The 461,373-nt window shown below is 37.8% G+C and carries 439 protein-coding genes, 1 tRNA gene, 6 pseudogenes and 1 riboswitch (2 of these 447 only partly in view); of the genes and pseudogenes, 334 read left to right on the top strand and 112 right to left on the bottom strand.

Going from position 1 to position 461,373, the window contains the following annotated elements; genetic code table 11:
- On the top strand, positions 1-764 hold the 3' portion of the coding sequence (locus tag NIZ91_12290) for an ABC transporter ATP-binding protein (protein USY53536.1). 511 nt of this gene lie to the left of the window's left edge; only the last 764 of its 1,275 coding nucleotides appear in the window; its start codon lies off the left edge, out of view; its stop codon occupies positions 762-764.
- Positions 765-795: 31 nt separating this feature from the next.
- Here NIZ91_12290 and NIZ91_12285 read toward each other — a convergent pair whose 3' ends face one another.
- The gene (locus tag NIZ91_12285; GenBank protein USY53535.1) at positions 796-1,275 is read right to left on the bottom strand and encodes an Hsp20/alpha crystallin family protein; all 480 of its coding nucleotides are present in this window, start codon (positions 1,273-1,275) and stop codon (positions 796-798) included.
- Positions 1,276-1,550: 275 nt separating this feature from the next.
- Here NIZ91_12285 and NIZ91_12280 point away from each other — a divergent pair, with 275 nt between their 5' ends.
- The 3 genes from NIZ91_12280 to NIZ91_12270 all read left to right on the top strand — a co-directional run bounded on the left by NIZ91_12280 (position 1,551) and on the right by NIZ91_12270 (position 3,372).
- Complete coding sequence (locus tag NIZ91_12280; protein ID USY57160.1) at positions 1,551-2,693, top strand: acyl-CoA dehydrogenase family protein; 1,143 nt, start codon at positions 1,551-1,553, stop codon at positions 2,691-2,693.
- 188 nt (positions 2,694-2,881) lie between these two features.
- Positions 2,882-3,148 carry a hypothetical protein gene (locus NIZ91_12275; protein ID USY53534.1) on the top strand — a complete coding sequence of 89 codons (267 nt, stop codon included), beginning with the start codon at positions 2,882-2,884 and terminating at the stop codon, positions 3,146-3,148.
- Between the two features lie 20 nt (positions 3,149-3,168).
- Positions 3,169-3,372: a hypothetical protein gene (locus NIZ91_12270; GenBank protein ID USY53533.1), complete on the top strand. Its 204-nt coding sequence runs from the start codon at positions 3,169-3,171 to the stop codon at positions 3,370-3,372.
- Here NIZ91_12270 and NIZ91_12265 read toward each other — a convergent pair whose 3' ends face one another.
- Complete coding sequence (locus NIZ91_12265) at positions 3,373-4,620, bottom strand: glycosyltransferase family 2 protein (protein ID USY53532.1); 1,248 nt, start codon at positions 4,618-4,620, stop codon at positions 3,373-3,375. It lies immediately after the preceding gene.
- 225 nt (positions 4,621-4,845) lie between these two features.
- On the opposite strand from NIZ91_12265, the gene wecB reads away from it, so the two are divergent.
- The 7 genes from wecB (at position 4,846) to NIZ91_12230 (ending at position 12,750) form a co-directional block, all read left to right on the top strand.
- Positions 4,846-5,937, top strand: a complete 1,092-nt coding sequence (gene wecB / locus NIZ91_12260; GenBank protein USY53531.1) for a UDP-N-acetylglucosamine 2-epimerase (non-hydrolyzing) — start codon at positions 4,846-4,848, stop codon at positions 5,935-5,937.
- On the top strand, positions 5,930-6,916 hold the full coding sequence (locus NIZ91_12255; GenBank protein ID USY53530.1) for a polysaccharide biosynthesis protein: 987 nt from the start codon (positions 5,930-5,932) through the stop codon (positions 6,914-6,916). The genes wecB and NIZ91_12255 overlap by 8 nt, the downstream gene beginning before the upstream one ends.
- A complete protein-coding gene (locus NIZ91_12250; protein USY53529.1) occupies positions 6,917-7,744 on the top strand; it encodes an SDR family oxidoreductase in 828 nt (275 codons plus the stop codon).
- A complete protein-coding gene (locus NIZ91_12245; GenBank protein USY53528.1) occupies positions 7,741-8,631 on the top strand; it encodes an NAD-dependent epimerase/dehydratase family protein in 891 nt (296 codons plus the stop codon). Before NIZ91_12250 ends, NIZ91_12245 begins: the two co-directional genes overlap by 4 nt.
- A gap of 562 nt (positions 8,632-9,193) precedes the next feature.
- Positions 9,194-10,465, top strand: coding sequence for an extracellular solute-binding protein (locus NIZ91_12240; GenBank protein ID USY53527.1), 1,272 nt, complete (start codon positions 9,194-9,196; stop codon positions 10,463-10,465).
- Positions 10,466-10,594: 129 nt separating this feature from the next.
- Entirely contained in the window at positions 10,595-11,905 is a 1,311-nt protein-coding gene (locus tag NIZ91_12235; protein ID USY53526.1) for a sugar ABC transporter permease, read from the top strand.
- Positions 11,906-11,907: 2 nt separating this feature from the next.
- Complete coding sequence (locus NIZ91_12230; GenBank protein USY53525.1) at positions 11,908-12,750, top strand: sugar ABC transporter permease; 843 nt, start codon at positions 11,908-11,910, stop codon at positions 12,748-12,750.
- A gap of 86 nt (positions 12,751-12,836) precedes the next feature.
- On the opposite strand, the gene NIZ91_12225 is transcribed toward NIZ91_12230, so the two are convergent.
- Entirely contained in the window at positions 12,837-14,648 is a 1,812-nt protein-coding gene (locus NIZ91_12225) for a glycosyltransferase (protein ID USY53524.1), read from the bottom strand.
- Positions 14,649-14,825: 177 nt separating this feature from the next.
- Here NIZ91_12225 and NIZ91_12220 point away from each other — a divergent pair, with 177 nt between their 5' ends.
- The gene (locus NIZ91_12220; protein ID USY53523.1) at positions 14,826-15,236 is read left to right on the top strand and encodes a hypothetical protein; all 411 of its coding nucleotides are present in this window, start codon (positions 14,826-14,828) and stop codon (positions 15,234-15,236) included.
- A gap of 49 nt (positions 15,237-15,285) precedes the next feature.
- Here the strand turns inward: NIZ91_12220 and NIZ91_12215 are convergent, their stop codons facing one another.
- Positions 15,286-17,013, bottom strand: coding sequence for a glycosyltransferase (locus tag NIZ91_12215; GenBank protein USY53522.1), 1,728 nt, complete (start codon positions 17,011-17,013; stop codon positions 15,286-15,288).
- Positions 17,014-17,187: 174 nt separating this feature from the next.
- Between NIZ91_12215 and NIZ91_12210 the strand changes: the two genes are divergently transcribed.
- A complete protein-coding gene (locus NIZ91_12210; protein ID USY53521.1) occupies positions 17,188-17,895 on the top strand; it encodes a glycosyltransferase in 708 nt (235 codons plus the stop codon).
- A 42-nt stretch (positions 17,896-17,937) separates the two neighbouring features.
- On the opposite strand, the gene NIZ91_12205 is transcribed toward NIZ91_12210, so the two are convergent.
- The gene (locus tag NIZ91_12205; protein USY53520.1) at positions 17,938-18,588 is read right to left on the bottom strand and encodes a hypothetical protein; all 651 of its coding nucleotides are present in this window, start codon (positions 18,586-18,588) and stop codon (positions 17,938-17,940) included.
- Between the two features lie 150 nt (positions 18,589-18,738).
- Between NIZ91_12205 and NIZ91_12200 the strand changes: the two genes are divergently transcribed.
- The 6 genes from NIZ91_12200 to NIZ91_12175 all read left to right on the top strand — a co-directional run bounded on the left by NIZ91_12200 (position 18,739) and on the right by NIZ91_12175 (position 70,505).
- Entirely contained in the window at positions 18,739-34,416 is a 15,678-nt protein-coding gene (locus tag NIZ91_12200) for a tandem-95 repeat protein (GenBank protein USY53519.1), read from the top strand.
- A 206-nt stretch (positions 34,417-34,622) separates the two neighbouring features.
- On the top strand, positions 34,623-44,825 hold the full coding sequence (locus tag NIZ91_12195) for an Ig-like domain-containing protein (protein ID USY53518.1): 10,203 nt from the start codon (positions 34,623-34,625) through the stop codon (positions 44,823-44,825).
- Between the two features lie 280 nt (positions 44,826-45,105).
- Positions 45,106-55,311: an Ig-like domain-containing protein gene (locus NIZ91_12190; protein ID USY53517.1), complete on the top strand. Its 10,206-nt coding sequence runs from the start codon at positions 45,106-45,108 to the stop codon at positions 55,309-55,311.
- 114 nt (positions 55,312-55,425) lie between these two features.
- The gene (locus tag NIZ91_12185; GenBank protein ID USY53516.1) at positions 55,426-68,916 is read left to right on the top strand and encodes a tandem-95 repeat protein; all 13,491 of its coding nucleotides are present in this window, start codon (positions 55,426-55,428) and stop codon (positions 68,914-68,916) included.
- A gap of 66 nt (positions 68,917-68,982) precedes the next feature.
- The gene (locus NIZ91_12180) at positions 68,983-69,486 is read left to right on the top strand and encodes a GrpB family protein (GenBank protein ID USY53515.1); all 504 of its coding nucleotides are present in this window, start codon (positions 68,983-68,985) and stop codon (positions 69,484-69,486) included.
- Between the two features lie 74 nt (positions 69,487-69,560).
- The gene (locus tag NIZ91_12175; GenBank protein USY53514.1) at positions 69,561-70,505 is read left to right on the top strand and encodes an alpha/beta fold hydrolase; all 945 of its coding nucleotides are present in this window, start codon (positions 69,561-69,563) and stop codon (positions 70,503-70,505) included.
- Positions 70,506-70,541: 36 nt separating this feature from the next.
- Here the strand turns inward: NIZ91_12175 and NIZ91_12170 are convergent, their stop codons facing one another.
- Positions 70,542-70,709 (bottom strand): YflJ family protein, encoded by a 168-nt coding sequence (locus NIZ91_12170; protein USY53513.1) that lies wholly within the window; start codon positions 70,707-70,709, stop codon positions 70,542-70,544.
- Between the two features lie 391 nt (positions 70,710-71,100).
- Between NIZ91_12170 and NIZ91_12165 the strand changes: the two genes are divergently transcribed.
- Entirely contained in the window at positions 71,101-72,453 is a 1,353-nt protein-coding gene (locus NIZ91_12165) for a copper amine oxidase (GenBank protein USY53512.1), read from the top strand.
- Positions 72,454-72,527: 74 nt separating this feature from the next.
- Positions 72,528-73,478, top strand: coding sequence for a sortase (locus NIZ91_12160; protein USY53511.1), 951 nt, complete (start codon positions 72,528-72,530; stop codon positions 73,476-73,478).
- A gap of 208 nt (positions 73,479-73,686) precedes the next feature.
- On the opposite strand, the gene NIZ91_12155 is transcribed toward NIZ91_12160, so the two are convergent.
- Positions 73,687-74,139, bottom strand: coding sequence for a GNAT family N-acetyltransferase (locus NIZ91_12155; protein ID USY53510.1), 453 nt, complete (start codon positions 74,137-74,139; stop codon positions 73,687-73,689).
- 91 nt (positions 74,140-74,230) lie between these two features.
- Here NIZ91_12155 and NIZ91_12150 point away from each other — a divergent pair, with 91 nt between their 5' ends.
- Together NIZ91_12150 and NIZ91_12145 are read left to right on the top strand one after the other, a co-directional pair.
- The gene (locus tag NIZ91_12150; protein ID USY53509.1) at positions 74,231-74,428 is read left to right on the top strand and encodes a hypothetical protein; all 198 of its coding nucleotides are present in this window, start codon (positions 74,231-74,233) and stop codon (positions 74,426-74,428) included.
- Positions 74,429-74,597: 169 nt separating this feature from the next.
- Positions 74,598-75,506: a hypothetical protein gene (locus NIZ91_12145; protein USY53508.1), complete on the top strand. Its 909-nt coding sequence runs from the start codon at positions 74,598-74,600 to the stop codon at positions 75,504-75,506.
- A gap of 1 nt (position 75,507) precedes the next feature.
- Here NIZ91_12145 and NIZ91_12140 read toward each other — a convergent pair whose 3' ends face one another.
- On the bottom strand, positions 75,508-75,798 hold the full coding sequence (locus NIZ91_12140; protein ID USY53507.1) for a hypothetical protein: 291 nt from the start codon (positions 75,796-75,798) through the stop codon (positions 75,508-75,510).
- 191 nt (positions 75,799-75,989) lie between these two features.
- Here NIZ91_12140 and NIZ91_12135 point away from each other — a divergent pair, with 191 nt between their 5' ends.
- Positions 75,990-76,484, top strand: a complete 495-nt coding sequence (locus NIZ91_12135) for a GyrI-like domain-containing protein (GenBank protein ID USY53506.1) — start codon at positions 75,990-75,992, stop codon at positions 76,482-76,484.
- A gap of 29 nt (positions 76,485-76,513) precedes the next feature.
- Positions 76,514-76,807 (top strand): hypothetical protein, encoded by a 294-nt coding sequence (locus tag NIZ91_12130; GenBank protein USY53505.1) that lies wholly within the window; start codon positions 76,514-76,516, stop codon positions 76,805-76,807.
- A gap of 43 nt (positions 76,808-76,850) precedes the next feature.
- On the opposite strand, the gene NIZ91_12125 is transcribed toward NIZ91_12130, so the two are convergent.
- Positions 76,851-78,056, bottom strand: a complete 1,206-nt coding sequence (locus NIZ91_12125; GenBank protein ID USY53504.1) for a DUF418 domain-containing protein — start codon at positions 78,054-78,056, stop codon at positions 76,851-76,853.
- 205 nt (positions 78,057-78,261) lie between these two features.
- On the opposite strand from NIZ91_12125, the gene NIZ91_12120 reads away from it, so the two are divergent.
- The 25 genes from NIZ91_12120 to NIZ91_12000 all read left to right on the top strand — a co-directional run bounded on the left by NIZ91_12120 (position 78,262) and on the right by NIZ91_12000 (position 102,837).
- Positions 78,262-79,158 carry an NAD-dependent epimerase/dehydratase family protein gene (locus NIZ91_12120; protein USY53503.1) on the top strand — a complete coding sequence of 299 codons (897 nt, stop codon included), beginning with the start codon at positions 78,262-78,264 and terminating at the stop codon, positions 79,156-79,158.
- A gap of 105 nt (positions 79,159-79,263) precedes the next feature.
- Positions 79,264-79,713, top strand: a complete 450-nt coding sequence (locus NIZ91_12115) for an OsmC family protein (GenBank protein USY53502.1) — start codon at positions 79,264-79,266, stop codon at positions 79,711-79,713.
- Between the two features lie 450 nt (positions 79,714-80,163).
- A complete protein-coding gene (gene sucA / locus NIZ91_12110) occupies positions 80,164-83,022 on the top strand; it encodes a 2-oxoglutarate dehydrogenase E1 component (GenBank protein USY53501.1) in 2,859 nt (952 codons plus the stop codon).
- 16 nt (positions 83,023-83,038) lie between these two features.
- Positions 83,039-84,319 (top strand): 2-oxoglutarate dehydrogenase complex dihydrolipoyllysine-residue succinyltransferase, encoded by a 1,281-nt coding sequence (gene odhB, locus NIZ91_12105; GenBank protein ID USY53500.1) that lies wholly within the window; start codon positions 83,039-83,041, stop codon positions 84,317-84,319.
- Positions 84,320-84,509: 190 nt separating this feature from the next.
- Complete coding sequence (locus NIZ91_12100; GenBank protein ID USY53499.1) at positions 84,510-85,202, top strand: response regulator transcription factor; 693 nt, start codon at positions 84,510-84,512, stop codon at positions 85,200-85,202.
- Positions 85,199-86,677 (top strand): HAMP domain-containing histidine kinase, encoded by a 1,479-nt coding sequence (locus tag NIZ91_12095; protein USY53498.1) that lies wholly within the window; start codon positions 85,199-85,201, stop codon positions 86,675-86,677. The genes NIZ91_12100 and NIZ91_12095 overlap by 4 nt, the downstream gene beginning before the upstream one ends.
- A gap of 16 nt (positions 86,678-86,693) precedes the next feature.
- Positions 86,694-87,752, top strand: a complete 1,059-nt coding sequence (locus NIZ91_12090) for a hypothetical protein (protein USY53497.1) — start codon at positions 86,694-86,696, stop codon at positions 87,750-87,752.
- Positions 87,753-87,893: 141 nt separating this feature from the next.
- Positions 87,894-88,718, top strand: coding sequence for a M15 family metallopeptidase (locus tag NIZ91_12085; GenBank protein USY53496.1), 825 nt, complete (start codon positions 87,894-87,896; stop codon positions 88,716-88,718).
- Between the two features lie 156 nt (positions 88,719-88,874).
- Complete coding sequence (gene ssuD, locus NIZ91_12080; GenBank protein USY53495.1) at positions 88,875-89,948, top strand: FMNH2-dependent alkanesulfonate monooxygenase; 1,074 nt, start codon at positions 88,875-88,877, stop codon at positions 89,946-89,948.
- A gap of 122 nt (positions 89,949-90,070) precedes the next feature.
- Positions 90,071-90,841, top strand: a complete 771-nt coding sequence (locus NIZ91_12075) for an alpha/beta fold hydrolase (protein ID USY53494.1) — start codon at positions 90,071-90,073, stop codon at positions 90,839-90,841.
- A 47-nt stretch (positions 90,842-90,888) separates the two neighbouring features.
- A complete protein-coding gene (locus NIZ91_12070) occupies positions 90,889-91,089 on the top strand; it encodes a DUF6501 family protein (GenBank protein ID USY53493.1) in 201 nt (66 codons plus the stop codon).
- Positions 91,090-91,317: 228 nt separating this feature from the next.
- Positions 91,318-91,500: a hypothetical protein gene (locus tag NIZ91_12065; protein ID USY53492.1), complete on the top strand. Its 183-nt coding sequence runs from the start codon at positions 91,318-91,320 to the stop codon at positions 91,498-91,500.
- 210 nt (positions 91,501-91,710) lie between these two features.
- Positions 91,711-92,181 carry a YiaA/YiaB family protein gene (locus NIZ91_12060; GenBank protein USY53491.1) on the top strand — a complete coding sequence of 157 codons (471 nt, stop codon included), beginning with the start codon at positions 91,711-91,713 and terminating at the stop codon, positions 92,179-92,181.
- A 133-nt stretch (positions 92,182-92,314) separates the two neighbouring features.
- On the top strand, positions 92,315-92,695 hold the full coding sequence (locus NIZ91_12055) for a DUF4181 domain-containing protein (GenBank protein ID USY53490.1): 381 nt from the start codon (positions 92,315-92,317) through the stop codon (positions 92,693-92,695).
- 144 nt (positions 92,696-92,839) lie between these two features.
- On the top strand, positions 92,840-94,081 hold the full coding sequence (locus tag NIZ91_12050; protein ID USY53489.1) for a dicarboxylate/amino acid:cation symporter: 1,242 nt from the start codon (positions 92,840-92,842) through the stop codon (positions 94,079-94,081).
- Positions 94,082-94,208: 127 nt separating this feature from the next.
- The gene (locus NIZ91_12045) at positions 94,209-94,550 is read left to right on the top strand and encodes a DUF1033 family protein (protein ID USY53488.1); all 342 of its coding nucleotides are present in this window, start codon (positions 94,209-94,211) and stop codon (positions 94,548-94,550) included.
- 63 nt (positions 94,551-94,613) lie between these two features.
- Positions 94,614-95,261, top strand: coding sequence for a hypothetical protein (locus NIZ91_12040; GenBank protein USY53487.1), 648 nt, complete (start codon positions 94,614-94,616; stop codon positions 95,259-95,261).
- A gap of 122 nt (positions 95,262-95,383) precedes the next feature.
- Positions 95,384-95,659: a hypothetical protein gene (locus tag NIZ91_12035; protein USY53486.1), complete on the top strand. Its 276-nt coding sequence runs from the start codon at positions 95,384-95,386 to the stop codon at positions 95,657-95,659.
- A 127-nt stretch (positions 95,660-95,786) separates the two neighbouring features.
- Positions 95,787-96,734, top strand: a complete 948-nt coding sequence (locus NIZ91_12030; protein USY53485.1) for a sugar-binding transcriptional regulator — start codon at positions 95,787-95,789, stop codon at positions 96,732-96,734.
- Positions 96,735-96,856: 122 nt separating this feature from the next.
- Positions 96,857-98,158, top strand: a complete 1,302-nt coding sequence (locus NIZ91_12025; GenBank protein USY53484.1) for a pyrimidine-nucleoside phosphorylase — start codon at positions 96,857-96,859, stop codon at positions 98,156-98,158.
- Positions 98,159-98,271: 113 nt separating this feature from the next.
- Complete coding sequence (gene deoC / locus NIZ91_12020) at positions 98,272-98,946, top strand: deoxyribose-phosphate aldolase (GenBank protein USY53483.1); 675 nt, start codon at positions 98,272-98,274, stop codon at positions 98,944-98,946.
- An 88-nt stretch (positions 98,947-99,034) separates the two neighbouring features.
- Positions 99,035-99,436 (top strand): cytidine deaminase, encoded by a 402-nt coding sequence (locus tag NIZ91_12015; protein ID USY53482.1) that lies wholly within the window; start codon positions 99,035-99,037, stop codon positions 99,434-99,436.
- A gap of 99 nt (positions 99,437-99,535) precedes the next feature.
- Positions 99,536-100,717: a NupC/NupG family nucleoside CNT transporter gene (locus NIZ91_12010; protein ID USY53481.1), complete on the top strand. Its 1,182-nt coding sequence runs from the start codon at positions 99,536-99,538 to the stop codon at positions 100,715-100,717.
- 134 nt (positions 100,718-100,851) lie between these two features.
- Positions 100,852-101,463, top strand: coding sequence for an AmiS/UreI family transporter (locus NIZ91_12005; protein USY53480.1), 612 nt, complete (start codon positions 100,852-100,854; stop codon positions 101,461-101,463).
- A 141-nt stretch (positions 101,464-101,604) separates the two neighbouring features.
- Complete coding sequence (locus NIZ91_12000; GenBank protein ID USY53479.1) at positions 101,605-102,837, top strand: aminopeptidase; 1,233 nt, start codon at positions 101,605-101,607, stop codon at positions 102,835-102,837.
- A 56-nt stretch (positions 102,838-102,893) separates the two neighbouring features.
- On the opposite strand, the gene NIZ91_11995 is transcribed toward NIZ91_12000, so the two are convergent.
- The 3 genes from NIZ91_11995 to NIZ91_11985 form a co-directional block, all read right to left on the bottom strand.
- Positions 102,894-103,193, bottom strand: a complete 300-nt coding sequence (locus NIZ91_11995; protein ID USY53478.1) for a hypothetical protein — start codon at positions 103,191-103,193, stop codon at positions 102,894-102,896.
- On the bottom strand, positions 103,180-103,746 hold the full coding sequence (locus NIZ91_11990; protein USY53477.1) for a hypothetical protein: 567 nt from the start codon (positions 103,744-103,746) through the stop codon (positions 103,180-103,182). Before NIZ91_11990 ends, NIZ91_11995 begins: the two co-directional genes overlap by 14 nt.
- 288 nt (positions 103,747-104,034) lie before the next feature.
- The gene (locus NIZ91_11985; GenBank protein ID USY53476.1) at positions 104,035-104,529 is read right to left on the bottom strand and encodes a hypothetical protein; all 495 of its coding nucleotides are present in this window, start codon (positions 104,527-104,529) and stop codon (positions 104,035-104,037) included.
- A gap of 352 nt (positions 104,530-104,881) precedes the next feature.
- Here NIZ91_11985 and NIZ91_11980 point away from each other — a divergent pair, with 352 nt between their 5' ends.
- The 6 genes from NIZ91_11980 to brnQ all read left to right on the top strand — a co-directional run bounded on the left by NIZ91_11980 (position 104,882) and on the right by brnQ (position 109,536).
- Positions 104,882-105,286: a hypothetical protein gene (locus NIZ91_11980; GenBank protein USY53475.1), complete on the top strand. Its 405-nt coding sequence runs from the start codon at positions 104,882-104,884 to the stop codon at positions 105,284-105,286.
- A 159-nt stretch (positions 105,287-105,445) separates the two neighbouring features.
- Complete coding sequence (locus tag NIZ91_11975) at positions 105,446-105,868, top strand: GNAT family N-acetyltransferase (GenBank protein ID USY57159.1); 423 nt, start codon at positions 105,446-105,448, stop codon at positions 105,866-105,868.
- A 175-nt stretch (positions 105,869-106,043) separates the two neighbouring features.
- Entirely contained in the window at positions 106,044-106,382 is a 339-nt protein-coding gene (locus NIZ91_11970; protein ID USY53474.1) for a PadR family transcriptional regulator, read from the top strand.
- A gap of 1 nt (position 106,383) precedes the next feature.
- Complete coding sequence (locus NIZ91_11965) at positions 106,384-106,728, top strand: DUF1048 domain-containing protein (GenBank protein USY53473.1); 345 nt, start codon at positions 106,384-106,386, stop codon at positions 106,726-106,728.
- Positions 106,729-107,068: 340 nt separating this feature from the next.
- On the top strand, positions 107,069-108,079 hold the full coding sequence (locus tag NIZ91_11960) for a hypothetical protein (GenBank protein ID USY53472.1): 1,011 nt from the start codon (positions 107,069-107,071) through the stop codon (positions 108,077-108,079).
- Between the two features lie 152 nt (positions 108,080-108,231).
- Positions 108,232-109,536: a branched-chain amino acid transport system II carrier protein gene (gene brnQ / locus NIZ91_11955; protein USY53471.1), complete on the top strand. Its 1,305-nt coding sequence runs from the start codon at positions 108,232-108,234 to the stop codon at positions 109,534-109,536.
- Positions 109,537-109,674: 138 nt separating this feature from the next.
- Here brnQ and NIZ91_11950 read toward each other — a convergent pair whose 3' ends face one another.
- Both NIZ91_11950 and NIZ91_11945 read right to left on the bottom strand, forming a co-directional pair.
- Positions 109,675-110,031: a hypothetical protein gene (locus tag NIZ91_11950; GenBank protein ID USY53470.1), complete on the bottom strand. Its 357-nt coding sequence runs from the start codon at positions 110,029-110,031 to the stop codon at positions 109,675-109,677.
- 183 nt (positions 110,032-110,214) lie between these two features.
- Positions 110,215-110,547 (bottom strand): helix-turn-helix domain-containing protein, encoded by a 333-nt coding sequence (locus NIZ91_11945; GenBank protein ID USY53469.1) that lies wholly within the window; start codon positions 110,545-110,547, stop codon positions 110,215-110,217.
- A 226-nt stretch (positions 110,548-110,773) separates the two neighbouring features.
- Here NIZ91_11945 and NIZ91_11940 point away from each other — a divergent pair, with 226 nt between their 5' ends.
- Together NIZ91_11940 and NIZ91_11935 are read left to right on the top strand one after the other, a co-directional pair.
- Positions 110,774-111,352, top strand: coding sequence for an HAD-IA family hydrolase (locus tag NIZ91_11940; GenBank protein ID USY53468.1), 579 nt, complete (start codon positions 110,774-110,776; stop codon positions 111,350-111,352).
- Positions 111,353-111,417: 65 nt separating this feature from the next.
- Positions 111,418-112,242 (top strand): thermonuclease family protein, encoded by an 825-nt coding sequence (locus NIZ91_11935; protein USY53467.1) that lies wholly within the window; start codon positions 111,418-111,420, stop codon positions 112,240-112,242.
- Between the two features lie 72 nt (positions 112,243-112,314).
- Here the strand turns inward: NIZ91_11935 and NIZ91_11930 are convergent, their stop codons facing one another.
- Positions 112,315-112,434 carry a DUF4023 domain-containing protein gene (locus NIZ91_11930; GenBank protein ID USY53466.1) on the bottom strand — a complete coding sequence of 40 codons (120 nt, stop codon included), beginning with the start codon at positions 112,432-112,434 and terminating at the stop codon, positions 112,315-112,317.
- 608 nt (positions 112,435-113,042) lie between these two features.
- A complete protein-coding gene (locus NIZ91_11925; GenBank protein ID USY53465.1) occupies positions 113,043-113,693 on the bottom strand; it encodes a TetR/AcrR family transcriptional regulator in 651 nt (216 codons plus the stop codon).
- A gap of 254 nt (positions 113,694-113,947) precedes the next feature.
- On the opposite strand from NIZ91_11925, the gene NIZ91_11920 reads away from it, so the two are divergent.
- The 4 genes from NIZ91_11920 (at position 113,948) to NIZ91_11905 (ending at position 117,128) form a co-directional block, all read left to right on the top strand.
- A complete protein-coding gene (locus NIZ91_11920; protein ID USY53464.1) occupies positions 113,948-114,577 on the top strand; it encodes a rhodanese-like domain-containing protein in 630 nt (209 codons plus the stop codon).
- A 20-nt stretch (positions 114,578-114,597) separates the two neighbouring features.
- Positions 114,598-115,737, top strand: a complete 1,140-nt coding sequence (locus tag NIZ91_11915; GenBank protein USY53463.1) for a cysteine desulfurase — start codon at positions 114,598-114,600, stop codon at positions 115,735-115,737.
- Positions 115,738-115,740: 3 nt separating this feature from the next.
- Positions 115,741-116,382, top strand: a complete 642-nt coding sequence (locus tag NIZ91_11910; GenBank protein USY53462.1) for a DUF2306 domain-containing protein — start codon at positions 115,741-115,743, stop codon at positions 116,380-116,382.
- 335 nt (positions 116,383-116,717) lie between these two features.
- On the top strand, positions 116,718-117,128 hold the full coding sequence (locus NIZ91_11905) for a hypothetical protein (protein USY53461.1): 411 nt from the start codon (positions 116,718-116,720) through the stop codon (positions 117,126-117,128).
- A gap of 116 nt (positions 117,129-117,244) precedes the next feature.
- On the opposite strand, the gene NIZ91_11900 is transcribed toward NIZ91_11905, so the two are convergent.
- Positions 117,245-117,790 carry a hypothetical protein gene (locus NIZ91_11900; GenBank protein USY53460.1) on the bottom strand — a complete coding sequence of 182 codons (546 nt, stop codon included), beginning with the start codon at positions 117,788-117,790 and terminating at the stop codon, positions 117,245-117,247.
- Positions 117,791-118,213: 423 nt separating this feature from the next.
- Positions 118,214-118,759, bottom strand: coding sequence for a TetR/AcrR family transcriptional regulator (locus NIZ91_11895; GenBank protein ID USY57158.1), 546 nt, complete (start codon positions 118,757-118,759; stop codon positions 118,214-118,216).
- A gap of 353 nt (positions 118,760-119,112) precedes the next feature.
- Here NIZ91_11895 and NIZ91_11890 point away from each other — a divergent pair, with 353 nt between their 5' ends.
- From NIZ91_11890 to NIZ91_11880, 3 genes are all read left to right on the top strand, one after another.
- Positions 119,113-119,592 (top strand): cyclophilin-like fold protein, encoded by a 480-nt coding sequence (locus NIZ91_11890; GenBank protein ID USY53459.1) that lies wholly within the window; start codon positions 119,113-119,115, stop codon positions 119,590-119,592.
- A 185-nt stretch (positions 119,593-119,777) separates the two neighbouring features.
- Positions 119,778-120,818, top strand: a complete 1,041-nt coding sequence (locus NIZ91_11885; GenBank protein USY57157.1) for an NAD(P)-dependent alcohol dehydrogenase — start codon at positions 119,778-119,780, stop codon at positions 120,816-120,818.
- Between the two features lie 179 nt (positions 120,819-120,997).
- Positions 120,998-121,153 (top strand): hypothetical protein, encoded by a 156-nt coding sequence (locus NIZ91_11880; GenBank protein USY53458.1) that lies wholly within the window; start codon positions 120,998-121,000, stop codon positions 121,151-121,153.
- Positions 121,154-121,523: 370 nt separating this feature from the next.
- Here the strand turns inward: NIZ91_11880 and NIZ91_11875 are convergent, their stop codons facing one another.
- Genes NIZ91_11875 through NIZ91_11865 form a run of 3 tightly spaced genes read right to left on the bottom strand, consistent with a single transcriptional unit; the run spans position 121,524 to position 124,696 of the window.
- Positions 121,524-122,765: an MFS transporter gene (locus NIZ91_11875; protein ID USY53457.1), complete on the bottom strand. Its 1,242-nt coding sequence runs from the start codon at positions 122,763-122,765 to the stop codon at positions 121,524-121,526.
- 2 nt (positions 122,766-122,767) lie between these two features.
- Entirely contained in the window at positions 122,768-123,412 is a 645-nt protein-coding gene (locus NIZ91_11870) for a TetR/AcrR family transcriptional regulator (GenBank protein USY53456.1), read from the bottom strand.
- A 15-nt stretch (positions 123,413-123,427) separates the two neighbouring features.
- On the bottom strand, positions 123,428-124,696 hold the full coding sequence (locus tag NIZ91_11865) for a glycosyltransferase (GenBank protein ID USY53455.1): 1,269 nt from the start codon (positions 124,694-124,696) through the stop codon (positions 123,428-123,430).
- Positions 124,697-125,087: 391 nt separating this feature from the next.
- Here NIZ91_11865 and NIZ91_11860 point away from each other — a divergent pair, with 391 nt between their 5' ends.
- The 7 genes from NIZ91_11860 to bioA all read left to right on the top strand — a co-directional run bounded on the left by NIZ91_11860 (position 125,088) and on the right by bioA (position 132,026).
- Positions 125,088-125,339, top strand: a complete 252-nt coding sequence (locus tag NIZ91_11860) for a FeoA domain-containing protein (protein ID USY53454.1) — start codon at positions 125,088-125,090, stop codon at positions 125,337-125,339.
- Positions 125,332-126,057 carry a 50S ribosome-binding GTPase gene (locus NIZ91_11855; protein ID USY53453.1) on the top strand — a complete coding sequence of 242 codons (726 nt, stop codon included), beginning with the start codon at positions 125,332-125,334 and terminating at the stop codon, positions 126,055-126,057. Before NIZ91_11860 ends, NIZ91_11855 begins: the two co-directional genes overlap by 8 nt.
- Entirely contained in the window at positions 126,026-127,399 is a 1,374-nt protein-coding gene (locus NIZ91_11850) for a ferrous iron transporter B (protein ID USY53452.1), read from the top strand. The genes NIZ91_11855 and NIZ91_11850 overlap by 32 nt, the downstream gene beginning before the upstream one ends.
- Before the next feature lie 142 nt (positions 127,400-127,541).
- Positions 127,542-128,075: a hypothetical protein gene (locus NIZ91_11845; GenBank protein USY53451.1), complete on the top strand. Its 534-nt coding sequence runs from the start codon at positions 127,542-127,544 to the stop codon at positions 128,073-128,075.
- Positions 128,062-129,972, top strand: coding sequence for an 8-amino-7-oxononanoate synthase (bioF, locus tag NIZ91_11840; GenBank protein ID USY53450.1), 1,911 nt, complete (start codon positions 128,062-128,064; stop codon positions 129,970-129,972). The genes NIZ91_11845 and bioF overlap by 14 nt, the downstream gene beginning before the upstream one ends.
- 15 nt (positions 129,973-129,987) lie before the next feature.
- On the top strand, positions 129,988-130,668 hold the full coding sequence (gene bioD / locus NIZ91_11835; GenBank protein USY53449.1) for a dethiobiotin synthase: 681 nt from the start codon (positions 129,988-129,990) through the stop codon (positions 130,666-130,668).
- The gene (gene bioA / locus NIZ91_11830; protein ID USY53448.1) at positions 130,668-132,026 is read left to right on the top strand and encodes an adenosylmethionine--8-amino-7-oxononanoate transaminase; all 1,359 of its coding nucleotides are present in this window, start codon (positions 130,668-130,670) and stop codon (positions 132,024-132,026) included. The genes bioD and bioA overlap by 1 nt, the downstream gene beginning before the upstream one ends.
- Before the next feature lie 35 nt (positions 132,027-132,061).
- Here bioA and NIZ91_11825 read toward each other — a convergent pair whose 3' ends face one another.
- On the bottom strand, positions 132,062-133,048 hold the full coding sequence (locus NIZ91_11825; GenBank protein USY53447.1) for a sodium:calcium antiporter: 987 nt from the start codon (positions 133,046-133,048) through the stop codon (positions 132,062-132,064).
- Between the two features lie 261 nt (positions 133,049-133,309).
- On the opposite strand from NIZ91_11825, the gene NIZ91_11820 reads away from it, so the two are divergent.
- The 13 genes from NIZ91_11820 to NIZ91_11760 all read left to right on the top strand — a co-directional run bounded on the left by NIZ91_11820 (position 133,310) and on the right by NIZ91_11760 (position 146,452).
- Positions 133,310-133,684 carry a sulfurtransferase gene (locus NIZ91_11820; GenBank protein ID USY53446.1) on the top strand — a complete coding sequence of 125 codons (375 nt, stop codon included), beginning with the start codon at positions 133,310-133,312 and terminating at the stop codon, positions 133,682-133,684.
- Between the two features lie 83 nt (positions 133,685-133,767).
- Complete coding sequence (locus NIZ91_11815; GenBank protein USY53445.1) at positions 133,768-135,171, top strand: rhodanese-like domain-containing protein; 1,404 nt, start codon at positions 133,768-133,770, stop codon at positions 135,169-135,171.
- 193 nt (positions 135,172-135,364) lie between these two features.
- A complete protein-coding gene (locus NIZ91_11810; GenBank protein ID USY53444.1) occupies positions 135,365-135,850 on the top strand; it encodes a DedA family protein in 486 nt (161 codons plus the stop codon).
- Between the two features lie 250 nt (positions 135,851-136,100).
- On the top strand, positions 136,101-136,976 hold the full coding sequence (locus NIZ91_11805; GenBank protein ID USY53443.1) for an AraC family transcriptional regulator: 876 nt from the start codon (positions 136,101-136,103) through the stop codon (positions 136,974-136,976).
- 295 nt (positions 136,977-137,271) lie between these two features.
- On the top strand, positions 137,272-138,762 hold the full coding sequence (locus NIZ91_11800) for an ABC transporter substrate-binding protein (GenBank protein ID USY57156.1): 1,491 nt from the start codon (positions 137,272-137,274) through the stop codon (positions 138,760-138,762).
- A complete protein-coding gene (locus NIZ91_11795; GenBank protein ID USY53442.1) occupies positions 138,759-139,703 on the top strand; it encodes an ABC transporter permease in 945 nt (314 codons plus the stop codon). The genes NIZ91_11800 and NIZ91_11795 overlap by 4 nt, the downstream gene beginning before the upstream one ends.
- Positions 139,703-140,551, top strand: a complete 849-nt coding sequence (locus tag NIZ91_11790; protein USY53441.1) for an ABC transporter permease subunit — start codon at positions 139,703-139,705, stop codon at positions 140,549-140,551. Before NIZ91_11795 ends, NIZ91_11790 begins: the two co-directional genes overlap by 1 nt.
- Positions 140,548-141,342 (top strand): ABC transporter ATP-binding protein, encoded by a 795-nt coding sequence (locus tag NIZ91_11785; GenBank protein ID USY53440.1) that lies wholly within the window; start codon positions 140,548-140,550, stop codon positions 141,340-141,342. Before NIZ91_11790 ends, NIZ91_11785 begins: the two co-directional genes overlap by 4 nt.
- A gap of 1 nt (position 141,343) precedes the next feature.
- A complete protein-coding gene (locus tag NIZ91_11780; GenBank protein USY53439.1) occupies positions 141,344-142,102 on the top strand; it encodes a dipeptide/oligopeptide/nickel ABC transporter ATP-binding protein in 759 nt (252 codons plus the stop codon).
- Positions 142,103-142,190: 88 nt separating this feature from the next.
- Entirely contained in the window at positions 142,191-142,535 is a 345-nt protein-coding gene (locus NIZ91_11775; protein ID USY53438.1) for a cupin domain-containing protein, read from the top strand.
- Positions 142,536-142,652: 117 nt separating this feature from the next.
- Positions 142,653-144,125, top strand: coding sequence for a spore germination protein (locus NIZ91_11770; GenBank protein USY53437.1), 1,473 nt, complete (start codon positions 142,653-142,655; stop codon positions 144,123-144,125).
- A gap of 16 nt (positions 144,126-144,141) precedes the next feature.
- Positions 144,142-145,362, top strand: a complete 1,221-nt coding sequence (locus tag NIZ91_11765) for a Ger(x)C family spore germination protein (protein USY53436.1) — start codon at positions 144,142-144,144, stop codon at positions 145,360-145,362.
- The gene (locus tag NIZ91_11760; protein USY53435.1) at positions 145,352-146,452 is read left to right on the top strand and encodes a spore germination protein; all 1,101 of its coding nucleotides are present in this window, start codon (positions 145,352-145,354) and stop codon (positions 146,450-146,452) included. The genes NIZ91_11765 and NIZ91_11760 overlap by 11 nt, the downstream gene beginning before the upstream one ends.
- 35 nt (positions 146,453-146,487) lie before the next feature.
- Here the strand turns inward: NIZ91_11760 and NIZ91_11755 are convergent, their stop codons facing one another.
- The gene (locus tag NIZ91_11755) at positions 146,488-147,042 is read right to left on the bottom strand and encodes a helix-turn-helix domain-containing protein (GenBank protein USY53434.1); all 555 of its coding nucleotides are present in this window, start codon (positions 147,040-147,042) and stop codon (positions 146,488-146,490) included.
- A 97-nt stretch (positions 147,043-147,139) separates the two neighbouring features.
- Here NIZ91_11755 and NIZ91_11750 point away from each other — a divergent pair, with 97 nt between their 5' ends.
- Complete coding sequence (locus NIZ91_11750; GenBank protein ID USY53433.1) at positions 147,140-147,865, top strand: AzlC family ABC transporter permease; 726 nt, start codon at positions 147,140-147,142, stop codon at positions 147,863-147,865.
- A complete protein-coding gene (locus NIZ91_11745; protein USY53432.1) occupies positions 147,862-148,188 on the top strand; it encodes an AzlD domain-containing protein in 327 nt (108 codons plus the stop codon). Before NIZ91_11750 ends, NIZ91_11745 begins: the two co-directional genes overlap by 4 nt.
- A gap of 38 nt (positions 148,189-148,226) precedes the next feature.
- On the opposite strand, the gene NIZ91_11740 is transcribed toward NIZ91_11745, so the two are convergent.
- Positions 148,227-148,847 carry a LysE family translocator gene (locus NIZ91_11740; GenBank protein USY53431.1) on the bottom strand — a complete coding sequence of 207 codons (621 nt, stop codon included), beginning with the start codon at positions 148,845-148,847 and terminating at the stop codon, positions 148,227-148,229.
- A gap of 137 nt (positions 148,848-148,984) precedes the next feature.
- Here NIZ91_11740 and NIZ91_11735 point away from each other — a divergent pair, with 137 nt between their 5' ends.
- Positions 148,985-149,530 (top strand): cupin domain-containing protein, encoded by a 546-nt coding sequence (locus NIZ91_11735; GenBank protein USY53430.1) that lies wholly within the window; start codon positions 148,985-148,987, stop codon positions 149,528-149,530.
- A gap of 110 nt (positions 149,531-149,640) precedes the next feature.
- Here the strand turns inward: NIZ91_11735 and NIZ91_11730 are convergent, their stop codons facing one another.
- Positions 149,641-150,513: a cation diffusion facilitator family transporter gene (locus tag NIZ91_11730; GenBank protein ID USY53429.1), complete on the bottom strand. Its 873-nt coding sequence runs from the start codon at positions 150,511-150,513 to the stop codon at positions 149,641-149,643.
- 329 nt (positions 150,514-150,842) lie between these two features.
- Here NIZ91_11730 and NIZ91_11725 point away from each other — a divergent pair, with 329 nt between their 5' ends.
- Together NIZ91_11725 and NIZ91_11720 are read left to right on the top strand one after the other, a co-directional pair.
- Complete coding sequence (locus NIZ91_11725; GenBank protein USY53428.1) at positions 150,843-151,232, top strand: DCC1-like thiol-disulfide oxidoreductase family protein; 390 nt, start codon at positions 150,843-150,845, stop codon at positions 151,230-151,232.
- A complete protein-coding gene (locus NIZ91_11720) occupies positions 151,219-151,662 on the top strand; it encodes a hypothetical protein (GenBank protein USY53427.1) in 444 nt (147 codons plus the stop codon). Before NIZ91_11725 ends, NIZ91_11720 begins: the two co-directional genes overlap by 14 nt.
- Before the next feature lie 201 nt (positions 151,663-151,863).
- On the opposite strand, the gene NIZ91_11715 is transcribed toward NIZ91_11720, so the two are convergent.
- A complete protein-coding gene (locus NIZ91_11715) occupies positions 151,864-152,019 on the bottom strand; it encodes a hypothetical protein (GenBank protein ID USY53426.1) in 156 nt (51 codons plus the stop codon).
- Between the two features lie 129 nt (positions 152,020-152,148).
- Here NIZ91_11715 and NIZ91_11710 point away from each other — a divergent pair, with 129 nt between their 5' ends.
- The 12 genes and pseudogenes from NIZ91_11710 (at position 152,149) to NIZ91_11655 (ending at position 163,088) form a co-directional block, all read left to right on the top strand.
- On the top strand, positions 152,149-152,706 hold the full coding sequence (locus NIZ91_11710) for a GNAT family N-acetyltransferase (GenBank protein ID USY53425.1): 558 nt from the start codon (positions 152,149-152,151) through the stop codon (positions 152,704-152,706).
- Positions 152,707-152,812: 106 nt separating this feature from the next.
- Positions 152,813-153,373, top strand: a complete 561-nt coding sequence (locus NIZ91_11705; protein ID USY53424.1) for a hypothetical protein — start codon at positions 152,813-152,815, stop codon at positions 153,371-153,373.
- A gap of 73 nt (positions 153,374-153,446) precedes the next feature.
- Positions 153,447-153,866 carry a DUF4395 domain-containing protein gene (locus NIZ91_11700; protein ID USY53423.1) on the top strand — a complete coding sequence of 140 codons (420 nt, stop codon included), beginning with the start codon at positions 153,447-153,449 and terminating at the stop codon, positions 153,864-153,866.
- A 128-nt stretch (positions 153,867-153,994) separates the two neighbouring features.
- Complete coding sequence (locus NIZ91_11695; protein ID USY53422.1) at positions 153,995-154,384, top strand: hypothetical protein; 390 nt, start codon at positions 153,995-153,997, stop codon at positions 154,382-154,384.
- Positions 154,385-154,415: 31 nt separating this feature from the next.
- On the top strand, positions 154,416-154,979 hold the full coding sequence (locus tag NIZ91_11690) for a nitroreductase (protein ID USY53421.1): 564 nt from the start codon (positions 154,416-154,418) through the stop codon (positions 154,977-154,979).
- A 112-nt stretch (positions 154,980-155,091) separates the two neighbouring features.
- Positions 155,092-156,242 (top strand): IS3 family transposase gene (locus NIZ91_11685; GenBank protein USY53420.1). Its coding sequence is split into 2 segments (ribosomal slippage): positions 155,092-155,365 and positions 155,365-156,242, totalling 1,152 coding nucleotides; the frame shifts between segments, so codons are not numbered across the junction.
- Positions 156,243-156,365: 123 nt separating this feature from the next.
- A complete protein-coding gene (locus NIZ91_11680) occupies positions 156,366-157,316 on the top strand; it encodes a DMT family transporter (GenBank protein USY53419.1) in 951 nt (316 codons plus the stop codon).
- Positions 157,317-157,374: 58 nt separating this feature from the next.
- Positions 157,375-158,904 carry an ABC transporter substrate-binding protein gene (locus NIZ91_11675; GenBank protein ID USY53418.1) on the top strand — a complete coding sequence of 510 codons (1,530 nt, stop codon included), beginning with the start codon at positions 157,375-157,377 and terminating at the stop codon, positions 158,902-158,904.
- Between the two features lie 222 nt (positions 158,905-159,126).
- Positions 159,127-159,765: a phosphoribulokinase gene (locus NIZ91_11670; GenBank protein USY53417.1), complete on the top strand. Its 639-nt coding sequence runs from the start codon at positions 159,127-159,129 to the stop codon at positions 159,763-159,765.
- A gap of 460 nt (positions 159,766-160,225) precedes the next feature.
- The gene (locus tag NIZ91_11665; GenBank protein USY53416.1) at positions 160,226-161,107 is read left to right on the top strand and encodes a M23 family metallopeptidase; all 882 of its coding nucleotides are present in this window, start codon (positions 160,226-160,228) and stop codon (positions 161,105-161,107) included.
- Between the two features lie 279 nt (positions 161,108-161,386).
- Complete coding sequence (locus NIZ91_11660; protein ID USY53415.1) at positions 161,387-162,760, top strand: NCS1 family transporter; 1,374 nt, start codon at positions 161,387-161,389, stop codon at positions 162,758-162,760.
- 194 nt (positions 162,761-162,954) lie between these two features.
- Positions 162,955-163,088 (top strand): annotated as a pseudogene (locus tag NIZ91_11655) (alpha-glucosidase/alpha-galactosidase).
- Positions 163,089-163,171: 83 nt separating this feature from the next.
- Here the strand turns inward: NIZ91_11655 and NIZ91_11650 are convergent.
- Entirely contained in the window at positions 163,172-163,387 is a 216-nt protein-coding gene (locus NIZ91_11650; protein USY53414.1) for a hypothetical protein, read from the bottom strand.
- A gap of 152 nt (positions 163,388-163,539) precedes the next feature.
- Here NIZ91_11650 and NIZ91_11645 point away from each other — a divergent pair, with 152 nt between their 5' ends.
- The 10 genes from NIZ91_11645 to NIZ91_11600 all read left to right on the top strand — a co-directional run bounded on the left by NIZ91_11645 (position 163,540) and on the right by NIZ91_11600 (position 170,941).
- Entirely contained in the window at positions 163,540-164,796 is a 1,257-nt protein-coding gene (locus NIZ91_11645; protein USY53413.1) for a YeeE/YedE family protein, read from the top strand.
- Between the two features lie 125 nt (positions 164,797-164,921).
- Complete coding sequence (locus NIZ91_11640) at positions 164,922-165,491, top strand: TetR/AcrR family transcriptional regulator (protein ID USY53412.1); 570 nt, start codon at positions 164,922-164,924, stop codon at positions 165,489-165,491.
- 136 nt (positions 165,492-165,627) lie between these two features.
- Positions 165,628-166,833 carry an MFS transporter gene (locus NIZ91_11635; GenBank protein USY53411.1) on the top strand — a complete coding sequence of 402 codons (1,206 nt, stop codon included), beginning with the start codon at positions 165,628-165,630 and terminating at the stop codon, positions 166,831-166,833.
- 138 nt (positions 166,834-166,971) lie between these two features.
- A complete protein-coding gene (locus NIZ91_11630; protein ID USY53410.1) occupies positions 166,972-167,445 on the top strand; it encodes a hypothetical protein in 474 nt (157 codons plus the stop codon).
- A 28-nt stretch (positions 167,446-167,473) separates the two neighbouring features.
- Positions 167,474-167,755, top strand: coding sequence for a hypothetical protein (locus NIZ91_11625; GenBank protein ID USY53409.1), 282 nt, complete (start codon positions 167,474-167,476; stop codon positions 167,753-167,755).
- A 57-nt stretch (positions 167,756-167,812) separates the two neighbouring features.
- A complete protein-coding gene (locus NIZ91_11620; GenBank protein ID USY53408.1) occupies positions 167,813-168,256 on the top strand; it encodes a hypothetical protein in 444 nt (147 codons plus the stop codon).
- 74 nt (positions 168,257-168,330) lie between these two features.
- Positions 168,331-168,555, top strand: a complete 225-nt coding sequence (locus tag NIZ91_11615; GenBank protein USY53407.1) for a hypothetical protein — start codon at positions 168,331-168,333, stop codon at positions 168,553-168,555.
- A 188-nt stretch (positions 168,556-168,743) separates the two neighbouring features.
- Positions 168,744-169,070, top strand: a complete 327-nt coding sequence (locus NIZ91_11610; GenBank protein USY53406.1) for a nucleoside triphosphate pyrophosphohydrolase — start codon at positions 168,744-168,746, stop codon at positions 169,068-169,070.
- A gap of 101 nt (positions 169,071-169,171) precedes the next feature.
- Positions 169,172-169,969 (top strand): HNH endonuclease, encoded by a 798-nt coding sequence (locus NIZ91_11605; GenBank protein USY53405.1) that lies wholly within the window; start codon positions 169,172-169,174, stop codon positions 169,967-169,969.
- 27 nt (positions 169,970-169,996) lie between these two features.
- The gene (locus NIZ91_11600; protein USY53404.1) at positions 169,997-170,941 is read left to right on the top strand and encodes a ring-cleaving dioxygenase; all 945 of its coding nucleotides are present in this window, start codon (positions 169,997-169,999) and stop codon (positions 170,939-170,941) included.
- 267 nt (positions 170,942-171,208) lie between these two features.
- Here the strand turns inward: NIZ91_11600 and NIZ91_11595 are convergent, their stop codons facing one another.
- Positions 171,209-172,198, bottom strand: a complete 990-nt coding sequence (locus tag NIZ91_11595; GenBank protein USY53403.1) for a ketoacyl-ACP synthase III — start codon at positions 172,196-172,198, stop codon at positions 171,209-171,211.
- A 229-nt stretch (positions 172,199-172,427) separates the two neighbouring features.
- Between NIZ91_11595 and NIZ91_11590 the strand changes: the two genes are divergently transcribed.
- Entirely contained in the window at positions 172,428-173,855 is a 1,428-nt protein-coding gene (locus NIZ91_11590; protein USY53402.1) for an Ig-like domain-containing protein, read from the top strand.
- A gap of 54 nt (positions 173,856-173,909) precedes the next feature.
- Here NIZ91_11590 and NIZ91_11585 read toward each other — a convergent pair whose 3' ends face one another.
- Positions 173,910-174,509 carry a DUF421 domain-containing protein gene (locus NIZ91_11585; protein ID USY53401.1) on the bottom strand — a complete coding sequence of 200 codons (600 nt, stop codon included), beginning with the start codon at positions 174,507-174,509 and terminating at the stop codon, positions 173,910-173,912.
- A gap of 139 nt (positions 174,510-174,648) precedes the next feature.
- Here NIZ91_11585 and NIZ91_11580 point away from each other — a divergent pair, with 139 nt between their 5' ends.
- The 4 genes from NIZ91_11580 to NIZ91_11565 all read left to right on the top strand — a co-directional run bounded on the left by NIZ91_11580 (position 174,649) and on the right by NIZ91_11565 (position 176,835).
- Positions 174,649-175,194, top strand: coding sequence for a hypothetical protein (locus NIZ91_11580; GenBank protein USY53400.1), 546 nt, complete (start codon positions 174,649-174,651; stop codon positions 175,192-175,194).
- A gap of 141 nt (positions 175,195-175,335) precedes the next feature.
- On the top strand, positions 175,336-175,896 hold the full coding sequence (locus tag NIZ91_11575) for a GNAT family N-acetyltransferase (protein USY53399.1): 561 nt from the start codon (positions 175,336-175,338) through the stop codon (positions 175,894-175,896).
- Positions 175,897-175,930: 34 nt separating this feature from the next.
- Positions 175,931-176,344 (top strand): VOC family protein, encoded by a 414-nt coding sequence (locus NIZ91_11570; protein USY53398.1) that lies wholly within the window; start codon positions 175,931-175,933, stop codon positions 176,342-176,344.
- Positions 176,341-176,835 carry a hypothetical protein gene (locus NIZ91_11565; GenBank protein ID USY53397.1) on the top strand — a complete coding sequence of 165 codons (495 nt, stop codon included), beginning with the start codon at positions 176,341-176,343 and terminating at the stop codon, positions 176,833-176,835. The genes NIZ91_11570 and NIZ91_11565 overlap by 4 nt, the downstream gene beginning before the upstream one ends.
- 159 nt (positions 176,836-176,994) lie before the next feature.
- Here the strand turns inward: NIZ91_11565 and NIZ91_11560 are convergent, their stop codons facing one another.
- Together NIZ91_11560 and NIZ91_11555 are read right to left on the bottom strand one after the other, a co-directional pair.
- Positions 176,995-177,270, bottom strand: a complete 276-nt coding sequence (locus NIZ91_11560; protein USY53396.1) for an AbrB/MazE/SpoVT family DNA-binding domain-containing protein — start codon at positions 177,268-177,270, stop codon at positions 176,995-176,997.
- Positions 177,271-177,800: 530 nt separating this feature from the next.
- Complete coding sequence (locus NIZ91_11555) at positions 177,801-179,408, bottom strand: family 10 glycosylhydrolase (GenBank protein USY53395.1); 1,608 nt, start codon at positions 179,406-179,408, stop codon at positions 177,801-177,803.
- A gap of 379 nt (positions 179,409-179,787) precedes the next feature.
- Here NIZ91_11555 and NIZ91_11550 point away from each other — a divergent pair, with 379 nt between their 5' ends.
- The 10 genes from NIZ91_11550 (at position 179,788) to anmK (ending at position 188,502) form a co-directional block, all read left to right on the top strand.
- Entirely contained in the window at positions 179,788-180,096 is a 309-nt protein-coding gene (locus tag NIZ91_11550; GenBank protein ID USY53394.1) for a PTS sugar transporter subunit IIB, read from the top strand.
- A 40-nt stretch (positions 180,097-180,136) separates the two neighbouring features.
- Complete coding sequence (locus NIZ91_11545) at positions 180,137-181,426, top strand: PTS sugar transporter subunit IIC (protein ID USY53393.1); 1,290 nt, start codon at positions 180,137-180,139, stop codon at positions 181,424-181,426.
- A gap of 65 nt (positions 181,427-181,491) precedes the next feature.
- Complete coding sequence (locus NIZ91_11540) at positions 181,492-181,776, top strand: hypothetical protein (protein ID USY53392.1); 285 nt, start codon at positions 181,492-181,494, stop codon at positions 181,774-181,776.
- Between the two features lie 19 nt (positions 181,777-181,795).
- Positions 181,796-183,139, top strand: coding sequence for a 6-phospho-beta-glucosidase (locus tag NIZ91_11535; protein ID USY53391.1), 1,344 nt, complete (start codon positions 181,796-181,798; stop codon positions 183,137-183,139).
- A gap of 66 nt (positions 183,140-183,205) precedes the next feature.
- The gene (locus tag NIZ91_11530; protein ID USY53390.1) at positions 183,206-183,535 is read left to right on the top strand and encodes a PTS lactose/cellobiose transporter subunit IIA; all 330 of its coding nucleotides are present in this window, start codon (positions 183,206-183,208) and stop codon (positions 183,533-183,535) included.
- Positions 183,536-183,567: 32 nt separating this feature from the next.
- Entirely contained in the window at positions 183,568-184,653 is a 1,086-nt protein-coding gene (locus NIZ91_11525) for a DUF871 domain-containing protein (GenBank protein USY53389.1), read from the top strand.
- Positions 184,654-184,737: 84 nt separating this feature from the next.
- Positions 184,738-185,643 (top strand): ATPase, encoded by a 906-nt coding sequence (locus NIZ91_11520; GenBank protein USY53388.1) that lies wholly within the window; start codon positions 184,738-184,740, stop codon positions 185,641-185,643.
- Positions 185,644-185,657: 14 nt separating this feature from the next.
- Complete coding sequence (locus tag NIZ91_11515) at positions 185,658-186,521, top strand: MurR/RpiR family transcriptional regulator (protein USY53387.1); 864 nt, start codon at positions 185,658-185,660, stop codon at positions 186,519-186,521.
- 70 nt (positions 186,522-186,591) lie between these two features.
- Positions 186,592-187,335, top strand: a complete 744-nt coding sequence (locus NIZ91_11510; GenBank protein USY53386.1) for a GntR family transcriptional regulator — start codon at positions 186,592-186,594, stop codon at positions 187,333-187,335.
- Between the two features lie 15 nt (positions 187,336-187,350).
- Entirely contained in the window at positions 187,351-188,502 is a 1,152-nt protein-coding gene (gene anmK, locus NIZ91_11505) for an anhydro-N-acetylmuramic acid kinase AnmK (protein ID USY53385.1), read from the top strand.
- A 49-nt stretch (positions 188,503-188,551) separates the two neighbouring features.
- Here the strand turns inward: anmK and NIZ91_11500 are convergent, their stop codons facing one another.
- Positions 188,552-189,307, bottom strand: a complete 756-nt coding sequence (locus NIZ91_11500) for an SDR family NAD(P)-dependent oxidoreductase (GenBank protein USY53384.1) — start codon at positions 189,305-189,307, stop codon at positions 188,552-188,554.
- A gap of 106 nt (positions 189,308-189,413) precedes the next feature.
- On the opposite strand from NIZ91_11500, the gene NIZ91_11495 reads away from it, so the two are divergent.
- Positions 189,414-189,779, top strand: a complete 366-nt coding sequence (locus tag NIZ91_11495; protein USY53383.1) for a MerR family transcriptional regulator — start codon at positions 189,414-189,416, stop codon at positions 189,777-189,779.
- Positions 189,780-189,900: 121 nt separating this feature from the next.
- On the opposite strand, the gene NIZ91_11490 is transcribed toward NIZ91_11495, so the two are convergent.
- Positions 189,901-189,990, bottom strand: a complete 90-nt coding sequence (locus NIZ91_11490; GenBank protein ID USY53382.1) for a DUF6366 family protein — start codon at positions 189,988-189,990, stop codon at positions 189,901-189,903.
- 419 nt (positions 189,991-190,409) lie between these two features.
- The gene (locus NIZ91_11485) at positions 190,410-192,524 is read right to left on the bottom strand and encodes a GDYXXLXY domain-containing protein (GenBank protein ID USY53381.1); all 2,115 of its coding nucleotides are present in this window, start codon (positions 192,522-192,524) and stop codon (positions 190,410-190,412) included.
- A 123-nt stretch (positions 192,525-192,647) separates the two neighbouring features.
- Between NIZ91_11485 and NIZ91_11480 the strand changes: the two genes are divergently transcribed.
- From NIZ91_11480 to NIZ91_11470, 3 genes are all read left to right on the top strand, one after another.
- Positions 192,648-193,754 carry a threonine synthase gene (locus NIZ91_11480; GenBank protein USY53380.1) on the top strand — a complete coding sequence of 369 codons (1,107 nt, stop codon included), beginning with the start codon at positions 192,648-192,650 and terminating at the stop codon, positions 193,752-193,754.
- Positions 193,755-193,829: 75 nt separating this feature from the next.
- On the top strand, positions 193,830-194,300 hold the full coding sequence (locus NIZ91_11475) for a DUF523 domain-containing protein (GenBank protein ID USY53379.1): 471 nt from the start codon (positions 193,830-193,832) through the stop codon (positions 194,298-194,300).
- 109 nt (positions 194,301-194,409) lie between these two features.
- The gene (locus NIZ91_11470; GenBank protein ID USY53378.1) at positions 194,410-194,904 is read left to right on the top strand and encodes a hypothetical protein; all 495 of its coding nucleotides are present in this window, start codon (positions 194,410-194,412) and stop codon (positions 194,902-194,904) included.
- A gap of 214 nt (positions 194,905-195,118) precedes the next feature.
- Here NIZ91_11470 and NIZ91_11465 read toward each other — a convergent pair whose 3' ends face one another.
- Entirely contained in the window at positions 195,119-196,336 is a 1,218-nt protein-coding gene (locus NIZ91_11465) for an MFS transporter (GenBank protein USY53377.1), read from the bottom strand.
- Between the two features lie 192 nt (positions 196,337-196,528).
- On the opposite strand from NIZ91_11465, the gene NIZ91_11460 reads away from it, so the two are divergent.
- The 3 genes from NIZ91_11460 to NIZ91_11450 all read left to right on the top strand — a co-directional run bounded on the left by NIZ91_11460 (position 196,529) and on the right by NIZ91_11450 (position 199,843).
- Positions 196,529-197,401: a LysR family transcriptional regulator gene (locus NIZ91_11460; protein ID USY53376.1), complete on the top strand. Its 873-nt coding sequence runs from the start codon at positions 196,529-196,531 to the stop codon at positions 197,399-197,401.
- An 85-nt stretch (positions 197,402-197,486) separates the two neighbouring features.
- The gene (locus tag NIZ91_11455) at positions 197,487-198,044 is read left to right on the top strand and encodes a hypothetical protein (GenBank protein ID USY53375.1); all 558 of its coding nucleotides are present in this window, start codon (positions 197,487-197,489) and stop codon (positions 198,042-198,044) included.
- 107 nt (positions 198,045-198,151) lie between these two features.
- On the top strand, positions 198,152-199,843 hold the full coding sequence (locus NIZ91_11450) for a hypothetical protein (GenBank protein USY53374.1): 1,692 nt from the start codon (positions 198,152-198,154) through the stop codon (positions 199,841-199,843).
- A gap of 29 nt (positions 199,844-199,872) precedes the next feature.
- On the opposite strand, the gene NIZ91_11445 is transcribed toward NIZ91_11450, so the two are convergent.
- Positions 199,873-200,817, bottom strand: a complete 945-nt coding sequence (locus NIZ91_11445; protein USY53373.1) for an EamA family transporter — start codon at positions 200,815-200,817, stop codon at positions 199,873-199,875.
- A 107-nt stretch (positions 200,818-200,924) separates the two neighbouring features.
- Between NIZ91_11445 and NIZ91_11440 the strand changes: the two genes are divergently transcribed.
- The 9 genes from NIZ91_11440 (at position 200,925) to NIZ91_11400 (ending at position 209,896) form a co-directional block, all read left to right on the top strand.
- Positions 200,925-201,809: an AraC family transcriptional regulator gene (locus NIZ91_11440; GenBank protein USY53372.1), complete on the top strand. Its 885-nt coding sequence runs from the start codon at positions 200,925-200,927 to the stop codon at positions 201,807-201,809.
- A 93-nt stretch (positions 201,810-201,902) separates the two neighbouring features.
- A complete protein-coding gene (locus tag NIZ91_11435) occupies positions 201,903-203,171 on the top strand; it encodes a hypothetical protein (protein USY53371.1) in 1,269 nt (422 codons plus the stop codon).
- A gap of 22 nt (positions 203,172-203,193) precedes the next feature.
- Positions 203,194-203,856, top strand: coding sequence for a hypothetical protein (locus tag NIZ91_11430; protein USY53370.1), 663 nt, complete (start codon positions 203,194-203,196; stop codon positions 203,854-203,856).
- 604 nt (positions 203,857-204,460) lie between these two features.
- Positions 204,461-205,162, top strand: coding sequence for a hypothetical protein (locus NIZ91_11425; protein ID USY53369.1), 702 nt, complete (start codon positions 204,461-204,463; stop codon positions 205,160-205,162).
- Positions 205,163-205,205: 43 nt separating this feature from the next.
- Positions 205,206-205,907 (top strand): hypothetical protein, encoded by a 702-nt coding sequence (locus NIZ91_11420; GenBank protein USY53368.1) that lies wholly within the window; start codon positions 205,206-205,208, stop codon positions 205,905-205,907.
- 43 nt (positions 205,908-205,950) lie between these two features.
- Positions 205,951-206,652 (top strand): hypothetical protein, encoded by a 702-nt coding sequence (locus tag NIZ91_11415; GenBank protein ID USY53367.1) that lies wholly within the window; start codon positions 205,951-205,953, stop codon positions 206,650-206,652.
- A gap of 295 nt (positions 206,653-206,947) precedes the next feature.
- Entirely contained in the window at positions 206,948-207,583 is a 636-nt protein-coding gene (locus tag NIZ91_11410; protein USY53366.1) for a hypothetical protein, read from the top strand.
- A complete protein-coding gene (locus tag NIZ91_11405) occupies positions 207,584-209,506 on the top strand; it encodes a hypothetical protein (protein ID USY53365.1) in 1,923 nt (640 codons plus the stop codon).
- Positions 209,507-209,509: 3 nt separating this feature from the next.
- Positions 209,510-209,896, top strand: coding sequence for a hypothetical protein (locus NIZ91_11400; GenBank protein USY53364.1), 387 nt, complete (start codon positions 209,510-209,512; stop codon positions 209,894-209,896).
- 77 nt (positions 209,897-209,973) lie between these two features.
- Here the strand turns inward: NIZ91_11400 and NIZ91_11395 are convergent, their stop codons facing one another.
- A complete protein-coding gene (locus NIZ91_11395; GenBank protein USY57155.1) occupies positions 209,974-210,249 on the bottom strand; it encodes a hypothetical protein in 276 nt (91 codons plus the stop codon).
- Positions 210,250-210,489: 240 nt separating this feature from the next.
- Here NIZ91_11395 and NIZ91_11390 point away from each other — a divergent pair, with 240 nt between their 5' ends.
- The 4 genes from NIZ91_11390 to dptH all read left to right on the top strand — a co-directional run bounded on the left by NIZ91_11390 (position 210,490) and on the right by dptH (position 219,828).
- Positions 210,490-210,723 (top strand): hypothetical protein, encoded by a 234-nt coding sequence (locus NIZ91_11390; GenBank protein USY53363.1) that lies wholly within the window; start codon positions 210,490-210,492, stop codon positions 210,721-210,723.
- Positions 210,724-210,905: 182 nt separating this feature from the next.
- Positions 210,906-213,245, top strand: coding sequence for a DNA phosphorothioation-dependent restriction protein DptF (gene dptF / locus NIZ91_11385; protein ID USY53362.1), 2,340 nt, complete (start codon positions 210,906-210,908; stop codon positions 213,243-213,245).
- Between the two features lie 3 nt (positions 213,246-213,248).
- The gene (gene dptG / locus NIZ91_11380) at positions 213,249-214,634 is read left to right on the top strand and encodes a DNA phosphorothioation-dependent restriction protein DptG (GenBank protein USY53361.1); all 1,386 of its coding nucleotides are present in this window, start codon (positions 213,249-213,251) and stop codon (positions 214,632-214,634) included.
- On the top strand, positions 214,615-219,828 hold the full coding sequence (dptH, locus tag NIZ91_11375; GenBank protein ID USY53360.1) for a DNA phosphorothioation-dependent restriction protein DptH: 5,214 nt from the start codon (positions 214,615-214,617) through the stop codon (positions 219,826-219,828). Before dptG ends, dptH begins: the two co-directional genes overlap by 20 nt.
- Positions 219,829-219,860: 32 nt before the next feature.
- On the opposite strand, the gene NIZ91_11370 is transcribed toward dptH, so the two are convergent.
- From NIZ91_11370 to NIZ91_11360, 3 genes are all read right to left on the bottom strand, one after another.
- The gene (locus tag NIZ91_11370) at positions 219,861-221,249 is read right to left on the bottom strand and encodes a restriction endonuclease (GenBank protein ID USY53359.1); all 1,389 of its coding nucleotides are present in this window, start codon (positions 221,247-221,249) and stop codon (positions 219,861-219,863) included.
- Positions 221,250-221,385: 136 nt separating this feature from the next.
- Entirely contained in the window at positions 221,386-222,681 is a 1,296-nt protein-coding gene (gene dcm / locus NIZ91_11365; GenBank protein ID USY57154.1) for a DNA (cytosine-5-)-methyltransferase, read from the bottom strand.
- A gap of 158 nt (positions 222,682-222,839) precedes the next feature.
- Complete coding sequence (locus NIZ91_11360; GenBank protein USY53358.1) at positions 222,840-223,469, bottom strand: hypothetical protein; 630 nt, start codon at positions 223,467-223,469, stop codon at positions 222,840-222,842.
- Between the two features lie 476 nt (positions 223,470-223,945).
- On the opposite strand from NIZ91_11360, the gene NIZ91_11355 reads away from it, so the two are divergent.
- The 3 genes from NIZ91_11355 to NIZ91_11345 all read left to right on the top strand — a co-directional run bounded on the left by NIZ91_11355 (position 223,946) and on the right by NIZ91_11345 (position 227,914).
- Positions 223,946-225,862 carry an endonuclease MutS2 gene (locus NIZ91_11355; GenBank protein USY53357.1) on the top strand — a complete coding sequence of 639 codons (1,917 nt, stop codon included), beginning with the start codon at positions 223,946-223,948 and terminating at the stop codon, positions 225,860-225,862.
- A gap of 120 nt (positions 225,863-225,982) precedes the next feature.
- Positions 225,983-226,552, top strand: coding sequence for a hypothetical protein (locus NIZ91_11350; GenBank protein ID USY53356.1), 570 nt, complete (start codon positions 225,983-225,985; stop codon positions 226,550-226,552).
- 330 nt (positions 226,553-226,882) lie between these two features.
- Complete coding sequence (locus NIZ91_11345) at positions 226,883-227,914, top strand: cyanophycinase (protein USY53355.1); 1,032 nt, start codon at positions 226,883-226,885, stop codon at positions 227,912-227,914.
- A gap of 96 nt (positions 227,915-228,010) precedes the next feature.
- Here NIZ91_11345 and NIZ91_11340 read toward each other — a convergent pair whose 3' ends face one another.
- A complete protein-coding gene (locus NIZ91_11340) occupies positions 228,011-228,307 on the bottom strand; it encodes a DUF3784 domain-containing protein (GenBank protein USY53354.1) in 297 nt (98 codons plus the stop codon).
- A gap of 196 nt (positions 228,308-228,503) precedes the next feature.
- Between NIZ91_11340 and nagE the strand changes: the two genes are divergently transcribed.
- The 9 genes from nagE (at position 228,504) to NIZ91_11295 (ending at position 234,952) form a co-directional block, all read left to right on the top strand.
- A complete protein-coding gene (nagE, locus tag NIZ91_11335; protein ID USY53353.1) occupies positions 228,504-229,880 on the top strand; it encodes an N-acetylglucosamine-specific PTS transporter subunit IIBC in 1,377 nt (458 codons plus the stop codon).
- Positions 229,881-229,969: 89 nt separating this feature from the next.
- On the top strand, positions 229,970-230,269 hold the full coding sequence (locus NIZ91_11330) for a hypothetical protein (protein USY53352.1): 300 nt from the start codon (positions 229,970-229,972) through the stop codon (positions 230,267-230,269).
- 148 nt (positions 230,270-230,417) lie between these two features.
- On the top strand, positions 230,418-231,323 hold the full coding sequence (locus NIZ91_11325; GenBank protein USY57153.1) for an ADP-ribosylglycohydrolase family protein: 906 nt from the start codon (positions 230,418-230,420) through the stop codon (positions 231,321-231,323).
- Positions 231,324-231,513: 190 nt separating this feature from the next.
- On the top strand, positions 231,514-232,443 hold the full coding sequence (gene bla / locus NIZ91_11320) for a class A beta-lactamase (GenBank protein ID USY53351.1): 930 nt from the start codon (positions 231,514-231,516) through the stop codon (positions 232,441-232,443).
- 105 nt (positions 232,444-232,548) lie between these two features.
- Positions 232,549-233,091, top strand: coding sequence for a DUF4241 domain-containing protein (locus NIZ91_11315; GenBank protein USY53350.1), 543 nt, complete (start codon positions 232,549-232,551; stop codon positions 233,089-233,091).
- A 223-nt stretch (positions 233,092-233,314) separates the two neighbouring features.
- Positions 233,315-233,632 (top strand): PadR family transcriptional regulator, encoded by a 318-nt coding sequence (locus tag NIZ91_11310; GenBank protein USY53349.1) that lies wholly within the window; start codon positions 233,315-233,317, stop codon positions 233,630-233,632.
- Entirely contained in the window at positions 233,629-234,342 is a 714-nt protein-coding gene (locus NIZ91_11305; GenBank protein USY53348.1) for a DUF2812 domain-containing protein, read from the top strand. The genes NIZ91_11310 and NIZ91_11305 overlap by 4 nt, the downstream gene beginning before the upstream one ends.
- 163 nt (positions 234,343-234,505) lie before the next feature.
- Positions 234,506-234,733: a hypothetical protein gene (locus NIZ91_11300; GenBank protein USY53347.1), complete on the top strand. Its 228-nt coding sequence runs from the start codon at positions 234,506-234,508 to the stop codon at positions 234,731-234,733.
- Between the two features lie 12 nt (positions 234,734-234,745).
- On the top strand, positions 234,746-234,952 hold the full coding sequence (locus NIZ91_11295; protein USY53346.1) for a DUF5316 domain-containing protein: 207 nt from the start codon (positions 234,746-234,748) through the stop codon (positions 234,950-234,952).
- Between the two features lie 79 nt (positions 234,953-235,031).
- Here NIZ91_11295 and abc-f read toward each other — a convergent pair whose 3' ends face one another.
- Positions 235,032-236,675, bottom strand: a complete 1,644-nt coding sequence (gene abc-f, locus NIZ91_11290; GenBank protein USY53345.1) for an ABC-F type ribosomal protection protein — start codon at positions 236,673-236,675, stop codon at positions 235,032-235,034.
- A 366-nt stretch (positions 236,676-237,041) separates the two neighbouring features.
- Here abc-f and NIZ91_11285 point away from each other — a divergent pair, with 366 nt between their 5' ends.
- The 8 genes from NIZ91_11285 (at position 237,042) to NIZ91_11250 (ending at position 243,284) form a co-directional block, all read left to right on the top strand.
- Entirely contained in the window at positions 237,042-237,965 is a 924-nt protein-coding gene (locus NIZ91_11285; GenBank protein USY53344.1) for a DMT family transporter, read from the top strand.
- A complete protein-coding gene (locus NIZ91_11280) occupies positions 237,962-238,450 on the top strand; it encodes a GNAT family N-acetyltransferase (GenBank protein USY53343.1) in 489 nt (162 codons plus the stop codon). The genes NIZ91_11285 and NIZ91_11280 overlap by 4 nt, the downstream gene beginning before the upstream one ends.
- A 10-nt stretch (positions 238,451-238,460) precedes the next feature.
- Complete coding sequence (locus NIZ91_11275; protein USY53342.1) at positions 238,461-238,697, top strand: hypothetical protein; 237 nt, start codon at positions 238,461-238,463, stop codon at positions 238,695-238,697.
- A 499-nt stretch (positions 238,698-239,196) separates the two neighbouring features.
- Positions 239,197-239,625 (top strand): hypothetical protein, encoded by a 429-nt coding sequence (locus tag NIZ91_11270; protein USY53341.1) that lies wholly within the window; start codon positions 239,197-239,199, stop codon positions 239,623-239,625.
- A 33-nt stretch (positions 239,626-239,658) separates the two neighbouring features.
- On the top strand, positions 239,659-240,627 hold the full coding sequence (locus tag NIZ91_11265) for a zinc-binding dehydrogenase (GenBank protein USY57152.1): 969 nt from the start codon (positions 239,659-239,661) through the stop codon (positions 240,625-240,627).
- 78 nt (positions 240,628-240,705) lie between these two features.
- Positions 240,706-241,407 carry a DUF554 domain-containing protein gene (locus tag NIZ91_11260; protein ID USY53340.1) on the top strand — a complete coding sequence of 234 codons (702 nt, stop codon included), beginning with the start codon at positions 240,706-240,708 and terminating at the stop codon, positions 241,405-241,407.
- A 181-nt stretch (positions 241,408-241,588) separates the two neighbouring features.
- The gene (locus NIZ91_11255) at positions 241,589-242,218 is read left to right on the top strand and encodes a TetR/AcrR family transcriptional regulator (protein USY53339.1); all 630 of its coding nucleotides are present in this window, start codon (positions 241,589-241,591) and stop codon (positions 242,216-242,218) included.
- A 79-nt stretch (positions 242,219-242,297) separates the two neighbouring features.
- Positions 242,298-243,284, top strand: coding sequence for an aromatic ring-hydroxylating dioxygenase subunit alpha (locus NIZ91_11250; protein ID USY53338.1), 987 nt, complete (start codon positions 242,298-242,300; stop codon positions 243,282-243,284).
- Positions 243,285-243,327: 43 nt separating this feature from the next.
- On the opposite strand, the gene NIZ91_11245 is transcribed toward NIZ91_11250, so the two are convergent.
- From NIZ91_11245 to NIZ91_11230, 4 genes are read right to left on the bottom strand one after another with little or no spacing between them, the layout of a single operon-like run.
- Positions 243,328-243,618, bottom strand: a complete 291-nt coding sequence (locus tag NIZ91_11245) for an antibiotic biosynthesis monooxygenase (protein ID USY53337.1) — start codon at positions 243,616-243,618, stop codon at positions 243,328-243,330.
- Positions 243,618-244,085 (bottom strand): heme-degrading domain-containing protein, encoded by a 468-nt coding sequence (locus NIZ91_11240; GenBank protein USY53336.1) that lies wholly within the window; start codon positions 244,083-244,085, stop codon positions 243,618-243,620. Before NIZ91_11240 ends, NIZ91_11245 begins: the two co-directional genes overlap by 1 nt.
- Positions 244,086-244,099: 14 nt before the next feature.
- The gene (locus tag NIZ91_11235) at positions 244,100-245,278 is read right to left on the bottom strand and encodes an MFS transporter (protein ID USY53335.1); all 1,179 of its coding nucleotides are present in this window, start codon (positions 245,276-245,278) and stop codon (positions 244,100-244,102) included.
- Between the two features lie 22 nt (positions 245,279-245,300).
- The gene (locus NIZ91_11230; protein ID USY53334.1) at positions 245,301-246,035 is read right to left on the bottom strand and encodes an IclR family transcriptional regulator; all 735 of its coding nucleotides are present in this window, start codon (positions 246,033-246,035) and stop codon (positions 245,301-245,303) included.
- A 204-nt stretch (positions 246,036-246,239) separates the two neighbouring features.
- On the opposite strand from NIZ91_11230, the gene NIZ91_11225 reads away from it, so the two are divergent.
- A complete protein-coding gene (locus NIZ91_11225) occupies positions 246,240-246,686 on the top strand; it encodes a PH domain-containing protein (GenBank protein ID USY53333.1) in 447 nt (148 codons plus the stop codon).
- Between the two features lie 31 nt (positions 246,687-246,717).
- Here the strand turns inward: NIZ91_11225 and NIZ91_11220 are convergent, their stop codons facing one another.
- A complete protein-coding gene (locus NIZ91_11220; GenBank protein USY57151.1) occupies positions 246,718-246,948 on the bottom strand; it encodes a hypothetical protein in 231 nt (76 codons plus the stop codon).
- Positions 246,949-247,129: 181 nt separating this feature from the next.
- Entirely contained in the window at positions 247,130-247,438 is a 309-nt protein-coding gene (locus NIZ91_11215; GenBank protein ID USY53332.1) for a helix-turn-helix transcriptional regulator, read from the bottom strand.
- A gap of 145 nt (positions 247,439-247,583) precedes the next feature.
- Between NIZ91_11215 and NIZ91_11210 the strand changes: the two genes are divergently transcribed.
- From NIZ91_11210 to NIZ91_11190, 5 genes are all read left to right on the top strand, one after another.
- The gene (locus tag NIZ91_11210; protein ID USY53331.1) at positions 247,584-248,168 is read left to right on the top strand and encodes an NAD(P)H-dependent oxidoreductase; all 585 of its coding nucleotides are present in this window, start codon (positions 247,584-247,586) and stop codon (positions 248,166-248,168) included.
- Between the two features lie 109 nt (positions 248,169-248,277).
- Positions 248,278-249,057, top strand: a complete 780-nt coding sequence (locus tag NIZ91_11205; protein ID USY53330.1) for a Cof-type HAD-IIB family hydrolase — start codon at positions 248,278-248,280, stop codon at positions 249,055-249,057.
- A gap of 22 nt (positions 249,058-249,079) precedes the next feature.
- On the top strand, positions 249,080-249,535 hold the full coding sequence (locus NIZ91_11200) for a GNAT family N-acetyltransferase (protein USY53329.1): 456 nt from the start codon (positions 249,080-249,082) through the stop codon (positions 249,533-249,535).
- Positions 249,536-249,764: 229 nt separating this feature from the next.
- Complete coding sequence (locus NIZ91_11195) at positions 249,765-250,142, top strand: hypothetical protein (GenBank protein USY53328.1); 378 nt, start codon at positions 249,765-249,767, stop codon at positions 250,140-250,142.
- A 228-nt stretch (positions 250,143-250,370) separates the two neighbouring features.
- Entirely contained in the window at positions 250,371-252,446 is a 2,076-nt protein-coding gene (locus tag NIZ91_11190; GenBank protein USY53327.1) for a collagen-like protein, read from the top strand.
- Positions 252,447-252,573: 127 nt separating this feature from the next.
- On the opposite strand, the gene NIZ91_11185 is transcribed toward NIZ91_11190, so the two are convergent.
- From NIZ91_11185 to NIZ91_11175, 3 genes are read right to left on the bottom strand one after another with little or no spacing between them, the layout of a single operon-like run.
- The gene (locus tag NIZ91_11185; protein USY53326.1) at positions 252,574-253,026 is read right to left on the bottom strand and encodes an ASCH domain-containing protein; all 453 of its coding nucleotides are present in this window, start codon (positions 253,024-253,026) and stop codon (positions 252,574-252,576) included.
- Between the two features lie 9 nt (positions 253,027-253,035).
- Complete coding sequence (locus NIZ91_11180) at positions 253,036-253,797, bottom strand: GNAT family N-acetyltransferase (GenBank protein ID USY53325.1); 762 nt, start codon at positions 253,795-253,797, stop codon at positions 253,036-253,038.
- A gap of 48 nt (positions 253,798-253,845) precedes the next feature.
- The gene (locus NIZ91_11175; GenBank protein USY53324.1) at positions 253,846-254,589 is read right to left on the bottom strand and encodes a glyoxalase/bleomycin resistance/dioxygenase family protein; all 744 of its coding nucleotides are present in this window, start codon (positions 254,587-254,589) and stop codon (positions 253,846-253,848) included.
- A 179-nt stretch (positions 254,590-254,768) separates the two neighbouring features.
- Between NIZ91_11175 and NIZ91_11170 the strand changes: the two genes are divergently transcribed.
- The 4 genes from NIZ91_11170 (at position 254,769) to NIZ91_11155 (ending at position 257,138) form a co-directional block, all read left to right on the top strand.
- A complete protein-coding gene (locus NIZ91_11170) occupies positions 254,769-255,245 on the top strand; it encodes a GNAT family N-acetyltransferase (protein USY53323.1) in 477 nt (158 codons plus the stop codon).
- A 21-nt stretch (positions 255,246-255,266) separates the two neighbouring features.
- Positions 255,267-255,686, top strand: a complete 420-nt coding sequence (locus tag NIZ91_11165; GenBank protein ID USY53322.1) for an NUDIX hydrolase — start codon at positions 255,267-255,269, stop codon at positions 255,684-255,686.
- A 15-nt stretch (positions 255,687-255,701) separates the two neighbouring features.
- A complete protein-coding gene (locus tag NIZ91_11160; GenBank protein ID USY53321.1) occupies positions 255,702-256,082 on the top strand; it encodes a DUF5412 domain-containing protein in 381 nt (126 codons plus the stop codon).
- Positions 256,083-256,421: 339 nt separating this feature from the next.
- Complete coding sequence (locus tag NIZ91_11155; GenBank protein ID USY53320.1) at positions 256,422-257,138, top strand: Ltp family lipoprotein; 717 nt, start codon at positions 256,422-256,424, stop codon at positions 257,136-257,138.
- A 300-nt stretch (positions 257,139-257,438) separates the two neighbouring features.
- On the opposite strand, the gene NIZ91_11150 is transcribed toward NIZ91_11155, so the two are convergent.
- On the bottom strand, positions 257,439-258,281 hold the full coding sequence (locus tag NIZ91_11150) for an aldo/keto reductase (protein ID USY53319.1): 843 nt from the start codon (positions 258,279-258,281) through the stop codon (positions 257,439-257,441).
- A gap of 107 nt (positions 258,282-258,388) precedes the next feature.
- Positions 258,389-258,808, bottom strand: coding sequence for a hypothetical protein (locus tag NIZ91_11145; protein USY53318.1), 420 nt, complete (start codon positions 258,806-258,808; stop codon positions 258,389-258,391).
- A 224-nt stretch (positions 258,809-259,032) separates the two neighbouring features.
- On the opposite strand from NIZ91_11145, the gene NIZ91_11140 reads away from it, so the two are divergent.
- Both NIZ91_11140 and NIZ91_11135 read left to right on the top strand, forming a co-directional pair.
- Positions 259,033-259,917 carry an alpha/beta hydrolase gene (locus tag NIZ91_11140; protein ID USY53317.1) on the top strand — a complete coding sequence of 295 codons (885 nt, stop codon included), beginning with the start codon at positions 259,033-259,035 and terminating at the stop codon, positions 259,915-259,917.
- 17 nt (positions 259,918-259,934) lie between these two features.
- Positions 259,935-260,441, top strand: coding sequence for a GNAT family N-acetyltransferase (locus NIZ91_11135; GenBank protein USY53316.1), 507 nt, complete (start codon positions 259,935-259,937; stop codon positions 260,439-260,441).
- A 50-nt stretch (positions 260,442-260,491) separates the two neighbouring features.
- Here the strand turns inward: NIZ91_11135 and NIZ91_11130 are convergent, their stop codons facing one another.
- Together NIZ91_11130 and NIZ91_11125 are read right to left on the bottom strand one after the other, a co-directional pair.
- Positions 260,492-260,872, bottom strand: a complete 381-nt coding sequence (locus tag NIZ91_11130) for a hypothetical protein (protein USY53315.1) — start codon at positions 260,870-260,872, stop codon at positions 260,492-260,494.
- A gap of 87 nt (positions 260,873-260,959) precedes the next feature.
- Positions 260,960-261,817 carry an aminoglycoside 6-adenylyltransferase gene (locus NIZ91_11125; protein USY53314.1) on the bottom strand — a complete coding sequence of 286 codons (858 nt, stop codon included), beginning with the start codon at positions 261,815-261,817 and terminating at the stop codon, positions 260,960-260,962.
- A 107-nt stretch (positions 261,818-261,924) separates the two neighbouring features.
- Between NIZ91_11125 and NIZ91_11120 the strand changes: the two genes are divergently transcribed.
- Positions 261,925-262,356, top strand: a complete 432-nt coding sequence (locus NIZ91_11120) for a GNAT family N-acetyltransferase (protein ID USY53313.1) — start codon at positions 261,925-261,927, stop codon at positions 262,354-262,356.
- Here the strand turns inward: NIZ91_11120 and NIZ91_11115 are convergent.
- Complete coding sequence (locus NIZ91_11115; GenBank protein USY53312.1) at positions 262,353-262,793, bottom strand: PH domain-containing protein; 441 nt, start codon at positions 262,791-262,793, stop codon at positions 262,353-262,355. The genes NIZ91_11120 and NIZ91_11115 overlap by 4 nt on opposite strands.
- A 136-nt stretch (positions 262,794-262,929) precedes the next feature.
- On the opposite strand from NIZ91_11115, the gene NIZ91_11110 reads away from it, so the two are divergent.
- The 19 genes and pseudogenes from NIZ91_11110 (at position 262,930) to NIZ91_11020 (ending at position 278,999) form a co-directional block, all read left to right on the top strand.
- Positions 262,930-263,484, top strand: a complete 555-nt coding sequence (locus NIZ91_11110) for a GNAT family N-acetyltransferase (GenBank protein USY53311.1) — start codon at positions 262,930-262,932, stop codon at positions 263,482-263,484.
- A gap of 159 nt (positions 263,485-263,643) precedes the next feature.
- Positions 263,644-264,069 (top strand): DUF5082 domain-containing protein, encoded by a 426-nt coding sequence (locus NIZ91_11105; GenBank protein USY53310.1) that lies wholly within the window; start codon positions 263,644-263,646, stop codon positions 264,067-264,069.
- Complete coding sequence (locus tag NIZ91_11100) at positions 264,069-264,329, top strand: YwqI/YxiC family protein (protein ID USY53309.1); 261 nt, start codon at positions 264,069-264,071, stop codon at positions 264,327-264,329. The genes NIZ91_11105 and NIZ91_11100 overlap by 1 nt, the downstream gene beginning before the upstream one ends.
- An 18-nt stretch (positions 264,330-264,347) precedes the next feature.
- Positions 264,348-266,438, top strand: a complete 2,091-nt coding sequence (locus tag NIZ91_11095) for a T7SS effector LXG polymorphic toxin (GenBank protein ID USY53308.1) — start codon at positions 264,348-264,350, stop codon at positions 266,436-266,438.
- Complete coding sequence (locus tag NIZ91_11090) at positions 266,435-267,043, top strand: hypothetical protein (protein ID USY53307.1); 609 nt, start codon at positions 266,435-266,437, stop codon at positions 267,041-267,043. The genes NIZ91_11095 and NIZ91_11090 overlap by 4 nt, the downstream gene beginning before the upstream one ends.
- Positions 267,044-267,328: 285 nt before the next feature.
- Positions 267,329-268,048, top strand: coding sequence for an HNH endonuclease (locus NIZ91_11085; GenBank protein USY53306.1), 720 nt, complete (start codon positions 267,329-267,331; stop codon positions 268,046-268,048).
- Between the two features lie 18 nt (positions 268,049-268,066).
- On the top strand, positions 268,067-268,504 hold the full coding sequence (locus tag NIZ91_11080; GenBank protein USY53305.1) for an SMI1/KNR4 family protein: 438 nt from the start codon (positions 268,067-268,069) through the stop codon (positions 268,502-268,504).
- A gap of 471 nt (positions 268,505-268,975) precedes the next feature.
- Positions 268,976-269,233 carry a hypothetical protein gene (locus tag NIZ91_11075; GenBank protein USY53304.1) on the top strand — a complete coding sequence of 86 codons (258 nt, stop codon included), beginning with the start codon at positions 268,976-268,978 and terminating at the stop codon, positions 269,231-269,233.
- A gap of 174 nt (positions 269,234-269,407) precedes the next feature.
- Positions 269,408-269,935: an AHH domain-containing protein gene (locus tag NIZ91_11070; GenBank protein USY57150.1), complete on the top strand. Its 528-nt coding sequence runs from the start codon at positions 269,408-269,410 to the stop codon at positions 269,933-269,935.
- Positions 269,932-270,420 carry a cytoplasmic protein gene (locus NIZ91_11065; GenBank protein USY53303.1) on the top strand — a complete coding sequence of 163 codons (489 nt, stop codon included), beginning with the start codon at positions 269,932-269,934 and terminating at the stop codon, positions 270,418-270,420. Before NIZ91_11070 ends, NIZ91_11065 begins: the two co-directional genes overlap by 4 nt.
- Positions 270,421-270,928: 508 nt before the next feature.
- The gene (locus NIZ91_11060; GenBank protein USY53302.1) at positions 270,929-271,723 is read left to right on the top strand and encodes an AHH domain-containing protein; all 795 of its coding nucleotides are present in this window, start codon (positions 270,929-270,931) and stop codon (positions 271,721-271,723) included.
- A 22-nt stretch (positions 271,724-271,745) separates the two neighbouring features.
- Positions 271,746-272,255, top strand: a complete 510-nt coding sequence (locus NIZ91_11055; protein USY53301.1) for an ankyrin repeat domain-containing protein — start codon at positions 271,746-271,748, stop codon at positions 272,253-272,255.
- A 337-nt stretch (positions 272,256-272,592) separates the two neighbouring features.
- A pseudogene (locus NIZ91_11050) lies at positions 272,593-272,856 on the top strand (SMI1/KNR4 family protein).
- A 316-nt stretch (positions 272,857-273,172) separates the two neighbouring features.
- Positions 273,173-274,093 (top strand): polymorphic toxin type 15 domain-containing protein, encoded by a 921-nt coding sequence (locus NIZ91_11045; protein ID USY53300.1) that lies wholly within the window; start codon positions 273,173-273,175, stop codon positions 274,091-274,093.
- Positions 274,094-274,107: 14 nt separating this feature from the next.
- Positions 274,108-274,650 carry a DUF1851 domain-containing protein gene (locus NIZ91_11040; GenBank protein USY53299.1) on the top strand — a complete coding sequence of 181 codons (543 nt, stop codon included), beginning with the start codon at positions 274,108-274,110 and terminating at the stop codon, positions 274,648-274,650.
- A gap of 738 nt (positions 274,651-275,388) precedes the next feature.
- The gene (locus tag NIZ91_11035) at positions 275,389-275,985 is read left to right on the top strand and encodes a DNA/RNA non-specific endonuclease (protein ID USY57149.1); all 597 of its coding nucleotides are present in this window, start codon (positions 275,389-275,391) and stop codon (positions 275,983-275,985) included.
- 4 nt (positions 275,986-275,989) lie between these two features.
- Positions 275,990-276,469 (top strand): antitoxin YezG family protein, encoded by a 480-nt coding sequence (locus NIZ91_11030; protein USY53298.1) that lies wholly within the window; start codon positions 275,990-275,992, stop codon positions 276,467-276,469.
- Positions 276,470-276,787: 318 nt separating this feature from the next.
- On the top strand, positions 276,788-278,005 hold the full coding sequence (locus NIZ91_11025; GenBank protein USY53297.1) for a T4 RnlA family RNA ligase: 1,218 nt from the start codon (positions 276,788-276,790) through the stop codon (positions 278,003-278,005).
- 1 nt (position 278,006) lies between these two features.
- Positions 278,007-278,999, top strand: a complete 993-nt coding sequence (locus tag NIZ91_11020; GenBank protein ID USY53296.1) for an AAA family ATPase — start codon at positions 278,007-278,009, stop codon at positions 278,997-278,999.
- A 38-nt stretch (positions 279,000-279,037) separates the two neighbouring features.
- On the opposite strand, the gene NIZ91_11015 is transcribed toward NIZ91_11020, so the two are convergent.
- The 3 genes from NIZ91_11015 to NIZ91_11005 form a co-directional block, all read right to left on the bottom strand.
- Entirely contained in the window at positions 279,038-279,406 is a 369-nt protein-coding gene (locus NIZ91_11015; GenBank protein ID USY53295.1) for a hypothetical protein, read from the bottom strand.
- A 73-nt stretch (positions 279,407-279,479) separates the two neighbouring features.
- The gene (locus tag NIZ91_11010) at positions 279,480-280,364 is read right to left on the bottom strand and encodes a DMT family transporter (GenBank protein USY53294.1); all 885 of its coding nucleotides are present in this window, start codon (positions 280,362-280,364) and stop codon (positions 279,480-279,482) included.
- Between the two features lie 179 nt (positions 280,365-280,543).
- Positions 280,544-280,891 carry a hypothetical protein gene (locus tag NIZ91_11005; protein ID USY53293.1) on the bottom strand — a complete coding sequence of 116 codons (348 nt, stop codon included), beginning with the start codon at positions 280,889-280,891 and terminating at the stop codon, positions 280,544-280,546.
- Between the two features lie 207 nt (positions 280,892-281,098).
- On the opposite strand from NIZ91_11005, the gene NIZ91_11000 reads away from it, so the two are divergent.
- From NIZ91_11000 to NIZ91_10880, 25 genes are all read left to right on the top strand, one after another.
- Positions 281,099-282,295, top strand: coding sequence for a GTP-binding protein (locus tag NIZ91_11000; GenBank protein ID USY53292.1), 1,197 nt, complete (start codon positions 281,099-281,101; stop codon positions 282,293-282,295).
- Between the two features lie 15 nt (positions 282,296-282,310).
- Positions 282,311-282,844 carry a dCTP deaminase gene (gene dcd, locus NIZ91_10995; GenBank protein USY53291.1) on the top strand — a complete coding sequence of 178 codons (534 nt, stop codon included), beginning with the start codon at positions 282,311-282,313 and terminating at the stop codon, positions 282,842-282,844.
- 175 nt (positions 282,845-283,019) lie between these two features.
- Entirely contained in the window at positions 283,020-283,280 is a 261-nt protein-coding gene (locus NIZ91_10990) for a metal-sensitive transcriptional regulator (GenBank protein USY57148.1), read from the top strand.
- 48 nt (positions 283,281-283,328) lie between these two features.
- Complete coding sequence (locus NIZ91_10985) at positions 283,329-283,556, top strand: sulfurtransferase TusA family protein (protein ID USY53290.1); 228 nt, start codon at positions 283,329-283,331, stop codon at positions 283,554-283,556.
- A 58-nt stretch (positions 283,557-283,614) separates the two neighbouring features.
- On the top strand, positions 283,615-284,091 hold the full coding sequence (locus NIZ91_10980; GenBank protein USY53289.1) for a DsrE/DsrF/DrsH-like family protein: 477 nt from the start codon (positions 283,615-283,617) through the stop codon (positions 284,089-284,091).
- Positions 284,092-284,107: 16 nt separating this feature from the next.
- On the top strand, positions 284,108-284,395 hold the full coding sequence (locus NIZ91_10975; GenBank protein USY53288.1) for a rhodanese-like domain-containing protein: 288 nt from the start codon (positions 284,108-284,110) through the stop codon (positions 284,393-284,395).
- Positions 284,396-284,434: 39 nt separating this feature from the next.
- A complete protein-coding gene (locus tag NIZ91_10970; GenBank protein USY53287.1) occupies positions 284,435-284,998 on the top strand; it encodes a sulfurtransferase TusA family protein in 564 nt (187 codons plus the stop codon).
- 39 nt (positions 284,999-285,037) lie between these two features.
- Positions 285,038-286,165, top strand: coding sequence for an MBL fold metallo-hydrolase (locus NIZ91_10965; protein ID USY53286.1), 1,128 nt, complete (start codon positions 285,038-285,040; stop codon positions 286,163-286,165).
- Positions 286,166-286,244: 79 nt separating this feature from the next.
- Positions 286,245-287,021, top strand: a complete 777-nt coding sequence (locus NIZ91_10960; protein ID USY53285.1) for a sulfite exporter TauE/SafE family protein — start codon at positions 286,245-286,247, stop codon at positions 287,019-287,021.
- Between the two features lie 364 nt (positions 287,022-287,385).
- Complete coding sequence (gene cyoE, locus NIZ91_10955; protein USY53284.1) at positions 287,386-288,324, top strand: heme o synthase; 939 nt, start codon at positions 287,386-287,388, stop codon at positions 288,322-288,324.
- 163 nt (positions 288,325-288,487) lie between these two features.
- Complete coding sequence (locus NIZ91_10950; protein USY53283.1) at positions 288,488-289,261, top strand: SDR family oxidoreductase; 774 nt, start codon at positions 288,488-288,490, stop codon at positions 289,259-289,261.
- A 31-nt stretch (positions 289,262-289,292) separates the two neighbouring features.
- Positions 289,293-289,865: a TetR/AcrR family transcriptional regulator gene (locus NIZ91_10945; GenBank protein ID USY53282.1), complete on the top strand. Its 573-nt coding sequence runs from the start codon at positions 289,293-289,295 to the stop codon at positions 289,863-289,865.
- Between the two features lie 4 nt (positions 289,866-289,869).
- Positions 289,870-290,745 carry a 3-hydroxyacyl-CoA dehydrogenase family protein gene (locus tag NIZ91_10940; protein ID USY53281.1) on the top strand — a complete coding sequence of 292 codons (876 nt, stop codon included), beginning with the start codon at positions 289,870-289,872 and terminating at the stop codon, positions 290,743-290,745.
- A 33-nt stretch (positions 290,746-290,778) separates the two neighbouring features.
- Entirely contained in the window at positions 290,779-291,180 is a 402-nt protein-coding gene (locus tag NIZ91_10935; protein ID USY53280.1) for an acyl-CoA thioesterase, read from the top strand.
- Positions 291,181-291,197: 17 nt separating this feature from the next.
- Positions 291,198-292,958: an acyl-CoA dehydrogenase family protein gene (locus tag NIZ91_10930; protein USY53279.1), complete on the top strand. Its 1,761-nt coding sequence runs from the start codon at positions 291,198-291,200 to the stop codon at positions 292,956-292,958.
- Between the two features lie 19 nt (positions 292,959-292,977).
- Positions 292,978-293,955 (top strand): quinone oxidoreductase, encoded by a 978-nt coding sequence (locus NIZ91_10925; GenBank protein ID USY53278.1) that lies wholly within the window; start codon positions 292,978-292,980, stop codon positions 293,953-293,955.
- 154 nt (positions 293,956-294,109) lie between these two features.
- Positions 294,110-295,075: a rhodanese-related sulfurtransferase gene (locus NIZ91_10920; GenBank protein USY53277.1), complete on the top strand. Its 966-nt coding sequence runs from the start codon at positions 294,110-294,112 to the stop codon at positions 295,073-295,075.
- A gap of 126 nt (positions 295,076-295,201) precedes the next feature.
- Entirely contained in the window at positions 295,202-295,723 is a 522-nt protein-coding gene (locus tag NIZ91_10915) for a hypothetical protein (protein ID USY53276.1), read from the top strand.
- 194 nt (positions 295,724-295,917) lie between these two features.
- Positions 295,918-296,454: a helix-turn-helix domain-containing protein gene (locus NIZ91_10910; GenBank protein USY53275.1), complete on the top strand. Its 537-nt coding sequence runs from the start codon at positions 295,918-295,920 to the stop codon at positions 296,452-296,454.
- A 1-nt stretch (position 296,455) separates the two neighbouring features.
- Positions 296,456-297,385: an alpha/beta hydrolase gene (locus tag NIZ91_10905; protein ID USY53274.1), complete on the top strand. Its 930-nt coding sequence runs from the start codon at positions 296,456-296,458 to the stop codon at positions 297,383-297,385.
- Positions 297,378-297,578: a hypothetical protein gene (locus NIZ91_10900; GenBank protein ID USY53273.1), complete on the top strand. Its 201-nt coding sequence runs from the start codon at positions 297,378-297,380 to the stop codon at positions 297,576-297,578. The genes NIZ91_10905 and NIZ91_10900 overlap by 8 nt, the downstream gene beginning before the upstream one ends.
- Entirely contained in the window at positions 297,559-297,879 is a 321-nt protein-coding gene (locus tag NIZ91_10895; GenBank protein USY53272.1) for a heavy metal-binding domain-containing protein, read from the top strand. Before NIZ91_10900 ends, NIZ91_10895 begins: the two co-directional genes overlap by 20 nt.
- Before the next feature lie 142 nt (positions 297,880-298,021).
- Positions 298,022-298,711 (top strand): hypothetical protein, encoded by a 690-nt coding sequence (locus NIZ91_10890; GenBank protein USY53271.1) that lies wholly within the window; start codon positions 298,022-298,024, stop codon positions 298,709-298,711.
- Positions 298,712-298,815: 104 nt separating this feature from the next.
- Positions 298,816-299,274, top strand: a complete 459-nt coding sequence (locus tag NIZ91_10885; protein USY53270.1) for a GNAT family N-acetyltransferase — start codon at positions 298,816-298,818, stop codon at positions 299,272-299,274.
- A 237-nt stretch (positions 299,275-299,511) separates the two neighbouring features.
- The gene (locus tag NIZ91_10880) at positions 299,512-299,709 is read left to right on the top strand and encodes a hypothetical protein (protein USY53269.1); all 198 of its coding nucleotides are present in this window, start codon (positions 299,512-299,514) and stop codon (positions 299,707-299,709) included.
- A gap of 218 nt (positions 299,710-299,927) precedes the next feature.
- Here the strand turns inward: NIZ91_10880 and NIZ91_10875 are convergent, their stop codons facing one another.
- Both NIZ91_10875 and NIZ91_10870 read right to left on the bottom strand, forming a co-directional pair.
- Positions 299,928-300,200, bottom strand: a complete 273-nt coding sequence (locus NIZ91_10875; GenBank protein USY53268.1) for a hypothetical protein — start codon at positions 300,198-300,200, stop codon at positions 299,928-299,930.
- Between the two features lie 47 nt (positions 300,201-300,247).
- Entirely contained in the window at positions 300,248-300,796 is a 549-nt protein-coding gene (locus NIZ91_10870) for a flavodoxin family protein (GenBank protein USY53267.1), read from the bottom strand.
- A gap of 117 nt (positions 300,797-300,913) precedes the next feature.
- Here NIZ91_10870 and NIZ91_10865 point away from each other — a divergent pair, with 117 nt between their 5' ends.
- The 4 genes from NIZ91_10865 (at position 300,914) to cls (ending at position 304,337) form a co-directional block, all read left to right on the top strand.
- On the top strand, positions 300,914-301,822 hold the full coding sequence (locus NIZ91_10865; protein USY53266.1) for a LysR family transcriptional regulator: 909 nt from the start codon (positions 300,914-300,916) through the stop codon (positions 301,820-301,822).
- A gap of 189 nt (positions 301,823-302,011) precedes the next feature.
- Positions 302,012-302,572, top strand: coding sequence for a 3D domain-containing protein (locus tag NIZ91_10860; GenBank protein USY53265.1), 561 nt, complete (start codon positions 302,012-302,014; stop codon positions 302,570-302,572).
- Positions 302,573-302,766: 194 nt separating this feature from the next.
- Positions 302,767-303,024, top strand: a complete 258-nt coding sequence (locus tag NIZ91_10855) for a DUF1292 domain-containing protein (GenBank protein ID USY53264.1) — start codon at positions 302,767-302,769, stop codon at positions 303,022-303,024.
- Between the two features lie 107 nt (positions 303,025-303,131).
- Positions 303,132-304,337, top strand: coding sequence for a cardiolipin synthase (gene cls / locus NIZ91_10850; protein ID USY53263.1), 1,206 nt, complete (start codon positions 303,132-303,134; stop codon positions 304,335-304,337).
- A 14-nt stretch (positions 304,338-304,351) separates the two neighbouring features.
- On the opposite strand, the gene NIZ91_10845 is transcribed toward cls, so the two are convergent.
- Positions 304,352-305,086 (bottom strand): MurR/RpiR family transcriptional regulator, encoded by a 735-nt coding sequence (locus NIZ91_10845; GenBank protein ID USY53262.1) that lies wholly within the window; start codon positions 305,084-305,086, stop codon positions 304,352-304,354.
- Between the two features lie 145 nt (positions 305,087-305,231).
- Here NIZ91_10845 and NIZ91_10840 point away from each other — a divergent pair, with 145 nt between their 5' ends.
- A complete protein-coding gene (locus NIZ91_10840; protein USY53261.1) occupies positions 305,232-306,698 on the top strand; it encodes a glycoside hydrolase family 1 protein in 1,467 nt (488 codons plus the stop codon).
- Between the two features lie 43 nt (positions 306,699-306,741).
- On the opposite strand, the gene NIZ91_10835 is transcribed toward NIZ91_10840, so the two are convergent.
- A complete protein-coding gene (locus NIZ91_10835) occupies positions 306,742-307,563 on the bottom strand; it encodes a manganese catalase family protein (protein USY57147.1) in 822 nt (273 codons plus the stop codon).
- Between the two features lie 223 nt (positions 307,564-307,786).
- On the opposite strand from NIZ91_10835, the gene NIZ91_10830 reads away from it, so the two are divergent.
- The 4 genes from NIZ91_10830 to NIZ91_10815 all read left to right on the top strand — a co-directional run bounded on the left by NIZ91_10830 (position 307,787) and on the right by NIZ91_10815 (position 309,369).
- A complete protein-coding gene (locus tag NIZ91_10830) occupies positions 307,787-308,167 on the top strand; it encodes a DUF202 domain-containing protein (GenBank protein USY53260.1) in 381 nt (126 codons plus the stop codon).
- A 95-nt stretch (positions 308,168-308,262) separates the two neighbouring features.
- Entirely contained in the window at positions 308,263-308,673 is a 411-nt protein-coding gene (locus tag NIZ91_10825; GenBank protein USY53259.1) for a MarR family transcriptional regulator, read from the top strand.
- The gene (locus NIZ91_10820) at positions 308,657-309,001 is read left to right on the top strand and encodes a DUF3147 family protein (protein ID USY53258.1); all 345 of its coding nucleotides are present in this window, start codon (positions 308,657-308,659) and stop codon (positions 308,999-309,001) included. The genes NIZ91_10825 and NIZ91_10820 overlap by 17 nt, the downstream gene beginning before the upstream one ends.
- A gap of 209 nt (positions 309,002-309,210) precedes the next feature.
- Positions 309,211-309,369 (top strand): hypothetical protein, encoded by a 159-nt coding sequence (locus tag NIZ91_10815; GenBank protein USY53257.1) that lies wholly within the window; start codon positions 309,211-309,213, stop codon positions 309,367-309,369.
- Positions 309,370-309,481: 112 nt separating this feature from the next.
- Here NIZ91_10815 and NIZ91_10810 read toward each other — a convergent pair whose 3' ends face one another.
- The 3 genes from NIZ91_10810 to NIZ91_10800 all read right to left on the bottom strand — a co-directional run bounded on the left by NIZ91_10810 (position 309,482) and on the right by NIZ91_10800 (position 311,406).
- Positions 309,482-310,360 carry an SMI1/KNR4 family protein gene (locus tag NIZ91_10810; GenBank protein USY53256.1) on the bottom strand — a complete coding sequence of 293 codons (879 nt, stop codon included), beginning with the start codon at positions 310,358-310,360 and terminating at the stop codon, positions 309,482-309,484.
- Positions 310,361-310,493: 133 nt separating this feature from the next.
- A complete protein-coding gene (locus tag NIZ91_10805; protein USY53255.1) occupies positions 310,494-311,039 on the bottom strand; it encodes a GNAT family N-acetyltransferase in 546 nt (181 codons plus the stop codon).
- Positions 311,011-311,406 (bottom strand): hypothetical protein, encoded by a 396-nt coding sequence (locus NIZ91_10800; protein ID USY53254.1) that lies wholly within the window; start codon positions 311,404-311,406, stop codon positions 311,011-311,013. The genes NIZ91_10805 and NIZ91_10800 overlap by 29 nt, the downstream gene beginning before the upstream one ends.
- Positions 311,407-311,788: 382 nt before the next feature.
- On the opposite strand from NIZ91_10800, the gene NIZ91_10795 reads away from it, so the two are divergent.
- The 4 genes from NIZ91_10795 to NIZ91_10780 all read left to right on the top strand — a co-directional run bounded on the left by NIZ91_10795 (position 311,789) and on the right by NIZ91_10780 (position 315,093).
- Positions 311,789-313,291 carry a malate:quinone oxidoreductase gene (locus NIZ91_10795; protein USY53253.1) on the top strand — a complete coding sequence of 501 codons (1,503 nt, stop codon included), beginning with the start codon at positions 311,789-311,791 and terminating at the stop codon, positions 313,289-313,291.
- Between the two features lie 233 nt (positions 313,292-313,524).
- The gene (locus NIZ91_10790; protein ID USY53252.1) at positions 313,525-313,788 is read left to right on the top strand and encodes a hypothetical protein; all 264 of its coding nucleotides are present in this window, start codon (positions 313,525-313,527) and stop codon (positions 313,786-313,788) included.
- A 352-nt stretch (positions 313,789-314,140) separates the two neighbouring features.
- Positions 314,141-314,755: a VTT domain-containing protein gene (locus tag NIZ91_10785; protein ID USY53251.1), complete on the top strand. Its 615-nt coding sequence runs from the start codon at positions 314,141-314,143 to the stop codon at positions 314,753-314,755.
- A 77-nt stretch (positions 314,756-314,832) separates the two neighbouring features.
- The gene (locus NIZ91_10780; GenBank protein ID USY53250.1) at positions 314,833-315,093 is read left to right on the top strand and encodes a hypothetical protein; all 261 of its coding nucleotides are present in this window, start codon (positions 314,833-314,835) and stop codon (positions 315,091-315,093) included.
- A 281-nt stretch (positions 315,094-315,374) separates the two neighbouring features.
- On the opposite strand, the gene NIZ91_10775 is transcribed toward NIZ91_10780, so the two are convergent.
- Together NIZ91_10775 and NIZ91_10770 are read right to left on the bottom strand one after the other, a co-directional pair.
- Positions 315,375-317,009, bottom strand: coding sequence for a response regulator (locus tag NIZ91_10775; protein USY53249.1), 1,635 nt, complete (start codon positions 317,007-317,009; stop codon positions 315,375-315,377).
- A 5-nt stretch (positions 317,010-317,014) separates the two neighbouring features.
- Entirely contained in the window at positions 317,015-318,715 is a 1,701-nt protein-coding gene (locus NIZ91_10770; protein USY53248.1) for a histidine kinase, read from the bottom strand.
- A 335-nt stretch (positions 318,716-319,050) separates the two neighbouring features.
- Between NIZ91_10770 and NIZ91_10765 the strand changes: the two genes are divergently transcribed.
- The 4 genes from NIZ91_10765 to NIZ91_10750 all read left to right on the top strand — a co-directional run bounded on the left by NIZ91_10765 (position 319,051) and on the right by NIZ91_10750 (position 323,227).
- A complete protein-coding gene (locus NIZ91_10765) occupies positions 319,051-319,974 on the top strand; it encodes an ABC transporter permease subunit (protein ID USY57146.1) in 924 nt (307 codons plus the stop codon).
- A gap of 15 nt (positions 319,975-319,989) precedes the next feature.
- Entirely contained in the window at positions 319,990-320,910 is a 921-nt protein-coding gene (locus tag NIZ91_10760; protein USY53247.1) for a carbohydrate ABC transporter permease, read from the top strand.
- Between the two features lie 17 nt (positions 320,911-320,927).
- Positions 320,928-322,475 carry an extracellular solute-binding protein gene (locus tag NIZ91_10755; protein USY53246.1) on the top strand — a complete coding sequence of 516 codons (1,548 nt, stop codon included), beginning with the start codon at positions 320,928-320,930 and terminating at the stop codon, positions 322,473-322,475.
- A 122-nt stretch (positions 322,476-322,597) separates the two neighbouring features.
- Complete coding sequence (locus NIZ91_10750; protein ID USY53245.1) at positions 322,598-323,227, top strand: DUF624 domain-containing protein; 630 nt, start codon at positions 322,598-322,600, stop codon at positions 323,225-323,227.
- Positions 323,228-323,379: 152 nt separating this feature from the next.
- Here the strand turns inward: NIZ91_10750 and NIZ91_10745 are convergent, their stop codons facing one another.
- Positions 323,380-324,573 (bottom strand): hypothetical protein, encoded by a 1,194-nt coding sequence (locus NIZ91_10745; protein USY53244.1) that lies wholly within the window; start codon positions 324,571-324,573, stop codon positions 323,380-323,382.
- A gap of 176 nt (positions 324,574-324,749) precedes the next feature.
- On the bottom strand, positions 324,750-325,328 hold the full coding sequence (locus NIZ91_10740) for an undecaprenyl-diphosphatase (protein ID USY53243.1): 579 nt from the start codon (positions 325,326-325,328) through the stop codon (positions 324,750-324,752).
- Positions 325,329-325,682: 354 nt separating this feature from the next.
- On the opposite strand from NIZ91_10740, the gene NIZ91_10735 reads away from it, so the two are divergent.
- A complete protein-coding gene (locus NIZ91_10735) occupies positions 325,683-325,886 on the top strand; it encodes a cold-shock protein (GenBank protein ID USY53242.1) in 204 nt (67 codons plus the stop codon).
- A 100-nt stretch (positions 325,887-325,986) separates the two neighbouring features.
- The gene (locus tag NIZ91_10730; protein ID USY53241.1) at positions 325,987-326,157 is read left to right on the top strand and encodes a hypothetical protein; all 171 of its coding nucleotides are present in this window, start codon (positions 325,987-325,989) and stop codon (positions 326,155-326,157) included.
- A gap of 75 nt (positions 326,158-326,232) precedes the next feature.
- Here the strand turns inward: NIZ91_10730 and NIZ91_10725 are convergent.
- Positions 326,233-326,385: pseudogene (locus NIZ91_10725) on the bottom strand (DUF2185 domain-containing protein).
- On the bottom strand, positions 326,382-327,854 hold the full coding sequence (locus tag NIZ91_10720) for a serine hydrolase (protein ID USY53240.1): 1,473 nt from the start codon (positions 327,852-327,854) through the stop codon (positions 326,382-326,384). Before NIZ91_10720 ends, NIZ91_10725 begins: the two are co-directional and overlap by 4 nt.
- A 604-nt stretch (positions 327,855-328,458) precedes the next feature.
- Between NIZ91_10720 and NIZ91_10715 the strand changes: the two genes are divergently transcribed.
- From NIZ91_10715 to NIZ91_10705, 3 genes are all read left to right on the top strand, one after another.
- A complete protein-coding gene (locus NIZ91_10715; protein ID USY53239.1) occupies positions 328,459-328,653 on the top strand; it encodes a hypothetical protein in 195 nt (64 codons plus the stop codon).
- Positions 328,654-329,413: 760 nt separating this feature from the next.
- Positions 329,414-329,812: a DoxX family protein gene (locus tag NIZ91_10710; protein USY53238.1), complete on the top strand. Its 399-nt coding sequence runs from the start codon at positions 329,414-329,416 to the stop codon at positions 329,810-329,812.
- A gap of 255 nt (positions 329,813-330,067) precedes the next feature.
- Positions 330,068-331,006, top strand: coding sequence for a ring-cleaving dioxygenase (locus tag NIZ91_10705; protein USY53237.1), 939 nt, complete (start codon positions 330,068-330,070; stop codon positions 331,004-331,006).
- 113 nt (positions 331,007-331,119) lie between these two features.
- On the opposite strand, the gene NIZ91_10700 is transcribed toward NIZ91_10705, so the two are convergent.
- Positions 331,120-331,191: transfer RNA gene (locus tag NIZ91_10700), tRNA-Ala, on the bottom strand.
- A gap of 293 nt (positions 331,192-331,484) precedes the next feature.
- Between NIZ91_10700 and NIZ91_10695 the strand changes: the two genes are divergently transcribed.
- From NIZ91_10695 to NIZ91_10675, 5 genes are all read left to right on the top strand, one after another.
- Complete coding sequence (locus tag NIZ91_10695; GenBank protein USY57145.1) at positions 331,485-332,801, top strand: PepSY domain-containing protein; 1,317 nt, start codon at positions 331,485-331,487, stop codon at positions 332,799-332,801.
- Between the two features lie 114 nt (positions 332,802-332,915).
- Positions 332,916-334,046 carry an N-methyl-L-tryptophan oxidase gene (solA, locus tag NIZ91_10690; GenBank protein ID USY53236.1) on the top strand — a complete coding sequence of 377 codons (1,131 nt, stop codon included), beginning with the start codon at positions 332,916-332,918 and terminating at the stop codon, positions 334,044-334,046.
- Complete coding sequence (locus tag NIZ91_10685) at positions 334,046-334,915, top strand: PhzF family phenazine biosynthesis protein (GenBank protein USY53235.1); 870 nt, start codon at positions 334,046-334,048, stop codon at positions 334,913-334,915. The genes solA and NIZ91_10685 overlap by 1 nt, the downstream gene beginning before the upstream one ends.
- Positions 334,916-334,925: 10 nt before the next feature.
- Positions 334,926-335,108: a hypothetical protein gene (locus tag NIZ91_10680; protein USY53234.1), complete on the top strand. Its 183-nt coding sequence runs from the start codon at positions 334,926-334,928 to the stop codon at positions 335,106-335,108.
- 447 nt (positions 335,109-335,555) lie between these two features.
- Positions 335,556-336,125: a dihydrofolate reductase family protein gene (locus NIZ91_10675; GenBank protein ID USY53233.1), complete on the top strand. Its 570-nt coding sequence runs from the start codon at positions 335,556-335,558 to the stop codon at positions 336,123-336,125.
- A gap of 203 nt (positions 336,126-336,328) precedes the next feature.
- On the opposite strand, the gene NIZ91_10670 is transcribed toward NIZ91_10675, so the two are convergent.
- Positions 336,329-336,541, bottom strand: coding sequence for a hypothetical protein (locus NIZ91_10670; GenBank protein ID USY53232.1), 213 nt, complete (start codon positions 336,539-336,541; stop codon positions 336,329-336,331).
- A gap of 384 nt (positions 336,542-336,925) precedes the next feature.
- Positions 336,926-337,076: pseudogene (locus NIZ91_10665) on the bottom strand (IS4 family transposase).
- A 360-nt stretch (positions 337,077-337,436) separates the two neighbouring features.
- On the opposite strand from NIZ91_10665, the gene NIZ91_10660 reads away from it, so the two are divergent.
- From NIZ91_10660 to NIZ91_10650, 3 genes and pseudogenes are all read left to right on the top strand, one after another.
- The gene (locus NIZ91_10660) at positions 337,437-338,234 is read left to right on the top strand and encodes a phosphotransferase (GenBank protein USY53231.1); all 798 of its coding nucleotides are present in this window, start codon (positions 337,437-337,439) and stop codon (positions 338,232-338,234) included.
- A gap of 220 nt (positions 338,235-338,454) precedes the next feature.
- Positions 338,455-339,231 (top strand): annotated as a pseudogene (locus NIZ91_10655) (glucose 1-dehydrogenase).
- Positions 339,232-339,353: 122 nt separating this feature from the next.
- Positions 339,354-339,827, top strand: coding sequence for a hypothetical protein (locus tag NIZ91_10650; protein ID USY53230.1), 474 nt, complete (start codon positions 339,354-339,356; stop codon positions 339,825-339,827).
- A gap of 110 nt (positions 339,828-339,937) precedes the next feature.
- Here the strand turns inward: NIZ91_10650 and NIZ91_10645 are convergent, their stop codons facing one another.
- A complete protein-coding gene (locus NIZ91_10645) occupies positions 339,938-340,573 on the bottom strand; it encodes a hypothetical protein (GenBank protein ID USY53229.1) in 636 nt (211 codons plus the stop codon).
- A gap of 275 nt (positions 340,574-340,848) precedes the next feature.
- On the opposite strand from NIZ91_10645, the gene NIZ91_10640 reads away from it, so the two are divergent.
- Both NIZ91_10640 and NIZ91_10635 read left to right on the top strand, forming a co-directional pair.
- Positions 340,849-341,154 (top strand): hypothetical protein, encoded by a 306-nt coding sequence (locus NIZ91_10640; protein USY53228.1) that lies wholly within the window; start codon positions 340,849-340,851, stop codon positions 341,152-341,154.
- A gap of 357 nt (positions 341,155-341,511) precedes the next feature.
- Positions 341,512-341,620: riboswitch (SAM riboswitch) on the top strand.
- A gap of 124 nt (positions 341,621-341,744) precedes the next feature.
- On the top strand, positions 341,745-344,099 hold the full coding sequence (locus tag NIZ91_10635) for a hypothetical protein (protein USY53227.1): 2,355 nt from the start codon (positions 341,745-341,747) through the stop codon (positions 344,097-344,099).
- A gap of 224 nt (positions 344,100-344,323) precedes the next feature.
- On the opposite strand, the gene NIZ91_10630 is transcribed toward NIZ91_10635, so the two are convergent.
- Positions 344,324-345,250 carry a DMT family transporter gene (locus tag NIZ91_10630; protein ID USY53226.1) on the bottom strand — a complete coding sequence of 309 codons (927 nt, stop codon included), beginning with the start codon at positions 345,248-345,250 and terminating at the stop codon, positions 344,324-344,326.
- A 192-nt stretch (positions 345,251-345,442) separates the two neighbouring features.
- On the opposite strand from NIZ91_10630, the gene NIZ91_10625 reads away from it, so the two are divergent.
- Positions 345,443-345,901 (top strand): Lrp/AsnC family transcriptional regulator, encoded by a 459-nt coding sequence (locus NIZ91_10625; protein USY53225.1) that lies wholly within the window; start codon positions 345,443-345,445, stop codon positions 345,899-345,901.
- Positions 345,902-346,405: 504 nt separating this feature from the next.
- Here NIZ91_10625 and NIZ91_10620 read toward each other — a convergent pair.
- Complete coding sequence (locus tag NIZ91_10620) at positions 346,406-346,864, bottom strand: 8-oxo-dGTP diphosphatase (protein USY53224.1); 459 nt, start codon at positions 346,862-346,864, stop codon at positions 346,406-346,408.
- Between the two features lie 241 nt (positions 346,865-347,105).
- On the opposite strand from NIZ91_10620, the gene NIZ91_10615 reads away from it, so the two are divergent.
- The 4 genes from NIZ91_10615 to NIZ91_10600 all read left to right on the top strand — a co-directional run bounded on the left by NIZ91_10615 (position 347,106) and on the right by NIZ91_10600 (position 351,229).
- Positions 347,106-348,104, top strand: coding sequence for a DUF3231 family protein (locus NIZ91_10615; protein ID USY53223.1), 999 nt, complete (start codon positions 347,106-347,108; stop codon positions 348,102-348,104).
- 610 nt (positions 348,105-348,714) lie between these two features.
- Positions 348,715-349,071 (top strand): DoxX family protein, encoded by a 357-nt coding sequence (locus NIZ91_10610; GenBank protein ID USY53222.1) that lies wholly within the window; start codon positions 348,715-348,717, stop codon positions 349,069-349,071.
- A 343-nt stretch (positions 349,072-349,414) separates the two neighbouring features.
- A complete protein-coding gene (locus tag NIZ91_10605) occupies positions 349,415-349,900 on the top strand; it encodes a DinB family protein (protein ID USY53221.1) in 486 nt (161 codons plus the stop codon).
- Positions 349,901-350,116: 216 nt separating this feature from the next.
- Positions 350,117-351,229 (top strand): MBL fold metallo-hydrolase, encoded by a 1,113-nt coding sequence (locus tag NIZ91_10600; GenBank protein USY57144.1) that lies wholly within the window; start codon positions 350,117-350,119, stop codon positions 351,227-351,229.
- 359 nt (positions 351,230-351,588) lie between these two features.
- On the opposite strand, the gene NIZ91_10595 is transcribed toward NIZ91_10600, so the two are convergent.
- A complete protein-coding gene (locus tag NIZ91_10595; protein USY53220.1) occupies positions 351,589-352,695 on the bottom strand; it encodes a hypothetical protein in 1,107 nt (368 codons plus the stop codon).
- Between the two features lie 427 nt (positions 352,696-353,122).
- Between NIZ91_10595 and NIZ91_10590 the strand changes: the two genes are divergently transcribed.
- The 19 genes from NIZ91_10590 (at position 353,123) to NIZ91_10500 (ending at position 373,207) form a co-directional block, all read left to right on the top strand.
- Positions 353,123-354,319 carry a hypothetical protein gene (locus NIZ91_10590; protein USY53219.1) on the top strand — a complete coding sequence of 399 codons (1,197 nt, stop codon included), beginning with the start codon at positions 353,123-353,125 and terminating at the stop codon, positions 354,317-354,319.
- 558 nt (positions 354,320-354,877) lie between these two features.
- Positions 354,878-355,894: a nuclear transport factor 2 family protein gene (locus NIZ91_10585; protein USY53218.1), complete on the top strand. Its 1,017-nt coding sequence runs from the start codon at positions 354,878-354,880 to the stop codon at positions 355,892-355,894.
- A gap of 101 nt (positions 355,895-355,995) precedes the next feature.
- Entirely contained in the window at positions 355,996-357,588 is a 1,593-nt protein-coding gene (locus NIZ91_10580) for a sodium/solute symporter (protein ID USY53217.1), read from the top strand.
- Between the two features lie 46 nt (positions 357,589-357,634).
- On the top strand, positions 357,635-358,834 hold the full coding sequence (locus NIZ91_10575) for an MFS transporter (GenBank protein USY53216.1): 1,200 nt from the start codon (positions 357,635-357,637) through the stop codon (positions 358,832-358,834).
- Positions 358,835-358,970: 136 nt separating this feature from the next.
- A complete protein-coding gene (locus NIZ91_10570; GenBank protein USY53215.1) occupies positions 358,971-359,984 on the top strand; it encodes a LacI family transcriptional regulator in 1,014 nt (337 codons plus the stop codon).
- A 36-nt stretch (positions 359,985-360,020) separates the two neighbouring features.
- Positions 360,021-360,779 carry a glucose 1-dehydrogenase gene (locus NIZ91_10565; GenBank protein ID USY53214.1) on the top strand — a complete coding sequence of 253 codons (759 nt, stop codon included), beginning with the start codon at positions 360,021-360,023 and terminating at the stop codon, positions 360,777-360,779.
- A gap of 64 nt (positions 360,780-360,843) precedes the next feature.
- A complete protein-coding gene (locus NIZ91_10560; GenBank protein ID USY53213.1) occupies positions 360,844-362,025 on the top strand; it encodes an ester cyclase in 1,182 nt (393 codons plus the stop codon).
- Between the two features lie 40 nt (positions 362,026-362,065).
- Positions 362,066-363,295 (top strand): iron-containing alcohol dehydrogenase, encoded by a 1,230-nt coding sequence (locus tag NIZ91_10555; GenBank protein USY53212.1) that lies wholly within the window; start codon positions 362,066-362,068, stop codon positions 363,293-363,295.
- Positions 363,289-364,722: an aldehyde dehydrogenase family protein gene (locus NIZ91_10550; protein USY53211.1), complete on the top strand. Its 1,434-nt coding sequence runs from the start codon at positions 363,289-363,291 to the stop codon at positions 364,720-364,722. Before NIZ91_10555 ends, NIZ91_10550 begins: the two co-directional genes overlap by 7 nt.
- Before the next feature lie 55 nt (positions 364,723-364,777).
- Positions 364,778-365,401 carry a cupin domain-containing protein gene (locus NIZ91_10545; GenBank protein ID USY53210.1) on the top strand — a complete coding sequence of 208 codons (624 nt, stop codon included), beginning with the start codon at positions 364,778-364,780 and terminating at the stop codon, positions 365,399-365,401.
- Positions 365,402-365,407: 6 nt separating this feature from the next.
- A complete protein-coding gene (locus NIZ91_10540) occupies positions 365,408-366,106 on the top strand; it encodes an alpha/beta hydrolase (GenBank protein ID USY53209.1) in 699 nt (232 codons plus the stop codon).
- 14 nt (positions 366,107-366,120) lie between these two features.
- On the top strand, positions 366,121-366,903 hold the full coding sequence (locus tag NIZ91_10535; GenBank protein USY53208.1) for an aldolase/citrate lyase family protein: 783 nt from the start codon (positions 366,121-366,123) through the stop codon (positions 366,901-366,903).
- A gap of 152 nt (positions 366,904-367,055) precedes the next feature.
- A complete protein-coding gene (locus NIZ91_10530) occupies positions 367,056-367,766 on the top strand; it encodes a class I SAM-dependent methyltransferase (GenBank protein USY53207.1) in 711 nt (236 codons plus the stop codon).
- Positions 367,767-367,837: 71 nt separating this feature from the next.
- Positions 367,838-368,323 carry a hypothetical protein gene (locus NIZ91_10525; GenBank protein USY53206.1) on the top strand — a complete coding sequence of 162 codons (486 nt, stop codon included), beginning with the start codon at positions 367,838-367,840 and terminating at the stop codon, positions 368,321-368,323.
- A 37-nt stretch (positions 368,324-368,360) separates the two neighbouring features.
- Positions 368,361-368,735 carry a DUF5412 domain-containing protein gene (locus NIZ91_10520; protein ID USY53205.1) on the top strand — a complete coding sequence of 125 codons (375 nt, stop codon included), beginning with the start codon at positions 368,361-368,363 and terminating at the stop codon, positions 368,733-368,735.
- A 207-nt stretch (positions 368,736-368,942) separates the two neighbouring features.
- The gene (locus tag NIZ91_10515; GenBank protein ID USY53204.1) at positions 368,943-369,233 is read left to right on the top strand and encodes a hypothetical protein; all 291 of its coding nucleotides are present in this window, start codon (positions 368,943-368,945) and stop codon (positions 369,231-369,233) included.
- Between the two features lie 964 nt (positions 369,234-370,197).
- Positions 370,198-371,688, top strand: a complete 1,491-nt coding sequence (zwf, locus tag NIZ91_10510; GenBank protein ID USY53203.1) for a glucose-6-phosphate dehydrogenase — start codon at positions 370,198-370,200, stop codon at positions 371,686-371,688.
- Positions 371,689-371,952: 264 nt separating this feature from the next.
- The gene (gene fsa, locus NIZ91_10505) at positions 371,953-372,621 is read left to right on the top strand and encodes a fructose-6-phosphate aldolase (protein USY53202.1); all 669 of its coding nucleotides are present in this window, start codon (positions 371,953-371,955) and stop codon (positions 372,619-372,621) included.
- Positions 372,622-372,730: 109 nt separating this feature from the next.
- The gene (locus tag NIZ91_10500) at positions 372,731-373,207 is read left to right on the top strand and encodes a hypothetical protein (GenBank protein ID USY57051.1); all 477 of its coding nucleotides are present in this window, start codon (positions 372,731-372,733) and stop codon (positions 373,205-373,207) included.
- Positions 373,208-373,704: 497 nt separating this feature from the next.
- On the opposite strand, the gene NIZ91_10495 is transcribed toward NIZ91_10500, so the two are convergent.
- From NIZ91_10495 to NIZ91_10475, 5 genes are all read right to left on the bottom strand, one after another.
- Positions 373,705-374,550, bottom strand: coding sequence for an STAS domain-containing protein (locus NIZ91_10495; GenBank protein ID USY57050.1), 846 nt, complete (start codon positions 374,548-374,550; stop codon positions 373,705-373,707).
- Positions 374,551-374,955: 405 nt separating this feature from the next.
- Positions 374,956-375,474, bottom strand: a complete 519-nt coding sequence (locus tag NIZ91_10490) for an NAD(P)H-dependent oxidoreductase (GenBank protein ID USY57049.1) — start codon at positions 375,472-375,474, stop codon at positions 374,956-374,958.
- A gap of 50 nt (positions 375,475-375,524) precedes the next feature.
- Positions 375,525-376,172 (bottom strand): SDR family NAD(P)-dependent oxidoreductase, encoded by a 648-nt coding sequence (locus NIZ91_10485; protein ID USY57048.1) that lies wholly within the window; start codon positions 376,170-376,172, stop codon positions 375,525-375,527.
- A gap of 55 nt (positions 376,173-376,227) precedes the next feature.
- Positions 376,228-376,665, bottom strand: coding sequence for a MarR family transcriptional regulator (locus NIZ91_10480; protein USY57047.1), 438 nt, complete (start codon positions 376,663-376,665; stop codon positions 376,228-376,230).
- Positions 376,666-377,372: 707 nt separating this feature from the next.
- Positions 377,373-377,828, bottom strand: coding sequence for a hypothetical protein (locus tag NIZ91_10475; protein ID USY57046.1), 456 nt, complete (start codon positions 377,826-377,828; stop codon positions 377,373-377,375).
- 409 nt (positions 377,829-378,237) lie between these two features.
- Between NIZ91_10475 and NIZ91_10470 the strand changes: the two genes are divergently transcribed.
- The 3 genes from NIZ91_10470 (at position 378,238) to NIZ91_10460 (ending at position 379,890) form a co-directional block, all read left to right on the top strand.
- Entirely contained in the window at positions 378,238-378,816 is a 579-nt protein-coding gene (locus tag NIZ91_10470) for a GNAT family N-acetyltransferase (GenBank protein USY57045.1), read from the top strand.
- Between the two features lie 11 nt (positions 378,817-378,827).
- On the top strand, positions 378,828-379,322 hold the full coding sequence (locus tag NIZ91_10465; protein ID USY57044.1) for a hypothetical protein: 495 nt from the start codon (positions 378,828-378,830) through the stop codon (positions 379,320-379,322).
- Positions 379,323-379,467: 145 nt separating this feature from the next.
- Entirely contained in the window at positions 379,468-379,890 is a 423-nt protein-coding gene (locus NIZ91_10460; protein ID USY57043.1) for a stage III sporulation protein AH, read from the top strand.
- Positions 379,891-379,925: 35 nt separating this feature from the next.
- Here the strand turns inward: NIZ91_10460 and NIZ91_10455 are convergent, their stop codons facing one another.
- Both NIZ91_10455 and NIZ91_10450 read right to left on the bottom strand, forming a co-directional pair.
- On the bottom strand, positions 379,926-380,090 hold the full coding sequence (locus tag NIZ91_10455; GenBank protein ID USY57042.1) for a hypothetical protein: 165 nt from the start codon (positions 380,088-380,090) through the stop codon (positions 379,926-379,928).
- An 11-nt stretch (positions 380,091-380,101) separates the two neighbouring features.
- Positions 380,102-380,662 carry an AAA family ATPase gene (locus NIZ91_10450; GenBank protein ID USY57041.1) on the bottom strand — a complete coding sequence of 187 codons (561 nt, stop codon included), beginning with the start codon at positions 380,660-380,662 and terminating at the stop codon, positions 380,102-380,104.
- A 392-nt stretch (positions 380,663-381,054) separates the two neighbouring features.
- On the opposite strand from NIZ91_10450, the gene NIZ91_10445 reads away from it, so the two are divergent.
- From NIZ91_10445 to NIZ91_10430, 4 genes are all read left to right on the top strand, one after another.
- Positions 381,055-383,391: a UvrD-helicase domain-containing protein gene (locus tag NIZ91_10445; protein USY57040.1), complete on the top strand. Its 2,337-nt coding sequence runs from the start codon at positions 381,055-381,057 to the stop codon at positions 383,389-383,391.
- Positions 383,392-383,685: 294 nt separating this feature from the next.
- Positions 383,686-384,462, top strand: coding sequence for an SDR family oxidoreductase (locus NIZ91_10440; GenBank protein ID USY57039.1), 777 nt, complete (start codon positions 383,686-383,688; stop codon positions 384,460-384,462).
- Positions 384,463-384,531: 69 nt separating this feature from the next.
- Positions 384,532-384,975 (top strand): cell wall hydrolase, encoded by a 444-nt coding sequence (locus NIZ91_10435; GenBank protein USY57038.1) that lies wholly within the window; start codon positions 384,532-384,534, stop codon positions 384,973-384,975.
- Positions 384,976-386,105: 1,130 nt separating this feature from the next.
- Positions 386,106-386,423 carry a helix-turn-helix transcriptional regulator gene (locus NIZ91_10430; GenBank protein ID USY57037.1) on the top strand — a complete coding sequence of 106 codons (318 nt, stop codon included), beginning with the start codon at positions 386,106-386,108 and terminating at the stop codon, positions 386,421-386,423.
- Between the two features lie 204 nt (positions 386,424-386,627).
- On the opposite strand, the gene NIZ91_10425 is transcribed toward NIZ91_10430, so the two are convergent.
- The 3 genes from NIZ91_10425 to NIZ91_10415 form a co-directional block, all read right to left on the bottom strand.
- Positions 386,628-387,479, bottom strand: a complete 852-nt coding sequence (locus tag NIZ91_10425) for a RhaT/GlcU family sugar-proton symporter (protein ID USY57036.1) — start codon at positions 387,477-387,479, stop codon at positions 386,628-386,630.
- A gap of 589 nt (positions 387,480-388,068) precedes the next feature.
- Positions 388,069-388,704: an FMN-dependent NADH-azoreductase gene (locus NIZ91_10420; GenBank protein ID USY57035.1), complete on the bottom strand. Its 636-nt coding sequence runs from the start codon at positions 388,702-388,704 to the stop codon at positions 388,069-388,071.
- A gap of 147 nt (positions 388,705-388,851) precedes the next feature.
- The gene (locus NIZ91_10415) at positions 388,852-389,169 is read right to left on the bottom strand and encodes a helix-turn-helix transcriptional regulator (GenBank protein USY57034.1); all 318 of its coding nucleotides are present in this window, start codon (positions 389,167-389,169) and stop codon (positions 388,852-388,854) included.
- A gap of 538 nt (positions 389,170-389,707) precedes the next feature.
- Here NIZ91_10415 and NIZ91_10410 point away from each other — a divergent pair.
- The 15 genes from NIZ91_10410 (at position 389,708) to NIZ91_10340 (ending at position 405,637) form a co-directional block, all read left to right on the top strand.
- A complete protein-coding gene (locus NIZ91_10410) occupies positions 389,708-390,202 on the top strand; it encodes a hypothetical protein (protein ID USY57033.1) in 495 nt (164 codons plus the stop codon).
- Between the two features lie 182 nt (positions 390,203-390,384).
- The gene (gene rpiA, locus NIZ91_10405; protein USY57032.1) at positions 390,385-391,056 is read left to right on the top strand and encodes a ribose-5-phosphate isomerase RpiA; all 672 of its coding nucleotides are present in this window, start codon (positions 390,385-390,387) and stop codon (positions 391,054-391,056) included.
- A gap of 376 nt (positions 391,057-391,432) precedes the next feature.
- Positions 391,433-392,935: a glucose-6-phosphate dehydrogenase gene (zwf, locus tag NIZ91_10400; protein USY57031.1), complete on the top strand. Its 1,503-nt coding sequence runs from the start codon at positions 391,433-391,435 to the stop codon at positions 392,933-392,935.
- Positions 392,936-392,966: 31 nt separating this feature from the next.
- The gene (gene tkt / locus NIZ91_10395; protein USY57030.1) at positions 392,967-394,961 is read left to right on the top strand and encodes a transketolase; all 1,995 of its coding nucleotides are present in this window, start codon (positions 392,967-392,969) and stop codon (positions 394,959-394,961) included.
- A 101-nt stretch (positions 394,962-395,062) separates the two neighbouring features.
- Positions 395,063-395,956, top strand: coding sequence for a decarboxylating 6-phosphogluconate dehydrogenase (gene gnd, locus NIZ91_10390; GenBank protein ID USY57029.1), 894 nt, complete (start codon positions 395,063-395,065; stop codon positions 395,954-395,956).
- A gap of 54 nt (positions 395,957-396,010) precedes the next feature.
- Positions 396,011-396,679: a fructose-6-phosphate aldolase gene (gene fsa, locus NIZ91_10385; GenBank protein ID USY57028.1), complete on the top strand. Its 669-nt coding sequence runs from the start codon at positions 396,011-396,013 to the stop codon at positions 396,677-396,679.
- Positions 396,680-396,883: 204 nt separating this feature from the next.
- Complete coding sequence (locus NIZ91_10380) at positions 396,884-398,221, top strand: glucose-6-phosphate isomerase (GenBank protein ID USY57027.1); 1,338 nt, start codon at positions 396,884-396,886, stop codon at positions 398,219-398,221.
- A 170-nt stretch (positions 398,222-398,391) separates the two neighbouring features.
- Positions 398,392-399,267, top strand: a complete 876-nt coding sequence (locus NIZ91_10375) for a pirin family protein (GenBank protein USY57026.1) — start codon at positions 398,392-398,394, stop codon at positions 399,265-399,267.
- Positions 399,268-399,574: 307 nt separating this feature from the next.
- On the top strand, positions 399,575-400,417 hold the full coding sequence (locus NIZ91_10370; protein USY57025.1) for an N-acetylmuramoyl-L-alanine amidase: 843 nt from the start codon (positions 399,575-399,577) through the stop codon (positions 400,415-400,417).
- A 137-nt stretch (positions 400,418-400,554) separates the two neighbouring features.
- Entirely contained in the window at positions 400,555-401,496 is a 942-nt protein-coding gene (locus tag NIZ91_10365; GenBank protein ID USY57024.1) for an NERD domain-containing protein, read from the top strand.
- 151 nt (positions 401,497-401,647) lie between these two features.
- A complete protein-coding gene (locus NIZ91_10360; protein ID USY57023.1) occupies positions 401,648-402,052 on the top strand; it encodes a GNAT family N-acetyltransferase in 405 nt (134 codons plus the stop codon).
- 81 nt (positions 402,053-402,133) lie between these two features.
- Complete coding sequence (locus tag NIZ91_10355; protein ID USY57022.1) at positions 402,134-402,979, top strand: DUF2971 domain-containing protein; 846 nt, start codon at positions 402,134-402,136, stop codon at positions 402,977-402,979.
- A 47-nt stretch (positions 402,980-403,026) separates the two neighbouring features.
- Positions 403,027-403,176, top strand: a complete 150-nt coding sequence (locus NIZ91_10350; GenBank protein USY57021.1) for a hypothetical protein — start codon at positions 403,027-403,029, stop codon at positions 403,174-403,176.
- A gap of 94 nt (positions 403,177-403,270) precedes the next feature.
- On the top strand, positions 403,271-404,284 hold the full coding sequence (locus NIZ91_10345; GenBank protein USY57020.1) for an acyltransferase family protein: 1,014 nt from the start codon (positions 403,271-403,273) through the stop codon (positions 404,282-404,284).
- A gap of 15 nt (positions 404,285-404,299) precedes the next feature.
- Positions 404,300-405,637 (top strand): MATE family efflux transporter, encoded by a 1,338-nt coding sequence (locus tag NIZ91_10340; GenBank protein USY57019.1) that lies wholly within the window; start codon positions 404,300-404,302, stop codon positions 405,635-405,637.
- Between the two features lie 51 nt (positions 405,638-405,688).
- Here NIZ91_10340 and NIZ91_10335 read toward each other — a convergent pair whose 3' ends face one another.
- Complete coding sequence (locus NIZ91_10335; protein USY57018.1) at positions 405,689-405,868, bottom strand: DUF4083 family protein; 180 nt, start codon at positions 405,866-405,868, stop codon at positions 405,689-405,691.
- Positions 405,869-406,071: 203 nt separating this feature from the next.
- On the bottom strand, positions 406,072-407,496 hold the full coding sequence (locus NIZ91_10330; GenBank protein USY57017.1) for a PLP-dependent aminotransferase family protein: 1,425 nt from the start codon (positions 407,494-407,496) through the stop codon (positions 406,072-406,074).
- Positions 407,497-407,596: 100 nt separating this feature from the next.
- Here NIZ91_10330 and NIZ91_10325 point away from each other — a divergent pair, with 100 nt between their 5' ends.
- Positions 407,597-408,199, top strand: coding sequence for a LysE family transporter (locus NIZ91_10325; protein ID USY57016.1), 603 nt, complete (start codon positions 407,597-407,599; stop codon positions 408,197-408,199).
- Between the two features lie 45 nt (positions 408,200-408,244).
- Here the strand turns inward: NIZ91_10325 and NIZ91_10320 are convergent, their stop codons facing one another.
- A complete protein-coding gene (locus tag NIZ91_10320; GenBank protein ID USY57015.1) occupies positions 408,245-408,448 on the bottom strand; it encodes a hypothetical protein in 204 nt (67 codons plus the stop codon).
- A 175-nt stretch (positions 408,449-408,623) separates the two neighbouring features.
- Between NIZ91_10320 and fbpA the strand changes: the two genes are divergently transcribed.
- A complete protein-coding gene (fbpA, locus tag NIZ91_10315) occupies positions 408,624-408,806 on the top strand; it encodes a Fur-regulated basic protein FbpA (GenBank protein USY57014.1) in 183 nt (60 codons plus the stop codon).
- Here fbpA and NIZ91_10310 read toward each other — a convergent pair.
- Complete coding sequence (locus NIZ91_10310; GenBank protein USY57013.1) at positions 408,792-410,831, bottom strand: sigma 54-interacting transcriptional regulator; 2,040 nt, start codon at positions 410,829-410,831, stop codon at positions 408,792-408,794. The two genes, fbpA and NIZ91_10310, sit on opposite strands and share 15 nt — an antisense overlap.
- A gap of 256 nt (positions 410,832-411,087) precedes the next feature.
- On the opposite strand from NIZ91_10310, the gene NIZ91_10305 reads away from it, so the two are divergent.
- The 26 genes and pseudogenes from NIZ91_10305 to NIZ91_10180 all read left to right on the top strand — a co-directional run bounded on the left by NIZ91_10305 (position 411,088) and on the right by NIZ91_10180 (position 440,464).
- A complete protein-coding gene (locus NIZ91_10305) occupies positions 411,088-412,506 on the top strand; it encodes a YfcC family protein (protein USY57012.1) in 1,419 nt (472 codons plus the stop codon).
- Positions 412,507-412,523: 17 nt separating this feature from the next.
- Positions 412,524-413,696, top strand: coding sequence for a beta-aspartyl-peptidase (iadA, locus tag NIZ91_10300; GenBank protein ID USY57011.1), 1,173 nt, complete (start codon positions 412,524-412,526; stop codon positions 413,694-413,696).
- 19 nt (positions 413,697-413,715) lie between these two features.
- Positions 413,716-416,226, top strand: coding sequence for a cyanophycinase (locus NIZ91_10295; protein ID USY57010.1), 2,511 nt, complete (start codon positions 413,716-413,718; stop codon positions 416,224-416,226).
- 61 nt (positions 416,227-416,287) lie between these two features.
- Positions 416,288-416,428, top strand: coding sequence for a hypothetical protein (locus tag NIZ91_10290; GenBank protein USY57009.1), 141 nt, complete (start codon positions 416,288-416,290; stop codon positions 416,426-416,428).
- Between the two features lie 173 nt (positions 416,429-416,601).
- Positions 416,602-417,876 carry an ATP-binding protein gene (locus tag NIZ91_10285; GenBank protein ID USY57008.1) on the top strand — a complete coding sequence of 425 codons (1,275 nt, stop codon included), beginning with the start codon at positions 416,602-416,604 and terminating at the stop codon, positions 417,874-417,876.
- 129 nt (positions 417,877-418,005) lie between these two features.
- A complete protein-coding gene (locus NIZ91_10280; protein ID USY57007.1) occupies positions 418,006-418,236 on the top strand; it encodes a hypothetical protein in 231 nt (76 codons plus the stop codon).
- Positions 418,237-418,574: 338 nt separating this feature from the next.
- Entirely contained in the window at positions 418,575-419,222 is a 648-nt protein-coding gene (gene sigH / locus NIZ91_10275; GenBank protein ID USY57006.1) for an RNA polymerase sporulation sigma factor SigH, read from the top strand.
- Positions 419,223-419,619: 397 nt separating this feature from the next.
- Positions 419,620-421,497, top strand: coding sequence for a molecular chaperone HtpG (htpG, locus tag NIZ91_10270; GenBank protein ID USY57005.1), 1,878 nt, complete (start codon positions 419,620-419,622; stop codon positions 421,495-421,497).
- Positions 421,498-421,589: 92 nt separating this feature from the next.
- Entirely contained in the window at positions 421,590-422,336 is a 747-nt protein-coding gene (locus tag NIZ91_10265; GenBank protein USY57004.1) for an alpha/beta fold hydrolase, read from the top strand.
- Positions 422,337-422,626: 290 nt separating this feature from the next.
- Positions 422,627-423,358 carry an SDR family oxidoreductase gene (locus NIZ91_10260; protein ID USY57003.1) on the top strand — a complete coding sequence of 244 codons (732 nt, stop codon included), beginning with the start codon at positions 422,627-422,629 and terminating at the stop codon, positions 423,356-423,358.
- A 210-nt stretch (positions 423,359-423,568) separates the two neighbouring features.
- Positions 423,569-424,834 (top strand): MFS transporter, encoded by a 1,266-nt coding sequence (locus tag NIZ91_10255; protein ID USY57002.1) that lies wholly within the window; start codon positions 423,569-423,571, stop codon positions 424,832-424,834.
- Positions 424,835-425,054: 220 nt separating this feature from the next.
- On the top strand, positions 425,055-425,240 hold the full coding sequence (locus NIZ91_10250) for a hypothetical protein (protein USY57001.1): 186 nt from the start codon (positions 425,055-425,057) through the stop codon (positions 425,238-425,240).
- Between the two features lie 132 nt (positions 425,241-425,372).
- A pseudogene (locus tag NIZ91_10245) lies at positions 425,373-425,827 on the top strand (VOC family protein).
- Positions 425,828-425,917: 90 nt separating this feature from the next.
- Entirely contained in the window at positions 425,918-426,346 is a 429-nt protein-coding gene (locus NIZ91_10240) for a hypothetical protein (GenBank protein USY57000.1), read from the top strand.
- 42 nt (positions 426,347-426,388) lie between these two features.
- Positions 426,389-427,189 (top strand): phosphotransferase, encoded by an 801-nt coding sequence (locus NIZ91_10235; protein USY56999.1) that lies wholly within the window; start codon positions 426,389-426,391, stop codon positions 427,187-427,189.
- Between the two features lie 86 nt (positions 427,190-427,275).
- On the top strand, positions 427,276-428,373 hold the full coding sequence (locus tag NIZ91_10230) for an alpha/beta hydrolase (protein ID USY56998.1): 1,098 nt from the start codon (positions 427,276-427,278) through the stop codon (positions 428,371-428,373).
- Between the two features lie 249 nt (positions 428,374-428,622).
- On the top strand, positions 428,623-429,816 hold the full coding sequence (locus tag NIZ91_10225) for a cytochrome P450 (protein ID USY56997.1): 1,194 nt from the start codon (positions 428,623-428,625) through the stop codon (positions 429,814-429,816).
- 19 nt (positions 429,817-429,835) lie between these two features.
- Entirely contained in the window at positions 429,836-430,453 is a 618-nt protein-coding gene (locus NIZ91_10220) for an RraA family protein (GenBank protein ID USY56996.1), read from the top strand.
- 179 nt (positions 430,454-430,632) lie between these two features.
- Positions 430,633-431,997: a 3' terminal RNA ribose 2'-O-methyltransferase Hen1 gene (locus tag NIZ91_10215; GenBank protein USY56995.1), complete on the top strand. Its 1,365-nt coding sequence runs from the start codon at positions 430,633-430,635 to the stop codon at positions 431,995-431,997.
- A 38-nt stretch (positions 431,998-432,035) separates the two neighbouring features.
- Positions 432,036-434,597: a polynucleotide kinase-phosphatase gene (locus tag NIZ91_10210; protein ID USY57143.1), complete on the top strand. Its 2,562-nt coding sequence runs from the start codon at positions 432,036-432,038 to the stop codon at positions 434,595-434,597.
- A 71-nt stretch (positions 434,598-434,668) separates the two neighbouring features.
- Positions 434,669-435,208, top strand: a complete 540-nt coding sequence (locus tag NIZ91_10205) for a GNAT family N-acetyltransferase (GenBank protein USY56994.1) — start codon at positions 434,669-434,671, stop codon at positions 435,206-435,208.
- 34 nt (positions 435,209-435,242) lie between these two features.
- A complete protein-coding gene (locus tag NIZ91_10200; protein USY56993.1) occupies positions 435,243-436,295 on the top strand; it encodes a P1 family peptidase in 1,053 nt (350 codons plus the stop codon).
- Between the two features lie 19 nt (positions 436,296-436,314).
- Complete coding sequence (locus tag NIZ91_10195; protein ID USY56992.1) at positions 436,315-436,533, top strand: hypothetical protein; 219 nt, start codon at positions 436,315-436,317, stop codon at positions 436,531-436,533.
- Positions 436,530-437,021 carry an ATP-binding protein gene (locus NIZ91_10190; GenBank protein USY56991.1) on the top strand — a complete coding sequence of 164 codons (492 nt, stop codon included), beginning with the start codon at positions 436,530-436,532 and terminating at the stop codon, positions 437,019-437,021. Before NIZ91_10195 ends, NIZ91_10190 begins: the two co-directional genes overlap by 4 nt.
- 1,004 nt (positions 437,022-438,025) lie before the next feature.
- On the top strand, positions 438,026-438,724 hold the full coding sequence (locus tag NIZ91_10185; protein ID USY56990.1) for a hypothetical protein: 699 nt from the start codon (positions 438,026-438,028) through the stop codon (positions 438,722-438,724).
- Positions 438,725-438,880: 156 nt separating this feature from the next.
- The gene (locus NIZ91_10180; GenBank protein USY56989.1) at positions 438,881-440,464 is read left to right on the top strand and encodes an acyl--CoA ligase; all 1,584 of its coding nucleotides are present in this window, start codon (positions 438,881-438,883) and stop codon (positions 440,462-440,464) included.
- A gap of 54 nt (positions 440,465-440,518) precedes the next feature.
- On the opposite strand, the gene NIZ91_10175 is transcribed toward NIZ91_10180, so the two are convergent.
- Entirely contained in the window at positions 440,519-441,481 is a 963-nt protein-coding gene (locus NIZ91_10175; GenBank protein ID USY56988.1) for a VanW family protein, read from the bottom strand.
- Positions 441,482-441,870: 389 nt separating this feature from the next.
- Here NIZ91_10175 and NIZ91_10170 point away from each other — a divergent pair, with 389 nt between their 5' ends.
- Positions 441,871-442,326, top strand: coding sequence for a MarR family transcriptional regulator (locus NIZ91_10170; GenBank protein USY56987.1), 456 nt, complete (start codon positions 441,871-441,873; stop codon positions 442,324-442,326).
- Positions 442,327-442,367: 41 nt separating this feature from the next.
- Here the strand turns inward: NIZ91_10170 and NIZ91_10165 are convergent, their stop codons facing one another.
- Positions 442,368-443,879, bottom strand: a complete 1,512-nt coding sequence (locus tag NIZ91_10165; GenBank protein ID USY56986.1) for an acyl--CoA ligase — start codon at positions 443,877-443,879, stop codon at positions 442,368-442,370.
- 416 nt (positions 443,880-444,295) lie between these two features.
- Between NIZ91_10165 and NIZ91_10160 the strand changes: the two genes are divergently transcribed.
- The gene (locus tag NIZ91_10160) at positions 444,296-444,940 is read left to right on the top strand and encodes an SDR family oxidoreductase (GenBank protein ID USY56985.1); all 645 of its coding nucleotides are present in this window, start codon (positions 444,296-444,298) and stop codon (positions 444,938-444,940) included.
- A gap of 26 nt (positions 444,941-444,966) precedes the next feature.
- Here the strand turns inward: NIZ91_10160 and NIZ91_10155 are convergent, their stop codons facing one another.
- The 3 genes from NIZ91_10155 to NIZ91_10145 all read right to left on the bottom strand — a co-directional run bounded on the left by NIZ91_10155 (position 444,967) and on the right by NIZ91_10145 (position 447,219).
- Positions 444,967-445,584, bottom strand: a complete 618-nt coding sequence (locus NIZ91_10155; GenBank protein USY56984.1) for a CoA pyrophosphatase — start codon at positions 445,582-445,584, stop codon at positions 444,967-444,969.
- A gap of 50 nt (positions 445,585-445,634) precedes the next feature.
- Entirely contained in the window at positions 445,635-446,471 is an 837-nt protein-coding gene (locus NIZ91_10150) for a cobalamin-binding protein (protein USY56983.1), read from the bottom strand.
- Positions 446,472-446,772: 301 nt separating this feature from the next.
- Positions 446,773-447,219, bottom strand: coding sequence for a DUF6376 family protein (locus NIZ91_10145; protein USY56982.1), 447 nt, complete (start codon positions 447,217-447,219; stop codon positions 446,773-446,775).
- A gap of 343 nt (positions 447,220-447,562) precedes the next feature.
- On the opposite strand from NIZ91_10145, the gene NIZ91_10140 reads away from it, so the two are divergent.
- A complete protein-coding gene (locus tag NIZ91_10140; GenBank protein ID USY56981.1) occupies positions 447,563-448,141 on the top strand; it encodes an exonuclease domain-containing protein in 579 nt (192 codons plus the stop codon).
- A gap of 12 nt (positions 448,142-448,153) precedes the next feature.
- Here the strand turns inward: NIZ91_10140 and NIZ91_10135 are convergent, their stop codons facing one another.
- The 13 genes from NIZ91_10135 to NIZ91_10075 all read right to left on the bottom strand — a co-directional run bounded on the left by NIZ91_10135 (position 448,154) and on the right by NIZ91_10075 (position 460,082).
- Positions 448,154-448,837, bottom strand: a complete 684-nt coding sequence (locus tag NIZ91_10135) for a GNAT family N-acetyltransferase (protein ID USY56980.1) — start codon at positions 448,835-448,837, stop codon at positions 448,154-448,156.
- A gap of 12 nt (positions 448,838-448,849) precedes the next feature.
- Positions 448,850-449,728, bottom strand: a complete 879-nt coding sequence (locus NIZ91_10130; protein ID USY56979.1) for a carbon-nitrogen hydrolase family protein — start codon at positions 449,726-449,728, stop codon at positions 448,850-448,852.
- Positions 449,729-449,761: 33 nt separating this feature from the next.
- Entirely contained in the window at positions 449,762-450,265 is a 504-nt protein-coding gene (mug, locus tag NIZ91_10125; protein USY56978.1) for a G/U mismatch-specific DNA glycosylase, read from the bottom strand.
- A 59-nt stretch (positions 450,266-450,324) separates the two neighbouring features.
- On the bottom strand, positions 450,325-451,650 hold the full coding sequence (locus NIZ91_10120) for an NlpC/P60 family protein (protein ID USY56977.1): 1,326 nt from the start codon (positions 451,648-451,650) through the stop codon (positions 450,325-450,327).
- Between the two features lie 204 nt (positions 451,651-451,854).
- A complete protein-coding gene (locus tag NIZ91_10115) occupies positions 451,855-452,670 on the bottom strand; it encodes a uroporphyrinogen-III synthase (GenBank protein USY56976.1) in 816 nt (271 codons plus the stop codon).
- Positions 452,671-452,695: 25 nt separating this feature from the next.
- Complete coding sequence (locus NIZ91_10110) at positions 452,696-453,475, bottom strand: IclR family transcriptional regulator (GenBank protein USY56975.1); 780 nt, start codon at positions 453,473-453,475, stop codon at positions 452,696-452,698.
- A 157-nt stretch (positions 453,476-453,632) separates the two neighbouring features.
- Positions 453,633-454,997, bottom strand: a complete 1,365-nt coding sequence (gene accC / locus NIZ91_10105) for an acetyl-CoA carboxylase biotin carboxylase subunit (protein ID USY56974.1) — start codon at positions 454,995-454,997, stop codon at positions 453,633-453,635.
- Between the two features lie 21 nt (positions 454,998-455,018).
- Positions 455,019-455,456 carry an acetyl-CoA carboxylase biotin carboxyl carrier protein gene (accB, locus tag NIZ91_10100; protein ID USY56973.1) on the bottom strand — a complete coding sequence of 146 codons (438 nt, stop codon included), beginning with the start codon at positions 455,454-455,456 and terminating at the stop codon, positions 455,019-455,021.
- Positions 455,457-455,478: 22 nt separating this feature from the next.
- Positions 455,479-456,462: a biotin-dependent carboxyltransferase family protein gene (locus NIZ91_10095; GenBank protein USY56972.1), complete on the bottom strand. Its 984-nt coding sequence runs from the start codon at positions 456,460-456,462 to the stop codon at positions 455,479-455,481.
- 2 nt (positions 456,463-456,464) lie between these two features.
- Complete coding sequence (pxpB, locus tag NIZ91_10090; protein ID USY56971.1) at positions 456,465-457,214, bottom strand: 5-oxoprolinase subunit PxpB; 750 nt, start codon at positions 457,212-457,214, stop codon at positions 456,465-456,467.
- 14 nt (positions 457,215-457,228) lie between these two features.
- Entirely contained in the window at positions 457,229-458,014 is a 786-nt protein-coding gene (locus tag NIZ91_10085; protein ID USY56970.1) for a putative hydro-lyase, read from the bottom strand.
- 56 nt (positions 458,015-458,070) lie between these two features.
- Positions 458,071-459,300, bottom strand: a complete 1,230-nt coding sequence (locus NIZ91_10080; GenBank protein ID USY56969.1) for a divalent metal cation transporter — start codon at positions 459,298-459,300, stop codon at positions 458,071-458,073.
- A 17-nt stretch (positions 459,301-459,317) separates the two neighbouring features.
- On the bottom strand, positions 459,318-460,082 hold the full coding sequence (locus NIZ91_10075; GenBank protein USY56968.1) for a LamB/YcsF family protein: 765 nt from the start codon (positions 460,080-460,082) through the stop codon (positions 459,318-459,320).
- 257 nt (positions 460,083-460,339) lie between these two features.
- Between NIZ91_10075 and NIZ91_10070 the strand changes: the two genes are divergently transcribed.
- Positions 460,340-461,188, top strand: a complete 849-nt coding sequence (locus NIZ91_10070) for a C40 family peptidase (GenBank protein ID USY56967.1) — start codon at positions 460,340-460,342, stop codon at positions 461,186-461,188.
- A gap of 37 nt (positions 461,189-461,225) precedes the next feature.
- Here the strand turns inward: NIZ91_10070 and NIZ91_10065 are convergent, their stop codons facing one another.
- Positions 461,226-461,373: the 3' portion of a GNAT family N-acetyltransferase gene (locus NIZ91_10065; protein USY56966.1), read on the bottom strand. Its footprint extends 224 nt past the window's final position; 148 of the gene's 372 nt are visible here — the last part of the coding sequence; its start codon lies beyond the right edge, outside the window; it ends in the stop codon at positions 461,226-461,228.

Here is a 461,373-nt window from a genome sequence, read left to right as displayed (position 1 = left end):
TAGACGTAAAGCATGCGATGGAACTGCTGCATTTATTAAAAGAGCTGCAGCGAGAAGAAAACTTAACCATTGTGGCGATTTTACATGATTTAAACATTGCAGCACTATTTGCTGATGACGCCATCCTGTTAAAAGATGGAGAGGTTTATGCAAGAGGTATTGAAGAGATTTTTAGTGACCAGCAAACTCTTCAGCATGTCTATGGGGTGGATTTACACGTGCTTTATCATCCTGGAGTCCATAAAAGGCAGCTTGCATATGTTCCCCCGAAAGAAGAGAAGGTACTACAAGCTTTTTCCAACTTATATACGCTCATAGAAAATGAACGGTGTCTGTCAGTAAGCTTTGAACAGTCCTTGCGCACCCTTTCTACGGGAGATAGCGGAAAGGGTATCCATTGGTGTAAGCAAATCGTTCAGTACACAGACGAAGAGAAAAGCAGCGATTTACTTTCGTGGTCTGGAATCGATCATCGCTTTACACGAATTTCATTTTACGAAGATGAAATATATACGTGGTTATTCTTGTTTACAAAAAGTAAGGAACAGGTGAACGTCGTAGTTGTTACGGATATGCCTCTTAAAGATGAAGCACTTTTAGAAACAGCAATGGAAGTAAGTGCTCAGCTCGGAGGGTTGGGAATCAATCGAGGTAATTTTGTAGCTTGTGCTGTTAGAAATACGGATACAGAAGCAGTGGATGCTAAAAAAATTAAAGCTATTATAAAACGAGAAGTTGAAAAATATCACCTTGTTATGCAATGAAAAATGCTCGCCGTGTAAACAGCGAGCATTTTTAGTCAAAGTGATGAACATCAATTTCTGTTTCAGGTAAATTTGTATACTTTATGAGCTTGACTTCAAGAATGCCGTTTCTGCACGTAGCTTTACTTCCTTTTCGGCTGACCGTACAAGGAAGTTGACATTCTTCTGTGAAATCTTCACCATCATACGTACCTGTAATTGTACATGAGTAAGGTGTATAGGCAACCTTGATTTCTTCAACTTTATCAGGTTTTGGAAAAGAAAGCTGGACGATACATTCATCGTGCGTTTGAAAAACGTTTGACGTTAACGGACCTCGCTGTTGCTCGGAAGAAAGTGGTTGATTGTACATTTGATGTGCATGCTTAAAGAAATCGTTTTCTTTCATATACTGTGGAAAAGATTGCCCCATTGCGTTAGATAACACTTGCTGTACATATTGGTCGATATCTTTCATATTCATCTTTCCAAATCCATTCTCTTTAAAAGGTGATTTTCCAAACGGGAACATAGCGACCCTCCTTTGGCGAAAAATGCCGTTTATGTAGCTTATGAATGCAATAAAAATAGGTGCATATCACAAATGAAATCGCCTTTTCCATATTTGGAAAAAGCGATTGAGAGAGAGGATTAATTATACATATGTTACAAACGCCTAATGGGTGCCTATCCTTCTTTTCGTAATCATGAGCACCGAAAGTGCACCATAGAAAATAGATGTGCTATGATAATAAGTATTAAACCGATGGGCGTAGTAGAGATTTAATGAAAAAGGAGCGATTGATGATGCATAATTCATTTATCACTGATGCAAACAAAGAATCGTACCAAAAGCTTGCAGCTCTCATTCCAGCTTTTAAAGAGCGTGCTCAAGAAATTGATGAAAAAAGTATCTTTCCCTTTCAAAATATTGCTGACTTAAAAAGTGTTGGTTATACAACTTGGTCGCTAAGTGAAGCGAGTGGAGGAAAAGGCTTATCTTTGTATGACTTTCTACTGTTTCAAGAGTTAATTGCTCAAGGCGATTCATCCACGGCGCTCAGTATCGGGTGGCATATGGGCATTACGATGGATCTTCGTGATAAGCAGCCGTGGAAGAAAGAAACGCTTGACTTTTTATTTGGAGAAATTCAAAAAGGAGCGCTTATTAACAGTGCGGCCACTGAACCGAAAACAGGAAGCCCTACTAGAGGAGGACTTCCTGAAACCAAAGCGGAACGTACAAAAGATGGCTGGGTGTTAAATGGCCGAAAAACGTTTACGACAATGTCTCCTGCATTGGACTACTTCTTAGTTAAAGCTTTTGTGCAAGAAGCAAACCAAGTAGCACAATTTATTATTCCAAGAGATACCCCTGGGCTTTCAATCGAAGAAACGTGGGATATGATTGCAATGCGAGGAACTGGAAGTCACGACTTAGTACTTGAAGACGTCCGTATTCCTGATGCATATTTAGCTGAATATATCGGTGGAAGTAAAAAGCCTGGCGCAAGCGGATGGCTATTGCATATTCCAGCATGCTACATTGGTATTGCCATTGCAGCGAGAGACTACGCGGTAGAATTTGCGAAAAGCTACTCACCGAACAGTATAGAAGGAACAATCAGTGAACTTCCCAACGTGCAAATGCAGATGGGGGAAATAGAACTTGAGCTTATGAAAGCACGACATTTCATGTACAGCGTGGCGCGCAAATGGGATGAAGGACAAAATCGTGAAGAATTGGCAGGAGAATTAGCTGCTGTAAAGCACGTGGTCACAAATAGTGCATTTCAGGTGGTAGACAAAGCGATGAGAATTGTTGGTGCACGAAGCTTGCAGCGACAAAACCCTCTTCAGCGCTATTATCGCGACGTACGAGCAGGCCTTCATAACCCGCCGATGGATGACATGACGGTGATGAACTTAGCTAAACAAGCATTTAAATAATAGTATTAAAAAGACGGCAAGAGTGGAATTAGTGAAAAATCCGCTCTTGCCGTTTTTTTTACAAATTTTTGTTTTTATAGGTCAAGCATCTAAGCATAACGCGTTTAAGCTACATAGACTGTAGAGAATATTTAGTGAAAAGTCCAATATTTTCCTAAATGTTAACAGATGAAAGGAGACGATTTTTTATGAAAAGAGCAGTTGCACTTCGTGCTATTTGTTGTAATGGAGAAACTACTGGACCTGTTGAACCACCTACTTGTTCAACACCACTTGTAGGCGCTTTATCATCACTAGTAAATGAGCGCGTAACTTTAGAAATTTCATCAGTTTTAGAGCCGACGATTACAGGCGTTTTATCATTTGTAGGTACAGATTATGTGGTAGTTGTTGAAGATGATTTAGCTGTAACGTTCGTTTTAGTTTCTCAAATTGAAACAGTAACACCACTTTAATTAAAAGGAGGAATAATGGTATGTTTGAAAGTTTACTACTTTCTCAATTGACAAATTCTGATGGTCAGCGAGCTGAAATTGGATTAGACAATCGAATTATTGATGGCGTTATTACGTCTGTTGGTTGTGATTATATTATAGTTGTTGAATCAATGGGATATGGTGCAACTCCAATGTGGGTTCCTATATCTGCTATCAACACAGTTCGCTTTTTCACTGTTTAATTAATCCAGATTCTTAATGAAATCGCTCCAGTTGGAGTGATTTTTTTTTGTGATGCTTTTCACGTGATCACGAACGTTGTATACGGTGAAATCTCGGTAGCATACCGAATACTGCTTCATTAGCGCACTTAAGACGCTGACGTCTTCGTACATACGCCCATCTAAAAAAGAAAGAACGGGAAACCCGCCGATCGCTTTTAGAAAAGAAGTGCGGTAAATGCGTGGTCCCATTGGAAATGCGTAGCTTAGAAGATCATTTTTTGAATGAACGGGTCGTCCGTTCGTAACACCCATTAGCTTTAATTCATTATGTGGCTTTTCTTTCCACCTTCGTAAATTTCCATACAAAACAGCGGCGTCTGAAGGAATAGAAAGTAAGTGATTTGAAATAACAGATAAAGCATTGGGATCAAGCCAGTCGTCGGCATCAAGCTCTAGTACAAATTCTGTTTTAAGTAAAGGCAAAAGAGTGTTTAGAGCCCGTGCTTTTCCTCCATTTTCTGTTTGGATAAGCTGAAAATCCAGCCGTGATTGAAGGTGAATTAAATCTTCAGCAGTTCCATCCGTGGAGCCATCATCCACTACAAAAAGTTGTTCACTTGGAATAGGCATGCTTTGAATGAAGCATGAAGAGATAGCTGTATGGATAAAAGATCTCATATTATAAGATGCTAGGATAATTGATAGAGAAGGAATGGCTTTAGGTTCAGAGATAAATTGATAGAGTTGATTAGTTTCTAGAAACGCTGAAGAAAAGCGCGTTTCTTTTTGAATTCCCATTTTTATCGCTTTCTTTGCATTAACAGATAAGCATTGATCTACACGAAGAGTACGTACCCAATAAGCAAACATCGCTTCAACAAAAGGAAATGCGTATGTTTCAGGAAATGGAAATAATTTTAAATCAGCGCTTTTAAACATTAGAGGTAGCTTTAACTCTCCTGCTGTTAAAGGATAAGTGTATAGCTTCATTTTATCTACTGGTTGCTTTTTTAAAAGCGAAAGGTTTACGTCATCTCCTTTAAATAAAAACAATACGTGCCCACCATTTAAATTTTGAATTCTTTGGTTTAGCTGGCTTCCTATATAACTAGATAGAGATATTGTATCTGCATGGTGAGGAATTGATTGCAAAATTTCTGATTTGGCAATGACAGTAATAGACGCCTCGTCGCTCAATTTTGCTAAAAGCTGCTGAACTACATGTGGACTTTCATAGCCACAGAGAAAAACGTGCATATTTTCCATAATATTCTCCTTTTACCTTAGTCAATTACAGGCGGAATAATCATTTTTAAGAGATTTCTATGCATACAACGTATATATATTCTATGAGGTTTGGATTCATGATGAGAGGTAGGTTAATAGCATAAAGATAATAATCTCGCCTATAGCAAGTCTTACTTGCCCGCATAAAGTAATAAGAGGATACAGCGAAGACGGAGTCCAAACTATGTATAGGATGTGTAAAGAATGAAAGTGATGACCATTTTAGGTACCAGGCCTGAAATTATACGTCTAAGCTTAATTATTGACAAACTAGACCGCTATGCAACTAAACATATTTTAGTTCATACAGGTCAAAATTTTACCGCTTCTCTTAGCGACGTATTTTTTCAAGAGTTACAGGTTAGAAAGCCAGACTATGTGCTTGCTAATCAGCAAGCTACGTTAGGACAACAGCTTTCAACAATGTATGCTCAGTTAGAAACAATTTTTTTGAAAGAAAAGCCTGATAAAGTTTTGGTGTTAGGTGATACAAATAGCGGACTAAGTGCAATTCTAGCAGAGCGTATGGGAATTGCAGTCATGCATATGGAAGCTGGAAATCGTTGCTTTGACCTCGAAGTGCCTGAGGAAAAAAATAGAAAAGTAATTGATGCTATTTCAAGTATTAATCTTCCTTATACCCCTCAAAGTAAAGAAAACCTTATTAGAGAAGGTGTTCCAAAAAACCGAATCGTGGTTTCAGGAAACCCTATTTTTGAAGTGCTAAATCATTACACTCCTCAAATTAACGCAAGTTCTATTTTAGAAACACTAAGCATCAAAAAAAATGATTATTTCTTAGTCACGATACACCGTGCTGAAAACGTTGACTATGAAGAACGTTTAGTTGAAATTATGAATGGTCTTAATAAGGTAGCTGAAGAATTTCAAAAGCGCATTATTTGCAGCATTCATCCACGAACAAAATCACGCATTGATAAGCATCCTTCTCTTCAAGTTCATCCACTTGTTGAGTTTCATGAACCGTTCGGTTTTTTTGACTTTGTAAAACTTGAAAAAAATGCACTTTGTGTTTTAACAGATAGCGGTACCGTTCAGGAAGAATGCTGCTTGTTTCATGTTCCAACAGTAACGGTTCGAAAAACAACAGAACGTCCTGAAACGATCGATTGTGGTAGCAATATGCTGTCAGGCTTAAACGCAGATCAAATTGTAAACTGCGTCAAAGTCATGGTAAACCAATCGAGTAAATGGTCTTATCCAGAAGGGTACAATCATCCGGATGTTTCGGATAAAGTAATAAAAGTAATTTTAGGAGGACTTAACAGTGTTTAAAAATCAAACGATTTTAGTTACAGGTGGCACAGGCTCATGGGGATACGAATTAGTAAGGCAGTTATTAACTCTTGATCCGAAGGAAATTAGAATTATTTCACGCAATGAATCCAATCAATTTACAATGAAGCAAGAGTTTGACAACGACCCAAAGCTTCAGTTCCTAATAGGGGATATTAAAGAAAAAGATTCATTGATTGAAGCATGTCAAGGCGTGGATTATGTGTTTCATCTTGCAGCTTTAAAGCATGTTCCAGTTTGTGAGGATCAGCCGTTAGAAGCACTAAAAACAAACGTACACGGTACGCAAAATGTTATCGACGCAGCTATTATTTGTAACGTGAAGCGCGTAATTTACATTTCAACTGATAAAGCGGCGAATCCATCGAATTTTTATGGGCTGTCAAAGGCGATGGGCGAACGTTTAATTATTCATGCGAATACACTAAACACGAAGACAAAATTTGTGTGTATCCGAGGCGGAAATGTACTTGGAACAAATGGAAGCGTTATTCACGTATTTAAAAAACAAATTCAAGAAAAAGGAAAAGTAGGAATCACAGATTTAGATATGACACGCTTTTTCTTAACGCTAGAGGATGCAATCAAGCTTGTCTTTAAAGCAACATTTGAAAGCCTTGGCGGTGAGATTTTCGTTATGAAAATGCCAACATGCAAAATCATTGACCTTGCCTATGTGTTAATTGATGCTTCAAACAAAGAAAATGTCGATATCGAAATACTAGGTATTCGTCCTGGTGAAAAAATTCATGAGCTGTTGCTGTCAGAATACGAAAGTACAACAACGATTGCTTATGACGAAGAGTATTTTGTCATTTTACCGCCAATTCATATTCCAGGTTTAAAAGAGCACTATGCAAACTTTAGGCCTGTAAACCTTGTGAACTATAATTCTAGCAAAGAGTTAATGACGAAAGAAGAAATTAAAGAGATGTTAGAGAAAGGACGGTTTATCTAAATGAAAATACTAATCCTTGGTGGAAAAGGAATGGCTGGTCACGTTATCACTTCTTATTTTAAACAAAAACCTCAGTACGAAGTAGTCTATACATCAAGGGATTTAGATGACAAAGAAGGATTGTATGTTGATGTAACAAACGCTACTGATCTAGAAAAATTAATGGAACAAGAAAAGCCTGATATTACAATTAATTGTATCGGTATTTTAAATCATCATGCGGAGCAACATAGTAAGCTTGCTTTTCACGTTAATAGCGTTCTTCCTCATCAACTCGTCAAACTAACGGAGCGCTACCAAGGAAAGCTGATTCACATTAGTACAGATTGCGTTTTTTTAGGGGACAAAGGCGACTATACGGAAAGTGATGCTCCTGACGGAACCTCCATTTATGCTCAATCCAAGCAGCTGGGTGAAATTATTAGCGATAAGCACTTAACAGTTCGCACCTCAATCATTGGACCTGAGTTAAAAACTGACGGAATTGGCCTATTTCTATGGTTTATGAAGCAAACAGGAAAAATCAAAGGCTATAAGCGAGCGCTATGGAACGGTGTAACGACAATAGAGCTTGCTAAGGCAATTGAAGTGTTTATTCAACAGAACGTGACGGGTCTTTATCACCTTGCGACCGAGCCGAAAATCTCCAAATTCGAGCTGCTTCAGCTTATGAAAGAAGTATTTCAAAAAGATGATGTTACGATTGAAGCAGATGAAGCATTTGTACTGGATCGGACGATTAAAAATACGCGAACAGACTATATTTACACGCCGCCTACTTACCGAGTCATGCTAGAAGAGATGAAAGATTGGATGCAAAAGCAATGAGAAAGCGAATCCTTATTACGGGAGCAAACGGCTTTACAGGACAGCATGCCGTAACGCATTTTATGCAAAAAGGCTATGAAGTAACGGCTGCAATGCGTAAGAAAGTACCTTGTGAAGGTGTACGTGTAGTTAGCTGTGATTTAGAAAAGGAATCTCAGGTAACAAAGCTCGTTGAAGATACAAATCCTCATTATATTCTTCATCTTGCTGGTCAAAATCATGTGGGGAGCTCATGGGAACAGCCTTTGTCTTACGTTAACAGCAATGTAATTGGAACGCTGCATCTATTAGAAGGAATGAGAAAAAAAGTGCCGGCTGCTCGCATTGTAGTAGCGGGATCTGCACTCCAGTATAATCCTTCTGACAGTTCAACACTTACTCATCCATATAGCTTTTCAAAAACGGTGCAGATTTTAGTTTCAGAGGCATGGGCAAAACTCTATAATCTCGATGTGGTTATTGCAAAGCCTTCAAACTTAATTGGACCTGGGCATTCCAACGGTGTTTGTTCGATTTTCGCTAAAAAAATTGCTGGTATGGAAAAAGACAATGAAAAAAAAGAACTTCACATTAATAATTTAGAAGCCAGGCGCAATTTTATTGACGTGAGAGACGCTGTTGCAGCATATGAACATTTATTCTTATTTGGTCAAAGTAAGGAAGTTTATGAAATCGCCGCCTCTGCCTGCTATTCATTAAAAGAAGTTGCCTCTATGCTGAGAACGTTTGCTCACGTAGATTTTCAGATTACAAGTGATACAGCAAACAGTGAACCTTTCTTAATACCAGATACGTCACCGCTTCAACTTATAGGCTGGAAACCAAACTATTCGCTTGAGAAATCGCTTTTAGATATTCTGACATTTCATCGACAAACCAAGGATTAAAGTAGTACACGTCTTCATATAAATCAATAAACAAAAGAAAGCTGTCTAAAAAGGCAGCTTTTCTTTTTATAAGGAGGGGAGTGTAAATAATCAATTTCTTATTTTTATACATATTCCAAAAGCAGCTGGTTCTACGTTACATATGCTCTTTCAAAACAATATGACCGCAATTAGATTCTGATTTGTTTATCTAAAAAACAGCTGATTGAGCAGGTATTATGACTTTGTGAATAAACGCTTAAGCAAGTTGAATTTCTAATACAAGGCGAGCAAAAATCATAATAGGTATAGCGAATGTGATTGTTGGCTAGATAAAGTGTGAGAAAAACTTACTTTTTTTATATTATATGTAAAAAATATAGTGATAAAGCTCTGTCTCGAAAATAAAATTTGGTTTTTCATACGAATCTGAAAAAGAGTAGTTGTCAAATGGTTGATTATAAGTATAATAGAGATTGTAGATAGTGCAAACGTTTTCACCATAAAATGAAAGCGTTCTATTTTTAGGGATTGTACAAACGGTTGCACAAGTCAAACAGAATAGGTCAACGGAGGGGTTAAAATGAAGAAAGCGTTATCAGTTTTGATGACTTCAGCGCTAACAGTAGGTATGTTAGCAGCGTGTGGTCCAGAAGAAGGTGCAACAAGTACGACACCAGGATCTGGGAGTGGGGGAGAAAAACCAGAAAAGCTAGTTGTTTGGGAAGATAAAGATAAAGGACCAGCACTAGACTATGCAATTAAAAGTTTTGAAAAAGAACATGGTATTAAAATTGAGTATAAAGAAGTAGAAACAACAAAAATTCAGGAGCAGCTAGCGTTGGACGGGCCTGCTGGAACAGCTCCAGACGTTGTAACAATTCCTCATGATAACATTGGTCCAGCTGTTACGAAAGGGTTGCTTGCAGAGTTAACAACTACTTCAGATGAGACAACATCTCGCTTTAGTGAATCATCAATTGATGCAATGACGTTTGATGGTAAGCTTTACGGTTTGCCAAAAGCAACGGAAACGCCAGTACTTGTGTATAACAAAGCATTGATGAAAGAAGCTCCAAAAACAATGGACGAACTTAAAGCCTTTTCAGAAGACTTCACAAAAGACGGGAAGTATGGCTTTTTAGCGCTACTGGATAACTATTACTTTGCACATGGTTTCCTAAGTGGTTACGGTGGTTACGTATTCGGTGAAAAAGACGGTTCATTTGATACAAAAGACTTGGGTGTCAACAATGCTGAAGCAGTTGAAGCAGTTGACTACATCAACACTTGGTACAAAGACAAGCTGTTACCGAATGGTATTATTGGAGAAAACGGTGGTAGCGCATTAGACGGTCTATTTAACGAAGGTAAAGTAGCTTCTGTTATGAATGGTCCATGGTCTTTCCAAGGCTATAAAGCAGCGGGAATTGATATTGGTGCCGCTCCAATGCCAAAGTTACCAAACGGTGAACCAGTTAAAACGTTTATGGGTGTAAAAGGTTGGAACGTTACATCATTCTCAACTAATAAAGAATGGGCTGAAAAATTTATTGACCATATCACAAACGATGAGAATGCAAAAAAACGCTTTGAGTTAACACAAGAAATTCCACCAAATACAGCGTTGCTTGAAGATCCAATTATTAAAGACAATGAGTTAGCTTCTGCAGTTGCTATGCAATCTCAAGATGCAGTACCGATGCCGTCGATTCCTGAAATGTCAGAAGTTTGGCCTCCAATGCAAAGCGCAGTTCAAACCGTTATTACGGGTAAAGCGGATTCTAAAAAAGCTCTAGATGAAGCACGTAAAACAATTGAAGAAAACATCAAAGCAAACCACAGCGGTAAATAAACAATCTGTTAAAGGAAAGAAGTACCTTTGATTCTTCAGGGGTACTCTTTCCTTACTAATAAGGCAAGCGTTTGCGCTATGAAAAGACTTACTATTTTGCTTATTTAGAATGAAAAGGAGAGGCCATACATGGAGCTAAAACATGCTGAAAATCAGCCCGAGCAAACATTTCAAGGTAGCAACCATCGTAAAATAGCGTTAGGATTATCCATCATCCCCGGGTTAGGTCAGCTATATAATCGTCAAATTCTAAAAGGAATGTTGTTTCTTCTACTTACTATTTCCTTCGTTGTTGTATTTAAAGATTTTTTGAACATTGGTTTATGGGGACTTGTGACACTTGGTGAAGTGCTGCCGCGAGACCATTCAATCTTCTTGCTAGTATACGGAATCTTGTCCGTTATTTTACTCGTGTTTGCACTCGGGTTTTATGTGTTTAACTTACGTGATGCCTATAAAAACGGAGAGAAGCGTGATTTAGGCCTACGTATCAGTACGGTAAAAGAGCAATATCACAATTTACTAGATAACGGATTTCCGTATCTCATGATTTCACCAGGTTTTGTTCTTCTTGTTTTTGTTGTCATTTTTCCAATTTTGTTTGTTATTTTATTAGCATTTACAAACTATGATCTCTACCACTCACCGCCAGCAAAGCTTGTCGATTGGGTAGGATTTAAGAACTTTATTGATATGGCAACGGTGCCAATTTGGCGAGAAACGTTTATCAGCGTGTTTGCATGGACGTTAATTTGGACATTTGGCGCAACAACCCTTCAAGTAGCATTGGGTATCTTTTTAGCGATTTTAATTAATCAAAAAGATTTAAAAGGGAAAGCAATTATTCGTACTGTATTTATTTTACCTTGGGCGGTACCAGGCTTTGTTTCCATCCTAGTGTTTGCAGGAATGTTTAACGAGACCTTCGGAGCGATTAATAATGACATCCTCGCTTTTTTAGGAATTGAAGGAATAAATTGGATGACGGAACCACTTTGGAGCCGAGTGGCTTTAATTATGATCCAGACGTGGTTAGGATTTCCGTTTATCTTCGCAATGACAACAGGTGTGCTTCAATCAATTCCAGAAGAGTTGTACGAAGCGGCAACGGTAGATGGGGCAACGGCTGTTCAAAAATTCACGAAAATTACGTTACCGCTTGTTCTTTTTGCAACGGCACCAATTTTAATTACCCAGTATACGTTTAACTTTAACAACTTTAACGTGATTTACTTATTTAATGCTGGTGGACCTGCGGTATCAGGTCAAACAGCTGGAAGTACAGATATTCTAATATCATGGATTTATAAGCTGACGATGACGACTCAGCAATATGGAAAAGCTGCAGCCATTACAATGTTATTGTCAGTGATTGTTATCACTGTGGCGCTATGGCAATTTAAGCGCACAAAATCATTCCAAGAAGAGGATATGATGTAACTATGAGTATAAAAACAAAAAAAACCATTCGTCTCACTTTATCATATGCAGTTGTACTAGTTATGTTTGCCATTATCTTATATCCAATTCTTTGGATTATTGGTTCGTCTTTAAATCCCGGAGATAGCCTGTCTGGTTCAAAAATGTTTCCGGAAAATGCTACGTTCAAGCACTATGCAGCCTTATTTGATACGAGCCAAAGTAATTATTTAATTTGGTATGCGAACTCGTTGAAAATTAGTATCTCAACTATGATTTTATCTCTTATTTTAGTTAGCCTAACTGCTTATTCATTTTCTCGCTATCGATTTGTTGGAAGAAAAAATGGATTATTAACGTTTTTAGTGTTACAAATGATTCCAAACTTTGCAGCATTAATTGCTATTTTTGTGCTTGCGACGGTTACAAAGTTAATCGATACACATCTTGGGTTAATTTTAATCTATGTAGGTGGAGCTATTCCAATGAATACATGGTTAATGAAAGGGTATTTAGATACGATTCCAAAAGAGCTAGATGAGTCTGCAAAGATGGACGGAGCTGGGCATCTTCGTATCTTTTTCCAAATCGTTATGCCGTTAGCCAAGCCAATCATTGCTGTTATTGCATTATTTACGTTTACAGCTCCGTTTGGAGATTTCATTTTAGCAAAGGTATTGCTTCGTTCAGGCGAAAATTACACCTTGGCAGTTGGCTTATATGATATGATTTCAAGACAATTCGGGAACCAATTTACGGCTTTTGCGGCAGGGTCTGTACTCATTGCCGTTCCGATTGCTCTTTTATTCCTAGTTTGTCAAAAGTACTTTATCTCAGGCTTAACAGCCGGAGGGACAAAGGGATAATTATGTGAATCTTAATCGTATAGGAATGCACAGCTTCCTTATATGAACATCAACACAAATAAACAGGCACAGTGAAATGTGCCTGTTTATTTGTGTGCATCTTGTAAAAAGGAATAGCATGCTTTTTCAAATGCTGCGACGCTGTTTGAAAGCTGCCATCTTTCAGCTTCTTGTTCACCGTTATTTTTCAACTTTGCAAGGAGTGCAGGATCTTGAATTAAGCGGATGATATCCTCACCGAGTCGATTTTCATACCGGTAAGACATTAAGCAGGTTTCTTCATGACGTCCGTATTCGGTATTTCCACCGGCATAGACACCTACGATTGCTGCACCGCACTTCATGGCTTCAAGCCCCGGTAAAACAGCTGTTTCATAAATGGAAGAAGTCACAAAAATATCTGCTCGGTTGTAATAAGCGCACAGTTCATAGTCATCTTTTGGAGAATAGAATAAAAAGCCTTCCTTATTTCGCAAGTCTTGTAACATAGGAGACTGAGCAAACTCATTTGGTGGACAAATCAGATTGATTCGTACACTTGGAAACTGTTTTTTGACAACCTTTAGTTGCTCAATTAAATAATCCTGGTCACGCTGCCAAGAATATCCACCTTCTGGTATCCTCACAATAGCAGAGATTGTGAGCGGTTTTCTTTTATTGGATAATGACAGCTTTGAAAAGTTAGGATTTACATAAATAGGAATATGTTCACCTTTAATACCATGAAGTAATGAGATTAATTCTTGCTGGTAGCGTGAGATAACAAGCAAATAAGGTGTTGTATTGTAAGACTGAAAAGAAACGCTTTGTTCAGGAAGAAACACGGGCTCATAGCATAAGCTAAAGCGCGCGTGAATGCCTTTTCCTTGAGCGCTTGCAGCCGCAGCAGACGGAACGGTTGAGTAGAAGTTTGAGATAATTAAGTCACTGTTTGGATAGTCTTGCTCCGTTATCACAGCACCAGGAGTCCTTGTAATCTTTGCTTTTACGTCATACTCTATGTCACCTTGTGGAGGCATTAAAATGGTTACATTATGCCCTAAATCAACAAGGCCGTTACTAATATCAGCAAGCATGCGCTGAGCGCCACCTTTGCACAGCGTTAAAATAGGAAACGTAATGTTTAAAGGCTTGTTTGCAGGCTGAGAAAAGGACTGCGATGCCAAAGAATTAATAAGACCAGGTGATGAACCTTTTTCAAGCTGTACCATGTTGTTGAGCACGGAACGGTGTGATTCTTGGACTGCCTTAATTTCACGCTCAATTTCTTTTGTATGCTTCTTAGTTCCCATTTCTTCATGAACACGATAGTGAACAAGCGGTTCATTAAGATAATAAAACTCGTAGGCAGGAACGCAGCGCAGCCAGTAATCGTAGTCTTGTGTAAATCGTAGCGTTTCATTAAATAGTCCGAGGGTAGAAAAAACGTCCATTTTCATCATGATGGTGCAGCCGTTAACGCTACAGCCGATTTGAAGGTGCTCAATAAAATCTAACTTCCGGTCAAAATAAACGCCTGCTAAAGGTACAGTAACTTCGCTATTGTTGTTAATAAGTGCGTAGTTTGAATGGCTTATATAGGCGTTATGAGCCTTCATAAAGCGGAGCTGCTTTTCTACTTTATCATGAACAAATAAATCATCAGAGCTCAGCCATGCAAAGTAATCACCAGTTGCATGCTGAATGCCAACATTTAAAGCGCTGGCAGTTCCCCCGTTTTTCTTTTCAATATAGCGAATTCGATCTAAATAAGGAGTCACTTTTTCAGTGTGAATTGTGGAGCCGTCATTAACAACAATTACTTCAATATTTGAATAGGTTTGCTGCAGAGCACTTTCAATTGCTTGTTGAACATAGGAACAATTATAAAAAGGAATAATAATTGATACTTTTTCCATTGCAAATCCCTTCTTCCTGACGTGCTTTAAATTAAGAGCTAGTTACATAGTATGAAAGACAAGTAGAAAAAGTGAAATTACAAGATTTTTGGTAAAAATTGGTTTTTTGTCCAAACATAATTTACTATATTTCATATAATAAATTGTCAGTATATTTTTATATAAGGAGGAAACAAATTGAGACCTATTGATGATTTTAATGCAAGTGTACCGAGTAACTTTAATAATAGTTTAGACCGAGCTATTCCAACTATCGGCACTATTGTTTTAGCTGAATTTGGACTGGCAGTTCCTCGTCCAGGATCCACCGTGTTATTAGATTGTACAATTGGGATTCGCTCTTTCTTAGGATTACCCAACATCTTAGTTAGCGTATTACGTGATGGTGGTATTATCGGGTCTGCTCAAATAAGTACGCTGGCAGTAAATGAAATTCGACTTGCTGCATTTCAAATTGTAGATTCAAATGCTCCTGTTGGCTATCATGCGTATACGATTACTGCTGAATTGTTAAATCCACTTTTAACACAAGCACGCGTTACCGGTCCTTTAACGTTTACCGGTACTACAATCGGCCCTGTTTCATAACGTGAACTCCTTCCACTTATTGAAGTTTAGAAAGTGGAAGGGGGTTTTTTTATATTTGAGAGAGCATTTGCTTAAAGTTGGCTGCATATTCCTGGGGTGAAAAGTGCTGAATGATATGGGTGACACCCTGGTGTCGAATCGTTTCACGCAGCGATTTATTGGTAAGGAGTTCTATTCCTTCTTTTACGGCTTCTTCAATGTTACCTAATGTAAAGAATTTTCCAGTTTGGTTATGGATAATAAAACTTTTTACACCGTCTGAATCCGTAGATAAAACGGGACATTTACAAACCATTGCTTCTAATACTGCATAGCCAAATCCCTCTACTTTAGAAGTGGAGCATAAAAACCCTCCCGAATCCCCAATGATTGAAAAATACTCTGCCATTTTGGCATGAGGTTGATTGGCGTAAATAGTTAAATGACTTCTGAGGTTAAGCTGATCAACTAAACACTCAAATGCTTCACGCTCAGCGGAGGTTGAAAGCGTATTGTCTTCGAACATCCAAAGCTTTACATCAGCTGAATGTTTTATAATATGAGATCCAATGCGAAGGAAGTCACGCCAGTTTTTATTGTCCTCAAGCCTTCCTACCCATCCAATAATTGGGGTAGGTTGTTTTGGCAGCGGTTGATAATGGAATTGCCTTGTATCAAAACAGTTATGAAAGCAAAATTGTTGTTTTGAAGACAAATACTGTTGGAAAGCATCGATAAGATGAGGAGTGTTAGGGTATAGAATGGCATCGCTATAGTTTTTAATATAAGAGTGTGCATGACCCTTTAAATAAGCATTCGTATACTCTTTATCTGTTCCTAATCCTTGCACTTCATAAATTAAATGACCTTTATAGCCTAATTGTCGCAGTCTTTTTAAAAGAAGATAATCTGTATTAACGATAATAGCATCATAGTTTTCTTTTGAAATAATTTCTTTTATTTTCACATCTTCATTGGTCACAAATACAGAAGCATTGACTTTGTTTTGGAGGCCCGTTCCAGGCTGTGTATATAAAAAATCACATTGAATACTTGATTCAGATAAAGCGTAAAAGCGCTGCCGGTTTAATGTTTCAACCCCTCCACTTGGAATATAAAACGTAAACAATAACTTTTTTTTGTGTAACTTTACAGGGTTTTCTATAACGTGAGCACCTGTTTCAACACAGCTTTGAACGGTTGTTTCTTCACAAAGCGGCCAATACTGAATCATGTGACCTTCTATGTGATCGATAATAGTTTGATAAAAAGCTTGAATAAGTGGTTCTGTTCGTACGATATTCCATAGTCTAACTTCTTGTAAATCACCTTGAAAGTACCCATATGAAGGGTGTCCACCAAAACAAAAGTGAGGAATGATTTTTCTTCGGCGACTTAAAATTCCCGTTTTAGCTAGGACACCATTCACGTATAAAGAGGGAGTACGGTGATGATAAACGAGCGCTACGTGTGTCCAGCCCTCAATTGAACAAGGATATACAAGCGTTGGTGTAAAATGATCTTTGCCAATTTCATAAACAGAAATGCCATTGGTGCCAACGGAAATGGCAATGAACGCTTCAGCGACTGTAAGAGCTTGATCGTCAGCAGGTGCAATTACAAAAGGTTGATTTTCAAGAGGGGATACGCCGGAGCGACTCTCTTTCCTAAGAGTTTGTTCCTTAGTTGGACGCACCCAAAATTCAATTGTAAACGTATTTGAAATAGCATCAGAAGTTGGTGGACTCGCTTGTAGCTGTTCATTACCAGAAAATGATGCGTAAGAAGAGTGAAGCATATGAGAGGACCTCCTCTTTTCAATTTGTGCATACAAGTACGCGTTTTCATTTCTTTCATGCTATTTCATACATATATGATGAGGAAAAGGTTTATGTTCATTATCGATAAAAACTCTGTATAATCACGTATTTGTTTCGATTTCATAGGGTAGTAAAAAGGAGTGATTTATAAAGTGTGCAAAGTATCAGTTATCGTACCTTTTTATAACTGCGCCTACATTGATCAAGCTCTTGATAGCTTATTGAAGCAAACATATTCAAATGTCGAAATTATTGTAGTGAACGATGGAGCAACGGAACATTCTGATAGAATCAGCCCTTATCTGCATCGTATTATTTATATTGAAAAAGAAAATGGAGGAACGGCTAGTGCTTTAAACGTAGGACTTCGTCGCGCTTCTGGAGAATATATTTGCTGGTTAAGCTCAGATGATGTTTACCCAGCGAATAAAATTGAAGATCAATTAACATTTATGCTTAAAGAGAATGCTTCTTTCTCATATACAGATTATCACTTAATTAATAAAAAAGGTGCGATTACATCAAGGTCAATTGGAGTTTTTTATGAGAGTCGATTACGAATGCTTAAAGAGATGAGTAAAGGAAACTTTATCAATGGATGTACCGTTATGATAAAAAAAGAAGTGTTCGACCGCGTAGGTACGTTTAATGAAACTTTACTTTACACTCATGATTATGATATGTGGTTAAGAATTATTAAGCAGGTTCCAATCCACTATATTGATAATCCGCTTTTATATTACAGGGTTCATGAAAAAATGGGAACCATGCGCTATGGCAGGACCATTAGAAAAGAAGTTAAACGCGTAATTTCTTCTCATAAAAGTACAATGCAGCAAGCGATTGCCAAAGAACAATAAAAGAGCACTGTTTCTTAGTTGGAAACAGTGCTTTTTGGTATGCTAACAGCTTTTGTGTTTACAATGACTTGGCTGTAAATCTTCCCGAGGGGTAATGTAAGATCCCTCAATTTCAATTGTTTTAGTATAGCCACTGGTAATGCTTTGACAGATACTTACTTCTACACGAAGTTCTTGAACGTTGTTAATGCACGAAGGTGTAACGTTAAACTCAACGCTTGTTACGTCAACCTGAATAGTTGTATCTAGAGGTGCATAAAGATATACGGTTTCTCGAATCGTAAAGGGGATTGGATTAGATTTGCAAATTTGCCCAGTTGTTTTATCAACGAGCGTCAAAAGATATTGCCCTTGTTTTTGAATTACTGCTCGATGGAGAACGGGACAGTTTTCTTCGTCATTCAAGCGTTTTTTTGAGCGCGTCATTGAATTCGTTAATTCAGTGATAGCTATGCCGCGCTCGGGTGAGATTGGACATCCATTTTCATCAACAATCATTGCTTCAATAAAGAAGCGATTGCGCTGTAACAGAAGGTCGCATAAGTTAATGCCGCTAATAATTCCGTCTGTTCCATTACTTCTAAAGACGTCTAGCGCACCCTCGTACTTCTTTTGAATCCAGTCATAAACGTGAAATGCATTTACACAATGAGTTTGGCGAGAGGATAAAGAGGATGACAATGCTTTATTCATTCCTTTCTACTAGAATCTATGAGTTAGTATACTCAACTCTTCACAGAATGTGTGCTGGGTAAATGTCTTGATTTTTCAAACTGTCAGGAACATTTTGGAAAAATTCTTTATATCTTATTAAATGTATAGCAAAAGATGAGGTGAAATACTGTGCCATATATTAATCGATTTTTAGGAAATGCGAACGGGGCCATTACATTTACGGGCAATACATTTGGTCTCAGTAAACAAAATAATGCAAATGCCCCGGGAACAGCTCATGCAATAGGAACATTTTCTAGTACCAATCCAAACTCAATTGATGGTTCGTACTCGCTTGGTACAACTGCAGATTGGAGGCAAAATTCGTCAAGTGCAGTTTTAAGGTTACCTACAACTACAACAAGAATTTTATATGCGGAGCTTATCTGGGGTGGAACATATAGCGTAACGGGTGAAAATGTTAGCGCGTTTATTAATAATTCAATTACGTTTCGAACACCAAACGGAAATTTTACTGTTGCACCTGATTCGGCAACAAGCTCAACCTTGACCACTTCTCCAAATTTATTTTACGTACGCAGTGCAAATGTTACCAACTTAGTAACAGGAGCCGGCACGTATACAGCTGTTGGGGTTCCTGGTACGCAATCTGATGCTGATAACTCACTCAATTCAGCAGGGTGGACGTTGGCCGTGGTTTATGAAGATCCTTTGCAACGTTCTCGTAATCTATCAGTGTTTGTGGGAGCTGAATTGACAAGTAGCGCTGGAACATCAACGGCTACTGTATCGGGATTTGGTACACCTGTAACTGGGAATGTAAGTGGACGGCTTTTGATTAGTACAATTGAAGGAGATTCAATTTTAACTGGAGATCAGCTTCAGTTTGGCCCTACAGCAGCTACCCTTCAAGCCGTATCTGGACCAAATAATCCCATTAATAACTTCTTTGCCTCACAAATTAATAATGATGCTGGAACCTTGGATACATCGGGAACGTTTGGCAATCTCAATCATCCAGTTGGAACGAATATTTCAGGCGCTCGTCAAGGGTGGGATATTACAAATATTGATGTATCATCGAGGCTCCAAAACAACCAAACCAGTGCCGTGGTACGTGGAACTACGCAAGGAGAAACATACGTTATTAATTCTCTTGGTGTACAAATTGATATCAATGCCCCGATTGTTAGTGTTGAAAAAACAGCAAATGTATCATCTGCGCGAACAGGTGATATTATTACCTACACGGTGCGTGCCCAAAATACGGGAACGGCGGATGCTAGTTTAGTAATCGCAACTGATGCATTATCCAATGCAACTAGATTTATAGCTAATAGTTTAACTATTAACGGTGTCCAACAGCCGAATGCGAATATTCAAAACGGCATTTCTCTGGGAACTATTGGGATTAACCAAACCATTACCGTCACTTACCGAGTACAGGTAGCAGGACCTTTAACAAATATCTCCCAGCTGTCTAATCAAGTATTTTTAAACTATCAGTTTCAAAGCACTCCGGGTAATACAGTCACTGGAGGTGCTGCATCCTTATTAAACAACGTAACGGCAGTTAACACAGCACCAACCGTTCCAAACTATACTGTTACAAATCCTGAAGATACACCTGCAATTGGGCAAGTAGTAGGAAATGATGTAGATGGTAATCCGCTAACTTATCAACTTGGTACAGTTCCTGCTAATGGCAGCGTCTCAGTTAATCCTAACGGACAATTTATTTATACACCCAGATTAAATTTTAACGGAACGGATACGTTTACAGTTATTGTGAATGATGGTCAGGGAGGCACAGCAACCTCAACCGTAACCCTTATTATTACGCCTGTGAATGATGCACCTAGTACGCAAAACTATTCTCTGGAAACACTTGAAGACACGCCTTTAAATGGTCGGATCGTTGCTACTGATCCCGATGGTGATGTATTAACATTTACATTACAAAACACGCCAACCAACGGCTTTGTAAATCTTAGGGCAGATGGCACATACACATATACGCCAAATCTCAATTTTAATGGAACGGACCAATTTAGTGTTGTAGTGAGTGATGGTCAAGGGGGTACAGCCGTTTCAATCGTAACGATAGCAATTATAGCCGTTAATGATCCGCCAACCGTTCCAGACTATGCGTTTACCACGCAAGAAGACGCGTCTATTACAGGTGCAGTTGTAGGGACAGACGTAGATGGAAACCCTCTAACTTACGTGCTTCAAGCGCAGGCTTCAAACGGAATCGCAGTGGTGAACGCAAACGGCACGTTTACGTACACACCGAATCCCAATTTTAACGGAACAGACGTGTTTACGGTATTAGTGAGCGATGGTCAGGGAGGCACGGCTATTTCGACAATTACAATTAACGTACTGGCAGTGAACGACCCACCAGTAACAGGGAATCTTTCATTTACAATTAATGAAGACACCCTATTGTCTAATCGAGTGACGGCTGTAGACCCTGATGGAGATGCTTTAACCTTTAGTCTGCAAAATCCTCCAACAAATGGAGTAGTCGTAGTAAACGTGGACGGAACATTTACGTATACGCCGAAGGAAAACTTTAATGGAACGGACGTGTTTACCGTATTGGTAAGCGATGGTCAAGGAGGGACAGCAGTCTCAACCGTAACGATTACGGTGGCAGCTGTTAACGATGCGCCAACCGTACCTAATTATACGTTTACCATTGCGGAAGATGGCGCGTTAAGTGGGGTCATTGTTGGAAACGATGTAGACGGAGATTCCTTAACGTATAGGCTTCAAGCACAGGCTTCAAATGGAGTGGCAGTGGTGAACGCAAACGGCACGTTTACGTATACACCGAACTCCAATTTTAACGGGACGGACACGTTTTCAGTACTGGTGAGCGATGTTCAAGGGGCGACAGTACTATCAACCGTCACGGTTAACGTACTAGCCGTGAACGATCCACCAGTGACGGGAAATTTGTTCTTTTTAATTGAAGAAGATACGGTATTGACGAATCAAGTGACGGCAACAGATGCGGACGGAGACTCATTAACGTTTAGCTTGCAAAATGCCCCGGTTAATGGAGTCGTATTGGTGAACGCAAACGGCACGTTTACGTATACACCGAATTTAAATTTTAACGGAACAGACGTGTTTACCGTATTGGTAAGCGACGGTCAAGGAGGGACAGCGGTATCAACAGTCAATATTACCATAGTACCTGTTAATGACGCACCAACCGTACCTGATTACACGTTTACTATTCAAGAAGACAGTGCAGCAACTGGAAGGATTGTTGCTGTTGATTCTGATGGAGATGTGCTTACGTATACGCTTCAAACTCAAGGGGCAAACGGTACGGCAGTAGTGAACGCAGATGGAACATTTACGTATACGCCTAATCCAAATTTTAACGGAACGGACGTGTTTACCGTATTGGTAAGCGACGGTCAAGGAGGGACGGCAGTATCAACCGTCACAATCACGGTGTTACCAGTCAACGACCCGCCGGTGACGGGAAATCTGTTCTTTTTAATGGCAGAAGATACGGTGTTAACAAACCAAGTAACGGCGACGGATGTAGACGGAGATGCATTAACGTTTAGCTTACAAAATACCCCCGTCAATGGAGTCGTGGTGGTGAATGCAAACGGAACGTTTACGTATACGCCGAATCTCAATTTTAATGGAACAGACGTGTTTACCGTATTGGTAAGCGACGGTCAAGGGGGCACGGCAGTATCAACGGTCAACATTACAATATCACCTGTGAATGACGCGCCAACGGTCCCTGACTATACGTTTACGATTCAGGAAGATAATGCCGCAATTGGAAGGGTTGTGGCTGTTGATCCTGACGGAGATGTGCTTACGTATACGCTTCAAACTCAAGGGGCAAACGGAGTAGCAATAGTCAATACGGACGGAACGTTTACGTATACGCCGAATCTCAATTTTAACGGCACGGATGTGTTTACCGTGTTGGTAAGCGACGGTCAAGGAGCGACGGCAGTCTCAACCGTCACAATTACGGTGTTACCGGTCAATGACCCGCCAGTGACGGGGAATTTGTTCTTTTTACTTGAAGAAGATACGATATTGACGAATCAAGTAACGGCGACGGATGCCGATGGAGATGCATTAACGTTTAGCTTACAAAATGCCCCGGTCAATGGAGTCGTGGTGGTGAACGCGGACGGAACGTTTACGTATACGCCGAATCTCAATTTTAACGGAACAGACGTGTTTACCGTATTGGTAAGTGATGGTCAAGGAGGCACAGCGGTATCAACCGTAACGATTACGGTTACTGCTATTAATGATGCGCCAACGGTCCCTGACTACACGTTTACAATTGCAGAAGACAATGAAATAAGTGGCGTTATTGTTGGAAACGATGTAGATGGAGACCCGTTAACATATACACTTCAAACGCAAGCAGCAAATGGAGTAGCCGTGGTAAACATAGACGGTGCATTTACGTACACACCAACCCAAAATTTTAACGGTACGGATATGTTTACGGTATTGGTAAGCGATGGTCAAGGAGGTACAGCAGCTTCAACTGTCACGGTTAATGTACTATCAGTCAACGATTCGCCAGTGACTGGGAATCTCTTCTTTTTAATTGGGGAGGATACTGTACTAGCAAATCAAATAACAGCAACAGACGTAGATGGAGACTTCTTAACGTTTGGTTTACAAAATAATCCTGTGAACGGAGTTGCTGTGGTGAACGTGGACGGAACGTTTACGTATACGCCAAATTCCAATTTCAACGGAACAGATGCATTTACGGTATTGGTAAGCGACGGTCAAGGAGGCACGGCAGTCTCAACCGTAACGATTACGGTGACAGCTGTTAACGATGCGCCAACCGTACCTGATTATACCTTTACCATTCAAGAAGACGGTGAGATAAATGCAGTCATTGTAGGAAGCGACGTAGATGGAGATTCTTTAACATATACGCTCCAAACACAGGCCACAAATGGAGTGGCAGTGGTGAACGCAGACGGAACGTTTACGTATACGCCAAACCTGAACTTTAACGGAACCGACGCGTTTACGGTGTTGGTAAGCGACGGTCAAGGAGCAACGGCAGTCTCAACCGTCACAGTTAACGTACTAGCGGTAAACGACCTACCAGTGACGGGAAATCTTTTCTTTTTACTTGAAGAAGATACGATATTAACGAACCAAGTAACGGCAACGGATGCCGATGGAGATGCATTAACGTTTAGCTTGCAAAATGGTCCGATAAACGGAGCAGCAGTAGTTAATGCAGACGGAACGTTTACGTATACGCCGAATCTCAATTTTAATGGAACAGATGCGTTTACCGTATTGGTAAGCGATGGTCAAGGAGGCACGGCGGTTTCAACCATTAACATTACAATAGCGCCGGTGAATGACGCACCAACGGTCCCTAATTACACCTTTACCATTCAAGAAGACAGCGTAGCGACTGGAAGCGTTGTTGCCGTTGATCCTGATGGAGATGTGCTTACGTATAGTCTTCAAACTCAAGGGGCAAACGGAGTAGCCGTGGTGAACGCAGACGGAACGTTTACGTATACGCCAAACCTGAATTTTAACGGAACCGACGCGTTTACGGTGTTAGTAAGCGACGGTCAAGGGGGGACGGCAGTCTCAACCGTCACAGTTAACGTACTAGCGGTGAACGACCCGCCAGTGACGGGAAATCTTTTCTTTTTAATCGCAGAAGATGCGGTATTGACAAATCAAGTAACAGCGACGGATGCCGATGGAGATCCCTTAACGTTTAGCTTACAAAATGCCCCGGTCAATGGAATCGTGGTGGTGAACGTGGACGGTACGTTTACGTATACACCAAACCTGAATTTTAACGGAACCGACGCGTTTACGGTGTTAGTAAGCGACGGTCAAGGAGGCACGGCGGTATCAACGGTTAACATTGCAATAGCACCTGTGAATGACGCACCAACGGTCCCTGACTATACGTTTACGATTCAGGAAGATAACGTGGCAATTGGAAGTGTTGTTGCTATCGACCTTGATGGAGATGTGCTTACGTATAGTCTTCAAGCTCAAGGGGCAAATGGAGTGACAGTGGTTAACGCGGACGGGACGTTTGCGTATACGCCAAATGAAAACTTTAACGGTACGGATGTGTTTACGGTGTTGGTAAGCGATGGTCAAGGAGGTACGGCAGTATCAACCGTCACAATCACGGTGTTACCGGTCAATGATCCGCCGGTGACGGGAAATCTTTTCTTTTTAATCGCAGAAGATACGGCGTTGACTAATCAAGTAACGGCGACGGATGCAGATGGAGACGCCTTAACGTTTAGTTTACAAAATGGTCCGATAAACGGAGCTTCCGTAGTCAATGCAGACGGTACGTTTACGTATACACCAAACCTCAATTTTAACGGGACGGATGCGTTTACGGTATTGGTAAGCGATGGTCAAGGAGGCACAGCGGTATCAACGATTACTATTACAATAGCACCGGTGAATGATGCGCCAACGGTACCTAATTACACCTTTATAACAGAAGAAGATGACGTATTGATTGGGGTTATTGTAGGAAACGATGTAGATGGAGACTTTTTAACATATAGTCTTCAAACGCAAGCAGGAAATGGAGTAGTAGTAGTAAATCCAGACGGAACGTTTACGTATACGCCGAACCCCAATTTTAACGGCACGGATACGTTTACGGTATTGGTGAGCGATGGTCAAGGAGGCACAGCGGTTTCCACAGTTATAGTAAATGTAGAAGCGATTAATGACCCGCCTGTTACAGCTAACCTTGTCTTTACAATTGCAGAAGATACTTTCCTTTTTAACCAAATTCCAGGTACAGACCCGGACGGAGATGCCTTAACGTTTACTTTATTAAACGCACCTAGAAATGGGAATGCACTTGTAAACTTAAACGGTACATTTACGTATATCCCAGCTGCGAATTACAACGGAAACGATGTGTTTACAGTATTAGTCTCAGACAACCAAGGAGGAACAGCCGTTTCAAGTGTTTTCGTTACAATTGTACCAGTAAATGATCCCCCCATTGTTAATAATCGAACAGTTACAACAACTATAAATATTGCTGTTATAAGTAGTGTTCCTGCCTCAGATATTGAAGGTGATTCGCTCACTTACACGGTAGATCAAATTCCAGCTAACGGTATAGTGGTGCTGAATGTTGATGGAGTATTTACGTATACGCCTAATTTGGATTTTATTGGGGATGATGTGTTTACAGTGCTTGTTACGGATTCTCAAGGTGCCAGTGGTCTCTCAACTATTACAGTTGACGTACTAGCAACCAACGGTACGACTGTTGCATTTGCCAGCCAATTAACCACTCCAGAAGATATTCCTGTTCAAGGGCAAATTAACGCAACAAATACGTTAGGCAATCCTCTTTTTTATACCGTACAAAACCCTCCAACTTTTGGAACAGTTATATTAAATTCTGCTACAGGTGCATACACGTATACGCCGGACCAAAATTATAATGGGAACGATTCATTCACAGTATTTGTAACAGATAATCTTGGAGGAAATGCAGCATCTTCTCAGATTATTACGGTAACTTCAGTGAACGATGCACCAGTTGTACCAAACTATCAGCTTACAACCCTTGAAGATACACCTGTATCTTCAGAAGTAATAGCAACCGACGTGGATGGAAATCTCTTGGTTTATTCACTTCTTATTGAGCCAGCAAATGGAACTGCCATTGTTGAATCAACAGGGGTATACACGTATATACCAAGTCTCAATTTCAATGGTTTAGACAGCTTTACAGTGCTTGTTGATGATGGTCAAGGAGGAACAGCCACATCCATTATAACCGTTACGATAACTCCAGTGAATGATCCTCCTGTAGGACCAAACGAATTAACTTTTATTGTTGCAGAAGATGCGATTTTGGCTGGGCAGGTAATTGCTACAGACCCAGACGGAGACATATTGGCATATACGTTACAAACGCAGGCTGTAAATGGAGTTGCCGTTGTAAACGCAGATGGAACATTCACGTATACGCCGAATGCAAATTATAACGGCATGGACTCTTTTACTGTTCGAATTAGTGATCCATCTGGTGTATTTATCATTACAACTATTATGGTGACGGTAACTCCTGTTAATGATTCACCTATTGTACCTAATTATGGTTTTGAAATTAATGAAGATACGGTATTGAACAGCGTAGTTATTGGAAGTGATATAGATGGAGATCCGTTGACGTATGCTCTACAAACACAAGCAACAAACGGAGTGGCAGCAGTAAACTTGGATGGAACATTTACGTATACACCAAACGTAAACTTCAACGGAATCGATGTGTTTACGGTGTTAGTCAGTGATAATCAAGGAGGAACAGCAATATCTACCGTTACTGTTACAGTAACATCCGTCAACGATGCGCCGATTGCACCATCGCTGATTACAATTACAACGGTTGAAGATATGTCTGTAGGAAGTATCATTAACGCCACGGATCCAGATGGAGATGCGCTGACCTTTACAATCGAAAGTGCACCAATAAGCGGAACTGCAGTTATTAATGCAGACGGCACGTTTACGTATACCCCCAATCTTAACTTTACAGGAGCAGACGCGTTTACGGTACGGGTGGCAGATCCAAGCGGAGCATTTGTCATTGTTAATGTGCAGGTTACTGTCAGTCCAGTAAACGACGCTCCAATAGCGCCAAACTATCAGTTTATGTTGAATGAAGATACGATTTTAACAAGCCGCGTCATTGGAACAGATGTGGATGGAGACGTGCTGACATATGCGCTCCAAACACAAGCAGGAAGCGGAGTCGCTGTTGTGAATGCCGACGGTACGTTCACCTATACGCCAAACGTAAACTTCAACGGAATCGATGCCTTTACGGTGTTAGTCAGTGATAATCAAGGAGGAACAGCGATATCTACTGTCACTGTAACAGTGACACCCGTCAACGATGCGCCGATTGCGCCATCGCTGATTACAATTACGACCGCTGAAGATACGCTTGTAGGAAGCGTTATTAACGCTACGGATCCAGATGGAGATGCGCTGACCTTTACGGTTGAAAGTGCACCGGTAAACGGCACGGCATTAGCCAATGCCGACGGCACGTTTACGTATACCCCAAACCTTAATTTTACAGGAACGGATACGTTTACGATCCGAGTGGCAGACCCAAGCGGAGCATTCGCTATTGTTAATGTGCAGGTCACTGTCAGTCCAGTAAATGATGCACCAGTTGTACCAAACTATCAGTTCACGTTGAATGAAGATACGGTTTTAACAAGCCGTGTCATTGGAACGGATGTAGACGGAGGTGTGCTGACATACGTACTCCAAATACAAGCAGCAAACGGAGTCGCTGTTGTAAATGCCGATGGTACGTTTACGTATACCCCAAACGCGAACTTTAACGGTACAGATTTCTTTACGGTGTTAGTGAGCGATAATCAAGGAGAAACAGTGGTATCTACCATCACTGTAACAGTGACACCCGTCAACGATGCGCCGGTTGCTCCATTCCTAATTACAATTACGACAGCGGAAGATACGCCTGTGGGAAATATTGTTAACGCTACGGATCCAGATGGAGATGCGTTGACCTTTACGATTGAAAGTACACCAACAAGCGGAACTGCAGTTATTAATGCTGATAGTACGTTTACGTATACACCGAATCTTAACTTTACAGGAATGGATACGTTCACTATACGGGTGGCAGACCCAAGCGGAGCATTCGTCATTGTTAATGTGCAGGTTACTGTCAGTCCAGTAAATGACGCTCCAACAGTACCAAACTATCAGTTCACGTTAAATGAAGAAGCGATTTTAACAAGCCGCGTCATTGGAACGGATGTGGACGGAGACGTGCTGACGTACGTACTTCAAACACAAGCAGCAAATGGAGTTGCTGTTGTGAATGCCGACGGCACGTTTGCGTATACACCGAATTCTAACTTTAACGGTACAGATTTCTTTACGGTGTTAGTGAGCGATAATCAAGGAGAAACAGTGGTATCTACCATCACTGTGACTGTGATACCCGTCAACGATGCGCCAATTGCGCCATCGCTGATTACAATTATGACAGCGGAAGATACGCTTGTAGGAAGCACTATTAACGCAACAGACCCTGATGGAGACGTTCTGGCCTTTACGATTGAAAGTGCGCCGACCAACGGAACGGCTGTTGTGAATACAGACGGTACGTTTACGTATACGCCGAACCTGAATTATAACGGTATGGACTCCTTTGCTGTTCGAATTAGTGATCCGTCTGATGCGTTTATTATTACAACAATTATGGTCACAGTAATACCGGTGAACGACCCGCCGGTTGTACCCAACTATAGCTTTACTATCAACGAAGATACGGTTTTAAACAATGTGATTATTGGAAGCGATATAGATGGAGACGTATTAACATATAGTTTGCAAACGCAAGCAACAAGCGGCATTGCGGTGGTGAACGTGGACGGCACGTTTTCATATACCCCAAATGCGAACTTTAATGGAGTTGATCAGTTCATCGTTCTAGTTAGCGATGCCCAAGGCGCTACGGCAGTATCCACTGTTAACATAACTGTGACACCTGTGAACGATGCGCCGATTGCGCCATCGCTGATTATCATCACAACGGCTGAAGATACGCCCGTAGGAAGTGTTATTAACGCAACAGACCCTGATGGAGAAGGAATAACCTTTGTCATTGAAAATGCACCGACCAACGGAACGGCTGTTGTGAATGCCGACGGTACGTTTACGTACACGCCAAATCTGAACTTTACGGGAACGGACTCGTTTAGCGTACGAGTAGCGGATGAGAGCGGCGGTTTTGTCATCGTGAACATTCAAGTGGTGGTAGCGCCAGAAAACGATGCGCCAGTGGTGCCAAATTACGAATTCACCACAGCAGAAGATACGGTTTTAACGAGTCGTGTCATCGGAACGGATGCAGACGGAGACGTTCTGACGTACGCGCTCCAAACGCAAGCAGGAAATGGAGTCGCTGTTGTAAACGGAGACGGCACGTTCACCTATACACCAAACGCGAACTTTAACGGAATAGATGTATTTACAGTACTAGTGAGTGATAATCAAGGAGGCACAGCGTTATCCACGATTACGATAACCGTGACGCCTGTGAACGATGCGCCGATTGCACCATCGCTGATTATCATCACCACAGCAGAAGATACGCCTGTAGGAAGTGTTATTAATGCAACAGACCCAGATGAAGACGCACTAACCTTTATCATTGAAAACGCACCGATAAATGGAACGGCTGTTGTGAATGCCGACGGTACGTTTACGTACACGCCAAATCTGAATTTTACGGGAACGGACGCGTTTAGCGTACGAGTAGCGGATGCGAGCGGCGGCTTTGTCATCGTCAGCATCCAAGTAGGAGTAGTGCCAGAAAACGATGCGCCAGTGGTGCCAAACTACGAATTCACGACAGCAGAAGATACGGTTTTAACGAGTCGTGTCATCGGAACAGATGTGGACGGAGATGTTCTGACATACGCGCTCCAAACGCAAGCAGGAAACGGAGTCGCTGTTGTGAACGGAGACGGCACGTTCACCTATACGCCAAACGCAAACTTTAACGGAATAGATGTATTTACAGTACTAGTGAGCGATGATCAAGGAGGCACAGCGTTATCCACGATTACGATAATCGTGACGCCTGTGAACGATGCGCCAATTGCGCCATCGCTGATTACCATCACGACTTCTGAAGATACGCCTGTAGGAAGTGTTATTAATGCAACAGACCCCGATGGAGACGCACTAACCTTTACGATTGAAAACGCACCGATAAATGGAACGGCTGTGGTGAATGCCGACGGTACGTTTACGTACATCCCAAATCTTAACTTTACGGGAACGGACGCGTTTAGCTTACGGGTAGCGGATGGAAGCGGTGGTTTTGTCATCGTGAACATTCAAGTGGTGGTAGCGCCAGAAAACGATGCGCCAGTGGTGCCAAATTATGAATTTACGACGATAGAAGATACGATTTTAACAAGCCGCGTTTTTGCAACAGATGTAGACGGAGATCCATTGACGTATACGTTACAAACGCAAGCAGCAAATGGAGTTGCAGAAGTGAACGAGGATGGCACGTTTACGTACACGGCAAACGTAAACTTTAACGGAGTGGATGAATTTACGGTACTTGTAAGTGATAACCAAGGTGGAACAGCTACTTCTATAATAAGAATTATTGTAATACCGGTAGACGATGCACCTGTTGCACCAAATGAGCTGTTTATTTCAACCCTAGAAGAAACACCTGTTTCATCTCAAATTAATGCTGTCGATCCAGAAGGATTACCACTTGTTTATACCATTGAAAATCAACCAGTAAATGGTGCAGTAATAATTGATAATAACGGTTTCTTTACGTATACGCCAAATGAAAATTTTTCTGGCATGGATACTTTTGCTGTAAGAATTACAGATGCAGGTGGTAGCTTTGTTATTACGAAAATAATGATAACTGTGGTACCTGTTGAGCAGCCACCAGCCGTGCCGAACTACTCTATTACAACTGTTCAAAATCAACCTGTACTTGGGCAAGTGGTAGGTACCGATCCCAATGGTGATTTGCTTACGTATCGAATAGGAGTACTACCTGAAAATGGTACTGTTACAGTGAACGGAGACGGTACGTTTATTTATACACCAAACTTAGATTACGTTGGAGAAGATCGCTTCAGAGTTATTGTAGAGGATACGACCGGATTAACGGCTACTTCGATTATAAACGTCACAATAGCACGAGCAAATCGTACTCCAGTAACGAATGACTTTACGATTGATACAAATGAAAACACATCAGTAAGCGGGCAAATACCAGGAGTTGATCCAGACGCAGAGCCAATTACGTTTTCACTGGTAGGCCCAGCGTTTAATGGAACAGTGATTGTTAACGTGGATGGCACGTTTACGTATACACCAAATCCAGGATTTACAGGCGTCGATTCATTTGCGGTTGAACTTCGAGATTCATCAGGAGCTGCGGCCATTTCAGTTGCAACAGTTAATGTTCTTAGCACAAACATTCCACCTATTGTTCCAGATTTATTTATTGTAACGGAACAAGGAACTTCAGCAACCGGGCAAGTACTTGCTTCAGATCCAGATGGAGATTCAATTGTTTTCCGAACCAATCTTCAGCCGCTAAACGGAACGGTAATCATTAATAGTGATGGGATTTTCACCTACATTCCCAACGTAGGATATGTTGGTCAAGATAATTTTTCAATAATTGCTGAAGATGCAAAAGGTGGTCAAGGCTTTGGTTCGGTCTTTGTAACAATTAATCAAAGAAGTAATCAACCTTTTACTGTATTGGGTACGACTGTTACAACTAGTATTAATGAACCGGTAGATGGAGCTATAATCGTAGATGATCCAGATAGATTAATCGCTTACTATCAGCTGGGCTTAGCCCCTCTTAACGGAACAGTAAGTCTTAATCAAGACGGGACGTTCACCTATACGCCAGAACCAGGATTTGTTGGGGAAGACTTTTTTGATATTATTGTAACGGACGTTAACGGTGTTCAGGCAGTAGGAACAGGCGTCATAATTGTCATCGTGGGAACCAGCGAGATTGATACCATGGACTATGAAATAGTAGGAGATTATAATTTTCCAATAAATGGTCAGTTGGTGGCGGTTAGTACAGCTGGCTTACCACTTATGTATATGATTCAAACAAACCCACAAAATGGAGCTGTGACGATTAATGTAGATGGCACATATGAATATGTACCGCAGCTAAACTTCTTTGGAACAGATGTTTTTTCAGTTCTTATTGTAGATACAGAAGGAAACAGTAGCATATCAACTGTTGTGGTATATATTCAGCGACCGGTAGCTCAGCAGCCAATTGTCACTGATCAAACCGTACAGCTAATTGAAGGAGATATAGTATCAGGAGCAATAATAGCAAGCGATCCGTTAGGGAGGCTTCTTACGTATACTCTCCTTGGCAGTGGAGCATCAAATGGTGAGGTTATACTAAATCAAGACGGCACTTTTATCTATACCCCTAATGCAAACTTTACTGGCACAGATTCATTTAGTGTTCTTGTTCAAAATGAAATTGGGCTTACGGCGACAACTACAGTTACCATTCTAGTTTCTGCTTTATTAAATCAAATAGTAGCACAAAACCGAGTCGTAAGAACACTTATTAATCAACCGGTAGATGGGCAAATTATTGCAACAGATCGTTTAGCTCGTCCGTTAACTTACTTGTTAAATTCGTCTCCAACCTATGGAACAGCGGTTGTAAATTCAGATGGTACATTCTTATATACACCAAATAGTGAGTTCAGTGGCCAGGATGCTTTTGAAGTATTAATTGTAAACGACCAGGGAGATGAAGTTGTTTCAACGGTTACGGTCATTGTTGACAGACCCCTTAATACCATCATGGTTCAAGATATGGCTGTTCAAACACTGCAAAATGAAATTGCTGAAGGTGCGATTGTTGCATCCGACTCTGAAAATCGCCCGCTACGTTTTTCTCAAAATACGGAACCAGTTAATGGAATTGTCACTGTAAACCCAAATGGCACGTTTATTTACAGGCCAAATGCTCAATTTTTTGGAATTGATTCTTTTACTGTACTTGTCCAAAATGATCAAGGAAGTTCAGCTATTGCAATTGTTAGAGTGGTAGTAGAGCAAATTCAAGACAGTATTATAGTAGAACCACTGACGGTTACCGGTCTTCAAGGTGAATCAATTAGCGGTCAGGTTATAGCTACGGACACGTTAAATCGACCTTTAACATTTACAGCACTAGTTGCACCTGCAAACGGAACCGTTATTCTTAACTCAGATGGCACGTTTATTTATACTCCAAACACAGGGTTTATTGGACTAGATAGTTTTGTAGTCAACATTGCAAATGATTTAGGTGATTTCTTAACGACGGTTGTCACAATTAGTATAACGAATCCTATAAATGAAATTCAGGCTCAAGATCAAGAAGTAACGGTTGTTGCTGGTCAGGTTATACAAGGGATTATTGCTGCACGTGATTCTCAAGGTCGCCCTTTAACATACACCATTGCTATTCCTCCTGTTTCTGGGGAAGTGGTGCTAAACAGCGACGGCACGTACGCATATACTCCAAATAGAGGGTTTGTAGGAAGAGATCAGTTTACTATTTTGATTCGAAATAGCGCCGGACAGCAAGCGTTTGTCACAATTACGGTGAATGTAACACCTTCTGATAATGTCATCACACCAAATAATGTTATGTTACAAACGCTTAGTAATACCCAGGTAAACGGCATATTTACGGCAACGGACAGTCAAGGTCGCCCGTTGACATACACGATTCGAACAGCACCTACAAATGGCACGGTTGTTTTGAACGCAAAAGGCGGATTTCAATATACGCCACGTTTAGGCTTTGTAGGAAGAGATCAGTTTTCGGTGTTTATAGTCGATGATACAGGAGCAGCAGCATCTGCCGTAGCTACAATTGAAGTTGTGGAACTACCAATCTCTCCTCCAATTATTAATGATCAAACGTTTCGCTTAAATATTAATGAAACAATTACAGCACAGGTTGTAGCAAGAGATCCGCAAAACTTTCAATTAAGTTATGAAATAATTGATAAACCGAGAAGTGGCGTTTTATTTATTGATGCTAGTACAGGAATCATTACCTACACGCCAAATCTAAATTATGTAGGGGGAGATTCAGCGGTTGTGCGCGTGACAAACAGCGAAGGGCAGTCAGCAATAGCTACGATTACATTTATTGTCCAGCGTGGATTAACATTCAAATGCTCAATTATATTATAAAAATTAAATATCAATAAAAGAATACGGTGAAACATAAAAATGTTTTACCGTATCTTTTTATTAGGAATATTATCCCTTTTTATATACATATCAACAATCTCGTCCTACATAGAGTTATGTATAAGTGTGTTGTATACACTTAGGAACATTTATTGAAGAGACATAATAAACTGTAAAGTATATCGAAAAAATGAGGTGAAAAGACTGTGCCATATATTAACCGTTTCTTAACTAATGCAAACGGGGCAATTACTTTTACAGGAAATACATTTGGTCTTAGTAAACAAACTAATGCTAATGCACCTGGGACTGCTCACGCCATTGGAACTTTTTTTAGCGCAAACGCAAGTTCCGTTGACGGTTCGTATCCACTTGGTACGACTGCTGATTGGCGACAAAATGCTTCAAGTGCGGTATTACGACTGCCTGCTACAACAACGAGAGTTTTATACGCAGAGTTGATTTGGGGAGGATTGTATACTTCAACAGATGAGAATGTGAGTGCATTCATAAATAACTCTATTACGTTTCGTACACCATCAGGCAGTTTTACCATTGCTCCTGATACAGCAACACGTTCAACATTAACTACTTCCCCAAACTTCTTTTATGTAAGAAGTGCAAACGTAACAAATTTAATTACGGGAGCTGGTACTTATACGGCACTTGGCGTTCCTGGTACGCAGGGGAATTTAGATAACACGCTAAACTCAGCGGGTTGGACGTTAGCCGTTGTATATGAAGATCCGCTACAAAGGTCTCGTAACTTGTCTCTTTTCGTTGGCGCTGAATTAACGAGTAGTGCTGGAACGTCAACTGCAACGGTCTCTGGTTTTGGCACACCCGTAACTGGAACAGTGAATGGTAGACTGCTAGTCAGTTCTATTGAAGGAGATTCAGTTTTAACAGGTGATCAATTTTTATTCGGCCCAACTCCGACAACGCTTCAGGCAGTGTCAGGCCCAAACAATCCGATTACGAACTTCTTTGCATCCCAAATTAACAATGATGCCGGTACGCTTGATACAGCCGGAACGTTTGGAAATGTGAATCATCCTCTTGGCACCAACATTTCAGGAGCTCGTCAAGGATGGGATATTACAAACATTGACGTATCACCATGGCTGCAAAATAATCAATCAACTGCAGCGTTGCGAGGGAGCACAAATGGAGATACGTATGTTGTCAATACGCTAGGGCTTCAAGTCAATATCAATGCTCCTGTGTTTACCATTAATAAAACAGCTAACGTGTCGTCAGCCAGAACTGGAGATCTTGTTACGTATACTGTTACCATTCAGAATACGGGAACGGCAGCCGCTAACTTGGTGATTGCAACGGATGCACTATCTAATGCAACAAACTTTGTACCGAATAGCTTGTTTGTAAATGGAGTACAACAGCCTAATACAAGTATTCAAAGTGGAATCGCTCTTGGTACAGTAGGTATTAACCAAACGATTACGTTAATCTATCAAGTTCGAGTAGCAGGACCGTTAACGAATGTTTCTCAACTTTCAAACCAAGTATTTATTGAATATCAGTTTGAAAGTACACCAGGCAATACGTTGACAGGGTCATCTGCTTCAGCAATAAACAACGTGACGGCTGTTAACACTCCGCCAACGGTACCTGATTATACGGTAACAAGTCCAGAAGATACGCCAGCTATTGGTCAAGTGGTTGGATCAGACGTTGATGGCAATCCGCTAACCTATCAGTTGGGCACAGCCCCTGTAAACGGAACGGTAACGGTTAACCCTAACGGTCAGTTTGTCTATACGCCAAACACAAATTTTAACGGAACGGATAGCTTTACTGTCATTGTGAGCGACGGTCAAGGAGGCACAGCTGTTTCAACAGTTACGCTTATTATTACACCTGTTAACGATACGCCTGTTACGCAAAACTATTTTGTTCAAACGCTAGAGGACACGCCGCTTAACGGCCAAATTTTTGCGACGGATGTAGACGGGGACCCGCTGACATTCAGTTTGCAAACAGCACCAGCAAATGGTGTAGTTACACTTAACGGTGATGGTACTTATACGTATACACCCAATGCAAACTTTAACGGAACGGATCAATTTGCAATCTTAGTAAGCGACGGTCAGGGAGGCACCGCTGTTTCAGTAGTTACAGTTACAGTTATTCCTGTAAATGATCCACCGGTTGTTCCAAACTATACGTTTACCACACAAGAAGATTCAGCAGTAATAGGAGCAGTTGTCGCAGTTGACTCGGATCAAGATCCGCTGACGTATCAGCTCCAAAGTGCGCCTGCAAACGGCGTGGCGGTTGTTAATCCAGATGGAACATTTACGTATACGCCAAACCTTAATTTTAACGGGACAGATGCGTTTACGGTATTAGTAAGTGATGGTCAAGGAGGCACAGCCGTTTCCACTGTTACCATTAACGTTTTACCCGTGAATGATCCACCAGTTACAGGGAATTTAGCATTTACAATCAATGAAGATACTACGTTATCAAATCGTGTGACGGCTACTGATCCTGATGGAGACCCTTTAACGTTTGCCCTGCAAAATGCACCAACAAATGGGACGGTACTTGTCAACGCAGATGGAACGTTTACGTATACGCCAAATTTGAATTTTAATGGAACCGACGTGTTTACGGTTCTAGTAAGCGACGGGCAGGGAGGCACGGCGGTCTCTACAGTGACAATTACAGTTCTACCTGTAAACGATCCACCAACGGTTCCAAACTATACGTTTTCAACGCAGGAAGATGCGTCGGTTGTAGGAACGATTGTAGGAAATGATGTAGACGGAAATCCGTTAACATATACACTTCAAACCCAAGGAACTAACGGAACGGCAATTGTGAATGCAAATGGAACGTTTACGTATACGCCAAACTTAAATTTTAATGGAACCGACGTGTTTACGGTTCTAGTAAGCGACGGGCAGGGAGGCACGGCGGTTTCGACCGTCACAATTAATGTGTTGCCAGTCAATGATCCACCGCTAACAGGAGACTTATTTTTCACTATTCCTGAGGATAATTCACTAGCAGGGCAAGTAACGGCAACAGATGTAGACGGTGATCCACTGACGTTTAGTTTACAAAATGCGCCGGTAAACGGCACGGTACTTGTCAACGCAGATGGAACGTTTACGTATACGCCGAACTTAAATTACAATGGTAGCGACCAATTTACAGTTTTGGTGAGCGATGGTCAAGGAGGCACCGCGGTTTCGACCGTTTTTATTACCATTACTCCGGTAAACGATGGCCCAGTCATCCCGAACTACACGTTTACGACGCAAGAAGACGGACCGGTAATTGCTAACGTTGTGGCAATTGATGTAGATGGAGATCCACTTACCTATACGTTGCAGACGCAAGCAACAAACGGGGTAGCGGTTGTCAACGCGGATGGAACGTTTACGTATACGCCAAACCCGAATTTTAACGGAACGGATGTCTTTACAATTTTGGTGAGTGATGGTCAAGGGGGCACCGCTGTTTCGACAGTAACCATTAACGTGCTGCCAGTCAATGACCCTCCTGTTACATCGGATTTGTTTTTTACCATTGCAGAAGACACAGGAATATCCAGCCAAGTCGTAGCTTTTGATGTGGATGGAGACCCGTTAACCTATGCGTTGCAAAATCCAGCATTAAATGGAACAGCTGTTGTCAACGCGGACGGGACGTTTACGTATACGCCAAACCCGAACTATAACGGCACGGATCGTTTTACCGTCTTAGTAAGTGACGGTCAGGGAGGCACCGCTGTTTCGACTGTTAATATTACAATCGTGCCAGTGAACGATCCGCCAACGGTTCCAAACTATACGTTCTCAACACAGGAAGATTCATCAGTAACGGGTGCTATCGTAGGCTTTGACGTAGATGGTAATCCTTTAACCTATACGCTGCAAACGCAAGCGGCAAACGGAGTAGCGGTTGTCAACGCAGACGGGACGTTTACGTATACGCCAAACTTAAATTTTAATGGAACAGATGTGTTTACAGTACTGGTGAGCGATGGTCAAGGAGGCACGGCCGTCTCTACGGTCACAATTAATGTTCAACCGGTAAACGATCCACCGGTGACAGCTGATTTAACGTTTACAATCAATGAAGATACCGTTCTTTCAAATCAAGTACCTGCCACTGACCCAGAGGGGGACCCGTTAACCTTTAGCTTGTTAAACGCACCTATAAATGGAACAGCGATTGTCAACGCAGACGGGACGTTTACGTATACGCCAAACCTTAATTACAATGGAACAGATACCTTTAGTGTTCTTGTATCAGACGGTCAAGGCGGAACTGCGGTTTCGAACATTTTTATTACAATTGTACCAGTAAATGACCCCCCGGTTGTTCAGGACCGAACAATTACAACAACCGTTAACATTCCAATTTTAAGCAGTGTACCAGCTTCAGACCCAGAAGGAAATGCGTTAACGTATACGGTTAGCCAACCACCAACAAATGGCACAGTCGTACTAAACCCCGATGGAACGTTTACGTATACGCCAAACCCGGGATATATCGGTGGGGATGTATTCACGGTGCTTGTCACGGATTCAGAAGGAGCGACAGCCCTTTCAACAATAACGGTTACTGTGTTAGCAACGAACGGAAATACAACGGCTCAAGACGCGCAGTTGACAACACCAGAAGATATTCCTGTGCAAGGTCAAGTGGTAGCCACAAATGTACTTGCAAATCCACTAGTTTACACACTACAAGATCCACCTGCTTTTGGAACGGTTATCTTAGACAGCGCGACAGGCGTGTACACTTACACGCCGAACCAAAACTTTAATGGAATGGATTCCTTTACTGTCTTTGTAACTGATAATGCTGGTGGAAACGCAACGTCTTCCCAAGTGATTACGGTTACGCCGGTGAATGATCCGCCAGTCGTACCAAACTATCAGATTACAACGCTTGAAGATACGCCTATTGCTTCAGTAGTTATTGCAACGGATGTAGACGGTAACCCACTCACGTACTCACTTCTTGTTGCGCCAACAAACGGAGTAGCTTTGGTAAATACGAATGGCACCTATACGTATACACCAAACCCAAACTTTAATGGAACAGATCAGTTTACGGTTCTCGTTGATGATGGCCAAGGAGGAACGGCAACATCAATCATTACAGTTACAGTCGTCCCGGTGAATGATCCGCCGGTTGGACCAAATGAAATCTTTGTTACAACGCTCGAAGACACCACGCTAATTGGCCAAATTATTGCAACAGATCCAGATGGAGATGTATTAACCTACACTCTTGAAAATGCACCAACAAACGGCACAGCAGTTGTCAACCCAGATGGAACTTATACGTATACGCCAAATCTTAACTATAACGGCATGGATTCATTTACGGTTCGAATTAGTGACCCGTCCGGTGCGTTCATTATTACAAATGTAATGGTTACCGTTATTCCAGTGAACGACCCGCCAACCGTTCCCAACTATGCGTATACAATTCTAGAAGATACCGTCTTGAATAGCGTAGTTATTGGAACGGATGCAGACGGAGATGCGCTTACCTATTCATTAGCTTCTCCGCCAGCTAATGGCACGGTAGTTGTCAATCCAGACGGAACGTTTACGTATACGCCAAGCCCAGACTTTAACGGGCAAGATAATTTCTTTGTAAACGTACAGGATCCAAACGGCGGCACGGCTATCTCAGAAATTATTATTACGGTTGTCCCGGTCAATGACCCGCCAATTGCACCGAACTTAATTACCGTTACAACGAACGAAGATACAGCGGTAGGGGGAACCATCAACGCAATTGACCCAGACGGAGATCCATTGACGTATACGCTTGAAGACACCCCTATAAATGGAACCGTGGTAGTTGACCCACAGGGATCGTTTGTCTATACCCCAAATCTGAATTTTAACGGAACGGACACGTTTACCGTTCGCGTTACGGATACAAGCGGAGCGTTTATCATTGTGAACGTACAGGTTATTGTAAATCCAGTAAACGATGTGCCAACGGTTCCAGATTACCAGTTTACTATTAACGAAGATACCGTATTATCCAATCGAGTGGTTGGTACGGATGTAGACGGGGACCCGTTAACGTATAGCTTATTTTCGCCGCCGGTGAACGGAACAGCCGTGGTTAATCCAGATGGCACGTACACCTATACGCCAAACGCAAACTTTAACGGAACGGATAACTTTTTTGTACTTGTAAGTGATCCAAACGGAGGGCAGGCGGTATCAACGCTCACAATAACCGTCGTACCAGTGAACGATCCACCGATTGCGCCAAATGTAATTGAGATTGTAACCAATGAAGATACGGCGATTACAAGTGCTGTAAACGCCGTGGATCCAGATGGAGATCCGTTAATCTATACGCTTGAAAATGCACCAATAAACGGAACAGCTGTGGTTGATCCGCAAGGTTCGTTTCTCTATACACCAAACCTTAACTACAATGGACCAGACACATTTACAATCCGAGTGACCGATACGGCTGGAAACTTTATTATTGTAAATGTTAACGTCACGGTTGTGCCAGTAAACGATCCACCGATTGTACCAAACTATCAGTATACGATTTTAGAAGATACGATTCTTATCAACCAAGTGTTTGCCACAGATGTGGATGGAGATCCGCTAACGTATTCGCTAGCTTATCAAGGTAGCAATGGAATAGCGACTGTGAACCCTGATGGAAGCTTCACCTATATTCCTAACCCTAACTTTGTTGGTGAAGATAACTTTGGCGTAACAGTTAGTGACGGGCAAGGAGGTACAGCTTTATCAATCGTTACCATTACGGTTACACCGGTAGATGATCCGCCGATTGCGCCAAATGAAATCATGATTTCTACACCGGAAGAAACGCCTGTTACAACTCAAATTGTCGCAATAGACCCAGAAGGATTACCGTTAACGTATGCGATTGAAGACGCACCGATTAACGGAACGGTTATCATTGATAATAATGGCGTGTTCACTTATACCCCGAATGAGAATTTCACGGGTGGAGATACGTTTACCGTTCGAATTACAGATGCAGGCGGGAATTTTGTTATTACGACCGTGCTAGTTATGGTAACACCTGTTGAACAGCCGCCGGTTGTGCCAAACTACTCAATAACCACTCTGCAAAATCAAAGTGTAACTGGCACAGTTGTTGGAATCGATCCGAACGGAGACCCGATTACGTATAGCCTAGGGCAGCCTGCCCAAAATGGTGTGGTGACGGTTAGTCCAGATGGAAACTTCATTTATACGCCAAACACTGATTATGTAGGAAGCGATTTGTTCACTGTTGTTTTAGAAGATACATCCGGACTAACGGCAACATCCATTGTTAATGTGACGGTGACGCCGGTCAACCGTGCGCCAATCACAAATGATTTTACCATTGATACGCTTGAAAATACGCCGATAAACGGGCAAACGCCAGGGTTTGATCCTGATGGAAACCCAATCACGTATTCCGTATCAGGACCGCCATTTAACGGAACAGTGACAGTGGATAGCGTGACAGGTGCGTATACGTATACACCAAATCCAGGATTTGTAGGTGTTGATTCGTTTACAATTGAGCTTCGAGATAGTGCAGGCGGAGTGGCTCAGTCTCTTGGAACGGTCACTGTTATTAGCACGAACCTTCCGCCAACTGTAAACGATTTGTCCATTGCAACGCAGCAAGGATTACCGGCAACAGGGCAATTGATTGGAACGGACCCGGACGGAGACCCGATTCGCTTTAGATTAAACTTGGCACCTTTAAATGGAACGGTAGTAATCAATAGTGACGGGACATTTACGTATACGCCGAATATTGGATATGTTGGCAACGATAACTTCTCAGTTATTGTAGAAGACACGCGAGGAGGGCAAGGCTTTGGAACAGTAACGGTCACCATTAACCCAGCTCCTCAACCTTTTACGGTACTTGGTGCGGAAGTGACAACCCTTATTAATCAACCAGTTAACGGATTAGTTGCTGTTGATGATCCTGAAGGCAATATTGTATCTTATCAAATTAGTGCCCAGCCTCAAAACGGAACGGCTATTCTTAATCAAGACGGGACGTTTACGTATACGCCAAATCAAAATTTTGTTGGGGAAGATTTCTTTGACGTCATTGTTACGGATGGTAATGGTATCCAAGGGTTAGGTACAGTTATTATTAACGTATTGCCGTCTTCAAGCATAATCGTAGTTATGGATTCTGAAATTTCTCTTGAGTTTAATACACCGATAGACGGGCAAGTTATGGCGACAAGTACGACGGGGCTTCCGCTACTGTATACGCTCCAAACGCCGCCTCAAAACGGTACGGTAACGGTCAACCCAGATGGGACGTATGTTTATTCACCAACAACTGGATTTTTCGGTTCGGATCAATTTTCAGTACTTGTTACTGACACACAGGGCAATGCACAAGTTGCAAATGTCGTTGCTTTCGTTCAAGGCCCAGTCGCTCAGCAACCAATAGTGACGGACCAAACGATTCAAACGATTGAAGGTCAGCCCGTAGCAGGAGCCGTTATTGCTATCGATCCAACCGGGCAGCCGTTAACGTATACGCTACTTGGCAGCGGAGCTGTGAATGGAGTTGTGGTACTAAATCCAGATGGTACGTTCACATATACACCAAATCCAGGTTTTGTTGGCAACGATGCGTTTAGTATACTTGTACAAAATCCACAAGGTCTTAATGCAACTACTACCATTGCCGTTGTAGTTACGCCGTTTCCAAATGAAGTTGTTGCAGAAAACCTTACAATTCGAACAGTACTTGGTCAGCCAGCAACGGGGCAAATTGTAGCAAGAGATCAGCTGGGCAGACCATTAACCTATTCGTTAAATACGAATCCACTATACGGAACAGCGGTAGTTAATTCCGATGGAACTGTTGTTTATACACCAAACGCTGGGTTTAGCGGTCAAGATCAGTTTAGTGTACTCGTTGTAAACGACCAGGGAGATCAAGCCATATCTCAAGTCACGGTTGTTGTCGATAACCCAGCAAGCACAATTACCGTTCCAGATACAACGATTCAAACGGTGCAAAACCAAAGTGTGCAAGGGGTCGTACTAGCAACTGATTCTCAAAATCGTCCGCTTCGCTATTCTCAAGGGTCAGCGCCAGCAAATGGCACGGTTGTAGTAAATGCAGACGGAACGTTTACGTATACGCCAGCTCCACAGTTCTTTGGAACAGATTCGTTTACGGTATTTGTGCAAAATGACAGAGGAGATTCAGCAACTGGTGTCGTTCGAGTTGTTGTTTCGCAGCTTCAAGACACCATTACCGTGCAGCCACTCACAGTGTCTGGACAGCAAAATCAGCCGGTTAGCGGCCAGGTAGTGGCAACCGATGCACTTGGTCGTCCGTTAACGTACGCTGTCAGCATCGGACCAGCAAACGGAACGCTTGTATTTAACCCGGACGGAACGTTTACGTATACGCCAAATCCAGACTTTGCAGGAATTGATAGCTTTACGGTAATTGTTCGCAATGATTTAGGTGACTCAGTCACGACGGTTGTCTCTGTCGTCATTGCTAGTACTGGAAGTCAAGTCACAGCACAAGACCAAAGCGTAACAGTTGTCGCAGGTCAAGTACTTCAAGGCCAAATCGTAGCAAGTGACTCGCAAGGTCGACCATTGACTTATGCTTTAGCAACTTCTCCGACTTCAGGGACGGTTGTTATAACTGCTAGCGGTGCGTACACGTATACGCCAAACCTTGGATTTGTGGGAACGGACCAGTTTATCGTTGTTGTTCGCAATGATTTAGGGCAACAAGCATTTTCTGTTGTGACTGTCGAAGTTACCCCAGCAGCAAACGTTATTACAGCAAATAATATCACGCTACAAACAACGTCAGGAACACCTGTAAACGGCTTGTTTACAGCGAGCGATACGCAAGGACGTCCGTTAACGTTTACGCTTCGCACGGCACCAACGAACGGTCGAGTGACGTTAGGTGCGAATGGTCAATTTGTCTATACGCCAAATGGAAACTTTGTAGGAACTGATTCATTCTCAGTACTGATAATTGATGATACGGGAGCAGCAGCTACGGCAATTGCAACAATTACTGTCGGAGCTGTTCAGCCGAATGCACCAATTATTGAAGATCAAACGTTTACGCTAAATGTGAATGAAACGATTCAAGCTCAAGTCGTCGCACGAGATCCACAAGGGTTGCCGCTTGTTTATAGAATTGTCACTCCGCCGCAAAATGGAGTAGCCTTTATTGATCCGGAAACTGGTGTAATTACGTATACACCGAACCCAAACTTTGTCGGCACAGACTCTGTAGTAGTAAGCGTAACAAACAGTGCAGGTCTAACCTCAACAGCTACTATTACATTTATTGTTCAGCGCGGCATAAGTTTTAGATGTTCCATCATTTTCTAAAAACTCCCAAAAGCCTCTTTTAGATAGCTTCTTGTCTAAGAGAGGCTTTTTTAAAAGAAGAAACATGAGTGGCTAAGCTACTCTAGAAAGTGTGAAAGCGTATTGTATTAGGCTTATCTAGATAATAGCAAGATGAAATCTAAAAAAAGTATTGAAAGTAGTACTGAAAACAGTTAATACAATATGTAATAGCAATGTTGCACGCTTTTATTTAATAAGAACACTTTTTGAATAAATTTATAAACTATTAAATACGTTACAAAAATGAGGTGAGAATACTGTGCCATATATTAATCGATTTTTAGGGAATGCAAACGGGGCAATTACTTTTACAGGAAATACTTTTGGTCTCAGTAAGCAAAATAACGTGAATGCCCCAGGAACTGCCCATTCAATCGGAACTTTCTTTAGCGTTAATCCTAACTCTGTTGATGGGTCATACCCGCTTGGTACCACCGCCGATTGGCGACAAAATGCTTCAAGTGCGGTATTACGATTACCGACTACAACGACGAAAGTTTTATATGCAGAGTTAATTTGGGGAGGTTTATATACTTCCAACGATGAGAATGTGAGTGCCTTTATTAATAATTCCATTACGTTCCGCACACCTTCAGGGAACTTCACAATTTCTCCTGATACAGCTACTCGTTCAACGTTAACCACATCTCCTAATCTATTTTATGTAAGAAGCGCCAATGTAACAAACCTTGTAACAGGACCCGGTACGTATACGGCACTTGGCGTTCCTGGTACGCAGGGGAATTTAGAGAATACGATAAACTCAGCGGGGTGGACGTTAGCCGTCGTATATGAAGATCCGCTGCAGCGATCTCGTAACTTGTCCCTTTTTGTTGGAGCTGAATTAACAAGTGGAACTGGTAGCACAACTGCAACGGTTTCAGGGTTTGGAACACCCGTAACAGGAACAGTAAACGGTAGATTACTAGTCAGTTCCATTGAAGGCGATTCGGTTATAACAGGGGATCAACTATTGTTTGGTCCCACTATTTCTACGCTTCAAGCAGTATCAGGTCCGAACAATCCGCTCACAAACTTCTTTGCATCTCAAATTAACAATGACGCAGGTACGCTTGATACGTCGGGGACATTTGGGAATGTAAATCACCCTCTTGGCACTAATATTTCAGGTGCACGTCAAGGGTGGGATATTACTAATATTGATGTATCAGCAAGACTGCAAAACAATCAATCAACTGCAACGGTGAGAGGTAGCACGAGTGGAGATACCTACGTTATTAACTCGTTAGGACTTCAAATCGATATCAATGCTCCTGTATTTACTATTAACAAAACGGCTAACGTATCGTCAGCGAGAACAGGGGATCTTGTTACGTATACCGTTGCAATTCAAAATACAGGAACAGCAGCAGCTAATCTTGTTGTTGCAACGGATGCATTGTCTGATGCCACAGATTTTGTTCCTAACAGTTTGTTTGTAAATGGAGTGCAGCAGACAAATATAGATATCCAAGCGGGGATTTCTCTTGGTACAATTGCGGTTAACCAGACCGTAACGTTAACGTATCAAGTTAATGTTACGGGTCCATTAACAAACGTTAGCCAGCTGTCAAATCAATTATTTGTTCATTATCAGTTCCAAAGCACTCCTGGGAATACAGTGACAGGGTCTGCAGCTTCTGCTATTAACAGCGTCACTGCTATTAATACTCCTCCAACTGTGCCTAACTATACCGTTACAAACCCTGAGGACGTACCAGCTATTGGTCAAGTGGTTGGATCAGACGTTGATGGCAATCCGCTAACCTATCAGTTGGGCACAGCCCCTGTAAACGGAACGGTAACGGTCAATCCTAACGGTGAATTTGTTTATACCCCTAACTTGAACTTTAACGGAACCGATAGTTTTACTGTTATTGTAAGCGATGGCCAAGGAGGCACAGCCGTTTCAACAGTTACGCTCATTATTACACCTGTCAACGACGCACCGGTTACACAAAACTATTTTCTTCAAACGCTGGAGGATACGCCTCTTACAGGACAAATTTTTGCGACAGATGTAGACGGGAATCCACTGACGTTTAGCTTGCAAACTGAACCAACAAATGGTGCTGTCGTTGTAAACGCTGATGGCACGTATACGTACACCCCAAACTTAAATTTCAACGGAACCGATCAGTTTGCAGTGTTAGTGAGCGACGGTCAAGGAGGCACGGCCGTTTCTGTCGTTACGATAACGGTTATTCCTGTAAATGATCCTCCTGTTGTTCCGAATTATACGTTTACCATTCAAGAAGATTCGGAAATAGTGGGAGCAATTGTAGCGGTTGATTCTGATCAAAATCCGCTCACGTATCAACTGCAAAATTCTCCTGTAAATGGAGTAGCGGTAGTAAATATAGACGGGATGTTTACGTACACGCCAAACCTTAACTTTAACGGTACAGATGTCTTTACAGTGTTGGTGAGCGACGACCAAGGAGGCACAGCCGTTTCAACCGTTACCATTAACGTTTTACCCGTGAATGATCCACCAGTTACAGGGGATTTAGCATTTACAATCAATGAAGATACTACGTTATCAAATCGCGTGACGGCTACAGATCCTGATGGAGATCCGCTCACATTTTCTTTACAAAATACGCCTGCTAACGGAACGGCAGTTGTGAATGCAGATGGAACGTTTACGTATACGCCAAATTTGAACTTTAATGGAACAGACGTGTTTACAGTGTTGGTGAGCGATGGCCAAGGAGGCACAGCCGTTTCAACCGTTACTATTAATGTAATTCCGGTAAATGATCCACCAACCGTTCCAAACTATACATTTTCTACACAAGAGGATGCCATCGTTGTTGGAACGATTGTTGGGAACGATATAGACGGCAATCCATTAACATACACACTTCAAACCCAAGGAACTAACGGAACGGCAATTGTGAATGCAAATGGAACGTTTACGTATACGCCAAACTTAAATTTTAATGGAACAGACGTGTTTACAGTATTGGTGAGCGATGGTCAAGGAGGAACAGCGGTCTCGACCGTCACAATTAATGTGTTACCAGTGAATGATCCACCGCTAACAGGAGATTTATTTTTCACTATTCCTGAGGATAATTCACTAGCAGGGCAAGTAACAGCAACGGATGTAGACGGTAATCCACTGACGTTTAGCTTGCAAAACGCACCGGTAAATGGCACGGCAGTTGTCAATGTGGACGGAACATTTACGTATACGCCGAACTTAAATTACAACGGAACAGATGTATTTACAGTGCTAGTGAGCGATGGTCAAGGAGGCACAGCCGTTTCTAGCATTTTTATTACCATTACGCCAGTGAATGATCCACCAGTTATACCAAACTATACGTTTTCAACTCAAGAGGACGCAGCGGTTATTGCAAGCGTTGTGGCAACCGATGCAGACGGTAACCCTCTAACCTATGCGCTGCAGACACAAGCAACAAACGGGGTCGCTGTTGTGAATGTCGATGGGACGTTTACGTATACGCCGAACCTGAATTTTAATGGCACGGATGCCTTTACAATTTTAGTGAGTGATGGTGTAGGAGGTACGGCAGTTTCAACAGTGACCATTAACGTGCTGCCAGTCAATGATCCGCCTGTTACATCTGATTTGTTTTTTACCATTGCAGAAGACACGGAGATATCTAATCAAGTTGTGGCATTTGATCCAGACGGCAATCCCCTAACCTATACGCTGCAAAATTCTCCTGCAAATGGAGTAGCGGTAGTAAATACGGATGGAACATTTACGTATACGCCAAATGCAAACTATAATGGAACAGATCGCTTTACGATATTGGTCAGTGATGGGCAAGGAGGCACAGCAGTCTCGACCGTAAATATTACGATTGTCCCGGTCAACGACCCACCGACCGTTCCTAATTATACGTTTTCAACACTAGAAGATGTACCTTTGCTGGGTGCTGTAGTAGGAACAGATGTAGATGGAAATCCGTTGACGTATACGCTGCAAACGCAAGCGACCAATGGAGTAGCTGTTGTGAATGCCGACGGGACGTTTACGTATACGCCAACCTTAGATTTCTTTGGACTTGACGTATTTACCGTACTAGTAAGTGATGGGCAAGGAGGCACAGCGGTTTCCACAGTAACAATTAACGTCATTTCAGTGAATGATCCACCTGTTACTGCAGATTTAACTTTTACAATTAATGAAGACACTTCATTATCCAGTCAAATTCCAGCAACCGACCCTTCTGGAGATCCAATTACATTTACCTTAGAAAACCCTCCAATAAACGGAATAGTAGTTGTGAACTTAGATGGTACGTTTACGTATACGCCGAATTTAAATTATAACGGTACGGATGTATTTAGTGTTTTAGTAGCCGATGATCAAGGTGGTACAGCTATATCTACTGTATTTATTACAATAGTACCGGTGAATGACTCACCTATCGTTCAAGACGAAAGTATTACAACAACGGTTAATATACCGATTTTTAGTACCATACCAGCCTTAGACCCAGAAGGAAATGCGTTAACGTATACGGTAAACCAGCTACCAACAAACGGCACAGTCTTATTAAATCCTGATGGCACGTTTACGTATACGCCAAATCCGGGATATATCGGTGGAGATGTATTCACGGTACTCGTCACAGATTCAGAAGGAGCGACAGCCCTTTCAACAGTAACAGTTACCGTTTTAGCGACAAATGGAAACACAACGGCTCAAGACGCGCAGTTGACAACACCAGAAGATATTCCTGTGCAAGGTCAAGTGGTAGCCACAAATGTATTTGGAAATCCACTAGTTTATACACTACAAGATCTACCGAAATTCGGCACAGTTGTGTTGAATAGCGCAACGGGCGCTTATACGTATACGCCGAGCCAAAACTTTAATGGAACGGATTCCTTTACTGTCTTTGTAACTGATAATGCTGGTGGAAACGCAACGTCTTCCCAAGTGATTACGGTTACGCCGGTGAATGATCCGCCAGTCGTACCAAACTATCAAATTATAACAAATGAAGATACGGCTATTACGTCTGCAGTTATTGCAACGGACGTAGACGGAAATCCTCTAACTTATTCACTTCTTATTGCACCAACAAATGGCGTGGTTGTAGTAAATGCCAACGGTGTTTACACGTATACGCCAAGTGAAAACTTTAATGGTATTGATACGTTTACAGTGCTTGTAAATGATGGTCAAGGAGGCACAGCTGCATCTACTATTACGGTGACGGTTCTACCGATTAATGATCGACCGGTTGGACCACTTAACCTTAACTTAACGACCAATGAAGACACAGCTGTAACAAGTCAAGTTGTAGCAATTGATCCTGAAGGCGAGCCCCTAACGTATACGCTTGAAAATGCACCAACCAACGGCGTAGTTGTAGTAAATGCCAACGGAACGTTTACCTATACGCCTAACCTTAATTACAATGGATTTGATACCTTTACTATTCGAGTCAGCGATCCGCAAGGAGCATTTATTATTACAACAGTCTTAATTAATGTTATTCCAGTGAACGACCCGCCAACCGTTCCGAACTATGCGTATACAATTCTAGAAGATACCGTCTTGAATAGCGTAGTTATTGGAACGGATGCAGACGGAGATGCGCTTATCTATTCACTGGCTTCTCCACCAGCTAATGGCACGGTAGTTGTCAATCCAGACGGGACGTTTACGTATACACCAAACCCAGACTTTAACGGGCAAGATAATTTCTTTGTAAACGTACAGGATCCAAACGGCGGCACGGCTATCTCGGAAATTGTTATTACGGTTCTCCCGGTCAATGACCCGCCAATTGCACCGAACTTAATTACCGTTACAACGAATGAAGACACAGCGGTAGGGGGCGTTATAAACGCAACTGATCCAGATGGAAATCCGCTAGTTTATACGTTGGAAGATTTACCTATAAACGGAACAGTAGAGGTAGAGCAGCAAGGTTCGTTTCTCTATACACCAAATCCAAACTTTACCGGAACAGATACGTTTACCGTTCGCGTTACGGACACAAGCGGAGCGTTTATCATTGTGAACGTACAGGTTATTGTAAATCCAGTGAACGACGTGCCAACTGTTCCAGATTACCAGTTTAGTATTAATGAAGATACCGTATTAGCAAACCGAGTGGTTGGTACGGATGTAGACGGGGATCCGCTATCGTATAGCTTGCTTTCTCCACCGGTGAACGGAACAGCCGTCGTGAATCCAGACGGGACGTATACGTACACGCCAAACGCAAACTTTACCGGAACGGATAATTTCTTTGTGCTGGTGACTGACCCTAATGGAGGGCAGGCGGTTTCAACGATTACCATAACCGTATTACCAGTAAATGATCCACCAATTGCGCCAAATGAAATTGAGATTGTAACCAATGAAGATACGGCGATTACAAGTGCTGTAAACGCCGTGGATCCAGATGGAGATCCGTTAATCTATACGCTTGAAGACGCGCCGATAAACGGAACGGCAGTGGTCGATCAGCAAGGTTCGTTTCTCTATACACCAAACCTTAACTACAATGGACCAGATACGTTTACGATTCGCGTAACCGATACGGCGGGAAGTTTTATCATTGTTAACATTCTTGTGACCGTAGTACCGGTAAACGACCCACCCGTTGTACCAAACTATCAATATACAATTTTAGAAGATACGATTCTTATCAATCAAGTGTTTGCCACGGATGTAGATGGAAATCCCCTTATCTATTCATTAGCTTATCAGGGCAGCAATGGGGTAGCGACTGTGAACCCTGATGGAAGCTTTACGTATACTCCTAATCTTAATTTCGTTGGCGAAGATACCTTTGGCGTAACGGTTAGTGATGGGCAGGGAGGTACAGCTTTATCAATCATTACGGTTACGGTCACACCCGTAGACGATCCGCCAATTGCGCCAAATGAAATCATGATTTCTACGCCGGAAGAAACGCCGATTACCAGTCAAATCGTGGCGATAGATCCAGAGGGGTTGCCACTGACGTATGCAATTGAAGATGCACCGCTTAACGGGACGGTCACCATTGATAATAACGGAGTGTTTACGTATACACCAAATGAGAATTTTACAGGTGGAGATACGTTTACCGTGCGAATTACAGATGAAGGTGGAAACTTTGTTATCACGACTGTACTTGTAATGGTTACACCTGTTGAACAGCCGCCGGTTGTGCCAAATTACTCAATAACCACTCTGCAAAATCAAAGCGTAACGGGAAGAGTTGTTGGCATCGATCCGAACGGAGACCCGATAACGTATAGCCTAGGGCAGCCTGCCCAAAATGGTGTGGTGACGGTTAGTCCAGATGGACACTTTATTTATACGCCAAACACTGATTATGTAGGAAGCGACTTATTCACTGTTAGTTTAGAAGATACATCTGGACTAACGGCAACATCCATTGTTAATGTGACGGTAACACCGGTCAACCGTGCGCCAATCACAAATGATTTTACCATTGATACGCTTGAAAATACGCCGATAAGCGGGCAAACGCCAGGGTTTGATCCGGATGGAAACCCGATTACGTATTCCGTATCAGGACCGCCATTTAACGGAACGGTGACAGTAGATAGTGTAACAGGCGCGTACACGTACACGCCAAATCCAGGCTTTGTCGGCGTAGACTCGTTTATTATTGAGCTTCAAGATACAGCAGGAGGCGTCGCTAACTCAGCAGCAACCGTCAATGTTATCAGTACAAATCGTCCTCCAACTGTAAATGACTTGTCCATTGTAACGCAGCAAGGAACGCCAGCAACCGGGCAATTAATTGGAGCGGATCCAGACGGAGACCCAATTCGCTTTAGGTTAAATTTGGCACCGTTATATGGTAGCGTTGTGGTGAACAGTAACGGAATATTCACGTACACCCCAAACATTGGCTATGTAGGAAGTGACAATTTCTCTGTAGTAGTAGAAGATACGCGGGGAGGGCAAGGGTTTGGCACCGTAAATGTTACAATTACTCCACCACATAACCCTCCTTTTACAGTATTAGGAGCGAATGTTATTACTTTTGTCAACCAGCCGGTAGAAGGAGAAATATCCGTTGATGATCCAGAAGGCAATATTGTTTCTTATCAGCTTGGTGTACCACCATTTAATGGCACAGCCGTTATTAACCAAGATGGCACGTTTACGTATACGCCGAATCCAGACTTTGTTGGAGAAGATATATTTGACGTCATCGTAACTGATAGTAACGGTACCCAAGGAGTTGGAACTGTTATTGTCACAATTTTGGCATCTTCAAGTGCAATTCTAACGATGGATTCTGAGGTTTCTGGTGAATTTAATATGCCTGTGGATGGGCAAGTGATGGCATTTAGCACAACAGGTCTTTCTTTGCTATACACGCTGCAAGTTCCACCACAAAATGGCAGTGTCATTGTTAATCTGGATGGCACGTTTACGTACCAACCGACTGCTGGGTTCTTTGGCTTAGATCAGTTTAGGGTGCTTATTACAGATACAGAAGGAAATACAGCATCCTCAACGGTTGTAGTTGTCGTTCAAGGTCCTGTTAACGATCAGCCAATTGTTACGGATCAAACGATTCAAACCATTGAAGGTCAGCCTGTATCGGGTGAGGTCATTGCAACCGATCCAAACGGGCAACCGCTCACGTATACGCTACTTGGAAGCGGAGCAATCAATGGAGCTGTGGTGTTAAATCAAGATGGTACGTTCACATATACGCCAAACGCGGGATTTGTTGGCAACGATGCGTTCAGCGTACTGGTAGAAAATCCACAGGGGTTAAACGCAACTACTACGATTGCCGTTGTGGTAACGCCGTTTCCAAATCAGGTTGTTGCAGAGAATCTCGTCATTCGAACAGTCAGTAACCAGCCTGCAACAGGTCAAATAATTGCAAGAGATCAGCTGGGCAGACCGCTTGTGTACTCACTCAATATAAGTCCTTTATATGGAACAGCAGTAGTCAATCCAGATGGGTCCATTCTCTATACGCCAAGTGCAGGGTTTAGCGGCCAAGATCAGTTTAGTGTACTCGTTGTAAATGACCAGGGAGATCAAGCCATATCCCAAGTAACAGTCGTTGTGGATAATCCAGCAAGCACAATTATCGTTCCAGATACAACCATTCAAACGGTCCAAAATCAAAGTGTTCAAGGTATTGTATTAGCGAGTGATTCTCAAGGCAGACCGCTTCGTTACTCCCAAGGATCTATGCCAGAGAACGGGACGGTTGTGGTTAATCCAGACGGCACGTTTACGTACACGCCAAATCCCCAGTTCTTCGGAACGGATTCGTTTACGGTGTTTGTGCAAAATGATCGAGGAGACTCATCTTCAGGAGTAGTAAGAGTTGTTGTAGAAGAACTTCAAAGTGAAATCACAGTAGAGCCACTTACAGTTTCTGGACAGCAAAACCAGCCGGTTAGCGGTCAAGTGGTGGCAACTGATGCGCTGGGTCGACCGTTAACGTACGCTGTCAGCATCGGACCAGCAAATGGAACGCTTGTATTTAATCTGGACGGTACGTTTACGTACACGCCAAATCCAAACTTTGCAGGAATTGATAGCTTTACGGTAATTATCCGCAATGATTTAGGTGACTCAGTCACGACGGTTGTCTCTGTGGTCATTACTAGTGTTGCAAGTGAATTAACAGCTGATAATCAAAACGTCACAGTTGTCGCAGGTCAAGTGCTTCAAGGGCAAATCATAGCAAGTGACTCGCAAGGTCGACCACTCATTTACGCATTAGCCACGCCGCCAAAGTCAGGGACAGTTGTTGTGACAACTAGCGGTGCGTACACGTATACACCAAACCTTGGCTTTGTTGGAAGCGATCAATTCGTTGTTGTGGTTCGCAATGATTTAGGGCAAGAAGCGTTTTCTGTTGTCACCATAGAAGTGACACAACCAGCAAATATTATCACAGCAAATGATGTCACGCTACAAATAACGTCAGGAACACCTGTAAGCGGCTTATTTACAGCAAGTGATACGCAAGGGCGTCCGCTCATCTATACAATTCGAACAGCGCCAACAAACGGTCAAGTCACGCTTCGGGCTGATGGACAGTTTATCTATACCCCGAATCCAAATTTTGTTGGAACTGATACTTTTTCTGTGCTCGTAACGGACGATACGGGAGCAGCGGCTACTGCCATTGCAACAATTACAGTAGGTGAAAATCAGCCAGACGCACCAATTATTGAAGATCAAACGTTTACGCTAAACGTGAATGAAACGATTCAAGCCCAAATCGTGGCACGAGATCCACAAGGGTTACCGCTTGTCTATAGAATTACAACTTTACCACAAAACGGTGTAGCATTTATCGATCCCGTGACCGGCGTAATTACGTATACGCCAAATTCAAATTTCGTCGGAAGAGATTACGTTGTGGTGAGCGTGACGAATAGTGCGGGTATAACATCGGAAGCAACCATCATCTTTATTGTTCAGCGTGGTATAAGTTTTAGGTGTTCAATTATTTTGTAAAGAATACTAAACCCCCTTTTGGAGTGGCCTCACCCAAAAGGGGGTTTTTTATGGGAACGTTTTTTACATCAATCTATAAGATAGTAAGACTATTAAAAACGAGGTGAAGATACTGTGCCGTATATCAATCGATTTTTAGGAAGTGCAAACGGGGCGATTACATTTACCGGAAATACCTTTGGTCTCAGTAAGCAAAACAATGTCAATGCTCCAGGAACAGCGCATTCTATTGGCACCTTTTTTAGTGCTAACGCAAGCTCAGTGGATGGATCTTACCCCATCGGTACAACAGCTGACTGGCGGCAAAATGCTTCGAGTGCTATATTACGTTTACCTTCTACAACAACTAGAATTTTATATGCTGAACTAATTTGGGGTGGGCTGTATACGTCTACAGACGAAAACGTCAGCGCTTTTATTAATAATTCTATTACGTTTCGCACACCTTCAGGGAGCTTTACTATTAACCCTGACACTGCAACCCGTTCAACGCTAACTGCCTCTCCAAACCTCTTTTATGTACGAAGTGCTAACGTGACAAATTTAATAACAACCCCAGGTACGTATACAGCTTTGGGTGTGCCTGGTACGCAAGGAAACAGAGATAATACGCTAAACTCAGCAGGATGGACGTTAGCCGTTGTATACGAAGATCCATTGCAAAGGTCTCGAAATCTATCACTCTTTGTGGGAGCAGAGTTAACAAGCGGAACTGGAAGCACAACTGCAACTGTTTCAGGCTTTGGTACGCCTATCACCGGAACAGTAAATGGACGGTTATTAGTGAGTTCCATTGAAGGTGATTCTATTATAACGGGTGATCAGCTTTTATTTGGTCCAAATGCTTCCACACTTCAAGCAGTGTCTGGCCCTAATAATCCAATCACAAATTTCTTTGCATCTCAAATTAATAATGACGCAGGTATCCTTGATACGTCTGGTACGTTTGGGAATGTGAATCATCCTATTGGTACCAACATTTCAGGAGCTCGTCAAGGGTGGGATATAACGAATATTGATGTATCATCAAGGCTACAAAATAATCAATCGACTGCTGCTGTGCGAGGAAGCACCAACGGAGATACGTATGTTATTAATTCGTTGGGACTTCAAATCGATATTAATGCACCTGTCTTTACAATTAATAAAGCTGCGAGCGAATCTTCCGCAGGAACAGGTGAGCTTATTACGTATACTGTCACCGTTCAAAATACAGGAACAGCAGATGCTAATTTAGTCGTTGCAACAGATGCGCTGTCAGATGCGACAGATTTTGTTCCAAATAGCTTATTTATTAACGGAATACAACAGCAAAATATAAACATACAAAGTGGTATTTCACTTGGTACTGTTGGCATTAATGAGACTGTTACTTTAACCTATCAAGTTCAAGTTTCAGGGCCGTTAACAAACGTTTCTGAACTTTCCAATCAAGTATTTATTGAATATCAATTTGAAAGCACTCCAGGAAATACAATGATGGGGTCGTCTGCTTCCACAATAAATAGGGTGACAGCCATTAATACCCCCCCTACTGTTCCAGACTATACGATAACAAATCCTGAAGATATGCCCGCGGTTGGTCAAGTAATTGGAACGGACGTAGATGGAAATCCGTTAACGTACCAGTTGGAAGCTGCGCCTGCAAATGGAAACGTAAGTGTTAATCCGAATGGTCAGTTTGTCTATACCCCAAATGAAAATTTTAATGGGACGGACACCTTCACAGTACTTGTAAGCGATGGTCAAGGAGGCACTGCTATCTCAACGGTTACAATCATTATTACTCCGGTAAATGATGGTCCAGTCACTCAAAATTACTCTGTTCAAACAACGGAGGATACGCCGCTAACAGGCCAGGTATTTGCAACTGATGCAGATGGGAATCTGTTGACGTTTAGCCTGAAAGATGCACCTATAAATGGAATAGCCATAGTCAATGAGGATGGCACTTACACCTATACGCCAAATCCAAATTTTAGCGGAACGGATCAGTTTACGGTGTTAGTAAATGATGGGCAAGGAGGCACAGCGTTTTCAATCATAACGGTTACAGTGACACCGGTAAATGACCCTCCTGTAGTACCAGACTATGCGTTTACAACGCAAGAGGATGCATCCGTTGTCGGAGCCGTTGTTGCTGTTGATCCTGACCAAAATCTGCTGAGCTATTTTTTGCAAGCGGCTCCTGCAAATGGAATAGCCGCAGTGAATGTAAACGGTACGTTCATTTATACGCCAAATCCAAATTTTAACGGAACTGACGTATTTACAGTATTAGTAAGCGATGGGCAAGGAGGTACAGCAATTTCAACCGTTACAATTACTGTGTTACCGATTAACGATCCACCAATAACCGGTAACTTATCATTTGTCATTAATGAAGATACCACGTTATTCAATCGCGTCACTGCGACTGATCCAGATGGCAACCCGTTGACATTTAGCTTGCAAAACGCACCGACAAACGGAGTAGTTGGCGTGAACACCGACGGAACGTTTACGTACACACCAAATCTCAATTTTAATGGAATCGACGTATTTACAGTATTAGTAAGTGACGGTCAAGGAGGTGCAGCGACTTCAACTGTTGCGATTACAGTTCGACCAGTAAATGACCCACCAACAGTACCGAACTACGCGTTTACAACGCAGGAAGATGCAGCGGTAGTTGGAACAATTGTGGGAAATGATGTTGAAGGAAACCCATTAACGTATTCTCTTCAAACTCAAGCGTCTAACGGTGTAGCAATAGTAAACGGTGATGGCACGTTTACGTATACGCCAAATGTTAATTTTAACGGCACAGATGTATTTAGAGTGTTAGTAAGCGATGATCAAGGAGGAACAGCGGTCTCAACGGTTACAATTTCTGTGTTATCTGTAAACGATCCACCTATAACAGGTGACTTATTTTTTACTATTGCTGAGGACAGTACCTTAGCAGGTCAAGTAACGGCAACAGATGTTGAAGGAAGTTCACTAACGTATAGTTTGCAAAATTCTTCTGTAAACGGAACAACGATAGTTAATGAAGATGGCACGTTTACGTATGTACCAAATCTAAACTATAACGGTAGTGATCAGTTTACGGTACTAGTAAGCGATGGGCAGGGAGGCACAGCAGTTTCAACGGTCAACATTATAATTAATCCAGTAAATGATGGGCCGGTGATTCCAAACTATTCGTTTTCAACTCAAGAAGATGCAGCAATTGTAGCCAACGTTGTCGCAACAGATGCAGAAGGAAATCCGCTGATGTATACGCTTCAAACTCAGGCGGCAAACGGAGTGGCTATAGTAAACGCAGATGGCACGTTTACGTATACGCCAAACCCCAATTTTAACGGCACAGATGTGTTTACGGTGTTGGTAAGTGATGGTCAAGGAGGCACGGCAGTCTCAACGGTCACTATTACCGTGTTACCAGTGAACGACCCGCCGGTTACATCAGACTTAACATTTACTATCAATGAGGATACGACGCTGTCTAGTCAAGTTGTGGGATTTGACCCAGAGGGGAATTCACTAATTTATACGTTGCAAAATCCAGCTGTAAACGGATCAGCAATTGTAAATGCGGATGGTACGTTTACGTATACACCGAATCTCAATTTTAATGGCACAGATGTGTTTACGGTGTTGGTAAGCGATGGTCAAGGAGGTACAGCAGTTTCGACAGTTAATATTACAATCGTGCCCGTGAATGATCCGCCAACCGTACCAGATTATACATTCTCCACGCAGGAAGACGCTTCCGTTACGGGTGTAGTTGCGGGTGTTGACGAGGATGGAAATCTCCTGGCGTATACGCTTCAAACCCAGGCAGCGAACGGAGTAGCTGTGGTAAACGCAGATGGCACGTTTACGTATACACCGAACCAGAATTTTAACGGCACAGATGTGTTTACAGTGTTAGTAAGTGACGGTGAGGGAGGCACGGCAGTTTCAACGGTCACCATTAACGTATTCCCGGTAAACGATCCGCCTATCACGTCAGATTTAACGTTTACCATCAATGAGGATACGACGCTGTTGAGTCAAGTTGTTGGGTTTGATCCAGAGGGAAATTCGCTAATTTATACGTTACAAAATCCCGCTCTAAATGGAACGGCTGTGGTAAACGCGGATGGCACGTTTACGTACACGCCAAATCAGAATTTTAACGGAATAGATGTGTTTACGGTGTTGGTAAGCGATGGTCAAGGAGGTACAGCAGTTTCGACAGTTAATATTACAATCGTGCCCGTGAATGATCCGCCAACCGTACCAGATTATACATTCTCCACGCAGGAAGACGCTTCCGTTACGGGTGTGATTGTGGGTGTTGATGTGGACGAAAATCCACTAACCTATACGCTTCAAACCCAGGCAGCGAACGGAGTGGCTGTCGTCAATGCGGACGGAACGTTTACGTACACGCCAAATCAGAATTTTAACGGAATAGATGTGTTTACGGTGTTGGTAAGCGATGGTCAAGGAGGTACAGCAGTTTCGACAGTAACAATTAACGTGCTACCAGTCAATGATTCGCCTGTTACATCTGATTTATTTTTTACTATTGCAGAAGATACAGGAATATCGAGTCAAGTCGTGGCTTTTGACGCGGAAGGAAATCCGTTAATCTATGCGTTACAAAATCCCGCTCTAAATGGAACGGCTGTGGTAAACGCGGATGGCACGTTTACGTACACGCCAAATCAGAATTTTAACGGCACAGATGTGTTTACGGTGTTAGTAAGCGACGGTGAGGGAGGATCGGCAGTTTCGACAGTTAATATTACAATCGTGCCCGTAAATGATCCGCCAACCGTACCAGATTATACATTCTCTACGCAGGAAGACGCTTCCATTACAGGTGTGGTTGTGGGTGTTGATGAAGATGGAAATCCATTGACGTATACGCTTCAAACCCAGGCAGCAAACGGAGTGGCTGTGGTAAACGCGGATGGCACGTTTACGTACACGCCAAATCTAAATTCTAATGGAACAGATGTGTTTACAGTATTGCTAAGTGACGGTCAAGGAGGCACGGCAGTCTCAACGGTCACCATTACCGTGTTCCCGGTCAACGATCCGCCTATCACGTCAGACTTAACATTTACCATCAATGAGGATACGACGCTATCAAGTCAAGTTGTGGGGTTTGACCCAGAGGGTGGCTCGCTCACGTATACGCTCCAAACCCAGGCAGCGAACGGAGTGGCTGTGGTAAACACGGATGGCACGTTTACGTACACGCCAAATCAGAATTTTAACGGAACAGATGTATTTACCGTGCTAGTAAGTGATGATCAAGGAGGCACGGCGGTTTCAACAGCCAACGTTACAATCGTGCCCGTGAATGATCCGCCAACCGTACCAGATTATACATTCTCCACGCAGGAAGACGCTTCCGTTACGGGTGTGGTTGTAGGTGTTGATGTGGACGAAAATTCACTAACCTATACGCTTCAAACCCAGGCAGCGAACGGAGTGGCTGTGGTAAACGCGGATGGCACGTTTACGTACACGCCAAATCAGAATTTTAACGGAACAGATGTGTTTACGGTGTTGGTAAGCGATGGTCAAGAGGGAACCGCAGTTTCGACGATAACAATTAATGTTCAACCTGTAAACGATCCGCCAGTGACAGTAGATCTAGCATTTACAATCAATGAAGATACGATTCTTTCAAATCAAGTTCCTGCAAGTGACGCGGAAGGTGATCCTGTAACGTTTAGTTTGCAGAATACACCTGCAAATGGAACAGCGGTTGTTAATGCGGACGGAACGTTTACCTATACGCCAAATTTTAACTATAACGGAACGGATATATTTAGTGTTCTAGTGTCAGATAGTCAAGGAGGGACGGCGGTTTCAATCATTACGATTACTATTTTACCAGTGAATGATCCACCAATTGTCCAGGATGACACGATTACAACTACGGTAAATATCCCAATTTTCAGTGCGATACCAGCATCAGACCCAGAGGAGAATCCGTTAACCTATGCTATTAACCAGCCAGCATCTAATGGAGCAGTAGTACTCAACTCAGATGGCACTTATACCTACACGCCGAGTCCAGGGTATATTGGTGGAGATGTGTTTACGGTAGACGTTACCGACTCAGAAGGCGCAACAGTGTTGTCAACAATCACAGTAACCATTTTAGCTACAAATGGAAATACAGTAGCTCAGAATGCTCAGCTAACCACTCCTGAAGAAATTCCACTTCCCGGCCAAGTCGTAGCTACAAATGTATTTGGAAATGTGCTTGTTTATACTTTACAAGATCCACCTCTGTTTGGAACAGTAACCTTAAACAGTTCAACTGGAGAGTTTACGTATACACCTATTCAAAATTTTAATGGTAATGATGCCTTTACAGTATTTGTAACAGATAATGAAGGTGGAAACGCTGCTTCATCACAAGTGATTATTGTTACGCCGGTAAACGATGCACCAGTTGTGCCAAATTATCAAATTACCACTAATGAAGATACAGCAATTTCATCAAAAGTTATCGCAACTGACGTCGATGGAAATGTGCTGACGTATTCTCTGCTTGTTTCCCCAACAAGCGGAAGCGCCGTAGTTAATCCTGATGGTGTGTATACGTACACTCCCAATATTGATTTCAATGGAACAGATACATTTACAGTGCTTATAGATGATAATCAAGGAGGCACGGCAACCTCAATTATTACCGTTACAGTAGTGCCAGTAAATGACCCACCGGTTGGTCCGAATGATCTAAGCTTTACAACAAATGAAGATACGACGTTGTCTGGTCAGGTAATTGCAACAGACCCAGATGGAGAAGTGCTAACTTATACGCTGGAAGACGCGCCAACGAATGGCACAGCGGTTGTGAATGCAGACGGAACGTTTACGTATACGCCAAACCTAAACTACAATGGCATGGACTCCTTTACTGTTAGAATTAGTGATTCATCAGGTGCGTTCATTATTACGAACGTAATGGTGACTGTTATTCTGGTTAACGATCCACCAACCGTACCGAACTATGCGTACACCATCAATGAAGATACAGCTTTAAGCAGCGCAGTGGTAGGAACAGACTTAGACGGGAACCCCTTAACATATGAACTTGTAGCGCCCCCAACAAACGGGACCGTAGTTGTCGATGTAACTGGAACGTTTGTGTATACACCGAACCTGAACTTTAATGGAACAGATGCTTTTAACGTTTTAGTTGATGATGGTCAAGGTGGAACGGCAACCTCAATTATTACCGTTACGGTAGTGCCAGTAAATGACCCACCGGTTGGTCCGAATGATCTAAGCTTTACAACAAATGAAGATACGACGTTGTCTGGTCAGGTAATTGCAACAGACCCAGATGGAGAAGTACTAAGTTATACGCTAGAAGACGCGCCAACGAATGGCACAGCGGTTGTGAATGCAGACGGAACGTTTACGTATACGCCAAACCTAAACTACAATGGCGCAGATACATTTACGGTGCGAACTAGTGACCCAGCAGGTGTGTTTATTATTACTAATGTATTCGTAACGATAGTTCCAGTAAACGATCCACCAACCGTACCGAACTATGCGTACACCATCAATGAAGATACAGCTTTAAGCAGCGCAGTGGTAGGAACAGACTTAGACGGGAACCCCTTAACATATGAACTTGTAACGCCCCCAACAAACGGGACTTCAGTTGTTGATATTACGGGAACGTTTGTGTATACACCAAACCTAGACTTTAATGGAACAGATGCTTTTAGCGTTTTAGTCGATGACGGTCAAGGAGGCACGGCAACCTCAATTATTACCGTTACAGTAGTGCCAGTAAATGACCCACCGGTTGGTCCGAATGATCTAAGCTTTACAACAAATGAAGATACGACGTTGTCTGGTCAGGTAATTGCAACAGACCCAGATGGAGAAGTACTAAGTTATACGCTAGAAGACGCGCCAACGAATGGCACAGCGGTTGTGAATGCAGACGGAACGTTTACGTATACGCCAAACCTAAACTACAATGGCGCAGATACATTTACGGTGCGAACTAGTGACCCAGCAGGTGTGTTTATTATTACTAATGTATTCGTAACGATAGTTCCAGTAAACGATCCACCAACCGTACCGAACTATGCGTACACCATCAATGAAGATACAGCTTTAAGCAGCGCAGTGGTAGGAACAGACTTAGACGGGAACCCCTTAACATATGAACTCGTAACGCCCCCAACAAACGGGACCGTAGTTGTCGATGTAACTGGAACGTTTGTGTATACACCGAACCTGAACTTTAATGGAACAGATGCTTTTAACGTTTTAGTTGATGACGGTCAAGGTGGAACGGCAACCTCAATTATTACCGTTACGGTAGTGTCAGTGAATGACCCACCGGTTGGACCAAATGATTTAACTTTTACAACAAACGAAGATGCGACATTATCTGGTCAGATAATTGCAACAGACCCAGACGGAGAAGTGCTAACTTATACGCTGGAAGACGCGCCAACGAATGGCACAGCGGTTGTGAATGCAGACGGAACGTTTACGTATACGCCAAACCTTAACTATAACGGCATGGACTCTTTTACTGTTAGAATTAGTGATCCATCAGGTGTTTTCATTATTACGAACGTAATGGTGACTGTTATTCCGGTTAACGACCCACCAACGGTTCCGAACTATGCGTACACTATCAATGAAGATACGGTCTTAAATAGCACAGTTGTTGGCACAGATGAGGATGGAGATCCACTTACCTATTCACTTGCATCCCCGCCAGCAAATGGAATCGTACTTTTAAACGCAGATGGGACGTTTACCTATACGCCCACTGCTGATTTTTACGGTCAAGATAATTTCTTTGTGAACGTGCAAGATTCAAACGGTAGTACGGCTATCTCAGAAATTGTCATTACCGTTGTGCCTGTGAATGACCCACCAATCGCGCCAAACTTAATTACGGTTATAACGAATGAAGATACGGCGGTAAGTGGCGTTGTGAATGCGATTGATTCAGACGGAAATCCGCTTACGTATGTAATTGAAAATGTGCCAATAAACGGAGTAGCCGTAGTTAATTTAGATGGAACGTTTGTGTATACGCCAAACCCGAATTTTACTGGGACAGATACGTTTACTGTTCGAATTACAGATTCCTCAGGCGCGTTTATTATTGTTAACGTACAGGTGGTCGTAAATCCAGTAGAAGATGCGCCAACCGTTCCAGACTACCAGTTTAGTATTAATGAAGATACCGTGCTATCCAATCGAGTCGTTGGAACAGACGTAGATGGAGATCTGTTAACGTATAGCTTGCTTTCCCCACCTGTTAGTGGGATAGCTGTAGTAAATTCAGACGGAACGTTTACGTATACACCAAACCCCAACTTTAACGGTACGGATAACTTCTTTGTACTTGTAACCGACCCCAACGGAGGGCAGGCCGTGTCAACGATAATAATAAGCGTGTTACCGGTCAACGACCCACCTATTGCCCCAAATGTAATTGAGGTTGTAACCAATGAAGATACGCTGGTTACAAGCTCTGTAAACGCAGTGGACCCAGATGGAGAAGCGTTAATCTATACGCTTGAAGATGCTCCAACAAACGGAAATACAGTGGTAGATTTGCAGGGATCATTTTTATATACGCCGAATGCAAACTATACAGGAGCGGATACGTTTACCATTCGCGTAACGGATACTGCCGGAAACTTTATTATTGTAAATGTTAACGTCACGGTTGTACCAGTCAACGATCCACCAACTGTACCAAACTACCAGTATACCATTCTAGAGGATACGATTTTATTAAATCAAGTTGTAGCAACAGATGTGGATGGAAACCCGCTCACTTATTCATTAGCTTATCAGGGTAGTAATGGTGTAGCTACTGTAAATCCAGACGGAAGCTTCACGTATATTCCGAGCTTGAATTTTGTTGGCGAAGACAACTTTGGGGTAACAATTAGCGATGGGCAAGGAAGCATAGCTTTATCTGTCATTACCATTACGGTAACACCTGTAGACGACTCACCAATTGCGCCAAACGAAATCATGATTTCTACGCTAGAAGAAACGCCAGTTACAAGCCAAATTGTGGCGACAGATCCGGAAGGACTGCCACTGACGTATGCGATTGAAGACGTGCCCCTTAACGGTACGGTCACGATTGATAATAACGGAGTGTTTACGTATACACCAAATGAAAATTTCACGGGTGGAGATACGTTTACCGTTCGGATTACAGACTCGGGTGGTAATTTTATAATAACAAATATCTTGGTAACCGTCATACCTGTAGAACAGCCACCTATAGTGCCGAACTATTCAATTACGACGCTTCAAAATCAAACCGTCACAGGTCAAATTATGGGGATGGATCCCAATGGTGATCCAATTGTTTATAGTCTTGGTCAGCCTGCCTTGAATGGTACTGTAACAATAAGCTCAGATGGAACATTTATTTATACACCTAACACTGATTATGTAGGAAATGATTTATTTACAATAGTTCTAGAAGACACATTAGGATTAACCGCAACATCCATTGTTAATGTGACGGTGACGCCGATCAACCGTGCGCCAATCACAAATGATTTTACCATTGATACGCTTGAAAATACGCTGATAAACGGGCAAACGCCAGGGTTTGATCCGGATGGAAACCCAATCACGTATTCCGTATCAGGACCGCCATTTAACGGAACAGTGACAGTGGATAGCGTGACAGGTGCGTACACGTACACGCCAAATCCAGGCTTTGTCGGCGTAGACTCGTTTATTATTGAGCTTCAAGATACAGCAGGAGGCGTCGCTAACTCAGCAGCAACCGTTAATGTTATTAGCACAAATCGTCCTCCCACTGTGGATGATTTATCAATTTTGACCCAGCAAGGAACGCCAGCAACGGGGCAATTGATTGGAACGGACCCTGACGGAGACCCAATTCGCTTTAGGCTGAACTTGGCACCATTGTACGGTAGCGTTGTAGTCAACAGCAACGGTACTTTCACATACATTCCGAATATTGGGTATGTTGGAGATGATAACTTTTCTGTTATCGTTGAAGATACAAGAGGGGGTCAAGGATTCGGAACGGTAGATGTTATCGTTACACTACCAAACAATCCACCGTTTACGGTATTAGGAGAGAATATCACAACGTTTGTTAATCAGCCAGTGGATGGAGAGGTATCTGTCACCGATCCAGAAGGTAATATTGTCTCTTATCAACTGGGTGCGCCACCATTCAACGGTACGGCAGTTATTAATCAAGACGGCACGTTCACCTATGCACCGAATCTAGACTTCATTGGAGAAGATATATTTGATACTATCGTGAAGGACAGTAACGGTACACAGGGAATAGGTACGGTTATTGTGACAGTCTTAGCATCATCAAGCGCTATTTTAACAATGGATTCTGAGGTTTCTGGTGAATTCAACACCTTAATTGAGGGGCAAGTAATGGCATTCAGCACAACTGGTCTTCCATTACTGTATACGCTCCAAGCTCTTGCTCAAAACGGAGCGGTTGTGGTCAATGCGGATGGAACATACACATATCAACCAACGAATGGTTTCTTCGGTTTAGATGAGTTTACGGTGCTTATTACAGATTCTGAAGGAAATACAGCATCCTCAACGGTTGTAGTTGTCGTTCAAGGTCCTGTTAACGATCAGCCAATTGTTACGGATCAAACGATTCAAACCATTGAAGGTCAGCCTGTATCGGGTGAGGTCATTGCAACCGATCCAAACGGGCAACCGCTCACGTATACGCTACTTGGAAGCGGAGCAACCAATGGAGCTGTGGTGTTAAATCAAGATGGCACGTTCACGTATACGCCAAACGCGGGATTTGTTGGCAATGATGCGTTCAGCGTACTGCTAGAAAATCCACAGGGGTTAAACGCAACTACTACGGTTGCAGTTGTGGTAACATCATTATTAAATCAGGTTGTTGCAGAAAACCTTACGATTCGAACGTTACTTGACCAACCAGCAACAGGGCAAATAATCGCAAGAGATCAGCTGGGCAGACCGCTTGTGTACTCACTCAATATAAGTCCTTTATATGGAACAGCAGTAGTCAATCCAGATGGGTCCATTCTCTATACGCCAAATGCAGGGTTTAGCGGCCAAGATCAGTTTAGTGTACTCGTTGTAAATGACCAGGGAGATCAAGCCATATCCCAAGTAACAGTCGTTGTGGATAATCCAGCAAGCACAATTATCGTTCCAGATACAACCATTCAAACGGTCCACAATCAAAGTGTTCAAGGTATTGTATTAGCGAGTGATTCTCAAGGCAGACCGCTTCGTTACTCCCAAGGATCTATGCCAGAGAACGGGACGGTTGTGGTTAATCCAGACGGCACGTTTACGTACACGCCAAATCCCCAGTTCTTCGGAACGGATTCGTTTACGGTGTTTGTGCAAAATGATCGAGGAGACTCATCTTCAGGAGTAGTAAGAGTTGTTGTAGAAGAACTTCAAAGTGAAATCACAGTAGAGCCACTTACAGTTTCTGGACAGCAAAACCAGCCGGTTAGCGGTCAAGTGGTGGCAACTGATGCGCTGGGTCGACCGTTAACGTACGCTGTCAGCATCGGACCAGCAAATGGAACGCTTGTATTTAATCTGGACGGTACGTTTACGTACACGCCAAATCCAAACTTTGCAGGAATTGATAGCTTTACGGTAACTATCCGCAATGATTTAGGTGACTCAGTCACAGTGGTTGTATCAGTAGTCATTGCTGCTGCTGGCAGTCAAGTAACAGCAGAAGACCAAAGCGTCACAGTTGTCGCAGGTCAAGTGCTTCAAGGGCAAATTGTCGCAAGTGATTCACAGGACCGACCATTGACTTACGCTTTAGCAACTTCTCCGGCATCAGGAACAATTGTTGTAACGGCAAGCGGTGCGTATACGTACACGCCGAACCTTGGCTTTTTTGGAAGGGATCAGTTCACTGTAGTGGTACGCAATAATTTAGGGCAAGAAGCATTTTCGGTTGTGACCATAAACGTAACCCCATCACCTAACGTTATTACAGCAAATGATGTCACGCTACAAACAACGTCAGGAACACCTGTAAGTGGCTTATTTACAGCAAGTGATACCCAAGGCCGTCCGTTAACCTATACGATTCGTACAGTGCCAACAAGCGGTCGAGTAACACTAGGTGCAAATGGGCAATTTCTCTATACGCCAAATGAAAATTTTGTAGGAACAGACGCATTCTCTGTACTGATAGTTGATGATACAGGTGCAGCAACTACGGCAATCGCCACAATCATTGTCGGAGCAGTTCAACCAGATGCACCAATTATTAAAAATCAAACGTTTACGCTAAACGTTAATGAAATGATTGAAGCTCAGATTGTTGCCAGAGACCCACAAAGGTTACCACTTGTTTATAGAATTGTCACTCCACCGCAAAACGGAGTGGCGTCTATTGATCTAATAACGGGTGTTATCACGTATACGCCAAATTCAAACTTTTTAGGAACAGATTCGGTTGTGGTGAGCGTAACAAATAGTGCTGGTCAAACATCAACCGCAACAATTACCTTTACCGTTCAGCGCGGTATAAGTTTTAGATGTTCCATCATTTTCTAAAGAATTCTCAAAAATCCTTTTGTATAGTACGCTATACAAAAGGATTTTTTTAAGAGGAGGCTTATCATGAGAGAAATGAAAGTAGTACCTTACAAGCGAGAATGGAAGGATCAATATGAAGTAGAAAAGCAGTTAATAGAAGAAGTTTTCCAAGATGAAATTGTGGATATTCATCATATCGGCAGCACGTCCGTACCTGGATTAGCAGCAAAGCCAGTCATCGATATTTTGATAGAAGTCAAAAATATTGCGTTTATTCATACATATAATGATGAAATGATAAAAAGAGGCTACGAGTGTAAGGGAGAAAACGGCATAGAAGGAAGAAGGTATTTTCAAAAAGGAGGAGAAGATAGAACTCATCATGTTCACATGTATGAACAAGGCCATTCCGAAGTGGGTAGACATTTGAGATTTAGAGATTACCTAATTAAACACCCAGATGAGGCACAGGAGTACGCATGTTTAAAACAAGAGCTAGCTAAAAAGTATCAATACAGTCCAGCAGAATATGTAGAAGGAAAAACTTCTTTTATACAAATGATTAATCAGAAAGCGCTTAGAAAGTAAAGAGATTACCTTTTATCTCAAAACAAAATCGTGTAAAATAACCTTTGTTAGTAAAAGTGAAGGAGCGTGCACGCTTGAAACCCGTTATTAAACAAACTCAGGTTTCGAACAGCCGAAGAAGAAAAATGATATGGATTGGAAGCTTTTCGTTAATTTTGCTAGTGATTGTACTGTGTACAGCGATTTCAATTTATGTAGGGCTTAGCTTGACTAAAAAAGAGCGACAACCTGTAACAGAAAATCCAAGTACATATGGTTTAACATATCATGATGAGGTATTTACAAGCAGAGACGGAGAAACAGAGCTTAAAGGATGGATGATGGAGCCACAAAGCTCTCCGAAAGCTACTATTATTATGTCGCATGGCTACGGAGGAAATCGTCATGATGTAAATGGAGGCTTTCTTCCTTTAAGTAAAAGTTTAATAGAAGCTGGATACCGAGTGGTGACTTTTGATTTTCGAAATGCTGGAGAATCGGAAGGAGACCAAACAACAATTGGCGTAAAAGAGCAGTTGGATTTGCTTGGAGTTATTGATCAAGTGAAAGAAGAAACAGATGAACCCATTGTTTTATATGGAATTTCAATGGGAGCAGCAACATCACTACTAGCGGCTGGTCAAGAAGAAGCTGTTCAAGCAGTCATTGCTGATAGTCCGTTTAGTGATTTGAAAACCTATCTTCAAGATAATCTATCAGTATGGTCAAAACTTCCAGACTTTCCATTTACGCCGCTTACGCTCGCAACGGTTCCGTATATTGCTGATTTAAATCCTGACGATGCAAGCCCAATACAAGCAGTTGAAGATATTTATCCTCGTCCTATTTTATTTATCCACAGTAACGGAGATACATCTATTCCGTACACAGAAAGTCAAAAGATGGTCAAAACACATCCGGATGAATTTAAACTTTGGGTGCCTAAAGATGTGCCTCATGTAAAAGGGTATAGTGAGTATCCAAATGAATATGTAAAGCGGGTAACGGAGTTTCTAGATCAATCTTTATCTATGCAATAACAGCCTTTGAGCGAAAGCTCAAAGGCTGTTTCTTGTTTATTCAGATGGTAAAGGAGGTTTAATTGTGCCATCTTCTACGAGCTCAAGATAGAGATTACGAAGGATGTATGTTTTAAAAATTTCAAGCTTTCTTCCTTCAATCTTTGTAACGTTTACAGCTTTTAGCTCTTTAATAAACCAGCCTTTAGAATAAAGATGAGCCATATGAGTTCCCTCCGTAAGTAGAATAGAAATGCTTTTATTATCTATGCTGCGGAGTGCTTGAACTATGTGATAAGAAGCAGAAAAACTTTTTTTGAGAAAAAATGATCCAATTATCAACAGTGTGCGTTTATTTAGTAAGAACAACTTATTAAGAAATTTTTAAAAAGAAGGTGATCCAAACTGATAATGAATTCGTTAGGAAAATAGAGAGCGCACTTATGATGAAAAATAAAAAAAGTGTGATCTCAATTTAAACTTCATTCGTTAGGTAAGTAGCGAATATAGGTCACAGTCAAAAAAGAAAAAATTTTTTTAGAAAAAAGTGATCTAAGAATAAAAAAATTTCGTTAGAGAATGTAGAAAAAACAAAACTAGAGGAGAGTGTGTAAAAATGAAAATTAGCAAAAAATTAATAGCCCCGGTATTAGGTGCATCACTTCTTGTACCAACAATGGTAAGCGCAGCAGAACCAACACAAATGCAGCCGACAGTGGAGACTCCTGCAGCGGATTTACGTTCCACTCTTGATCAGCTACTGTCTGAACATTTCGTTTTAGCAGTAACTGCAATGACGAAAGCTTATGATGGTGCAGAAGATGCAAATGAAGCGTTTAAAGCACTAGATGAAAATGCGGCTGATATGACCCCAGCTATTGCATCTGTATATGGTGACGAAGGTGCGAAAGAATTTGAACGAATTTTCAGAGAACATAATAACTATACAGATGACCTTGTAAAAGCTGCGAAAGAAAAAGATGAAAGTGCCCGAGCAGAAGCTGAAAAAGAGGTACAGGAATTTGTTGATGAATTCTCAGCTTTCTTAGGAACAGCAACGGAAGGTAAACTTCCTGAAGAAACAGCGAAAGAAGCAGTAAGACTTCACGAAAATCAAGTTTTAGAAACATTTGACGATTATGTTGAAGGAGACTATGAAGGCGCTTACCAGTCTTTCCGTGAAGGATTTAAGCATATGTATGTCATTAGCGATGCTTTATCAAATGCAATCGTTACACAAATGCCTGAAAAGTTCGAGAACTCAAAATCAGATACGCCAGCAGCAGATTTACGTTCTACGTTAAACAGCTTAGCTTCAGAGCATTTTGCCCTAGCAGCAATTGGTATGCAAAAAGGATTTGACGGTGCAGCAGACTATGATTTTGTAAACTGGGCTGAAGACGCACATACTGCGGACTTCAAAGCAGCTATTGCATCTATTTATGGAGATGAAGGAGCTGCACAGTTTGAAAAGATTTGGCAAGGAGACCACATTAACGCACAAGCAGAGCTTGCTAGTGCAAAAGTGAAAGGTGATAAAGAAGCAGAAGCAGCAGCTCAAGAAAAATTGAAAAAATTTGCTGATGAATTTGGAGCGTTTTTAGGAGCTGCAACTGAAGAAAACCTACCATCTGGCGCAGCGAAAGATGCTGTATTAGCACATGAGCAAACGGTGATTAAAGCGTTTGAACAATATGCTTCAGGTAACTATAACGGAAGTTATGATACATTTCGTGAAGGGTATAAGCTAATGTTTGGTGTTGGTCAAGCGCTTGGTGATGCAATCGTTAAGCAATCACCAGACCAATTTGCAGAGACAAAAATGCCAACAGATATGCCGAAAACTGGTTTGGGTGGAGCTTCTGAATCTACAACCAATCCATTAACAATCGTATGGACAGCACTAGGAGCTTTAGCAGCATTAACAGCAGCTGTAGTTGTTCGTCGAAAAGTGCAAGCAAGTAAATAAGCCATAAAGAGAAGAGAAGAGGGAGCAATCTCTCTTCTTTTCGCCATTGTGTAATAGAATCGAGGTGGAAGCAGATGAGAAAAGCAATTATTACTGCATATATTCTTTTATTTGCATTATTAGCAATTGGTGGTACCCTTTATGTGAAAGAAATTCTTGCTCAAGCAGAAGAAGCAACAGGTGAAGGTTCTCTCAGTAAAGAAAGCAAAGAAGATCTAAAGAGTAAAGTGACGCTTCAAGAAGAGTTCACCGTCATGAAATCTCATAAGACAGATCCTTCAAAATTAAATCAACGGTTTAAAGGAGTTACTCCTACTCAAGTCACTATTCCTGCTATTAATGTGGAAGCCTCGATTGAACGGGTAGGATTACTAGATAGCGGAGAAATGGCAGCCCCATCAACTGAAGACGGTGTCGCGTGGTATGAACTAGGAGCAAAGCCAGGTGCTAAAGGGAATGCAGTACTAGCAGGACATGTTGACAGTAAAAGCGGTCCAGCCATTTTTTATAACTTAAAAAATCTCAAAAAAGGTGACAAAGTGCAAGTAACAGGTGAGCGAGGAACAAAGCTGATCTTCATTGTAAAAAAGATTCAAAGCTATCCGAGAAGCGAGGCACCTCTAAACGATATCTTTGGCTACAGTGATGGTCGAAGCCTCAATCTAATTACGTGTACGGGTACATTTGATCGTGCGGAAGGTACGCATGAAGAGCGGTTAGTTGTTTATACAGAGCTTATAGAAAAGCAAGCGAAAGAATTAGAATCAGAGCCGCCTACTCCTACTGCGCCTACTAATATACAAATAGCAGGTAACTTTATTTCTTGGCATGCGGTTCGTGAAGGAAATGTTATTGGGTATCGTATTTATAAAAAGGAACAAGATGGTTCATTTGTTCATATCGGTAGTGTTTCAGAGCATGAGAGAAAAACGTTTGAAGATGAAAATACAAAAGGAGCTCGTTATTATGTGACGGCTGTAAATGAGTATGGCAAAGAGTCTGTTCCTTCTACGTTAGCAAAATAGCAAAAGAAGTTGGAATACAGTCTTTTCGTTAATAATCTATCCGAACTATTGAGGGTTAGTTCCCTTATAGTTCGGATTTTTGTTGATCTAGCAAATCATTAAAAACTAGCGGAATGTAGGGGGAGATATTCGATGCCTGCCGGAACTAGAGGAAAGTTTGTGTCTGAAGTGCAATGAAACGAACGTATTTTGACAACCTAACTATTCTTTATATGAGTGATTTCGTCATATAGTAATTTGTAAACGCAATCTCTTGCACTTTTTTTTGCTGCTTTTTAACAATACGAAAACCTTGTGCTTCAAAAAATGGTTCTGCTGTAATGCTAGCTTCTGTTTGGAGAGCAGTGAGGCCAAGCGTATAGGCTCTTGCTTCTACGGCTTTTAACAGCGCAGAAGCAATGCCTTGGCGTTGAAAATTTTTATGTGTATATAGTAAATCAATCAAACCATCATCTTTCATGGTAATAAATCCAACGATATAGGATTGAATAGTGGCAACAAGCGTAACGTTATGTTCTAAGCGGTTTATCCACCCTGCTTGACCAGACCAAATATCAAGCTGTTCGGTTGAATAATGCTCGCGATTAACTGTTTTAATGGTTTGTTGAAACAAATTCAATAACATATCTGCATCAGCTTTTGCATAACTTCGAATAATCATAGTAACGCTCCTTTACACCAAATTGAAAACTGGAGGATAGTAATGTAGTATAGAGCTTATGTATAGGTATGTATGGAAGGGGTTGAAAACAATGGCCATTTTAGCATTTATTCCTATTTTAATCTACATTGCAATTTTTGCAACATTAGCGTATTTAATCGTTTCTTTTATTAGCTTTATGAAAACAAAAACAGAAAATGATCGTGCGCTACTAGAAGCAATGCATCAGCTTATTAAGCGAGTTGAGTCGCTGGAAGCAGCGAAAGTAAAAGAAGAGAAAGTAAATTAAACGGGTTAAGAAGCGTATTGGAATTCTGTACGCTTTTTTAGGTTTCGCTCTGCACTTTTAATTATCTTATTTTTCGGAATAAAAAAAGTTTTTTAGGGAATGTATAAAAATATGAAACTTTTTCTAATTTGTGACGTTTAATAAGGTAGTAGAAAAAGGGGGGATGAACGTGGCACTAACGAAAACAACGTATCTAAGAGATTTATGTTTAATGTATCAAGAAGCAAGTTTTTATGCAACATCCATTCCACGTTCATGCGAAAAAGCGGCGATAAAATATTTTCAAATGAAAAGGCAAGAAAAAGTAATTGCATACTTAGATACGTCTTTAATCGGGTTTTATGGTAAGAGAGGATTTTACTTAACAACGGACGGGCTTTATTGGAAGTGTTGGCGCAAAAAGAAAGGGTCGATAAGTTGGAATGAGTTTCAACGGCTTACATCGATCTCCCTTAGAGGAGAACACATTATCTGCTTTAATGGTGAAGAAATTTTTCACTTGAATGAAAACGCATATTCTGCGGGGAAGTTAATAGACCTATTGCGAAAAATTCAGCAGCTATTGTGTCATCACTCACATGAGTTTATGTGTAAGGAGCATACATACCCAGCTATTTCACTAGAAGGATTAACATCAATTTGTGCCTCTTTTCAAGAGCATAATCCACTGCTAAAAGCGGAGCAGGTATTGGCAACAACAGATCAGTTAGGTGAAGAGATGACAAAAGAAATTAAAAATCGCTTACCTGTAGCAAAAACAAACCGTATTGTTGCGCATTTAAGCACATACCCTCATCAAAAAACAGAAGGAATTACGATATGCGCAGAGGGAATTTACTTTTCAAAGTCATTTACAACACTCTACTATCCATGGAACCTTTTTCAATATGTTCCAATATCTGTAGGAGCTGAAGAACTTCGGGTGGCCAATAAGTACTCGTTATCATTAAATCATGCTTTTATGTCAAGTGGTGAAGTAATGTCATTCTTAAAACAAATTAAGCGCCATATTCACAAAACCTATGAAAAAGATAATGCGAGAAAAATTGATAAACAAACGTTAAGTCTATTTGTATAAGCTAGCAATTAGCCATGTGAAGGAAAATTTCTTTAATTGAAGCTGGTAGATGAAGATTACAATATAGTTCATAAATTGAATCGGTGCTGTGGTCATATGAAGCCCAATATTGTTTTTCCTTTTTCAGATAGATAGTAAAAGAAATAACGTGCTGTTTGGTTTGACTTGTTTTTAATGAGATATGAATAATAGGGTTAGTAATTGTATATTCAGTATAGAACTCTTTTGGGAAGTGCTCTATAGTAGTGAGCTCACTATGCTTAATAATATTTGCTAGTTCAATAAGTTTCATCAGTTCACCTCTATCGATTTACTTGTTTGTATCCTATACCTATTGAGGAAACTTTAAAAATAGACTCTTTTTTTATAAGCAGAGTGAACTTAGCCAGTTGACGTTTTGTTTGAATACAAATAAAATTCATATTAAAGAAGTAATTCCCTCATTTAGAGATTAAAAGAGTTTGGAAGTGACAGGGGGTCGTCATGTTGGCGAATGTAGTGATAGACCAGCGGAAAGTTTATATTGATGAACTAACCGTAGTAGGGGTTCCTATTCGTACAACGGATCGGGCAGAAGAAAAAGGAACGGGAACAATTCCAGCCCATTGGGACATGTTTTACAAGCAACAAATGGCTAATAAAATTGCCAATAAAGTAAATGGAAAGATGTTTGCGTTATATGCAGATTATGAATTGTTGAATCCAATTGAATTTACGTTTGCACTTGGATATGAAGTTACACCAGGTGGAGAGCTAAGAGAAGAAATGCAAGAGTTTACCATTCCAGCGGGTGAGTATATGGTGTTTACTACAGCTATCGGTCCCGCTAAGCAAGTGGTTTTAGATGCTTGGTCATACATATGGGAGTGGTCCAATAAGAATGAGCGAGCGTTCGTTTTGGATTTCGAGCTCTATGATGAGCGCTGCATTGATCCAGATTTCAGTCAGGTTGATATTTATGTCTCGATAAAATCGTAGTCGTTTTAAATGTATAAAGGAGTAAAGTTGTGATTAGCAATGATTTATTACAAGCGTTAAAGGATGGGTACAAGCAAAGAATTAAATGGGTATTTGCCGTTCAGCTCACTTTGTTTTTAGTTGTTGCTACTTTGCTTATTATCAGCTTCATAACAAAGTTTACCGTAAGTCAGCTTAGCTTTATTTTAGTGTGTGTAAGCGCAACCTCATTTCTTTCTGCAATTGAACATATCATTTTAAAACGAGAAAAGTGGCAGTGGACATTTGAATTCATTCTTTCACTTTTCTTTTTGGGTCTAGCTTTATTTTTCTTTCTTCATTAAAAAAGAAAAAAGCGCTGTAGTTTCCATACTACAGCGCTTTTTTTTAGCTTGCTTTTGGTTGACGTTTAAGAGGAGAACTATGCCCATAAGTGAGGATACGCCATAGCCATTCCATTGGACCAAATTGAAAAAATCTAAACCATGCTTTGCTCCAAATGACTTGAGCAATAAAAATTACAATAGCAATTGCAGTACCCAAGGTCAAACTAACGTGATTGTATAAATTAAAGCCGTTAAACAAGATAAAACAAATGAAGGTCTGAGCTAAATAATTGGTTAACGCCATCCGGCCTACAAACTGAAGCCAGCCAAGCCGCTTCTTCCAGGTATCTAACTGCAGTAATCGAGTTAAAGTGGCCATATAGAAAAAACAAAGAGAAAATCCACTTAAATTTTTAAAGAGGTCAGTAGCGGAAGATTTGTATACACCGACATCCCATAGACCTTGCAGCAACAAAAATAAACAAATGACAAAAGGTATACTTAGCGAACCTGTTACTATCTGAACCTTTTTAATAAAAGGAGCGCAATCGGCATTTTCAAAAATACCTTTTTTTCCTGCATATAAGCCGAATAAAAAGAAAGCAAACACGGGTATTAACGTGAATGGGATATTAAGTAAAATGGGAATGACCTCAAGTTTTACTCGATAAGCAAGCCATTCTAGATAAGGAGCGCTTTCATACATATAAATGTATGTAGGCAGCACATCATCTGCATTTCCTAGTTCAAGTTCGTCCATCATATCAACTGGAATAAAAAACGTTATGGATAAAAGAGCTAAATAAATAGCTAACAAGCTAAAGGCCCATTTAATGAGAGTTTTGGGCATGCGGTTATAAAAAGCCAATAGTAAAAATCCACCTACTGCATAAAGGTGTAGGATATCTCCAAACCATAAAAAGATTAAATGAAGCAAACCAATAATTAATAGAATAAAAGCTCTTCTAAAAAACAAGCTTCTCATTTTCAATCCTTTCGATTCAGCTCTTTTCATGAATAAATAAAAGCCTACCCCAAATAGGAATGAAAAAATTGTAAAAAACTTAACCTGAACAAAAAGCTGTAAAAATGCGTATATAATGGCGTCTAACCCTTCGTAACCTACATCTATAGCGTATAGCTGATGAATGAAATCTGGTGAATGAAAAGCGGGCATATTGACGAGCAAGATGCCTAATAACGCAAAACCTCGAATGACATCTAACGTAATGATTCGCTCACTTGGTTTAATCGGTGAACCTTTCAATCATAATTCAACTCCTTTTCAATTAATATCGTAGCCTAAAAGTCTACCGTTTTACAGAACAATATGGCTATCTTATCATGAATAAATGAAGGGAAGGACAATATATCCATTGAAAACGATAAAAAAGTTTCACAACTAAAAAGTACGCAACCATGGATAATAATGGTATGATAAGAAAGAGGATATTATGAAAGGTGGAGAAAAGATGAAAACAGCACTTGTTTTAGGCGGTACACGTTTTTTTGGCACGAATCTTGTTGAAGAATTACTCGCAAAAAAAGTACAGGTTACCATTGCAAATCGTGGACAGCGTGAAGATTCGTTTGGTGATCGAGTAGAGCGAATTAAGTTAGATCGCGTTGAGAAACAATCCATTATAGAAGCAACGCGCGGTCGTAAGTGGGATGTGGTTTTTGATCAAATTTGTTATTCATCTCATGGCGCTTTAGTAGCTGTAGACGCTTTTCAAAATAGTACAGACCACTATGTACTAACATCTACCTTATCTGTATATGGTTCTTCAAAAGAACATTTTTACGAAGAAGATTTTGATCCATATACGTACCCAATATCGTATGCTAGAAAAGAAAATATCTCTTATCAAGAAGGAAAGCGACAAGCTGAAGCCGTCCTTTTTCAAAAAGCATCTTTTTCAGTGACAGCTGTACGCATTCCGATTGTATTAGGTGATAATGATTATACAAATCGTCTTCGCTTCCATATTGATAAAGTGATGCATCAAGAAGAAATCGGTTTTCCTGATATTGATGCACAGCTTAATTTTATTTCACGAGAAGAAGCTGGAGCGTTCTTAGCATGGTGCGGAGAGCAAAAGCTAAAAGGCCCAATTAATGCATGCTCCAACGGTGCCATTTCGCTAAAAGAGTTAATGAGTTTAATAGAAGCTGAAACAAATCAGCAGGCAAAAATCACAAAGAGAGTAACGGATGAGAACGCGTCGCCTTATGGGCTAGATCATTCGTGGACCATGAGCAATGAAAAGGCTAGTTTTTGGGGCTATGAGTTTTCAGATGTGCGCGAATGGCTACCGCCTTTAATTAAGAAAAAAGTCGCTGAAGCAAAAATTGTTCCGTTATATTAAGAAAAGACTGCGGATTCGTAGTCTTTTTTTGATGAGCAGAATGGTGTTAACTTACTGACAGTGGCGTTATACTAGAAGTAATTATAATGAAGGAAGTGGAATAAAATGGCGAAGCATCATTTTCATCTCAACGCAAATTGGCCAGGAGGACGAAACGAAGTAGGTGAAATTCACTCTGGGCAGTTAAAAACACAAATCTCGATTCCACCAGAAATGGACGGACCTGGAATCGGCACAAATCCAGATGAGATGCTACTTGGAGCAGCTGCAACGTGCTATATTATTACGCTTGCAGCAATGCTTGAAAGAAGTGGTATTGTACAAGCATTCCTCACAATGAACTCAGAAGCAGTGGTGGACGTCACAAAAGGTGTGTTTACCTACGAAAAAATCATTCATCGTCCACAGGTTGTATTAAATTCAAAAGACATGGAGAAAAAAAGTATCGTTCAGCGCCTGATGGAAAAAGCAGAAACCTCCTGCATGATTTCACGAGCAATCCAAGGAAACGTAAAAATTGAATTAGAGGGTACAATAGAGGAAAAAGAAGCTTAATGAAATATAAGCTTCTTTTTTTGTATTTGAAACTATAACTATGACTGAAAGAAATGGCAGTTATATCGCTAAGTTATAAAATTTAAAATTAAATTTTAAGCAATTAAGTTGCATGGATAGTTGTGTGATAACCATTCATTAAGACTTATTTTGATAAGTAATTCACTTTACTTATAAAGCGCTTTCAAAAAGTCGTAAGACTATTAAAAAAGTAAAAAAAATTAAAGAAATATAGCGATTTCATTTTGATTGACAGGCTCAACAGTGGTAAAATAGAGACAGATATCAAATACAAGTACTGGAAGAACATCCATCTTGTAAAGATGTCTGACCATAAGGCAATCAGTATTTTGAAAATGCGAAATCAATCACTTTTAACACTTTAATTCTAGTAAGACATTAAAAGTTGAATAAAGATTTCACTTATTATAACTCGTTGGGGGTTTTTAAATGGGTAACGAAACGTCAAACAGAGGTGAGCCTTGGAAAGGGTTTTTGGGCCCAAACTATGGCTATGTATTAGAACAGTATGAGTTATATGAAGAAAAGTCGGATTTAATAGATCCAGAACTAAAAGAACTATTTGATTATTGGGGTGCACCGCCATTACTTGATAGCAGCTATGCTGAAGCAGCAGACACACAGCATGTTCCAGCAGCTAATACAGCTAAAATTGCTGCTGCCATTAAGCTAGCAGAAAATATTCGTGCATACGGTCATTTATATGCAGCAATTAAGCCGTTGGAAAGCGGTAAAAAAGATCCTGTGCTTCTACATCTAGAAGACTATGGATTATCGAAGGAAGATTTAAAAGCAGTACCGGTTGAAATTCTTTGCGCAAATGCGCCTGGACACGTAAAAGATGGTCTGGCTGCAATTGAGTATTTAACGGATGTATACACGAAGACAATGGCGTTTGAATTCCATCATGTACATAACATGGAGGAGAATAAGTGGCTTACTGAAATGGTGGAGTCAGGAGCAATTTTTCAACCTCTTTCTGATGAAAAGCGTATTTCAGTATTAAAGCGTCTAACGGAAGTAGAAGGGTTCGAACAATTTTTACATCGTACATTTGTCGGACAAAAACGATTCTCAATTGAAGGCGTAGATATGCTTATTCCGTTAATCGATGAATTAGTTGAGCGCTCTGTCGAAAAAAGTCCGAAAACAGTTAATATTGGAATGGCGCACCGTGGACGTCTAAATGTGTTAGCACACGTACTAGGCAAGCCGTATGAAATGATTTTTGCTGAGTTCCAACATTCACCGAATAAAGAACTTGTACCATCTGAGGGTTCAATTGGTATTAACTATGGTTGGACAGGGGACGTAAAATATCACTTAGGTGCAGATAAACAAATTAAAGCTGAAAACACAGTTCGAGCTCGTTTGACATTGGCAAGTAACCCAAGTCATTTGGAATTCGTCAATCCAGTTGTGGAAGGGTTTACAAGAGCTGCTCAGGACGATCGCCAAACTAACGGTTATCCAAAGCAAGACATCACGAAATCTTTTGCGATTCTAATTCACGGTGACGCAGCATTTCCAGGTGAAGGAATTGTTCAGGAAACCCTAAACTTAAATCAGCTTTCTGGATACCAAACGGGTGGAACTATTCATATTATCGCCAACAATATGATTGGGTTTACAACGGAAAGCGTAGATTCTCGTTCAACAAAATACGCGAGCGATCTAGCAAAAGGATTCGAAATTCCGATTGTCCACGTAAACGCAGACGATCCAGAAGCATGTCTGGCAGCGGCTTATTTTGCAATTGAGTATCGTCGCCGTTTTAATAAAGATTTCTTAATTGATTTAATTGGCTATCGCCGATTTGGTCATAATGAAATGGATGAACCATTTGTAACGCAGCCAAAGATGTACGAAATTATTACAAAGCGTCCAACAGTTCGAGCTCTTTACGCTGAACAATTGGAAAAAGCACAAGTAGTCACTAACGAACAAGTGAATGAAATTAGTGAGCAACTTCAAAAGAAATTGCAGACTGCTTATGATAAAGTACCACCAAAAGCAGAAAAACGTCATCAAATTATGGAAATGCCAAAAGCAGTATTTAATGGTATTCCAACTTTAGACACGTCTGTGCCAAAAGAAGAGCTTTTAGAGATTAACCGAGAGCTTGTGACGTACCCAGAAGACTTTAAAGTATTTCCAAAACTAGATCGTATTTTGTCAAAACGTGCGAAAGCGTTTGAAGAAAACGGGAAAGCAGACTGGTCATTAGGTGAAGCATTTGCATTTGCAAGTATTTTACGTGACGGTACGCCGATTCGCATTACAGGACAAGATTCAGAACGTGGAACATTCGCTCATCGTCATCTTGTATTGCATGATTATGAGACAGGGGATGTATACTCACCACTGCACACAATGAAGAACGTAAGCGCTTCCTTTGATATTCGTAACAGTCCACTTTCTGAAGGCTCAGTATTAGGGTTTGACTACGGATATAATGTATTCGCACCAGAAACACTTGTGATTTGGGAAGCTCAGTTCGGAGACTTTGCAAATGCTGGTCAGGTTATCATTGATCAATTTATTTCAGCAGGTCGCGCGAAATGGGGACAAAAATCAGGTATGGTTCTCCTGCTTCCACACGGGCATGAAGGTCAAGGTCCAGAGCATTCAAGCGCAAGGTTAGAACGCTTCTTACAGCTAGCTGCTGAAAATAACTGGACGGTGGCAAACGTAACGAGTGCGGCGCAGTACTTTCACTTATTACGTCGTCAAGCGGCTATCTTAAAAAAAGAAGAGGTACGTCCACTTGTCGTTATGGCACCAAAAAGTTTGCTTCGAAGTGCGTTTAGCGTATCGAATATGGAAGAATTCACAAACGGTTCTTTCCGCTTAGTTGTCGAGCAACCAAGCTTAGGTGAGAAAGTGGAAGAAGTTGAACGTATCGTTCTATGCAGCGGTAAAATTAGCGGTGATTTAACAGATCGTATTCAAAAATCCGATAAGTCGCTAGATTGGTTACACGTACTACGCCTTGAGCAAATTTATCCATTCCCAAGACGAATTGTAGCTGATTTATTTGCTAAATATCCAAACTTAAAAGAGATTGCTTGGATGCAAGAAGAGCCTGAGAACATGGGCGCTTGGAATTATGTTGAGGCTAAGCTTCGCGAAGTAGCACCAGAAGGCGTAAGCGTTGATTATATTGGCCGCAGAAGACGTTCAAGCCCAGCAGAAGGAGACCCAACCACTCATAGACAAGAACAAGAGCGTATATTACAAGAAGCATTAACGAAAACACAAATCGCTAATGATGTAGTGACACGATAAGGAAGGGGAATGAACAATGGGAGAAATTAAAGTACCGGAACTAGCAGAATCAATTTCAGAGGGAACAGTAGCACAGTGGCTTAAGCAGGTAGGAGACTTTGTTGAAAAAGGCGACTATATTGTTGAATTAGAAACTGACAAAGTAAACGTTGAGATTACAGCGGAAGATTCAGGTGTACTAACGGAGCTTCTAGCAGGTGAAGGCGATACCGTTCAGGTAGGGGAAACAATTGCTCGCTTAGCAGCTGATGGCCAAGCGCCAGCGCCAAAAGCAGAAGTGAAGGAAGAAGTAAAAGTGGAAGAGCCTGTTCAACAAAAAGAAGCAAAACAAGAGGTAGCACCTGCGGCAGAAGCAAAGGAAGAGGTTCCACAAAAGCAGTGGTTAATTGCATCTCCAGCTGCGCGTAAAGCTGCAAGAGAGCGAGGCATCAAGCTTGATGAAGTGCCAACTGCGGATCCGTTAGGGCGCGTTCGTAAGCACGATATCGATTCGTTTGCTAGCCAAAAAACAGCAGAGCAAAAAGCTGACGCAAAAGCTCAAAGTGCTCGTCAATCTAAACCGGTACCTTCTCCAGCAGTAAGTGAGAACAGTGATAAACCAGTTGAACGTGTACGCATGTCACGCCGTCGCCAAACGATTGCAAATCGCTTAGTTGAAGTACAGCAGACGGCTGCGATGTTAACAACATTTAATGAAGTTGATATGACGGCTGTTATGGAACTTCGTAAGCGTCGTAAAGACAAATTCTTTGAACAGCATGATGTAAAACTTGGCTTTATGTCATTCTTTACAAAAGCCGTTGTAGCAGCGCTGAAAAAGTATCCATTATTAAATGCTGAAATTCAGGGCAATGAGCTTGTTATTAAAAAGTTCTATGATATCGGTATTGCCGTATCTGCACCGGATGGACTTGTTGTACCAGTTGTTCGTGACGCAGACCGCAAAACGTTTGCAGGTATTGAAGGAAGTATCCTTGAGCTTGGTAAAAAAGCGCGCGACAATAAGCTAGCGCTCGGTGACTTACAAGGAGGAACATTTACAATTACAAACGGTGGAGTATTCGGATCATTAATGTCAACACCAATCTTAAATGGTCCACAAGTAGGGATTTTAGGAATGCACAAAATACAAACTCGTCCGATTGCAATTGACGAAGATCGTATTGAAAATCGTCCAATGATGTATATTGCTTTATCTTATGATCACCGTATTGTTGATGGAAAAGAAGCCGTTGGTTTCTTAGTAACAGTGAAAGAGCTGTTAGAAGATCCAGAAACATTATTATTAGAAGGTTAATAAAAAACGCCAGTACTCTTAGACGAGTGCTGGCGTTTCTTTTGAATAAGAGCATCCTTACCAACACCACCTTAATAATAAGAGGTGTTTTTTTGTCTCTTGTTTACATTTTTGAAACAAGTTCGATATATTCTTGAGGAAGACTATTTGATAAGATTAGTAAAAACCTGAAACGAAAGTATGTGATCAGTTGGATAAGAAAATTTTAGTGGTAGACGACGAAAGAAGTATCGCAACGGCCATATCATATGCGTTTAAGCGAGAAGGCTATGTAGTTGAAACGGCTGCTGATGGTGAAGAAGCGCTTGAAAAAGCCGCCGCTTTTAAACCTGATGTGATGATATTAGACGTCATGATGCCAAGACTTACTGGATATGAAGTATGCCGTAAGCTTGAAAATCGTCAAGGTCTTGGCATTATTTTGTTAACAGTTAAAAATGACATTGTAGATAAAGTGCTTGGTTTAGAGCTGGGAGCGGATGATTACATGACAAAGCCTTTTGATATCCGAGAACTAGTAGCCAGAGCAAAAGCACTTTTACGACGACTAGAAAAAAGAGCGGAAACGAAATCAAAAGGTGACATCCTAATCGGAAAAGTGAAGCTAAACCTTATACAGAGAACCATGTACGTCGCCGGTGAATTAGTCAAGCTGACGCCTAAAGAATTTGATTTAATGGCTCTGTTACTTTCAAACCTAGAGCGGGTGTATACGCGGGAAGACTTACTGGACCTTGTTTGGGGTATGGACTATATGGGAGGCACGCGCACAGTTGATATTCATATGCAGCGCCTGCGAAAAAAAGTGGGAGAAGCAGAACCTTACTTGCTTCAAACCGTGTATGGAGTGGGCTATAAGGCAACAGCAGGGATTGAAGAATGAAAATGAGCATCAAATTTAAAATCAGTGTAGTGCTAGCTCTTCTCATTATTTTAACGGTAGCAGGGCTCAGTGTACTGGTGTTAAAAGGAATTGAAAATAATCAGCGAAATAGAGTAGAGGAAGAGCTTCTTCAAAAAAGTGAAGTTGCAAAGCAGTCCATTCGTCAAAGCTATCTTACTGAGGATAATTCCGTCAGTATTGAGTCTTTTTTGCAACAAAAAGCTCAGCGCCTAGCCTCATCAATTGCTCTCCAGAGTGGCCTTCAAACAGTGATCTATAATCAAAAAGGCATAGAAGAAGGAAGTTCACTCCCCATCGGTCAGCGTGATGTAGAGATTGCTGATACGTTAAGCTACGCGTTAAAAGGACAAGTCGCTTATGAAACGAAAGGGTCTTCACTTTTTTATGTGGCTCCTCTTTCCATTGAAAATCAGCAAATAGGAGCCATTCGATTTGATTATTCGCTGGCCGATAATCAGGAGTTTTTAGCCGAAATTAAACGGCTCTTCTTAATAGGAGGAATAGCATCTGCAGGAGCTGCCATTCTCATTGGATATTTGTATTTTTATCGAATAGCAAATCGAGTAACAATGTTGAAGAACGCTTCTTTCCAGTTGCAAAACGGCACTTTTTTGAATTCACCTCCTTTTCAGGGAAAAGATGAATTAGGAGAGCTGAGTAGCGGATTATATGTGATGAGTACTGCTATTCAACGCAGCATAGCTGAATTAAACGAAGAGAAAAGAAAGCTTGAGCTCGCCGTTGTAAAACTACAAGCGCTTGAGCAGCAGCAAAAACAATTTATTGGAAACATTAGCCATGAATTTAAAACGCCGCTTACTTCTATTAAAGCGTATGTTGATTTGTTGGATATGTATCGAGATGATCCTCAACTTTTAGAAGACGGAGTTGAAAATATTCGAAAAGAAACAGGTCGCCTTCATGAAATGGTAGACAAAATATTAAGGCTTGCGGAACTTGAAAGATATGACTTTGAACAGATTCCACAGCATCTACAGTTAGATGAAGTTGTGGCAGACGTGTGCAAGAGGATGCAGGGAAAAGCGATAAAATTCAATTTGAAGCTTAAGCTGAATGTCCATAAAGCCGTTGTTTTTGCAGACCGTGAAAGCTTATTTCACATCTTTATGAACTTAATTGATAATGCTATTAAATATAATGAAGCGGGTGGTGAAATTGTCGTTACATCTCATCAGGATAATGAGCATGTAGCGATTGATGTGGCAAATACAGGAGCGGGTATTCCAATGGATGCGAGAGAAAAATTGTTCCAGCCATTTTTTACGGTGAACAAAGACCGATCACGTATATCGGGAGGAACAGGTCTTGGGTTGGCTCTAGTCAAAAAGCTGACTGAAAAACAGCAAGGGTATGTTGAGCTACGCCGTTCTGATACGGAATGGACGCTTTTTAGAGTGACGTTCCCACGAAAGCTCAATGAAGAAAGCAAGTAAAAGGAGTGAGCCGTTATTGAAACGGTATAAACGAACGATGTGTCTTACTATTAGTATCTTGATTCTTTCTGCTTGCGGAAGTGAAGAAGGCACGAACAAACCAAACGATAACATTACAATTGTAGATCAAGCAGATGCAAAGGACGAGCTAAAAGTTAAAAATATTCAGCGTCTTGAGGATGTTCGAGCATTTCAATTTTTAACTGACAGGAAGCTAATAGTTACTAAAGAAAACAAAGAAATACGTGCCGAAGGTTTTGGAACAAACGAGGTATATGCACAAAACCTAGGGATTTATCATTTGAAAAATAACCACTTCCAACCTTTGTTGCCAAACAATCAAGTTCAGCATTCTGCCAAACTTTCTCCTGATAATAAGCAGTTATTTTATAAAGTGGATGAAGGCGTTGATTCTTTTGGTTATGTGCTGGACATAAAGAGTAAAAAGACGAAGAAATTAACTCATAAACTTTTGTATCCAGGGTCAAGAGGAGATTGGTTAAATTCTTCTGAGGTTGGTCTTGTTACGGCAGAAGGAAAGGTAGTACAAGTGAATAGTAAAGACAATAGTGAAACGTTACTACCTACAAAAGAGCGAGCTGTAGATATTATGAAAGGGCAAAAAGGTTTTTATTATATCGCTGTATATAACCAATTGTATTTTGTTCCTCAGTCTCAAAGGGGTGCTGAAAAAGTTCAAAGTGATGCTGTATCTGTCATACCCTCTCCTAACGGAAAGCAGCTTGCCCTCGTACAGCAAAGGAATGAACGCACTAAAACGTTATCTATAACGGACTTAAAAGGAACGGAAGCTTTTCAATTAGCGGATTCAACTCAAATTTTTGGCGTTAGCTGGTCTCCTGATGGTTCAAAATTGGCTTACAATTATATTGCTGAAGATGGAGAAATAAAAGGGATTTTTGTTGCGGATAGCATAACAGGAGACGTAACGCATTTAAATGTCCCTCTAGAGTATGCTGCTGACCAACTAAGTTGGAGTCCATCTGGGAAACAATTAGCTGCATCAACTGTCCAAGATAATCAAGTTCATACCTATGTTATTTCATTAGAGTAGACTGCTTCGGCAGTTTTTTTCTTTCTTTACTATGATTGTTTACAATTTCGAAACAAGTCTATATGGTTTTGAAATAAAGGTTGTGTACTCTTTTTCTATAAGCTATTGAAATAGAAGCTGTAGTTGAAAGGAGCTAACACCATGAGAAATACACTCATAACATTTTCTCTCGCGCTAGCGATGATTATAGGTGGCTGTTCACAAGAGATCTCCACAGAACAAATACAGGATGATCCTATACAAGCAGTTGATAAAGAAAAAGTAAAGGAAGTAGATAAACCCAATGAACAAAGCAAAAGTGTAGTAAAAGAAGATGTGGGACGAAACAGTGGACAAGCTCAAAACGGTGAATCTGAACCAGCTGTAAAAAGCCCAGTTGTTGTTGCAGAACCCGAATCGCTCACTGCTTTAGTCAATAAACACCACCAGCTTCCTAACACTTATAAGCCAGCGGATTTAGTATATCCGAATGTTTCGTTTACGTTTAGCGACCGAATTGAAAAATGCATGCTGCGACAACCTGCTGCAGAAGCGCTCGAAGAAATGTTTCAGGAAGCGAAGAAAAATGGGATTTACCTCCTTGGCGTATCAGCTTATCGGTCTCATGAACGTCAAAAAGCTTTGTTTGCCTATTATTCTAAGCGTGATGGAGAAGAAAAAGCGCTCACTTACAGCGCGCTTCCTGGAACGAGTGAACATGAAACTGGCTTAGCGATTGACGTAACAGGAGGAGATGGAACGTGTGCGGTATCGGACTGTTTTGGAGGAACAAAGGAGGCAAACTGGTTGAAGGCACATGCTGCTGAATATGGCTTTATTGTTCGCTACCCTGAAGGAAAAGAATATATAACAGGCTACAAATATGAACCTTGGCACCTTCGTTATGTAGGAAAGCAGGCTGCATCCGTCATCTCATCTGACTATGAAACATTAGAAGTATATTCCAATCAGGTAAACGCTTTTTAAAAATTCTGTGAAAAAGCAAAAACCTACTTGACTAATAGGGATAATAAGTTTTATCATAAAGTTAATGAACTTCGCTGATCAGACGAACTGAAGGCACGTGTTTTAATAGCACGTGCCTTTCTTTACATAATTTAAGACAATTGGGGAGGAATAGTTATGGATATATTATGGTTTTTTCCAACAGCGGGAGATGGACATTATTTAGGTACACAAATTGGGGAAAGAAAAAGTGATATTCACTATTTAAAACAAATTGCAGGTGCATTAGATTATTTAGGCTATGATGGAGCGCTGTTACCAACGGGCTCAAATTGTGAAGATTCTTGGGTTTTAGCATCAGCGCTAGCATCAGTTACACAGCGTCTAAAGTTTTTAATTGCTCTTCGTCCTGGCGTGATGTCTCCTACAATATCAGCGCGCATGGCTTCAACGTTTGATCAGATTTCCAACGGGCGCCTTATGCTAAACATCGTCACAGGTGGAGATCCAGTTGAACAAGCTACATTTGGTAACTATTTAAGTCATGATGAGCGCTACGAGGTGACCGAAGAATTTTTAACAGTGTGGCGCAAGGTCATGCAAGGAGAGAGCGTTGATTTAAAAGGAAAGCATATCGACGTAACCGGCGCGTATATTCCTACGTTGCCCGTGCAAAAACCGTATCCGCCTCTTTATTTTGGCGGTTCGTCTCCTGCTGGTAAAGAGGTTGGAGCGCGTCATACTGACGTATATTTACTGTGGGGAGAGCCACCTGCAGTTATTAAGAAGAAAATTGAAGAGATGAAAGAGCGAGCAGCATTAGAGGGAAGAGAACTTCGCTTTGGCATTCGTTTACACGTCATCGTACGTGAGGAGGAAGAGGAAGCATGGGCTGCAGCAGATAACTTAATTAAGCACGTAGATGATAACGTAATTAAAGCGTTTCAAGATAAATTTGCTAAATTTGATTCCACTGCGCAAAAGACGCAGTCAAGCTTGCATAAAGGGGCAAAAGATCGCTCATCTTTAGAAATTTCACCTAACTTGTGGGCAGGCATCAGCTTAGCGCGTGAAGGGGCAGGAACTGCCATTGTTGGAAGTCCTGAAATAGTAGCAGAGCGATTAAAGGAGTATGAAGAGATCGGAATTGATACGTTCATTTTATCTGGCTATCCTCACCTAGAGGAAGCTTACACATTTGCAGAGCTAGTTTTCCCGCTTTTAAAAAGCAGTGTAAAGCAGTTTGCGTAAAAAATCGGCCAAACGGCCGTTTTTTTTTGTTTTTAAAAACCTAGTTGACTTATAGGAATTATAGGTGTATTATGTAAATAATCAATCTTGTCAGAAAATTCGAGCGTAAAGGGTGAAGAATAATGGAACGTTATGATGTTATTCAAGGAGCGGAAGCTTTTTATCATAAAGGAAATGAAGTTGGCATTTTAGTCTCTCACGGATTTATGGGAACGCCACAAAGCATGGAATATATCGGTGAAGGCTTGGCAGCTAAAGGCTATACGGTTTATGGAATTCGTCTAGCGGGTCATGGAACTCACTATCGGGATATTGAACAGGCAACCTATGAAAATTGGAAAGCAGATTTTGTAGAAGGGTATCGCTTTTTAAAAGAAAAATGCGAGCACGTTTTCATTCTAGGGCAATCAATGGGTGGAACGCTAACCTTTCATACCGCAAGTCAAGGCTTAGAACTGTCAGGTGTCATTGCTATTAATCCCGCAATGACTTCAATTCCTTCAATGGAAGTCTACAGAAATGCACATACACCTCGCTATATAAAAGAGGATAAACCCGACATTAAAGATCCTAACGTACATGAAATTACGTATGACAAGGTACCCGTTCGTTCAATGCGTGAGCTATTATCTTTAATGGATGAAGCGAAGGAGCGTTTATCTTACGTAACGTGTCCAGCGTTAGTTTTAACATCCACAGTGGACCATGTTGTTCCACCAAGCAACTCAGCTTACATTTTGGAGAATATTCGTTCAAAAAGTGCTCATCAAGTTATGCTTCCTAATTCGTATCACGTAGCGTCTATGGACTATGATAAAGACCAAATTATTGAACATACGGCACGTTTTGTTAAAGCAACGGTTGCGAAAAAAAAAGCAGTTGGGGTAAAATGAACGAAGGGCAGAGTTAGCGTCCAATTGTTCAAAAGGAGAGACCAAATATGATTCATTTAGAGTGGAATGATCGTCCAACCGTTAAACAAGTAAAATGTGTACATACGAATGCGAAAAAGTACATGGTAGAAAACGTACTAACAGCAGGAAAAGTATACGATGTGAAAAATGAAACGGAAGAGTTTTACTTTGTAGTCGACAACACAGGTCAAGTTGGTGGCTTTTACAAAGAATATTTTGAAGCGTAAGATGAAACCACTGCGAATGCGGTGGTTTTTTTATGAGTGCTTGTTATGCAAATAAGTATCTAAAAAAACTATGTTCTAAATAATAAATATAAAATAAAACAGGCAGCTAAGAGAAAAGTAAATGTTGCAGGTAATCGAACCGATAGAAAATAAGGAAGATGTCTTTTATTCTTAAATTAATGTTGGTATGATATAGAAGCAATCTCAAATGAAATCGGAGTGTTTAAGGTGGAAGAAAAAGAAGATTTATATGCCAATATTGATCTGGATAAAGTATATGAATACAAAGATCTCCCTGATAAAGTTGCGGGTCGCTGCGACAACTGTGCGAGCGTTCATTTTAAAAGCAGCGTGGGAGAAGGAAAGTTTTTGCGAGAATGCGTTAACTGTGGGATGAAAAAGAATATTTAAGCGCTTAGAGCGTGCTACATAAAAAAGGAGATGGCCTATAAGGCCATCTCCTTTTTTACTGAAACAAAACAATGACTTTAAGTTAGATTGAGTACAAAGGCTTATGAAAAAGTGACCTATTAATTTTAAGTTTTTTCTATATAATGGTATAAGTGAACATATAATTGCATATTTGTTTAGATTAAGAGAGAAGAGGAGGCGACCACTCAAATGGCGAATAATCATGAATTGTTTACAGAAAAACGACAGCAAGATGAGCCTAAAGTCAAGGTAGAGCGGAAAGAAGGAGAGCCAACGCCAGCTTTTAAAGGTGCATCTTGGGGAGCGCTACTTATCGGAGTTGTTGCATACTTAGTCGGGTTATTTAACGCAACGATGGAGTTAAATGAAAAAGGCTACTATTTTGCTGTTTTAGTATTTGGATTGTATTCAGCAGTATCTCTTCAAAAAGCTGTGCGAGACAAAGAAGAAGATATCCCTGTTACAGGTATTTATTATGGAATTAGCTGGTTTGCACTTATTGTATCGATTTCATTAATGGTTATTGGTTTATACAACGCAGGTAGTATTACGCTAAGCGAAAAAGGCTTCTACGGTATGTCATTTGTGCTGAGCTTATTTGCAGTTGTGACAATTCAAAAGAATATTCGAGATACGCAACGAGCAAGAGAGCGAGATTAATCGCTTTTTAGCATACATAGAGATCTCTACTTTCTATTTTGAAAGTAGAGGTTTTTTATACAATAAATTACATTTAATCCTTTAATTGTGATACTATATGTATAGATTATCGATTGCTAAAGGAGAAATAAGAATGGGTTCTGAGGTTTTAATCCGTATCATTATTCTTTTTATATTTTACTTTTTAATTAGTCAGTTTTATTTAAAGAAACGGCTCGATATTCATGAAAAGCCCGTAACCCCCTTTACTAAAGGTAGGAAAAAAATATACAAAGTGATTGAAGGCACCCTCTTCTTGTTAACTATTTATCTATTTATAGTTGTCACATTGTCAGAGAGAAGTGCTGAGGTCCCAATATGGATTCAAGTACTACCAATACCAGTTTGCTACATTTTGGTTTCAATTTTACGCGGAATTGAACAGTGGCTGACTGATAAAGAGTCAAAGAGCTACTTGCATGAAGTGCTAGGAGCATTATTTTTTCTAGCGCTTCTTGTGATCATATCTCTGTAATTATTGGAAAAGTCAGAAGTATACAATTTGTTAAAAGGGGCTAAAGCTGGATTGACCAATTTTAAAACTGTAGTAAAATCAAAAAAGTGACAGCGCGCATGCTGGCGCTTTTTTTGTGAGCGTTTTATTAAAAGGAGGATGTTTATGCACGCGTTAAAACCATATCGCTTTCCGCTCATATTACTAGCATCTATTTTTGCTGGTGGAGCAGTAGGGTTCTTTGTTGGAGAGAAAGCAGAAGTGCTAAAGCCGCTGGGGGACATGTATTTAAACTTAATGTTTATGGTTGTTGTGCCGCTCGTGTTTTTTAGCATTGCAGCTGCCGTATCAAACACTGCGAATATGAACCGCTTTGGAAAAATCATTGGCTCGATGTTTGGCGTTTTTATTTTGACTGGCATTATTTCATCTTTATTAATGCTTTTTGCCGTTAAGGCATTCTTATCAGTTGATGCGTCACCAATTACAATTGAAAAGCCAGGTCAGGTAGAAGATATTAATATTGCTGATCAGTTTGTACAAGCATTTACAACGTCTGACTTTGTGGACTTACTGTCTCGTGAACATATGCTGGCACTTATTGTTTTTGCTGTACTGTTAGGGTTATCAGCAACGTTAATTGGTGAAGCTGGAAAGCCTTTTGTGAAAGTACTACAATCAGGTTCACAGGTGTTCATGAAGATGGTAACGCTTGTGATGTACGTGGCACCAATTGGGCTGTTTGCTTACTTTGCGTCTTTAGTTGGTGTATTTGGTCCTGAGTTATTAGGAACGTATGCAAAAGCAGTAGCCGTGTATTATCCTGTAGCTCTTTTATACTTCTTTGTTGGATTTACGTTCTATGCTTTTTTAGCAGGAGGAAAAGAAGGAATTGTTCGTTTTTGGAAAAATATTTTAACGCCAGCAGTTACGGCTTTAGGAACGGGAAGCAGCGTAGCCAGCGTACCTGTGAACCTAGAGGCAGCTAGACAAACAGGTGTTCCAAAAGATGTGCGAGAAACGGTCATTCCAATTGGAGCAACCGTACATATGGACGGGTCCTGCTTGGCTGCCATCTTAAAGATTTCGTTTGCCTTTACGCTATTTGATATGGATTTCAGCGGCATCGATACGTTTGTGAAAGCTATCGTTGTTGCTATTTTATGCGGTGTTGTCATTGCGGGTCTACCGAGCGGAGGAGCAGTTGGTGAGATGTTAATTTTAACGATGTTTGGCTTGCCAATTGAAGCACTTCCGGTGATGGCGGCGTTAGGCATGATCGTCGATCCACCTGCTACAATGGTGAACGTAACGGGAGATAACGTGTCTTCTATGCTTGTTTCACGCATTGTAGAAGGTAAAGATTGGCTGAAAAAACAAATAGATACAAAGCGAATCGCTTCATAGCAAGTGTGAAAGCGCACCAGTTCAAAGATAGCTGGTGCGCTTTTAGCGTATTACTTGATTCGCAGGTGTTTTTCTTGAATAATAAAAGAGTAAGCATCCTGTAAGAATAAGTAAGGAGCGAAGTACTATGAATGAAAAATGGAAAGTCCATAAAATTAAAACTGACTGTGAACCGTGGCTTTTTCTAGATGGTTGGGAAAAAGACATTATTGAAACAATTGAATTCGACCATAAAAAAGAAGCGCTTGAGCACTATACAAGGCTTATTCATGAACATCAGACGGGTTATCGCCATGTGTATATGAAAAAGCTATCTCTGTTTACCTTTTGGAATGACTGTGAGAAAGAATTTTGTGAAGCGTGTGATGATGATCTTCAAATTTTCCATGGCGTTTTATTAATGAAAGGTGAAGACGTATATGATTTAAATGAAAACGAGGAAGGCTTTTCATTTTTGCAAATGAAATAACCTTTCCTTCTACATCATTTTCCCATATAATTGCACTAACAATAGTGGAAAAAGGAGAGCGCTATGAACAATTCAAAACGAGTATGGTTTGACTTGCTTTTTTACATTGCAATCCCGTACCTCATCTGGAATCAGGGAAAAGACCTTATCGGTGACTATTACGCCATTTTGTTATCGACAGCACCTGCATTCTTTTATACTATTTATACGTTTATTAAAGAGCGTCAATTTAACGTAACGGGACTGTTTCTTGTTATTACATTGCTTGCGCGAACAATCGTAGACTTATTGTCAGGTAATGCAGAAACCATGCTGATTAATCAAGTTTATTTTATGATTGGACTAGCTATTTTTACTTTGATAACGATTTTAGTGAAGCGTCCAATTGGGCTGTATTTCTTTGTTGATACGGCTTATCTAATGGGATATAAACGTGAGGACTCCAAAAGACTGTTTTTTGAGCAAGATCTCTTTAAAATGATGAACTGGTTAACTGTTTTGTTTGCGGGGCGCTATGTGTTTTTAGCGATTGTAAAATACATTCTTATTCAAAAGTACGGTGTTGAAGGTTATGGCAACATGATTGTCTTTCGTCAAGCAGTGACGTGGGCGTTCTCAATCTTAATTGCAATCTATACGTACTTTATTTATAAAAAGATTCAAGAGAAAACCGGAATTGATAATCCGATGAATCCAAATATGAACGAATAACAAAAGCGCTTCCTAATAAGGAAGCGCTTTTGTTACAAATACGTGAACAGTACATCAAACGTTGACACCTGCTCGTGAAAAAATAGTAAAATAAGTTGTCATAGAACTTGGATAAAGGGTAGGTGTGTCATTTGAAACTGTTAGTATGTAAAAAACAGCCGTATATGGCATTAGAAATGATTATGGTATTTTTCACAGCCATTTTTTTGGTTTTGGCTTTTTTTGATTATCGCCAAACATTCTTTTTATTTTTTACACTGGGGATTGTGTTTGCTATTCGAGGCTTCGAAATGCAAGAAGGAGAAAAGAAGTCTCAGGGAACAAAGTGGCTCCTTGCCGGGGTTGCTCTTATTATGTTGAATATTGTGTTGTTTGTTGTATATGCTGTCAACCGCTAAGCCTTTCTTCAATTAGAAGAGAGGTTTTTTTTTTTTTTGAAAAAATGTTCAAGTGGTATTATAAAAATGTTCATTGTTTGGTAAGATAGAAAAATGAAAACGCTATACCAACGTAAAGGGGATGCTTATGGAAAGCGACAAGTTAACGAAAGTAATTGAAGCAGCAAAGATGTATTATCTGCTTGACTATAATCAAAATGAAATTGCCAAAAAACTTGGAGTATCAAGACCAACCGTTTCACGCTTACTACAGCAAGCTAAGTCTGAAGGTATTGTACAGATTAAAATTATTGACTCTACGATTGATGTGGAAGAGCTGTCAGCTCAACTTGAAAAAACGTTCAAGTTAAATAAAGCAATTGTTGCTTCTATACCTCATGAAGACCGAAACCTTGTAAAGGAAGGTTTAGGAGAAGCAGCAGCAGATTACTTGGATGAAGTTGTAAAAGATGGGGATATTATTGGCGTAACGTGGGGAACAACACTTTACCATGTAGGAATGAAGCTCAAAAAAAAGCGTGTAAAAGATGTGAAAGTTGTACAACTAAAAGGTGGAGTCAGTCATTCTGAAACCAACACGTATGCCTCTGAAATTCTGCATCTATTCGGAAATGCTTATAGCACCGTTCCTCTGTATTTACCGCTTCCGGCAATTGTTGATCATGTGGTAGTAAAGCAAGCAATGGAAGCTGACCGTCATATAAAAGGAATATTGGAACTTGGTAAAAAAGCAAATATTGCGGTTTTTACAACGGGTCCTATTAAGACAGATTCTTTGTTGTTTCAGCTAGGTTACTTTACAGAAGAAGATTTAAAACAGTTAGATCCACACGCAGTCGGTGATATTTGTTCACGTTTTTTCGATGAACATGGATGCATTTGCAATCCGAGCTTAAATGAACGTACGCTAGGGTTAGATTTAGAAGACCTTAAGCAAAAAGATTATTCCATCCTCGTAGCGGGAGGAGCGCACAAAGTAGAAGGTATTTTTGGTGCGATAAAAGGAGGGTATGTTAATACACTGATCACAGACCCATTCACCGCTCAGAAGCTGCTTGAAAAAGAGACATCATAAAAAAACCTTGAACAAATGTAAAAATAAATATTTACATTTGTTCAAGGTTAAGATATAGTGAAGATATAAGATGTTGAAAGCGTTACAATCATGAAAAGAAAGCGCATAGGGAGGCCATATCAATGAGAGTTGTAGATTTAATTGAAAAAAAGCGAAATGGCTTAGAATTAACAAAAAGTGAAATTGACTTCATTATTTCTGAATATACAAATGGTAACTTGCCTGACTATCAGATGTCCGCACTAGCAATGGCAATTTACTTTCAAGATATGACGCAGGAAGAACGCGTTCATTTAACAACAGCGATGGTAAACTCAGGTGATCAAATTGATCTAAGTGACATTGAAGGTATTAAAGTAGATAAGCACAGTACAGGAGGCGTAGGAGATACAACAACGCTTGTACTTGGTCCACTTGTCGCAGCCGTAGGCGTACCGGTTGCTAAGATGTCAGGTCGCGGTCTTGGTCACACGGGTGGAACAATTGATAAGCTGGAAGCTGTGCCAGGGTTTCACGTTGAAATTACGAATGATGAATTCATTCGCTTGGTAAATACCAATAAACTAGCAGTTATTGGGCAAAGTGGTGACTTAACACCAGCGGATAAAAGCCTATACGCACTACGTGACGTAACGGCAACGGTTGATTCAATTCCACTGATTGCAAGCTCAATTATGAGTAAGAAGATTGCAGCGGGTGCAGATGCAATTTGTTTAGATGTTAAGACTGGAAACGGTGCGTTTATGAAAGACTTAAAAGATGCAGAAGCATTAGCACAAGCAATGGTTGAAATCGGAAAAGGTGTTGGACGAAACACAAAAGCTATCATTTCTGATATGAGTCAACCGCTTGGATTTGCGGTTGGAAACGCGCTAGAAGTGAAAGAAGCAATCGATACGTTAAAAGGAGAAGGGCCGGAGGATTTAACAGAATTATGCTTGACGTTAGGTAGTCATATGGTTATGCTTGCAAAGAAAGCAAGCAGCCTTGAAGAGGCGCGTGCGCTATTAATAGAAGTGATTGATAACGGACAAGCACTTGCAACATTTAAAACATTCCTTGAAGCACAGGGTGGAGATGCATCCGTAGTCGATGATCCATCACAGCTTCCAGATGCTTCTTATAAAATTTCGGTTCCAGCAAAAGCAGATGGCTATGTAGCAGAAATTGTTGCTGAGCAAATCGGCGTAGCAGCAATGAAGCTTGGTGCAGGTCGCGCAACAAAAGAATCAGTCATTGATTTAGCTGTTGGTGTAGTATTGCACAAAAAAGTAGGAGATGCTGTTAAGAAGGGCGATGCGCTTGTAACAATTCATAGCAACTCTGAAAACGTGGATGAAGTAATGAATGTTATTTACGATTCTTATACAATTGTATCTGAACAAGTAAATGCACCAACGCTCATCTATAAAGAAATTCATTAATTCTAGTGCGCCTAAAGGCCACAATGGTTCAACTAGGTATTCAGTAGAAGAGTAACAAGATTTCTACAGATTGAAATTTCACTTTATAAGAGGATTGAAAGGAAGAATTAAACATGAGCAACGAAATTACAAAAATGATTGACCACACTTTATTAAAAGCTAACGCAACAGAAGAGCAAATTACAGTACTTGCACAAGAAGCAAAAGAGTATTCATTTGCATCAGTATGTGTGAATCCAACGTGGGTTAAAAAAGCTGCTGAGTTATTACGCGATGCACAAGCAGTAAAAGTATGTACAGTAATTGGTTTCCCACTAGGAGCAAACACACCAGAAGTAAAAGCATTCGAAACAACAAATGCAATTGAAAACGGTGCAGACGAAGTTGATATGGTTATTAATATCGGTGCGTTAAAAGACAAAAACTACGAGCTAGTAGAGCGCGATATTAAAGCTGTTGTTGATGCTGCAAAAGGCAAAGCATTAGTGAAAGTAATCATTGAAACATGTCTATTAACAGATGAAGAAAAAGTAAAAGCTTGTGAACTATCTGTTAAAGCAGGTGCAGACTTTGTTAAAACATCTACTGGATTTTCAACAGGTGGCGCAACGGTTGAAGACATCGCGTTAATGAGAAAAACAGTTGGACCAGACCTTGGCGTAAAAGCATCTGGTGGGGTACGAGGATTAGAAGACGCTAAAGCGATGATTGAAGCAGGTGCTACGCGTATTGGGGCAAGCTCTGGCGTATCAATTGCTAAGGGCGAAATTAGCAACAGCTCATACTAATTCAATTACAATCTAAAGAGAATGTCTAGCAGGTTAGCTCATATACTGAGCTAGCCTGCTTTAAACCATGAAAAAGGATGATGAATGAATGGAACCGAAAAAATTAATTGAAGAAGCAATCGTCGCAAGTAAGCAAGCATATGTTCAATATTCAAATTTTCATGTAGGTGCAGCTCTTTTAACAAAGGACGGAAAACTATATCACGGATGTAATATCGAAAACGCTTCCTATGGTTTAACAAACTGCGCAGAGCGCACGGCGATTTTTAAAGCTGTTTCAGAAGGTGAAAAAGAGTTTCAAGCAATCGCAGTTGTTGGAGATACAGAAGGACCGATCTCTCCATGTGGAGCTTGTCGTCAGGTTTTAGCTGAGTTCTTTTCACCAGACACAGTCGTGATTTTAGCTAATTTAAAGGGCGATCACGTTGTGACGAATATTAATGAGTTGTTACCAGGGTTCTTTTCATCAAAAGATTTACAAAAAAAGTAAAGAATTGTTTTGAAAAAAACGCTCTCGGCAGCAGCTGTTTAAGGCCTATATAAGTAGGATTTAAATGGGAATTTATACAACTAGTGGGGAGTCTATTACATGCAATACTTAATTGGAATACTAGGGTTATTAATTGTGTTTGGTTTAGCATTTTTAGCAAGTAACAATAAAAAAGGGATTAAGTATAAGCCAATCCTTATTATGGTTGTACTTCAGCTACTACTTTCAATGCTTCTATTAAACACAAAGTTTGGTTTTATCATCATTGATGCCATTGCAACAACGTTTAATAAATTATTGGAATATGCTGCTGAAGGAATTGAATTTGTATTTGGTGGCTTAGCGAACGAAGGAACGGCGCCATTTTTCTTAACGGTTCTGCTTCCAATCGTATTTATCTCGGTATTAATTGGGATTCTACAGCACTTTAAGATTTTACCTTTTATCATGAAAGGTATTGGTCTTGTGTTAAGTAAAATTAATGGGATGGGAAGATTGGAATCTTACAATGCAGTAGCTTCTGCCATTGTAGGTCAATCAGAGGTTTTTATCACAGTAAAGAAACAGCTGGATAAATTACCACCAAACCGCTTATATACGTTATGTGCGTCCGCAATGTCAACGGTGTCCATGTCAATTGTTGGTGCTTATATGACGATGATTGAGCCGAAATACGTAGTAACAGCAATCGTTATCAACTTATTTGGTGGTTTTATCATCGCGTCCATTATTAATCCGTATACAGTAAGCGCAGATGAAGATATTTTAGAAGTGCAAGATGAAGAAAAACAAACGTTCTTTGAAATGATTGGCGAATATATCATGGATGGATTTAAAGTAGCCATCATTGTAGGAGCAATGCTTATTGGCTTCGTTGCCCTAATCGCAGCCATTAACAACGTTTTTGAAATGGTAATCGGAATTTCATTCCAAGAAATTCTTGGCTATGTGTTCGCACCATTTGCGTTTATTATGGGTATTCCAGGTTCAGAAGTGGTAGCTGCTGGTGGAATTATGGCAACAAAGCTTGTAACGAACGAGTTTGTAGCAATGATGAACTTAGCAGATATGTCTGGACAGTTTAGTGAGCGTACGCTAGGGATTGTCTCAGTATTCTTAGTATCATTCGCAAACTTCTCTTCAATCGGTATTATTTCTGGAGCTGTTAAAGGCTTAAGTGAAAAACAAGGAAACACGGTGGCTCGCTTTGGTTTACGCTTATTGTACGGTGCAACGTTAGTAAGTGTATTATCAGCTATTATTGTAAGCTTTATTTTATAAAACAAATGAAGAAGAAAAAAGCATTTCTGCTGCGGGCAGGATTGCTTTTTTCTTTTGTGGAAAGATAAGAACCATACAATACTTCGAGCACATGTAAAGGAGGTAGTAAAGAATCTAGTATTCTTTACGATAACATGGACAGCATTGGATTATTACTATCAGGAGCCGCGCTTTTTTTAAACGGACTGATGCTTTTAGGAAAAGCAAACGACAAAAACGTCGGGGTTTTTAACCTGTTTGTCGGCGTCTTTCAAATGATTGCGCCGTTTTATTTAATTATTGTTTCAGATCAAACAAACTGGGTGCTTTACGAAAAAGCCGCTATTTTCTTATTTGGCTTAACGTATTTGTACGTTGGTGTAACCGTTATCAAAGGAATGGAAGGTACAGGCCTTGGCTATTATTCGCTTTGGGTATCGATTTTAGCGCTTGTTTATATGACAATCGCCTTTACAAGGTATGGCGACGTTGTAAACGGCTTAACTTGGTTGCTGTGGGCATTTCTTTGGTTTTTATTTTACTTTATCAACACGCAGGAGCGAGATATTACAGAATATGTGGGAAAAGTTGCCGTTGTTCAGTCGTGGGTTACGCTTACGATCCCGGCACTCTTCAACTTAACAGGCGTATGGGGAGCAGAAGGTCTCTATTACATGTGGATTGCTGTGCTTTCGGCTTCTATTTTATATTTTATCTACCTAGGCTATAAGCTCTTCTTTAACGAGCGACGCGTGCTCATGAAATAATAAAAAAACCTAATCGGTGTGATTAGGTTTTTTTATTTTCTGTAATTTTATTATGTAAACTAACAACGTAAATATTATCATTGCGCTCTTCGTTTATGCTAAAATAATAGTGGAAGAATTTTTTAGTAAAGGGGACAGATTATGTTAAATTTTGAACGTAATATTGAAAAATACGCTGAGCTAGCGGTTAAGGTTGGCGTTAATATTCAACCAGGGCAAGTTTTACATATTTCTGCTGACGTTGCTTCAGCATCGTTCGTACGTGAAATTGCTAAAAAAGCGTACGAAGCTGGTGCAAAATCAGTAGACGTTGATTTTAAAGATGACTATCTTGTTCGCTTAAAGTATGAAAAAGCAGCTGATGAAGTTTTTGAAGAATTTCCAGCATGGCGAGTTCAAGAACGCGAAGCACTTGTAGAAAACGGTGGAGCGGTTTTATCCGTTATTTCAAGCAGTCCAGATCTATTAAAAGGCGTTGATGGGAAGCGTATTGCAACGTTCCAACGCGTGAGTGGTCAAGCGATGAAAAAGTTCAGAGAAGCTATTCAGTCTGACAAAATTAGCTGGTCAATTGTAGCAGTACCATCAAAAGAATGGGCAGCAAAGGTATTCCCAGACGCACCCGAAGATCAGCAAGAAGAAAAGCTATGGGAAGCTATTTTTAAAGCAGTACGTGTGGATCAAGAAAACCCAGTAGCAGCTTGGACAAAGCATAACGATAATCTACATGAAAAAGTAGATATTCTAAACGAAAAGCACTTTGCAAAATTACACTATAAAGCACCGGGTACAGATTTAACAATTGAGCTACCTGAAAAGCACATTTGGGTAGGTGCAGGCAGCGTAAACGAAAAGGGACATGACTTTATGGCAAATATGCCGACAGAAGAAGTATTCACTGTTCCAAAAAAAGACGGCGTGAACGGTCAAGTGACAAGCACAAAGCCACTGAGCTATGCAGGTAATCTTATTGAGAACTTTACCCTCACGTTTGAGAACGGTAAAATTACAGGTGTTAAAGCAGAGCACGGAGAAGAAACGCTTAAACAGCTTATTGATACAGATGAAGGAGCAAAATATCTAGGTGAAGTAGCGCTAGTGCCACATAACTCACCAATTTCGCAATCAGATATTATCTTCTACAACACATTGTTTGATGAAAATGCATCCAACCATCTGGCAATCGGCAGTGCTTATTCCTTCTGCTTAGAAGGCGGGAAAAAGATGTCAAAAGACGAACTAGCTGAAAATGGAGCAAACGACAGCATCACCCACGTTGACTTCATGATTGGCTCAGCTGAAATGGACATCGACGGCATCAAAGCCGACGGTACAAGCGAGCCTGTGTTTAGAAAAGGGAACTGGGCGTTTTAATAAAAACAAAACCACACCGTTTATAGGTGTGGTTTTGTTTTGGTATACTAGACAAATTAAAGCTTTTCTAGCCAGTCTTCTAGCCATTGAACTGGCAGTTTAATCAAGTCTAAGTTAAGAGTTTGTAACTCAGATACCGTGAATGTATTTGTGAGAAACAACTCCCACTGAGCGTCTATATCTAGCATTACAGTTCTTGCTTTATCATCTAACAATAGAACTTGATCATCCTCTTTATCTGCTTCATATATGTAGAAAGAGCACCAATCGACCAACGCTTTATGGGGAATTTTTTGATTTATAGCAAGCGTAATAAGAATATGTAAATTTTGAGATGAAAACTCATAATGATTCATAGTATAAAACGCCAGCTTCATTAATTCTCATCACCGGATCTTGATCATGAAATCCAATACAAACGTTCACTATAGCCGAAGCATTCACCTCATGGTATGCTCTCATGTATGCTAACACTGTCCGTACAACGAGATAAAGTGTGGAGCCTATGGCTTCGTTTGTATCGTCGAAGCCATGAGATTCGTATAGTTTGCCAAACGACTCTAGGCTTGGTCCATTTATTTCATCAATCCACTCGCATGCCCACTCATCATCATCTTCTTCAAGTGGACTGTAATTTTCAAAGATAAAAAGCGTACTGTTCCAATTATTATCTAAATCGTATTCAAAGTAAATGGCTTTGGCACTTGCAGAATGTGCAGTTGTTAAACCTTGAGTCAAGAGATCTTGTAGTGACTGTTGGTAGTCTTTTAGCGAAACGAACTGAATAGCTTTTACAAGATCAGTTCCGCAAAGCTGTGTACAAATGTCAAAATAACGCTGTTCAATTTCCTCTATAGGGAAAGCCTGTATATCTTTTTGCAGTAGGTCTAAATAATCATAAATATCCATTTGCAGCGCTCCGTTCAGTGTAGGGTATATTTATTCTACCATACTTAAACAAATGAATAATCGAAAAAAAGCAGTACTCAATCCGTACTGCTTTCTTTGTCTTCTTTTTTATTTCCTTTAAACATATGATAATACGTAAAGGCTAAGCATCCTGCTCCGGCGAAGGAACAAAAGTACTTTAGGAATTGAATTAGATCGATGGTGAAAACCTCCTTGGTTTGGGTATGTATAGGATATAGCTTGTGCAATAAAAGGAGGTTTATGATACAAATAGGAAAAAATACCAGATTATAGTTCGTACGGCTCGCGGAATGCGAGATGATTTTGTAAATCTTCAATACCTAACGCTTTGTTAACTGCTTTTTTCATTACATCATATTGATAGATATGGTGGAACTGATTCTTTTTCGGCGTGCTGCAAACAATTGACGCTTCCGCTCCATTTTTATCTGTAAAATGGATTGTCAGTTCTCCAAAATAACGTTGTACAGGTGAGCCTTTAGCGCCTTTTTCATTTTTGACGTGCTTGACAAATTCAGCACGCTGAATACGTTGAAGAGGAATCATGGCTACTTGATTAATTAATAAATGTTCTTCATACATTTCAATTTTTGAAATAGCAACCTGATCAATTCCTTCTGCTGATTTTACTTGCCCAGTAACTGAAACGATAGGCTTATGAACATTTTGGTCATCGGAGCGTGGGCTCGTTTTTAGAAACCAAAGGCTTGCTAGCAGTGCAAGAACAGCTGCTGCTAAAAAGCTGATGATTAGTAAGTTCATTTCGGTCCCTCCCTTTTCACTTCAAAAAGCATATTACGTGACGTCAAGTAACAATATGATTACAATTTATGTATAGGTTCGACAAGAAAACCAGACAATCCTTCTTTATCCAATAATTTTAGTTAGATACGTTAGATAACTATAAAACCTTGCATTAGCAACGATAAAATAACAAAATAGTACGTTTTAAGCAGGAGTTTTATGGTAATCTATGGTTAAGTGTTTACATAGGTACTTTCTCATATTTTGATTATGTTACAAATTTTACACATATTTTTGAGTCGTTATCGTGTATAATCACTTTTGTGCAACATGATCACGATATACATAAAGGTGTAAGGAGGCACACATTTTGTCTTTAGGAGTAAAGAAAATTATATTACTTATTTTACTTGTGGTTTGTTTAGGCCTACTTGTCGTACAGTTTACGAATCGAGGAACAACGCCAACTGCCAAGCAAGCTGAAGAAACGTTAGATAAATTGCCAGCGCAAGAAACGGTTAATGAAAAAATAAAAGGTGATAAAGAAGAGCGTAAATACAGAGTTTACTATATTACAATTGATAAAGTAGAAGATGGACGCTACTATGGAACAACAAAAGAAGGTACTGGTATTTCATTTTTAGAAGCAAAGGTAAACGAACCGCTGCCAAAAGGGCTTGAAAAAGGTGATATCGTCAAAGCATACTTTGATTTAGAGTTTAGTACAAACGGTATTGTGAAAGTTGAAGAGGTTGATGAAATCCCTGAAGAATAAAGCGTTTAAGCGTAAATAGCAAGTAGAAGACCAAATCACAACGATTTGGTCTTTTTTATAATTTTACTTAGCTAAAGGAAAATTCATGATGTGAAAGGAAGAAACAAAATGCTGTCGAATGTATAGACTTGTTGAAATAGCAGGTTAGGAGGACATATGGTGAGAAAGTATGAGTTGAAAAATAGCGCTCCAACATTGGAAGAATACAAATATTTGTGTGAGGCTGTAGGGTGGACTAATTATATGAACTTTGAGGTAGTGAAAACTTCTTTAACAAATTCTATTCACTGCATTATAGCCTACGACCATGAACAAATTATAGGCATGGGACGAATTGTTGGTGACGGTGCTATCTACTTTTATATTCAAGATATAGTGGTTCATCCAGATTACCAGAATAAAGGAATCGCCAAAGATATTATGAACCTATTGTTTAGCTATTTAAAACAGAATGCTCCGGATAAAGCATTTATCGGTTTATTTGCATCACAAGGTAAAGAAAGTTTTTACGAAAAATACGATTTCAAAAACTACTCTCCAAGCATGACCGGGATGTTTACGGTCATTTCAAAAGAAAAATAGCTGATTTCCATTCGCTCTTCTTCAAAAAAGAAGGGCGGGGGTGTTTCTTGACAAATAACTATTCTGTGATACTATATACTGGTAGTTAGTAATACTTATTAGTTGATTTTCATAAGGTGTTTTATAAAAGCATTATCCATTGAAGTACAAAAGTAAGTAACTGGAGGCTGAGAGGTTGGAAAATATCACAGAAATGCTAAAAGGGGTGCTTGAAGGCTGTGTCCTTGAAATTATCAGCCGAGGCGAAACATACGGGTATGAAATTACGCAGCACTTGCGTCAGCTTGGCTTCACTGATGTAGTCGAAGGGACAGTATATACCATTACGATGCGGCTTGAAAAAAATAAGCTGGTGGATATTGAGAAAAAACCGTCCACTATGGGACCACCTCGAAAATTTTATACACTCAATGAAGAGGGACAGAAGCGACTTGAAGAATTTTGGGCGAAATGGGACTTCGTATCGAGCAGAATGACTGAATTAAGAGCAAGAAGCATAAAAGGAGGTAAGTAAAATGAATTTCTTTGAGAAAATTATTGGAAGTTTGGATGAAAAAAGGGAATGGAGAGCAATGGAATCTCGTGCAAAAGCACTTCCAACTGAGTATCGAAACGCTTATAAAGCTATTCAAAAATACATGTGGACAGCTGGTGGGGGTCCGACAGATTGGGAAGGAAACCGACGTATCTTTGGCGGGATTATCGACCTTTTTGAAGAAGGAGCAGCAGAAGGAAAAAGAGTAACGGATCTAACAGGCAAGGACGTAGCTGCTTTTTGTGATGATCTTGTTCATGATGAGCAAACGTGGAAGGATAAATACCGAAAAAAGTTGAACGATACCATTAGCCGTGGTGAATAAACGTAGTTAAAATAAGAAATACAAAGCGCTGGGGTGTTCCATCCGAGCGTTTTTGTGTATAAATCCATAGAGTTCAGCGATCAATTTTAAATGCCTAGGCTACCATTATTTAAACTTACTTTGGTAGATAGGAGGAACACTGTTGGTAAGTTGATTGATGGTTGTTTGTTTTGAAAGTATTGTACCTGTGATAAACTTAGAGTGAGATACCCATATTTTACTATATTTTATTATAGCTCTTATGCCAAAAAGATGGTTGCTTTGGTATGTGTAATATATGGTAAAATATACAATAAAGGTACACGATAGAGATTGAAGAGTGAGGAGAGAGAAAATAAAAGTGGGAGTTCTAATTATTGTAGCAGCGGTTATTATTGCTGTAATTATTATTGTAAAATCAACCAATAGCCAAAAGCCGAAGCGCTCAGTTCTTTATGACCGAGAAGTGCCAGACCATCTTGGTATCCGTTATGGTGAAAAAGGAGCTGCGCTCGAAGAGAGTTTCGAACGCTCTTTATCTACTTCATACATGGAACAGGTGAAGGAAAGGGTAGCAAAAGAGCACGGAATGAAGCCTCATGAAATTGAGTGGGCAACTTTTGAACTTAAACGATACTTTTTAATGAATGCTGTTATTAAAAATGTGCCCATGTTTAGCTCAAAAGTAGATGATATATGGCACGAAATGATTATGTTTACGATGGACTATGAGCGTTTTACCAAAGGGTTTTATAGTCGATTCTTACACCATCAGCCCAATACGAACAGTGAAGCAAGCTCTGAGCCAGGAAAGCGTGCGTTCTTTGACTGGGTTTACACGCATTTGTTTGATGTAAAGGATAACAGTCGCCTTTTATGGGGAAGGTTTTTTCAACATCCCATTCCACGTTCTATATTGACAGACTTTCACCAATTGTCCGAAGAAAAACTGATTGATAAATACTTTACACCTTCTGATGAGTGGGATGAGCTTAAGAAAGCGCTTATTCGCCAATTAAAAGGAGAAATTAAGCAAGCTGAACACTTGAAGCAAAATGCTAAGCAAGAGCCGTTTTCTAAAAAGTCAAAGAAAGTAACAGAAGTTACGCTGTTTCAAGCCTTTATTTTTTATTCCTTATATGAAGCTGAAGACTTTGGCTACCATATGGGTATGTTGATGAAGAGGCCAGAAGCATCAGATAGTGGCACATACTCCAGCGGCTATGCTTGTTCCACGCCAACGGAGGATTCTCACCATAAGCACGGGCACGGTGGTCATGACAGCAATGACTCGTCCTTTGACAGTGGGGGAGATAGCGGAGGCTCAAGCTGTTCAAGTTCCAGCTGTGGCAGCGGATGCGGTAGTTCGTAACGAATTTTTTGAAAAATAACAATATACGTATTGACAGTTCTAAGGTTGTTCGTTAGAATTACTCTTTGTGTATGAAATATCTACATTTTTCGACAATACACTCGTCTCATTCGATAGACGAGTTTTATTGTGTAAAAGGAGCATATAACGAAATGAAACAATTAACTGTTAAAGACATTATCGTAATTGGTTTCATGCTGTTTGCGTTGTTTTTTGGAGCTGGAAATCTAATTTTCCCGCCTTTTTTAGGACAGGAAGCAGGAGAAGCATTTTGGCCAGCGATGATTGGCTTTGTTTTAACAGGAGTAGGACTGCCGATATTAGGTGTGATTGCGATTTCTACAGTAGATAACGGAGTTCAAGCACTAAGCGGCAGGGTTCACCCACTATTTGGACTTATTTTTACAACCATATTATATTTAATGATTGGGCCGTTTATGGGCATTCCGCGCGGTGCAAATGTAGCTTATGAGATGGGACTAGCACCATTTTTAGGCGCGAACGTAGGTGGAGTTTCTCTAGTGCTTTTTTCAATCGTCTTTTTTGCACTTGTATATTGGCTTAGCTTAAATCCAGCAAAGATTGTAGATCGAATCGGCAGTTTATTAACTCCCTTTTTATTACTGACAATTGCTTTAATTGGTTTTGCAGGGTTGTTTAACCTTGAACCATCCTTCGGTAATGTAACAGAAAAATATGAAAATGCCCCGTTTTTTACAGGCTTTATGGAAGGGTATTTAACGATGGATACCATCGCTTCATTAGCGTTTGGGATTGTAGTAATTACGGCAATTAAAGCCAAAGGCATTACCGAGAAAAAGGCCATCATGAACACAACGATTAAAACAGGTGTCATTGCCGGCATTGCCTTATGTAGCGTGTACATACTCATCGGTGTATTAGGAGCGAGAATGGGAAGTACGTCTACGTTCCAAAACGGAGGAGAGCTTTTAACAGCAGCGGCAGAGCAGTTTTACGGAGCAGCGGGTGTTATTCTATTAGGAGCTACTGTAGGAGTTGCTTGCTTTACAACGTGTGTTGGGCTAATTACAGCGTGCGCTCAGTATTTTACAAGCGTCTTGCCAGGAGTTTCTTATCAGAAAATTGTTACAGTACTAACGATTGTGAGTTTACTGCTAACAAATGTGGGACTTAATCAAATCATTTCTCTGTCCATTCCGGTACTGACTATGATTTATCCGTTAACGATCATGCTTGTTGTGCTTTCGTTTTTCCACTCTTATTTTCAAGAGTCAAACGTGATCTATATTACGACGCTTTTATTGACAGGAATCGTTAGCGTATACGATGGGCTTGTATCAATAGGAATGCCATCGATATTTGCTTGGTTACCTTTACATGCTCAAGGGTTAGGATGGGTTGTACCAGCAGTGATTGGCGTTGTGATTGGTTTATTATTTATTCCCAAAACAAAAAATCCTTCTCGTTTACCTTAATTGTCAGAATATTTTGTTCAAATGAGAATGGAGAAGTATCGAAAAAGAGGACATAAGGTCCGTACACGACCTTATGTCCTCTTTTCATTTTCTTATTAAATCTTTGATTAGAATCCGAAGAGTGAAGCAGGGAGAGGTTTATCCTGGAATAGCTGGAATGTGATTTCTTGTGCTTGGTTCGTCGTTTATAAATGTAATATTTATTGAACCTATTATTTCTTTCTTTGGGTTATTTGCAACATAGTCCTCTGGAAAATGATGAATTATTTTATTGCTTTCTTCAAACAACGAAAGTCCATTTTGATTTAATAACTGCAGTAACTGTCTAACACCTCTAATTTCTATTTCAAAGTTGATAACAATTACTTTGTTTGAATACATTGTATGATTTGTAACCCAGCCAGCACATTTTGATATGCTGCTAACGGCATAATCAATCATTTTATATCTATTTTCTCTTGTGAACCCTTGTATTCTGATTGTTTCTGGCAACATTACATCACCTCATTTCATGCGTATTTATTGGTGCGACTTGCAAGAAGAAAGCAAAGGGATGCATTCGTAGTTCTTCTTCAACTAAGCTAGCATTAATGCAACAGAGCCAACTATTCAAATCAAGAGATAATACTGGAGATTTCTAGGCTAGATTTTACTAAAGCTAAGCTAACACTCACTTTATTACTTCAGCCATTCTTTATTTTCTCGTTTGAGCTTGATTGCTAAATCAGCAATAATATTTTCTAAATCTCGTACTTTTTGTTTTAATGCTTGGTTTTCTTGTTGAAGATCTATCGTACGTTTGTCGTTTTTCGATTCGGTTTTCATTTCTTTTTTAGTTTTCGAAACAAAATTATTAAAGTTTTTTCGGCTTTCGTTTTTAACAGTCATTTCTTTTTTCCAGTTGTAAATCGTTGAGATATGAACATGAAGCTGATCGGCAATGTCTTTTGGTTTCATTCCTTTGGCTAACAGCGATTGGGCTAGTAAGCGTTCGTCTTCTTTCGTATTCAACGTAGCTCCTCCTTTAAAAGGTAACTGTATGTAAAACCGAGATGTTTCTTCTATTGTAATTGAAAATTGGTTGCATCCACAACATTATTTTCTAAAAGCGAATAACCAAAGTTAAAAAACGAAAATGACAAAAAAGTGATAATTAAAAACGAATTCGAAATTCAAATGACAAGGAGCCAAAAGTCTGGTATGATTAGAACGGTTTTGAAAAGGAGAGGCTGACACGATGAACATTTTATGGGACTTTGATGGTACCATTTTTGATACATATCCAACAATAGTAAAAGCATTTAAAAAGCTTGTAAAAGACGAATCCGTTACAGAAGCTGAAATCTTAAAACAAATGAAGATTTCGTCGGAAGTTGCAATCAAACACTTTAACGTAGAAAAGTCAGTTTTTGATGAAAACTTCCATGTGCTTGAGCATCAGCTAAGTCCTGAAGACAAGCCTGCGTTTCCTCATGTAGAAGATGTACTAAAGTGGGCGGATAAAAACGTGATTGTAACGCATAAATCACGCGAGTCCACTCTCGCTATTTTAGCGTACTTTGGGATGGAAGACTATTTTACAGAAATCATTACAAAAGACGATGGATACAAGCGTAAGCCGGATACAGGAGCTTATGCGTATCTTCACGATAAATATCATCTTGATTTGGTTATTGGTGACCGTGAGTTAGATTTAAAGCCTGCGCGTGAGCTTGGCATTAAAACGTGTGCTTTTCAAAACGATACGCTTGAAGCAGACTATCATTTAACGTCATACGATCAATTTTTTAACAAAGTTATAGACAAAAACTCGTGATAAGCGATTCGCGAGTTTTTTGTTTTTTATGCATAAATGGAAGTAAAAGTAAGAGGTGGAATGAAGTGAATAGGTTACAAAAGATGTTTGGCTTACTTTTGATTTTGATGCTCGCCGTTCTAAGCGGGTGTGGAACGCAAACAAGTGAGTCAAATGAAAAGAAAGCAACGCAGCCGGCAGCGGAAGAAACAAATGTAAATCAGTCCGGGGATGAAAATGCAGTGGAGTCTTCACTGAAACGTGAAGGTGTTATTGGAGTCGCAGCTACTGTTACGCGAGTAGTTGACGGTGATACAGTCAAAGTAGAACTTTTAAATGGGAAGGAAGAAACGGTACGCCTCATTCTCGTAGACACCCCTGAAACAAAGCATCCGCAGCTGAAGGTTCAACCGTTTGGACCAGAAGCATCTGACTACACGACTGAGCATTTAACAAACCAAGAGGTCACGCTTGAGTTTGATGCAGAAGAGCGCGATCGCTACGGTCGTTTGCTTGCGTACATATGGATAGACAGCAAGTTGTTTAATGAAGAGCTTGTGGCAAAAGGTCTGGCACGCGTAGCGGTCTTTCCTCCCAATACGAAATACGTGGACGAATTTCGTAAAACGCAGGACCAAGCTCGAAAAAACAAGCTGGGCATCTGGAGCATTGAAAACTATGTAGAAGAAAAAGGCTATAACTCTGAAGTAGCCAGAGGTATAAAAGAAAAAGAAGAAGACGAATCAGCGGAGCTAACCGAGCGCTGTGAAAATAAAATTAAAGGCAACAAAAATTCAAAGATTTACCACGTCCCAACTGGTGCACACTATGACCAGAAGATGAACAACGTGCAGTGGTTCTGTACGGAAGAAGAAGCAGAGAAAGCAGGGTATCGTCAGTCGAAGAATTGATGATGCTAACATTAGATTGTTTTTAGGCTGTTGAGATGAAAGTACTCAGCAGCCTATTTTATGTTCTTCTTGTTAGTGTTGTTTATTAGGTAATTTACGACTTGCATGAGCTTTTCCTTGACGCTTTTCGTTCTGCTCCGCCTTAGCTTGTTTTTGGTGTAATTTCTCTACAAATTCATTTGTATTATCCATAAGAAAACCTCCTTAATTTAAAACTCATTTTTACTTTATCCTTAGCAAAAGGATTGATGCATGCAATTAATGGATGGATTAATTAGTCTGAAAGCACCTAAGAAGCAGAACTAACTGGGAATAATTTAAAAAAAGTGGCGAATTCCGAGAAAGAAGGTGTTAGCGGATAATACTTTGGCTGTTCCATTAACTGAACATTAAAAAAGCTAGAGGGTGAACTAAACATTCATCTATTGAGTAAATGTTTGGATGAAGGGTGATCGCAGCAGAAATAATTGTTCCATTGCCTAGTTCTAGTAATAATCCAGCTGGCACAAAAACAAAGTAATTTTAGGCTGTGCTAAGCAATAGTAAATATACTGAGAGCATTAACGGTCGCTAAAATTCACCATTTTCCAACTGGTATCCACTACCATCAGAAAATGAACAACGTGCAGTGGTTCTGTACAGAAGAAGAGAAAGCAGGGGGTCGTCAGTCAAAGAATTAATAGCAAGATAAAAATGTTTAGAAGAAGACATTGTATTCTAGGCTGTTGAGAAATTGTGTTATCAACAGCCTATTTTAATGGAGAAGAAAGAACATTTCTATACTTACTTAATAAATGTCTCTAACTGTGTATGGAATTGTGAGATGAGGGTGGAGCTAAAAGTGCTGCTGTTATATACGTTACAATCCATTCTAATACTATTTTATTGTCTACTTCATCATTAGAGATATTGTTGTTAGTCCCTAATGGAATAAATCCACCGATATTATTGATAATTAGTCCTATCATATGTTTATATCTCCAGCATAACTCTTGAGTTGATAAAAGCGGTAAAAGGTTTTTCAAAATTTCCATGTATTCAGAATCAACAATTTGAGTTTTTTTATAAAATACAGATCTTATTTCAGCATTGGTATCAATCAAGAGTAGTCCTAGCATTTTTGATTTCTTTACTTTTTCTTTTTCACTGCCGATATTGAGGTGAAAAAAAGGCTCAGCAAATGACTTAACAACGTCCTCAACTGATATAGGATTATTTCTTTTTTTCAAGGTAGCTAAATTTGAAAGTTGTTCTGCGTTTAGTTGACCAATAATTCTTTCAGCCATAAGTTCCATTAAATTTGTCTTTGAACCAAAATAATAATTTACTGCGGCTACATTTACTTTGGCTATCTGCGTTATCGTTCGTAGAGAAAAATTGGATCCTTCCTCTACATATGCCTGTTCAGCAGCTTGTAGAATTTTTAATTTTTTATCTTCTCTTTTACTCATTTTTCTTCCTTCCCTTAATTATCAATATGTATTTGGCTTATTTTTAATTAGTATATACCTTTCATTTAAACCATTCAAATAAGGTCTAAATATGCTATATATCCTTTAGGTGTGATGAAAATAAAAAAATTGTTAAAAGACTGATAAAAGTCTAAAATTTGAACGTTTTGTGAGGACTATTGACATTAAGGAAGGTAAAAAATAAAATTAAAACAGTTGTTTTAATTGTTTGTTTTAATTTTAGGAGGTACATTATGTCCACCACTAGTTTTTGTACTATATGTAAGAAAGATGTTAGCGGCTTAAGTTTTGAGAATAATCAAGCGTGTGAAGAATGCAGTAAAAATTGTTATGTGATTTCTTTACAAATGAAAAAAAGTAAAGAATGGTCTGTGTTAGGAGTGAGAAATACAAGAGAAGAAGCGGAGAATGAAGCCCAAAAATTGATGAGTAAATTTCCGATTTTTAACTCGTATAAAATAGAAAAAACCAATTATTTGGAAAGAAATCAAGAAACTATAAATAATTCCGAGGAGATAAAAAGCCTTAACCCTAAAGAGGTAAAAGAGTTAGTTAGTTCTACAAGTAACATACAATTACTAGATGTAAGAGAGAAGCACGAAATAAAAAATGATTTAATTTTGAATGCTATTAATATTGAAGTGAAAGAAATTCCCCATAAAGTTAACGATTTGTCAAAAGAAAAAACCTATATTGTGTATTGTACAGCAGGTTACCGCAGCCCATATGTTTGTGAATTTCTCCAGGAAAGAGGCTTTAAAACTTACGATTTAAGGGGTGGACTACTAGGGTGGAAGGGAGCTGGCTTTGTTGTACCTGTAATTGAAGGAACTTTTAAGTTATTAAATAAATTACGTAAATAGAGACTAGGGGGAGTAAAGATATGATTTATTTTGATAATAGTGCTACAACATTTCCAGATAAGGATGTTTTAGAATGTTTTTTTAATACAACTAAAAACTATGGGGGAAATCCCTCATCTATTCATGGTTTAGGAAGAAAAGCATCTGTTACATTAGAAGAGGCTAGAAATATTTGCAGCGATTGTTTAGGTGTAAGACCTAGAGAAATTGTTTTCACTTCAAGTGGAACAGAAAGTAATAATACAGCAATTAAGAGTATAGCTCTTCAGTATATAAATCAAAAAAAGCATATCATCACAACCAGTGTGGAACATGCTTCCGTCTATAATACATGTAAGCAGTTGGAGGAATGGGGTTTTTCTGTTACTTATCTTTCTGTGAATAAAACAGGGCATATTAACATCGAAGAACTAAAAAGAGCCATCCGTTCAGATACGATACTTGTATCGATCATGCATGTTAACAGTGAGTTAGGGAGTATACAACCCATTAAAGAAATTGGAGAATTATTAAAGAATTATCCCGCTATTACTTTTCATGTAGACGCAGTACAAGCGTTTGGGAAAGTTGATATTGATATTACTAATTGGAATATTGATCTTTTATCATTATCCTCTCATAAATTTCACAGCCCAAGAGGAGCTGGTATCTTATATGTTCGAGAAGGGGTATATTTACCGCCACTGCTAGTGGGAGGTGGTCAAGAATATGGACAACGATCTGGAACTGAAAATGTAGCAAGCATAGTAGCTATGAGTAAAGCGATGGAAAAACAATGTGAACATATAGAGAGAAATAACAGCTATTTAAATAGTCTTAAAAATCATCTCTTATCTGGTTTACGAGATATACCTAACTGCCATATTAATAGTTCTACAGAGAATAATAATGCTCCTCATATTATTAATTTTTCAATTGAAGGTATATTATCAGATGATTTAATACGCTCCTTAGAAAAATATCAAATATTCGTCTCGAAAAGCTCAGCTTGTTCTTCAAGTAATGCTAATCCTTCAAGAGTATTGACAGTATGTGGATTAAATAAAGGTATTGCAAATAGTGCCATTAGAGTTAGTTTTTCAACTCATAATACGCTTGAAGAAGTTGAGTCATTTTTATTCGCTTTAATCCGCGAGATTTTTTCTAAGGCAGAGGTTTAAAGTATGAAAAAGCTGCTAATCGTACTTACTTTTTTTATAGCTGTTGCTTGGTTTGGTCATACATTCTCTAAAAACTTTATTGTAGATCCTACCTTTACAAAGTTTCTACAGTATAAAGGCTCCTTAGACTTATTACAAAATAGTATATGGTTAATTTGTTTACGATTGCATATCGTTTTATCTTTACTAGCATTGATAATAGGACCTATTGCTTTTTTAAAAAGTACACGTTCTAAAAATAAAGTTATCCATCGTACAGTAGGAAAGGTTTATATAATCAGCATCTTCATAAACTTCTTTCCAGGTTTGTTCGTTTCTTTTTATGCTACTGGAGGACTAATTAGTACAATCGGGTTTATATGTTTGAATGTCGCTTGGTTTTACACGACGTATCAAGCATATCGGACAATTAAAGCTAAACGAATTCAATTGCACAAGGAATGGATGATCAGAAGTTATTCCTTAACATTAGCTAATACAACTATATACGTTGTGACTTTATTGTTAAATAAAGCCCTCCAGCTTGATTACATTTTATCCTATCAGGTAGCTGTATCTATAAGTTGGATAGTAAACTTGCTAATTGCTCAGTTCATAGTGTTAATTATTAAAGAGAATGCAAGGAAAAAGCCTTCATTAACATAACGTATGTAGACTAATATACAATTTTAATTAAATGAGAGTGTGTTTATCATTATATTTATACAGTGATGTGTAAAAAATATTGTGAAATTAGTTTGAAAAGAGCCCCTTCTATAAAGGGGGAAAACTCAAATGTTATAGAACGAAGTTGATTTTTTACAACATAAAACAGAGATAAGATGTAATACATGCTATAAGCAAATGAAAAAGTTAAAGTATTAAATTCTAAGGCGATAGTTGATTTTTAACCAAATTATAAAAGAAGTCCAAGCTATTGAAATAATAAAGCATAACATATAAAGTAAGACTATTTTTATCTGTTCAAAGGAGAGGCGCAATTGAAAGTTGTTTCTGATTTCAATTCAAGTGTTCCAAGTAATTTTAGCGATAGTTTAAATATCTCCATTCCCAGCAGTTCAACCGTTATATTAGGTGAGTTTGAATTGTCTGTTGATAAAGAAGGTTCTAATGTTGTGCTAAAAGGAACTGCAGGTATTCAGTCATTTTTAGGATTGCCAAATGTTATTATAAACGTACTTCGAAATGGCAATATTATTGGTTCTGTTGACGTTAGCACATTAGCCGTAAATGAACTTAGACTTGCTACATTTAATATTATTGATATAAATGCTCCGATAGGGTATCACACTTACACTTTGACAGCTCAACGATTAAATGCATTGTTAACACAAGCAAATGTCATTGGACCACTTACGTTTACTGGCACAACTGTATCTCCAGCTCTATAATAGTGTTTTATATAGTTATGTAATAAAAAGCAGTGTATGGGATGTACACTGCTTTTTTACTTATCCTTGTTAAAGAAATAATAACCTATACAAACTAAAGTGTTTTTAAGGCTTATCTATATTTTCTCAAAATCTTTTCTGGAAGCTATATACGAGCCGGCTAAGTAAATGATAATTAAAATGGGAAACGAATAAAGATATTTCCAATCTAGAGGTTTATATAAACCAATCCAATTAAGAAGAGGAAGGCCAATAAAAGAAGATAATGTAGAATAAACTACTGCCTTTATAATAGGACTGATTTGAGGTTTTACCTGTATAAAGAACATCATTGAAATAGGAAGCAAAATTAAATCCCAAGGCAAGTAGTTAGAAGTTAACGGAAAAACTTCATATCGATAATCCCAAAGTCCTAAAAAATCTCCAATCATGTCAAGAAATGAGGAAAAAATAGCAACGAAAAGTCCCGCATATAACAATCGATCTGTACTTTCTTTTTTTCTAAATTTTATCCAAAAGCCAATCAATAAAAGAATGAGAAATACACCTAACCACCATCTCCAACTAAATAATGTGTAATCCATCCATATCTGAAGTTTTTCATCATTGAGCTGTCTTTGTTTTTCAAAATACGTGTCGTAGATAAGTGTTGTATTAGTCATTAATTTTTCCTTTCAATGTTATCTAGTAACATAATTCCTTCAGTTGTGACTATGAGAGAATTATCTTTAATCGTTACTTTTTTAGAGTTCGTTTTTCTAGGTTTTCTAAATCATTTTTTAACCAAAGAGTTTGAGCAAATGTTGATAAAATTGATACAACACCTATCACTATAAGAAAAATTAATTTGCTATCGCGTTTGTAATACATTGTTAATGTAACCACCTTTATCATTTTTGTATAGTATCTCTTTTTCAACATTTTTTATGAATAAATGTTTCTAAAATTTATCCATAAAGTTGATGAAAGTTTAGGAATAAGCTTTGCCATTAAAGTTAAAGAAAATCATAAAAATTCTTAAGTAGTAACGTAAAAAAGCCATTAAAAAAGAAGTCATTTCAATTAAGAAACAACTTCTTTACGATTTAAACAACACGCTCAATTAATTCTCCAACTTTTTCAGCCATTACGTGAGGAGGGGAAGGCATTTCATTTTTTAACCACCATTCCACAATACCTACGTATGCATTCGCTACAAATTGAACAACAATCTCTTCGTTTTGACCGTTATTTTTCCCCTTAGTAATATCTACTTCTTTTCTGAACTCTTGAATGTTGAATTTTAAGAATTGACTGCGAAAGTACCGAGCACCTTCGCTTGCCAGCATTGTAGAGAAAAATAAATAGTTTTCTTCCAAGTATTCCATACAATGAACGGTTGATTGCACCCAATCCATATCCGCTGCTGATTCACAAACATTCGCCATGTTAAGGATATGTTCTTCCATAATTTTATCTAGTAAATCAAATTTATCTATGTAATGAAGATAAATGGTTCCCCGGTTAAGGTTCGCTCGATCAGAGATATCTTTAATCGTAATTTTATCAAAGCTTTTTTCGGCCATTAATTCAATTAAAGCATTTTTGATAGCTTCTTGACTTTTAAGAATTCTTCTATCTACTTTTGGCATGAGCATATTCACACACCTTTCTTGATATATGCAATGTTACACACGTAATCATCTTTTGTCTATGATAATAAACAGGTGTTGATTAATTAATGATGATTTATTTGTTTATAAATTAGATTAAATGATCTGTCATAATAAAAAAATTAGATCATAATGAACAAATCTAGTTAAACTGTTGATTAAACCACAAATCCTCTTATTTTAACTATTGAAGAGATAACATTTCTCTTTCATAATAATAAACAGATGTTGATTAATCAACTTATGATGAAAAGATATCTTGAGTTTGTTCTTTATATGTTCATCATTAAAACGATTACAAGATTTTTAGGGAGATAACAGGGGTGACTAATATGTTCAGGAGGATATTCGTTATTCCGCTTCTGCTTTTAGGAGGGACAGCATGCAGCAATGAATCAGATTTGCAGCATAAAAGTAATTTGCCGAACGTAAGTGAGAAAAAAGAGGAAAGTGTTATGGAAGAGATGAAAATTAAGCTAAGCGTTCATAACGAAGAACTTATTGTGAAAATGAATGACAATTCAACGAGCAGAGATTTTCTAGAACTGCTTCCGCTCACTTTAGCATTTAAGGATTATGCTAGAAAGGAAAAAGTTAGTAATCCACCTCGCCAACTATCCGAAGAAGGAGCCCCTTCTGGTATTGAACCTCGTGTTGGAGACGTGACGTATTATGCTCCATGGGGTAATTTAGCCATTTTCTATGAAGATTTCAGCTACTCAAGTGGTCTTATTAAGCTTGGAGAAGTAGAGTCAGGTCTTGAAAGTATACCAAAGCTTCAAGGAGAAGTAAGGGTTGAGAGGCTAAAATAGTAAAAGCTTTTCAAGTAGAAGCATCTTTCAAAGAGTTTAAACGTTTTATTTACCGAGACATGAGGGTATAACGTTTTACAAGCCTTATTTAATTTATAGGCTACCAATTTAATAACTGAAAAATCTGTAAGTATACTCGTTTTATCAGAACAAATACACATTTTATATCTATGGAGGTAATAATGATGATTACTGCTAAAGCACGTGCCGTACATGGCCCAGATAAACCATTTAAAGCAACTGAGATTCAAAGACGCAGCTTAGACACACACGATGTGTTAATTGAAATTAAATACGCAGGTATTTGTCACTCTGATATTCATACTGCGCACGGTGAATGGGGAGATGTGAACTATCCGCTTGTGCCAGGTCATGAAATTGCTGGGATTGTAACGGATGTTGGAACGGAAGTAACAAAATACAAAGTTGGTGATCGCGTAGGAGTTGGGTGTATGGTAGATTCCTGCGGCGAATGTGAAAACTGTCGTCAGGGAGAAGAGCAGTATTGCTTAAATGGAATGACGCCTACCTATGCTGGAGTTGATAAGTACGGTGAACCTACTCAAGGTGGTTACTCAACGCATATTGTAGTCGTGGAAGACTTTGTTGTAAAAATTCCTGACAACATTGAGCTTGACGCTGCAGCACCTTTACTATGTGCAGGTATCACCACATTCTCTCCGCTAAACCGTTGGGAAGCTGGTCCAGGAAAGAAAGTTGCTATCGTAGGAATGGGTGGTTTAGGGCATATGGCTGTTAAAATCGCAAGCGCTATGGGAGCTGAAGTTACCGTGCTGTCACAAACTCTAAACAAACAAGAAGACGGGTTGAACTTTGGAGCGAAAGATTATTATGCTACAAACGATCCTGAAACGTTTAAAAAGCTTAGCGGTTCGTTTGACTTAATTATCAACACAGTAAGCGCAAAAGTTGATATGGATGCTTATTTTTCACTACTTACGCTAGACGGTACGCTAGTCAATGTAGGTGCTCCAGGTGAGCCGCTATCGCTGAACGTGATGTCGTTAATCGGTCATCGTCGCTCGTTTGCGGGGTCAATGATTGGAGGTATTCGCGAAACTCAAGAGATGCTAGATTTCTGCGGAGAACATGGAATCGTTCCAAAGGTTGAAGTCATTTCAGCTGACGAAATTGACGAAGCGTACAAGCGAGTACTAGCTTCAGATGTTAAGTATCGTTTTGTTATTGATACAAGTACGATGTAACAGAAAAAGTTTCTTTATTTAACAAGCCTCAAAACTATGTTTTTGAGGCTTGTTTGTTTTTTGTTCAATGTATTTCAGTGTATATATGCTTCATTATGTGTTTATATCTTCAAATGTTTATAATTATAAAATACCAAAAATAACCTTTTTTGCTATAGTAGAAGCTAAAGGAGGTATTTATGGTGAAATCAAAAGCTATTGTAAAACGAATTATAACGTTGCTGTTCTTACTGGAAATCTTTATTGCAATCATTTTTATTTACGAATACGTAACGAAAGATAACTATAGAAACCTATCAGCTCAAGAGATATCAACTTTTATAAAAAAGCGTTAAGTCCCCATTATACTAGGGGCTTAACGCACTATAAATTACAGGGCAACAACTTCGGTTTACGAATAAGTCGCAATTCTATTCGTTTACAATCCTCTTTTCTTTCTATTCGATTTTAATAGTTTGATCGCTAGTGGCACTAACGAAACGATCATTACGTATTTAAAATAAGGCTGAATTCCTTCGCTAAAGTAAGTTAGCTGACTGATAGATTCGTTGAAGGGAATCCCTCTTAGTAGTGAAATGGCAATATATCCTCCACCAAAAACTACGCCTATGCTTATTGGAATGAGCAGAATACTTAGTAACAAAATAATGCTTTTCTTGATTATATTTATAGTCATCATACAGTACCTTCCAATTGATTTTATACTTAAACGGCTCTTTGAACATTTTTGACTTTATATACTTGTTTAACCATGAAGCTAATGATGAGTGTGAAGATCCCGACTATTACAATTAATAGATAAATAGTAGCAGAGAATGAATCTACTAAAAATCCAAATAAAATTTGCCCAATTGGTACAGCTGTTGTAGCCGCTGCGGTTTGGATAGACATTACTTTTCCTAACAAATCTTTTGGCGTTTTTTCTTGAATAATTGTATTCAAATAAATGTTAATGACGGTTAAGGCAAACATGACGAGCATTGAGCTTATCGTTACAACGATATATTTGGTGAATGAACTTTCAACGAGGCCACTTGTTCCAAGAGCCATCCCAAAGTAGATCCCCGCACAGCCAAGAACCCATAAATAGAGGTTATCACTTCTGATTTTGCTTTTTAAAAGCCCAATGGTCATAGCTGAAAAGATAATGCTAATGGAAATGCCAGACTGAGTAAAGCCAAAGAAGGTGTCAGGCATGTTGAAAAGAACTTTAATCATATAAGGTAATCCTACAAAAAACATAGGAGCAATAAACAAGCTCACAACAAATGAAACGATTATACTCTTTAAAATAAAGCGATTTTCGCGAATAATGTAAAAAGCTCCTTGCTTAAGATCTTTTGTTACCATCTGTACGAAGGGTTCAGGTGGTCTTTTTTCGTAAGGAATCTTCATAAATAGCTCAATGACAGCAGCTAGTAAAAACAGTAATGCGCTTGCGATTACAATTATTTTAATCCCCATAAAGCTGTATAATAAGCTTCCAACGATAGGGCCGACGAAATTAGCCATCGACATGACCCCAGAAATGATGCCGTTGCTCTTTAACAGTTGTTCATTAGTTACAAGCACAGGGATGCTGGATTGAACAGCGGGCTGATACATAGAGCTAATTAACGTTAATCCCATTAAAAGGATACCGATCGAAAGGACCGTTACGTTTCCGCTTAACAGCATGATTGCAAAGATAATAATTAAGGCACTGCTACAGAAATCGAGAATAACCATCATCTTTTTCTTATCAAAGCGATCGGCAATAGCGCCTCCGATCGGCGATAGAAAGATAGTAGGGACTACTGAAAGCCCCATAATGGTTCCGAATATTGTAGCGGAACCCGTTAAATCAAGAACATAGAGTGATAAGGCAAATCTTAAAATGGAAGCACCAAAAATGGATATGATTTGACCAAATACAAGAATTTTAAAATCTTGACTAAATTTCTTCATGGCTATTTCACCAATAAATCTCTAAGCGTTAGAAATAAGACGTGCACTTTAACCTTTATTTCGGCAGACATCTCCTGTACGGCTTTATTTCCAACGTTGATTTCATTTATAACGCCAGATAGATAAGTTGTAATCAATGTGACGACGTTTTCAATTGAAAGTGATGGATTGAAGACATTCTCGCTAATATTTTTTGTTAAGAAACGCTGAAATTGTTTCTGTAAATATTCCAAGTTAGACACTTCATGAAGCTGGTCTTTTACTTTTTCATACCGGTCTGGATATCTAGAATATAAATCCATAAGCTTATAAAAAATGGTCCCCTTGTTGAGTAGAGAGTGTTCCATATATTCACCAATATAGAATAAAAACTTCTCAAGCTTCAGAACAGGAGTAACATCACTAGCATAAATTTCATCCACTTTGGCTTTCACTTGGCTATTTAGCGTTTCTTCGTTTAATAAACCGCTAAATATTTCATCAATGTTCGCAAAGTATTTATAAACGCCACCTTGACTCATGCCAGTTGCGATGACGATATCCCTCATTGATACGTCATGAATGGATTTTTCATTACATACCTTTCGGGCAACATCTAAAATTTCTGCTTTCTTTTTTTCAATATATTCTTGGCTCACTTTAGGCATAATATATTCGCTCCTTTAGCGTTGATAGAAAGTGTTTATTGCTTGAATAATAAGCTCTGCGCTTTTCTCGGCTCCCTTTTCTTTTTGGACACGACTACCAAGCTCTTTCGCTTTCTTTAATACGATATCTGTTTGAGTAAATGCAATGGCGTTTGCTAGCTTATCAGCTGTCAATTCCTTACGCGGAATAGACTCTGCACCAACTCCAAGCTCATTCATTCTTTTTCCCCAAGCGAACTGATCGTTTCCAAAAGGAATAATGATTTGGGGAACTCCAGAGCGAAGTGCCGCAGCAGTGGTTCCAGCACCTCCATGATGAACAACAGCTGCCATTTGAGGAAACAGCCACTCATGAGGAACGCTTTTAACAAATAAAACATCTTTTGAGTTTTGTCTTTCTTCCATTCCACTGCCGGCATTAATAATCCCGCGTTTTCCATTCTTTTTAAGAGCTTTTAATACTAAATCTGTTGCTTGAGCTGCATTCTTTTTGTCTCCTACGCTTCCAAACCCTACATAAATAGGAGGAGAACCTTCGTTTAGAAATGTTGCTAACTCTTCTGATGGCTGGTAAGTAGAATGGTCCTCAATAAACCAATAGCCAAACGAATGAACGTGTTGCGGCCAATCCTTTGGAACTGAAAACACGCTTGGGCTTAGCGAAAGAATGGTTGGGTGCGTTTCTGTACGCTGTTTTGGATAAGGATTTGAAAACGCTGTAGGCAGCTGACCATATTGGCGAGTCCAGTACTTTTTAAGTCCAGTATTGGCCATTTTCCAAAATCCAGTCTCAAAAACTTTGTGCGTTAATTTATTATAAGCTTTTCCAAGTCGAAGTCGGTCGTAAAACAAGATAGCAGGATATTCTTTAGTTGGTGTCATAGGGAATGGACAAGCTAATATGCTTGGAATGCCCATTTCTTTTGCTACAAAGTAGCCGATGGTAGCGCCAGGGTGGTAAACAATTGCATCAGCACCTTCACAAGCTTTGTGCATGTCTTCTTGACCACCAATCATTAACTCAGTCAACTCATCGTTTTTAAAATTAAGGCTTGTAAAAAATTTAAAAGGGCTATCTGAATCTTTTACAACGCCACTTTCAAGAATTTTATTAATGTCTCCACGGAGAGGAGCATGTTCAAACCCATAGCTTTCAACAAGTTGTTGATAAGATGTAGACGCTGCAATGCGTACTTTAAATCCTTTCTTTTTAAGCTCAAGACCTAACGCGATAAATGGCTGAGTATCTCCACGTGTACCTGTAGATAACATTGTAATTAGCATGTGTAAAGCCTCCTTTATAAATAAACGACAACTGTGTCGTTTTTATAAATATAAATTATTAAGATATGGCTGTCAATATAAAAATGACAATATTGTCGTTTTTGTATGTGATGAGTGTTTAAAAAGAAGGAGAGATGTCTATAAACCTCTAAGTGATTTCTATTATTAGTCATGTAAACAGTGATATAAACGAATGGAATCAAGTGTAAGGAGTACAAACAGAAAATATATTAAAAAATGTTCGAGGGTTTGTGTCTTTGAATGTTTCTGTACTTTGGTTATTTAAAAAAGATAAGACATAGTAAACAATATATTTGACAATTTTGAAATGCGGGCATAGTATAGCATTGAATTTGCATTAGGGAAAAATATTAGATAAGGGGAAATATACATGTACAAATCTAAAAAAGTTTTATTAAGCCAAGGATTGAAAGGAGACGTAATAAAAATTACATCCTTGTTATTAGAAGGAACCATGAGAAGAAGGCTATTAGATTTAGGTTTTGTACCAGGTGCACTTGTAGAAGTGGTAAAAAAGAGTCCGCTTGGAGATCCGATTGCGTTTCGAGTGAGCCAAACAATCATTGCGCTTAGAAAAGAAGAAAGCAAATTAATCGAGGGGGATTTAGTTCATCATGAATAGTGCATATCGAATTGCCTTAGCAGGTAATCCAAACACTGGAAAAAGCACGCTATTTAACGCATTGACAGGATTAAAACAGCATACGGGGAACTGGGCTGGGAAGACCGTTTCAATGGCAGAAGGGTCGTTTACACATAAAGATAAAAAATATAAACTAATCGATTTGCCAGGGACGTACTCACTGTTTTCAAACTCGGCTGATGAAGAGGTAGCACGAAATTACATTTTGTTTGAACAGCCCGATATTACGCTTGTTGTGGTAGACGCAACGTCCTTAGAGAGAAATCTCAATTTAGCACTGCAAGTGATGGAGATGACAAAGAATGTTATCATCTGCGTCAATTTAATTGATGAAGCAGAGCGAAAAGGAATTAAAATTAACGAAAAAATTTTGATGAAACGAACTGGGGTACCAGTCATTAAGCTTTCTGCGCGAAATAAAGTTGGGTTTAATGTTCTGCTTGATACGATTGATCGCGTTATCGCTGGAGTCATTGAATGTCAGCCTGTTCAGACAGTCTATAGTGAGCAAATTGAAGAAAAAATAGCCAAGATAGAGTCAAAGCTTTTACGTTTAGATATTAATCACCTTTCTGCGCGTTGGGTAGCTTTAAGATTATTAGACGGAGATATGTCGCTAATGGAAGAATTGACGAGTCGTTTAGGAGAAGGAGGAGAAACACAGCATGGATATCAACAGCATATACTCAGAGGCTAAAGGTCTTTCATCGGAAGAACTTCGAGATGACATTGTGCATCATCTTTATAAAAGAAGTCGAGAGCTTTGTAGCGAAAGCGTTTCGTATAATAAAACAAAAACAGATAAAAAAACAGAAAAGCTAGATCAAATCTTCACGTCGCCTATTTGGGGTTTTCCGATTATGATTGCGATGCTAGGGATCATTTTTTACATCACTATTGCCGGCGCGAACGTACCTTCTTCACTGTTAGCGTCTTTCTTTTCTTATATCGAAGGATATATAACAGCATTCTTTAATGCCGTCAACGCTCCGGATTGGCTGCACGGCGTCTTAGTTTTAGGATTATATCGTGGTTCGACGTGGGTTATTAGCGTTATGCTACCTCCAATGGCCATTTTTTTCCCAACGTTCGCTCTTCTCGAAAACTATGGTTATCTTCCAAGAGTTGCGTTTAACATGGACCGCTTGTTCAAACAAGTAGGCGCTCATGGGAAGCAATCATTAACGATGGCAATGGGATTTGGCTGTAACGCAGCTGCCGTAATGTCTTCACGTATTATTGAGTCTCCGAGAGAGCGAATGCTTGCAATTTTAACGAACAACTTTGTACCTTGTAACGGCCGGTGGGGGACGCTCATCGTATTAGCCTCTTTATTTATGGCAGCTAACGTAGCGAGTGGATTGAAACCTCTTGTTACAACAGCAGTACTTGTGGGGCTTGTGCTATTTGGTATTATTGTTACGTTTTTGGTATCATGGCTATTATCAAAAACGTTATTAAAAGGCGTGCCAACTCACTATACGTTAGAACTGCCACCTTACCGTCGTCCAAAGTTTTTTGACACCATCGTACGCTCTTCTTTAACCAAGTCTTGGACAGTGTTAGTTCGAGCGGTGAAAGTAGCCGCTCCTGCCGCTGTTTTAACGTGGATTATTGCTAATATTCATATAGGTGACGCAAGCGTATTGCAGCATTTAGTAGGGTATTTAGATCCATTTGCTCGGATGCTTGGATTAGATGGCTACATTTTACTTGCGTTTATTCTAGGACTACCGGCTAACGAAATTGTTTTACCCGTTTTGTTAATGGGATATTTGTCGACGGGAGCACTGACTGAAGTTGATAACCTGGTAGATTTAAAGCAAATCTTTATCGATCAAGGCTGGACTTGGATAACAGCGCTAAACGTAATGTTATTTTCACTGCTTCATTATCCTTGCGGTACAACGTTATTAAACATATATAAAGAAACCAAAAGTAAAAAATGGACGTTTTTTGCCTTTTTAATTCCCACAGCTCTTGCTATTATCGTACCATTCATTGTATTTCAAACGGCTAAGCTCATGGGTTGGATATAAAGAACCTAACTATTTAAAGAAAAACAGGTGCTATAGCATCTGTTTTTCTTTAAGTTATATGTTAACTTATTTTTATTTTAAGTTTACATAAATGATAGATTGTTATAAACTATTTTCATAATCTTGGAAAGGAGATGAGGTATTGAAGACGAGTAAAACAAAAGAAATAACGCTGATGGCAATGCTTGCCGTGTTAATTGCGATAAGCGGAATGTTTAAAATTCCGTCACCTTTCGTTGGGACAGAGTTTCAGCTTTCGGCGCCCATCGCTATCGTTATTGCCGCTACGTTCGGGTTTAAACGTTATTTTTGCGCAGGAATTATTGCCAGTATTATAAGCTTGCTACTAGGGACCCATACGCTGATCCATGTTTTAGTTGCCATGATCTTTCGGCTAGTAGCTGGAGGAATCATTGGCATATTTGGTACAGCGTTAGTCGTTGTGATTGTAGCAGGGCCTTTAGGAACAATCGCTGCTCGCTACGTATTAGCAGCTGTAATGGGCGTTGATGTGACGGTGTTGCTGCTTGCCGCTTTGCCGGGAATGATTTTCACAGCTATTTCATCAGGTATTATGTATCCCATTATAAAAAGAAATATGAAGTCAACGATTTTTCAGGAATTTGTTGTAGATAGTGAGAAAAAAGGAGGAACGAGAAAGTATGAATCTGTTTAGCTTGAAGATGAGAGCTTCTAATCGTAATGTTGGTCATCTTTCGGGAGCGGAGAAACTGGTAAATGAAAGTCAATTACCTACCTATACCAATGCTTTATTACATAGAGCACTCCATCATTCCAAAGGCGAAGCAGATGAAGTTACGATTAAAGTCGAAACCATACAGCCAGGTGATATTCAACATTTAGACGCTTTACCCGTTACAACAGTAGAAGTTACTCATCATCAGGAAGGGATAGAAGAAGCAAAAAAGCTGCTTTCCGATTTAGGTTTAAAACAAGCTGATGAAATCATTGAAATGCTGGGTTCATGTTCTTCTATGCGCGGCGCAATCTTATTAGACGTTGATACAATGAAGCGTATAGAGCCAAATCAAGAACGAGGAATTCGAGCAACGTATATGGATGCCAACCATGACTGCTTTCAAGAAGACCTGAAAAAGAAAAATCATTTTCAAGAAGCGCTTGTATTAGCGACAAAAGTAGCCCATGCGCCCAATATTATTGGTGAAATTTGTATCTCTGATGACCCTGAATACGTTACGGGCTACGTCGCTGCCAAAGAGATTGGTTACGTTCGAATTACAAAGCTAAAAGAGAAAGGAAGCCACTGTGGTGGTCGCATCTTCTTATATCGCCAATCCGACAGTAGCGTGAGTGCAACAATTACCTATTTAGAAAAGCAAACAGCAGTTGTACATATAGGCGACGAATCAAGATTAAATAAAGCTAAGCAGGGAGATAAATGGAAAAAAGTAAAAAGAGACCTAGACTTTTTGCAAAAAAATCATCTTTACAGATCTCTTAAAGAAATTCAAAGTGCACAAGATGCTCGTGTCAAGATGAATGACCGAGAGTATGTAATGCTTGCTTCAAACAGCTATCTAAATTTATGTAACCATTCGGATATAAAACGTTATGTGCTTCAAATGGGTGAAGCGTACGGCGTTGGTTCAGGCGGATCTAGATTAACAACAGGTACTACTTCACTTCATCGTCTTCTAGAAGAAGCGCTTGCGGAATTTAAAGAAACAGAAGAAGCGCTTGTGTTTAATACGGGTTACATGGCGAACATTGGTGTTATTTCATCTTTGTTTTCTGAAGGAGACGTCATTTTTAGCGATGAGCTAAATCACGCAAGCATTATTGACGGCTGTCGCCTTAGCAAAGCGAAAACCGTTGTATACAAGCATAATGATATGAAAGATTTAGAAGAGAAAATTCTAGCTCATCCCTGTGAGAATGGTTTAATTGTGAGCGATGCGGTTTTCAGCATGGATGGAGACATTGTCAACTTGCCTGAGCTGATGCGTTTAGCGAATCAGTACGGTTTATTTTCAATGGTGGATGAGGCTCACTCAACGGGTGTTCTTGGCGAGCGCGGTCGCGGAATTTGCGAACATTTTCAACTGAAGCAAAAGCCAGACATTATCATGGGAACCCTTAGCAAAGCGCTCGGTAGTGAAGGTGGGTTTGTATGTGGGAATAAGCTGCTCATAGAATACTTGAAAAATAAAGCACGAAGTTTTATCTTTTCCACTTCGCTATCACCGATAACAATTGCGTCGTCTCTGGCAGCACTGAGAATAGTAATGAACGACTACACGCTATTAAAAAAATTGCAGAATAATATTGCTTATTTTAATAAGTGCTTACAGCAAAATAAAATTCCTGCGCATTCACATTCAGCAATTTTTCCAATTATTGTGGGAGATGAACAAGTAGCAATGAATGTGTCAGCGAAGCTTCTTCAAAAGGGCTATTTTATTTCAGCGATTCGATATCCAACCGTTGCTAAAGGAAGTGCACGTCTTCGCGTATCACTAATGGCTAATCATTCAAAGGAAGAACTCTCAGAAGCAGCTCGCTTAATTAAAAAGTACATTGGCAACGTATAGGAGGTAGAAGAAATTATGGGGAAAGGCTTATTTATTACTGGGACAGGAACAGATGTTGGAAAAACATATGTAACGGGTTTGCTTGTGAAAAAACTCCGTGAAAACGGCTATGAGTGCGGTTATTATAAACCTGCGCTTAGCGGAGCAAAAGTAGAGCACGCACAATTAATTCCAGGAGATGCTAAGCACGTGCTTGAAACCGCAGGAATTCATGAGAAACCAGAAAATACGGTGTCTTATATTTATAAGCAAGCCGTGTCGCCTCATTTGGCTGCTAACCTTGAAGGAAATCCTGTAGATATTAAGGTTATTAAGACAGATTACCAAAGGGCTAAGGCTAAGTATGACTATGTAGCAGTTGAAGGGAGCGGAGGAATTCTTTGTCCGATTCGCTGGGATGATCAGCATATTTTGCTGGAGGATATCGTTAAAGAGCTAGACTTATCTACGATTGTGATTGCAGATGCGGGACTTGGGACGATAAACGCAACCGTATTGACAATCGAATACTTGAGAGCGCGCGATATTGAAGTGAAAGGAATTATTTTTAACCGTTCACATGAAGGAAACATTATGGAAGAAGACAATCAAAGAATGGTGGAAGTACTAACAGGTGTTTCAGTAATCGGCTTGGTGAAGCAAAATGATACAGAGCTTGCAATGAAAGCAGAAAAAGTAGCGGAGCTGTTTGCATAATGAACAGAATTGAAAACATGAACTTAGTGGAAAAAGACTTAAAATATATTTGGCATCCCTGTTCACAAATGAAGGACTATGAAGAACTTAAGCCTATTGTTATTGAAAAAGGAGAGGGCGTGTACTTATATGATACGGAAGGAAATTCTTATTTAGATGTTGTGAGTTCGTGGTGGTGCAATCTTCTAGGTCACTGCAATCCCATCATTAACGATAAAATTAAAGATCAGCTTGACCGCCTTGAGCACGTTATCTTTGCCAACTTTACGCATGAGCCTGCAATTAAGCTGTGTGAATCGCTAATGGAAATTATTCCTGAAGGACTAAGCAAATTTAACTTCTCTGATAACGGTTCAGCGGCTGTGGAATGCGCATTGAAAATGGCGTTTCAGTACCAATATCAAACTGGTCATAAAGAAAAAACAAGGTTTATGTGCTTCACAGACGGCTATCATGGTGAAACGATTGGTGCTTTATCGGTGGGGAGCTTAGACTTATATGCGCAAATTTACAATCCAATGCTGATGGATACAATTCGAATTGAAGCGCCAGATTGCTATCGATGTCCTTACGGAAAAACAAGAGATTCCTGTCAGGTCGAATGCTTTGTACAAGCAGAAAAAGCATTTGAAAAGCATGGTCATGAAACGTGTGCGATGATTGTAGAACCTATCTTACAAGGAGCAGCTGGAATGAGGATATATCCACCTCGCTATCTTCAAAAGCTAAGAGCGTTATGCGATGAGTATGGTGTACTGTTAATCGCTGATGAGATTGCAACGGGTTTTGGACGAACGGGCAAGATGTTTGCATGCGATCACGCGGAGATTACGCCGGATATTATGTGTATTTCAAAAGGACTCACCGGGGGCTATATGCCGATGGCGATTACTATTACGAGTAATCAAATTTATAAAGCATTTTATGCAGAATATAAAGAAGGAAAAGCTTTTATGCACAGCCACACCTACAGCGGTAACCCATTAGCGTGCTCTGCAGCTTTAGCGGTGGTGAATATTCTGAAGCATGATAAAGTGTTAGAAAAGGCATCCGTTCGAGCAGCTTATTTAAATAAAAGAATAAATGAAGCGTTATTAGACCACCCTCATGTTGGTGAAATTCGTGACATAGGATTAATACATGCTGTTGAGCTTGTGAAAAATAAGAAAACGAAAGAACCGTTTAGCTCAGAACATCGAATTGGTTATCAAATTTACAAAGCAGCGCTGAAGAAAGGACTCATCCTGCGTCCACTAGGGGATGTTCTATACTTTAATCCACCTTTAACTATTGATGAAGAAGAACTAGACGAAGCTATTAATAGCTGCGTAAACGCTATTAACGAAGTAATAGGTTGAAAAGAGCAAAAGCCGCATGCATATGCATGCGGCTTTTATGTGGCTGAGTTTAAGTAGATGATATAGCTTGCTATAAAGTAACAGGCAATAATTAAAATTGATGGAATAACATAAAACCATGAAGACGTGATGTTCTTTCTGGACATTGAAAACAGGCTAATGGAGATGAGTATCATTGACGCAACAATTGTATATAAGTGACTGCTGCTGGCTGCGCTTAACAGTGCGCCTTTGCGATAAAAGACGTCTGTTCCTGCTAAAATTAATAAGTTGAATAAGTTACTTCCGACGATTCCACCAATCGCTAACTTGTAATTTTTTAAGCGAATAGCGATAGCAACAGAAACGGCTTCAGGAAGTGACGTGCTGGCTGCAACTAAAAAAGAACCAACAAAGGAAGCGCCTAAACCTGTAATAACAGCGATACGATCACCTGAAATCGTTAAAATACTTCCAAAGACCATAATAAACACTGCTGCTAGGGAAAAGCCAACAACGGCTCTTTTTAAAGTTGGCCCTCTATCTTGAAGATTTTCTTCCTGTTTCTCTCCTTCACTATGCTCTGCTGCATAGGTAGAAATGATTTTCACGCCTATAAAGTAGACGATAATTAAAATAACAGTATCAATTCCAACTCCAAAAATATGGTAAGGAATGTTAAAGAATAAAGAAGCTGCAACTAAAAAAGAGAGAAAAATGGTCAACAAAGAAGTATATCGATTTTCTTTGCTAGCATAGGTCATAATTTCGTGCTTTCGAAAAAACAAATCTAACGTAGCTAAAATCATCACGTTAAATAAATTACTTCCAAGAACATTTCCTACAGCTAAATCAGGGTTTGAAATAATAATGGACGTAACGCTTGTTGTAATCTCTGGTAATGATGTGGCTCCACCCAGTAAAAGAGCAATCAGTACGCCGCTTAAAGCAGATTTTCGCTCGATAGTATCTGCATAAATAGATAATCGAATGGCTAGAAACACCGTAATAGCAGCTGAAATACCAAATGCTAAAAATACCAATAAAAGCAATCCTTTCTATATTAAATCTTAAGAGTCGTTAACATCATATCAAGTATAGTAAAATCAAGCACGCAACAGCTCTCTTTAGTGTGTGCTGAAAAGTGAAATTGAATAAGTAATAGAAGTGAAAAAAACTGTTTAGTTGAAGGTGCGCTGGGGAAATTAATTTCGAAGGGGAAAATTTCGTGATTTTAACACTTGACTATATACCTATAGGGGTATATAGTGTGGGTATAGATTAATGAAAAGGCGGTGTGTTTAATGGGCTATTTAGCGGTAAGTGCTCTGATACTTATTTTAGGAGCTGTCGTGTATAGGCGTTATTATCCCGTTAAAGGTGTTCAATGCGTTAAGAACTGTAAAGGGATACAAGATAAACTACTATGTGTGGATATTCGTAATTATAATGAAAGAACCGAAGGTGAAAATCTAAACGTAATGAACATTCCTTATGCGTATTTAAAACGTTTCTATTCTGACATACCAGACCAACACATCCACATCATTGCACAAGATAAAGTAGAACTACACTTAGGAATTCGCTTTTTACGCCAAAAAGGATATACCGTTACAAGCTATTATCTAGCTACTTGCCCTTGTAAAAGAGAAGTAGAGCTAGTTGGCTGTGGAGCATAAGCTTAGCATACATTTTCATATACCTAATGGGGTAAGGTGAATGGAAATTAATGATAAAGCACTGAACGTAAAGGAGAATGGATATGTTACTTAAATATTTCTATGATGAAAAATTAGCACAGGCTTCTTATCTGGTAGGGTGTCAAGCTGCAAAAGAAGCTATTGTTGTAGATCCTGCTCGAAATATTCAACCATATATTGAAGAAGCAGAAAAAAATGGAATGAAAATCATTGGTGCTTTAGAAACCCATATTCATGCTGACTTTGTGTCTGGAGGTCGTGAGTTAGCTGAAAGAGTAGGGGCTACGTTATACGTATCAGATGAAGGAGACGCAGACTGGAAGTATCAAAACATTGATCATTTATCTCATAAATTGCTAAAAGGTGGGGACGAGTTTAAGGTTGGGAATCTAACATTTGGTGTAGTGCATACGCCTGGACACACGCCGGAAAGCATTTCGTTTACGTTAACAGACGGCGGGGCCGAAGTAGATGAACCAATGGGTGTTTTCACAGGAGACTTTGTGTTTGTGGGAGATGTCGGGCGCCCGGACTTATTAGAAAAAGCAGCGGGTGCACAGGGAACAGCACAGTCAGGCGGATATCAATTGTTTGAATCTCTTCAAAAGTTTAAAGAGCTTCCTGATTTTATGCAGGTTTGGCCTGGACACGGAGCAGGAAGCGCTTGCGGAAAAGCTCTGGGTGCCGTGCCTTCTTCAACTGTGGGGTATGAGAAACGCTTTAACTGGGCGCTACAGCATGAGGAAAAAGAAGCGTTTGTAAAAGCTTTGTTAGATGGTCAGCCAGAGCCACCTAAATATTTTGCAGTGATGAAAAAAGTGAACAAAGTAGGGGCAAACAGCTTATCAAAGCTTCCAAAGGTTAAGAAGCTAGCAAATGTAGCCGAAGTAGAAAAACAAATTCAAGCAGGGTACCAAGTAATTGATACAAGAAGCGCAGCGGAATTTGCTGAAAGTCACGTAGAAGGAACGATTAATATTCCATTTAACAATTCATTTGCAAATTGGGCCGGCTGGATTGTGAATTATGACCATCCATTATATGTGCTAACAGCAGATGAACAGATTGGTGAACTTGAAAAAGTGTTACATTCTGTTGGGATTGATCAGCTGGTTGGCTATTATGATGCAAAAAAAGCAGTAGTAGAAGCTTCTACTACGCAGTCTTATGAAAACATTACTCCTAAACAAGCAAAAAACATGCTTGATCAAAACAAAGCACAAGTACTGGATGTTCGAAGCTTAGAAGAGTGGAAAACAGGTCATATCGAAGGCGCCACTCACATTATGCTTGGAACCTTGCTAGATAGAATCGATGAGGTGCCAGCTCAGCGTCCGCTAATTGTTCAGTGTGGTTCGGGTGTTCGTTCTGCGATTGCGATTAGCCTTCTTCAATCCAAAGGCATAACGGACGTTTACAATTTAACAGGTGGATATAGTCAGTGGAAACAGGAGATTCAAGAATAAGCTAAACAAACCGCTATGCGTTATAGAGATTGATACGCATAGCGGTTTTTTAGTATGTACTAAAATTTAATGTTTCAAACTATTCACTTTTAATCTACAATAAAGTAGATAGATTTTTTTGACTATATAATAAAAATGTGGAAGTTTCATACATACTACAAGATAAAGACGGAACAAATAGGAGATAATAAATATGCAAGTGATGCAAGACTTTATTATGACATATGGCTATCTGGCCATTTTTCTCATGCTAACTTTGGGGATTGTTGGGCTACCTATTCCTGATGAGGTTATGATGACGACGGTAGGCTATTTCACCAATACAGATCTTATTAACTACGGAGCTGCTATTATCATCAGTTTTTTTGGTTCGCTTCTAGGGATGATGATCAGCTATATGATTGGAAGAAAAGCTGGGAGGCCATTTATTGATAAGTACGGCAAGTGGGTCGGTTTGAAAGAAAAGCGAATGATCCAAGTTGAAAAGTGGATGAAAAAGTATGGGCCCTATTCAATCATTTTAGGCTATTTTATCCCAGGGGTTAGGCACTTGATGTGCTATTTTTCTGGCATTGGTAAAATGAAGATTAAAACGTATATTGCTTTTGCGGCCATAGGTGCCTTTTTGTGGTGTTTTGTATTTATTACGTTTGGAAAGATGGTAGGGGTTATTCAGTAGGTATAATGCAAAAAGCACATTTATACCACATTTACCCTTGTCTAAAAGGCTACATAAATGATAAAAGAAGATTGCAAAAACTCCCTTGGGCATCAAAGGGGGTTTGTTTTTAGTTATTTGAAGGGGTATGTTAACTAGGCCTGTATATTCTTTACATAAGATCATAAAGAAAAACCTACATAAGTGTGCATGAAATGTCGGATAAGTCTGTTTCAACCCTGCTATTCTGATAACAAGGGAGGTCATAAGAATGGATTTGCTTAAGAATATGAATGAAGCTTTAGACTATATTGAAGAGAACTTAACCAATGATATCAATTTTAAAGAAGTGGCAAAGTTAGCTCTGTGCTCTGAGTATCATTTTAAAAGGATGTTTTCTTTTCTTGCAGGCATTACTTTATCAGAATATATTCGAAGAAGGCGTCTTACTCTGGCAGCATTCGAACTTAAAAATAATAATATGAAGGTTATTGATATTGCTATTAAATACGGATATAACTCACCAGATTCCTTTACTAGAGCTTTTCAGAATCTACATGGTCTAACTCCTTCAGAAGCTAAAAAGAATGGTTATTCACTCAAAGCTTATCCGAAAATGACCTTTCAGCTATCTATAAAAGGAGGAAACGAAATGAACTATCGCATTGAAGAAAAAGAAGCATTTCGTATAGTCGGGATTAAAGAAAGAGTACCTATCGTTTTTCATGGAGTTAACCCAAAGATTGCAGCTATGTGGGAAAGCTTAACCCATGAAACGATAAATCAATTAAAAAAACTTTCTAATGTTAAACCACTGGGGATGCTTAGTGCATCTGTGAATTTTTCAGAAGGACGAATGGAGGAAAAAGGTGAGCTTGACCACTATATCGGTGTAGCAACAACTAAGGGTTGTCCCGATAATTTAATGCAACTGGAAGTACCCGCTTTAACATGGGCTGTATTTGAAGCAATTGGGCCATTTCCTGATACTTTACAAGATGTCTGGGGGCGAATCTACTCTGAATGGTTTCCATCCTCAAGTTATGAGCAGGTAGACGGACCAGAAATTTTATGGAATGAACATAAAGATGTAACCTCACCAACTTTTAAAAGTGAAATATGGATACCCGTATTAAAACGGCAGTGATAACTTTATAACCAATGCTTTTGATAAAGAAAAAGGAGATCGCAAATGTGGTCTCCTTTTTTATTTTGTCATGTAATCTATAAAATGGATAATACAAGCAAAAAAGAATAGTTACGAAAAAATCATTGATAAATCGTAACTATTACGATAAAATTTAAAACGGAATTATTACGAATTTACTAAAAAGGAGCAGTGAAACGTGATTAAAAGACTAGTAGATAAAAGTAAAAACATAGGCGTACTTACATACATCAAGCATAACGTTCCTAAAGTAGGGATTTTAATCGTTTGCGCTATGCTCTTAAGCGCTTGTATGGGAGGCGGAGATTCAACAACCTCTAAAAACGAAGGCAAGCACATTAACTTCTTGTATAACTTCTCTACAAATTCACTAGATCCACATGTTGATTCTAGCTACGTACCGCTACGAGCGGGTATTACAGAAACACTTATTCGACTTGATGAAGAGAATTTAAGCATTGAGCCTTGGCTAGCTGAGAGCTGGGGTGGAGAAGATGGTCAAAACTGGACAATTAAGCTGCGTGAAGATGTAAAGTTTCAAAATGGCAAACAGATGGATGCTGAAGCTGTGAAAAAATCGTTAGAACGAGCGTTAAAAGAAAATGTTGCTATCCAGAATGCACTGAAAATTGATACAATTAAAGCTGATGGCTTTACGCTTACGATTAAAACGACAGAGCCGTTTCCAGAGTTTATTTCGGAGCTTGTTAATCCAAACGTTTCCATTATCGATGTATCTGAAGAAGATGTTGTAAATAAACCAGTTGGCACAGGTCCGTTTAAGCTTGCTTCGTTTACACCAGGAAGCAAACTAGAGCTTGAGCGTTTTGACGATTATTGGGACGGTGCTTCAAAGCTTGACTCCGTAACATTTGCGTTTAATGAAGATGCCAATGCGCGTACCTTAGCATTAAAATCTGGACAAACAGACATTGTCTATCGTCCAGAGGTAGAAAGTTTAGATTCACTTAAAGAAGATTCAAAAATGAAAGTTGAATCAACGGCAACGTTCCGCGTGCATCAGCTAACCATGAATATGCAAAGAGAAGAAATGAAAGATATCAATGTACGAAAAGCGCTGGATGCATTAATTGATCGCCAAAAGATTGTAGATAAAATTCTATTAGGTCATGCTGAAGCAGCAAGAGGCCCATTTTTACCTTCATTACCTTTTGCCCCAACGTATGATAAGCGCCAAACGGGGTCAGATGTAGCTGTTCAATATTTGAAACAAGCTGGTTATACGTTAAAGAACGGAAAGATGCAAAAAGACGGAAAGCAGCTGAGCTTGACGTTATTAACCTATCCAGCTAGAGCAGACCTACCGCTAATTGCACAAGTGCTTCAATCAGATGCAAAGCAAATCGGAATTGATATTAAGATAAAACAAATTGAAACACCGGAAGAGTATATGGCGTCACATCGCGATTGGGATATCGCAACGTATAGTAACTTAACGGCACCGCGCGGAGATGCTGGTTACTATTTAAACGCAACGTATCATCCAAAAGGAGCACTAAACTTTAGCCAAGCAGCTGAGCCAGAGTTGACGGCTATTATTGACGAATTAAATCGTACAGTCAATCAAGAGAAACGCGCTGAGTTAGCAGAAAAAGCAGCGGACTATGTAGATGATAACGTCATTAACTCGTTTGTGTTACATCCATCGACAATCGTTGCTTACAACAAGGATAAAGTGAAAAACTGGTTTACGGCTAAAAGTGAATACTACATGATTACCAATAAGTTGGATGTGAAAGAATGATTAAGATTCTTTTCCGAAAGTTTTCGGAAGTTCTATTTTTTATATTGTTTATAACATTTGTAAGTTTTATCTTTATTCGGTTAGCACCGGGAGATCCCGTGCTAACCATTTTGAACGTTGATGAGCTCTCAGTCAGTCAAGAGCAAGTAGAAGCACTTCGTGAAGAGATGGGTTTTAATGAGCCCGTTCTTGTGCAGTATGGGTTATGGTTAGCGAAATTTGTTCAGCTGGATTTCGGGCAGTCGTTCGTAACGGGACAAGACGTGATGAGTACAATTATGGCTGCTCTGCCGGCTACCTTAGAGCTAGCAAGTGGCGCCATTCTTGTCATGCTTGCCGTTGCGATTCCGTTAGGTTCGCTATCAGCACTTTACCGAGACAGCTGGATAGATAAAGTAAGCCGAACGCTTTCAATTGTTGGAGCAGCAATTCCAAGCTTCTGGTTAGGGCTTATTTTTATTGATTTATTTGGCGTTCGTCTAAGCTGGTTTCCTACGATGGGAAGAGACGGGTTATTGTCGCTCGTTTTACCTTCCATTACGTTAGGCTTAGCAATTTCAAGCGTTTATGTTCGCTTGCTTCGTTCAAGTTTATTGGACTCTTACAGCGAAGAATTTATTCGCGCAGCACGAGCTCGTGGGTTATCAGAAGCACGAATCTTTTTTATGCACGCTTTTCGCCACAGTATCCCTCCGGTCATTACGGTGTTTGGTGTTAGCCTGGGCAGTTTAATAGGTGGGGTTGTAGTTATAGAGGTGTTGTTTGCATACCCTGGAATCGGCAAGCTCATTGTTGATGCAATTCGCCAGCGTGACTATCCGCTTATTCAAGGATATATACTTGTTATGGGAATGATTGTGTTTATCGTGAATACATGCGTAGACCTGTCATACCGTTATTTAAATCCTGAAATGAAATATAGAGAAAAGGAGAGTAAGTGATGAAAGAGTCTTTATCATATTTGCCACTTATGAAACAACAGCGTAAAGTCATCATGCCGCTCGCCTTTATTTTTTTTATTGTTATCGCAGCATCTATCTATGCATTTTGCTATTTAAAGTATGATCCAAGTCTTACGAACTTAGAGAAGAGACTGGAAGGAATGAGCATGGCACATCCTTTGGGAACCGATCATTTAGGGCGAGATATCTTAACTCGCTTGTTGCTCGGTGCTAAGCAAACAATTGGGTTTAGCGCGCTTGCATTAGGAGTAGCTTTGCTCGTAGGAATTCCAATTGGCCTTATTTCAGGCTATAAGCGCGGGTTGATAGATCGATTGTTTATGAGAATTGCAGACAGCTTTTTAGCGTTTCCTGATACGGTAGTAGCCATTGTACTAAGTGGTCTATTGGGCCCTGGAATCGGAAATCTCGTTTTTGCAATTGTGATGGTGAAATGGGTGAACTACGCGCGACTTGTTCGAAGTACCGTGTTAGCCGAGTCACGAAAAGAATATGTATTAATAGCTCGTACAAACGGATTATCTCCTTTGCGTATTATGAAAAAACACTTAGCCCCACACATCATTGGGCATGTGCTTGTCATGGCAAGCTTGGACTTAGGGAAGATTATTCTTTTAATTTCGTCTTTATCTTACATTGGATTAGGTGCGCAACCGCCTGTACCAGAGTGGGGAGCAATGCTCAATGACTCGCGCCCATATTTTCAATCTAATCCTGAGCTGATGATTTATCCCGGATTAGCAATTGTAGGCGTAGTGCTTGTTACTAATATTATCGGTGATTATCTGCGTGATCAATTTGATGTAAAAAAGGAAGTGCAAAAATGATTTTGTCGATTGAAAAGCTGTCAGTAAGAAGTAAGGAAAAAAAAATTCTTGATAACGTATCACTACAGCTTGAAAAAGGTGATTGGTATGCCCTTGTAGGACAGAGTGGTAGCGGAAAAAGCATTTTATCACAAACCATTGGTCAAATGCTGTCGCCTAACTTAAAAGCTGAAGGCAAAGTCAATTTTAACGGAGAAAATACTCTTTCTTTTGGACGAAACGATATGAAAAAAATTCGAGGTCGGAAAATTGCATATATTTTCCAGGATTATCAAGGTTCATTTACACCGTTTCGAACCATTGGACAGCATTTTCAAGAGTATCAAAAAGTACATGGCGTGAATGATAGAAAAGCTCGGAAAAGCAATGCGATTCAAGCTCTAGAATCAGTAGGATTAGATGAGGAGTTTTACAAACGCTATCCGTTCCAGCTAAGCGGTGGTCAGCTTCAGCGCACGTCAATCGCGTTATCTCTTTTACTATCACCTGAACTCGTTATTGCCGATGAAATCACAACAGCCCTTGATAGCGTATCAGCTCATCGAATTTTACAATTATTAAAAGAAAAACAGCAAGAAACGGGCTGTACAATTTTATTTATTACGCATGACTGGCGCCATGTTAGAAAATATGTAGACCGCTTAGCCATTATGAAGGAAGGTAAAATTGTGGAATCTGGTGATAAAACCAAGGTGCTCACAAGTCCTCAGCATGAATACACAAAGCAGCTGATCGCAGCGGCACCTGTATTAAAAGCAAGCGAGCTAGCTGTTCAAGAAGGAGTGTTGTAAGGTGAGCTTTTTATCTGTTCAAAACCTTAATAAAGTATATGCTGGTCAGCAGGTTTTAAAGAACGTTTCGTTCGAATTGAAAAAGGGAGAGTGCTTGGGGCTTGTAGGCGAGAGCGGATGTGGGAAAAGTACGCTTTCACGTTGTTTAATGAGATTAGAAGAAGTGAATAGCGGAAAAATTTTATTTAGAAACCAAGAAATTCAAAGGTTAAGCAACCGCAAGCTAATGCCAATTCGGAAAGGTTTTCAAATTGTATTCCAAAACCCAACAGCGGCATTGAACCCCAAATTAAAAATAAAGGATTCACTGCTAGATCCGTATTTACAGTATGAAAAGCAGTTAAATCTGCGTTATTTTTCATTTTCATCAACAGAACAGTTTGTGTCTGAACTGCTCAACATTGTTGGATTACCGGCTAGCTTTGCTGATAGATATCCTCACGAACTAAGCGGAGGGCAAAAGCAGCGTGTAACTATTGCTCGTGCGATTAGTATTGAGCCTGAGCTTGTGATACTTGACGAACCCACTGCAAGTCTCGATGTCATTTCGCAGCGCAGCATCTTACATTTATTAGAAGATCTTCGCGATCATCTTGATTTATCCTACTTATTTATTTCACACGACCTTACAGCGGTAAAAGAGCTGAGTCAACGCATCATGGTAATGAAGCATGGTGAGGTTGTCGATATGTTTCCGACTGAAGAGCTGTTTCATTTGCAGCGAAACGCCTATACAAAAGAGCTTGTCTCCATTTTTTAAGCATTGTATCTTTTAAATACAATGCTTTTATTTAAAAGATAATATTATTATGTTAACTAAGACTAATAGATGAAAAGGAGACATTTTGTTGAAGATACTTTTATTTGAACAACAACAAGCAGCTCCAGTTACGCAATATGAATCTGAGCTGTCAAGTTATTTAAAGGTAGCTGCATTAGAAAATACTTCTATAGGGATAATGTACGTTGAACCAGATGGAGTTATAGGCCATCACGAAGCACCAAGTAAGCAGCTGTTTCTGGTGATTGAAGGGGAAGGCTGGGTAACAGGTGATGATCAAGTAAGGAAACCAATCAAAAAAGGACAAGCAGCCTTTTGGGAAACAGGCGAATGGCACACATCAGGAAGTGATAGAGGAATGACTGTGCTTATCATTCAATCAAATAGTATACATATAAACCCACTTCTTTAGCAAAGAAGTGGGTTTTATCTTGTAACAAGTAGCAAGGCTTTTTTATGAATAGGAGTTGGTAATGAGGAGAATCTAAGAATAGAAAAACCTTTGTATACATTAAAAAGGATGATGACTTTGAAAACATCAGAAAATAAATTACTAGTGGACAGCAAGCAGTTTCAACAGCAATTGGCTGAAGATTTAGGTGCGAATTCGGACTTAATTACTCGCGTTTTTACCATAGATAAAAAGTCAGAGTTAGTTATTGCCTATATTGAAAGTATTTGTGACATCCATGTTATTCAATCTGCAATTGTTAAGCCTATTAACGAACTATTTGAACATTCTTCAGTGGAAAATTTAAAACAACATCATGAACTGGTGCAACACTTAAGAAATTATTCTTTATCTGCGGCGAGAATACAAACAATAGACTCCTGGACAGGCGTTCTCGATGCTTTAGTATCAGGAAATACGGTTATATTTGTACCGAAAAGTCCGGAAGTAATTGTGGTTGGAACAAAGTCTATTGAATCAAGAAGCGTAACGGAACCAACGACTCAAGTGCTTGTTCGAGGTCCTAAAGATGGGTTTACTGAAATGCTTCAAACAAATATTGCGCTTATTCGTTCACGCATCCAGTCCTCCAAACTAAAGGTTGAGCTATCAAAATTAGGCACAACAACTCAAACTGATATAGCCGTTATGTATATTGATGGCGTAGTAGATCAATCAATTCTAGAGAGTGTAAAAAAAAAGCTAGCCGATATTAAAATAGATGGTGTGTTAGAGTCAAGATACTTAGAAAGCTTCTTAGAAGGAGAGGAGTATTCCCCATTTCCTTTAACGTGCACTACAGAGCGACCAGATGTAATTGTAGGAAACCTTCTTGAAGGGCGAATTGTTGTTTTAATCAACGGTACCCCTTTTGCCATCATATTACCAACATTATTTATGGATTTTTTTAAAACGGCTGAAGACTATTATGAAAAAGCCGATATCAGTTCAATGGTAAGGTTAATTCGAATCTTTGCTTTTGTGTTATCTCTTGTTACACCTGGTTTGTATGTGGCTCTTGTTACCCATCACATTGGCATGATACCAACAGGTTTAGCTATTAGTATCGCTGCCCAGCGAGAAGGAGTACCGTTTCCGACAATTGTAGAAATCTTTTTGTTAGATATTACGTTTGAAATATTACGTGAAGCAGGCATACGAATTCCTCGGGCATCAGGGCAAGCTGCATCGATCGTTGGAGCGTTAATTATTGGACAAGGAGTCGTAGAAGCTGGGTTTGTATCCGCTATATCTACTATCATTGTAGCTTTGACAGCCATAAGTAGTTTTGCAGTTCCTCAATATGACATCGGTGGCTCAGCTCGAATGTTACGATTTGTCATGTTGGTGATGGGAGCTTTCATAGGGCTATATGGTATTATTCTCACTTTATTTGTTATTGTTTTTCATCTTGCAAAGCTCTCTTCCTTTGGTGTACCTTACTTTTCACCTATTTCTCCATTCAATGCAGCTGCTCAGCAAGATAACTTTATTCGTTTACCTTGGAAGATGATGAAAAGAAAGAGAAACGTCGTTAGGGATAAAAAGTAAGAAGAGGGTGATTGATGTGAAGCGTTATAGTCAAGCAATAAGCAAATGTGTACTAGTAGCTTTTGTTTTCACCTTATTGAGTGGATGCGCTGACTATCGTGAAATTAATGAGCTGAGCTTTGTTTTAGGCATTGCTTTAGATAAGGGAGAAAACAGTCCGTACAAAGCAACACTTCAAGTTGTTAACCCCTCAAATGTATCAACCGCTACTAGCTCAAGTGGAGGACCTAGCATTATTAATTTTGAAGGTGAAGGGAAAACGCCGGGAGAAGCTATTTGGCATAGTTTTAAAAAGACTTCCCGTTATGTTAGCTTTCCACATTTAGAGGTTTTAGTTATTAGTGAAGAGTTAGCGAAAGAGGGTATTTTGAACATATTGGAAGTATTTGAACGTGACTTTCAACTACGCTTATCTACAACGGTTTTGTTGAGTCATAATACATCAGCTGCTTCAATTTTAAAAGTGCTTACCCCCCTCAATAAAATAACGAGTGAAGCGTTAGTGACAAATGTGGAAAATATTCAAAAAGTTGTTGGGACTAATTCGAGATTAACCATTAGTAAAGTTATTCAATATACCAAAAATGCTGAAGAAGATATCACCATTTCAACAGTTACGTTAAAAAGGAAAAGTAAAAAAATGAGCGAGGTTGCGAATATCGAAAGGACTGATCCAATCAAGCCAGAAATTGACGGAATGGCTTTTTTTAAAGAAGATCGCTGGGTTGGATGGAAAGGTGGACAAAGTACCAGGGCTCTAGTAATTGCTTACAATGAAGGAGAAGTGATGTATATAACAGCTCCTTTTAACGAAGATGAATTTATCACGTTACGTCTTTTAGATATGAAATCTAAAAGATATGCAAAAATAAAAAATGGTAAGGCTCAATTAACAATGGATGTAAAAGGAAATGCTACAATTTCTGAAATTATCGGGCCTTACGAACTAGCTAATAACGAAGATTTAAAACCTTTAGAAAAAGTAACTGAGAAAAAACTTGAAGAAGAAATTCAACAAATGTTTAAGTTTTCACAGAAGCTGGGTGTAGATAGCTTTGGGTACGGAGAACAATTAGCCATTCAACATCCTGCACAATGGAGTAAGTTTAAAGATTCTTGGCGATCTATTTATAAGAATGCTGAAACAAATGTCCGAGTAGATATTTCAATTAAAACAGAGGGAGCTAGAAAAAATTCTATTAAGTTTTACGAAAGAGGAAGTGGTCATGATAACTAAAATAAGTAGTTTTCAATTCTTTTGCCTTATCGTACTATTTGAGCTGGGGAGTGCCCTTTTATTGGAGATAGGGAGCGGAGCAGGTAGACATGCATGGATTGCCATTCTAATGGGAGGGTTATTAGGCTGTGTACTTTACTTAGCTTATCTTAAGCTTTATCACTACTATCCAAACCTTACTCTTACTGAGTTAATTCAGTCAGTCTGGGGAAAATATGTTGGCTGGATAGTTGCGCTTATTTATGTACTTTATTTTATGTACATGGCAGCACGTATTCTTCGCGACTTTACAGACCTTTTAATCATCACTTCATATCGTAATACATCTTCAGTAGTAGTTGCTGCACTTATGGTTGCTGTTAGCGTTTATGCAGTAAATCAAGGTATTCAGACAATTGGACGAGTTGCGCTTACGAGTATTGGGATGCTTGTTACTATTTTTTTTCTTTTGCACTTATTTGAAATTATTGGGGGGATTGAACAAATAGATAATATAAGGCCCATCTACCCGAGAGATTGGATGCCGATCTTCACAACCGTTTTTCCAAAGGTACTGACAATTCCGTTTGGAGAAATGATTACGTTTGCAATGCTGTTTCCTTTTGTTAGTAAACAAAGGAATCTCAAAAAGGTAGGAGTGTACGGAATTATTGTAAGTGCTAGTTATTTGGCCTTTTCATCCATAACGAATATCATGATTTTAGATGAAGAAACGGTTGCAGAATCGACTTTTCCTTTATTGTCAGCTATTTCTCTTATTAACATAGCAAACTTTATCACACGTTTAGAATCCTTAATTGTGATTACGCTAGTAACCCTTGGTTTATATAAGCTAATTATTTTTTTCTATTGTGCTGTTCGAGGAGCTACAGATCTTTTTAAAAAGAAAAAAATGAAGCATTTCATTTTGCCAATAGCCTTACTGATTTTAATTTTGTCTTTTGCTATTGCACCAAATCACATTGAACATTTGTATATAGGCCTAGAAATAGTTCCTTACTATGTACATTTGCCACTTCAGATTATTATTCCCATTCTCCTATTAGTGACTGCAATAATTAAAGCAAAGTACATAGTACATAAAAAGTAAATCAGCGTACGTATTCAGTACGTACGCTGTTAGAATTATTGTGGCTCTGGATAATACATCAGCAAGAAAAAGCTCGCTTCTTTTTCCGTTCGGTTTATATAACTATGAGGTGAGGAGCCTGGAAATTGAAGCGCATCTCCCGATGTTAGCACGTGTTCTTCTCCATCTATTATAACAGACAGACCTCCGTCTTTTACCAGCAGGTATTCTTCTCCAAGGTGAGATTTTGCTCCGTGCGTACAGCCAGGAGCAAGCGTCACAATATATACTTCAAACTTTTTTTCAGGGTGATAAGGAAAGAATGGATAAACAACGTAGCTGCCTTCATTGTCTGTAATAGGTTTAAGATCTTTTAGCTGAACTTTTTTCACCTGGGCTTTTTGCTCTTGAATAAACGATGAAAAGGATACTTGGAGGCCATTGGCAATCTTCCATAGCGTCGTGACAGTTGGGCTGGATTTTCCATTTTCAATTTGCGCGAGCATCGCTTTACTGACACCTGTTAGCTCAGAAACTTGTGTGAGGGATAAATTTCTTTTTTTTCGAATGCTGATTAAGTTAGCTGCAATCGTTTGTTGAATATGGTCCATAATAAGTCTCCTTTAACATTTTTATACAAACAGTATAACATACGGTTGTTTGTTATAACAGTTGGTTGTATAATATAATGAACAAAGGAGGGGTAATGTGATTACAGAAAGAGCATTTGTTCAAAGTGAAAGTGCAGTTCCAACTTTTTCACAAGGAATTAAAGATTGTATTCCCACGCTATTAGGATACATAAGTATTGGCATTGCTTGTGGAGTAGTAGGAGTAGCTTCAAAGCTTAGTGTTTTAGAAGTAGCACTATTGGCAATATTTGTTTATGCAGGAGCGGCTCAGTTTATTATTTGTGCGCTGCTTGTCGCTAATAGTCCAGCATCAGCCATTATCTTAACTATTTTCATTGTGAATTTAAGGCACCTTTTATTATGTGCAACGCTCGCTCCACACTTTACGCGCTATTCATTGATAAAGAATATAGGTATTGGAGCTCTTATTACAGACGAATCATTTGGAGTTGCCGCTAATAAAATCGCAAAGGGTGAACATGTAACGGATCGTTGGATGAATGGCTTAAACATCACGGCATACCTTTCATGGATTTGTGCCTGTGTTGTGGGAGCGTTATTTGGAAACGTCATTGCAGATCCTGAAGCTTTAGGTCTTGATTTTGCTTTGATTGCTATGTTCGTTGCCCTGCTTGTTCTACAGCTGCAAAGTCTTGCTCCAAAAAAACTTAGACATTCTCTTACCCTAATCGCATACATGACTATTGCGATGATTACGCTATCGTTTTTTATGCCTTCGCACGTAGCCGTTATTGTGTCAACTATCATTGTTGCAACGATTGGAGTGATGACTGAAAAATGAGTCTGGATTTATCAACGCTACTGATTATTTTAGGATGTGCACTTGTAACGTTTATTCCACGGGTTGTACCATTTGCAATTGTTCGAAACATGACGTTGCCAGAACCGGTTCTTAAGTGGCTTTCATATATTCCCGTTTGTATCTTAACCGCTTTGGTAGTAGAAAACTTCACCGTACAAACAGAAAATGCTCTTCAAATAAACTGGGAAGTTATCATTGTAATTATCCCAACAATTTTCATTGGGATTCGAAGCAAGAGCTTATCCGTTACGGTTTTAAGCGGAGTAGCCTTAATGGCCGCAGTTCGCTTCATTATGGGATAAATAAAAAACGACTAGCCAATTGGTTAGTCGTTTTTTAATTAATTTTGTTTTGAAAACGCAAGCTTAACTCCAAAGCCAATCAGTACTAAGCCAGTTGCCCTATCCATTGCGCGCTGAACCTTGGCCGATAACAGCCAGCTTCGCAAATAGTTAATGAAAAAGACATAAACAAAAAACCAAGAAATAGATAGAAACGTATATATAACACCCATCATTAGTAATTGCTGAATAGAGCTTGAACCTGGCGTGACGAATTGAGGTAAAAACGTCAGAAAAAACATCGCTACTTTTGGGTTTAATACGTTTGATAACAATCCCTGCTTAAATGCAGACTGACCAGGTTTTATTTGGTCTTTTAAATTCTCTTCTTTTTCTTGTTTTTTTCTTGTCATAAATGAAGAAACGCCGAGATAAATCAAATAAATAGCTCCCACGTATTTTACAATTTCAAATGCTAAAGCAGACTGCATGAGAATGGCTGAAAGGCCAAACGCTGCGGCGAACGTATGGACTAATGAACCGGCAGTAATACCCATGGCCATTCGATAACCAGAGGTGCGCCCTTCACTAACGGTACGTTTTGTAATAAGCGCAGTATCAACACCAGGACTCATGACAACAAAAGAAGATAGTAATAAAAACGTTAATAAGTCATTCAAAATGTTCACTCCTTTGTTAAAATAGAAGTTGTAAAATATAATTAAACTATATTAAATTAATATTAACATAAAGAATGAATTTTTATTTAATTTAATTAAATAAAATCAATTTATATTTAATAAGAGAGGTTTGTAAAGTGGAAGATATCAATATAGGTAAAAAAATTGAAAAAAGTAGAAAAGAAAAAGGTATGACAAGTCGTGAATTAGCCAAATTAGCAGCTATTACACCGTCCATGTTAAGTCAAATTGAACGTGGTATCGCTAATCCATCCATTCAAACGTTGAAGGTTCTGGCAATGGTTTTAGGAGTGCCTACATTCAGTTTTTTATTAGAAGATACAAATACAAAAGATCTAGTTGTTAGGTCAAAAGAGCGGAAAAAAATGTGTATTGACAACTTATCATATGAGCTGCTTTCTCCAGGGTTTACAGGAACTCTAGCTACCGCTATTATGATCGTGCCACCGCAGCAAAAATCGTCAGAAAAATTGTTAGATCATAAAGGGGAAGAAGTTGCATTCGTGTTGCAGGGGAAAATCATGCTATACCTGGAAGGAGAACGTTATGTTCTTGAAGAAGGAGACAGTGTTAAAATCCCTCCTTACATGAAGCATAAATGGGAAAACGACTTTAATGAAGACGCAAAGATCTTATTTTCTGTGACTCCCTCGATTTTTTAACAACAAAGCAAATAGCTAGTAATACTATTTCTGAAATAAAGGCAGTAGACAAGCTTGTATAATTTATAAAAAAAAGAGTCCAACTTATAGTAGGGCTCTTTTTTTTGATTTTAACGATTTTGTAAACCGTCCGGCTCTGGGTGAATCATAATGTGAGCGTTCGGAAACTTTTCCAGAATTTTATTTTCAATGCGATCACATAAGTGGTGAATGCTTTTGATGCTATCTTCAGGCGATACGATAAGGTGAAAATCAATATGTTCATGGGCACCAGCTCTTCTTGTTTTAAAAGACTGAATTTCAATATATTCACTTTGAAAAGTACGAATGGCCGCTAAAACCTCCTCTTCTTCGTTTTTGTTTAAACGAGCGTCAAGCAGTGGCGGGAATGCTTCTTTCATTAACTTCGTTGCTTCAATCATAATATAAAGCGCTAAAGCAATCCCAATAATAGGGTCTAGAAACGTCCAATCCGTTAAGGCAACTAAGATTAAGCTAAGTCCTACACCAAGCGATGTATACACATCTGTAAGAAGATGAAAGGCATTTGACTTCATTGCAACGGAGTTAATGCGAGTTGCTTCCTTATTAACAATTCTAGAAACTACAAAATTAATAAGAGCACCTAAAAGCATAACACCAATCGCTAGAAGCGGAAGTTTGATGGGTTCAGGTGAAATTAGTTTATGTACACATTCATAGATAATCCAAATACCTGCTACATAAATAAGCAACGTCTCAATTGTTCCTGAGATATTTTCGATTTTCCCATGACCGTAAGGATGGTCGTCATCTGCTGGCTTACCAGATACTTTAACAGAAACAAAAGCGATAAAAGAAGCTAATAAATCTAGAGCTGAATGAATAGCTTCGGACAACACAGCTACTGACCCCGTAAGGATGCCAACAATTACTTTCATAAGCACAACAAAGGAATTGCTAGCGACAGATAAAAAAGCAATGTTTGAAGATGAGCGCTTCATAGAAAAAACTCCTTTCCGTTAGATGACTTTCATCGTAACAGTGGACAACCAAGTGAATCTATAGAAACGTTTTCAGTAAGAAACACTGGTTTTCAAAGTCGATAAAAAAGTTGAATAAAGACAAATCTATTTTAGGGAAAACGACTGGTTTTTATTCCTTTTATAACAGTAGTTTGTGCACTTTAAAAACGCTTTACTTACAAAACTGTAAGCTAAATGTAAGATAGCGACATCGTTACGGCTGGGAAAAGGTATTACAATTTAAAAGAAGGGAGGTTTTACCAATAGAAGTGAGAAAAAGCATCATTTTTTTTGACGGAGACTGTCATATGTGTAATCAAACTATTTTATTTATAATGAACCATGACCCAAAAGTTACGTTTTATTTTGCTTCTCTGCAATCATCTTTTGCTGAAAAGATGCGAACTAATCACAGAATTCCTCAAGAGTACAAGTCAATTGTCTTACTTCAAAGCGAGTTAATCTATACAAAGTCAACGGCAATATTACGTATTGTGAAAGAGCTGACAGGACCAATTAAATATGCATATGCCTTTATTCTTGTGCCTAGACGCCTTCGAGATAAAGTGTATGATTACGTAGCTAAACGCAGGTACAAACTGATGAAAAACAAAGCTTGCCGGCTGCCTACTGCAGAAGAAAAAAACCGATTTTTAACAGAAAAAGAGGTAAAGGAGTGGACAAATGAAAGATTCTAAATGGATTTCAATTTTTCGTCAATCAATTCCAGCAACGTTTCGGATTTTTTTAGGGATTGTGTTTCTTATTTACGGTTCTGTAAAGATTGTATTCGGTCAGTTTGGAGAGCCTACTCCTGAAGCACTTGCGCTAAATGGTGAAGGGTTTGTTATGGCATGGAGATTTTTTGGTTACTCCAAAGAATATGAAATTATAATTGGGATTGGAGAGGTAGTAGCTGCTATTCTCATTATGATTCCGCGTACTGCGTTATTTGGAGCAATCTGTTATTTCCCAATTGTTATAAATGTCATGATGATTAACTATTTCTTTGATATTGGCGTACAGGATTTAAGTACGGTACTAACACTAATGTGCCTAGCTCTTTTATTTTTTGAAAGAAAGAGGCTCATTCAAGCGCTATTTGTAAAGGAAGAAGGGAGAGTGTAAGATGACGCCGTTTATGATAAGAATGCTAGTGGGGATTTTTGTTGGAACTACTTTATACTACTGGTGGAAAGAAGTAAGAAAAAATGCAAAGCACAAGCAGAAGCATGAGTTTCCACTGAAGTAAGAATAATAAAAAACTGCAGCCATGCTTGGAAGAATTCCGCTCCAAGCATGGCTAGTATCAATATGTAATGATACTTACTAAAACGCATTAAAGAGATGCTTTATGCTTTTTATAAGTAATCGCACTGGCCAAAGTAAAAGCTGAGGAACCTCCAAGAGTAAATCAAAAAGAAAATCAAAAATATTATCTCGATTACCTAATTTTTTCTTTTTACGCATTTGTTTTCTTGGCATCAACTGAGCACCTACCATCTTTTGGTTATTTATTTTATTATATTGTTTTTTTGATGAAATGTATATTTTTTTCAAAGATAAGCAGATGTGGTAAAGTAGAAATAGAGGATAAAAAGGAGCATTGATAGTATGAACATCAGAAAAGCAAAAAAACAAGAAGCGGGCATTATAAGTGAACTTTTATATAGCATGCTTGGTCAAATTGCCAGAGACCATACTGCTAGTTCAACGGATGACGAAGCTCTTCGCGTGTTACAAACATATGTAGCGTCAGACTGCAGCCGATATAGCTATAAAAATATTACCGTTGCTGAGCTTAACGAGGTAATCGCGGGAGTAATGATTTGCTATGAGGGTGAACATATTGAAGCTTTCGATCAGCCGATGATTTCGTACGTTCGTGAAAAAACAGGAAACAGCACATGGCTTCCAGATAGGGAAACAGAAGCAGGAGACTTTTATCTTGATTCAATTGTTGTAAGTGAAAGTTATCAAGGTAAAGGCATTGGATCTATGCTGCTGCAGAGTGCTTTTCAAGAAGCAGAAAGTAGACAGCTTCCATTAACCCTAAATGTTGAATTTGAGAATGAAGGAGCTCGTGCCCTTTATGAAAAAATGGATTTTCACGTGACGGGTACACGCTATATTAGTGGAAAACCATTTTATTATATGAAGCGAAACGCATAGTGATGAAAACCTCTTTCTACACATGAAAGGGGTTTTCATATATATTGTATGTACCGAGACTTTAGGGTACAATTATATAAAATGGATATATAAGGAAGGGTTCTTTATGGATATAAAGCGTATTCCCTTTAATATGAATTATGGTTTTAGTCAGAAGCTCCGCGAAGTGCCTTTTAGTGAAGCTGATATCCGAAAAGGGATTGCTCATTTAAAAAAGAAAGCAATCTCAGAGGAAGATGAGAGAATAGCTGCGGGCATATACCGGATAATTGGTAAATATGAACGCATTGTAGGCGAATTAAAAAGCAGCGTAAGGCATTTGCAGCTATCCATTTATTTATATGAAAGGTATCAAGAGCACAAGCAAGTATTTAAAAGCTCCATTTATTTAGGACAAACATTCCATTGGCAAAGCAATTGGTGTAAAGCAAATGAAATGTTCGAAACACTCCTCAATCAGCTTCACATAAATTCATCGCTATATACATACGCAGATTTTTTGTATCAACAGTACGGCAAGTGTTTATTAGATCAACAAAATCTTTCAAAAGCCCATCATTATTTTCAACAGTCGCTTGAAATTCGCTTGAAAACAGGAAATGATCAGCTTATCGAAGAGGCAAATGAATGCATAAAGCTTTGTTTAAGAAAGTTGAAAAACTCATAAATTTCAAAAGCTCCCATCTTTATTCTTACTAATACACTATGTATAATGAGATATAAAGAGGGGGTTATTTGTCATGGGGATTCCAAAACCACTTGTTCAATTCAATCAAGCTTTTATTGTCGTATGCGTAATATTATCATTTTTCACAACAACATGGATACTGCTTGCTCCATTTATTGTAGGAATGATTACTCTTTTAACAAAACAAAATCCCATTATGAAGATAGGAAAACAATTTCTTAAACAAGAAGTTTCATCCTATCCGTTAGAAGAGCGTGATCAGCAGCTTTTCAACCAATGGATTGCGACAATCTGTTTAGGATTATCACTGTTGTTTTTTATCACAAATCTACCGGTTATATCAGCAGCTTTTAGTATTATGGTGCTTATTGCAGCAGGAGTAGCTTTAATGGGATACTGCATCGGCTGTACGATACGCTATCGGTATATAATGTGGAAGTACAAGAGAAAGAAGCAAAAGCAAGCTGCATAAAGAAAAGGCAAAGCGCCTTTTCTTTTTTAATTGAGAAAAAGATTGACAGAAATGTCTTACATTCAGTAATATAAGGATAGATAATCAATTGAGAATGATTATCGTAGAACAAATGTGAGGGTAATCATATGAGAGTGATATCATTTAAAAGCTACGAAGAATATCGGGAATTTATGTTTCAAAAGTTTATCCATAAAGCCAAGCGTAACGGAGCAAATTTTGAAAGTACAGCGTTTCAAGAGCGACTTGATGAACGCATGAAGCGAGTTAAAGAGTTTTGGGATGAGAGAGAATGTGAAAAGCAAATTGCTGATCGAGGAAGCGCAACGTTATCCGTACATCGAGGTATGTTTAAAGAAGATCAGCGAAAAGTTTCAAAGGATCTTGATAATGCAAGGCTTACCGAATCGATTCATGTACGATTAGACGCCAATACATATGATAGACTGCTTACATTTTGTGAACAACACAACATGGATATTTCGCAAGCCGTGCGATTTTTAATTCAAAACAGCTAATACAAATCTATAGGTGAAAGGAACGATTAAAATGTCAGCATCCATTCGAGACGTAATAAGAGAAAGAAGAACCATTCGTACGTTTAACAATAATCCAATTGACAAAGAGACTATTATCCAACTTTTAGACGATGCGTCATGGGCTCCAAACCATAAACTACGTCAGCCGTGGCGACTTGTGATGTTCTATGGAAAAGGCAACAAATCACTAAGTGAGGGGATGAGAAACTTGTCCAAACAAGTTTCTGATGAAGGGGCAGCAAAAAAAATAGGAAAGATGGCAGAAAAGTTTTCTCAATCACAGGCCAATATTGTTGTTACAGTCCCTAAAGATGAAAATGAAATGAAGCAAGAAGAAGATTTCAGCGCTGTGTCTGCTTTTATCCAAAATTTTTTACTGCTAGCGTGGGAACAAGAAATTGGAGTTCTGTGGAAAACAGGAAAGCTTATTCATCAACCTGGATTCAGAAAAATAGTAGATGTAAAAGAAGATGAAGCCATTGTCGGTGTACTCATGTTAGGTAAATTTGATGACGTTCCGGCACCTAAGCCGCGTGAAGCAATTATGGAAAAGCTCACGCTGATTGAAGCGTAAGAAAAAGCTCTTGTTGTAGGGACTGACCCCGTAAAGTGAGACAAATAAAAAACACCTTTAAGTTGAAAACTGGGTATGTAGTACCTAACCATCACTTGGAGGTGTTTTTTCTATGGGAACAAGAGTTAGTTATCCAGTCGAACTAAAGTTAAAGGCAATTGAAATGAGATTAGCCGGTGTATCTGTAAAAGAAGTCTTATCACAACTAAACATTCGAAATCCTACCCAATTAAAAACGTGGATGAAGTGGTATCAAACTGGGGATGTACACCGGTTGGAACAGCCAGTAGGCAAGCAATATGCCTATGGAAAAGGTCCTGATTTTGAAAGCGAGACAGCGAAGTTAGAGGCTGAGAACCGACAGTTAAAGCAACAAATCGAGATTTTAAAAAAGTACAAGGAATTGGAAAGGAAGTGGTACCAGAAATCGCAGTGAACCTAGTGGAAGAGTTAAAAGAACAAATCCCTATTTATCAAATCTGTTTCCATCTTGGTATTCCCCGATCCACTTACTACCGTTGGAAGCAGCATAGTCAACAGGATACACGAAAGAAATGGATGGAACAGCAAGTGGGTGAACAATGTCGTGCACACAAGTTTCGATATGGCTATCGAAAAATCACAGCTGTACTCAAGCGAACCATGAAGATTAACCACAAGTTTGTGCAGCGTACCATGCAGAAATACGGTTGGCAATGTCGTGTTAAACGAAAGAAACGGCAGCGAACAGGGCAACCTTATCAGGTTGCAGAGAATGTATTAAATCGTGACTTTCAAGCTGAACGCCCTCTCCAAAAGCTCGTGACCGATATTACGTACTTGCCTTTTGGGCCGAAACCATTGTATCTTTCAAGTATTCAAGATTTATTTAACGGAGAGATTATTGCGTATTCCATAGGTGATTGTCAAAATGTCGCGTTTGTTTTAGACACGCTTAACCAACTCCCTTCTCTACCGGAAGGGTGCACGTTGCATAGTGATCAAGGCTCTGTGTACACATCGTATGCTTATCAACAAACAATTAAAGAGAAAGGCATTATCATGAGTATGTCCCGAAAAGGGACGCCCGCAGATAATGCCTCAATTGAATCGTTTCATTCCTCACTAAAGTCTGAAACGTTCTACCTTGACGAGTTGACATACACTACGACTACCATCGTAGAGCAAACCGTCAAAAGCTATATTACGTATTATAACCATGCCCGTATTCAAACAAAATTAAACAACCAGTCTCCTGTACAATACAGAAAACTGGTTGTTTAAAAGGTGTTTTGATTCCTGTCTCAAAAACAGGGGTCAGTCCCGTAAAACAAGGGCTTTTTTGTATACTTGTATAAAAGATTAGTGAAGTACATCCGCACAATTGCTTCAAAAGGAGAGGATTATTTGACAAATGTTCAAAAAGCATTTGGCTCAGCTTTTTTATATGCAATCATTACAGGGTTTGCGCTCATGATTGTAAAAGTAGCGCTAAATTATGCAGGGGTCATTGACGTACTTGCTCACCGCTTTACGTTATCCTTTATAGTTGCTTCGCTGCTTCTGCTTGTAAACAAACAGAAAATGAAGGTGAATAGGCACGATGTTCTTCGGATTTTGCCTTTAGGTCTTTTATTTCCAATATGTTATTTTGGCTTTCAAGCGCTTGGTCTTTTATATACCACATCCTCTGAAGCAAGCATTATTCAAGCGTCAGTTCCAATTTTTACGTTGCTCCTTGCTACCTATCTATTAAAAGAAACGTCAACACCTCGTCAAAAATTTTCGATTCTATTATCCGTTTCTGGCATTGTATACATACTGGCGATGAAAGGCGTAAATTTCTCAGTCAGTGGAAGCATAGGTGCTCTCTTTATTTTGCTAGCAGCTTTATCAAATGCTTCTTACAACGTACTCGCTCGTAAACTGACACGTTCTTATTCTACCATTGAGCTTACATACGTTATGATGTTCGTTGGATTTATTGGTTTTAACGGAGTCGCAGTTGTTCATCATAGCCTTAATGGCTCGCTGGCAACATTCTTTAAACCGCTGTTTCAACTGGGGTTTTTGCTATCAGTAGCATATTTAGGTATATTTTCTTCTCTTATTACAGCTTTTTTATCCAACTATGCATTAAAAACTATTCAAGCAGCACAGATGAGCGTATTTACCAATTTAGCTACGCTAATTGGCGTAGTAGCAGGCGTAGCATTTTTACATGAGCACTTGTCTTATTTTCATTGGATTGGCGGTATAGCTATTATGATTGGTATTATTGGAACAACGTATCAAGAGCGCTCCCGAGCTCAAAAATTAAGCAAAAAGCTAATTGACAAAAAGTTAGAAAACTCGTAAACTTTTGAAATTATGATTAGCATTATTTGCTAAGATACATACTTTGGAGGATTACGACATGAAAAGACAGATATGGAAAACAGCAATTATGATGGGAGTAGCGGTGTGCATGCTCACAGCTTGCTCTGGAAATCAAGCAAACAGCTCTGCAACTTCTAATTCCAATACGCTTACCTTTTTATCTAACTTTCCAACAGATACGCTAGACCCCCAGCTTAACTATACGCCGCTGCGAGCAGGCGTTGTGGAAACATTAGTAAAAACAACAGAAGATTCACACATTGAGCCTTGGTTAGCTGAAAGCTGGAAAGCGTTAGATAACGGAACAACTTGGGAGTTTATCATTCGAGATGGGGTTACGTTTCAAAATGGAAAAGCGTTGGACGCTAAAGCGGTAAAAGCATCGTTAGAACGTACGGTGAAGGTGAGTGAAGCAATGAAAGGTTCATTAAAAATAAAAGAAATGAAAGCAGATGGTCAAAAACTAATGATTTTAACACAAGAGCCTGTTGTTTCATTGCCGTCTGAACTTGTTCACCCAAATGCTGCTATTATCGACGTAACGGAAAAGAATATTGAAGCACATCCAGTGGGAACGGGACCGTTTGAAACGGTATCTTCTCAGCCAAACAGTAAACTAGAGCTAAAAAAGTATGATCAGTACTGGGACGGTGACCCCAAATTAGATCGCGTTACAATGTTATACAATGAAGATGCAAATGCACGGACAGCTGCTCTGCAATCTGGAGAAGCTGATATCGTGTATCGCCCTGAAATTGAAAGCTTAGAGCTACTAAAGAAAGATCCGTCACTTGTAGTCGACGTCGTTCCCAGTTTGCGCACGCAAATGCTTTTATACAACACGAACATCGAAGCGTTTAAAGACGTTAACGTGAGAAAAGCGTTTGATGTCCTTTTAAATCGTCAAGACGTTGTAGACTATACGCTTGCAGGACAAGGCGTAGCAGCAAACGGCCCATTTTTAAAGGAGTTTTCTTTTGCTTATGATGCTCCTAAAAAAGAATCTGGTCCAGATTCCGCTAAAGAATACTTAAAAAAAGCAGGCTACAAAGTTGAAAACAACCGAGCAGTCAAAGAAGGTAAGCAGCTATCGTTCACGATTTTAACATACCCATATCGCCCAGAACTGCCCTTAATGGCCCAGCTTATCCAATCGGAAGCGAAAAAAATTGGGGTCAAAGTTGACATACAGCAAGTTGAGAATATGGATGAATATATGACGACAAATTTTGATTGGGGGATAGCTACATACAGCTTAATTACAGCCCCACGCGGTGATTCTTCTTATTATTTAAATAGTGTTTATGGCAAAGATGGTTTTTATAACGTAGGTCATTATGATAATCAAGCGCTTAGTCGTTTAATTAAGCAGTTAAACGAAACTGTTGACGAGCAAAAGCGCGTGGAGTTAACAAGGCAAGCGGGTAAAATAATTAATGATGAAGCCTTACACTCCGCCATTGTCCATCCAAATAATTTTGTTGCATATAAGGAAAATGTGAAAGGGTGGCAAATGACGAAAAGTGAATACTATGTTATTACTAAAAATTTAGCCATACAAGAATAAAAAAATCTCCTTCGTGTGCCTATATCTAGAAGCGGATTTTTAATAAAATAATGACAGAGAGATAACTTGCTAAAAAAGATATCAATAGAAAAGCTGAGAATAGATATTCTCAGCTTTTTTTGCTGTAGTTTATTAGTATGTATACTGATAAAATAAGAAAGCGCTTTATTTACAGGTTGATAAACTCTTGTATGGATAAAATCAAAAAATGTGGAGGAAATTATGGATCAGGTTGTTCGAGACGTAGCCAGCTTAATTAAGGGTAAGAATGAAAAGATGATAATTGGAATCTCAGGTCACGGTGCATCTGGAAAAACAACATTTGCTCAAAGTCTCATAAATGTGCTTGGAAAAGAAAAAACCAACTATATTAATACGGATCCTTATATTGTTGACTCTGAACTTAGGAAAAACACTCTAATGAGCTATGAATATAATGGGAGATTACATGAGAGCAAGGTGACGGCTTGTCATCCTGCAGCTCATAATCGCTATGCTTTAGAAAGAGATATTCAAATGATAAAAAAATCTTTAGACTTTTATACAATCGGAACGAGCTATTCAAAGAGTATCTTAATTTCTTCGAAAAAACAGATAAATATTATAGAAGGAATGAGCGTAGCTTTTACCGATTTGAGTTTGTACGATTTGAAAATTTATTTATATACTGATGGAGAAACTGAGCTAGTGAGGAGAAGTGAACGCGATGTGTTCGAAAGAGGAATGGATCTCAATTATTTAAGGAGGACCCATCAAGAACGTAGAATTCAATATAATGTATTTATGCATGAGCTTCATAAGGACTTTGATATTGTTATTAAAAATTCAAATGACAACTATATGCTTAAAAAAGGTAAATAAAAACGAAAGAAGCACTGGGTTATTCCAGTGCTTCTTTCAGCTTCTATTTAATACATTTCAATACCCCGAAAGCATGTTTGTCATCCATGTTTAAAACAATTCAATCTATATTTTTCGTTATTCCGTATGGTAAAGTCAGCATTTACTTTTGGTGGAGTTGAATTTCAAAGGTTGGCTCTTCTGGAACAAAGTCGTTTAACCTTGCATCGTATAGGTGAGCCTGCACAGCCTTCATGAACGTTTCATTTACGTCATATCATTTCATAATGGCTAATGGAACGATGGATCTTTTAGTCAAGCCAACTTGTAAAATGAGGTCTTTATTTTTACCTCTGTTTCAACATACCAGGAAAAACATAGATAAATTTTACAAAATAAGAAACTTTTTAAAGTTGTTATTCGTATTACTAAGTAAGGAAGAAAAAGATAAACAATGTGTGTTGAAAAGGGGAATAATGTAATGAAACCAAAACATACCAAAACAAAATTTCAAATCGAAGAGTTTGCTGAGTTTTTTTTAGCTGGTGAGTTTGCCGTTATTTATCATCAATTAAGCGAAGAATTTCAGTCAGAAATACCGTTTGCAGACTTTTTACATATGAGCGAAGAGTTCAATCAAGGAGTTGAGAAATATAGTTTAGAAACGCTTCTTTCCATCACGTCGTCTGTTCAACAATATATCTGGGTTGATAGTAAGAGACATAAAGGAATTAGCCTATTTGTTGAAAGTGATGGAACAATTGTTGGTTTAGAACTTCAGCTACTTGAACAGCAAGAGAACATATGCAAAACATCGCGTACATATAGAATGCCTATTAACAAAGAGTGGCTTGTGCTATGGGGAGGTACGAACGCGCTGTTAAACTATCATTATCCAGTTCTCTCACAGCGCTATGCTTATGATTTAGTTATTCAGCGTGATGAAAGCACGTACAAAGAGTATGGTGATGAACTAGAAGACTATTATGCGTTTAACCAAAAGGTGGTGGCGCCGGCTGAAGGGAAAGTCGTTGCCGTAGTAGATGGATTAAAAGATAATCCAATCGGCGATGTGGATACCGAACACCCAGCAGGGAACTATGTGATAATTGATCATGGAAACGGCGAATATAGTTTATTAGCCCACTTTAAGCAAGGAAGCATTTTAGTAAAAGAAGGAGATTTTGTTTATGAAGGAAAGTGGATTGGAAGCTGTGGAAACTCAGGTAATTCAACAGAGCCTCACATCCACTTTCAGGTTATGAATGATCATCATCTCTTTACAAGTGAGTCGCTGCAAATTCAGTTTACAAACGGTATAGAACCAATTCGTGGCGACTACGTCATTCCAACTTTCAGTTGAAAGCGAACAGAACAATCGAACGTGTTTATTTATAATAATTGTTTGGAAAAGCCGTTATGCTATAACGGCTTTTTTGTACAATTATTGAACCCGAACACGCCTTCAGCAAAGTCATTATGTACATTAAATTTAGCAGTTCTTTTGTTGAAAATATACAAATAAAAAACTGAAAATTCACTCTTTTTCTAATGAATTAACACTAAGCATCCTGTAAACTAAAAAAAACTAAATGTTATGTTTTATAACATGAAAAGTTAGGTTTAGGGGGATGAGTAACAAATGGAACAAAACGCTGATTTGCGTCCGATTGCGCATGAGAAATATCGAATTTTAGGTCCAAAAGCATATGTAGCAATGTGGTGGGGAGATGCCGTAATGGTTGGTTCATTTATGTTAGGGTCAAGTTTAATTCCACCTTTTGGAAAGCTGAATTTAACTCAAGCTTTTATCGCTTTAATTTTAGCGAATATTCTCGCTGCATTGTTATTTGCGCTAAATGGACGAGTAGGATGGAAACACGGGATTCCTATGGTTGTTCAGCTGAGGTCTTCTTTTGGTCCGGTAGGCTCTCGAATTCCAGCATTAATGAGAGCGGTCCCTGCGTTATTCTGGTATGGAGTCCAATCCTGGCTGGGAGCGCAAGCGCTGAATCAAGTGTTTATGGGACTGATCGGTTTTGATAACGTTTGGGTTTGGTTTTTCGCATTTCAAGCGCTCCAAATTTTTCTATCAGCAAAAGGCATTCAATCGATTAAGTGGATTGAAATTGTAGGGTCTGTCATTATTATGCTGGGCATTGTGTACCTGATTTTTCTCTTTTTATCAACCTTTGGATTCGAAGTTGAGAAAGTTGCTAACACTGAAGGCTCCTGGGGAATTCCATTTTGGCTGGCGATGACAGTGTTAATTGGTCAATTTGCTGCATTGCTCATTAATATTTCAGATTACACTCGCTACTTTCCGCGTAAATCTACAGCGGGTACGTTTGTAGGAGCTCATGTTGTTGGAATCGTTCCACCTATGATTTTACTCCCGTTCGTTGGAATTTTAGGAGCAGCGGCCGTTGGCGTCTGGAATCCTGTTGATATTATCTCAAATCATATTTCGAATGTAGCAGCCAGTATAATTGTGTTAATCTTTATTGCTCTAGCTCAAGTCACTACAAACTTAGTAGCTAATATTATGCCTCCAGTACTTGTGGCAATGGATATATTTAAAATTTCATGGGAAAAAGCATGCGTGATTGTTGGAATACTAGGCGTAGTAACATGTCCATGGTTTATCATGACTGATTCATTATTCTTAACATTTATCGCAGTGGTTTCTGCTTTCTTAGGTCCGATTTTTGCGATTATGGTAGCGGATTTTTACTTGATTCATAAAGGTAATTACAATGTCGCTCCTCTATATGAAGGCAAGCTATTTGCAGCATTTAAAGGATGGAACCCTGCTGCCATCATCGCCACCATTGTTGGTACATCTCTTGCATTTATTAACGTAGATCTTTCGTGGTTCTTAGGTTTAATCCCTGCAGCCCTTGTGTATGTTGTGTTAATGAAAACATGGATCATGAAACATGAGCAGTACGTAAGAGACGGATTGAATCAAACATTCCGTCAATCAGCACCATTAAAACGTGAAGAAGCAAGCTAGAAATTAATGGAACAAATGAATGGGCGCAAGATTCCGCTAAAGGTGACGGTACCTACAAAATTAGTAATTCGAGATAGCAGTGGTTTAACAATGAATCGGATGGCTAGCGGTGCATAAACAGTATAATTGAAAGAAAAAAGCATAAAAAAGAGATTAAAAAACCTGGAGCGCATGCTTCCGTTGTATTGACAGATAACGTATTAAACACAGGTGGTCTAATTAGCAACTTGCCGCAAAAAGCGTGCGTAGAAGTCCTATGCATTGTTGATTGCAGCGCATTGTTCCAGGTTATACCTCAGATCTATCACAGCAGTTAGCAGCTCTTAACAATTGAAGAGCACGGTGATTGGCTACCACAGCTTTCAGGAAAAGTGTATTATTCGATTTAATAATAAACGAGTAGGGAATTCCCTACTCGTTTTCTTCTTGTTCCAAACGTTTGTAGTGTGTTTTGCCCATCTGATAGACGAAAAATAAAAAGATAGGCAAGAGAATGATAAGGGAGGACATGCGAATCAACGTATCCACAATAGCTCCTTTAGTAATAATTAAGTTCACAATAAACATTAAAACAAAAATTACAACACCTACAGTTTTTAGCGTTTTTTTCAACTTTTCTACTTTCACTTTTATCACCTAATGTTAAAAGTAACGGATAAAGCGTTGAAAATCAACTCTTTCGATGAAAAGAGAGCAAAGAGGTTTACAGGATAGAAAATGTGTTGTACGATAAAAAAAGTTTAATTCTTACTAAATCTATAAGATATGAGGTGTATATCGTGACATCAACAACTGTGCAAACTTCTAAGCATACTAATTCAGCTCGCACAACGGTTGTTACGGAGCTTAGTCCAATGCAAAAGCCGTTAGTTATTGTCGGAATTTTAATTTCGGTGATATTACTAACAGCGATTGTCAATACAACAAATTGGACGCAAGGTGTATTATTTATTATCGGTCTCGCTCTTGGCGCGACGTTACTATATGCACGATTCGGTTTTACTTCAGCGTTTAGACGATTAATGTCGGTCGGAAATGTACAAGGCCTACAGGCACATATGCTTATGCTAGCGGTAGCTTCAACGCTATTTGCTATTATTTTAAGTACCGGATTTAGCTTTACAGGTACAACACCAGCGGGTTATGTGTCACCAGTAGGCGTGAGTGTGGTTGTAGGAGCATTCTTATTCGGAATTGGAATGCAGTTAGGAAACGGATGTGCGTCCGGTACCCTCTATAACCTCGGTGGCGGTTCGTCTTCTATGATCATTACACTCGTTTCATTTATTGCAGGTTCATTGCTTGCCGCGTATCACTTCACGTTTTGGATGGAGGACATGCCGTCATTCCAACCAATTTCGTTAGCTGAATCAACTAATCTTGGTTATTTTGGCGCGTGGGCTGTTCAAATGGTAGCATTTGCAGTTATTTACTGGATTACAGTTCAAATTGCTAAAAAGAAAAATCCGCCAATGATGAAACAGCTTCCGACAACAACAGGATGGAAAAAAGTTATTCGTGGTTCTTGGCCATTATTTGCGGCAGCAATCGTTTTAGCGCTTTTAAATGCTCTAACGCTAACAGTACGCGGTAATCCTTGGGGCATTACGTCAGCATTTGCTTTATGGGGTGGTAAAGCGTTAATGGCAACAGGGATTGATGTTTCGACTTGGGGTTATTTCCAAGGAGCAAATGGTCAAGCATTAACGCAAACGGTTCTTGCCGATTCAACAAGCGTAATGAACTTTGGCATTATTTTAGGTGCATTTATCTCAGCAGCGGCTCAAGGAACGTTTAAGCCTGGTAAAATTAAGCCAGGAGTTGCAGGAGCAGCAGTTGTAGGTGGCTTATTAATGGGCTATGGTTCTCGCTTAGCATTTGGTTGTAATATTGGTGCTTACTTTGGCGGAATTGCATCGTTTAGCTTACACGGCTGGGTATGGATGGTTATGGCAATGCTAGGAACAACGCTAGCTCTGTTTATCCGACCATTGTTCGGATTAAAGAACCCAAAACCAAATGATTCGATTTGTTGAGAGGAAACCTGCTTGCTTATGTTAGCGAGTGGGTTTTTTTCTTGTACTTATATAAGAAGTGCGATAGAATGATAAAATAGAAAAACTAAAAATGTTTTATGAGTTTATCACGAGGAGGACTGATAATGAAAGATCGAATTATGCAGGCATTTATCGAAGAAATTCATCATAAAGGAATGAAATTTACAATGGATGACTTAGCCAAAAGGCTAGGCATTAGTAAACGGACGCTGTATGAACATTTCTCGTCCAAAGTAGAGATTTTAGATACCATTATCACTCAAACGCTACAGGATTTTGATCAGAAGACCGAAGCGATTATGAATAATGAAAATCTATCTTTAGTGGACAAAATCAAGCGAGTGATTACCGTTATTCCAGAGTATAATGACTTCTATGACTTGCGTATCATTGAACAAATGAAGCGCTATTACCCGGCACAGTGGGAACAGCTGAACGTTGCTTTGAACCAGTGGGACTCACTGAGAGAGCTAATGAAGCAAGGAATAGAAGAAGGGATTATTGTAAATCGAAACCTTGATTTAATGATGAAGGTAATTATTGATGCTGTAAATTCGACCTTAGATCGAAGTTTCTTTTTAGAAAATCGACTAACCGTATCAGATGCGCTCGATACGATTGTTGATATGTTATTGCACGGCCTTTTAACAAGTAAGGTCAAATCAACATTTTAAATAGAGCGCATGTGACAGAGTCTGACAGACCTTTTATTTTGTGAAGTCAGTCTCTTTTATCGGCTAAAAAAACTAAAAAAACAAAAATAGTTTTCGTGTTTTATAGAGAACACAAGAGAAAGTTGGAGGGTTATTTATGTCATTACTGTTAAGAAATAAAGGGGCTATGCTACTCTTAATGCTTAACATCTTTTTGGTGTTTATGGGAATAGGTCTTGTGATTCCTATTATGCCAACCTATATGATTGAGCTACAAATTAGCGGAAGTATTGTCGGAATGCTTGTCGCTGCATTTTCGTTAACACAGCTTATCTTCTCACCTGTTGCAGGTAGATTATCCGATTCTTTTGGTCGTAAAAAAATGATTGTGATCGGCATGGTAATCTTTGCTGTGTCAGAGTGGCTATTTGGAATTGCAAATGCACCTGCACTATTGTTTGGCGCTCGTATGCTGGGGGGGATTAGCGCTGCATTAATTATGCCAGCTGTTATGGCGTATACAGCTGATATTACAACTCCAAAAGAGCGGGCAACAGGAATGGGATACATCAATGCAGCCATCACAACTGGCTTCATCATTGGCCCTGGAATCGGTGGATTCATTGCTGAATTTGGTATGCGAGTACCGTTTTACTCAGCGGCGGTTGCGGGGGCTTTCGCAGCTTTACTTACACTATTTGTTCTCCCTGAATCACCGATGGAAGAACGCGTAAAGGCTGATCCACTTCAAACGGAAAAACAGAGCTTATTTACACAGTTACGCAACTCTTATAAGGAACCGTACTTTTTAAGCTTAATTATTGTATTTGTTGCATCGTTTGGCTTAGCGAATTATGAGACGGTGTTTGGCTTGTTTGTAGATCAGAAATTTGGGTTTACGCCAAAAGATATAGCCTTTATTATCACATTTGGCTCCATTGCAGGAGCAGTTGTTCAGCTCACTATCTTTGGTTGGATTATTAATAAATTCGGCGAGAAAAAGGTTATTTCAACCTGTCTGTTCGTAGCGGGCTTATTCGTACTTTTAACTTTGTTCACGCATGCATACTGGCTAATTGTTGTCGTAACGTTTACGCTGTTTTTAGCAATCGATATTTTGCGACCAGCTATTAGTACACAAATGTCAAAACTTGCTCAAGAACAGCAGGGCTACGTAGCCGGCTTAAATTCTGCTTACACCAGCTTAGGAAACATCGCGGGGCCTCTTGTTGCTGGGATTTTATTTGATATTGATATCAACTTTCCATATGCAGCAGCGGCTATCGTTTTATTCGTTTGTTTCGTCTTATCGTTAACGGTAGGAAAGCGAGTAGTTCAGCCAAATCCAGTTATTGAGAAGTGAAAAAGGATGAAAAACGTTCTATTCCTGGTGGATAGGACGTTTTTCATTGACTTTTGACAGGTTGTTTCATACACTTTTAGTAAATTATTGTTGCTACTTACTAAAAGTAGAGAAGATACATAAGGAAGGAACGAATATATGAATGAAACCTCATCTGTAAAGTCGATGGGCTATTTAATTAGTCGCAAGCTTATTGCAGGGCTAATTATGATTGTTGCCATCAGTGTCTTAGCGTTTGTGACAGCGATTATGCCTGCAGATAAACCAGCTGACTTTACTATCCTTAACTTTATTCGAGAGTTTAAGAAAGAAGGTAGTTTTTTAGCACTTGGGTACTACTTTTTTATTGTAGGCTCAGCCGTTATTTTAACCTCTTTTGTGGTAGAGCTAATTGCGCAAACGATTACAAATCGCTGGGAAGGAAAGTACAAGTGGTGGATTACGGGTGCTTTACACTTTGTTTTATCACTTTTTTTCATTCCAATGCTGCTTTTTTTCTTTATCGTGGATCGCTTGTTAGCATTAAAAAAGACCCCATATCATTGGAAGCACGTACTTGGTTTTTTTGTAGCTCCAATTGTCGTGTTTAGTTTGTTTGTTGCTATCGTTTAAAACCTCTCTGTTTCAGAGAGGTTTTTTTATGGAAACGTTAGGAGAGATTTTGTTGAATAAGATGCCTTGGTACTTACGAAATAAGTGTTTAATGATTATCTGCTTTATTACTCCGCCCATTGGATACATCATAATTGTAACGAACAAGAAAAAGTTGAGCCGGGAAAAATGGCTTGAATACTTAACGATTTCGACAGTTATGGCCAGCATCTGGATGCTGAAATTTTTACCGGACTTGCTCCAGCTATCAATTCTAGTCGGAATTTTTGTAGCCTATTTAGCTTATAAAGTGCTAAAAAGAAGAAAATAACGAATCTTATAAAAATAATGATATACTGAATTTATTAGTACTGTAGGGGGTTATTGTATGAAAGGGTATTTTAAGCCATTTGCGATTATAATAGGTGCGCTTTTAATTTTTCTAGGAGGGTATGTATTTGGAAAGTCGACGTCTGATCAAGTCACGCGGGAAATTTGGGTTGGTGAAGGGAAAAACGGAGAAGCAGAAGTCCAAAAGGTCATTACAGACTTAGAAAATCAGGCTGCTGTCGATAACTTATCAATGATTTACGCTCACAGAGAAAGCATTGATACCGCGAATGTAGATATAAATAATCCGGATCTTTACGTAGCATTTAATAGTCCGAAGCAATCAGCATTATTAGTTGAATCTCGCCTTTGGTTAAACGATAAGGGAGCTGTTATAGCGGAACGTACGGGTGAGACGTGGGATGAAGTTGACTATTCTACAATTCCTGTGGAAGATGCTTCTTATATTCAAAACTTGTTGAAGAACAGTAGTGAAGAATAAATTACTTTATTTTCCACGAAATGAACCTTTTTGAATGTTCGTTCGTAATAGAAATAAAGGGGAGGCGATATTCATTGAAAAATTACATAGTCTTTATTGCTAGCTTTGTCGTCTTAATGCTTGTATTTCAAGTAGGTAGTGGTATGTTGCTAACCATGCTGTACGATCCAGAGGTGGGAGAAAAAGTTGGAACGTTAGGAAGTACTGTTACCTTTGGTGATAGTGCCTACATGTTTCCGCTTGTAGTCGCAATGCTAGCAGCAACAATTTCCTTTTTTATTTCAAAACGACTTTCATAACGTAGCGGAAAACTAGGCATATACGGTGCTTAGTTTTTTCGTTATATTTTAATAACAGAACGTGTGTGTTTGTTTCGTCAATAGCACAATAGAGAAAATATACCATTTATGACGATTCGCTTTACTACAACTTATTTCCACTCTTTAGTATAATTAGTCATATTATTAAGGGAAAAGGAGCCGATCCAATGCCTGTTTATAATAAGCTAGTCCGTGATTATATTCCGCAGATTATCGAACAAAGTGGAAAGAGATATACAACAAGCAACTTAACTATTGATGAATACAAAAAGGAATTAAAGAAAAAAGCTGAAGAAGAATGGGGCGAATATATAGAAGCGAAAACGGAGCACGAGGCTGTAGAAGAGCTTGCGGACTTACTAGAAGTTGTTTATGCGCTTGCTGCGTTAAATGGCGCAACTCCTGAGCAGTTGGAACATGTGCGTCAGCAAAAAGCGGATGAGAAAGGTGGCTTTAATAATAGAGTTTTTTTAGGAGAGGTGGAAGATCAATAACTCTTACTATACAAACCTTTTTAAGCACAACTAACCTCAAGTTGTGCTTTTTTATGGTACACTAAAACTAAGAAAAGAGATCTACATCAGGGGGCACAATTGTGATTACAGATTTACAGTTTGGTGAGGCTTTTATACGAGGAAAGCGATATCGCCGCAAGCAAATTCATGACCTTTATAAAGGGCAGGAGCAAAGTGAAATTTCAACGCCAAAAGAGCATCCATATATCTTTATTTTTACAAAGATGAGTGGTGAAGAATACGGTACTTCTCATGGGTGGAACGATGGTCAAACAACCTTTTTTTACACTGGAGAAGGACAGCGCGGTACGATGCAGCTAATTAAAGGAAATAAAGCCGTGATGGAACACGCAGCGAACGGCGAAACCATCTATTTATTTCAGTACGTAGAGCCTGGAATTGTCGAGTTTTTAGACGAGATGACGTATGCAAACCATCAGCTTGAGTTGATGTGGGATGCAGACGGAAGCTTTCGGGAAGCGATTATGTTTGAACTAAAACGCAACCATATATTAGAAGAGAAAGCGAACGCAGTTAACATTGACTCAACGGTAAAAGAAGAGTTATTAGAACGGTTCTATGAGGAAAAGAGCTTAACGAAAAAGATAGCACTCCTTAATCATTATGTGAAAGTGCGAGCGAATGGAAAGTGTGAATCATGCGGAGCACCAGCATCATTTAAAGATAAAAAAGGAATGCCGTATTTAGAGATTCACCACATCAACCACTTAACTGACAGCGGGTTAAACAAAGTGGATCAAGTTGCGGCACTTTGTCCCATTTGCCATAGTCACATTCACCATGGACAGGGTGGAGAAAATTACAATGCAAGGTTGGGTATGCTAATTAAAGAAAAAGAATTAGAAGCAGTTCAGTAATGGAACGAATAGAAAGGCGTGAAAGTAATGGAACTACTAGGTCTGCATCACGTTTCAATTTTAACGGGAAAAGCCGAAAAAAATTATGACTTCTTTACCAATATACTGGGGATGCGTCTTGTAAAAAAGACGGTTAATCAAGATAATCCGCAATCCTATCATCTTTTTTATGCAGATGCAGAAGGGACACCGGGAACGGAAGTCACTTATTTTGATATTCCTGGTCTTGGTAGAACCTATCCTGGAACAACAGATATTTCAACCGTCTCCTTGCGTGTGCCCACGACGGAGTCGCTTTACTATTGGAAACAGCGCTTTGAAGAGCTACAAATCGATCACGATGAGCTGACAACTCAAGCAGGTCGCAACGCACTTGCGTTTCGCGATTATGAAGGCACACGCCTCATGCTTGTTGCAGATGACGGAGAAAAAGGTGTACGTGCCGGTGTTCCTTGGAAGCGAGAAGATATTGAAGAGAATCATGCGATTATTGGCTTAGGCCCTGTTACCTTAACAGTTGCAGAAGCGAAGCTAACAGCAGATATCTTAACAAACGTTATGGGCTTTCGTCATGTAAGATCTTATGATTCAATGGAAGTGTATGCAACAGGAGAAGGGGGAAGCGGAGCTGAAGTACATATTGTAGAAGAACCTGGTGTGCCAAAAGCAAGGCTAGGAAGAGGTGGCGTTCATCACGTTGCGTTTCGTGTTCCAAATGAGCAAGAATACCGCTACTGGCTTGAGCGCTTAAAGCAGGCTCGTATTCCTCATTCAGGCGAAGTCGAACGCTACTATTTTAAAGCGATTTACTTTAGAGAGCCAAACGGCATTTTGTTTGAACTTTCAACCGATACGCCTGGCTTTGCAACCGACGAACCAAAAGAAATGATGGGAGAGAAGCTCGCTCTACCACCATTTTTAGAACCGCGTCGAGCAGAAATTGAGGCGAATTTGCGTCCACTAGATATATAGAAAGCACAGCTGCTTTTATGGCTGTGCTTTTTTGTATTTCGTTGTGTGTTTTTTAAGGTCGAAAATGCCCATAGTAACGCATGTTAGCCCTACAATTACGCCAAGAATCGTCCAAAACCAGTTGCTGCCCCAGTTCGAATAGGTAGTTACTAAGCTGCTGCATCCGATAGTTATTGTTCCGTATTTAGCACGCCATTTGTCTAACTTTGATTCTTTATTCGTAGATATCGTCCTTAACTCCTTCCATAAACAATATGAAAAAAAGGTTTAACGTTCATCGAGGCTCCATCTAATGATATGACCTGCATGAGTTAGTCCTCCTCCAAACCCATACAGAAGTACAAGATGATTTTTCTGCAACTTACCCTCTTTTAAGGCAAGCTGTAAAGCGAGAGGAATGGAAACAGCTGATGTATTGCCGTAATACTCGACGCTTGTTAATAGTTTTTCGCGGGGGAATTCAGCTTTTTCACAAATGGATTCAATCATACGCAAGTTTGCGCTGTGCGGGACGAACCAATCAATGTTTTCTTTTTGAAGATTGGTTTGTTGTAAAAGCGAATCAATACCTGCTGGAACGGTTCTGGTAGCCCATTTATACACTTCACGTCCATTTTGAACCATTTTCCCAGGGGTTTGAAGCTGTTCTCCGTTCATCGTTACAGATAAGTTTGTTCGATACACATGCTTACCACCGCTGCCCTTTGATCCCATATGAGTTGCTATAAAGCTTGGACTTTCAAAATCTTGTTCAACTAATACAGCTGCTGCTCCGTCGCCAAATAAGATGCAGGTAGAGCGGTCTTTATAATCCGTTACTTTTGATAGCGTTTCTGCTGTAACGACTAAGACTTTTTGGTGTAATCCAGATGTGATAAAGCTATTAGCGATATGTAATCCGTAAGTAAAGCCAGCGCACGTTGCGTTAAAATCGAATGTTCCTGCACTATTAATCTCAAAGTAATCTTGAATTTGACAAGCTACGCTCGGAAAGGCATAGTCAGGTGTCGTAGTGGCAACGATAATACAGTCGACGTCATGGATATTTTTGTGATAGCTTGCTACTAAGTTTTCAATTGCTTTAAACGCTAGATGAGAAGAGTACTCCTCACTGCTTGCAATTCTTCTTTCTTTCATACCTGTCCTTTGTACAATCCATTCATCGCTAGTATCAACAAGTTGTTCAAGTTGGTCATTAGTTAGTTTATTTTCAGGAACATAGGTCCCAATAGCGGTAATACGTGCTGAAGAATTCATTTTAAAACACCTTTCTCTATGACTAGGTTATATCATTAAATGTTAGTACTGAATTACAAAAATGTCAATCATTGTATATTCAATATTCTTATCATTAAAAAATTTTTACATAAATTAAGGAAGGATTTTGTCGAAAAATAGATGTAGAAATTAATAGTTTTATTAGAAAAATAGTAGTATTATAGTCGTGAGTAAAAAGTAACCAAATGGGGTTTAGGGGGATTTTTTGATGAGTAAGAAGAAGGTTGTCACAGCATTAACTGCAGGATTATTGGTTTCTTCGTTATCAATGGGGACAGGTTACGCACAAGAGAATAATTACGATGTATCAAAAAAAGCAATTGAAGAGCAAGCAGAAGCGAACAAAAAGCTAGAAAAAAACATTGTAAAGCCAGAAGTGATAAACGCAGTAAATTCCGATGTTTTGAAATCGTTAAATATGCCAGTGCCATTTTCAGACAAATCAGCAAAAAGCCTTCAGCGATCAAGTGTAAGTTTTGACAATGAAGAAATCGTTTTTGAATCAGAGCCAAATGATGATTTTCATACAGCAAATACAATGTCTTATGGTAACACAGTAATTGGACAGCTTTTACCTCTTTACGATTTGGACATGTATAAAGTGAATGTTCCTACAGCTGGCGCATTCATTATAGCAGGGGGGGCTTCTTCACCTGCAATTGAATTAGGCTTTACGGTTACGGAAAAAGATTATAAAGATAATAATGTAAGCTACTTAGGAAGCGAGTTTGACGAAGAAATTGAAACGCAGGTTTATCAAGTAAGCAAAGCTGGTACTTATTATGTTCCAGTCATTGACTTTGATAATGTTGATGACCTTGATGATAATACGGAAGAAGATATTTATATTTTGTCAGCCGCGTTTGTTGATAATGTTGCTCCAGCAAAGCCAGTAGTGAATCAAGTTACGAACAATGATAAAGTAATCACTGGAAAAGCAGAGGCAAACTCAACAGTAACGGTGAATGTTGGTAAAAATCGAATTGGCTATGCGAAAGCAAATGCGAGCGGAACGTTCTCCGTTGCAATTCCATCACAAAAAGTTGGAACAACGTTAAACGTAACGGCAAAAGACGCAGCTGGAAACGTGAGCAGTTTAACATATGTAAAAGTAGCAAGCGTTGACGTGACGCCACCTGCGAAGCCAATCGTTAATCAAGTTGATGATAACGATAAGGTCATTACAGGAAAAGCAGAAGCAAACTCAACGGTAACGGTAAACGTTGGTAAAAATCGAATTGGCTATGTAAAAGCCAGCTCAAACGGATCATTTTCTGTTAGTATTCCTGTTCAAAAAGCAGGAACAACGCTAAACGTAACGGCAAAAGACGCAGCTGGAAACGTGAGCAGCTTATCTTATGTCAAAGTTGTAAAAGCTGATGTGACGCCACCCGCAAAACCAACGGTTAATAAAGTAAAAGAAACTGATAAAGTAGTGACGGGTAAAGCGGAAGCAAATTCAACGGTAACGGTGAATGTTGGTAAAAACAGATTGGGGTATGCAAAAGCGAACTCTAAAGGCGTGTATTCAGTAAAAATTGCGGCACAGAAAAAAGGAACTCTTCTAAACGTAACGGCAAAAGATGTAGCTGGAAATGTGAGTAAACTTTCGTATGTAACGGTTGTAAAGCGCTAATAAGCATAAAAATGCACTTCAGAATTTTAGCTGAGGTGCATTTTCTATGAGAGTTCATTGTAAATAACGAGGCGTATCCGTTTTTGGATGGTTAATCTCCTGAAAAAGATCCTGTTGAGTTCCTTTGTCACTAGGTGGCTTGTTCTCTAACTGCTGGGCTAAGTGAGGAAAATAAAGATTCATTAAGTTTTTAAATTCTCCAATTGTTAATGGTTTTTCTAGTTGTTTTAACTCATAGCCAAGTTGTCCATTGGGTTCAATCGTGGCAGATTTTACGTGCTCTAGCTTTGCCACGCCTTGATTGCGAAGTCGCATCTCTAATTGATCAACGGTTAAACGTAGTTTTTTTAACTGTTTAATATCAAGCTGTCCATTTTCAATTACAACTTTTGATTTGCCGGTAATAAACTTTTCTAATGCATTGGATTTCACCTGTACGTATTCTAAAACTAAAATAGCTAGTACAAAAACACCAGCTCCTACAATTGCTTTAAACATGCTTTTTTCTACAATAGGCTGAACGATAATTGTCCCTAATGAAATCATTACAACGGTTTGAGCTAATGTCATTTGAGCAATTGATTTCCTGCCGGCTATCCTCAGTAAAAAGATGCCCGCTAGGATTAAAATAAGCGACTGCCATATAAAATTCATCTTCTCATCCTTTCCTATTTCTTCCTAAACTTTAGTTTGGTTAAAAGGAGATTTTTTTATGTATAAGTAGAAGGCGGAAAATTTCATATGGTAAAATATATGAAGGATATAAAATTAAATAGTATCAATGGAGGAACCAATGAACGAGTCTATTAGAAGCTATTTCAAAAACTTAGAAGCAACTGATAAACAACTTCAGTATGAAGCTTTTCAAAAAATTATAAACGCAACTTCTGAACAGGTGGATTGGGCCTATGAAGTGTGGGATGAGTTAGTAAGCTGGTTAGGAGATGCTGATAACCATAAAAGAGCAAGAGGTGCTCAAATTCTTGCAGGTCTTGCAAAAAGCGATCAAGAAAAACGAATACTGACTGATTTTGTTTCCTTGTGGAACGTAACCAAGGATGAAAAATTTGTCACGGCGCGTCACGCTCTACAGGCAATCTGGAAAGTAGGGTTAGCAGGAGACCAACAAAAGATGTTAGTTTTCCATCATTTAGTTAATCGCTTTCATACATGCAAAGACGAAAAAAATGCTACTCTTATTCGTTATGACGTCCTTCAAAGCTTACGAAATCTATATGATGAAACAAATGATGAGAAGTTAAAGCAACAAGCACTAACGCTAATAGAAGCAGAAACAGATCCAAAGTATCAAAAGAAATACCTTAAACTATGGAAGTGAGAGCCCTTTTTGTTTTGAATGGACCTATGCGAGTAGTTAGGTTATTACTGCGCAGCTCTATAAGTGTATTTTGATACCAACTAGCTTAGGATATGGTAAAAGTTATAAAAATGAGTATATGGAGGAGGTTGTTACGTAGAGATGATTCAAATTTGTGGAGAAAAAACTGTACTAACTGAACTAAGCGATAGTGATTTAGACGAATATTATTATTGGAAATTCGAAGAAGAGCAAAAAGAAGCTAAAAAATGGAACGGACCGTATATTCCGGAACCTTGGAAGTCAAAAGAAGAGTTTAAACAGCTATGGGTTCAAGCAAATGAGCTGTTACCAGGCGTTCCGAGAGAGTTAGCTATTAAAGGTAAAGGAAGCAGTAAATTTATTGGAACGGTAGGTACCTATTGGGTTGACCGGAATACCAACTGGGCAGAAACGGGAATCGTTATTTATAATCCTGACTATTGGAGTGGTGGGTATGGAACGGATGCTTATCGACTTTGGATTGATTTTTTATTCGAGAATACAAATTTACACCGTTTAGGTATGTCAACTTGGTCTGGAAATCATCGAATGCTCAAGGTCGCCAATAAAATTGGAATGAAAGAAGAAGCGAGAATTCGAGATGCTAGAATGGTAGATGGAAAATATTATGATGCAGTGAAAATGGGCATTTTAAAAACCGAGTGGGACGCTTTTGCATAATTAAAAGTAGCTCTCAATGAAAGGAAACCAGCATATGCTTACAGGACCTACACTAACACCCGAGCTATCAGTTTCAAATATAGAGAAAAGCTTGGACTTTTACATCAACTTATTAACATTCAAGGTGAAATATGAACGAAAAGAGGACAAGTTTGCCATGTTAATCTTAGGTGGATGTGAAATTATGATTGAACAAGTAAACGGATATTGGAGCACAGGTGAGTTAGCTTATCCATATGGACGTGGTATTAATTTTCAAATTATGGTGGAGGATGTTGAGGTTATCTACAGGCGGTTAAAAGCTCACGCTTATCCTATTAAGTATGAACTTACAGAAAGCTGGTATCGGGTTGATGATAAACTTTATGGACAACAAGAATTTTTAGTTATGGATCCAGACGGTTATTTGATACGGCTAGCTGAGGATATAGGAGAGAAAGCAGTATGAACACGCTAGAGTTACACTATCATATTTATCAAAATAATGTAAGCGTTGCTGATCATTACTTGCCATGGGCTTTTTCGATGATAGAGAGTGACTGTGAATCTGCATCTTTATATATTCTTGCGGCGCTTCAAGAACCTTATAATATTTTTGAAGCGGAACACTATTTTCGAAGAGCTGTGGAAGAGCTTGAACTAAAAGTACCAACTGAACAAGAATGCACTACATATGTCGTATATAAAAGGCTTGAAGAACTAATGAATCAGCCAGATGATCTTTTCAATAAGGTATATGATTTGTCTACCCTCATCATATATGAGTTAGATTCTCCAAAACAACTAGCATCATTTGTAGAGGTTAGTGATTTAATTGATGACTTTTTATACGGTGATAATTATTTAAAGTTGACAGAATGTACGTTAAAAAAAGAGGTGTTAACGCGAGTTGAAGAGGTGTTGCAAAGTTCGAAGAAAGCAGGGGAAGAAGGCGAATAGTTTCCAAATATACAATGGTGAAATTTTTACTAAAAAGATGCATTTAAAATGAATATTATATTCCAAAAAACGGCACTCAATATGAGTGCTTTTACAGGAGGGGGTATTTAATTCTATTTATTTTATTGATGATTTTAAAAAACAAAAGCCGTTTGTTCTTTAAATATCCCAATCTTCTCTTATTTGATTAAATAAAAGCTTTGCACCTACGGGGCTTAAAATGAGACCTTCTGCATAACGCTTATTTTGTGGCGTTACTTCTCCGGTTACGAGACATCTATTATCCTGTTCAAACCTTTTTAATGTAATCTCTCCGTCTTTCACGAAAATTTCCAGAGGATCTTTTATATTAATTCCTAAAACTCTTCTCATTTCAACTGGAATGACAACGCGACCTAATTCATCTACTTTTCGTACAATTCCTAGATTTTTCATATATTCCTCCTCAAGGTGTTTCGAATGAACAGGATTGTTTTTAATCCTACACTTAAATTATGTGAAAAGGTAGTAATAAATGTTTAAATTTTAATGATATGAATAGTAATTAGTAAAAAAAATCACTTGTAAAAGAATGTAAAATAATTTTTGGGATTCACATGCATAGAATGAATAACTAAACGAAACCAATCCATAAATAAAGGAATTACTTCTTGAAATACCTATTTTGTATCGTAAACTATTGGAATAACTGTAATAACTAAACTTGGAGAGGGTGGGCGCTTGTAATTGTTTGTACTGAAGAAAAAGTAGTATTTTAAATGAATTTGTCGATTGTTCTGAATATCTGTTGCTAGATATGTATATTAGGATAGTTTTTTTACTGAAAGAATTTACACTATGCATGGAGATTGGTATAAAGGAGAGCTAATTGCAAGCTTTGCATTTTGAGGTTTTGTCGCAGTGGTAGCGAGTTATTTATAAAAAGCAAAAAGCTGTTAAGTTTAACAGCTTTTTGTTTTTACTGATTATTTTGCTCGTACAGGTATTGGTCTTGATGGAGAGCTTTCATTATGAGTACGATCTAGTGCTGTGATTACATATGTATACTCCTGTCCTTTGACAGCGGTTTTGTCAAGGTAAGTTTGATCGGAGTGCTCTAACCGTACGGTATCTAAGAGGTTATTAGAGTCATTAATGTCGCCGGCTTTTTTGCCATCAAAACGATAAATTGCATAATAAGATGCGTCATCGTGCTTAGATTCTTTTACTTTAAATTCAATGCCTTCTTGTTTTTGCTTTACATTAATTGCTTTTGGTGATGCTGGTGGCGTATCGTCAATCCATGGCATAGAGGGAACAATCGCTGGCTGTTTATAAAGTTCATTGGAAAGGCGATCTGCAATGCCAAGTGGATTTTTTCTTAAGTCTTTCGCACTAAAATGCATGCTTCCTTTAAAAGCTTCGTACGTACGATTAAGTTTAATTTGGTTTGGCATTTCTTCTGGATTAAACCAATTTTGAACACCATTTGATTCTGTATTAATTTTATAAGTAGCTTGTCCAATATAGAGCTGAACATCTTTGCCTTCTACTTCTTTTGACCACCAGTCTAAGAGCTTAGCATAATCCGCTACAGGAAGTCCGATGTTCCAGTATAATTGAGGAGCAATGTAGTCAATATCTCCATTGTTAATCCACGTTCGCGTATCTGCGTACAAATCATCATAATTTGTTTGTCCCGCAGCTGTATCTGAGCCTGTAGGATCTACGTTTTTATTTCTCCACACTCCAAATGGGCTAATACCGAACTTCACATAGGACTTTTCAGCTTTTATTGCTTCGTTGATATCTTTTACGAGATTGTTAACATTATCACGACGCCAGTCTGCTATATTACTAAATTGATTTTTTCCGTATTGTTCATAGGTGTTTTGGTCAGGAAACTCTTTTCCAGCAATTTTGTATGGGTAAAAGTAGTCATCCATATGAACGGCATCGATGTCATAGTTTTTTACGACTTCCATGATTCCATCAATGACAAATTTCTGTACTTCTGGTACTCCAGGGTTAAAATATAGCTGCTGTCCATAAGGAACTACCCATTCAGGGTGCTGACGAGCAGGGTGGTTTTCAGGCAGTTTTTGAAGGTCTGAGAGGTTAGCTTCTTTTCCAAGAGACATTGTGATTCGATAAGGGTTAAACCATGCGTGAAATTCCATGTTTCGCTTGTGAGCTTCTTCAACCATAAATGCTAAAGGATCATATCCAGGGTCTTTCCCTTGCGTTCCTGTTAAATATTCGGACCATAATCCGTATTTAGAGGGGTAAAACGCATCGGCAGTCGGCTTTATTTGCATAACAACTGCATTCATCCCCATCTGTTTTTGTTCATCTAGGTATTGAATGAACTCAGCTTTTTGTTGAGGGATTGATAAACCAGGTTTTGATGGCCAATCAATATTTAATACGCTAGCCATCCATGCTGCTCTTAGTTCGTGTTTTACATATTTAGGTTGATTTGCCCCTTGAGATGGTATTGTATCTGCGTATCCAATCGTAGCAGATGGTAATAACACGGAGCTACCTATAACTGACGCGATTAATAAACTTCTAAATTTTTTCTTCTTAATCATCTTATAACCTCATTTCTATAAAGTTGTTAGCGTTTTCAATAGATATTATACTTTACAAGTTACTAGATTGATAGACTAATTAAAATTTATTTTTAAAAAATATAAAATACATTGATAATTAATTTTAAAAATGATATATTTTCAATTAAAGATAAAAGTTAGCAATATCTCTTTGAACTAGCGATGCCTGTTGCTACATCATTTGGTGGAGGTGAATGATAGGGGTTGATTCCACATTACAGCATAGAAAGCATCTAGTTAACGTTTTAAGATAAGCTTCGCTACAAAGAGTTAAGAAAGAGTAAAGTTATTGCTAGATTTATCATGAATATCTCAGGGTTTTAACAATTCTGATAAAAGTATTGGGGAGGAATTAAGAATGAAAGTATTGTTTGTATGTGCAGGTGGAATGTCCAGTGCAATTGTTGTAAACGCTTTAAAAAATGAAGGTAAAAAACATAATATTGATTTAGAAGTTCTAGCAGTAGGCACTCAAGAGTTTGATGCAGAGGTTCGTAACGGGTGGGATGTTTCAATGGTAGCACCTCAAGTGAGACATCGTTTTGATACATTTAAGCAGTCTGCTGATGAAGCTGGAGTTCCTTGTCAGGTTATTCCGCCACAAGCATACAGTCCGCTTGGAGGACCTACTCTATTAAAGCTAGTTAACGAGCTTGTAAGCAAATAAATGTATGTAACTATTAATTAAACAAAGGGGAAAATAATACATGAACAAGTTTGTTGCTTTTTTAGAGAATAATTTATCAACGCCTATGGCTAAATTATCTGAACAAAAGCACTTGCGAGCGATAAGGGATGGGGTAGTTTCGGCTTTACCGTTTATCATTTTTGGAAGCTTGTTTCTTATCATCGCATTTCCACCAGTTGCAGCTGATTCAGCATTAGGGGAATGGGCAGCTAAACACGCAGCGGAAATCTTAATTCCATATCGCTTAACGATGTTTATCATGACGCTATACATAACGTTTGGAATTGGGTATAGCCTTTCGCAAAGCTATAAACTAGATCCGCTATCTGGCGGTCTTTTATCAGTAGCATCTTTCCTATTCACAATAGGTATTGAAACAGTGGAAAACATTGGGTTCGTATTGCCAATGACAAATCTAGGAGGACACGGTTTGTTCGTTGGAATGCTTGTTTCAATCTTTTCTGTTGAAGTATTGAGGTTCTGTAAAGCAAAAAATGTCACGATTAAAATGCCTGATTCAGTACCTACATCAGTAGCACGTTCATTTGAAGCTTTAATACCAGTAACCATTGTACTGGTTATCATGACGATTATTACGGTTACGTTTAACATTGACATGCATTCGCTGGTAGATAAAGCAGTAGCACCGCTCATTAAAGCGGGAGATACACTTCCTGGCGTATTGATTCCAGTATTTTTAATTACGTTCTTCTGGTCATTTGGTATTCATGGCGTATCGGTTGTAGGTGCAGTAGCTAGACCGGTATGGGAAGTTTATCTAGCGAACAATTCTGCAGCAGTAGCAGCTGGAAAAGCGATTCCTCACGTAGCACCTGAAACATTTTTCCAATGGTTTATTTGGATTGGAGGATCTGGTGCAACGATTGGCTTAGTATTAGCAATGCTAATTGCGGCGAAATCAAAATACAGTAAGACTTTAGGAAGAGCAACGATCATTCCTAGTATTTTTAACATTAACGAACCGGTTATTTTCGGAACACCAATCGTATTAAACCCAATTTTAATTATCCCATTTATTGTTACGCCTTTAGTTGGCGCAACAGTAGCTTACGTTGCCACGGCTATGGGTCTGGTAAATCCAACGTATGTAATGGTGCCTTGGACGTTACCAGCTCCAATTGGTGCGTACTTGTCAACGGGAGGAGATTGGCGAGCGATTGTTTTATGCTTAACTAATATTGCAATTTCGTTCTTTATCTATCTTCCGTTCTTTAAAATGTATGATAGAAAATTAGTTGAACAAGAAGGAACGATTGAGACGTCGAAAGAAAATAATATTGCTTTATAAATGAAACGATAGGAAGTATGAGTGTTTACTTCATACTTCCTACGTTGAATTTAGGGGAGGAAACGGTGAACAATACATCTGGGATTCATTTTTTTAGCTATAGAAGCGCATTTTTATTCTTTGGTTTTATTCTTATCTTTAATCTTATTTTTAACTATGTGATGAGCGCGCTGGGTGTTGGGTATAATCATGCTCTTTATATTGGTAACATGTTCGCCATTAGCGGTAGTTTAACGTTCATTCTTAGTGTTGTTGAAGGTAAGATCAAAGGTAAGAAGCAATGTTATACCTTATTTTTCTCACTGCTGTTTTTAAGTGCAATCGCTGGTTATTTTATTGTTTATAAATGAAAAACAAGGGGTGTCAAGGATGGAGAAAGGACTTAAAGTCGTTACCATTGGAGGAGGCTCTAGCTATACGCCAGAGCTAGTAGAGGGATTCATTAAACGATATCATGAGCTGCCAATCAAAGAATTATGGCTAGTAGATATTGAAGCGGGAAAAGAAAAGCTTGAAATTGTAGGGGAATTAGCAAAGAGAATGGTAAAGAAAGCGGGCGTTCCTATTGATGTACATATTACGCTAGATCGCCGTCAAGCGCTAAAGAATGCAGATTTTGTCACAACTCAAATGAGGGTTGGTTTACTGGATGCACGAATAAAAGACGAGCGCATTCCGCTTGAGATGGGAATGATTGGTCAAGAAACAAACGGTGCTGGTGGGTTGTTTAAAGGATTGAGAACAATTCCTATACTTCTAGAAATTACGGAAGAAATGCAGGAACTTTGTCCAGATGCCTGGCTTATTAATTTTACAAATCCAGCCGGAATGGTAACGGAAGCTCTTTTACGCTATAGCGCTCACAAGAAAGTTATTGGCGTATGCAACGTCCCGTTTAATATGCACCTATCTATTTCTAAAATGCTAGATGTTGAGATGGAGCGTGTCTATATTGAATTTGCCGGCTTAAACCATATGCTTTTTGGATTACATGTCTACTTAGATGACCAAGATGTTACAGAAAAAGTTCTTGAGATGCTCGGGGACCCAGCTATTCAATTAAGCATGAAAAATATTGCTCCGCTTCCATGGAATCAGCAGTTCTTAAAAGCATTGGGAGCTGTACCATGTCCATATCACCGCTACTACTACAAAACTAAGGATATATTGGATGAAGAATTGGAAGCGTTTAAGAATGGTAAAACAAGAGCAGAAGTTGTGAAAAAATTAGAAGAAGAATTGTTTGAGCTTTATAAAGATCCTACCTTAACCATCAAGCCTCCACAGTTAGAGCAGCGTGGTGGTGCTTACTATAGCGATGCAGCTTGTAACGTTATCTCTTCTATTTATAATGATAAAAAAGATGTTCAAGTATTAAACGTGCAAAATAAAGGTGCGATTCAACAGATTGACTATTTATCAGCAGTAGAAGTTAACTGCATTGTGACAAAAAATGGTCCAATTCCTATTACGGTTGGAGAATTGCCTGTACACCTTCAAGGTCTTGTACAGCAAATTAAATCATTTGAGAGACTCGGTGCAGAAGCAGCCGTTACCGGCTCGTATGAAAAGGCATTGCTAGCATTAACAATCAATCCATTAATTCCAAGTGATGAGATGGCTGAGCGCGTGCTTCAGTCTCTTTTAGAAGCACATGAACCGTATTTACCAGCCTTTTTTAATCAATCAAAAGAGCATGTTAAACAACACTAATAGCTCCTAACTTGATTAGGTTTTTCACTCATACTATTAAAATGATAACTTTAGGGGGATTCACCAATGACAACAGAATTAAGCCATAACAACGAAATGGAAATCTTCGAGATTATCTCACACGCAGGAAACGCACGAAGCTTAGCGTATGAAGCGCTTGAAGCGGCTGAAGAGCTAAAGTTTGAAGATGCAGAACGTTTGATTAAAGAAGCGTCAGATGAACTAGGATTAGCGCATAAAACGCAAACAAAGCTTATTCAAGCAGAGCTTAATGGGAACCCTGCAGATAAAACGCTGCTCATGATTCACGCTCAAGATCACTTAATGACGGCTATCAGTGAACAAAAGTTAATTGAACATATGATTCGAATCGTCAAAAAAGTATCTCGTACATAAGAAAAAGCATATCAGGAGAGGCGGAATCTGCAATGAAAAAACTAGGTATTTCCATTTATCCGGAACATTCAACGGTAGAAAAAGATAAAGCGTACATTGCTTTGGCACATCAGTACGGATTTAAAAAAATCTTCACTTGTTTACTTTCAGTAGAAGGGGATAAAGAGAAAGTCATGAAGAGCTTTAAAGAAAGCATTGATTATGCTAACGAGCTGGGGATGGAAGTGATGGTGGACATTGCTCCTCGTATTTTTAATCAGCTTGGCATTTCTTACAATGACTTGTCCTTCTTTCACGAGTTAGGTGTTTGGGGCTTGCGCTTAGACATGGGTTTTACAGGAAATGAAGAATCTATGATGACGTATAATCCCTATGATTTGAAAATTGAAATTCCTATGAGCAATGCTACAAGCTATTTGGATAACATTATGGCCTACAAGCCAAAAGTAAGCAACTTAGTGGGCTCGCATAACTTTTATCCACACCGCTATGCAGGGTTAAGCTATAAACACTTTGTCAAATGTAGCAAACAGTTTAAGGAACATAATATTCCTACCGCTGCTTTTATTAGTTCGCATGATGCTACTTTCGGTCCTTGGCCAGTGACAGAAGGGTTATGCACGGTGGAGATGCACCGAGAACTGCCGATTGTTACGCAAGCAAAGCACTTATATGCTACCGGTCTTATCGATGAAGTAATCATTGCCAATGCTTATGCTTCTGAAGAAGAGTTACAGGCTCTGAGTGAAATTAACAAAGAAAAGCTAACTTTTGCTATCCAGCTGCATGAAACGATTACGGACTTAGAGAAAAAAATCGTTTTAGAAGAGCCGCATTTTTACCGTGGCGATGTGTCTGATTATCTTATTCGCTCTACTCAGTCACGCGTGAAATATAAAGCAGAAGAGTTCAAACCTACTTATACACCTCCTATCAAGCGAGGCGATTTACTAATTGAAAACGAGCTTTACGGCCAGTACAAAGGTGAGTTGCAGATTGCACTACAGGATATGGAGAACTCTGGAAAAACAAATGTTGTGGGTCGTATAGTGGAAGAGGAAATCTTTTTGCTTGATTATTTAGAGCCTTGGGGGAAGTTTGCTTTCTCAATCAGATAGAATCAAATGTGTTTCACTGTGGTGATGCGGAGGGGAAAATAGAGGTTTCCTTCCGCTTTTCATTATATAAAAGGAGAAGATAACGTGGACTTTATTATTGGGGTTGATGGTGGAGGCACAAAAACAGAGGCGGTTGCTTACACCTTAGATGGAAAGGTACTTAGCCAGGGAGAAGCTGGGTATGGAAATTTATTAATCAATGAGGAACAAGCTACTTCTAATATTATTGCTGCTGTAAACAAATGTTTGTCGGTACTACCTCACGGCAACTGCGCTTTTATTTATATGGGCCTTGCTGGGTATGAAGGCTTTAAACATAAGGAAAAGATAAAGGAAACCTTAAAAGGAGTGTTTAAAGTTCCTCTAGAAATCGTAAACGATGGGGTAATTGCACATGCTGCACTCCTAAAAGGCGAAGATGGAATCTTAACTATTTCAGGTACGGGATCTGTAAGTGTAGGTATTCATCAGGGCTCTCGATATCTCTCAGGTGGTTGGGGACATATTCTTGGAGATGAAGGTAGTGGTTATTGGATTGCCTTACAAGCATTTATTCAGATGACTAGAGAATATGATGAAGGCTTGCCTATAAACTTGTTAAGCAAAGATATCTTAACTCAATTGAAATATGAGAATATTGCTGACATAAAAAAATTTATCTATAGTGCGTCAAAAGCAGAAATTGCAGCTTTTGTTCCGTTAATTGTACAGCATGCACAAAATGGAAATCACTTTGCACAAACGTTACTGTTAAAGGCAGGAGAACATTTAGCTAAAGTAACGCTTTCTGTTTACCGAAAATGCGGTTTTCATGATAGTATAAAAATTGCTATTAAAGGAAGTATTTTAACTAAAATCTCTATGGTTCAAGAGGCATTTATAAAAGAGATTCAAAGCCATCAGTTGGATGTAGGATTTGTATTAGAAGACCAATCATCGACGTTAGGCGGTTATTACTTAGCGCGTAGCAAGATTAAAAGAGAAAGCTAAGGAAGTGATTTATAGTGAATGCTGTAAATGTTTTATTAAGAATTGAGAGCTCATTATACGAACTCCCGAAATCAGAACGGAAAGTTGCACAATATATTTTAGATCATCCAGAACAAGTCGTTCGAATGACAATTCACGAGTTGGCAGCACATGCTGATGCAAGTAGCTCAGCCGTAACCAGACTTTGTCGCTCTATTGAAATTGGAAGTTTTGCCGAATTAAAAGTATCATTATCTTCCCATATCTCCACGGATAAAAAAACAGGTTTTTATGATATAGAACCAAATGAAACAATTGAGTCCATAAAAGATAAAATTGTATCCAATTCCATACAAGTCATTCAAGAAACGGCTCTAAACTTACAGGAAAAAACTATTTTAGAACTTATCAAAATCATTAAAGAAGCGCAGGTTATTTACGTATATGGTGTAGGAGCTTCGTGGTTAGTTGCCGAGGATATTTCTCACAAGTGGCTACGTGTTGGAAAGGTCATCAGTGCTCATCAAGACTCTCACATTACAGCAACAGCTCTTGCTTCATCCAACAAAAATGCACTATTCTTTTGCGTATCAAATAGCGGTGAGACAAGAGAAGTTCTCCAGCTTGTAGACATTGCGAAAGAGTCGGGGATTACGACAGTGGGACTTTCACGATTTGGTCATAATACACTATCCAATAAGGTTGATATTTCACTGCACCACGTTCGGGCACCAGAAGCAAAGAATAGAAGCGCAGCCACAACGTCGTTGATTGCGCAATTCTTAACAATTGATATCTTGTTTTATGCATACGTATCGAATTACTTTGAAGATACAATTGAAGAAATACACCAGTCTAGAGATGCGGTTGCTAAATTGACGGAAAAACATAAAAAGTAAAAAAGAGTACGTTGACAATGTTGAAATCAACATTTCACAACATTACTACGTAACAAAAGGAGAGTTTCAAATGATTAATAAAAGCTCTTCTATTCCTCTCTATTATCAAATTAAAGAAATTATAAAAGAAAAAATTATTTCAAAAGAATGGAAAACAGGAAATGCTATCCCCTCTGAGAAAAAGCTTTGTGAGTTATTTTCAGTAAGTCGATTAACCGTAAGGCAAGGAATTCAAGAATTAGTGGATGAAGGGTACTTGGCAAAAGAAAGAGGAGTAGGAACATTTGTATTAGATAAAAAAATTGAACAAAAATTAGTCACGGCTACTAGCTTTACATCATTGATGCAGCAGCAAGGAAAAGTTCCTAGCAGTAATATTTTATCGATTGAGCAAATGATTCCTTCAAAATCAGTTAAGCGTAATTTAGCGCTGGGTGAGGATTCACAAGTGATATCAATTAAGCGAATACGCTACGGAGACGACGTGCCAGTAGCCCTTGAAACAGTCTTTTTACCCGTTGACTATAAGGACTACACGCTCGAAGCGAATATTAAAGATTCACTCCATAACTTTATTGAAAAAAATTTCAACGTAAAGATTGGTAATGTGAAACAAACAGTCGAAGCTACACTTGCAAACGAGCAGGAAGCAAATTATCTAAATTTGAAAGAGAATGCACCGTTACTGCTGATTAAAACGGTTACGTATCTTACAAACAATAAGCCTTTCGAGTATGTTATCTCTGTTTATGCTGGTGAAAGATTTAAGATATCATCACAAATAGGAGAGTTACACACGGATCGGGTTATTTAAAAAGGAGAGATTAACGTGTATATTGTTGGTCTGATGTCTGGAACATCTTTAGATGGAATTGACGCAGCGCTTATTCATGTAGAAGGCAGCGGCATGAATACAGAATTAACTATTATTGACTTTGTCACATACCCTTTTTCGAAAGAGCTTGAACGCGAGATTAAAGCTGCTTTGTCAGTTGAAAAATCAAATGTGCAGTTAATCTGTAGCCTAAATTTTAAGCTAGGGTATGCATTTGCTGAAGCGGTAAAAAAAGTGTGTGATAAAGCAAACTTTCCTCTAGAAAAACTAGATTTAATCGGTTCACACGGCCAAACCATTTATCATCAACCTTTTAGTGAAGACAATTTGATAGCTTCAACGCTTCAAATAGGAGAGCCTGCTATAATTGCTTATGAGACGAAGACAGCAGTTATATCTAATTTCCGTACCATGGATATGGCGGCTGGTGGACAAGGAGCTCCACTTGTCCCATACACAGAGTACATTTTATATAGGGATAAGCAAAAAGGCAGGTTGCTTCAAAATATCGGCGGAATTGGGAACGTAACGGTTTTACCTCAAAACGCCCTGTTTGATGATATGTATGCTTTTGATACGGGACCAGGAAATATGATTATTGATGAGCTATGCCAACAGCTTTTTACTATTCCTTATGATCAAGAAGGAAAAATCGCAGCGAGCGGTAAAGTGAACGAAAAAATGTTGGGCTACTGCTTAGAGCATGATTACATGAACGTCTCTCCTCCGAAATCAACTGGTAGAGAGTTGTTTGGTAAAGAATACGTAGATAAACTGCTGGCTGCATTCTCTGATGTACCACGTGAAGATATCATCGCAACTGCAACAATGTTTACAGCAAGGTCAATTGTTGACCATTATCAACGTTTTATTTTACCAAATCATGATATTGATGAAATCATTATTGGCGGTGGAGGAAGCTATAACCTTACCCTGATGAAGATGATTAAGAGTTTAGTAGGTGAAAGCATTGCCGTTTTAACACAAGAGGAAATCGGTTATTCATCCGAAGCAAAAGAAGCGGTGGCTTTTGCGCTGTTAGCGAACGAAACGTACCATAAGAATCCAAGCAATTCACCAAAAGCAACTGGCGCAAATTATCCAGTTGTACTAGGCAACATTACGCCGGTACCTTTTGTTGATTGATCAATTATGCTAATAGAAAAGCAGCTGAATCATTCAGCTGCTTGTTTGTTTATCGCTTTCCTGCATAGGAGAAAATGGGATTGCGAAGCTCGAATTTATACGTTTGACCGTCTACAATTCCAACGATTTTATCTCCATCGTATAGATCTAACAAGAAGCCTGCCATTTCTTTTGCGGTGTGGTACTGAGGCACATTTCCCCTGTAGTTAAATCCTTTAGTCCCGCGAGCACGATCGGCAAACTCTGTTTCAGTAGCGGCTGGTGCTAATACCTTTGCCTGCATTTTTGCACCTTTTCCTTGAAGTTCTTGGCCAAGGCCTTCTGTAAATGCACTTACGTAGAACTTTGTTGCACAATACGTTACGGCGTTTGGCACAATGTTATATCCACCAGCTGATGAAATGTTGAGTAGCTGTGCGCCTTCTACATTTTCATAATCGCGAACGTACAGTGAAGATAAAATGGTCAATGCTTCAATGTTTAAATGAAGCATTTTACCGATTTTGTTTAAGTCCTGCTCACCAACCGATGCAAAATTACCAAAGCCAGCGTTATTAATCCATGTTTCAATCTCGTACTTTTTCAAGTCTTCGTATAGCGTATACGCATTTTCTGCTGTGGCTAGGTCTGCTGTATAGACCACAACATCAGCTTCTGCGTTTATATCTTTCACTGCGGTTTTTAATTCTTCAAGCTTGTCTTGGCGACGTGCAATGATAATTAAATGCTTCCCTCTTTTTGCAAATTCAAGCGCAGCTTCGTAACCAATTCCTGAGCTTGCGCCCGTAATCACTGTATATTTCATAAAAATCCTCCTTGAGATAACTAGTTTTTTAATGATAAAAAGAGTATACTGCTTAGAGTTAACTCTAAGTCAACCCGTAAATATACTTTTTTTGAGGAGCGGATATATGTACACAATTAGCCAAGTATCAGAAGAATTAAACATCAGCGCGCACACTTTACGGTATTATGAGAAAGAATCAATTATTACGCCTGATCGAAGTTCAAGCGGAGAGCGGTTATATACAGCAGACCACGTAGCGTGGCTAAAGTTTGTGATCAAGCTTAAAGAGACGAAAATGCCGCTTGCGAAAATAAGACAGTACGCGGAGCTTTTTAAAGAAGGAGAGAAGACGGCTCAGGCTCGCCTTGAACTTTTAGAGAATCATCACCTCTCGATCCAAGAGCAGCTCCAAACCTTAATTGCTACAGAAGAGATGTTAACTCATAAAATATCAACTTATAAAAAGGTGCTAGCAACGCAAAACGTGTAGAGACGTCTCTACACGTTTTCTAGCATGTATATTCGTTGTTTTTCAATGGAGATTAGTTAAGAATAATTGCGGCTATAAAGGATCCAATAAACAAACTAAGGAGTAGAGTTCCTGTGCTTTTTCAATCAGTGCCTACAGCTCCGGTTTCTGCACGGTGCATAGCGTCTCGCAGGTTTCCAGTCGGATTCTGCTTTATTTCAGTTTGACGCATCCTTTCTTAGTCATCTTCGGGAGTTTTATTACGAGTCTCTATGTATACACCTCCATTATATATCTTTTTACTATATGAAAAGCTTCATCCTAATTATCTAATATCTAGCTGAGTAAGAAGAGGTTACCCTTTATTAGCTATGCTTTTTTATCATCTTTTTCGCCAAATAAGTGCGCTAATCAGAAAAAGAACGCCCATACTAAATGCTAAGAGTGAATCCAACAGCACTTCGTTCGTTTTTGCGTAGCGAATTATTAACGTACCGCCAAATATCAGCATAATCATGAAGGAACACCTTATTAAATACGTATTGATACTCATTAACTTCACACCTTTTTATAGACTATTTTAACACAATAGGTAAAAAATAGTAAAAAACCATTCCCTAGCCGAATGAATGCAGGGAATGGTTCTCTTGGTTATGGTGTTACCTCTACTAAAATCGCATCTCCATTTTTTCCAACCTTGATTTTAGCATGTTTTGCTTCTTGTTCTACTCTTTGACCGGTTCCTTCTGGAATAAAGTAATGCTCAATGCCATACTGGATTCCCCAGCTGTAGTACGTACCTGTTATGAGAACATCATCTTTCTTTGCTTGATAAGGAGAATTCCATTTGTCATGAGTTTTATAATGCTCTGCATACTCAAAGATCCCTTGTTCATTTTTGCGAAGTACAAGCTGTATCCGTTCACCGTCTTTCACATCATCTAATTCAATTTCCGAAATCTCATAGTTCAATTCCACATAATCTCCTTGCAAAAGTGAACGCGGATCTAATGGAGCTAGCTCGAGCTTCACTTCTTTTCCACTTTGGAGAAGTAGTTCATTTTTCATAAACAATCCCCCAAGAATCACAAGCTGTAAAGCAATGATAAATAAGATTCTTTTTTTATGTTGATCGATAAAAGAAGGCTGTTGCTTTTCCACAGAGTCAAACTTATAGCTAAATGCAACAAATAATGCACCTAATAGTAAAAGCGCGAACGATTTATCAAGAAGGTCCCAGAGGTAATCATAATACTTTGTTCCTAAAAAGATAAACCAAAAAACCATCGAAACCGTAAACTCAAATTTTTTACCGCTGCGCACGCTTTTAAAGAGAAATACCGTAGAAAACACAAAGAACAAGATGCTGTAGGTTATGTTTAAAGTAGGTGAATTCACGCTTCCAATAAGGGAAAGTGAAAAGATAAACGTAAGCAAAAGCGAGCTTCTTTTAAAAGGTAAGGAAGCTGTCAAACAATACACGATGACATTTAACAGAATAAGCGCAATTAAAACGTAATCAAATTGAATGGCTTCGTAATAAGTTGTTGGTAGTTTAATAAGTATCAACAGCTGAGCAAGCGTGTAGATGGCTACGCGCAAGGATGTTTGTTTAGCAAACCACATAAGTGAAACAAAGAGTGCTAGATAGATAAAAAACAGCGCATCGTATACAAAGAATGCGGACACCCCACTTATTAAAAAACCTGTCATAAAAAGGGTATATTTAACGGTTGGAATAGCTGCTTTAATAAAGAAAAACGAAAGCATAATGGCTGTTCCAATCAGCATCATGAAGTTTTGTGAATACTCTCCGCTAAAGAGCGTTACAAGCCCACCGATAGATATGCTACCTAAAATAGAAGCGATTGCCGTAATTCCTATGATAATAATTTGTTTAATTACACGCAGCGATCTTTGCTGAGCATTGGTGTGGTGAGAAAGCCAGTTAATGAACCAAACGCTAGCTGCAACAAATAAAAACACAAATCCAAGTACCAAAAATAAGGTGAGTTCACTGTAGTTGTCAAACAGATACCACAAAACTTGCTGAACAACGAGCAGCGCAGCAGCAACGATTGAAATTCCTAGCAATCCTTTATGTGATTGCACTTTTGAAAAATAAAACAGTGACACAATTAATAGAACGATGTAAGCAATCAAAACGCTTACGCTTAACACAGTATAATTTGGCTGTGAAATGCTTAAAAAGATAAAGTGAATGATAATAAAAGCAGCGTACATTACAATAGTTGACTTTACATATTGCTTTTTTACGAATAGAAAGATAAGTGCGTTCACAAATGCCATTGTAAGGTAAAGAAAAATTTCTTCATTTTCTGTTCGCTGGAAAACGGCAGTAGGTGAAATATAAAAGTACATGGTGAGCTGAAGTAAAAGAAACGAAAGAACATAAAATGACTGATATTTTGTAAGTAAACTAAATAGGACAGTCGGTAAAAACCAAATAAAAAATAACCAATAAGCGTCCGCATGCGTGTTATAGATTTGGCCGACGAGCGCAGTACTTAAACCGAATGAAATAGAACCAGCAACAAGTAGCCAATGACTAAGAAACGCTTGATGAGGTAACAGCATTCTACCAACAAAACCACTTCCATAAAATAACAGCATCATGGCTATGCTCAAGGCGATTTTTGTATAGCGGTCAAACCCTTGCCAGTTTGATGCAAAGAAATACAGTATTCCTGCCAACAGTAACGAAATACCTAGTAAATAACCAAGCTTTACAAGGTTTTGTCTCATAAAATCTCCCCTTTTTTTCGCCTATATTACTATATACTAGCGCGGTAAGAAAAATTTGACAACAAGCGAGAAATTTTTCTGCTGTTGTATAATATAGGTAGTTAAATGAAAGGAGAGATTTTCATGAATGAAGCTTACATATGCAGTGATTGTCATCAGACGTACCCCGTAAAGGACATGCCATGGAAGTGCAAGTGTGGGGGAGTGTTGGATTTGCTAAAAGAAAAGGTAGCCTTTCAACATACAAGCGTTCACCATCAGTTGCCAACGATGTGGCGCTATGTTGATGCACTGCCTTTTTCAAAAGCAGCAGACACCTGGAAGCAAGTAACGATGGGAGAAGGGAATACGCCGCTTATTTCCTTGGAACCAAACGCACCCAATACGTATATGAAAGTTGACTACATGATGCCTACACTCTCTTTTAAAGATCGCGGAGCAGCGGTATTGATTGCAAAAGCAAAAGAGCTAAAGGTAGAAAGTGTCATTGCTGATAGCAGCGGAAATGCTGGAACAGCCATTGCAGCCTACGCCCAAAGAGCCGGCATTGCCTGTGATATTTTTCTTTCAAGTAGTACGTCTCCAAAAAAGGTGGCGCAAATAAAAGCTCACGGAGCGCGTATACGAGAAGTAAGCGGAACGAGAGAAGATGTTGCTGCAGCTGCTCAGCAGGCAGTTCACGATGAAGGGAAATTCTACGCAAGCCATGTGTATAATCCCTATTTCTATGAAGGTACTAAAACATATGCGTACGAAATTTGGGAGCAGCTAAACGGAGCGCCAGACACACTCATTGTGCCGGTTGGAAACGGAACGCTGCTTCTAGGTGCATACTATGGGTTTAACGAGCTAAAAGAGAACGGATTGATAGAAAAAGTGCCTAAAATTGTCGCTGTACAAGCCAAAAACTGTTCTCCAATTCACCAAGCATTTAACAGAGGAGAAAAAGCAGCCACTCCAATCTCAGGACAGCCTACTTTAGCAGAAGGAATCGCTATTGCGGCTCCTGCTCGCTCTAAGCAAATTTTATCAGCTATTCGAGATACAGGTGGAGACGTTATTAGTGTAAGTGAACAAGATATTCAAAAAGCAAGAACGTTGCTTGCTGAAAAAGGATTTTACGTTGAGCCAACGACAGCTGCGAATTATGCTGGGTATTTGCGATATGATTGTGAATCAGCAGAAAAAGTCGTGATTCCGCTTTGCGGAGCGGGGATTAAAGTGACGTAAGGAATAAAAGATTTTAAGCTGAATAGAAAAAAGAACAAACTCTAGAACGAGATTGAAAGAATTGGAGGAAGACAGATGATTTTAGTCAGCTCATGCCTAGCAGGAATGCCGGTGCGGTATAACGGTACGTCTTGTGAACAGTCAGTCATACAATCGTTGATTCACGCGAAAAAAGCCGTTCCTGTCTGTCCAGAGCTTTTAGGAGGTTTTACCACGCCGCGCGAACCAGCTGAAATTGTTGGAGGAAGCGGTGAAGATGTGTTAAACGGAACGGCGAGCGTAATTGAAAAGTCGGGTAGGGACGTGACGAGTTTATATATAAAAGGAGCTTACCAAACGCTTAAAATAGTAAAAGAGCTAAACGCAACTGTCGTGGTGTTAAAAGAAAGCAGCCCTTCATGCGGAAGTTCGATAATCTACAACGGCGCGTTTCAAGGGACACAAGTTGTAGGAATGGGAGTGACAACAGCTTTGTTAAGAAGACATTCCATTGAAGTGTTTTCAGAAGAAGAGTACAAAGCAATAGTTGAAAAGAGTCCTGTTTAAATTCATATAAACACGTACATGATAATGAATCGTAAGTTCTTCAAAAGGTTACATGCTTTCTTTATTATGGTAGAATATTCAATATCATGAAAAAAGTAGGTGTTTCTCTATGTATACAAGTGAACAGCACGCTTCTCACATCCAGCGTGAGCTTGAAAAGTATTCACAGTCAGTTGTGAATGAGCTAAGGAAGGTGACTCAATTTACCTTCCATTCAGAAATCGATCTGCTCGACTTTACTGCTTTTCCACAGGTATTGGATTTGTCCATTACGATGTTTTCGATGGACCGTGATGCAAATGAAGTGTTTGGAGAAGAGTGCAGAAGCGATGAGTTTGCTGGAAGCTTTACGATTAGTGAAGAAGTAAACTACAATTATCTATCGGAAGAGGAAGAAGACGCATTTTGGGAGTTTTATGAGGAGAACGAAGAGGTTGAAGAAGCAGAACATAAGGCTATTGCAAGCTGGTTTTATAGCTGTTGGTTAGAAGCGGGTGGTTCTTCTATTAAGCTTCCAAGTTACTTTAGCTTCCACGACCACGACCTTTGCTTGGACTTGCATCAAAACAAGTGGATTTCGGACGGTGACAAGTGGTTTGAGTAAAGAGGAAAAATCCGCTACTTTATTGCATAAAAAGTGATTATGAAATCGTTCGATACTTTTATTATCTGAGGTGTGAAGCGGAAAAGAGGGTAGTCACTTTACAAAGCACTAAGCTTTCTCAAAGAAATTTAATTTTCTTATATGAAACCATAGCAAACGAAAAAAGCTCTGTGAATCACTATGACAGAGCTTTTTACTGTTTATAGCACCTTCTCTAATAGCTTTCATTTGCTTTTACAAGCACAGACGATTTGACGTTTACTTTTGATAAGCAAGCGGTTAATAGTCCAGCGGTCAGTAAAAATCCGCCAATCATTCCGATGACTCCGTGCCAGCCGTAGTGGGACCAGAATATTCCGCCTAAGGTCCCGCCAACGCTTGACCCCGTATAGTATAAAAATAAATATAAAGATGAGGCTTGTGCTTTGTTGCGCAGGGCTCGCTGTCCTACCCAGCTGCTAGCGATGGAATGAGCGCCGAAAAAGCCAAAAGTAAAGAGGCCGATGCCGATAATTTTTAATAGTAAGTGGCTCTCTAAAGTAAGGCAGACACCTGCAAACGCAACGAGTAGATTAATCAGCAGAATTGGCTGTTTACCGTGGTGATCAATGAGCTTTCCGTTCCAAATTGAACTGAATGTTCCAATCATCATGATAATAAAAATCCAGCTGATAACGGATTCGCTGAGTCCGTAAGGCCTAGCGGTTAGCACGTAGCCAATGTAATTGAACAAAGCAACATTGCTTCCTAATAGTAAAAAGCCAATGCAAAATAAAAAGAGTAAGCCAGGGTCTTTTAAGTGATCAATTAGTGACTTTCCTAAGCTGACGACATTGAGGCTACGCGGTGTAAAGTGTGTAGAATGAGGGAGGCTGCGCCAAAAAAGAACCGTAGCAATTAAGCTAATAATGCCAATTAATCCAATGGAGAAATGCCAGCCTGCTGCGTCGTTGACAACTCCTGAAATGACACGCCCCGCTACGGCTCCAATGGCGTTTCCGCTAATGTATAAGCCCATGGCTGCACCTAAGCTTTTTCTTTCAATCTCTTCGCCAAGATAAGCCATTGCAACGGCCGGTAAGCCTGCTAAAGCAATTCCAACGAGTGCACGAAATACTAGTAACACATAAAAATTAGGACTAAAAGCTGTTAAAATGCAAAGTGCAGAAGCAGCAAACATTGAATAAACCATCACAGATTTTCGGCCCCATACTTCAGAAAGAGAACCAAAGACAAGCATACTGATGGCGAGGGTAATAGTTGTGATGGATAGCGACAAGCTTGCGATAGTCGGTGAAATATCAAATTCGTTTGTAAACGTTACCATTAAGGGCTGAGCGCAATAAAGAATGGCAAAAGTATTGAAGCCGGCTGCAAAAAATGCAAAGCTCGTTTTGCGAAACGTTTTTGTTCCCTGCTTAATATAGTTCATACTGTCATCACTTGTTCATGATCATATTCTCCACACATATTTTATCCATCCTTTTGATTATTAATTTCGTTTCTATAGCTATAGGAGAATTTCTCTCCTGTATATCCTATCACTTCTGATATATAATGTATAATGCATAGTTATCATGATTTTGATGCATTTATGTAATGAGTGGGAGAGGTGGCAAACGAGTTGGAATGGCAGCAGTTTGAATATTTCCAGACTTTAGCACGCTTACAGCATATGACAAAAGCAGCCAAGGAGCTTTCGATTACACAACCTGCTTTAAGCAGGTCGCTAGCTCGGTTTGAAGAAGAAATCGGTGTTTCGCTCTTTGAACGACAAGGGCGATCTATTCGCTTAAATCAGTACGGTGAAATTCTATTAAAAAGCGTTACAAATATGATGAACGAATTTGAGAAAGGAAAGCAAGAAATTCAGCATTTACTTGACCCTGAACAAGGACAGGTTTCTCTAGGTTTTCTACATACGCTGAGTATCAACCTTATACCCGATTTGCTTGTGGAGTTCCGAAGGAAGTATCCCAAAGTCAACTTTTCACTTCGACAGAGCCCAACGCACATTCTACTAGAACAGCTGGAGAAAGGAGAGTTAGACATTTGCTTAATCTCTCCCATGGGTATTAAAGAACCTGTAGTATGGAAAGAGCTTTGGAGAGAAGAGTTATTTGCGATTGTGCCGACGAACCATGCTTTTGCTAAAAAAGAAGCTATTACGATTGAAGAGCTAGTAGAAGAGCAGTTTATTCATTTGAAAAAAGGATTTAGTCTACGCGTCACAGTTGAACAGTGTCTACATGAAGTGGGCGTGAATCCTCATGTAACTTTTGAAGGAGAAGAAGCTGACACGGTTGCGGGTCTTGTTGCTGCGGGTCTTGGCGTATCAATTTTGCCAGATTTAAAAGGAGTAGATCAAAGTCATATCGTGAAAATTCCTATTCGCTATCCAAAATGTGAACGTCTTATAGGTCTAGCTTGGGTTGAAGGAAGATATATTTCACCAGCCGTGCAGAACTTCAAAGAGTTTGTATTAAAAACGTTTTAGCCGTCTATCAATAAATAAAATCCCTTCTTTACGCATATACATGGGTATTAAAAGAGTGTGCCAAGCTATAAAGGAGGGATTTTACATGTCAACAGTTCCAATACCTCTTTATAAAAAATGGTGGTTTCTTGCGCTGATGCTTGCGCTAACGATTGTCTTTTTATTTTGTTCTGCACTTATTATTACGAGTTATCAAAAAATTTCACTGCTAGAAGAAGAGGTTACTGAGCTGACAGAAGAAAAGAAAGAAGTCCTCGCAGAAAAAAATCAGGCTGTAAAACAGCTTGAACATGTAAAAATGAAGCTGTCTGAACTTGAGGATAAGCTCGTAGGTCAAACAGAAAATAGTCAGAATACGCCAACTGCTTTTTCAGCTACGCTTACGAATCCGATTGTTTCGCTAGATGAAAAAGAAGTCGAGCAAGCGGTTTATCAAGCTGCCCAAGAGAAATACCCTAAGAACAAAGTGATGCAGGAGCACGCGGTTAAAGAACAGCTTGAAAGCTATGAGTATTTAAAAGAATACGAAATTACTTCACAGTTTGAGCTAAACCACCTGCATGATGCGATGAAGGCCCATCCAGATGATTTTACCGCGATGCAAATGGTATTTGAAGAAGAGTTAAAAGCTTATGAATATTAATGTCGAGATGCTATGCGAATTATCGTATAGCTATTTTTGTCTGGAAATCTCGTGAAATTCCTGTATAGTGATAGTAGAAAATATTGAATTAACAGGTGAATAACTACATGAGCACAATGAAATGGAACGAAGCAGCTTATGAGATGCTGCAAAAATGGCTGAATTTATATAACGAAAAAGAACCGCTGCGTTCAGGCCATTTACATAATGTAAAGGACAAGCTTCATCAACTGACGGAAGAAGCGTTTACATTAGAGGTTTCAAAAGAGCTGAACGCGGTTTACAAAGTAGTAAAAGCAGAGCGCAAGCAGTATGACATGACTAACTTAGAGTTCTTAGTGACGACTTTGCTTTCAACAGAGTATCCAGCTTTTCTAGAAGCGCGCAGTCAAAACTTGCGCCGAGTAGAGAAGTTAAAACAACTGCATACAGAGATACTAACTCTGTTTGAAACAAACATTAACACATCGTCTGACATGACCAGCTTGTTCAATCGTTATTTCGATGTTATGTCAGCATATGGTCAAACAAACAAGCTAGCGAATCTTGAAGCGAAGTGCGCAGAATATTTGCCAGCGTTTATGGATGTTTATCAAAAGCGTGAAGGGTTAAAAGAAAATGTTTTAACTGTTCAAAAGCAAGAAAGTGAGCTGCTTGAAGAATGGAATCAGCTCCGAAAAAAGCAGTACGTGACAAAGCAAACAGCAACTGGTTTTCGTACGAAGCAGCACGAGTACAATGAAAGTCTTCGTCGTCTTATCGTCGCAAATAAACAGCTCATAGAAATCGACTTACCTGGTTTGAAGAACAGTTTTGCGAATCTTGAAGCTGATATGAAAGCATACGCTATCGAGGCGCTGCGGGCTATTGAAAAAGAAATTAATGAAATAATAGACGATAGCGAGCGTTCTCAACAACAGCTACAAAAACAAATCGAGAGAGTAACCTACGTCGAAGAAATGGATTCTCACTATAAATGGTTATCATCATTTATGGACGCTTCGCGAACGTTTTTTCACGGAAAAGAAATTGAAGCATTCGACCAAGTAGCAGATCTTTACCGAAGCTCAGCTATTGCTGAATTTATTGAAGTTGCTAAAGAAGTACAAATGCTTACCGGGCCGGAACCTATGTCAGCTGCTTCTCTTCCTTCTTATTTTGCTAGTTTGCAAGTGAAAGAAGAAAAGCTAAGCGTTCCAGCTACAGCCGACTATCCGGTTCTGGAAAAGCAGCAAAAAACAAAGCGAACGTTTCCCTTTTTCGTAGGGGCAGTTCTTGTAATCGTGCTCATTTTTGTTGTGTATATGAGCTTTGGCCGCGGGGTTACGGATGATAATACTGCACCAGCTATGACAGAAAAAGCAGAGGCAAAAGATAAGCAATCAGCAGAAAATGAACCAAAGCCTGTAAAAGACGTGAGTGAAACAGAGATTCACAACTTTGTAGGGTCTTATAAAGCCGCTTATTTTTCAAGCTTAAACAGCGGCGACTTTAGCGGAATGGCACCTTATATCGATGAAGATGCGCAAGTGTATAGTGATTTAGAAGCGTATATTACGTCTTTAGCTGGAAAAAACGTGTCGTTTGCCAATGATCAACTGCTTGTTAGTAAAGTTGAAAAGACGGGTGAAGGTAAGTATTCGGTGTATGCAACAGAAGAGTACACGTTTACTGATTCGTATGATGCCAGTACGAAGTTTGTAAAGAATCGAATCTATCGCTTGGAGCTAAAAGGTGAAGATAAGCTTAAAATTAAAAGTATTGAAACCACCAAAGACGTTCAAACACCAGTTGAATAAACTATAGAGAAAGATCCTCCTCTCATCATTTAAGAGATTTTGAGAGGGGGATTTTCTTGTTCAAGCGTTTTTGCTTTAGGAGCTTTTTGAAGCGTAAGTAAAAAAACAACGCCAAAGATACAAGCAGCTCCCAGCCACTGAAAGAACCCAAACGGCTGCTGAAGCCAAAAGACCGTTGTCAATACAGCAGCAAGAGGCTCCAGACTTCCTAGCAAACTTGTTTCTTTTGGAGGGAGGCTATCTAAGCTTTTAATATACAGCCAAAACGCCAGCATCGTTCCAAAGATGATGACAAAGAGCAAGTAGCCGTACGCAGCAAACGTAAATGTATCAAAATGAGCTTCCCAAGGCGCTCGAATAAAGCTAAGCGCAACTCCGCCAACCACCATTGACCATCCAACAACAACCAAAGAGTCAAATCGTTTAAGAAGCCGAACTGCATACAGCGTATAAAAAGCGGAGCATACCGCAGAAAGCAGTCCCCATACGATGGCTAGATAGGGCACAGAAAGCGTTGAGAGCGACCCGTTTGTAAGAAGGAAGAAGCATCCGGTTAAAGCTAATAAAAGGATCGTTCCGTCTTGTCTAGTAAAACGCATTTGTCTTCGAAACAGCAAGTATACAATAATAATGACGGGTGCTAAATATTGAAGCAGCGTTGCGACGGCTGCATTTCCATGATGAATAGCTGCCATATACGTATACTGCACGCCAAGCATGCCCAATATGCTATAAGTGACGAGCTGAAGAGCCGTCTGCTTTTCTTTCCAAATGAAAAGGACTTCCCGGCGATTTTTACCAAAGCAGCTTAAAAGTAAAAGCAGCAATCCGGCTAGTAATAAACGCGTGGTCACTAGCCAGTTGACGTCAATTTCATAGTCTTGAAACAGCTTTTTTGTTACTGTTCCTCCAATTCCCCAAAACGTTGCGCCCACAATCACGAATAATAAGCCAGCACGTCGATTAGATTTCATTTGATTTCCTACCTTTACAAAATATCATGATAGTATAATCATAAAGAGAAAAAACGCGTATTTATATTCAAATCGAGCTTAAAAATATAAAAATATTGAGGTGGGCTATGAAGTTTAAGCAGTTTTTAATCAATGAACAAAACTTAAAAGAGCTAACGAAGCACTACACGGGAGCGCTGCCGATTGCTTGCTATGAGACGACAATACTAGAACACGCCAGCGGTTACATTCCGCTTCACTGGCACGATGAAATTCAGCTCATCTACGTTTTAAAAGGAGAAGCGGTTTTTCAAGTGAACGAAGAAAAAATTAAGCTGCGTAGCGGGGATGGACTCTTTATTAACAGCGGCTGCTTGCATATGGCAGAAGATCTCAAGAAAACGGGCTGCGTGTATATTTGTTTAAACGTGCTTCCGCATCTTTTTTTACCTCAAGAGCTCTATACAACTTACGTTTTGCCTTACGTTCAATCCACCAATTTATCGTATGTATTGATTGATGGAAACAAAGAGTGGAGCAGAGCTATTCAACAAGCTTTATTTGTCATTCGCAAGCTTGTGCAAACGAAAGAACCGCTGTTTGAAATTGAGATTACGGCTAATCTTATTAAGGTTTGGAAACAGCTCTTGGTTCACGCTTTTCAGAAGCAATACGTGTACACAGAAGAAGTGAAAAATCAGCGCATAAAAGCCATGTTGACGTGGGTGCATATGAACTATAGCGAAAAAATTACTCTCGATGATATTGCAGCATCCGGTCAAATAAGCCGATCTGAGTGCTGCCGCTATTTTAAACGGATGCTAGACGTTACGCCGCTTCAGTACGTGATGAAGTATCGCATTCAAAAAAGTATTCTGCTCTTAAAGCAAGAGGAAAAAAGCATTACGGACGTAGCCTTTGAAGTGGGATTTAACAGCACCAGCTACTTTATTGATCAGTTTAAAAAAATGATGGGAACGACGCCACTTGCTTATCGGAAAGGGAAGCTCTAAAAGTGTTTGTGGAAAATAATTGTAAAAAATGCGTTTCTCCCTTATCATAGTGGGTAAATCTACCAAACTATGGAATGAGATAAGGAGAATCAAATGAAATCAAGAATAAATGAACTCATTCAACATACAAAAGAAAAATTGGGCTTGCAAGACTACTATTTATATCGTTCAGACGTTAGGCGCAGTGCTACTATTCTAGGAGACACCATCTATACACTTTCAATGGAATGGTTTCCGAATTATGAAAAAGACTTGTTAGATGAAGACCTTAATCCTGACGGGACAGCTGTTGTCGAAGTCAACCTTCATACAGGCCAGTTTACAAGCGTCATTTTTGTTAGCGGGATTTCTTATGCTGAGGGTGTCAAATTTAGGATTGAAGACCGTCATGCTATTGCTCGTTGGATTGAAAGTGAAACGGAGCTTCAAGAAGGCACTCATTTTATATTTCATAAGTGTGAAGACATGAGGATTTGCTTTAAAAAAATTCTAAACGGTGTTTCCGTATCGCCATCTGGATCTATTGAAGTTGAAGTAGATAAAGCGGGGAATTTAATATTTTTCTCAATCAATGGAGACTTTTCAAAGAAAGAGCCGGTTGAAACAAAAAAATATGAGCTTACTCTACCGCAAGTGAAGCACATTGTGGCTGAGCAGCTAAAGTTAGCTGAATTTCCAAATATGGAGACGGAAAAAATGACGCCTGCTTATGCAATTGAAGAAGTATACATACGAAATCGCGATTTGTCGCTGATACCGTTTCAATTAGTCGAAGATGAAAGATCACATGTTGACGTTCATAAAATAATTGAATGGAGCCACGCTATTGATAAAGCGTTTCAGCGTAAAGAAATAAACGCAACAGAGAGTCTTTCACAGAATCAAATAGAAAATCAAGAACCGCATCCTGATTTAAGAAAAATAACGGAGAAAGAGATTAAAAACAGTGTGGTAGCGGTTCAGCAATTTTTGGCACAAGTATATAGCAGCGATTCTGGGAAATGGGTTTTACAATCTCTAAGCCGCTCTGAGGGCTATTTGCTTGCAAAACTACAAGCAAAGCATGAAGCTGAACAGGTGTTTAAAAGACAACTTAAACTATTTATTCATTCTAATACATATGAAGTCTTAAACTATATGGACAATAAGTCTTTTATTGACTTATATTTAGCATTTAGAGCAGCGGATAAAGTTATAATAACGAAACAACAAGCCTTAAAGAAGCTTCGCGACTTCATGATACTGACGCCATGTTATGTTTATGACCGCAAACAAGGAAGGTACGTTCTTTGCGGAAAGCTAGACTGCCATTACGCTGTAAATGCTATAACTGGAGAAGTCGTTTCACTTGATGATCTGTAACAACAGGAGGTAAGGATATACAATGCGTTTAAATTTAAAAAGATTCACCGCTTTACTGATAGTAACGTTGAGCCTCACAGCTTGTCAAAGCGTAAACGAACAGGAAGAAACACAACCGGAAGCGACAACAGAAGAACAAATAAAAGCAAGAGCACTCCAAGATGAATTTACGCGCAGCATGCTGAAATCCGCACAGGAAACGGAAAAAGGATACTATACGCTTGAATCCAAAACGGGTGAGTATGAGATGTTGTTTCCGGCTGGTGGGGAAATTAGTAGCGGCAGTTATACTAACAATCAAGGTGTAAATGAAGCTTTTATGGCTGGAGTGTTATATGAAGATAAAACTCAGGCAAGAATCAAAGTACAATTTAATCAAAAACAATCTAACGACGAAACGGGCATTCAATATGCACAGAAATTTCTTAAGAAAAATTTAGGTATTGAAGATGAATTTAAAAATATTGAGAAAAATGGTAATACGTTCTATTTAGCTCCTTTTCAATCAGAAAATGGTTATTATGGATATGGCGCATACATATACGACACGAGTAGAGATGTGGGAGGAATTGAATTTATCTACACAACAGAGTGTAGAGAGTCTTTCAGTCCCTGTAGCCCTAGCAATCAAGAAGTCATGAAGAAAGTTGAAAAAGTACTTTCATCTGTGGAATTTAAGAAGTAGGCATAAAAACAAGGCTTTCACGTTCTGTCACTTCTAATGATGATTTATACAAAAGTAAGGGGAGCGAAGATCCTTGTAAAGAACGTGTTAATATACCAAAAGGGATTTTTGCTTTATCAGGAGCAATCGCAAAATCAGATGTCTCTTTATTAGCACCCAAGATTGAAATGCCCGTTTTTATCATACATGGAGCGGATGACTATTCAACAAGTTATTAAGAAGCCAAACGATTTTATGAAAAACTAGACGCTTCTTCAAAAAAAGCTATTCTCTTTTAACACCTGTGCATACTGTCCCTTTATAGAAGACCCCAATGCATTTAGAAACATTTTGTAAGCTGAAGTTTTAGGATAATTCCTTCAAACAGAACGATAAAGACTGCTAAGATGTAGACCAATCATATCCAAAGCAGCTCATTTACAATGTAAATGGGCTTATTTTCATGTAAAAAAATTAAGAAAATAATCACTGTAATCCCCCTTACCCAAGTAGTTCTAAAAGACTGAAAAAATCCATTTTTAAGTAAAAAGCCTAATGTAAAAACTAACCAAGTTTTTCTATAATAGAACAATGTATGTATGGAACGAAAAAAAGGAGGCACCAAATGTTCATAAAAGGAAAAGGAATTGTAGCCTTACTTCTCAGTAGCCTATTCGTAGGCGGCTGTCAAATGAGTGACGAACAATCAAGGAAAACAAAGCCGCTAGACCAAAAGCCAAGCGAAGTGGCGATAGAGGAATTGCCAAATGCCAGAGCCCTTCAAGATGAATTTACGCGAGAAATGATCAAGTCGACAAAAGAAACGGAAAAAGGATACTACACGCTTGAATCCAAAACGGGGGAGTATGAGATGTTGTTTCCGGCTGGTGGGGGAATCGATGGGATTGGTTATAAGCAAAATGGTGAAAGTAGTGAGTCATTCTTAGCCGGTATTTTGTATGAGGATAAATCGTCAGCAGAACTTAGAATTAATTATAATACAATTCTATCAAATGACGAAACAGATATTGAATACGCCAAAAGATTCTTAACAAAAAACATAGGTGAAGACATGACGTTTGAACGAATTGATGTAAAAGGAAAGGTAATGTACATAGCGCCTTTTAAGATGAAGGAAACTGGTTCGTATGGTTATGGTGCATACGTTCATCCTGATAAAGGTTGGAGGGGATTGGAAATTATTTACTCAACAAGTTGTACAGACAAGACAAAGCCATGTGATCCACAAGAAGAAACGTTTAAAAAGCGTGCGTACAAGTTGATTTCCTCAGTAAAATTCTTAAACAAAAATGAGGCTAAAAAATAAGTGTTACACGTTATTACACAAACATAAAATCAGGAGGCACCAAATGCTCATAAAACGAAAACGAATCATACTCGTACTTCTCAGTAGCCTATTCGTAGGCGGCTGTCAAATGAGTGACGAACAATCAAAGAAAACAAAGTCCCTAGACCAAAAGCCAAGAGAAGTGGCGACAGAGGAATTGCCAAATACCAGAGCCCTTCAAGATGAATTTACGCGAGAAATGATCAAGTCGACAAAAGAAACGGAAAAAGGATACTACACGCTTGAATCCAAAACCGGTGTGTATGAAATGTTGTTTCCAACTGGTGGAGAAATCGATGGCATTGGTTATACGCGAAAGAGTGAAAGCAGTGAGGCGTTTTTAGCTGGTATTCTGTATAACGATAAAACAGAAGCACAGCTTAGCGTTAGGTATACAACGGTTCTATCGAATGATGAAACGGGAATTGGATATGCCAAAGAACTCCTAACGAATAGTATAGGTGAAGACATGACCTTTAATCGAATTGATGGAAAAGGAAAAGTTACATATGTAGCGCCGTTTAAGAAAAAGGAAACAGGTTCGTATGGTTATGGTGCTTACATTCATCCAGATGAAGGATGGGGAGGAGTAGAGATTATTTATACTGGAAGTTGTATGGATGATCCTAAGTCATGTGGTCCTGAAGAGGAAGAGTTTAAAAAGCGTGCGTACAAGTTGATTTCCTCAGTAAAATTCTTAAACAAAAATGAGGCTAAAAAATAAGTGTTACACGTTATTACACAAACATAAAATCAGGAGGCACCAAATGCTCATAAAACGAAAACGAATCATACTCGTACTTCTCAGTAGTCTTGTCGTAGGCGGCTGTCAAATGAGTGACGAACAATCAATTGAAACAAAGTCCCTAGACCAAAAGCCAAGCGAAGTGGCGACAGAGGAATTGCCAAATACCAGAGCCCTTCAAGATGAATTTACACGAGAAATGATTAAATCGACAAAAGAAACGGAAAAAGGATATTACACGCTTGAATCCAAAACCGGTGTGTATGAAATGTTGTTTCCAACTGGTGGAGGAATTGATGGCATTGGTTATACGCGAAAAGGTGAAAGTAATGAAACATTTTTAGCTGGTATTATGTATGATGACAAAGAGGAAGCAGAGCTTAGGATTAAGTATACAAACGTTTTATCGAATGACGAAACTGGCATTGAATATGCTAAAGAGTTTTTAACGAATAATATAGGTGAAAACATGACGTTTGACCGAATTGATGGAAAAGGAAAAGTGGCGTACGTAGCACCGTTCAAGACAAAAGAGTTTGGCTCATATGGGTATGGTGCTTATATTCATCCTAATGAAGGATGGGGAGGTGTGCAAATTATATACTCAACACGTTGTACGGATAAAACAAAGCCATGTGATCCACAAGAAGAAACATTTAAAAAGCGTGCGTATAAGTTAATTTCCTCGGTTGAATTCTTAAACAAAAAGGAGGTTAAACAATAAATGATAGTACTCGAACTAGCACAATTCAATCAAAATGAAGATGAGTAAGAACCAAATAAAAAGAAAATTAGTTAGAATACATAAGTAAATTTACTCTGTAAGAATTAAATGATGATAGTTCCAAAAACCTAAAAAAATCCATTTTTAAGTAAAAAGCCCAATGTAAAAACTAACCAAGTTTTTCTATAATAGAAGAATGTATACATAGAAAGAAAGTAGGAGGCACCAGATGTTCATAAAACGAAAGGGAATTGTAGCCTTACTTCTCAGTAGCTTTGTCATAGGAGGGTGTCAAATGAGTGACGAACAATCAAACGAAACAAAACCAGTAGAACAGAAGCCGAGCGAAGTGGCCGTGGAGGAATTGCCAAATACAAGAGCCCTTCAAGATGAATTTACGCGAGAAATGATCAAGTCGACAAAAGAAACGGAAAAAGGATACTACACGCTTGAATCCAAAACGGGTGTATATGAAATGTTGTTTCCAACTGGTGGAGAGATCGATGGGATTGGTTATACACGAGATGGTAACAATGGTGAATCTTTTCTGGTAGGTCTTCTGTATGATGATAAAGCGGAAGCGCAACTTAGCATTCAGTATACAAAAAATCTACTCAATGATGAAACGGGAATTGAATACGCTAAAGAGTTCTTAACAAATAACATAGGTGAAGAGATGAAGTTTGACCGAATTGATGGCAAAGAAAAAGTGACGTACGTAGCTCCATTTACGAAGAAAAATGGTGTTTTATATGGTTACGGTGCCTACATCCATCCTAAGGAAGGCTGGGGGGGAGTAGAGATTATTTATACTGGAAGCTGTATGGATAATCCAAAGTCATGTGGTCCTGACGAGAAAGAGTTTAAAAAGCGTGCATATAAGTTAATTTCCTCAGTTGAATTTTCAAAGAAGAAAGAAAGTGAACAATAAATGAGTGATAACCAACTTGTAAAAACAAATGAACTATGGTTAAGAATTACAGACTTAGGTTACAAGGATATAAGTAAAGAAGAGTTTGTCCGAGAAGTACAGCGGATTTATATTGAAGAAACAGGTAAACCCTTAAAAGGTGAAATAAGCGTTGTGCGCTCTTCTGAATTTGATCGAGTAAATAAATATAATAATTCTTCATACGATGGAACGGCTATACACATCTATTCCAAAGAGCAGGACGTAAACGAAATGTACGTAGTATCTCAAGGGACAACGGACACTGACGATTGGCTGTATAACCTACGAGCAATGCAGGCTGGGATAGACACTAGCCAAGCAAAGAGTACGGAAATCTTTGTAAAGGAAGCACAGAAAGAGTTTAAAAAAAAGGAATCAATAGAAGATATTTCTAGTACCATTGGCTTATCACATTCATTAGCTCACAATAATAACACTGTGTCACAATTGCTAACTGAAAACTTTGACGAAATTTATAGCGTCAACGGTGCGCAGTCAACATATTTTCAACTCTACCAAAGAGATTTTGAGTTTAGAGAAGCAGTGAAAGAAAAATTCAACATAAGTTTAGCAGATTCTAAAGCCATCTACTCTCTGCCTCAAGACGAACTTAAAACTTTCGCAGAAGCGTATTATAAAGAAAAAGGTACGGTGATTCACCAGGTTATTTCTTCTGATGATCCATTGAACGCCCTGGCAAATATTCGAGGTTTTTTCACATTGGGTGATGTCACCATGATTGATACGAATCCTGACAAGCCAGGTCTAAAAGCCATTATTGACAAAATTCCAGATTCAGAGGTTAAAAGCTTACAAGATTTTGCATTAGTTTATGCAGAAGGATTTCAGAACGGTGGAAACAATCAAGGGATTGAAGACTTAACGGGTGTGAATATGGACGTCGTTGATAAAATTATGAACGACGGAGTAGGAGCTGCTGTTGGCACGTATTTCAGCAAAGACCTTGATGACATGATTTCAGACGTCAATAAAAAAGTGCCGCCTTTGCTTGAAAAGGTTACGAACATCACGTCGAATGCAGATGTGATTTTTGGTGAATTGAAAAACGCAGGCTATATTACAAACGCACAGAAGCAAGTCGCAGTGGAAGAGCTTGCGAACATTGAAAAGTCATTAAAAATCATTAAAGAAAAAATTAATAGCATCGACGAGAACCGCAAGATGTCAGAAGAAATGATGAAAGGTACCAAGTACAGTCCATATGCGGGGCAAGCAGCTATGGCCAGCGGGTTTAACGTAATGGCTGGTGATGTGGATGCGGCTATTGCTATTTATCATGAAGTGCAAAATATGCAAGCAAGCGCTAAGCGATTACATGAAGAGCTAGGGTCAGTTATGGAAGAAATTATTGCAAGTCACGGAATCGTCGAGATGTTAAATGCGCTAGGTGCTTCTAAAAATCAAGGATATTTAGGTAATGATTTGGTGCTGATGACTGGTGGAAACCAAGAAATTAAAGTTAATATTTCGGCTGCGGTGCGCATGTACCAAGAAGGACAGCAGGAACTTCAGAAAAAGAAAACGTATATCACTAAAATTGCTGAAAGGTTTCAAGAGCATATTATTGATGATTATGAAAACCAAAAGCAAAAGGTGCTTAGCGATATCCGTAATATTGAAACGAACCCGTGCGGTCAGCTTCCGCTTTTACGAAAGCACGTGTTTTTACCTTACTTTTCACCTGTGCAAATTGATAAAGTAGAAGTAACTGAACAGTTTAACGGTTTAAGCGGCATGGATATTTCTCACTTGATGGAAGGTTTAACTAAAAGCTTGACGGATAACGAAGACTTTTTAGAGTCAGCAAAGTCCAATATCGAACAGCTTTTCAGCAAGGACCGAGATCTTAGTATTCTATTTAACTATGTGCCTGGAGGATAACAGATGGAAGGAACTGAAAGCAAAACAGCGTTTATGTTTGAGCGCGTCTCGCCGCAAGAAGACTTGACGGATAGAACCCAACAATTTACAGAGCTCACGGATAAAATTGCCGCTATTGACGACGCATTGGAAAAGAAAATCCAGAAAATTGTAGTGGAAGACGATAGCAAAGGTAAAGTAATAAACGCGATTGTAGAAGAAGCAAAGGAACAAAAAACAAAAAGCATTGCGCTTTTAGAAACGGTAGAAGAAGAAATTGAAAAGCTTGTTTCATCTTACAATGAACAAGTCGATGCAATAAAAAGCCAAAGCATGATGATTACATACAGAGAAATGATGTATTCTACTTCACCTTTTGGGAACGTGCCGAAAGGTCCACCTTATAAGTAATGAAGAGTAGTAGAGAAGTTGAAAATCCCGCTATTAACATAAAGTTGATAGCGGGATTTTTATGGTAAACATAAGTATTAAAATTTCTCTTCACTTCCAATTAATGATGTTCCGTATGAGTTATCAATGATGCATAGCCAGTTACATCTTGATTTTTTTGGAACAATTGTATGGTTGTAGTGCTGAGCAATTTTAATGAATGCCCGCTTAATTCCCTCTTTTCCACGATCTATCTTTCCCGGCTTGATTGCTAAAATAGTATTCTCAGTATAGTACTCCATTAATTCATCAAAGCGTTCAGCTTTAACTAACAAATTACATTCTTTAATAATTTCTTTTAACTCATGCTTCATCATACGTAAACTATATCCATCATAACATGAACTAATCCTGGAGTTTTAAAAGAGATGTAATACTTATCAAAATAATTGATTCAAAAGCCTTGAAAATGTTCCGATATAATACAAAAAAAGAAATGAAATACATTAATTTATACGTGAAATGTAGTAGTTGAGTCTTGAGTATAATTATTCCATTCCGTATATTAAATGGTAAGTAAATAAATAGATAAAAAGTTAGGTAGGAGAATATCAATGAAAGAGACAAAAAGCGAGCGCTTCATCCGCGTAGCGGAAGCTAGAACAAACAAAATTATTGCTTTAATGGAGCTGCTTGGAAACTGTGCAAACAGAAATAACTACGAATACACGGACCAAGAAGTTGCGACCATTATGAAAACATTAGATACGGAGCTTGCAGCGCTGAAGGCAAAGTTTGATCAGCAGAGTGGGAAGAAGAGAGAACGGTTTACGATTAAGGGAGATTGAAATATCTTCCTTTTTTTATTAATAGAAAAAAGAATTGGATAATATTAAGGGGTTTATTCTTATTCCAGAAATGTTCCTTTTTTCCTAGGATCGTGTAAAAAGATAAGTTATAATATTAGTAGTGAAATAGTCTACAGAGTGTAGATTAGTATATATTGCTTAGTTTTAAAGGTGGTCATGAATTGGAAACAAATAACTTTGTATTTCTGGCAGATAAATTTCCTAAGTTAGCAAACATCTGTGAAGAAATTGAAAATATATTTTATCAAGATCCTCAAGCTGTATTGATGAAAGGTCGAGTGTTTTCTGAAGAACTGTTAGAAGAGATAGGTAATCAACACGATGACATAAATAGTATGAAGCATTTAAGGTTAGTGGATCGAATTCAATACTTAGAAAAAGAAGAGGTTTTAACTAAAGATATTGCTCGGTCTTTTGATGCAATAAGGCATTTAGGAAATAAAGCATCACATGCTTATATTGAATATGATTTAGAAAAAGCATTTAAAATGCATAGAAGGCTATTTGATGTATCCGTTTGGTTTATGGAAGTTTATGGTGACTATTCATTTCGTGCACCTAAATATAAAATTCCACAACCGCAAGCTAAAGCAAATGACGACATTGTACATAAATTAGAAGAGAGATTAACATCTAGTTTAGAAGAGAAATTTTCATCATGGTTTGAAACACAAAAGGCTACTGCTGCAGCTGTAGAAACTCCTGAAAAAGTAGAGATTAATCAAAAGATTTCTAAAATAGAAGCAGAAAATAAAAGTAGTACATTAGACTTTGATTTTACTCTTGAAGAAGGAGAAAGTTACCTTCTAACTCAGCTCTCAAAGTTACAAGAATCTTCTCAAGAGGCTATTGAAAATTCCAATCAATTTAGCACGTTTAAAGAATATTTACATGTTAAGCGTTCTATTGAAGATGACTTAGAAAAAGTGTTACGTTCCTCTGGTGAAACTAGTCAATCAAAGTTAATTTTTTTATGTGGTAGTGTTGGAGATGGCAAGTCGCATTTACTAGCTTATATGAAACATAAACACCCTGAATTACTGAGCAAACTCATTATTCATAATGATGCGACTGAGAGTTTTGACCCTGAGAAAAATTCATTGGACACATTAGCTGAAGTTTTAAAGCCTTTTAACGATGAGAATATAAATGGTTCACAAGAAAATCTTGTCTTAGCAATTAATCTAGGTGTACTTCATAACTTTATTGAGTCAAAATATGCAAAAGAAAACTTTAATAAGCTATCTCAATTTATTCATGATTGTAAAGTTTTTGAAGACTCTATATTAACAGAGAACCGAAATCACGAATATTTTGAGTTAATAAGTTTTAGTGATTATCAACCATTTGAACTAACTGAAAAAGGTCCTGTATCATCTTATTACTCAGCACTATTAGAAAGAATTGTGAGGAATTCTGACGATAATCCATTTTATCAAGCATATAAAAAAGATAAGCAAAATAAAATAAGTGGATTTTTTATTGATAATTATGAGCTGCTTATGAATTCTAAAGTACGTGAACGTATTGTTAGCCTTCTAATAGAAGTAATTATTAAACAAAAGATAATTATTTCAACTCGTGCCTTGCTTAACTTTGTTCATGATATTTTAGTTCCAGCAGATAAAAATACGGATTATTTTAATGCTGATACTCTTGAGAAGACAGAAAGATTATTACCGAACTTAATTTTCGACGGTAAAGATCGTTCAACGTTGTTAGCGGCTATTACTCAACTTGATCCTATCCATAAACGTTTAAATACGTTTGATCAAATCTTAATAGAATTAAATAATTCAATGAATATTAAAGAGACTTTTAACGAATATCTAGATTTAACAGAAGTAGCAGCATGGAATGAAGAGGCTGGGGTTTTAGGAAGTTTTCAAGAGTTAAGTAATGCTTCAGCACAGTTGCTTAACCGGACTTTAATTAGATTTTTATTGTTTGTACCTAAAAATCAGGAATTAACGCCAAAGGATTCGAACTACACAAGCTATCTGGTATTTCTATATTATTTTAATAAAGGAAATCGCAGTGGACTAAGAGAGTTGTATGACTTATTAAAAGATTCTATTTTCTTATGGAATGGGAAGCCTAAAGATGGTTATGTTTATATTGATAAATCTAATCAAAATATACAGGTTGCTCAAAAGTTAAAGATTCATCCTCATTTTAAACACTTAAAAGTAAATAATGAAGAAGTGTTAAGTCGCTTTTATTTAACAATGTTGTTAGCTTATGGTGATCAAAACAAAGAGAACCCTATTTTTATAGAAGTTGACTACCCGTTATATCAAATGATGGTGAATTTATCTAAAGGCTATCGACCTAATAAAAAAGATAAAGAAGATTGTATTCAATTTGTTGAATTCATTGAAAAAGTAATGCAGCATGGCGAGAGAAAGAATGAATTAATGTTTGTTAGTGCACAAGAAGGCCTGCAATTTAAATTAAGTTATGATGAAGATTATGAGGAATTCACATTTAGAAGGGAATAAAAAATGGTTGAACAAAGTAACTTACAAGAGTTGAAAAATTCATTATCTATAAAAGAGGAAAAAATCGGTTTAAAACATACAATTAATCGAAAAGCTAAGCTGTTTCCTTTTGTAACAAGAGGAACAGAAAGGCCAAAGTTTAGAAGAGGTTTTGAAGGAGTATTGGGAGAGTTTACGCGCAATATATGTGAAAATACTTTTGAAGGAAGCTTGGAAATAGATGATTTAATCGATGAAATAAGCAACATGGTGAATGTAAATAAAGAAGATCAAGCATATCTCGTCCAAATTTTAAATATGGTCTTGCAGCATAAGAATGGAAAGATAAAAGTGTTTCACCCTCATTTATTTCAGTATTTATCATTAAGTGATGGACCTGAAATGAAAGGTGAACAAGAGATTGGTAAGTTTTTAGCAGATGTGTTAATCGAAGATAGTACAGAATTTCAAAAAATCTTTGAAAAGCAGTTATCACATGATTTAATTTCAAAGCTTATTTTAGATAAATTAAATGGCTTAAGCCAAATAGATGTACAAAAAAAATACGGAAGTAAGCTTCCTTATTTATCTAGATACTTTCAAGATGATTTTTTATTTTTATCTAGATACGAAGATTACTTTAAAACACATTACGAATTACTCTTAAGCTATTACTATTTTATTTATATTTCTCAATTATCAATAAAGTTAGCTCAGCAAAGTAAGGCTAACTTTACCAATAACAATGAAGTATATTTTACTTTAGATTGGGAAGCTACTAGCAAAAGTAGAAAAGGCTATGGGTACGGTTATCAGTTAGTCAAGGACGCTGCCCGTAATCTATTGATTCACGTCAATACATTAGAACATTTAAACACGCTCATGGGGCTGGAAGATTCTACAGTGTACCCAGAACTATTAGATAAGCATGAGGCGTTATCAGAAGAAGAGAGTCAGAGTTTTCTAGAATTGTTAAAACAGTGGATTATAGAATATCGAGTTCACTCTTCCCTACCAGAGATAGAAATATGTAGTGAAGGTACTTATTCTTCATTGGTTGATTTACTGTATTCTAGTATTGAAGAAGCATACCAAAAGCCAAGTATGCAAGGGCCTAGAAATCGCTATTCATTATCGATTGAAGAGATTGGGAAAAAATTCTTTTTGAAAACACGAGGCTCTTTAGGCTATATGCTAAATGTTTCGCAAGACTTGTTCTTATTATTAACGGCTGTTTGTTTGAAAAATGAAAGAAAGTCTTTAAATCAATTATTTATTGATTTAGAAAATAGAGGTATGTACTTTGACCGATACTCAAAAGAAGAGGCAGTCAAACTACTAGATAAACTTAATTTATTAGATAAAAAAAGTGATAGCGGTGATGCACAATATGTTAAACCAATTTTATAAATATCTTTCAGATGAATTAATTCAATACTTAAGGAATACGCCTTTTAAACGAGGAGATCGTTTTTACTTACAATTTGATAATACGAACCAAGTTCAAGAATTTTATAAAATATTAAGTGAAAGTGACTTCGCTCAGCAATTTCAATATAAACATGAGCAAGGTTCCCTCTATAATACTTTTTCAATTAAGCTTTCAGATGGAATGAATGTTGTAGTAGCAGCTACTACGGAGAAGGTTACTCCCGATTTTCTTGTAACTCTTAGAAATCAGGTAGGAGAACAAAAAGGTGTTTGGGCTAATACAGCTTTATTAAGTATTTGTCATGAAACTTTAGATAGTATTCGGGGCGGCAGTAGTGATTTACAAAAAGAAGGAATGCCGTTTAATGTAAAAACGATTTTAATGACTTTAAAAGAAAGAATAGAATCATCTAACGAATTAAAAAAAGTAGATAAAGAAGTGTTAAGCTTTCATCTATCAAAAAAGTTAGATGAAGCTTTTGTTCATTCATCTTTATGGGATTATGAAGAAGTTCTTGGGTTTCTAAATGAAGGTCATATTCAAGTTGATGAATACGCTCGTTTGGGACTATTTTATGATGCAACATTAGATCAATATACACCAAGTCAAATAAAAAAAAGACTTGAAGAAAATTATGGCTTATTTGAAAAAGTACAACATATTCATGAATATGAAAATTTAGATAGCCAATTAGAAAGAAATTTTTCTGAAAAAGGTGTACAGGCTTTAAAGAAAGATAATTGGCAAGAAGAAGAGTACGGAAAAGTGAAGTCGTGGAACGATGAAATTAAAGTACGAACATCTTTAATGTACATAGAGTCTTCTAAAAAGCAAACTAAAGAGCACTTAACATATTGGGAAAAGCCCCATAAGGAAACAAAAGCAGGAGAGAGAAAGCGACATATCATTATTTTCAACCCTAAAAGAGAAAGCCAAGTAAATTTAACATTTGAATTTAGTGATAGATTAAAAAAAGAATATATACATAAAAAATCAGAAAAATTCTGTAGTGTATCAGGAAAGAAACTAATGGTTGCACTACCTTCTGAAGAGAATTTGACTGATTTTTATCAAATAGTATATACACACAATAATGAATCTAGATCAAAGTATGAATTCAATATTACTATCGTAGATTGTGAGCCAAGTTTTCTGCATTCTATTCAAACAATCTATGAAGTGAACGTCCGATCTCAAGCATTAATTCTAAATAAAAAAGACGAAGATATTATTTTCGGTAATGAAAGCGATGAGATAGAAGAAATATTTGTTGAAGAAGAAAATGAGCATATTCAGCCTAAAACGAATACCTTTAAGATTTCATCTAGTTCTTTAGCTTGGGAGGATGATACGCTTAAATTTTCTATTCATACTCCTACAATAAATCTTCGAATCATTGTAAAAGAAGAAGGCATGAGAGTAACGCCAATTACAGGTAACAGAGTATGGAAATTAAAAAGAGAACATCAAGCATCTTTTGAATATAATTCAGAAACAAACAAGTTAAAGCAAAGTACTCGAGAATTCTCAGCGCGCGAAGATTTTAAGGACTTTCTACTAGATGAGATTGCATGGATAGAAAAAGGTTGTCTTTATGCTAAGAGAGAAGTTACTGGGTTAGAAAAGCAAAATTTAAAACTTCAGCAAGAAGTTCTAACAGCATACGAAAATTTGCTTAGTTACTATAAGTCTAAGAAACAGCTTCCAAGTTTATCACATATGGATTCTACACTGCATTCACTATCAGTTGAGTACGTAAGAGCATTTATTAGTGCAGTTGCTGAAATACCCGAAAATACTATTTTAGCAGAAGAGCAAAAAAGTATTTTTAAGCTAGGAAGTATTTATGAACAAAATAAAATTTTGTTTACACCATTGCACCCACTAAATGTTGCATATCAACTTCAAATCCAAGACGAACTGAAAAATCAGCAAGTAGATATGCATATATTAGACAGACTACACCCTAATAATCTTTTACCTTATATCTATGGTGAAGGCTCAGAGCTGTATCGACCGATTACACAAAAAGATGCACCTGAATGGATTATTTATGAACCGTATAATCAAGTAACAATTGGTGAATCTAATGCATTTTTATCAAATGTCATAGAAGAAAAGCTTACTCAGTTTATTGAACACTTTCAATATCTATTTATCAAGCAATCGAAGTCACCAATTCAAATTAATGTAATTAACGTTAACAATGATGAAGAAGTGGTAAAAGGTTTAATTAACTTTATTAAGAAGCAGCTTGATAAAAGAGGCCCTGCTGATATTGTACCAATTGAGGTTGCATTATATATGGAGCGTAACATCATAAGCTCGTTTGAGAGATTCTCTGATTTAGAAACGGTTGAGGAGTTTGAAGAAGTATTTGGTATTTCTTTAGCAACAAAAAAGCTGGATGCATCTGATGTGTTACGTTTTATACGTGAAAATATTTTGTATTATCGTCCATTAAAGCATTCAGAGTATGGGTATGCACACATTTCATTTTATAAAATGAAATCCAATGATCTTCCAGCTCGGAATGCGATGGAGGAAATTGAATCAGGAACTTCATTGGATGGCTTATTATCTTCTTTATCATTTCTTAAAACCACTAATGATTACCGTACAGGGTTTGGTTTAAAGGGTAAAAAAGATAACCCAAATTCCTTAATGCAAGTATCAAAATATTTAAATGAATTAGCTAGTAATTTAGAAAGTGGGGGAACGAATCCTTACCGAAAGAATGAAACGATTGTCACAAGAACGGCTAATTATGACGAACAAATACTTGAGAAGCTTTATGATGCTTCTTATTGGGTAACATTTATCGAGCCAAACGTTGATTTAAATTTCTTTCAAACTGCATCAAGAAATTTATTAGTCATTCATTATAGTGATCAATATTCATCTTCTACACAATATGATGCTATAACTGTTACAGATAAGTCATCTCAATATAAATTGATTATTGAACAGTACTTAGCAGGAAAAGAGCTTTCTATTAATGATAAACAAATTGAGACAGCTATTCATAGTTTTAACAGCTTAAATGGAGAATGGCTACTTCGAATCATTGGAAGTAAAGGTCAATTTTCTCGAGAAAAGTTAAGTATTATATCAGCTATCAAGTATATAATTAGTACACTCGATCACGAAAAAATCCTTTGGATTCCAATCTCTCTAGAAGAAATATTGCGAATAGCAGGGGTTGTTAAACTAACCAAAAGTGAAGGTGTCTTTTCTGCTAAAAACTTAAATGTTAAAGGAATGCATAGTGATGACTTATTGTTAATTGGAATAGAAACTGATAATAATGAAATATATGTTCACTATTATCCAGTTGAAGTAAAGATTGGTTATAATCAAGATTCAACTATTGCTAAAGCTAAAGAACAAATCAATAAAACACATAAACTCTTTAGTACGCAGCTTTCAAAAGTAGATGAAGATGGTGAATTTCTATTTAAAAACAAGTTTTTTAGAAACTTCTTTGTGCAATTATTAATTGCAAATGCTCAAAAATTTATTTCAAGCAAGATTTGGCCAGAGAAAAACTATGAAAAAGTAGAAGAGTTAAAAGAAAGACTTTTAAATGATAAATATGAATTTAGCAATGAAATTAACCATTGGATTGGTAAAGGTGCTGTATTGTCATTTAAAAAAGAGCAAACATGGAGATCTGTTAAGCTTGAAGAAGATATTTTACTTGTTGATCTCACTGAAGAAGATGGTTACCAAGGAGTAATGACAGAGATTCAAATATTAAAAGAAAATATTATAAATGGAAAAACAGACATTAGAGTGGAGAATTTACTAGCTTATAATTATAAGGCTTCTAAATCTGTTGTTAACTTTGAATACTCTAGTAATGTTAAACCACACATAATTGTAGCAGAAAAGAATGAATCAACAATAGCTGATAATAAAAGAGCTGTTTCTGTAATAGAGGATATAGATACTGAGGCGAAAATGGAAACGATTAATAGTGTTACAGAAACTAATAATAATCAAGTAGAAGATTTAACACCGGCTGTAAATGTACAAAAAGAGTTAAAAGATATTCGAGTTTTGCTAGGAACTGTTGAAGGTTCGACTAAAGATGTTTATTGGGAATACGGCCACACTGAATTAGCTAACCGTCATATTTTAATTTCAGGGAAATCTGGACAAGGAAAAAGTTATTTTATACAGTGTTTATTGCTAGAGCTCGCTCAGAGTGGTATTTCTAATATCATTTTTGATTACACAGATGGATTCAAAAACTCTAAGCTTGAACCAGAGTTTAAAGAAAAGTTAGGGGACAAACTAGAGCAGTTCTTCGTAGTTAGAGACGGCTTTCCAATTAATCCTTTTAAGCGTAATCAAAAAGAGTTAGATGAAGATCTTTATATTGATGAAGATAATACAGATATAGCAGAAAGAATTAAAGCGGTATTTTCATCTATTTATAGAGACTTAGGAATTCAGCAACAAAATGCCATTTATGAAGCTGTATTAAGTGGTTTAGATAAGTACCAAGACGAGATGAACCTAGAACGATTAATAACGGAACTAGAAGAAGATGGGTCAGGTCCTGCTAAAACTGCACGCTCTCAAATTAAACCTTTAATTGACAAAAATCCTTTTAATAGTAAGGAAACTTATAATTGGAGTGAGCTATTAGGTGATAAAGGGAAGGTATTTATTGTTCAATTAACAGGTTATAACAGAGAGGTACAAATGATGATTACAGAATTTATTCTATGGGATATGTGGAATCATCAACTAAATCATGGCGATAAAAGTAGACCATTACCTGTTATTTTAGACGAAGCTCAAAATTTAGATCATCGTGAATATTCGCCAAGTGCTAAAATATTAACAGAAGGGCGAAAGTTTGGTTGGTCTGGATGGTATGCTACCCAATCTCTAAGAGGTCAATTTAGTACAGACGAAATTTCAAGGTTGCAAAATGCAAGTCAAAAAATCTATTTTATGCCACCAGAAAACGAAATTAGTGCAATTGCATCAAATCTTTCTCAAGATAGTGCAGTTCGCAAAGAGTGGGAAAAGAAACTAGCCACCTTAAAAAAGGGGCAGTGTGTAGTATCCGGTCCTATGTTACAACCGGATGGCACGTTAAAACAAGCGCAGCCTGTAGTAATTAATATAAGTAGTTTAAACAGTAGGTTGAATTAATAAAAAGTAGCGGTGTATGAGCCGCTACTTTTTTAATATAAATCTTTAAGCAGAGAAGCAATATAAGTATCATTTAACCAATAGCATTGTTTTGTAATTTTTTGACCGTCCGGTAATGTTACTTTATCATTGCCATTTTGAGCTTTAGGGCGAATATGGCTTACACCGTTAAAGTCTTTTTTAGGGAAGTTATTATGTATTCTAGATGATTTACCGTAAGGCTTTTCTTGAATAACAACACCGTTTTGAAGAATGGTATTTACTTCTTGCCATAACTGTTTCATCTTAGTTTCAATTGTATTAACAGGCATATTCCAAAGTTTAATACCTTTAAAGTATGCTTCACGGTTTGGATTATCTTTTTCAGTTTCTTTATATTGAAATACAACGAATAAAAACTTCGTATCGTAGAAAGTCTGTCGAAGCTCACTTTCCTCCCAACTTTCTGTAGCCCAAGCATTGAAGTCTATATTTTTAAAAGACATACTTTCTTTAGGAACGCCAGTAGGTTTTAGTCTAACTGTTTTAAACTGAATATTTGCTTTTGAGAACTCTTCAACTCCATCTAATTTTGTTCCTTTAATACCCAGTAATGCACTAATGACTTGAGGGATAAAACTTTTAGCTCGAGGATTACAATTAACATTCAAACGTGCAGCTATTTCCTTGGGTGTTAGTCCCTTGTATGGTGCAAACCTATCAGCTAAAATTTCTTCTAATGATTTCTTTTTTAACTCGTTAGCCGAGGTAAAACTAACTAATTGATCGTTATGTAAATATTTTCTTACTAGAGCAGTCATATAAGATTGTTTTAAAGAAAAAGCTCGTTGCATAGCACGTAGAGAAGAGTTAGGTTGTTCCCGCAAAGAATTTTTATTAGCTCCTTTAGAGCAAGCACCGAGATAATTTGTATCTCCTTCAGATAGTTCATGAGCTTTTCCTGCCTTAACTTTATTAACTATCGTGTGCCAATCTTGTTTAATAATTTCTAAATCCGCTTCTGGAAAAGTAAATAAAATACTTTTAAACAGCTTTAAATCTTCGCGTTCTATACCTGGAATCCATTCGTAAAACATTAGTAAAAGGTTTTGATTTTTTTTCCAAAAGCTTGATGTTTCAAACGTGTACTTAACTTCTTCCAAGTAATTAATAATATTAAGTACCAATCTTTCTTTTGCAGAGAATGTTTTATTTTTGTTTTTCTTAAAAGGGGTCACTTTAAGTTCTAAGTTTAAATGTTCAAAGTCTGGTCGAGCATCGGAATTAATCTTATAGCCAAATAGGCTCTCTTCAATAACTTGACCAAAGCTCCCCTTAGAATTTTTGTTAGAGAGTCGATTATAAGAGTCTATCTCTTTAAATGTTTTTCCTTCAGCTTCTTTTGCTTTCAACATTACTTCATCAGTTGTTAGATATTCCATTACTTAACTCCTTATATTATTTATGTTTTTACAATTAAAGGATATAGTGTAATTATAATATATCAAGGTATATATTGCTAGAATTGGTGAATAATATAAGAAAAAGGCTTCTACATTACCCGTAGAAGCCTTTTTCTTATAACATTGTTGGTTGTTCAAAACCTTGTTCGTGAAATTTTTCCATATCTAGATTGTAAACCTCTTTAATTCTTTCACCCATTAATGCTACTAGTCCTACAACTAAAGCATTTCCCATACAAAAATATCGAGTTCTTAAAGGCATCCCTGTTTCAGTCCACTTTGCAGGAAAGTCATTTAATCGTTCGCACTCTTCTGGCGATAAATAACGAAGGCGTTTAGTATAAGGATCTTGAATAACGTGTGAACTGCGGTTAGAAGTACCTTCACTAGTTAGCATTGTTCTTCCTGGCAGCGTAAGGGGGTCTGGAAAGGACATTCCACCTTCTGAATAAGTATATTTATGGCCTGTTTGTGCAATTCTCTCAATTTTTTTCGGACCTTTAAGGTATTTTAATTCTTCTAGTTCAGTGCGTCCTTTTTTATTAATCTTCGATTCATCAAGGTAAAATCTCTCATCTACTGGACCAAGTTCTTGATAAATTTCTTCAACTACTTCACCCAAAGTTTTTGACGATTTTGTCAGAGGAATTAGTTCAGCTGTATAAACTTTACCATCACGCATAATACCTGCATTTCGATAATTTTCGCTAAACTCATCCGAGACATCGACGATATCACGTGGTAACGTAACAAATTTATCTTTATGTTTTAGTGAAGGTTCTTTCTCAACTTTAAATGAAGGAGCAAAGAACCCCTTTTTATGAAGAATATCTTTTTCATCTAATTTAGCTTGCTGTGTAGCAAATTCAGTTTCAACTGTGTAAGCAAAGATAAAAACTCTGCGTCTACGCTGAGCAAAACCATAATCAGCTGCATTAATTACACGCCACTCAACGTAATAGCCAGCATCACGAAATGCTGTTAGCATTATAGAGAAGTCTCTTCCACGTTGTTTAGAGGGTGATTTTAACAATCTATCTACATTTTCTAAAAGAACGTATTTTGGCTTTTTATATTGGATGATGTTCATGATTTCCCAGAACAAAACCCCTTTTTTACCTTGAATACCTTTTTCACCAGATAAGGAACGTGCAACCGAATAGTCTTGACAAGGGAAACCACCAACTAGTAAATCGTGATCTGTGATGTCTTTCCATACTTGCGCGATGTCCTCATTTACATGAGATGAGTCATCTCCAAAGTTTTCTATATAGCAGTTAAACGCATGCTGACTTTTAGTGGATGGCTCCCATTGATTCATCCAACTAACATCAAAACCTCCTGCGTTTTCTAAGCCTAAACGAAATCCGCCAACACCGGCAAACAGTTCAGCTACTTTAATATCTTTCATTACCAAATAAGAACATCCTTTCGGTTTAGAATAAAACTTAACTTCTATTATAATAAAAATTGCTAGAAAGATCAATAGGAAAGAACCAATAGTATTAATTTTTTAATTATATAATATGGAAGAGAAAAGGAAATTAACTCAACTCAAGCTAATTTGAATTATTCTGTTAGCCCTTTCCCAACCAATTCCCCATAATGCCCAACCTCAACCCCGTCAACTTCTCTTGCAACCACCGCAGCATCTGCCATCGACAGCTGCGCAGCATAAATTACGTGGTCTGGATACGCTTTTGTTAGCGCCGCTAAACCTTGATACACAGCATCTAGATACTCTCGTTTTTTCCCGTTCATAATCAGATGAAAAGTATTAGGAAGTAGATGAGACTTAGCTTCTATAGAAGAGTCAAATTTAGCTAATGCTTGCATGGTACCGTCAACTGTTTGAGGATTAGTAAAGGCAAGAATAACAGGCTTTTTTTCAGCTTTTAGCTGTGAAAATAATAGTTCGTCAATTTTAATAATGGGAACTGAGAAATCCATTAGCGGTAGGTGGGCTGTGAAAAAGGTGCATGTGACTAAAATAGCATCCACGTGACAAGAAGAAATCCATCTCATTGTATTGGCGAGCTTACTTTGAATAAATTCTGGTTTAAAGTGAGCATCAGCTTTTTGTCGGTCGAATCCGGGTTCGACGAAATGAATGAGTTCAGCTTGATGGGAGCTAAGCATTTTTTCAATGACTTCGATGTTTGAGTGGTGTGCATGTAAGCAAGCGATTGTTTTGGGCATGGTATCAGTTCCTTTTTTCGTTTACCCCATCATATCATGGATAAAAAAGGGCAGCTGCCTATTTACATGAAAAGACAAATATAATATGATAATAGCAACAATGAAAACGTCAATGAGACGAAGTCAAAACTAGACGAGGTGCTTTTATGAGCGGGGTAGTATCGAAATAGGATTAATTTAGCTAAATGAATACACGAGACGAAGGTGCGTTTTTAAAAGAAAAATGCGTAACCTTTAGTTTGTGTTGAATTCATTTAGACGCCTATGAAGATACCTACACCCCATACAAAGCGTATCCACCGCAAGCAATTGCGTTTGTTTGGTGATACATTTATGCCTTGTATACGTGCGAAAGCTGTGGGATCTAACTGATTCTGCAGCTTTTTTGTTTATTTTTAGTATTATATGTTGCTCATTGGCTTCTCATTGAGTAGGTATCTTCATTATGAACACCATCATAGTGAGGAGTAAAAAAGATGAATGAAATGACATTTGAAACATTGCAATATCGTGAGTTAAAGGAACTTGTGAAATCTTATTGCGTTAGCGATTTAGGAAAGGATTTGCTTGATCGCTTACAGCCAAGCGCATCTCTTAACGTTGTCAAAACGCGCCTGCGTGAAACGACAGAAGCAAGAAGATTATTAGATGCAGAAAGCCACGTACCTTTAATGGGAATCTCAGCAATTAAGCATATTATGACAAAAGCTGAAAAAGGCATGCTTTTAGAAGCGAGTGATTTACTTGAGGTGTCTGACTTTTTACGAGGGTGTCGCCGAGTGAAGACGTTTATGCTTGAAAAAGAATTCTTTGCCCCGATGCTGTCGTCGTATGCGAAGTCCATGACGGAGTTTCGGACTATTGAAGAAGAAATTAACGCAGCGATTAAAGGCAATCGAGTGGATTCAGAAGCGAGTAAAGAGTTAAAGCGAATTCGTCGCCATATTGAATCAACAGAAGCAACCATTCAAGAACGCTTAGCGAAATTTTTGCGAAGCGGTGCGAACAAAGACTATATCCAAGAATTTTTTGTGAGTAAAAAAGATGATCGCTACACAATTCCTATAAAAGCTTCTTATAAAAAGCACGTGCAGGGAACAATTATTGAAGTCTCATCAAAAGGAACAACGGTCTTTATGGAGCCAACCGTCGTTGCAAAATTAAACAACGAGCTTGCGACGTTAAAGGTAGAGGAATCTGTAGAAGAGTACCAAGTGCTTGCGACGCTCTCAGGTCTGGTAATGGAACAGCTTCCTGCCATTAAAATCAACGTTGAGCTTATTGCGCAGTATGACATGGTATTCGCCAAAGGAAAGTATAGCCGCAGCATCAGCGGGGTTGAGCCTGGATTAAATGATCACGGTTATATCAGCATAGTAGATGGAAAACATCCGCTTTTAAAAGGAAATGTTGTACCTTTGAACTTTACAATAGGTGAAGAATATCGAGGGCTCATTATTACAGGACCAAACGCCGGTGGGAAGACCGTTGTATTAAAAACGATTGGACTGCTTACGCTTGCTGCGATGTCAGGATTTCATATTGCGGTGGGAAAAGGAACAGAAGTTTCTTTATTTGAACGAATTTTTGTCGATATCGGTGACCACCAAAGTATTGAAAACGCGCTAAGTACATTTTCATCTCATATGAAAAACATGGCGGACATTTTAGCAAGTGCAAATCACCGGACGCTGCTTTTATTTGATGAAATTGGGAGCGGTACAGAACCAAACGAAGGTGCAGCTCTTGCCATTTCAATCATTGAAGAGTTTTACCATAAAGGATGCATGACCGTTGCAACGACGCACTACGGAGAGATTAAGCGATTCTCTGAAATGCATCCTGACTTTATGAACGCGGCCATGAAGTTTAACAGCGAAACGTTAGAGCCACTTTATCAGCTAGTCATTGGAGCATCAGGTGAGAGCAATGCGCTTTGGATTTCGAAAAAAATGAATGTGAGTGACGCAGTCATTGAGCGAGCAAAAGCGTACATGGCACATAAAGAATACAACTTCACGCTTGTCGATGAAAACAAGAAACGAAAGCCAAAAGTAGTGGAACAACAGAAAGAAAAGCTGTATGACTATGAAATAGGTGATAAAGTAACGCTGTTAGATGAGAAAGAATCTGCTCTTATTTATAAAAAAAGAGATAGCTACAATAATGTGACCGTGTTCTATAATGGAGCGTTTAAAGAAATAAACACTAAACGCATTGAGCTCGAATTGCCAGCAAGCGAACTGTATCCACCTGGTTACGACCTAAACTCACTTTTTGTTTCGCATCAAGAGCGAAAGATGCAGCACGACTTTGAGCGTGGTTCGAAAAAGGCATTAAAGAAAGTTGAAAAGGAGATGCGAAAGCAAAAAGGAGAGAATTTTAACGATTAACCGCTGCGTCCAAATGCTTTAGAGCATGTAAGCGGAGTGGTAGATTGTTCATAGGGGGTTAATCTCCCAAACATACAAAACCATATCGCCATATAGAATTAACTTGTAAAAAGAGATAATTTGTACAAGGTTAAAGCAATATGTATTACTAAGGAGGTGCTTAGCATTTATAAAATTTCTATCCTTGGAAATGCATGTGCTGGAAAAACGACGCTGAGTAAAAACCTTAGTAAGAAGCTAAATATTCCATTCTATAGTATTGACGAAGAGTTAAAGACTTTAAGAACAACACCTTTTCCAACGCGACAACAAATCAGACATTTTTCTCGAGAACTAGGTAAGTTAATGGGAAAAGACAGTTGGATTATAGAGGGATGGTGCCCTCGAGCTGTTTATGAGAGCCGATTTCAAGAGTCAAATATAATTATTTTTTTGGATGTTCCTCTGTCTGTTTGTATGGAGAGGATGCATAGCCGTTTACTAAATGGAAACTTAACCAACGACATAAAACGAAAGATAGTAGATCGAGCAACAGATAAAATATGTACATTTGAACAACATGTTAAACCGGTTATTTTAAATCTCATGAATAACTATAGGAAGAAAGATCAATCAAAGACTATTATTCATCTTACTGAAAACAGTAACGAGGAGGAGTTGATAAGAAGTTTAAAAGAAACATACGCATAGTTAAACGAAATGAAAACCCGCTGCTCTTTGGAGCCGGGTTTTTTCTTTTCTAACTGATTGTTGAAATAAAAAAGCCCTACTTAGCATGATGCATGTAAAATATCTCCTGACCTATGTAAAAAAGAACCTCGCTTTGCCAAACAGAAAGAATTTAACTTAACGGACTTTGTTAATGAACCTAAAACAACCAAAGAAACCCAAAAGAAATCCGCAAAAAAACGAAAAAGCTAATTATTTGTTATTTTTTGAATTGGCATAATATTTGCATTATTTATCAATGAGCGCAAATCGACGTTCTTAAATACTAAAAATGTGGGGAGTGTAAAAGAAATGAAAAAATTAGTAAAGATGGTTACAACTGTTGGTCTTTCTATTGGGTTACTGGCTGGACATGCATCTGTTGAAGCAGCAGGAAAAAATTATACGTATTATAGTTATGGAGATACAGCAAATGTTACAAAATCAACCACGTACGGAGTTAATTTAATGGGAGGATCAACAGATGTAGATGAAGCAATGCTGTGGATGGCAAAGAAAGCCAACGGTGGAGATTTTGTGGTCTTAAGAGCTTCTGGTAGTGATGGATACAATCAATATTTATACGATTTAGCAGCACAAAACGGTGCTGGCTTAAACTCAGTTGAAACCATTGTATTAAATAATCGTAATGCTGCTTCTGACTCATTTGTACTTGATAAGGTATCAAAAGCAGAAGCTGTTTTCTTCGCTGGTGGCGACCAGTCTTTATATGTAAACTATATAAAGGATACGCCGCTTGAAGACACACTCAACAATTTAATTTCTATTAATAAGGTTCCAATAGGCGGTACGAGTGCTGGACTTGCTATTCAAGGGCAGTTTGTCTACGATGCTGCAAACGGTTCGGTATACTCAGATGAAGCGTTAAGTAATCCAGGTAATCGGTACATGACATTTACGCGTAATTTTTTAAGTAACCCTTATTTAACAAGCACTATCACAGATTCACACTTTGAACAGCGTGATCGTATGGGGAGATTTGTTGGCTTTATGGCCCGTAATATAATGGATGGTTGGACAACCCAAGCAAAAGGAATTGCTGTTAATGAACAAACAGCTTTATTACTGGAAGCAGATGGCTCAGCAAAAGTTGTTTCTCAGCCTGGTAGTACAAATGCGGCCGTTTATGTTGGACGTACGACAAGTGCACCAACAAGCAGTTTAAGTTCACCATTAACAATGAAAGATATTGAAATGACGAAGTTAAAAACAGGTGATACCTTCTCTTTTTCTAACTGGTCAAGTAGTAATGGCTTTCAGTACAAACTCAATGCTCAAAATGGGGTTTTGACGTCAACAACAGGAAATATTTATGGAAACTAAAACAAGGCAATTTAAAAGTAAATTCGCACCGTTTTATTAGTAAGACAAGTAAGAAGTCACAAAAGCCCGCTCAGACTAGAGATCTGAGCGGTTTTCTTATGTCGTTCTTTTCTTAAACCGATCGCCTGTATTTAAATAAATAAGTGCAAACGCAATTGATACAACAAACACTATCATACCGATAATGAACAGCAGCTGATTTGCGAGCACGTCGCTTAATCCCAGCAACAATATTCCAAACGAAATGGCATACATGATCTTGCCCATAAATTTACATAGAGCCACCTCATCGTATTCCGCTTTTTTCTCAGTGGGTAAGGTATTATAGCCGGCGATCAAAAAACCGCCTTTTCCTTTTGAAAGAACAAATGCGAGAATAAGAAAAGGAATCAAAATGATAAAAGGAACAATCGCTTCTTCGATAAGAATTCCTCCTTTTTTAGAGCTTTATACTAGACTATACGAAGAGAGAATTGAAAGGTTTCATGTATTTGGCAAAAAAACAACTTGTCTAGGCATACAGCATGGGCTAATAGAGAAAACGCTTACATAACTATGTAGTATATCCTAAAAAAGAGAGGTGTTTGTTATGTTAGGTTTTCTTCAAAAAATCGGTAAATCGTTGATGCTTCCGATTGCAATTATGCCTGCTGCTGCGCTTTTGCTCCGGTTAGGTCAAGATGATTTCTTAGGTATACCGTTTATATCGGCAGCGGGTGACGCTGTTTTCGGACATTTGGCTTTATTGTTTGCGATAGGAGTTGCAATTGGGTTTTCAAAAGATGGCAGCGGAGCCGCTGCGTTAGCAGGTGCTGTCGGGTACTTTGTTTTGACAGAAGGAGCAGCAGCTATTAATGAAGAGATTAATATGGGTGTTCTAGGAGGAATTGTCGCTGGGGTCATTGCCGGTCTTCTATATAACCGCTATCATACTATTAAATTACCAGACTGGCTTGGCTTCTTTGGCGGAAAGCGCTTTGTACCAATCGTTACATCACTTGTAATGCTGGTGTTGGCTTTTGTGTTTGGATATGTTTGGATTTTTGTTCAGCACTTTATTGATAATATTGGTGAGTGGATTATTGGAGCTGGTGCAGCGGGAGTAGGAGTATTTGGGTTTTTAAACCGCATGCTCATTCCGCTTGGATTGCATCATATTTTAAATACGCTCGTTTGGTTTGAGTTTGGAGAATTTACAAACGCTGCGGGTGAAGTTATAAAAGGAGACCTCTGGCGCTTCTTGGCAAAAGATCCTTCTGCGGGAATGTTTATGACGGGCTTTTTCCCTATCATGATGTTTGGTCTTCCAGCGGCTGCGTTTGCGATGGTTGCAGCTGCGAAAAAAGAGCGTCGAAAAGCAATGATGGGCGTATTTATAGGTTTAGCACTTACCTCGTTCTTAACAGGGATTACCGAGCCAATTGAGTTTTTATTTATGTTTTTATCACCGGTCCTATACGTGATTCACGCTATTTTAACCGGTTCTGCTATGTCGATTACGTACCTGCTTGATATTCATCACGGCTTTGGGTTTTCAGCGGGAGCCATTGACTACTTCTTAAACTTTGGGATTGCACAGAAGCCGCTGCTTTTAGCCGGTGTTGGTCTCATTTATGCGTTGCTGTATTTTATGATTTTCTACTATTTAATTATTAAGCTTGATCTAAAAACACCTGGGCGTGAAGATGAAGTAGAAGGAGAATTTGAAGAAAGCGGAGCGTTAACAGGTAGTTACGGTGACCTTGCGAAAGCTTACGCAGAAGCACTTGGCGGAAGAGGAAACTTGCTTGAAGTGGATAATTGTGTGACGCGCCTTCGTTTAAAAGTCAAAGATACGAGTATCATAAATGAAGTTGAGCTAAAAAGGTTGGGAGCGAAAGGTGTACTAAAGCTAAGTGGCCAAGACCTTCAAATAGTTGTCGGCACAGACGTTGAGTTTTTAGCCAATGAGTTGAAAAAGATGTAAAGAGAAGGAGCTACTCGTAAGGAGTAGCTCCTTTTTTTACTATTTATGCTAAAATAGTAAAATATAACATTTCGATAAGGAGAGATGTCATGAATTCAAATCTCCAAACGTCTAAACCAGTAAAAGTCGTAGTGAAAAAGAAGCTAACGATTAGAAGCGTTCTAAATCTGTACGGGATTTTTGCTATTGCTGGAATGCTCCTTTCAATCTTCACAACGTTAGTGTCACTGAATGAAAATATGGAGCTTTACTTAAAAACAGAAGAAATGCTGAAAGGGAAAAAGTTAAAAGAGTTTTTAGCCTTTATTTTTGGTTCAGCGGTAGTTTATTTTTCACTGGTGAATATATATTATTACTTCTTAGAGAAGAAACATAAAAGCTCTTCTTAAAAAAGAAGAGCCTTCTTTAAGTATAAGTCAAAGAGACTGCATATTTTTACTTATGATATGATCGAAAAAAAAGGTAGTATAAGGGGCTGATACAGTGGGAAGTAAAGAAGATAATAAGCAACTATTAAAAAGGAAGCTGTATCCTGCGATGTTAGGCGGGATTGTAGGAGATGCACTGGGAGTACCGGTAGAATTCAAAAATCGAGATTCATTTAAGGTTACTGAAATGACAGGGTATGGTACATATAATCAACCTCCTGGGACGTGGTCTGATGATACGTCATTAACGATGTGTTTAGTTGAAAATATACTAGAAAATGAAGATGACGTAGGGTTGATGCACAAGTTTGCCCATTATCGTGATAATGGATACTGGACCCCATACGGCAAAATGTTTGATATCGGCATTGCAACAAATGAAGCAATTTATCGCTATAAGCAAGGACTACCACTTGAAGAATGGGGAGGAAGTTCTGAGTACGACAATGGAAACGGAGCGCTCATGCGAATTGCGCCTTTATTTTTTACGCTCATTCAAGAAAAAAGTGTGAAAAAACGAATTGGTGAGATTAAACGTATAGCCGAAGTGACTCACCGTCATCCGCGATCGACCTTGGGATGTATTTTATATCTAGAGTTTATGAACGCACTTTACAATGATAAGACACCGCTTGAAGCGAATCGGATGCTAAGTGAGTTTTGCCAAGAACACATAGTGGGAACAGTGTATGAGAACGAAATTCAGCATTATGCAAGGCTGCTTGAATCAGATCTTGTTCATTTACACCGAGGTGACATCAAGTCAGATGGCTATGTGGTGCATTCGTTAGAAGCGGCGGTGTGGTGTTTGCTACATGCTGATGACTATGCTGATGCAGTATTAATGGCTGTAAACCTTGGCAATGATACCGATACGGTTGCTCTTTTAACAGGAGTTTTTGCAGGTATGTATTATGAAATGCATGGCATACCAACAAAGTGGATTGAACAGCTAGCAGGTAAAAAGAAGATACTGGACACTCTTGATCACTTTTACCTTCATTGTGCAGAGTGAAGAAGTCCAAGCTTATAAATTAATAGAGCTCTTTCTATTAAAAGAAAGAGTTTTTTTATGGATTAGCACCATTAATAGAAAGAATATTCAGATTTATATCATGTGAGTATCATACATATCTCACATCGACTACTCCTAAGAAATGGTACCATAAAGCTATCAGTAAAATGACTAATTAGGGAAAGGTTGGATGATTATGATGCTAAAGAAGTGGATTTCTAATCGCTTGAAATTTAAAGCAGTCGCACCCGTTTTAATTTTTTCATGCGTATCGCTTATTGGCTTTTCTGGAGCAAATATCTCATCAGCTGAAATGAAAAACGAGACTACAATTGAAAGAAAACTTGCTAAGCTTGAGGATACATACGACGCTAAGCTTGGTGTCTATGCGCTTGATACAGGTACGAACAAAGTAATTTCATATCGTCCTGATGAACGATTTGGATATGCTTCAACTCACAAAGCTTTAGCTGTGGGAGTATTGCTGCAGCAAAAAGACATTAAAGACCTTGATAAACGAATTACATATACGCGAGATGATTTAGTGAACTATAACCCCATTACAGAAAAATATGTTGATGCAGGAATGACGCTGAAAGAGCTATCTGATGCATCGCTTCGCTATAGTGATAATACAGCAGGAAACCTTATTCTTGAAGAGATAGGTGGACCGATAGGATTTAAAAAAGCTCTTAGAGAACTAGGAGATGACGTGACAAATCCTGTGCGAATTGAGCCGGAGCTTAATGATGTACAGCCAGGCGAAATCGCTGATACGAGTACGGCGAAAGCGCTAGCTACAAGTCTTCAAGCTTTTACTTTAGGAGATGCACTTCCTGTTGAAAAACGTGAGCTTTTAATTGACTGGATGAAGCGAAATACTACAGGAGATGCATTGATTCGTTCAGGAGTACCAAAGAATTGGGAAGTAGCGGACAAAACAGGGGCAGGATTATATGGAACGCGTAATGACATTGCCGTCATTTGGCCAAAGAAAGGTGATCCTATTGTTCTTGCAGTGCTTTCAAGTCGTAATGAAAAAGATGCTTCGTATGACGACAAGCTTATTGCAGAAGCAACAAAAGAAGTAGTGAAAGCGCTCAAAGGTAAAAGCCATTAATTTAATAATTTTTAATAATTCATAAAAAGATAACTCAAAAATGGTACTATGTTTTTATAGTGCCATTTTTATTAGAAGTAAGATAAATAGTTAGGGGAATACAAGATGAATAGTAAAAAATTAGGTAGCTTTCATGTGACTAGTCTTCAGCTTATCATCTCAGATCCGTGTTATCCAATTGAGTGTGCGGTAGACGACAGCGACGATTTTGCATGGAAATTAGAACCTGCTAAAAGGGGTGAGTGGACCGCAACAGTTTTCTATGAAGATGATTTTACGATAAGTAAATTAGTAGCTACGCACACTGATTTTAAAATGACTGATACTTGGATTGAAACTGGAAAAGAAGTTGGAGTAGATTCAGCCACGGCAGGAATATTTGATGCATCTGTTTATGGAAGAGACGACGCAATTACATATGAAGTGGAAAATGTGCATGAGATTAATATGGATGAAGAAGGTCTTACGTATTATGTAGCTTGCTGCGATGCAGTCGCATCTTCTGAATATGAAGCTAGTATCGTCCCTGGTGGAGTTGTGTCGATGTCCGGCATAGGTGACGGTTACTATCCAGCTTACGTTCAATATGATAATCAAGAAATAGCCGCAGTATTATTAGATTTTTGGTTTGATGAAGAAGAGGAATAAAAACAAACTGCTTTTATATAAAAGTGTTAACCTTTATAAAGGTAATCTTCAAGTGCGCTCTCTTGTGAGAACGCACTTTTGTATTTGGAAGACCTACTTTCTGCTTTCATTAATATTGAAATAAAATCCAATTTTAATCTAGACAGTTATATCACATTATGATATATTTTATTTAGTTATATCGCAATGTGATATATCTTGAAGTGATATAAGAGGTGAGGATTTGGGAAAAACAGAGCAGTTAACAGATTCAATGTTTTACATAATGGCAGCTTTAACAAAGCCAAGACACGGCTATGCTATTATGAATTTAATCGAAGAAACATCAAAGGGCACCATTACAATAGGGCCCGCTTCCATGTATACCATTATTAAAAAGCTTTTAGAAAAAGAATGGATTTACTTATACGATGCTTCGGATTCAAGACGTAAAACGTATTTCCTTACCGATGTAGGAAGAACTGTGCTTAGAGAAGATGTAACCCTTAGAAAAATAATGATTGAACTAGCTGAAACGGGATTGGGGGAGGATGAAGAATGAAACAAACCAAGTACATCATGTCAGGTGGCCTTGCTTTTGCTGAAGAGAAGGATATGAAAAAATTACGCCGATTTTCTTTAAAAGGATGGCACGTTACTGGTTTTAAATTTTCGGGGTACACGCTTGAAAAAGGAGAAAGCTCAGACTATATCTACAGCGTAGACTACCGATCCCTTGAAGTAGGAGAAGAAGATGAATACTTTGATGTTTTTGCATCCGCCGGGTGGTCTCACGTAACTTCAGAAGGAGATATTCATTTGTTTCGAGCAGAATCTGGTACAAAAGCGATTTATAGCGACTCTGAGACGTTAGTTGAAAAATATAAAAGCTTGTCTAATTCCATGGGGTATATCGCGATTTCATTAGTAGTACTTACAGCGCTTGCGTGGTTGGGAACGATAATGAGCTCTGGAGTTTTACATTCGCTGCTGACTGTGATTGGTATCGTGCTAACAGTTGTTGCCTTTCCAGCAACTTTGACTGCCATCGCATCCTATAATAATAAATGGAAAGTGGAGGAAAAGAAGGGTTCGGTTGCTTTGTTGAAAATTATACCAACTGCTCTTGTCATAATGGCAGTTCTTGTCTTGGTATTCGGTGATTATGACTCAGCTCGTCTGCTAGCCTATATGATTATTGGAGGAACTGTCTTTCCAGCAGTGATTTGGCTGATTATGTCTTTATTTCATAAAGTGAGAAACGAAGGTTAAATGAATAGCTCAAACAGAGAAAAGCGATTAGACTCTTTAGTTTCTAATCGCTTTTTCTTGTCATTCAAGTTTACTAGAAAAAGTGAATAATTGGATAGTAGTGAAACTTTTTAAACCTAAAATACGTATATGTAAATAAATACTAAAAGTGGATATGTTGAACATGAATAATCAGCTTTTAGCTGGACTAGTTGTGTTACTTGTTATGTCTGTGGCTTTCAACATATATCAATTTATTCAACTGAAACGATATCAGCTACATAACCGTACCAAAGCATCTTGGCACGAGGCAATGAATCTAGGAAACCCAATCAGTTTATTTTTATGGTGGGGGCTATGTTCAGGAGCTGTGATTGGTATATTGGTAGGAATTATAGAATTGTTTATATAAGGAGGATCCTGTATGGTGAAGTTATTTCTAGTAATTGGTATAATCTCTATCATCATTTCTGGAATTTCGATTGGAGCTTGGGTAAATGGAGAGCAGCAAAGAGCGAACTTTCACTCTGAAACGGCTGAACACCGTAATGTTAAAACAAAAGTATCTATGGTGTTTGGTTTGGTAGGAATTGTGGCGTTAAGCGCTGCAGGGCTTGTGTATTTTCTGTAAAAGAAAAGCCTTACTAAAAAGTAAGGCTTTTTGCCATAATGAGGAGTTTTTGCACATGCTTTTATCTAGTAGTGAATGCTTATTGTAACCCTTTAATTCTCTTCGTTAGTTCCACAAACTTCAAATCCAATTCTGTATAATCCTTATGATTGGGTGTGAGAAAACTTAGCTTCCCAAGCACTTCCTGACGCTCGGTTTCAAGGGTTAAGCGAAGCTTTTCTTTATCATCGATGTTGCTTGGCTTATCGCCTGATGTTTGTAGCTGCTTGTTCATGCGTTCATTTTCAATAATTAGCTGTACAGTAGTAACCTTTTCAACGAAGTAGCGGTCATGGGAAACGATCAGCAACGTTCCGCTATACTGTTCTAGCGTTTTTTCAAGCTGTTCTCGAGAAGGTAAGTCAAGGTGATTGGTGGGTTCATCTAAAATCAGAACGTCTTTTTCTTCTAGAATGTACTTCATCAGTTTACACTTTACGCGTTCACCCATGCTCATGTTCGCAATTGGCTCGTTCCACTGTGACGCGACAAAGCCTAAATGCTTCATTAAGTTTTGAACATGCCCTCGAGCTTCAAATGTTTCTCGATGAAAAAGCTCTTTTGGCGTTTGGTCAAGCGGAAGGTCAAATACTTCTTGCGTTAAGTACCCAATTTGAGCGGAAGGGGAAATCCATAGTTCGCCTTTGGTCGGCGCTTCGTTTTTCATTATCATTTGTAAAAGCGTCGTTTTCCCGCTGCCGTTAGGACCTATAATCGCTACTTTCTCACCGTGCTGAATCGTGAAGTTTGCTTCTTTAAATAAGGCACGGTCTATAAATGATTTTTCCAGGTCTTTTACTTCCAAAAAGCGCTTGCCGTGCTTATGAGTTGAAGTAAATGAAAATTGTACCTGATACTCCTCAGCGGGAGCTTCTGTTTTAAACTTTTCCAGCTCTTTTTCAAGACGCTTTTGTTTTGACTTCACCTGTGAATCTAAACGCTTGGCTTTGACGCGGTGATATTCTTTAAAACCTTCTTCTTTTGTTGATTGTGCATGACCTGACTGTGACCAAGCGGTAAGCTGATTCATTTGATTGTTGATGCGCTCTTTCATTTTTTGCTGCTTTTCGTATTCTCGCTGTTGGGTGAGACGAACTTGTTCACGGTGTTTCATATAGTCGCTGTAGTTTCCGCTGTGTGCAATAACTTTTTGATTCTCAATAGACCAGATTTTTGTTGCGACCTGATCTAAAAAATAGCGGTCATGGGAAACCAAAAGGATCGTTCCTCGGTATTTCTTTATTTCTTTGATTAAAAGAGCCGTGCTGTCAGCATCTAGATGGTTTGTTGGTTCATCTAACAATAAAAGATCAGAATAGTTCGCTAAACCTCTTGCAAGGCGGGCTTTCAGCTTTTCACCACCGCTCAGCCGCTGAAAGTTGCCGGTTGGCACGTTCCATTTCCTTAAAAGCGTTTCTTCTGATGCCGACAAGTCTTCAAATGAGTAAGAACGAGCTTCTTGTTCAACCATAGAAATGGAAATGTTGGGCTGAAAGTGCTGAATTTTTCCGCCTGTCGGGTTTATATCTCCAGTCAGTACGCGAAGCAAAGTAGATTTGCCGGCACCGTTTTTACCAATAATACCGATAGTGTCACCTTGCTGGATACTTACATTTACATCTTTAAACAGCGTGTAGTCATTTAATTCAAGCTTCAATTCTTTTAATTGTAGTAGTTCTAACATCGAATCATCCCTTTGGTACAGGGAGAATAAAAAAATCCTCCCAATTTTATTGGAAGGATTAGTCGAGTCCGCATTATTGTCCCGCATAAAGAAGCCTATAAGCAGAGAGCTTGTAGGGAGGGGTGAAAAATGGGCAGACTAATCCTAAGTTTTTAAGACTTGAAATTATGAAATTTCAAACGTAAAAAATTAGGTTAGTTATCCATTGTTCATCCATCATTCCTCTCGTGTTTATTAGTGAAAATTGTAGCATGCTTAAAAACAATCGGCAACCCTATGTAGAAAATAAATCCTTTTTTTAGATTTACCAGTTCTGTTTAGGATATTTATGGTAAAATAGATTCAATTTTATAGGAGGTGCAAGGAATGAATCACAATCAAGCATCTCTCAACTCTTCATCTGCTAAGCTAAAGATGATTGTATCCATGGTTATTTTTGGTTCAATCGGCTTCTTTTCAGAGCGCTCTAATCTACAGTCAGTGGAGCTTGTTTTTGTTAGGTGTGTGTGTGCGACTCTATTTTTAAGCGCTTGCTGGATGTTAACTGGAAAGTATAAAGAAGAAAAGTGGAGTAAAAGAGATGTTATCCAGACGTTGATCTGCGGCGTTTTTCTTGTATTAAACTGGGTGTTTTTATTTAAAGCATTTGAACAAACGTCCGTTACGGTCGCTATTTCAATCTATCATTTGGCACCGGTGTTTGTTTTATTTTTAGGAGCTATCCTATATAAAGAAAAGCTAACCCCTATATCAGTTGTGTCACTGGCGATTTGTTTTATCGGTACTCTTTTGATTTCAGGGGTTAGTGCTGGTACATCAATGAACGATTTACTTTCTTCAGGGGTGGTTTGGGGACTCTTAGCTGCGCTCTTTTACGCATTCACTACCCTAGCAGGTAAAGGGATTAGAGAGCTAAGTCCCTATGCGACGACGTTTTTACAAACTCTGGTTGGAATTTTTATGCTGATGCCGATCGTTACCTTTCATTCTTTTTTTGAACTATCTGCGATTAACTGGATGGTTGTAGCTATAACAGGCATCGTACATACTGGTATCGTCTATTTACTGTTTTTTGATAGTTTACGATTTTTATCATCAAACGTCATTTCAGTTCTCGTGTTTCTAGATCCTGCGGTAGCTATTTTATTAGATACGCTGTTAACAGGGTTTAGACCAGATATTCTACAAAGCGTTGGCATTGTCCTCATCTTTGGAGGCATGGGGTTGACGATGATGAAAGTGAAAAAGAAATCGGACTACTCATATCGTGAAGGGGAGAGTGTGAAATGATTGATATTAAAATTAGACCGGTACATCCAAGTGACGCAGAAGCTGTTCATGAAATTAGAATTCAGCCATCAGTTGCACGCCATACGTTAGCGATACCTTCAGAGCGTGTGAAAAGTTCAAAAGATTTTATGGAAAGCATAAGTCAAGATGCGCATCTAATGGTAGCTACAGTTGAAGATAAACTCGTTGGGATAGCTGGCCTTCATATTAAACCAGGAAAACAGCGTCATATTGCTGTACTGGGTATCTCGATTCATGAGAAGTACCACGGAAAAGGTATTGGTGGTGCTCTTATAGATTCACTTTTAGATATTGCAGATAACTATTTAGGTCTCATTCGCATAGAACTAGAGGTGAATGTATCAAATGAAAAAGCCATGAAGCTTTACAAGAAAAAAGGGTTTCAAGTAGAGGGACAACTAAAAAAAGCGCACTTCTATGCAGGTGAATATCATGATGTGTTTATAATGGGAAGAGTGAAGTGAGGAGATTCAGTTGGCAAAGTTTGTAGAAAAAGGGTTTATATATGGCCTTGTTTTAGGCTTTTGTATAGGCGTATTTTTCGTACCTTATAAAGAAGTATTGGGCTCAGGAGAAGGGTTCATCGAAACGTCATACATGGAACTTATTGACGTATTTATGGTTTTAATGAGAATATGTGCTGCCAGCGGCCTTATCGGAGCTGGAATCGGTTATTACTTACATGTTGATAAAGTGAAGCACTCTAAGTAGTGGAGTGTTGTACAGGTATTGATACATAAGTAGTTCAATCCCTACTATGCCTGAACGATTAAAAGTTCACAACTTTTAATCGTTCAGGCTTTTTGTTGATTAGGAAAAAATAGTTTAGAATGGAGCGTAGCGTGATGGAACGAACGGGTTCAAATAAACGAAAGAAATAGGAAGAACTGTTTTTCATCTTTTAGAAGCAGCTGTTTTTCTATGTCTCAAACTCATTTTCATTAATCAATGAAGACCCTTATACTGTTTTCTATTTTTCTAGTGATAGATTAACTTTACAATAATTTGAAAATATATCAATAATTTTACTTTATCTTATTGAAACTATTGAAAAATCTGATTATAATGAGGTGTGTAAATTTTCCATTATTTGAATAAGCCGATATTTACGCCTGCTTTACGTGACTGGGAAAGTTACCCTTTATTGGCTATAAAGGGTTTATTCTTATGAGAAAAATAGAGAAGTAAGATGATATAAAGGGGATTATAAATGAAGAAAGTACTACTCGTAGCTTTTGTTTTTATATGTATAGTAGGCTGTTCTTTTGGTGGGAAAACAGCAGTGGAAGGACAAGCTGTTTTCTCTGATAAAGGAAAAGAGTGGAGTGCTGAATACATATATGACCACAAGCTTTATCAAGAGCGCAAGACAAATTGGGTAAGGCTAGGGCCAAAATCGATTAAGATAACGCCAGAACAATTGAAATACATAACGGTTGAGCTTCAAACGGGTGAAGGTGATACGGTAACAGGAAATGTAAAAGCCATGGTGAATAAATTGGACGATAAAGATAATACCGTGTCTTTTTTAGTCGGTACGCTTAATGATCGAACATATAAAGAAGATGTATTTAAAATGAAAATTATCTATAAAAACGAAGAAGAAGTGCTGAACCTAAAACTAGCAGAAAATAAGTAAAGTAGGGGATTATAGATGTCAAAAGAAGTCATGATGCAGGCAGTTATTCAACATGAGTTTGGAAGTGCAGACGTTTTAAAATGCGAGCAAATCCCAAGACCGAGCAGACAAGAAGGAGAAGTTCTTATTAAAGTCGCATATGCAAGCATAAACTATGCAGACCTTAAAACACGAGTTGGTGGAAAGGGGGAAGCAGAGTTTCCCTTTACACTTGGTTTAGACGCAGCCGGTATGGTAGAAGAAGCCTCTGAAAGTTCAGTATTTTCACCAGGGGATCGAGTTATTGCTTTTCCAAAAAGTGGTTCATACGCTCAGTACGCTATTGCAAGCGAAGCCCTTGTTTTTAAAATTCCTGACGAGCTCTCGTTTGAACAGGCAGCAGCAATGCCAACAGTAGCTATCTTATCATATATGCTAATTCATGAAATTGGACGAGTGAAGGCTTCGGATACAGTGGTAATTCATAGCGCTGGAGGAGGAGTGGGTTCCATGCTTGTACAGCTAGCCAAGCAAGCTGGGGTTGAGAACGTGATGGGAACGGTGGGAAGCCTAGATAAAAAAGAATACGTTGAATCGCTTGGAGCAGATGCTGTTTTTACATACGATACATTTTCTGAAGAAGTTTTCAAGCGGACAAAAGACCAAGGAGCAGATGTTATTTTTGACTCGATGGCAGGAGACGTTACGGAAAGAAGTTTAGCATGTTTAGCGCTTTATGGTACACTCGTTCAGTTTGGAAACAGCAGTGGAAAAGCAGGAAGCTTTAAAACAAGTGATGTTCACAGCAGTTGTCGTAGCGTAAAAGGTTTTAGTTTAGGAACGACTAGAAAGCATGCTCCAGAGAGGCTAGCTCCTGCTGCTGCAAAAGTGATTGACCTTTTTGCTAAAAGAGAAGTTAATCTTTCTATTCAACAGGTATTTGATTTAAAAAACGCAGCCGACGCTCATCGCTTAGTTGAAAGCCGGAACTACGAAGGAAAAATTCTTCTTAAAGTATTGTGAAAATAATAAAAACATTTCGAAATGTAATAATTTGTAGTATGATGTTGAATGTACATACAGCATGAAAGAGGTATAGAGATGGTTTTATTAGGAACGCTTGCAAATGGGTTAGGCATTGTTGTCGGAACGCTTTTAGGAAGCTTATGTCGAAACATTCCCGAAAGCATGAAAACCACCGTTATGCAGGCAATCGGATTAGCAATTGCGGTTTTGGGAATTCAGATGGGTATGAAAAGCGAACAGTTTTTGCTCGTAATTTTAAGCCTTGTTATCGGTACAGTAGCGGGTGAAGCATTGAAGTTAGAAGAGAAGCTTTCGTCAATTGGCTCATGGATCGAAAGCAAGGTCGGAAGTGGTCAAGGCAGTGTTGCTGAAGGCTTTGTAACAGCAACATTAATCTTCGTTGTTGGAGCAATGGCCATTATCGGTGCTCTTGATAGTGGCATTCGCGGCAATCATGACGTATTGTATACAAAAGCCGTGATGGACGGATTTATCTCTCTGTTACTAAGTACAACGCTTGGGATTGGCGTTATTTTCTCAGCCATAGCTGTTGTTTTATATCAGGGATTAATAGCTGTTTTTGCTGCACAGATTGATCGAATAGTTCCAGATGCACTGATGGATCAGCTTATTATCGAAATGACGGCAACCGGTGGTATTATGATTCTAGCAATTGGCTTAAATTTAATTGGCATTACCAAAGTCAAGGTGGCGAATTTGCTGCCTGCAATTGTTGTTGTCATTTTGTTAGTGACGGGAATGTATGCTTGGATGTAGTAGACCTTTTAACAGAAGGTCTACTTTTTTTTGAGTATATAAATTACAGCGTATATAGCTTGCTTTTGCATCGGCACATTGAAAAGGATAAAATAAATTAAGCACATTCAAAATCGACAAGAATAAAAAAATATAGTAACTTATCAGTTGATAAGCTCGAATATATATAAGGGTGAATGATATGTCAAAACAGCCAAAGACTTTAAAAAAAGAAGATGGCGAAAAGACGCGCAAGCTCATTATGGAAACTGCGCGTTCACTATTTATGGAGTATGGGTATCGTGCTGTATCAACACGCAAAATTGCAGAGGTGTGTAAGATTACACAGCCCGCTCTTTATCATCATTTTTCAAATAAGCAAGCTATTTATTTAGAAATGCTGAGGATTAATTTAGAACAAATGAAGCAGAGCTTATTAAGTATTATTAACAGCAAAAGAGATTTGCAGGAATGCTTAGAGCATATAATTTATTATTTATTAAAAACGTATCCGTATAATTTAAACCAACTCTTTCATGATATAAAACATGAAATAGCTGATGAGAATCAAAAAGTACTTCGACAGTGGTGGGAAGAGGCTTGTTTGGCTCCTATCTCTGCTCTACTACAAACAGCTTCTGATGAAGGAAGTGTTCATGTGCCGGCCAATACATCAGTAAAACAATATGCTTATTTATTAATGAGCTTGGTTAGTCAGTCCGAGATGGAGAAACTAGAGAGCGAAGCAGAAGTAAAAGAAAAAGCACAGTTTCTTTCGGAATTTATAATGTTTGGCATTTCAACTACTTTCAGAGATAACAAGAAAGCGTGAATAAATCGTTCATGCTTTCTTCTTTACCCTTTACTTATCATTTGATAAGTAAGTGTAACTTCAAAGGAGGAGAATAAAGATGAAACAGAATATTGATCGAGTTTTTCCTTATGAATGGTACGCAATTTGTTACTCAAGCGATGTATCGGAAAAGCCTGTTAAGAGAAAAATTGTTGGAAAAGACGTAGTATTATTCCGAAATGAAAAAGGTCATATCTCGGCTGTTCACCCTTATTGCCCACACAGGGGAGCTGATTTATCTCTTGGTTCTGTTGTAAATGGAAAGCTGACGTGTCCGTATCATGGCTGGCAGTTTGAAGGAGATGGAACATGTGCTTGTATTCCATCTCAACCAGATCAAACCGTGCCGAAATTCGCTCATGCACGCTCATATCCTGTTCAGGAAAAAGCAGGACTTGTATGGATTTTTCCTGATCATACAAAGACAGAAAAAGAGGTAAAAGAGCTTACTATTTTTGAAGAAATCAATCAAGACGGCTATAAGCTTGTTCCTTTTCAATCCTTGTGGAAAGCACATTTCACACGAACAGTGGAGTCCATTTTAGATATCGCTCACTTGACGTATGTTCATAAGAAAACGATTGGGAAAAATATGCCGAGCGTAGTGCCGGACTACAAAGTGGAAGGAAACCTCGATTTCTTTTCTTTTTCTGGGGGAGGAGCGTATTTAGAGTACATGTTTCCTCATCAATGGATATTGAAATCCAAGGATAAAGAAAAGCAAAGCTTCTTTCAGTATTTAACATTTACACCCTTAGATGAAGAAGAGACGTTGATTTTGGGGTACGGCGGTAGAAGTTTTTTGAAAAGAGCTCCATTTATTGACTTTTTTATGCGTTACTACAATTTAAAGGTGCTAAAAGAAGATCAAGACGTTGTAGAAAGTCAGCATCCTCGACCAATACCAGAAGCATTAAAAATGGAAGCACACGTGCAGGCAGATATGGCACAAATTCAGTTTCGAAAAAGGTGGTTTCAATTTCTATCCACTGAGGAGCCAGGATTTGCTTTGGATGAACAGTTTGAAAAGAACGGGAAAATATGAAAAAAAGGCGTACTAGCTAAAGTAAGCATAGTACGCCTTTTTTCTACTGAATCATGTAGTAGTGAAGAACAGTTGGTTCCTCACTGAAAAAATGCTTAATTCGCTGTTCCCATTTGGAGAATTGTGAACTTCCGACAAATCCGTTTACATGATCTTCAAGCGTAGCCCACTGTACAATAAGTAAAAAATGATTGGGAAACTCAATGCTTTGCATAAGTTGATGAGACAAATAACCAGCGTTGTTAATTAACAAAGGGAAAGCTTCACCGATAGCTACAACAAATTCAGAGACAAGGTCTTGTTTTATAATAAGGGTTGCTTGCTCTGTTACCATTAAATTATCTCCTTGCTGGTTAAATAACGTTTAATGCCTTCAACTACGTAGTCATGGTCTAACTGTGGCGTTAACCCAGCTACAGTAACACTTCCAATTACGCCCGCCCCTTGAATTCGAATTGGAAACGAACCACCGATTGCTTGGTAATCGGCTGGAGAAAGCAGTGAGCTTTCGTCGTGGGTTGTTCCATTTTCTTCAAAGCGAGCTGAGATATAGTGCGAACTTCTGTTGTAATGGTCTACTACGCGTTTTTTACGTTGAAGCCAAAATACGTTTTCTTCGGACGTGCCGTCCATCAAGTGGGTAAAAAGAGGAACGCGGTTTCGTTCAATATGAACGGCAATTCCTTTCTTATGTTCTTTTGCATACTGAACAAGCGTCATTCCTAACTGAAGCGCATCTTCATTTGTAAATGATTGAAATTGTAGTTCATTTTCTAGTTCTTCTAATTGTTCAAGTTTCATGGTGTAAATCTCCTCTAAAATAAATTTTGTTTTTTATCCAATCGATAGTTAAGAATAGATAGTAAAAACGCAAGAGCGACCATAATGGCTCCAATCCAAGCAGTATCTAAATAAGTTAAGTAATCAACTGCGAATCCGCCTAGTGTGGACCCAGAAGCAATGCCTATATTAAATGCAGAGATATTTAAAGCAGAGGCAATATCTTTTGCGGAAGGCACAAGCTTTTCAGCTAATGCTACCATATAGGCTTGTACACCAGCTGACATCATAAATGCAAATAATCCTAAGAGAATAATAGATATAATGCTTAGAAGTTTGCTTGGCAATAAAATCATTTGCAGCAGCAGTACAATTCCTTGTAATAAGAAAACGATGCGTAGTGATTTAACAGGGTGATTATTAGCTAATTTACCACCAGTAATATTTCCAATTGCTACAGCAACACCGTAAATTAAAAGCAGCAGTGAAATCGAGCTTGAAGAGTAGCCGCTAATGTGTTCAAGGATTGGTGTAAGATATGTGAAAAGAGCAAAAGTACCTCCAAATCCTAAAGCAGTCATAAGAAGCGCTAATAAAATTCGAGGATTTTTAATTAGATTTTTAACATCTTTCACTGTCGGTGCATGTTTTTGTTTCTTTACTTTGTCTATGATTAAAGCGTTGGCAATTAAGCCTATGACACCGAGTAAAGAAACAGCTGCAAAGCTAGCTCTCCAGCCAAAATGTTGTCCGATGGACGTTCCTAGAGGAACACCAGCAATCGTGGCCACAGTTAAACCTGTAAACATAATAGAAATAGCTGTTCCTTTTTTGTTTTCAGGTACGATGTCAGCGGCAACCGTAGCCGCTATAGCAAAAAACACACCGTGTGAAACAGCTGTAACAACCCGTGAAAGCATGAGTAGCTCATAGCTTGAGGAAACGGCAGAAATAGCATTTCCAGCCGTAAATATTGCCATCAATATGAGTAAAAGTCCTTTCTTTGGCAGCTTTCCTGTTAAAGCTGTAACGAGAGGAGTTCCAACAGCAATTGCAATGGCATAGCCCGAAATGAGCGTTCCTGCTTTTGTTAATGAAATTGATAAATCATTGGCCACTGTTTGAAGCAACCCTACAATTACAAATTCTGTTGTACCAATGGCAAATGCGCTAATAGCTAATGAAATGAGTGCGAGGTATACTTTTTGTGTCATTTTTGACTCCTTCTTTGTTGTATTATGAAAGCAAAGCTGAAATCCTGGAACTACATTCAATGACTTTTTTACTCAATGCTTTATCCATTTTGCGATGTAAGCGCCAACTTGGCCCTGAAATAGCGATAGCTGCAAGGACTTTGTCTTTAACAATGACAGGTGCTGCTATACAGCGTAAGCCAATTTCAGTTTCTTCATCATCAACAGCGTAACCTTGTTCTTTGATTACTTTTAAATGCTGCTTCAGTAAATGAAGGTCAGCAAACGTATTCTCGGTTTTCTGAAGAAGGGGGAGTTCTTTTAAGACGCTGTCCAGCTGCTTTTCATTTAAGAAAGCTAAAATAACTTTACCCAGAGCACTTAAATGAACGGGAGCGTAATCCCCAACTTCTGAATGTGTTCTTATCGAGTGACGTCCATCAACGACTTGCGCTGTGACTACGTTTGTCCCATATAAAATCCCAACATAAGCAGTTTCACCAATTTCGTTGCTTAATTCATATAAAGGGGGGACGGATAGCCAATTTTCTTTTGGGCTATAGGTAGTTGAAGACATGCCGACTTTTCCTGTTAAGGTGTATGCATGACCAACTTTCTTTACATAGCCCATTATTTCAAGCGTATAAAGCAATCGAAATGCCGTTGATTTGTTGAATGAAAAAGTATGGATGACATCTGTTAAAGTCATATCTTTTTCCTGTAAAGCGTCTATTATTAATAGCCCTTTTTTTAACGTAGCTACTTCATACTGTTCCAAGAAGCTCACCTCTCTTTCGTACGTTGTTTATCCTAATTGGTTTTGATGAGTAAATCAAAAAAAGAACTAAAGTTTCTATAATTGAAACAAAAAGGAGCATTACTTTATTTTCTACATCATTTTTGGGTGTTTATTCATTTGGAAGGACTAAAAATAAGGAAGTTGTTTTCTCAAAGTGTCAAAAATGAAGGGAGAGGACACGCCATGTACTTTCCATCCAAAAAAGATTGGTGGATGTCATGCTTAATTTGGGGAGTGGGTATCGCTGTTTTAATAGATGGAATCTTTGTGATGGGTTGGGGTGTGTTTGTGGTTCCGTTTATTCAAGATCATTATTTCATTCGACTAGCTGCTTTAGCGTTTTTTGCAGCTTTCATACTTTCGATTTGGTTTCGCACAGGGTATTATCTCACAGACCAAACGTTAACCATTTATTATGGTCCTTTTAAGAAAAAAATAAATGTAAAAGAAATTCACAGTATTCGCTTCGTCAAAATGCCTTTCATTGCCCCCGCACTTTCGATTCAACAAGTTCAAATCAAGTACAGCAAGCGTAAAACAATACGAATTTCACCTCGTGATCCAGAGGTGTTTGTCCAGTTTCTGAAAGTAAGATCAGGACTTACGATGAAAATATCACAAAAGGCGTAGCAAGCTTAATCAGCTTAGTACGCCTTTTCTTTTAATGTAAACATTTGCGAATACCTCCGTATTCCACCAGCGGTTTTGACACATAGCCGTCTGCTTCAAGTAAATAAATGATTGTTGTGGTAACGTATGGTACGTGGGCAGGGTGAAGGTCTAAATATTTTGAGAGCTGCAAGGAAGTAACGTCTCCTTTAAAAATATCGTGGCGGTTTACACAGACAAACGGGTATACGTGTTTTACGATTTGCTTAGCAGTTTCTAACATTAACAAATCAATCAGGCCTCCTAATTGTATTTTAATATAAAGATATTCATGAGTTTGTGTATTGATGACACGTATTTTTATAAGATAACGCTTACATTTGTTGATTTTTAATTTATATGAAGATAATAAAAGAAAAAAGTAACCTGTTGAATAACTTCTTATACAGAAGCTATTCAGCAGGTTACTGCAAATGTTTCTTGCTCCAATCCCCCATGCTTTGAAGAATAGGTACAAAACTTTCGCCTAAAAAAGTGAGGGAGTATTCTACTTTAGGTGGTACTTCATTGTATACTTCCCTGTGAATCATACCATCCTTTTCAAGCTCGCGAAGCTGATTGGAAAGCGTTCCTTTGGAGATGCCAGGAAGCAGCCGCTGAAATTCATTAAAGCGAATGGTTTTTGTGCTTAAATGCCACAGAATAATAATTTTCCACTTTCCGGCGATAATATTGTGGGTTTGAGTTACGGGGCAATTTTCTCTTTGGGCCATATAAGACAACTCTCTTTCTTTTCTTAAAGGTCACTTTTTTACGACTAGGTCATAAAAAAGTGACTACTTTTCAGAATTCCTCCATCCCTATAATATGAAATTATCGCTTGAATTTAAATATAAAAAAACATGGGAGGAAGAAAACATGAAACATTTAATTATTTATGCACATCCACATCAAGAAAGCTTAAATCACTCTTTATTGGAAGCGACGGTTAAAGCTTTAGAAAAAAACAATCATGAGGTGGTTGTTCGAGATTTATATGCGCTGAACTTTCAACCTGTATTTACAGAAGAAGATATGGAAGCAATGAAGGCAGGGAACACTCCTCAAGATATTAAAGTAGAACAAGAGTATATTACACAAGCAGACGTTATTACGTTTATCTATCCAATCTGGTGGGCAGGCCTTCCGGCTATTATTAAAGGGTATGTAGACCGTGTTTTTGCGTACGGCTTTGCATATGCTACTGGTGAAGAAGGTATTACTAAGCTACTAGCTGGAAAGAAAGGTCTTATCATTAATACCCACGGAACACCAAGCGCTGTTTATGATGAGATAGGCATGACGGCAGGATTAAAAATCACGTCAGATGTAGGGATTTTTGATTTTACAGGAATTGAGCCTGTTGATCATTTATTATTCGGAAGTATCGGCTATTTAGATAAGGAAGGCTACAAAAAAATCTTTACTCAAATTGATGAGACGATTGATCGTCACTTCTCATAATTGTAAGCTAAGCACTAGAACCAACAGGGTTTTGGTGCTTTTTCTATTATTTGCTTTTTTTAAATGCGTATATGGATTAAAATGGAACTAAAAGAAAGGAAATGGAAATATGAGCTGCAAAATCATTTTTTTCGACGTTGATGGTACGCTAACGCATCACAAGAGCGGCGAAATACCTGAGAGTACAAAGCGTGCCATCAGTTTATTAAGAAATCTCGGCATTATTATTGTAGCAGCTACTGGACGCCCACTCTCTATGTGCGAAGAATTAAAAGAGTTAGGTATTGATGTGTTTATTACTGCAAATGGTGGTTACGTGACTTATCAGAATGAAGTTATACATAAAGTGAGTATGAGCAAGTCCAACGTAAAAGAGCTTGTAGAATTCTCAGATTCCAAACAACATGCTCTATCTTTTTACACGAAAGGCTTTCACATGAACGGAGTACAGGAAGAGGGTGTTTTAGCTGCTTTATTCGAAACCTTGTCGCTTCAAACCTATCCAGACACTCATCCTTCCATTTACGAAGAAGAAATCTATTTACTTTGTCTGTTTGGAACAGACGAAGTGGTGGATCAATATAAGATGAGGTTTCCTCACTATACGTTTCGCCGCTGGCACCCATATGTGGTAAACGTATTGGAAACAGACGTATCAAAGTCGCAGGCGATTGTAAAAGTGTTAGAGTACTTTAAAATACACCCTTCTGAGGCGATGGCTTTTGGGGATGGTGACAATGATATTGATATGCTTGAAACTGTAGGTGTTGGTGTTGCGATGGAAAATGGTAGTCAACGCTTAAAGGAAATAGCTGATTTTGTGACGAAAAAATCAGATGAAGATGGCGTGGAGTTTGCCCTTAGATATTATAACCTCATTTCACAATAAGAAAGAAGAGAGGACGTGTACAATGAACCAACCAATTCGAAAGCTTACTATAAAAGATTTAAAGCCTGCAGCTAAGCTGTTTGCGCGTGTATTTAACGAGGAACCTTGGAATGAACCATGGACGCTTCAAAGCTCTTATAAGCGGTTAATGGATATTAGCTTAACGCCTGGCTATCTAGGAATTGGTTATTTTGAAGAAGAAAATGGTCCGCTTCTAGGCTTTATCGTGGGAAATGAAGAACAATGGATAAACAATAAGCATTTTTATCTTAACGAAATTTGTGTGGATACCGATGCTCAAATTAGCGGTATTGGGACAAGCTTATTAGAATTTCTAAAAGTACAGGTAAAGCAGCAAGCAGTAACACAAATCTATTTATCTACTGAAAAAGGTCACCGAAAGCCAGCTGCTTTTTTTCAAAAAAACGAGTTTGAATTGAATGAAGAACGTGTTGTGATGAGCTTAGAGTTAGAATAATACAGATGGGAATGAAACGTACCTATGCATTCTGACTTATAGGAGGAACCGGCATGAGAAAATTTCTCCTGTTAATCAACTTCTGTTTTGCTATATTACTAGCAGGCTGTAATGGTAACGAATGAATTGATAGCTATGTAGTCATAAATAATACCGAATTAATTGTAGTTGAAAGCCCTGATGGATAGAAAAATGTTGTAGAAAAGGTAACGGAATAGGACGATTGAAAATGAAGAAAAAAGTAGTAAAGATTCTACTGGTTATTAGTTTAGGAATGAACGCTTACTGGCTGGTCAAGCATTATGCTTTTGATAGGATGTATGATCCCGATGAAAAGGAACAGAACATTCTAAATGAAATGATTCAAAAAACAATTGAAAGTAAAGACTATCAAGAGATTGCTAAAACAAAAGATATTAAAGCTATAGAAAGCAGCATGGATAAAAATAAAGGTGGCAGGTATCCATATTATTTTAATGTAAGCGTTCAAACAACTGAAGGTACATATTTATTTGGCTGTAGTGATGAGAAGTGTACAGATGTCGAAAAGTATGGAGAAACTTATTCAATTTATCAGGATGAAAAGCCGAGCCTGCCGTTAGAGTAGTGGGTTTTACTAGGAGACAGCTTTGCTATTTAGCGAAGCTGTTTTTATAATGTAAACTTTTTCATCAAAGAATTGATAAAATGATTCAACGTTATTAAACACAGTGTTTTTATTATAAGGAGATAAACATAAGTCCATACCTGTCCCTGTGTATATGAATAAACTATGAAAACGGTTTTTAACTTAGCAAAAATATAAACTTTATAAAAATAGAAAGGAGATAATTTCGTGTATTTCAATCGAAAGAGTAAAAATGTAAATAAACATAGTAATTACTGCTCGTACTGCTGCTCATGTTGTGACTGCCATACATGTTGCTGTTTGATTCCAGGTCCAAGAGGCCCACAAGGAATTCCAGGTCCACAGGGAAAAATCGGCCCACAAGGGGTTCCAGGTCCACAGGGAAAAATCGGCCCACAAGGGGTTCCAGGTCCACAGGGAGAAATCGGCCCACAAGGGGTTCCAGGTCCACAGGGAGAAATCGGTCCGCAAGGGATTCCAGGTCCACAGGGAGAAATCGGCCCACAAGGGATTCCAGGTCCACAGGGAGAAATCGGTCCGCAAGGGGTTCCGGGTCCACAGGGAGAAATCGGCCCGCAAGGGGTTCCGGGTCCACAGGGAGAAATCGGCCCGCAAGGAATTCCAGGTCCACAGGGAGAAATCGGTCCGCAAGGGATTCCAGGTCCACAGGGAGAAATCGGCCCGCAAGGAATTCCAGGTCCACAGGGAGAAATCGGCCCGCAAGGGGTTCCAGGTCCACAGGGAGAAATCGGCCCACAAGGGGTTCCAGGTCCACAGGGAGAAATCGGTCCGCAAGGGGTTCCGGGTCCACAGGGAGAAATCGGTCCGCAAGGGATTCCAGGTCCACAGGGAGAAATCGGTCCGCAAGGGGTTCCAGGTCCACAGGGAGAAATCGGTCTGCAAGGGGTTCCAGGTCCACAGGGAGAAATCGGTCCGCAAGGGGTTCCGGGTCCACAGGGAGAAATCGGCCTGCAAGGGGTTCCAGGTCCACAGGGAGAAATCGGTCCGCAAGGGGTTCCGGGTCCACAGGGAGAAATCGGCCCGCAAGGAATTCCAGGTCCACAGGGAGAAATCGGTCCGCAAGGGATTCCAGGTCCACAGGGGGAAACCGGTCCGCAAGGGATTCCAGGTCCACCAGGTACGCCAATTTTAACAGGAGTCGGAGCACCAACATGTGATGTTGGGGATTTAGGAGATATTTATATCGACTTATTTACAGGTAATACTTATTATAAACTCTCTCAACCTGTTTCTCCTCCAACTAGAGATATTCCTCCTCCAACCGGCGCTACGATTCCGGTTGGTTCAACGCAAACCTTTACCACAATCCAATCGGCTTTAGCTGCTGCTAATAATGGAGATAGACTATTGCTTGATGCTGAGACTTTTATAATTACCTCCACTATTAATGTTAACAAATCGGTAACGATTGAAGGGCAAGGTATAGGGGCAACTACCGTTATTACTACACTGAACACCGTAACTAATATGTTTAATGTTACAGTTCCAAATGTTGTGTTTCAACAGATGTCAATTGTTCAAAATTTCCCATCTGTTTTAAGTGTTGAGTCGGTAATTGCAATAAATAATTTGACCGCAACAGGAATATATGTCGACAGCTGTGAAATTTCAATATGTGAATTAGGGATTTCAATTAGAGCAACTGAGTTCCAAATAACAAACTGTAGCTTTACCTATGCGCCCCTTGCTTCAAGCCCTAATGGTCACTATTACATTGTTATTTCTTCTACTTCAGGACAGAGTATTATTAACAACAATACTTTTATATCTACTGCAGGTAATAATAGTTGCAGGTTTATCATTATTACGAATGTAAGTGCTAGTTCAGGAACACTTCAGGGAAACTTGGTAATAAGCAATAATACACAGCTTCTTTCGCCAAATACTTTAAGGCATTTATTAGTTATCGAAGAATTTGTTGGTTCCAATTTTGGATTGTATATTCTTAACAACACTACAATTAATGAGGGAAATGTACCTGTATTGTTATTTAACGCAAATTTGAATATATTTAGATTTATAGAAGTGGATGGAAATACTGTTCAAAATACCGCAGGAAAAGGTCTCATTGGAATTGATTCAAGTTCTGTTGGGGCAACTACTATTTTCAGTTCAAATAATACGATTGCAAATCAATTTTTTATTACAGGATGGGCCTCTGCAACTATTCCACCTAGCTTTATTGTCGGGTATAATACAACTTCAATTTCGCAGGCACCTAACCTTCTAATAAATAGTTGTTATTGGTTGATGTTAATTTGATGTCTGATAGTCCTCAGTGGGAAAGGGGAAAGTTTCATAAAGCTATAAAAAGGTAAGAGTAGAAAAATGTAAAGATTAAAGTGTCAGCTAACCTTATTACGGCACAAAAAGCCTAGCTGCTAATAACTTAGCAGCTAGGCTTTTTTAAAGTCAAGTTTACAAAACGCTCACAAACCACAATTAAATCAGGAGAAAACGTCTTTCCATAAGGCTTTAACTCGTTTGTGAAAAATTCTTCGTGCGCGTGCCACCAGAAGTTACAGTCACCTTCACCTTCAGCTAATGCGAATTCTTCTGATACCTCGTTCATCGGCAAAACGTCTACCGATTGAACTTGAATAACGGCAACTGGCTGATTGCTTTCGTCTAAAACAATTGAATAATCTCCTTTTTTCGGTAACTCTTCATTTTCAAGTTCATAGAAAACATAGCCGGATGTGGTAGCTGTTTTTTTACCTTCAACAACTAAGGAAGCAAGCCAGCCAGGAGATGCGCCGAACTGAAATGCTTCTTTGTACGATACGTTCGTAAGATTGTTCTTCCGGCAAAACTCCTGCCAGAATTGATCGATTTCATTCATCTTTTTCACCTATTTCTTCAGAATACGATAATGATGAGAAGACACTGCTTTAAAACCAAGCTTTTCATACAAATCAACTGCTGGCTGATTACCTTTTACAACCTGCAGGTAAACATAGTCAGCTTCTTGTCTTTGAGCACATTGAACGAGCGCGCTCACCAGCTCTTTAGCAATGCCTTTTCGGCGATGTTTAGCGTGTACAACTACGTTGCTGATGCATCCGTACCCTTGTTCAACTACCACGGATCCTAAACCGATTGTTTCATTAGTGCCTGATAAGCGCAGAAACGTCTTAGGAGCATGAATGCTGGAAAAGATATGAGTATAGGCGTCAAAGCGATCTATTGAAAAGTCTTCTAACGTTAGAAACTCATGAACCCAAGCTGAAGTTGCTTCGGATAAGTAATCAGCATCATACTGAATATCGAGCTTGACGTTTTGGAGCACATCTTCACATGCGGCCATCATCGTAAAGCATTCATCGATTTTCTGATAGCCTTTTAACGCCAGTGTTTCATCTAACTGTGCAGGTGAAAGCTGAGAGATATGAAAACATGATGATGCGTTTTTGCTTTCATAAAAATTTTCAACTTTTTGAAGCCAGTTTGGATCAAGAGGCAGTGAACCCACTGCATGGACGCTATTGGCGCGCTTTGTATAGCCAAACGTGTAGCGCAGCGTCCAATCACCAAGTTTTTCATTTGTATGAGCTGGCCAAGCATTTGGAGCCAGCTGTTCGAGTAAGCGAAGTGTATCTGTTTTTGTATGCATGCTGCGCCTCCTAATCTGTGAAACTTCTATATTTTTACAATTATACACTTAATAGCAAACAGGTGGCAACCGTAAATCCTGCAGAATGCTGTGCTGAAACTCAGGTGTGTGCACCAGAGAGAGCTGATAATCATGCCATACAAAGCATTGATTTGAATCTGTTAATGTAAAAGGCGTACCGAGCGTTACTTTTATGTTAGGAGGTAGAGCTTTCATGGCGATAGGAATCCATGGCCGCTTTTCTGAGACAACCACCGCATAGGCTGTTCCACCAATCACAAAGTTAAAGTAGTCATTATCTTCGACTGTTTTCATGTTGAAATTTTCTTTTAGCCAGCTTCGAAACTTTCCAACGTCTTTTACTGGAAAGCCTATTTCTCTTATATATAACGCATTCAGCTTACCATACCCCTTTAACTTATTTTCATGAATATAGTCATGCGCAATTAGCTCGAGTAAATGACCGTCACAATCGCGGAAATATACGTTTTTTCGACCATTATGTTCATCAATAGGATTTTCTTCGTTTTGAGCTAACAAAAACACCCTAGATTCTTTTAAAAGTGTAACAGCATTAGTAAACGACTGATAGGACACTTGAATGGCAAAGTGTGCTGGCTTAATTGGTTCGTAGGATTCTTTGAAACTAAGCGTGCTATATGGAGTTAGTCTGAATTGAATAAAGTCAGTTGTTTCATTTGTAATTTCTAAATGTAGTGCTTTTTCATAAAATTGCTTCACACCTTGAATGGATAAGGTACGTAGTTCGAGATTGGCATAGTGGGTAATCATCTTCATTCACTCCTTTTATCGTCAGTTTACGATGAATGCAGTTAAAACAGCGACGGTACAACGAATGAAAAGGAATACATCTTTAGTCGTAGAAAGAATAAATATAGATGTTATTTATTTACTTTTGGGATGTAAAAAAATAGAACAATAGTATAAAATGGGAATAGGGGTGTTGAAAAATGGAAATTCGCCGCGTTGTTATGGAAGACAGAGAAGAAGTCAGTCGATTCTTAGAAAAGCATTGGGGAAGTACAAAAATGGTTACTTCTGTTGGTGCGTATGACTGTTCCTCTCTGTGTGGGTTTATCTTATATGATGAGCATCATAACATCATTGGATTAGTCACCTATGAAATACGAGAAAAAGAGTGTGAAATAATCTCGTTAGATAGCTTGCAGGAAAACAGCGGATACGGCACGGCCCTCATGAAAGCAGTAGAAGAGAAAGCAAAATCCCTAGGTTGCACGAAGGTAACGCTCATTACAACAAATGATAACGTAAAGGCTCTTCGGTTTTATCAAAGACGTGGTTATCATTTAGCTTACCTATTTCCAAACGCAGTTCAAGAAGCAAGAAAACAAAAGCCAAGCATTCCTTTGGTTGGTTATGATGAAATTCCAATTCGAGATGAACTGTTGTTAATGAAGAAGCTATAACTGAATGGAGGAGGATTTTGCATGTCAAACTGGAAAGGCGCAGCAGCGATTTGCATCAATGAAAATAACGAATTATTAATGGTGGCGCAAGAGAAGCCAAATCACCCAGAGCTATGGTCTGTTCCGTCAGGTGGGCTAGAAGGCGGTGAAACATTTGAAGAATGCTGCGTTCGTGAAGTTTTGGAAGAGACGGGATACGAGGTTGAAATCCTAGGTCAAGTCCATGAATACGATACGGTCACATACGGTGTTGATGTGCATATTAAATATTTTGCTGTTCAGTTAGTAGGTGGAGAAAAGAAGCTCCAAGATCCTGATAACCTCATTGTTGATGTAGCATGGAAGCCTGTAGCAAAAATGGATGATTTATTTATGCTGTTTGAAGAAGAGCGAAAAATTTTACTGAGATACATTGAAGATGGAGTTTTAAAAGTGAACTAAAGCGGAGGATGGAAGTTGTTAAAGGTCATTAAAACAAAAGAGAAGCTTGCGAAGTGGGTATTAATCGGGTGCTGTGGTTGCATTAGTCTTTTTGGATACGGCATATATCGAACATTCTTTGATATGAGCCGTCTTCCTGAAGGAGAGTATCTTACCGAATCAACATCACCCGATGGTACCTATACGTTAAAAGCATACCTCTCGGACGGAGGAGCCACTACCGGCTATGCTGTTCGAGGGGAGCTTGTTTTTAACAAAGGAAGGAAAGAAAAAAACATTTACTGGAACTATAAAGAAAGCAGTGCAGATATTCATTGGCAAAGTGAAGATATGGTCGAGATTAACGGTCACTCCCTGCACGTTCCAAATGACATTTATGATTTTAGGCGCGAGTAATAAAAGGAGAATAGATTTAGTGTGTGCCAAGTCTTTGTATAAGGGGTTAATTAATGAAGAGTATTTAAATTGTTCTGGTTTTATTTAAAAGTATTTAAAGAATTTAATTATCAAATTATGAAAAAATATTATTCCTCTTAGCAAACAAATTCTTATTGCTAATAAGGGTTACTTAAATTTAAACAGGCTAGAGTTTACTATATACCTATTCTGTTTCTTTATTTATGTAAAAAAGTTTATACATAAATAGTAAATATTTAATATTTATAAAGAATAACTAGGTAAAAAGTATTGGTTTTATGATAAAATAAATATAGTAATTTTATAGGGGGCATTTTAGTGAGTAAAAAAGAAAGAATAAAAAAGCCATTTTATAAAAAATGGTGGTTTTGGGTCATTGCTATTATTATTGTTGTTGGTGTAAACAGTAAAGATGATGATATAGCGGATACAAACAAAAAAGAAAATAATTCTGCTGTTACTGAATCAGACAAAACTGGTTCAAATGAGAAAAAGGAAGATCTAAAGACAGAAGATTTAAAGGCGGAAGATACGAAGATAGAAGACACGAAGATAGAAGACACAAAAGCAGAAGATAACGTTCCGACAGAATACAATTCTGCTTTAAAAAAAGCTGAATTGTATGCAAAAACAATGAACATGTCAAAACAAGGAATTTATGAACAATTAACTTCCGAATATGGTGAAAAATTTTCCAAGGAATCTGCTCAATATGCAATGGACAACCTGGACTTTGACTGGAAGGCCAATGCTTTAAAAAAAGCTGAATCGTATGCAGAAACAATGAACATGTCAAAGCAAGGAATCTATGGACAATTAATTTCGGAACATGGTGAAAAATTCACTGAAGATGAGGCACAATATGCAGTTGACAATGTCAAAGCAAATTTTAGTGAAAATGCTTTAGCGAAAGCAAAAAGTTATCAGGAAACAATGAGTATGTCACCAGATGCTATAAGAGATCAACTGACTTCTCAACACGGTGAGCAATTTACACAAGCAGAAGCTGATTACGCTATTACAAATTTAGAATAAATAAAACACCCTCATTCAATTCTTTGCATGAGGGTGTTTTATTATTGTTAGAGAATTGTCTTTCTAATGCATGTTTGGTGTTATAAATCTATATTTTACTTATGGTGCTTCTGTGAAAATTTTAAATTAGTGTGGCGATAAAAAATTGCAGTAAATAGGTGTCTTGTCTCTTCAAGTTTAATAAATGTCCATATAACCATGAAAAGCACCTATCAAACGTATGCGAATATGTGAGCAATTTACTATCTACTTTTTTATCTTGTCAAGAGAATATATTAGCAATCAATCCTCTTTGTTTACTTAAAAGTCAAAGTTGTCTGGATCTGGACCAACTCGATGATTTTGGTTTAGTGCATCAATTTCTTGCATTTCGTCAGACGTTAGTTCGAAATCAAAAATATCAGCATTTTGGATAATGCGGTGCTCTTTTGTTGATTTTGGAATCGTAATAACACCGTTTTGAACATCCCAGCGCAAGATTACTTGAGCTGTAGATTTATTGTGCTTAGCAGCAATCGCAGACAGCACATCGTTATCAAGCAGTTCGCCCTGCATAAGCGGAGACCAAGCTTCTAGCTGAATATTTTGCTGTTCACAATAAGCACGAAGCTCTTTTTGCGTTAAGCGCGGATGATATTCGACTTGATTGATAACCGGCTTCACTTCAGCATTTTGTAGCAAGTCTTCTAAATGATGAATTTGGAAGTTGCTCACGCCAATTGCTTTTACTTTGTCTTTTTTATAAAGCGTTTCTAGTGCACGCCATGCGTCCTTATATTTTCCTTCAACGGGCCAATGAATAAGGTAAAGATCTAAATAGTCTAATCCCAGCTTTTGAAGACTAGTTTCGTAGGCTTTAAGAGTTTCTTCATACCCTAAATCACTATTCCATACTTTTGACGTTACGAATAGCTCTTCGCGTGAAAGACCAGTTTCTTTTAAACCTTGTCGGATTCCTTCACCAACGCCTTCTTCATTTTCGTAGATGGCTGCTGTATCAATGCTGCGGTAGCCATTTTTAATCGCAGCTTTTACCGCTTCAACTAACTCAGGTCCTTCTTCCACTTTAAATACGCCTAAACCAAACCCGGGCATCTTTACGCCGTTATTTAGGGTTACTGTATCTTGTAAATGAGTAATCATATTATCAACCTCCAATAGTAAATACACGACTTATAATACGGGAGGAGTGATAAAATAAAAAGTACGCACTTTAAAGTGATATAGGTACTTCAAAGTGCCTATATAGCTTATGAGTAGACGTGTACATGCTCTTTAATAAAATTTCTTAAACTGTCAATCTCAAGCATTTCTTCTTTACAAAGTCGACCAAGATTCGTTAATTCTTCAATTTGCTTACTAGACACACGTTCGTAGTAAGCGTGCTGATGTGGCTTTTCTTGTACAATTCGTTCGTGCGTCACGTAGCCTCTTGCATCCAACCATTGATGATTCGGTAACACGCAGTATGCATGAATAAGCATAACTCTTGGTGCGCTTTCATCTTTAAATCTAAATTCCTGATTCCACATAAGCTCTATAGGATAGCCAAGTTCTTGGTGTAAAGCAATCGCAAATAAGTGAGAGCGGGTAGTTATGTAGTCGAAAAGTTGAAAAGATGTATGTGGAGGATTTGCTTTTAACTGAAGTGTTGTTTCAAAGTGAGACACGCTGCATTACCTACCTTTTCTAGCAATATACCAGTATATTGTAATTTTTTCTTTCTTTTTTCTAGTTTAACTTATTTGACCATTTCAGTGTAAAATGATATCTGGAAGTATAGGGGTATTTTAACAATCTTCTGATGATCAGAAAAGGAGAAATAGAAGAATAAACGAATATTGATTAGTATTCTTGGCTATCTTGTAAAGAATAGAAAATGGAGGTGAAGCAGTTGGAACGAATCATTTATCATATGGAAGTCGATGGGCACCTGCTTGAGTATTCAGTTGTTGGAACAGGAACTCCAATCTTGCTGTTTCACGGAGGGCACTCGAACTGCCGTGAAGAGTTAGGGTATGAACGTCTTGTGAAAAGCGGCTTTTCAATTATCACACCATCAAGGCCAGGATACGGAGCTACTTCAAAAGAACTCGGCGACACGCTTGAACTAGCTTCTCGCCGCTACGGGAAGATGTTAGATCAGTTACATATTAAAAAAGTACATATCATTGCAGTTTCAGCAGGGGGACCAAGCGGGATTAGCTTTGCGTCAATGTATCCAGACCGTACAAATAGCTTAATTCTACAAAGTGCCATTACAAAAGAGTGGCTGTCTAAAAGAAGTCTCAACTATAAGCTAGCGAAACTGGCATTTCATCCACTTACTGAAAAGTGGACGTGGAAGCTCGTTGCTCGTTTGTCAAACCGCTACGTACAGTTTATGTTTAAACAGTTTGTGCCGTCTTTTAGTAAACTTTCTGTAGAAGAGGTTATGAAGGAGATGAAAGATTCAGATCTAGAAGCATTTCAGCGTATGAATAATCGCTATCGTTCAGGAGAAGGATTTATCTTAGATCTTCAGCATACGTCCAAGAGGTTTAATCACTTGCTGACGACGGTCCAAAGCCCAACTCTGATTCTGCACAGCCTTAACGACCAAGCTGTCTCCCTGGAGCATGCACATCACGCAAAAAAATCAATTCCAACGTCAACGCTTTGCCTCCTTGATAATTGGGGACATTTGCTGTGGATTGGAAAAGATGCAGAAGATATTCATAATCAAGTTGAAGCGTTTATGAAAAAGCATGACCTTGTAAATGGGCATGTTACTTTATAATTTGGGAGAGAAAATGAATGACTAAAACGATTGATTTACAAGTAGTAGACAACGTAGCCGACTATATATCAAATCTGTCAGAGCTTTTAGTGACGTGCGTGGAAGGAGGGGCATCAATTGGCTTTTTGCCTCCTTTGTCTAACGACCAAGCAAATATGTACTGGAGTGGAGTCAATCAAAATGATACCGTCCTGCTTATCGCAGCTAGTGAAGGCAAAGTAGTGGGCACCGTTCAGCTATATTTAGAAAGAAAAGAAAACGGAAAGCACCGAGCTGAAGTTGGAAAGTTAATGACGCACCCTGGTTTTCGAAGAAAAGGAATTGGCCGCTTATTAATGGAGAAAGTTGAAGCCCAAGCGAAAAAGCATGGCATTTCACTGCTTGTATTAGATACAAGAGAAGGTGATCCATCAAACGAACTATACCAAGCAATGGGGTACACAAAAGCAGGGATAATTCCCAACTATGCATTGTCAGCCAACGGTAATCTGGATGCCACGGTGTTTTATTATAAGCTAGTGTAATAGAAAAGAATGATGAGCATGATAAAAGGAAAGAAGCATAAGTCCGATACCTATGCTTCTTTTTGTTTGACTTTCTTCCATCTTGAATAAATTTCAAACAGAGAAAGAGAGAGAACGCCCCAGAAAATCCAGTTGCTAAAAGAGACACCAGAAGTAGACTCACCGCCTAAAAGCGACAATATTGTCATCACTACAACAATGTAGACAGTAAGAATAAGTTGTCCTATTAAGCCTTCAGCTATTTTTTCTTCCGAGCGGATTCTAATTATGATACTAAGTATAAACAATAACCCAATCACGCTAACGAATAAAACAAAAGCAGCTTGTGGTAGGATTTTTGTAAACATTGGGTTAGGAAAATAATCAAAAACTAAAATAATAGTTAGAATCAGCATAAATAGTAAATCTGGCCACTTTATATATTTCACCAAAAAGCACCGCCACCTTTTTTCTTTATTATACCATTTTAGTAATTATTTTCTATAAAAACCATTGAATAATGTTTACCTGTGTTCTCATCACGCATACACTCTCTTATGTTCACGCGTATAGGTAAGGCTATTAGCTACTTCCTGCTCATTGATTTGAAAATCAAGCGCTTTTGCCACTTTCGTAGACTCGCGAATAAACATCGTTTGACTAGCTTGGAGTGCATGCCAAATCTTTTCATTCGTCGATACGTCATAGGTGCTTTGAAGCTCAAGAAACTCATGCTTTTCGAGATAGTTTGGCAGGTACTTATTGTTTTTTCCTAAACTAAACGTAAAGCCACGCTCGGTGCCGATGCGCCAGGACATCATGCGAAGAAGTTCTGTTCGTGTGTGAAAAGTAAGATGGTCTACCGCATATAAAAATTCATTGCGGCAAAGGCCTTTGACAACGTACGTACAAACCCACCAAAATTCGTTGCAACAGTCTAGAAAGTTAGCTTCGGTTGGCATTTGAAGATGATACTGTTTATCGCTTAGAAGTTGTGGTGCCCTAAATAAATCATCTTTATCTAGCAATATGGTTGAAATACCTTCATCACCACGGTTCCAGTCTTCTTTAAGTGAAAGCGGACAAAGAGTTAAATCAATTCGCGTATAGTCTTGAAACAGCATGAGATAGCTGAACTTTCCTCCTAATGAAGGCGGAAATAACGTTGTTTGTTCCGGCATTTGGGTCAAAAAACGTTCTCCGAAATAGTCAACCCATGTCGGGTCACTTAAGAAGCTTTCCATCTCAGATACAATAAAAACAATATCGTAATCTTGAAAATGGTCACGAGGTGCCTTGGGATTGACACGTGAACCACACATCCCAACTGCGCGTACGCGGCCATCGTTTTTCGCATAGCTCAAAATAAGATTCATTACTTCTTCTTTACTGCGCACGTTCATTCTCCTTTCTTAAAAACGTTTATTTCCCATCCGCTTTTTTGATAAAATGGAATTATTAGGGTTTGGTTTTATTATTTCATAGTGTAAAAGGGAGTGCAAAGATGAAGGTGCGATCTCTACAAGACCATGATGTTAAAGAGCTAATTCCGCTTATGGAACAGCTTGGTTATCCAACGAATTTTGAAGATCTGCAAGTGAGGCTATCCGCTATTCAAGCTTCGTCAGATTATCATACGCTCATCGCAGAGATAGATGGTGAAGTAGCGGGAATGGCTGGCTTATGTAAAAGCTATTTTTATGAATACGATGGCTCTTATACTCGTATTGTTGCATTTGTTGTTCATGAGAAATTTAGAAGAAAAGCCGTCGGGAAAATGTTGATCAAAGAAGCAGAAAGGTGGGCGAAGAGTCAAGGCTGCATGGCAATTGGATTAAATAGCGGCAACCGAGATGAGCGGCTGGCTGCGCATCTTTTTTATCAAAAAATGGGCTACCAGCCGAAAAGCACTGGGTTTATAAAAGAGATACGTTAAAACTTAAAGGAGCTACTGTTGCAGCGTGCTTTCAACTCTGAAAGAAAAAGATCACGCTTAGCCGGTGAGATTTTTACGCTTCCTAAAAGAGAAGATGTATAAAAGATTTCAATAGCATCCTTTGAAGCGAGAACTTTATATCCCGTAAAAATATTACGAGTTGGGGCTATCTTTGTGATTTCTTCATATGGAATACGAATCTTAAATACCCCCCCTTTAACAATAAGATAATCAGAGTGAAGTTCATACGTCGCAAAAAAACTAGACCATAGCATGACGCCTCCACAAGCTAAAAATAATGCAATAGAAATAATAATATCAAGCAGAATTGTTTCACTGTCTAAAAAAAGAGGAAGAAAAAATACTACGCCAAGGGTTGCTAAAGAAGTGGTTATTAACATACCAAAAAAGCGGTCGATATGAGATCGGAATTTCAAGAAAGCACCTCCGTTCATTTTTTGAAAACGACTTAGTACTAGTTTATACGCTTAATGTAAGGATTTGGTTTCGCTTTTTACTAATGTGAAGTGAAAAAATTAGATTTAGTATATTAGCTAAGAAAGGAAGAAACACATGAACATACCTACATTGGATACGAAGCGGCTCACTCTCCGTGAGTCAAAAGAAAGTGATGCCGTTCATATGCTAAGGTATTTATCTGATCCTGTAGTAATGAAGCATATGGGGTTAGAGCCTTTTCAAACGATTGATGATGTGAAAAGCGAGCTCAGCTGGTACAGAAATATAGTAAATGAAGGTACCGGGATGAGATGGGGCATTACATTAAAAGAAGAAGGCGTCATAATTGGAAGCTGTGGTTTTTTAGATTATGAATCTAGTCATGAAAGAGCGTCAGTTGGATACGAGCTTCATCAGGAATACTGGAGGCAAGGCATTGCAGCTGAAGCTATGAAAGCAGTCATCGAGTATGGATTTTCAAACTGGAAGCTACATCGCATCCAAGCCCTAATTGAACCAGAAAACATATCATCGCAGAAGCTTGTTGAAAAGCTTGGATTTCATCAAGAAGGATTGCTGAGAGAATATGAGCACACGTGCGGAAAATTTGATGATTTGTATATGTATAGCTTACTAAAAAGGGAATGGAAAGAAAGAAGAGCTGACTAAAGAGCGGCTTTTCATTTGTGATTCTTTATACCTATTATTTTGGCGGATTTAAGGGACCGTTGTCTTACTGTGGAAAAAAGAGAAAAATTTCCTATTTCTCTAATCAAGAGCAACTTTTAAACTATAAATATTGGAAAAAGTGGTAAAGAGGTGAACCTCATGGGATTTGAACAAATGCTTCAAAATTTTTCAAGCACAATCTCAGGAAACGTTGCGGATGCTGAAGAGAAAATTCAGCGTTTAAAAACCGCAAAAACAGAGATCGAAAACGAAAAGACACGGTCATTAGTAGAAATAAAAGAAGTAAAGGAACCAGACTTAGGAGATCACTGGAAAGGTGATATATCCACAGACTTTGATGATAACAGAAAGCAAGCATACAACGAAATCAACGATATTATCACGAACGATTATGACGACTATATAAATGCGATTAACCATAAAATCACGTGGTACGAGGCTCAAAAAGGCTTTTATAGCGGTGTTAGCTACCTTGTAAACGAAGCGGAATCTCTTTTAAATAAAGGGGAAGATGCAGTCGCAGATTTAGAGAATAAAATTAGTGAGATTAGGAGAAAGCTATAATGACATCAATCAAGCTCAACTATGAAGACGTCATGCAAAAGCTTGAAGACGTCGAAACAGCCATTCAAAAATTATCGCTCCCAGGAAACTCCGATGTCGGGGATAACAATCTTTCAACCACAAATGAGTGGAAGTCACAGGAAGAAGAGCTGGGAAAGCTTTTAAAAACGTACATCACAGCCTTAGAAAAAAGCGTACAGGACACCAAAGCTAACGTGAAATTATTAAAAGAACAAGACGAAGCCATTGTGCGTTCATAATGAAAAAGGGTGAATCAAATGGGGAAAATATACGATGCAAAGGGCATTTCAACCTTTTCCAAAGAACGAGAAAAAGCGTATAAAAATCTTGAAGACCAGCTGCAGACCCTGCACAAAGCGCTAGCTGCCGTGTCTAAGCTGGATGATAGCCTTCAAGGAAAAGGTGCCGACAACATTAAGAAGTTCTATGAATACCAAGTTGATAACGCAAAGTGTTGGATTGATTTAGTCCAAATGACCAAGTCATATTTCTCAGCGCTGTACGTAAAAGCAGAAGACGCGAACCTAGCAGGAAACACAGTAGTTGACCTATCGTTTTTAGAGCATGATCTTAAACAGTCCGTAAGCCAAGCGAAAGAACTCGTTGCTCAGCAGCGAGAAGATCTTCAAACGATTTTGCATAAAGTGGACGACTTAGTGTCACTGTCTGCGTTTTCTGCCGAAGATTTTAACGATTCAATCGATAAAGCAGAAAAAAAGCGGGATGAAACGGTTGAAGCAGTTGAAAAATTGGATGCAGAGTGGTTAGAAGGTTATAGGCAAATGGAATCAAATTATTTGCTGACACAAGCTGCAACCAACAGCTTACACGGAGCTACGACGCAAGGCGGACAGGCGTATCCAGTTTTATTTGATCAAAAAGCGTATCATGCAAGTGAGTTGTATAAAGTTCAAAAAGAAGCAAGCGAGTACGCAACGAACTACGTGACGTATCATGAAGAAATGAAAAATGTTCACGAGCTGAAAAAAGAAGCGGAGCGCCAAGCGGTTGAAGAAGCTAATAAAAAGTGGTATGAAAAAACGTGGGATACGGTTTCAACCTTTACAGGAGAGGTAACAGGATATTATGATTATAAACGAGCAGCCGAAGGCGTAGATCCCGTTACGGGACGTGAGCTTTCAACATCGGAACGCGTAGCGGCAGGGGCAATGGCAGCGGCTGGATTCATTCCCGTTGTCGGCTGGGCAGGTCGCGCAGCTAAAGGCGGAAAAGCCATCTATGTTACCGCCAAAGGTGTCAACGCTGCTGATCATGCGCTTGATGCGTACAAAACGTCCAAATCGTTTAAAGCGCTTGAACAAGCAGAAAAAGGTCTCTACGGCCTAGTCGCCGCAAACGGCATGTACGAATTCACAACGGGAAAAGACATGTTCGGCAATGCGATCTCCGAAGAGCAGCGCCAAAACAGCCTGTTCCAATCGCTCGGCATTGCAGGCGCAGGTGCCCTATCGACGCGCTACGCAGCCAATATGGGTCAAGCCGTGGTGACAAAAGGAACCGAAAAGCTCACGCAAATGCGCAATACGCTTCGCACAAGTGCGGTTGCCAACGTCACCAAACAAGCGTACCATAGCGTCAAAACCGCGCCCGCATCGTGGACACAGTCATTACATAAAACGTATACGAGTATTTTAGACAGCACCATGCCAAGGTTCATGCCTGAACTAGCGCCAGCCGGTCCAGCGCTTGCCCAGCAGACGGTAAGGGAAACCTTGCAGAACGTGAAGCAGCAAGCGATGCAGATGATTACGCCCATTTACAACCCAAAAGTCAAGCGGTACCAAGACCCAGGGACAGGGAGATTTGTGGCTAATCCGAATGTGGAGCGTGTGGAGAAACCTGTTGGAGTGGAGAAGAAGGGTAAAGAGGTTGAGCTGGTTCGGAATGTTGAGAGTGTTCAGGATGTTTCTAAGGGTACGGGTAATGGTATTACAAAAGACGAATATAAAAATTTGAGGAAAAAGACACCAAGTAACGATGTAAGAAAAATGGTTAATCCAGATGGTCCTAAAGTAGACCCGGTATACGGGTATGAAGTTGATAAGTTTGAAGCAGACCATATTGTTTCAATGAAAGAAATAACTGAAATGGATGGATTTAGTAGGTTAACTAGAGAACAACAAATAGAAATTCTAAATCTAAAAGATAATTTTGTTGGTCTTGGAAAATCTTCGAATGCATCTAAGGGAGCTCATAGTTGGGCTGATTGGAAAGGACATTCTAAGATGGGAGAGGTTCCTGTTAATGTTAGAATGGAAATGCTAGAAAAAGAGAAACAAGCTAGAGAATCTCTAAAAATAGCTATAGAAGAGAGGTTGAAGAAATGAAGAAATTTGAAAAGATTATTATGGGCAAAACCATTATAGTGACTGCCGAAAAAGAATTAGAACCTCAAATAGAAATTTTGTTTGCTATATTAGAACAGGTAGATCGTAATAAATTAATTCATGGATTCTCTTTACAAGTTGGTTGGTCCGTCTATTATTTACAAGAGAGAGAAACCGGGAATTTTATATTGACTACTCCTGATTACTCTAGAAATCCATTTGAAGATATAACAGAAGATTTAACTTTAGCATTGTGGGTACAACTAGAACAAGGTCATTTTTTGAGAAAGATAAATGTCGATGGTTCATCAATAAAATTTAGTGATAAAATCATACTTTCTAAAGGTGTACTAGAACTCGAGAAAATATATTTACAAAGAAATGGAGATGTTGAAAAAGGAGATTCAGGTTGGTATATAGGTCCTATAGAGGATGATAATACTACAGAGTTGTATGCTCTATATGCTTATCAACTACTAAAAATTAAACCGGAGATCATACAAGTTCTTGCTTTACCAAATGACTATATAGTTGTTTTTGAAGGTAATGAAATAAAAGCAGTATTAAACGAAAATGATGTAGATGTTTTTAAAGACTCTTTATAGATGTTATTTACGGAGATCTTAAGTTACACAACTAAATTATACAGGAAGTAAAACATTGAATAAAGCACTTGATTGTCTATCTAGGCAATCAAGTGCTTTATTTATGAAGATTTACAAATTAAAATATATATAATCACTTAGGTTCAAATCAACATTTTGCGGACAACCACCGTTGCCAACGTCACCAAACAAGCGTACCATAGTGTCAAAACCGCGCCCGCATCGTGGACACAGTCATTACATAAAACGTATACGAGTATTTTAGACAGCACCATGCCAAGGCTCATGCCCAAACGAGCCCCAGCCGGTCCAGCGTTTGCCCAGCAGACGGTAAGGGAAACCTTGCAGAACGTGAAGCAGCAAGCGATGCAGATGATCACGCCCATCTACAATCCAAAAGTCAAGCGATACCAAGATCCAGAAACAGGGAGATTTGTGACGAATCCGAATGTGGAGCGTGTGGAGAAACCCGTTGGAGTGGAGAAGAAGGGTAAAGAGGTTGAGCGCGTTCGGAATGTTGAGAGTGTTCAGGATGTTTCTAAGGGTACGGTTAAAGGTAATAAGTTGAAAATAGAAGATTTTACTAAAGAGATATTGGAGACTAAACCAATGAACTCTCCAATACCTGAAAAGTGGTATAAAAAAGGTGGAAGTATCTTCATCGAAAATAATGGTACTTGGACTTATACTAACAAGTCTGGAACATCAGTAAGCTACCCGAATGGTTATCCAGATTTTACACCTTTTATGCATCCAAATGTTAAGCCTGTAAAAATAGAAGTTCATTCGCCTAAAAATAATCCGAAAGATTTTGAAAATGCCAACAAAGCAGCTAGACTTACAAAAGATACTGATCCACCAATAATAGATATTAGAAAGCCGCCAGACGGTTATACGTGGCATCATCATGAAGATGGAAAAACAATGATGCTAGTAGATGAAGATATCCACAGAGAGTTTAGGCACATTGGTGGTCAATCAAAGGTTAATGGGAAAAATAAGTAATGATATAGGAGTGAGAGTATGACCAAAATGCTTAGTGTAAATCCAAAAGTTTCTTTACAGGGTATAAAACAGTTTGAACAAGAGTATGAAGTTACGCTACCTAAGCAATATGTTGATTTTCTACTAGAATACAATGGAGGATTTCCTCAAGAATCTAACTTTAAAATCTCGGATGATGAAGGAGAAAGTATAGTCAATAAGTTTTATGGAATTGGCGATATGAAAAGTAATTTAGGTAAAGTATTTGAGGTATTAGAAGGAGAAATACCAGAAGATTTTATTTCAATTGGTAATGACCCTGGAGGAAATGAGATTTTATTAGGAGTTAGTGGAGAGTATCAGGGAAAAGTATATTTTTGGATTCATGATATAGAACCTGAAGACGAAATGGACAATATGTTTATCCTTGCAGATAGTTTTACTGGGTTCTTTAATAACTTATATGAATCAGAATAATGGATACTTATAGAAAGCTACATTTAAAGGCTGAACTTTTCATAATAATATAAATACGAATGATAATTAGGCAAGATGACATTTTAAACATACGCTGTATTTATTGCAGGGAACAAACCAAAATCTTACGAAATTAAAGAGCCTCGTGGGTTTACAGCTAGAATTAGTAATGAATTACGTTATAAAATTAAAAGAAAGCACTTGATTGCCTAAATAGACAATCAAGTGCTTTCTTTATGTAAAGGTATAAATTAAAATATATAATGCTTAGATTTACCATTCGAACAAGCAGAAAAAGGTCTCTACGGCCTAGTCGCCGCAAACGGCATGTACGAATTCACAACGGGAAAAGACATGTTCGGCAATGCGATCTCCGAAGAACAGCGCCAAAACAGCCTATTCCAATCGCTCGGCATTGCAGGCGCAGGTGCCCTATCGACGCGCTACGCAGCCAATATGGGTCAAGCCGTGGTGACAAAAGAAACCGGAAAGCTCACGCAAATGCGCAATACGCTTCGCACAAGTGCGGTTGCCAACGTCACCAAACAAGCGTACCAAAGCGTCAAAACTGCACCGGCATCGTGGACACTGTCATTACATAAAACGTATACGAGTATTTTAGACAGCACCATGCCAAGGCTCATGCCTGAACTAGCGCCAACCGGTCCAGCGCTTGCCCAGCAGACGGTAAGGGAAACCTTGCAGAACGTGAAGCAGCAAGCGATGTAGATAATCACACCCATCTACAACCCAAAAGTCAAGCGATACCAAGGCCCAGAAACAGGGAGATTTGTGGGGAATCCGAATGTGGAGCGTGTGGAGAAACCTGTTGGAGTAGAGAAGAAGGGTAAAGAGGTTGAGAGCGTTCGGAATGTTGAGAGTGTTCAGGATGTTTCTAAGGGTATAGATAATGCTAATAGACTTATTCCAGGTACTCCTGGAAACCCTACCTCAGGAGACCCAACTAAATTAGGTAAAAACTTACTAGAGTCAATGGGGTTACCTCGCTCTACAAGTTGGAAAGGTTATCAAGCACAACATATAATTCCTTCTCAATTAAATAAACATCCAGTTATTAAAAAAATTGGAATGGAAATGAATGACTCTACAAACGGTATATTTTTACCTATACCTTCTGACGATGTTAGTAGTCTATCTAGACATAGAGGCTTTCATAGCGTTTATAACAATGTTGTAAGAAAACAGCTTGATAAAATGGATGTTAATCAAGGTATAGCAGTGTTAGAAAAACAAGTATATGAACTACAACAAAAGCTAAAAAAGGGAGTGGAAAATGGATTACCGTTATATAAGACTAAAATAAATAATATTGAGGAATTTTACAAAAATGGTAAAAATAAAAACCTGCCTATTTGGAACAGAGGCGGTGGAGCAACAGAAGAGTTATGGGAAAGGTGGTTATCTAAATGAAATTTGGTGAAAACACTCAATTAGTAGAAGAAGTAATGGATTTTATTCGTAATAATAAGATGTTTAATAAGAATAACTTTCATGTAAATAACTTAGAGGTAATAAATGATTTCAGTGAAGCTCAAAACCTTGCCTGGTCTCAGGACTCAAGTGAAGTTGATATTTTATGGGAATATGTTAAATCACAGGAAGCAGAAAGTATTGTTGAAAAGGTATATAATTTGGATTTAGTAACTCAGCAAGATGATTTATATGATTTTTTTAGTGACCATGACAATTACTCGAATGACTTTCTTCCTTTTGATTATATTGATATTAATGAGGAAGTTGAGGGAGACCTCACGATGTGTGCATTAAATCGATTAGTTAATGGGAAAACAGATAATTTTTATGAAAAAATCTTTGAAGTTTATAAGCAAGGAGGTTGGCCTTGTGGGTGGAAGGGGACATACCCTATTGGTGAAATTATTGTGTATGTGCCTTAAATTAAAAGAATTTCAAACCTTGATGGGCAAAGTACCTTTCAAGGTTTCTTTTTTGTGGTGGGGCTACCTAGTGACTGTGGATTTTTGGGATATTGTAGATGAATGGATTGTAATAGGCCTTCAAGACAATTAAAAAATATATATAAATATTTAGAAGAAGCAATAATAGGAGATTAGACATTTTAAACTTATGAAGTATTGTTACAAGGAACAAACCAAAATCTTACGAAATTAAAGAGCCTCGTGGGTTTATAGATAGAATTAGTAATGAATTACGTTATAAAATTAAAAGAAAGCACTTGATTGTCTATCTAGGCAATGAAGTGCTTTCTTTATGAAGATTTACAAATTAAAATATATATAATCACTTAGGTTCAAATCAACATTTTGCGGACAACCACCGTTTCCAACATAACCAAACAAGCGTACCAAATCGTCAAAACCGCGCCCGCATCGTGGGCACAATCCCTACATAAAACGTATTTTAGACAGCACCATGCCAAGGCTCATGCCTGAACGAGCCCCAGCCGGTCCAGCGCTTGCCCAGCAGACGGTAAGGGAAACCTTGCAGAACGTGAAGCAGAACGTGAAGCAGCAAGCGATGCAGATGATTACGCCCATTTACAATCCAAAAGTCAAGCGGTACCAAGACCCAGAGACAGGGAGATTTGTGGAGAATTCGAATGTGGAGCGTGTGGAGAAACCCGTTGGAGTGGAGAAGAAGGGTAAAGAGGTTGAGCGCGTTCGGAAGGTTGAGCCGGTTCAGGGCGGTTCTAAGGGTACGGGTAATACTGTTAATGATTATATTGATGATATAATTGTGAATGGGAATGTTGATGTAACTAAGATGAATAAGCTTAAAAATGCTATACAGAATAATACTTTTAGTGTAGATGAGCTGTCTGAAATTAGAAAAAGGATGTCTGAATTAGGCATTACTAAAGAATATGATGAAGCATTAATTAAAATGGATTTTGGTAAGTATCTCAGAGGACTAATAGGTGACCCACCTACTGCTATGATAAATCCTCATGCACATCATATTCTATTTAAAAAAGGTCTTGGTCAGAAGCAGCAAGAACTGGTTCGAGAAGGTCAGGAAATATTAAGAAGGTATGGGATAGATCCAATAATTGGGGAAGAAAACCTTGTCTGGGCACCAAATGCCGTAGTAGGACAACATAGTCTTGATGCTCTAGAGTTAGTAGTTAATCGATTAAAGGCTATTGAAGAAATGGGCGGTGACTTTGATGATATTGTTGAAGCGCTTGAAGATTTAGGAGACATAGCTAGTACAAGGTAGCAGGAATATAGGAGGTAATATTATGGATGAAAAAAGTCTAAATAAAACCATAAGAAATGCTATTAAGGTTGGTGATATTAACGAAGTAAAGCGTTTAATAGGTGATAATCCAGAATCTTTACATTCAATGACACCATTTGGTACGTGGTTACATGTTGCAGCAAAGAAAGGGAATTTTGGGATAGTAGAATATCTAATCCATAAAGGAATTGATGTTAATACAAAAGGTGATATATTTGACGCTTCTCCTTTAAGAGTGGCTGCTGGAGCGGGGCATATGGAGATAGTAAAGTATTTAATAGAGTCTGGTGCAGAATTAGATGTAAGTTTAGCAAAAAGAAATCCGTTATTTGGAGCAATTTATGGCGGGCATAAAGAAGTAGCTGAGTTTCTAGTTGAAAAAGGAATAGATATTTCAATTAGATATACTGGAGAGAATATTAAGAATATGGATGCATATGAATACGCTAGACAATTTGGGCAAACAGAAATCGCTGAATATCTAAAGCAGAAGATGGAGGAAAAAGAATAAAATAGTGTTATAGTTGAGTAGACTGAAAATTTTGAAAATAATATGCTCAGCAGTTTAGAGATGAGATTAAAAATTGAATCATTAATAAAGCACTTGATTACCTTTTAGGTAACAGGTGTTTTTTTATGAAACAATTATGCTTTGGATAATATGAATGATGCTTTTCTGAAATTCATAGCTCATGAAGGTAGTACCATCATGGAGTATGGATTTTATAATTGGATTTTGTGAGAAGTACGATAAACAGGCAAGATGACATTTTACATGCTAAGAGGACTTATAATACTGCAAGACCCACAAACTAAAGATAATGACAAAGCTCGTAATGCTAAAGATTAGAATTATGGATCCAGATACTATAGCTGATATTACTTTGAGAGAAGGTATTTACGAGTTTGATCCAGATTTAGAAGGAATATATGAGGAGGATGATAAATTAGTATTTTATGAAGTAAACGAGGGTGTATATTTAACTCTTGATTTAAATACTCCTCAACAAACTCCTATATATTTTCTTGAAACCCAAATTGCTGGTTCATTGGGGGAATTTATAAGAAAGGTTGATGAGGATCCAGAGTACTTTATGGATATGGCTAATTAATACTTCGGGCTCTCAGCAATAAAATATAGAAGTAAGCGTAAAATAGTCCACACATACTACTCACGTATGGGCTGTTATGCTTGAAAAGTTGTTTTAGAGGTAATGAAATAAAAGCAGTATTAAACGAAAATGATGCAGATGTTTTTAAGAATCTTTATAGATTTTATTTATGGAAATCTTAAGTTACGCAACTAAATTATATAGAAAGTAAAGCATTAAATAGAGCACTTGATTGTCTACTTATGGCAACAAGTGCTTTCTTTATGAAGACTTACAAATTAGAATATACATAATCACTTAGGCTCAAATCAACATTTTGCGCACAAGCACCGTTGCCAACGTAACCAAACAAGCGTACCAAAGCGTCAAAACCGCGCCCGCATCGTGGACACAGTCATTACATAAAACGTATACGAGTATTTTAGACAGTTTAGACAGCACCATGCCAAGGCTCATGCCTGAACGAGCCCTAGCAGGTCCAGCGCTTGCCCAGCAGACGGTAAGGGAAACCTTGCAGAACGTGAAGCAGCAAGCGATGCAGATGATCACACCCATCTACAATCCAAAAGTCAAGCGATACCAAGACCCAGAAACAGGGAGATTTGTGGCGAATCCGAATGTGGAGCGTGTGGAGAAACCCGTTGGAGTGGAGAAGAAGGGTAAAGAGGTTGAGCTGGTTCGGAATGTTGAGAGTGTTCAGGGTGTTTCTAGGGGTACGGGTAATGTAAAGCATTTAGATGATGTACCAAGAATAAAAGAAGTTGAAGTTAATTTTAAAAGAAATGATAAACATGACTCCGAAGAGTTTGCAAGACAATTGAAAGACCAAGAAAAAGGTATGAATGAACTAACAGTTGATGAGTATTTAAAAAATCGTGAGAAGTATATTGAACAAGGGCGTGCAATTGAAGGTAACGCTGCACAACAAGCTGCTAGGGAAGAAGCTTATGTACAAAAGATAAATGAACTACAAAGAGAAGGATTAACGTTATCGAAAGCTAAGAAACAAGCTAAGGAGTGGTTAGATACTCAAGCTGCACTTCACAACCCAGACCAGATAGCAGGAGGAAAGGCAGAAGTAATAGGAGGTTTGGGAGATAAGAGAATAAATTCATCAATAGGTAGTCAATGGCGATATAGGATTGATATTGTTGATGAACAAATCAAGGAATTAGCAAAAAGTATGACACCAGAACAACTAAAAAATACTTATTTGAATGTGAAATTAACACATTAGTGGGAGGAGTATAAATGGAAAAATACTTAAAAGATTTTAAATTGCATAAAAAAGTTCCGAGTGAAATCATTGAAAAATATATGCAACTGGTACCAAACGAAATTATAGATTTATGGAGTAATTATGGATTTGGTACATTTATGCAAGGGTATTTTAAAAGTTTAAATCCAGAGGAATTTAAAGAGATTTTGGGAGAGAGTAGTCAAAGATACAAGGATTCAGTTGTGTTGTTTGCTACAGGTATGGGTGACCTAGTTATTTGGTCAGATGGATATGTTAGACTACTTAATTACAGGTATGGTGTGGTAAAGACAATTATGTTTACATTTGAATTTTTCTTTCAAAATATTAATGATTTGGAATTTAGAGATGAGGATTTGTCTTGGCAACCTTACCCCGAAGCCCTTAAACAATATAGTGAGTTGGATTATGATGAGTGCTTCGGCTATACACCGCTATTAGGTTTAGGTGGAGCAGAAAAAGTAGAGAATCTAAAAAAAGTCAAACTGAAGGAACATATTCTTATTATTACTGAATTTATGGGACCAGTTCAGTAATATTCGGGAGTATGTTACAGAATTAACTATAAGCACTTGATTGCCTTATTAGGAATCAGGTGTTTTTGTTTTCTTTTTAGAAATCTTAACTGTGTACGATATTGGATATTGCTTTACTGAAATTCATAGCTCATGAAGGTAGTACCATCATGGAGTATTGATTTTATATTTGGATTTTGTGAGAAGTACGATAAATAGGCGAGATGACATTTTAAACATACGCTGTGCTTATTACAGGGAACAAACCAAAAACTTACGAAATTAAAGAGCCTCGTGGGTTTATAGATAGAATTAGTAATGAATTACGTTATAAAATTAAAAGAAAGCACTTGATTGTCTATCTAGGCAATGAAGTGCTTTCTTTATGAAGATTTACAAATTAAAATATATATAATCACTTAGGTTAAAATCAACATTTTGCGGACAACCACCGTTTCCAACATAACCAAACAAGCGTACCATAGCATCAAAACCGCGCCCGCATCGTGGGCACAATCCCTACATAAAACGTATACGAGTATTTTAGACAGCACCATGCCAAGGCTCATGCCTGAACGAGCCCCAGCCGGTCCAGCGCTTGCCCAGCAGACGGTAAGGGAAACCTTGCAGAACGTGAAGCAGCAAGCGATGCAGATGATTACGCCCATTTACAACCCAAAAGTCAAGCGGCACCAAGACCCAGAGACAGGGAGATTTGTGGCGAATCCGAACGTGGAGCGTGTGGAGAAACCCGTTGGAGTGGAGAAGAAGGGTAAAGAGGTTGAGCGCGTTTGGAATGTTGAGAGTGTTCAGGGTGTTTCTAGGGGGACAGTTAAAGATAATATTATAAAGGAAATAAAAGAAATTGATTTCGGAAAACATATAATAAGAGGTAAAAACGGAAAAAAACAGTTACTTCCAAATGCAAAGTATGTAACTAATGATGATTATAAATATACTACCGATGAACTTGGGCGTATAGTCCATGTTGAGGCTCCTGAACTTATATTAAAAAAGGCTGATAGAAATAAATATGCACAAGCGAATGTAGGAGATAAAGATAGATTATCAGATGATGATGGTGGTCATTTAATAGGAGCTCAATTTAATGGCCCTGCGGATATAGATAATCTTGTACCACAAAATAGTCAGATTAATAGGAGAGGTGGAGTTTGGTATAATATGGAGACAGAATGGGCAAATGCATTAAAAGGGGTGCCTCCTAAGAATGTCTCCGTTAATATTAAACCAATTTATTCAAGTAACTCAATGCGACCAGATTCATTTACTATAAGATATCAAATTGAAGGAAAACGACAAGTAAGGTTAGTGATACAAAATAAATCAGGAGGTTGAGAATATGAGTTTTGAAAATGAACTAAATGAATTATATAAACAGATAGCTCAGCAAGTTAACGATTTAATTCCAATTGAATGGAGCGACTTTTATTTCAATGGAGAAGTGAAGGATAAAGAAGGGGGGGTATTCTTCTTTTTTACCCCTATTGACAGTAATGAACCAGTTTATTCTCATGATATCCCAGATATTTATCCTATAGATGAGAGTGTCCATGATGAAGAGATGCATAAATTGTTTGAACTAACAGTTAAACTGCAACAGGTTTTTATTGATAATGACCAAGAACCTTGGTTTTCAGTGACATTATTACTTAATTCATTTGGAAAACTAAATGTACATTTTGATTACTCAAATTGGCATGATAGCGAATTTGGTCCGGCAGCTAGAATTGAGTATTTTGAATATAAATATGTAAGTCAAAATAAAGAACAGCTAGATTTAGATTTAATAGAGAGAATGAAGAAATTTGAAGAAAAGTAAACAATTAAGCACTTGGTTACCTTTTAGGCAACAGGTGCTTTTGTTTTTGGTGAAGTAAGAACAACATGAATGAGACCAGGTTGGACTTCAAATTTCATAAAGGTGTTATCATAATGGAATGTTGATTTAATATTTAGGTTTCATGAGAAGCACGAAATAAGTGAAAAAACAATCTAACCTTACCAGAAGAATATAAAAAATTTATAAAACAGTATAATGGCTAAACACCTATAAAGAGCAATATTCTATTAAATTAAAAATATGTTATTATTTTCATAACGAAACAACGGAATGATTTAGAATAAGGGAGAGAAGAACATGGCTTCTTGGAATCCAGTTTTACAGCTAGTCACAGAGATTAAAAGAAAGTACGTAGCTTCGTTTGGCTTGGATACATATGATTTTAAAACGTGGATTGCAAAGCTTGGCAAGCAGGAGTATCACGATATATTTGACTGTTTGCATATAAATCAAAAAGATGAGTTTATGCTCATTCGCTACGACTTAACGGAAGTTCAACAGCAAATGTGGGAAGATCCCAATTCAATTTACCGAGAGTGTCGCAGCGTTGTGATTGATGTAAAAAGAGAAGAGCTGGTGTTAACGCCTTTTCGCAAGTTTTTTAACTTAAATGAGGTGGAGGAAAATCAGCTAGAGAGGATTGCTGAGAAATTTCGTTCAGCACAGACTGTTGAAGTAGCCAATAAGCTGGACGGTTCGATGCAAAATGCGCGTTGGTATAATGGTCAACTTTTCGTAGCGGGAAGTATGGCGCTTGATGCAAGAGATTCTTGGCGATTGGCTGAAGGCTACGCGATGCTGACTGAAAGCTATGTTCGTATGATTCAGTCTCGTCCGGATTTAACGTTCATCTTTGAGTACATTTCCAAAAAAGATGCTCATGTTGTGGTGTATGAAGAAAAAAATGAAGGCATGCATTTAATTGGAGCAAGGAGCGTAGAAACGGGTGAGCACCTCCCTTATCACAAGCTAATTGAGCTAGCCGACCACTGCGAGATTAAAGTAGTTGATCTGGAACAAAAAACGTTAGAACAGCTGCTTGTAGAAATGAAGCAGGTAAGATCAAACGAAAAAGAAGGTTGGGTTATAAACGTAGACGGTCACTACGTAAAGGTTAAATGCGATGACTATGTGAACATGCACCGCTTATTAGACCGAGTTTCGTCTGTGAACGTCATTATTGAAGCCATTGCGAACGAAGCGTTTGATGATTTAGTGTCAAAGATTCCAGATAGCTACAAAGAGCGAGTGAATAACGTCGCAAACCTTATTTTTACCTATTTAAAAAAGACAAAACAACAAATTAATGAGTGGTACGCAAAAGCTCCCAAGAAGACGCAGAAAGAGTTTATGATTTGGGTAGAACAAAATGTTCCTCAGCACATTAAGCCGTATGTGCGAAGCGAGTATTTAGATGTGAAATATAACTTGCTGAAAAAAGGCAAGCTTGGCTACAAGAAAATGTCAGAGTTAGGGTACCGTGAATTCGTTTCAGAAACAAAAGAAGGTGAGTAAGATGGAAAATAAGCTCGGGGAATTAATTATGCTGGTGGGTCTTCCCGGAAGTGGGAAATCCACATTAGCTGAAGAACTAAGGGCCACTAAAAAATATGTTCACTTATCTTCTGATAACATCAGACAAGAGCTGACGGGTGATGTGAATAATCAAGACGAAAATAGAAGGATATTTGAAGTGATGAATGAGCGAGCCATGGAGCTCTTAAAAAGCGGTCAGCATGTGATATATGATGCGACAAACGTTCATCGCAAACGGAGAAAGCATTTGATTACTCAAGTGTTCAAAGCAAGTAAAAAAAAAGCGTACTATTTAAATGAACATATTGACGAAGTGAAATCACGCAATCAACAACGTTCGAGAGTGGTGAAAGAGGAATCTATTAACAGGATGTATAAAAGTGTTCATATTCCTGTTGAAAACGAAGGTTGGGACGAAGTGGTCTATGTTTCAGCTAAGGAGCGTCAACTTAATGAACATAAAGAAGCTTGTGAAAAGCTTTTTATCCAGTACTTGCCCCATGATCAGTTATTTTCAGAACTAGCGCGCTATATACCAGACTTTAACGCGATTATTGATTTACCGCAAGACTCAAAGTATCACAGTTTTTCTGTTAGTCGACATACGTATTATGTTTATCAGTATATACAAGAGCACTATTCAGGCCCTAACAAGCTGGTTCTTTTGTGGGCAGCCCTGTTTCATGATCTCGGAAAAGGGACGTGTAAGTCGTTTGTGAACTACAAAGGAGAAGAAACAAAATATGCGAGTTTTATCGGTCATGACTATGTTTCTTCCCAGCTGGCAGCTTATTGGCTGACGGTGCTTGGGTACGAAGACGAGCTCGTTAAACATGTGTCTGCACTCACTCAGTTTCATATGTATCCGATGGATATAGGCGATAAGAAGCTAAAGGAATTGAATGAGCTCCTTGGAGCGGAGCTTTTTCATCAGCTCATGATTTTGCATGAGGCAGATATACAGGCTAAATAAAAATAAGCAGCGAGGCAGAAGCCAGCTGCTTATTTCTATTAACCTTTAATCCTATCAAACGACGTTTCTTTACCATTTATAAAGACTTTAAGCGTATGATTAGGCGAATCTAAGCTAAGTTTATAGATAAACGGCTTTTTTGTTTTGCTTTCAGATTCTGACTCATCCAGCTCAATGGTGATTACGTCATCTTTCTGTTTAAGGTCTGCTGATACTCGTTTAGATGTTTGATAAACAAGATACGTTTGATTGTCACCGTCTTGAATGAGCTGAAGATCATATGCAGCCTTTGCTTCTTTTTCAATAGACTTTGGAGCGCCTTTCACTTCACTTATGCTTACTGTAGAGCTGTTACAAGCTGAGAGTATAATGGCAGTAAGCAACCCGAGCATCATGTTTTTTCTCAACAACGCACCTTCTTTTTACCTTTGTTTTCCAATTATTATAAGGGAAGGGTGAGTATTTGTAAATATTTTCTTTTTATAGACGAACTTCATAGCGCTCTTTACGCTTTAAACTTGGAAAAGCAATGCCAACTAAAATAAGAATAACGCCCATCCATTGAATAGAAGCAACCGATTCATGTAACACAAAAGTGGACATAAACACAGCGGTTGGCAGTTCTGAAGCACTTAGAATAGCACCAAGATTTCCACCGACTTTTGGCATGCCAATATTAAACAGAATCGGAGGAAGCAATGACCCGAATAACCCCATTAATAGCCCATACATCCATAGATGTGTAGATACGAGTTCTTCCACCATAAACGTCGGTGGCATAACAATAAAGATAAGAAGCGCAGCACCGGTTGTCATGATGGCACTTTTGCGGATTGGATGAATCGAAATAGACGTGCGTCCGCTAAAAAAGATAAAAAATGAAAACGATACGGCAGCAAGCAGACCAAAGAGTATTCCTAGACCTGAAAAAGCAATCGTACTTTCAGCAACGCCGGATGCTAAGAGTGAACCTACCATAATAATAGCCGCTGCTACTAGCTGCTTAGAAGTAGGTGCTTTCTTGTCAAACACGTATTGTAAAATCATGCTAATCCATGTGAACTGTAGTAAAAGAATAATGGCAAACGACGCGTTGATGTAGCTAAGCGCGTAGTTGTAAAAAATCCCTGTTAGTCCCATTGGCGTCCCGCTGAGCAGTAAAACAGCCCAATTTTTTTTCCGAAGAGGACTTTTGGGCACAAAGCTAGCCAGTATCCAAAGCAGAAGTGCACCTAGTAGATACTGACTTCCTGTTAAGGCATTCACACCAAACCCCGCAGCGTATCCAAGCTTCACAAAAGTTGAGACAACACCATACGAGCACCCACCTAAAAAGACAAGGAGAGCATAAAACCATAAATTCATAAAAATCCTCCTTTAAACAATACAAAAGCCACCCATCTCCGAGGAGATGGGTGGCGAAAAATAGCAGTAAAAAATCCACCTGCTGCAGGAATTGCAGCTTTTAAGGTATGTAACTAGCTTTATTATAAAACGGAATAGATCTGCTATCAAGATAAAAAGCGTGGCGTACACCACGTTGTTTAAGCACGCTTCTTCAGCTGCAGGTTGCCTTTAGTAAATAAAATTTTAGCATTCATTGATTCATACAGGGCATAAACAGGATATCCAAATGCCAAGAACACAATAGCGGTCGGCACTTTTTCCACAATTGGAAAGTAACCTGTTAGAAACTCTTTTATAAAAATGCCAAGAAAAATAAAAAGTGGAACCATAATAACGGCACCTGCTAACAGGAATGGCGTCATTTTTGTTTCCTTTAATTTAGCCTTACAGTGAGGGCATGCCATGGTAAAAGGAGTTGAAAACTCTTCAAAGTGTTCAACCGTAATATCTTTCTGGCAACCCGGACAAGGTGTTGATGATTTCATTTCTTTGTTCCTCTCTAGTAAAAAAAGTATAAATGCTTTCTAATTATAATGAGTCTTTATGCTTATGTACACTCTTTTTTTAGACTGAAAGCGGTTGATTGTTAAAAGGCGTTCCACAAATACTTCTTGCGTTCCACAAAAAAAACATAGTATAGTATAATTTAAATCGTAATGATTACGATTTAAATTAATGAGGAGGTATTTGATATGAAAAAAATACCGGTAACAGTACTAAGTGGTTATTTAGGATCGGGGAAAACCACGTTATTAAATCACGTGCTCCAGAATCGTGATGGCCTTCGCGTAGCGGTGATAGTAAATGACATGAGTGAAGTAAATATAGACGCAGAGTTGGTGAAGCAAGGTGGGGATTTATCGAGGACAGAGGAAAAGCTCGTTGAAATGTCAAACGGATGCATTTGCTGCACGCTTCGAGAAGATCTGTTAGTTGAGGTTGAAAAGCTTGTTCAAAGAGGAAACATTGACTACATATTAATTGAATCAACAGGAATTAGTGAGCCGGTTCCAGTTGCTCAAACATTTTCGTATATAGATGAAGAGCTAGGCATTGATTTAACACAATTTTGTACATTAGACACGATGGTAACAGTTGTAGATGCCAATCGCTTTTGGCATGACTTTCAATCTGGAGATTCATTGTTAGACCGTAAAGAAGCGCTCGGTGAAGAGGATGCGCGTGAGATTGCAGATTTATTAATTGATCAAATTGAGTTTTGTGATGTATTGCTTTTAAATAAGTGTGACCTTGTTGATGAAAAAGAGCTTCAAAAGCTCGAAGGAGTGCTTCGTACACTTCAGCCAACTGCCAAAATCATTCGCACAACTCATTCAAAAGTTGATCCTACCGAGATTTTAAATACGGGCTTATTTGATTTTGATACGGCAAGTGCATCAGCAGGATGGCTTCGTGAATTAGAAGGAGGACATCATGAGCATACGCCTGAAACAGAAGAGTACGGAATTGGTTCATTTGTATATGATATCAAGCGTCCGTTTCACTCTGAGCGCTTTGTGACATGGGTTAATAATCTGCCAAAAGAAATTGTCAGAGCAAAAGGAATTGCTTGGTGTGCTACGCAAAATAACGTTGCGCTTCTAATGTCACAAGCCGGTCCATCTGTTAGTATTGAACCCGTGTCATATTGGGTAGCGTCGCTTCCAGCCCTTGAACAAGAGCAGATTATTCGCGCCAATCCACATTTGCTAGACACGTGGGATGAAACATATGGTGATCGCCATACAAAGCTTGTTTTTATTGGAATTGATTTAAACCCTGAACAAATTATGAAGCAAATTGATGCATGTTTATTGACAGAAGAAGAAATGAAAGGGAACTGGAAGGATTTAAAGGATCCCTTTACATGGGAGCTACAGAAAGCATAAAAAGGAGAATAATGCGTGATTTTATCAGATAAAACGATTAGTGAAAAGCTGCATAGTAAGAAGCTATCCATTGAACCTCTTACAAGTGAGCAGATCCAGCCTGCATCTGTTGACTTACGCCTGGGATTTAGCTACTTAAAGGTGAAAGAACATCAAGTTGGACTTATGTCTTTAGATGAAAAAATACAGTATGAGCATTTTGAAAATGAAGAGGTGATCATTCCACCCCATTCCTTCTTGCTGGCAACAACGCTTGAATACATTCGTCTTCCTGAGAATGTTACTGCTTTTGTAGAAGGAAGAAGTTCCATTGGACGAATGGGCTTGTTCATTCAAAATGCAGGATGGGTGGACCCAGGGTTTGAAGGTCAAATTACGCTGGAATTATATAATGCCAATCGGTTGCCAATTAAGCTTGTGAGCGGTCGGCGTATTTGCCAACTTGTGCTTGCAGAGATGGATCAAGCAGCTCAGCAGCCTTATAAAGGAAAGTATCAAAAACAGCGCAACGCAACCGGAAGCCGTATTTTTTTAGATGAGGACGTTTAACCTAGAAGCACTTATATCAATGATATAAGTGCTTTGTTTTATGGATGATCAAGCTTTAACAAAGGTGTAAATGGTCGGCACATTTATCGTTTTAAAAAATATGTTGACAATTATACCTATAGGGGTATATTATGTGAGTAACGAAACACAGCACTTCAAAAAAGGAGGAACGCTGATGGAATATACGACTCAAATTCAAAATCGTGTTAAGCGTATAGAAGGTCAGCTTCGCGGCGTTTTGCGCATGATGGAAGAAGGAAAAGACTGCAAGGAAGTTATAACGCAGCTTTCCGCAGCACGATCAGCGATTGACCGTACAATGGGTCTTGTGGTGAGCACAAACCTAGTAGAATGTGCGCTTGAAGCAGAAAGAACAGGCGAGTCTGTAGATGAAATGATCCAAGAAGCCGTTGGATTACTAGTGAAAAGTCGCTAATTTTTTTAGAATAAAATATACCCCTGTAGGTAAATGGAGGAATGGGAAATGAACGTAACAAAACAATTAGACGCAAAAGGTTTAGCATGTCCAATGCCAATTGTACGAACAAAAAAAGCAATGAACGAATTACAAACGGGTGAAGTATTAGAAGTTATTGCGACTGATAAAGGAGCAAAAAGTGACTTAACAGCGTGGGCGAAGTCAATGGGACACAGAATCGTTAAAGCAGAAGAAACAGATAACGTACTATCATTTTGGATTCAAAAAGGCTAAATTTTTTTAGAATAAAATATACCCCTACTGGTATTAGTAATTTAAGGAGGACATAGAAATGGTAAAGAAAAGAACAACAATTGTATTATTCAGCGGTGATTACGATAAAGCCATGGCTGCTTATATTATTGCAAACGGAGCAGCAGCATATGATCATGAAGTAACCATCTTCCATACGTTCTGGGGGTTAAACGCTCTTCGTAAAGAAGCAATGGTCCCAACTAAAAAAGGATTTATGGAAAAAATGTTCGGTAAAATGATGCCTCGCGGCGCAGATAAGATGGGGCTTTCAAAAATGAACTTTGCAGGAATGGGATCTAAAATGATTAAAAGCGTCATGAAAAAGCATAATGCAGTTCCATTACCAGACCTAATTGATATGGCAAAGGAACAAGATGTGAAACTTGTAGCATGTACAATGACGATGGACTTATTAGGATTACAAAAAGAAGAGTTAGTAGATGGAATCGATTATGCTGGTGTAGCTGCTTATTTAGCAGATGCTGAAGAAGGTAATGTAAACTTATTCATCTAATGAAGGAGGACGATTTATGAAAGAGATTTTAGCAAAAGAAGTTGAAAATAAATTAAATGAGCTAACAGTCCTTGATGTGCGTGAAGCAGCTGAGGTAGCGGAAGGTAAAATTCCTAACGCTCTTCATATTCCTTTAGGGTTAATCGAATTTCGTATGAATGAGCTGGATAAAAACGTTGAGTACACGGTGGTGTGCCGCTCAGGTGGGCGCAGCTCTCAGGCAGTTTGTTTTTTAGAAAATCAAGGATTTAAGGCTCAGAACATGACGGGCGGTATGCTCGTATGGGAAGGGCCGACAGAATAAAAAAATTTACAGGTTAGTATACCCTAGGAGGTAATAAAGATGAAAGCTAACGTTATTTTAGATGCAAAGGGCTTAGCTTGCCCAATGCCAATTGTCAAAACAAAAAAAGCAATGAATGATGTAGAAGCAGGACATGTGCTCGAAGTACAGGCAACCGATAAAGGTTCAAAAGCGGATTTACAGGCATGGGCAGAGCGTACAGGTCATCAGTATTTAGGTGTCATTGAAGAAGGCGATGTGTTAAAGCACTTCTTGCAAAAATCATCTAATGAGGAAGCAGTTGAAAAGAAATATCCATACCTCGTTAGCAACGATGAACTAGAAGCAAAATTAGCAGCTAACGAATCCATTCTTATAGTAGATGTGCGAGAAGAAGCAGAATATGGATTCCGTCATATTCCAAATGCCGTTAATATTCCACTAGGAGACCTAGAGGCACGTATGAATGAGCTTGATAAAAGTAAAGAGATATTTGTTGTTTGCCGTACAGGAAGCAGAAGCGATTTAGCAGCTCAAAAGCTGAGCGAAAGCGGATTTACAAGCGTAAAGAATGTTGTACCTGGTATGAGTGAATGGTCAGGAGAAACGAAATCATTAGCATAAATTTTTTTATCAAAATAAATACCCTGAGAGGTAATTCGGATGACAGTAAATCAAATGAGTGCTGCTGAGGTAGCAAAAAAAGCAATTAACAAAGAGGCTTTATTTATCTTAGATGTTCGTAACGAAGATGCATTCCAAGATTGGAAAGTTGAAAGTGAAAACTTTATGTATTTAAATATTCCCTACTTTGACTTATTGGACGGTGTAGAAGGTATTCTAAATCAACTTTCACAAGATAAAGACATATTAGTTGTCTGTGCAAAAGAAGGCTCATCGATTATGGTAGCAGAAATGCTTTCAGATGAAGGAAAAGACGTATTTTATTTAGCTGGTGGTATGCGCGCTTGGAGTGAGCATTTAGAGCCAGTTAAGCTAGGCGAATTAAAAGACGGGGGAGAGCTATATCAGTTTGTTCGTATCGGTAAAGGCTGTTTATCATACATGGTTGTTTCAAACGGTGAAGCAGCAATTATTGATTCAACACGCATGACGGATACGTATTTACAGTTTGCCGATGAGCTAGGAGTGAAGATTACTCACGTATTTGATACGCACCTACACGCAGATCACATTTCAGGTGGACGCATGATTGCAGAAAAAACAGGAGCTGCTTATTGGTTGCCGCCAAAAGACGCAACAGAAGTCACTTTTGCATATGAAGCGCTTGAAGACGGTAACGACGTGACAATCGGAAATACAACGATTCACATTCACGCGCTTTATTCACCAGGTCACACAATTGGATCTACATCTTTCATCGTTGATAATCGCTACTTATTATCAGGAGATATTTTATTTATTGATTCAATTGGTCGGCCTGACTTAGCTGGTATGGCTGAAGATTGGGTAGCTGATCTTCGTGAAAGTCTATACGCTCGCTATCGTAACCTATCAGATCAATTAATTGTTCTGCCGGCTCATTTTATGATTATGGATGAGCTAAATGAAGATGGAAGCGTAGCAAAACCGCTTTATGAGCTATATGCAAACAATCACGGCTTAAACATTGAGGATGAAGAGGAATTCCGTAAGTTAGTAACGGAGAATCTGCCTCCTCAGCCAAATGCGTATCAAGAAATTCGTCAAACAAATATGGGGAAAATGACTCCAGATGAAGATAAGCAGCGCGAAATGGAAATCGGACCAAACCGCTGTGCCGTTCGATAAGGCTCTGTATCTGATAAAAGGAATCACGGATAAGGGAACCATGCATGGTTCTCTTATTTTAATGAAAGGAGTTTAATGTATGGATATTTGGTTTATCACCGTAATTTTTTTAATTGGATTTATTGGTTCGTACCTATCCGGAATGCTTGGAATTGGTGGTTCAATTATTAAGTATCCAATGCTTTTATATATTCCTCCGATACTTGGTCTTACAGCTTTTTCAGCACATGAAGTCTCAGGAATTAGCGCTGTCCAAGTGTTCTTTGCGACAATTGGGGGCGTATGGGCGTATCGAAAAGGAGGTTATTTAAATAAGAATCTTATCCTCTACATGGGTGCTAGCATTTTAGCTGGTAGTTTTATTGGCGGGTTTGGCTCACAAATGATGTCAGAAGAAGGAATCAATCTTGTATATGGCATTTTAGCACTGGTGGCTGCCATTATGATGTTTGTTCCGAAAAAAGGCATTGATGACCTTCCGCTTGATCAAGTAACGTTTAATAAATGGTTAGCTGCTGGCTTAGCTTTCATTGTGGGAGTAGGATCTGGTATTGTCGGAGCAGCGGGAGCCTTTTTATTGGTACCGATTATGCTTGTTGTTCTTAAAATTCCAACACGTATGACAATCGCCTCTTCTCTAGCCATTACGTTTATCTCATCAATTGGCGCAACGGTAGGAAAAGTAACGACTGGGCAAGTTGATTACGGTCCAGCTCTTATTATGGTTATTGCAAGCTTAATCGCCTCTCCTCTTGGAGCAAAGGCAGGGCAAAAAATCAAGACAAAGGTTTTACAAATCGCTCTTGCACTATTAATTTTAGCAACGGCAATTAAAATATGGATTGATATTTTGTGAGCGTAGAAATTATTCTGCGCTTTTTTCTGTTGTGAAAATGTGAACAAAAGTCGAATTTTGTCATTAAATGCTATGAATACCTATCCGAAATGAATATTTTTATGATAAAATAAAATCATTATGTTCGTCTTGCTTCATTAGAACTGCTTTGTGACTAAGGGTTTGTTAACGTTAAAAAGAATAGAAAGACTAAAATAAGTTAACACTTGTACAAAAATGTATTTTTTGTGAACTTCTTCTTAGAAGTTAGTCAAATAAATAGTGAGTTGTTATTATTTAAGAAGAGCATGGAGTAGGAGACTACTTAAAACTACTTTTTTACTGCAAAGGCGGTAAAATTGACAAAGGAATGAAACAAACAATCATGCAAAGTACTACAAAAACAAATCATCATGCTGAACAAGCATCGTTACCAAAGCAAACGCTTGTGGCGATTTTATCCCAAACCATTAAAACAGGCATTATTAAATCTAATTTAATACCTATGTTTGCCGGGTTAACCTTAGCTTTGTACACATATGACATGAGTCTGTTTGATAATATTCCTGAAATTATTTTAGCTTTTATTGGCTCTTTCCTTGTGATCGGCGCAGCTGGGGCTTTTAATAACCTCTACGATCGCGACATCGATGCTATTATGGAAAGAACAAAAAGCAGACCGACTGTAACCGGTGAAGTGAAACCAACATTTGTATTAGCACTTGCAAGCAGCATGGCCATTCTGGGAATTGGAGCTCTTGCATTAACGACACCACTCGCTGCCTTGCTAGGATTTCTAGGGCTGTTTTTTTATGTGGTTCCGTATACAATGTGGACAAAGCGCCGCACAATTTATAATACAGAAGTCGGAAGTATTTCAGGGGCAATGCCTCCGTTAATCGGATGGGCAGCTATTTATCCAGACGTGACTCATCCAGCTATTATAGGATTATTCGTTGTAACTGTAATTTGGCAAATGCCACACTTTTATGCCATTGCGATTCGTAAGCACGATGAGTACAAAGCAGCTAATGTACCAATGCTTCCAGTAGTTAAAGGGTTTGAACGCACGTACATTCAAACAAATGTTTACCTCGCAATTTTAGTTGTCATTAGCTTTTTATTCGGAACGTTAAGCATAGGTTTAATGCTCGTTGCCTTGCTATTAAGCGTAGCTTGGTTTGTGCTTAGCATTACGGGGTACCGAAAAATGGATAAAGAAAAATGGGCAAAATCAATGTTTATTTTTTCACTAATTCATATGACGGTGTTATTTTCAACAATTATTATCTATTCATTAATAGGTATTTTCTTTAATATTTAAATCGAAAAGCGACTCCTTATCAAAAAGGAGTCGCTTTTTTAAAATAATAACTGTTTAAATTTTCTAAAAAATACTTGCTGTTATAAAATGATTCGGTATATGATAAATATGAAACATACCAACCGGTTAGTAAGTATAGCCAATTCTGCGAGGAGGGAAAGAGATGCATGTGAAAGAGCTCTTTGACCTAACAGGTCAGGTCGCAATCGTAACGGGAGGAGGCCGAGGCCTTGGTGAACAGTTTGCAACCGGATTAGCTGAAGCGGGCGCTCACGTTATCGTTTGCTCTCGAAAGTTGGAATCTTGTGAAAGCGTATCCAAAAAACTGAGAGAGTTAGGCGTTGAGTCACTAGCAATGCAGTGTGACATTACAAGTCAAGAAGATGTTAAAAACGTTGTGGATACGGTTGTTGACCGATTTGGCAAAATTGACATAGTAGTCAATAACAGCGGAGCAACCTGGGGATCAAAGGTGGAAGAGATGCCTTTAGAAGCTTGGCAGAAAGTGCTTCAAACAAACGTAACAGGCACATTTTTAATGGCTCAAGAGGCTGGAAAACATATGATAGGTGCTAAAAAAGGGAAGATTATCAATATCGCATCGGTCGCTGGATTTGGGGGTTCACATCCCGAATACATGAATTCTATTGGCTATAATACAAGTAAAGGAGCACTTATTACGTTCACGAAGGATTTAGCCGTAAAGTGGGGACAGCATAACATTCAAGTAAATGCAATCGCTCCAGGCTTCTTCCCCACGAAAATGGCGGCGATGACGATGAGAGAAGGAAGAGATTACTTTTTAGAACAAACGCCGCTCAAGCGTTTTGGTACAGACGTTGATTTAAAGGGAGCAGCTGTTTTTCTAGCATCAAGAGCCTCTGATTACGTCACAGGTGATGTGTTAGTTGTAGATGGTGGTTTGCTCGCAACATAATTTTATAAAATCTTAAAAGGCGGCGGAGAAAATGAAAGAACGCATCATGGAAACAAGCATTTTACTATTTGCGAAAAAAGGCTTTAAAGAAACGTCCATTCAAGATATTGCAGCTGAATTGAACGTGACCAAAGGAACCTTTTACTATTATTTTAAAAGCAAAGAAGAAGTGCTGCTTGATATTCACCGCTCGTATATTGAGCACTTAGTTGAAAACCAAGAAACCATTTTGCGTGCTGATGAGCTGTCTTGCGGAGAAAAACTCTATGAGATGATTTTTAAATTAATTTACGATATTGAAAAAGAAGGACTGCGAGCTAAAGTGTTTTTTCGCGAAATGCGCCATTTGAGTGATAACCACCTTTTAAGCATTGTGCCAAAGCGTGATCAGTTTAAAATGAATCTTCAAAATTTAATTGAAGCGGGAATAACAGCCGGTGAATTTAGAAATGACTTGCCAGCTGATATCGTAACGCTTGGAATTTTAGGCATCACAAACTGGAGCTATTTCTGGTTCCAGCCAAGCGGAGAACGTTCAGCAAAAGAAGTAGCAGCGATTTTTTATAATATGCTAGTAGATGGACTACAGTCGAAAGGGGAATAGAAAGATGATTATTAAGCATATAACAGTTGTAGGCGCGGGGCAAATGGGTCATCAAATTGCCATCTTAGCGGCTTTAGGAGGATATGAAACGACGATTCATGATATGAATGAACATTCACTCAATAATGCAAGAAACCAGCTTCATATGCTGTTAGATCGCTGGATTGCTAAAGGTAAATTAACCGTAAAGCAAAAGGATGAAGCGCTTGTTAAGCTATCGTATACGACCGATTTAAAAGAAGCTGTTGCTGCTACTGACTTTGTAATTGAAGCGGTTGTTGAAAAGCTTGAAGTAAAGAGAAGCGTATTTGCCGAACTTGATGAGTATGCGCCAAAGCACGCTATTTTAGCTTCCAATAGCTCAACAATCGTTAATTCATTACTAGCTTCCGCAACGACTCGACCTGATAAAGTCGTAAATATGCACTTTTTCTTCCCGCCAGTTGTCATGGACTGCGTAGAAGTTGTCATGAGTGAAGAAACAAGTCAAGAAACAGCGGCGATTACCATGAACGTATGTAAGCAAATGAACCGTACGGCAGTTCTGCTTCAAAAAGAGATCTCTGGTTTTGTCGCTAATCGTATTCTAGGCGCTCTTCATAAAGAAGCGATGTTTCTTTATGAAAATGGTTATGCGGACTTCAAAGATATTGATTTAATTTGTAAAAAAGCACTTAATCATCCAATTGGACCATTTGAATTGATGGATTTATCCGGTATTGATGTTGGCTACTACGTAATGAATCAACGTTATACAGAAACGGGAGATCCAAGCGATTTGCCTCCTCAATTTTTAAAAGAAAAAGTAGAAAAAGGAGAGCTTGGGCGTAAAACAGGAAAAGGGTTTTATACGTATGAAAAAGAGCATATCAAAAAATAACGAGCAATCACCAAAGAAGAGGAGAGGTTAAACATGAGCGATACGAAAATTAAAGTGAGATTTTGCGAGACGGATGCACTGGGGCACATTAACAATACAAGCTACTTCATTTATTTAGAGGAAGCTCGAATTGATTTCTTTGAAAAAATGGGCGTGAAAATGGATTCAAGCAAGTGGGCATATTTAATTGCCTCCACTAAATGTGATTTTATTGCTCAAGGGTATTTTAATCAAACTCTTGCTGTTTCTACGTACGTAACGCGCATCGGTCATAAAAGCTTTACGATCGGTCACGAAATTACGGACAGTAAGACAGGTGAGTTAATTGCTAGAGGCGAAGCCGTTCTTGTCCACTTTGATTTTGAGTTGCAAAAAAGCGTACCGCTTCCAGATGATGTGTGTGCGTTTTTACAGAATTATTTACAAACTGTTTAGGAAAGGGAGTGGAAACAATGTTTCAAGACGTAAAATTATCGTCGTTTGGCGGTACGTTCATAGTGAAGGCTGCGTCTGATGCATGCACCCCAGAAGACTTAACAAATGAGCAAGAGCTAATTGCCCAAACTGCTAGTCAGTTTGCCGAAAAAGACGTATATCCCTATAAACAAAAAATTGATGAACAAAACTTTGAGCTAGTGGTAAGGCTGATGAAAAAAGCAGGAGAGATTGGCTTATTGGCTCATAGCGTGCCCAAAGCATATGGAGGACTTGGTCTTGATAAAGTAACGAAAGGAATCGTCGGCGAAGCGCTTGGGAAAACGGGCTCATATGGAGTTGCTCACGCAAATCATACGTGCATTGCAACGCTTCCGATTACGTATTTTGGAACAACAGCGCAAAAGAAACGCTACCTGCCAAAGCTTGCAAGTGGTGAATATATCGGTGCTTACTGTTTAACGGAGCCAGAAGCTGGGTCAGATGCGCTTTCCGCTCGAACCACAGCAGTGTTAAATAATGAAAAAACGCACTACATTCTAAACGGAACCAAGCAATACATTACAAGCGCTGCGTTTGCAGACACGTTCATTACGTATGCAAAAGTAGACGGCAAGCATTTTACAGCTTTCATTGTCGAAAAAAACTTTCAAGGTTTATCTATTGGACCCGAAGAAAAAAAGATGGGCATTAAAGGGTCGTCCACTTGCCCTGTTATTTATGAAGATTGCTTAGTTCCTGTTGACAACGTACTAGGTGAAGTTGGCAAAGGGCACGTCATTGCATTAAACGTGTTAAATCTCGGTCGCTATAACCTTGGGTTTGCATGTGTAGGAGGTGCAAAACATGCGCTAGAGCTTACGCTTTCTTATACGAAAGAACGAAAACAATTTCAAACGGCTATCGCTCATTTTCCTGCAACGAAAGAAAAGCTAGCTTTGATGAATGCCCGCATTTATGCTGCTGAATCATTACAATATCGAACGGGCGGCTTATTAGAAAGCGTGCTGGCAGGTTCTTACGAAAACAATGATCCGAAAGAAGCTGCAAAAAGCTTAGCACAGTTTGCGATGGAGTGCTCAGTGTGTAAAGTATATAGTTCTGAAGCATTCGACACGGTGGTGGACGAAGCCCTTCAGCTTCACGGCGGAGCTGGCTTTATTCAAGACTATGAAATTGAATCGGTTTATCGTGATTCACGTATTAATCGAATTTTTGAAGGAACGAACGAGATTAACAGACTGGTCTTACCCACGCACTTTCTGCGAAAAGTGAAAAGTGGTGAGCTGGTTTTAAATCAGGAAACGGTTGAACAAGCATATAGTGCTATAAAAGAAGAAAATCACCTCCTTCCTCTTGAAAAGAAAGCTGTTCACACAGTGCGCTATCTTCTTCTATTACTTTTAAGTGAAGCATTAAAAGTAGCAAAAGAGCATATAGTCCACGAGCAGGAAGCCTTAATGAAGCTTTCAAACCTTGCTATTGGTTTATATGCAATGGAATCAGCCGTCATCCGAACGGAAAAAGCAGTCAGGAAGAATGGGAAAGAAAACGAACAGCTGAAAGTTGATCTGACAGAGCTAGTAGTGGATTTAACGATGCGCGAGGTAAGAGATGAAGCAACGCAGCTTATTAACGGTATTGCTACTGCTAAAAAGCATCAAGCTCTTCATTATGAACTTCAGACGTTAATGCGCGATTTTCAATACGAAGGCACGTTTACTAAAACGCGAAGAGTCGCAGATGAATTAATTGAAAGCGGTCGTTATACGTGTTAACTAAAAAGGAGGAGTAAAAATGAAAGCGATTCAATTCAAACAATATGGTAGTCCAGATGTGCTTAGAGTGATTAACTTGGCAAGACCTGTGCCAAAAAAGAAGGACGTTTTAATAAAAGTAGAAGCAATTGGTGTTAACTACGCTGATACTGCTAGAAGAGAAGGGGCATACGTTGTTGATACGCCGCTTCCATTTATTCCTGGTTCTGAAGTGGCAGGAGAGGTTGTTGAGCTCGGTGAAGAAGTAGAAGGAATAAAAGTTGGAATGAAAGTTGTTACGCTGCTTGGGTCACACCGAGCAACTGGATATGCTGAGTATACGCTTGCAGATTCAAGAGGACTTATTCCGCTGCCAGATGGAGTTGACCTTAAGCAAGCAGCTGCTTTACCGCTTCAAGGCTTAACGGCGTATCACATTTTAAAAACGATGGGGCGAATTGAAAAAGGAGAAACCGTTGTGGTACACGCTGCTGCAGGAGGCGTTGGCACGCTTGCTGTGCAGCTTGCGAAAAAATTTGGTGCTCACGTAATTGCTACAGCGAGCTCAGATGAAAAGCTAGCTGTTGCCAAGCGTCTAGGAGCCGACGTTCTTATTAATTATACGGAAGCAGGTTGGCAAAACAAAGTGATGGAAGAAACAAAGCACGGAGCCGATGTAATTCTAGAAATGGTTGGAGGGTCTATTTTTTACGATTCTCTGCAGTGTCTTGCACCGTTTGGCCGTCTTGTATTCTACGGAATGGCAAGCGGCCAGCCTGTGAAATTTAATCCAGGCAGGCTGATGGAGAAAAACCAGTCCGTAATGGGGTTCTTTTTACCACAAATGATGGCAAAGCCTAGTTTGTATCAGCAAAGTTTACAAGAGCTGTTAACTTATATGAAAAACGGAGAGCTTGAATTGCTGATTGGTGGAACGTATCCACTTGAAGATGCAGCGCATGTTCATCGGTTATTGCAAGGAAGAAAAACGACAGGAAAACTTATTTTAGTACCATAAATTTTCGAATTAAGAACATTTGATTTTACAGATGTTCTTTTTTTTAGTATTATATATAAGGTTACACATCGTAACGTAAATGTAAGATTTTCAATGTAAAACAACCTATATGCATTATATCTTGCAAATATGAACAGATAGGTGGAAACAAAAAATGAGTACTAACAAACCTTATAGAGTTCTTCTCTATTACATGTATGTTCCAATTGAAAACGCAGAGGAATTTCGCGATGAGCAGTTTGCGCTATGCGAAGAGCTTGAACTAAAAGGAAGAATTTTAGTAGCTTCTGAAGGAATTAATGGAACAGTTTCAGGAACAGTAGAACAAACAGATCGCTACATGGAAGTAATGAAGCAAGACCCTCGCTTTAGCGAAATGGTCTTCAAAATAGATGAAGCCGATGAGCATGCGTTTAAAAAATTACGCGTTCGTCATCGTCCAGAGCTCGTAACATTACGTCTTGAAAACGACATAAACCCACTTGAAACAACAGGCAACTATTTAAGTCCGAAAGAGTTTTTTGAAGCAATGCAGCAGGAAGATACGATTGTAATTGATGCTCGAAACGACTATGAGTTTGACTTAGGTCACTTCAGAGGTGCAGTACGCCCAGATATCCGTAATTTCCGCGAGCTTCCAGAATGGATTCGTGAAAACAAAGAAATGTTTGAAGATAAAAAAGTCTTAACATACTGCACAGGCGGTATCCGCTGCGAGAAGTTCTCAGGCTGGTTAAAAGAAGAAGGCTTTGAAGATGTAGGTCAGCTTCATGGCGGAATCGTAACATACGGTAAAGACCCAGAAGTGCAAGGTGAACTATGGGACGGACAATGCTACGTATTTGATGAGCGTATCAGCGTTCCGGTAAACCAAAAAGAACACGTAATTGTTGGTAAAGATCACTTTGACGGCCAACCTTGTGAGCGCTATGTAAACTGCGCAAACCCAGCGTGTAACCGTAAGATTTTAGCTTCTGAAGAAAACGAGCACAAATATTTACGCAGCTGCTCTCACGAGTGTCGCGTAAATCCTCGCAACCGCTATGTAAAAGAGCACGGCTTAACAGACGAGGAATTTGCACAACGAGTAAAAGAAGTACAAGAATTAGCAACAACATAAAAAATAGCATTCATTGAAAGCCCAAATCTCACATGATTTGGGCTTTTTTATTATTTCTTGCCTTCGGAAGCAGGAATCAAATCACGTAGGATGGAAAATAATGAAAAAGAAAGGAGTGTGCAAAGAATGAAGCACTTTATAGGTATCTTCACTCTAGCAGCTGTATTGACCGGATGCCAAGATCAGGCAGATGAGAAAAAGCAAGCTCCACCCACAAATTCTAAGGAAGAAGTTGAAGAAACGGTGACTGCTCCGAAACCATCACAACCAATTAAACAGCCTCCAGTTCAAGCAGCGGATGAAAATATCCACTCGTATATAAAGCAATATGCAGAAGCTTATGCCAAAGCCGTGACAGCAGGGTCAATTGAAGAAGTAAGTTCTTTTTTAAAAAAAGATAGTGTTTTATACAATGCAGAGCTTGCAAAAATCAATAAGCTAAAGTCAAAGAAAATCTCGTATAAACTTTTGAATGTCAAGCTAATGGACCTCCAAAAAACAGATGATGGTTATGTAATTAAAGTAGAAGAGTCTTTTGAACAAACAAAAGAGGGGGAAAGTTTACAAACAGTGACGTTTAACAAGTCATATACCGCAAACTATGAAAATGATCACTTAATAATTGTAGATATGAAAGAAACGCCCTAAACCCATTAGCACCGTTAGCTAGCGGGTATTTTTTTGAAGTATATTTATTAATAAAACTATGTTCTAAATAATCACTATAACAAAAAGAAGCGGATTAACGAATTAAAATGTTCTCATAAATGATAATAATCATTGATTATTATCATTTATGTGCTATTATTATCATATATGATAATAATGAAAGGAAGATTAAGATGGGTTCATCAAAAGCAGATGCGATCTTACATCCAATCCGAATGCGAATTATACAGGAGTTAGCCAGTAAACCTTGTACAGTACAAGAGCTACTTCAGTATCTTCAAGATGTTCCTCAAGCAACCTTGTATCGCCACTTGAACACGTTAAAAAAAGCAGAAGTTGTTGAGGTAATTAAAGAACAAAAGATTAGAGGAACAGTTGAGAAAACGTACGCATTAGCACAGGCGAGTGCTATCTTATCAGGAGATGAAGTCCAGCATTTAACAAAAGAAGAGCACTTACAGCACTTTATGAACTTTTACACAATGCTCGCCAAAGAGTTTGAAGCATATTTAGAAGGCGACGTTAACTTTGAGAAAGATGGATTTGGATATCACCAGCTTCCCCTTCATTTAAACGACAGTGAGCAGCAGGCGTTTTTAGAAGACTATAAAAAGCTGGTAGGTAAGTATCAGTTTAAGCCGCGAGAAGATCGTCGTAAGCGTACGATGGCTGTTTCATTCATTCCAGAACGTCAAAGAGGAGAGAACTAAGATGCGGGAAAAAGAACTTCAGCTTACAGCTGTTAAGGCCATGCTAACAATTCCTGAGGAGAAATTAGGTAAGAAACCTGCTGTATTAATTATTAGTGGGAGTGGTCCAGTAGACTATAACGGAAACACCAAAAAGTTTGCGAGCAACGTGTATCGTGATTTAGCAGCTGTCTTTACAGAAATGGGCTACGTTACGCTTCGTTATGACAAGCGAAATCTTGATGCGTTTTACAAAACAACGCTAACGGACCTCATTCAAGATGCAAAAGAAGCTTTTCATGCTTTAAAAAGTCAACCTGAAGTAGATGATAAGCAACTGTTTATTGCAGGACACAGTGAAGGAGCAATAATTGCGACCGTGGTTGCTGAAGAGCTTCAGGCTAACGGATTAATCCTGCTAGCTGGTGCAGGGCAAAACCTCATCGAAGCAACTGAGTATCAGCGGGAACGCGCTTATAAAGAAATTGCGGCTCAAAGCGGGTTTAAAGGTTGGTTATTTAAAAAGCTAAAGGTTATTGAAAAAGACCGACAAAAAGCTGATAATCTTTTAAAGCGTTTTAAAGAAGCAAAAGAAGACGTTGTGCGCGTGCAGCTTGTTCGCATGAATGCAGCATGGTGGAGAGAGCATATGATGGTAAATCCGCATCACTATTATGAAAAATTATCGATACCCATTTTAGCTATAACAGGCTCAAAGGATGTGCAGGCAGATCCTAACGCACTTCAATCTTTGGATGAGTTTCCTACGATTGAAACAACAATCATTAAAGATATGAATCACGTATTAAAGATACAAACACAAGAGCCTTCCATGCTGAAGCTGATGAAGCAATATAAGCAGACGTTTTCAGATCCAATTGCTCCAGAGTTACGGGACGTAATCAAAAGCTGGCTTACGAAACAAACACAGGGAAGTAAACTCCATGAATAAACTGATTTTAATTATATTTACTATTGCTGTTGTTGCACAGCTGACGGGAATTGTTCTTTTATTTATAGATGCCAAGCTCGCCCTTCAGGCTTTTATCTACTATGTGGCAGCAATTATTCTATTAGTTCCTTTATTGATTATAAAAAAACGGAAAACAAAAGAGGAGGATCCAAATGATTATCGTGACTACTGATAATGTATCAAACTATCGAGTAACAGAAACAATTGGGTATGTAAAAGGAAGTACGGTGCAGTCTAAAAATATCGGTCGTGATATTTTAGCAGGCTTAAAGAATATCGTAGGGGGAGAAATTAAAGAATATACGGAAATGATGGATGATGCTCGAAAAATCGCGGTTGCCCGAATGGTTAGAGATGCTGAAGAAAAGGGCGCAAACGCCATTGTCGGCTTCCGTTTAGTCAGTTCAGCTATTGCCAGTAACGCTTCTGAAATTGTGGCGTACGGAACGGGTGTGAAGGTAGTTAACAGTTAAGAATAGCCCCCTCTTAACTTGCTTATGAAAATATATCTATGCTAAAAGTTTTAGTTTTATTGTAAAAATATATTTACATAGAAATATTTACAAAGTATAATGTTTCACTGTGAAAAAGTTTATGTAGGGGGCAATATACGTAATGAGTAAGTTTTTAAAAATACTAACATCAAGTTTAATTGTAGGAGGATTACTAGCTGGCTGCGGTAGCAATTCTGATAGTTCTAATAGTGCAGCAGAAATAAAAGAAGAGCCAAAGGCATCGGAGCAACAACCATTAAAGAATAATGTTCCAAAACCAGAGAAAGATGAAAGCGGGAATTACATACTGAAGGTTCCTGGTCAAAAGGTAAAAGAAGACGGTGCTACGGCAGAACTTTTAAAAATAAAAAAAGTAAACGAAACAGTTGATATTTCACCACTAAAAGTGACAATTGAAGATATTAAAGTAATTAAATTAACAGATCTAGACGAAGAGTTTGCTGAAGGTCTAGAGTGGATGGCTGACACAAAAATTAACCCAGAAGAAACTTCTTACGTTCAGGTTAATTACACTGCAGAAAATACATCTGACAACAATATTGAATGGTACGATATTATGAATGTTGTTACAGATAAAGGTGAACAAATCGATGGACAGCTCAAAGATTTTATTTCTGATGATGGAGATTCAGATTCACAGTTTATCGGTAAAGTTAAAAAAGAATATACCGATGGTTTTGTTTTAAAAAATGAAGATATCAACTCTGTTAAGCTAGTTTTCGGCTATACTGAAGATGAAGACTATAACGAAATTACACCTGAACAGACGGTTGAATACACGTTTGAATAAAAAAACTGCCGAAAGTGATTCCTTTCGGCAGTTTTTTTATAATTAGATAAATGTAATTTCACAAAGAAAGGAAGTAATACAAAAGGAAGCATGTAATTGAAAAGATGAAAATGAAAGATATTCACTCTGTGCAACAAGTAGCCACAGAAAGTTGGCACCATACATATAAAGGCATTATCCCTTTGGACGTACAAAACAATTTCTTGCGAGCTGCATATAGCACAGACATGTTGAAAAAGCGGATGGAAGAGTCGGAGCTGTGGGTAGCGCTCGTAGAAACGAAAGTAGTAGGCTTTGCAAGCTTTACGCCAGTTAATGAAAAAGGGGACAGCGAACTGCTGGCGATTTACTTACTGCCAGAGTATCAAGGAAAAGGAATTGGCACAGCACTTTTTGAAAAAGGAAGCCGTCATGTCAAAAAAGTAATTGTCCATGTTGAGCGCGAAAACCAAAACGGCATGTCCTTTTATCGTACACAAGGGTTTTCAGTTACAGATGAGTTTGATGAGGATTTTGATGGGCATCTCCTACAAACCGTTCAAATGACTCTTCAAATAAAGTAAAAATCAGTGAGTTAATACTGATTCTTTTTTTAGGACTAATTATTTTATTAAACTATGTTCTAAATAAACAATATTATATCAAAACCTTAGCACTTAAAACCTTTCCACAATATCATAATTTATTCATAATAACTACCCTTTTCATAAAAATAAAAATGCCTTTCTTTCCTAAAACGAGGTTGCTTTTCTTTTATAGAAAGCTTACACTAGTAAAGCATATTAAAAGGATGGTGTTTTATGAAAAATAGAGATAATGTGATTCCTTTTACTCCTAAGAAAAAACCTTCGCATTATTCCCCAGCTTCCGTTAAGTTAGATAAGAAGTTAGTGGAGTTTCTTGAAATCATGGACTTTGATGATCGCAATGATTTTTTAAACGAAATGATTGATTCATTCTTTCAATATGTAAAGAATGAAGAAGACGAAGTGCAATAAACGATAGGAAAACATCTTAACTAAACAGATGTTTTTTTGTTTGGTTTTATTTGTCTCCCCGACAAATGAGCTTTACTAGCATCTTCTTAGTAAAAGGCACAGGATATACGAATATATATAGATGAATTACATTCATTTTCACACATACTCTTCTCAACATATTTTCTTATTCCTAAAACAAAAAAAGTGAGCTCATTGCTCACTTTTTTGTTTGGGCATTATAATAGAAAGAACTGAACAAACCAAAGCTTATACGCAATCATCAAAGTACTTAGCATAATACCTGAAAACGCAGCCACTTTGTTTACTTTCCCTAACAATCCTACAAGTCCTAAGACGAAGGATAGTAGTAACATGGGAATTGCTAGCCAGCCGATAACGGGAATAATGCCTAGTAAAAAGCCAAACACCCCAAAGAAAAGTGATAGCGTTGCAACGCGGTTTCGCTGAGGCTGCTGGATAATGAGCTTTGTGACGTTTTCTGAAGCCATACCTTCACACCTTTTTTTATCCACAGCATGGGCAGATTATAAAGGGTTTATACGTGACTTTTTAGCTTCTTATTCATTTCATCAGCAGCAAATAATGCTCTTTTATCGCTTAATATGTCCCCTGGCTTATTTCCTTCTCCAATGATATAACCTTGAAAGTTCATATTCATAAAATCAAAGATATACTGAAACTGTTGAATAAGAGGAAGTCCCTTTAGATATGGATTGTCGCCTCCAACCGTAACAACATAGGCATGTTTGTCAGCCATTTGTGGCTTGAATTCTGGATAGTTTGCATCTCGCATTGAATGTGACCAGCGATCAATGAAATTCTTCATCACACCAGTCATCGTATACCAATAAATCGGCGTCGAAAAAACAAGCGTACCATGACGCAATACTTCATCTATAACGTGATTGTAGTCATCGTTGACTTCCGGGAAACCAGCTTCATCGTGACGCATGTCTTCAATTGGGTGAATGCTGTAATCTTTTAAATATATTTCTGTGACTTCAATTCCTTCTATGACTTTTTTAGTTAATGTTTCGGTGTTACCACCTGGTCGATTTCCTCCATATAAAACAGCAATACTCATGGTTCATTCCTCCGTAGTTGTGATTTCTATACTACCATTTTATAATGAATTAATTAATCATTGAAACGAATTATTTTAATAACATCAATCGATAAAACCGATTATAAGGAGCGAGAAATGGATAGTAAACAACTTCAAACATTTATTCTTGCAGCGGATACGCTGAACTTTACCAAAACAGCTCAGTTGTTAAACTTTGCGCAATCAAGCGTAACGGCACAAGTGAAGGCATTAGAAGCAGAACTTGAAACACCTTTATTTGAACGACTAGGAAAACGATTAGTCTTAACAGAAGCCGGCCGTAAGTTTCAGCAATATGCAAATCAGATGGTCACTCTACAAGAAGAGGCAAAAACGGCTTTAAAAGGAGGAACTGCATTTTTTGGTAAGCTCACTATTGGGGCACAGGAAAGTCAGTGTACGTACCGACTTCCAATTGTCTTATTAGAGTTTAAAAAGCAGTATCCTCATATGGAGATTGTTTTTAAGCCTGCTCATTCTGATGAGAGAGCTAGAAGGCATCTAACTGAAGGGGTACTTGATTTTGCGTTTATCATGGATGAAGCAAAAACACACGATATGATTACCATCGAACCGTTAATTCAAGAACAGATTAAAATTGTGACGGCTCCTGATCATCCAATTCAGAAGCGTAAAAAATTCAGCGTGCAGGACCTTGAAAAGGAGACGTTCTTGCTTACCGAAGAAGGTTGCTCATATCGAACCCTTTTAGAAGACGCATTCGCAGAGGCAAAGATTCACCCACTGAATAAGTTTGAGTTCGGCAGCATTGAAGCCATTAAACAATGTGTGATGATTGGAATTGGCATTGCTGTCTTGCCTGACATGGCAGTTCGTAAAGAGCTAGAAGCAGGTAAAATGAAAGAGATTCCTTGGCATCCGCATTTAGCACCTATATTTACTCACATAGCATGGCATAAAGATAAAGTAATGACACCACCTTTACAAGCCTTTATTGATCTTACACGCAGTGTGTTTAAAGAAAACAAAATGGGGACTATTTGATTAAAAATGATATAGTGATGTAATAAAAAAAGCTTTAAATTAATCATAAAGAGTCGTTAGAACTAATTTATATGACATAAAATACATCGTTTAGACAAGTTGTAACAAAACTAACAACCCTTTGAAATAATTCTGTAATAAAACTATAGTATTCTTTATTTACTGAATTGGAAAAAGGGGAAAATTTTGATGAAAAAACTAATTATTACGTCAAGTTTAGTTCTATTATCATTGTTTGGAACAGCAACTGCAACATCTGCGGCGTCAACTACATATAAAGTAAAAAGTGGAGATACATTATATAAAATTGCTTCTGTACATAAAGTGTCAGTAAAAGACATCCAGTCATGGAATAACTTAAAATCAGCAACAATTCGTCCGAATCAAGTGTTAAAAGTGGCTAAGCCACAAGCAGCTAAACCGAGTGCTAAGCCTGCAGCAAAAGCGTCTGCTCCTGCTGCGAAAAAAGAATTTACGGTTACAGCTACTGCTTATACAGGGAGTTGCAAAGGCTGCAGCGGAGTTACAGCAACAGGCATTAACTTAAAGAAAAACCCTAACTTAAAAGTCATTTCTGTTGATCCAAAAGTAATCAAGCTAGGGTCTAAAGTATGGGTAGAAGGTTATGGAACTGCAATTGCGGGTGATAAAGGAAGCGCAATTCGTGGAAATAAAATCGATGTGTTTATACCAAACCAAAAAGAAGCCTTAAAATGGGGACGTAAAACGGTTAAAGTTCGCATTTTATAGTCTTTAAGTCATTAGCTAAATGGTGTTGTGCTATGCTATACTAAATTCACCATTTGCTTTATTAATTAATCTTTGTTTCTCAAGTCCTACTTATTCTAAATAAGTAGGTTTTTTATATTTTCTCTCTGAATGAAACAATGGATACAGGGTATACAAACAGTAGAGACAAAATATTTTTAAAGGAGAGAATGTAAATGGAAACGGTGAATACAGGTGAAATTTTTACCATTGTGGATGAAAATGAACAAGAGCAGGATGTTGAAGTTTTAGGGAAGCTAACTGTAGATGGAAAAGACTACGTCGCTGTTGCGTTTGTTGAAGAGCTATTAATTGAATCGGAAGAAGATATTGACGTCTTTTTCTTTCACATTGAATCAAACGGTGAATGGGTTAGCATTGAAGACGATGATGAATTTGAACGCATTTCTACATTATTTGAAAATGTGCATTAAACTAACCACGGCGACTGCCGTGGTTTTTTGCTCCCTTATATTCCCGCTTATAAAACCACACTCACTTTCACATTCTATATGTATCTACACCATATAAGAGGTAGGGCATGTTAAAGAAATTAATGGTTATATTCCTTTTGGTTACCTGTTTTTTTCTGTTTTTTCAATGGGATGTAAAACAAGGATATAAAAAGTATACGAAGGCTCATCCATACACAGAAACTACATCGTATACCGGACAGCTAACGATGTTTCCTGAGGGAAGTAAGCTATACACATCATTATTCACAGATATGAAAGAAGCGGAAAGCTATATTTACCTTCAATTTTTTATTTTTCGAGATGATCCAATTAGCATGAAGTTTATTGAATTACTAAAAGAAAAAGCCAAACGTGGCGTCGACGTGAAATTTTCGGTGGATCGCTTTGGTGGGAAAGATATTTCGTCATCGTTAATTAAAGAGATGCAAGAGAGCGGCATTGAGTTTGCTTTTAGTCGACCGTTGCAATTTCCTCATCTTTTTTATAGTCTTAACCACCGAAATCATCGAAAGCTTGTTGCGATTGACGGACATACGTCTTATATTGGCGGATTTAATATTGGAGAAGAGTATTTAGGCAACAACGAAAAGCTAGGATATTGGCGGGATTATCATCTTCGTATTCAAGGAAACGGTACGTATGAAATTGAAAAGCAGTTCTTAAAAGATTGGGAAGAAGATACGGGAGATGCTAAAAGCCCCAATCCTTTAAATAGAACAGTTTCTTCGAAAAACCAGTCAGCCTATCAGCTTGTTTTTGCAACAGGAGAAACCTTAGAAAATCAAGTGTTAGATCTGATAAAACAAGCGAAACATGAACTCATTATTGCTACTCCGTATTTTATTCCAAGCGATACAATAATGGATGCGTTTAAAAATGCGAAAAAACGTGGTGTGACAATTACCTTAATTGTACCAGACCATACGGACGCTTGGTTTACTAAGCCACCTAGCTATCCTAAAATAGAAGAGCTTTTTAATGATGGAGCTGCTGTTTATTTGTACACGAAAGGTTTTTTTCACGGAAAGGTAATGATTATTGATGACAAGGTAGCGAGTGTTAGTACAGCTAACTGGGATCCGCGCAGTTTTTACTTAAATGATGAAGCAAGCTGCCTTGTCTATGATCAACACTTTATTGAACAGGTGAAAAAAGAGCTGAAGCAGGATATGAAAGATAGCAGAAAGATCACAAGAGAGATTATTGAAGACATTCCTATCTGGGAAAAGTCATTGGTGAATACGCCTGAATGGATTTACTATTATTTTTAACAAGCTGACGCATATTACGTCAGCTTGTATACTTCTCTGGCTGTTGCTTCAAGTATGTACATGACAGGAAGCTGAGTAGTGATGTTGAGTGGTAGGTTAGCGATTTTCCTACGCTCTTCCGTCGCGTAGTATGGAATGACGATATGAGATAGATGAGCTAACGTAGAAGATTTTGTGTTAGTAATACTGATAATTTTACTTCCTTCTTCTTTTAACCGTGTAACTTGGTCCACTGTTTGAGGAGATTCTCCTGACACAGAAAGAGCAATCGTGATACTGTTATCAAGTTGCTGAGCGTTAATGGGAAAGTAGGGGTCATTAATCGCAATTGAAAATTTTCCTAAACTTGAAAAATAGCGTGCTCCGTACTGCGCTAGTATACCTGAACTTCCAAATCCAACGAATAGAACATGGTGAGCTTTTGCTATTGTCTGAGCTGCCTCGGTAATAACTTCATCAAGATTTCCCTTTAATGTACGCTCCATAAATTCATACGCGAACTCTTTCATTCCTTTTACATCTTCTTCACTTTCTCTTTCTAAATACAGCTTTAGCTTTACTTTAAATTCACTAAATCCATCACAGCCTACTTTTCTACAAAAACGTAAGATTGTTGAGGTGGATACGTGAGTGGCTGTTGCCAAGTCTCGAATACGCATATAGATGACCTGATTACCATTGTTTAAAATATAATTGTAGACGTTATAATCTAAATCGTTAAATGTTGAAATAACTTCACTTGAAAACATAAGTCATCTCCTTGTGTAACAGTATGTTTTTATTATGTAACAAGTTTCATTATGAGAGATACGTGTCTAAATTGCAAAATAATCTATATTCTTACAGCAAAAATTTATACAATGACACTAGATTATAAAAGGGTGGTGCTCATATATGGCAAACGTAACATTAAAGTTCCCGGATAACTTTTTATGGGGAGGAGCAACGGCAGCAAATCAAATTGAAGGTGCATTTGATGTAGGTGGAAAAGGGCTATCAGTTGATGACGTAATCGAACGTGTGAAACCGGAAGACCGCAAGAAATTCCACCTGCCTTTCCCAACATCAGAAGAAGTTAAAGACGCATTAGCAGACGAAGAAAATAGACATTTCCCTAAACGCTATGGCATTGATTTTTACCATCGATATAAAGAAGATATTGCGTTATTTAAAGAGCTTGGTTTTAAAACGTTTCGCATTTCCATTGCGTGGACGCGTATTTTTCCAAACGGTGTAGAAGCAGAGCCTAACGAAGCTGGACTAGCTTATTACGATGACTTATTAGATGAATTAAGAAAAAACGGCATTGAACCAATTGTAACTCTGTCTCATTATGAAATGCCTCTACATTTATCTCTTGAATACGGAGGCTGGAAGAATCGCGTAGTAGTCGAGCATTTTACACGCTATGCTAGAACTGTGTTAGAACGATATAAAGATAAGGTAAAATATTGGATTACGTTTAATGAAATCAACTCCATTTTAATGAGTCCCTTCATTAGCGGAGGTATGCTTCGAGACCAGGTTGAAGAAGGAAAGTTATTAGAAGCAACATTTCAAGCAGCTCATCACCAGCTTGTGGCAAGCGCAAAAGCAGTAGAAGCATGCCATGAAATAAATCCAGATGCTCAAATTGGCTGTATGGTACTTGGAATGATTAATTATCCAGACAGTCCGCACCCGGAAGATGTACAAGCGGCGTTAACGGATCAGCGCAAGACGTTTTTCTTTACGGATGTTCAAGCGCGGGGGCATTACCCAACATACATGAATCGCTTCTTTAAAGAGCACGATATTGAGCTTGATATCCATCCAGAAGATGAGCATATTTTAAAGAACAACCTTGTAGATTTTGTTTCGCTTAGTTATTATATGTCAACGGTGTCAGCAAGACCTGAAACAGCTGGTGAACAAGCAGTAGGCAACATTTTAACTAATTTAAAAAATCCGTACCTAGAAGCATCAGATTGGGGATGGCAGATTGATCCCGTTGGCTTGCGCACCCTATTGAATATGTTTTATGAGCGCTATGAAAAGCCGTTGTTTATTGTGGAAAACGGACTTGGTGCATTTGATAACGTCGAAGAAGACGGCAGAATTCATGACGACTATCGCATAGATTACTTGAAAAAGCATATTGAACAAATGAAAGAAGCGATTGCCGATGGAGTAGAGCTCCTTGGCTACACAGCTTGGGGACCGATCGACTTAGTCAGCTTTTCTACATCCGAAATGTCAAAGCGCTACGGATTCATTTATGTGGACCTTGACGATGAAGGAAACGGAACGCTAGATCGTTCGAAAAAAGATAGCTTTTATTGGTACCAGCGCGTGATTGAAAGTAATGGAGAAGAACTTTAAGTAAGTAGGAAAGAGGCTGGGGTTTGTCCCAGCCTCTTTTAATTTATTTTGTTTTCGGTGTTCCGTGAATATAACCAGGAGCTGGATTAAGCACTGGAGATTGACCAGTTGCTTTAGGATCTTCAACATAAGTGAACTCTCCTTGGCCATCAATGGAAGGTCCGCTTGCCCATCTGCCTTCTTTACTTTCTGTTCCTTTAGAAAAATCCAAGAATTGGTGAGATACTTCTTGCTTTTCATATTCTTTATTAAAGGTAGAAGGAACAACAAATCCTTCTTTTGCTTGCAGCTCTTCAATAGCTGCCGCCCATTGGTTTTGATGCATGGTATCTCGAGCGATTAAGAAAGAAAGCATATCTCTAACTCCCGGGTCGTCTGTCATTTCATAAAGACGAACGACCTGAAGTCTTCCTTGTGTTTCTGCGTTAAGATTTGCTCTAAAATCTGCTAATAAGTTTCCGCTAGAAATGGTATAGCGAGCAGTCCAAGGATAACCAGTGCTATCGTTCGGGCTCGCTCCTAAACCATTTACAATTGCATGCTGCGGGTTCATTCCATCCATAATACTCTTAATAACAGGGTCTTGAGCTGCTTGTTCTTGCTCTTCTACTGGTGCTTTGTCCAATAACTGTGCAATCATCGTTGCCAGCATTTCAACATGACCAATTTCTTCTGTGCCGATATCTAGAAGCATGTCTCTATACTTTTGTTCTCCTCGACAATTCCAACCTTGGAATAAGTATTGCATCATAACAGAAATTTCTCCGTACTGTCCACCTAATACTTCTTGGAGCTTTTTTGCATAAACGGGATCTGGTTGAGTAGGTTTTGCTTTATATTGAAGTTCTTTTATGTGGAAAAACATCATATCACTCCTTATCTGATAAGTACACTATGTTAAGATGTACAAACAAGTAATGAATATACATATTTTGTAGAAAAAGGAATAGATGAAATCTATACCTTGAATGAAACATAGTAATAATTTATCTGTTGACCAATATACCCTTATGGGTATAAAATGAATTTATTCCACACATCCAAGAAAAGCTAAAGCTACTAGGACAATCAAAAGGAGGAGGGATGAGATGAATAATCAAGATATAAAAGCTAAAGAAACAACGAAAGATTCAAAGTATATTCAGCAGCATCTCGCCAATGAGCGTACGTTTCTAGCTTGGATCCGAACGGCTATTTCAATTATTGGTGTAGGATTTTTAGTAACGAATCTACACTTTACAATGAGATCAACGTTATCACCACTAGGTAATCAACTGGCAACTTTAATTGGCCTAGTATCTGTAGCTGTAGGGATTGTTACAATCATTTTATCTGCAGCTGTATATGTTAAAAAAATTAAAGATATCAATAATCAAACATTTCGTCCTCCCGTCATCAGTATGATACTTCTTGGAGTATTTATTATTATCATTTCACTTATATTTGGTGCCTATTTCTTTATCATTTAAGAGCTTTCACATTGGAGTGAAGGTTCATTTTTTATTGTTTTATATCGTATTAACAGATATAATCTTATTATGCGATATAAAGGTGGGTATCAGACATGGAAAAGCTAAATGAACACTTCACGTCAATTTATTATTATTTACGACCTGAGCACGATGAAAAGATATCACATCAAAGCGTCCGCATTTTACAAACGCTTGAAAAAGAAGGAGCATTAACTGTGAGAAACATTGCAGAGAGATTTTCAATTTCTCATAATACAGCTTCTGAACACATCAAGAAGCTGGAGAAAAATAACTGGGTTTCTAAGACGAGGTCATCAATAGATCAGCGAGTTGTTACTATTCAGCTAACGAAAGAAGGAGAAGAAGTTATGCGTTTAAATACGCAGTTAGACAGTGGGAAGCTAGAGCATGTAATTAATCAACTCACTTCTGCTGAGCAAGAAAAGGTAATGCATGTGTTTCAACAACTAAGCGAGGTAGCTAAAGATGTATACGGCCGTTAAAATCTTAACTTCTGCGCTAATCATAGGACTTATCACCGAACTTGCTAGGAGGTTTCCTCTGTACGGTGGCATTCTAGCTGCGCTTCCGCTAGTCAGCTTGCTAAGCGTAGTTTGGTTAACTGTTCAAGGGCAATCATCCGCTCAGCTTCAGCAGTTTATATGGGGGGTTATTATTGGCTTGCCTGCGACTATCGTCATGCTTGTTGGTGTCTTCATCGCATTGAAGCATCAACTTCCGCTTATAGCTGCTTTAGCCATAGGTATCATGTGCTGGCTAGTATGTTTAAGTTTACAAAAGGGAATTGAACTACTTATCACAGTAAGATGATATGGTTCAATTGAATCATACTGTACAAGAGATACTTATGCTAAAATTGTAAAATGATAAATAATAAGCCAATCCTAGGAAGTTTCCCCATTTAAATAATGGTTGGAATTTTACTTCTTAGCATAACGTTTTTTTAAAATTACGGGTTTACTATTTGGTATCAGCGCAAAAAACGTTGAGTTAGACTGACGAAAAGCGGAGGAAAAAAGATGAAAGATATTATCGCAGAATTAGAGAGAATGAAAAAAGATATTTCGGAGCGATTCGATAGTTTAAAAACAGATATTGAGCAGGATTTGGGCGGAATTGATGAACAGATAGAGTCATTGGAGAAGCTGCAAATATCACCTGATAAACAAAGCGACTAACATATACATAATAAGTAAGCGAGTATAGTTGAAATTAAACACAAAAAGGATGCTATTTTTTAGCGTCCTTTTTGCGTTTTAATAGTACTTGCTTGTAAGAAAGTGAAGATGGTTATTCCTCATCTTCAAAAATAATCATCACGCCAACAATTTCTTTTAGGCGATTATATTTTACTTTTACTTCGTACATTCCGTCACCATAACCAGATGTTGAGACTGCGCCGTTTGAAACTGCTATTCCTTGCACACCTGAAGCGTCTATATCCTCTACGTAATTTACTTCATTACTGATCAACGATGCATAGTCAAAAATTCCAGCTTGAGCAGAGTCAACACCAATTAACTTGTCAAAAAGAGCCCATTTTCCAGCTGGCTTCTTTTCTCCGTGATATACCGTTAAATGTTTGACAACTTCTTCTGCTGTATATGATAGTGCAGCCGTCCATTTTCCGTTTTTTACATTGGTCAGCTTGATTTGAAGTTCCCGTTCTTCATTTGGCATATAATATGGATCAGAAACAATGAACTCTCCACTAGTTACTGTAAAGTTCCCAAGTACTTTGGGCTTCTTAGTATACGCTTTAGGCACATGCCAATCGATAAAAGTAAATAAATTTAATGATTTACAGTCCACTTTTGTTGTTTTAGCATACCAAACATAGATCTGTTCCTGCATAAATTTTTTCCTAACACGGTAACATAATTTATCTCCATCTGAGTTTTCACCAATACAAATCATATCGCTGGGTATGTGTTCAGGTCTTTTTACAGTGTTGTGTTTTACGATGTCAGATGAAACTGCTAGCTGTTCATCGCTTGGAAGAGAAAATAGCACCCAATTACCAAATATTGCGCCATTCGTTTCTAGAAAAAGCTCTTTATATTCATCTGGGAATAAAGCGCCTAATTCTTTTTCTATTCTTTTCAATTGGAGCTTTGACACTCCGGAAACCTTTGTGCTTGAATCAATCATATCAATTACTTTTTTCATTTGTCCTCCACTAATAGCTACCAATTGATAAGTTTTTATTTTAACTTTAATAAGCATTTATTTAGATAACTGTTAGAAAAATCCTTTATGTTGTGAGTAGGCTAGGCATAATTAATTTAATAGTAACTGTAATCTATAACAGCGAACCAGCAAATTCTCGGTCTAGTATACTCATGATAATGTCCGTTTCGTATACGCCGTTGATGAGCGCACCTTCACGCTCAACGCCCTCTTGCATAAAGCCGCACTTTTGATAGCACGCAATAGCACGTTTATTAAAAGCGAGTACGCGTAAATCAATGCGGTGCAGCTTCAGTTCGTGAAAAGCGTACTGTAAGATAAGGCGCGTAATTTCAGTGCCGAGACCTTGATTCCAAACGGACGGATCAAATAAGCCAATTGCGTAGCGGGCACGGTTGTCGCGTTCATTCATCACAAGTCTGGCTTGACCAACGAAGCGGCCGTTATATTCTACGCACCATTCAAGTTTGTTTTTACGAATAGCTTCGACAAATTTTAATGCACGCTCTCTTGTTTTGGGCTGAATATCGGATGAGGTACCGCCATACATACGGACAAGCTCTGGATGTGTTTCTATTTGAAGATAATCATCAACGTCACGATCAATGGGTTGACGAAGCATTACTTTGTCACCTTGGATAATAGGAGCACGATTCACTTACTTCACCCCATTTATGTAGAAGGTTTATTTTAACTTGTTCTTTCAAGTAGACATACTGTTGGGCATTTGTATCTTGAAAAGCTTCACTGCGACTTGAAGGAATATGCTGATACGGTATAGGTTGATCAAACTGCGAAGCGGTTAGGTCATGGTATTCATCATTAATCCGGTTGTAGAAGTGCCAACCTCCAGCAGCAGGTGTTTTTACAATATCTCCTCCAAGCAAGTCGTGGATTACTAAAGATGTGACCCCACACTGACCTTTGGCTGGGTTTTCTTTCGTCCATTTTGAGCTAGAGTGGAGCGACCATGCCCTTGTGAATACGCTAAATAGGGAGACGATATCAATATTTAATTCACTCATGCGAACCTCCAGTGTTAATATTTTCTATATTCTACCTGATTATGTAGAAGATTACTAGATAACGACAAAATTCAATGAACAAAATGCACAAAATGCACATAAAAGACGTTTTACTTCTTAAAATGTTTGGAAAAAGATGCTACAGTTGTAGTATGATATTATTATCAACACCCTATTTAAAAGTGATTTTGGTGTTTTAGATGCGAAATTTTTTTACTTTTTCATCACTTTTGAATAGTTTCTAATCATCATACAATTAGACTGTGATATAGTTATAGTAGTGGCAAAAAAGATAGGTTCCAACATCACGTCTCAGCATAGCTAATTAAAAAAGGGAACATCTACATCTTTTTTGAAAATTTAGGGGATGGGGAAGGTTATCATGAGCAACGTACAGACAAAAACAGACGTTATCTTAATAGGCGCCGGTATTATGAGCGCGACTTTAGGGTCGTTACTCAAAGAGCTGGCACCTGAGTGGAAAATTAAAGTATTTGAGTCACTGACAGACGCGGGAGAAGAAAGTTCAAACGAATGGAATAATGCAGGAACGGGGCACTCTGCATTATGTGAGCTGAACTACACATCTGAAAAAGCAGATGGATCTATCGATATTACGAAGGCAGTAAAGATTAACGAACAGTTTCAATTATCAAGGCAGTTCTGGTCTTACCTTGTAAACAGCAACTTAATTGGTAATCCTAAAGACTTTATCATGCCAATTCCGCATATGAGCCTGGTGCAAGGGGATCAAAATGTTTCCTTTCTGAAAAAGCGTTTTGAAGCGCTTTCAAAGAATCCGTTATTTAAAGGAATGGAGTTTTCAGATGACCCAAACAAGTTAAAAGAATGGGTCCCACTTATTATGAATGGTCGTAAGGTAACTGAACCAATTGCGGCAACTAAAATTGATGAAGGGACAGACGTCAATTTTGGTTCTTTAACGCGCATGCTATTTGACCATTTGAAAACCAAAAATGTAGAGCTTAACTATCGACACAGCGTGAAAAACATTAAACGTACAAGTGATGGACTTTGGGAGCTTAAAGTTCAAAACTTAAACACGGGCATAACTGAATACCATCAAGCTAAGTTTGTCTTTATTGGAGCTGGTGGAGGAAGCTTACCGCTTTTACAAAAAACAGGTATTCCTGAGTCAAAGCGTATCGGTGGATTCCCAGTAAGTGGACTCTTCATGGTCTGTAACAACCCGGAGGTTATCGAGCAGCATCATGGCAAAGTGTATGGAAAAGCAAAAGTGGGTGCACCACCAATGTCAGTACCTCACTTAGATACGCGCTATATTGGAAACAAAAAAGCGCTGCTGTTTGGACCATTTGCCGGGTTCTCACCGAAATTCTTAAAAACAGGTTCAAATTTAGATCTTATTGGCTCAGTGAAGCCAAACAATATTCTAACAATGCTTGCTGCTGGGGTTAAAGAAATGGCCCTTACAAAATACTTAATTCAACAAGTTATGCTGTCTAATGAAAAGCGTGTGGAAGAGCTGCGTGAATTTATTCCAGATGCAAAAGGAGAAGACTGGGATATTGTTGTAGCTGGTCAGCGCGTACAGGTTATTAAAGATACGGAAGCTGGCGGAAGAGGAACGCTGCAATTTGGTACAGAAGTTGTAAGTTCTTCAGACGGAACCGTAGCCGCACTTTTAGGTGCATCACCTGGAGCCTCAACTGCTGTTCACGTCATGCTTGAAGTGTTAGAAAAATGCTTCCCAGAGCAAATGAACGCTTGGGAGCGAAAAATCAAAGAAATGATTCCATCATACGGCATGTCGCTTTCTGACAATCCAGCGTTTTTTGAGAAGATTTACGCATCAACTTCACATACGCTTGGCTTGAGCGAGAAGGAATCAGTTTATAATTGAGAGAATACTATAGTTAGAAGAGAACCCATTGCCTTATGCAGGTAATGGGTTTTTTTATAAAGAAAAGCGATAAACTTTTCTTTTCGTGATTATTTATTGAGATAATAAGTCTTTTGGTTTATAATGGAATTAACTATTAAAAGATTGAATTTTCTGAAATATAAAAGTGGTTACAAAGTTAATCTCAACAATGAAAGCTTGAAAATAAACTAACATTTTGAGGAGGGGCTTTTATGGAATGGAAGTATTGGAAAGTCGTATTACGCTATGGTCATGTAGGAAAGCGCAAAGATGTGACGGTTGCACGCTATCTCGTAACGCCCTCTCATTATAATTTAGTCATGGTAATGGACATTGGAAAAGAAATGCCCGGGGTGAAAAGTGAGGGAGTTGTTCGATTAACAGAAGTCGGGTTAGAAGAATACCTGACTGGGAAACGAGAAGAAACGGAAAACTTTTATTTGCAGCAGCTTTTCAATTATGAGCTGAGAGCATAGGAGAAACGTTCATTAAGAAACACCGCTTAATTCATTTCTTCTACTACCTTCATCTTCTACTATTCAAGCTGAATTGTTAACTGTTCCACCACTAGCCTTCAACGAAAACGGTATTCATTGTGTTCTAACATAGAAACCAAAAGAGCTGAAAGATAGTAAAAGAGAGCTGATGGCTTATAGAAATAGCCAGCGGTTCTTTTTTGTATGTCCTTATATTGAAGTGCTAACTCCCTTAACAATTAAACGTTGACTAAGACCTAAGACGTAGTTGAAATTGATGCTGGGGCTGCTGTTTCAACATTGAATTCTTCTCTATACTTAGTACATACAAAACATAGTTGGAGAAGATCGTATGACTGAAATTATATTAAATTTTGTAGAAGAGTGGGGGATTTGGGGTGTACTCCTTTCTTTGTTTATTGAAGGAAGCGCGTTTCCCTTTATTGGAACATTCTTTATCGTAACGGTAGGCTTTATTTTAGATTTGTCCTGGTTTGAAATCGTTGTGATTTCTCTGTTAGGCAGCTTCTTATATGCCGTAGGTAGTTATCTTCCTTATTTTATTGGATACAAACTAGGAGATTCATTGGAGAACAGATTAAGCCCTGCGAAAAGGGAAGGGTTAAAAAAAGCGAAAGCTCATTTTAGCAAATATGGCATTTGGAGCGTCATGATTTCAAGCCCTCTTCATTTAGGGAATGTTGTTCCTTTCCTAGCGGGCGCTTCCAACATGAATCTTCGCTTGTATACATTACTAACCATGGCCGGAATTGCTCCGACAACCTTTCTGTTTTTAAGTATAGGTCATTTTTATGATGGCGATACGGAAACTGTAATTAAAATCATTACAGATTACCAATCCGTACTGCTTATTGGCTTTGTAATTATCACTGCTTTATATATCGGTTGGAAAACATATAAGTTACGTGGAGAACGAAAAGTAGCTGTAAATAAGATAAACGGTTAGAAAGCAAAAAGACCTCTATTAACCATCATCCACTTTCTGTTAAAATAGTAACTATATAGAAGGAAGGGTGGGTTGATATGACTGTAACTCGTATGTTTAATCCAGTTCTTGCTTTAATCATTTTTGGAGCGGGGATATGGATGGCAAGTATAATTCATCCGTTGTTTGGATTAATAGCAATCTTAGGAGGAGCACTATTAGGCTTCTCTAGCTTATCGCGAAGCGGAATCACACTAAAGAAAAACGCCAATGTTTTACTTTTTGCATCCTTCGTTTTTTTAGTAAGCTTATTTTCAATTGCTTACTTGGTTGCATCGGCGGTTATCTTTAATATCTAAAAAATCTAAAAAGGTTTAAGGAATCAAAATTTAATATGTCAATACTAGGTCGGACAAAATTTATAAGAGTTAACGGGAGTTATATATCTAACTCCCGTTAACTCTTACATGATTAAACTAATGAACATAATCATTCAGCTCTAGCTTTAATAGTTCAAATGATACAAAATTTGCTGCATTAGCGAATTCTGTTTTAAAGAGAGAAAGTAGGAGGAAATTCAAATTCTTAAGAGATGTCTGTGGCCCTATTTCTAAAATCTAATTTTGAACTAATGAAACAATTAGTATTTACTACTTGAATCGCTCATTCTGCGAAATTCAACAGGGGTATAACCAGTTTCTTTTTTAAATAGCTTTGTAAAATATGAATAATTTCCATAGCCTACTTTATCAGAAATGACATGAATGGGAAGATTTGTGTTTGTGAGCAAGTCTTTCGCAATATCGACTCGTTTTTTAATAATATAATTAATAAGTGAAATTCCAGTTTCTTTTTTAAAAAATCTCGCAATATAATCTGGGCTAAGGTAAACTATCTTCGCTAAGTTCGTTCTAGTAATATTCTCTGAATAGTTTTGATCAATATAATCACAAATTGTCTGGACAAAGGATTTTTGTGAGTTAGTAAATGCTATATAATCAAAAGATACATCAATTAAATACGAAATATATATTATTAAATCATCTATTGATCTAGCCGATTGTTTTAATAAAAAGTCACCAATCTCCCTTTGGAATAACTTATTTGCAAGAATTTCTTTTTTCTTTAAATGCGTATAAATTAACTGTTCAATATCTAGTCTAAAGCTAGATAACACATGATAATTTAACCCATTGTTATCAAATTGGTTTGTGAGATATTGATGGCATTTATTAATGAAACTTAATTTATTACTAGTTTCGAGGTAATAGTCTAATAATTGTAAATTTGGCTCGACATATTTTGGCACATCTTTTTTGTAAGTTTCAAAGAGCAAGACTTTATTTCTAAAATCTACAGTTTCTTTCCTCATAATTTGAAGTTCCTTTACAGCATATTGAATGTTACTTATAGGACCTATAACTCCGAGACTACATTGAACATCACAGTTTAATTTGTTATTAATGCTTTTAATTAATTGATTACAGGAAAAAATCAACTCAGCCGATGAAACTTGAGAAGTATAATCTAATAATTTGAAAATGGCGAGATACTCATCTTTATTTTTGTTTAATATCAGTAAACCATCTAAACGGAAGGAGTCATTGTTAAACGTTTCATTAATTATAGGCTTTAACTTATTTTGAAAATCACTTTCTGTATCTAATAGCGACTTAATTTCTCTATTATTAACTAATGTATATGGGAACAGATTAAGTAAGAGAGGCAAAAAATAATCATCCATTGAATAATCGATTTGTTTGATTTTTAGTTGCTCTTGAAGTGCTTCACTAGTCAAAGAATCATTGCTTTTTAAATAAGTGTGCCAAAAATGCTCTACTAGTTCTTCTTTGTTTTGTTGCCAGTAATGTCCAACCTTTATAGCATCTTCTTTCATTTGACTTAGTTTCACTTTATTTACTGCTTTTTTTATAATTAATTCAAGTTTATCGAATTCAATTGGTTTTAGATAATATTCAAAACTTTGAAGTTCAATTGCTTTTTGTGCGTAGTTAAAGTCAGCAAAGTTAGTTAAATAGATAGCTTGTACATTGAACCCCTCTGCTCTTATCCAAGCCAATAATTCTAGGCCACTACCTTGTGGCATTTCAATATCAGATATTAAGATATGGATTGGGTAATCATCAAATATCTTTTTCGCTTGGCGAATATTATAAGCAGTGTAAATTTGATAAATCCCTAAAGAATTCCAACTAATTTTGTGTTTTAAAGCTGACACGACAAATCGATCATCGTCAACAATCAATACATTCATACTATTCACTCCTCATAAATAAGGTAAGGTATAATTAGCTCAATTACAGCTCCACCATCAAAATGATTAGAAAATTCAATTGAAAATTCTCCACTATAAAGTAGCCCGAGTCTTTGAATAACATTGTTGATACCAATCTGTTTACCATTTTTATTAGTTAATGGAATATTATTCTTGAGCTTATCCAATATATCAGGAGGAAATCCGGGGCCATTGTCCTTTAAAGTCATTTTAATAAATTTTTTGTTATCTATGTAATCTATTCTTAAAGAAATTTTGATTTGTTCATCTAAAGAAACAGAATATTTCATCGTATTTTCAATAAATGTTTGCAACACTAAAGGCGGAACTTTCGTATTTTCAATCTCATTTTCAATAAAAATATCAAAAAGAAAAGCGTCTCCATGTACTAATTTTTGTATAGATAAGTAATCATCAATATGGTTTAATTCTTTTTCAAGTTTTACAAAGTTCTGGTTTGTTTGAAATAAGTACCTGAAATATTTGGATGTTGTTAATGCCATTTCTTTTATTTCTTTATACATTTCCATTTGAGCCATACTATAAATGGTCGTTAAACAATTCAAATAAAAGTGTGGCTTGATTTGTAATTTCATAAAGTCCATTTGAATTTGCTTCTTTTCAATTTCTTGTTCGTAAATATTTACTTTTAAATTTTTTATTTCATTTATTAAACCCCTGAATTGTACATTGGCTTGTTCAAGTTCCGTAATATTGCTACTCTCAAAATCAATCGATTCATTATTCTGATTGAGATCAGTTAGATTTTCAGAAAACTTTTGGATCGGCGATATTACTCTATTTCTTATATAGCGAAGTATCAAGAATAATATTAAACTGATAATAATTGTGGCAACTATAAGAGCAAATTGAGCAATAACAACTTTTTTAAATGCACTAAAATGATCAATAGATACATGTAAATTAAATGGTAAAGAAGTATTGTCTCCTTTAAATAATAGGGAACTATTAAATAAATTGTTTGATTTTTCCTTATTAAATACATTTATTTGATTTGAGCCAGACAAAAAGCCAAATTTACCATGTTCCATTATGATGGTTCCATTATGACCTAAGTCTATGTCTTTTAGAGGCAATAGAATATCATCTACAGATATTAATGAAATAAACATTCTATTTTCGTACTCTAATAAATGATATAGATAGTATTTATTGTTAATCCTTAGGGGAGTCCAAGTATTTAAATGTTCATAATTATTCAAAGTCGGTATTTTTGTTAAAAAGAATTCTTTTATTTTAAGGTATTCAGAATACTTCATTTCAATGGGAGAACTATTAAAAAAGTAGTTCTCTTTTTTTAATGCTAAAAAGAATTGATACTCTTTACCGGTAGAGTATTGAAAATCATTTATTCTTAACCTAAAATCACTGATACTTTTAGGTAATTCTGACATATCTTGAGCATTTTCAATATTCTTAATTAAGGGTTCGTGCTTTACAGTCCAAATCATAAAATGATCAATTGCATTTAGTTTTCTTAATGTGTCTTTTAAATAGAGATTAACGGTATTCGTAATATAATCAATACTCTGTTGCCTCGTAATAGAAATAGTGAAGAAACTAACAAAGATATTAATTATTAATATTGTATTTAAAATGATGAATAAAATTTTTGAATAATAATTCACAGAACGTGAAGAGTTTTTTCTGGTATACAATTTCAATTTATTCAGCTCCCGTACTTACCTTAATTTACATTATATAAAATAAAATTACATTTTCTAGCACAAAACCGTCAAGAAAGCGTTTAGATTGACGTAATAGGACTGAATAGTGCTAAATTCTTCAGTTTTCAGTTGATAAATAATCTATTTTTACCTGAATAGTATAAATGACTTAACGTCTTTCTACTATTTATCATTGTATGCGCTACCATATAATGAAGCTATCCAACAAAAGAGGGGGAAATAACAATTGAATATACTATCAAATTACCAAATAAGGAGGGAGAAAGTTGGAAAATAAAATTGTATCACAAAAAATTATCAATAAGACAGTTATATTGAATGAAAGCAAAACTTCTAAAAAAGTGAAACAGTTAAAGAAAAGTGGGCCATTATATGTTTTGCTACTTCCTTCAATGATATTATTAGTTTGTTTTACGTACTTACCTATGTATGGGTTAATCATTGCATTTAAAGACTATTCCCCGGCTTTAGGTATATGGGAGAGCCCTTGGGTAGGTTTTAAACATTTTATTCAATTCTTTAACTCATACCAATTTGATCTCACAATAAAAAACACGTTAAATATCAGCTTATACAGCATTTTGGTGGGGTTTCCATTGCCAATTGCTTTAGCAATACTTTGTAATCAAATACGTATGGGTATGTTTAAAAAGGTGTTTCAGGTAACTACTTATTTACCACATTTTATTTCTACGATGGTTATGTGTGGTATGATCTTGATTTTCTTATCACCTAGTAATGGACTAATTTCGAATTTGTTAGGATTAATAGGAATTACCATGCCAAATATCTTATCAGATGCATCATTGTTTAGCAGTATCTTTGTATGGAGTGATGTATGGCAACATGTTGGCTGGGACAGTATCATATATCTAGCGGCGCTATCAGCAATTAATCCAACCTATTACGAAGCTGCTATCATGGATGGCGCAAGTAAAATGCAAAAAATTATTTATATTGATTTACCATTACTTCTACCTACTGCAATGATTTTATTAATTTTAAGAGCAGGTAGTCTATTAAATGTAGGATTTGAAAAAGTTCTCTTACTGCAAAATCCGTTAAATTTAACTGGAAGTGAAGTTATATCAACGTATGTTTACAAAATAGGTTTACAAAATTTCCAATATAGCTTATCAACAGCAATCGGATTATTTAACACAGTAGTCAATATAATTATCTTGCTATTGGTAAATTGGTTGTCTAAGAAACTAACTAAAACAAGTTTGCTGTAGAAGGGAGGTAAGATTATGCAAATATTAATGAAAAATAAGTTTCAAAAGAAATCTAAAACGAAAAAGAGTTGGAAAGATCAAGCTTTTGATTTATCTGTATATGGATTAGCGATTCTGATGATGTTGATGATTATATATCCTCTTTGGTTTATTATTATTGCTTCATTTAGTAATCCAGCTGATGTTTCTAACGGAAATGTGTGGTTTTGGCCAACAGAATGGAAATTAGATGGATATATCGAATTGCTAAAACAAGAGATGATTTGGCGAGGATACCTTAATACAATTATCTACACTTTGGTCGGAACGTTTATTGGCTTAGTTGTAAACATACCAGCTGGATTTGTCTTATCAAGGCAAGATTTATTTGGGAGGAAATGGATTTCTGCCTTTTATATTATCCCAATGTTCATTGGTGGTGGTTTAATTCCAACTTATTTAGTAGTGAAAAATTTAGGGTTATTAGATACATTTTGGGTTTTAGTTTTACCTTTTTCTGTTTCCGCTTTCAATATTATTATTGTAAAAACATTCTTTAAAAATAATATTCCTGAAAGTCTTTGGGAAGCAGCTCAGATTGATGGTTGTGGCACAATTAGATATTTCCTAACGATGGTATTACCTTTGTCAAAAGCAATTCTTGCCGTCATCGGACTTTGGACAGCCGTAGGGATATGGAACTCTTGGTTTGATGCTATGATATATATTTCAAATGAAAACCTGCAACCGCTTCAACTGATACTACGAAGAATCTTGATAGCCAATGAGTCTTTACTCGGAACTGCATCAGGAGAATTAGCATCGGAATTAAGGAGATTATCAGAGATGATGAAATATGCAGCAATTGTCGTTTCGACTCTTCCAATTATGTGCTTATATCCATTTTTACAAAGATATTTTAATCAAGGTGTTATGGTTGGTTCAATTAAAGAATAGGTATAGGGGGAAAAAAGGTGCTTAAGAAAAAATTAGGATTGGTATTAAATGTCACACTAGCAGCTAGTTTAATAGTAGGTTGTAGTAAAGACTCCTCGAGTTCGGAATCCAAAGAAGATGGTTCCTATAAAATTGCAACAGTACGTTGGTCGGACTGGGGTGATAACTTTTTAAAAGGGTTTGTTGAAGAGACTGAAAAAGAAGCTGGAATCTCAATTGATTGGGATATTTATCTTAATAATGAATGGGGAGACAAAAAATCGATATTAATGGCTGGAGGAGATTTACCTGATGCATTTTGGGGATCTATTTCTTTGAGTGATTCAGATATAGCTAAGAATTCAGGCGTGTTTATCCCGTTAGAAGGTTTAATTGAAGAGAATATGCCTAATTTAAAAGCTGCATTTGATGAGGATCCTGCTTTACGTGCAATGATTACATCTCCTGATGGACATATTTATAGTTTGCCAAAGAAACTACCATTGAGACCAATTGCAGGGAATTCGTTGTACATAAATCAAAAATGGTTGGATAATGTAGGGCTAAAAATGCCTCAAACATATAAAGAATTCTATAACGTTTTAAAAGCATTTAAAGAGCAAGATGCAAATGGAAATGGTGACCCTAATGATGAAATTGCTTATCAGGGTGATGTTATGAGTTATATCTTACCCTTTGGTTTACCTAAAGGCAGTTATTCAACTACTATGACTGTAAAAGATGGAAAGCCAATCTATATCCCAACTGATGATGCTTTTAAAGAAGGAATTGAATGGATGCATCAAGCATATAAAGAAGGGCTAATCGATAAAGAGTTATTTACACAAGATAGTTCTATGGCTGAAGCAAAACGAAAAAGTGAAGAAGGTTCCTTGGTTGGAGTGTCTTCTGGTTGGACACCCGATGCCAATTTTGGACCAAATGCAAGTGAGTATGTTCAATTACCTGCACTTGAAGGCCCAGATGGAGAACGGTATGTAATGACGGATGCACCAGTATACTCTAGAAACGAGTTTATGGTCACAACAGCAGCAGAGAATCCTGCTAAATTATTGAAATGGGTAGATAAATTCTATACAGAAGACGCCAGTATTCAAACTTTCTACGGCTCTTTCGGTACAGGAGTTAAAAAACAAGAGAACGGCACATATAAAGTCTTAGAAGCTCCTGAAGGTGAATCAGCTGATATATTTGCATGGACTAATTCATTCCGTGATTTTGGTCCTAAATATGTGAAAGAAGGATTTAACGAAAAAGTCACACTTCCAACGAATGGCGGAGATGGATTGAAGCTTGAATTAGATAAACAAATTAATAAGTATGCAAAAGAACAGTACCCAAATGTTGTTTATACAGCAGAAGAGATGAACCGCATAAGTGCATTAAGCACAGATATTGATTCATATGTGAGTTCTATGCAATCTAAATGGGTTGTTGAAGGTGGAGCTACAAAAGAGTGGGATTCATATATTTCCAAATTAAAAAAGATGGGGCTTAACGAATATATGAAAATTCAGAATAAAGCATTTGACAGATATCAAAAAAGTCTTAAAGAAGCTAAATAAATTGTCAAGGTTTATGTAATGTAATTGATAAGAAAAATAACAGTTGGCTTACTTTATAACGTCGGGCTGACTGTTGTTCTATTCTTGTTACCTGTATTTTAGAAAGAAGGGGGATATAAAAGTTGAGTCAACTATTTCATTTGGATGGCCCATTATTTAGATTTTTATCAAGAGCCGTTGATATTGTCATATTAAATTTCTTATTCTTATTCTTTTGTATCCCAATTGTAACCATTGGTGCTTCAATGACTGCTTTATACTCTATTTTAATAAAGATGGTAAAAGGTGAGGAAAAGAATATTGTTAAGAGTTTTATAACATCTTTTAAAAAGAATTTTTCCCAAAGTACGATTGTTTGGTTCATTATGTTAGCCGTAGGAATTTTATTTCTTACAAATATCATACTTTTGGGAAATGTAAGCGGAGTACCTAAGATATTCTTAATAAGTATGTTAACCATTTTTGGGCTTGTTTATCTTTGTATCTTGCTTTTTATCTTTCCTTATTTGGCTAGATATGAAGATACCATTAAAAAATCACTATTAAATTCATTATTGATAGGGCTTTCTAATTTTTCCTATCTTTTATTATTGTTAATTTCTACAGTAGTTCTAGTTATTATTGTTTTTTCTTCAACAATAGGATTTCTATCAGGGCTATATTTTGGAACATTTGGCGGGTTTGCATTACTAGCTATTCTTTATTCTTATATTTTCAGAAGAGTTTTTTCAAAATATGAGCTTAGAACTTAGATGAGATATTTGTTAACAAAGGAATACTTTTTTCAATAACTTACTTGGTTGCATCGGCGTTTATCTTTAATATCTAACAAAGCTTTAAGGAATCAAATACGTCACTAAAAGGATCTTTTAATTAAAGATCCTTTTTAATGTATCCACACTAATTAAACCTTCTGACTAAACAATTCTTCCAAGAAAAAGTGATATTTATCTGGAAGTTTGTCACTTTTCCTCATTAATTCGGCTCGGTATCCTGATCGGCCTGATATCACAATTTCATCTTTTTTGATCGCAATCTTGTATAAGCTTGCTCCTGCGTAGAATGTAAGTAAGTTATCGATAAAGATTTCAGCGACTTGGTTCGTTTGTAAGTCAGTAACTCTTAAATGAAATGCGGTTTTGGTTACGTGGTCCTTTGGTATATGGTAAACAACTTCAGCTTTGTATCTTTTATTCTCTCTTTGAAAATAAGTAAGTTCTTGGTTTAAGCCGTTTTTTTCGACTTGGGAGATGACGCTTTTTATTTTATCTCTATCTAAATGATCAATTTCTGCAAGCAGTAATAAACCTTCTGAAATGCTTTGGAGTAGCATTTTTTCCTGCTTCGTATCTGTGGCTTTATTAAAGCGATCTAAGTCAATGCTTCCGTAAGTCATCTTGTACCAAGGCTCCAAAGCAAGTTCCTGCTTAGCTTCTAATAAGCTTCCTGCGATATGGATATGTATGTGGCTGTATGAAGGTAAGTATACTCCAGCAGAACGCAGTAAATTAGAGAAGAGTTCAGAATAGCGATAGCTGAGATTATTAAATAAATCATAGGGATCATTCACTGTAAAACCCTCAATTAACTTATCGAGCGGTCTTTTGGTAAGTTTGTCTTGTTCCATTATACAGTCGATACGCTTGGCATAATTACACTTTTTGGTGAACTCTAAGTTGGCTTTATACTCGCTTAACTCTTCCTGAGAAGAAGGAGCATGTATCTTTAGCTGTTCGTACTGAGATAATAGCCTTTCTTTGTCATAGTAACATTCTTTTTTAACGTTTATTTCTTCAGCTTTATGAATGGTTTTTTCTATCGCTAATAGACTAGCGGTAAAATCCTCCAGGTTCAGTTTTTGATCATTTTTAAACTCCTGCACGATTTCCATCTCTGCCATGCTTCCATAGAGTAAGCGTAATTTTAACGTTTTTTTAGTACTTGGTATTTTTGAAACAAAGTGAATGTAGATGCATTCAAACGCATCGCCATGAAACGTCCCGATTAAATGTTGGTTTAGAAATACCTCAAGCATTTCTAGTGTAGGATTACTCGTTTGCTTTGTCTTAAAATTTTTATATTCAAGTAAAAACCTCATGAATTCACTCCTTTTTATAGGCGAATATTTGTTCTTGTATTAATTTTACAAGGAAAGAGAAAAAAAGGGAATTTTTATTTTAAGTGAGGGACCAATATAACTTGTGAGCTTTACCGACATTAAACAAAAAAAACTCCTATTGATGAATAGGAGTTTTTAAGCTAAAGAAAACTTAGTTAATAATTAGCTGTATCTGGATTCTTTTTCTTTCGGATGAGAAAAGAATAAATTGAAATAAGTAATTCTGCAAGTGGATTTAACCACTTAGTTATCTTATTGACTAGAATAGCAACAAAGGTAGCCACTACTATACTTCCTAATACGTCCCCAGGATAATGATGTCCTACCCAAATACGTGAAAAGCCTGTTAATAAGGCCATGAACAGCATAACTAGTCCCACTTTACGATGACGCATCCATATGAACATTGCGATGGCAAAAGCTCCCGTTGTATGATCACTTGGAAACGATGCGTCTGCAGCATGTGGGATTAAAGTGTTAACATCATGAGAGACAAAAGGACGTGGCTCATAATAAATGAAGGTAATTAGGTAGTTGACAAACAAAGCAATAATACCAGTGAACCCTGCATAAAAAGCACTCTTTTTATAATAATCATCTCTAAATACCCAAAAAAGTAAAAGTGCAAGGCCAAACATGTAGATAGCATTGTTTGTCCAAAAAATCATAAACTTGTCTAATAAATCAAGACGTCCTGCCATTCCGTGAATGGACTTAAAAAGTTCGTAATTCAATTAAATAACCTCTCTTTTTTCAAAAACAAATTAAGAAGAATTCCTAAAAAATATCATCATATCAACGGTTTATGAAAAGAAAGTGAAAGTACAATTAAAAGTTAACCTTGAGAGAGTTAAGAATAGCCATTTTAATACCACTTAGAATGTAAGACTTATCCTAAATAAAACTTATTTTCCATTCGTATATTTGCTATCGTGAGCTTTATATGGTACGATTAAGTTAATTATTTTTGTTCGGTATAGAATCAAGAGAAAAGAAATCTGTTCTATCGAAATTTCAATCTTAAGATAGTATGGTTGGACAAGGGTAGTAATACATATGTGGAGTATTCCACAGCAGGAGGCAATACTATGGAACAAGGTACAGTAAAATGGTTTAATGCAGAAAAAGGTTTCGGCTTTATCGAAGTTGAAGGCGGCGAAGATGTATTCGTACATTTCAGCTCAATTCAAGGCGAAGGCTTCAAATCTTTAGACGAAGGTCAAAAAGTAACGTTTGACATCGAACAAGGTCCACGTGGTGCACAAGCTGCTAACGTTCACAAAGTAGCTTAATTAATTAAATTAAGTAAAAAAGACTCCACCTCGGAGTCTTTTTTACTTATGAATTCAAATCAACAACTTTATGATTTCAATCGAAGAAAGGGGAACGGTTATGGCTGAGAAAATGTTTAAGGATGGAGAAACCGTAAGCATAAAAGCATCAAATGAATCCGTGACAATTTTAAAAGGGCAGTATGTGAAAAACATGAAAAGATACTCTTATATCGTGGATAAATATCCAAGTACTTTTTTCTTTGAAGAAGAGTTAATAAAACAGAAATAAAAGCGGGTTATATAAGGCTTAACCTAGACAATAACGACAGCAAAAAAGGAGCGTAAATCGCTCCTTTTCAATTGTTTAAATAGTGTCATCGATTTTGTAAAAACGGCCTTCATCATTTCTTTTATATCCACTCAATATAGACCAACCTGAGTCACCCTCAGCATGTGGTTCATCTCTAAGCATAAAGTTAAACTCCTGTTTTTCTAGTACATCATCACTTAATTTTATGACGTTGTATCTCTATCTTCGAGTTTAGTAAATACAATCGGTTTTGCACTTAGCATTGGTGATAAGTTTAATTTTAACTGCGATAGCTTTCCTTCGGTTTCCATTTCATATGCAATTAATAAATTCATTTCTGAATAGGAAATATCCCACTTTACGGTGAACATATTGTAATGATGATGTTTCATTTCCGTATGAAGGGATCCCCATTTTAAATGTAACAGGTCATTTTGTATATCAACTTCAATTTCCCCATATGCAGGGTGCTCAAATATTCCTGTATACTCTTTTAATTCATGTGTAGGACTTGTTTCTTTTACTTGTGGAAAAGGTTTATCTAACTCTTTCATTATTTCTTTAAATTTAGCTGTATCTTCTGCAGATCTTTTATGCCAGTCGATTGCATCTAGCTCCAGAATCTCATCATAAATTTGATTTGCAAGGTAAGTTGGGAGTAGAGTCGTTCCAGCGTTTGTCAGAATAACAAGGCCGATATTTTCTTCTGGTATAAAAGAGACGAGCGCTGAAAATCCATCAATGTTCCCACCGTGATGAATGACTTTGTAACCGCGATATGCACTAATAAACCACCCAAGTCCGTAGCAAGTTAGCGTTGTTTCTGATGTAGATAGAAGCGGATCATCAGGAATTGGAATATGCGGTTCATACATTTGCTGCAGTAAATTTGATGTAATAAGTTCATGATCCCCAGCTTTCCCTTGATTTAAATGAAATAAAATCCACTTAGCCATATCTTCTATCGTTGAGTTTATGCATCCCGCAGCACCAACTGTATCAATGTTACGCAACGGAATTTTAACGGTATCTTTATCTTTTTCAATGTATGGAAGTGCGTGGTTATCATTTTCTTGTGAAGCAGTAACTGAGAAATTTGTATTTTCCATATGAAGAGGCTGCAAAATATGCTCACTTACATACTGCTCCCATGTTTGGTTCGTGATTTTTTCTACCATATAGCTCATAGTTACATACATTAAATTATTATATAGAAAAGATGTGCGAAATGGTGCATCAAGCTCTAAGTGCTTAATTTTCTCCATAATTTCTTTTCGCGTGAATGAAGATTGATACCATAATAACTCATGACGACTTACCCCAGAACGATGGGAAGCTAAATCACGAGCTGTAGTTTGTGAGCTTACAAGAGGGTCATGAAGTGAAAATGTCGGAAGATACGTTTGAATAGGTTCATCCCAGTCAAACTTTCGTTGTTGAGCAAGTAAACTTAGAGAAAGGGTACCAAAAGCTTTTGTAGATGAGCCAATTGCAAACAGCGTGCTCGGTGTAACGGGTTTTTTGTGTTCAACGTCACGGTATCCAAATCCTTCAGAAAGAACAATCTCTCCATCTTTTACGATTGCGACTGCTGCTCCTGGTACATTTAGCTTTTTCATCATTTCTTTTGTACAATTACGCAGGTGATCTGTAAGAGACGACTTTATTTTTTGCATAAGGTTTTTTCTCCTTTACCATTTTTTTCTACAAATAGCTTACTTCGAGGTAAGGAAGGAGAATACCTTCTTGTTAACAAAGATGTCATAATTTCCAATGTTCTTATTAAGCAGTAGGTTAATAATTTTGAGAAAAAAGATAAGACAAAACAATTTAATTGGTTTTATGGTTCCGGTGCAAAAACTCACTTAGTATACCACCAGAACGAAACTCTTCACTAGGCTCTTAGGAATTGAAGAAATAGAAATTTCATTTACTCCAACAAAAAAGCACATTCAGCATTCCAAATACAAAATATCCTCCTGTTAAACTAACATTTAGAGAACAATAAACTTATTAGTTATTAATTGACTTGCACAAATGTTCTACGTTACTATTGAAGAAACTTAATACTCCAAAGGGGAGTAGCTGTACAACACAGTCGTCATTACGAAACAATGAGTTTCCGGCTTTGTTGGCAATCTTAATTGTTAGCAAGACCTTTGCCTACGTTTTTAGTTAGGTAAGGTGTGTCTTTATAAATCAAACGCTTTTATCTACTAAAGAGATAAAAGCGTTTTTTTATTTTTATCAATTAAAAGTGAGTATGAGGAGTGACTATTTATGTTTAAGAAGCTGTTTAATTCATTAACGAATAATAAGCATTACAGCAGCAGTGATTATAAGAGAAGAAAGTCAAAATCTTTTAAGAGCTACAGTAGTAGTGACGACTATAGAAGAAGTCGTAATCGTCACGACAGTTATGGTCACCACCACTATAAAAGAAAACGGAAGAGTGGTAGTTTCTTTAGTAGCTGAGTAAAACGATGGGTACTAATAAGCAGTATAAAAATAATGCTAAAAAACAAAAAGGAGAAGTCTTTTTTATAGAAGGCTTCTCTTTTTTTGTGGTGGATTGTATGAAGGTTGGATTTCTGACCCCTACGCTGCCAGCGCAAAGGTTACTTAAACAGATGATTTGTTGTTAAAAATTATCAATTACTCAACAAACGATTAATATATAGTATTAATTACATAAAAAAATAAACGTTTATTTCTTTAGCTTTATGAGCAGCGGCATTTAAACGAAATAGTTTTAGATGTCTATCTATAACTTACGATCAATATCACCTTTAATTAAGGAAAGCTATTCTACATACTTCAAGAATTTCGTGACGTCCGTTTTCTGGCACTATACAGGGAGCATAGAAGGAAATATAAGCAATAAAAAGCGGTGAATCATAGCTTTATTAAGGTATTCTCATCATAAATAAAAATTTATATTGACAATGAAATGACGTTCGTTTTATAATTATCTCGAATTAAAGATATTTTAATTAAAGATAAATTTAATTAAAATTAGAAGTAGAAAGTGATGATATTGAATAAAAGTTTAGCAGAAACCGTTTTTAACCCTTCAGAAAGCTTCTAAATTTAAAATCAAAAAGTTATTGAAGATTTATTTATAGCTTTTAGTGATAAAGAAGAAATCTCTCATTAGGGTTTTGGGGAAATACAGTATTGCTAACTATAATCATCAAAGTTAATAAAAATTATAAAAAAATAGGAGGAATTAAAAATGATTAGTATTGGTTTATTATTAATTCGTTTAGTAATTGGATTGTCATTTATGGCCCATGGAGCTCAGAAATTATTCGGATGGTTTGGTGGTCATGGATTAAAAGGAACAGGAGGGTGGTTTGAGTCCATTGGAATGAAACCGGGTGTTAGAATGGCCTTAATAGCTGGGTTATCAGAACTTGTAGGTGGTGCTTTATTTGCTGTAGGCTTTCTTACACCTCTTGCGGCTCTTATGATTGCGGGAACAATGTTAATAGCTATTATTAAGGTACATGGTCCAAACGGCTACTGGTCAACACAAAATGGTTATGAATATAACCTTACATTATTAGTTGTTGCTATTAGTATTGCTATAATCGGTCCAGGATACTACGCAATCGACGCCCTTATTTTCTAAAAGGAAACATGGTCAAGTAAAGAATAATTTATTAAAAGTAGTTAGATACGTATACTTTGTTACTCTAGAAGTTAAACATATGAATTTTTGGATAATATCTTGAATTCGAGATATTATCAGTTTAATCATTTGAGTTTGTTAAAGGGATATCTTTTATATAGCGTACCTAGGTAATTTTGGTTAGATTGAATATTCCATTGCTTTATGAAGGACAATTAAAATAATTATTAAAATATGGTAAGGGAGAGATGAAGAATGACAAAAATAACTACAGGAATCCATCATATTACAGCGATTGTAGGTCATCCACAGGAAAATGTTGATTTTTATGCTGGTGTACTAGGTTTACGCTTAGTCAAACAAACAGTCAATTTTGATGATCCAGGTACGTATCATCTTTACTTTGGTGATGAAGCTGGAAAGCCAGGAACCATTATTACCTTTTTCCCGTGGGCAGGAGCACGCCAAGGAGTAATAGGTGATGGTCAAGTAGGTGTAACTTCATACGTAGTGCCAAAGGGCGCCATGGAATTTTGGGAGCAGAGATTATCAAAATTTAATATTCCGATAACAAAGATGGAACGATTCGGAGAACAATATTTAGAATTTGACGATCCTCATGGTTTACATTTAGAAATTGTTGAAAGAGAAGCTGGTGAAAAAAACACGTGGCAATTCGGTGAGGTTACACCTGAAGTAGCGATTAAAGGCTTTGGGGGAGCAACATTATTATCTGCTCGTCCTGAAGAAACTGCCAAGTTATTAGAAGATGTTATGGGTCTTGAAAAAGTAGGTGAGGAAGGAGATTTCATTCGTTTTCAATCATCTGCTGATATCGGAAATATCATTGATTTAAAGCTAACGCCAATCGGTCGTGGACAAATGGGCGTTGGAACCGTTCACCATATTGCATGGCGTGCTGAAAACGATGAGGACCAGTTAGAGTGGCAAAAACACGTAGCTAGTAATGGATATGGAGTCACAGCTGTTCGAGATCGAAACTATTTTAATGCTATTTACTTTAAAGAACATGGCGAAATTCTATTTGAAATTGCAACAGATCCACCAGGCTTTGCACATGATGAGTCACACGAAACAATGGGAGAAAAATTGATGCTGCCTAAGCAGTATGAAACTCATCGAGCTCAGCTTGAAAGAGAATTGCTTCCTTTTGAAGTGAGAGAACTAGACTAAATTCGAGTCTGAGTGCTTATTTTGCTTTCAATTCATCAATCTAATCTATTTCAATTAAGAAAAAAATGATAAGAAAAGAGAGGTCTTTCTATAGAAAGACCTCTCTTTTCTTATGGAGCGTAGGGGATTCGAACCCCTGACCCCTTCGCTGCCAGCGAAGTATTCTCCCGCTGAACTAACGCCCCGATATGTATGTTCTCTTTTATTTTATAAATCTCTATAACGTCTGTCAATTCGTTTTTCGTATATTTTCGAAATAAAGCAACAATTTTTTTAGGTTTCATTTTTTCCACACATTTATTTAGTATAACTAAAGGTGAATAAGTAATGATATCAATATTGTAAGCGTTAACTTATTGCGTTCATTACTTAATTTGTATAGATCTGATACTAGGGGGAGCATTGGGTGGAAGCAGTTAAATTAACACCAAAACCAAAAAGACAAAGAGAGGTACACAAAAAGAAAACCTCAGCCGCTATTTATCAAACAGTGTGGAGGTGGCATTTTTATGCAGGACTTATTTTTGCACCATTTTTAATCATATTAGCGTTTAGCGGTGCGGTGTATTTATTTAAGCCACAAATTGAGTCAGTTCTTTATCACGACCTGTATTACGTAGAAGAAAAAGGAGATATACTATCTTCAACAAAACAGATAGATGAGGTCCAAAAAGCGTATCCAGAAGCAGCTATTACTTCAATAAAATATTATGATGATCCACTTCGTACAGCTGAGATTGGGATTATGACAAATGGAGAGATGTCTTCAGCATTTATAAATCCGTACACTGGAGAAGTAGCTGGAACTCTCTCAGATGACGAGAAATTCACGACTATTTTCAAAAAGATTCATAGTGAATTGCTCATTGGCGGAACGCTTGCCAATCGACTTGTAGAGCTAGCTGCCTGCTGGGCTGTTATTCTATTAATTACGGGTCTGTACATATGGTGGCCACGAAATAAAGCGTCGATATGGGGAACAGTTTTGCCAAGGTTTAACCGAAAAGGAAGAATATTTTGGCGAGATATGCACGCTGTTCCTGCATTTTGGCTATCCTTATTTATGTTAATTTTAATTCTAACAGGACTTCCTTGGTCAGGAGTGATGGGAGAGCAAATTAATCGACTTGCTACGTATTCAAACACGGGCTACCCACCATTTGCACATAGCTTTGGTGAAAAGCCTGAATCAATTGTTAAAACAAAAGACGTAGCAGAGGATATACCGTGGGCTGCAGAAAACATTCCAGTTCCCAATTCATCTGTTACTGGCTACGTGCCGCTTTCTCTTGAGAAAGTGACTGATATAGCACAAGCTGAAAAAATTCAAAAGCCATATACAATTTCAATGCCTCAAGGTGAAAAAGGTGTTTATACCATTTCAACATCTCATACTAAGCCCGGCGATAATGCAACTCTTCACGTTGATCAATATTCAGGTGCTATTTTAAGCGATGTTCGCTTTGATGATTACGGTATTATGGGAAAAGGAATTACAATGGGAGTTGCGCTTCATGAAGGAAGGCTATTTGGCGTAGCAAATCAAATTCTTGGCCTCATTACGTGTCTTGGATTAATTGGTTTAATTGTTAGTTCGTATGTTATGTGGCGTAAGCGAAAACCTCAAGAAAGTTCCGGAGCACCACCTAAATCAAAGGACTCCAAAGTGACAAGAGTTGTTTTCTTTATCATGCTTGGACTCGGGATCGTCATGCCACTTGTTGGAATTTCAATCATTGCGGTATATTTGTTGGATAGGTTTGTATTTTCAAAGATACCCTCTGTTCAAAATTAAGTGCGTAACTTTTCGCTGCTTGCCTTGTTTCATGGCAAGCAGTTTTATTATACGTAATAACCTTCAAATATGTTAAAATAGTAAAAATATTCACTAAGTAAATTGGAGGCTATTATGAAATACGACGTAATTGTAGTTGGAGCCGGCTCGATGGGAATGGCAGCCGGTTATTTTTTAGCAAAAAAAGGGCAAAGAGTTTTACTTATTGATGCCTTTGATCCACCCCATACGAGCGGAAGCCATCACGGCGAGACGCGCATTATTCGCTATGCATACGGAGAAGGAGAAGAGTACGTACCGCTTGCACTCCGAGCAAAAGAGCTGTGGGAAGAGCTAGAAAAAGAAAGCGGACAATCGTTCTTTTTAAAAACGGGAGTACTGAGCGTAGGAGAAGAGACCTCATCGTTTATTCAAACAGTCATTGCAAGTGCAAAAACGTATAACCTACCACTTGAAGTGTTAAACGCAGTTGAAATACATACGAGATTTCCTGGAATCACTGTTCCGGATTCGTTCATTGGCTGTTTTGAACCAACCTCAGGCGTTTTAAAATGTGAAGATGCTATTCGCACTTACAAAGAGTTTGCGTTAAAATACGGAGCTGAGCTGTTAACGAATCATCCTGTGAAAGATATCAAAGTAGCAGAAGATAGCGTAAAGGTGCATACAGGTGACAACGTATATGAAGGTAAACGTTTGGTTCTTTCTGCCGGAGCCTGGTCCAAAGAGCTGTTAGCTAAGCTAGGACTCAATCTTCCTGCAACACCTATCCGCAAGACCTTTGCGTGGTTTGAAGCAGATGAAAAGTTTTACGGAGAAAGGGAATTCCCTGCTTTTTCATTTGATACAAAAGGTGGGATGTACTATGGGTTTCCAAGCATTGATGGAGCTGGTATGAAACTAGGCCGTCATGATGGCATTCAGCAAGCCCAAAATCCAAATGAAGAGATGGCGCCTTTTAACGATGGAGATCGTGCAGAACTGGAAAACTTACTTCGTAGCTATATGCCGCAAGTAGGAAAGCTGAAGTTCGGCAAAACGTGTATGTACACGATGACACCAGATGAAAACTTTATTATTGATACGCACCCATTGTATAAAAACGTTGTGTTCGCAGCAGGGTTTTCAGGGCACGGATTTAAATTCAGCAGCGCTGTTGGTGAAGTAATAAGTGACCTTGTGACTACAGGTAAAACACCGTATGACTTATCATTATTCTCAGCAAGTAGATGGGAGGTAGAATAATGAAATTTTCAATTGTAGACGTATTTTCGCAAGGAAAGTATACGGGAAACCAGCTGGCTGTTTTTAAAGAGGCAGGACATTTATCAACAGAAGAGATGCAAAAAATTGCCAAGGAAATTAATTTCTCTGAAACAACGTTTATTCTATCAAATGAGCCCACTGAAAAAGGGTATCCTGTCCGTATTTTCACACCTAATGAAGAAGTTCCTTTTGCAGGCCATCCAACGTTAGGTACGGCATTTGTTATTCAGCAAGATTATTTAAATGGTGAAGAAAAAGATATCTTGCTTCACTTTAAAGCGGGAACCATTCCTGTTACATATAACGCAAAAGGAAAGCTATTCTGGATGAAGCAAAACCAACCTACTTTTGGGAAGGTATTAGATTCGAAGGTCGCTGCAGATGTACTCGGCTTAGCAGTCGAAGAAATTGATCATCGCTTTCCAGTTCAGGACATATCAACAGGACTTCCTGCCATTATCGTTCCACTCGTTTCGTTAGAAGCAGTGAGAAAAGCAAAGGTCAACCTGTTAAAATATAATCAGCTTATTCAAACAACAGAAGGGAAGACGCTGTTCGTATTCTCAAAGGAAACCTATGACTCTATGCATGATATTAATGCGCGAGATTTTGCTGATTACTATGGAATTCCTGAAGATGCCGCTACGGGAAGTTCTAACGGCTGTTTAGCTTCTTATCTTGTTCATCATAATTATTTTAATAAACATTCAATATCAGTAAAAGTCGAACAGGGTTACGAGATCGGTAGACCATCACTTCTTCATTTAAACGCTTCGCAAACAAGTGATGGAATTGATGTGTATGTAGGAGGACAGGTTGAGAAGGTTGCTAAAGGGAAATGGGGATAACTTTTTCCGCATGAATAGTAATCATACTATTTATAAAGGTAAGCGTTTGGTTCTTTCTGCCGGAACCTGGTCCAAAGAGCTGTTAGCTAAGCTAGGACTTAATCTGCCTGCAACACGTATCCGCAAGGCATTTGCTTGGTTTAAAGCAGGTGAAAAATTATCAGCCCTCTATTATTTTATTAACTGTAAGTAAGTGGTTACTGTACAGCGCTATTTTTCGTAATTTAGTTGAAATAACGAAAGAATACAGCAATCTATTTTTTTCTTTCCCTAAGAAGCTTTTTTCTATCATCATCGTTTCTATACTCCATCCAGGATGTTTTGTCTTGAAGCAATTGTCTATTATTACTAGCTAATTTTAAATCACTGCTATGACAGTATTTCATATTTAGTGATTACATTAATTATGTAAAAGATACTTAATCATGACAATATATGTCGTAATTAAGTATTATACTAGGTGTCTGTGTAGGAATAAAAATTACTTATACAATAATTAATGGACATAAAAGTCTAATTTTATGATGATAATATTTACTATTACTTTTTCTCCTATTTTGTGTCTGTTAATAATTACTGTAATATTTGGTTACATTACTACACATATCGTATATTCATTAGATAAAAGAGAGGAAAAATTATGTCCCAAAACACAGCACCAAGAAAGATAATTTTAGATTTAGCAGTAACTTTAGATGGATTTATTGAGGGGAAGAATGGGGAAGTTGATTGGTGTATCATGGATTCTGAGATGGATTTTATTAATTTCTTAAACCAAATTGATACTATTTTATATGGTAGAAAAAGTTACGTGGAGTGGGGGGAATATACTCCGAAAACAAGGGAATCTGATAGTGACAAGGAAATGTGGAATATCATTCATAGTAAAGAAAAGTATGTATTTTCCAAAACGCTAAAAGGGACAGAAAATAAAGCAGTATTTATAAATGATAATATTTTAGAAGAAGTAAATAAATTAAAGAATAAGCCTGGTAAAGACATTTGGCTATATGGCGGAGCAAATCTTATAACAACTTTTATTAATTTAGAGCTTGTTGATGAATTCAGATTATCCGTTCATCCTCTTATTTTGGGAGAAGGAAAACCAATGTTTATCGACATAAATCAGCGACTTAATTTAAAAATGGTTGATACAAGAATGTTCTCCTCTGGTGTTGTGCAACTAATCTATCGCTTGAATAAAAATTAATATATTGCATGTTACACGCTAAACCATTATGAAATAATTAATAGTAATTTTTACTTCTTCCATAATGAGGCTCAATTTTGGGATAAGGCTTATATTATTAGGGGATCCTGCCGACAAAATGCAGATGTTATACGGTAATACATTTTCTTGAATATAATACCCTGATTTTTCTCCTTAGCAGAGAAAGATTAGGGTATTACCTTTTACTGACGTTTCAACCACTCTTCAAATGTCATCACTTCAAAATCTTCTTCTGTATCTAGTCGAATTGGAGTTATTAGTTCAATTGAGTTACCATCTGGAGCATCAAAATAGATTGCAGCATGCGCTTGAAGATTGTTAGGTAATACAAGTGGCTGGCGATGTTCATCAAAGCCAAAAGAAGTGCGAATGGCAATCCTTTTTCGTTTAGCCATTCTTTCGCATGTAAAATATCCTCCCTAGCAATTATTTTATTCCTAGAATTTTAATTATGTTGACAAAAACTAAATGTTATATACAGCCTAAAGGAGAAAAATCTTACTGCTCCTGCACAGTGGGGTTCCCCTGTTTAAAATAGACAATTTGGTGTGGTGCCTCACGGTGTCTTGCGTAGTGTGCTCATCATGTTTGTTGTTATTCCTAATAGAAAGGTTAGATATAATAAAATTAATAGACAGAATATTTAAATAAAATACTTTTATTTGTAATCGCTTTCATTTATAATGAAATTAGGTTGGATAGCACGCGTGGCTGTCATTGTATGTGGCGTAGGCGGGGCCAGTACAAGATAAAAATAACTCATTATACAACATACTTCATACACAAAGGGCAATAAGTTCGTTGGCTTGGTACTTACTAGATCGCTGCACAAAGCCAACTTGTTTCAATGTCGTGTAGCACTACTGGAGATAGAAACCGTTGTAATTCTCGTGAGAATAGGTGTAATTCTTCAGAAAGCAAGAAATCAATAAAAAAACGTCATCCTTTTCGAGTATTTTATTGAAAGAATAATTAAAAAACTACGAGGAATTTCCTTTATTTAGTTCATGATCTTTGGTACTATATAATGTAGAGATGTAAAGAAAGGGGAATCTATACTACCTATGTGGATTAACTTGTAATGATTATGTAATTGGATAGAGACAGCTGCGGTCCTTAATTCTTAAGGATGCGTTTATTTGTCTATCTAAAAATCATTCAAGGGACTCATGGTGTGGACAATTACATTCCCATTGCCAAACAGATACCTTTGTATATCTGTTTTTATTTATGGGCAAAAATACATCTCTATTGACACAATTATAGCGTCCCTAAATAGGGGGAGTTTTAATGAAGAATCAGTACGAAAACGAAGAAATGCTAACAGGAGGGAATGTCTCAAACGTATATCGTTCAGGAGATACCGTACGCCGGGACTTAAAGCCTGATAGTGTTAAAATTCATAAATTATTAAAACATTTGGAGAAAAAAGATTTCCGTTATACGCCAAAGTTTCTAGGTATTGATGAAAAAGGCAGAGAGATCTTGTCATTTATTGAAGGAGAAGCTGGAAACTACCCGTTAAAAAAATATATGTGGTCGGATGAGGCTTTAAAAGAGATCGCAACCATGGTCCGTCTGTATCATGATGCGGTGAGTGACTTTCCAATGGAAGAACATTGGCAACCCATTGATAACACTCCGCAGCCATTCGAGGTGATATGCCATAACGATTTTGCCATCTATAACATTATTTTTAACCATGAAAAACCAGTAGGTGTGATTGACTTTGATTTGGCTGGTCCTGGTCCAAGACTTTGGGATATCGCCTATACGCTTTACACGTGCGTTCCTTTAAGTAGGTTGTATCATACGGAAGCAGGCGAAGCCATTTATTACGATTCATCAAAGGATGCTGAGCGAATCAAACAAAGGGTTAGATTGTTTTTTGATTCCTATGGTATAGAGGGTATAGAAAAAGGATTTTTAGATATGGTATTGCTACGAGTAGAAGCATTATGTAAAACCATGCAAAGGAAAGCCAAAGAAGGCGATATGGCTTTTCAAAAAATGATTGACGAAGGACATTATGAGCATTATCAAGAGGAACTTCGGTTCATTCGCGAACACGGAAGAGAGTGGATGTAAGAGAAAATCTTTGATGGACTAACTATGGAGTTTAGCTTAATAAGTGAAATTAAAAAGTCGATTCCTTAGCAAGAATCGACTTTTTAGGTTGTAGTTCGCTTTCATTAGGTTGATGGCGATGTGACGCTACCCCTTAAAGTAGTATTTCACTAAAGGGTATTCAAAAATTTAATAGAATTAATCTATTTTGATCTCATTGAATGCAAAAGGGGAGAAATATATGTTTGAAGAAAAGGTAGGGATCATTACAGGGGGGACTTCGGGGATTGGTTTAGCTACAGCCGAATTATTAGCAAAAGAGGGCATGCGTGTCGTCCTAGCCTCTCGAAGTGCTGAAAGAGGAGAAGAAGCCCTTTCTATAATAAAAAAGTGGTCACCTAATTCTATTTTTATTAAAACTGATGTTACGATTAGTGAGGATGTCAAGAATCTTGTTAGTCAAACATATTCTACATTTGGTAAGATAGATATTGGCTTTAATAATGCAGCTAATACAGAGGCTTCATCTGCTGCTACCCATCAGTTTAAGGAAGAAGACTTTGATCATTTAATTAATGTTACCTTAAAGAGTGTATGGCTTTGTATGAAGTATCAGCTACAAGTAATGACAAAGCAAAATAATGGTGCCATCGTGAATACATCCTCAATGGATGCTCTCTGATGTTCGGCAGGAACTGGCGTTTATGCTGCTGGAAAAAGTGGTGTTATTGCATTAACGAAATCAGTTGCTCAAGAATATGGCCATCAAAATATAAGAATTAATTCTCTTTGTCCAGGTGCATTTCGTACATCTATGCTAGAAGAAAAATTTTCAACTTTGTCTCCAAAAGAAAAGGTAAAACTAGATGAATCATATAAAAGCTTAAATGCCTTAGGGAGAATTGGTGATCCATACGAAGCAGCAAAAGCAGTGAAATGGTTACTTTCTGATGATGCATCTTTTGTTACGGGTCAAAACATTATTGTAGATGGTGGAATTGGGTTTAAATTTACATAATCTTGTAGAACTAACAATCCAGCTTATTACTACTGATAATCTGGATTATGTTAACTAGAATTGAACCCTTTATACATATAAAATATATGTATCTAAGCATTTTGAAAGGAGTTATTCACTTAATGAATCTTCCTAATGGAGTAACGGGTTTTTATAGTTCAATAGATAATAAACCGAATGACATAGATGAGAACCATTTTAAAAATATATGCTTCAATTTGGTTAGAAAAAATCATGGAAAAATATTAAAGACTGATGAAGCAAATTTAGCAACTAATTTTTTAAAGTTAAAAGTAGATATTTTTAACCGAGAGATCTATGTGTTACTCAATGCACATTATCCTTTTTTAGCTTTTGCTTCTACTTTTGAATTTCAACATATTAATTTTATTGATGATCTTGTCTTATCAAAGGATTTTATGCCATTCTATAAAGTTTTAAGTAAAGAAGAACTTAATGAACCTTTAGATATAAGAAAAAGCAAAGGAGAAGTAAGCCTAGAAAATAAAAATAAGTTGAACAGCAGTGAGTTAGAGCAAATCTTTTATTGGAAACCAAAAACGGTTGGGGAAGTTATGTTCAACTTTTGGGATTGACCTTATGAAATAAGCTTCTCTTACTACAAGATTATTTCCGATAACACGTTTTATGGTAATTAAATAGTTGTCAAAAATAAACTGAATCTTAATTCTGTCTAATTAACAACTTATTTTTTAGATATATCATCATATATTTCTAAAATAGTTTCGTAAGAGCTATCTTCTTTAAAAAGTTCATTACTTTGTAAAAATATAAAAACATTCTCTAATTCTTCTTTAATTGCATTAAGAAATACTTCTTTAGGAATCAATGGTGATTCAAAAATTGTATTTTCTATTGTATTAATATCAATCGTTGTATCTTCAATTTCAGGTATTAAAAATCTAGCTATTTTTAATTGAATATCCTTACCTAAGTTAGTAATCATACATTCTGTTTGATTATCAAGTAATGTAATATTTATCTCATCTTTTTTGCTAAAACTATCAAAATATTCACGATCTAAAAGTAAAGAGAAACCTTTCCAAGTCATAAGTATATCAGTGGTCCAATCATCTTCAGTAAAAATTTCATTATTATCGATAGTTAATTGTACATACCCCGGAATATATAAAGCAGGAGCTTCTTGCTCCTCAGCTGTTTTAACAGCTGCTTTAACAGCCTCTGAATGAGTAATTGGTATATATCGCATTTTCTCTGAAGTTACAAAAATAGAATCTAATTCATTAATAGAATCGTTTGTTAATAAATGAGAAGAACCATGCTTTATATTTGAGATATAAACAGTGAATTTAATATTCATATTGTTCCGCCTTTCTACTTAACCGGATATAAGCTTGCAATATAATCCTTTTTGATTATAAGTTTATAGTTTACACCATTTACTTTATAAATTACTATTGCTTCTTGAACTTTTGATTTAAGGTCTGTTTCCATAACTCGAGATTTTTTACTAACAATCGTATCAACTAATTTTTTTATATCATTATTAAAATTAAATTTAATTAGAGGATACTTATCTATAAAGGGATATAATTACTTTAGTTAGATAAATTAATTAGAGAGCGAGGGAAGCATATGGGACTTGATATGGAGATGTACGGTAAAGAAGATCGGTATCTTGATTTTAAAGAGATTGAAGAGTCATTACATGGTGCTCTATTTCACACAAATAATAACTGGGGAAGTTATTTGTATTTGAGAAAAATTAGAGATTACTATTTGACTAATGTAGAATTTAATCGAGGCGAAATTGATAAATTTATAAAGGATTTAGAGAACATAAAAATATTTATCCCTGGAGATTATCATCCAGCATTGAGCAAATTAATAAGGGTATTGAGCAATCATGAAATTCAGAAAATATCTATAGTAGGAGACTAGTGGATAAATCAACGATGTATAGAAAGATGTATAAACAATAAATTTAACACTTAAACAATCCCTTCTATTTCAAAGGCTTGTCTAAGTGCTTGGTTCCTATAGGAGACCTTATATAAATTAAATAACTTTATTTATCTATAAATGTTATTATCTAGATTGTGAATATAAATACAAGCTGGAATGTTTATGGAAAACAGGTCAGTTGTAGCTTACGTTTTAATCTTTTTATCATTGTGATTTCCACGAAATAAGAACTACTGTATTTAGCACATATAATCAAAAAGTATCATTTTCCTTTTTGTGTATTGACTCTAAGTGTGATTAGGATATAATTTACATTAATTTCATAGATTTACTTCTTTATCAAGAGCAGGTGGAGGGACAAGCCCGATGAAACCCGGCAACCGGTCGACATTGATTCGATACGGTGCTAATTCTTGCAGCTTTTAGAGCTGGGAGATAAGGAAGAGGAATATTGTCTTTATGATACAAAGCCTCTTTCTTAGGAAAGGGGCTTTTTTGTATGGAGAAAGGAGGATTTCTAAAGACAAAGCCATTGTATAAAAACAAAATACTGAAGGAGAATGAAAATGAAACGACCAATTATATCAACATTACTAAGTCTCTCTTTATTTACTGGAGCACTTCCAGCGGCTGATGTACTTGCAGAAAGTAATAAGTCAGGCGAAAGAAAACATAGCCTGTTCAACACAGAAAAATACGACTACATAACGTATGACGCACTTAAACAAAAACTGACTAACTATGCAAAGACAAGCAGCAGAGTTAATCTAAGTATTACAGGTAAGTCATCTACTGGCAAAGACTTATATACCGTTACGATAGAAGATTCAGAGTCTAAGAGTTCCGCTGAGAAATATAAAACGCTCCGTAAACTAATGACTGATAACCCTGTAAAAGCTCAGCAATATTTGAAAGAGAATCCTGATGTAAAAGCACCCATATTAATTCATGCATCTATACACGGTACAGAGTTCGTAGGCACGGATGCGGTTATCAACCTGATTGAACGTTTTGGTTATGAAAACGACAAGGAAACGAAGGAGATTTTAAAAAATTTTACGTTAATTATAAATGTCAATGCTAATCCAGATGGAAGAATAGATGCAACAAGGTTTAACGCTGAGGGAGTTGATTTAAATCGAGATTTTGTAACACAATCGCAGCTAGAGACAAAAGCGGTGGTTAAACAAATTGTAGATTATAACCCGTTACTTCTCTTAGATCTTCATGGATACGTGAAACAGAGGGGAGCTGCTAAACATCCTGGCCTCATTCTTCCAGGAACACCTCCTCATAACCCGAATTATGAATATGATCTGTTATATAAATGGATGAACAAACAAGCGGAAGCGATGGAATCAGAACTAGTAAGTGAAAGAGAAAACTATGAATCTGAACTCTATCAAACGATGGAAGGGACACATATTCCATTAAGAGATTCAGCCTCCGGATGGGACGTGTATCCGCCGATTTACACACCTGCTTATGCAATGCTGCATGGGGGCTATGGATATACACTTGAAGCACCAACAAACGATTGGGATGGTGTGAAGTGGCAAGTCGATGCTGTTTCAGGCGCATTGAAGTTTGCTCTTCAAAATAAACAGGGCATGCTTAGTGACCAGATTGAAGTTTTTGTTCGGGGGGCCAAAGGGGAACATCCAAATAATGAAGAACATTTCTATCCCGAAGCTTATGTGATACCAGAAAACAAAGAAGATAATTCAGTAGTGTTAAAGGCTGTTCAGCATTTAGTAGACAACGATGTGAAGGTGGAAAAAAGTAATCAGTCCTTTACCTTGGATGGAAACCGCTATGAAAAGGGAACGTATATAGTAGATATGGACCAAGCGAAAGCTGGTTTAGCAAACGTTTTTCTGTGGGATGGTGAAGACATCACGAATGATATTGATGCTATGTATGACATTTCTGCCTGGAATCTTCCTGAGTTATGGGGTTTCGACGCAATCCAATCACATGAAGAGCTTAAAGTGAAATCAACCCAAGTGAAAAAGGTAGTTCATGCGGGGAAAGTAACCGGATCTGGTCCATACGTTATCCCAAATACTTCTGTCGAAGCTGTTTCTCTTGTTAATGCACTTTTAAAACAAGGAGTTTCCATTAAGAAAGATACGAAAGGGAATTTCTATGCCAATGCAAATAGAGAGCAAATTCAAAGAGAGGTTCAGAAAACTGGATTATCTGTAAAGTCTGGAAAGATACCAAATGAAGCTGTTGCTCTTAAAAAGAAAAAGGTTGCGATTCTAAAAGATGGTGGATTAGGGAAAGTTCAATCTCATGCTGGAACAAAGCTAGCGTTAGAGCGTTTAGGGTTTGATGTGACTGAAGTACATCCAAGAGAAGTAGCAAATCAGGGGTTAGGTGCTTACGATGCTTTTGTTTATAGTGGTTCAGCAAGCCTCGTGTCTTATAAACAAAGCGAAGCGAACAAGGAGTTTGCTCTAACAAGTGAAGAAGAAGTAAAGGCGTTTTATGAAAAATTGAATCAATTTGTGCAAGGAAAAGGTAAGTTCATTGCAGTAGGCGCTGGAGGATCTCAAATTGCGAAAGCAGCTGGACTTACAGATGTTGAAGTAAACAGAGGCTTTTCAAGCAGCAATGGAATTGTAAACGTTGAATATAAAAATTCACCGTTAACAGCAGGCTATAAACAAGAGGATATCGGTTTCGTATACAGTCCTGTCTGGTACACGAACACAGACAATATGAACGTAGCTGCAACTTTTGCTAACAGCGACGACTTCTTTGTAGCAGGACATTGGAAGGATAGAAACAATGCAAAAGGACAGGCGGTAATTATACATGAGAAAGAAAAACCTGTGACGCTGATTGGTATTGAGGCAGGGTTTAGAAATCATACGGATCATTTGTTCAGATTGTTATCTAATAGCATTCACTAAACCCGGTATTTTGTTAGTTATACGTTCATAGGAATCAAAAAAATTTAAAAATTTCTAGAAATAAATAAAGGCGCCAGATTCTACTTTCAAGCAGGAATTGGTGCCTTTATTCATTTTAGGAAAGGATAAGCATGATCAGTTACTTTGTTAAAACGATTGTATACGTAACTGTTGGATCAAAACAAAAGTGTCCATATGGAAAAGCGATTTTACCAAGTCCAACTCTATAATTTTTCACGAAAAGCTTTATTTTTTAAATTATTAGGTATTCTTATTTTATTGAACCCGTACTCGGTTATATATAAGCCCATTAGGATTAAAACTCCTCCGAGGAGTGAAAAGTGACTTAGTTTTTCATTTAATATGATTCTAGCTATAACTATTGTAATAAATGGCACTAAATAAATAGAAGTACTTGCCTTTACTACACCAAGGCGATTAATTGCTATGTTCCACATAATAAAACCAAGTAAAGAAGCTCCTAAGCTTAGGTATAAAATGTTTGGTAGTACACTATAACTCAGTAACTTTTCAATTTTAAACTCTGTCCCATATATATATAGAATAGGTAAAAGAGTTACTAATCCATAGAAAAAGGTTTTTCTCGTAACATATAAATAGTTATGTGTTTTACCGATTTTTCTTAAGATAATTGAATAACAAGCCCAAACAATAGCAGCTAGTAGGGCTAATACATCGCCAAAAATATTCAATTGAAGGTTAAATTCTCCATTAAATATTACTAAAAATACTCCTACTATGGCGAGGATGGATCCTAGTAAAAACTTTTTGCTTAATTTTTCTACTCCTATAAAATAATAAGCCATAAGGGCTGTCAATATAGGTGATATAGATACTAATAATCCTACATTTGCAGCTGTTGTATATTTTAAAGCAATGTTTTCTATAAGAAAAAACAACATTCCACCAGTAAAGCCAGCACCCAGAAACAGAAATTCTTCCCTTATGTTCGTTGATGTTTTAAACTTTGGATAAATTAACAATAAAACTAAATAGGCTAGTAAAAATCGATAAAATAGAATTTCTATAGGGCTAAGATAGACTAGCAAAAGTTTAGTTGAAACATATGTTGCTCCCCAAATAATTATGGTTATAACTGCTACTAAATGACCTAATACTTCTTCTTTCAAGCTAAACATCCTTTCTATATCCACTAGTATCTTGTATAAAACAATATATAATTTCTTTCTCATCTCCCATTGATTAATTTTTGGAGTCCGTTATTATTTTAATGTAAAAATTAAAAATTTTGCTTTATATATGTTATAGAATATAAGAATATATTTTAAATTTAGAAAGAAAAAGGCAGGATGATATTTAATATGAAAATAGATCATGTAGATATAAAAATAATTGATGAACTTAGCAAAGATGCACGGTTATCTATGTGTGAACTATCTAAGCGTGTTAATTTATCTTCACCTTCTGTAACAGAAAGAGTAAGACGTCTAGAAAACGAAGGAATTATAGAAGGATACACTTTAAAAGTTAACCGAGAGAAAATGGGATTAACTATACAATGCTTAATTGAAATTACTTTAAAACACGCTGAATATGATCGCTTTAAATCTGCTATACAGAATTGTGCGAACGCTGTTTTTTGTTACCGTATTGCAGGAAAAGCGTGCTATATTATTAAATTAACTGCTTTATCTATGAAAGAAATAGAAGAATTTATTGATTCAATTTCCGCTTTTACTCATACAGTTACTTATTTTATTTTTTCCGAAATTCAAATTGACGAGAATTTTTCCGAAGCATTAAATAAGAATTTATCATAACAGATAAACCGAGTGATTTTTCATTCTGTTATTCACCTTTTAATATCAATGAGCCCTTTCATTAAGAAAGGAAAAATTCAAAAGAATTTGTAGATTAACGTTTCAATTTTAAAACATGTGGTACATATATAATATGACACCAATATTATTACTATTGGATGTTATGAAAAGGTAAATACTTAATTAAGAAGGGACTGATTCGTTTTGAAAGAAATAACAGCGACTTCAACAAACGTATTACCTCAAATTAAAAGTAGATATTCGTATTTTGCACAAGGCACTTTGGTTATGAATCGATATACGTAACGAAAGAGGCTCACAAGGGCCAATAAATTCCTAAACAGTACGCGAAAAAGCCTGTATCTTTTTAGATACAGGCTTTTTCTTTTTGAGTTGGCATAGATTTAATTGTTTTTCCAATGGTTACTGTAGGAAAAGGAAATGGAATTATTAGATTAAAGTGCTACCTAGAACCCACATTACGTCAACTGGTTTCTATAGTAGTTATAATTTTTGATGGACCATTTTATTTTGACTGTATGTAAATAAATGATTTCCTTTATGAGCTAGTAATGTTGGTAAGTAGTGTGGGATTTTTTCTGGTATGCCAAGATTATTAGGGTTTAAAATCCAATCAATATCTTTCCAATCTAAAATGCCTTCTCGAGTTTTTATTGGTGTATCATATGTAAAAAGGGTGTCTAATTCTCCAAGAAAAACGTGTATTCCATCTACTTTACCTTCAGGAGTTAACCACGTTACAACTCCTTGAGATATAAAACCACTCAATTGAATAGTTGTTTCTTCCCAAACTTCACGGAGCGCAGATTGTTCAGGAGATTCATTTTTCTCTATTTTACCTCCAACTCCATTCCATATCCCCATAATAGGTTCTTTTTCTCGATTTAACATAAGGATTTTATTGTCTCGTTTAATAAAACAAACTGTATATTTAAAGTTCATTGTTTACCATCCTTTTCTCATTCTCTTAAGATTATCATATAAGGACAATCAAACATCAAATAAAGATTCTGTAAAAGTATACTTTTACAGATGATAAATTCAAATCTATTACAAGACTTTAAAACTCCAGTTAGATGCCAAATTAACAATGTTGGCCTTTGTTATGAATATAAAAATCATGTTAAATGTAAGGATTTGGGGCACAATACTATAAGTTTATATAGTATGGGAGGTAACAGGTTTGGATAATAAAATGAGATTAACGTCCTCAGAAATTACAAGTTTATGGACACAATATATTCAAGATACAATGGCTGTTTGTATTAGCAAATACGTGTTGGCAACGGTTAAGGACCCTGAAATTTATTCTCTATACGAATTTACCCTAGATATATCCGAAAAGCATTTAAAAGTGCTTAGAAATATTTTTAAATCTGAAAAGCTGGAGCCACCGAAAGGATTTACTGAAAAAGATGTAAATGCAGATGCACCTCCTCTGTTTACAGATGTTTTTTGGTTAGGCTACATGCATGAGATGACAATGCACGGGTTAGCTGGATATAGTATATCTTTTAGTGTGTCGGCCAGAAAAGATATACGAGATCACTATTTCCAATGCAACATTGATGCTATGGAGATTTATAATAAGTCGATCGAAATCCTTTTATCCAAAGGTATTTATCAACGATCTCCCTATTTTTCTACATCTCAAAGGAGTCAATCAGTTACAGAGATAGGATATGTTATGGATTTATTCGGAGATAAACGACCTTTAAATTCAATGGAAGCAGGAAATATTTTTTTTAATCTAAAAAAGAGCATTGCAGCTAAGGCTCTCGTCATTGGATTTAAACAAGTAATTAAAGATAAAGACATTCATAAATTTATGGATAATTGTTTACATACAGTTAATAAAAATATAAATATTTTCTCTTCTATCCTTCAGGATGAAAATCTTAAACCTCCCCAATTATTAGACAATGAAATTACAAATTCTGATGTAGCTCCTTTTTCAGATAAATTAATGGTGTTTCATACTGGATTTTTATTTAATTTAGCCGCCACGTATTATGCTGCAGCTATGGTAACAAGTATGAGGATAGATGTAGCTGGACATTGTGACGCCTCTATTTTTCGGGATTTGAAAACGATCTCATCTTTTGGGAGAATTATGATTAAAAAAGGGTGGATAGAAAAACTACCAGAGGCGGATGATCGTAAAGAGTTACCTGATAATTAATGAAAGTTTTTACTCTTTTATAAATGTTTAAGATGGGGTAGCGTCAGAAAAGTGCGGATTTACAACGTTAAGGAAATCTAAATATAAGAAAGCCTACTTGGTATTGTAAGCGAGATAGTAGGCTTTAGTTACCTCAAAAATTAGCAAAGCTTAACTATAAAAGTAGAACGAAAAACACAGAACTTTTAACCGATGAAATAATCCAAAAATATGAATGGTTTTTAGAAAGAGTTAACTCTCAACCTGAACATACGCCAATGACAGTAAGTTTGTTAGAAAAATATTCCCTAAGAAAAAGAAAAAGGTATAAAGTATTATTGTTTCAGCTGTTAACTGTGTGTTTTTTTTACAAACTTGATTATAGTCACTAAAATATAAAGTAAAATTTATCTAGTTGTCAGCTTATATAGCAGAAAATCTATTTAAAAAGACCAAGCCCTCATACACATTGTTCTAACAATTTAGTCATATAATGCAACTAAGAAGATTTACTTTTACAAGTAGCTTCTGTCTTTATTCTTACTTTATAGGATCTGATGCTTACTACGCTGAAAAGCTCTTTTCAAAAAGTTTTAGGCTTTGACTTAAAATGGAGAAGGAGTGAGTGGTTATGCTATCAACGGTACTGCAGTTTATTTTGGGAGTTGGCTTTTTATTTTTTGGTTTCATGAAGTTTTATTCTCAGGACATGGTTAGTGAGTTTGAGCGGTATGGCTTTTCGAGTGGGTTCCGAAAATTCACAGGATTTGTAGAAGTAGTTGGAGCTATTGTTATCGTGTGGGGAGTTTGGTATGAAAGTCTTTCCGCAATCGGTGCGTTTGTATTGGGCGTAACGATGCTGGGTGCAATCTATACGCATTTAATTCGTGCAAAAGATTCGTTTTCAAAAGTGGTTGTTCCTATTATTCTCTTAGCACTAGCGGTAGTAGTATTTGTACTGAATTTTGATTCCATACCGTTTTTATAAACATTAATATGCAATGTTAGCCGCGAGTTTCGACTAGCGGCTTTTTTCATTCTCTATTCTGCTTTTCAAGCAATTCAATCATCCTATCATTTTGTTTTACTGTTTTTCGCAGGTTTGATTCTATTGAAAATAAAGTGACCATAATTGCGAGAAACCCAAATATTAAAAAAATCATAGTGCTTTACAACTCCTACACAACATGTTATTTAAGAAAATAATAACTATATAATAACATATTTTCTATATTTTACATATAATTAGTGCTAACTTAATAGACCTTTTAATTATTTCAAATTAGTGTATAGTAAGGATAAATTATACAATTTACTAAAGAGGTGAGGTTTTGTCGGAAATAGAATACGAGTGGGTAAAGAAAACGCGGCAGATTTTATTGGATCAATGTAAAGAACTAAACGAAGCTGAATTTAGGAAAGAGTTTGAATTTGGATTTCAAAGCATCAGAGACTCTTTAGTTCATGTAGCTGGGTGCTACCATGCATGGTTGGGTTCTTTTGTGCTTTTAAAAACATCCTCACCGCTACTAACGAAAGAAGCTATTCACACTATGCGAGTAGAGGATATTGAACGTTATTTTCAAGAGGCTGATAGATATGTAGAAGAAGTAATCAGAAATGCCACAGATACATTTGATGAGCTTATCGAAAGAGAGCCTTCTTGGAAAACTACTAGTGAAGTGGTAAGAAAGACACCTCGCCAACTACTAATTCATTCCATCACTCATGAATTTCATCATAAAGGACAAATTGTGATTATGCTACGGCTGCTGGGTTACACCCCTGAAAATACGGATATTTTGGTGTTAGAGTGAAATGCGGTAGTTGCTTGTTATTCCGCTCGCTTTATTCGGTTGGCTCCTCACTGGTTTAACTGTAAACTCATTTGGAAATATAGGGAATATATTGCTAAAAAACAAAGCCATATGTAAATTTCTTCTTGCTACAAGGAAGATAAATTGCTTCTTCATTAATATTCCATCTATAATAGGTTCACAACCTATTTGGCTTACTAATGGAGGCAGACAATGATGTCATACGTATTATTATTTCTAATTTTATTAACCTTTGGTGTTGTGCTGTTTATTAATGTTCATCCAACGTTCGGGGCAAACCCAACCAAATTACAAAAAGAAGCCTATGAACGGTTTCCTCATTATGAAAATGGCAAGTTTAAAAACATGGTGCCTACTAACATGAAAATGAGCGCAGCTGACATTCTGTCTTTTATCAAAGATTCTATGAACAAAAAGCAGGAGCGAAGTCCAAGAAACCAGCTTTCTATGAAAAAGATTGACTGGGAAAAGGTGAAAAGTAAGGAAGATAGTCTTACTTGGTTTGGTCATTCAGCTTTTTTACTAAGCATTGACAATAAAAAACTTCTTATTGACCCCATGCTTGGTTCTACAGCTTCGCCTGTATCCTTCATTGGAAGCAAGCGCTATAGCCAAGATATTTTACATATCATTGATGAAATGCCACCGATTGATGCAGTTTTATTAACGCATGATCATTATGACCACCTTGATTATTCGTCGATTAAAAAGCTTAAGCACAAAGTAAAGCACTTTTTTGTGCCGCTTGGTGTAGGCGCTCACTTAATGAAATGGGGCTTTTCTTCACACAGCATTACTGAGCTGAACTGGTGGGACGAGGTAGAATCAGGAGGTATAACACTAGCTTTTACTCCTTCTAAGCATTTCTCTGGAAGAGGCGTATTGAACCGTGATTCCACACTTTGGGGTGGCTGGGTTATCCTTGGTAAAAACACGCGCTTTTATACGAGCGGTGACGGTGGATACGATACTCATTTTAAAGAAGTAGGAGAAAAATACGGTCCGTTTACCTTAACGCTGATGGAAGGCGGACAGTATGATGCGCGCTGGTCGTGGGTTCACATGAAACCAGAAGAGTCGGTGCAAGCACATCTTGATGTAAAAGGTGAAACGATGATGCTCATTCACTGGGGGGCATTTACCCTCGCGTATCATAGCTGGACGGATCCAATTGAACGAGCCATTCAAAAAGCAAAAGAAAAAGACGTGAACTTGCTTGTTCCAGAGCTTGGAGAGACGGTTTTGCTTCGTGGTGAAAAAGCAAGCAGCGTGAACGAGTGGTGGAAAAGTGAAAGGGAAGAAGCATAGATAAAATGTGTCTTTTGATATCTATTGATCAACTGCTACACCAAGGACTATAAATTTTTCTTGTTTGATATTTACTTTTTGACTTTGCAAAGTAAAATCTACTTACTAAGTCTTCTAGTATATTTAGAGTTGAATATCGTTGTATCTTCTTTAATAGAAGGTGTAGTTCATCTAGAATTTTAATCAGTCTGAAGAAAGAAATATGATTATATCTATGTTTAAGAAAAGCTGGTGGGTGCTTTCGATTTGCACGAATCAATCATATTTCATAGAGGTCTAAAGGTAAAACAATTTCCTCTTTTATTATTAAATGAATAAGGACCCAATTAGGATCCTTATTCTCTTATATATAATGTATCTTAACGTGCTATTACTTCAAACTTATCATCGGATGGATTAGCAGTGTTTTGACCTGCATCCTGATACCACCGGTTGCTCGAGTTCATCATCGTTTGTACACGAGTCGTGGACGTGGCTGCGGAAGGGCCATCAAGACCAGTAGTAGCGCCATTTTTAATTTCAGCAGGTGCGGTGAAGCCCATAGAATAGAAGTACCAATCTCGCGCTGCGCCATGCTTTCCACCTTGATCAGTAACTGAAATATACCAAGGTTTCAACTCAGCGAATGCGGTTAGCTGAATCATGCCTTTATTACTGTCGCCAATGCCAACATCCGTGATAGCGCTCGACTTATATTGTTCGAATACCACTCCTTTTGCTTTTAGATGGGTTACGTATTGACGGGAGATTTCGCCAGTCCATTTACCTCCTAAGTAGCTTTTGGAGTCTTGTGACCAAAAAGGGTCGAGAAGAGCCACGCGCTTCGGCCTGAGATTTGTAGCAATCGTTCCTCCATCTACCTGGTCGCTAATCAGTTTTGCACTGTTCGTAACCATTTGGTTTCCAAGCGAATGTCCTGCAAAACGAACTTCGCTACCTGTAAAGCCTTGCATTGCTTGTTTGTATGTATTCACAAACAATTGCGCTGCTGAAACTGTCGGTGCGCCAGCTGTGCTGTATGTACCGTCTTTCTTACGCCAGCGCATACCCTGTGGTCCGGAAGTTGTCCAAATTTTAGCCTCTGCGTCTTTTACTTCGCCTTCATCAGCGAGTTGGTTCCAATAGAAAATACCAATGTTCCACCCTTTGGAAACCCAGTAGTTCACAGTGTTCACATCTGGACCATTTGTTGCATCATTTCGTTTTGGGTTGAATGTTTCACGGAATAGAGACGCAGTGGTGTCTTTTTGCCATCCGTGAATATAGATGATAGTAGGCTTGCTTGCGTTAAAGTAAGAATTGGATTGTCCAGCAATAAATTTTTGTGAAACATTTCCTGATCCGAACCAGTAGATTCCAGTGTCTAGAGTTTGTCCATCATATGCAGATGCAATAGAAGCAGGAAACCAAGGAGCAATCGTAAATAGCAAGACCAAACTTATGATAATATGACGTAGCCTCTTCAAATCATCAACCTCCAAATGAAGTTTTGTATTCTATTAACCAGTATAGTTCAATATTTTTAATTTTCAATATATTTTAACTAAAATGTATGCGCTTTCTTTATTGTTCTAAAAATGTTTCTAATGGAGGGCATTTTTAGAAGCATAATTAGGAGATGAAGTGATGATGTATGTGATTCTTATAGTCATTGATATAATGAAAAGGGAATTTTAATATGCATAAACTTATAGAACAAATCATAATTGATTATACAGATAGTTTCATTATACGGTGGTCAAAAAAGAACAATAGATCTCTCTATATTGTGAAATCTAATTTTTAATTAGCTAAAATATAGACTTTCAAATAAGAAATATAGAGGAGTTTAAGGGCAACTCTCGAATAAAAAGAAGGAGCTTTAGATTATTTTGTTGGAGAGGTGTGCAGAACGTGAAAAGATTGGCTACATCAATTATGTTAGTAGGAGTACTTTTATTTTCAGGATTGTTTACTTTAGCAACAGAAGCAGCAACTGTACCAACGGTTAGCTACACAAAGGGCGGGGGTCGCTCGTTAATCTTTGTGAATAACCCGGAGCAAATTTACAACGGAGATTTAGGGGATGCGAATCTAGGAGACAAGTCTATTTACCGAGATACGTTAGCTCCAGGAAAGTATCGTAATTTCTTTGAACATGTTAATCGATCAGGGTCTACAATTGGATTTGGTATTCAACTCTATAATCCAAACTCTTATCCAGTAACAGTAACTGTAAATGGTAGTGGATACGAAGCAAGCGTGTTCGGAGGGCGACCGTTTGAACAAATGTTTAGTGCGTATTCTTCAACAGGAACTTCCTACACAGTTCCAGCTGGAGGGAGTCAGTGGATTATGCGTAAAGATAACTCCGTTACCAACGGTAGCTTCTTTAGCGGTGTTATTGACTTTACTATTTCAGGCGGACAGGTAATTATGAACAACACGGCATATCGGAATTTCAGTGCTTTAGATGGATCTACAGCATATATGGGCTATGTTCAGCGAATAGAAAGCGATGGAACGCATGAAGCACGCGTTTACAAAGGAATGAGTCCTTATTCGGAAGTGACAGCAGCAAACGTCAATTTTACGATTAGCGATTCGGATGCTCAAGGCGTACTAGCTGTTCAATATCCAAATTACAACGTCAGTACAGGGACATATGGAAGTTCAAGTATTCGTTCAGGCGGGTGGGTTAGCAGCATTAGTCCGGTAAATAATCAAAATGCTATTACAAATGACATGCTTTCGTTCGATATGCCAGGTTGGGGAACTGTTGATGCTCTTCGTCCATCAGATGGGGAAGGAAAGTATGGGAATCTAGCTAACTGGGGTGTTGTATACACAGTCAAAGGGTCCGTTACAAACAACGGTACCCGAGCAAGAACTGTATCAGCTAACTACAAAGGAAACCCTTCTTCAAATGCATTTATTGCATATCGAGGTAGCGATAATACGTGGAGAAGCACACAAGTAGCACCAGGTAGTAACATTCAATACTATACGTTTTCAGTGCCTGCTAAAACAACCGTTGCTTATGAAGCAAAATTTGTAATTGGTGGTCCAAGCGGAGGTAATATTGTTCAATCAATTTCACTTAATAACTAATAAAAAGGTGATACGAGATAATCTTCTCGTATCACCTTTTTATATAAAATAAATGTTATGGCTATAAAAAATCTAGCCAATATATCTCTTTCCTCCTACATGACTTTATTCCTCAATTCTTCATCGTTCCTTAACAATTTATCAGTGATTATGTCAAAGAATTTACTTATGTCAGGATTGGAGATCAAAAAGTATATGGAGCTATTCATATCGTCTTCAGAAGTAACAATACATTCGTTGAAACCAGTGTGAGGGTTGTTTATATTGCTGACATTATTAAAAAGCCAAGTATATCTATCGATGATCCTTTAATTATTGCTAGTGGTGAATTAAAAAACAGAAGACATTTTTCATTCTACTGTAAAGCTATGAATTTATATATAACTAGCTAAATATGTGATATTTTATTTTGATGGAATAAAGGAGAGCGCAAATTTAAATATTATAAATATTCTAAATTTACTATTTACTTTTCGTTTGAAATTCGATATTATTCAATATAAATAAGAGTTTGTTACTTTATATAATTTTGAATGCGCATTCAAAAAGGAGGTTGCAATGAGTAATTACCAGGATGAAAAAAAGATTGTAATGAATTACTTTAATGCTCTTGAGGAAGCTTCACTTAAGGATGTAGAGGGCGTACTAAAAGAGTACACAAGTGAAAATTACCTTTGGAGAGGCGTATATCCTTTTCGAGAACAGCAAGGAAGTCATGCAGTAGTCACATCGTTTTGGAGACCACTACTAAAATCAATAAAAAGACTTCAGCGTCGCCAAGATATATTTATAGCAGGAACAAATGAAATTGGTGGAGAGAAATGGGTAATGAGTATGGGGCACTTTATGGGGCTCTTTGATGAGGATTGGCTTGGTATTCCAAGAACAGGAAAAATGATTAATTTAAGATACGCAGAATTTAATTGTGTGGAAGACGGAAAAATTACTCAAACCGGCCTATTTGTAGACATCATTGGCTTTATGCTTCAAGCTGGTATTAATCCTTTACCACCATCGACAGGTACATATTATGTATATCCGGGTCCAAAAAATCACGATGGTCTTTTATTTGAAGATGCTAATCCGGAAGAAGGAATTAAAACGTTAAACCTTGTTAATCAAATGGTAAATGATTTATCTGAGCTAAATAAAAATGAAGAAGCCGGGTGCCCTCCCCACGTACTGGAGCGGAGCTGGTCAGAGGACATGATTTGGTACGGTCCCGGAGGAATAGGTGCCAGTTATACGATACCAAGGTATCAGAAACAACATCAACTTCCTTTTCGAAATAACCTTAAAGATAAAGAATTTAATGGACATGTCTGTCGCTTTGCCGAAGGTTCTTTTGCCTGTTTTTTTGGATGGCCCAACCTTTCAAATACACCGGCCGGAGGTTTTCTAGGTTTGCCAGGAGGTAATATTCGCGCAGATATGCAGGTAGTAGACGTATATTATCGAGATGGAGAAAAGCTTTTAGAGAACTGGGTATTTATTGATATTCCGTATTGGCTAAAACAACAAGGTGTCGACATTATTCAACGGACGCAAGAAATTATGAACCCTAAATTAGTTTAATGCATTAATTCTGTAGAAATGATTTATCAACATTATAGAGAATAGATTGGTTTTGACAATGTTTGAATCCGCATTCAAAAAGAGGGGGGTTTTATAAACATATGAGTTCAATAGATATAATTGTTGTCGCCGTGTATATGCTGGCTTTGGTTACTATGGGTTACAAGTTGGGAAAGGACAATGACAATCAAGATGATTATTTTGTAGGTGGAAGATCTGTTGCAACTTTTCCTATTGCCTTATCGATAGCAGCTACTACTGTAAGTGCAAATGGCTTTATCGGTGGACCAGGCTGGGCTTATGAATCTGGTTTAGTCGCATTCATGTTGAATTTCAGTATACCTCTTGTATTAGTACTAACCTTATCAATCTTCTTGCCTTTTTTCTATAATTTACGAGTAACTTCAATTTATGAATACATCGAAATGAGGTTAGGTGGGAAAAGTAGACTTCTAGTCGTGTTAGGTTTCATTGTTTCAAACGTCATTCAAGTTGGGTCGTTTTTATTTATCCCTTCTCTAGTTATTCAAACATTTACAGGCTGGCCACTAACCGTAGTAGTTCCCCTTGTTGTTGCTGTTTCTATTTTTTACACGTTACTAGGGGGAATAAAAGCTGTAATTTGGACGGATGCCGTTCAAATGTGTGTTCTCTGGGGAGGAGTTATTGCCACCATTGTTATTATCTTAATGAATATGGACATAGGGTTCTTTGATGCTATGAAAGTAGTAAAAGAAGAAGGGAAGCTCGATGCACTAAACTTCTCTTTTGATGCCAAGTTAGAAAATGGTGTATGGGTAGCTCTAATCGGTGGACTATTTATGTGGCTTAAATATTATGCGACCGATCAAACGCAAACTCAACGAATGTTCGCTGCCAAGTCAATAAATGAAGTGAAGCGCTCCATTTGTATTAGTGGCTTCGTGATGAATATTTTGTATTTTGTGTTTATGATTATTGGCTTACTGCTTTTTGTATACTTCGATGGTGAAAAGTTTGATAACTCTAACAGCGTGATGATTACATTCATTGCTGATGCTATTCCTGTAGGGATATTAGGATTAATCATGGCAGGCGTATTCGCTGCTGCGATGTCAAGTATTGATTCAGTATTAAACTCTGTAACTACTGTGTTTATTAAAGATATTTATGAAAAGTTTGTTAGTAATGGGAAACAAGCTTCAGTAAAGGTCTCAATGACTTTTACTTTAGTGTTTGGGGTATTACTCATTGCGTTTACCTTATTAGCATTCAGCGGAACTACTGCATCGATCTTAAAAGTGGTGGGAAGCTACCTATCTTACTTTTCAGGAGCTATATTAGCCATGTTTTTACTGGCCATGTTTACAAAGAAAGCAAACGATGCTGGCGTAGCTATAGGGTTTGTCTCTGGGATTCTTCTTACAATTTATATTGGAAATTTAGGCGTCGTAAACTGGCTCTGGAACTATCCAATCGGTTGCATCATTACATTTACTATCGGTTATCTTGCTAGCCATCTTTTAAAAAGCAGCAGGAAAATTGAGCTTGAAGAGTTCACGTTTAATGGTCAAAGAGCAAAACTTATAGAAGAAGGTAATACGACAGATGAATACGGGCACTCAATTATTCCAGGGGGAATAGATAAGTATTCCTATGCTTTAATAGGACTATTTATTGCACAAGTTTTGCTGTTTATATTCATTCAGCTATAGAATGGAAGCGAAAAAGTGAGAGGTGGAACGTAATAGGAGTGATAAGGTGAAAAAGAATGTACGTCTTGATATGATACTTTTTTTCATCATGAGCCTGCTGTTTTTTATGAGCATTTCAGCATTTGATCCGTTCATTTCAACATTTGCAACTGAAATTGGAATTACCCCATCGGTTGTTGGTGGGATTGTAGGAGTAGCTGGCTTAGCATCCTTATTTACTAGGCTACCTGTAGGTGTCCTGTCAGATATGCTTTTAAAAAGAAAGCTATTTATTCAGGTAGGACTTTGCATTACAATCATTTGCTGGTCGATTGCTTTTTTGTTTCCAAGTGCTGCTACTCTATATTTAGGGAAGATATCAGATGGTATTACTGGCTCTACATGGGTGATTTACAATGTTATGTTTGCTTCATTTTTCGGTGTGAAAGAAGCGGCAAAAGCTGTTGCTATTCTAGGGATAGCATCACCAGCAGGCTCTTTAATAGGCTCTACCATTGGTGGAATCGTCGCAAATCAGTACGGGTATGAGTATAGCTTTATCGTAGCTGTTATAGCTGCATTTATTGCATTGCTTTTATCATTCTTTGTGAATGAAAAGCAACATACAGAATGTAAAGTTCAATATGATTTAAAGATTCTAGGTGAGCAACTTAGTGATAAAGCCATCTGGCTTATAGGTCTGCTGGCAACTGTCTCTATAATGGTACCTTTTGGTACGAGAGATACTTTCACGCCGCTAGTTGCAGTTGCACTAGGTGCAAATCCATACATGATAAGCTGGCTATCCAATACCCATCTAATCTTATATGGGATTGCCACTGCTTTATGTGCTCCGTTTTTTTACAAAAAGCTAGGAATTGTTAAGACAGGTATTATAGGTGCTTTATTGCAAGGTATTACAGTCATGTTTATCCCTTATGCGCCTAATTTAATAACGTTGTTCATTTTACAGGCAACTGCGGGTATAGCGTTTGGTATGAATTTCACGGTGTTAACATCTTTAAGTATCTATGAAATTCCGTATCGGAAACAGTCGACTCGAATGGGGATCTTTCAAAGCGTATATGCTGGAGGAATGTTTGCAGGTCCAGTAATTATGGGAGTGTTATCCGAATTTTCTTCACTACATGTCAGCTTCTTTGCAATAGGAATAACGTCTATTCTTTGCGCTTTGTTTATGAAAATAACTCTCAAAAAAGAATTTACAGTGAATATAAGGAGTGAAAAGGCTATTCAGCAAAAATGATAAATTTATTGAAATTATCAGAATTATCAATTATAATTTAGTTTGAATCCGGATTCAAGATGAGTGTTACTCTATTTTAAAATGCTTCATCTTCTTTCCAGCTTCAAAAACAAGTAGGTTGAAAGGGTTTTGGTTAATGAAGGGCAGAATCAGTGCGTATGATGTAGCGGAAAAAGCAAAAGTTTCTCAATCAACAGTCTCGAGAGTGTTGAACAACTATCCGCATATTAAAGAAACTACAAGAAAGAAAGTACTTAAAGCAATTGAAGAGTTAGGCTTTACAAGAGATGAAATTGCTAGAAGCTTAGCAAGTAACAAAACGAGAACTATTGGATTAATTGTTGGAGATATTACAAACCCCTTTTTCGCTGAATCCGCAAAGGTCATTACAGGTAAAGCACAGGAGATGCAGTATGATGTGATTCTTTGTAACACAAACCATAGTGAAGAAAATTTAAACAAGTATATCCAGACGCTCAAAGGGAAACGTGTTGATGGAATCATTATTGCAGCGGCAAACAAAGATAACGAGCAAATAAAAGAGTTATATGATCAAGGGTTTCCCGTTGTGTTATTTAACAGTATTTTAGAGCATGAAAAAGCCAATTATATTGCTGTGGATAATTATAAAGGAGCCAAGCTAGCAGTTGAGCACCTTTACAATTTAAATCATCGTAAAATAGCCTATATTGCTGGCCCATCTACTTATGTCACTACACATCTGAGAAATTTAGGTTATCAGGATGCTTTAAAAGAGTTAGGTATTGCGATAAATACAGACTATATTTATAGCCAAAATTTCTCATACAATGAAGTTTATCAATTTACGAAAAAGTTATTAAAGTCTTCTAATCGTCCTACTGGCTTTTTTGCTGCATCCGATCAAATGGCACTAGCAGTGTTAGATGCTGCTGCCAGTGAAAATATTAAAGTCCCACAGGAATTATCAGTTGTAGGGTTTGATGATATTGATTTAGCTAAAAATCAGTATATTGGTTTGACTACCATAACCCAGCCTAAAGAAAAAATGGCAACTCTTGTGTTGGAAAAACTATTATTGCTCATTGAGCGTACAGAAAATCAAGAAGAAGGGTTTCGAATCATATTGGAACCGGATTTAGTTCAAAGGAAAACGACGGCATCTATTTAGTGCTGTTTCATCCCAAGTGTTAGAGAGGTAAACTAAATGAATTTCGCTGATTTGCAAGAGAAAAAAGTAATTGTGACAGGTGGAGGCAAAGGAATTGGTAAAGATATAGCATTATCATTCGCCAAATTAGGCTCAACAGTTGTTATTACGGGCCGTAATGAATCTACGTTACGCGAGGCTGTTGAAGAGTTACGGTCTTACAATTCGAATTGCACTTATATATCTGCAAATATTCAAAATGTAGATGAAGTGTACAAAATGATAGATGGTGCGGTATCACACATGGGAGGGTTAGATATCGTTGTCAATAATGCAGGAATAAACATTGCAAAGCCTGCTATTGAAGTAACAGAAGAAGATTGGGATGCTGTAATTGATACCAATCTCAAAGGAATTTTCTTCTGTTCACAGCGTGCTGGTAAGTACTTTATCCAGCAAAAAAGCGGAAAAATCATCAATATCTTATCACAGATGGCATTTGTTGGTTATATTAACAGAGCCTCGTATTGTTCGAGTAAAGGAGGAGGGATGCAGCTAACCAAAGCTTTAGCCGTTGAGTGGGCACCATATAATGTAAAGGTAAATGCTGTGGCACCAACGTTTATTGAAACTGAACTGACATCAGGAATGTTTGAAGATAAGAGCTTCTATCAAGATGTTATAAGTAGAATACCTCTAGGAACAATCGCTAAGCCATCAGACGTTACGGGTGCAGTATTGTTTTTAGCGTCTGACATGGCTAATTTTATCACAGGTGAAACCATTAAAGTTGATGGTGGATGGACAGCAATTTAACCACTTTATTTGTAAACGCATTTTTGAATGCGCATTCAAACTACCATAAGAGGAGGCTAGTATCGTGACAAAATTAAGTGAATTGAGCCAAGAAGCTCCAAAATCCTCTACGGATACGAGCAATAAGCCTAATAATGAGAAGGTTTTTTACGGTAACTCAAAAGAAATTAAGCCATTTGGATACTCAGATTATAATGAATTTCTTACCAATACAGAAAGTAAGCAACGAATGCAAGGGTTTGATAAACAGTACCTTAATTTTGTTGATTACATTGTTAAAATAACTCATCATATTTGGGAAGATAAAGGGATAGGCATTATTTATCAAACATATCACAATAACATTACGATGCACTTAGGTAGTCAAAGCGTGCAGGGCATTAACGAAGTAGTATCAGGAACGCTTCAAACATTACATGCTTTTCCAGATCGGAAGTTAATTGGTGAAAACGTTATATGGTCTGGAAATGATCAAGAGGGATTTTTATCTTCTCACCGTATTTCTTCCAATGCAACGAATTTGGGAGAATCGAGTTTTGGACCTGCTACGGGGAAGAAAGTTTATTTTAGAACTATAGTAGATTGTTTTGTTCACTCTAACAGAATTGTTGAAGAATGGCTTGTAAGAGATAATCTTCACCTTGTACAGCAACTAGGTTTTGATCCAATAGAAATTGCTAAGAAGATGCCAAATAAGAGACCCCCATTTCAATCTGATTTTGGTTTAAGTCAAACCATGGAAGGACAAAGAGTTCCTTCTGTTTATTCTCCACAATCAACAAAATTTGAAATTGGAGACTTCATTTTAAAGATGTATAACTTAGTGTGGGAATGGAAGTTATTCAATCATTTAAAAGATTTTTATGCTGATAACGCAGTAAGCCATTATATATGCAATAAGGATTTAATTGGTATTAATCAAATGCAAGGAATGTTGGTAAGTTTATTTGCTTCTTTTCCAAATGCGAAATTTCTAATCGACCGTGTAACATGTAACGAAGGAATCGTAAAAGATGAATGGGAAGTTGCCGTTAGATGGCGGTTACAAGGTCTTCACGAAGGAATCGGCTACTTTGGAAAACCAAGTGGAAACACAGTAGAAATTTTGGGCATTACTCATATCAAAGTGCGAAATGAAAAGATAGTAGAAGAATGGATTACATTTGATGGATTGGACGTATTAACTCAAATTCATTCCCCAAAAAAATCTGAAGTAGCAGCAACAAATATAGAAGAGCGCGTCTAACTAAAATATTTTTTGAATGCGCATTCAAACAGGAGGAAATATGATGACTTTAACTGTTAAAAATATAAATCGAGCTTTACCTACTACGTACTCTAATTTTTTAACCATAGAAAACCTTCGATTTGGACTTGATTCAGTTTATTCGTTACCTGAAGAGTTGAAAAAGTTGCGTGTGAAAAAAGCTGTCATTATAAGCGATAAAGGGATAGAGCGCGTTGGCATGGTTCAACATGTCCTTGAGCTAGTTGAATCAGCGGGGGTACAGGCAACGACCTTTACAGAAATTGAAGGTGAACCAACATTTACATTGTTAAAAAGAGCAATAGGTTTTATGAAAGAAGTAGAAAGTGAAGTAATAATTGGAATTGGTGGTGGGAGTGCGCTTGATGTCGCTAAAGCTACGGCGGCACTTGCAGATAAGGAGTATATAGCTCCCTACTTAAGTGGAGAAGAAACTATTTCATCTAGAAGTATTAAATGTATTCTGCTTCCCACCACCTCAGGAACTGGATCAGAAGTAACAATGAATGCTATTTTTGGAGACGAAGAGCAAGAAATTAAAAGAGGTATTGTCAGTAAATATCTTCTTCCTGATCTGGCAATAATCGACCCTTACCTCACGCGTTCATGCCCACCACGAGTAACCGCCGCTTCTGGAGTAGACGCTTTTACACATGCTATTGAGTCCTATGTCTCAGTAAATGCTACGCCGTTAACGAAAATGTATGCCGAAAAAGCAATGAAATTATTTAGTTCAAATATCACCAAAGCAGTTCATAATGGTCAGAATATAGAAAGTCGTATTGGAATGAGCTGGGTAAGTGTTCTTGCAGGCGTTTCATTAGCTAATGCTGGCGTAGGAGCTGTTCATGCTCTAGCGTATCCTCTTGGAGGCAAATATCATATTGAACATGGAATTGCTAATGCGCTGCTTTTACCTTTTGTTTTTGAAAAGGTTGGAAGAACATGTACTGAAGAAATGGCAGAAGTAGCAATGTACCTCGAACTTGGAGATTATACAACAAGACCTCACGATGCACTCAAAGCAGTCGTACACTACCTTTACGACTTATTAACCACCCTTGAATTACCGACTTCGCTAGCTGAACTTGGAATAAAAGAAGACGATTTACCAGTCCTTGCAGAGCAAGCCTCACAGATCGATCGCTTACTAGTTAATACACCGTATCAACTCAATGAAAAAAGTATTTTAGAGATTTATAGAAAGGCATTTCAAGGTGTACTGAAAGGAGGTGAAACGCTATGTTGAAACATGAAGTCGCACAACAGCTGTTTATTAATGGTAAATGGAAAGCCGGCAGTGACTTCTATGACTTAACATCTCCCTACAGCAAAAAAATGATTGCTAGTGTGCCTTTAGCAAATGAAACTGACGTAGAAGCTGCAATAAAAAGCGCTCATAAAGGTGCAGAACAAATGCGACAATTAACTTCTCTAGAACGATCTGAAATCCTAGAAAAAGTGTCAACTATTTTTAAAGAAAAAGCTGAACAGGCAGCAGAAATTCTTGCATTAGAATGTGCTAAGCCTATCAAGGATGCCCGCGCTGAAATATCAAGAACCATTGAGACGTATAAGTTTGCTAGTGAAGAAGCGAAACGTATCCATGGAGAAATTATTCCAATGGATGCTGCCAAAAACGGTAAAGGCAGGTTAGCTTTTACCGTTCGTGAACCTTTAGGAACTATCGCAGCCATTACGCCGTTTAACTTTCCATTTAACCTTGTTGCGCATAAGTTAGGACCGGCTTTTGCTGCAGGTAATTCTGTCATTCTTAAACCTGCCACCCAAACACCTTTAAGTGCTCTATTTACGGCCCGAGCTTTTGAAGAAGCTGGTTTACCCGCAGGAGCATTAAATGTAGTTACTGGTAAAGGAAGCGTTATTGGTAACCAATTGGTTAAGGATTCAAGGATTAAAATGATAACTTTTACAGGAAGCTTAGAAGTAGGTCTAGATATCAAAAGGCAATCAGGATTAAAGAAAGTAACCCTTGAGTTAGGTTCAAATTCAGCTGTTATTGTTGATAGCGTTGAACATCTTGGTGATGTTGTAGAGCGTTGTATACAAGGAGCCTTTAGCTATGCAGGCCAAGTTTGTATCTCCGTGCAAAGAATTTACGTCCAAAAAGAGCTTTATCATCTCTTCCTTGAAAAGTTTATTGAAAAAGCAAAGCGCCTTATTATAGCCGATCCTCTTTTAGAAAGCACTGACCTCTCTTCAATGATAAATATATCGGAAGCGGAAAGAGTAGAAAAGTGGATTCATGAAGCGGTAGAAGCAGGGGCGAAAGTTGTATGCGGGGGTCAACGTGAAGGAGCTATTTTACAACCTACCGTCATTACAGAAGCAAAGCAAACTTTACCTTTAAATTGTAAAGAAGCTTTTGCTCCTATTGTTACCATCACACCTTATGAACAGTTAGAAGAGGCAATTACGTTAGTAAACAACTCAGAATATGGATTGCAAGCCGGTGTTTATACAACGTCTATTCGCAAAGCTTTTTATGCCACAGAAAACCTTCAAGTTGGAGGCGTTATGATAAATGATATTCCTACGTACCGAGTTGATCAAATGCCTTATGGAGGAGTGAAAAATAGCGGCACAGGACGTGAAGGCATTAAATATTCAATTGACGAAATGACAGAGTTAAAACTAGTTAATTTTAAACTATAAGCATAAGCCTTATTTATCTATCAATTAAATTAATTTATGGAAAGGAAGTTTCTTTATGCCAACACAACAACCTAAAATCAAACGCCATATCTCAAGTGAAAAAATGGAGGAAAACTGGATTGTTCGCTTTGATGATTTAAAGTCAAAGTCAATTCCTCTAATGTTTATCGACAGTATTATTCCGGGCCATCAACGACTGAATTATGCTCTTATTGGAGATACAGCAAGTGAAAACGATGATTACTCTCCTGAAATCACTGAGCCACATGGGTTTCAAATTGGAATGGTAAAAGCACCTCCTGGAAATGGTCCGGCTTATCATACACACGACTACATCGAGGCGTTTCTTCCTCTTTCCGGAAAATGGCGTTTTTATTGGGGAAACAGTGAAGACGAAATTGAAGGTGAAACAATCATTGAGGAATGGGATTTAATTTCACTACCTCCAGGTCTATGGAGAGGATTTGAAAACATTAGTGACGAGGATGCTTGGATTTTTGCGGTACTTGAACAGCATGAAGTATTTAATGGAAAAGATCCATATTGGTCTCCTCAAGTTATAAAGAAAGCTGCAGAGCACGGCTTTTATGCAGATGAGTTAGGTAAGATGATTAAACCTGACAACTTCAGCGAACTAGAAAAGAAAATGGCAGAAAAGCTCCGTTCTGGAGAAAAATGATACAGAATGAAAGAACATCTATTATTAATACCAGGTACTCTGTGTGATGAACGATTATGGAGCCATCAGCTGAAAAATCTAAGTCATGTAGCAAATCCTAACGTATTTATACCAAACCAAGGAAATTCCATTGAACGCATGGCACAGCTATTACTTAAAGATGCACCTGAAAACTTTGCGCTTGCAGGGTTATCTTTAGGTGGAATCGTTGCAATGGAAGTTGCGCGTCAAGCTCCAGAAAGAGTAACGAGGTTAGCTTTTTTAAATTCAAATCCGTACGGACCTAGACCAGACCAGTTAACGCAGTGGGATGAGCTTATTAACATGGTTAAGAAGGGTCAGTTTGAGGATATTGTGGAACATAAATTGCTTCCTAATTTAATTCATCCTAGTAGACAAAGTGATTATCCACTAACCTCTACTATTCGTGACATGGCAAATAAGATTGGACCCACCGCGTATATACAGCAATTACAAGCAGTCTCAACAAGACAGGATGCTCGTGAAAGCTTAAAGGCTATCAAGGTGCCAACACTGCTTTTAGTTGGGAAAGAAGATAAAGTTTGCCCGCCACCTCTTCATGAAGAGATGGCGGCATCTATCAAACATTCCCACCTTATTATTTTAGACAACTGCGCGCACTTAAGCAGTATAGAGCAGCCTATAGCTACTACAGGTGCTCTATATAATTGGTTAACTCTATAGCGAAAGGAGAGTTTATGTTGATTAATCATGTAAAGGAAAAGCTTAAAAAAGGAGAAAAAGTGCTGGGAAGCTTTATTAGCTTTTATTCACCTAATCTTATTGAGATGATTGGTTATGCTGGCTTTGATTTTGTCATTATTGATGAAGAGCACGGGGCATTTAGTCATTCAGAATTAGAAAATATGATTAGAACAGCAGAAGGAGTGGGCGTAGTTCCGATTGTGCGAGTTTCTTATGACCAATCTAGTATTCAAAAAGCATTAGATAGAGGCGCAATGGGCATACAAATACCTATGGTTAATTCGCAAGCAGATGCTCTTGAGGTCGTTAAAAAAGCGAAATTCTCTCCTTTAGGCAAGAGAGGAGTAGCTTACTCACACCGAGCAGCTCGCTATGGAAAAGATGCAGGTGAATCATTTTTAAACGACTCTGATCAAAGTATTATCGTATTGGCACATATTGAAACGATGGAAGCTGTGAGAAACTTGAATGAAATTGCCAATGTTGAAGGTATTGATGGCATTTTTATCGGTACTACCGATTTATCAGTTGATATGGGGTATAAAAAAGAAGGAGCGCAGCATCCGGAAGTTCAAAAAGTTTTATCATTACTATATAGAAAAGCATTGGAGACAGATATGATTATTGGAACGGTAGCTAGTGATGTTAACGGAATCCAGGAGTCATATAAAAAAGGCGCCCACTATGTAGGAGTTGTAGGAAATTCCATCATCATGTCTGCTTTAGAAAGCGTCGTTAAAGATAATCGAGCAACTAAACAAGCCATACATCCTTAATAATGAGAGTCGATGAGCCTTTATCTTATAAAAGGCTTTTTTTATTAAATTTTTAAAGTGATTTAGAGCTTGTTTATTGCGATTAATACTAAAAAAGGATAAAATTAACATTATAATATTTTACGATATTAGTTGAGGAGAGATGAGACGAGATGAGTACAGAGACGTTCTACGAACAAGTAGGAGTTGCTATGACGTGCAGATCCTACAAAGAGTATGAAGAGATGTTTATGTTAGATGAGAGCCTTTTAGGGAAAGGGCCAATTCTAGATGTTGCAGGAGGAGCGTCTTCTTTCAGCACTAAAGCGAACGAACAAGGATATGATGCTTTTGCTGTTGATCCTTTGTACAACCTATCTTTTGAAGAGATGATGTGTAAAGGGCAAAAGGAAATGCAAGAAGCTAGTGAAAAGCTAAACAAAAGTCTCTCAAGTTTCTCTTGGGAATCATATGGAAGCTTAGCAAAGCATATCGAGATTAGAAAGCATTCCTTGGATCTTTTTCTCAATCAGTATCAAGAAAAAAAAGCCAATAAACGATTTGTATACGGAGCATTACCAGACCTACCGTTTAACAACGAAACGTTTTCTCTTGTTTTATGTAATCACTTTTTATTTTTGTATGAAGAGCAATTTGATTTCAATTTTCATTTACAGGCCATTCAAGAACTAATTCGAGTTACTAAAAAAGGTGGAGAAATACGAATCTATCCTCTAGTGAATTTTAGAGGTGAACGCTACCCTTATTTAAATAAGCTACTAGATACGTTAAGCAGAGAGAGTTTATCTGTAAAAACGATTAATACACTGTTTCGGTTTGTCCCTGCTGCAACAGAAGTATTAATAATTAAAAAAGCGGATTAATAAATAGAAGCCTTTCTTGTCCACGAGGAAGGTTTCTTTATGCGAATGTTATCTAAAAGGAGAAATTGGACGTGAGAAACAAATATAAGCTTTTACTATTGGCTGCTCTAATCATTACAATCTCTTGGGGAACTATACATTTTTTAAGTCAGGACAAACGAACAGCTAAAGCTTTTGCTGAAGAATTTTACGCGATTCAGCTCCCACCTAAAACAACTGTCATTGATCAGAACTTTAATTATGGTGTTTTCTATGGTGGAGGACCTTGGGGAAGCGGGGGACGACCAACAGTGGTTGCTTATAAAAAACTTTCTTCTGAACTCAGCGAAAAAGAATTGGTTGATTATTATACTAGCAACCCACCGTTAGAAGGGATAGAGATATACTTTAAATGGGAAGAAAAAGGTGTAACAACCGCTGATAATGAAAAGAAATGGTATGAAGGGAAAACACCTAAACAACCGAGTGAAGAAAATAATACTGGTTCTCCCATAGAAGTTATCATTCAATTACGAGAAGAATTCGAATCAGCTTTTGGTGAGTTTGCTAGGCCTTAAGGTGTTTACTAAACATGTAAGAAAAGAGGAGAAGAAATTGAAGAAACGCTACATATTGGCTTTTGCTTCAATCAGTATTTTTTTAGCTGTAGGGTTTATTTGGTGGTTTCTTTTTGCACCTAGTCGCCTGCAATTTGTTCCAAAAGGAGAATATGTTTCTCAAAGTACCTCTCCTAACGGCGAATATGTAGTAAAGATTTATCGCTCGAGTGGTGGGGCTACTACGCCTTTTGCTATTAGAGGAGAATTAACTGATACAAACAAGGTTTTTAATAAAAAGAAAAATATTTATTGGAACTATCCTGAAGAAACAGCTGAAGTCACGTGGGTAGATAATCAAACAGTTAATATTAGTGGTCATATATTGAATGTTAAAAAAGATACATTTAATGCGAATGAGGCAGGTAATTAGCTTCTATTTTATAAAGTTTATAACGTTAATGTTTCAGCCAATCTTTATTTTTTAAAAGTGGCGAAAAAAAGTGAGAAAAGTAATTCTAAATGAAGAAAACAAATATAATTTAACTATAACGCACATTATGGTAACTGATTTTGAATATCCTGACAGTGGTATAGCTTTTCATGGTGAAATCCTTGTTGCAGGGAAGGTGAGAGTGAATTGGCAATAGGAATTGCACTATTGATTTTAGTATTAGGTATTATGTTTGCTCGTAAATTAAGTCAAGGAAGATCATCTAAAAGAAAATATCTAGTATGGGGCATAACTACAATGTTGATAATAGCTCCATTTTTTTCATGGATAGCATCTATCCTATTTGGTATTAACCAGCGAGATGGTTTCGCAGCAGCTGGATTGTTGATGTTATTATTTCCAATTTTCTTTTTAATAGGGTTCTTTACTCTTCTGATAGGAATCTTTAAAAAAGAAAGTATTAATGAATCTATTTAATAAATCAAGCAGCTCTAGATAAAATATTCTAGAGCTGTTTTGCTTCTCGTAAGAGGGTTTATGCTAATAATCTTGGTAAATTGTATTCATTCATTTATCTTTCTTTATAACATATTAAAATGTAATTATAAGGAAAATAAGGGAGATTGCTTTTTGCTTATTAAATTTATTGGTATGGTAGCAGGGCTTATGATAGCTCTAATAAACATTTTCGATCCTGGATTTCATGTTTTTATGCGTTGGATAATGGTTATTTGCGGTTTCTTAATATTTATCTCTCATTTAAAAACGACCTTAGATAAAAAGAAAAATACAGTAGTTAATCGAAATAAATAAGGATTAAAATGTCATTAAAAAATATCTAATGTTATGATTAAATACTTTTTACTATCTGACACCCCGAATATGAAAGCTAGAATAACACTCTGCTATGCGACCATTTAAAAGCTAAAAGACGTGCTATATATAGGATGTCTTTTACACGTTCCAAGAAAAATTATTATCGTAACTAATTTACATATAGCATGTGAATAATGAAAGCAGAGACATGTATTAATCATTAATGTCGGAGAACATGTAGCTTATTAAGGTAGACATAAGCACTTATCTATGTACACAAGGAATAGGAGCTAATTTTTTCTCCCTTTATGAAAGGCACGTATTATAAAGGCAGAGTAAATTCAAGTGAAAGAGTTTACACTTTTTATAGGTATACATACTTCTACTATGGACGTTATGTAAAGAAGCATTCTTTGCGCACTAGCAAGCAAAGTATATTTAGTTCTTTCTTGTTCATAATATCCTACATCGTAAAAAATATAATAATGAACAGTACGTACATATGCTGACATCAATGAATAATATGTCCTCATAATACAGATGATTAATGTTTAGATATTACTTATTGGATATGAATTATTTTGTCGTACGTGAAGAATTTTACATACTAAAAGGAGTATAGGCAATGGACTCAATGACTTTTGTTTTATTTGGAGCTACAGGAGATTTAGCTAAAAGAAAGATATTACCGGCTTTATATAATTTATTCTTAAGTCAGAAAATACCCCAGCCAATTTCTATTATTGGGTCGGGGAGAGAAGAGATGTCTGATGCTGATTTTCAAAGCCTAGTAAGAGAGTCAGTAGAAACTTTTTCTCGACAATCGGTAGATGGTCGTTCAAGTATAGATCATTTTATGGGTTATTTTAGCTATATAGCCTTAGATGCAACAAAAGCAGAAGATTATAAGAATTTGTTAAATCTCGTTCAACAACGTGAAAAAGATTTGGAAATTCCAGAAAATCGAATGTTTTATCTATCAGTAGGACCAGACTTTTTTGACCTTATTGCATTAAACATTAAGGATAGTGGGTTAGGTTCTACGCGAGGATGGAAGCGTCTGATAATTGAAAAGCCCTTTGGACATGATTTGAAATCGGCCCAAGATTTAAACCTAAAATTAAGTCAAGTATTTAAAGAAGAGGAAATTTACCGCATTGACCATTATCTTGGAAAGTCAATGGTTCAAAACTTGGAGGCTTTAGAATTTGCGAATCCCATACTTCAATCATTATGGAATAACAAACATATTGCTAATATCCAAATTACGGCAAGCGAAACGGTAGGAGTAGAAGAAAGAGCTGGTTATTATGATCAAGCAGGCGCAATTCGAGATATGGTTCAGAATCATCTGTTGCAACTCGTAATGATGACGGCTATGCATCTACCAAAAAGAATTAATTCAGAAGAGATTCGTGATGAAAAGAGAAAAGTAATGGAGTCACTTCGCCTTATAAAGAAAGAAGACGTAGGTATGCATGTTATTCGCGGTCAGTATAGTGATGGAGAAGTTCAAGAGCAGTTTGTAGATGGATATAAAGAAGAACCTGGTGTTGCCACGTCTTCACAAACTGATACGTTTGTAGCGGCCAGACTGTGGATTGATAATCCATTTTGGACGGAAGTACCGTTTTACATTCGTACAGGAAAAAGAATGAAAACCAAATCTACTCGCGTTGTGATTGAATTCAAAAACTCATTAAAATATTTGCACGTGACTGAAAAAAGAAACCTGGCACCTAATTTATTAATTATTGAAATTAATCCACATGAGCAGGTTTCTATACAGCTTAACAGTAAAAATCCATTAAATAACGGCGAACTTGAACCTGTAAGAGTAAATTTCTCATTGGATCAACAGGATGTTCCTGAAGCTTATGAACGGTTAATTTTTGATGCTTTTTGCGGAGATCCTACTTTCTTTGCTCACTGGGATGAGGTTGAGATGTCTTGGAAATGGGTGCAGCCAATATTAGAAGCTTTCGAAGAAAATCTTTTACCCCTTTATTCTTATAAATCAGGTTCTTATGGTCCTGAGGAAACAAATCGTTTACTGAACGCAAATGGATTTAAATGGTGGTTAGATGAAGATTACATTTCAACTTCGAAAGAGTGAAATTTTTAGCAAAGTATACACTCTATAAGAAAGAAACCTCTCTGCGATGGGCATGATAAGGACCCAGGGAGAAAATAATATCTATTGACACGTTTCAAGCGTCAGAAGCGTAGGACATACAATGGTTTGAATTCACGATAGAAAATGTTATTTAACTAACTAAAAACATATCACCTAATACGTGATTAAATTAAGAAATATGAGGGAAAAGGACATAGACAGGCTTATGCTAGCTAAAAAAGAATTTAATGGAGGAATGCAACTATGAAATTTTTTATTGATACGGCCAACATTGAGGATATTAAAAAAGCATATAAAGTAGGCGTTTTATCCGGTGTGACAACCAATCCATCTTTAGTCGCAAAAGAAGGCGTAAAATTTGAAGATCGCATTGAGGAAATTCTAAAAATAGTACCTGAAGTAGAATCAGTTTCGGCAGAAGTAACACCAGACGCTGAAACAGCAGAAGATATGATTGCGCAAGCTGAAGAATTAATTAAAATTAACGGCGGAGATAAAAACATTACCATTAAACTTCCAATGACAATCCCTGGTCTAGAAGCAACACGTTACCTTTCGAAAAAAGACGTAAAAACAAATGTAACACTTATCTTTACTGTGAATCAGGCACTTTTAGCAGCCCGTGCAGGTGCTACATATGTATCGCCATTCTTAGGGCGTTTAGATGATATTTCAGAAGACGGTGTTCATCTTGTAACGAAGATTGCAGAGTTGTTCCGCGTACAAAATATTGATTCGCAAATTATTGCCGCTTCTGTCAGACATCCAGACCATGTGACGCGTGTAGCGCTTGCTGGAGCTCATATCGCAACAATTCCATATGCTGTCATTGAACAATTAGTGAAACATCCTTTAACTGAGCAAGGAATCGAAAAATTTGCAGCTGACTGGAAAAAGGCTGTTAAGAACTAATTGCGCTAGCTAAAATTGTTTATGCAATGGAAGGAGCGTTAGCTGGTTAGGACTTGCTAACGTTCCTTCTTATTAAATAGATATTAACATGAAGAAGGAGTTAAATAGTATGGATTTATTAAGTAGTAAAGCAATTAAGACTACCCACGGTTTAGAAGTATATATAGATTCAGTAGAGAATATTAAGATTAACAAACTTCATCTTCCAACTGCATCCCAGCCATACTATGGAGTTAAGTTTGAAATTGATTATTTCCTATTAGAAGAACATAAATACTATGATCTTCAACAAAACTATTTTTGCCTTGTTATGAGTGAAAACTTTCAGTCAATGAAGTTAAAGGAACCAGAGATGCAAAGTTTGTTTGGTGTTAAAAATGAAGAAGAATTTAAAGCAACCAAACATCTTTTAAGTGACTGGCTAATCAAAACAAATGCTTACAGAGAAGCAATCCTCCAATTTCTTACTAAATATGAAAAGGATAACTCAAAAGTAGAAACGAATGAAGAGAATGAAAACATCACAACATTCTTAAAGAAATTATTAGAGTTGAAAACAATAGATGTAGAGCAAGCTCCTATCTAAAAGAAAGATGTAGTGCTTTCACTCTCTTTTGTAAAAAAGCCCCAGAACTGATTTAATCGTTCTGGGACTTTTTTATTATAGAAGAGTTTATATAGTATGTAATGACAAAATAAAGGTCCCCGTAGTCATGGATTTTCACTTTCACTACGTTATTGTTATGGTGCACTAGAAATGTCTGTATTGGAATATGCCATGTGAATTGATGGTATATAGACTATAGGAAAGGGTGATAATACTGAAGTAATCTAACCTGAGCTTACCATATTATTTATTACTGGGTGCTTTCTCGGACAGCCCAGAGACAAAGGGAAAAGCTTTAATTAGTAAAGCTGAGATGAAAGAGAATATAAAAATATACTTAGATACTAATAAAGGGTTATCAAATGCAGTAATTATTTTAAAGAAATAGTAGACTCTAATGAAAACTGATTAATAATGTCATCCAGAAAAGATTCAACCTTTTCTGGACAAGTATAGTAGCAATACAAGTTTATAGATTAATATGTTTTGGATGCCGCAATTGCTTGTTCTAGACTAGATACAATGGACACTTTACTGAAATCAATTCCGATTTGAATAGCTGTTTGTGCAATTTCAGGTCGAATGCCTGATAATGTTGCTTTTACACCAATTAAGCTTAATGATTCAACTAATTGGAAGATTTGATGAGCAACCATTGTATCAATAACGACTACTCCGGATAAATCAAGTAAAAGGTGACGAATCCCCTTATCTACACACTGGTTTAAAGTATTTTCAAGGATAAACTTAGCGCGGCCGGTATCAATCTCACCTACAATAGGGAGTAGAGCTAAGCTTGAGCTTAATGAAATGATAGGTGAGCTCAATTCTATAATTAATTCTTGCTGAGCCTTCAAGCGTATTTGGGAATGTGCATGGTACTCCCTAGTGAATACAGTCATAACGTAGTTAAAATTTTTAATAATAACACGATTCCACCTGTTGATTGTTTCTTGTGAATAGCTTTCACTGCTTGTCCGAACGAATTCTTCAATCAGATCTAAATACTGATTTTGCGTAACAAAAAACTCATGTAAAATGAGGTCGATCGGGGTATTTAAATGTTCTTCGTCTTTTGAAATTGCACTAATCCATTCATCGAAATGGATAGAAAATTGTTCACTTGATTCATTATTATCAAAGATTTTACAAAATCGAGTGTGAAACTCATGATTTTGCTGTTTTACTTGGTCAATCACGAGTGGGTCACTTGAAGCATATACACCTAATGAATTTTCTTTATCTAAGGATTCATACCATTTTTCAGTCAAAGACCATGTGCGTTCAACTAAAAAATCGTACAATTTATCATTTCTATGCATCGTTTACTATCTCCTTATACAAGTGATGGCTATCAACAAGTTTTCATTTTATAGACAAAAAAATAGCTATTTTCTTATAAAGAAAAAAAGCCTTTGATTTAAAGGCTTTTTCTGCTTTTAAATTTAGTGTACATGCAGGTTTCACGTTATTAAATTTTAAAACAAATCCCTTTGTGCTTGTTTCATCTTATCATATTACTATAGCGAAAAATACCTTTTTTAGTGTATCTATATTCACAAGGAATATTTAGCTACCAGCAGTTAAAACATGTAATTATACTCAATATGAAGAGGTGTTTTTATAACAAGAACCTAAAGCGTAGAACTATCCCAGCTAATAGATGATTTATTGTTTTAAGAATACATAAAATCATCTTATTGATATAGTGAGTTAATTTTTGTGAATCACTGTAAATGACGCACAAACTTCTCTGCGCTCTCTTGCACTTCCTCTTCTGTTAGTACCCGTACGCCATGAATAGTAAACGTAGGCAAAAATTTCATTCCTGTTAGATTAGCCATTGCTTGGAATGGCTTTGTTAATTCACTCATACTATATGCGTTATATCCTCCAGCTTGATAAGCTTCCTCTGGACCGCCTGTTGAAATAGCTAACATAAATTCTTTTCCGTGTAGCTTTGTTCCTTCAGAACCATATGCCCAGCCATAAGTTAGAACTACATCTTGCCATTCTTTTAATAGTGAAGGGCTGCTGTACCAGTAGAAAGGAAATTGGAAAACGATTTTTTCATGATTTAAAAGTAGTTGTTGCTCATAGGCGACATCAATGTGACCATCAGGGTATTTTTCATACAAGTCATGAATTGTTATATTTGATTCTTTTGCAAGACGATTTTTCCATGCTTTATTAATAATAGAATCCTTTAGATTAGGGTGTGCTAAAATAACTAATGTTTTTTTCATTATGTGCAGCTCCTTTAATATTTGTATATACAAATTAAAATGCAAAAAAATTATTTCTCTTCGTAAACAACTTCAACTTGATCTTGTTTCTCATACATTTCGTAAAAAGCCTGGGCGATATTCTCAGGAGAGAAATAGGTTCCTTCTTTAACAAAACCTTTGATTGTAAGCGTTCCAACATATATACTCTTTGGTTGTAACTCTTGATGAAGGCTATAGGCTAAGTTGCGAATACCTGCTTTTCCAATTGCTAATGAAGCATACCCTGCATAGGGTTCTAAAGCTAATCCGCCACCAGTTAATATGATAGCACCGTTCTTCATCAACGGAAGAACTTCTTTAACACTAGTTAGAGCTCCAGCTACGCTCACTTTAAAATCTTCTATTAGCTGGTTTGTACTAAGAGTTGTTGGTACGCCAGGCTGTCCAGCAGCAGCATTGTATAATAAAACATCTACGTTGCCAAAAGTAGTAAGTACTTGTTTAATAGCTGCTTTTAACGATTCTTCTGAAGAGGCATCTCCAGGGAAACCTTGAGCAGTAATGCCGTCATTTTTTAATTCGTTCACATACTCTTGTAGTGATTGGTTACTTCGAGAAATTAAGGCAATTTTAAAGCCTTTTTCTCCAAATTTCTTTGCGGCTGTTAGGCTAATTCCTGGCCCAGCACCTACAATTAATAATACTTTTTCAGACATAGTTTAAAACCTCCTCATCACTTTATTTGTATATGCAAATGAAAAGGTAAAAAAATTACGATTTGCTTTCTAGCTTATTACTTGCCTCATGAAGAGTTTTACTTAAGTCTTCGCTGAATTCTTTACCTAAGACTTCAGAATAGCTACTAAATAATTGTTTTAGTGCTTTTCGAAATTCGACGTACAGCTTTTCGCCTTTATCTGTTAAAGAAATAAACGTCTGTTTTCCTTCAGCTTTTCTAGTGACAAGCTTTTGCTTTTCGAGTTTATCAATAAAGCGTGTGCTTGTTGAAGGAGCAATTGACAATTTATAGCACAGCTCTTTTTGAGTAATACCAGGGTGAAACTTTACAGTCATAATCATATAAAGGTGTGAAGGAGCAATTCCATCAAAATTAAACGTATCCTCAGCTAATTTTGTAATATTACGAGCAAATCTGCTTGCGGTAAAGTACAAACAATGTATAAGTACTTCTTCTTCTTCGTGCATCATGGATCAACCCTTTCAATCATTTGCATATACAAATTAACATGAAACGTTTATAGAGTCAACTAACTTATAGGTGAATTTTCTTTGATTTCTATCAATGTTACCTTAGCGCTTTGATTTTATACAAAATAAACAAAAAGTGAAGGGTGGACAAATCTTCATAAGTCAGCTCTGCCGGTGATGAAAAGATAACAACGCTTTTACTTATTAAGGGATTAGACGTTGAAGCTGAAAAGATGACGTTAAGACATCATTAGATACAGCCAAAAAGCACGAACACATCGTAAACTTGCTTAATTTACACACCCTTCAATAAAAATTTTGAAGGGAAAGGAGGAAGAGGAGTCTGATCTTACTATATATAACACTGTTACTACTTGGTGCACTTACAGTTGTTCCTATTGTCATTGTAGTTGGCCAGACATTGATTATAAGGAAATTCCCAAACAATTGCTATACTCCATTCGACTATATATCAGCTCACACAACGGAAGAATTTCATGAAGAAAAAGAAGAAATAGCAGAAGAGAATAAAGATGGAGATGGTAAGTGAGTAACTTAGCAAAAGCAATAAATAAAGTTAACCTCATTACCTAAAAGAAAGCTTCCCAAAATGGTTAGCAAGCTTTCTTTTTAGGATAAGAGCAGCTGTTTGTTAAATTATTTTATGATATATTAAACAGCTAAAAGTTAGTTTATAACATGTTCGATTAATCAATTCTGTATCTTTCAGAACCAATTAGAATGTAGTCTTTTGTAGTGTATGAAAAAATCACATACTCATCGCAAACTTCGTAAGAGTATTCTTCAAGTGTATTGCTTTTTTGATCTATATAGTGCATGAAGGCGTGTTGGAAGTAACCGTTTTCAATCTTGATTTGTCCTAATCTGCACATCTCGTCATGTGTTTCCTCAAGCCATTTTGTGATTTGGTTATCTTTTTCTTTTCTTTCTAACAGGTGTTGAAATTTATCTGTAACATCATCAATCTGTTCTGTTTCCTTATTAAACATAAATAGCTTTTCCCTTGTAGAACGTAAAGAGTTTCTGTAGTTATGGATATTTTCAATTAAATAATCTTCCGCATTTTCTTGAACATAAATAGGGTAGCTACCTACTAACCCTTCTTCTTCTGTAAACAATACAAGGTAGTATAATTCAAACATTTAATCTCTCCCTTCAACTGTATCTTTTTCTTATTTCTTGAGCATTTTTCTCCTAGTTATTTATGAAACACTTTATATGTTATGAAAGCGTACAACGATACTATGCTTCGCAATTTATTTTCGGTAAAAGGTGAGCTATATGTATCATACAAAAAGGCTCATTTTTCTAAGAAAGGCTTGTACCTTTATTAAAATATGAATAAAATGGAAAATAATTAATATTTTGTATCTTCGACCGAAGGTAAGGTTGAGGAAAAAGCTATTCGGGCTGGTTGCGCTTGCCTTTAGAATAGCGTTATTATTTTCTTCTTTAACGAATATAAAGTTCAGCTTGCTAATGCTAGCCAAACTAATAAAGAGATTGAATTAAATCAAAGAATTTTATTTTATAACCAAGGAAGTGATTAAAGTGAATCCAGTTTTATTTGATTTTCCAACCGAATTCTATACAGAAAGACTTTTTATTAGAATGCCGCTTCCTGGAGATGGAAAACTCATGGCTGAAGCGGTAAACTCATCAATCGAAGAATTTAAGCCATGGCTACCGTTTGCTCAAGAAAAACAAACGGTTGAAGAAGCAGAAGCACATATTCGAAAGTCTCACGCAGAGTTTCTACAAAGAACGAATTTACAGCTTCTAGTTTTCTTAAAAGACACAGATGAGCTTATTGCTTCATCAGGATTGCACCGTATTAATTGGGATATACCAAAATTTGAAATTGGCTATTGGCTCGATTCTCGCTTTAGTGGAAAAGGATATATGACAGAAGCAGTTGAAGGAATTGCTGCCTTTGCGTTTAAAGAGCTACATGCAAAAAGGCTAGAAATTAGATGTGACGCTAGAAATAAAAAAAGCCGGGCAGTAGCGGAAAGAGTAGGGTTTAACCTAGAAGGGATTCTTGAGAATAGTGCCATGACAGTTGATGGATCAGAGATAAGAGATACGTGTGTTTATGCAAAGGTCATTAAAAATAAGTTGGGGATTTAGAAAGAGAACAAATGATGAAAATTAGAACAATGTTCTCCGTAGCGTCTCTATGTATATTACTTATCCTAGGTGCTTGCAGTGTAGCAACAAATAATCTAGAAACAGAGATGGAAGTTCATTCAGAAATAAATAGCTTATCAGATGAAAAATTTAGTCATATAGGGACAACCGGTTTAAATGATGCTTCAAAAGAAGACTTTCGTAAATTTTCTTTTACTTTTTTATTAGAAGGACCAGAAGAAATTTCAAATATAAAGATCGCGATACCTGATTTTAAGAAAACCATCGATTCCATAGATGGCAAACGCTATTGGTACGGTGAAGGTTCTGGGGAAGAAAACAATGAGAAGATGACTAGAGAATTTGTTTTTTATTCTAAAGGATTAACGAATGAACAAATAAAAGCAGCATTCAAATCTGTCGAGGTGAATGCTAAATGGAAAACGATAGACAAAGAGGAGAAAGAAAAAACGATAAATTTAGAGGATATTTTGAAATTTAGATAAAGGTCAAATGGAATCTTATTAGTACTGATGTTTATGGTCAAGCCAACACAGCGATTGAAGATAAGAAAAACGCTAGGTATCTGAAACTCAATTATACGAAGTGATATTTTTAGCGTATAGAAGGTAACAAGTAGGAGGGGTCCTTATGCTGATGATTACAGAAGATGTTAAGGGTAAAAAGTACAAAGCATTAATTGACTTATTACTAAGACATTGCGATCGGTTTGCTTTTGTTGAAAATAGGCAGTTGATAGAGTATGAAGAAGAGTGGTTGGCCTATATAAACAATTTAACAGAAGGCATTGCCGAGCACTTCATAGAAAGAAAGATTCAGCAGGAATGGGAGACCACAAAGTTGTCAGAGGGTTCAGCATACGTTTTTTATTATCATTTCAATAATGCTACTAAGCAGTTTTTAAAAGAATATAGCAACTCGCTTTTTAACTGGATTAGTCCTGACCTCCCAGAAGACCTGCAGTTTTATAGAGATGATACATGCATGCTTGCTGTATGTTCACATGAAGGTTTCTTTTTAGTCGATGAATCTTTATGGGAGATATTTGATTAGTCTATTATAAAAATACAGAAAAAAAAGACGCTACTTCAAGCGTCTTTTTTATCCAATAAATGTTTCAGCACAATGATTAACAGCATTAAACCTACAAAAGTTCCTGAGTCATCAACCTCCATATGAAAGAAGGTAGGTGCAATAAAAAAATTAACAACAAATATTAATGATGCAAGGGCTAATAGAATGTTATAAATCATTCATTTCTCCTTCAGTACAATTGAAATTTTTCTTGAATTAATTGAGCTACTTCCTCAGCGCTTAAATTTGTATTGTTGATCCGTACATAGTTTTCTCGCTGTATTTCTCCAGTTTTGGAATTTAATCGGTGTTTGTTCATCGTTTCTTTGAGTTCTTGCTCTGACCACTCTACATTTCTTTTTGTTGGCTTATGCTGGAGTCTGTTTGGCGTTTTGTTTCGGTCGATTCTTTCGTTAAGATCCGCTTCTAGCTCCACAAAATATACCGTACCGCCTTTTGATTCAAAAATGTCGCATACTTCTCTGATAAAATTCCAATCGCTTTGCATATCAAACGCCCATACATAGGTAAAGATTATACCTTTTGCGTCACTTTTTGAAATCGATTCAAAGATTTCTTTACGGAACAAATCTACTAATCTCCACATTTCTTCGTTGAATTGAAACAAAGGAGCAAGAAGTTCAATGGTCATATGATTATGAAACAGCTTCAGTCCCGTGTTTCTTTCTAATTGTTGTCCTACCGTCATTTTCCCTACTGCTTGGGGTCCAAATACGAGAATGAACTTCATCTAGTTCTCCTTTCCATTGTAAGTTTACTAAATTATCATTATATACATTTGGTAAATTTTATCATAAATAAGCAAACAGCGGAAGAAGAAATTCCAACAACTAACAATGTATCCCAGGGAGGGATTATACGAACTTCAATTAAGCGTAATAGCAAAGCATCTTAACAACTACAGCTTCTGCTTAACTCAAAAAAGCATAAAAAAAGGATAAAGGTATTTAACACCTTCATCCTTTGAGTTATATTTCTGCTGAACATCTTGAAAACAAAACAATTTCATGATAAATTAGTATAGATGCGTATCTACACCTATTATTAATTATAATATTTCCTACTATAATTATAATATAAAATCGATGCGCTAGTCAACTATTTTTTTAAGGGGTGTTTGCGATGGGTTCAGAACTTCAGCAGGAACAAAAACGCGTAGATGGTATCATGAAAAGAATTAACGCAGAAATAAACAAGCTAGAAGAAGAGACGACAAAGCGTAAAGAAGAAGTCATTCATATCCGCAAGCACTTTTGGGATGAGGTTAAGGTAAACACAGATACGTTTGATGATTATCTTGAAACGATTATCGGGTTACGCCAAGAAGCTCAGGCGCTATCAGTAACTCAAAGTACACATAAACATTCCTCTAAGCGATTATCCACGTTGCATCGGATGAAAGAGCTCCCTTACTTCGGCCGTATTGATTTTACAGAAGAAGGAGATTCAGCTCCTGAGAGCATTTATATTGGAATTGCTGCTCTTAATGATCAAACTGGAGATGATTTTTTGGTTTACGATTGGCGAGCGCCTATTTCAAGCGTCTATTATGATTATCAGCCTGGACCGGCTCATTACATGACTCCAGGCGGTATGATTCAAGGTGTGCTTGAAAAGAAATGGCAGTATCTTATTCGTAACGGGATCATCCAATCCATGTTTGATACAAGTTTGACCATTGGAGATGAAATCTTACAGCAGGTTTTAGGTAAAGGTACGGATAAGCAAATGCATAATATCGTTGCGACAATTCAAAAAGAACAAAATAAAATTATTCGTCACGATAAAGGAAGGTTATTGATTGTTCATGGGGCAGCTGGAAGCGGAAAAACCTCGGCAGCTCTGCAGCGAATTGCGTATTTATTATATAAATACCGAGATCACATCAATGCAGATCAAATTATTCTATTTTCACCTAACTCTATGTTCAGTAGCTATGTTTCAAACGTACTACCAGAGCTTGGAGAAGAAAATATGCAGCAAGTAACGTTTCAAGAGTACTTAGATCACCGCTTAAGTAAAGCATTTCAAGTAGAAACGCCTTATGAACAGTTAGAATACGTTTTAACAGCAAAGAAGACATCTTTCTATCAAGCGAGGCTTGCAGGCATACGTTTCAAAGCATCTACACGCTTTTTTGAAGCTGTTCAAACTTACAGAAAGTCGCTTGAATCAGAAGGAATGCTGTTTAACGACGTGGTGTTTAGAGGAAAAGCTGTTGTAACAGCAGGAGAAATAGTAGAACGATTTTACAACTTTGATACCTCTCTCCGTTTTCATAACCGACTTGAAAAGTTACGAGATTGGTTATTGAAGAAGTTAGCTGACTTTCAAAAAACAGAAAGTAAAAAGCCGTGGGTTCAAGACGAAATTGAGCTTCTAAGCAATGAAGACTATCATAAAGCACATGCGTATTTAGCTAAAAAACGCGGGTTTAAGAGAGAAGACACCGCTGATTATGATATGGAGCCACAAGCGCTTGCAAGGCTGATTGTGCGTCAAAAGCTAAAACCGCTTCGAAGCAAAATTAAAGAGCTGCAGTTTATTGATTTTATTGGCATATACAAACAACTTTTCACAAATTCTCTTGAAATAACGAAACACTTAAAAGGCAAGGTGCCTGATGACTGGTCTGACATTTGCGGAATTACAGTCGATGCATTAGAGAAAGATAAGCTTTTTTATGAAGATGCTACGCCATTTTTACTTTTAAAAGAAATTATTGAAGGCTTTCAAATAAATAGCGCTATTAAGCATATCGTCATTGATGAAGCGCAGGACTATTCTCCGTTTCAGTTTGAGTTTTTGAAGCGTTTATTTCCAGCTGCACGAATGACGGTACTTGGTGATTTCAACCAGGCTATTTTTGCTCATGCAGATGAAAATACCGATTTTAAGATGTTAACGCACCTCTACGGCGTAGAACAAACGGAACTGATCAACATTACGAGAAGTTATCGATCCACAAAACCAATCATTGAATTGACAAGAAGGCTTGTGCCTAACGGAGAAGGCATTGTTCCGTTTGAGCGTGAAGGGAAACGCCCTGCTCTTACACAGCTGCCAGATTATGATGAACTCCACCAAGCAATTGCGTCAAAGGTTGATGAATTCAAGAGTGAGGGTTATCACAGTATTGCGATTATCTGCAAGTCTGCAGAAGAAAGCGCATCTGCGTACTTATCTTTAGCTAGCATTAAAGATCTGAAGTTGTTAAAAAGCAACTCTCTTGAGTATGAGCAAGGAGTAGTAGTGGTTCCTGCGTACTTATCAAAAGGAATTGAATTTGATGCCGTTATCATCTACAACGCATCAGAGAAAGTCTACGCTGAAGAAAGTTTACGCCGTACTTTTTACACAGCTTGCACAAGAGCCATGCATGATCTTCACCTATACAGCGTAGGGAAAGCAAGTCCGTTTTTAGACAAAGCCCTTCTTGAAAGAGCGCTTGACGCTTAGGGCAATAAAAGATATTTACTTCTTCTAAATATTGGGTTATGATGGAATTATCATGGAGATATATGGAAGGAGCATAATGCAGATGGCTGGCATTCAATAATGGTTAATTAACAAAATGAATAGACAAATTCCCTTTTTTTACGAAAGGGTTGTTTTTCATTGTTACCATTATAGGATACGCCTAAGCTTATGTATGAGAAGACAAAAGAGCGGGTGCCTATTAGCATCTGCTTTTTTTGTTAGTCCATATCTCCAATCGTACGTTGGTTGGCGCGTCCGTAAGGAGATGCAAATATGTCTAAATTAACAAACAAAATTGCTGTTATAACAGGAGCAAGTCGAAGCAAAGGGATAGGCTCAGCCATTTGTATAGAGCTAGCCAAAGTGGGGGCAGATATCTTCTTTACTCACTGGTCTCCTTATGATCGACAAATGGACTATTTTGAAGAAGAAGATACAAGTTGGTCAAAAGAGTTAGTAACCGAAATTAAAAAATATGGCGTAAGATGCGAAGCGCTGGCACTTGATTTATCTAAACCTGATGCACCAGCACAGCTTCTTGAAGAAGTTCAAAAGCGACTTGGGACACCTTCTATTTTGGTGAATAATGCCACTCATTCCATTGACGTAGACTTCCGGAATCTAAATGCAGAAGTTCTTGATAATCACTATGCAGTGAACGTTCGAGCCACCTGTCTTTTAACCGCTGAATTTGCGCGGCGATTGGATGGCAAACATAGTGGGCGAGTCATTAATATGGTATCCGGACAAGATAAATCACCTGAACCAGGAAACCTTGCATATATCGCAACAAAAGGTGCAGTATCTACATTTACAAAATCAATCGCGATTGAACTTGCTTCTTTAAATATTACGGTAAATGCTGTAGACCCTGGTCCAACCGATACAGGCTGGATGAATGAAGAGTTAAAGCGAACTTTACTACCTCGCTTTCCAATGGGAAGGATTGGCGCGCCTACTGACGCAGCAAAACTTATTGCCTTTCTAGCTAGTAATGACGCAGCGTGGATTACCGGACAAATTATTCACTCTGACGGTGGTTTTTTGTAAATAAATCAATTTTCTTGTCCGCTAACATCAATTTTGGCATTTTTTCATACTATAGATTGAGGTGAGACTATGCCAAGAGTTCAGTATAAGGATTCAGACGTTGCATTAATGGCTAGAATGATGCGAGCGGAAGCAGAAGGTGAAGGACAACAAGGGATGTTGTACGTTGGAAATGTCATTGTAAACCGACTAAAAGCTAATTGCATCGACTTTAAAGGGCTACGAACAATTCCGCAGGTTATTTATCAAGTGCAAGGAGGAAACTATTCCTTTGAAGCTGTTCAAAAAGGAAATGTTTTTTATCAACGAGCAAGAAGTGCAGAGAAAAGATTAGCTAAGAAAACGCTTGATTTTTGGCGTGAGCACCCTGCGAAATATGCGCTTTGGTATTTCAACCCATACGCTCCATGTCCTCCAACTTGGTACGATCAGCCATTTGCAGGACAATATAAAAACCACTGTTACTACGAGCCGCAGCCGAATACGTGTGATAGTGTGTATACAGGGGCGTAAAGTTCATTTAAGAAAAAAAGAGTTCATCTTCTGTAGACTTTAGAGATGAGCTCTTTTTCGTTCTATACTTGTTAATATGGGACTTCTTCTAGCAAACTTACTATACTCATCATTAGTGAACTATCCACCAACTAATTAATCTTGCACAATTATTAATTTATGTTTTATAATAAAAAACATATTGCTTTCAAAAACAATTTTCATTAATTACTATTAGTTTTGTTTATAAAATATCACAAACCTAAGTGCTAGAATCTAGTTTTTACTCTTTTGATAGAGCACTATTTAAACAATTATCATTAAATTTACCATGTTGCAATGTATTTAATGAGCTTCTTAAAGTATTTTAATTAGTGGTATAAAATGATTGTAGCAAAATAAGTTTTACTTTAGGATCAGCCTTCTAAAAGGTGAATCTAGTGTGGGAGATACTCAATAGAAGATAAAATATCGTTTTTTTAACAACTAACTCATTGAACTTCCTAAATAATTTATGAGTGAACTCTTTTGGTTTTTGGACAGTTTTTTCCTGTTGAAACATTTGGTTTTTAAATATTTCATACGCTACGTTAAACACGCAGCCAAGTGCTTATTTAATTTTCACTTTACTCAGATGAAAATTAATTGTATGACCTTTAAAATCACTGGTACCATAAATCGCAATGCTTTTCATTCACTCTCCAAAGTTTGTACGCTGGATTAATAGGAGACGTACTCGCTTATCTAATGCTGGTCCACATTGATGGACCCAACATACAACAGCGCTGGTAGCCATCAGCACTCCTCATTCTTATATCATTCCAACAAGTCACGAAAGCTTAGTCTGTACTGAAGATAGTCTCTTTAAGAGTTACAAAAGAATATCAGTATATACAAGTTCTGGAGCTTAATTGCAAGGTTCTTGAATTCTTGTAACCAAAAACGTAACTTATACACAATAACAACTAAATTACGGTACTTAGTTATAAAGGGAAATACAAATAATTTCTTTTTTATTCCTATTACTTTTATTATTTTAACTCTCTTTATCAATCTGGAAGAATTAAATTGCCCATACACTTTACCGTTTTTTGATACAATAAATACATAAGTTGTTTTTTGTCTATATTAATTGAAGGGAGATGTGTAATATGGAGGAATCAAAAGGATTACATCCTAAAGTAGAAAAGAGCTTCGAATTAATTGGAAAAAAATGGACAGGTTTAATTATTTATGTTCTAATGAGTGGACCAAAACGATTTAATGAACTAAATGAAAGTATACCATCTTTAAGTAGACGATTATTAACGGAACGTCTTAAAGAATTAGAAGACCAAGGAATAGTTGTGCGTAACGTTATTCCGGGTCCCCCTATACGTTCTGAATACTTCTTAACTCAAAAGGGAATAGCTTTAGGGGAAATATTAGGACCAATTAGTGAATGGGCTGAAAGTTGGGTTAAAGATTAATTTTTAAGTAACCTTTAAAAAAGAAAGAGTACTTTAGGAACTGCTCTTCAATTAAAGAAAGAACAATAACAAGATAAAACAGTAGCTAAACGCTTCTAAAATCGCAGAAACAAAAAAGACCCCGAATTTTTATCAAGGTCTTTTTAGCTTTAGTTTAATTTATTAATTCCTTTCATATACTCTTATATTTATAGATATATATTATTAGCTTTTAGCTATTCCAAGTAATACACCACCCGCAATGATAAGAATAATCCCGATTGTAATGGAAATAAGTTGACGTTTTGATTTTTTTTCTCCTAATAAGAAGATCCCCCCAAGGGTTGAAATGACAATTCCCATTTGTGACAGTGAAAAACTTGTGGCTACTCCAACCTTTGGCTGGGAGATAAATAAAAACATGTTACCTGCAGCCCAAATTAGGCCTGGGATAATATTTCGAATAGCATATTTATTAAAAGGTTTGTGTTTATAAGTAAGTACAATGCCTCCAATTACCATACCAATTGCTTGAGGAAATAATGCTGACCAGCCGTCCACATTAAATAAACGAGCGCTAACTACGTATACTAAATATCCAATCGTTGAAATAACCAGTGTAAAAATCGCTTTTTTAAATTGTCCTGCTTGCTCTTCATTTTTTTTGCTCTCTAGAGATGTTAATACAATTCCTATTACAATAAAAATGAGAGCTAGTATTCCCAACAAAACAGTAGAAGTAGTTGACCATTCACGGAAAACAACAACACCGAATAAGGTCGTCGATACCAGTTGCATACCTGTTGATATAGGCATTGTTTTAGAAACGCCAATATAGTCAATTGTTTTTAACTGATTGCTTTGACCAATAGCCCAAAATAAACCAGAAATAACCCCTATAATAAAAGTAAGGGGGGTTAAGATGGGATGAACTACTAAATAAATGACTATTGAAAAAATTAGTGCTCCCATTGTAGTTCCAAGTGTTTGACTATATGGGCCGCCGCCTAATTTAACGTTGAATAATACAATACTCCCCCAAAAAATAGCTGGAAGAATAGCTAGAAGAATATCCATTTAATTTAAACCTTCTTTCCTAAACTCTTTAAATATTTATAAAGCGTTGTGTTCACTCTTGTCACTTTATGTTACTTATAGTAACTAGGTTTATAAAAATAGTCAACTTATTAATCTTTGAATAGAGTAGATATAAATCATATATTATATATGAAGACAAACAAAAAACTCCGGCAATTAAGTTACTGTATTATTTACATAGTTTTGATTAAATAATTAAATAGCTCTAATATAAAAAACACATCTAGGTAAAGGCTAGGATGTACCTAAAGCTTCTAGTGCAGCACTTGAAACGGGAGGGTTATATTGGTATTATGATCAATTTATTTTGGGATGCATCTCCATATAAAAGGACAAGTAGTAATTGGGGCATAAGTCAGAAGAAATGAAAGTATAAGGGAATGCTCCAGCAAAAGAGGTTGTTCATAAATTCTAATAAATAAAAGAAACTATAATTAAAAAAAGAACCTCTATGTACTCATAGAGGTTCTTTTTCAGGCTGTTAAAGAATTATGCTCTCAGCATCTTTTTTTAAAGATTAGCGCTCGATATATATAAATAGAAATCAGATTGTATATAAAATTAGATTTTAAAAATTCTTTGCTGCTTCTTTAGCTTCAATAATTGCTTTTTCCTTAATCTCTTGTGCTTGTTCAGGAAACTTTGCCTGGCCTTCTATAATTATTCCTTCGAAAGAGGATACACCAAAAAAATCCATCATAACTTCTAGGTAAGAGTGCCCCATTTCTCTACTAACTTCTGGCCCTTCTGAATAGATATCTCCACGTGCTTGTATATGAAGGGCTTTTTTTCCTGTTAATAAACCACTCGACCCTTCTTTGCTATATTTGAAGGTTTTACCTGATACAGCTATTGCATCAATATATGTTTTCATAATAGCTGGAATTGAGAAGTTCCACATAGGTGTGACAAATACATATTTATCAGCTAATAAAAATTGTGCACCTAGTTCAGCTAAGCGTCCTACTTTTTCTCTTTCACTAGATGACAGCTCATTAAAAGAAATACCTGAACGAAGTTTTTCCCATCCGCTAAAAACATCAGCATCGAGATAAGGGATATCAGCTTTATACAAATCTAAATGAACAACTTCATCATTTGGATTTAGTCTTTTATACAATTCGATAAACTCACTTCCTACTGCCATGCTGTAAGAATGTTCTTTATCAAGAGGATGTGCAGTAATATAAAGAAGATTTGACATATATTTTTCCTGCCTTTCTTAATATACCTTTTTTAAAATTTTTCTTATAGCTGTATTTCATTACTTTATACTAACTTCAATACATTGCCTATCTTTGAAGTTTTTCAATTCATTTTATATAATTTAAAACTCATTTCGCTGGCTAATTTAATCATTAACCCAACTTTCAGCCCACTGACTGATAGGTCCAAGAATTTTACCAAGTTCTGTGCCTTTTTTAGTCAATAGATATTCTGAGCGTATAGGTCTTTCAGGTATGACATGGCGTATGACTATTCCGTTCTCTTCAAGTTCTTTAATTCGTTCTGTAAGAACGCGATTGCTTAAAACTGGAATCATTTCATTTAATTCACTAAAGCGTTTGGGCCCACTCATTAGAACATAAATAATTAAACCTGTCCACCTTTTTCCAATCAGCTCAAAACTCTTCTCTACCTTAGGGCATAACTCTTTTTGGTTTTCCATATATTTAACCTCCTTAAAGTTAATTTAAGTGTATAAATCAATATATATATTTATTGTAATTATCATAAGGTCTACAATGCATATTATACCAAAAATGATCTGCAATAGAGAATAAATGTTATTTTAAATAACTTTAAAGTTAAAAAGTAACTATTCATTATACAAGAATGCTTCATTTAATAATAAGAAGAACGTGTTAATTTAAATGCCATTTTCAATAAAACAACAAGATCCAATAGCACAATTTGTAAAGCATAAACTTAAGAATTAAAAGGATAATGCTACGATTGAAGCTTTTTAGTGGTTTGATAATACGTGATTAAATTATTTATAACGATGTAATAAGTGAAGTAACAACTAATTTCTTGACAAAAGTCTAATATAGGAATATTATCTGTTACATAAAGTAACAAAGGTTATTAAAGTTACTAAAAGTTATAAATAATAACTTGTTATTATGCAACATTGTAAATTGAGAAAGATATCTAGAAAAGATATGAAGATCATATAACTAATTTTTTTAGAAAGAGGCGTGAAAATGAATACCATAGATACAAGGGTACTTGAAACAAGTCGTGGTTTGGAAGTTTATTTAGATGTAATAGGAAATGTTGAAGTAAGTGAAATCCATTCTCCTACTTCAGATAATTATTTTTATGAGATTATTTTAGGAATTAACTATTTTCTTTTAGGAGAGAAAAAATACTATGCAAATCAAAAACATTATTTTGGTATTACAATGAGTGATGACTATAACACAATTACATTAAGAGATCCTGATACAGAAAGTTTATTTGCAGTGAAAACTGCGGCTGAAAAACAGGCTACAAAAGAGTTAATCGGAGATTGGCTAATTGAAACAGAGGCTTTCAAACAAGCGGTAAGTGAAATGATTAAACAAGAGAAAGACAAAGATGTGCAGACAGAAGAAGATATAAAAGCAGTTTTAGGAACTATAAAATTTTTAGATAAGTTAAGTCAATTTAAACGTGGAGATTTAGAAGAAGTTTCAATAGAAGGAGAGAACGTTTAATTTACTGAAGCAAAGCATAATGTAAAGAAAAATAATGTTTATTTAATTTAATTAGTGAATCACCTATTAAAAAAACCGAGTATATCTATAGGTTAAGTTATATAAAAGTCCGGTAGGTAAGATGTAGAATAAAATGTTTTTATAATAACACTCAATGTAGAGATATGAGAGGAGGTGGGAATGTGAACGAAAAACAGATAATTGGTGAAAAAGCAGTAGATTTTGTAGAAGATAATATGGTAGTGGGATTGGGGACGGGATCAACGGTCTTTTATACAATTCGTAAACTTGGACAATTAGTTAAACAAGGACTTCATATTACAGGAATTCCTACTTCTATTCAAACGGAAGAATTAGCAAAAAAGTTCGGGATTCCTATTTCTAAATTTGAGGATGTTGAGCAAATTGATATAGCTATTGACGGAGCTGATGAAGTTAGTTCTGAACTAGACCTTCTTAAAGGTGGTGGTGGTGCCCTTCTAAGAGAGAAAATCGTTGCTAGAGAAGCTAAGACTTTTATAGTTGTGGCGGACTCATCTAAGTTAGTTGAAAAATTAGGATCATTTCTTCTTCCAGTTGAAGTAATCCCTTTCGGAGTTGAAGTGACTAAAAAGAATATTTATAGATTGGGAGGAAACGTTAATCTCCGTGAGTCAAAAGGCAAGCCTTTTAAGACTGATAACGGTAACTACATCCTTGACTGTTCTTTCTCTGATATTTTGTCCCCTAAAGTCTTAGAGAGAGAACTTAATATGATTCCTGGTGTTGTTGAAAACGGATTATTTGTAGAAATGGCTGAGAGTGTTATTACAATAGGTCAAGAAAATAATGTTGTCATTAAGAAGCGGATATAAGAAAAACGTATTTTCAGATTGCTATCTTTTCAAATTAAGCAACCAAATTTTTGAAAAAGTAAAGGACGATGGAACAGAATACTACAACTTGTTAATGATTTTACATTTAGTAACTAAGTATATATATTGCTCTTTAAATAAGATGAACAGATGGTTTTTAATCCTGTCTAATTATATAAAAAACAATACTTTAAAAGGATTTTAAAATCAAACGCGTTTAACTTGACGAAGTATAAATTAAAAGTTATTATAGTTACATAAAGTAACTTATGTGATAAAAAGTATCAAAGTAATTACTTTTAACATCTTTTACTTTTGAACTGATTAGTACTTACATCACGAGAAAGATAGCTTTAATCAAAAAGGAGGAATAAAAATGGAATCGATGACCTTTGTCTTGTATGGAGCAACAGGCGATTTAGCTAAAAGGAAAATTTTCCCCGCTCTATATAATTTATATATCGATCAAAAAACACCTCAAACATTTTCTATTATTGGTCTAGGTAGAAAAGAAATGTCTGATAATGAGTTTCAAAATTATGTGAAAGAATCTATACAAACATTTTCAAGACGTTTAATAAATGATCATTTTAAGGTAGAAGAATTTATTAAAAACTTTCGCTATAGTAAATTAGACGCTACCGATATCAAAGACTATAGAAAGTTGTTAAACCTTGTTCAACGACTTGAAGAAGAATTGAATATTCCTCAGAACCGAATGTTCTATCTATCTGTTGCCCCAGAGTTCTTTGATGTTATTGCCTTAAACATTAAGAAAAGTGGATTAGGTACTACACAGGGATGGAAGCGTCTCATTATTGAAAAACCATTTGGACACGATTTGGAATCTGCTCGTAATCTAAATAACAAACTAAGCGAAGCTTTTAAAGAAGAAGAAATTTATCGAATTGATCACTATCTTGGAAAACCTATGATTCAAAACTTAGAAGCTTTGGAGTTTGCAAATCCTATTCTTCAATCTTTATGGAACAATCAATATATAGCCAATGTTCAAATCACAGCGAGTGAAACAGTTGGCGTCGAGGAGAGAGCTGGCTATTATGATCAGGCAGGTGCCATTCGTGATATGGTTCAAAATCATATGTTACAGATGGTAATGATGACAGCAATGCATTTACCTAAACAAATTAGGGCAGACGACATTCGAGAAGAAAAAAAGAAAGTAATTGAATCTCTTCGCCCAGTCAAAAAAGAGGACGCCTATTTACACGTCGTTCGAGGTCAGTATAACAGAGGGGAAATTGATGGTCACTCGGTTGCAGGATACTTAGAAGAACCTGGGGTAAGTGACTCGTCTCAAAACAATACTTTTGTAGCTGCTCGTTTGTGGATTGATAATCCGTTTTGGGAAGGAGTGCCATTCTATATTCGCACAGGAAAACGAATGAAAGAGAAATCGACTCGAATTGTAATTGAGTTTAAAGATTCACTAAAAGATTTATATGTGAATCAAAATGAGGGCGTCGAACCAAACCTTTTAATTATTGAAATTAATCCAAATGAAAATATCTCTCTTCAGCTCAATAGTAAAAATCCATTAAATAATGGGAAAATGGAGCCTGTAAGAGTGAACTTTTCGACTGAAAGTAAGGGCGTACCAGAAGCGTACGAAAGACTAATTTTTGATGCATTTCGTGGGGATTCTACGTTTTTTGCTCATTGGAAAGAAGTTGAATTATCTTGGAAATGGGTGCAACCAATTCTGGAAGCTTTTGAAGAAAATCTCTTACCTCTTCATTCATATTTATCAGGATCCTATGGACCAGAGGAGGCTAATCGTTTACTAAAAGAAGATGGATTTAAGTGGTGGCTTGATTCAGAAGTTGTTCATAATCCAAATACAATTGTATCTATCTAAGAACTCAAACATTACTAGGAGGAAAAATTCCGTGAATCATAATATTAAAACATTAGCTGTAAACACTATTCGAACATTATCTATAGATGCAATTAATAGTGCTAATTCTGGCCATCCAGGTCTTCCAATGGGTGCTGCTCCAATGACATACGCACTATGGGCAAATCACTTACATCATAATCCTAAGAACGCAAAATGGTTTAACCGAGATCGTTTTGTTCTTTCTGCTGGACACGGTTCTAGTTTGCTATATAGCATGCTTCACCTTAGTGGATACGATGTAACAATAGATGATTTAAAGAATTTCCGTAAATTAAACAGCAAAACGCCTGGTCATCCGGAATTTAGTCATACAGATGGTGTTGAGGCAACTACAGGTCCTTTAGGACAAGGAATTGCTAATGCTGTTGGAATGGCTATGGCAGAAGCGCATTTAGCTGCAAAATTTAATAAAGAAAAATTCCCTATTATCGATCACTATACGTATACTTTGGTAGGTGATGGAGATTTAATGGAAGGAATTTCTTATGAAGCCATGTCGATGGCTGGTCATATGAAGCTTGGTAAACTTATTGCATTATACGATTCTAATGATATCTCATTAGATGGCGAATTAAACCTTTCTTTTTCAGAAAATATTCAAAAACGAGCTGAATCTGTAAACTGGCAGTATTTACGAGTAGAAGATGGAAATAGTGTAGAAGAGATTACTAAAGCAATTAAATTAGCTAAACAAAATACAGATCAACCGACTCTTATCGAAGTTAGAACTATTATCGGTTATGGTAGTCCAAAAGTTGCTGGAACAAATAAAGCTCATGGTAATCCATTAGGCGAAGAAGAAGCAAAAGCAACAAAACAAGCGTATGGTTGGCCATACGAAGAAAAATTCTTTGTTCCACAGGAAGTTAAAAGTCATTTTGAGCAGCTAAAGAAACAAGGTATGACAAAAGAGGAACAATGGAATGAGTTATTTGACTCTTATAAAGAAGCGTATCCTTTATTAGCGAATGAACTAGATAGTGCTATAAAGGGAGAAGCGTTAATTGAAGTAAAAGATATTTTGACTTTTGATACAGAAAAATCTATTTCAACTCGTGTTGCCAGTGGCGAATCCATTAATCACTTTATTAAACTTGTTCCGTCTATATTTGGAGGAAGTGCAGATTTGTCACATTCAACGATGACAGATATAAGAGATGAAGGGCCATATACACCTGGATATTTCGGGAACCGAAATGTTTATTTCGGAGTACGTGAACATGCAATGGGAGCCGCAGGAAACGGAATGGCTCTTCACGGTGGAGTAAAACCATTTGTCAGCACATTCTTTGTTTTTAATGACTACTTACGTCCATCTATTCGCCTAGCAGCATTGCAAAAGCTACCTATCACATATGTATTTACACATGACTCTATTGCTGTTGGAGAAGACGGGCCGACTCATGAGCCAATAGAACACTTAGCTGCTCTTAGAGCAATTCCTGGACTTACAGTTATACGTCCATCTGATGCTAATGAAACTGCAAGTGCTTGGACATATGCGTTGCAGCAGAATGAAGGACCTGTGGCTTTAGTTCTTAGCCGTCAAAATTTACCTGTTTTCGAGGAGACGAAAGGAAGCATTGAAAATCTTTCTAAAGGTGCATATATTCTAACCGAAACGAACGATAACCCTGACATTATTTTAATTGCTACAGGTTCAGAGGTATCGTTAGCCGTAAATGTAAAAGCACAATTAGAGCTTGAAAATGTATCTGTTCGTGTCGTAGCTATGCCTAGCTGGGAGCTCTTTGACGCACAATCAAGAGAATACCAAGAGCGTATTCTTCCTACATCCGTTTCAAAACGTATTTCTTTAGAGATGGGGATTTCTCTAGGGTGGGAACGCTTTGTAGGTCCAAATGGCAAAGTTTTATCCATCGAAACATTCGGTGCTTCAGGAACAGGTGCTGAAGTAATGAAGTTATTTGGATTTAGTGAAGAGAATGTTACTAAAGTTGCAAACAATTTATTAAAAGCATAATAACAAGAGCAGGTAGAAGTAAAGACATCATTCTTTCTTCTATCTCTCACTAAATATAGAAAATATATAAAACTAAATGATATCTACAGGAGGAGATTACTGTGCAAGTAGGATTAGTTGGTTTAGGAAAAATGGGGATCAATCTAGGGCAAAATTTATTGGATCAACATCATGATGTTGTAGCATTTGATGTGAATCCAAATGCAGTTGAAAAAATGATAGAGTATGGAGCTACAGGTGCATTTACTTTAAAGGAGCTGGTTTCTTCTTTAAAAGCCCCCCGTGTACTTTGGGTAATGGTTCCCCATACTGTTGTAGATTCAGTTATCAGTGAAGTAACACCTTTATTAGAAAAAGGAGACATTATAATTGAAGCTGGTAACTCTCACTATAAAGAGTCCGTTAGACGGTACAATGAACTAAAAGAGAATAGTATTCATTTTATGGATGTTGGAACATCAGGTGGAATGGCAGGTGCTCGAAATGGGGCTTGTTATATGATTGGAGGAGATCCTGAAGCCTGGGCAATAGTTGAACCAATTTTCTGTGATACAGCAGTAAAAGACGGTTATTTTTATGCTGGTAAAGCAGGAAGTGGTCACTTCTTAAAAATGGTGCATAATGGAATCGAATACGGAATGATGGCTGCAATCGGTGAAGGGTTTGAGGTGCTTGAAAAAAGCGAATTTGACTATGATTACGAAAAAGTAGCTAGAGTGTGGAATAACGGTTCTGTTATTCGTTCATGGCTTATGGAGTTAACAGAAAATGCGTTCTCTAAAGATGCAAACTTGGATAGCATTAAAGGGATTATGAATTCTTCAGGTGAAGGAAAATGGACCGTAGAAACAGCTTTAGATCTTCAAACAGCTACACCTGTTATTGCGATGTCACTACTTATGCGCTATCGTTCTCTTGAAGATGATACATTTACAGGAAAAGTAGTATCAGCTCTCCGCAATGAGTTTGGCGGTCACGCTGTAGAAAAAAAATAATTATGATAAATAACACATACATTAAACGAAAATTATTCATGGAGGAATGAAACGATGAAATTTTTTATTGATACAGCAAACCTTGAGGATATAAAAAAAGCATATAAAATTGGTGTTTTATCTGGCGTTACAACTAACCCATCTCTAGTAGCAAAAGAAGGCGTTAAGTTTGAAGATCGGATTGAAGAAATCTTAAAAACAGTGCCTGAAGTAGAATCAGTATCGGCAGAAGTAACACCCGATGCTGTAACAGCTGAAGAAATGATTGAGCAAGCTGAAAAACTAATTAAGATTAACGGTGGCGACCAAAACATTACAATTAAGCTTCCAATGACTATTGCTGGGTTAGAAGCAACACGTTACCTTACTAAGAAAGGTGTAAAAACAAATGTAACACTTATTTTCACGGTAAATCAAGCGCTTCTAGCAGCTCGTGCAGGAGCAACATACGTATCTCCATTCCTAGGACGTCTAGATGATATCTCAGAAGATGGTGTTCAATTAGTTGCTAAAATTGCTGAATTATTCCGTATGCAAAATATCGATTCTCAAATTATCGCAGCATCTGTAAGACATCCAGATCACGTTACTCGTGTAGCTTTGGCTGGTGCACATATTGCCACAATTCCTTACTCAGTTATTGAACAACTAGTAAAACATCCTTTAACTGATCAAGGTTTAGAAAAGTTTGCAGCTGATTGGAAAAATACTGTCCACAACTAAAAAGATTTAATTTTAAGTAAGTAACAAATAAACAATGTTAATCTACTCATTATAAGTCACTAGTATAGAATATTTGCAAAAAGGTTACTCACCTTCTCTAAATGAAGCTTTTTATCTATATAAATTAATGAATGTGCATTCTGTTTGCTATTCAATGTACGTATATAGAGGATCATTACTCTTATTGTAAAGGAGAAATACTATATGACGATTTCTTTCAATTATTCGAATGCAAAACCTTTTATGCAACAAAAAGAGATAGATAGTTTAAGTCAATTTGTACAAGTTGCTCATTCCATGCTTCATGAAAAGACAGGACCTGGATCAGATTTCTTAGGATGGGTAGATCTACCTATCACTTACAATAGAGAAGAATTTTCTCGTATTAAAGAGGCTGCTAAACGAATTCGTAGTAATTCTGATGCTTTAGTTGTTATTGGTATTGGCGGGTCTTACTTAGGATCAAGAGCTGCAATTGAAGCACTATCACATACCTTCCATAATCAAATGGGTGATTCGACTCAAATATATTTCGCTGGGCAAAACATCAGCTCTACTTACGTATCGCACCTATTAGAGTTATTAGAAGGAAAAGATATTTCTATCAATGTTATCTCTAAATCTGGTACTACAACCGAACCTGCTATTGCTTTTCGTATCTTCCGTGATTACATGGAGAAAAAATATGGGAAAGAAGCAGCTAGAAAACGTATTTATGTAACTACGGATCAAGCAAATGGAGCACTTAAGAAATTATCAGACGAAGAAGGTTACGAAACCTTTGTCATTCCTAATAATGTAGGAGGCAGATACTCTATACTTACTGCAGTAGGATTATTACCTATTGCTACAGCTGGACTTAATATAGACAAAATGATGGATGGAGCAGCTTCCGCAGCTAAAAAGTATAACAATCCTGACATTCTAACGAATGAAAGTTATCAATATGCAGCTGTAAGAAATGTGCTTTATAGAAAAGGGAAACTAATTGAACTGCTAGTTAACTATGAACCTTCCCTTCATTATGTTTCTGAATGGTGGAAACAATTGTTTGGAGAAAGTGAAGGCAAAGATCAAAAAGGTCTTTTTCCTGCCTCTGTTGACTTTACAACCGATCTTCATTCTATGGGGCAATATGTTCAAGAAGGTCGCCGTGATTTATTTGAAACAGTGGTTCAAGTGAAAAAGGCTCGTATTGAACTAACGATTGAAAAAGACCCTTCTAATATTGACGGATTGAATTTCCTAGCTGGAAAAACAATGGATGAAGTGAATAAAAAAGCATTTGAAGGAACTGTCCTAGCTCATGTAGATGGAAATATACCAAATTTAGTTGTTGAATTAGATGAACTAAATGAATTTACATTTGGAGAAATGGTTTATTTCTTTGAAAAAGCTTGTGCAATTAGTGGATTATTACTAGGTGTAAATCCCTTTGACCAACCAGGTGTTGAAGCTTATAAAAAAAATATGTTTGCTTTACTAGGTAAACCTGGCTTTGAAAAAGAAAAATCTGAACTGATAAGACGCTTATCAAAATAAAAACTTAAATATAACGCTCTTATCAGTAAAGTAAAGTGAAACTATAGTGCTGATAAGAGCGTTTTACTTTAATGAAGAACTGTCTAAATCAAATTCTAAAATATTGAAATTTCAATTTAAGAAGGATGAGATCTACTGTGCACAAATTATTGTTAAGGATGTGAGAAGATATGGACTATGGCAAAAGGAAGGTATTTCAAAGAGATGTAAAAGATAGCTGGTATGTTGAATTTAACACGAAAAGATACCCTCACATACAACAGGGGTGGGTTTTACCACCTGAACGACAGGCAGAGTTTGACCCTTTTATATTAATGGCAGATGATTGGTTTAAAAGAGGAACATTTTCTGATCATCCTCATCGTGGTTTTCAAACAATAACTTACGTTATAGATGGAAGGTTGGAACATATTGATAATCATGGTGGACATTCTATTCTAGATGCTGGCGATGTTCAATATATGAATGCTGGCTGGTCAGCTAGACACGCAGAAGAAGCTGTAGATAATGACCTTATTCATACATTACAACTTTGGTTAAACTTACCTAAATCACTAAAGCATACAGAAGCTGCATATCAAAATATCTACTTAGAAAATGCTCCAGTTGTACCTTTTAAAGGTGGAAGAATTCGAGTTTATTCAGGTGAAATTGCAGGTGTAAAAGGGCCTTTAAATAGTTTAGTACCTGTTACAATGACAGAAATTTATTTAGATAAGGATGCAACCTACTCTCACATTTTACCCGGTAATCATAATGCCTTTTTATATGTCTTAGCAGGTGAAATAGAAGTTGGAGAAAGTAAAACAGTTCTAGGTAAAACCGGAGTCGCTACTCTTACATTTAATGAAGATGAAAACGAATTACGTAAAAGTGTTCTAAACCTCAGAGCAAAATCAAGATCAAGAATATTAGTTTATTCTGGGGAACCGATTCGTGAAAATGTTGTAGCACGTGGACCTTTTGTTATGAATACAAAGGAAGAAATACATCAAGCGTTTGAAGATTTTCAAAACGGCTTGTTTGGACCACCAGCTGTACGTTAAAATTTGATTGTCGGAAACAAGTTTTTGTTAAAATATTCTAAAAATGAAGTTACTCTATATGATAATAAAATATAATTCTTTTATGAAGACTCTAAGAAACAAGCGATTTAAAAGCGATTAAGTCACTTGTTTCTTAGAGGTTTTTTTATTATACAATTAATTTTTAGTAAACAAATAATTCTACAAATAATCCAGACATAAGATAGATACCGTAAATATGTATAGAAAAAAAATAGTCTATAGGCTTGTATCCGTTACCAAATCTTCCATTTCTCATAAGCTAATAGAGAAGGGAGAGACAAGTCATATGAAAAAGATTTATCTTGATGCCGGCCATGGCGGCACGGACTCAGGTGCAGTCGGTAATGGCTTATTAGAAAAAAATCTTGTTTTAAAGCTTCAGCAATACATGATTAGCTTTTTAAACGCAAACTTTGCTGATTTTACACTCCAAACTACGCGAACAACGGATACGTTTTTAAGTTTGTCAGAACGTGCTTCTAAAGCGAATGCTTGGGGAGCCGATGTATTCATGTCTATTCACGTAAACGCTGGTGGTGGTACAGGTTATGAGGATTACATTTATAATGGATCCGTCAGCTCAGCAACTATTAACTATCGCAATCGCGTTCATGAGCAGGTAGTTCCTGTATTATCAGCATACAATCATACAAACCGAGGCAAAAAAGCGGCAAACTTTGCGGTTTTACGCTTAACAAATATGCCAGCTGTTTTAACTGAAATTGCGTTTATTGATACGACTAAGGATGCGAACCTTCTAAAAAACGAAGCCTTCTTACAAGCAATAGCAAATGCATATGCAAGAGGAATTGCAGTGTATTTAAATTTACCAGTTCGCCAATCAACAGTTTATACAATTCAAGCAGGGGATACATTCTATAAAATTGCAACTATGTATAACATTACTGTTGAAGCACTGCAAAATGCCAATCCTGGTGTTAACCCAACTACTCTACAAATTGGGCAGGAAATCTATGTTCCTGTGCGCACATATATAGTAAAAGCAGGAGATACACTGTATAAAATCGCAGGGATGTATAACGTAACGGTCCAACAAATTCAAGCAGTAAATCCGGGCATTGACCCATCAGCGCTTCAAATTGGGCAACAAATTAGGATTCCTTCATAAAAAAGTAGAAAAAGGGCTTATCTTTAAGCTCTTTTTCGCTTATAATAGCGCTTTAGAGTAGGTGTTTAGGTTCATTTTTTTTGAATCTCTTTTTATAGACGGAAAAAAATTCTATAATAGATATAAGGAGGAGAGGTATGTACATTGTTTATATTATTGGCACGATTTTAATTCTAGGGTTAATAACGACTTGTATTTACCTTTATCGCCGAAATGTACAAGTCGAAGAAAAGTATGTTACTCAATTGGAGCTAGCACAAAAAGAAGCGGCAGTTTCAATTGCTGCTTGTGAAGAAGAATACAAACAAAAGAAACAAGCTGACTTAACAGAGAAAGAAGAGCATTATAAAAATATTATTAGAGATTTACGAGAAAAGCATACGGCTCAGCTAATTAAATCGACGAAGTATATAAAAAGCTTGGAAGCTTTTTCAAAAAATAAAGGTGAAATCGTTATTCATAAAACCTTAACAACATTACAAACAAATTTAATTCATAAAAATAAAATCACAGCCGATGACATGATCATTATGGGGAATGTTTTTATGCCTTATTACATGAACGAACAACTATTTATTCGACAAATTGATCATGTTGTTTTAATGAAAACGGGGATTTATGTAATTGAAGTGAAGAACTGGAGCGGAGATATTCTTTATGGCGTTCGAAAAGACCAGATGCATGAGCTATCATTCTTAGTAGATTCACTATCCAGTCGAGTAGCTCGCACTGAAGAGCAAACCTTTGTATTTACGAAAACAAGTGAAGGTGAGATGAAAGTAATGAGTAAGCCCCACCCTGGAAAAGAAGTTCACCAGCACGCGGCTAGTTTAAAGGCTTACTTACAGAAATTACGTCGTGATATACCTGTGGTAACACCAATCGTTTATTTTAACGGTGATTATAATACAAGTGTAAAAAACTACTCACAAAGTCACTCACTTTGCTTTTCTACCAAAGATGACTTGTCCATCTTTTTCACTGAACAACTACAGGATCAGCCTATCTATACAACTGAGGACTTAAAGATGTTTAAAGAAACGCTCGAAAAGGCAAGTTATCATTTTATTCATTCTTAATTGTCAAAACGACTATGGCTTACTAAGATAAAAGAGAAGTGTACGTACTTAGTAGTTATATTCGCTAAACTTAAAAGAAAACATCTAAAATAGTTTATGTGAAAAGTGCTTTTATAAGCACTTTTTTTCATCTTGGAAGGTTGGGAAGCAAGTGGATATTTGTCGTATTTCAAAAGAAGAAACCTGGGAACTTAGACAGCGCGTCATGTGGCCAGATAAGAATATCGAGTATGTGAAAATAGACAACGATCATGAAGGAATTCATTACGGCCTATTTGATCATAATGAGCTTTGTTCAGTAGTTTCTCTTTTTGTCCAAGGTGATAGGGCTCAGTTTCGTAAATTTGCGACTGATACAAATCATCAAGGAAAAGGCTATGGCACGGATTTACTAAATTACGTTATAAATGAAGCAAAAGAGATGAATGCAAAATTAATTTGGTGTAACGCCAGAAAGAATAAGGCTAATTACTATAAAAGGTTTGGTTTAATTCCTTCTAACGAAACGTTTCAAAAGGGTGGTGTCGACTATGTTATTATGTCGAGACACCTATAATTTTGTTTAATTTTGAAAAAATATCCTGATATGGTGCTATAATGTAAATAACGAATGATTATAGTAAAGCAGGTGAAATGAATGGATCTAGATTATAAAGAAAAAGCATCGCATCATGCGATGGGATTTGAATCAAGCTACGACTATTATGATGAACAGTACAAGATTAACGACAATCCAACTGTTTGGCGCTATATGAATGCAGATCATTTTGAGTCCTTGCTATCTACAAAGTCACTATTTTTTACAAAGCCTACTGCGTTTCTAGATCCACTTTCTACGAACTACACGATGTGGAATATGCGCGATGTTAATAAATCCACGTTTGCAAATACTGAAGATTTAAAAAGCTACCTTAAAAATATCTATGAATTTTCCGCATTGTCCTCTTGGCATATAAATGAGCATGAATCAGCAGGCATGTGGGATTTGTTTTTAAAGTCTCAAGATGGCATTGCCATTCGTACGACATATGATCGACTATTAGGAAGCATTAAGGATTTGCGTTACAAAGTTTTTGCACGTAAAGTTCAGTATATTGACTTTGCTAAAGAACAAGTAAGTGAAAACATCTTTGATACCCTTTTTTATAAGCGGAAATCGTACAGCTATGAAAACGAACTGCGTCTGCTTATTATCGCAAGTCGTATTGACGCATGGAAGAGCCAGCAGCTATTTATTAAAGAAGAGATTTATGCTGGGGAATGGCAATCGCGTATGGACGCTTTAAAAGAAAGATCTTTTGCATTTTCGCATCTGCACGGAAATCTTGTACGCTGTGACCTTGCTCATTTACTTACAGAGGTATACGTATCACCCAAGAGTTCTCCTGCTTTTGTTCAAAAAATAAAAGCGTTATTAAGCGATCACGGCTTAGCTTATAAGGATGTTATTCAGTCTGATTTAGCAAAAGACTATATATATTAACCGTATGAAATCTCTCTCCTCACTCCATTATAAGAATGGAGGTGTAGATGATGAAGCAACCGGTTGTAATCTGTCCAAAATGTCAGTCTGCAAGCGAATTAGGATCTGTGTTAACCGCACAGTCCAATCAAAACGTCATTTATCATTGCTCGCAATGTGGCTATCAGCTTCGCAACGTGTATACGAATAAAGGTTGAACTAACAAGAAAAGTCAAGGTGTTGATACGCTTTGACTTTTCTTGTTGTTCGTAGTTCAATAAGTTTTATAGTTAAAAAGAAAGGGTACTTCACATGAGAGAACATAAGAGGTGGGTTGACGTCCTTAAGGGGATTGGCATTTCTGCTGTCGTTATAAGTCACAGTGGACACGAACTGGCGCATCATTATCTATTCTGGTTTCATATGCCGCTATTTTTTATGATTAGCGGCTATTTATTTTTTAAAAAACAAAGTCTTAATTCATTAAATAGGTGGGTTGTCAAAAAAACGATTAGCCTTATGGTTCCATACTTATCATTTGGGCTTTTGATTCTAGGATATATTACATGGAAGACTAATGACTTTGCGGCTATTCCTTCCACTGTAGAATCCCTTCTATATGGAGGAAGAGCACTAGGCTTTTATTACGGCGTTTTTTGGTTTGTTCCATGCTTACTTTTAACACAAATTTTATTCGGCTATTTGCTTTTCTTTATACAATCCAAGCTAATAAAAATAGTTATTTTTATGACCATCTATGTAATGGCATATTTGTATTCTGTTTCAAAAATTCACACACAGTTTATTATGCCATGGAGTATGGATACAGTTCTCATGGCTATGACTTATTATGCAATTGGCTATTTCTTTAAAGAACGATTAACTACTGGACTCAATAAAATTTCGCAGCTAGTCTGTAGCGTGTTTATTCTTTTAGTCATTTTATTAGATTACAGCAGGCTGTTAAACTACGAGCTGGATTTAAAAGTGAATATGTATAATCATTTTGGTCTTGATCTTTTATTGCCAATAGCTATTGTTTTACTATTGATACAAGGCAGCAAACTTATTCAAAATAGTATATTGGGGGCAGTGTTTGAGAAATTTGGACAAGCATCTTTAACGATTATGTTTTTACACGTTCCAATTCAAATTATTTTGCGTGAAAATATTAGTTTGCATCCGCTTATCATTGGAGTCGTTAGTTTACTAATCAGTTTTTGTGCCCATATGATTTTTAATTCTTTTTTAGTTGCCAGACGAGCTTTCTTAGGCAAAATCTATGGAACAAGCAAAGAAAAGAATAGGAGTTATTATAGTCACTAAAGGAGTTTTAGTTATATGAAGCAATACAATTTTACTGAAGGCTCAATCTTAAAGCAGCTCATTTTCTTTTCAACGCCAGTTCTACTAACGAACTTGCTTCAGGTGTCTTATCAGTTCATAGATAGTCTATGGGTTGGTAATTTGTTAGGATCAGATGCTTTAGGAGCTATTGCGGTTTCAGGTACCGTTATTTTTACGATCTTATCATTTATTATTGGAATTAATAATGCCAGCTTAACGATTTTATCTCAGCAAAAAGGAAACGATGATGAAGAAGGGCTATCTCGTTATTTAAATGCGTTTGTTGTGATATTATCAGCTTTAGCAATCTTACTTGGCGTCATTGGCTTTTTAAGCTCAGAGACAATCTTGAAGTTACTGGGCACTCCTGAAACAATGCTTGTCGACGCTACAACATACTTACAAATTAACTTTGTCGGAATTTTATTTTTGTTCGGGTACAACTTTATCGGTACTGTACTACGAGCAGTAGGAGATAGTAAAACCCCGCTGCGGTTTGTGTTTATCTCGGTTATTTTAAATGCTGTGCTTGATCCAATCTTTATCTGGACGTTTGATTTAGGTATTGCAGGAGCTGCGTATGCAACTGTTTTATCTCAGGGCTTTGCATTCATTTACGGCATCATTTATATTCTTAAAAAGAAGCTTGTACCGTTTTCACGTCCTGCTCTGCCAAAGAGGGAAGAAACAGTGCTTATTTTCAAGCTTGGTATTCCGTCAGGTTTACAAATGACGGTTATTTCAGCTGGTGTTATGGCAATTATGAGCGTCGTTACATCCTTTGGAAACGATGCAGTTGCAGGATTTGGCGCAGCTCAACGCTTAGATAGTATTCTTATGCTTCCAGCGATGGCGCTTGGAACCTCTGTGAGTAGTATGGCAGGGCAAAACATTGGTGCAGGAAAGTGGAGTCGAGTGAATCAAATTGGCCTATATGGAGTTATATATAACTTTGCAATAATGATGCTTGTAGCTGTGGTTATCTTTTTCTTAGCAGAGTGGGCGACTCGTCTATTTATTGAAGACGAAGGAGCCGTGGCGTTTGGTACACATTACTTAAAGGTTGTCGCTTTCTTTTATCCGTTTCTTGGTATTAACTTCATTCTAAATGGAGTTGTAAGAGCATCAGGAGCGATGTTTGCGATTCTTGTGTTAAATATTGTTTCTTTTTGGGTACTGCGTTATCCACTCACTTATTTATTCGCTAAGTGGCTAGGTGAAACGGGCATCGGACTTGGCATGGGTACAAGTTTTGTAATAAGCAGCATTATCGCATTTGTTTATTACAAATATGGAAAGTGGGATCAAAAACAAATTTTTGCTTCTAAATAAAGCACTATAAAACCCCTCTTATTGTCTTTGGAAATAAGAGGGGTTTTATGATTAGTGCTTGTCTTTATTTAATTTCTCAGTAAGCTCTTTCACTTGTTGTTCTATTTGGTTAAGCTGTTTTCTGCTCTTTAAAAATGAACGAAACAAAAATACTAGAAGTGCAATAAACAAGATAATAAGTCCAAAAGTCACGAGTTGAAATATAATATCACCAATATTGTACGTACTCATACAAAATAACCCTCCGTTAAAAATGAAAATATGACCATTATTTTAACATAAAATTACATATAAAAGTAGGTGGAATAGTAAATTGATAGTATAAATAGAATTAAGATTCTAAGTTAAAGGCAGAATGAACAAAAGTAACAGCTTTGTACTCTGCTTCATTCTGCCTTTATCCCAATCTCGATAAAATATCTCTTGCTTCATTTTTAATATTCGCTACACACTTCAAATAAAATATCTAACCCCTTTTCTAGTTCCTCTAATGACGCGTACGCATACGACAGACGAATATGATATAAATCCCTTGTTTCATAAATATAGCCGGGATTAATTAGAACATTTCGCTTTAGCAAATTAAGAAATAGTGCTTTATTAACGATTGGCTTCTTAAATTTAAGCCATATAAAAAATCCGCCTTCAGGTTTTTCCCAGTTTGCTAAGCTTTGAAATTTTTGATAGAGAATCTTTTCTACAAATTCCGCTCGGATTTTTAGCTGTTCTCGCAGCTGTCCTAAGTGATTCTCATATAACCCTGTTGATAGCCAGTGCGCCACAATCTCTTGAGAAAAGGCGCTAGATCCATAATCTGTTTGCATTTTTATATCTGCTAGCCGTTCAATTACAGGGGGAGGAGCAACAACCCATCCAATTCGTAAACCAGGGCTAAGCGTTTTTGAGACGCTACCAATGTATAAAACTTGTCCGGACGTATCCAGCGCTTTGATAGGTTCAATCCCTGAAGTAAATAGCAGCTCGTGATAGACGTCATCTTCAATGATAGGAATCTGGAGTTCTTTGCACGTTTGATAAAAGGCTATTCTCTCCTCTAAAGTCCAACTATAGCCTGTCGGATTATGCAAAGTAGGTACACAATAAAACAATGACTGTTTATTTTTCTTAAGCCTACGTAGATGTTCGGGTAGGTTCTTACCTCTTAAAACGGACATAACGCGCATGCCTGCAGACTGAAAAGGATGTACTGAATTCAAATACGATGATTGTTCTTGAAAGACAAGTGATCCTTTTTCTAATAGCCCAACCGCAATTAGCTGAAGTGCTTGAAGAGCCCCAGAAACAATTAAAATATTTTCAGGCGTTGTATAAATTCCTTTTTTCTTTAAGTATGTACATAAGGTTGTTCTTAGAGCTTTACTGCCCCTTGGTGATGAATAGCCAATTGCTTTTGATTCGAGCGAAATTTCTTTTAACGACTCTTCAAGCTGCTTTGTTGGAAGTAAATCTGGCGATAATTCACCTGTTCCAAGTCGAATAATATGATCAACTTGTTCATATTGGTTAATAAGCTGAATGGTATGGTAGTTTGGTTCATGAACGCTTCCTTCAATATACTGCTGCCAATTCGGATTTGTTTTGTTTACAAGAACGTTCCAAGAACTATTGCTTACAAATACTCCAGAGCCTCTTTTAGATTGAAGTAAACCCTCTGCACGAAGTTCATCAAGAGCCAGCTGCACCGTGCTTCGGTTTACATTAAACTGCGCTGCAAGTTGGCGCTGTGTTGGAATTTTCGTTCCTACGCACCAGTCACCTTTTTCAATTCTCTCCTTTATCCAATCGATAATTTGGTCGTGAAGAGTTAAGTGTGAATGTGTATTTGGCTTCCAGTCCATGCAATCTCCTCTAAATTGGATGGGTAAAAAACCATCCAATTGGTTGTTTTCTTTTTAATCTATCATAGTAGGATAGTGATTGAAAGGAGGTTGTTGATGGATGGAAGCTATTTTTCATGGAGTTCTTTTAGCATTAGGTCTTATTTTACCTTTAGGCGTGCAAAACGTATTTATTTTCTCTCAAGGAGCTACGCAAACGCAATTTGTCCGAGCGTTACCGGCAACGATTACAGCTGCAGTATGTGATACGTTGCTAATTTTATTAGCTATCTTTGGATTATCTGCTATTGTATTTCAGTTTGAGTGGATTCGAGTTGCTTTAATGAGTGGAGGTAGCTTATTTCTACTATATATGGGTTACACTATTTGGACGTCTGTACCAAAAGCAGATGGGAATTATCACGTATTAACAACTCGTGAGCAAACTTTATTCGCTTTATCGGTTTCTTTACTCAACCCGCACGCAATTTTAGATACGATTGGTGTAATTGGAACAAGCGCACTAAAATATAGCGGTGCAGAACAAGCCTTGTTTACGGGAGCTTGTATTGCCGTATCGTGGCTGTGGTTTATCAGCCTTACGTTTGCTGGAAGGGTGATAGGGAAAATTGACCATACAGGTGGTTTTATGAAGCTGCTAAATAAATTATCTGCTTTGTTTATATGGGGAACTGCTGTTTATTTAATAATAGGAATCTTTTAGTCTAAAACAAAAACAAGCATCTGACAGAGAACATCAGATGCTTGTTTAGCGTTCTTTTTTACCTTCATGTTTCTCTGCAGCATTTTTCGTGACGATTATTCCCGTTAATCCAGCCGTCATACTAATGAGAAAGCTCCATAAGAGGTAGCGCCACTCTCCTGTAAACAGCGCAACGCACAAAAAGACAAGGAATTGCCCGATAAAAGCAAACCACGAAGCGAACCATGCTAAGCGCATATGTTCTTTCATTACATCACTCCAAAGCATTTCATCTTTTTTTCACGGATTCTACGTATTCTATGCTTATTCAATCTTTTTCATTTCATGTTTTTAATCGTAAACATCGGGTAAAGATAGAGAGTGCTTACAAATATAAGATAATGACAATAGAGAAAAAAAACAAGCAACGAAAGGGGAATCGGTCATGCAATCCTATGAACAACACCTAGAAACCCAGCGTGAACGAGTACTACATCAGCTCATTAATTACGGATGCTACAAAGCAAAAGATGGTCGGCACTTATATGAGCTTTCTATGCTGGAATTAAAAAAGATGTACACAGAAATTCAAAAGCAACGTATCAACTCCGTACTAGGAGAGCGCTAACTCAAGCTTTTCAGCCGCTACATAACCTTTTTGAGTTAATTTTGTTCCACCACGTCCTTTTTGCTTCATCACTAATCCTTTTTCTTCTAACATCTCTAAACGATAGCGTACCTGCTGCTCAGAAAGAGGAGTGTGGGATGCTTCAGTAAACTCAACCAAACGCTTGCGACTAGGAGTGACTCCTTGCCTAGTTAATGCATAAATGCCGCTCAATAAAATTAACTCATCCATCCCAAACTCTTCAAGGCTAGAATCTGACTGGTTCTGGTCTTTTTGATAATCATTTAGTTCAAAGAAGCTGTTAGAAGGTAAATCATCAGTCGTAACTTCATTTTCGTCACAAACAGCTAGCATATATTCCACCGTATTCTTTAATTCTCGTACATTTCCATACCAAGGGTAATGAGACAAGGCCTCAATCACTTGTGGTTGAATATAAACATCCGGCTGTTCACTTTCTTGAATAAAACGCTCCATCAAAATAGGTAAATCACCAGTTCGTTTTCGCAAGGGTGGAAGTTCTAAATATAGCACTTTCAATCGATGGTATAAATCACGGCGAAACGTGCCTTCGGTAATCATACTTTGTAAATCACAGTTTGTAGCTGCGATAATCCGAACATCAATAGGAATATTTTTGGTTCCACCAACTCTTCGAACCTCTTTTTCTTGCAGCACACGCAATAGTCTAGCCTGTAGTTTGGGACTGCTGTCACCAATTTCATCTAAAAAAATGGTTCCTCCATGCCCTTGCTCAAAAATCCCTTGTTTTCCACCTTTTTTCGCGCCGGTAAACGCACCTTCTTCATAACCAAAAAGCTCACTTTCTAGTAAATCTTCAGGGAGTGCACTAAAGTTTACAGCTAAGAAAGGTCCGTGTTTTCGAGCCGATTCATTATGGATGGCACTAGCAAACAACTCTTTTCCTGTGCCGCTTTCTCCTTGAATTAATACAGCTAAGTTTGTGCGAGCAAGCTTGGCAGCCGTTTGTTTTGTACCAGAAATAATACTACTGTCGCCAATAATATCTGAAAAATGATATTTTGCAATGTAGCCTTTTTTTATTAGTTCTTTCCGGGCTGCGTTTTCAATCGCAATCGTGTCTTTTACACTTTTGAATGTAGCAACGACGGTTTGATCGCTTTCTAATAAAAATCGATGCACAACCACATCTATATCATCTAGCGTAAAGTAAGCGTCATTGCTTTCTTTTTGCTTAAGTAAAAAGTCGATAAGCGATGAGTTTTTAAAAACCGTATGAATAGATTTTTGTAGCGCATACGCTGACGGAGTAGCAGTCATTTTTTGGAGGCCGTCATTAAATACCGTGATTTTACCGTCGCGATTAAAAGCCAAAATCCCATCATTGACTCCGTTTACCACTTTTTTTAAATGGTTGTTTAAGTGGTCTGTTTGTTTATTGAACTCAGCAATATTTTGACCAAGCTCAATAATTTTTTTTATATATTTTTCTGAAACGTCTTGATCAAGCTCATTAACAAGGTTAAGTTGTTGTAAGATTTGATAGATAGTTGAGATGTCAATTAACCGTACCCCTATATCAATTACATGAGGGATGGAAGGAGGAACAAAAGCAAGTTCTCCAGGCGTAATGGCTACATCGAACGTTATTTCAATAGATGCATTAGGGAAGTATGGATAATACTCAATATGGTCAATTCCGAGCTTCATTAGCGTGTGGATAGCATCAGTTGTGCTAGCGGGAAAATCATTTACATAAAGCGCTTTCGTTCCTGGAGGCAAAAAGAACAGCTGATCAATATATTCATAGTTAACCGTTCGTTTCGCTACAATAACATCACAGCTGCTGCTAATTCTTCCTTCTACATCTTCTTCAATTAGGTAAGAGGATAGTACAACCAGCTGATTTTCAAATTGATGAGGCAAACCTTCTTCGATTGAATAACTCCAAATATGAATTGAGTTTCCTAAAATATCATTAAGCTGCGTTGTTAGCGCTTTTTTTGTCTCTTTTGTTCCACAAATTAATACAAGCTCCTTCATTATTTTCAATCCACCTTTAATGGTTGTTTTAGGTTCTTAATAAAACCAATTTTATATAAAAATAAACAAGAATAATAGCTTAAATTAATGAAATAGTCAAAAAATAATCAATTTATCCTAGATTTTAAGGTTGGCACGTAAATTGCAATTAAAAAAGGTGTACGGCAAGGAGGAATAATGTTGGTTTTTGTCAAAACACAAAGAAAAACAGAAGTGTTGATGACGTATTTTGTTACTAATGAAGGGGAGAAAAGAGATGAGTGAGTTAAACCGAGAGAAAGTCGTGTCGAAAAAAGCAAAGAAAACCGGTAATATTAACGTTTTTGCTTTACTGCTAGGGGTTTTAGTAATTGCCACCATTTTAACGAATGTATTGCCTGCCGGTGAATATAGCCGTATTGAACAAGATGGCCGTACGCTTGTTGATCCAGATTCGTTTAAGTGGATCGATTCTACACCAGTTGGTCCGTTTGATATGGTAAAGGCCATTCATACTGGTATGACAGAAGCAGCTGATATTATCTTTTTCGTTTTAATTATTGGTGGTTTTTTTGGTGTATTAAGTGTTACAGGTACGGTAGATTTACTAATTGCGACTATGGCAAGAAGGCTTGCAACGCGTGAAAAGTTACTCATTCCCGTTATGATGCTTTTCTTTGCTGTCTGTGGATCGTTAATGGGAATGGCGGAAGAAACGCTTGCTTATATCCCATTATTAATACCGCTAGCGCTAGCGCTAGGTTTTGACGTTATGACAGGAACAGCTATCGTATTAGTTGGTGCTTCCGCAGGTTTTACAACTGCCGTTATGAATCCTTTTACCGTTGGAATCGCACAAGGTATCGCTGAGCTTCCTCTATTCTCTGGAATGGGCCTTCGCTTAGTTACATTTGTGCTTGTATATGCTGTATCAGTTTGGTTTGTCTACCGCTATGCAATGAAAGTAAAAAAAGATCCGTCAATCGGCTTTTATGGTAAGTATAGCAAAGAAGATGCAAATGAGCTTTTACAATCTGGAAAAAGATTAGAGAGAAAGCACAGATTTATTTTAGGTGCTTTTATGCTTAACTACGTTGTATTAGCATTTGGTGTTATTAAATATCAATGGTACATTACTGAAATTGCTGCGTTATTTATTATTTTAACAATCGCTATTGCAGTTATTGGACGCCTTTCGGTTGATGATACCGTTAAAGCTTTCACAAGCGGGGCAGCTGCACTAATTGGTGGAGCGCTTGTAATCGGTGTATCTCGTGCAACGCTTGTTGTGTTAGAGCAAGGACACATTGTTGATCCTTTACTATTCCAAGTATCAGAAATGATGAAAGATGTTCCGGGCTATTTAAGCGTTATCGGAATGTACAATTTCCAAGCAGCTATTCACTTTATCTTAGCATCAGGTAGCGGTCACGCGATGCTGACAATGCCAATCATGACTCCGTTAGCGGATCTATTAGATATCACACGTCAAACCGCTGTTTTATCATTCTCGTTTGCCGATGGAATCGGGAATATTATCTTCCCTACAGCAGGTACGCTTATGGCGGGTCTTGCTATTGCAGGAATTCCATGGACAAAGTGGGCTAAATGGATTTTACCACTTGTTTTAATACAATATGCAATTGGACTAATTACAATTGTAATTGCTCATATGATTGGGTACGGTCCTTTTTAATAGAAGGAGAGATTTACATGCTTACACTTTTAAAGAATGGAGAAGTCTATGCGCCTCACTACTTGGGGCGTAAAGACATTCTTTTAGTCAATGACAAAATTGGATATATCGAAGATGAAATTACTGTTCCAGAAGGATTTGTGTCTATAGAAGTTATTGATGCATCTGACTTTATCATCACACCTGGCTTCATCGACTCCCATGTTCACTTGATTGGCGGAGGCGGCGAAGGAGGATTTAAAACGCGCACGCCTGAAATTCAGCTAACGGACTTAACAACTGCTGGTATCACAACGGTTATTGGTTTGCTAGGAACAGATGGCACAACTAGAAGAATGGAAAGTCTGCTTGCAAAAGCAAGAGGACTAGATGAAGAAGGCATTACAACGTTTATTCATACAGGCTCCTACCAGGTACCTGTTAAAACATTAACAGATAAGATTGAAGATGACATCATTCTAATCGATAAAATTATTGGTGCAGGAGAAATTGCAATTGCAGATCATCGTTCATCCGAGCCTACGTTTGAGGAAATGACGAAGATTGCTTCGGCTGCTCGTAACGGCGGTATTTTATCTGGAAAAGCAGGTATAGTTGAGGTTCACGTTGGTGATGGAGCTGACAAACTGTCACTTCTTGAACAAATTAAAGAAAAAACAAACATTCCTATTCGTCACTTTCATCCAACGCATATTAATCGAAATGAAGATTTGTTTGAAGCAGGAATTAACTTTGCGTTAAACGGTGGGTATGTAGATTTTACAACAAGCACAATCCCACTGTTTTTAGAAGAAGGTGAAGTGAAGTGTAGTAAGGGACTTCGCATGATGCTTGAACGCGGTGTAACTATTCGAAGCATTACGTTTTCTTCTGATGGCCAAGCAAGCCTACCGTCATTTAATGAAGACGGAGAATACATAGGCGTACAGGTCGGAAAGGTTCACTCTTTATTTGAAGAAGTAAGAGATGCCATTTTAGAGGAAGGGATTCCAATGGAAACGGCACTTCAAGTTATCACATCAAACCCTGCTCAGGTATTAAAGCTACAAGATAAAGGCACCATCGCTCTAGGAAAAGATGCTGATTTAGTATTGTTGAACAAAAATGATTTAACGATTGATACTGTCATTGCTAAAGGTCAAACAATGGTTCAAAACAAAGAAGTGATTGTGAAAGGAACCTTTGAATAAATCGAAAAGGATGATGTACATGAAAAAGAAGTGGATTGCAGCTGCAACAATTGCAGCTTTGCTACCTTTTAGTCCGTTAAAACCAGCAGCTGAACAAATTGACGACAAGAAAATCAAAGGAAATCTGGTTATTGCTGGAGGTGCCCTTGGTTCATCAAATAAAGCGGTTTATGACAAGTTTATTGAACTTGCAGGTGGTACTAAAAATGCCAAAGTCGGTATTATCCCGGCAGCTAGCGGCTCGTTAAAGTCTTCTGCAGCCTTTAAAAAAGATATGGTTACACTTGGAATAAACCCAGACTCTGTTGAAATTCTGCCACTTTCTAATCATGATTTTTCAGGCACAGCAGAAGATGAAAGCAAGTGGGCAGCCAACAGTAACACCGACAAAGTCGCTAATCAAATCAAAGATTTAACAGCTGTTTGGTTTGTTGGAGGCGATCAGGTGAAGATTGTCGATACCCTGCGCGATGGCAATAAAGATTCAAAAGCTCTTAAAGCCATTTGGGAGATGTATGAAGAAGGTGGCGTAATCGGTGGAACCAGCGCTGGTGCTGCTATTATGAGTGACGTTATGATCACTGGAGGAGATAGTTTAGGTGCGTTAAAAGGTCAAAGTGCTAAAGCTAATAAAGAGGAATATGAGCCTTTGACTGTGGGAAAAGGACTCGGTTTTTTCCAGCACGGCATTATTGATCAGCACATGAACGAGCGTGCTCGATATGGTCGATTAACTGTTGCTGCAGTAAAGCATGAGCAAAATCCAAAACAAAACTTTGCTTACGGAGTAGATGAAGATACAGCAATGGTTGTGTCTAACGAAAAAGGCACTGTCGAAGTCGTTGGCCGAAGCGGGGTGTTCTTAGCAGACGTAAGCCAAGCAACAAGTAAAGAAGATAAACAAAACGGTTTTGAAGTGAAAAACGCTAAAATCAGCTATTTATCGCCTGGAGATAAAGTGAATATTGATGCAAAGACTGTTGACGTGTCCAGCACAAAATATCTTACAAACGGAGAGGAATACTATACGTTCAAACCGCTTCCAGCAACTGGAGTATTTACTCCGTATGGTCGTTTGCAAGCTTACTTATCTTACTCACTAGTAGACAATCAGCAAACAGATCCCCTTACAAGTCAACTGCTTGATAGTAAAGGAAAAGGCTTTAAGCTTACATTTAAAAAACAAAAAGATACGAATGGATATTGGGGATATACAGATGGACAGAAGGATCAATATTCTTTTGTAAATGTTCAAATGGATATTAAACCTATGAAGGTATCTATGAGCGGTTCTAAAAAGGATAATAGCTATCAATCTCCATCGTTTAAAGCAAAAAATGTTCCACAAGAAAAAGTAAGTGGAAATTTATTAATTGCGGGTGGAGCTGTTGGAGAAAGCAATGAGCTTTACGGAAAATTTGTTGAAGAAGCTGGTGGGAAAACGAAAGCAAAGGTTGGAATCATTCCAGCAGCTAGCGGTTCGTTAAAGTCTTCTGAAGCATTTAAAAAGAAGCTTATTTCAATTGGAGTAAATCCGGATAATATCGAAATTTTACCAATTGCAAGCGCTGATTTTTCAGGCACTCCTGTAGATGAGTCTACATGGAAAAACAATATGAACAGTGAAGCTTTAGCCAATAAAGTTAAAGGTCTATCGGGTATTTGGTTTGTTGGTGGCGACCAAACTCTTATCACAGGTTCCCTATTAAAAGAAGACGGCAGCCGTTCTACGGTATTAAACGCAATTTGGGACATGTATAAAAAAGGTGGCATTTTAGGTGGGACAAGTGCTGGCGCTGCTATCATGAGCAATACGATGATTGCTGGTGGAGACAGCTACAATACGTTAACGAAAGGATTTGTTGATTCGTATGATGGCATGGAGCAGCAAGAACTTGGACCAGGATATGTGGAACAAGGACTTGGTTTCTTCCAATATGGCATTATTGATCAACATTTTGAGCAAAAAGCGAGATTAGGCCGCTTGGTAGCAACGTCTTATGAGTTGGGTAAGAAAGGTGAACGCTCATATGGTATTGACGAAGATACAGCAATGCTTGTTCACAACAAAACAGGTGAAGTCGAAGTGTTAGGTAGAGGAAAAGTAACGGTGGTGGATATAGATAACGCAAAGGCAAGCAAGCACACGCCACGCAGTTATGAAGATATTTCTTTATCAGCTTTATCACCTGGTGATACGATTAACGTAAAAACAAACAAAATAACGGTATCGGAGACGAAGAGTGAAACAATCGGTGCAGAGTACAGCAATGCGAAAACAGCACCTAACACAGGTGTCTTTTCACCACACGGCTTGGTAAATCAGCTTATTGGCTATGATTTAGTAGATAACGAAGCTAATTCATCAGTGAAAAGCTATAGTTTAAACGGTAGCTCGGGCTTTGAGCTTGAATTCGCCAAAACGAAAAAAACTTCTGGTTACTGGGGATATACAGATGGACAGCGAGACAGCTACTCCTATGAAAACGTATCGTTATCCATTAAACCAATTACAGTAAAACAAAAATAAAAGGACGGTTATGGTTTTCCTTTCTTCGTACACACTACCTATTATGGAGGTGACGAAGAAAATGGAATCTAAAAATCAACACTTCGAGCCCGCTCACATTACAGACGAAATGCACAGCGTTATTAAGCGCATGGAAGAGCAGTTTGAAATGAAGCTTGGAAAGCGTGTAGCACTTGTTGCATATGAAGCAGAAGAAAATTAACGAAGAAAAAGAGCATTGAATCCTTATCAATGCTCTTTTTCTTCGTTTTACTGTCGAATAGTTTGTTCTATTATTTTATTGCTTTCACATGTTCTAAAGTTATGTACATAAAAGAAGTCAATACATGTAAAATGTTGTATAATTAGACATATTAAACCTGAAGGAGACACTACATGATCAAAACGAAACAATCCTTAGTTCAATTTTCAACTAAAACAATTGATGAAGCACCTGAATACTACAGCTATGCACTTCCTGTACAAAAGATTAAAGAGTATTTAAAAACAAAAACAGGTGACGATTTTCAACTATATGTAGATAGCGACACGTCTAATGAGATTTGGGAAGTACTTGAAGAAGATCTAGATCTTCATCCTGAAAACGTTACGGAACTCGCTTCCATTTTTGACTGCTTAGAAATGGGCATTATCTCGTCCAATCATACTGATAAAGAAATGGAACTGATTTTAAAACCATCGCTTTACAATCACCTTTATTATTATGAAAAGCATAACGTAGCGCTTGTGCGCATGCCTTCTTTTCAAAAGAACGAATTGACTCAGTATGACTATATTTTGGCATCAAGCGAAGAAAGTTTATCATCCTTTTTAGACTATGTGTTAAAACGTAAGCGAGACTATATTAAAGATTACGTGACCATTTTTATCGATACAGAAGATGGTGTTGAAAACCGTAAAGAGAAGATTACAACGCTCGTTAAACGAGACGACGTTTTTTTAGAAGATAAGCTCAAAAATCAAATCTATCGTTCTATTGACGAATTTTTCACAAACGGCGGAGAGTTTTTTCATACATATCAAATTCCATATAAACGTGGGATTTTATTGTACGGAAAGCCTGGGAACGGTAAGACAACGCTTGTCAAATCAATTGCAACGAGCATTGAAGCTCCCGTTGCCTATTGGCAAATTACAGAGTATACGTCCAGTTATTCGATTCAAGAAGTATTTTCTTCGGTTGCAAAAATGAGCCCTATGGTACTCGTTATTGAAGATATCGACTCTATGCCTCAAGGAATTCGTTCTGTGTTTTTAAATACCCTTGATGGTGCAACATCTAAAGAAGGAATTTACTTAATCGGAACAACAAACTATCCAGAACGCATTGATCCTGCTCTTATTAACCGCTCGGGACGATTTGATCGTGCTTATGAGATTAAGCTTCCAACATCCAAGCTTCGTGAACAATATCTTATGAAGAAAAACAGCAGGGATCTCCTAAAGGTGGAGGAAATTAGCGAGCTTGTTTCTGTTACAAATGAATTTTCGTATGCGCAGCTTAACGAGCTATATAACAGCATTGCTCTTCAAAAACATTATGAGGATAATGTAAACATCATCGACATTTGTAACGAATTAAAGGCAGATAATAAAAAAGGCAAGCGTAATGCTTGGTCGAATAACGATGAAGCGAATATCGGATTTTAAACTAATACTTCTTTGAAACATAAAAAACAATTTTACGTTTTAATTGTAAAGTTGTTTTTTTTCAAAGATTAGGAGACTCAGTGATGAACCTTTTTTTACTTTGATCAGGAAAACTACACGAGTAATCATATGCACGTGGATAACTGGCAAGAAGAGAACATTAAGTATTTAGAAGGGATTGCTTTGGAGCGAAGGGATGGCACGATGGATTTGTTTTTCCAAGAAGTCCATCTACTCTCGAACACGATGAAGCAAAAAGGATACATCCATGAAACGTTCGGCATTTTTTTGGGGAATGCCAAAAGCCCTGATGGTGTTTGGAACCTCTTTTCTCAATGGCTTCAAAATAATCATTTATAAGCAGTCGTTTTTTAGCTACATAAGGCGATTCGACAGAGCTTGCTAATAAAAGTTGAAATTTTCAGAGAAAAATATTAGAATTTTTTGTAAACACTTTCACATTTCGACAACGTTTTCGAAAAAGGGTGTGTATACTAGTATCCAGGGAGAGGCATTCAAGGGAATAAGTTTGACGTCACCGTTAATTGATGTGTGCATTGGGTTTTCAAACTAAACAGTATTCATTCTAATAAACGGACACTACGTTTTATGTCGCTTTGCCATGATGGACCCTTGAAAGAAAAGCAGAGAATAGCAATCTACATCAACATTCAATAGAGGTCAACGGGGGGATATAAATGAGTATTCACATTGAGTTAAAGATGATGAGAAACTACGAAATACTAGAGGATATGACACTGGTCGAATTAGCACACACAGGCGATGATGAGTCGCTCAACCATTTAATTAATCGCTATCGTAATTTTGTACGAGCAAAAGCACGTCCATACTTTCTTATCGGTGCTGAGCGAGAAGATCTCATTCAAGAAGGTATGATTGGCTTATATAAAGCGATTCGTGATTTTAAAGAAGATAAAACGAGTTCATTCCGAAGCTTTGCAGAACTCTGCATTACAAGGCAGATCTTAACAGCTATAAAAACGGCGACTCGTCAAAAGCACGGACCGCTTAACTCATCCGTGTCCTTGGACAAGCCGCTTTCGGATGATGAATCAAACTATACACTTTTAGATTTACTGTCAGAGGAAAATCGTACAAACCCTGAAATGATGCTAATTAACCGTGAAAAGTCACTTGATATGCAAATGAAAATTTCTGAATTATTAAGCGAATTGGAGCGTAATGTACTCAACCTGCATCTAGAAGGCAAATCTTATTTAGAGATTTCAAACGAACTACAGACGCATGTAAAATCTATTGATAATGCTCTGCAGCGTGTGAAGAAAAAGCTCGAGCGTAATTTACAAATTAAGCAAGCAATTTAACTGGGAAAGCAGTACTTAGGCATAAACTAAGTACTGTTTTTTTATTGTTCAATTAACCAACCATTTTTCATCTCAAAATCAGTGAAAAGACTAGCAGAATAGAACTTGTCTCATTCCACCATATTTTACCTTGAAATGTGCGTTAGTCTAAGGTTATTAACCCATACAAAAATTTCCATATGCATATACTAGATTTCTTGAATAGCTATTTTAAGTTAAAAATCGACCTTATCACTAAAGTGATAAGGTCTTTTTGATTATTTGAATATCACAGAAACTATTTTACCCCAAATCTATTGACATATTTATGAAAAATATGATAATTAAATAGTAATTAGCACTCTAGGACAAAGAGTGCTAATTACTACATATTCATGCAACAGGAAGGAGATTTTTTATGACAAAGAAAGAATTTAAAGCTGAATCAAAACGACTGCTCGACATGATGATTCATTCAATTTATTCTCAAAAAGAAATTTTCTTACGCGAGCTCATTTCAAACGCAAGTGATGCGATTGATAAAATCTATTACAAAGCGTTAACAGATGAATCACTATCATTTGAAAAAGATCGCTACTTTATTAAAGTAACGGCAGATAAAGAAAAACGTACGCTTACTATTAAAGATACAGGTATTGGCATGACGCAGGAAGAGTTGGAAAACAACCTTGGCACAATTGCGAAAAGCGGCTCTTTGGCGTTTAAAGCTGAAAATGAAGCAAAAGATGGACACGATATTATCGGTCAATTTGGCGTTGGTTTTTACTCAGCATTTATGGTTGCTGATGAAGTAACTGTAACGTCAAAAGCACTTGGAAGCGATACAGCTTACCGCTGGAATTCAGAAGGAGCAGACGGCTATACGATTGAGCCTTGTGAAAAAGATGAAGTTGGTACAGAAATCGTCTTAACGATTAAAGAAAATACGGAAGAAGATCAGTACGACGAATACTTAGAAGAATACCGTTTAAAAGCTATTATTAAAAAGTATTCAGACTTTATTCGCTACCCAATTAAAATGGACGTTACTGAGAGTAAACCAAAAGAAGGCAGCGATTCTGAGTTTGAACAGGTAACGGAAGAACAAGTCATTAATAGCATGGTGCCAATTTGGCGTAAAAATAAGAGTGAGCTAAAAGATGAGGATTACGACGCGTTTTATCAAGAAAAGCGCTATGGCTTCGACAAACCGCTGAAACACATTCATATTAGCGTAGATGGAATGGTACGTTATAATGCAATTTTATATATTCCGGAAACAATGCCTTTTGATTATTACTCTCCTGAATACGAAAAAGGCTTAGAGCTTTATTCAAGCGGCGTATTAATTATGAATAAAAGCGCAGACCTTCTTCCAGACTACTACAGCTTTGTGAAAGGACTTGTGGATTCGGAAGATTTATCATTAAATATCTCACGTGAAATGCTGCAACATGACCGTCAGCTAAAACTGATTGCGAAAAACATTAAAAATAAGATCACGAGTCAGTTGAAGTCACTGTTAAAAGATGACCGTGAAAAGTATGAAACATTTTTCGGCACATTTGGACGTCAACTTAAATACGGCGTGTACAGTGACTTTGGGGCAAGTAAAGATACGCTAAAAGATTTACTATTATTCTATTCATCAAAAGAACAAAAGCTTGTAACTCTTAAAGAATACATTGATCGTATGCCTGAAGAGCAAAAATATATCTACTACGCGTCTGGTGAATCCTATGAACGCATCGCAAAAATGCCACAAACAGAGATGGTTCTTGATAAAGGCTATGAAATTCTTTATTTCACGGATGAAGTAGATGAATTTGCAATTAAGATGCTAATGTCTTACGAAGATAAAGAATTTAAATCTGTTTCAAGCGGTGACTTAGGAATTGAGGCAGATGAAAAAGAAAACGCAAAAGAAGAAGAAGCTGATAGCAAAGAGCTTCTTACGTATATGAAAGAAACGTTAGCAACAAAAGTGAAAGATGTTCGATTATCTAAACGTCTAAAAACTCATCCTGTTTGCTTATCAACCGAAGGTGACGTAACAATCGAGATGGAAAAAATCTTAAAAGCAATGCCAAATAACCAGCAGGTACAAGCGGACAAGATTTTAGAAATCAATCCAAGTCACAGCGTGTTCCAAGCCTTAAAAACAGCGTTTGAGCAGGATAAAGAAAAAGCAGAGCTTTACACAAATCTCCTCTACAATCAAGCCCTTCTTATTGAAGGTTTACCGCTTGAAGATCCGGTTGAATTTACAAACAATATGTGTAAAGTGATGGTATAACGCAAAGGAAGCAGAAATGCTTCCTTTTTTCAATGCAAAAATGTAACGGTTTACAAACGGTTTTTGGTAAACTGAAAGTGGGAGGGATTTTTATGACAAAATATCCAATACTTGAAGGCGCAGAGCCATTTTACTTTGAAGGAAACGAAATTGGTATTTTAGTATCGCACGGTTTTACAGGTACTACACACAGTATGAGGCCATTAGGGGAAGCTTACCACAAAGCTGGCTATACGGTTTGTGGTCCCCGTTTAAAAGGACACGGCACGCACTACGAAGATATGGAAACATCAACTTATCAAGAATGGATTCAATCACTAGAAGAAGGCTATTCATGGTTAAAAGAGCGCTGCCACACCATCTTTGTTGTTGGTTTATCAATGGGAGGGACATTAACGCTTTATATGGCAGAAAATTATCCTGAAATTAAAGGCATTGTGCCAATTAACGCAGCGATTGATATTCCTGCTTTAAACCCACAAGCATTCGAAGCGGACCCTCATACGCGTTTTCTTGACTCAGCTGGCTCTGATGTAAAAAAAGAAAACGTAGATGAAATCGGCTATGACAAAACGCCTGTTGCGTCACTTAAAGAGCTATATAAGCTGCTTGGACTTGTTAAAAATGATTTACCTAAAATTACGTGCCCAACCCTTATTTTTGTATCCACAGAAGATCACGTTGTTCCACCGCTAAACAGCACATACATAGCTGAAAACATCAGCTCAGCTGAGAAAAAAGCTATAACGCTTGAAAATAGCTACCACGTGGCAACATTAGATAACGATCAGCAAATTATCATTGATGAATCATTAAAATTCTTTAAAAACTACCAATAAGTAAAGAGCTCTTCACTTAAATGAAGAGCTCTTTACTTATTTTTAATTAATTTTACGATGTTAAGAACTCTCCAAGCTGCTGCTCCAAAAGAAAGCGCAAGCAATGCCAGAAGGATTGAAATTCTTAAAAAAGTACCCACAATTAGTTTACCTCTACTGGTACTACGAAATTGTTTCTTTTGAAAGTTTCACATTCAACACCTATATGTTCCCTATTACGGCTGTTGAAGAATGAACATAATCTGGTAGAATTTGAGAATAACAGTTAATTCAAAAAGGAGTGATGCTTAATGTTGTCAAAAGTACATGTGATTGTAACTGGGGCAGGAGCTGGGATAGGGAAAGAAATTGTCACATCATGCTTAAATGAAGGAGCGCGTGTTGTCGCTTGTGATATCAACGAAGATTCATTAAATGAACTAAAGGCTTCATATTCAACTAATAAATTGTCTACATATAGAGTTGATATTGCAGATTATGACAGCGTGAAAAACTTCTTTAAACAAATTACAGCTACATTCCCAGGAGTTAATGCTCTAGTTAATAACGCTGGAATTTATTTAGCACAAAATTTACTTACATATTCAGAAGAAGACATTAACAAAGTAATAGATGTTAATGTAAAAGGCTCAGTTTATTTTTCTCAGCTTTTCGGAAGATACCTCATCGAAAAACAAGCGTATGGCACAATTGTTAATATGTCTTCAGTTTCAGCATTAGAAGGAAGTTCCGATGCTCTATACGGTTTATCTAAAGCTGCTATACTCGGATTAACAAAAAGTTGCGCTATGAATTTTTCGCCGTATATACGAGTCAATTCTGTGGCTCCAACAATGGTGGATACATCTATGATGGATAGCATTCCAACGTGGCGCAAACAAGAGTATTTGGAACACCAGCTAATTAAAACACCGGTTTTTCCTCGTGACGTAGCTGATACGGTAGTATTTTTGTTATCAGATAAAGCCAAGCATTATACAGGAGCTACATTTGATCTTAATAACGGTGGATATTTACGTTGAAGTAAAATTTCAGTAAATAAATTGACTATCCCGCAGACTTATGATGAGTCTGCGGGATTTTTTTAAAAGAAAACCTTCTCAATAATGTGTTTAAATTTTCTAAAAACTATTGAAAGATAACGCTTTCTTTGATAAATTATATGTATTAACTTTTTACTAAAAATTTAGTGAAAATGAGTAAATATTACATAATAGGGGATGGATTTACGCATGAAAACTATACTAAACAAGGATTATTGGATTTTTGGCTTGTTTTTTGCCCTTTACTTCTTTATTTGGGCAGCATGTACACCATTTTTATCAATTTGGCTACAAAATGTTGGGGGATTAAGTTCAACTGAAGTAGGGATTATCTTTTCAGCAATGGCCATTTCAGCACTTTGCTTGCAGCCGTTTTTCGGAATTATTTCAGACAAGCTAGGTCTGCGTAAAAACTTACTGTGGGGTTTTATTATTTTATTAGTATTTATTGCACCGTTTTTTATCTACTTATTTCCGTATTTATTAAAAACAAATATCATTCTTGGAGCAGTTGTTGGAGGCGCTTACCTTGGTGCTTGTTTTAACGGTGGATCTGGAACAATTGAAGCTTACATCGAAAAAGTTAGTCAAGTAAACTCGTTCGAGTATGGACAAGTTCGTATGTTTGGTTGCATCGGAGCAGCTACGGGTACGTACTTAACAGGGGCATTTTTCGCCACAAACCCTAACTTAATCTTCATCATTAGCTCAGTTGTAGCGGTAGTGTTAGGTATTCTGTTCTCGTTTGCGAAAACGAAGCAAACCAATTTAGGAACAACAACCGAAGAAATCGAAAAACAAAAAGCAGAAGCAACATCAAAAGAATCGGTATTAGCTATCTTTAAAAATAGAAAGTTCTGGTGGTTAACACTTTACGTTGTTGGGGTAACGTGCATTTACGAAGTGTTTGACCAACAGTTTGCGATTTACTTTACGCATTTCTTTAGCACCGAAGCAGAAGGTACACGCGTTTTTGGGAACCTTTACACAACTCAAATTATCATGGAAGCAGTTGTTATGCTCTTGGCGCCGTTCTTCATTCGTAAAATCGGTGCAAAGAACGCTTTAATCTACGCAGGTGTAATCATGTCGTTTCGCATTTTGGGTTCGAGCTTTGCGGACGGCCCAATTATGATTAGTGCGTTAAAGCTTCTGCATGCAATAGAAGTCCCTGTTTTACTGGTTGCTATTTTTAAATACATTACAGCAAACTTTGATATTCGCTTATCCGCAACGATTTACTTAATTGGCTTCCAATTCTCAAAACAGCTAGGCGCTATTTTCCTTTCTGCAATTGCAGGGAGCATGTACGATACGGCCGGTTTTAAAAACGCTTACTTGCTGTTAGGGTTGATTGCTATCACGTTTACAATCATTTCAATGTTTACACTTTCAAATGATAAAAAAGCGAAAAAGAAAGAACAAAGAGACCCAGAGCTGGTTAACGCAGTATAAGGAAAAACCTCGCATATCACTGCGAGGTTTTTTTTGTTGTGAAAGCATTAGATGAACTGATAGCATAGAAAAAAATTAAATCTCCTTATGGAATAAAGGTGTTATAATGTAATAAAAAGGAAGTTTTTGAGTTGATAGTTTATGATGATTGGTATACCTTTATTAATTACCTCTAATACCAGGAGTTATTTTATTATTCTTAACCTGGCTATTTAGGCGTATGCAATGGAGTTTGACTGCAAGAATACTTCCTTCTATCACGGTAGCTATGGCTGCATTGGTTCTTTTTTATATTGGGTATGTAGAAGTAAGAGGCTTTGAAGGTGCCACTTATTCACTCTTAAGTATCTTTCTTTTTCTTTTTGCTACTGCAGCCTTTGTGATAGCCAAAAAACCGTTAAGATGATCTGAATTTTAACGACTTTTTGTTGTATAAGAGCCTTTCTACACCTAAAGTTTTAGAACACCTCCATCTATCATCTGATGTCATTGGTTAAGGTTTTCGCTATGATGATACTTATAGAAAGAGGTGTATGAATTGATTAAAGATTTATATGAAGCACATTTACCCGTAAAAGATTTAAATCGTTCGATTACATTTTATGAGAAGTTAGGATTAGAGCTTTCTCATATCCATAGCGACCACCTTGCTTTTTTTGGTTAAAGAAAGGAGAAAGTTGGCTTGGTTTATGGGAAACGCAACAAGTAGAATTAGACTACCATCCTTCTATCCGCCACGTTGCTTTTCACGTAACGTTGGAAAATTTGAGGTCATCAGTATCATGGTTAAAAGAAAGGCATATAGCTCCCAGAGAAGCATTTGGCTTTATGCCTCATGAACCGTTTGTAATGGCACATGATGGCATAGCCCATGCAAAGATTCATTTTTATGATCCCGATGAAAATAGCTTAGAATTTATCTGTAAAATTCCAAACCCCACTAATATCGTCGGACGAATGTATTTAAGCGAGTGGGAAACCATTTATTCTTAAAGCTTTTTTACATAAAACAGCTCCTTTCTATAAAATGAGAGGAGCTTAATCTTTATAATTGCTTTAAACTATAAAGTGGGGTGATAAAAAATGAACAGTAAACCGATTGATGAATTAACAATTGACGATTTAAAGAACTATAAAATCTGGCAGTGGGCCCTAGATGAAGAAGAGAACGAAGCCCAAGATGAGACATGGGTTACGCCTGCTGCCACGGATAACTTTACATCAGATTTAAACGGATCTATCGTATTAGGCACACTATACATAAACGCTAACCAAACAATGCCTATTATGTGCAGCCTGGATGTTACTACTGATGAAGTTTCTATTGATTCAGTTATTGTGTATAAGAAAGAAGGTGATGATTATCTCGGGTTAGAGGATATGATACATGAGCTAACGTTTCCTGTTACGATTGAAATTGACATCACTTTAAACAAACAGTTTAAAGCACTTCGCTTTACCGTCAACAAAGTAGACGTGTATCGCAATCAAATAAAAGCTAGCTTGTTATAAGGTACGTAGTTATTCATAAAAACAAAGGGGATGAACATAGAAGTGGATTCTAATCATAACGAACAAGAAGAAGTGTTAACAGGGGGAAACGTTTCAGCGGTTTATCGTAAAGGGAGTACGGTACGAAGAGATGTGAAGCCAAACAGTTTTCGAATTCACAAGTTATTAACACACTTAGAAAATAAGGATTTTAACTTTGCACCCAAGTTTTTAGGTGTTGATGAAAAAAACAGAGAAGTTTTATCATTTATTGAAGGAGAAGCAGGGAACTACCCGTTAAAAACCTATATGTGGCATGATGATACTTTAAAAGAAATTGCTAAGATGCTAAGACTTTATCATGATGCTGTAAGCGACTTTTCATTTTCAGAAGATTGGAAGCCCATTGATAAAACACCAAATTACCTAGAGGTACTATGTCATAACGATTTTGCCATTTATAATATAATTTTCAATAATCAAAAACCAGTCGGCATTATTGACTTCGACCTTGCAGCCCCCGGTCCGAGACTTTGGGATATTGTGTATACGCTTTACACGTGTGTTCCGTTAAGCAGGCATTATCACAATGAGGAAGCTGAAACCATTCATTATGACGCCGAAAAAGGTGCAAATCGCATCAAACAAAGAATAGAGCTATTTTTTGAAGCCTATGATGTTCCAGGAATTGAAAAGAATTACTTAGAAACGGTGGTGCTCCGGCTGGAAGGATTATGTGCATATATGAAGCGTAAAGCAGAAGAAGGAGATACTGCTTTTCAACAAATGATAAAACAAGGTCACTTTGATCACTATCAAGAAGATATTGCATTCATTCGTAAGTACGGTAAAGACTGGCTATAACTAAAAAACAAAAAGAAAACGATTACAAACACTACGTATCTGGCTAGAATGTTAGTAAACCATTTAAAAGGGTGTGGGGGTTAGTGATGCTTCAACCAAAAGAGTATGACAAGCTTCTCGGTATTTTGGAAACTTCAGCGGAAACAAAAGAAGTAGATGGCATACATAGCGTAATTAAACATATACCAGATTTACATATAGCTGGAGATTTAGATCCACGTGTTTTAAAAGTAATCAGCAGTTATACAAATCATTCAGAGGAAGAACAAACAGAACCTGCAAATGTTTCAATTGAAGCCATTCGAGCTAGCATGGGCTGGCTTAATAGAGACGTTACAACTACAGAAATTACAACAGAGTTAATCAGCATTCCGAGCAAAGAGCATAATATTCCTGCACGCATCTATCGCCCTATATCGAATGGTATCTTACCAGCAGTCGTGTTTTTTCACGGAGGAGGGTTTATTGGAGGAAGCTTAAAAACGGTTGAAAACCCTTGTAAAGCACTAGCTGAAAAAGCGCAAGCAGCGGTTGTTTCTGTCGATTACCGCTTAGCTCCTGAACATCCATTTCCAGCTGGCTTAGAGGATTGTCTAGCTGCAGTGAGCTGGGTGCATGAAAATGCTGAAAACCTCGGAATAAATAAAGAACAACTAGCAGTTTGTGGCGATAGCGCCGGTGGCAACTTAGCTGCAGTTTGCAGTTTACTTGATTCACAGCAAGGAACAAATCGAATTAAATACCAAGCGCTTATTTACCCCGTCGTGAACCCTGGGCGAATTGATACAGAAGATCATAGATGGGACATAAATGAATATGAAGTTTTTCATCATCATGAGCTAATTAAAGGGGTTATTCTAGCATTAGCTGGCTCTAGCTCAATGCTCAATAAGCTGTATCTACAGGGAGCGGATGTTACTGATATACGCGTATCTCCTTTATTAGCCGATGATTTAAATGGTCTTCCAGAAACTCTTATTATTAATGCTGAATATGACTATCTCCGCTTACAAGCCGAAGCGTATGCTAGAAAGCTTGCACGATCTGGGGTTAAAACAAAAATGATTCAGTATAAAGGAATGGACCACGCTTTTATAGATAAGATTGGAGATTATCCGCAAGCAGAAGATTGTATCAATGAAATTGCAAAGGAACTTAAAAGTGCATTTAGAATCAATTGCTAGCTTTGTATGTTGAAAGGCGAGTATATTCATGGCTCGTCTTTTTTTATTTGGTGAATATCTAATTTACTTTAATTTTATTATGTAAACTTTATATATGAAACATCACTTTCCTTGATGTTCCAAATCAATGCGCATACAATGAAAGAAGGAATCAATAGATAGGCCATCCAGATCAGTGAAAGCGATTCCTGTTTTTATGTGAGACCTGGCTTTTTCGTTCAAAAAGTAGATAACAGGAGAGGATACAATATGAATATTAAGTCACTTGATTTATTTTCACAGAAGTTCCACCAAAACCCTTACGAATACTATGAACAAATTCGTCCGCATGAACCGTTTGCAAAGGTAAAGCTTTATACAGAAGCTCCTGATTCCTGGATGGCTTTTACATATGAAGCTGCCGAAGCTGTGCTAAAAGACGAGCGCTTTATCAAAGATATGCGCACCGTTTTTCCTGGCGAAATGACGGATGAAAACGTACCGCCGATTTCACAAACGATGCTTTTTGCAGACCCACCGAATCATCGTCGTCTCCGCAGTCTTGTCCAAAGTGGCTTTACCCCTAAGAAAATTATGGGTTTAAGCGGACGCATTGAAGAAATTGCGCGTGAGCAAGCTGAAAAAATGAAAGAACACGAGACAGTTGATTTTATTGAAGCATACGCATTTCCAATTCCTATTATTGTGATTTGTGAACTTCTCGGTGTTCCACAAGAAGATCAGCTTGATTTCCAGCGTTGGTCAAACGTATTGGTCGATATTAACGAAGCTTCTCAGTACGACGAAGTATTGATGGAGTTTATGATGTACTTAGAAAAACTAATTTATAGCAGGCGGCAATCACCACAAAATGATTTATTATCTCATTTAATTCAGGCAGAGGAAGACGGAGATAAGCTTACTGCTACTGAATTGTATGGTGTTGTCATGCTGCTTATCGTTGCGGGTCATGAAACGACTGTAAATCTCATTTCAAACGGCTTGCTTGCACTTCTTACTCACCCTGGCCAGCTGGATTTATTAAAGAATGATCCTTCCTTGATTTCAAAAGCCATTGACGAATTTTTACGATACAATGGTCCAGTCGAATTCAGCACGGACCGATGGGCACGTGAATCCTTTACCTTTATGGGGCAGCAAGTTCAAAAAGGAGATCACGTGATTGTGTCACTCGCTTCAGCTGATCGAGACCCAGAAATATTTTCAAACCCTGAGAAACTTGACATTACACGAGAGAAAAATCCTCACTTAGCGTTTGGTAAAGGAATTCACTATTGCCTAGGGGCTCCACTTGCGCGATTAGAAGGTGAAGTTGCGATTCGCGTGCTGCTTGAAGAATTTCCAAACGTAGGCCTTGCTGCTAATTTGTCTGATTTAGAATGGCGACAAAGCTTTATTATTCGAGGTCTAAAAGAACTTCCAATTCGTCTAACTTTACGTTAAATAATAAGGAGCGGTTAAAATGAGTATCATAGAATCATTTAAAACAATTCCAACTACGTGTATATCAGACGCGATGGCAGGATTAAACAATCTTGACCCGTCGATTAAGCCATTAAAAGAAGAATACAAAGTAGTTGGAAGAGCCTTTACCGTTAAAATACCTGTAGGTGACAACTTAATGTTTTTAAAAGCTATTAAAGAAGCGAAGCCAGGTGACGTATTAGTTGTAGATGCAAAAGGTGATACGTATAGAGCAATTGCTGGAGACTTTATCGTTGGGTTAGCGCAAACATTAGGCATTAATGGGATTGTCGTGGACGGAGTAATCCGTGATGTGGTCGGCGTAAAGCAGCTAAACTTTCCTGTTTTCTGTAAAGGAACAACTGTAGCAGCAAGCGGAAAAGCGGGGCAAGGTGAACTAAACGTCCCTATTTCATGCGGAGGCACCGCTGTTCATCCAGGCGATATCATTGTTGGTGATGCGGACGGAGTTGTAATCATTCCAAAAGAGCACGAGCAAGCTATCCTAACAAAAGCGGCTGAAAAAGTGAAGTTTGATGAGTTGCGTGACCAAAAAGTATCTGGAAATCGCGCTGAGGTTATAAATTACCTAAATGATTTTCTTTCAAAATCATAAGCCTTTATCCTCCCAAGCTACTAATCATAAAGATTGGTAGCTTTTTCTATCTCATTAGCAGTTCCTAATAACTAGCTTAAAAGGTATAATTAGTTAAAGAAACTAGGTTCTGGTTTCTATTTATATCCTGCTGCTTTATAGAGTTAAAATAAAGCAACATCTAAAAAGAAGGTGAACGTATGCAGCTCAGTATGAAAGTAAAAGGAGAAGGTGCAGAAAACGTATCGCGGTTAATTGCAAAGAATCCTTCCAATCCTTATGAACGAAAAGAAAAAGGACAGAATGTAAGGTTAGCTTTCACGACCTTTAAATCTGACGAAGCGGAATTTATTATATACGTTGATGTGGATCCTATTGAACTTGTAAAAAGCGGGTCCAATCACTTTGATATTACGCACTATATCAACGACCGTGAATTTGCGGTCAGCAGCTTGTTTTGTTCCTACATACGCAAAGCGCTCGGAACAGCTTTAAATGGCAAGCCCAAAGAAGAATATAGCGAATGGGTACATCATGCTTTTAATCTTGAAGTTAGCTTTGGTCCTATTGCCTCACATTTAGCTGATAAGCGAATCCAGGAGCTCTTCGAACCCATGGGCTATGCTGTTGAAATAGAGCGAGGAAACATTGATTATACGTTTGATTTAAAAACACGAAGCACTGCTCGTTACGTAACCTTAAAAGGAGAAGTCACAGTCCAACAAGCGCTTCAGCATCTATTTATTTTAATCCCAGTCCTAGATAACTTTAAGCACTACTTTTTGGATGAACGAGAAATTGAAAAAATAGAGCGCTACGGCGAAGGTTGGCTAGATTCTCATCCCTTAAAAAGTTATATCTATGAGCAGTCGCTTCGCTTTAAAGACCTTGTTCAACAAGCGAACGTAGCAACTAATACGGAAAAGAAAACGAACGCTCACACAGCGAAAGATAAAATCCCACTCAATGAACTGCGCTATCAGGCAATTCTTAAAAAAGTACAGTCACTTCCTGCTAAAGGAAAAGTTGTAGACTTTGGTTCAGGTGAAGGAAAGCTAGCTACTCGTTTAGGATTTATTCCAACCATAGGTGAAATTTTAGCAGTAGAGCCTTCGCAATCTGCACAGCTAAAAGCATTAGCGCGATTTGAAAAAGCTGCTGCCAAACCAAACTTCATTCAGCCTCGTTCTGTTTGGGGATCGTTATTTTATTATGATTCACAGCTTCAAGGCGCCGACATCATCATTTTGTGTGAAGTGATTGAGCATATCAATGAAGAACGACTGCCTGCCATTATGAAGACAATCTTTGCTCTTTATCAACCAAAATCACTAATTGTGACAACGCCAAACCAAGAATACAATGCCGTTTATCAGATGAATGAAGCCATGAGACACGCGGATCATCGTTTTGAATGGAGTAGACAAGAGTTTGTAAGTTGGTGTGAGGCTTGGACGCATGATTTTCCTTACTCCATAACCATTGAGGGCATTGGAGAAGAAAGCGACGAGTATGGAGCACCAACACAAATGTGTACGTTTGAACGAAAAGAGGGAGACAATTGAAGAGATTATTTTTACCTCCTGCAGGGATTGTACTTTTAATGGGACCCTCAAATAGCGGTAAAACAACGCTGTTAGAGGCATGGATTAAAAAAGGCTATATAAAACCTTCTGAAACAGTGAGCTCAGACCAGTTCCGCTTGTTAGTAGGAGATACGGATTTTATTGAATGGACAAGCCATCCAAAAGATGAAGCAGACATATTGTTCCAAGAATACCAAACCATTTCCCAAAAAGCATTTGAAACAATGGATTATATCATTGAAACGAGGGCGAAACTGGGGAAATTAACGATCGTCGACGCAACGCATCTCTATGAAGACGACCGTAAAAGATATATTGACTTAGCGAAAAGAAATCATATACCGTGCATTGCATGTTTACTTGATATCTCAATGGAAACGTTGCTTGAACGTGATGAAACCAGAGAATTCCCACGTGGCAAAAAGCGAGTTAAACAGCAAGCGCAGATATTTGCTAAGAGCAAGCGGTCTATTAAACGCGAAGGATTTCGTCAACAGTACGTATTCACAGAAGAAGAGATCAATAAATTAGAAGTCGTTCGCACCAAAAATAAGCTTGAACTTGAGGTTGGAACGGGAATAGACGTAATTGGTGATGTTCACGCGTGCTATGAAGAGCTTATTGAACTGCTGAAGCGTCTTGGCTATGAACCAAATGAAGAAGGTCTGTACACACATCCAAGCGGACGGAAATTTCTATCAGTTGGAGACGTAATGAGCAGAGGTCCTCGTTCGCTTGAAACTATGCTGTTCTTCAAGAGTCACGTAGACGCTAACCTTGCGTATATGATTGACAGCAATCATGGTTGGAAAATTGCAAGGTGGCTAGGTGGCAGAAACGTCACGCTGTCCCACGGAGATGAAAAGGTAGCCGATGAGTTTACTCGCTATGAGGAAGAACACGGAACTGAACAAGCGGAAGAATTAAAGCGTGAGCTAAAAGACTTTTTGCTAGAAGCGCCGTCTCATTATATTCTGACAAAAAATAATGTACGGGTAGCTGTAGTAACGCATGCAGGCATAAGAGATGATTATATCGGAAAGCAGTCCTATCACATATCAGACTTTTGTCGATACGGAGATTCAGAAGGATTTGACGATGCCGGAAAGCCTATACGCAAAGATTGGTATACAAATCACCATACAAAAGAACTCATCATTTGGGGACATGACTGTAAAGTTCATCCTCTTGTTGTAAACAATACGGTTAACATTGATCAAGGGGCTGTATTTGGCGGTTCACTGACCGCTTTTCAGTATCCCGAAAAACAGTTTGTTTCTGTAAAAGCAAAAGAAAACTACTCTGGAACAGAGGACAATCCTCTTACACAGTGGCAGAAGAAAAGGTTAGATCCACCAAATATCGCACGTTTTATTAATGGCTATTCGGTACTCACTGACACATATGGAGATATTAAAATTCTTGAAGGAACGACCAAATCAGCAATTGACTCTGTTTCTCACTTCACGATTCCAATTGAAGAGCTTGTTTATATTCCGCCAACCATGAGCCCGACGCCGAAGCCTTCAGCGCTTGAAGAATATCTTGAGCATCCAAAAGAAGCATTTGATTACTATCAGTCAAATGGTATTCAAACAATGGTTGTTGAGAAGAAACATATGGGTAGCCGCGGCGTACTGCTATTATTTAAAGATAAGAAAGCTGCTGTTCATTACGTTGGTAGAGAAACGCTAGGAACTATATATACGCGTACAGGACGCTCCTTTTTTGCAAAAGACGTAGAGAAACAGATTTTATCAACTTTAAACGAAGACTTAACGCGTGCTAATTATTTCTCTAAATACAACACAGACTTTGTGCTGCTTGATGCTGAAATTTTGCCATGGAACTTAAAAGCAAAAGAATTGATTAGCTCTCAGTATGCGCACGTAGCAGAAGTTGCCCTGTTAGACCGACAGAAGCTAAAAGAAAAGCTAGAAAAAGCAATCACACAGAACCAAAACGTTGACTCGTGGCTATCTGAAGTCAATCTAAAGCTTAAAAATGCTGAGATTTTCAACGAAGTCTTCCAAAAGTACTGTTGGAATATTGACGGAGTAGAGGACATTCAAATTGCACCGTTTCACGTCTTAGCCCACAGCAACGAAACGTTTTTTCAAAAAACGCATATGTGGCATATGGAAAGAAACGCTGAGTTTATCTCGCTATCGGATTTATTTATTAAAACAGACTTTATGGTCGTGCATGACGAGAATTCCATGAACAAAGCGATTGAATGGTGGAACTCTCTTACGGAAGAAGGGCACGAAGGCTTTGTTGTGAAGCCGGAAACGTTTATCGCAAGAAATGAGAAAGGAAAGCTTCTACAGCCTGCGATTAAAGTGAGAGGGCGTAAATATCTTCATATCATTTACGGAATGGATTATTTATTACCTGAGAATCTTCAACGCTTAAAACAGCGGAACACTGGTAAAAAGCAAAAGCATGCGCTACTAGAGTTTGCTTTAGGTATCGAAGGAATTACGCGCTTTGTAAACAAAGATTCAATCGAGCGAATTCATGAATGTGCCCTTGGAACGCTTGCTCTTGAAATGGATCCTGTGGACCCTAGACTGTAAGAAAAAAGAAAAGGAAGTCATCTTTTTGGCTTTCTTTTTCTATACATAGATGAATTGAAAGGAAGAGCTTTATGATTACAAGTGAAGATTTAACAATTCGAGCATTTACATTTCATGATGCAGAAGCTATGCTTGCTCTGCAAATAAAAAACCGCTTATTTTTTGAAGAGTTTGCGCTTACTCGTCAGGATGATTTTTATACAGTAGCTGGTCAGATTGAAAAAATAAAAGATGCTGCGTTAAAAGCTCAGGAAGACAAAGAGTATTACTTTGGTATTTTCGAAAACCATGAAGAAAAGCTAATAGGAACCATTAGCCTTTTTAACATCGTGCGAGGAGCATCACAAAGCGCCATTATCGGCTACTTTTTAGATAAAGACTACAACGGTAAAGGTTATATGACTCAAGCAACAAAGCTATTTGTTACCTATGCATTTACTAAATTAAATTTACATCGCATTCAAGCCGAAGTTCAGCCTCATAACGTTGGGTCGATACGCGTCTTGGAAAAAGCAGGATTTCATCAAGAAGGCCTTGCAACGAAAAATCTTAAAATCAGGGGAGAATGGAAGGACCATCAGGTGTTAGCGATTATTAATCCGGCTGATTGATGAAAACAAGCAAGAAGCAGAGGTGGGAGAGGACTTGAAGCAAAAAAGACTACGTAATTACGGGGTAACGATTGGAAAATTAGAAACCGGCTCATATAACGCAATTACGGACGTTAAAGGCGTTACGGTTGGGCATGTGACTATTAGCGAAGGTGAACAGCAAACAGGAGTAACAGCAATCTTACCTCACCAAGGGAACATTTTCCGCGAAAAGCTCATTGCATCAAGTCACGTCATAAACGGATTCGGAAAAACAATCGGAACTATTCAAATAAATGAGTTAGGAACGTTAGAATCTCCAATCATTTTAACGAACACGCTAAGCATCGGGACAGCAGCCGATGCCATCATTGATTACATGTTAGAACATAACGAAGAAATTGGACGAACAATCGGAACGGTAAATCCTGTCGTGTGTGAATGCAATGATATGATTTTAAACGATATTCGTTCAAAGACAGTGACGAAAAAACATGTACTCAAAGCTTTAGAGACCACTTCAGAAACAGTCGAAGAAGGCTCTGTCGGTGCAGGTAGGGGTATGGTTTGCTATTCGTTAAAAGGAGGAATCGGAACGTCATCTAGACAAATCCAATTAACTCATGGCCTATATACAATCGGTGTCCTTACCTTAACTAATTTTGGTTCATTACCTGATTTAACGATAAACGGACAGCCAGTTGGCTCACAGCTTTATAACTCGATGCATTCTTTAGAAGAAATACCAGACAAAGGCTCTGTAATCGTTATTCTTGCTACTGATTTACCCGTGACAGAAAGACAGCTCAATCGCATTTTAAAACGAACGGTAACGGGCTTATCACGTACAGGATCTATTATTACAACAGGAAGCGGGGAAGTCGTCATTGGGTTTTCAACAGCAAATAAAATTCCTCATGATAAAACGTCTTCCTGCCTTTCAATTTCAGCTATTCATGAAGAAGATATCGATTTAGCATTTCGAGCCGCTGGTGAAGCCACTGAGGAAGCGGTCTTAAACTCACTTATTACAGCAACTCATGTTGTTGGCAGAAGCGGCAATGAACGACCGGCATTAAAAAATCTATTAGAGATTTACGGAATTTAGTTAGACTGAAAACCAAGACGTGTGTACAGTTGTTTATAGAATAGAAAGGAAAACAAATAAAGGTTCAGCTAACAAAGAGCAAGCAACACCCTTAAAAGCATCAGACAAGCATTTAAAAGAGCCTGAGGGACAACTGTTAGAAGGTGTATTAGTTGTTAAGAACGGGAATTTTGTATTAGCTCAGTTTGATATGAAAACAAAGGAAGAAAATAAAGTAGGTTTGGGGGATAAACTATGAAAAATCTGGGAGATCTGTACTTTTTCTGCGGAAAGATGGGAGCAGGAAAATCAACTAAATCAAAGCAATTGGCTGCGGAAAAACATGCGGTGCTGTTATCCGAGGATGAATGGCTTTCAGTTTTATACCCGAATGAAATCGCATCATTTGATGACTATCTAAAATTCTCCGCACAGCTCAAACCGTTAGTGAAAAAGCATGTCCAAAATATACTACGTGTTGGTACAGATGTAGTGTTGGATTTTCCAGGAAACACTCAAAAACAGCGAAAATGGCTTTTAAGTATCGCGTCAGAAGTCAACGCAAATCATCAGCTAATTTTCCTCAACTTAAATAACGAGCAATGTTTACGTCAAATCGCACAAAGACGTAACGAACAACCTGAAAGAGCAACTTTCGATACTATAGAGACATTTATTCACGTTACTAAGTTCTTTGAAGCGCCAAATGTATCTGAGGGTCTACATATTTTAGAGTTTAACGAATAGCTCAATCAAACCGTCACCAGAAACCACAGGTGGCGGTTATTCATATGTAATGAAGGGGGAAGATGTTTATATTTTTTTATTTTTCTAGTTTACATAATATACATTATAGGAAGTTATAAAAATAATAGATTTTCTGTCTCAATTAATAAGTAAACTTTAGATAATGAGACAGAAAAGAAATTTATTAGGTTACGTATTGAAATTTCACTATAGATCTTAATGCATGATTAAATTAAAAAGCTTATGGTTAAACGTCGGTCATTTAAGCTAAGCTTCATTTGCTTTTGTAGACTGAAGCCATATAACATGCAGCATCTCATATAGAAAAATAAATATACTGTGATTGACGTTTATTTAAATGTTATTTCGTAGACTCTATAAGCATCATTTTCTTAATTAGTTTACATAATGTTTCCTTTAAACGTAAATTTTAAGTTTAGAGCGTTATTATCCCTATATTGGATTAATATTCATTTTAATTTGTTTAACACCCGTATTTATTGTAACTATATCCATTAAAAATTATTTTTATACAATTAAACCCTCTGATTTTTCCTTATTTCTAACCTCTAACCTTGCTGTTATCACATTTTTAGTTGTAGTTTTATATGCATTGAGGTATAATGAATAACAAATAGAGATCGGCATATGTTGGGTGTAAAATCATCCGATTTTAAAGGAGCGATACTTGTGAATATTACAATTTATTATGGTAACCACGAAGATAAAACAATTCACACAATGGATTGTCATGTAGATATTGATGTAGACGACGAAGATTTAGTTTCTTTAACAGATGTACGCTAAATCTATATAAAAATAAATGTTCAAAACACAAATCGACTGATTTGTGTTTTTTTATGTTTACTCTCCCCCGCTTTCTTTGTAAGACATAGCTACTTTTTTATTTTTATCTGCTTGTCCTCTTTACTTTTCGCTCTTTTTTTCGTATGATTTAATAAGAACATACGTTCGATTTATTGATTGCAAGGAGTGTTTGTTAGATGAGCAACAGAAAAAGAAAAAAGCCGCTTCCCCCTACCCTTTCTAATACTGGTTTTATCGGAGCAACATTCGCAGATACAAATGAGCTGCTTGCAAATGAATATCACTTTTCACGTAAACAAATGAAGATCACTCACCACGTATTGGATGCACTCTTACAAGGTGTGACGCAGCTGTTCCAACAGCATAATGTTGAAGCCGCTCTATCGTGTGTTTATTTACCAAAGTATAAAAAGATTGGTCTTGTTTTATCTAAGCAACCGTTTGGGCGTCGCGAAGGTATTGGCTACTTTATTAATTACTTGAAAGAAGTTGGTCATATTGATTGGGATGAGAAAACAAAGGATTATGAAATACATAACACGAGTTTTATAGGCGTTGTGTTTGCGGATTTAGAAAAAATTTCAAAGTTTACCTTTGAATTCGAACTTCAGCTTCTAGCTAAATTTGTAAAAGAACTAATTATCCCTGCTAAGGAGCTCTTTTTACAGCACCATATAAGAGCTTATATCTCAGGGGTTGAAAATGATGAGCAGCATAAATTAGGCTTTGTACTTTCTATTAAACCTTACGACGAACGTAAAGAAGCAGATTTGTATTTTGTTGAATACTTGAAAGAACGCGGTCTTTATGAAGCGGATGAATCTGAGGAAGAATTAATTCCCATACATACGAAGTGGAGTCTATTCTCCAAATAAAAATTCCCATTTCTCACAGTTGAGAGTGGGAATTTTTATATTTTTTTGGTTACTATAAACAAATTAGTAGTAACTACTAATAGTTAGTATTATAATAGAAGCTATAATGATGGAATGTCATTATAGACATTTTTTTATAGAAAAGGAGTCGTGGCGATGATTCGTTTAGAAGAACTAATTCCAAAAGAACGCTATAATTTAACGGAGGAATTCGAAAAACACGCATCTGACCACCTTGCGATTAAATGGCAAGATGCTGATGGTCATCGAGAGGAAATTACATATAACAATCTATTAAAACGAGCAAATAAAGCCGCAAATTCATTAACAAAACTCGGTTTAACAAAAGGCGATCACGTCTTAGTCATCATGCCCCGCTTAATTGATTCATATGTCATGTACTTAGCATGTTTAAAAGCAGGTATTGTCATTATTCCTTCTTCAGAAATGCTTCGAGCAAAAGATATCCAATATCGTTTACACCATGCCCAAGCAAAAGCGATTATTTCATATTCTCCATTTTGTCAAGAAGTAGACGAAGTAACAGACTTACCTTCTTCTCTACAGCATAAAATTGTTCTGGGAGATGCAGTAACCTCTTGGACATCTCTAGAGCCTCTTATGGACTCAGCAAGCGATCAGTTTGAAGCCGCTGATACTAATAAAGATGATACGGCATTTTTACCTTACACATCAGGTACAACTGGCAATCCAAAAGGCGTCGTTCATACGCATGGCTGGGCATATGCTCACCTACGCTTAGCAGCACGCGAATGGCTAGATATAAAAAAAGGTGATATCGTTTGGGCAACTGCAGGCCCAGGCTGGCAGAAATGGGTTTGGAGTCCGTTTTTATCTGTTTTAGGTCAAGGGGCAACAGGAATTGTGTATAACGGCCGTTTCGAACCTGAGAAGTACTTATCGATTTTACAAGATGAACAAGTGAATGTGCTATGCTGTACACCGACCGAATACCGATTCATGGCAAAATCAGCAAGCTTAGATTCCTTTGATTTATCGCATATTCATAGCGCAGTATCAGCTGGTGAGCCGCTAAATGAAGAAGTCATGAACGTATTTAAACACCACTTTGATATTCAAGTCCGTGATGGTTATGGCCAAACAGAAAATACGCTTTTAATTGGAACATTAAAAAATGTAGATATTAAGGTTGGTTCAATGGGTAAACCGATGCTTGAAGAATTTATTGAGATTATTGATGAAGACGGTCATCCATGCGCTCCTGGTGAAATTGGAGATATTGCGGTTCGTAAAGACCTCCCTTCACTTTTTAAACATTACTATAAAGACGAAGAACGTACAAAAAAAGCATTTCGTGGTAATTATTATCTAACGGGTGATCGTGCTTCTAAAGACGAAGATAACTACTATTGGTTCCAAGGCCGCAGCGATGATATTATTATTAGCTCTGGCTATACAATTGGACCTTTTGAAGTTGAAGATGCCTTGATTAAGCACTCCGCTGTGAAGGAATGCGCTGTAGTTGCAAGCCCGGATCCAGATCGTGGTAACGTAGTTAAAGCCTTTGTTGTATTAACTGACCCTACGTTAACTGCTGATGAATTATTAATTAAAGATTTACAAAATCATGTTAAGCACCTAACAGCACCTTATAAATATCCTCGACTAATTGAATTTGTATCTGACTTACCAAAAACAAATTCAGGTAAAATTCGTCGCGTTGAGCTGCGTGCTCGTGAGCAGCAAGTTACGCAATAAGCAACAAAAAAACCGAAGCAAATAGTGGCTTCGGTTTTTTTGTGTTTAGTTTACTTACAGGTAGCGCTGTGCAGTACGAACTTCAACTGTCAAAGTTCCTCCAGCAACGTTTGTATACGTCTTAATGATGATTGGATACGATTTATTGTTCATAAACTTAAAATCTGGTCCATTCCACGAAACAGTAGCATCTCTTCCTTTAGGAACGTATCCTACGTCTTTTGAATGATGAGAACGCGCAACGATTTGTACGCCAGCTTTATCTACAGCATTAAACAGCGTGGAAGATGTTTGACAGATACCTCCACCAATTCCCATCACTAATTCTTTGTTGATAATCTCAGGAGCTTGCTGATAGCCACGTTCTACGGTACGAGGCCCTACTACACTGTTATACGAAAAGTAATCACCAGGTCCTAAAATAGTATTATTAATTGCTTCAGCAGAGAGCTGAATATTTCGGTTTCTCCCCGTATCGCTAGGACGAAACTTCGTTGTGAAAGAAGCAATTGGCACTTCACTCACTCCTGCTGCTGCCTGCACGGAAACATTTGGTGGTGTCTCGTAAATAGGAACCGTGATTTCCAATTGGTTTGTGTTTAAATTTTGTAGACTCGCTACAAGTTCCTCTTCTTTTAAAACAATTCGATTTGAGCCTCCGATTAATGCTCCATTTCCATCTAACTTCATGCTTTGCATTGGTGTATCGATTCCTTTTGCTAACTCGGAAGCAAGTGCTTTTATCTCTTTATTGTATACTTCCTTATCCGCAAAGTTAACGGGTTTAAATTCTCGCATTAATGCACCAGTACGAGAATCCTTTAATTGGTACGTTAAGTCTTCTACTTTAATAACCGGCTCTTTCTTTTCTTTTTTCTCTACGGCTTTTTGTTCTTTTTCTTTTTCTGCTGCCGTAGCTGCCGCTTGTTGTGCAGAATGGTCCATATACATATCAAATGCAATATAACCGCTGACCAACGTGGCACTTGCTAAAAGTGCTGCTATAACCTTTTTCATGTAATTGTGATCCCCCCATATTTCGGTTTTACCTCAATATGTCTTTCTTTTAAAAATATGTATGTTTCACTATATTATATAAAAATATAGAAATATTCGTCTATCAAAAATAAATATTTTTAAGAAGAAAAGGAAAGACTGAGAAAAACCAGAATCATTTACACACCCCTTTTTTGAAACGAAACATCTGTCTGAAAGCGCTATTGATACTATCATAATAGCACGAAACAAATAATAATTTAACGAATTTTGGAAATTAACTTCAACTTTTTTTCTGTTTCAACTTCATGAAACTGTCACAAATAGAGACGGTCTTTCATTTATACAAAAGCTTTACGCATGTTATAATAATTAGTACAAACGTATGAATCTAGAGGAGGCTCCACAGATTGACGCAGTATAACAAAGAAAATGTGAAAGAACAGTTAGAAAGCATTGATCAAATTAAAGAGGCGCTAGTGAAGTATCGAAACACCGTAATCGGTGAAAAGTATGATTTACTTCCCTACCACCTTACACCTACAAAAGAGACAATCTTAAAAACTGTTTATGATAAAGAAAGTTGTATTGTTAGCGATATCACAAAAGTACTTGGTTTATCTCCCGGTGCTATTACTATTGTGTTAAATCAACTGGAAGATGAACAGCTGGTAACACGTATTTATAAAAAGAAGAATCGCCGCAGCGTTTGGATCGAGCTAACTGAAAAAGGAAAAAACGTTGTAGAAACGTTACAGAAAACGCGTACTGATTTTTGGGTTAACATTTTATCTAATCTGACAGATGAAGAGCGTTCACAATACATTCATATTATGCAGAAACTTTCAAAAACATTAAGCGAATAAACAAAAAAAGCGGTATAATCACCGCTTTTTTTGTTTATTTTTTAAGCATGAGCTAAAGCTAGCTCTTTTACTTTTTTCTTCATGATTTTTCCTACGCTGTTTTTAGGAAGAGAAGGTACAAATACGATCTCAGGAACTTTATAGGCTGTTAATCGTTCTTTGCAGTACTCTTTAACCTCAGTTTCTGTTATACCACATTCTTCTCTTACGACTGTATAGGCGTAAGGAACTTCTCCATATAAGGTATCGGGCATACCAACTAAAGCCGTTTCCAATACGTCATCAATGCCTAAAATCACATCTTCTACTTGGTCTGGATAAATATTGTCTCCGCCATATACAATTACGTCTTTGTAGCGACCGTCAATGTATAAGAATCCATCTTCATCTAGTTTTCCTGCATCCCCCATAGCTAACCATCCGTCATGTAAAACGGCTTGTGTTGCCGCTTCATTTCCCCAGTATCCCTTAAAGATATACGGGCTTTTCACAAGAACTTCACCAATTTCTCCTGTTGCAACTGCCTCTCTTGTTTCAGGGTTAACTACTTTTACTTCAACACCTGAAATTGGTTTTCCAACAGAGTTTACTTTATCCCATCCCATTTGAGGCGCCCATGCGCTGATCACCCAAGCTTCTGTACTACCGTAACCTTGTGCTACCGTAACACCATGCTTTTCTAAATTACGAATAAGTGATTCAGGTACTTTTGTTCCACCTGATAAAGCTAGCTTCCACGGTAAGTTTTCACGAGGATTTTGCTCGAGCTCTTCTAATAAATACGTAAGAGCCGGTGGCAAAGCTAATAAGAGCGTAATATCCTCTTTTTCAATAACGTCTAAAATACGTGCCGGCTCGGTTTCTTCTGAACAAACCATTGTCACGCCGCTTTTAATGCAGTGAAACATGGAGTTCATTGAACTCATATGGAAAAATGGATGCACAAACAAATAGTGCATTTCAACATGAATTAAATCCTCTGTTCTTCCGCTTTCTAAGTATTTTCGAACGCCACCATGTGAAATCATGCAGCCTTTTGCGTTTCCTGTTGTACCTGACGTAAACATCATTAAAGCCGTATCTTCTTCAGTTACTTCATAGTTAATAAAAGGTTCTTTTGCTGAAAATTTATTGAATTGTTCATTAAACTTAGGTTCGCGCTCTAGCGTTACCGTAAAGTCCAGTTGATCAATTGCTTTAGCTCCTTCCACAACTGTTGAAAACTCTTGATGATGTAGAAGTGCTTTTAACTTTCCACTTTCAATAATGTGGTCTAATTCATAAGATGTCATATTTTCACTAAGCGGGCTGACAACAGCTCCAATTTTCACAATTGCCATCATAACAGTTGGATAAGCAGCGGTTGTACGAGCTAAAATCCCGACGCGATCTCCTTTTGTTACACCTTGACTTACTAAAAAGTTTGCAATTCGATTAATTTGATTAGAAAACATTTCATACGTATAGCGTTGTTCACCTTCTACTAATGCTTCTTTATGTGGTGATAACATCGCTCTCTCTGCAACTAGATGTTGAATCGTATTTGATTTCATCTTTATCTCTCCTTTACGTTTTCAACATAACCATTGAAAAAATGAATTAAAATAGTTTAATGACTAAAATATTAGTGACCCAAAGAATAATATCAAAAAAACATTAATTAGTAAAATTTCAATAGTCCTATATACTCTATTCTTATAGTTTAAAGACAAAAAAGGCACATTTTAGACCCTGAAACTTGGTATATCAAGAATGTAAGTGCTTTTAATAAAATTCCAATAAATACTAAAAATAGTTATAAAGATTTGATTTTTTTCCAATTGTTAGGAATTTTATTGGGTTGAAAATGGTTTTATTTTCTTATTTATGAATTTTATTTTATTTTTCTTTTAAATGTGTTTAAAGCATAACTTTTGAGTGCATAAGAATTCTATGAAACAATAAAGAAAGAATAGAAAGGAGAATGTACATGAAAGTTCTAGTTATTGGAGCAAATGGACAAATCGGTCAAAAGGTTGTAAATCTATTGCAAACTCATGGACAACACACTGTACGTGCTATGGTCCGCAAGGAAGAACAGCTCGAGAAACTAAAAAGTAAGAAGATTGAGGCGGTCTATGCTAGCCTTGAAGGAACGGTAAAAGAATTAGAAGCAGCCATGAAAGGCTGCGATGCGGTCATCTTCACTGCTGGTTCAGGAGGTAGCACGGGATCTGACAAAACGTTGCTAATTGATTTAGATGGAGCAGCCAAATCGATTGAGGCGGCTGAAAATGTAGGAGTTAATCGTTTTATTATGGTAAGTGCCCTACAAGCTCATCATCGTGAAAACTGGAATGAAGATTTAAAGCCTTATTACGTAGCAAAACACTATGCTGACAAAATTCTAGAAGCAAGTAGTTTAGACTATACAATTATTCGACCAGGCGGATTAACGAACGACGCTGGTACGAATAAAGTAGAAGTTGCCACAAACTTAACGCGCGGCACCATTCCTCGTGAAGACGTAGCCAAAGTTGTGATTTCTAGCCTTACAGAAGAAGGAACCTACAAAAAAGCGTTTGACTTATTAGCAGGCGATAAAAGTATTGAGCAAGCTCTAAAAACATTATAAAAACAGGCGGTTGTGACCGCCTGTTTTTATTTGTTCAATAGCTGAATGAAGTGATGCAAAATCTTAGCAGTTAGCCCCCAAATGACACGATCTTTATAATAATAAAAATGCTCTTCCACCTTACGTGTTTGCCAATTATAATCTTCTCCTCCAATGATATCATCAAATGGGAAGGTTGAGTCAGGCTCTACTTTAAAATGAATATGATGAACTTTAGGTGGATTTTCTTTAAAGAACGAAAGAGGTACGGTAAACACTTCCGCTACCTCAGAAGGATTTGGACGTAGTGGCAAATCATTTTTTAAAACCCCTATATACGGATAAATAATAGTTCCAAACTGTGACACGATATAATCTAACGGCTGAACATTTTCAACCGCTTTATTTTCAATACCTAGTTCTTCTGTCGTTTCTCTTACTGCTGCATCTTTAGGTGTTAAATCGCTTTGCTCAATCTTACCTCCTGGAAAACAAATCTCACCAGGTTGTCTACGTAAATGGTGCGCTCTTACTTCAAATAACACATGAAGCTCATCTTGTTTTTGAATAAGCGGAACCAAAACGGCAAACTGTAAAAATTCATCCGTGCCCAAAATATTTGGTTTTCGGTTAGTTAATGTTTCAAGAATTTCATTTAGCTTCAATGTACCACTTCCTTTTCTCTCTTTTTAGTAGTAACAGCATAGTTTGTTGATTAAGGCTTGTCAACATTTACACTCTTTACAACTGATAGTAGCACATCTTCATCTGCATCCTCTTTAAAAGTAGCAGGGTGAAGCAGCTTAGCTAACTTTTTAAGACCAACTAATAAGCGTGGAGACGGCCGGCAAAATAACGCCTCCTCTAAAATATGTATATCCGTTTCCGACAATCTTAATTCTTTCCAACCAGAACGTTTTTGAATTACTTTTTTATTGACGTTCTTTTCCGTTACTCCAACCCAGGCAAGGCATATCGCTTGAGGTTTTCTCTTTTTGACGACATCCCATGTTGTTTGAACGCTGGCTTCATTGTGATCTTCAAACAGATTTTTGGCTCCAGCAAGTGCACTAATTTCAGTTAGCCAGTTTGAGCCACCTGGCGTAAACAAAGGTTTTGGCCACCATTCCCAATAAATGCTGGGCTTGTATGCGATACGATCGGATATTTCTTTATAGTACGTTATTTCTTCATCAAACCGTTTCACTACTTTTTCTGCATAATTGCCCACCCCAATTAAATTCCCTACAGTTAGAAGGTCTTTTCGAATATCATTTAAGGATTGAGGATTGAGGGTAATAAAGGAAAGGTTTCGCTTCTTTAATTCATTAATGTTGCGCTCCATTCCAGGAACACTTAGAGAAGCTAAGATTAAATCGGGCTTTAACTCTTCAACAAGATCCATGTTAATAGACAAATCAGGACCCAACCTCGGTAATTTTTGAACATTGTTAGGCCAATCTGAATAATCATCAACTCCTACAAGTAGATGTTCGCATTGCAAATAACCAATAAGTTCGGTATTGCTTGGGCATAGAGATACAATTCGCATTTAAACGCCTCCTTATTAAAGTTCTTTATCTTTACAATACTAGAATTCTAGAAAAAAAGACAGCAGACATTTCGCTAGTTATTTCTCGAGAGAATTTTTGTAAAAAAGGTAATTTTTCATCGTTTTTTCACTTTTCTCTTATATAGTAAAGACAGTACTTTTTTTATAGATATGCCCCTTTTCACTCGTCTCTTGTAGACGAGCTTTTTTTGTTTTCTATCACTTTAAATAAAACGAAGCAAACACTGCTAACGTAGAAAAGGTATCGGGCTCAAATCCGATACCTTTTCCCTGTTCTACTTTATAATCCTAAATCTTCAATTTGCTTAACGATGCTTGAAATGTCTTGGATGGACTGAAATAGCTCCGTATTTTCAAGTACTGCAGGATCTAACTTTCCACCTTCTATATTTTCTAAATACGTATTGATTCCGTCTAGAGCTTTTTCATTTTGCTCAAGTACCTGAGCGTGTAAATCAGCTGCTAATTCAGGGGCATTAAGTTCATTGAAGCTCTCAATTTCCCCTTTCATATCTTCTAGCTTTGTTTCAAATTCCGCTGCAGCATTTGAATCTGTAATGGCTTGTTGAGCTAATTCAGGTGCTTCTTCAGCAAAAGCTTTGGCCTCCTGCACATAGTCTGTCGCTTCGTTTACGTACGTAAGCGTATCATTTGCTCCTTCTAACATTGAACAGCCGCCTAATAAAAGCGATGTGCTGGCTAGGATTCCTATTAACCATTTTTTCATTTGTTTTCCTCCTGAAAATTTATTTTCAACCTTTAAAGGTAGAAACTAATAAAAAAACCATCTTCACAATGTTTTTTGTAAAGATGGTTAAAATGACCTTTACCAAAAACATTTGGCAAAGGTCTCGCTAACAATATCACATATTGCCAACAAAGCCGGAGAGATTCTCTCGGAGTGACGACCTTGCTGTAGCAGCTACTCCCCTTTGGGAATTCCATATAAACTTCTACCATCATTCTACCCTATTTATAAGAAACGCGTCAATTTTCACGTAGGAATCGTTTTTCCATTTGAATAATCAATGGTAGAATAAGAGAATCATGATGATAAGGGAGAGAACGTCTTGTCTGGACAGTATAAAATACTTGCGTTTGTTGATATTGAAACAACCGGCTTAAGTCCCGCTAGTTGTGAAATGATTGAACTTGGAATCTTACTTTACAAATACGATGGACAGCTTCAAATCCTCACGGAGATAGACCGCTATAATGGATTCGAAATGCCGACATACCCAATTTATCCTCATATTACTAGGCTAACTGGGATTACAAATGAAATGGTGAAAGGTCAAAGGTTTGATGATCAAAAAGTAATTGAGCTATTTAAACAAGCTGATGGCATCATTGCGCATAATGCTTCTTTTGATCGTAGCTTTTTACTAAAGCGCTATTCTTTTTTACAAGACTGGAAATGGCACTGCTCAATGAGATCCGTGAAGTGGAAAGAATACGGGTTTATCAATAAAAAGCTAACAACGCTTCTAGATGCACATGGAATTTCTAGAGAAAATGCACACCGTGCAATGGATGATATAGAAGCAACTGCTTTCTTGCTACAAAAGATCAACCCAGAAGGTAATATATACTTAACCGAAGTTTTAAAGAAAGTCATGAGCAAACCAAAATCGGCTGTAAAACGCTAAAAAGCATCTCATTTAGCTGAGATGCTTTTTTTGTACCCAAAATGGATTTTTCCATTCCATTAGCGTTGCGTAGTTACAAGACTCTTCGTCTTCTAAATAGTTTTCTATCACTTTAAGCGGAGTTCGACCACAGCGTAGCAAAAATGTGATAACTGGATCTTGAATGGTACCTTTTAAGATTTCTTCGATATATTGCTCGGGCGTTAGCTTTCTTTGGTATTGATGGTAAGCAGGCATCCTGCCACCGCCTATTAATCTCTCTAGTTTTAAGTGAATAACATTGTCATACATGGCATTCATCATCCATTTCCCTAACCCTAGCTTACGGTAAGTAGGGGTTACACTAATGTCTACAACATATAATGAATTTCCATTTGGATCATGATTACGAATATAACCACTATCCGTAACGTCCTCCCACGTATGGTTTGGTGACTTAGGGTCAAACTGAACTAATAACCCAGTCATGCTTCCTACTACTTTATCGTTTACTTCTATACACAATGCTCCCTCTGGAAATAGGGTAATGTGATTGGTAAGCTGCTCGATATTCCACCATAAATCAGGCGGAAAGGGAGGTGGAAAACATTCTTGTTGTATAGCAATTAAATCTTGGAAATCAGCTTGATGATAATTTCGTATGATGGCAGGAACAGGCTTTTTTTCGTCAAATACAAAAAACTCTCTTCGGTACACATTCATCACTCCTTATCGCATCAAGACCTCTTCTTTTTCCCAATCGGTATACAAGTCTGTGCGGCGATCACGCCATGTTGTTACCGATCCGCTTTCTCGAACTTTATAGAGTAATTCCAAATCTAAGTCAGCTGTGACAATCATATCCTGATTAATTTCACCTTCAGCCATTAGCCCTTTAGGTGGAAACGGAACATCATTTGGGGTAATGATTGCAGCTTGACCAAAGTTGGCACGCATAAAGTCAACGGTAGGAAGTGAACCTACTGTCCCAGAGTTTACTACGTAAACTTGGTTTTCGATTGCTCGTGCATGACTTGTATAGCGCACGCGATGGAACCCGTGACGATCATCCGTACATGATGGGCAGAATATTACATCTGCACCTTTCGCTTTTGCCATACGGACAATCTCAGGAAACTCAATATCATAACAAGTAAGCAGCGCAACTTTTCCTTTTGTAGTTTCAAAAACCTGCAGGCTTTCCCCAGGCGTCATGTCCCACTCTTGTAGCTCTGTTGGCGTCATATGAAGCTTGGCTTGCTCACCTATACGGCCATCCGGGTAAAAAAGATGAGCTACATTATAAAGACGCCCTTCTCTTCTTATTACGTGTGTACCTGCAATAATATGAATGTTCATTTTAATAGCTAAACTCATAAATAAAGAACGATACTGCTCGGTAAAGTCCGGTAAATCCTGAATTGTTAATGCTTGCCCTTGATGATTACCTATCGACATTAACTGTGTTGTAAAAAATTCTGGAAACATAACAAACTCTGCTCCAAATTCTTCTGCTGTTTTTACATAGTGCTCAACTTGATGAGCAAATTCCTCAAAGGATTGAATTGTATGAAGATGATATTGAACCGCTGATACTCGAAGTTTCATAGGTTCCTCCTTCCCAAACTTATTCGTCTTTTTTTAGTAGAAAAAATCTGCTAACTCTCGGTAAATAGCCACGATATCGTCTACTTTCATTCGTACTAAGCCGCTTGAGGAAGGTGCCACGAAGTCAAGTGTTCCTTCAATAACTGGAACCTCTTGAATTCCCCAAGGAACGTTTCTACGTTTACTGTACTGTTCATAGACGCCTTTGCCAACAAAACAAACGACTTTTGGATGATACGTACGAATTTTATGAGCGAGCTGCTTTCGTCCTTCTTCGTATTCTTCTTTGGTGATTTCTGCAGCAGCTTTTGTAGGACGATCCACAATATTTGTAAGGCCATAGCCAAGATTCAGTAAATCTACATCTTCTTCAGGCTTATAAAGTCGTGGCGTTAATCCAGACTTGTATAAAATGTTCCAAAATCGATTGCGAGGGTGCGCAAAGTGATAGCCTGTCTCACTTGATCGAATGCTCGGATTAAAACCCACAAATAGAATTCGTAAGTCTTTCTTAATGCAATCTTGTACTAAATCCATGCCGTACCTCCTAAAAAAATCATCCATCTAGTATGAATGATTTTTTAGAAAATTATACGTTAAATACGAACAACACGGCCGTTGAATTTTTGTTTCCAATAACCTTGAGTCATATCTGCAATGCCAACGCCTTTGCTTTGAGCACCGATGAACTTACCATTTCCTACATAAATGCCAACATGTCCATCAGTTTTATAGGTATTGAAGAAGACAAGGTCGCCAGGCTGCATTTGCGTTGCAGAAATTTGTGTGCCCGCACGCTTTAATGTTTCAGTGCTTACATAGCCACGAGGTCCTAGCTCAACACCTACTTGTGAATATGCCCAGTGTACAAACGATGAACAGTCAAAGAATCCACGGTTAATATCCGCTTGCGTACGACCTCCACCAAATACGTATGCAGAATTGCCAATCCATTTGTTTCCTACGGTTGCAACATTGGAATGAGATGCAGCAGGAGCTGACTTAGCCGCTGGTGCTTCTACAGTAGCTTTTGGTGTAGGATTTGGATTTTCATTATCTTGAGCGGGAGCGGCTTTTTCAGCAATCGTTTGGCTTGAAGCTATAGATACCTGCTGTTCAGCTTTTTCAGCTGCTTCTTTTTGTTCTTGCTCTCTTTGCTTTTCAGCAGCAATGCTGTCTGTTAATGATTGTTCTTGAGTTGATAAATCCGTCTCTTGTTCAGTTAAAGATGCTACCTGTTGCTCGTTTTCTGATTTCTTATCATTCAATTGAGCAGAAAGTGTCTCTTGCTCAGCTTTTTGTTCAACTAAGTATTCGTTAATACCGTTTAACTCTTCTTTCATCGCTTCAAGGTCTTTTAACTTACCTTTTATAGAAGATTGTTTCTCTGCTACTTCATCCTGCATTTCTTTTGTTTCTTTTAAAATATCACGGTCTGCGTTAATAATTGTTGACACGGCTACCGAGCGATCAACAAAGTCAGAAAAGCTTTTGGAACCAAGAAGGACTTGAACGTAATCAACACTTCCCCCAGCTTCTTGAAGTGCTTTTGCACGCTCCGCTAAAATTTGGTTTCGTTCTTCAAGCTTCTCATTTAACATATCAATGTCTTTTTGAAGGCTGTCTATTTTCTTAGTTGTCTGCTTAATGCTGTCTTCTGTGTCTGCTACTTTCTTTTCATTTTCCTTAGCTGCTAGTTTTAAACGCTCCAACTGAGCTGATAAGCTGCTTTGTTCTTTTTCCAAGCGTTTTTTTTCTTCGTTTGCACTGGAAATTTTCCCTTGCAGTTCTTCTTTCTCTTGTTGAATTGTTGTTTTTTGGCTTTCCATTTCATTTATCGTTGAGGCGAATGCTTCAGTTGAAAACACGCTTGATAATCCTAAAACAACTGCGGCATTGGCAAAAATAGCTTTTTTATTCACTTTAAACTCCTCCATTACTTCATCTGTCTAATCATCTATGTATATATCGAACTATTATTGTCGAAAAATAGCTAAAAATAGTCTTTTACTACGAAAATTATACCACGATGTATTTATATGAAATATTACAATTTCATTTCATAATTGGAAGACTTAGTGAAATACAAGAAAAAAATAGCACGCAAACGCGTACTATTTTCCTGATTATTTCTCTATAGTTTGCTCATAGTATTGCTCTAGGGCTACAATCGCACTCCCCATTCGTTCTTGTAGCGGAACGACCACGCGCTTCACACCTTGTTCGTTTAACGCTGCAGCCGTTACTTTTCCAACGGATAAAGCCACAACGTCTGTCTCAAATGCTTCTAAAACCTCTTGTTCCTTTCCTTTTTCACGCGCAAACGAAAAAAGGTTACGAGGCTGCGGGGCACTTGTAAAATTGACTGCGTCTACCTTCCTAGTTAGTATTTCATCTAACAGTTGCTCCATCACGTCAGGTTTAGGAGGAATGTGCTTATAAGGAAGAATATCCTTGGCATTTGCATTTTGTTCATTTAAAAAGTTCATTAAAGCTGGAGCCGGGTCTCCATGAAGCTGAAGCGCAACTTTACACCCATCAAACGAGTGGCTCTGCAATTCTCGAACGAGACCAGCTGTACTGCCATCATCATCACGAACAGTTGGTGTAAGGCCTAATTTCTTTAACATATTAATGGTTTTATAGCCGCGGGCTCCAATTTTAGCGTTTTTTAATGCAGCTAAAAATTGGGAAGCTAGCCCCATTTTATCAGCCGTATTGTACAAGATTTCCGTACCAATACCCGTAGTGAAAATAAACCAATCGTACGCACCTTGAACAAGTTCTTTTACATCTTCTTCAAGATGAGTGTCATCTAAAAAAATGGTTCCTTGTGCCGGTCTAATAAGAGCAATTCCACCTAAGTTTTCTACGATTTTTTTGATGGCCTCTACTTTTCGCTGACCAGCAAGAGCAACTCTTTTTCCTTCTAATCGTCTCATTCGTAAACTCCTCCGTTTATGTAAATTACTGCGCAAATGGAGATGTGTGCTGAGGAATATATCCTAGTTTTGCAGAAATCTCCGCTGCAGCCGCTGTTACTTTTTTTATTAAAAACGGCATTCTTTCTTCATTAAAATGTGCATCAATTCCCGCAACGCTAATTCCAGCTGCAATTTCGCCTTTATGGTTAAAGATTGGAGCTGAAACTGCTGTTGTATAGTCTTCTAGTTCAGAATGACTAATTGTATAGCCGTTTACACGTGCTTTATGAAGCTCTTCATTTAATTTTTCTTTGTCGGTAATTGTGCCTATCCCTATTGGTTGTAAATCAGTTATTTCTAAATAACGCTGCTGTTCTTCAGACGATAGAAAAGATAGAATGATGCGAGAACATGCACCAGCGTAAAGAGGTGATTTTCGTCCAATCGAGGTATACAGACGCACGGGATGCACAGCTTCAATCTTTTCAATATACATCGCTTGATCTCCATCGCGAACAATCAGGTTAACAGCTTCTTCCACTTCATCGCGAAGCGCTTGCATAATAGGTAGCGCAAGCCCTCTAACATCGAGCCGATCGGCTACAAGCTGACCAAACTGTAAAAAAAGAAGGCCAAGTTCATAGTGACCATATGGATCTTTCGTTAAAAAGCCCATTTCTTCTAAAGACCCAAGCATTCGGTGAAGTGATGTTTTAGGAATATTTGTCTTATCCATTAATTCGTTAAATGTAAGGCGAGGGTAATCAATGAACAGCGTTAGAATGCTCATCGATTTCATAACCGTTTTATTTTTATCTTGCATACTCACGCTCTCCTTTAATTTGAACATATTTTCACAATCTTTGTTTTATTATACAACAAACTAATGGAAAGCACCTTATTTTAGGATGTTTTTTCACGTTTAATTAGATATAAATAAGAAAGAAAGCACCCTATAGAAAGGTGCCTTCTTTTACTATTTATGAAGTTGCTACCTGCTGTGGATGAATCTCATACATGTCCAAAAACTTCGTTGTAAAATCTCCTTCCACAAATTTTTCGTGTTCTAGAAGAGATAAGTGAAACGGTATTGTTGTTTGCACTCCTGTAATATAAAACTCACTGAGTGCACGCTTCATGCGCTGAATTGCTTCCGTACGGTTTTTTCCGTAAACAATAACTTTAGCAATCATCGAATCATAAAAAGGCGGAATGGTATACCCTGCATATACTGCGCTATCTACGCGCACCCCAAATCCTCCAGGTGGAATGTAGCCTGTTACAGTTCCGGGTGACGGCATAAAGTCACGCCAAGGATTTTCCGCATTTATACGACACTCGATTGCACATCCAGAAAAAGTAATGTTTTCCTGTGTGAAGGGTAGTGGATAACCTGCCGCAACTGTAATTTGCTCTTTAATCAAATCTACGCCTGTTACTAACTCGGTTACTGGATGCTCAACCTGAATGCGCGTATTCATTTCCATAAAATAAAATGCACCGTGTTTATCAAGTAAAAACTCAACCGTACCCACACCATAGTAGTTCACTGCTTTGGCAGCTTTCACAGCAGCGTCTCCCATCTCGTTTCGTAGCTTTTCGTTAAGCGCTGGTGATGGTGACTCTTCAATGAGCTTTTGGTGGCGTCTTTGGATAGAGCAATCTCGTTCTCCTAAGTGAATAACATGCCCATGCTTGTCGGCTAAAATTTGAATTTCAACATGACGAGGGTCTTCAATAAACTTTTCTAAGTACACTCCTTTATCTCCAAACGCTTTTTCTGCTTCTTGCTGAGCTTGACGGACTGCTTTGTGAAGTTCTTCTTCATTAAAAGCCGTTCGCATTCCTTTACCGCCTCCACCAGCAGACGCTTTCACGATGACAGGGTAACCAATTTCTTTTGCAATCTCAGCGGCCTCTTTACTGCCTTTAATTAAACCGTCGCTCCCTGGTACAATTGGTACGTTGGCTCGCTTCATAGTATCACGCGCCTTTGATTTAGCACCCATATCTAAGATTGCCTGAGATGAGGGACCAATAAACGTTAGCCCATACTCCAGGCAAGCATCTGCAAACTGTGCACTTTCAGATAAAAAGCCATATCCAGGATGAATTGCATCTGCATGCGAAACGTCCGCTGCGCTGATGATGCTTTTACTGTTTAAATAGCTGTCTTTAGGGCTTTTTCCACCGATACAGTATGCTTCATCAGCCATCTGCACATGAAGAGCATCACGGTCTCCAGTAGAATACACGGCTACAGTTTTGATGCCAAGTTCCTTACATGCGCGAATCACACGAACAGCAATCTCTCCTCTGTTAGCAATCAACACTTTTTTAAACATGATCTCACTCCTTATTAGCCCTCATTGCTTGATTAAAAATAGAGGCTGGTCGTATTCGACAATGTCCCCGTCTTTCACAAGAACCTCTACAATTTCTCCTTCGATTCCCGCTTCTACTTCATTAAAAAGCTTCATTGCCTCTACGATACAGACGATATCGTTAGCATTGACTTTATTCCCTTCAGAAACAAAAGGTGAAGCTCCTTGTTCATGAGAAGAATAAAATGTTCCAACCATAGGAGAACGAACTTCATGAACTGATTTTGATACCTCTTCATTTTTTAATGGAGACGTGGGTTCTATCTCATTGGATTTGCTAGGGGGTATTACTTTTGTTTCCTCTTTCGTTAGTGATTTATCGAGAACAATCTTTGTTCCATCATGTTCCACATGTAGTTTTTGAATGCCGCCTTCATTCATTAAAGATATAACCTCTTTTAACTCCGCAGTGTTAATCATTCTTTTCTCTCCTTTTGCTTTTTTAAGCTTCTTTTTGATAAAGTGCAATTGAACACGCTAACTGCTTCATAGTTTTTTCGTTCTCTAAATAAATTTGTTCAGCTTCTTCTAGCGTAATATATTGAAAATAAATGCTTTCCCCAGGCTTTACCTGAGCTAGAATTGGCAAGTCAGCCGTGATGACCTGAGCAATTTTTGGATAGCCACCCGTTGTTTGTCGATCTGCTAATAGAATGATTGGATTTCCATCTGGCGGTACTTGAATGGATCCATTCGTTACGGCTTCTGATAGCAACTCTACTTTTTCACTAAGTGCAAGCTCAGGACCTGCAATTCGATAGCCCATACGATCTGATTGAGTACTAACTTTAAAGGCTTGCTCACTAAATGCATGTTGACTTTCTTTAGTAAACAAATCAAATTGACTGCCTTTTATTACACGGATAATCGGCTTTTTTTCAAACGATAAGCGCTCGTGAAAATTCACATACCAGTTTGGCATATGTACATGACTTGCCACCTTTACATGCTGCTGTTGAGAAGTAGTGAATTTAATTACATCGTTTGCTTGTAATGCGCGCCCTTTGTAACCACCTAACTCACCACGTAAATATGTACTTTTACTATTCATAACAGGAGATATTGAAAATCCACCTTTTACTGCTAAATAAGCTCGACATCCTTTTTTACAGGGTCCAAATTGAAGGGTACTTCCTTTTGATACGTAAATCGGCTTCCACATGTGTACAGGCTCATTGTTAATGTTGGGTGCCAAATCGCCACCAGTGATAGCGATTACACAATCTTTTTCAAATTCAAGTGTTGGACCCATTAAAGTCATTTCTAAACAAGCTTCTTTTTCATCGTTTGCAACTAACAGATTTGCTACGCGTAAAGAATACGTATCCATAACTCCGCTCACTAAGACACCGTGTTTTTGGAAACCAGTTCGTCCTAAGTCTTGTATAGTCGTTAGTAAACCTGGTTTTAAGACCTTTATGCTCATGCTTATCTCTCCTTTGTAAAATTTAAGAATTCACGCTCTGTAATAGGGATGAACTTGACGATATTGCCTGCTTCAAGTAAACTAGGCGGATTTTGCTCTGGTAAGAACAAAGGCTTTGGTGTTTGACCAATTAGCTGCCATCCTCCAGGTGTAGAGATTGGATAAACGCCTGTTTGCATTCCTGCAATCCCAACAGATCCTTTTGGAATATTGGAGCGAGGAGAAGGCCTTCTCGGCGCCTTAATTTTCTCTGACATGCCGCCTAAGAATGGGAATCCTGGTGCAAATCCGACCATATATACGAGGTATTCGCCACTCGAATGAATAGATACAACTTCATCAGGAGTCAAATTATTAATCTTCGCTACGTCCTGTAAATCTGGTCCGTATTTACCACCATAACAAACTGGTATTTCTACAGTTGAAGAAGTTTGATCTTTATCGTCTGGTAAACTAGCAAGCTTTTTTTCTACTAAACCCGAGACAATTTTAAAAGGAGATGTTAAAGATGAACCTTGCATTTGATACGTTTGATAGACAATAAGCGGGTCGTAAAAAATCGTTAAGTTTGTAAATGCAGGGACACTTTCGATAAAGCCTTCAAACGGCGTATCTTCAAGTGCCATCATAAGCGTCATAATTTGTTTATGAGTACCGACGCTCATTTCTGAACCGAATGTTACAACAATTGCGGAATCCCCAAGCGGTGTAAGCTCTGCGATTGTCTTCTTTTTATTTACTACTTTAATCATGTTCTTCACCTCGTTTATAAAATTCCCAGCTCATCATCACGTATATCCGTAATGAGCATATGTCCTGGAGCGTGCGTAATCATAATGGATGGCTTAACCTCCATCGCAACGGCTTGTGGTGTAACTCCACAGGCCCAAAAAACAGGTACTTCTCCTTCAAGAATGGTTACTGCATCACCAAAGTCTGGCTGGTCAATCTGTTGAATGCCAATTTCTTTTGGACTCCCAATATGAAGAGGGCCTCCATGAACAGAAGGAAAACGAGAAGTCACCTGCACCGCGCGAGGTACGTCCCGATAAGGCATAGGGCGCATACTTACAACCGTTACTCCTTTAAATAAACCCGCTGATTTGCATTCAATATTGGTTTTATACATAGGAACATTACAGTTCTCTTCAATATGCCGGACTGGTATACCGTTGTTTAACAAAGCGTCTTCAAACGTAAAGCTGCAACCAATCAAGAAACCTACCATATCTTCTTCCCAAAGCGATGTAATATCTGTTACCTCTTCTGTTAACACACCTTCGCGATACACACGGTATTTAGGTAAATCCGTACGAATATCTGCTCCTTTGGCAACGGTTAAATACGGCGAACCGATTTCTGTTACGTCTAACAGTGGACACGACTTTGGGTTACGCTGACAAAATAGTAAAAAGTCATACGCATGTTCCTGTTTTAAGATTGCTAGATTTGCCTGAGCATATCCATTTGCCATCCCTGCTGTTGGTCCAGTGATTTTCATTTCACGAATGAGCTTACGGATTTTTTCTGGTGTTTCAGCTGCATAACTCATATTTGGTCTCCTTTCAACAATACGGAGGTGAATAAGACCATTCACCTCCAGCTCCGTTATTTAAATAATAAAGGCAGTTGATTAATTAATGTGTATCCTCCCATTAGTGCCATCACAATTACCACAAGACTACCTGAGACCGTTAACCAAAGAGGATGTTTGTAATCCCCTACAATATCTTTTCGGTAAGCAGCAACCAAGAGCGTTCCAAGGGCAATTGGCAAAATGAGTCCATTTATTGCGCCAACTAATAGCAATACTTTAACGGGCTTTCCAATAACTACAAAGCAAAGTGTCGATAAAATAATAAAACCAATAATCACCCATTTATGATGCTGCTCTAATCGTTTGCTAAATGTACGAATAAACGATACAGATGTGTAGGCTGCTCCAATAACAGAGGTAATAGCCGCTGACCACATAACAACTCCAAAAATTTTATAGCCAATGTTTCCTGCCGCTAACTGAAAGACTGAAGCGGGTGGATTGCTTGGATCAATTTGAAGCCCTTGTGATACAACGCCAAGAACTGCTAAAAAAAGCGCAATACGCATAACAGATGTGATTAAAATGCCAACTACTGAGCTTTTGGTTACCTGTGGTAGAGCATCAACACCTTTTATTCCTGCGTCTAATAATCGGTGACCTCCAGCAAACGTAATATACCCACCTACAGTTCCACCTACTAACGTAACAATCGCTACAATATCAATCGTATCGGGCATTACTGTTTTTACTACAGCTTCACCAACAGGAGGGGCTGTTTTAAACGCTACAAAAAACATTAAGCCAATCATGACAAAACCTGCGTACTGTGTGAAACGATCCATAGCCTTTCCAGCTTCTTTAATTAAAAAGATTGCTACTGCAATGATTGCACTTACAATCGCTCCGTATTCAGGTGCGATGCCAAACAAGGCATTTAATCCTAATCCAGCCCCTGCAATGTTTCCCACGTTAAAAGCAAGACCTCCCATCACAATGAGCCCAGCAATTACATAGCCAAGTCCTGGTAGCACCATGTTAGCAATGTCTTGTCCTCTTCTTTCAGATACAGCGATAATTCGCCATACGTTGGTTTGTGCAAAAATATCTAAAATAATTGAAACTAAAATAACAAACCCAAAGCTAGCTGCTAATGTTTGAGTAAAAACAGTAGTTTGAGTTAAAAAACCAGGACCGATAGCAGACGTGGCCATTAAGAAGGCTGCTCCCATCATAAGCGTCCAGTTTAGTTTAGGGACAGGCGAAAGTTGCTGTTTTTTTGCTTGTTTTATTGGCTCCATAGTAGTTCCCCTCTCAATTATCGGTATGACACAGCGGTACGCGTAATATCTGCTTGTTTAAACGCTGAATTGAGTGCGTATGCAAACTGCAATGCATGGGTACCGTCTCCATGAATGCAAACCGTATCAGCTTGAATAGGTACTGCTGTTCCTTGCTGAGACTGCACTTCTTTATACTCAATTATTCGAATAACTTGATTAATCGCTACTTCGTCTTCTTCGATTAAAGCACCGTTCATTGTTCGAGGAGTTAAAGAGCCATCTTCTTGATATGTACGATCAGCAAATACTTCATTAGCTGTTTGAAGGCCTAATTCTTTTCCTGCTTTTATCAGTTCACTTCCGGATAAGCCAAATAAAACAAGTTCAGGATTCACTGCATATACAGCTTCAGCAATTGCTTTGGATAATGCAGCATCTTTCGCCGCCATATTATAAAGAGCACCATGTGGCTTTACATGTTGCATAGTGCCCCCCTCAGCTTTTACAAATCCGTAGAGTGCACCAATTTGATATACGACTAAATCATAGGCTTCACTAGGCGTAATTTGAATATTTCGACGTCCAAACCCGCGTAAATCTTGCAAACCAGGATGAGCACCAATGGCCACATCATGATGCAACGCAAGTTTTACGGTTTCTCGCATAACGGTTGGATCTCCAGCATGGAAGCCACATGCGATATTAGCCGAAGAAACAAACTTTAAAATCTCTTTATCGTTTCCAATCTTATAGACTCCATAACTTTCACCTAAATCACAGTTCACGTCAATGCGTTTCATTTCTTCATCCCCTTATCTATCTTGTTGTACCGAAAAACGGAACTTAAATTCCGTTTTTCGGTTAAATTGATTTTATCATTTAAAAGTCTGCTGCACAAGATAGTTGTCAGAACATTTAACATATTAGGTCAATTCTATTAATTAAAAAGTTCTTGGATAGGTATTTCACTACAGGAAAAAAGAATCTCGAAATCCAGAGTTTTCTAAGTCATAATTCAAAAGGTAGTCTTTTTATAAAAGCGAAGAGGAGGAAAAAAATGAAAAAGCGTCAACTAATTGCGGCTGCAATTATAGGTATCAGCTTACTTTGGACTTCACCTACTAAGTTTAACGCAGCGGAAATGGATACTACTAAAGTGGTGGAGGCTGCTCATGGATTAACAGGAATTAACTATGTTAGCGGTGGTGAAACCAAAACAGAAGGATTCGATAGCTCAGGGTTCATTTACTATGTAGTAGAAACAGCTTTAAATGTAGATATGCCACGCACGCTAGAAGGACAAAGTGCACTAGGAACAGAAGTAAATAAAAGTGATTTAAAAGAGGGAGACCTTTTGTTTTTCTCTACAAACTCTCCTTCCCTTACAAGCGCTGCAATTTATATGGGAGATGGACAGATGATATTTCCTTCTACTTCAAAAGGTGAAGTTGTTAAGGAAAGCTTCAAAGATAGTGCATTTTGGAATGAACATTTTGTGAAAGCAAAAAGACTCAGTGCCTCTACCTTTTCATTTTCAGACTATAAAATTGTCTCTGAGAGCCGGGAACAACTAGGTGTTTCGTACCAATTTGGAGCAGAAAGTCCAGAAGATGGTTTTGACTGTTCGGGCTTTATTCAATATGTATTTAAAGAAGCGTATAACGCAGCACTCCCACGCTCTACGGATCAACAATGGAAGTTTGGTACATATGTCAAAAAAGAGGATCTACAAGTTGGAGACGTTGTCTTTTTTGAAGATACATATCGCAGCGGAATTTCGCATGCGGGTGTTTACATTGGTAAAAACCGCATGATCCATGCCAAACATAAAGAAGGGGTTACCGTTGATTATTTAACGGACAAATATTGGCAAGATAAATACGCCGGTGCTAAAAGAATGCGCTAATAAAAAAGACCATCTTCAAGCCTGAAGATGGTCTTTTTTATGACAGTATCTCTTTGACAAAAGTAGTGGGGTCGCTTTCAGCTGTTTTAAACCCTAATCGTTCCCAAAACTGGTTGTATCTTTTGTCCTCAGAGACGTTTAGCTCTACTTGAGTTGCATGACACTTCTCTTCAAGTAAGAGATAA

The organism is Bacillus sp. 1780r2a1 (genome assembly GCA_024134725.1).
Classification (GTDB): Bacteria; Bacillota; Bacilli; order Bacillales; family Bacillaceae_H; genus Priestia; species Priestia aryabhattai_A.
Note: the sequence above shows the minus strand (reverse complement) of the source record. Positions and strands in the feature narration are given on the sequence as shown.

Excerpts from the sequence above, each read along its gene's own strand:
- NIZ91_12285 (USY53535.1), bottom strand. The coding sequence starts at position 1,275 with ATGTTCCCGTTTGGAAAATCACCTTTTAAAGAGAATGGATTTGGAAAG.
- NIZ91_12280 (USY57160.1), top strand. The coding sequence starts at position 1,551 with ATGCATAATTCATTTATCACTGATGCAAACAAAGAATCGTACCAAAAG.
- NIZ91_12275 (USY53534.1), top strand. The coding sequence starts at position 2,882 with ATGAAAAGAGCAGTTGCACTTCGTGCTATTTGTTGTAATGGAGAAACT.
- NIZ91_12270 (USY53533.1), top strand. The coding sequence starts at position 3,169 with ATGTTTGAAAGTTTACTACTTTCTCAATTGACAAATTCTGATGGTCAG.
- NIZ91_12265 (USY53532.1), bottom strand. The coding sequence starts at position 4,620 with ATGGAAAATATGCACGTTTTTCTCTGTGGCTATGAAAGTCCACATGTA.
- wecB (USY53531.1), top strand. The coding sequence starts at position 4,846 with ATGAAAGTGATGACCATTTTAGGTACCAGGCCTGAAATTATACGTCTA.
- NIZ91_12250 (USY53529.1), top strand. The coding sequence starts at position 6,917 with ATGAAAATACTAATCCTTGGTGGAAAAGGAATGGCTGGTCACGTTATC.
- NIZ91_12245 (USY53528.1), top strand. The coding sequence starts at position 7,741 with ATGAGAAAGCGAATCCTTATTACGGGAGCAAACGGCTTTACAGGACAG.
- NIZ91_12240 (USY53527.1), top strand. The coding sequence starts at position 9,194 with ATGAAGAAAGCGTTATCAGTTTTGATGACTTCAGCGCTAACAGTAGGT.
- NIZ91_12235 (USY53526.1), top strand. The coding sequence starts at position 10,595 with ATGGAGCTAAAACATGCTGAAAATCAGCCCGAGCAAACATTTCAAGGT.
- NIZ91_12230 (USY53525.1), top strand. The coding sequence starts at position 11,908 with ATGAGTATAAAAACAAAAAAAACCATTCGTCTCACTTTATCATATGCA.
- NIZ91_12225 (USY53524.1), bottom strand. The coding sequence starts at position 14,648 with ATGGAAAAAGTATCAATTATTATTCCTTTTTATAATTGTTCCTATGTT.
- NIZ91_12215 (USY53522.1), bottom strand. The coding sequence starts at position 17,013 with ATGCTTCACTCTTCTTACGCATCATTTTCTGGTAATGAACAGCTACAA.
- NIZ91_12205 (USY53520.1), bottom strand. The coding sequence starts at position 18,588 with ATGAATAAAGCATTGTCATCCTCTTTATCCTCTCGCCAAACTCATTGT.
- NIZ91_12180 (USY53515.1), top strand. The coding sequence starts at position 68,983 with ATGAGAGAAATGAAAGTAGTACCTTACAAGCGAGAATGGAAGGATCAA.
- NIZ91_12170 (USY53513.1), bottom strand. The coding sequence starts at position 70,709 with ATGGCTCATCTTTATTCTAAAGGCTGGTTTATTAAAGAGCTAAAAGCT.
- NIZ91_12165 (USY53512.1), top strand. The coding sequence starts at position 71,101 with ATGAAAATTAGCAAAAAATTAATAGCCCCGGTATTAGGTGCATCACTT.
- NIZ91_12160 (USY53511.1), top strand. The coding sequence starts at position 72,528 with ATGAGAAAAGCAATTATTACTGCATATATTCTTTTATTTGCATTATTA.
- NIZ91_12155 (USY53510.1), bottom strand. The coding sequence starts at position 74,139 with ATGATTATTCGAAGTTATGCAAAAGCTGATGCAGATATGTTATTGAAT.
- NIZ91_12150 (USY53509.1), top strand. The coding sequence starts at position 74,231 with ATGGCCATTTTAGCATTTATTCCTATTTTAATCTACATTGCAATTTTT.
- NIZ91_12140 (USY53507.1), bottom strand. The coding sequence starts at position 75,798 with ATGAAACTTATTGAACTAGCAAATATTATTAAGCATAGTGAGCTCACT.
- NIZ91_12135 (USY53506.1), top strand. The coding sequence starts at position 75,990 with ATGTTGGCGAATGTAGTGATAGACCAGCGGAAAGTTTATATTGATGAA.
- NIZ91_12120 (USY53503.1), top strand. The coding sequence starts at position 78,262 with ATGAAAACAGCACTTGTTTTAGGCGGTACACGTTTTTTTGGCACGAAT.
- NIZ91_12115 (USY53502.1), top strand. The coding sequence starts at position 79,264 with ATGGCGAAGCATCATTTTCATCTCAACGCAAATTGGCCAGGAGGACGA.
- sucA (USY53501.1), top strand. The coding sequence starts at position 80,164 with ATGGGTAACGAAACGTCAAACAGAGGTGAGCCTTGGAAAGGGTTTTTG.
- odhB (USY53500.1), top strand. The coding sequence starts at position 83,039 with ATGGGAGAAATTAAAGTACCGGAACTAGCAGAATCAATTTCAGAGGGA.
- NIZ91_12095 (USY53498.1), top strand. The coding sequence starts at position 85,199 with ATGAAAATGAGCATCAAATTTAAAATCAGTGTAGTGCTAGCTCTTCTC.
- NIZ91_12085 (USY53496.1), top strand. The coding sequence starts at position 87,894 with ATGAGAAATACACTCATAACATTTTCTCTCGCGCTAGCGATGATTATA.
- ssuD (USY53495.1), top strand. The coding sequence starts at position 88,875 with ATGGATATATTATGGTTTTTTCCAACAGCGGGAGATGGACATTATTTA.
- NIZ91_12075 (USY53494.1), top strand. The coding sequence starts at position 90,071 with ATGGAACGTTATGATGTTATTCAAGGAGCGGAAGCTTTTTATCATAAA.
- NIZ91_12070 (USY53493.1), top strand. The coding sequence starts at position 90,889 with ATGATTCATTTAGAGTGGAATGATCGTCCAACCGTTAAACAAGTAAAA.
- NIZ91_12060 (USY53491.1), top strand. The coding sequence starts at position 91,711 with ATGGCGAATAATCATGAATTGTTTACAGAAAAACGACAGCAAGATGAG.
- NIZ91_12055 (USY53490.1), top strand. The coding sequence starts at position 92,315 with ATGGGTTCTGAGGTTTTAATCCGTATCATTATTCTTTTTATATTTTAC.
- NIZ91_12050 (USY53489.1), top strand. The coding sequence starts at position 92,840 with ATGCACGCGTTAAAACCATATCGCTTTCCGCTCATATTACTAGCATCT.
- NIZ91_12045 (USY53488.1), top strand. The coding sequence starts at position 94,209 with ATGAATGAAAAATGGAAAGTCCATAAAATTAAAACTGACTGTGAACCG.
- NIZ91_12040 (USY53487.1), top strand. The coding sequence starts at position 94,614 with ATGAACAATTCAAAACGAGTATGGTTTGACTTGCTTTTTTACATTGCA.
- NIZ91_12030 (USY53485.1), top strand. The coding sequence starts at position 95,787 with ATGGAAAGCGACAAGTTAACGAAAGTAATTGAAGCAGCAAAGATGTAT.
- NIZ91_12025 (USY53484.1), top strand. The coding sequence starts at position 96,857 with ATGAGAGTTGTAGATTTAATTGAAAAAAAGCGAAATGGCTTAGAATTA.
- deoC (USY53483.1), top strand. The coding sequence starts at position 98,272 with ATGAGCAACGAAATTACAAAAATGATTGACCACACTTTATTAAAAGCT.
- NIZ91_12015 (USY53482.1), top strand. The coding sequence starts at position 99,035 with ATGGAACCGAAAAAATTAATTGAAGAAGCAATCGTCGCAAGTAAGCAA.
- NIZ91_12010 (USY53481.1), top strand. The coding sequence starts at position 99,536 with ATGCAATACTTAATTGGAATACTAGGGTTATTAATTGTGTTTGGTTTA.
- NIZ91_12005 (USY53480.1), top strand. The coding sequence starts at position 100,852 with ATGGACAGCATTGGATTATTACTATCAGGAGCCGCGCTTTTTTTAAAC.
- NIZ91_12000 (USY53479.1), top strand. The coding sequence starts at position 101,605 with ATGTTAAATTTTGAACGTAATATTGAAAAATACGCTGAGCTAGCGGTT.
- NIZ91_11995 (USY53478.1), bottom strand. The coding sequence starts at position 103,193 with ATGAATCATTATGAGTTTTCATCTCAAAATTTACATATTCTTATTACG.
- NIZ91_11990 (USY53477.1), bottom strand. The coding sequence starts at position 103,746 with ATGGATATTTATGATTATTTAGACCTACTGCAAAAAGATATACAGGCT.
- NIZ91_11985 (USY53476.1), bottom strand. The coding sequence starts at position 104,529 with ATGAACTTACTAATCATCAGCTTTTTAGCAGCAGCTGTTCTTGCACTG.
- NIZ91_11965 (USY53473.1), top strand. The coding sequence starts at position 106,384 with ATGAATTTCTTTGAGAAAATTATTGGAAGTTTGGATGAAAAAAGGGAA.
- brnQ (USY53471.1), top strand. The coding sequence starts at position 108,232 with ATGAAACAATTAACTGTTAAAGACATTATCGTAATTGGTTTCATGCTG.
- NIZ91_11950 (USY53470.1), bottom strand. The coding sequence starts at position 110,031 with ATGTTGCCAGAAACAATCAGAATACAAGGGTTCACAAGAGAAAATAGA.
- NIZ91_11940 (USY53468.1), top strand. The coding sequence starts at position 110,774 with ATGAACATTTTATGGGACTTTGATGGTACCATTTTTGATACATATCCA.
- NIZ91_11930 (USY53466.1), bottom strand. The coding sequence starts at position 112,434 with ATGGATAATACAAATGAATTTGTAGAGAAATTACACCAAAAACAAGCT.
- NIZ91_11925 (USY53465.1), bottom strand. The coding sequence starts at position 113,693 with ATGAGTAAAAGAGAAGATAAAAAATTAAAAATTCTACAAGCTGCTGAA.
- NIZ91_11920 (USY53464.1), top strand. The coding sequence starts at position 113,948 with ATGTCCACCACTAGTTTTTGTACTATATGTAAGAAAGATGTTAGCGGC.
- NIZ91_11915 (USY53463.1), top strand. The coding sequence starts at position 114,598 with ATGATTTATTTTGATAATAGTGCTACAACATTTCCAGATAAGGATGTT.
- NIZ91_11910 (USY53462.1), top strand. The coding sequence starts at position 115,741 with ATGAAAAAGCTGCTAATCGTACTTACTTTTTTTATAGCTGTTGCTTGG.
- NIZ91_11900 (USY53460.1), bottom strand. The coding sequence starts at position 117,790 with ATGACTAATACAACACTTATCTACGACACGTATTTTGAAAAACAAAGA.
- NIZ91_11895 (USY57158.1), bottom strand. The coding sequence starts at position 118,759 with ATGCCAAAAGTAGATAGAAGAATTCTTAAAAGTCAAGAAGCTATCAAA.
- NIZ91_11890 (USY53459.1), top strand. The coding sequence starts at position 119,113 with ATGTTCAGGAGGATATTCGTTATTCCGCTTCTGCTTTTAGGAGGGACA.
- NIZ91_11885 (USY57157.1), top strand. The coding sequence starts at position 119,778 with ATGATTACTGCTAAAGCACGTGCCGTACATGGCCCAGATAAACCATTT.
- NIZ91_11880 (USY53458.1), top strand. The coding sequence starts at position 120,998 with ATGGTGAAATCAAAAGCTATTGTAAAACGAATTATAACGTTGCTGTTC.
- NIZ91_11875 (USY53457.1), bottom strand. The coding sequence starts at position 122,765 with ATGAAGAAATTTAGTCAAGATTTTAAAATTCTTGTATTTGGTCAAATC.
- NIZ91_11870 (USY53456.1), bottom strand. The coding sequence starts at position 123,412 with ATGCCTAAAGTGAGCCAAGAATATATTGAAAAAAAGAAAGCAGAAATT.
- NIZ91_11865 (USY53455.1), bottom strand. The coding sequence starts at position 124,696 with ATGCTAATTACAATGTTATCTACAGGTACACGTGGAGATACTCAGCCA.
- NIZ91_11860 (USY53454.1), top strand. The coding sequence starts at position 125,088 with ATGTACAAATCTAAAAAAGTTTTATTAAGCCAAGGATTGAAAGGAGAC.
- NIZ91_11855 (USY53453.1), top strand. The coding sequence starts at position 125,332 with ATGAATAGTGCATATCGAATTGCCTTAGCAGGTAATCCAAACACTGGA.
- NIZ91_11850 (USY53452.1), top strand. The coding sequence starts at position 126,026 with ATGGATATCAACAGCATATACTCAGAGGCTAAAGGTCTTTCATCGGAA.
- bioF (USY53450.1), top strand. The coding sequence starts at position 128,062 with ATGAATCTGTTTAGCTTGAAGATGAGAGCTTCTAATCGTAATGTTGGT.
- bioD (USY53449.1), top strand. The coding sequence starts at position 129,988 with ATGGGGAAAGGCTTATTTATTACTGGGACAGGAACAGATGTTGGAAAA.
- bioA (USY53448.1), top strand. The coding sequence starts at position 130,668 with ATGAACAGAATTGAAAACATGAACTTAGTGGAAAAAGACTTAAAATAT.
- NIZ91_11820 (USY53446.1), top strand. The coding sequence starts at position 133,310 with ATGGGCTATTTAGCGGTAAGTGCTCTGATACTTATTTTAGGAGCTGTC.
- NIZ91_11815 (USY53445.1), top strand. The coding sequence starts at position 133,768 with ATGTTACTTAAATATTTCTATGATGAAAAATTAGCACAGGCTTCTTAT.
- NIZ91_11810 (USY53444.1), top strand. The coding sequence starts at position 135,365 with ATGCAAGTGATGCAAGACTTTATTATGACATATGGCTATCTGGCCATT.
- NIZ91_11805 (USY53443.1), top strand. The coding sequence starts at position 136,101 with ATGGATTTGCTTAAGAATATGAATGAAGCTTTAGACTATATTGAAGAG.
- NIZ91_11800 (USY57156.1), top strand. The coding sequence starts at position 137,272 with ATGCTCTTAAGCGCTTGTATGGGAGGCGGAGATTCAACAACCTCTAAA.
- NIZ91_11795 (USY53442.1), top strand. The coding sequence starts at position 138,759 with ATGATTAAGATTCTTTTCCGAAAGTTTTCGGAAGTTCTATTTTTTATA.
- NIZ91_11790 (USY53441.1), top strand. The coding sequence starts at position 139,703 with ATGAAAGAGTCTTTATCATATTTGCCACTTATGAAACAACAGCGTAAA.
- NIZ91_11785 (USY53440.1), top strand. The coding sequence starts at position 140,548 with ATGATTTTGTCGATTGAAAAGCTGTCAGTAAGAAGTAAGGAAAAAAAA.
- NIZ91_11760 (USY53435.1), top strand. The coding sequence starts at position 145,352 with ATGATAACTAAAATAAGTAGTTTTCAATTCTTTTGCCTTATCGTACTA.
- NIZ91_11755 (USY53434.1), bottom strand. The coding sequence starts at position 147,042 with ATGGACCATATTCAACAAACGATTGCAGCTAACTTAATCAGCATTCGA.
- NIZ91_11745 (USY53432.1), top strand. The coding sequence starts at position 147,862 with ATGAGTCTGGATTTATCAACGCTACTGATTATTTTAGGATGTGCACTT.
- NIZ91_11730 (USY53429.1), bottom strand. The coding sequence starts at position 150,513 with ATGAAGCGCTCATCTTCAAACATTGCTTTTTTATCTGTCGCTAGCAAT.
- NIZ91_11725 (USY53428.1), top strand. The coding sequence starts at position 150,843 with ATGTGTAATCAAACTATTTTATTTATAATGAACCATGACCCAAAAGTT.
- NIZ91_11720 (USY53427.1), top strand. The coding sequence starts at position 151,219 with ATGAAAGATTCTAAATGGATTTCAATTTTTCGTCAATCAATTCCAGCA.
- NIZ91_11715 (USY53426.1), bottom strand. The coding sequence starts at position 152,019 with ATGCCAAGAAAACAAATGCGTAAAAAGAAAAAATTAGGTAATCGAGAT.
- NIZ91_11710 (USY53425.1), top strand. The coding sequence starts at position 152,149 with ATGAACATCAGAAAAGCAAAAAAACAAGAAGCGGGCATTATAAGTGAA.
- NIZ91_11705 (USY53424.1), top strand. The coding sequence starts at position 152,813 with ATGGATATAAAGCGTATTCCCTTTAATATGAATTATGGTTTTAGTCAG.
- NIZ91_11700 (USY53423.1), top strand. The coding sequence starts at position 153,447 with ATGGGGATTCCAAAACCACTTGTTCAATTCAATCAAGCTTTTATTGTC.
- NIZ91_11695 (USY53422.1), top strand. The coding sequence starts at position 153,995 with ATGAGAGTGATATCATTTAAAAGCTACGAAGAATATCGGGAATTTATG.
- NIZ91_11690 (USY53421.1), top strand. The coding sequence starts at position 154,416 with ATGTCAGCATCCATTCGAGACGTAATAAGAGAAAGAAGAACCATTCGT.
- NIZ91_11675 (USY53418.1), top strand. The coding sequence starts at position 157,375 with ATGAAAAGACAGATATGGAAAACAGCAATTATGATGGGAGTAGCGGTG.
- NIZ91_11670 (USY53417.1), top strand. The coding sequence starts at position 159,127 with ATGGATCAGGTTGTTCGAGACGTAGCCAGCTTAATTAAGGGTAAGAAT.
- NIZ91_11665 (USY53416.1), top strand. The coding sequence starts at position 160,226 with ATGAAACCAAAACATACCAAAACAAAATTTCAAATCGAAGAGTTTGCT.
- NIZ91_11660 (USY53415.1), top strand. The coding sequence starts at position 161,387 with ATGGAACAAAACGCTGATTTGCGTCCGATTGCGCATGAGAAATATCGA.
- NIZ91_11640 (USY53412.1), top strand. The coding sequence starts at position 164,922 with ATGAAAGATCGAATTATGCAGGCATTTATCGAAGAAATTCATCATAAA.
- NIZ91_11635 (USY53411.1), top strand. The coding sequence starts at position 165,628 with ATGTCATTACTGTTAAGAAATAAAGGGGCTATGCTACTCTTAATGCTT.
- NIZ91_11630 (USY53410.1), top strand. The coding sequence starts at position 166,972 with ATGAATGAAACCTCATCTGTAAAGTCGATGGGCTATTTAATTAGTCGC.
- NIZ91_11625 (USY53409.1), top strand. The coding sequence starts at position 167,474 with ATGGAAACGTTAGGAGAGATTTTGTTGAATAAGATGCCTTGGTACTTA.
- NIZ91_11620 (USY53408.1), top strand. The coding sequence starts at position 167,813 with ATGAAAGGGTATTTTAAGCCATTTGCGATTATAATAGGTGCGCTTTTA.
- NIZ91_11610 (USY53406.1), top strand. The coding sequence starts at position 168,744 with ATGCCTGTTTATAATAAGCTAGTCCGTGATTATATTCCGCAGATTATC.
- NIZ91_11600 (USY53404.1), top strand. The coding sequence starts at position 169,997 with ATGGAACTACTAGGTCTGCATCACGTTTCAATTTTAACGGGAAAAGCC.
- NIZ91_11595 (USY53403.1), bottom strand. The coding sequence starts at position 172,198 with ATGAATTCTTCAGCACGTATTACCGCTATTGGGACCTATGTTCCTGAA.
- NIZ91_11590 (USY53402.1), top strand. The coding sequence starts at position 172,428 with ATGAGTAAGAAGAAGGTTGTCACAGCATTAACTGCAGGATTATTGGTT.
- NIZ91_11585 (USY53401.1), bottom strand. The coding sequence starts at position 174,509 with ATGAATTTTATATGGCAGTCGCTTATTTTAATCCTAGCGGGCATCTTT.
- NIZ91_11580 (USY53400.1), top strand. The coding sequence starts at position 174,649 with ATGAACGAGTCTATTAGAAGCTATTTCAAAAACTTAGAAGCAACTGAT.
- NIZ91_11575 (USY53399.1), top strand. The coding sequence starts at position 175,336 with ATGATTCAAATTTGTGGAGAAAAAACTGTACTAACTGAACTAAGCGAT.
- NIZ91_11570 (USY53398.1), top strand. The coding sequence starts at position 175,931 with ATGCTTACAGGACCTACACTAACACCCGAGCTATCAGTTTCAAATATA.
- NIZ91_11565 (USY53397.1), top strand. The coding sequence starts at position 176,341 with ATGAACACGCTAGAGTTACACTATCATATTTATCAAAATAATGTAAGC.
- NIZ91_11560 (USY53396.1), bottom strand. The coding sequence starts at position 177,270 with ATGAAAAATCTAGGAATTGTACGAAAAGTAGATGAATTAGGTCGCGTT.
- NIZ91_11555 (USY53395.1), bottom strand. The coding sequence starts at position 179,408 with ATGATTAAGAAGAAAAAATTTAGAAGTTTATTAATCGCGTCAGTTATA.
- NIZ91_11550 (USY53394.1), top strand. The coding sequence starts at position 179,788 with ATGAAAGTATTGTTTGTATGTGCAGGTGGAATGTCCAGTGCAATTGTT.
- NIZ91_11545 (USY53393.1), top strand. The coding sequence starts at position 180,137 with ATGAACAAGTTTGTTGCTTTTTTAGAGAATAATTTATCAACGCCTATG.
- NIZ91_11535 (USY53391.1), top strand. The coding sequence starts at position 181,796 with ATGGAGAAAGGACTTAAAGTCGTTACCATTGGAGGAGGCTCTAGCTAT.
- NIZ91_11530 (USY53390.1), top strand. The coding sequence starts at position 183,206 with ATGACAACAGAATTAAGCCATAACAACGAAATGGAAATCTTCGAGATT.
- NIZ91_11525 (USY53389.1), top strand. The coding sequence starts at position 183,568 with ATGAAAAAACTAGGTATTTCCATTTATCCGGAACATTCAACGGTAGAA.
- NIZ91_11510 (USY53386.1), top strand. The coding sequence starts at position 186,592 with ATGATTAATAAAAGCTCTTCTATTCCTCTCTATTATCAAATTAAAGAA.
- NIZ91_11500 (USY53384.1), bottom strand. The coding sequence starts at position 189,307 with ATGAAATATACAGTGATTACGGGCGCAAGCTCAGGAATTGGTTACGAA.
- NIZ91_11495 (USY53383.1), top strand. The coding sequence starts at position 189,414 with ATGTACACAATTAGCCAAGTATCAGAAGAATTAAACATCAGCGCGCAC.
- NIZ91_11490 (USY53382.1), bottom strand. The coding sequence starts at position 189,990 with ATGCGTCAAACTGAAATAAAGCAGAATCCGACTGGAAACCTGCGAGAC.
- NIZ91_11485 (USY53381.1), bottom strand. The coding sequence starts at position 192,524 with ATGAGACAAAACCTTGTAAAGCTTGGTTATTTACTAGGTATTTCGTTA.
- NIZ91_11480 (USY53380.1), top strand. The coding sequence starts at position 192,648 with ATGAATGAAGCTTACATATGCAGTGATTGTCATCAGACGTACCCCGTA.
- NIZ91_11475 (USY53379.1), top strand. The coding sequence starts at position 193,830 with ATGATTTTAGTCAGCTCATGCCTAGCAGGAATGCCGGTGCGGTATAAC.
- NIZ91_11470 (USY53378.1), top strand. The coding sequence starts at position 194,410 with ATGTATACAAGTGAACAGCACGCTTCTCACATCCAGCGTGAGCTTGAA.
- NIZ91_11465 (USY53377.1), bottom strand. The coding sequence starts at position 196,336 with ATGAACTATATTAAGCAGGGAACAAAAACGTTTCGCAAAACGAGCTTT.
- NIZ91_11455 (USY53375.1), top strand. The coding sequence starts at position 197,487 with ATGTCAACAGTTCCAATACCTCTTTATAAAAAATGGTGGTTTCTTGCG.
- NIZ91_11450 (USY53374.1), top strand. The coding sequence starts at position 198,152 with ATGAGCACAATGAAATGGAACGAAGCAGCTTATGAGATGCTGCAAAAA.
- NIZ91_11445 (USY53373.1), bottom strand. The coding sequence starts at position 200,817 with ATGAAATCTAATCGACGTGCTGGCTTATTATTCGTGATTGTGGGCGCA.
- NIZ91_11440 (USY53372.1), top strand. The coding sequence starts at position 200,925 with ATGAAGTTTAAGCAGTTTTTAATCAATGAACAAAACTTAAAAGAGCTA.
- NIZ91_11435 (USY53371.1), top strand. The coding sequence starts at position 201,903 with ATGAAATCAAGAATAAATGAACTCATTCAACATACAAAAGAAAAATTG.
- NIZ91_11430 (USY53370.1), top strand. The coding sequence starts at position 203,194 with ATGCGTTTAAATTTAAAAAGATTCACCGCTTTACTGATAGTAACGTTG.
- NIZ91_11425 (USY53369.1), top strand. The coding sequence starts at position 204,461 with ATGTTCATAAAAGGAAAAGGAATTGTAGCCTTACTTCTCAGTAGCCTA.
- NIZ91_11420 (USY53368.1), top strand. The coding sequence starts at position 205,206 with ATGCTCATAAAACGAAAACGAATCATACTCGTACTTCTCAGTAGCCTA.
- NIZ91_11415 (USY53367.1), top strand. The coding sequence starts at position 205,951 with ATGCTCATAAAACGAAAACGAATCATACTCGTACTTCTCAGTAGTCTT.
- NIZ91_11410 (USY53366.1), top strand. The coding sequence starts at position 206,948 with ATGAGTGACGAACAATCAAACGAAACAAAACCAGTAGAACAGAAGCCG.
- NIZ91_11405 (USY53365.1), top strand. The coding sequence starts at position 207,584 with ATGAGTGATAACCAACTTGTAAAAACAAATGAACTATGGTTAAGAATT.
- NIZ91_11400 (USY53364.1), top strand. The coding sequence starts at position 209,510 with ATGGAAGGAACTGAAAGCAAAACAGCGTTTATGTTTGAGCGCGTCTCG.
- NIZ91_11395 (USY57155.1), bottom strand. The coding sequence starts at position 210,249 with ATGAAGCATGAGTTAAAAGAAATTATTAAAGAATGTAATTTGTTAGTT.
- NIZ91_11390 (USY53363.1), top strand. The coding sequence starts at position 210,490 with ATGAAAGAGACAAAAAGCGAGCGCTTCATCCGCGTAGCGGAAGCTAGA.
- dptG (USY53361.1), top strand. The coding sequence starts at position 213,249 with ATGGTTGAACAAAGTAACTTACAAGAGTTGAAAAATTCATTATCTATA.
- dptH (USY53360.1), top strand. The coding sequence starts at position 214,615 with ATGTTAAACCAATTTTATAAATATCTTTCAGATGAATTAATTCAATAC.
- NIZ91_11370 (USY53359.1), bottom strand. The coding sequence starts at position 221,249 with ATGGAATATCTAACAACTGATGAAGTAATGTTGAAAGCAAAAGAAGCT.
- dcm (USY57154.1), bottom strand. The coding sequence starts at position 222,681 with ATGAAAGATATTAAAGTAGCTGAACTGTTTGCCGGTGTTGGCGGATTT.
- NIZ91_11360 (USY53358.1), bottom strand. The coding sequence starts at position 223,469 with ATGCCCAAAACAATCGCTTGCTTACATGCACACCACTCAAACATCGAA.
- NIZ91_11355 (USY53357.1), top strand. The coding sequence starts at position 223,946 with ATGAATGAAATGACATTTGAAACATTGCAATATCGTGAGTTAAAGGAA.
- NIZ91_11345 (USY53355.1), top strand. The coding sequence starts at position 226,883 with ATGAAAAAATTAGTAAAGATGGTTACAACTGTTGGTCTTTCTATTGGG.
- nagE (USY53353.1), top strand. The coding sequence starts at position 228,504 with ATGTTAGGTTTTCTTCAAAAAATCGGTAAATCGTTGATGCTTCCGATT.
- NIZ91_11330 (USY53352.1), top strand. The coding sequence starts at position 229,970 with ATGAATTCAAATCTCCAAACGTCTAAACCAGTAAAAGTCGTAGTGAAA.
- NIZ91_11325 (USY57153.1), top strand. The coding sequence starts at position 230,418 with ATGTTAGGCGGGATTGTAGGAGATGCACTGGGAGTACCGGTAGAATTC.
- bla (USY53351.1), top strand. The coding sequence starts at position 231,514 with ATGATTATGATGCTAAAGAAGTGGATTTCTAATCGCTTGAAATTTAAA.
- NIZ91_11315 (USY53350.1), top strand. The coding sequence starts at position 232,549 with ATGAATAGTAAAAAATTAGGTAGCTTTCATGTGACTAGTCTTCAGCTT.
- NIZ91_11305 (USY53348.1), top strand. The coding sequence starts at position 233,629 with ATGAAACAAACCAAGTACATCATGTCAGGTGGCCTTGCTTTTGCTGAA.
- NIZ91_11300 (USY53347.1), top strand. The coding sequence starts at position 234,506 with ATGAATAATCAGCTTTTAGCTGGACTAGTTGTGTTACTTGTTATGTCT.
- NIZ91_11295 (USY53346.1), top strand. The coding sequence starts at position 234,746 with ATGGTGAAGTTATTTCTAGTAATTGGTATAATCTCTATCATCATTTCT.
- abc-f (USY53345.1), bottom strand. The coding sequence starts at position 236,675 with ATGTTAGAACTACTACAATTAAAAGAATTGAAGCTTGAATTAAATGAC.
- NIZ91_11285 (USY53344.1), top strand. The coding sequence starts at position 237,042 with ATGAATCACAATCAAGCATCTCTCAACTCTTCATCTGCTAAGCTAAAG.
- NIZ91_11280 (USY53343.1), top strand. The coding sequence starts at position 237,962 with ATGATTGATATTAAAATTAGACCGGTACATCCAAGTGACGCAGAAGCT.
- NIZ91_11270 (USY53341.1), top strand. The coding sequence starts at position 239,197 with ATGAAGAAAGTACTACTCGTAGCTTTTGTTTTTATATGTATAGTAGGC.
- NIZ91_11265 (USY57152.1), top strand. The coding sequence starts at position 239,659 with ATGCAGGCAGTTATTCAACATGAGTTTGGAAGTGCAGACGTTTTAAAA.
- NIZ91_11260 (USY53340.1), top strand. The coding sequence starts at position 240,706 with ATGGTTTTATTAGGAACGCTTGCAAATGGGTTAGGCATTGTTGTCGGA.
- NIZ91_11255 (USY53339.1), top strand. The coding sequence starts at position 241,589 with ATGTCAAAACAGCCAAAGACTTTAAAAAAAGAAGATGGCGAAAAGACG.
- NIZ91_11250 (USY53338.1), top strand. The coding sequence starts at position 242,298 with ATGAAACAGAATATTGATCGAGTTTTTCCTTATGAATGGTACGCAATT.
- NIZ91_11245 (USY53337.1), bottom strand. The coding sequence starts at position 243,618 with ATGGTAACAGAGCAAGCAACCCTTATTATAAAACAAGACCTTGTCTCT.
- NIZ91_11240 (USY53336.1), bottom strand. The coding sequence starts at position 244,085 with ATGAAACTTGAACAATTAGAAGAACTAGAAAATGAACTACAATTTCAA.
- NIZ91_11235 (USY53335.1), bottom strand. The coding sequence starts at position 245,278 with ATGACACAAAAAGTATACCTCGCACTCATTTCATTAGCTATTAGCGCA.
- NIZ91_11225 (USY53333.1), top strand. The coding sequence starts at position 246,240 with ATGTACTTTCCATCCAAAAAAGATTGGTGGATGTCATGCTTAATTTGG.
- NIZ91_11220 (USY57151.1), bottom strand. The coding sequence starts at position 246,948 with ATGTTAGAAACTGCTAAGCAAATCGTAAAACACGTATACCCGTTTGTC.
- NIZ91_11215 (USY53332.1), bottom strand. The coding sequence starts at position 247,438 with ATGGCCCAAAGAGAAAATTGCCCCGTAACTCAAACCCACAATATTATC.
- NIZ91_11210 (USY53331.1), top strand. The coding sequence starts at position 247,584 with ATGAAACATTTAATTATTTATGCACATCCACATCAAGAAAGCTTAAAT.
- NIZ91_11205 (USY53330.1), top strand. The coding sequence starts at position 248,278 with ATGAGCTGCAAAATCATTTTTTTCGACGTTGATGGTACGCTAACGCAT.
- NIZ91_11200 (USY53329.1), top strand. The coding sequence starts at position 249,080 with ATGAACCAACCAATTCGAAAGCTTACTATAAAAGATTTAAAGCCTGCA.
- NIZ91_11195 (USY53328.1), top strand. The coding sequence starts at position 249,765 with ATGAAGAAAAAAGTAGTAAAGATTCTACTGGTTATTAGTTTAGGAATG.
- NIZ91_11185 (USY53326.1), bottom strand. The coding sequence starts at position 253,026 with ATGAATGAAATCGATCAATTCTGGCAGGAGTTTTGCCGGAAGAACAAT.
- NIZ91_11180 (USY53325.1), bottom strand. The coding sequence starts at position 253,797 with ATGCATACAAAAACAGATACACTTCGCTTACTCGAACAGCTGGCTCCA.
- NIZ91_11175 (USY53324.1), bottom strand. The coding sequence starts at position 254,589 with ATGATTACCCACTATGCCAATCTCGAACTACGTACCTTATCCATTCAA.
- NIZ91_11170 (USY53323.1), top strand. The coding sequence starts at position 254,769 with ATGGAAATTCGCCGCGTTGTTATGGAAGACAGAGAAGAAGTCAGTCGA.
- NIZ91_11165 (USY53322.1), top strand. The coding sequence starts at position 255,267 with ATGTCAAACTGGAAAGGCGCAGCAGCGATTTGCATCAATGAAAATAAC.
- NIZ91_11150 (USY53319.1), bottom strand. The coding sequence starts at position 258,281 with ATGATTACTCATTTACAAGATACAGTAACCCTAAATAACGGCGTAAAG.
- NIZ91_11135 (USY53316.1), top strand. The coding sequence starts at position 259,935 with ATGACTAAAACGATTGATTTACAAGTAGTAGACAACGTAGCCGACTAT.
- NIZ91_11120 (USY53313.1), top strand. The coding sequence starts at position 261,925 with ATGAAGGTGCGATCTCTACAAGACCATGATGTTAAAGAGCTAATTCCG.
- NIZ91_11110 (USY53311.1), top strand. The coding sequence starts at position 262,930 with ATGAACATACCTACATTGGATACGAAGCGGCTCACTCTCCGTGAGTCA.
- NIZ91_11105 (USY53310.1), top strand. The coding sequence starts at position 263,644 with ATGGGATTTGAACAAATGCTTCAAAATTTTTCAAGCACAATCTCAGGA.
- NIZ91_11100 (USY53309.1), top strand. The coding sequence starts at position 264,069 with ATGACATCAATCAAGCTCAACTATGAAGACGTCATGCAAAAGCTTGAA.
- NIZ91_11095 (USY53308.1), top strand. The coding sequence starts at position 264,348 with ATGGGGAAAATATACGATGCAAAGGGCATTTCAACCTTTTCCAAAGAA.
- NIZ91_11090 (USY53307.1), top strand. The coding sequence starts at position 266,435 with ATGAAGAAATTTGAAAAGATTATTATGGGCAAAACCATTATAGTGACT.
- NIZ91_11085 (USY53306.1), top strand. The coding sequence starts at position 267,329 with ATGCCCAAACGAGCCCCAGCCGGTCCAGCGTTTGCCCAGCAGACGGTA.
- NIZ91_11080 (USY53305.1), top strand. The coding sequence starts at position 268,067 with ATGACCAAAATGCTTAGTGTAAATCCAAAAGTTTCTTTACAGGGTATA.
- NIZ91_11065 (USY53303.1), top strand. The coding sequence starts at position 269,932 with ATGAAATTTGGTGAAAACACTCAATTAGTAGAAGAAGTAATGGATTTT.
- NIZ91_11060 (USY53302.1), top strand. The coding sequence starts at position 270,929 with ATGCCTGAACGAGCCCCAGCCGGTCCAGCGCTTGCCCAGCAGACGGTA.
- NIZ91_11055 (USY53301.1), top strand. The coding sequence starts at position 271,746 with ATGGATGAAAAAAGTCTAAATAAAACCATAAGAAATGCTATTAAGGTT.
- NIZ91_11040 (USY53299.1), top strand. The coding sequence starts at position 274,108 with ATGGAAAAATACTTAAAAGATTTTAAATTGCATAAAAAAGTTCCGAGT.
- NIZ91_11030 (USY53298.1), top strand. The coding sequence starts at position 275,990 with ATGAGTTTTGAAAATGAACTAAATGAATTATATAAACAGATAGCTCAG.
- NIZ91_11025 (USY53297.1), top strand. The coding sequence starts at position 276,788 with ATGGCTTCTTGGAATCCAGTTTTACAGCTAGTCACAGAGATTAAAAGA.
- NIZ91_11020 (USY53296.1), top strand. The coding sequence starts at position 278,007 with ATGGAAAATAAGCTCGGGGAATTAATTATGCTGGTGGGTCTTCCCGGA.
- NIZ91_11010 (USY53294.1), bottom strand. The coding sequence starts at position 280,364 with ATGAATTTATGGTTTTATGCTCTCCTTGTCTTTTTAGGTGGGTGCTCG.
- NIZ91_11005 (USY53293.1), bottom strand. The coding sequence starts at position 280,891 with ATGAAATCATCAACACCTTGTCCGGGTTGCCAGAAAGATATTACGGTT.
- NIZ91_11000 (USY53292.1), top strand. The coding sequence starts at position 281,099 with ATGAAAAAAATACCGGTAACAGTACTAAGTGGTTATTTAGGATCGGGG.
- NIZ91_10990 (USY57148.1), top strand. The coding sequence starts at position 283,020 with ATGGAATATACGACTCAAATTCAAAATCGTGTTAAGCGTATAGAAGGT.
- NIZ91_10985 (USY53290.1), top strand. The coding sequence starts at position 283,329 with ATGAACGTAACAAAACAATTAGACGCAAAAGGTTTAGCATGTCCAATG.
- NIZ91_10980 (USY53289.1), top strand. The coding sequence starts at position 283,615 with ATGGTAAAGAAAAGAACAACAATTGTATTATTCAGCGGTGATTACGAT.
- NIZ91_10975 (USY53288.1), top strand. The coding sequence starts at position 284,108 with ATGAAAGAGATTTTAGCAAAAGAAGTTGAAAATAAATTAAATGAGCTA.
- NIZ91_10970 (USY53287.1), top strand. The coding sequence starts at position 284,435 with ATGAAAGCTAACGTTATTTTAGATGCAAAGGGCTTAGCTTGCCCAATG.
- NIZ91_10965 (USY53286.1), top strand. The coding sequence starts at position 285,038 with ATGACAGTAAATCAAATGAGTGCTGCTGAGGTAGCAAAAAAAGCAATT.
- NIZ91_10960 (USY53285.1), top strand. The coding sequence starts at position 286,245 with ATGGATATTTGGTTTATCACCGTAATTTTTTTAATTGGATTTATTGGT.
- cyoE (USY53284.1), top strand. The coding sequence starts at position 287,386 with ATGCAAAGTACTACAAAAACAAATCATCATGCTGAACAAGCATCGTTA.
- NIZ91_10950 (USY53283.1), top strand. The coding sequence starts at position 288,488 with ATGCATGTGAAAGAGCTCTTTGACCTAACAGGTCAGGTCGCAATCGTA.
- NIZ91_10945 (USY53282.1), top strand. The coding sequence starts at position 289,293 with ATGAAAGAACGCATCATGGAAACAAGCATTTTACTATTTGCGAAAAAA.
- NIZ91_10940 (USY53281.1), top strand. The coding sequence starts at position 289,870 with ATGATTATTAAGCATATAACAGTTGTAGGCGCGGGGCAAATGGGTCAT.
- NIZ91_10935 (USY53280.1), top strand. The coding sequence starts at position 290,779 with ATGAGCGATACGAAAATTAAAGTGAGATTTTGCGAGACGGATGCACTG.
- NIZ91_10930 (USY53279.1), top strand. The coding sequence starts at position 291,198 with ATGTTTCAAGACGTAAAATTATCGTCGTTTGGCGGTACGTTCATAGTG.
- NIZ91_10925 (USY53278.1), top strand. The coding sequence starts at position 292,978 with ATGAAAGCGATTCAATTCAAACAATATGGTAGTCCAGATGTGCTTAGA.
- NIZ91_10920 (USY53277.1), top strand. The coding sequence starts at position 294,110 with ATGAGTACTAACAAACCTTATAGAGTTCTTCTCTATTACATGTATGTT.
- NIZ91_10915 (USY53276.1), top strand. The coding sequence starts at position 295,202 with ATGAAGCACTTTATAGGTATCTTCACTCTAGCAGCTGTATTGACCGGA.
- NIZ91_10910 (USY53275.1), top strand. The coding sequence starts at position 295,918 with ATGGGTTCATCAAAAGCAGATGCGATCTTACATCCAATCCGAATGCGA.
- NIZ91_10905 (USY53274.1), top strand. The coding sequence starts at position 296,456 with ATGCGGGAAAAAGAACTTCAGCTTACAGCTGTTAAGGCCATGCTAACA.
- NIZ91_10900 (USY53273.1), top strand. The coding sequence starts at position 297,378 with ATGAATAAACTGATTTTAATTATATTTACTATTGCTGTTGTTGCACAG.
- NIZ91_10895 (USY53272.1), top strand. The coding sequence starts at position 297,559 with ATGATTATCGTGACTACTGATAATGTATCAAACTATCGAGTAACAGAA.
- NIZ91_10890 (USY53271.1), top strand. The coding sequence starts at position 298,022 with ATGAGTAAGTTTTTAAAAATACTAACATCAAGTTTAATTGTAGGAGGA.
- NIZ91_10885 (USY53270.1), top strand. The coding sequence starts at position 298,816 with ATGAAAATGAAAGATATTCACTCTGTGCAACAAGTAGCCACAGAAAGT.
- NIZ91_10880 (USY53269.1), top strand. The coding sequence starts at position 299,512 with ATGAAAAATAGAGATAATGTGATTCCTTTTACTCCTAAGAAAAAACCT.
- NIZ91_10875 (USY53268.1), bottom strand. The coding sequence starts at position 300,200 with ATGGCTTCAGAAAACGTCACAAAGCTCATTATCCAGCAGCCTCAGCGA.
- NIZ91_10870 (USY53267.1), bottom strand. The coding sequence starts at position 300,796 with ATGAGTATTGCTGTTTTATATGGAGGAAATCGACCAGGTGGTAACACC.
- NIZ91_10865 (USY53266.1), top strand. The coding sequence starts at position 300,914 with ATGGATAGTAAACAACTTCAAACATTTATTCTTGCAGCGGATACGCTG.
- NIZ91_10860 (USY53265.1), top strand. The coding sequence starts at position 302,012 with ATGAAAAAACTAATTATTACGTCAAGTTTAGTTCTATTATCATTGTTT.
- NIZ91_10855 (USY53264.1), top strand. The coding sequence starts at position 302,767 with ATGGAAACGGTGAATACAGGTGAAATTTTTACCATTGTGGATGAAAAT.
- cls (USY53263.1), top strand. The coding sequence starts at position 303,132 with ATGTTAAAGAAATTAATGGTTATATTCCTTTTGGTTACCTGTTTTTTT.
- NIZ91_10845 (USY53262.1), bottom strand. The coding sequence starts at position 305,086 with ATGTTTTCAAGTGAAGTTATTTCAACATTTAACGATTTAGATTATAAC.
- NIZ91_10840 (USY53261.1), top strand. The coding sequence starts at position 305,232 with ATGGCAAACGTAACATTAAAGTTCCCGGATAACTTTTTATGGGGAGGA.
- NIZ91_10835 (USY57147.1), bottom strand. The coding sequence starts at position 307,563 with ATGTTTTTCCACATAAAAGAACTTCAATATAAAGCAAAACCTACTCAA.
- NIZ91_10830 (USY53260.1), top strand. The coding sequence starts at position 307,787 with ATGAATAATCAAGATATAAAAGCTAAAGAAACAACGAAAGATTCAAAG.
- NIZ91_10825 (USY53259.1), top strand. The coding sequence starts at position 308,263 with ATGGAAAAGCTAAATGAACACTTCACGTCAATTTATTATTATTTACGA.
- NIZ91_10820 (USY53258.1), top strand. The coding sequence starts at position 308,657 with ATGTATACGGCCGTTAAAATCTTAACTTCTGCGCTAATCATAGGACTT.
- NIZ91_10815 (USY53257.1), top strand. The coding sequence starts at position 309,211 with ATGAAAGATATTATCGCAGAATTAGAGAGAATGAAAAAAGATATTTCG.
- NIZ91_10810 (USY53256.1), bottom strand. The coding sequence starts at position 310,360 with ATGAAAAAAGTAATTGATATGATTGATTCAAGCACAAAGGTTTCCGGA.
- NIZ91_10800 (USY53254.1), bottom strand. The coding sequence starts at position 311,406 with ATGAGTGAATTAAATATTGATATCGTCTCCCTATTTAGCGTATTCACA.
- NIZ91_10795 (USY53253.1), top strand. The coding sequence starts at position 311,789 with ATGAGCAACGTACAGACAAAAACAGACGTTATCTTAATAGGCGCCGGT.
- NIZ91_10790 (USY53252.1), top strand. The coding sequence starts at position 313,525 with ATGGAATGGAAGTATTGGAAAGTCGTATTACGCTATGGTCATGTAGGA.
- NIZ91_10785 (USY53251.1), top strand. The coding sequence starts at position 314,141 with ATGACTGAAATTATATTAAATTTTGTAGAAGAGTGGGGGATTTGGGGT.
- NIZ91_10780 (USY53250.1), top strand. The coding sequence starts at position 314,833 with ATGACTGTAACTCGTATGTTTAATCCAGTTCTTGCTTTAATCATTTTT.
- NIZ91_10775 (USY53249.1), bottom strand. The coding sequence starts at position 317,009 with ATGAATGTATTGATTGTTGACGATGATCGATTTGTCGTGTCAGCTTTA.
- NIZ91_10760 (USY53247.1), top strand. The coding sequence starts at position 319,990 with ATGCAAATATTAATGAAAAATAAGTTTCAAAAGAAATCTAAAACGAAA.
- NIZ91_10745 (USY53244.1), bottom strand. The coding sequence starts at position 324,573 with ATGAGGTTTTTACTTGAATATAAAAATTTTAAGACAAAGCAAACGAGT.
- NIZ91_10735 (USY53242.1), top strand. The coding sequence starts at position 325,683 with ATGGAACAAGGTACAGTAAAATGGTTTAATGCAGAAAAAGGTTTCGGC.
- NIZ91_10730 (USY53241.1), top strand. The coding sequence starts at position 325,987 with ATGGCTGAGAAAATGTTTAAGGATGGAGAAACCGTAAGCATAAAAGCA.
- NIZ91_10720 (USY53240.1), bottom strand. The coding sequence starts at position 327,854 with ATGCAAAAAATAAAGTCGTCTCTTACAGATCACCTGCGTAATTGTACA.
- NIZ91_10715 (USY53239.1), top strand. The coding sequence starts at position 328,459 with ATGTTTAAGAAGCTGTTTAATTCATTAACGAATAATAAGCATTACAGC.
- NIZ91_10710 (USY53238.1), top strand. The coding sequence starts at position 329,414 with ATGATTAGTATTGGTTTATTATTAATTCGTTTAGTAATTGGATTGTCA.
- NIZ91_10705 (USY53237.1), top strand. The coding sequence starts at position 330,068 with ATGACAAAAATAACTACAGGAATCCATCATATTACAGCGATTGTAGGT.
- solA (USY53236.1), top strand. The coding sequence starts at position 332,916 with ATGAAATACGACGTAATTGTAGTTGGAGCCGGCTCGATGGGAATGGCA.
- NIZ91_10685 (USY53235.1), top strand. The coding sequence starts at position 334,046 with ATGAAATTTTCAATTGTAGACGTATTTTCGCAAGGAAAGTATACGGGA.
- NIZ91_10680 (USY53234.1), top strand. The coding sequence starts at position 334,926 with ATGAATAGTAATCATACTATTTATAAAGGTAAGCGTTTGGTTCTTTCT.
- NIZ91_10675 (USY53233.1), top strand. The coding sequence starts at position 335,556 with ATGTCCCAAAACACAGCACCAAGAAAGATAATTTTAGATTTAGCAGTA.
- NIZ91_10670 (USY53232.1), bottom strand. The coding sequence starts at position 336,541 with ATGGCTAAACGAAAAAGGATTGCCATTCGCACTTCTTTTGGCTTTGAT.
- NIZ91_10660 (USY53231.1), top strand. The coding sequence starts at position 337,437 with ATGAAGAATCAGTACGAAAACGAAGAAATGCTAACAGGAGGGAATGTC.
- NIZ91_10650 (USY53230.1), top strand. The coding sequence starts at position 339,354 with ATGAATCTTCCTAATGGAGTAACGGGTTTTTATAGTTCAATAGATAAT.
- NIZ91_10645 (USY53229.1), bottom strand. The coding sequence starts at position 340,573 with ATGAATATTAAATTCACTGTTTATATCTCAAATATAAAGCATGGTTCT.
- NIZ91_10640 (USY53228.1), top strand. The coding sequence starts at position 340,849 with ATGGGACTTGATATGGAGATGTACGGTAAAGAAGATCGGTATCTTGAT.
- NIZ91_10635 (USY53227.1), top strand. The coding sequence starts at position 341,745 with ATGAAACGACCAATTATATCAACATTACTAAGTCTCTCTTTATTTACT.
- NIZ91_10625 (USY53225.1), top strand. The coding sequence starts at position 345,443 with ATGAAAATAGATCATGTAGATATAAAAATAATTGATGAACTTAGCAAA.
- NIZ91_10620 (USY53224.1), bottom strand. The coding sequence starts at position 346,864 with ATGAACTTTAAATATACAGTTTGTTTTATTAAACGAGACAATAAAATC.
- NIZ91_10610 (USY53222.1), top strand. The coding sequence starts at position 348,715 with ATGCTATCAACGGTACTGCAGTTTATTTTGGGAGTTGGCTTTTTATTT.
- NIZ91_10600 (USY57144.1), top strand. The coding sequence starts at position 350,117 with ATGTCATACGTATTATTATTTCTAATTTTATTAACCTTTGGTGTTGTG.
- NIZ91_10585 (USY53218.1), top strand. The coding sequence starts at position 354,878 with ATGAGTAATTACCAGGATGAAAAAAAGATTGTAATGAATTACTTTAAT.
- NIZ91_10580 (USY53217.1), top strand. The coding sequence starts at position 355,996 with ATGAGTTCAATAGATATAATTGTTGTCGCCGTGTATATGCTGGCTTTG.
- NIZ91_10570 (USY53215.1), top strand. The coding sequence starts at position 358,971 with ATGAAGGGCAGAATCAGTGCGTATGATGTAGCGGAAAAAGCAAAAGTT.
- NIZ91_10565 (USY53214.1), top strand. The coding sequence starts at position 360,021 with ATGAATTTCGCTGATTTGCAAGAGAAAAAAGTAATTGTGACAGGTGGA.
- NIZ91_10555 (USY53212.1), top strand. The coding sequence starts at position 362,066 with ATGATGACTTTAACTGTTAAAAATATAAATCGAGCTTTACCTACTACG.
- NIZ91_10550 (USY53211.1), top strand. The coding sequence starts at position 363,289 with ATGTTGAAACATGAAGTCGCACAACAGCTGTTTATTAATGGTAAATGG.
- NIZ91_10545 (USY53210.1), top strand. The coding sequence starts at position 364,778 with ATGCCAACACAACAACCTAAAATCAAACGCCATATCTCAAGTGAAAAA.
- NIZ91_10540 (USY53209.1), top strand. The coding sequence starts at position 365,408 with ATGAAAGAACATCTATTATTAATACCAGGTACTCTGTGTGATGAACGA.
- NIZ91_10535 (USY53208.1), top strand. The coding sequence starts at position 366,121 with ATGTTGATTAATCATGTAAAGGAAAAGCTTAAAAAAGGAGAAAAAGTG.
- NIZ91_10530 (USY53207.1), top strand. The coding sequence starts at position 367,056 with ATGAGTACAGAGACGTTCTACGAACAAGTAGGAGTTGCTATGACGTGC.
- zwf (USY53203.1), top strand. The coding sequence starts at position 370,198 with ATGGACTCAATGACTTTTGTTTTATTTGGAGCTACAGGAGATTTAGCT.
- fsa (USY53202.1), top strand. The coding sequence starts at position 371,953 with ATGAAATTTTTTATTGATACGGCCAACATTGAGGATATTAAAAAAGCA.
- NIZ91_10500 (USY57051.1), top strand. The coding sequence starts at position 372,731 with ATGGATTTATTAAGTAGTAAAGCAATTAAGACTACCCACGGTTTAGAA.
- NIZ91_10495 (USY57050.1), bottom strand. The coding sequence starts at position 374,550 with ATGCATAGAAATGATAAATTGTACGATTTTTTAGTTGAACGCACATGG.
- NIZ91_10490 (USY57049.1), bottom strand. The coding sequence starts at position 375,474 with ATGAAAAAAACATTAGTTATTTTAGCACACCCTAATCTAAAGGATTCT.
- NIZ91_10485 (USY57048.1), bottom strand. The coding sequence starts at position 376,172 with ATGTCTGAAAAAGTATTATTAATTGTAGGTGCTGGGCCAGGAATTAGC.
- NIZ91_10480 (USY57047.1), bottom strand. The coding sequence starts at position 376,665 with ATGATGCACGAAGAAGAAGAAGTACTTATACATTGTTTGTACTTTACC.
- NIZ91_10475 (USY57046.1), bottom strand. The coding sequence starts at position 377,828 with ATGTTTGAATTATACTACCTTGTATTGTTTACAGAAGAAGAAGGGTTA.
- NIZ91_10465 (USY57044.1), top strand. The coding sequence starts at position 378,828 with ATGATGAAAATTAGAACAATGTTCTCCGTAGCGTCTCTATGTATATTA.
- NIZ91_10460 (USY57043.1), top strand. The coding sequence starts at position 379,468 with ATGCTGATGATTACAGAAGATGTTAAGGGTAAAAAGTACAAAGCATTA.
- NIZ91_10455 (USY57042.1), bottom strand. The coding sequence starts at position 380,090 with ATGATTTATAACATTCTATTAGCCCTTGCATCATTAATATTTGTTGTT.
- NIZ91_10450 (USY57041.1), bottom strand. The coding sequence starts at position 380,662 with ATGAAGTTCATTCTCGTATTTGGACCCCAAGCAGTAGGGAAAATGACG.
- NIZ91_10445 (USY57040.1), top strand. The coding sequence starts at position 381,055 with ATGGGTTCAGAACTTCAGCAGGAACAAAAACGCGTAGATGGTATCATG.
- NIZ91_10440 (USY57039.1), top strand. The coding sequence starts at position 383,686 with ATGTCTAAATTAACAAACAAAATTGCTGTTATAACAGGAGCAAGTCGA.
- NIZ91_10435 (USY57038.1), top strand. The coding sequence starts at position 384,532 with ATGCCAAGAGTTCAGTATAAGGATTCAGACGTTGCATTAATGGCTAGA.
- NIZ91_10430 (USY57037.1), top strand. The coding sequence starts at position 386,106 with ATGGAGGAATCAAAAGGATTACATCCTAAAGTAGAAAAGAGCTTCGAA.
- NIZ91_10425 (USY57036.1), bottom strand. The coding sequence starts at position 387,479 with ATGGATATTCTTCTAGCTATTCTTCCAGCTATTTTTTGGGGGAGTATT.
- NIZ91_10420 (USY57035.1), bottom strand. The coding sequence starts at position 388,704 with ATGTCAAATCTTCTTTATATTACTGCACATCCTCTTGATAAAGAACAT.
- NIZ91_10415 (USY57034.1), bottom strand. The coding sequence starts at position 389,169 with ATGGAAAACCAAAAAGAGTTATGCCCTAAGGTAGAGAAGAGTTTTGAG.
- NIZ91_10410 (USY57033.1), top strand. The coding sequence starts at position 389,708 with ATGAATACCATAGATACAAGGGTACTTGAAACAAGTCGTGGTTTGGAA.
- zwf (USY57031.1), top strand. The coding sequence starts at position 391,433 with ATGGAATCGATGACCTTTGTCTTGTATGGAGCAACAGGCGATTTAGCT.
- fsa (USY57028.1), top strand. The coding sequence starts at position 396,011 with ATGAAATTTTTTATTGATACAGCAAACCTTGAGGATATAAAAAAAGCA.
- NIZ91_10380 (USY57027.1), top strand. The coding sequence starts at position 396,884 with ATGACGATTTCTTTCAATTATTCGAATGCAAAACCTTTTATGCAACAA.
- NIZ91_10375 (USY57026.1), top strand. The coding sequence starts at position 398,392 with ATGGACTATGGCAAAAGGAAGGTATTTCAAAGAGATGTAAAAGATAGC.
- NIZ91_10370 (USY57025.1), top strand. The coding sequence starts at position 399,575 with ATGAAAAAGATTTATCTTGATGCCGGCCATGGCGGCACGGACTCAGGT.
- NIZ91_10365 (USY57024.1), top strand. The coding sequence starts at position 400,555 with ATGTACATTGTTTATATTATTGGCACGATTTTAATTCTAGGGTTAATA.
- NIZ91_10355 (USY57022.1), top strand. The coding sequence starts at position 402,134 with ATGGATCTAGATTATAAAGAAAAAGCATCGCATCATGCGATGGGATTT.
- NIZ91_10350 (USY57021.1), top strand. The coding sequence starts at position 403,027 with ATGATGAAGCAACCGGTTGTAATCTGTCCAAAATGTCAGTCTGCAAGC.
- NIZ91_10345 (USY57020.1), top strand. The coding sequence starts at position 403,271 with ATGAGAGAACATAAGAGGTGGGTTGACGTCCTTAAGGGGATTGGCATT.
- NIZ91_10340 (USY57019.1), top strand. The coding sequence starts at position 404,300 with ATGAAGCAATACAATTTTACTGAAGGCTCAATCTTAAAGCAGCTCATT.
- NIZ91_10335 (USY57018.1), bottom strand. The coding sequence starts at position 405,868 with ATGAGTACGTACAATATTGGTGATATTATATTTCAACTCGTGACTTTT.
- NIZ91_10330 (USY57017.1), bottom strand. The coding sequence starts at position 407,496 with ATGGACTGGAAGCCAAATACACATTCACACTTAACTCTTCACGACCAA.
- NIZ91_10325 (USY57016.1), top strand. The coding sequence starts at position 407,597 with ATGGAAGCTATTTTTCATGGAGTTCTTTTAGCATTAGGTCTTATTTTA.
- NIZ91_10320 (USY57015.1), bottom strand. The coding sequence starts at position 408,448 with ATGAAAGAACATATGCGCTTAGCATGGTTCGCTTCGTGGTTTGCTTTT.
- fbpA (USY57014.1), top strand. The coding sequence starts at position 408,624 with ATGCAATCCTATGAACAACACCTAGAAACCCAGCGTGAACGAGTACTA.
- NIZ91_10310 (USY57013.1), bottom strand. The coding sequence starts at position 410,831 with ATGAAGGAGCTTGTATTAATTTGTGGAACAAAAGAGACAAAAAAAGCG.
- NIZ91_10305 (USY57012.1), top strand. The coding sequence starts at position 411,088 with ATGAGTGAGTTAAACCGAGAGAAAGTCGTGTCGAAAAAAGCAAAGAAA.
- iadA (USY57011.1), top strand. The coding sequence starts at position 412,524 with ATGCTTACACTTTTAAAGAATGGAGAAGTCTATGCGCCTCACTACTTG.
- NIZ91_10295 (USY57010.1), top strand. The coding sequence starts at position 413,716 with ATGAAAAAGAAGTGGATTGCAGCTGCAACAATTGCAGCTTTGCTACCT.
- NIZ91_10290 (USY57009.1), top strand. The coding sequence starts at position 416,288 with ATGGAATCTAAAAATCAACACTTCGAGCCCGCTCACATTACAGACGAA.
- NIZ91_10285 (USY57008.1), top strand. The coding sequence starts at position 416,602 with ATGATCAAAACGAAACAATCCTTAGTTCAATTTTCAACTAAAACAATT.
- NIZ91_10280 (USY57007.1), top strand. The coding sequence starts at position 418,006 with ATGCACGTGGATAACTGGCAAGAAGAGAACATTAAGTATTTAGAAGGG.
- sigH (USY57006.1), top strand. The coding sequence starts at position 418,575 with ATGAGTATTCACATTGAGTTAAAGATGATGAGAAACTACGAAATACTA.
- htpG (USY57005.1), top strand. The coding sequence starts at position 419,620 with ATGACAAAGAAAGAATTTAAAGCTGAATCAAAACGACTGCTCGACATG.
- NIZ91_10265 (USY57004.1), top strand. The coding sequence starts at position 421,590 with ATGACAAAATATCCAATACTTGAAGGCGCAGAGCCATTTTACTTTGAA.
- NIZ91_10260 (USY57003.1), top strand. The coding sequence starts at position 422,627 with ATGTTGTCAAAAGTACATGTGATTGTAACTGGGGCAGGAGCTGGGATA.
- NIZ91_10255 (USY57002.1), top strand. The coding sequence starts at position 423,569 with ATGAAAACTATACTAAACAAGGATTATTGGATTTTTGGCTTGTTTTTT.
- NIZ91_10250 (USY57001.1), top strand. The coding sequence starts at position 425,055 with ATGCAATGGAGTTTGACTGCAAGAATACTTCCTTCTATCACGGTAGCT.
- NIZ91_10240 (USY57000.1), top strand. The coding sequence starts at position 425,918 with ATGAACAGTAAACCGATTGATGAATTAACAATTGACGATTTAAAGAAC.
- NIZ91_10230 (USY56998.1), top strand. The coding sequence starts at position 427,276 with ATGCTTCAACCAAAAGAGTATGACAAGCTTCTCGGTATTTTGGAAACT.
- NIZ91_10225 (USY56997.1), top strand. The coding sequence starts at position 428,623 with ATGAATATTAAGTCACTTGATTTATTTTCACAGAAGTTCCACCAAAAC.
- NIZ91_10220 (USY56996.1), top strand. The coding sequence starts at position 429,836 with ATGAGTATCATAGAATCATTTAAAACAATTCCAACTACGTGTATATCA.
- NIZ91_10215 (USY56995.1), top strand. The coding sequence starts at position 430,633 with ATGCAGCTCAGTATGAAAGTAAAAGGAGAAGGTGCAGAAAACGTATCG.
- NIZ91_10210 (USY57143.1), top strand. The coding sequence starts at position 432,036 with ATGGGACCCTCAAATAGCGGTAAAACAACGCTGTTAGAGGCATGGATT.
- NIZ91_10205 (USY56994.1), top strand. The coding sequence starts at position 434,669 with ATGATTACAAGTGAAGATTTAACAATTCGAGCATTTACATTTCATGAT.
- NIZ91_10190 (USY56991.1), top strand. The coding sequence starts at position 436,530 with ATGAAAAATCTGGGAGATCTGTACTTTTTCTGCGGAAAGATGGGAGCA.
- NIZ91_10185 (USY56990.1), top strand. The coding sequence starts at position 438,026 with ATGAGCAACAGAAAAAGAAAAAAGCCGCTTCCCCCTACCCTTTCTAAT.
- NIZ91_10180 (USY56989.1), top strand. The coding sequence starts at position 438,881 with ATGATTCGTTTAGAAGAACTAATTCCAAAAGAACGCTATAATTTAACG.
- NIZ91_10175 (USY56988.1), bottom strand. The coding sequence starts at position 441,481 with ATGAAAAAGGTTATAGCAGCACTTTTAGCAAGTGCCACGTTGGTCAGC.
- NIZ91_10165 (USY56986.1), bottom strand. The coding sequence starts at position 443,879 with ATGAAATCAAATACGATTCAACATCTAGTTGCAGAGAGAGCGATGTTA.
- NIZ91_10160 (USY56985.1), top strand. The coding sequence starts at position 444,296 with ATGAAAGTTCTAGTTATTGGAGCAAATGGACAAATCGGTCAAAAGGTT.
- NIZ91_10150 (USY56983.1), bottom strand. The coding sequence starts at position 446,471 with ATGCGAATTGTATCTCTATGCCCAAGCAATACCGAACTTATTGGTTAT.
- NIZ91_10145 (USY56982.1), bottom strand. The coding sequence starts at position 447,219 with ATGAAAAAATGGTTAATAGGAATCCTAGCCAGCACATCGCTTTTATTA.
- NIZ91_10130 (USY56979.1), bottom strand. The coding sequence starts at position 449,728 with ATGAAACTTCGAGTATCAGCGGTTCAATATCATCTTCATACAATTCAA.
- mug (USY56978.1), bottom strand. The coding sequence starts at position 450,265 with ATGGATTTAGTACAAGATTGCATTAAGAAAGACTTACGAATTCTATTT.
- NIZ91_10115 (USY56976.1), bottom strand. The coding sequence starts at position 452,670 with ATGAGACGATTAGAAGGAAAAAGAGTTGCTCTTGCTGGTCAGCGAAAA.
- NIZ91_10110 (USY56975.1), bottom strand. The coding sequence starts at position 453,475 with ATGCAAGATAAAAATAAAACGGTTATGAAATCGATGAGCATTCTAACG.
- accC (USY56974.1), bottom strand. The coding sequence starts at position 454,997 with ATGTTTAAAAAAGTGTTGATTGCTAACAGAGGAGAGATTGCTGTTCGT.
- accB (USY56973.1), bottom strand. The coding sequence starts at position 455,456 with ATGATTAACACTGCGGAGTTAAAAGAGGTTATATCTTTAATGAATGAA.
- NIZ91_10095 (USY56972.1), bottom strand. The coding sequence starts at position 456,462 with ATGAGCATAAAGGTCTTAAAACCAGGTTTACTAACGACTATACAAGAC.
- pxpB (USY56971.1), bottom strand. The coding sequence starts at position 457,214 with ATGATTAAAGTAGTAAATAAAAAGAAGACAATCGCAGAGCTTACACCG.
- NIZ91_10085 (USY56970.1), bottom strand. The coding sequence starts at position 458,014 with ATGAGTTATGCAGCTGAAACACCAGAAAAAATCCGTAAGCTCATTCGT.
- NIZ91_10080 (USY56969.1), bottom strand. The coding sequence starts at position 459,300 with ATGGAGCCAATAAAACAAGCAAAAAAACAGCAACTTTCGCCTGTCCCT.
- NIZ91_10075 (USY56968.1), bottom strand. The coding sequence starts at position 460,082 with ATGAAACGCATTGACGTGAACTGTGATTTAGGTGAAAGTTATGGAGTC.
- NIZ91_10070 (USY56967.1), top strand. The coding sequence starts at position 460,340 with ATGAAAAAGCGTCAACTAATTGCGGCTGCAATTATAGGTATCAGCTTA.